General features: G+C 61.5%; 446 protein-coding genes, 6 tRNA genes, 1 other RNA gene and 3 pseudogenes (1 of these 456 only partly in view). 248 read left to right on the top strand and 208 right to left on the bottom strand.

The genetic code is table 11. From position 1 onward, the window contains the following. Window positions 1-31: 31 nt before the first annotated feature. The 3 genes from T8A63_RS10900 to T8A63_RS10890 are packed head-to-tail and all read right to left on the bottom strand — an operon-like array spanning window position 32 to window position 772. Entirely contained in the window at window positions 32-355 is a 324-nt protein-coding gene (locus tag T8A63_RS10900; protein ID WP_322343793.1) for a hypothetical protein, read from the bottom strand. Between the two features lie 16 nt (window positions 356-371). Continuing rightward, window positions 372-560, bottom strand: a complete 189-nt coding sequence (locus tag T8A63_RS10895) for a hypothetical protein (protein WP_322343792.1) — start codon at window positions 558-560, stop codon at window positions 372-374. Further along, the gene (locus T8A63_RS10890; protein WP_322343791.1) at window positions 560-772 is read right to left on the bottom strand and encodes an XRE family transcriptional regulator; all 213 of its coding nucleotides are present in this window, start codon (window positions 770-772) and stop codon (window positions 560-562) included. Before T8A63_RS10890 ends, T8A63_RS10895 begins: the two co-directional genes overlap by 1 nt. Before the next feature lie 86 nt (window positions 773-858). On the opposite strand from T8A63_RS10890, the gene T8A63_RS10885 reads away from it, so the two are divergent. From T8A63_RS10885 to T8A63_RS10805, 17 genes are all read left to right on the top strand, one after another. Continuing rightward, complete coding sequence (locus T8A63_RS10885; protein ID WP_322343790.1) at window positions 859-1221, top strand: helix-turn-helix domain-containing protein; 363 nt, start codon at window positions 859-861, stop codon at window positions 1219-1221. A gap of 155 nt (window positions 1222-1376) precedes the next feature. Further along, window positions 1377-1700 (top strand): hypothetical protein, encoded by a 324-nt coding sequence (locus T8A63_RS10880; RefSeq protein ID WP_322343789.1) that lies wholly within the window; start codon window positions 1377-1379, stop codon window positions 1698-1700. A gap of 118 nt (window positions 1701-1818) precedes the next feature. Next, complete coding sequence (locus T8A63_RS10875) at window positions 1819-2196, top strand: hypothetical protein (RefSeq protein ID WP_322343788.1); 378 nt, start codon at window positions 1819-1821, stop codon at window positions 2194-2196. A 190-nt stretch (window positions 2197-2386) separates the two neighbouring features. Next, window positions 2387-2692, top strand: a complete 306-nt coding sequence (locus T8A63_RS10870; protein WP_322343787.1) for a hypothetical protein — start codon at window positions 2387-2389, stop codon at window positions 2690-2692. Beyond that, window positions 2692-3105, top strand: coding sequence for a hypothetical protein (locus T8A63_RS10865; RefSeq protein WP_322343786.1), 414 nt, complete (start codon window positions 2692-2694; stop codon window positions 3103-3105). Before T8A63_RS10870 ends, T8A63_RS10865 begins: the two co-directional genes overlap by 1 nt. An 18-nt stretch (window positions 3106-3123) precedes the next feature. Then, complete coding sequence (locus tag T8A63_RS10860; protein ID WP_322343785.1) at window positions 3124-3363, top strand: hypothetical protein; 240 nt, start codon at window positions 3124-3126, stop codon at window positions 3361-3363. After that, entirely contained in the window at window positions 3360-4007 is a 648-nt protein-coding gene (locus T8A63_RS10855) for an HNH endonuclease signature motif containing protein (RefSeq protein WP_322343784.1), read from the top strand. Before T8A63_RS10860 ends, T8A63_RS10855 begins: the two co-directional genes overlap by 4 nt. Before the next feature lie 156 nt (window positions 4008-4163). Further along, window positions 4164-4343: a hypothetical protein gene (locus T8A63_RS10850; protein WP_322343783.1), complete on the top strand. Its 180-nt coding sequence runs from the start codon at window positions 4164-4166 to the stop codon at window positions 4341-4343. 281 nt (window positions 4344-4624) lie between these two features. Next, on the top strand, window positions 4625-5170 hold the full coding sequence (locus tag T8A63_RS10845; protein WP_322343782.1) for an NYN domain-containing protein: 546 nt from the start codon (window positions 4625-4627) through the stop codon (window positions 5168-5170). A 34-nt stretch (window positions 5171-5204) separates the two neighbouring features. Then, complete coding sequence (locus T8A63_RS10840; protein ID WP_322329618.1) at window positions 5205-5633, top strand: hypothetical protein; 429 nt, start codon at window positions 5205-5207, stop codon at window positions 5631-5633. A gap of 30 nt (window positions 5634-5663) precedes the next feature. Next, the gene (locus T8A63_RS10835) at window positions 5664-6656 is read left to right on the top strand and encodes a DUF2303 family protein (RefSeq protein WP_322343781.1); all 993 of its coding nucleotides are present in this window, start codon (window positions 5664-5666) and stop codon (window positions 6654-6656) included. 61 nt (window positions 6657-6717) lie between these two features. Continuing rightward, the gene (locus T8A63_RS10830; RefSeq protein ID WP_322343780.1) at window positions 6718-6984 is read left to right on the top strand and encodes a hypothetical protein; all 267 of its coding nucleotides are present in this window, start codon (window positions 6718-6720) and stop codon (window positions 6982-6984) included. 59 nt (window positions 6985-7043) lie between these two features. Continuing rightward, window positions 7044-8018 (top strand): phage Gp37/Gp68 family protein, encoded by a 975-nt coding sequence (locus tag T8A63_RS10825; protein WP_322343779.1) that lies wholly within the window; start codon window positions 7044-7046, stop codon window positions 8016-8018. Then, a complete protein-coding gene (locus T8A63_RS10820; protein ID WP_322343778.1) occupies window positions 8005-8406 on the top strand; it encodes a hypothetical protein in 402 nt (133 codons plus the stop codon). Before T8A63_RS10825 ends, T8A63_RS10820 begins: the two co-directional genes overlap by 14 nt. Continuing rightward, window positions 8403-8921 (top strand): hypothetical protein, encoded by a 519-nt coding sequence (locus T8A63_RS10815; RefSeq protein ID WP_322343777.1) that lies wholly within the window; start codon window positions 8403-8405, stop codon window positions 8919-8921. The genes T8A63_RS10820 and T8A63_RS10815 overlap by 4 nt, the downstream gene beginning before the upstream one ends. Beyond that, window positions 8921-9205, top strand: coding sequence for a hypothetical protein (locus tag T8A63_RS10810; protein ID WP_322343776.1), 285 nt, complete (start codon window positions 8921-8923; stop codon window positions 9203-9205). The genes T8A63_RS10815 and T8A63_RS10810 overlap by 1 nt, the downstream gene beginning before the upstream one ends. Before the next feature lie 215 nt (window positions 9206-9420). After that, a complete protein-coding gene (locus T8A63_RS10805) occupies window positions 9421-10512 on the top strand; it encodes a site-specific integrase (RefSeq protein ID WP_322343775.1) in 1092 nt (363 codons plus the stop codon). A gap of 74 nt (window positions 10513-10586) precedes the next feature. Here T8A63_RS10805 and T8A63_RS10800 read toward each other — a convergent pair. Beyond that, a tRNA-Thr gene (locus T8A63_RS10800) sits at window positions 10587-10662 on the bottom strand. Between the two features lie 127 nt (window positions 10663-10789). Here T8A63_RS10800 and T8A63_RS10795 point away from each other — a divergent pair. Beyond that, on the top strand, window positions 10790-11665 hold the full coding sequence (locus tag T8A63_RS10795; RefSeq protein WP_300051656.1) for a hypothetical protein: 876 nt from the start codon (window positions 10790-10792) through the stop codon (window positions 11663-11665). Here the strand turns inward: T8A63_RS10795 and T8A63_RS10790 are convergent. Together T8A63_RS10790 and T8A63_RS10785 are read right to left on the bottom strand one after the other, a co-directional pair. Then, window positions 11662-13068 carry a pyridoxal phosphate-dependent decarboxylase family protein gene (locus T8A63_RS10790; protein ID WP_067941276.1) on the bottom strand — a complete coding sequence of 469 codons (1407 nt, stop codon included), beginning with the start codon at window positions 13066-13068 and terminating at the stop codon, window positions 11662-11664. The two genes, T8A63_RS10795 and T8A63_RS10790, sit on opposite strands and share 4 nt — an antisense overlap. Next, complete coding sequence (locus tag T8A63_RS10785; protein WP_300051651.1) at window positions 13065-13262, bottom strand: hypothetical protein; 198 nt, start codon at window positions 13260-13262, stop codon at window positions 13065-13067. Before T8A63_RS10785 ends, T8A63_RS10790 begins: the two co-directional genes overlap by 4 nt. Here T8A63_RS10785 and hpaR point away from each other — a divergent pair. Next, complete coding sequence (hpaR, locus tag T8A63_RS10780) at window positions 13255-13725, top strand: homoprotocatechuate degradation operon regulator HpaR (protein ID WP_236627358.1); 471 nt, start codon at window positions 13255-13257, stop codon at window positions 13723-13725. The two genes, T8A63_RS10785 and hpaR, sit on opposite strands and share 8 nt — an antisense overlap. Before the next feature lie 12 nt (window positions 13726-13737). Here hpaR and T8A63_RS10775 read toward each other — a convergent pair whose 3' ends face one another. Further along, the gene (locus T8A63_RS10775) at window positions 13738-14616 is read right to left on the bottom strand and encodes a 2-dehydro-3-deoxygalactonokinase (protein WP_322343774.1); all 879 of its coding nucleotides are present in this window, start codon (window positions 14614-14616) and stop codon (window positions 13738-13740) included. Window positions 14617-14797: 181 nt separating this feature from the next. On the opposite strand from T8A63_RS10775, the gene T8A63_RS10770 reads away from it, so the two are divergent. The 14 genes from T8A63_RS10770 (at window position 14798) to T8A63_RS10705 (ending at window position 28995) form a co-directional block, all read left to right on the top strand. Then, the gene (locus T8A63_RS10770; protein WP_322343773.1) at window positions 14798-17089 is read left to right on the top strand and encodes a bifunctional salicylyl-CoA 5-hydroxylase/oxidoreductase; all 2292 of its coding nucleotides are present in this window, start codon (window positions 14798-14800) and stop codon (window positions 17087-17089) included. Beyond that, window positions 17086-17817 carry an SDR family NAD(P)-dependent oxidoreductase gene (locus T8A63_RS10765; RefSeq protein WP_322343772.1) on the top strand — a complete coding sequence of 244 codons (732 nt, stop codon included), beginning with the start codon at window positions 17086-17088 and terminating at the stop codon, window positions 17815-17817. Before T8A63_RS10770 ends, T8A63_RS10765 begins: the two co-directional genes overlap by 4 nt. Then, window positions 17814-18275: a MarR family winged helix-turn-helix transcriptional regulator gene (locus T8A63_RS10760; protein WP_067627975.1), complete on the top strand. Its 462-nt coding sequence runs from the start codon at window positions 17814-17816 to the stop codon at window positions 18273-18275. The genes T8A63_RS10765 and T8A63_RS10760 overlap by 4 nt, the downstream gene beginning before the upstream one ends. Beyond that, window positions 18265-19065, top strand: coding sequence for an enoyl-CoA hydratase family protein (locus T8A63_RS10755; RefSeq protein ID WP_067627972.1), 801 nt, complete (start codon window positions 18265-18267; stop codon window positions 19063-19065). Before T8A63_RS10760 ends, T8A63_RS10755 begins: the two co-directional genes overlap by 11 nt. Window positions 19066-19108: 43 nt before the next feature. Then, entirely contained in the window at window positions 19109-20260 is a 1152-nt protein-coding gene (locus tag T8A63_RS10750; RefSeq protein WP_067941286.1) for an acyl-CoA dehydrogenase family protein, read from the top strand. Next, window positions 20257-21879 carry an AMP-binding protein gene (locus tag T8A63_RS10745; protein ID WP_322343771.1) on the top strand — a complete coding sequence of 541 codons (1623 nt, stop codon included), beginning with the start codon at window positions 20257-20259 and terminating at the stop codon, window positions 21877-21879. Before T8A63_RS10750 ends, T8A63_RS10745 begins: the two co-directional genes overlap by 4 nt. Further along, window positions 21876-22703: a tryptophan 2,3-dioxygenase gene (locus tag T8A63_RS10740; RefSeq protein WP_322343770.1), complete on the top strand. Its 828-nt coding sequence runs from the start codon at window positions 21876-21878 to the stop codon at window positions 22701-22703. Before T8A63_RS10745 ends, T8A63_RS10740 begins: the two co-directional genes overlap by 4 nt. Continuing rightward, window positions 22704-23891: a kynureninase gene (gene kynU / locus T8A63_RS10735; protein ID WP_322343769.1), complete on the top strand. Its 1188-nt coding sequence runs from the start codon at window positions 22704-22706 to the stop codon at window positions 23889-23891. It abuts the gene before it with no gap. A gap of 87 nt (window positions 23892-23978) precedes the next feature. Beyond that, window positions 23979-25124 (top strand): ABC transporter substrate-binding protein, encoded by a 1146-nt coding sequence (locus T8A63_RS10730; protein ID WP_260012654.1) that lies wholly within the window; start codon window positions 23979-23981, stop codon window positions 25122-25124. A 98-nt stretch (window positions 25125-25222) separates the two neighbouring features. Beyond that, on the top strand, window positions 25223-26140 hold the full coding sequence (locus T8A63_RS10725; RefSeq protein ID WP_067626265.1) for a branched-chain amino acid ABC transporter permease: 918 nt from the start codon (window positions 25223-25225) through the stop codon (window positions 26138-26140). Window positions 26141-26143: 3 nt separating this feature from the next. After that, entirely contained in the window at window positions 26144-27127 is a 984-nt protein-coding gene (locus T8A63_RS10720) for a branched-chain amino acid ABC transporter permease (RefSeq protein WP_322343768.1), read from the top strand. A gap of 4 nt (window positions 27128-27131) precedes the next feature. Continuing rightward, window positions 27132-27887, top strand: coding sequence for an ABC transporter ATP-binding protein (locus T8A63_RS10715; RefSeq protein ID WP_322345709.1), 756 nt, complete (start codon window positions 27132-27134; stop codon window positions 27885-27887). Next, a complete protein-coding gene (locus T8A63_RS10710; RefSeq protein WP_067626269.1) occupies window positions 27884-28573 on the top strand; it encodes an ABC transporter ATP-binding protein in 690 nt (229 codons plus the stop codon). The genes T8A63_RS10715 and T8A63_RS10710 overlap by 4 nt, the downstream gene beginning before the upstream one ends. Window positions 28574-28596: 23 nt before the next feature. Further along, complete coding sequence (locus tag T8A63_RS10705; protein ID WP_067626271.1) at window positions 28597-28995, top strand: RidA family protein; 399 nt, start codon at window positions 28597-28599, stop codon at window positions 28993-28995. An 18-nt stretch (window positions 28996-29013) separates the two neighbouring features. Here T8A63_RS10705 and T8A63_RS10700 read toward each other — a convergent pair whose 3' ends face one another. From T8A63_RS10700 to T8A63_RS10690, 3 genes are read right to left on the bottom strand one after another with little or no spacing between them, the layout of a single operon-like run. Next, entirely contained in the window at window positions 29014-29820 is an 807-nt protein-coding gene (locus T8A63_RS10700) for a metal ABC transporter permease (RefSeq protein WP_201721977.1), read from the bottom strand. Beyond that, entirely contained in the window at window positions 29813-30580 is a 768-nt protein-coding gene (locus T8A63_RS10695; RefSeq protein ID WP_322343767.1) for a metal ABC transporter ATP-binding protein, read from the bottom strand. Before T8A63_RS10695 ends, T8A63_RS10700 begins: the two co-directional genes overlap by 8 nt. Next, window positions 30577-31056: a Fur family transcriptional regulator gene (locus tag T8A63_RS10690; protein WP_093925919.1), complete on the bottom strand. Its 480-nt coding sequence runs from the start codon at window positions 31054-31056 to the stop codon at window positions 30577-30579. The genes T8A63_RS10695 and T8A63_RS10690 overlap by 4 nt, the downstream gene beginning before the upstream one ends. 83 nt (window positions 31057-31139) lie before the next feature. Here T8A63_RS10690 and T8A63_RS10685 point away from each other — a divergent pair, with 83 nt between their 5' ends. Next, window positions 31140-32348 carry a zinc ABC transporter substrate-binding protein gene (locus T8A63_RS10685; protein WP_322343766.1) on the top strand — a complete coding sequence of 403 codons (1209 nt, stop codon included), beginning with the start codon at window positions 31140-31142 and terminating at the stop codon, window positions 32346-32348. Between the two features lie 84 nt (window positions 32349-32432). On the opposite strand, the gene T8A63_RS10680 is transcribed toward T8A63_RS10685, so the two are convergent. From T8A63_RS10680 to T8A63_RS10665, 4 genes are all read right to left on the bottom strand, one after another. Further along, window positions 32433-34454, bottom strand: coding sequence for a PhoX family phosphatase (locus T8A63_RS10680; protein WP_322343765.1), 2022 nt, complete (start codon window positions 34452-34454; stop codon window positions 32433-32435). Between the two features lie 65 nt (window positions 34455-34519). Continuing rightward, window positions 34520-35578 (bottom strand): YeeE/YedE family protein, encoded by a 1059-nt coding sequence (locus T8A63_RS10675; protein ID WP_322343764.1) that lies wholly within the window; start codon window positions 35576-35578, stop codon window positions 34520-34522. Next, complete coding sequence (locus T8A63_RS10670; protein ID WP_067628371.1) at window positions 35571-35909, bottom strand: ArsR/SmtB family transcription factor; 339 nt, start codon at window positions 35907-35909, stop codon at window positions 35571-35573. Before T8A63_RS10670 ends, T8A63_RS10675 begins: the two co-directional genes overlap by 8 nt. Then, complete coding sequence (locus tag T8A63_RS10665) at window positions 35906-36268, bottom strand: hypothetical protein (protein ID WP_322343763.1); 363 nt, start codon at window positions 36266-36268, stop codon at window positions 35906-35908. The genes T8A63_RS10670 and T8A63_RS10665 overlap by 4 nt, the downstream gene beginning before the upstream one ends. Before the next feature lie 97 nt (window positions 36269-36365). Here T8A63_RS10665 and T8A63_RS10660 point away from each other — a divergent pair, with 97 nt between their 5' ends. The 12 genes from T8A63_RS10660 to T8A63_RS10605 all read left to right on the top strand — a co-directional run bounded on the left by T8A63_RS10660 (window position 36366) and on the right by T8A63_RS10605 (window position 46882). Beyond that, the gene (locus tag T8A63_RS10660) at window positions 36366-37103 is read left to right on the top strand and encodes a cytochrome c biogenesis CcdA family protein (protein WP_322343762.1); all 738 of its coding nucleotides are present in this window, start codon (window positions 36366-36368) and stop codon (window positions 37101-37103) included. A 25-nt stretch (window positions 37104-37128) separates the two neighbouring features. Then, window positions 37129-37713 carry a thioredoxin family protein gene (locus T8A63_RS10655; RefSeq protein WP_300051585.1) on the top strand — a complete coding sequence of 195 codons (585 nt, stop codon included), beginning with the start codon at window positions 37129-37131 and terminating at the stop codon, window positions 37711-37713. A 136-nt stretch (window positions 37714-37849) separates the two neighbouring features. Beyond that, window positions 37850-38323, top strand: coding sequence for a sulfur oxidation c-type cytochrome SoxX (gene soxX, locus T8A63_RS10650; RefSeq protein ID WP_386279657.1), 474 nt, complete (start codon window positions 37850-37852; stop codon window positions 38321-38323). 115 nt (window positions 38324-38438) lie between these two features. Further along, window positions 38439-38858 carry a thiosulfate oxidation carrier protein SoxY gene (soxY, locus tag T8A63_RS10645; protein WP_322343761.1) on the top strand — a complete coding sequence of 140 codons (420 nt, stop codon included), beginning with the start codon at window positions 38439-38441 and terminating at the stop codon, window positions 38856-38858. A 33-nt stretch (window positions 38859-38891) separates the two neighbouring features. Then, a complete protein-coding gene (gene soxZ / locus T8A63_RS10640) occupies window positions 38892-39221 on the top strand; it encodes a thiosulfate oxidation carrier complex protein SoxZ (RefSeq protein ID WP_067941571.1) in 330 nt (109 codons plus the stop codon). A gap of 43 nt (window positions 39222-39264) precedes the next feature. Beyond that, window positions 39265-40113, top strand: coding sequence for a sulfur oxidation c-type cytochrome SoxA (gene soxA / locus T8A63_RS10635; RefSeq protein ID WP_322343760.1), 849 nt, complete (start codon window positions 39265-39267; stop codon window positions 40111-40113). Window positions 40114-40201: 88 nt separating this feature from the next. Further along, window positions 40202-41902: a thiosulfohydrolase SoxB gene (gene soxB, locus T8A63_RS10630; protein WP_067628356.1), complete on the top strand. Its 1701-nt coding sequence runs from the start codon at window positions 40202-40204 to the stop codon at window positions 41900-41902. A gap of 73 nt (window positions 41903-41975) precedes the next feature. Next, window positions 41976-43235, top strand: coding sequence for a sulfite dehydrogenase (soxC, locus tag T8A63_RS10625; protein WP_322343759.1), 1260 nt, complete (start codon window positions 41976-41978; stop codon window positions 43233-43235). After that, entirely contained in the window at window positions 43219-44274 is a 1056-nt protein-coding gene (locus T8A63_RS10620; RefSeq protein ID WP_322343758.1) for a c-type cytochrome, read from the top strand. The genes soxC and T8A63_RS10620 overlap by 17 nt, the downstream gene beginning before the upstream one ends. 121 nt (window positions 44275-44395) lie before the next feature. Continuing rightward, a complete protein-coding gene (locus tag T8A63_RS10615; RefSeq protein WP_322343757.1) occupies window positions 44396-45052 on the top strand; it encodes an ATP-dependent Clp protease proteolytic subunit in 657 nt (218 codons plus the stop codon). 123 nt (window positions 45053-45175) lie between these two features. Then, entirely contained in the window at window positions 45176-46444 is a 1269-nt protein-coding gene (clpX, locus tag T8A63_RS10610) for an ATP-dependent Clp protease ATP-binding subunit ClpX (protein ID WP_067939575.1), read from the top strand. A gap of 63 nt (window positions 46445-46507) precedes the next feature. Further along, window positions 46508-46882 (top strand): RidA family protein, encoded by a 375-nt coding sequence (locus T8A63_RS10605; protein WP_322343756.1) that lies wholly within the window; start codon window positions 46508-46510, stop codon window positions 46880-46882. Here the strand turns inward: T8A63_RS10605 and T8A63_RS10600 are convergent. Further along, complete coding sequence (locus tag T8A63_RS10600; RefSeq protein WP_322343755.1) at window positions 46879-48654, bottom strand: FkbM family methyltransferase; 1776 nt, start codon at window positions 48652-48654, stop codon at window positions 46879-46881. The genes T8A63_RS10605 and T8A63_RS10600 overlap by 4 nt on opposite strands. 124 nt (window positions 48655-48778) lie before the next feature. Here T8A63_RS10600 and T8A63_RS10595 point away from each other — a divergent pair, with 124 nt between their 5' ends. Continuing rightward, a complete protein-coding gene (locus T8A63_RS10595; RefSeq protein ID WP_067628344.1) occupies window positions 48779-49162 on the top strand; it encodes an NADH:ubiquinone oxidoreductase subunit NDUFA12 in 384 nt (127 codons plus the stop codon). Between the two features lie 55 nt (window positions 49163-49217). Continuing rightward, the gene (locus T8A63_RS10590; protein ID WP_067628342.1) at window positions 49218-49580 is read left to right on the top strand and encodes a DUF2155 domain-containing protein; all 363 of its coding nucleotides are present in this window, start codon (window positions 49218-49220) and stop codon (window positions 49578-49580) included. On the opposite strand, the gene aat is transcribed toward T8A63_RS10590, so the two are convergent. The 8 genes from aat to T8A63_RS10550 form a co-directional block, all read right to left on the bottom strand. Next, entirely contained in the window at window positions 49544-50179 is a 636-nt protein-coding gene (gene aat / locus T8A63_RS10585) for a leucyl/phenylalanyl-tRNA--protein transferase (RefSeq protein ID WP_120350851.1), read from the bottom strand. The genes T8A63_RS10590 and aat overlap by 37 nt on opposite strands. A 5-nt stretch (window positions 50180-50184) precedes the next feature. Continuing rightward, window positions 50185-51537, bottom strand: coding sequence for an acetyl-CoA carboxylase biotin carboxylase subunit (accC, locus tag T8A63_RS10580; protein WP_300051548.1), 1353 nt, complete (start codon window positions 51535-51537; stop codon window positions 50185-50187). 9 nt (window positions 51538-51546) lie between these two features. After that, window positions 51547-52047, bottom strand: a complete 501-nt coding sequence (gene accB / locus T8A63_RS10575) for an acetyl-CoA carboxylase biotin carboxyl carrier protein (RefSeq protein ID WP_269345833.1) — start codon at window positions 52045-52047, stop codon at window positions 51547-51549. A gap of 197 nt (window positions 52048-52244) precedes the next feature. Next, window positions 52245-52997, bottom strand: coding sequence for an ABC transporter ATP-binding protein (locus T8A63_RS10570; protein ID WP_067936749.1), 753 nt, complete (start codon window positions 52995-52997; stop codon window positions 52245-52247). A 33-nt stretch (window positions 52998-53030) separates the two neighbouring features. Then, window positions 53031-53795, bottom strand: coding sequence for an ABC transporter ATP-binding protein (locus T8A63_RS10565; RefSeq protein WP_322343754.1), 765 nt, complete (start codon window positions 53793-53795; stop codon window positions 53031-53033). Window positions 53796-53805: 10 nt separating this feature from the next. Continuing rightward, complete coding sequence (locus T8A63_RS10560) at window positions 53806-55011, bottom strand: branched-chain amino acid ABC transporter permease (RefSeq protein WP_322343753.1); 1206 nt, start codon at window positions 55009-55011, stop codon at window positions 53806-53808. Between the two features lie 3 nt (window positions 55012-55014). Further along, window positions 55015-56043 (bottom strand): branched-chain amino acid ABC transporter permease, encoded by a 1029-nt coding sequence (locus T8A63_RS10555; RefSeq protein WP_067628328.1) that lies wholly within the window; start codon window positions 56041-56043, stop codon window positions 55015-55017. 103 nt (window positions 56044-56146) lie between these two features. Next, a complete protein-coding gene (locus T8A63_RS10550; protein ID WP_067628327.1) occupies window positions 56147-57493 on the bottom strand; it encodes a substrate-binding protein in 1347 nt (448 codons plus the stop codon). Window positions 57494-57727: 234 nt separating this feature from the next. Here T8A63_RS10550 and T8A63_RS10545 point away from each other — a divergent pair, with 234 nt between their 5' ends. From T8A63_RS10545 to T8A63_RS10530, 4 genes are all read left to right on the top strand, one after another. After that, window positions 57728-59020: a helix-turn-helix domain-containing protein gene (locus tag T8A63_RS10545; protein ID WP_322343752.1), complete on the top strand. Its 1293-nt coding sequence runs from the start codon at window positions 57728-57730 to the stop codon at window positions 59018-59020. 114 nt (window positions 59021-59134) lie between these two features. Next, window positions 59135-59503, top strand: coding sequence for a response regulator transcription factor (locus tag T8A63_RS10540; RefSeq protein WP_067628389.1), 369 nt, complete (start codon window positions 59135-59137; stop codon window positions 59501-59503). Between the two features lie 6 nt (window positions 59504-59509). Next, the gene (locus T8A63_RS10535; protein WP_322343751.1) at window positions 59510-59812 is read left to right on the top strand and encodes a hypothetical protein; all 303 of its coding nucleotides are present in this window, start codon (window positions 59510-59512) and stop codon (window positions 59810-59812) included. After that, window positions 59812-62562 carry an ATP-binding protein gene (locus tag T8A63_RS10530; RefSeq protein ID WP_322343750.1) on the top strand — a complete coding sequence of 917 codons (2751 nt, stop codon included), beginning with the start codon at window positions 59812-59814 and terminating at the stop codon, window positions 62560-62562. Before T8A63_RS10535 ends, T8A63_RS10530 begins: the two co-directional genes overlap by 1 nt. On the opposite strand, the gene T8A63_RS10525 is transcribed toward T8A63_RS10530, so the two are convergent. Both T8A63_RS10525 and T8A63_RS10520 read right to left on the bottom strand, forming a co-directional pair. Further along, a complete protein-coding gene (locus T8A63_RS10525; protein WP_322343749.1) occupies window positions 62559-62981 on the bottom strand; it encodes a TIGR01244 family sulfur transferase in 423 nt (140 codons plus the stop codon). The genes T8A63_RS10530 and T8A63_RS10525 overlap by 4 nt on opposite strands. An 81-nt stretch (window positions 62982-63062) precedes the next feature. Next, window positions 63063-63302 (bottom strand): hypothetical protein, encoded by a 240-nt coding sequence (locus tag T8A63_RS10520; RefSeq protein ID WP_322343748.1) that lies wholly within the window; start codon window positions 63300-63302, stop codon window positions 63063-63065. 108 nt (window positions 63303-63410) lie between these two features. On the opposite strand from T8A63_RS10520, the gene T8A63_RS10515 reads away from it, so the two are divergent. The 3 genes from T8A63_RS10515 to tig all read left to right on the top strand — a co-directional run bounded on the left by T8A63_RS10515 (window position 63411) and on the right by tig (window position 66228). Beyond that, window positions 63411-63695, top strand: coding sequence for a DUF2312 domain-containing protein (locus T8A63_RS10515; protein ID WP_067938722.1), 285 nt, complete (start codon window positions 63411-63413; stop codon window positions 63693-63695). Window positions 63696-63821: 126 nt separating this feature from the next. Continuing rightward, complete coding sequence (locus T8A63_RS10510) at window positions 63822-64742, top strand: calcium/sodium antiporter (RefSeq protein ID WP_322343747.1); 921 nt, start codon at window positions 63822-63824, stop codon at window positions 64740-64742. Window positions 64743-64896: 154 nt separating this feature from the next. Then, window positions 64897-66228: a trigger factor gene (tig, locus tag T8A63_RS10505; RefSeq protein WP_322343746.1), complete on the top strand. Its 1332-nt coding sequence runs from the start codon at window positions 64897-64899 to the stop codon at window positions 66226-66228. 475 nt (window positions 66229-66703) lie between these two features. Here tig and T8A63_RS10500 read toward each other — a convergent pair whose 3' ends face one another. The 6 genes from T8A63_RS10500 to rpsF all read right to left on the bottom strand — a co-directional run bounded on the left by T8A63_RS10500 (window position 66704) and on the right by rpsF (window position 71047). Continuing rightward, window positions 66704-68662, bottom strand: coding sequence for a bifunctional 2',3'-cyclic-nucleotide 2'-phosphodiesterase/3'-nucleotidase (locus tag T8A63_RS10500; protein ID WP_322343745.1), 1959 nt, complete (start codon window positions 68660-68662; stop codon window positions 66704-66706). A 72-nt stretch (window positions 68663-68734) separates the two neighbouring features. Further along, on the bottom strand, window positions 68735-69220 hold the full coding sequence (locus tag T8A63_RS10495) for a lytic transglycosylase domain-containing protein (RefSeq protein ID WP_322343744.1): 486 nt from the start codon (window positions 69218-69220) through the stop codon (window positions 68735-68737). Between the two features lie 127 nt (window positions 69221-69347). Beyond that, entirely contained in the window at window positions 69348-69638 is a 291-nt protein-coding gene (locus T8A63_RS10490; RefSeq protein WP_067626666.1) for a hypothetical protein, read from the bottom strand. Window positions 69639-69799: 161 nt separating this feature from the next. After that, window positions 69800-70426: a 50S ribosomal protein L9 gene (gene rplI, locus T8A63_RS10485; RefSeq protein ID WP_067626664.1), complete on the bottom strand. Its 627-nt coding sequence runs from the start codon at window positions 70424-70426 to the stop codon at window positions 69800-69802. Window positions 70427-70437: 11 nt separating this feature from the next. Further along, on the bottom strand, window positions 70438-70665 hold the full coding sequence (rpsR, locus tag T8A63_RS10480; RefSeq protein WP_005852865.1) for a 30S ribosomal protein S18: 228 nt from the start codon (window positions 70663-70665) through the stop codon (window positions 70438-70440). 28 nt (window positions 70666-70693) lie between these two features. Then, complete coding sequence (gene rpsF / locus T8A63_RS10475; RefSeq protein WP_067626662.1) at window positions 70694-71047, bottom strand: 30S ribosomal protein S6; 354 nt, start codon at window positions 71045-71047, stop codon at window positions 70694-70696. Window positions 71048-71260: 213 nt separating this feature from the next. Here rpsF and fabD point away from each other — a divergent pair, with 213 nt between their 5' ends. The 26 genes from fabD to cysE all read left to right on the top strand — a co-directional run bounded on the left by fabD (window position 71261) and on the right by cysE (window position 92859). After that, a complete protein-coding gene (gene fabD, locus T8A63_RS10470; protein ID WP_322343743.1) occupies window positions 71261-72193 on the top strand; it encodes an ACP S-malonyltransferase in 933 nt (310 codons plus the stop codon). 17 nt (window positions 72194-72210) lie between these two features. Then, window positions 72211-72615 (top strand): hypothetical protein, encoded by a 405-nt coding sequence (locus tag T8A63_RS10465; RefSeq protein ID WP_322343742.1) that lies wholly within the window; start codon window positions 72211-72213, stop codon window positions 72613-72615. After that, a complete protein-coding gene (locus T8A63_RS10460) occupies window positions 72612-73181 on the top strand; it encodes an alpha/beta hydrolase (RefSeq protein WP_322343741.1) in 570 nt (189 codons plus the stop codon). The genes T8A63_RS10465 and T8A63_RS10460 overlap by 4 nt, the downstream gene beginning before the upstream one ends. Window positions 73182-73203: 22 nt before the next feature. Further along, the gene (gene fabG, locus T8A63_RS10455; RefSeq protein ID WP_322343740.1) at window positions 73204-73941 is read left to right on the top strand and encodes a 3-oxoacyl-[acyl-carrier-protein] reductase; all 738 of its coding nucleotides are present in this window, start codon (window positions 73204-73206) and stop codon (window positions 73939-73941) included. A gap of 202 nt (window positions 73942-74143) precedes the next feature. Further along, the gene (locus T8A63_RS10450; RefSeq protein ID WP_067261852.1) at window positions 74144-74377 is read left to right on the top strand and encodes an acyl carrier protein; all 234 of its coding nucleotides are present in this window, start codon (window positions 74144-74146) and stop codon (window positions 74375-74377) included. Between the two features lie 159 nt (window positions 74378-74536). Beyond that, entirely contained in the window at window positions 74537-75070 is a 534-nt protein-coding gene (locus T8A63_RS10445) for a GNAT family N-acetyltransferase (protein ID WP_067626652.1), read from the top strand. Between the two features lie 155 nt (window positions 75071-75225). Then, window positions 75226-76485, top strand: coding sequence for a beta-ketoacyl-ACP synthase II (gene fabF, locus T8A63_RS10440; protein WP_322343739.1), 1260 nt, complete (start codon window positions 75226-75228; stop codon window positions 76483-76485). Beyond that, complete coding sequence (gene mltG, locus T8A63_RS10435) at window positions 76486-77670, top strand: endolytic transglycosylase MltG (RefSeq protein WP_322343738.1); 1185 nt, start codon at window positions 76486-76488, stop codon at window positions 77668-77670. 222 nt (window positions 77671-77892) lie between these two features. Continuing rightward, window positions 77893-78237 (top strand): hypothetical protein, encoded by a 345-nt coding sequence (locus tag T8A63_RS10430; protein ID WP_322343737.1) that lies wholly within the window; start codon window positions 77893-77895, stop codon window positions 78235-78237. A gap of 52 nt (window positions 78238-78289) precedes the next feature. Next, window positions 78290-79516, top strand: a complete 1227-nt coding sequence (locus T8A63_RS10425; RefSeq protein ID WP_322345707.1) for a DNA-packaging protein — start codon at window positions 78290-78292, stop codon at window positions 79514-79516. A 129-nt stretch (window positions 79517-79645) separates the two neighbouring features. Next, complete coding sequence (locus tag T8A63_RS10420) at window positions 79646-80821, top strand: phage portal protein (protein WP_322345706.1); 1176 nt, start codon at window positions 79646-79648, stop codon at window positions 80819-80821. Beyond that, window positions 80811-81038 (top strand): GTA head formation protein, RCAP_rcc01685 family, encoded by a 228-nt coding sequence (locus T8A63_RS10415; protein ID WP_386283658.1) that lies wholly within the window; start codon window positions 80811-80813, stop codon window positions 81036-81038. Before T8A63_RS10420 ends, T8A63_RS10415 begins: the two co-directional genes overlap by 11 nt. Window positions 81039-81062: 24 nt before the next feature. After that, complete coding sequence (locus T8A63_RS10410) at window positions 81063-81671, top strand: HK97 family phage prohead protease (protein ID WP_322343736.1); 609 nt, start codon at window positions 81063-81065, stop codon at window positions 81669-81671. Window positions 81672-81707: 36 nt separating this feature from the next. Next, complete coding sequence (locus T8A63_RS10405; RefSeq protein ID WP_067938703.1) at window positions 81708-82886, top strand: phage major capsid protein; 1179 nt, start codon at window positions 81708-81710, stop codon at window positions 82884-82886. A 165-nt stretch (window positions 82887-83051) separates the two neighbouring features. Next, the gene (locus tag T8A63_RS10400) at window positions 83052-83651 is read left to right on the top strand and encodes a head-tail connector protein (protein ID WP_322343735.1); all 600 of its coding nucleotides are present in this window, start codon (window positions 83052-83054) and stop codon (window positions 83649-83651) included. Then, window positions 83648-83986, top strand: coding sequence for a head-tail adaptor protein (locus tag T8A63_RS10395; RefSeq protein ID WP_322343734.1), 339 nt, complete (start codon window positions 83648-83650; stop codon window positions 83984-83986). Before T8A63_RS10400 ends, T8A63_RS10395 begins: the two co-directional genes overlap by 4 nt. Beyond that, window positions 83983-84393: a DUF3168 domain-containing protein gene (locus tag T8A63_RS10390; RefSeq protein ID WP_322343733.1), complete on the top strand. Its 411-nt coding sequence runs from the start codon at window positions 83983-83985 to the stop codon at window positions 84391-84393. Before T8A63_RS10395 ends, T8A63_RS10390 begins: the two co-directional genes overlap by 4 nt. 35 nt (window positions 84394-84428) lie before the next feature. Then, the gene (locus tag T8A63_RS10385; RefSeq protein WP_067624345.1) at window positions 84429-84851 is read left to right on the top strand and encodes a phage major tail protein, TP901-1 family; all 423 of its coding nucleotides are present in this window, start codon (window positions 84429-84431) and stop codon (window positions 84849-84851) included. 2 nt (window positions 84852-84853) lie between these two features. Continuing rightward, on the top strand, window positions 84854-85168 hold the full coding sequence (locus tag T8A63_RS10380; RefSeq protein WP_322343732.1) for a gene transfer agent family protein: 315 nt from the start codon (window positions 84854-84856) through the stop codon (window positions 85166-85168). Further along, complete coding sequence (locus tag T8A63_RS10375) at window positions 85165-85377, top strand: rcc01693 family protein (RefSeq protein WP_120350878.1); 213 nt, start codon at window positions 85165-85167, stop codon at window positions 85375-85377. Before T8A63_RS10380 ends, T8A63_RS10375 begins: the two co-directional genes overlap by 4 nt. After that, on the top strand, window positions 85370-86029 hold the full coding sequence (locus tag T8A63_RS10370; RefSeq protein ID WP_322343731.1) for a phage tail tape measure protein: 660 nt from the start codon (window positions 85370-85372) through the stop codon (window positions 86027-86029). Before T8A63_RS10375 ends, T8A63_RS10370 begins: the two co-directional genes overlap by 8 nt. Window positions 86030-86056: 27 nt before the next feature. After that, a complete protein-coding gene (locus tag T8A63_RS10365) occupies window positions 86057-86689 on the top strand; it encodes a DUF2460 domain-containing protein (protein ID WP_322343730.1) in 633 nt (210 codons plus the stop codon). Further along, complete coding sequence (locus T8A63_RS10360) at window positions 86689-87576, top strand: DUF2163 domain-containing protein (protein ID WP_300051487.1); 888 nt, start codon at window positions 86689-86691, stop codon at window positions 87574-87576. The genes T8A63_RS10365 and T8A63_RS10360 overlap by 1 nt, the downstream gene beginning before the upstream one ends. Then, a complete protein-coding gene (locus T8A63_RS10355) occupies window positions 87573-88019 on the top strand; it encodes an NlpC/P60 family protein (protein ID WP_322343729.1) in 447 nt (148 codons plus the stop codon). The genes T8A63_RS10360 and T8A63_RS10355 overlap by 4 nt, the downstream gene beginning before the upstream one ends. Next, entirely contained in the window at window positions 88019-91948 is a 3930-nt protein-coding gene (locus T8A63_RS10350; RefSeq protein ID WP_322343728.1) for a baseplate multidomain protein megatron, read from the top strand. The genes T8A63_RS10355 and T8A63_RS10350 overlap by 1 nt, the downstream gene beginning before the upstream one ends. Window positions 91949-92046: 98 nt before the next feature. Further along, window positions 92047-92859: a serine O-acetyltransferase gene (gene cysE, locus T8A63_RS10345; RefSeq protein ID WP_067625474.1), complete on the top strand. Its 813-nt coding sequence runs from the start codon at window positions 92047-92049 to the stop codon at window positions 92857-92859. A 70-nt stretch (window positions 92860-92929) separates the two neighbouring features. On the opposite strand, the gene T8A63_RS10340 is transcribed toward cysE, so the two are convergent. From T8A63_RS10340 to T8A63_RS10315, 6 genes are all read right to left on the bottom strand, one after another. Continuing rightward, the gene (locus tag T8A63_RS10340; RefSeq protein WP_300051479.1) at window positions 92930-94288 is read right to left on the bottom strand and encodes a pyruvate dehydrogenase complex dihydrolipoamide acetyltransferase; all 1359 of its coding nucleotides are present in this window, start codon (window positions 94286-94288) and stop codon (window positions 92930-92932) included. A 10-nt stretch (window positions 94289-94298) separates the two neighbouring features. Next, window positions 94299-95690, bottom strand: a complete 1392-nt coding sequence (locus T8A63_RS10335) for a pyruvate dehydrogenase complex E1 component subunit beta (protein WP_300051476.1) — start codon at window positions 95688-95690, stop codon at window positions 94299-94301. 1 nt (window position 95691) lies between these two features. Further along, on the bottom strand, window positions 95692-96078 hold the full coding sequence (locus tag T8A63_RS10330) for a VOC family protein (RefSeq protein ID WP_067941927.1): 387 nt from the start codon (window positions 96076-96078) through the stop codon (window positions 95692-95694). After that, window positions 96078-97091: a pyruvate dehydrogenase (acetyl-transferring) E1 component subunit alpha gene (gene pdhA / locus T8A63_RS10325; RefSeq protein ID WP_067623534.1), complete on the bottom strand. Its 1014-nt coding sequence runs from the start codon at window positions 97089-97091 to the stop codon at window positions 96078-96080. Before pdhA ends, T8A63_RS10330 begins: the two co-directional genes overlap by 1 nt. Before the next feature lie 196 nt (window positions 97092-97287). Further along, entirely contained in the window at window positions 97288-97587 is a 300-nt protein-coding gene (locus T8A63_RS10320) for an FtsB family cell division protein (protein ID WP_067623538.1), read from the bottom strand. Between the two features lie 121 nt (window positions 97588-97708). Next, a complete protein-coding gene (locus T8A63_RS10315; RefSeq protein ID WP_322343727.1) occupies window positions 97709-98887 on the bottom strand; it encodes a phosphoglycerate kinase in 1179 nt (392 codons plus the stop codon). Window positions 98888-99014: 127 nt separating this feature from the next. Between T8A63_RS10315 and T8A63_RS10310 the strand changes: the two genes are divergently transcribed. From T8A63_RS10310 to T8A63_RS10300, 3 genes are all read left to right on the top strand, one after another. Continuing rightward, on the top strand, window positions 99015-99521 hold the full coding sequence (locus T8A63_RS10310; RefSeq protein WP_067623544.1) for a peptidylprolyl isomerase: 507 nt from the start codon (window positions 99015-99017) through the stop codon (window positions 99519-99521). Continuing rightward, window positions 99514-100068 (top strand): peptidylprolyl isomerase, encoded by a 555-nt coding sequence (locus T8A63_RS10305; protein WP_300051461.1) that lies wholly within the window; start codon window positions 99514-99516, stop codon window positions 100066-100068. The genes T8A63_RS10310 and T8A63_RS10305 overlap by 8 nt, the downstream gene beginning before the upstream one ends. A 98-nt stretch (window positions 100069-100166) precedes the next feature. Beyond that, entirely contained in the window at window positions 100167-101135 is a 969-nt protein-coding gene (locus T8A63_RS10300) for a DUF3179 domain-containing protein (protein ID WP_260012735.1), read from the top strand. A gap of 77 nt (window positions 101136-101212) precedes the next feature. Here T8A63_RS10300 and T8A63_RS10295 read toward each other — a convergent pair whose 3' ends face one another. The 4 genes from T8A63_RS10295 to T8A63_RS10280 form a co-directional block, all read right to left on the bottom strand. Then, the gene (locus tag T8A63_RS10295) at window positions 101213-101713 is read right to left on the bottom strand and encodes a bactofilin family protein (protein WP_067623551.1); all 501 of its coding nucleotides are present in this window, start codon (window positions 101711-101713) and stop codon (window positions 101213-101215) included. Then, complete coding sequence (locus T8A63_RS10290) at window positions 101703-103031, bottom strand: M23 family metallopeptidase (RefSeq protein ID WP_322343726.1); 1329 nt, start codon at window positions 103029-103031, stop codon at window positions 101703-101705. The genes T8A63_RS10295 and T8A63_RS10290 overlap by 11 nt, the downstream gene beginning before the upstream one ends. Before the next feature lie 206 nt (window positions 103032-103237). Then, window positions 103238-104056, bottom strand: a complete 819-nt coding sequence (locus tag T8A63_RS10285) for a ferritin-like domain-containing protein (protein WP_322343725.1) — start codon at window positions 104054-104056, stop codon at window positions 103238-103240. Next, complete coding sequence (locus tag T8A63_RS10280) at window positions 104053-104526, bottom strand: peroxiredoxin (protein WP_120350892.1); 474 nt, start codon at window positions 104524-104526, stop codon at window positions 104053-104055. The genes T8A63_RS10285 and T8A63_RS10280 overlap by 4 nt, the downstream gene beginning before the upstream one ends. 108 nt (window positions 104527-104634) lie before the next feature. Here T8A63_RS10280 and T8A63_RS10275 point away from each other — a divergent pair, with 108 nt between their 5' ends. The 8 genes from T8A63_RS10275 to uvrA all read left to right on the top strand — a co-directional run bounded on the left by T8A63_RS10275 (window position 104635) and on the right by uvrA (window position 117419). Beyond that, on the top strand, window positions 104635-107976 hold the full coding sequence (locus T8A63_RS10275) for a DUF3971 domain-containing protein (RefSeq protein WP_322343724.1): 3342 nt from the start codon (window positions 104635-104637) through the stop codon (window positions 107974-107976). Window positions 107977-108020: 44 nt separating this feature from the next. Beyond that, window positions 108021-109085 carry a tRNA preQ1(34) S-adenosylmethionine ribosyltransferase-isomerase QueA gene (queA, locus tag T8A63_RS10270; protein WP_322343723.1) on the top strand — a complete coding sequence of 355 codons (1065 nt, stop codon included), beginning with the start codon at window positions 108021-108023 and terminating at the stop codon, window positions 109083-109085. Window positions 109086-109157: 72 nt separating this feature from the next. Then, the gene (locus T8A63_RS10265; protein WP_067938394.1) at window positions 109158-110492 is read left to right on the top strand and encodes an MFS transporter; all 1335 of its coding nucleotides are present in this window, start codon (window positions 109158-109160) and stop codon (window positions 110490-110492) included. 65 nt (window positions 110493-110557) lie between these two features. After that, window positions 110558-111157 carry a DUF924 family protein gene (locus T8A63_RS10260; RefSeq protein WP_322343722.1) on the top strand — a complete coding sequence of 200 codons (600 nt, stop codon included), beginning with the start codon at window positions 110558-110560 and terminating at the stop codon, window positions 111155-111157. Window positions 111158-111254: 97 nt separating this feature from the next. Beyond that, window positions 111255-112649: a dihydrolipoyl dehydrogenase gene (lpdA, locus tag T8A63_RS10255; RefSeq protein WP_322343721.1), complete on the top strand. Its 1395-nt coding sequence runs from the start codon at window positions 111255-111257 to the stop codon at window positions 112647-112649. A gap of 72 nt (window positions 112650-112721) precedes the next feature. After that, the gene (locus T8A63_RS10250) at window positions 112722-113285 is read left to right on the top strand and encodes a methyltransferase domain-containing protein (protein ID WP_322343720.1); all 564 of its coding nucleotides are present in this window, start codon (window positions 112722-112724) and stop codon (window positions 113283-113285) included. A 6-nt stretch (window positions 113286-113291) separates the two neighbouring features. Further along, window positions 113292-114467, top strand: a complete 1176-nt coding sequence (locus tag T8A63_RS10245; RefSeq protein ID WP_322343719.1) for an MFS transporter — start codon at window positions 113292-113294, stop codon at window positions 114465-114467. 66 nt (window positions 114468-114533) lie between these two features. Continuing rightward, complete coding sequence (gene uvrA, locus T8A63_RS10240) at window positions 114534-117419, top strand: excinuclease ABC subunit UvrA (protein WP_322343718.1); 2886 nt, start codon at window positions 114534-114536, stop codon at window positions 117417-117419. A gap of 37 nt (window positions 117420-117456) precedes the next feature. On the opposite strand, the gene T8A63_RS10235 is transcribed toward uvrA, so the two are convergent. The 6 genes from T8A63_RS10235 to T8A63_RS10210 all read right to left on the bottom strand — a co-directional run bounded on the left by T8A63_RS10235 (window position 117457) and on the right by T8A63_RS10210 (window position 124430). After that, window positions 117457-118530, bottom strand: a complete 1074-nt coding sequence (locus tag T8A63_RS10235; RefSeq protein WP_322343717.1) for a transketolase — start codon at window positions 118528-118530, stop codon at window positions 117457-117459. An 80-nt stretch (window positions 118531-118610) separates the two neighbouring features. Further along, window positions 118611-119588 carry a 3-hydroxyisobutyrate dehydrogenase gene (gene mmsB, locus T8A63_RS10230; protein ID WP_236627378.1) on the bottom strand — a complete coding sequence of 326 codons (978 nt, stop codon included), beginning with the start codon at window positions 119586-119588 and terminating at the stop codon, window positions 118611-118613. Beyond that, complete coding sequence (locus T8A63_RS10225; protein ID WP_322343716.1) at window positions 119492-120535, bottom strand: enoyl-CoA hydratase/isomerase family protein; 1044 nt, start codon at window positions 120533-120535, stop codon at window positions 119492-119494. Before T8A63_RS10225 ends, mmsB begins: the two co-directional genes overlap by 97 nt. 7 nt (window positions 120536-120542) lie before the next feature. After that, complete coding sequence (locus T8A63_RS10220; protein WP_322343715.1) at window positions 120543-121685, bottom strand: acyl-CoA dehydrogenase family protein; 1143 nt, start codon at window positions 121683-121685, stop codon at window positions 120543-120545. Between the two features lie 81 nt (window positions 121686-121766). Then, window positions 121767-122876, bottom strand: a complete 1110-nt coding sequence (locus T8A63_RS10215; RefSeq protein WP_322343714.1) for a carboxylate-amine ligase — start codon at window positions 122874-122876, stop codon at window positions 121767-121769. A 54-nt stretch (window positions 122877-122930) separates the two neighbouring features. Next, on the bottom strand, window positions 122931-124430 hold the full coding sequence (locus T8A63_RS10210; protein WP_322343713.1) for a CoA-acylating methylmalonate-semialdehyde dehydrogenase: 1500 nt from the start codon (window positions 124428-124430) through the stop codon (window positions 122931-122933). Window positions 124431-124541: 111 nt separating this feature from the next. Between T8A63_RS10210 and T8A63_RS10205 the strand changes: the two genes are divergently transcribed. The 3 genes from T8A63_RS10205 to coaD all read left to right on the top strand — a co-directional run bounded on the left by T8A63_RS10205 (window position 124542) and on the right by coaD (window position 126600). Then, window positions 124542-125462 (top strand): LysR family transcriptional regulator, encoded by a 921-nt coding sequence (locus tag T8A63_RS10205; protein ID WP_322343712.1) that lies wholly within the window; start codon window positions 124542-124544, stop codon window positions 125460-125462. Between the two features lie 61 nt (window positions 125463-125523). Continuing rightward, window positions 125524-125958, top strand: a complete 435-nt coding sequence (locus tag T8A63_RS10200) for a CBS domain-containing protein (protein WP_067941819.1) — start codon at window positions 125524-125526, stop codon at window positions 125956-125958. A 132-nt stretch (window positions 125959-126090) separates the two neighbouring features. After that, complete coding sequence (coaD, locus tag T8A63_RS10195; RefSeq protein WP_322343711.1) at window positions 126091-126600, top strand: pantetheine-phosphate adenylyltransferase; 510 nt, start codon at window positions 126091-126093, stop codon at window positions 126598-126600. Window positions 126601-126916: 316 nt separating this feature from the next. On the opposite strand, the gene T8A63_RS10190 is transcribed toward coaD, so the two are convergent. Together T8A63_RS10190 and gap are read right to left on the bottom strand one after the other, a co-directional pair. Continuing rightward, window positions 126917-127060, bottom strand: a complete 144-nt coding sequence (locus T8A63_RS10190; RefSeq protein ID WP_201721995.1) for a hypothetical protein — start codon at window positions 127058-127060, stop codon at window positions 126917-126919. 58 nt (window positions 127061-127118) lie between these two features. After that, window positions 127119-128120, bottom strand: a complete 1002-nt coding sequence (gap, locus tag T8A63_RS10185) for a type I glyceraldehyde-3-phosphate dehydrogenase (RefSeq protein WP_322343710.1) — start codon at window positions 128118-128120, stop codon at window positions 127119-127121. A gap of 217 nt (window positions 128121-128337) precedes the next feature. Between gap and T8A63_RS10180 the strand changes: the two genes are divergently transcribed. After that, a complete protein-coding gene (locus T8A63_RS10180) occupies window positions 128338-129312 on the top strand; it encodes a DUF808 domain-containing protein (RefSeq protein WP_322343709.1) in 975 nt (324 codons plus the stop codon). A gap of 83 nt (window positions 129313-129395) precedes the next feature. Here T8A63_RS10180 and tkt read toward each other — a convergent pair whose 3' ends face one another. Continuing rightward, window positions 129396-131411 carry a transketolase gene (gene tkt, locus T8A63_RS10175; protein WP_322343708.1) on the bottom strand — a complete coding sequence of 672 codons (2016 nt, stop codon included), beginning with the start codon at window positions 131409-131411 and terminating at the stop codon, window positions 129396-129398. A gap of 329 nt (window positions 131412-131740) precedes the next feature. Between tkt and T8A63_RS10170 the strand changes: the two genes are divergently transcribed. The 4 genes from T8A63_RS10170 (at window position 131741) to rpiB (ending at window position 133547) form a co-directional block, all read left to right on the top strand. After that, the gene (locus T8A63_RS10170; RefSeq protein ID WP_067629153.1) at window positions 131741-132271 is read left to right on the top strand and encodes a hypothetical protein; all 531 of its coding nucleotides are present in this window, start codon (window positions 131741-131743) and stop codon (window positions 132269-132271) included. Beyond that, a complete protein-coding gene (locus T8A63_RS10165) occupies window positions 132271-132663 on the top strand; it encodes a cell division protein ZapA (protein ID WP_067629152.1) in 393 nt (130 codons plus the stop codon). Before T8A63_RS10170 ends, T8A63_RS10165 begins: the two co-directional genes overlap by 1 nt. Then, on the top strand, window positions 132660-132995 hold the full coding sequence (locus T8A63_RS10160) for an MliC family protein (protein ID WP_322343707.1): 336 nt from the start codon (window positions 132660-132662) through the stop codon (window positions 132993-132995). The genes T8A63_RS10165 and T8A63_RS10160 overlap by 4 nt, the downstream gene beginning before the upstream one ends. Window positions 132996-133097: 102 nt before the next feature. Then, window positions 133098-133547: a ribose 5-phosphate isomerase B gene (gene rpiB, locus T8A63_RS10155; RefSeq protein WP_067941828.1), complete on the top strand. Its 450-nt coding sequence runs from the start codon at window positions 133098-133100 to the stop codon at window positions 133545-133547. 176 nt (window positions 133548-133723) lie between these two features. Here the strand turns inward: rpiB and grxD are convergent, their stop codons facing one another. The 3 genes from grxD to T8A63_RS10140 are packed head-to-tail and all read right to left on the bottom strand — an operon-like array spanning window position 133724 to window position 134671. Next, on the bottom strand, window positions 133724-134086 hold the full coding sequence (gene grxD, locus T8A63_RS10150; RefSeq protein ID WP_067629150.1) for a Grx4 family monothiol glutaredoxin: 363 nt from the start codon (window positions 134084-134086) through the stop codon (window positions 133724-133726). A 1-nt stretch (window position 134087) separates the two neighbouring features. Then, window positions 134088-134432, bottom strand: coding sequence for a hypothetical protein (locus T8A63_RS10145; RefSeq protein WP_082849428.1), 345 nt, complete (start codon window positions 134430-134432; stop codon window positions 134088-134090). Window positions 134433-134434: 2 nt separating this feature from the next. Beyond that, window positions 134435-134671 (bottom strand): BolA family protein, encoded by a 237-nt coding sequence (locus T8A63_RS10140; RefSeq protein WP_067629149.1) that lies wholly within the window; start codon window positions 134669-134671, stop codon window positions 134435-134437. Between the two features lie 144 nt (window positions 134672-134815). Between T8A63_RS10140 and T8A63_RS10135 the strand changes: the two genes are divergently transcribed. From T8A63_RS10135 to T8A63_RS10110, 6 genes are all read left to right on the top strand, one after another. Beyond that, window positions 134816-135775, top strand: a complete 960-nt coding sequence (locus tag T8A63_RS10135; protein ID WP_322343706.1) for an XdhC family protein — start codon at window positions 134816-134818, stop codon at window positions 135773-135775. Next, complete coding sequence (locus tag T8A63_RS10130; RefSeq protein ID WP_322343705.1) at window positions 135772-136773, top strand: molybdopterin-binding protein; 1002 nt, start codon at window positions 135772-135774, stop codon at window positions 136771-136773. The genes T8A63_RS10135 and T8A63_RS10130 overlap by 4 nt, the downstream gene beginning before the upstream one ends. Window positions 136774-136859: 86 nt before the next feature. Continuing rightward, window positions 136860-137345, top strand: a complete 486-nt coding sequence (locus tag T8A63_RS10125; protein WP_067629144.1) for a (2Fe-2S)-binding protein — start codon at window positions 136860-136862, stop codon at window positions 137343-137345. Between the two features lie 115 nt (window positions 137346-137460). Then, window positions 137461-139836 (top strand): xanthine dehydrogenase family protein molybdopterin-binding subunit, encoded by a 2376-nt coding sequence (locus tag T8A63_RS10120; protein WP_322343704.1) that lies wholly within the window; start codon window positions 137461-137463, stop codon window positions 139834-139836. A gap of 71 nt (window positions 139837-139907) precedes the next feature. After that, the gene (locus T8A63_RS10115; protein WP_322343703.1) at window positions 139908-140696 is read left to right on the top strand and encodes a xanthine dehydrogenase family protein subunit M; all 789 of its coding nucleotides are present in this window, start codon (window positions 139908-139910) and stop codon (window positions 140694-140696) included. A 162-nt stretch (window positions 140697-140858) separates the two neighbouring features. Then, entirely contained in the window at window positions 140859-142787 is a 1929-nt protein-coding gene (locus T8A63_RS10110) for an OmpA family protein (RefSeq protein WP_322343702.1), read from the top strand. A 111-nt stretch (window positions 142788-142898) separates the two neighbouring features. Here T8A63_RS10110 and infC read toward each other — a convergent pair whose 3' ends face one another. Further along, entirely contained in the window at window positions 142899-143447 is a 549-nt protein-coding gene (infC, locus tag T8A63_RS10105) for a translation initiation factor IF-3 (protein ID WP_348155125.1), read from the bottom strand. A 199-nt stretch (window positions 143448-143646) separates the two neighbouring features. On the opposite strand from infC, the gene T8A63_RS10100 reads away from it, so the two are divergent. Then, on the top strand, window positions 143647-143916 hold the full coding sequence (locus T8A63_RS10100; RefSeq protein ID WP_322343701.1) for a hypothetical protein: 270 nt from the start codon (window positions 143647-143649) through the stop codon (window positions 143914-143916). Window positions 143917-144004: 88 nt separating this feature from the next. On the opposite strand, the gene purF is transcribed toward T8A63_RS10100, so the two are convergent. From purF to alr, 5 genes are all read right to left on the bottom strand, one after another. Next, complete coding sequence (gene purF / locus T8A63_RS10095) at window positions 144005-145489, bottom strand: amidophosphoribosyltransferase (RefSeq protein ID WP_067629132.1); 1485 nt, start codon at window positions 145487-145489, stop codon at window positions 144005-144007. Window positions 145490-145734: 245 nt separating this feature from the next. Beyond that, a complete protein-coding gene (locus tag T8A63_RS10090) occupies window positions 145735-146289 on the bottom strand; it encodes a CvpA family protein (protein WP_067629130.1) in 555 nt (184 codons plus the stop codon). Between the two features lie 29 nt (window positions 146290-146318). Next, entirely contained in the window at window positions 146319-147686 is a 1368-nt protein-coding gene (gene radA, locus T8A63_RS10085) for a DNA repair protein RadA (RefSeq protein WP_067629128.1), read from the bottom strand. A 104-nt stretch (window positions 147687-147790) separates the two neighbouring features. Next, entirely contained in the window at window positions 147791-148588 is a 798-nt protein-coding gene (locus tag T8A63_RS10080) for a DNA repair protein (RefSeq protein WP_067941845.1), read from the bottom strand. A gap of 280 nt (window positions 148589-148868) precedes the next feature. Continuing rightward, a complete protein-coding gene (gene alr, locus T8A63_RS10075; RefSeq protein WP_322343700.1) occupies window positions 148869-149912 on the bottom strand; it encodes an alanine racemase in 1044 nt (347 codons plus the stop codon). A gap of 147 nt (window positions 149913-150059) precedes the next feature. Here alr and T8A63_RS10070 point away from each other — a divergent pair, with 147 nt between their 5' ends. Continuing rightward, a complete protein-coding gene (locus T8A63_RS10070) occupies window positions 150060-150767 on the top strand; it encodes a sterol desaturase family protein (protein ID WP_322343699.1) in 708 nt (235 codons plus the stop codon). 100 nt (window positions 150768-150867) lie between these two features. Next, window positions 150868-152175, top strand: a complete 1308-nt coding sequence (locus tag T8A63_RS10065) for a dienelactone hydrolase (RefSeq protein ID WP_322345704.1) — start codon at window positions 150868-150870, stop codon at window positions 152173-152175. A 48-nt stretch (window positions 152176-152223) separates the two neighbouring features. Here the strand turns inward: T8A63_RS10065 and T8A63_RS10060 are convergent, their stop codons facing one another. From T8A63_RS10060 to T8A63_RS10015, 10 genes are all read right to left on the bottom strand, one after another. Further along, window positions 152224-152679 carry a DsrE family protein gene (locus T8A63_RS10060; protein WP_067629116.1) on the bottom strand — a complete coding sequence of 152 codons (456 nt, stop codon included), beginning with the start codon at window positions 152677-152679 and terminating at the stop codon, window positions 152224-152226. Between the two features lie 175 nt (window positions 152680-152854). After that, window positions 152855-154354, bottom strand: coding sequence for a replicative DNA helicase (locus T8A63_RS10055; protein ID WP_067629172.1), 1500 nt, complete (start codon window positions 154352-154354; stop codon window positions 152855-152857). Between the two features lie 150 nt (window positions 154355-154504). Next, window positions 154505-155182 carry an orotate phosphoribosyltransferase gene (locus T8A63_RS10050; RefSeq protein ID WP_322343698.1) on the bottom strand — a complete coding sequence of 226 codons (678 nt, stop codon included), beginning with the start codon at window positions 155180-155182 and terminating at the stop codon, window positions 154505-154507. Window positions 155183-155237: 55 nt separating this feature from the next. After that, on the bottom strand, window positions 155238-156269 hold the full coding sequence (pyrC, locus tag T8A63_RS10045; protein WP_322343697.1) for a dihydroorotase: 1032 nt from the start codon (window positions 156267-156269) through the stop codon (window positions 155238-155240). Between the two features lie 46 nt (window positions 156270-156315). After that, a complete protein-coding gene (locus tag T8A63_RS10040; RefSeq protein WP_322343696.1) occupies window positions 156316-157275 on the bottom strand; it encodes a phosphoadenosine phosphosulfate reductase in 960 nt (319 codons plus the stop codon). Window positions 157276-157417: 142 nt separating this feature from the next. Beyond that, the gene (locus tag T8A63_RS10035; protein ID WP_322343695.1) at window positions 157418-158482 is read right to left on the bottom strand and encodes a glycosyltransferase family 2 protein; all 1065 of its coding nucleotides are present in this window, start codon (window positions 158480-158482) and stop codon (window positions 157418-157420) included. Beyond that, a complete protein-coding gene (locus T8A63_RS10030; RefSeq protein WP_322343694.1) occupies window positions 158472-159161 on the bottom strand; it encodes an FkbM family methyltransferase in 690 nt (229 codons plus the stop codon). Before T8A63_RS10030 ends, T8A63_RS10035 begins: the two co-directional genes overlap by 11 nt. A gap of 3 nt (window positions 159162-159164) precedes the next feature. After that, on the bottom strand, window positions 159165-161519 hold the full coding sequence (locus T8A63_RS10025; RefSeq protein WP_322345702.1) for a glycosyltransferase family 2 protein: 2355 nt from the start codon (window positions 161517-161519) through the stop codon (window positions 159165-159167). Then, complete coding sequence (locus tag T8A63_RS10020) at window positions 161519-162145, bottom strand: sulfotransferase (protein ID WP_322343693.1); 627 nt, start codon at window positions 162143-162145, stop codon at window positions 161519-161521. Before T8A63_RS10020 ends, T8A63_RS10025 begins: the two co-directional genes overlap by 1 nt. Next, window positions 162142-163161: a glycosyltransferase family 2 protein gene (locus T8A63_RS10015; RefSeq protein ID WP_322343692.1), complete on the bottom strand. Its 1020-nt coding sequence runs from the start codon at window positions 163159-163161 to the stop codon at window positions 162142-162144. The genes T8A63_RS10020 and T8A63_RS10015 overlap by 4 nt, the downstream gene beginning before the upstream one ends. A 185-nt stretch (window positions 163162-163346) precedes the next feature. Between T8A63_RS10015 and T8A63_RS10010 the strand changes: the two genes are divergently transcribed. Together T8A63_RS10010 and T8A63_RS10005 are read left to right on the top strand one after the other, a co-directional pair. Beyond that, window positions 163347-164255 carry a MoxR family ATPase gene (locus T8A63_RS10010; protein ID WP_322343691.1) on the top strand — a complete coding sequence of 303 codons (909 nt, stop codon included), beginning with the start codon at window positions 163347-163349 and terminating at the stop codon, window positions 164253-164255. Between the two features lie 5 nt (window positions 164256-164260). Further along, complete coding sequence (locus tag T8A63_RS10005) at window positions 164261-165520, top strand: VWA domain-containing protein (RefSeq protein ID WP_322343690.1); 1260 nt, start codon at window positions 164261-164263, stop codon at window positions 165518-165520. 209 nt (window positions 165521-165729) lie between these two features. Here T8A63_RS10005 and purL read toward each other — a convergent pair whose 3' ends face one another. Both purL and T8A63_RS09995 read right to left on the bottom strand, forming a co-directional pair. Next, window positions 165730-167889 carry a phosphoribosylformylglycinamidine synthase subunit PurL gene (gene purL / locus T8A63_RS10000; RefSeq protein WP_322343689.1) on the bottom strand — a complete coding sequence of 720 codons (2160 nt, stop codon included), beginning with the start codon at window positions 167887-167889 and terminating at the stop codon, window positions 165730-165732. 284 nt (window positions 167890-168173) lie between these two features. Then, complete coding sequence (locus tag T8A63_RS09995; RefSeq protein ID WP_322343688.1) at window positions 168174-169085, bottom strand: LysR family transcriptional regulator; 912 nt, start codon at window positions 169083-169085, stop codon at window positions 168174-168176. 169 nt (window positions 169086-169254) lie between these two features. Here T8A63_RS09995 and T8A63_RS09990 point away from each other — a divergent pair, with 169 nt between their 5' ends. The 10 genes from T8A63_RS09990 to T8A63_RS09945 all read left to right on the top strand — a co-directional run bounded on the left by T8A63_RS09990 (window position 169255) and on the right by T8A63_RS09945 (window position 180516). After that, entirely contained in the window at window positions 169255-172671 is a 3417-nt protein-coding gene (locus T8A63_RS09990; RefSeq protein WP_322343687.1) for an indolepyruvate ferredoxin oxidoreductase family protein, read from the top strand. A gap of 57 nt (window positions 172672-172728) precedes the next feature. Further along, window positions 172729-173601: a lysophospholipid acyltransferase family protein gene (locus tag T8A63_RS09985; RefSeq protein WP_322343686.1), complete on the top strand. Its 873-nt coding sequence runs from the start codon at window positions 172729-172731 to the stop codon at window positions 173599-173601. Between the two features lie 9 nt (window positions 173602-173610). Beyond that, window positions 173611-174420 (top strand): glutamate racemase, encoded by an 810-nt coding sequence (locus tag T8A63_RS09980; protein WP_067626719.1) that lies wholly within the window; start codon window positions 173611-173613, stop codon window positions 174418-174420. A 38-nt stretch (window positions 174421-174458) separates the two neighbouring features. Next, complete coding sequence (gene argC / locus T8A63_RS09975; protein ID WP_322343685.1) at window positions 174459-175487, top strand: N-acetyl-gamma-glutamyl-phosphate reductase; 1029 nt, start codon at window positions 174459-174461, stop codon at window positions 175485-175487. Beyond that, window positions 175484-175927: a cytochrome c maturation protein CcmE gene (gene ccmE, locus T8A63_RS09970; protein ID WP_067626977.1), complete on the top strand. Its 444-nt coding sequence runs from the start codon at window positions 175484-175486 to the stop codon at window positions 175925-175927. Before argC ends, ccmE begins: the two co-directional genes overlap by 4 nt. 82 nt (window positions 175928-176009) lie before the next feature. After that, window positions 176010-176621 carry a holin-associated N-acetylmuramidase gene (locus tag T8A63_RS09965; RefSeq protein ID WP_322343684.1) on the top strand — a complete coding sequence of 204 codons (612 nt, stop codon included), beginning with the start codon at window positions 176010-176012 and terminating at the stop codon, window positions 176619-176621. After that, window positions 176612-177187 (top strand): holin family protein, encoded by a 576-nt coding sequence (locus T8A63_RS09960; RefSeq protein WP_067626980.1) that lies wholly within the window; start codon window positions 176612-176614, stop codon window positions 177185-177187. The genes T8A63_RS09965 and T8A63_RS09960 overlap by 10 nt, the downstream gene beginning before the upstream one ends. Before the next feature lie 74 nt (window positions 177188-177261). Continuing rightward, window positions 177262-179226, top strand: a complete 1965-nt coding sequence (locus T8A63_RS09955; RefSeq protein ID WP_322343683.1) for a heme lyase CcmF/NrfE family subunit — start codon at window positions 177262-177264, stop codon at window positions 179224-179226. Beyond that, window positions 179223-179675 (top strand): cytochrome c-type biogenesis protein CcmH, encoded by a 453-nt coding sequence (locus T8A63_RS09950; protein WP_067626983.1) that lies wholly within the window; start codon window positions 179223-179225, stop codon window positions 179673-179675. The genes T8A63_RS09955 and T8A63_RS09950 overlap by 4 nt, the downstream gene beginning before the upstream one ends. A 67-nt stretch (window positions 179676-179742) precedes the next feature. Next, window positions 179743-180516: an enoyl-CoA hydratase-related protein gene (locus T8A63_RS09945; RefSeq protein WP_322343682.1), complete on the top strand. Its 774-nt coding sequence runs from the start codon at window positions 179743-179745 to the stop codon at window positions 180514-180516. 2 nt (window positions 180517-180518) lie between these two features. Here the strand turns inward: T8A63_RS09945 and T8A63_RS09940 are convergent, their stop codons facing one another. From T8A63_RS09940 to gltX, 3 genes are all read right to left on the bottom strand, one after another. Then, window positions 180519-180818, bottom strand: a complete 300-nt coding sequence (locus T8A63_RS09940) for a hypothetical protein (RefSeq protein WP_322343681.1) — start codon at window positions 180816-180818, stop codon at window positions 180519-180521. A gap of 479 nt (window positions 180819-181297) precedes the next feature. Next, a complete protein-coding gene (locus tag T8A63_RS09935) occupies window positions 181298-182593 on the bottom strand; it encodes a citrate synthase (protein ID WP_067626303.1) in 1296 nt (431 codons plus the stop codon). A 115-nt stretch (window positions 182594-182708) separates the two neighbouring features. Then, a complete protein-coding gene (gene gltX, locus T8A63_RS09930; protein WP_322343680.1) occupies window positions 182709-184109 on the bottom strand; it encodes a glutamate--tRNA ligase in 1401 nt (466 codons plus the stop codon). Between the two features lie 115 nt (window positions 184110-184224). Between gltX and T8A63_RS09925 the strand changes: the two genes are divergently transcribed. Continuing rightward, entirely contained in the window at window positions 184225-186249 is a 2025-nt protein-coding gene (locus T8A63_RS09925; RefSeq protein ID WP_322343679.1) for a ComEC/Rec2 family competence protein, read from the top strand. Here T8A63_RS09925 and lexA read toward each other — a convergent pair. The 7 genes from lexA to T8A63_RS09890 form a co-directional block, all read right to left on the bottom strand. Beyond that, window positions 186246-186941 (bottom strand): transcriptional repressor LexA, encoded by a 696-nt coding sequence (gene lexA / locus T8A63_RS09920; RefSeq protein WP_322343678.1) that lies wholly within the window; start codon window positions 186939-186941, stop codon window positions 186246-186248. The two genes, T8A63_RS09925 and lexA, sit on opposite strands and share 4 nt — an antisense overlap. 71 nt (window positions 186942-187012) lie before the next feature. Further along, a complete protein-coding gene (glp, locus tag T8A63_RS09915) occupies window positions 187013-188185 on the bottom strand; it encodes a gephyrin-like molybdotransferase Glp (RefSeq protein WP_322343677.1) in 1173 nt (390 codons plus the stop codon). Next, on the bottom strand, window positions 188182-188655 hold the full coding sequence (moaC, locus tag T8A63_RS09910; protein ID WP_322343676.1) for a cyclic pyranopterin monophosphate synthase MoaC: 474 nt from the start codon (window positions 188653-188655) through the stop codon (window positions 188182-188184). The genes glp and moaC overlap by 4 nt, the downstream gene beginning before the upstream one ends. Beyond that, window positions 188655-189467 carry an indole-3-glycerol phosphate synthase TrpC gene (gene trpC, locus T8A63_RS09905; protein ID WP_322343675.1) on the bottom strand — a complete coding sequence of 271 codons (813 nt, stop codon included), beginning with the start codon at window positions 189465-189467 and terminating at the stop codon, window positions 188655-188657. The genes moaC and trpC overlap by 1 nt, the downstream gene beginning before the upstream one ends. 7 nt (window positions 189468-189474) lie before the next feature. Continuing rightward, window positions 189475-190134 (bottom strand): uracil-DNA glycosylase, encoded by a 660-nt coding sequence (locus T8A63_RS09900; RefSeq protein WP_322343674.1) that lies wholly within the window; start codon window positions 190132-190134, stop codon window positions 189475-189477. Beyond that, a complete protein-coding gene (trpD, locus tag T8A63_RS09895; RefSeq protein WP_300051278.1) occupies window positions 190131-191147 on the bottom strand; it encodes an anthranilate phosphoribosyltransferase in 1017 nt (338 codons plus the stop codon). The genes T8A63_RS09900 and trpD overlap by 4 nt, the downstream gene beginning before the upstream one ends. Continuing rightward, window positions 191144-191725 (bottom strand): anthranilate synthase component II, encoded by a 582-nt coding sequence (locus tag T8A63_RS09890; protein ID WP_067629424.1) that lies wholly within the window; start codon window positions 191723-191725, stop codon window positions 191144-191146. The genes trpD and T8A63_RS09890 overlap by 4 nt, the downstream gene beginning before the upstream one ends. Window positions 191726-191890: 165 nt before the next feature. On the opposite strand from T8A63_RS09890, the gene T8A63_RS09885 reads away from it, so the two are divergent. After that, a complete protein-coding gene (locus tag T8A63_RS09885) occupies window positions 191891-193450 on the top strand; it encodes a divergent polysaccharide deacteylase family protein (protein WP_322343673.1) in 1560 nt (519 codons plus the stop codon). A 12-nt stretch (window positions 193451-193462) separates the two neighbouring features. Here T8A63_RS09885 and T8A63_RS09880 read toward each other — a convergent pair whose 3' ends face one another. From T8A63_RS09880 to fabI, 6 genes are read right to left on the bottom strand one after another with little or no spacing between them, the layout of a single operon-like run. Further along, window positions 193463-194503 (bottom strand): succinylglutamate desuccinylase/aspartoacylase family protein, encoded by a 1041-nt coding sequence (locus T8A63_RS09880; protein WP_093926056.1) that lies wholly within the window; start codon window positions 194501-194503, stop codon window positions 193463-193465. A gap of 2 nt (window positions 194504-194505) precedes the next feature. Then, window positions 194506-196017, bottom strand: coding sequence for an anthranilate synthase component I (gene trpE, locus T8A63_RS09875; RefSeq protein ID WP_322343672.1), 1512 nt, complete (start codon window positions 196015-196017; stop codon window positions 194506-194508). Between the two features lie 12 nt (window positions 196018-196029). After that, window positions 196030-197874: a peptidyl-prolyl cis-trans isomerase gene (locus tag T8A63_RS09870; protein ID WP_322343671.1), complete on the bottom strand. Its 1845-nt coding sequence runs from the start codon at window positions 197872-197874 to the stop codon at window positions 196030-196032. 30 nt (window positions 197875-197904) lie between these two features. Then, a complete protein-coding gene (locus T8A63_RS09865) occupies window positions 197905-199086 on the bottom strand; it encodes an aminotransferase (RefSeq protein WP_322343670.1) in 1182 nt (393 codons plus the stop codon). Between the two features lie 46 nt (window positions 199087-199132). After that, window positions 199133-199666, bottom strand: a complete 534-nt coding sequence (gpt, locus tag T8A63_RS09860; protein WP_067629419.1) for a xanthine phosphoribosyltransferase — start codon at window positions 199664-199666, stop codon at window positions 199133-199135. Between the two features lie 54 nt (window positions 199667-199720). Further along, window positions 199721-200527 (bottom strand): enoyl-ACP reductase FabI, encoded by an 807-nt coding sequence (gene fabI / locus T8A63_RS09855; RefSeq protein ID WP_322343669.1) that lies wholly within the window; start codon window positions 200525-200527, stop codon window positions 199721-199723. Window positions 200528-200765: 238 nt separating this feature from the next. Between fabI and pdxH the strand changes: the two genes are divergently transcribed. The 10 genes from pdxH to T8A63_RS09805 all read left to right on the top strand — a co-directional run bounded on the left by pdxH (window position 200766) and on the right by T8A63_RS09805 (window position 212878). Then, entirely contained in the window at window positions 200766-201371 is a 606-nt protein-coding gene (gene pdxH, locus T8A63_RS09850; protein WP_067935587.1) for a pyridoxamine 5'-phosphate oxidase, read from the top strand. A 20-nt stretch (window positions 201372-201391) separates the two neighbouring features. Beyond that, entirely contained in the window at window positions 201392-201940 is a 549-nt protein-coding gene (locus tag T8A63_RS09845; RefSeq protein ID WP_322343668.1) for a cold shock domain-containing protein, read from the top strand. Next, window positions 201916-202422, top strand: coding sequence for a DUF192 domain-containing protein (locus tag T8A63_RS09840; RefSeq protein WP_322343667.1), 507 nt, complete (start codon window positions 201916-201918; stop codon window positions 202420-202422). Before T8A63_RS09845 ends, T8A63_RS09840 begins: the two co-directional genes overlap by 25 nt. Window positions 202423-202499: 77 nt before the next feature. After that, window positions 202500-202576 (top strand) — tRNA-Pro (locus tag T8A63_RS09835). Window positions 202577-203271: 695 nt separating this feature from the next. Next, window positions 203272-206928 carry a vitamin B12-dependent ribonucleotide reductase gene (locus T8A63_RS09830; protein WP_322343666.1) on the top strand — a complete coding sequence of 1219 codons (3657 nt, stop codon included), beginning with the start codon at window positions 203272-203274 and terminating at the stop codon, window positions 206926-206928. Between the two features lie 656 nt (window positions 206929-207584). After that, window positions 207585-209978 carry a TonB-dependent receptor gene (locus T8A63_RS09825; protein ID WP_322343665.1) on the top strand — a complete coding sequence of 798 codons (2394 nt, stop codon included), beginning with the start codon at window positions 207585-207587 and terminating at the stop codon, window positions 209976-209978. Between the two features lie 61 nt (window positions 209979-210039). After that, a complete protein-coding gene (locus T8A63_RS09820) occupies window positions 210040-210723 on the top strand; it encodes a Fe2+-dependent dioxygenase (RefSeq protein WP_322343664.1) in 684 nt (227 codons plus the stop codon). Between the two features lie 3 nt (window positions 210724-210726). Beyond that, window positions 210727-211572, top strand: a complete 846-nt coding sequence (gene exbB, locus T8A63_RS09815) for a tonB-system energizer ExbB (RefSeq protein ID WP_322343663.1) — start codon at window positions 210727-210729, stop codon at window positions 211570-211572. 5 nt (window positions 211573-211577) lie between these two features. After that, window positions 211578-212036, top strand: a complete 459-nt coding sequence (exbD, locus tag T8A63_RS09810; RefSeq protein WP_322343662.1) for a TonB system transport protein ExbD — start codon at window positions 211578-211580, stop codon at window positions 212034-212036. Then, window positions 212033-212878: an energy transducer TonB gene (locus T8A63_RS09805; RefSeq protein WP_322343661.1), complete on the top strand. Its 846-nt coding sequence runs from the start codon at window positions 212033-212035 to the stop codon at window positions 212876-212878. The genes exbD and T8A63_RS09805 overlap by 4 nt, the downstream gene beginning before the upstream one ends. Here T8A63_RS09805 and T8A63_RS09800 read toward each other — a convergent pair. Beyond that, window positions 212863-213963: an alpha-hydroxy acid oxidase gene (locus tag T8A63_RS09800; RefSeq protein ID WP_322343660.1), complete on the bottom strand. Its 1101-nt coding sequence runs from the start codon at window positions 213961-213963 to the stop codon at window positions 212863-212865. The two genes, T8A63_RS09805 and T8A63_RS09800, sit on opposite strands and share 16 nt — an antisense overlap. Window positions 213964-214285: 322 nt before the next feature. Between T8A63_RS09800 and T8A63_RS09795 the strand changes: the two are divergent. Together T8A63_RS09795 and T8A63_RS09790 are read left to right on the top strand one after the other, a co-directional pair. Further along, window positions 214286-215308: pseudogene (locus tag T8A63_RS09795) on the top strand (IS110 family transposase). 274 nt (window positions 215309-215582) lie between these two features. Then, complete coding sequence (locus T8A63_RS09790; protein WP_006473457.1) at window positions 215583-216938, top strand: IS1380-like element IS1247 family transposase; 1356 nt, start codon at window positions 215583-215585, stop codon at window positions 216936-216938. 364 nt (window positions 216939-217302) lie between these two features. Here T8A63_RS09790 and T8A63_RS09785 read toward each other — a convergent pair whose 3' ends face one another. The 4 genes from T8A63_RS09785 to T8A63_RS09770 are packed head-to-tail and all read right to left on the bottom strand — an operon-like array spanning window position 217303 to window position 220399. Further along, the gene (locus T8A63_RS09785) at window positions 217303-218154 is read right to left on the bottom strand and encodes a 4Fe-4S ferredoxin (RefSeq protein ID WP_322345700.1); all 852 of its coding nucleotides are present in this window, start codon (window positions 218152-218154) and stop codon (window positions 217303-217305) included. 13 nt (window positions 218155-218167) lie between these two features. Continuing rightward, window positions 218168-218347 (bottom strand): hypothetical protein, encoded by a 180-nt coding sequence (locus tag T8A63_RS09780; RefSeq protein WP_322343659.1) that lies wholly within the window; start codon window positions 218345-218347, stop codon window positions 218168-218170. Continuing rightward, entirely contained in the window at window positions 218337-219722 is a 1386-nt protein-coding gene (gene tcuA / locus T8A63_RS09775; RefSeq protein WP_322343658.1) for an FAD-dependent tricarballylate dehydrogenase TcuA, read from the bottom strand. The genes T8A63_RS09780 and tcuA overlap by 11 nt, the downstream gene beginning before the upstream one ends. Further along, the gene (locus tag T8A63_RS09770) at window positions 219719-220399 is read right to left on the bottom strand and encodes a GntR family transcriptional regulator (protein WP_322343657.1); all 681 of its coding nucleotides are present in this window, start codon (window positions 220397-220399) and stop codon (window positions 219719-219721) included. Before T8A63_RS09770 ends, tcuA begins: the two co-directional genes overlap by 4 nt. A gap of 88 nt (window positions 220400-220487) precedes the next feature. On the opposite strand from T8A63_RS09770, the gene T8A63_RS09765 reads away from it, so the two are divergent. Then, window positions 220488-221534 (top strand): AbrB family transcriptional regulator, encoded by a 1047-nt coding sequence (locus T8A63_RS09765; protein ID WP_322343656.1) that lies wholly within the window; start codon window positions 220488-220490, stop codon window positions 221532-221534. On the opposite strand, the gene T8A63_RS09760 is transcribed toward T8A63_RS09765, so the two are convergent. The 5 genes and pseudogenes from T8A63_RS09760 to T8A63_RS09740 all read right to left on the bottom strand — a co-directional run bounded on the left by T8A63_RS09760 (window position 221509) and on the right by T8A63_RS09740 (window position 227744). Continuing rightward, window positions 221509-222483 carry a D-2-hydroxyacid dehydrogenase family protein gene (locus T8A63_RS09760; protein WP_322343655.1) on the bottom strand — a complete coding sequence of 325 codons (975 nt, stop codon included), beginning with the start codon at window positions 222481-222483 and terminating at the stop codon, window positions 221509-221511. The two genes, T8A63_RS09765 and T8A63_RS09760, sit on opposite strands and share 26 nt — an antisense overlap. A 9-nt stretch (window positions 222484-222492) precedes the next feature. Beyond that, window positions 222493-223464: a universal stress protein gene (locus tag T8A63_RS09755; protein WP_322343654.1), complete on the bottom strand. Its 972-nt coding sequence runs from the start codon at window positions 223462-223464 to the stop codon at window positions 222493-222495. 1 nt (window position 223465) lies between these two features. Further along, window positions 223466-224524, bottom strand: a complete 1059-nt coding sequence (locus T8A63_RS09750) for a 4-oxalomesaconate tautomerase (protein ID WP_322343653.1) — start codon at window positions 224522-224524, stop codon at window positions 223466-223468. A gap of 41 nt (window positions 224525-224565) precedes the next feature. Beyond that, entirely contained in the window at window positions 224566-226596 is a 2031-nt protein-coding gene (locus T8A63_RS09745; protein ID WP_322343652.1) for a tripartite tricarboxylate transporter permease, read from the bottom strand. Window positions 226597-226667: 71 nt separating this feature from the next. After that, window positions 226668-227744 (bottom strand): annotated as a pseudogene (locus T8A63_RS09740) (tricarboxylate transporter). A gap of 150 nt (window positions 227745-227894) precedes the next feature. Here T8A63_RS09740 and T8A63_RS09735 point away from each other — a divergent pair. Together T8A63_RS09735 and T8A63_RS09730 are read left to right on the top strand one after the other, a co-directional pair. Continuing rightward, window positions 227895-228566: a response regulator transcription factor gene (locus T8A63_RS09735; protein WP_322343650.1), complete on the top strand. Its 672-nt coding sequence runs from the start codon at window positions 227895-227897 to the stop codon at window positions 228564-228566. A gap of 90 nt (window positions 228567-228656) precedes the next feature. Next, window positions 228657-229928 (top strand): sensor histidine kinase, encoded by a 1272-nt coding sequence (locus T8A63_RS09730; RefSeq protein WP_322343649.1) that lies wholly within the window; start codon window positions 228657-228659, stop codon window positions 229926-229928. 13 nt (window positions 229929-229941) lie between these two features. Here T8A63_RS09730 and T8A63_RS09725 read toward each other — a convergent pair whose 3' ends face one another. Further along, the gene (locus T8A63_RS09725) at window positions 229942-235794 is read right to left on the bottom strand and encodes a DUF11 domain-containing protein (RefSeq protein ID WP_322343648.1); all 5853 of its coding nucleotides are present in this window, start codon (window positions 235792-235794) and stop codon (window positions 229942-229944) included. A gap of 359 nt (window positions 235795-236153) precedes the next feature. Here T8A63_RS09725 and T8A63_RS09720 point away from each other — a divergent pair, with 359 nt between their 5' ends. Further along, entirely contained in the window at window positions 236154-236492 is a 339-nt protein-coding gene (locus T8A63_RS09720; RefSeq protein WP_067622059.1) for a hypothetical protein, read from the top strand. Between the two features lie 6 nt (window positions 236493-236498). Here the strand turns inward: T8A63_RS09720 and T8A63_RS09715 are convergent, their stop codons facing one another. Together T8A63_RS09715 and T8A63_RS09710 are read right to left on the bottom strand one after the other, a co-directional pair. Then, window positions 236499-237209 (bottom strand): endonuclease/exonuclease/phosphatase family protein, encoded by a 711-nt coding sequence (locus T8A63_RS09715; RefSeq protein ID WP_067940047.1) that lies wholly within the window; start codon window positions 237207-237209, stop codon window positions 236499-236501. Next, window positions 237206-238576, bottom strand: a complete 1371-nt coding sequence (locus tag T8A63_RS09710) for a phospholipase D-like domain-containing protein (protein ID WP_322343647.1) — start codon at window positions 238574-238576, stop codon at window positions 237206-237208. The genes T8A63_RS09715 and T8A63_RS09710 overlap by 4 nt, the downstream gene beginning before the upstream one ends. A 457-nt stretch (window positions 238577-239033) precedes the next feature. Between T8A63_RS09710 and T8A63_RS09705 the strand changes: the two genes are divergently transcribed. The 5 genes from T8A63_RS09705 to T8A63_RS09685 all read left to right on the top strand — a co-directional run bounded on the left by T8A63_RS09705 (window position 239034) and on the right by T8A63_RS09685 (window position 244447). Then, entirely contained in the window at window positions 239034-239633 is a 600-nt protein-coding gene (locus T8A63_RS09705; RefSeq protein ID WP_067621921.1) for an outer membrane protein, read from the top strand. A 353-nt stretch (window positions 239634-239986) separates the two neighbouring features. Next, on the top strand, window positions 239987-241357 hold the full coding sequence (gene cysS / locus T8A63_RS09700) for a cysteine--tRNA ligase (RefSeq protein WP_322343646.1): 1371 nt from the start codon (window positions 239987-239989) through the stop codon (window positions 241355-241357). Next, window positions 241354-242970 carry a citramalate synthase gene (cimA, locus tag T8A63_RS09695; RefSeq protein WP_322343645.1) on the top strand — a complete coding sequence of 539 codons (1617 nt, stop codon included), beginning with the start codon at window positions 241354-241356 and terminating at the stop codon, window positions 242968-242970. Before cysS ends, cimA begins: the two co-directional genes overlap by 4 nt. Beyond that, on the top strand, window positions 242967-243686 hold the full coding sequence (locus tag T8A63_RS09690; RefSeq protein WP_322343644.1) for a class I SAM-dependent methyltransferase: 720 nt from the start codon (window positions 242967-242969) through the stop codon (window positions 243684-243686). Before cimA ends, T8A63_RS09690 begins: the two co-directional genes overlap by 4 nt. Next, window positions 243683-244447 carry a squalene/phytoene synthase family protein gene (locus T8A63_RS09685; RefSeq protein ID WP_322343643.1) on the top strand — a complete coding sequence of 255 codons (765 nt, stop codon included), beginning with the start codon at window positions 243683-243685 and terminating at the stop codon, window positions 244445-244447. The genes T8A63_RS09690 and T8A63_RS09685 overlap by 4 nt, the downstream gene beginning before the upstream one ends. A gap of 4 nt (window positions 244448-244451) precedes the next feature. Here the strand turns inward: T8A63_RS09685 and T8A63_RS09680 are convergent, their stop codons facing one another. Then, a complete protein-coding gene (locus tag T8A63_RS09680) occupies window positions 244452-245663 on the bottom strand; it encodes an MFS transporter (RefSeq protein ID WP_322343642.1) in 1212 nt (403 codons plus the stop codon). A gap of 123 nt (window positions 245664-245786) precedes the next feature. On the opposite strand from T8A63_RS09680, the gene T8A63_RS09675 reads away from it, so the two are divergent. From T8A63_RS09675 to T8A63_RS09665, 3 genes are read left to right on the top strand one after another with little or no spacing between them, the layout of a single operon-like run. Beyond that, the gene (locus T8A63_RS09675; protein WP_322343641.1) at window positions 245787-246533 is read left to right on the top strand and encodes a precorrin-6A/cobalt-precorrin-6A reductase; all 747 of its coding nucleotides are present in this window, start codon (window positions 245787-245789) and stop codon (window positions 246531-246533) included. Beyond that, on the top strand, window positions 246530-247162 hold the full coding sequence (locus T8A63_RS09670) for a DNA-3-methyladenine glycosylase 2 family protein (RefSeq protein WP_322343640.1): 633 nt from the start codon (window positions 246530-246532) through the stop codon (window positions 247160-247162). Before T8A63_RS09675 ends, T8A63_RS09670 begins: the two co-directional genes overlap by 4 nt. After that, window positions 247159-247824, top strand: a complete 666-nt coding sequence (locus T8A63_RS09665; RefSeq protein WP_300056883.1) for an alpha/beta hydrolase — start codon at window positions 247159-247161, stop codon at window positions 247822-247824. The genes T8A63_RS09670 and T8A63_RS09665 overlap by 4 nt, the downstream gene beginning before the upstream one ends. Here the strand turns inward: T8A63_RS09665 and T8A63_RS09660 are convergent. After that, on the bottom strand, window positions 247821-248264 hold the full coding sequence (locus T8A63_RS09660) for a VOC family protein (RefSeq protein ID WP_322343639.1): 444 nt from the start codon (window positions 248262-248264) through the stop codon (window positions 247821-247823). The genes T8A63_RS09665 and T8A63_RS09660 overlap by 4 nt on opposite strands. A 145-nt stretch (window positions 248265-248409) precedes the next feature. Between T8A63_RS09660 and T8A63_RS09655 the strand changes: the two genes are divergently transcribed. The 4 genes from T8A63_RS09655 to T8A63_RS09640 all read left to right on the top strand — a co-directional run bounded on the left by T8A63_RS09655 (window position 248410) and on the right by T8A63_RS09640 (window position 251999). After that, window positions 248410-248994 (top strand): HNH endonuclease, encoded by a 585-nt coding sequence (locus T8A63_RS09655; protein ID WP_067621954.1) that lies wholly within the window; start codon window positions 248410-248412, stop codon window positions 248992-248994. A gap of 181 nt (window positions 248995-249175) precedes the next feature. Next, window positions 249176-249535, top strand: a complete 360-nt coding sequence (locus T8A63_RS09650) for a hypothetical protein (protein WP_150119943.1) — start codon at window positions 249176-249178, stop codon at window positions 249533-249535. 221 nt (window positions 249536-249756) lie between these two features. Continuing rightward, window positions 249757-250011, top strand: coding sequence for a hypothetical protein (locus T8A63_RS09645; RefSeq protein WP_322343638.1), 255 nt, complete (start codon window positions 249757-249759; stop codon window positions 250009-250011). Then, on the top strand, window positions 250008-251999 hold the full coding sequence (locus T8A63_RS09640) for a TniQ family protein (protein WP_322343637.1): 1992 nt from the start codon (window positions 250008-250010) through the stop codon (window positions 251997-251999). Before T8A63_RS09645 ends, T8A63_RS09640 begins: the two co-directional genes overlap by 4 nt. Window positions 252000-252088: 89 nt before the next feature. On the opposite strand, the gene xth is transcribed toward T8A63_RS09640, so the two are convergent. Then, window positions 252089-252865 carry an exodeoxyribonuclease III gene (xth, locus tag T8A63_RS09635; RefSeq protein ID WP_067627528.1) on the bottom strand — a complete coding sequence of 259 codons (777 nt, stop codon included), beginning with the start codon at window positions 252863-252865 and terminating at the stop codon, window positions 252089-252091. Between the two features lie 348 nt (window positions 252866-253213). On the opposite strand from xth, the gene T8A63_RS09630 reads away from it, so the two are divergent. Together T8A63_RS09630 and T8A63_RS09625 are read left to right on the top strand one after the other, a co-directional pair. After that, a complete protein-coding gene (locus T8A63_RS09630; RefSeq protein WP_322343636.1) occupies window positions 253214-253477 on the top strand; it encodes a DUF6749 domain-containing protein in 264 nt (87 codons plus the stop codon). Window positions 253478-253533: 56 nt separating this feature from the next. Beyond that, window positions 253534-254592, top strand: a complete 1059-nt coding sequence (locus T8A63_RS09625) for a DUF6902 family protein (protein WP_322343635.1) — start codon at window positions 253534-253536, stop codon at window positions 254590-254592. A 16-nt stretch (window positions 254593-254608) separates the two neighbouring features. On the opposite strand, the gene T8A63_RS09620 is transcribed toward T8A63_RS09625, so the two are convergent. Beyond that, window positions 254609-254932, bottom strand: a complete 324-nt coding sequence (locus T8A63_RS09620) for an iron-sulfur cluster assembly accessory protein (protein WP_322343634.1) — start codon at window positions 254930-254932, stop codon at window positions 254609-254611. A 95-nt stretch (window positions 254933-255027) separates the two neighbouring features. Here T8A63_RS09620 and T8A63_RS09615 point away from each other — a divergent pair, with 95 nt between their 5' ends. The 7 genes from T8A63_RS09615 to scpB all read left to right on the top strand — a co-directional run bounded on the left by T8A63_RS09615 (window position 255028) and on the right by scpB (window position 262247). Continuing rightward, window positions 255028-256185, top strand: coding sequence for a deoxyguanosinetriphosphate triphosphohydrolase (locus tag T8A63_RS09615; protein ID WP_067941964.1), 1158 nt, complete (start codon window positions 255028-255030; stop codon window positions 256183-256185). 48 nt (window positions 256186-256233) lie between these two features. Beyond that, window positions 256234-256854: a hypothetical protein gene (locus T8A63_RS09610; protein WP_322343633.1), complete on the top strand. Its 621-nt coding sequence runs from the start codon at window positions 256234-256236 to the stop codon at window positions 256852-256854. 106 nt (window positions 256855-256960) lie between these two features. Next, window positions 256961-258706 carry an arginine--tRNA ligase gene (gene argS / locus T8A63_RS09605; protein ID WP_067628448.1) on the top strand — a complete coding sequence of 582 codons (1746 nt, stop codon included), beginning with the start codon at window positions 256961-256963 and terminating at the stop codon, window positions 258704-258706. Between the two features lie 79 nt (window positions 258707-258785). Next, on the top strand, window positions 258786-259793 hold the full coding sequence (locus T8A63_RS09600; RefSeq protein WP_240791524.1) for an SPOR domain-containing protein: 1008 nt from the start codon (window positions 258786-258788) through the stop codon (window positions 259791-259793). After that, window positions 259793-260800 carry a beta-N-acetylhexosaminidase gene (nagZ, locus tag T8A63_RS09595; RefSeq protein ID WP_322343632.1) on the top strand — a complete coding sequence of 336 codons (1008 nt, stop codon included), beginning with the start codon at window positions 259793-259795 and terminating at the stop codon, window positions 260798-260800. The genes T8A63_RS09600 and nagZ overlap by 1 nt, the downstream gene beginning before the upstream one ends. Continuing rightward, on the top strand, window positions 260793-261587 hold the full coding sequence (locus T8A63_RS09590; RefSeq protein WP_322343631.1) for a ScpA family protein: 795 nt from the start codon (window positions 260793-260795) through the stop codon (window positions 261585-261587). The genes nagZ and T8A63_RS09590 overlap by 8 nt, the downstream gene beginning before the upstream one ends. Before the next feature lie 3 nt (window positions 261588-261590). Beyond that, window positions 261591-262247 (top strand): SMC-Scp complex subunit ScpB, encoded by a 657-nt coding sequence (gene scpB, locus T8A63_RS09585; protein WP_067628995.1) that lies wholly within the window; start codon window positions 261591-261593, stop codon window positions 262245-262247. A gap of 237 nt (window positions 262248-262484) precedes the next feature. Here scpB and T8A63_RS09580 read toward each other — a convergent pair whose 3' ends face one another. The 8 genes from T8A63_RS09580 to T8A63_RS09545 form a co-directional block, all read right to left on the bottom strand. Beyond that, window positions 262485-263561, bottom strand: coding sequence for a 2'-deoxycytidine 5'-triphosphate deaminase (locus T8A63_RS09580; protein WP_067629087.1), 1077 nt, complete (start codon window positions 263559-263561; stop codon window positions 262485-262487). A gap of 77 nt (window positions 263562-263638) precedes the next feature. After that, window positions 263639-263715 (bottom strand) — tRNA-Pro (locus T8A63_RS09575). A gap of 67 nt (window positions 263716-263782) precedes the next feature. Next, window positions 263783-264838 carry a MerR family transcriptional regulator gene (locus T8A63_RS09570; RefSeq protein ID WP_322343630.1) on the bottom strand — a complete coding sequence of 352 codons (1056 nt, stop codon included), beginning with the start codon at window positions 264836-264838 and terminating at the stop codon, window positions 263783-263785. 3 nt (window positions 264839-264841) lie between these two features. Further along, entirely contained in the window at window positions 264842-265144 is a 303-nt protein-coding gene (gene ihfA, locus T8A63_RS09565; protein ID WP_067265868.1) for an integration host factor subunit alpha, read from the bottom strand. 109 nt (window positions 265145-265253) lie between these two features. Then, complete coding sequence (locus tag T8A63_RS09560; protein WP_067628999.1) at window positions 265254-266225, bottom strand: beta-ketoacyl-ACP synthase III; 972 nt, start codon at window positions 266223-266225, stop codon at window positions 265254-265256. Continuing rightward, window positions 266222-267298 (bottom strand): phosphate acyltransferase PlsX, encoded by a 1077-nt coding sequence (plsX, locus tag T8A63_RS09555; protein ID WP_067629001.1) that lies wholly within the window; start codon window positions 267296-267298, stop codon window positions 266222-266224. Before plsX ends, T8A63_RS09560 begins: the two co-directional genes overlap by 4 nt. 50 nt (window positions 267299-267348) lie before the next feature. Further along, window positions 267349-267555 (bottom strand): 50S ribosomal protein L32, encoded by a 207-nt coding sequence (gene rpmF, locus T8A63_RS09550; protein WP_067629003.1) that lies wholly within the window; start codon window positions 267553-267555, stop codon window positions 267349-267351. Window positions 267556-267756: 201 nt separating this feature from the next. Further along, complete coding sequence (locus T8A63_RS09545) at window positions 267757-268308, bottom strand: DUF177 domain-containing protein (protein ID WP_322345699.1); 552 nt, start codon at window positions 268306-268308, stop codon at window positions 267757-267759. Between the two features lie 90 nt (window positions 268309-268398). Here T8A63_RS09545 and T8A63_RS09540 point away from each other — a divergent pair, with 90 nt between their 5' ends. The 3 genes from T8A63_RS09540 (at window position 268399) to T8A63_RS09530 (ending at window position 271518) form a co-directional block, all read left to right on the top strand. Further along, on the top strand, window positions 268399-268863 hold the full coding sequence (locus tag T8A63_RS09540; protein ID WP_067941953.1) for an outer membrane protein assembly factor BamE: 465 nt from the start codon (window positions 268399-268401) through the stop codon (window positions 268861-268863). A 65-nt stretch (window positions 268864-268928) separates the two neighbouring features. Then, complete coding sequence (locus tag T8A63_RS09535) at window positions 268929-269651, top strand: GNAT family N-acetyltransferase (protein WP_322343629.1); 723 nt, start codon at window positions 268929-268931, stop codon at window positions 269649-269651. A 55-nt stretch (window positions 269652-269706) separates the two neighbouring features. Beyond that, window positions 269707-271518, top strand: coding sequence for an ABC-F family ATP-binding cassette domain-containing protein (locus T8A63_RS09530; RefSeq protein ID WP_322343628.1), 1812 nt, complete (start codon window positions 269707-269709; stop codon window positions 271516-271518). Here T8A63_RS09530 and T8A63_RS09525 read toward each other — a convergent pair. The 3 genes from T8A63_RS09525 to tyrS form a co-directional block, all read right to left on the bottom strand. Further along, window positions 271515-272126 (bottom strand): hypothetical protein, encoded by a 612-nt coding sequence (locus tag T8A63_RS09525; RefSeq protein ID WP_322343627.1) that lies wholly within the window; start codon window positions 272124-272126, stop codon window positions 271515-271517. The two genes, T8A63_RS09530 and T8A63_RS09525, sit on opposite strands and share 4 nt — an antisense overlap. Further along, complete coding sequence (locus T8A63_RS09520) at window positions 272126-272881, bottom strand: 3-hydroxyacyl-CoA dehydrogenase (protein ID WP_322343626.1); 756 nt, start codon at window positions 272879-272881, stop codon at window positions 272126-272128. The genes T8A63_RS09525 and T8A63_RS09520 overlap by 1 nt, the downstream gene beginning before the upstream one ends. Window positions 272882-272995: 114 nt before the next feature. After that, on the bottom strand, window positions 272996-274246 hold the full coding sequence (gene tyrS, locus T8A63_RS09515; protein ID WP_067629011.1) for a tyrosine--tRNA ligase: 1251 nt from the start codon (window positions 274244-274246) through the stop codon (window positions 272996-272998). A 66-nt stretch (window positions 274247-274312) separates the two neighbouring features. Here tyrS and T8A63_RS09510 point away from each other — a divergent pair, with 66 nt between their 5' ends. Next, complete coding sequence (locus T8A63_RS09510) at window positions 274313-275440, top strand: anhydro-N-acetylmuramic acid kinase (RefSeq protein ID WP_322343625.1); 1128 nt, start codon at window positions 274313-274315, stop codon at window positions 275438-275440. Window positions 275441-275446: 6 nt separating this feature from the next. Here the strand turns inward: T8A63_RS09510 and T8A63_RS09505 are convergent, their stop codons facing one another. The 3 genes from T8A63_RS09505 to T8A63_RS09495 are packed head-to-tail and all read right to left on the bottom strand — an operon-like array spanning window position 275447 to window position 278202. Further along, window positions 275447-275989 carry a GNAT family N-acetyltransferase gene (locus tag T8A63_RS09505; protein WP_322343624.1) on the bottom strand — a complete coding sequence of 181 codons (543 nt, stop codon included), beginning with the start codon at window positions 275987-275989 and terminating at the stop codon, window positions 275447-275449. Beyond that, window positions 275989-277266, bottom strand: coding sequence for a phosphopyruvate hydratase (eno, locus tag T8A63_RS09500; protein WP_322343623.1), 1278 nt, complete (start codon window positions 277264-277266; stop codon window positions 275989-275991). The genes T8A63_RS09505 and eno overlap by 1 nt, the downstream gene beginning before the upstream one ends. A gap of 33 nt (window positions 277267-277299) precedes the next feature. After that, a complete protein-coding gene (locus T8A63_RS09495) occupies window positions 277300-278202 on the bottom strand; it encodes a DMT family transporter (protein ID WP_067939274.1) in 903 nt (300 codons plus the stop codon). Between the two features lie 129 nt (window positions 278203-278331). Between T8A63_RS09495 and T8A63_RS09490 the strand changes: the two genes are divergently transcribed. Beyond that, window positions 278332-279393 (top strand): AbrB family transcriptional regulator, encoded by a 1062-nt coding sequence (locus T8A63_RS09490; protein WP_322343622.1) that lies wholly within the window; start codon window positions 278332-278334, stop codon window positions 279391-279393. Between the two features lie 7 nt (window positions 279394-279400). Here the strand turns inward: T8A63_RS09490 and T8A63_RS09485 are convergent, their stop codons facing one another. Next, entirely contained in the window at window positions 279401-280099 is a 699-nt protein-coding gene (locus T8A63_RS09485) for an NYN domain-containing protein (RefSeq protein ID WP_322343621.1), read from the bottom strand. Next, window positions 280096-280515 carry a Fur family transcriptional regulator gene (locus T8A63_RS09480; RefSeq protein WP_243267554.1) on the bottom strand — a complete coding sequence of 140 codons (420 nt, stop codon included), beginning with the start codon at window positions 280513-280515 and terminating at the stop codon, window positions 280096-280098. Before T8A63_RS09480 ends, T8A63_RS09485 begins: the two co-directional genes overlap by 4 nt. 347 nt (window positions 280516-280862) lie before the next feature. Between T8A63_RS09480 and T8A63_RS09475 the strand changes: the two genes are divergently transcribed. Beyond that, entirely contained in the window at window positions 280863-282176 is a 1314-nt protein-coding gene (locus T8A63_RS09475; protein WP_322343620.1) for a DEAD/DEAH box helicase, read from the top strand. Between the two features lie 57 nt (window positions 282177-282233). Beyond that, on the top strand, window positions 282234-282383 hold the full coding sequence (locus T8A63_RS09470) for a hypothetical protein (protein ID WP_322343619.1): 150 nt from the start codon (window positions 282234-282236) through the stop codon (window positions 282381-282383). 3 nt (window positions 282384-282386) lie between these two features. Here the strand turns inward: T8A63_RS09470 and T8A63_RS09465 are convergent, their stop codons facing one another. From T8A63_RS09465 to mazG, 4 genes are all read right to left on the bottom strand, one after another. Next, entirely contained in the window at window positions 282387-283796 is a 1410-nt protein-coding gene (locus tag T8A63_RS09465; protein ID WP_322343618.1) for a protein adenylyltransferase SelO, read from the bottom strand. After that, the gene (locus T8A63_RS09460) at window positions 283796-284245 is read right to left on the bottom strand and encodes a GNAT family N-acetyltransferase (RefSeq protein WP_067629022.1); all 450 of its coding nucleotides are present in this window, start codon (window positions 284243-284245) and stop codon (window positions 283796-283798) included. The genes T8A63_RS09465 and T8A63_RS09460 overlap by 1 nt, the downstream gene beginning before the upstream one ends. After that, window positions 284242-285183, bottom strand: a complete 942-nt coding sequence (locus tag T8A63_RS09455; RefSeq protein WP_322343617.1) for a nucleoside hydrolase — start codon at window positions 285181-285183, stop codon at window positions 284242-284244. The genes T8A63_RS09460 and T8A63_RS09455 overlap by 4 nt, the downstream gene beginning before the upstream one ends. 77 nt (window positions 285184-285260) lie before the next feature. Further along, on the bottom strand, window positions 285261-286085 hold the full coding sequence (mazG, locus tag T8A63_RS09450) for a nucleoside triphosphate pyrophosphohydrolase (protein WP_322343616.1): 825 nt from the start codon (window positions 286083-286085) through the stop codon (window positions 285261-285263). A 64-nt stretch (window positions 286086-286149) separates the two neighbouring features. On the opposite strand from mazG, the gene T8A63_RS09445 reads away from it, so the two are divergent. The 3 genes from T8A63_RS09445 (at window position 286150) to T8A63_RS09435 (ending at window position 288815) form a co-directional block, all read left to right on the top strand. Beyond that, entirely contained in the window at window positions 286150-287319 is a 1170-nt protein-coding gene (locus T8A63_RS09445) for a M20 aminoacylase family protein (protein WP_067629025.1), read from the top strand. Beyond that, the gene (gene speB / locus T8A63_RS09440; protein WP_322343615.1) at window positions 287319-288284 is read left to right on the top strand and encodes an agmatinase; all 966 of its coding nucleotides are present in this window, start codon (window positions 287319-287321) and stop codon (window positions 288282-288284) included. Before T8A63_RS09445 ends, speB begins: the two co-directional genes overlap by 1 nt. Before the next feature lie 105 nt (window positions 288285-288389). After that, a complete protein-coding gene (locus tag T8A63_RS09435) occupies window positions 288390-288815 on the top strand; it encodes a DUF1499 domain-containing protein (RefSeq protein ID WP_322343614.1) in 426 nt (141 codons plus the stop codon). On the opposite strand, the gene T8A63_RS09430 is transcribed toward T8A63_RS09435, so the two are convergent. Continuing rightward, the gene (locus tag T8A63_RS09430) at window positions 288753-289040 is read right to left on the bottom strand and encodes a hypothetical protein (protein WP_322343613.1); all 288 of its coding nucleotides are present in this window, start codon (window positions 289038-289040) and stop codon (window positions 288753-288755) included. The genes T8A63_RS09435 and T8A63_RS09430 overlap by 63 nt on opposite strands. A gap of 72 nt (window positions 289041-289112) precedes the next feature. On the opposite strand from T8A63_RS09430, the gene prfA reads away from it, so the two are divergent. The 3 genes from prfA to T8A63_RS09415 all read left to right on the top strand — a co-directional run bounded on the left by prfA (window position 289113) and on the right by T8A63_RS09415 (window position 291846). Then, window positions 289113-290168, top strand: a complete 1056-nt coding sequence (gene prfA, locus T8A63_RS09425) for a peptide chain release factor 1 (protein WP_067629028.1) — start codon at window positions 289113-289115, stop codon at window positions 290166-290168. Next, on the top strand, window positions 290165-291007 hold the full coding sequence (gene prmC / locus T8A63_RS09420) for a peptide chain release factor N(5)-glutamine methyltransferase (protein ID WP_300052473.1): 843 nt from the start codon (window positions 290165-290167) through the stop codon (window positions 291005-291007). The genes prfA and prmC overlap by 4 nt, the downstream gene beginning before the upstream one ends. Before the next feature lie 209 nt (window positions 291008-291216). After that, window positions 291217-291846, top strand: coding sequence for a DUF4167 domain-containing protein (locus tag T8A63_RS09415; protein WP_322343612.1), 630 nt, complete (start codon window positions 291217-291219; stop codon window positions 291844-291846). A 63-nt stretch (window positions 291847-291909) separates the two neighbouring features. Here T8A63_RS09415 and T8A63_RS09410 read toward each other — a convergent pair whose 3' ends face one another. Genes T8A63_RS09410 through lptF form a run of 7 tightly spaced genes read right to left on the bottom strand, consistent with a single transcriptional unit; the run spans window position 291910 to window position 299912 of the window. Next, a complete protein-coding gene (locus T8A63_RS09410) occupies window positions 291910-292488 on the bottom strand; it encodes a hypothetical protein (RefSeq protein WP_067629032.1) in 579 nt (192 codons plus the stop codon). 2 nt (window positions 292489-292490) lie between these two features. After that, window positions 292491-293333, bottom strand: coding sequence for a 16S rRNA (adenine(1518)-N(6)/adenine(1519)-N(6))-dimethyltransferase RsmA (rsmA, locus tag T8A63_RS09405; RefSeq protein ID WP_322343611.1), 843 nt, complete (start codon window positions 293331-293333; stop codon window positions 292491-292493). Beyond that, window positions 293330-294304, bottom strand: coding sequence for a 4-hydroxythreonine-4-phosphate dehydrogenase PdxA (gene pdxA / locus T8A63_RS09400; protein WP_322343610.1), 975 nt, complete (start codon window positions 294302-294304; stop codon window positions 293330-293332). Before pdxA ends, rsmA begins: the two co-directional genes overlap by 4 nt. Further along, window positions 294301-295539 carry a peptidylprolyl isomerase gene (locus tag T8A63_RS09395; protein WP_067629037.1) on the bottom strand — a complete coding sequence of 413 codons (1239 nt, stop codon included), beginning with the start codon at window positions 295537-295539 and terminating at the stop codon, window positions 294301-294303. Before T8A63_RS09395 ends, pdxA begins: the two co-directional genes overlap by 4 nt. Continuing rightward, window positions 295527-297683, bottom strand: a complete 2157-nt coding sequence (locus T8A63_RS09390) for an LPS-assembly protein LptD (protein ID WP_322343609.1) — start codon at window positions 297681-297683, stop codon at window positions 295527-295529. Before T8A63_RS09390 ends, T8A63_RS09395 begins: the two co-directional genes overlap by 13 nt. A 1-nt stretch (window position 297684) precedes the next feature. Then, a complete protein-coding gene (gene lptG, locus T8A63_RS09385; protein WP_322343608.1) occupies window positions 297685-298782 on the bottom strand; it encodes an LPS export ABC transporter permease LptG in 1098 nt (365 codons plus the stop codon). Then, entirely contained in the window at window positions 298779-299912 is a 1134-nt protein-coding gene (gene lptF / locus T8A63_RS09380) for an LPS export ABC transporter permease LptF (protein ID WP_322343607.1), read from the bottom strand. Before lptF ends, lptG begins: the two co-directional genes overlap by 4 nt. Before the next feature lie 131 nt (window positions 299913-300043). Between lptF and T8A63_RS09375 the strand changes: the two genes are divergently transcribed. Continuing rightward, the gene (locus T8A63_RS09375) at window positions 300044-301516 is read left to right on the top strand and encodes a leucyl aminopeptidase (RefSeq protein ID WP_322343606.1); all 1473 of its coding nucleotides are present in this window, start codon (window positions 300044-300046) and stop codon (window positions 301514-301516) included. Between the two features lie 7 nt (window positions 301517-301523). After that, window positions 301524-301982 (top strand): DNA polymerase III subunit chi, encoded by a 459-nt coding sequence (locus T8A63_RS09370; RefSeq protein WP_120351029.1) that lies wholly within the window; start codon window positions 301524-301526, stop codon window positions 301980-301982. A 51-nt stretch (window positions 301983-302033) separates the two neighbouring features. Here T8A63_RS09370 and T8A63_RS09365 read toward each other — a convergent pair whose 3' ends face one another. The 4 genes from T8A63_RS09365 to T8A63_RS09350 all read right to left on the bottom strand — a co-directional run bounded on the left by T8A63_RS09365 (window position 302034) and on the right by T8A63_RS09350 (window position 305883). Beyond that, a complete protein-coding gene (locus T8A63_RS09365; protein ID WP_067938504.1) occupies window positions 302034-302510 on the bottom strand; it encodes a hypothetical protein in 477 nt (158 codons plus the stop codon). Between the two features lie 150 nt (window positions 302511-302660). Beyond that, window positions 302661-303242: a retropepsin-like aspartic protease family protein gene (locus T8A63_RS09360; protein WP_067629051.1), complete on the bottom strand. Its 582-nt coding sequence runs from the start codon at window positions 303240-303242 to the stop codon at window positions 302661-302663. 45 nt (window positions 303243-303287) lie between these two features. After that, window positions 303288-303926: a MarC family protein gene (locus T8A63_RS09355; RefSeq protein ID WP_067629053.1), complete on the bottom strand. Its 639-nt coding sequence runs from the start codon at window positions 303924-303926 to the stop codon at window positions 303288-303290. A 91-nt stretch (window positions 303927-304017) separates the two neighbouring features. Further along, window positions 304018-305883 carry an ABC-F family ATP-binding cassette domain-containing protein gene (locus tag T8A63_RS09350; RefSeq protein ID WP_067629091.1) on the bottom strand — a complete coding sequence of 622 codons (1866 nt, stop codon included), beginning with the start codon at window positions 305881-305883 and terminating at the stop codon, window positions 304018-304020. Window positions 305884-305989: 106 nt separating this feature from the next. Here T8A63_RS09350 and ndk point away from each other — a divergent pair, with 106 nt between their 5' ends. After that, complete coding sequence (gene ndk, locus T8A63_RS09345; protein ID WP_067266630.1) at window positions 305990-306412, top strand: nucleoside-diphosphate kinase; 423 nt, start codon at window positions 305990-305992, stop codon at window positions 306410-306412. 63 nt (window positions 306413-306475) lie between these two features. Here ndk and T8A63_RS09340 read toward each other — a convergent pair whose 3' ends face one another. From T8A63_RS09340 to T8A63_RS09330, 3 genes are all read right to left on the bottom strand, one after another. Next, complete coding sequence (locus T8A63_RS09340) at window positions 306476-306898, bottom strand: DUF4112 domain-containing protein (protein ID WP_322343605.1); 423 nt, start codon at window positions 306896-306898, stop codon at window positions 306476-306478. 95 nt (window positions 306899-306993) lie between these two features. Then, the gene (locus T8A63_RS09335) at window positions 306994-307116 is read right to left on the bottom strand and encodes a hypothetical protein (protein WP_259980958.1); all 123 of its coding nucleotides are present in this window, start codon (window positions 307114-307116) and stop codon (window positions 306994-306996) included. A 145-nt stretch (window positions 307117-307261) separates the two neighbouring features. Continuing rightward, on the bottom strand, window positions 307262-308176 hold the full coding sequence (locus T8A63_RS09330; protein ID WP_322343604.1) for an MBL fold metallo-hydrolase: 915 nt from the start codon (window positions 308174-308176) through the stop codon (window positions 307262-307264). A gap of 44 nt (window positions 308177-308220) precedes the next feature. On the opposite strand from T8A63_RS09330, the gene T8A63_RS09325 reads away from it, so the two are divergent. Continuing rightward, entirely contained in the window at window positions 308221-309543 is a 1323-nt protein-coding gene (locus T8A63_RS09325; protein ID WP_322343603.1) for an ATP-binding protein, read from the top strand. An 84-nt stretch (window positions 309544-309627) separates the two neighbouring features. Beyond that, window positions 309628-310062, top strand: coding sequence for a DUF4442 domain-containing protein (locus T8A63_RS09320; RefSeq protein WP_322343602.1), 435 nt, complete (start codon window positions 309628-309630; stop codon window positions 310060-310062). Between the two features lie 26 nt (window positions 310063-310088). On the opposite strand, the gene T8A63_RS09315 is transcribed toward T8A63_RS09320, so the two are convergent. Continuing rightward, a tRNA-Ile gene (locus T8A63_RS09315) sits at window positions 310089-310165 on the bottom strand. Between the two features lie 128 nt (window positions 310166-310293). Here T8A63_RS09315 and purM point away from each other — a divergent pair. The 3 genes from purM (at window position 310294) to rnd (ending at window position 313170) form a co-directional block, all read left to right on the top strand. After that, window positions 310294-311340: a phosphoribosylformylglycinamidine cyclo-ligase gene (gene purM / locus T8A63_RS09310; RefSeq protein WP_322343601.1), complete on the top strand. Its 1047-nt coding sequence runs from the start codon at window positions 310294-310296 to the stop codon at window positions 311338-311340. Continuing rightward, window positions 311337-311933: a phosphoribosylglycinamide formyltransferase gene (purN, locus tag T8A63_RS09305; RefSeq protein WP_322343600.1), complete on the top strand. Its 597-nt coding sequence runs from the start codon at window positions 311337-311339 to the stop codon at window positions 311931-311933. The genes purM and purN overlap by 4 nt, the downstream gene beginning before the upstream one ends. 79 nt (window positions 311934-312012) lie before the next feature. Then, entirely contained in the window at window positions 312013-313170 is a 1158-nt protein-coding gene (gene rnd / locus T8A63_RS09300) for a ribonuclease D (RefSeq protein ID WP_322343599.1), read from the top strand. A 57-nt stretch (window positions 313171-313227) separates the two neighbouring features. Here rnd and T8A63_RS09295 read toward each other — a convergent pair whose 3' ends face one another. Then, window positions 313228-313746, bottom strand: coding sequence for a hypothetical protein (locus T8A63_RS09295; protein ID WP_067629067.1), 519 nt, complete (start codon window positions 313744-313746; stop codon window positions 313228-313230). A 126-nt stretch (window positions 313747-313872) separates the two neighbouring features. On the opposite strand from T8A63_RS09295, the gene T8A63_RS09290 reads away from it, so the two are divergent. Beyond that, a complete protein-coding gene (locus T8A63_RS09290; RefSeq protein ID WP_067629069.1) occupies window positions 313873-314283 on the top strand; it encodes a SufE family protein in 411 nt (136 codons plus the stop codon). Window positions 314284-314286: 3 nt separating this feature from the next. On the opposite strand, the gene T8A63_RS09285 is transcribed toward T8A63_RS09290, so the two are convergent. Beyond that, the gene (locus T8A63_RS09285; protein WP_322343598.1) at window positions 314287-314931 is read right to left on the bottom strand and encodes a DUF1638 domain-containing protein; all 645 of its coding nucleotides are present in this window, start codon (window positions 314929-314931) and stop codon (window positions 314287-314289) included. A gap of 50 nt (window positions 314932-314981) precedes the next feature. Beyond that, window positions 314982-315680 carry a corrinoid protein gene (locus tag T8A63_RS09280; protein WP_093926142.1) on the bottom strand — a complete coding sequence of 233 codons (699 nt, stop codon included), beginning with the start codon at window positions 315678-315680 and terminating at the stop codon, window positions 314982-314984. 201 nt (window positions 315681-315881) lie between these two features. Here T8A63_RS09280 and T8A63_RS09275 point away from each other — a divergent pair, with 201 nt between their 5' ends. Then, window positions 315882-316958 carry a PA0069 family radical SAM protein gene (locus T8A63_RS09275; protein WP_322343597.1) on the top strand — a complete coding sequence of 359 codons (1077 nt, stop codon included), beginning with the start codon at window positions 315882-315884 and terminating at the stop codon, window positions 316956-316958. 3 nt (window positions 316959-316961) lie between these two features. Here T8A63_RS09275 and bmt read toward each other — a convergent pair whose 3' ends face one another. Both bmt and T8A63_RS09265 read right to left on the bottom strand, forming a co-directional pair. Continuing rightward, window positions 316962-317975: a betaine--homocysteine S-methyltransferase gene (gene bmt / locus T8A63_RS09270; protein WP_067939794.1), complete on the bottom strand. Its 1014-nt coding sequence runs from the start codon at window positions 317973-317975 to the stop codon at window positions 316962-316964. A 132-nt stretch (window positions 317976-318107) separates the two neighbouring features. Next, window positions 318108-318425: a DUF1476 domain-containing protein gene (locus T8A63_RS09265; protein ID WP_322343596.1), complete on the bottom strand. Its 318-nt coding sequence runs from the start codon at window positions 318423-318425 to the stop codon at window positions 318108-318110. 167 nt (window positions 318426-318592) lie between these two features. On the opposite strand from T8A63_RS09265, the gene purC reads away from it, so the two are divergent. From purC to T8A63_RS09240, 5 genes are all read left to right on the top strand, one after another. Next, window positions 318593-319354 (top strand): phosphoribosylaminoimidazolesuccinocarboxamide synthase, encoded by a 762-nt coding sequence (gene purC / locus T8A63_RS09260; protein WP_067629081.1) that lies wholly within the window; start codon window positions 318593-318595, stop codon window positions 319352-319354. A 48-nt stretch (window positions 319355-319402) separates the two neighbouring features. Beyond that, window positions 319403-319633, top strand: coding sequence for a phosphoribosylformylglycinamidine synthase subunit PurS (gene purS / locus T8A63_RS09255; protein WP_067629083.1), 231 nt, complete (start codon window positions 319403-319405; stop codon window positions 319631-319633). After that, window positions 319633-320301 carry a phosphoribosylformylglycinamidine synthase subunit PurQ gene (gene purQ / locus T8A63_RS09250; protein ID WP_322343595.1) on the top strand — a complete coding sequence of 223 codons (669 nt, stop codon included), beginning with the start codon at window positions 319633-319635 and terminating at the stop codon, window positions 320299-320301. Before purS ends, purQ begins: the two co-directional genes overlap by 1 nt. Before the next feature lie 69 nt (window positions 320302-320370). Then, entirely contained in the window at window positions 320371-322098 is a 1728-nt protein-coding gene (locus T8A63_RS09245) for a sensor histidine kinase (RefSeq protein WP_322343594.1), read from the top strand. A 4-nt stretch (window positions 322099-322102) separates the two neighbouring features. Continuing rightward, window positions 322103-323437 carry a sigma-54-dependent transcriptional regulator gene (locus T8A63_RS09240; protein WP_067624654.1) on the top strand — a complete coding sequence of 445 codons (1335 nt, stop codon included), beginning with the start codon at window positions 322103-322105 and terminating at the stop codon, window positions 323435-323437. 23 nt (window positions 323438-323460) lie between these two features. On the opposite strand, the gene T8A63_RS09235 is transcribed toward T8A63_RS09240, so the two are convergent. Further along, window positions 323461-323751, bottom strand: coding sequence for a hypothetical protein (locus T8A63_RS09235; protein ID WP_322343593.1), 291 nt, complete (start codon window positions 323749-323751; stop codon window positions 323461-323463). Window positions 323752-324298: 547 nt separating this feature from the next. On the opposite strand from T8A63_RS09235, the gene T8A63_RS09230 reads away from it, so the two are divergent. Next, entirely contained in the window at window positions 324299-327193 is a 2895-nt protein-coding gene (locus tag T8A63_RS09230) for an Rne/Rng family ribonuclease (protein WP_322343592.1), read from the top strand. Between the two features lie 92 nt (window positions 327194-327285). Here the strand turns inward: T8A63_RS09230 and T8A63_RS09225 are convergent, their stop codons facing one another. Beyond that, window positions 327286-327513, bottom strand: coding sequence for a sulfurtransferase TusA family protein (locus tag T8A63_RS09225; RefSeq protein ID WP_322343591.1), 228 nt, complete (start codon window positions 327511-327513; stop codon window positions 327286-327288). Between the two features lie 91 nt (window positions 327514-327604). On the opposite strand from T8A63_RS09225, the gene T8A63_RS09220 reads away from it, so the two are divergent. The 5 genes from T8A63_RS09220 (at window position 327605) to T8A63_RS09200 (ending at window position 332207) form a co-directional block, all read left to right on the top strand. Then, window positions 327605-328357 (top strand): cytochrome c biogenesis CcdA family protein, encoded by a 753-nt coding sequence (locus T8A63_RS09220; protein ID WP_322343590.1) that lies wholly within the window; start codon window positions 327605-327607, stop codon window positions 328355-328357. Window positions 328358-328410: 53 nt separating this feature from the next. Next, window positions 328411-329640 (top strand): hypothetical protein, encoded by a 1230-nt coding sequence (locus tag T8A63_RS09215; RefSeq protein WP_322343589.1) that lies wholly within the window; start codon window positions 328411-328413, stop codon window positions 329638-329640. After that, window positions 329637-330989, top strand: coding sequence for a cytochrome P450 (locus T8A63_RS09210; RefSeq protein WP_322343588.1), 1353 nt, complete (start codon window positions 329637-329639; stop codon window positions 330987-330989). The genes T8A63_RS09215 and T8A63_RS09210 overlap by 4 nt, the downstream gene beginning before the upstream one ends. Before the next feature lie 68 nt (window positions 330990-331057). Beyond that, complete coding sequence (locus T8A63_RS09205) at window positions 331058-331951, top strand: fructose bisphosphate aldolase (RefSeq protein ID WP_067624675.1); 894 nt, start codon at window positions 331058-331060, stop codon at window positions 331949-331951. A gap of 22 nt (window positions 331952-331973) precedes the next feature. Beyond that, window positions 331974-332207 (top strand): hypothetical protein, encoded by a 234-nt coding sequence (locus T8A63_RS09200; protein ID WP_322343587.1) that lies wholly within the window; start codon window positions 331974-331976, stop codon window positions 332205-332207. Window positions 332208-332237: 30 nt separating this feature from the next. Here T8A63_RS09200 and T8A63_RS09195 read toward each other — a convergent pair whose 3' ends face one another. The 7 genes from T8A63_RS09195 to T8A63_RS09165 all read right to left on the bottom strand — a co-directional run bounded on the left by T8A63_RS09195 (window position 332238) and on the right by T8A63_RS09165 (window position 337210). After that, entirely contained in the window at window positions 332238-332471 is a 234-nt protein-coding gene (locus T8A63_RS09195; RefSeq protein ID WP_120351048.1) for a ribbon-helix-helix domain-containing protein, read from the bottom strand. Continuing rightward, complete coding sequence (locus T8A63_RS09190; RefSeq protein ID WP_067936542.1) at window positions 332468-332644, bottom strand: DUF4169 family protein; 177 nt, start codon at window positions 332642-332644, stop codon at window positions 332468-332470. The genes T8A63_RS09195 and T8A63_RS09190 overlap by 4 nt, the downstream gene beginning before the upstream one ends. After that, window positions 332641-334032 (bottom strand): class II fumarate hydratase, encoded by a 1392-nt coding sequence (gene fumC / locus T8A63_RS09185; protein WP_322343586.1) that lies wholly within the window; start codon window positions 334030-334032, stop codon window positions 332641-332643. Before fumC ends, T8A63_RS09190 begins: the two co-directional genes overlap by 4 nt. 95 nt (window positions 334033-334127) lie before the next feature. Further along, window positions 334128-334607 carry an SspB family protein gene (locus T8A63_RS09180; RefSeq protein WP_067624690.1) on the bottom strand — a complete coding sequence of 160 codons (480 nt, stop codon included), beginning with the start codon at window positions 334605-334607 and terminating at the stop codon, window positions 334128-334130. A 73-nt stretch (window positions 334608-334680) separates the two neighbouring features. Next, window positions 334681-335925 carry a chromate efflux transporter gene (gene chrA, locus T8A63_RS09175; RefSeq protein ID WP_322343585.1) on the bottom strand — a complete coding sequence of 415 codons (1245 nt, stop codon included), beginning with the start codon at window positions 335923-335925 and terminating at the stop codon, window positions 334681-334683. A gap of 119 nt (window positions 335926-336044) precedes the next feature. Continuing rightward, window positions 336045-336392, bottom strand: a transfer-messenger RNA (tmRNA) gene (gene ssrA / locus T8A63_RS09170). Window positions 336393-336463: 71 nt separating this feature from the next. Beyond that, on the bottom strand, window positions 336464-337210 hold the full coding sequence (locus T8A63_RS09165) for a FadR/GntR family transcriptional regulator (RefSeq protein WP_322343584.1): 747 nt from the start codon (window positions 337208-337210) through the stop codon (window positions 336464-336466). A gap of 77 nt (window positions 337211-337287) precedes the next feature. Here T8A63_RS09165 and T8A63_RS09160 point away from each other — a divergent pair, with 77 nt between their 5' ends. The 16 genes from T8A63_RS09160 (at window position 337288) to T8A63_RS09085 (ending at window position 353626) form a co-directional block, all read left to right on the top strand. Further along, window positions 337288-338076, top strand: coding sequence for a DUF2182 domain-containing protein (locus T8A63_RS09160; RefSeq protein ID WP_322343583.1), 789 nt, complete (start codon window positions 337288-337290; stop codon window positions 338074-338076). Window position 338077: 1 nt separating this feature from the next. Beyond that, the gene (locus tag T8A63_RS09155; protein ID WP_067624702.1) at window positions 338078-338710 is read left to right on the top strand and encodes a DUF1326 domain-containing protein; all 633 of its coding nucleotides are present in this window, start codon (window positions 338078-338080) and stop codon (window positions 338708-338710) included. Further along, entirely contained in the window at window positions 338707-339207 is a 501-nt protein-coding gene (locus T8A63_RS09150; RefSeq protein ID WP_322343582.1) for a DinB family protein, read from the top strand. The genes T8A63_RS09155 and T8A63_RS09150 overlap by 4 nt, the downstream gene beginning before the upstream one ends. After that, on the top strand, window positions 339207-340310 hold the full coding sequence (locus tag T8A63_RS09145) for a dimethylsulfoniopropionate demethylase (RefSeq protein ID WP_322343581.1): 1104 nt from the start codon (window positions 339207-339209) through the stop codon (window positions 340308-340310). The genes T8A63_RS09150 and T8A63_RS09145 overlap by 1 nt, the downstream gene beginning before the upstream one ends. A 36-nt stretch (window positions 340311-340346) precedes the next feature. Next, window positions 340347-341333, top strand: coding sequence for an acryloyl-CoA reductase (acuI, locus tag T8A63_RS09140; protein ID WP_322343580.1), 987 nt, complete (start codon window positions 340347-340349; stop codon window positions 341331-341333). 67 nt (window positions 341334-341400) lie between these two features. Further along, a complete protein-coding gene (locus T8A63_RS09135) occupies window positions 341401-341826 on the top strand; it encodes an HIT family protein (RefSeq protein ID WP_067624716.1) in 426 nt (141 codons plus the stop codon). Between the two features lie 175 nt (window positions 341827-342001). Further along, window positions 342002-343639: a BCCT family transporter gene (locus T8A63_RS09130; RefSeq protein WP_322343579.1), complete on the top strand. Its 1638-nt coding sequence runs from the start codon at window positions 342002-342004 to the stop codon at window positions 343637-343639. A 98-nt stretch (window positions 343640-343737) separates the two neighbouring features. Next, on the top strand, window positions 343738-344961 hold the full coding sequence (locus T8A63_RS09125) for an aminotransferase class V-fold PLP-dependent enzyme (protein ID WP_322343578.1): 1224 nt from the start codon (window positions 343738-343740) through the stop codon (window positions 344959-344961). 61 nt (window positions 344962-345022) lie between these two features. Beyond that, window positions 345023-346444 carry a deoxyribodipyrimidine photo-lyase gene (locus T8A63_RS09120; RefSeq protein WP_322343577.1) on the top strand — a complete coding sequence of 474 codons (1422 nt, stop codon included), beginning with the start codon at window positions 345023-345025 and terminating at the stop codon, window positions 346442-346444. A 62-nt stretch (window positions 346445-346506) separates the two neighbouring features. After that, entirely contained in the window at window positions 346507-347718 is a 1212-nt protein-coding gene (locus T8A63_RS09115) for a cyclopropane-fatty-acyl-phospholipid synthase family protein (protein WP_322343576.1), read from the top strand. 36 nt (window positions 347719-347754) lie between these two features. Further along, the gene (locus T8A63_RS09110) at window positions 347755-348195 is read left to right on the top strand and encodes a TrgA family protein (RefSeq protein WP_132443409.1); all 441 of its coding nucleotides are present in this window, start codon (window positions 347755-347757) and stop codon (window positions 348193-348195) included. Between the two features lie 5 nt (window positions 348196-348200). Continuing rightward, window positions 348201-349334 carry an NUDIX domain-containing protein gene (locus T8A63_RS09105; protein ID WP_322343575.1) on the top strand — a complete coding sequence of 378 codons (1134 nt, stop codon included), beginning with the start codon at window positions 348201-348203 and terminating at the stop codon, window positions 349332-349334. A gap of 13 nt (window positions 349335-349347) precedes the next feature. Further along, window positions 349348-350382 (top strand): cysteine synthase A, encoded by a 1035-nt coding sequence (locus T8A63_RS09100; protein WP_067628661.1) that lies wholly within the window; start codon window positions 349348-349350, stop codon window positions 350380-350382. Continuing rightward, entirely contained in the window at window positions 350379-352745 is a 2367-nt protein-coding gene (locus T8A63_RS09095; protein WP_322343574.1) for a DUF3772 domain-containing protein, read from the top strand. Before T8A63_RS09100 ends, T8A63_RS09095 begins: the two co-directional genes overlap by 4 nt. Further along, window positions 352742-353464 carry an alanyl-tRNA editing protein gene (locus T8A63_RS09090; RefSeq protein ID WP_300052634.1) on the top strand — a complete coding sequence of 241 codons (723 nt, stop codon included), beginning with the start codon at window positions 352742-352744 and terminating at the stop codon, window positions 353462-353464. The genes T8A63_RS09095 and T8A63_RS09090 overlap by 4 nt, the downstream gene beginning before the upstream one ends. A gap of 72 nt (window positions 353465-353536) precedes the next feature. Continuing rightward, window positions 353537-353626 (top strand) — tRNA-Ser (locus tag T8A63_RS09085). A 112-nt stretch (window positions 353627-353738) separates the two neighbouring features. Here T8A63_RS09085 and T8A63_RS09080 read toward each other — a convergent pair. From T8A63_RS09080 to T8A63_RS09065, 4 genes are all read right to left on the bottom strand, one after another. Next, a complete protein-coding gene (locus T8A63_RS09080) occupies window positions 353739-354029 on the bottom strand; it encodes a hypothetical protein (protein WP_067628656.1) in 291 nt (96 codons plus the stop codon). A 435-nt stretch (window positions 354030-354464) separates the two neighbouring features. Next, entirely contained in the window at window positions 354465-355061 is a 597-nt protein-coding gene (locus T8A63_RS09075) for a L,D-transpeptidase (RefSeq protein ID WP_416153209.1), read from the bottom strand. A 111-nt stretch (window positions 355062-355172) separates the two neighbouring features. Further along, entirely contained in the window at window positions 355173-356810 is a 1638-nt protein-coding gene (locus tag T8A63_RS09070; protein WP_322343573.1) for an FAD/NAD(P)-binding protein, read from the bottom strand. Window positions 356811-356950: 140 nt separating this feature from the next. Then, complete coding sequence (locus tag T8A63_RS09065; protein WP_322343572.1) at window positions 356951-357520, bottom strand: YcbK family protein; 570 nt, start codon at window positions 357518-357520, stop codon at window positions 356951-356953. 331 nt (window positions 357521-357851) lie between these two features. Here T8A63_RS09065 and T8A63_RS09060 point away from each other — a divergent pair, with 331 nt between their 5' ends. Genes T8A63_RS09060 through T8A63_RS09045 form a run of 4 tightly spaced genes read left to right on the top strand, consistent with a single transcriptional unit; the run spans window position 357852 to window position 362097 of the window. After that, the gene (locus T8A63_RS09060) at window positions 357852-359468 is read left to right on the top strand and encodes a L,D-transpeptidase family protein (RefSeq protein WP_322343571.1); all 1617 of its coding nucleotides are present in this window, start codon (window positions 357852-357854) and stop codon (window positions 359466-359468) included. Window positions 359469-359502: 34 nt separating this feature from the next. Continuing rightward, a complete protein-coding gene (locus tag T8A63_RS09055; RefSeq protein WP_322343570.1) occupies window positions 359503-360594 on the top strand; it encodes a UDP-3-O-(3-hydroxymyristoyl)glucosamine N-acyltransferase in 1092 nt (363 codons plus the stop codon). Between the two features lie 32 nt (window positions 360595-360626). Further along, window positions 360627-360884 (top strand): acyl carrier protein, encoded by a 258-nt coding sequence (locus tag T8A63_RS09050; RefSeq protein WP_322343569.1) that lies wholly within the window; start codon window positions 360627-360629, stop codon window positions 360882-360884. A gap of 4 nt (window positions 360885-360888) precedes the next feature. After that, window positions 360889-362097 carry a beta-ketoacyl-[acyl-carrier-protein] synthase family protein gene (locus T8A63_RS09045; RefSeq protein WP_300052699.1) on the top strand — a complete coding sequence of 403 codons (1209 nt, stop codon included), beginning with the start codon at window positions 360889-360891 and terminating at the stop codon, window positions 362095-362097. Between the two features lie 73 nt (window positions 362098-362170). Here T8A63_RS09045 and T8A63_RS09040 read toward each other — a convergent pair whose 3' ends face one another. Continuing rightward, on the bottom strand, window positions 362171-362821 hold the full coding sequence (locus T8A63_RS09040) for an invasion associated locus B family protein (protein ID WP_067937170.1): 651 nt from the start codon (window positions 362819-362821) through the stop codon (window positions 362171-362173). 468 nt (window positions 362822-363289) lie between these two features. Here T8A63_RS09040 and T8A63_RS09035 point away from each other — a divergent pair, with 468 nt between their 5' ends. Then, window positions 363290-364831 carry a helicase HerA-like domain-containing protein gene (locus tag T8A63_RS09035; RefSeq protein ID WP_322345636.1) on the top strand — a complete coding sequence of 514 codons (1542 nt, stop codon included), beginning with the start codon at window positions 363290-363292 and terminating at the stop codon, window positions 364829-364831. Window positions 364832-364904: 73 nt separating this feature from the next. Here the strand turns inward: T8A63_RS09035 and T8A63_RS09030 are convergent, their stop codons facing one another. From T8A63_RS09030 to T8A63_RS09005, 6 genes are all read right to left on the bottom strand, one after another. Continuing rightward, the gene (locus T8A63_RS09030; RefSeq protein ID WP_322345634.1) at window positions 364905-366209 is read right to left on the bottom strand and encodes a branched-chain amino acid ABC transporter permease; all 1305 of its coding nucleotides are present in this window, start codon (window positions 366207-366209) and stop codon (window positions 364905-364907) included. After that, entirely contained in the window at window positions 366206-367216 is a 1011-nt protein-coding gene (locus tag T8A63_RS09025) for a branched-chain amino acid ABC transporter permease (RefSeq protein WP_322345631.1), read from the bottom strand. Before T8A63_RS09025 ends, T8A63_RS09030 begins: the two co-directional genes overlap by 4 nt. 2 nt (window positions 367217-367218) lie before the next feature. Continuing rightward, window positions 367219-368040 carry an ABC transporter ATP-binding protein gene (locus T8A63_RS09020; protein WP_093926183.1) on the bottom strand — a complete coding sequence of 274 codons (822 nt, stop codon included), beginning with the start codon at window positions 368038-368040 and terminating at the stop codon, window positions 367219-367221. Then, window positions 368037-368819 carry an ABC transporter ATP-binding protein gene (locus T8A63_RS09015; RefSeq protein ID WP_067937161.1) on the bottom strand — a complete coding sequence of 261 codons (783 nt, stop codon included), beginning with the start codon at window positions 368817-368819 and terminating at the stop codon, window positions 368037-368039. Before T8A63_RS09015 ends, T8A63_RS09020 begins: the two co-directional genes overlap by 4 nt. A gap of 87 nt (window positions 368820-368906) precedes the next feature. After that, window positions 368907-369068 carry a hypothetical protein gene (locus tag T8A63_RS09010; protein WP_300052714.1) on the bottom strand — a complete coding sequence of 54 codons (162 nt, stop codon included), beginning with the start codon at window positions 369066-369068 and terminating at the stop codon, window positions 368907-368909. A gap of 147 nt (window positions 369069-369215) precedes the next feature. Further along, complete coding sequence (locus T8A63_RS09005; RefSeq protein WP_120351073.1) at window positions 369216-370400, bottom strand: ABC transporter substrate-binding protein; 1185 nt, start codon at window positions 370398-370400, stop codon at window positions 369216-369218. A 186-nt stretch (window positions 370401-370586) separates the two neighbouring features. Between T8A63_RS09005 and T8A63_RS09000 the strand changes: the two genes are divergently transcribed. Next, window positions 370587-371684, top strand: a complete 1098-nt coding sequence (locus T8A63_RS09000; RefSeq protein WP_322345627.1) for a PQQ-dependent sugar dehydrogenase — start codon at window positions 370587-370589, stop codon at window positions 371682-371684. 3 nt (window positions 371685-371687) lie between these two features. On the opposite strand, the gene T8A63_RS08995 is transcribed toward T8A63_RS09000, so the two are convergent. Then, entirely contained in the window at window positions 371688-372692 is a 1005-nt protein-coding gene (locus T8A63_RS08995; RefSeq protein WP_067628623.1) for a GlxA family transcriptional regulator, read from the bottom strand. Window positions 372693-372883: 191 nt separating this feature from the next. Here T8A63_RS08995 and T8A63_RS08990 point away from each other — a divergent pair, with 191 nt between their 5' ends. Further along, complete coding sequence (locus T8A63_RS08990; RefSeq protein ID WP_067628621.1) at window positions 372884-374254, top strand: class II 3-deoxy-7-phosphoheptulonate synthase; 1371 nt, start codon at window positions 372884-372886, stop codon at window positions 374252-374254. Window positions 374255-374347: 93 nt separating this feature from the next. Here T8A63_RS08990 and T8A63_RS08985 read toward each other — a convergent pair whose 3' ends face one another. Then, the gene (locus T8A63_RS08985; protein WP_322345626.1) at window positions 374348-375007 is read right to left on the bottom strand and encodes a PAS domain-containing protein; all 660 of its coding nucleotides are present in this window, start codon (window positions 375005-375007) and stop codon (window positions 374348-374350) included. Between the two features lie 282 nt (window positions 375008-375289). On the opposite strand from T8A63_RS08985, the gene T8A63_RS08980 reads away from it, so the two are divergent. The 12 genes from T8A63_RS08980 (at window position 375290) to T8A63_RS08925 (ending at window position 386098) form a co-directional block, all read left to right on the top strand. Beyond that, window positions 375290-376180, top strand: a complete 891-nt coding sequence (locus T8A63_RS08980) for a YicC/YloC family endoribonuclease (protein WP_322345624.1) — start codon at window positions 375290-375292, stop codon at window positions 376178-376180. Between the two features lie 3 nt (window positions 376181-376183). Next, a complete protein-coding gene (gmk, locus tag T8A63_RS08975) occupies window positions 376184-376831 on the top strand; it encodes a guanylate kinase (RefSeq protein WP_120351079.1) in 648 nt (215 codons plus the stop codon). Continuing rightward, complete coding sequence (locus T8A63_RS08970; RefSeq protein WP_300052733.1) at window positions 376828-377349, top strand: gamma carbonic anhydrase family protein; 522 nt, start codon at window positions 376828-376830, stop codon at window positions 377347-377349. The genes gmk and T8A63_RS08970 overlap by 4 nt, the downstream gene beginning before the upstream one ends. A gap of 1 nt (window position 377350) precedes the next feature. Continuing rightward, the gene (locus tag T8A63_RS08965; protein WP_322345621.1) at window positions 377351-378403 is read left to right on the top strand and encodes an ATP-binding protein; all 1053 of its coding nucleotides are present in this window, start codon (window positions 377351-377353) and stop codon (window positions 378401-378403) included. A 138-nt stretch (window positions 378404-378541) separates the two neighbouring features. Beyond that, complete coding sequence (locus T8A63_RS08960) at window positions 378542-379582, top strand: substrate-binding domain-containing protein (protein ID WP_322345620.1); 1041 nt, start codon at window positions 378542-378544, stop codon at window positions 379580-379582. Between the two features lie 71 nt (window positions 379583-379653). Beyond that, window positions 379654-381150 (top strand): phosphate ABC transporter permease subunit PstC, encoded by a 1497-nt coding sequence (gene pstC, locus T8A63_RS08955; protein WP_416153239.1) that lies wholly within the window; start codon window positions 379654-379656, stop codon window positions 381148-381150. After that, window positions 381147-382502, top strand: a complete 1356-nt coding sequence (gene pstA, locus T8A63_RS08950) for a phosphate ABC transporter permease PstA (RefSeq protein ID WP_067628609.1) — start codon at window positions 381147-381149, stop codon at window positions 382500-382502. The genes pstC and pstA overlap by 4 nt, the downstream gene beginning before the upstream one ends. Window positions 382503-382518: 16 nt before the next feature. After that, complete coding sequence (pstB, locus tag T8A63_RS08945) at window positions 382519-383316, top strand: phosphate ABC transporter ATP-binding protein PstB (RefSeq protein ID WP_322345618.1); 798 nt, start codon at window positions 382519-382521, stop codon at window positions 383314-383316. Window positions 383317-383320: 4 nt separating this feature from the next. After that, on the top strand, window positions 383321-384028 hold the full coding sequence (gene phoU, locus T8A63_RS08940; RefSeq protein ID WP_259985451.1) for a phosphate signaling complex protein PhoU: 708 nt from the start codon (window positions 383321-383323) through the stop codon (window positions 384026-384028). 4 nt (window positions 384029-384032) lie between these two features. Beyond that, window positions 384033-384722 (top strand): phosphate regulon transcriptional regulator PhoB, encoded by a 690-nt coding sequence (gene phoB, locus T8A63_RS08935; RefSeq protein WP_322345616.1) that lies wholly within the window; start codon window positions 384033-384035, stop codon window positions 384720-384722. Window positions 384723-384905: 183 nt separating this feature from the next. Further along, entirely contained in the window at window positions 384906-385343 is a 438-nt protein-coding gene (gene aroQ / locus T8A63_RS08930) for a type II 3-dehydroquinate dehydratase (protein WP_300052753.1), read from the top strand. Continuing rightward, on the top strand, window positions 385343-386098 hold the full coding sequence (locus tag T8A63_RS08925) for a LuxR family transcriptional regulator (protein WP_322345614.1): 756 nt from the start codon (window positions 385343-385345) through the stop codon (window positions 386096-386098). The genes aroQ and T8A63_RS08925 overlap by 1 nt, the downstream gene beginning before the upstream one ends. Window positions 386099-386405: 307 nt before the next feature. Here the strand turns inward: T8A63_RS08925 and tsf are convergent, their stop codons facing one another. The 5 genes from tsf to T8A63_RS08900 all read right to left on the bottom strand — a co-directional run bounded on the left by tsf (window position 386406) and on the right by T8A63_RS08900 (window position 390336). Beyond that, window positions 386406-387281 (bottom strand): translation elongation factor Ts, encoded by an 876-nt coding sequence (gene tsf, locus T8A63_RS08920; protein WP_067629651.1) that lies wholly within the window; start codon window positions 387279-387281, stop codon window positions 386406-386408. A 98-nt stretch (window positions 387282-387379) separates the two neighbouring features. Next, window positions 387380-388255 carry a 30S ribosomal protein S2 gene (gene rpsB, locus T8A63_RS08915; RefSeq protein WP_067629648.1) on the bottom strand — a complete coding sequence of 292 codons (876 nt, stop codon included), beginning with the start codon at window positions 388253-388255 and terminating at the stop codon, window positions 387380-387382. Between the two features lie 155 nt (window positions 388256-388410). Then, complete coding sequence (locus T8A63_RS08910; protein WP_322345611.1) at window positions 388411-389247, bottom strand: lysophospholipid acyltransferase family protein; 837 nt, start codon at window positions 389245-389247, stop codon at window positions 388411-388413. Beyond that, window positions 389244-390002: a GNAT family N-acetyltransferase gene (locus tag T8A63_RS08905; protein WP_322345610.1), complete on the bottom strand. Its 759-nt coding sequence runs from the start codon at window positions 390000-390002 to the stop codon at window positions 389244-389246. The genes T8A63_RS08910 and T8A63_RS08905 overlap by 4 nt, the downstream gene beginning before the upstream one ends. Before the next feature lie 148 nt (window positions 390003-390150). Beyond that, complete coding sequence (locus T8A63_RS08900) at window positions 390151-390336, bottom strand: DUF3553 domain-containing protein (protein WP_067262087.1); 186 nt, start codon at window positions 390334-390336, stop codon at window positions 390151-390153. A gap of 29 nt (window positions 390337-390365) precedes the next feature. Here T8A63_RS08900 and T8A63_RS08895 point away from each other — a divergent pair, with 29 nt between their 5' ends. Then, window positions 390366-390968, top strand: coding sequence for a histidine phosphotransferase family protein (locus T8A63_RS08895; protein WP_322345609.1), 603 nt, complete (start codon window positions 390366-390368; stop codon window positions 390966-390968). Between the two features lie 3 nt (window positions 390969-390971). Here T8A63_RS08895 and T8A63_RS08890 read toward each other — a convergent pair whose 3' ends face one another. From T8A63_RS08890 to T8A63_RS08855, 8 genes are all read right to left on the bottom strand, one after another. Next, window positions 390972-392237: a glutamate-5-semialdehyde dehydrogenase gene (locus T8A63_RS08890; RefSeq protein ID WP_322345608.1), complete on the bottom strand. Its 1266-nt coding sequence runs from the start codon at window positions 392235-392237 to the stop codon at window positions 390972-390974. Window positions 392238-392270: 33 nt separating this feature from the next. Next, entirely contained in the window at window positions 392271-393377 is a 1107-nt protein-coding gene (gene proB, locus T8A63_RS08885) for a glutamate 5-kinase (protein WP_300052774.1), read from the bottom strand. Then, window positions 393365-394399: a GTPase ObgE gene (gene obgE, locus T8A63_RS08880; RefSeq protein ID WP_322345606.1), complete on the bottom strand. Its 1035-nt coding sequence runs from the start codon at window positions 394397-394399 to the stop codon at window positions 393365-393367. The genes proB and obgE overlap by 13 nt, the downstream gene beginning before the upstream one ends. Window positions 394400-394429: 30 nt before the next feature. Continuing rightward, on the bottom strand, window positions 394430-394966 hold the full coding sequence (locus T8A63_RS08875) for a GNAT family N-acetyltransferase (RefSeq protein WP_067936064.1): 537 nt from the start codon (window positions 394964-394966) through the stop codon (window positions 394430-394432). Between the two features lie 295 nt (window positions 394967-395261). After that, the gene (rpmA, locus tag T8A63_RS08870) at window positions 395262-395531 is read right to left on the bottom strand and encodes a 50S ribosomal protein L27 (RefSeq protein WP_007119633.1); all 270 of its coding nucleotides are present in this window, start codon (window positions 395529-395531) and stop codon (window positions 395262-395264) included. 12 nt (window positions 395532-395543) lie between these two features. Then, entirely contained in the window at window positions 395544-396230 is a 687-nt protein-coding gene (locus tag T8A63_RS08865) for a 50S ribosomal protein L21 (RefSeq protein WP_322345604.1), read from the bottom strand. 205 nt (window positions 396231-396435) lie between these two features. Continuing rightward, window positions 396436-397245: a DUF2059 domain-containing protein gene (locus T8A63_RS08860; protein WP_322345602.1), complete on the bottom strand. Its 810-nt coding sequence runs from the start codon at window positions 397243-397245 to the stop codon at window positions 396436-396438. Further along, on the bottom strand, window positions 397245-398087 hold the full coding sequence (locus T8A63_RS08855; protein ID WP_416153238.1) for a DUF2059 domain-containing protein: 843 nt from the start codon (window positions 398085-398087) through the stop codon (window positions 397245-397247). Before T8A63_RS08855 ends, T8A63_RS08860 begins: the two co-directional genes overlap by 1 nt. A 145-nt stretch (window positions 398088-398232) precedes the next feature. On the opposite strand from T8A63_RS08855, the gene T8A63_RS08850 reads away from it, so the two are divergent. From T8A63_RS08850 to T8A63_RS08835, 4 genes are all read left to right on the top strand, one after another. Beyond that, window positions 398233-398322: transfer RNA gene (locus T8A63_RS08850), tRNA-Ser, on the top strand. Window positions 398323-398525: 203 nt separating this feature from the next. Further along, window positions 398526-399380 carry a universal stress protein gene (locus T8A63_RS08845; RefSeq protein ID WP_322345601.1) on the top strand — a complete coding sequence of 285 codons (855 nt, stop codon included), beginning with the start codon at window positions 398526-398528 and terminating at the stop codon, window positions 399378-399380. A 29-nt stretch (window positions 399381-399409) separates the two neighbouring features. After that, window positions 399410-399823: a cytochrome c gene (locus T8A63_RS08840; protein WP_322345599.1), complete on the top strand. Its 414-nt coding sequence runs from the start codon at window positions 399410-399412 to the stop codon at window positions 399821-399823. A gap of 121 nt (window positions 399824-399944) precedes the next feature. Further along, entirely contained in the window at window positions 399945-401474 is a 1530-nt protein-coding gene (locus T8A63_RS08835) for a PAS domain S-box protein (RefSeq protein WP_322345597.1), read from the top strand. Here the strand turns inward: T8A63_RS08835 and T8A63_RS08830 are convergent. Beyond that, on the bottom strand, window positions 401471-402217 hold the full coding sequence (locus T8A63_RS08830) for a response regulator (RefSeq protein ID WP_322345690.1): 747 nt from the start codon (window positions 402215-402217) through the stop codon (window positions 401471-401473). The two genes, T8A63_RS08835 and T8A63_RS08830, sit on opposite strands and share 4 nt — an antisense overlap. Window positions 402218-402373: 156 nt before the next feature. Between T8A63_RS08830 and T8A63_RS08825 the strand changes: the two genes are divergently transcribed. After that, on the top strand, window positions 402374-403057 hold the full coding sequence (locus tag T8A63_RS08825; protein WP_322345595.1) for a helix-turn-helix domain-containing protein: 684 nt from the start codon (window positions 402374-402376) through the stop codon (window positions 403055-403057). 52 nt (window positions 403058-403109) lie between these two features. On the opposite strand, the gene ccoS is transcribed toward T8A63_RS08825, so the two are convergent. From ccoS to T8A63_RS08740, 17 genes are all read right to left on the bottom strand, one after another. After that, the gene (ccoS, locus tag T8A63_RS08820; protein ID WP_300052803.1) at window positions 403110-403295 is read right to left on the bottom strand and encodes a cbb3-type cytochrome oxidase assembly protein CcoS; all 186 of its coding nucleotides are present in this window, start codon (window positions 403293-403295) and stop codon (window positions 403110-403112) included. Beyond that, window positions 403292-405412: a heavy metal translocating P-type ATPase gene (locus T8A63_RS08815; RefSeq protein ID WP_322345593.1), complete on the bottom strand. Its 2121-nt coding sequence runs from the start codon at window positions 405410-405412 to the stop codon at window positions 403292-403294. Before T8A63_RS08815 ends, ccoS begins: the two co-directional genes overlap by 4 nt. After that, window positions 405409-405885 carry a FixH family protein gene (locus T8A63_RS08810; protein WP_322345592.1) on the bottom strand — a complete coding sequence of 159 codons (477 nt, stop codon included), beginning with the start codon at window positions 405883-405885 and terminating at the stop codon, window positions 405409-405411. Before T8A63_RS08810 ends, T8A63_RS08815 begins: the two co-directional genes overlap by 4 nt. Further along, the gene (gene ccoG / locus T8A63_RS08805) at window positions 405882-407471 is read right to left on the bottom strand and encodes a cytochrome c oxidase accessory protein CcoG (RefSeq protein ID WP_322345590.1); all 1590 of its coding nucleotides are present in this window, start codon (window positions 407469-407471) and stop codon (window positions 405882-405884) included. The genes T8A63_RS08810 and ccoG overlap by 4 nt, the downstream gene beginning before the upstream one ends. Window positions 407472-407570: 99 nt before the next feature. Then, a complete protein-coding gene (gene ccoP / locus T8A63_RS08800) occupies window positions 407571-408473 on the bottom strand; it encodes a cytochrome-c oxidase, cbb3-type subunit III (protein WP_322345588.1) in 903 nt (300 codons plus the stop codon). After that, window positions 408470-408658 carry a CcoQ/FixQ family Cbb3-type cytochrome c oxidase assembly chaperone gene (locus tag T8A63_RS08795; RefSeq protein ID WP_067629932.1) on the bottom strand — a complete coding sequence of 63 codons (189 nt, stop codon included), beginning with the start codon at window positions 408656-408658 and terminating at the stop codon, window positions 408470-408472. Before T8A63_RS08795 ends, ccoP begins: the two co-directional genes overlap by 4 nt. Before the next feature lie 10 nt (window positions 408659-408668). Further along, window positions 408669-409505: a cytochrome-c oxidase, cbb3-type subunit II gene (ccoO, locus tag T8A63_RS08790; RefSeq protein WP_322345586.1), complete on the bottom strand. Its 837-nt coding sequence runs from the start codon at window positions 409503-409505 to the stop codon at window positions 408669-408671. Between the two features lie 5 nt (window positions 409506-409510). Further along, the gene (gene ccoN, locus T8A63_RS08785) at window positions 409511-411121 is read right to left on the bottom strand and encodes a cytochrome-c oxidase, cbb3-type subunit I (RefSeq protein ID WP_067938790.1); all 1611 of its coding nucleotides are present in this window, start codon (window positions 411119-411121) and stop codon (window positions 409511-409513) included. Between the two features lie 120 nt (window positions 411122-411241). Next, window positions 411242-413689, bottom strand: a complete 2448-nt coding sequence (locus T8A63_RS08780; protein ID WP_322345584.1) for an FAD-dependent oxidoreductase — start codon at window positions 413687-413689, stop codon at window positions 411242-411244. Between the two features lies 1 nt (window position 413690). Further along, window positions 413691-416153, bottom strand: coding sequence for an FAD-dependent oxidoreductase (locus T8A63_RS08775; RefSeq protein WP_322345583.1), 2463 nt, complete (start codon window positions 416151-416153; stop codon window positions 413691-413693). An 88-nt stretch (window positions 416154-416241) separates the two neighbouring features. Beyond that, window positions 416242-416829 carry an XRE family transcriptional regulator gene (locus T8A63_RS08770; RefSeq protein WP_322345581.1) on the bottom strand — a complete coding sequence of 196 codons (588 nt, stop codon included), beginning with the start codon at window positions 416827-416829 and terminating at the stop codon, window positions 416242-416244. A gap of 91 nt (window positions 416830-416920) precedes the next feature. Next, the gene (locus T8A63_RS08765) at window positions 416921-418186 is read right to left on the bottom strand and encodes an ABC transporter permease (RefSeq protein ID WP_067629396.1); all 1266 of its coding nucleotides are present in this window, start codon (window positions 418184-418186) and stop codon (window positions 416921-416923) included. Continuing rightward, the gene (locus tag T8A63_RS08760) at window positions 418186-418989 is read right to left on the bottom strand and encodes a taurine ABC transporter ATP-binding protein (RefSeq protein ID WP_067629395.1); all 804 of its coding nucleotides are present in this window, start codon (window positions 418987-418989) and stop codon (window positions 418186-418188) included. The genes T8A63_RS08765 and T8A63_RS08760 overlap by 1 nt, the downstream gene beginning before the upstream one ends. A gap of 112 nt (window positions 418990-419101) precedes the next feature. After that, the gene (locus T8A63_RS08755; protein ID WP_067629393.1) at window positions 419102-420094 is read right to left on the bottom strand and encodes an ABC transporter substrate-binding protein; all 993 of its coding nucleotides are present in this window, start codon (window positions 420092-420094) and stop codon (window positions 419102-419104) included. A gap of 428 nt (window positions 420095-420522) precedes the next feature. Then, a complete protein-coding gene (locus tag T8A63_RS08750) occupies window positions 420523-421299 on the bottom strand; it encodes a MetQ/NlpA family ABC transporter substrate-binding protein (RefSeq protein ID WP_067629390.1) in 777 nt (258 codons plus the stop codon). Between the two features lie 41 nt (window positions 421300-421340). After that, window positions 421341-422015, bottom strand: a complete 675-nt coding sequence (locus T8A63_RS08745; RefSeq protein WP_067629388.1) for a methionine ABC transporter permease — start codon at window positions 422013-422015, stop codon at window positions 421341-421343. Further along, window positions 422005-423066 (bottom strand): methionine ABC transporter ATP-binding protein, encoded by a 1062-nt coding sequence (locus tag T8A63_RS08740; protein ID WP_322345576.1) that lies wholly within the window; start codon window positions 423064-423066, stop codon window positions 422005-422007. The genes T8A63_RS08745 and T8A63_RS08740 overlap by 11 nt, the downstream gene beginning before the upstream one ends. Before the next feature lie 192 nt (window positions 423067-423258). On the opposite strand from T8A63_RS08740, the gene T8A63_RS08735 reads away from it, so the two are divergent. Beyond that, window positions 423259-424176 carry an MBL fold metallo-hydrolase gene (locus T8A63_RS08735; protein WP_322345574.1) on the top strand — a complete coding sequence of 306 codons (918 nt, stop codon included), beginning with the start codon at window positions 423259-423261 and terminating at the stop codon, window positions 424174-424176. Window positions 424177-424185: 9 nt separating this feature from the next. After that, window positions 424186-424389: pseudogene (locus T8A63_RS08730) on the top strand (MBL fold metallo-hydrolase); the annotation flags it as partial. Between the two features lie 131 nt (window positions 424390-424520). Here the strand turns inward: T8A63_RS08730 and T8A63_RS08725 are convergent. The 3 genes from T8A63_RS08725 to T8A63_RS08715 all read right to left on the bottom strand — a co-directional run bounded on the left by T8A63_RS08725 (window position 424521) and on the right by T8A63_RS08715 (window position 427016). After that, window positions 424521-425078, bottom strand: coding sequence for a hypothetical protein (locus T8A63_RS08725; RefSeq protein ID WP_322345572.1), 558 nt, complete (start codon window positions 425076-425078; stop codon window positions 424521-424523). Between the two features lie 94 nt (window positions 425079-425172). Next, window positions 425173-425898 (bottom strand): RlmE family RNA methyltransferase, encoded by a 726-nt coding sequence (locus tag T8A63_RS08720; RefSeq protein ID WP_067627424.1) that lies wholly within the window; start codon window positions 425896-425898, stop codon window positions 425173-425175. Beyond that, entirely contained in the window at window positions 425898-427016 is a 1119-nt protein-coding gene (locus T8A63_RS08715; RefSeq protein WP_067916062.1) for a Ppx/GppA phosphatase family protein, read from the bottom strand. The genes T8A63_RS08720 and T8A63_RS08715 overlap by 1 nt, the downstream gene beginning before the upstream one ends. Before the next feature lie 297 nt (window positions 427017-427313). Between T8A63_RS08715 and T8A63_RS08710 the strand changes: the two genes are divergently transcribed. Genes T8A63_RS08710 through T8A63_RS08700 form a run of 3 tightly spaced genes read left to right on the top strand, consistent with a single transcriptional unit; the run spans window position 427314 to window position 429660 of the window. Then, a complete protein-coding gene (locus tag T8A63_RS08710) occupies window positions 427314-427610 on the top strand; it encodes a virulence factor (RefSeq protein ID WP_067625152.1) in 297 nt (98 codons plus the stop codon). A 30-nt stretch (window positions 427611-427640) separates the two neighbouring features. Further along, on the top strand, window positions 427641-428570 hold the full coding sequence (locus T8A63_RS08705; RefSeq protein WP_322345568.1) for a methylenetetrahydrofolate reductase: 930 nt from the start codon (window positions 427641-427643) through the stop codon (window positions 428568-428570). Between the two features lie 10 nt (window positions 428571-428580). Next, window positions 428581-429660 (top strand): methyltetrahydrofolate cobalamin methyltransferase, encoded by a 1080-nt coding sequence (locus tag T8A63_RS08700; protein WP_317389304.1) that lies wholly within the window; start codon window positions 428581-428583, stop codon window positions 429658-429660. A 141-nt stretch (window positions 429661-429801) separates the two neighbouring features. Here the strand turns inward: T8A63_RS08700 and T8A63_RS08695 are convergent, their stop codons facing one another. The 6 genes from T8A63_RS08695 to T8A63_RS08670 all read right to left on the bottom strand — a co-directional run bounded on the left by T8A63_RS08695 (window position 429802) and on the right by T8A63_RS08670 (window position 436196). After that, window positions 429802-430596 (bottom strand): SDR family NAD(P)-dependent oxidoreductase, encoded by a 795-nt coding sequence (locus T8A63_RS08695; protein WP_322345564.1) that lies wholly within the window; start codon window positions 430594-430596, stop codon window positions 429802-429804. Window positions 430597-430660: 64 nt separating this feature from the next. Next, on the bottom strand, window positions 430661-431656 hold the full coding sequence (locus T8A63_RS08690; protein WP_322345561.1) for a zinc-binding alcohol dehydrogenase family protein: 996 nt from the start codon (window positions 431654-431656) through the stop codon (window positions 430661-430663). Window positions 431657-431976: 320 nt separating this feature from the next. Further along, a complete protein-coding gene (locus tag T8A63_RS08685) occupies window positions 431977-432759 on the bottom strand; it encodes a dimethylarginine dimethylaminohydrolase family protein (RefSeq protein ID WP_322345559.1) in 783 nt (260 codons plus the stop codon). A 1-nt stretch (window position 432760) separates the two neighbouring features. Next, window positions 432761-434368, bottom strand: coding sequence for a 5-guanidino-2-oxopentanoate decarboxylase (locus tag T8A63_RS08680; RefSeq protein ID WP_322345557.1), 1608 nt, complete (start codon window positions 434366-434368; stop codon window positions 432761-432763). Beyond that, complete coding sequence (locus T8A63_RS08675; protein ID WP_067626313.1) at window positions 434365-435552, bottom strand: pyridoxal phosphate-dependent aminotransferase; 1188 nt, start codon at window positions 435550-435552, stop codon at window positions 434365-434367. The genes T8A63_RS08680 and T8A63_RS08675 overlap by 4 nt, the downstream gene beginning before the upstream one ends. Beyond that, window positions 435549-436196 (bottom strand): TetR/AcrR family transcriptional regulator, encoded by a 648-nt coding sequence (locus T8A63_RS08670; protein WP_322345555.1) that lies wholly within the window; start codon window positions 436194-436196, stop codon window positions 435549-435551. Before T8A63_RS08670 ends, T8A63_RS08675 begins: the two co-directional genes overlap by 4 nt. Window positions 436197-436282: 86 nt before the next feature. Between T8A63_RS08670 and T8A63_RS08665 the strand changes: the two genes are divergently transcribed. Genes T8A63_RS08665 through T8A63_RS08650 form a run of 4 tightly spaced genes read left to right on the top strand, consistent with a single transcriptional unit; the run spans window position 436283 to window position 439449 of the window. Continuing rightward, entirely contained in the window at window positions 436283-437116 is an 834-nt protein-coding gene (locus T8A63_RS08665) for an ABC transporter ATP-binding protein (RefSeq protein ID WP_082849357.1), read from the top strand. 30 nt (window positions 437117-437146) lie between these two features. Continuing rightward, window positions 437147-437920 (top strand): transporter substrate-binding domain-containing protein, encoded by a 774-nt coding sequence (locus tag T8A63_RS08660; RefSeq protein ID WP_322345552.1) that lies wholly within the window; start codon window positions 437147-437149, stop codon window positions 437918-437920. A gap of 15 nt (window positions 437921-437935) precedes the next feature. Further along, window positions 437936-438682 carry an ABC transporter permease gene (locus T8A63_RS08655; protein ID WP_386283966.1) on the top strand — a complete coding sequence of 249 codons (747 nt, stop codon included), beginning with the start codon at window positions 437936-437938 and terminating at the stop codon, window positions 438680-438682. Further along, on the top strand, window positions 438679-439449 hold the full coding sequence (locus tag T8A63_RS08650) for an ABC transporter permease (RefSeq protein WP_322345550.1): 771 nt from the start codon (window positions 438679-438681) through the stop codon (window positions 439447-439449). Before T8A63_RS08655 ends, T8A63_RS08650 begins: the two co-directional genes overlap by 4 nt. Window positions 439450-439501: 52 nt before the next feature. Here T8A63_RS08650 and T8A63_RS08645 read toward each other — a convergent pair whose 3' ends face one another. Next, window positions 439502-440449, bottom strand: a complete 948-nt coding sequence (locus tag T8A63_RS08645) for a GlxA family transcriptional regulator (protein ID WP_322345548.1) — start codon at window positions 440447-440449, stop codon at window positions 439502-439504. Between the two features lie 73 nt (window positions 440450-440522). On the opposite strand from T8A63_RS08645, the gene T8A63_RS08640 reads away from it, so the two are divergent. The 4 genes in view from T8A63_RS08640 to T8A63_RS08625 are tightly spaced (at most 10 nt apart) and all read left to right on the top strand, a layout consistent with a single transcriptional unit that may run on beyond the window. Continuing rightward, the gene (locus tag T8A63_RS08640) at window positions 440523-441431 is read left to right on the top strand and encodes a 3-keto-5-aminohexanoate cleavage protein (protein ID WP_067626325.1); all 909 of its coding nucleotides are present in this window, start codon (window positions 440523-440525) and stop codon (window positions 441429-441431) included. Then, window positions 441428-442846, top strand: a complete 1419-nt coding sequence (locus T8A63_RS08635) for a carnitine 3-dehydrogenase (protein ID WP_322345545.1) — start codon at window positions 441428-441430, stop codon at window positions 442844-442846. The genes T8A63_RS08640 and T8A63_RS08635 overlap by 4 nt, the downstream gene beginning before the upstream one ends. Next, window positions 442846-444006: an acyl-CoA dehydrogenase family protein gene (locus tag T8A63_RS08630; RefSeq protein ID WP_322345544.1), complete on the top strand. Its 1161-nt coding sequence runs from the start codon at window positions 442846-442848 to the stop codon at window positions 444004-444006. The genes T8A63_RS08635 and T8A63_RS08630 overlap by 1 nt, the downstream gene beginning before the upstream one ends. A 10-nt stretch (window positions 444007-444016) precedes the next feature. Continuing rightward, on the top strand, window positions 444017-444020 hold the 5' end (the start) of the coding sequence (locus T8A63_RS08625) for an acetate--CoA ligase family protein (protein WP_322345542.1). It continues 2015 nt past the right edge of the window; the window shows 4 of its 2019 coding nt (coding positions 1-4); the start codon lies at window positions 444017-444019; its stop codon lies beyond the right edge, outside the window.

Below are 444020 nucleotides of genomic sequence, written 5' to 3'. Positions count from 1 at the left end.
TGGCATGAAACGCAAAGCGCATATCCCTGCATCAGCTGGCCTCCCAGATTGCATGTTTGGCAACAACGCCGCAATTAAGGTGGCGGAACAGGCCCAGCACGGCCCGCTCCGCCAATTCAGCCACCACTTGAAAGGAAAGAACGATGGCCGAGACGATGAAGCTGTGGGAAGTCGTGGAACGTACCGCTGCGCGGGCGGAAGCAAACTCGAAGGCAATCGGCATGATTGCAAGAGAGCTCGAAACGGCAGCGCCCGGAACGGTAGACCGACTTGTCGAAAGGCTAGATGCAATCGGAAGTGGCGACACGTCGACACCGGTGCGGGCCGAGGAATTTGCACGGTTGGTTCGCATCATAACATCCCCCTGACGGTCAATTCGCAAAGCTTGCCGAGATGGTGGCCGAGACCCGACCAGCGACGCGATCGAGTTCACCACGAACTTCAGCTCCAATCTGGGGCTGAAGCCGCCGCTCTACCGCGTCCGCGATACGCTCGATCCGGTAATCCGCGTCGAACGCATAGCGGATGTGGTGGCGAAGTGAGTTTATCAGGGCGCGCATCAGCTGGCCTCCTTAAGGGGTTCTGTAGGGGCGGGGTTCTCTCGGATGAACTTCAAAATCTTATCCGCCGTGCGCAGGGTGGGCGATCCGTCGCCCGCTTCCCACTTTGCCCACGCCGCACCGCCGAGCTTCGCTGCGCGCTGCACAACTGTCGAAGGCTGAACCCCAAGCGCGTCCGCATAGGCGCGCACTTCTTCCATGAACTGTTCCATGGCTCTTGGATAGTCTTTTTAAACTACTTAGGTCAACGTCTTTTTAAACCATGGCAGAGCGAGGGCGCTAGGCGCACATTGTTGGCATGGCAGACAAACGCATAACTGAACCATTTTTATTGAAACTGAAGGCCGTGATCGATGCGGACCCGAGCCTGACAGCAGCGGGGCTGTCGGTAAAGGCAGGCTTGGGTAACAGCGCTATTCGCGCCTGGTTTGCAGGAACAAACCAAAGCCCCCGTATCGAGTCCGCAAGGAGGGTCTGTGAAGCGCTCGGCACTACCTTGGAGGAGTTTTTGTCTGACGCTCAGACCGAAGAAGAGCAGCAGATTGTTCGCCTAGTATCTCAGTTACCCGAAGATCTCCGCCGTCAGCTTTTAGGCTATGGAGAAGCGCTTGTTGCGACTTCACACACGGGGTCGCCAAAATCTGGCGAAGGCGATCAATGATTTCCCGATCTGTCATGTAATAAACTCCGTTAAGTAGAACATTAACGGAACATCCCGCGTTTTTGCAAGCACACCACATGTAGTTCACTTTCAAATGCTTGAATGCCCAAGGGGCGAAGCAATCTTAGATAAAGTGAAGAATCAATGATTGAGAGATGGACCAGATGAACCGATTTTTTTTCTCCGCCTTCCTCGCGGTAGTGCCAGTCACCGGTTTTGCGGGCGATTGGCAGACGTTCTCTAAGTTTTGGGGGTACGTTCTGACTATTGAGGATCAATGCGCTAGCTATGCATCTCTCACAGACGCCGTGATGGGTAATCACCTGAGTGGCCGCGACTATGACCTTGCGCAAGCTCAAGTTCTGAAGAACCGGGATGCCCTTCAGGCGCGAGTGGTCGAGGTGGGGTGCGACGCAGCGGCGAGAGAAGCAGCTGACATGATGGGGGAAACTATGATTGAGGTTTGGGGGGTGGAGTAAGAAAACCAAGGTCGCAGAATCAAGCCGGGCCCACCTGTATAGTGTTTTTAAACTAACTCGTCTTGACGTAGTGTTTTTAGACTACTAAAAGTGTCTTCATCAACAGATGGAGGCAACGATGCGTGCGACAGAAAACCAGCCGCTGGTTAGCGACGAACTGCTGACCGAATTGGCCAATCCGACATATCGGCAGCAGTGCGGCGATTTCGACGTTGAGACCTGCGCACTGCTTGCCACTGCCCTTCCTGAAATTTGCACCGAGCTTTTGCTGTGGCGCCAGATGGCCGCCAGCAAACCTGCCGCGCTGGCGATGGCGCTCCGGTCAGATTCCATCGAGAGCCGCCTGAGCGATGCGCGCCGCGTTGTCAGTACGGCAGGCGCGATTGACCCCGACGCTTTAGGTGCCGCCTGCCAATCCCTGATGCGTCACTCGATCGACGCCGATGAGCGCGCGGCCGCGTCCGCTGTTTTGGCCGAGATGCGGGAGGCCGCGTGATGGCTATTGCGAAATTAGTCGATCAAATGCGTCGGGCCATTCGCTCGGTCGTTCGAAAGCTATTTCTGTGCGAACTGCGCTTCGAGCGTCGGGTCGCGGCATGGGAAGTGTGGTGGAGGACTGGGCAGTCGTTGGAGCGGCCCGCCGATGGGGCAAGCGCCGCAAGAGCGACGCGCGGGGGAGAGCTGTAATGGTCACCGCACACAGCCGCCTGCCAGCCTTCCTGATGAATTTGGATCGTTTGCCTGCCGATGACCATTTTGACGCCTTCGTGAATGAAATCATGGAGACCTCCGGTTGCTTTGACACGGCGCCTGATGGCGGCGTCGGGCTATGGAAGCTGAGTTTGCACGGCATCTCAGCCCACGGTGCGACCGAGCAGGAAGTGATCGACAGTTGGACGCGCGAAGCGCGACTAGTCTGCCCTCTGGATGATGCTGAGGATGACGGGTTCATCACCATCCATCCGCCCATCAAGAAATTGGGGGTCGCGTGATGACCAAGCACGCTCACCCCGCACCTTTGCCGCATGAAACCGGCACCACTGCCGGGGGCGGACTGCTCGCCGCTTCCGGCGCTTTTTTCCGCCGGTTTCGCAATTGCACCACAGGTGACACGGCCAAGCCCGTGCGCCCGCAGACGCCGTTCCCCGACCAGAAATGGCTGGTGACCTATGAGCGCCCAAATGGCGATGTCGCCACCTCAACGGTGCTGATCAATGGGGCCAGTCTGCTGGTCGATATCTACACGTTGGCCCGGATGGCATTGCGCGATCAGTGCGACATAGACCGCGCCATCATCATTCGGATCAGCATCGATTACCGGGCGACACCAGCTCGCGTCGAGATGCTTGATCGGATCACCCGGAATTACAGCGCCCGCCTCCGCTTCGAAGCTGAGTGCGGCTAACCTCAAGGTATTGATGCCATGAACAATAAATTGTCCGACCTGAACAATCACCTTTTCGCCCAAATGGAGCGCCTTACCTCGGAGGATTTGAGCGAAGAGCAGATCGCAAAAGAGGTTCAGCGCGCCAATGCGATGGTCTCTGTTGCAGACAGGATCACCGGCAATGCGGACTTGCAGCTGAAGGCCGCGAAGCTCTACGCCGAGTATGGCGAGCCGGTCCTGAAGCACTTGCCACAGATCGGCGGGCCCTCAAAATGAAGGGTTACAGCATCCAATACAGTGAGGGCGAGCTCGCATGGATCAAGCGGCGCAGAAAGCTCCCTCGGAAAGAGCTGCACGCCAAATTTGTCGAACACTTCGACCGGTCTGACGTCAACCTTGAGAATCTCAAATCGCTCTGCTCCAGAAAAGGGTGGCTGACGGGTCGGACTGGCGGGTTCGAGAAAGGACAGACGCCCCACAATAAGGGCAAGCCCTTCAACCCGCCTGGAAGCGAAAAGGGTCGCTTTAAGAAGGGAAACTTGCCTCACAACACAAAGCATCTCGGTCACGAAAGGGTCGGCACGGACGGATACGTCGAGATCAGCGTCGATCAGGTGAATCCACATACTGGGTATGAGCGCCGCTACGTGGCGAAGCATCGCTATCTTTGGGAGAAGAAGAACGGGCCGGTGCCTGAGGGCCACGTGCTTAAGAGCATCGATGGCGATAAAGCCAATACCGACCCCTCGAACTGGAAGGCCATCCCGCGGGCCCTCTTGCCTCGCCTGAGCGGCGGACGCTGGTACAAGCCCTTCGATCAATACGAACCTGAACTTCGTCCCACCATCTTGGCCGTGGCGCAGTTGGAGCATGCTGCGCGTGAGATCACGAGTTCCGGTGGCGGTGAGGGGGCAAAATGAGACCTTCGCATTACACGCCCCAACATCTGATCGAACAGATACTGACAGACCTACCTGCAACCAACCGCGCTGCCCAGGTGGACCCCTGCGCAGGCACTGCTCACTTCACCGCCGCTCAGAGCGTGCTGACGCAAGGCCAAGAGAGGGGTGCGCGCGATGCGTGATCAGGACCTCATTAAAGCTGCCCGCGATCGTGCGACAGATGATGACCTGATGGCGCAGCTTGCAGACCGGTTGGAGGAAATGCGCGGGACGCTGTCGGCGATCCGGATCAACCGATCACTGGCGTCATGCCAGCTGCTCGCAACGCTCTCTTTGGCTGGGGGCGCGAAGTGACCCAGATCGTTTCAGGTAACCCCGCGATAAAGACACAATGCGCGCAGCCCGGAAGAGGGCAGGTCCGGCTCATTGACCGCTGTAGCGGGCAATACCTGCACTTGTCGGGGGCCGGGCGGACTGAAGGCACGGCCCATGCCTGGATAGGCACCAAGGCGCAAGCTGCCGCACTGGAAACGGTGGCGCAGGCGGAAGGGCAACCTTGGCCCTTCGAGCCGATCGACCTTCGAGAGGCCCGCATCAAAATTCACGCAAACCAAAACTGCTAAGGATAAACGAATATGTTTTACGAAAACGAAAGATTTGCGCTCTTCATCGACGGCCCGAATTTCTACTCGACGGCCCGCGCCCTAAACCTCGATGTAGACTACAAGCGGCTACTGGAGTTCTTTCAGTCCAAGGGTCGGATGGTGCGGGCAAACTACTTCACGCCACTGGCAGACACCGAAGATCATGTCTCGATCCGCCCTCTCGTTGATTGGATGCAGTACAACGGTTGGAACGTGGTGACTAAGCCGGCCAAGGTCTACGAGGATGAGTACGGCCGGAAGCGGACCAAGGGCAGCACCGACATGGAGATGGCGGTCGAGGTGATGAGATTGGCGCCTGCGATCGAGCACGCGGTAATCGTCTCCGGAAACCGAGATTTCGCCCCGGTGGTGAAGTTCCTGCAAGAGCGCGGAGTACGGGTCACTTTGATTTCCAGCATCCGCACCCAACCAGCAATGATTTCCGACGATCTTCGGCGCCAGGTCGATGTCTTTGTCGACCTGGACACACTTCGCGATGACATCGGTCGCGAAGCAGAGGCAAACGCCGCCGCGTAATTAAACCGATCAAACGAAAAGGAGTGCGATCTTGATGACCAAGCGCAAAGAACCGCCCGCCGCGCCCGTTGCGGATAACCACGACCCCTACAAGATGCGCACGCTGGAGCAGATTTTGATGCTGTTCGATGGCGGCGACTTTATGGGCGAGGTCATGTCAGGGCACCAGAAGCTGATGCATGAGCTTTTAGAGCATAACGCTGAGCACGGGACCAAAGGGTGCAGCGGGACAATGACCCTTCAGCTCTCCTACGCAGTCGGCAATGCCGGCGATGTCGGCATGGGCGCGACCGTTACCTTCAAGGCGCCGAAAAAGCCGCCGTCCAGCGCGGGTGCATACATCAACGATGCGGGCGAACTCACCCTCTACAGCCCGATGATGAAGCGGATGCACCAGCCCGTGCGGGATGTCGATGACTACAACTATGACCCCACCACCGGCGAAATCCGAGACATCGAATAACGCCACCAGCAGCAAGCAAGGAACAACGACGTGACCGAAGAACTCACACAATTCAGCACCGAAAACACCGCCGCGACGATGCGCGACGTCATGGAGAAGATTGGCGGATCGGAATCCATCGAGCAGCCGGATGATTTCGACCTGAAAAGCGCCCATCTGATTACAGTGCCAAGTCATCGCAAGGTTGAAGACCTGACCGCCAGATACCGAGAAGCGGCGGAGTTTCTGAAGCCAGCCCGCCGTAGGGGCACCGCCCGATTGGATGACCTGCAAAGCCTGATCGACTGGGCGAACCGCTTCAAAGGGCCGACATCGGCGCTTTTTGCCAAGCCAGACCTGAACGCCCCGACGATCACTTGCATTGCGGACTATCATGCCGAAGGCCCTGCCGATCAAGACACCGCCACCGGTGACCCCACCGCCCGCCATTGCCATCATCGAGCAATCTACAATTTCCCTTTGTCGGAAGAATGGAAGGCGTGGATAGGTGTTGCTGGCCAGCCGCTGGAAAAGGATGACCTGGGCGAGTTCATCGAGGCCAACGCCAAGGACATCATGGACCCGACGGCAGCCATTCTCGCCGCGAAGGAAAGTGACAAGAACCAGCCGTGGGAAAACCGCCTTATTCAGACGGCTCATCAGATCGAAGGCCGTTATGGCCAGCTGACCCAACTGCTGCAGATGTCGCGCCAGTTTCAGGTGTACGAAACCAGCAATCTGAAGGTGACCAGCAATCGCGACACTGGCGAAAGCGAAATCCAGTTCCTGAACGAACACAAGGGCGCTGACGGGAAGCCGCTTCAGATCCCCAACCTTATTATCATCGCCATCCCGGTCTTCATGGGCGGTGCCCCGTACCGGATGCCAGTGCGGTTTCGCTATCGCAAGATGGGCGGCGCGGTTCGCTTCATCTTATCCATCTATAACCCGGAGAAGGCGTTCGAGGCGGCGTTCAAGGAGGCTGTCGCTGAGGCCACCGAAAAGACCGAACTGCCGATCTTCAAAGGCGAGCCTGAAAGCTAATTCCAGGCAGGCCCGCTCAATGGGCGGGGCCTGCACCCCAAAATCAAAGTGAGGAACTGAAATGCACACAAATTTAATCACAGGCGCGCTGCCAGATGGCCACGAAACGCCGATCAGCAATTCGGCCGCAGAGATCGTCCGCATGGGGTTCAACCCATCCAGTCTGCCAAAAGTGGACGCCATCAAGGGTCTTGCGGCCGCACTGATCTCGGAGTGCGAGGCGCTTCGAGATGAAGGGGGAAAAGGTGCTCGGGAGGCGTCAATCGCGATCACAAAGCTTCAAGAGGCCAGCATGTTTGGCGTTGCCGCAGCGACGGCCGACCTCTGATTTCTTTTTCTGCCCCTTGGCGACAGGGGGCAGCGATAGACACCAGAAAGGCGGGAGCGATGGCTGAGCAGTCGAAAATTGAATGGACCGACCACACTTTCAATCCATGGGAGGGTTGTCAGAAGGTCGCGCCAGAATGCGACAACTGCTACGCGGAGGCGCGCGACGTGCGCTTCACAGGTGGCGCCCATTGGGGCCCAAAGGCTCCACGTCGCAGGACCAGCGCGCAGAACTGGAATAAGCCACGCCGGTGGAATGCGCAGGCCCAAGCCTTCCACGCCGCTCACGGACGGCGACAGCGGGTTTTCTGCGCATCGCTTGCTGATGTCTTCGACAATGCGGTGGACGCCAGCTGGCGCGATGATCTTTGGGCTCTCATCCGGGAGTGCGACCAGTTGGACTGGCTACTGCTGACCAAACGCCCACAGAACATCGCGAAGATGTTGCCGCCGGATTGGGGCAATGGCTGGCCCCACGTTTGGCTTGGCACCAGCGCCGGGACGCAGAAGTCAGCTGACCAGAATATTCCGCATCTTCTGAAAGCGCCTGCCGCCGTCCGCTTCGTCAGCGCAGAGCCGCTTTTGGGAAGCATAGACTTTGCCGCGGTTCCGAAGGAGAAAATCAGCAAGAACATCACCATCTGCTTTGGTGCATTGACGGGGGTCGATGGCCTCGGCCACAGCGGCCCGCGAATTGATTGGGTCATCTGTGGTGGCGAGAGCGGCCCAAACGCCCGCCCGATGCACCCCGATTGGGCGCGCAGCTTGCGCAACCAATGCCGCGCAGCAGGTGCGGCCTTTTTCTTCAAGCAATGGGGAAGCTGGGCCGCGGAGATCGATCGTGACGAGGATGACCCGGACTGGCGGGCAAACTACTCGAAAGCCAAGCGCGACGGATGGGCTATCTTAAACGTCGAAGGCGGTACAGGATTTCATGGCGACCGCGTGCACCTGATGAAGCGGGTGACGAAGAGCGCGGCCGGGCGATCGCTTGACGGCCAACTTTTGAACGAGGTGCCATATGGTTGCCTATAATTTCCAAACCCGGTTCGCTGAAGCCGTCGCGAGCGGCCAGAAACGACAGACGATCCGAGCGCCGCGCAAGGACGACCGCCACGCCAAGCCGGGCGACAAGCTGCAGCTATACACCGGCATGCGCACGAAGTCCTGTCGCAAGCTGCGTGATGCAGTGTGTCACGATTCATGCGCCATCCTACTTGAGTGGGACAAGGCGTGGACCTTTGGGCCGCAGGAGCTCTTCGTGGGCGAAGACCTTGAACGTTTCGCGCAATCAGATGGCTTTGCATGCTGGGCGGACATGCGTGCTTGGTTCGAGAAGGTGCATGGCCTGCCATTCACCGGCCAGATGATCAGATGGCTGGTACCCCTCAATCCTGACGCACCCAAGGAGGCAGCGGCATGACGCTGGTTATCGGAAAAGACGTTCCATGGAACGCGATGTGGTCTGGCGAGGATCGCAACGAAATCCGGCCGTGCAAATATGCAGGCAACAAACTTGCGCTTTGGTCCCCGTTCAACCCCGGCGAGGGAAGGCCAATCTTCGCGAAGCCGCACCACGTCAGACAGCGCAGAAGCATCGCTGAAATGCGTTGCACCGTATGTGGTGAAAGGACATCAGATGGTGATCGTTGGTGGTTTCCGTTTGGCGACTTCCGCGATGGATGGTGGGTCAGCACCGAAAGCCCTGTGCATTTCCGGTGCGCAGAAATTGCTCAGGCGGCGTGCCCGACCATCGGTCGCGGGCAGGTGCGACCAATTCGCTTTCCGGGAGGACATACGATCCTGAGCGCAATGGTAGGTGGACCCGAAACAGATCGCGACTTTGGGGTAAAGACCAATGGTCGAGCGATTGTCGGGCATCTGAAACTGGCATGGCGAAAGCCATGGTTTCTCGAACCAGCAAAGGAGTCCGCCTGATGCTTGACGCCGTCTGTAAGTCACCACCCGACACCAACTCAACAGACCTCGAACCACGGGAAACCGGATACTACTGGGCCAAGCTTGTTGCGCCCCGAAAACAGCCGCCTGATGAAGATTGGGCGTCCATCGATTGGGAGATCGTGCACGTCGACGAGAACTACGGTGAAGGCGAGGATGAGTTCCGCGTCTACGTTCATGGAATTGGGCCCGGGCAGCTAATCAGTGCATTCCTTTGGGGCCCGGCGGTAAAGGATAAGAAGCCGGAGCGCGCAGATGCCTAAGAACATCAATGCCGAGCTTGTTTGGCTCAAATTTTCGGAGCTGCTCTGATGGTTGCGACACGCTTCACAAAGGCAGAGATAACGCGCGCCGTGGACGCAGCCAAAGCTTGCGATCTCATCATCAGCGCCGTTGAGATCGGGCCGGATGGGACCATCAAGATTCTCTGCCCGGTAGACGCCAAGCCCGAAAAGAGCAAAGGTCGGGGGCCAAAAGAATGGTGACCGATGTGCGCAAAAACTACCCAGGCCTAACCGTGGAGCGGCTACCTTCCGGCAAAGAGCGGCTGCGCGTTCGCGTTGAAGGCAAACCGAACAGGAAAATTCGCCTCAACGTCGATCTGGATCATCCTAAGTTTTCAGAGCACTATTGGAGTGCCCGGGCTGGCATCCAGCTTCCCTTCGAGCCAGAAACCACGGCCGTGCGCCACTCGATACAATGGTTGACCGACAAGTATTTGGCGCATTTGCAGCGAATGGTCGATGCACGGCAGGCGTCCCCCACAACGCTCCGGAAGCGGAAGAGCCAGCTGAATTGGCTGTGCAGTTTCGCGACCGAGGATGGAGATGCTTACGGCGAGATGAGCCTAAGTGCCCCGAGCGCGGCATTCGTTCGCGCAAGGGATGCGCGCGCCGCCACGCCAGCTGAGGCCGACAACATTATCAAGGCCGCCCGATCGATGTACAAGTGGGCCTGCGATGTTGGCCATGCAGAGGTCAATCCGCTCACCGGAGTTGGCAAGATCCATCGCGGCCAGGGCGGAGCGACGCCCTGGACCGTGGATGACCTTAGAAAATTCAAAGAGCGCCACCCCAAAGGAAGCATGGCGCATCTCGCACTCACATTGCACATGTTTACCGGCGCTCGATCAGGCGATGCGATCTGGCTTGGACGCGGTCAGGAGTTCGAGAGCCATGGCATGCGTTGGCTTGGCTGGCAGCCCAGAAAGCGGGGCGCGGCCTATGTTGAGATTCCCGTCGCACCTCCATTGAGCGAGGCGGTCGCAGCCGTCGCCCGGATCGGTGAAGCGTTCATTTTGAACGAGTACGGCAAGCCATTCAAAAACGCCGACAGTTATCGAAACTGGTTGCGCAAGCGATGTGATGAAGCCGGCCTTTCGGGTAGGTCCTCTCACGGAATTCGCAAAGCGCTGGCCGAGTTGCTCGCGGAGGAGGGGTGTAGCGAACACCAGATCATGGCCGTGCTTTCACACACTCAGCCAAGCACATCCGCGATCTACACAAAGGACGCCGAACGCCGCGTTTTGGCGGCCGAGGCGATGCGTGCAATTAATGGATTTGAGTGGTGATGTGGACCACGCGCAGTTTCAGTGTGGTCCAACTTCGCTATTTTGGAAGCATTTACAACGGGTTGGAAAATTAATGGTGCCCCCACACGGACTCGAACCGCGGACCTACTGATTACAAATCAGTTGCTCTACCAGCTGAGCTATAGGGGCACTGAGGGCTCATTTAGAGAAATGGCGCGGGGGGTGCAAGAGGGGAAATGAGAGTTTCTTTCGGATTTTACACGCGGCGCGGGACGGGCTATTCATCGCCAAGATTTTCAAGGTTGAGCGGAGTATCATGCAGCTCGTTTTGCACACAGGTGTTCATTTCACGGAAGACGAGCGGCTGCTGAAATGCCTGCTGCGCAATCAGGATGACTTTGCCAAAACCGGCGTCAAAGTGCCCGGGCCCAGCACCTATCGCAATCTGTTTCGCGATACGCTCAACGCGATGCACAAGGCAGAGCCCTCTGAGGTGGCGCGGGATGTTTTGCTTGATGCGATTCTCGATGAGGACGCAGCCAGCCGGGTGATCCTGTCGGATGCGAACTTCTTTCGCTCGCCCGCCACGGCCCTGCAAGAAGGGGTGCTCTATCCCGCGGCCGCCGTTCGGATGTTACGCATGGCGCAGCTGTTTCCCGAGGACGAGATTCGCATCTTTATGGCGATCCGAAACCCCGCGTCGCTGGTGCCGGTGCTCTATGACAAAGCGGCGGACAAGACTTCGGCGGCCTTCTGGGGGGAGCGGGGGCCGGAAGACCTGCGGTGGTCTGAGACGATTGCCCAATTGCGCGAAGCGGCGCCGGGCATTCCGATCACGGTCTGGTGCAACGAAGACACGCCGCTGATCTGGGCGCAGATCATCCGCGAGATGGCCGGATTGGAGCCGGAGACCAAGATCAAAGGCGGCTTTGATCTTCTGCACGCCATCATGTCCGAAGAAGGGATGCGACGGTTCCGCAGCTATCTCGACACCCATCCAGAGATGTCCGAGGCGCAGAAACGGCGTGTGATCACGGCGTTTCTCGACAAATACGCGCTGGAAGAAGAGATCGAAGAAGAACTCGACATGCCCGGCTGGACCGAGGAATTGGTCGAGCGGATGACGGCGCTTTATGACGCGGATGTCGAAATCATCCGCGCCATGCCGGGCGTCAGCCTGATCGCGCCTTAAGTGCCAGCGGCGGCCAATTCGGTGATCACATCATAGGCCATGGCCACATCCTCGGCCGTGGCGGTGAAGGCACCTGCCTGAAAGCGGATCACCAAAGCTCCGTCGATACGGGTCTGAGTCAAGTAAATGCGACCATCGTCGTTGATGCGATTGAGCAGGTCTTGGTTATGCGCATCAAGGTCTGCGGTCGCGAGGTGGCGAAAGGTGAAGAGCGAGAGCATCGGCTGGGTCACGACCTCAAAACCCTCAGTCGCCTCCAGCCGCGCGGCCAAATCCTGTGCCCATGTCACATGGTTTCGGATCATTTCGCGCAGCCCTCCCAGCCCATGGGCACGGATCAGGAACCATAGTTTCAGGGCGCGAAAACGGCGGCCCAGTGGGACCGACCATTCGGAATAGTTCACGATCCCATCCGCGCCGTGGGTTTTCAGATATTCCGGCTGGATCGCCAATGTGCGGACCAAATCGTCGGGATTGCGCAGGAAATGCGTGGTGCAATCAAACTGCGCGCCGAGCCATTTATGCGGGTTCATGACCACGGAATCGGCCCGCACGACCCCGGCCCAGAGGCTGCGGAACTCAGGGCAGATCATCGCCGATCCGGCCCAAGCGGCATCAACATGGGTATAAAGCCCCTCGGCCTCGGCCACATCCATCACGGCGGCGATATCATCGCTGGCCCCCGCGCTGGTGCCGCCGGTGCAGGCGATGATGCCCGCGGGCTGATGCCCCGCCGCGCGGTCGGCGGCGATGGCGGCGCGCAAGGCATCGGCATCCATCGCGCGGGTTGGGCCGTGGGTAGGGATACGCACAAGGTTCTCTTCGCCCAGCCCCGCAATCCAAATGGCGCGGTCGACCGAGGTGTGCACCTCTGCCGAGCAATAGACCCGCAGGCGCGGCTGGCCCGACAGACCTGCCTTGTTGCCCTGCCAATCCAATGCCCGCTCACGCATCGTCAGCACGGCGCAAAGCGTGGCGGAACTGGCGCTGTCTTGGATCACGCCGGTGAACCCATCGGGCAGACCGATCGCTTGGCGCATCCAATCGCAGACGCGGGTTTCCAGCTCTGTCGCCGCCGGAGAGGTCTGCCACAGCATACACTGCGCCGCGATGGCAGAGACGAAATATTCCGCCAGCACCGAGACAGGCGCGGCATTGGCCGGGAAATACGCAAAGAACCGGGGGTGCTGCCAATGGGTCATGCCGGGCATGATGGTCTGCTCAAAATCGTCGAAAATCGCCTGCATCGCCTCGGCCCCTTCGGGCGGGGCGTCGGGCAGGGCAGAGAGCACGGCACCGGGGGCGACCTGTGCGCGGACGGGTTCATTGCGCAGGCCCGCGTGGTAGTCTGCGGCCCAATCGGCCGCACGGCGGCCCCACTGTCGGAAATCCTCCCAGTTCATGCGCGGCTCCTGTCGGTTTTAATTCTGGTTGTCATCCGTATTTCCTGCCCCATGTTGTTGTATTGTCTCACTGTTGTTCCGCGCGGCTTGCCCTCTTCAAGAATGATGCCGCAGCGGTTATGGTGATCGTCACGCCCTTTTGGGCGCTCTTTGACTTGGTAAGTAGCGATCAGGAAACCGTCAAGAATGGCCACAATGCCCCCCCTGCGCCGCACTGCCCGCTCCCTTCCGATTGCGCTGTTGCGCGCGCGGGAAAGGGTGATGGGGCCGATCCGGGAAATCCTGAACGAAAGCGGCATCTCGGAACAGAAGTTTCGCGTTCTGCGCGTGGTCGAGGAATCCGGCCCGATGGAGCAGACAGCGCTGGCGCAGCAAGCCTGTTTGTTGCTGCCGAGCCTGACCCGCATGCTGCGCGCGATGGAGCAAGAAGGGCTGCTAAGCCGTGCCAGTGACCCCGACGACGGGCGCAAATCTATCGTCACGATCACCGATCAGGGCCAGCAGGTGCTGCAAGACCACGCGGGCGACGCCGCCGCGTTGTTTTCGGATTTCGAAGCCCGTTTCGGCAAGCAGCGAATGGAAGACCTGCTGGATATGCTCGAAGACCTCGTTAATCTGGACATGCAGAAAAAGACTGACGGGCCAAAGAAAGACTGACGCGTAGGGGGGTCAGCCCCCCTTTACTGCCCGCCGCACCGCGCAAATTCCGGCCAGCGCCATGCGGCTGCCCTCGGCCTCTGTCGCCGGGGCGCCCTGCTGGGTCAGAGCCCGCAAGTAAAGCTGCGCCGCGCCGCCCGTGCCGATCACCGCCAGCGTTTGCCCCAGCCAATAGGCCCGCGCCGCCGCAAGTTCCGCGCCGATCAGCGTGCCAGCCAACCGCGCCTCTGCCGTGGGCGGCGGGATATCCTTCAAAGCCAGATCAGCCCGGATGGAGGCCAAACGCCCCGCCAGCCGCTCGGGCCGCGACAGCCCATCGCTCAGCGCATCGTCAAAGGCCGTGTCGTCCAGCGCCGTGCCCTCGGCTGGGGTGCCGTCGCCCAAAAGGTCCAGCAATTCCCCGGTCAGGAAAGTCTGAAAGCTCACCACTTCGCCCGCGCTGATCTGCGCCCAGATCGAAGTCGCGCCTGGCAAGCAGATCACCCCGTCCCAGTCTTTGTTGAGGCTCAGAAAGCCCGCGATCCGTGTCTCGGCCCCTCGTAGCAGCCCGCTGGGGCTTTGCTGCCGCAGGGCGGGGATGACCTGAAGGTCGAAGTTTTCTGTGCGGAGAGGCGTCGCACCTTCGGCAGTGGCGGTGCAGGGCACCATGCGGGGCGCGGCGGCGGTCCAGCCTACGGGCAGGCCCGCCACGAAGACCGGCAAACGCGGTAATTGCCACGGCGCGGTGAGTGTCTTGAGCGCGGCGTCAAAGGCCGAGGCGCTGGTCAGGCCCGCCGGGTCGCACTCCGCCGTGGCGGTCTCAAGCGCCGATCCGCCCTGCATCGCCCAGACCTGCAACCGCGCGTCTTGGACCTCAACCGCCAGCCAGTCTGCTTTGCTTACATCGGTCATCGCACCGCCTCTCGTCGTGAAGTTCCGTCTGGCATAGGCCCTGTGGGCTGCGGGTTCAATGCGTCCGATGCCCTGTCAGCCGTGAGACCGCCCAATTACTTCAAACCTAAAATATTTATCCTTGAACGAAAAAGCGACTCAGCCTAGGCTCCGTTCCAAAGCGAACCAGAGGGGAATTTCGATGCGTGCAATCTGTCTTGGCGGCGGTCCTGCGGGGCTGTACTTCGCGATTTCGCTGAAACTGCGCCAGCCCGAGGCCGATGTGACGGTGCTGGAACGCAACCGCGCCGATGATACCTTCGGCTGGGGCGTTGTGCTGTCGGATGAAACGCTGGATAATCTTGAGGTTAACGACCCCGTCTCGGCACGCGAAATCCGCAGCCATTTCGCCTATTGGGACGATATCGCCCTGCACCACAAGGGCAACGTGATCCACAGCACCGGCCATGGTTTCTGCGGTATTGGGCGCAAGCGGCTGCTGCTGATCTTGCAAGAGCGGGCGCGCGCGTTGGGCGTGAACCTGCAGTTCGAGACCGAGGTCAAGGATGCCTCCGAATACATGGATGACTACGATCTGGTGGTCGCCTCCGACGGTCTGAACTCCAGAACCCGGATGGAATTCGAAGAAACCTTTAAACCAGACATCGACGTGCGCCGCTGCCCCTTCGTCTGGCTCGGCACGCATCAGAAATTCGACAACGCTTTTACCTTCATCTTTGAAAAGACCGGCAAAGGCTGGATCTGGGTCCACGCCTATCAGTTCGACAAAGACACGGCGACTTTCATCGTCGAATGTAGCCAAGACACCTTTGACGCCTATGGATTTGGCGAAAAAACCCAAGAAGAAACCATCGCGATCTGCGAGGAGATCTTTAAGGACCACCTCGACGGCCACAAACTGATGACCAACGCCAGCCACATCCGCGGTTCGGCTTGGATCAAGTTCCCTCGCGTGCTTTGCGAAAAGTGGAGCCACCAGAATGTTGTGCTGCTGGGCGATGCCTCGGCCACGGCGCATTTCTCGATCGGGTCGGGCACGAAACTGGCGCTGGAATCTGCGATCTCGCTAGCGAAACATGTCAGCGACGACAAAGACCTGACCACCGCCTTCGAGAAATACGAAGAAGCCCGCCGCCTTGAAGTGCTGCGCCTGCAATCGGCGGCGCGCAACTCGGTTGAATGGTTCGAGGATGTTGAGCGTTACCTCGATCTGGACCCGGTGCAGTTGAACTACTCCATGCTGACCCGCAGCCAGCGGATCAGCCACGAGAACCTGCGCGAGCGTGACCCCAAGTGGCTTGAGGGGGCCGAGAGATGGTTCCTCGAACAGGCCGGTGCTGACACCAATGGCCCCGTCCGCGCGCCAATGTTCGCGCCGTTTCAACTGCGCGACATGAAGCTTGAAAACCGCATCGTCGTCTCGCCCATGGCGCAGTACAAGGCCGTCGACGGCTGCCCGACCGACTGGCATTTCGTGCATTACGCCGAACGCGCCAAGGGCGGCGCGGGGCTGGTCTATACCGAGATGACCTGCGTCTCGCCCGAGGGCCGCATCACGCCGGGCTGTCCGGGCCTTTATGCGCCTGAGCACGAAGCCGCGTGGAAACGCCTGACCGATTTCGTTCATGCCGAGACCGAAGCGAAGATTTGCTGCCAGATCGGCCACTCGGGCCGCAAAGGCTCGACCCAACTGGGTTGGGAGGAAATGGACGCGCCGCTGAAAACGGGCAACTGGGACATCATCTCGGCTTCCGCGATCCCGTGGTCGGACAACAATGCCCTGCCCAAAGCGGCGACCCGCGCAGACATGGACGTGATCCGCGACGAATTCGTCGAAGCCACCCGCATGGCCGAGCGCGCCAACTTCGACATGGTCGAACTGCATGCGGCACACGGCTACTTGATCTCGTCCTTCATCTCGCCGCTGTCGAACCAGCGCGAGGATGCCTATGGCGGCAGTCTTGAAAACCGCATGCGCTACCCGCTTGAGGTGTTCAAAGCGATGCGCGACGCTTGGCCCGAAGGCAAGCCGATGGCGGTGCGCATCTCGGCCAACGACTGGGTCGAAGAAGACGGCGTGACCCCCGACGAAGCCGTTGAAATCGCTCGTATGTTCAGTGAGGCGGGGGCCGATATCATCGACGTCTCGGCAGGCCAGACCTCGAAACAGGCCAAGCCTGTCTATGGCCGCATGTTCCAGACCCCGTTCAGCGACCGCATCCGCAACGATGGCGGTATCAAGACCATGGCCGTGGGCAACATCTACGAGGCCGACCACGTCAACTCGATCCTGATGGCGGGGCGTGCCGATCTGGTCTGCCTTGCCCGGCCACATCTGGCCGATCCCTATTGGACCCTGCACGCCGCGGCCGCCATCGGCGACCGCCACGCCGATTGGCCGCTGCCCTACGGCCCGGGCCGCGATCAGGCATGGCGTCTGGCAGACCGCGCGGCGGAGATGGAGAAAGTATGAGCCATATCGTCATCACCGGCGGCGGCACTGGCGTAGGGGCCGAGATCGCCCATGCGGTGGCCGGAACCGGCGCCAAGGTCACCATCATGGGCCGCCGCGAGGGGCCGCTGCGCGATCAGGGCCTGCCGTTTCAGACCTGCGACGTGACCGATGCGGATGCCGTGCAAGCGGCCTTTGCCGCCGCCCGCGAGCAGAATGGCCCGATCACCGGCGTCATCGCCAATGCGGGCGCGGCGCATTCCGCGCCCTTCCACAAGATCACCGCACAGGACATGAATAATATGATGGCGGTGAACGTCACCGGCGTCTTCAACGTCTGGCAGGCCGCGCTGTCGGAGATGAAAGACGCCGGGCAGGGGCGTTTGATCGCCGTGGCCTCCACCGCGGGGCTCAAGGGCTATCCTTACGTTGCGGGCTATGTCGCGGCGAAACATGGGGTCGTCGGCCTGACCCGCGCGCTGGCGTTGGAACTGGCGCGCACGGGCATCACCGTGAACGCAATATGCCCGGGCTTCATCGACACGCCGCTCTTGGAACGCTCGGTCGAGAACATCACGAAGACCACCGGCAAAAGCGCCGAGGAGGCCCGCGCCTTGCTGAAACGCGCCAGCCCGCAGAACCGCTTTGTCGAAACCTCCGAGGTCGCCGGTGCTGTGCTCTACCTGCTGTCGGGCGCCGCGGCTTCGGTCAACGGCCACGCGCTCGCGCTATCGGGGGGCGAAGTATGAGCGATGTGGCCAAGGATCGCGTGCGCCTCTGGCTGCGGCTGCTGAAAGTCGTGCGGGGGCTGGAGCAAGAGTTGCGCGATACGCTGCGGCGCGAGCATAACACGACGCTGCCGCGGTTCGACGTAATGTCGGCCCTCTCGCGCCATCCCGAAGGGCTGAAGATGAGCCAGCTTTCGGGCGTGCTGCGCGTGTCTAACGGCAATGTCACCGGCATCGCCGACCGTCTGAGCGAGGAGGGGCTGGTCGAACGCATCCCGGTCCCCGGCGACCGCCGCGCGATGATGCTGCGCTTGACCCCCGCGGGCACGGCGCAATTCGCCCGCCAAGCGCAGGCGCATGAAGACTGGATCAACGAAAAACTGCGCGGAATCTCCTCCGAGGAAGCCCGCGCCATGGCGGCCCGCCTGCAGGCTTTCGCCGCCCAAACGGAAGAAAAGGAAAAAGCCAATGCGCAGTGATGTGACGCATTTCCAATGTGAAATCAAAGACCGGATCGCCACCGTGCGGCTTGACCGGCCTGACCGCAAGAACCCCCTGACCTTCGACAGCTACGCCGAGCTGCGCGACTGGTTCCGCGATCTGGTCTATGCCGATGACGTTGATGTGGTGATCTTTGGCTCCAACGGCGGAAACTTTAGCTCCGGCGGCGATGTGCATGATATCATTGGTCCTTTGACCCGCATGAATATGAAGGAACTACTGCGTTTCACGCGCATGACCGGCGATTTGGTCAAGGCCATCGTGAACTGCGGCAAGCCGGTCATTGCCGCCGTCGATGGCGTCTGCGTGGGCGCGGGCGCGATTATCGCCATGGCCTCGGACCTGCGGCTGGCAACGGCAGAGGCCAAGACCGCCTTCCTTTTCACTCGCGTAGGCCTTGCGGGCTGCGACATGGGCGCCTGCGCGATCCTGCCGCGCATCATCGGCCAGACACGGGCGGCCGAACTGCTCTACACCGGGCGCGCCATGTCTGCCGAAGAAGGGGAACGCTGGGGTTTCTACAACCGGTTGGTGACGGGCGAGACGCTGGAAGGTGAGGCGCTAAAGCTGGCGCAGAAAATCCAAGCCGGCCCGAATTTCGCGCATATGATGACCAAGACGATGTTGGCCCAAGAATGGGCGATGTCCATCGAACAGGCGATCGAAGCCGAGGCGCAAGCGCAGGCGATCTGCATGCAAACGGGCGATTTTGAACGCGCCTACAACGCTTTCGTCGCCAAGGAACGCCCGGTCTTCGAAGGGGACTGAGCCACGAATAGCCAAAAGATAAACACGCGGGGAGGCGTAAACCATGGCTGACAAAAGTTTTCTCGACTGGCCCTTTTTTGAGCCGCGGCACAAGGAGTTGGCGCTGGCCATGGACGAGTGGGCGGCACGCGAGTTGAAGAACGTGGATCACGGCGACACCGATGGGGCCTGCCGCGATCTGGTGACGATGATGGGCCAAGACGGCTGGCTGCGCCACAGCGGCGCGGAGGGGGACGAGGTGCTTGATGTACGCAGCCTTTGCCTGATCCGCGAAACGCTGGCGCGCCATGACGGGTTGGCGGATTTTGCCTTTGCTATGCAAGGGCTTGGCACCGGCGCGATCTCGCTTTTCGGGAGTGATGAGCAAAAGGCCGAATGGCTCCCCAAGACCCGTTCGGGACAGGCGATTTCGGCCTTTGCCCTAACCGAGCCGCAGTCCGGCTCAGACGTTGCAAACTCTACCATGACAGCCACGCCAGACGGCAACGGCTATGTGCTCGACGGACGCAAGACGTGGATTTCCAACGGCGGCATCGCGGATGTCTACACCGTCTTCGCCCGCACCGGAGAGGCACCGGGCGCCAAGGGGTTGTCGGCCTTCATCGTGCCCGCCGACACACCGGGGCTTAGGGTCGAGGAACGGCTAGAGGTTATGGCGCCGCATCCACTGGCCACCTTGCATTTCGATGGCGTGAAACTACCCGGCTCGGCGCTTTTGGGTGAGGCGGGGCGCGGCTTTGCCATTGCCATGTCGGTGCTGGATGTCTTCCGCTCCACCGTCGCCGCCGCCGCCCTCGGCTTTGCCCGCCGTGCGCTGGACGAGGCGCTTTTGCGCGTCACCAGCCGTCAGGTACAGGGCGCGCCGCTGAGCGAATTGCAACTGGTGCAGGGCCATATCGCGGACATGGCGCTTGACGTCGATGCCGCCGCTTTGCTGGTTTACCGCGCCGCTTGGACAAAAGACAGCGGCGCGCCGCGCGTCACCCGCGAGGCGGCGATGGCCAAGCTTTTCGCCACGGATCAGGCACAAAAGGTGATCGACAAGGCCGTTCAATTGCACGGTGGCGACGGCGTGCGCAATGGCGAGGCAGTGGAGCGACTTTACCGCGAAATCAGGGCCTTGCGCATTTACGAGGGCGCGTCGGACGTGCAACGTATTGTCATCGCCCGCCAGACTTTGGGAGCCATGTCATGAAACTGCACCCGACCGGACATGAAGACACCTTCGCCCGTGAAAACCTGCCGCCCTTCGACCAGTGGCCAGACTTGCTGTTGGACCGCTTCGACTATCCCGATCGCCTGAACGTCGGCGTCGAACTAACTGACAAGATGGTGGAAAAAGGGTTTGGCGACCACACCGCACTGATCGGCAACGGGCGCCGGCGCACATACAAGGAGCTAGCTGACTGGACCAACCGTCTGGCTTCCGCGCTGGTCGAGGATTTGGGGGTGAAACCCGGCAACCGGGTGTTGATCCGCTCGGCCAACAATCCCGCGATGGTGGCCTGCTGGTTGGCGGCGACCAAGGCGGGGGCGGTGGTGGTCAACACCATGCCGATGCTGCGCGCGGGCGAGCTTGCGGCCATCGTCGACAAGGCCGAGATCACCCACGCGCTCTGCGACACGCGGTTGATGGATGAGATGACGGCATGCGCGAAAACCTCCAAATTCCTCAAAACGGTCGCGGGTTTCGACGGCACCAGCAACCACGACGCCGAATTGGACCGTCTCGCGCTGGAAAAACCGGTGCAGTTCGAGCCGGTGGACACCGCGCAGGACGATGTGGCGCTCTTGGGTTTTACCTCAGGAACCACCGGTAACCCTAAGGCAACAATGCATTTTCATCGCGATCTTCTGATCATCGCAGATGGCTATGCGCGCGAAGTGCTGAACGTCACGCCAAGGGATGTTTTCGTCGGCTCGCCGCCCTTGGCCTTTACCTTTGGCCTTGGTGGCCTCGCGGTTTTCCCGCTGCGCTTCGGGGCCGCCGCGACGCTTTTGGAAACCGCAAGCCCGCCCAACATGATCGAGATCATCGAGAAGTACAAAGCCACCGTCTGTTTCACCGCGCCCACCGCTTACCGCGCGATGTTGCAGGCGATGGAAGAGGGCGCGGACCTCAGCAGCCTGCGTGCCGCCGTTTCCGCCGGAGAGACGCTGCCTGCACCAGTTTATCACGAGTGGCAGGAAAAGACCGGTAAACCCATGCTTGACGGCATCGGCGCGACGGAAATGCTGCATATCTTCATCTCGAACCGCTTCGACGACCACCGCGCCGCTTGTACCGGCAAGCCCGTCGCGGGCTATGAGGCGCGGGTGATCGACGCCGACGGAAACGAGGTGCCGCGCGGCGAGGTAGGCCGTCTGGCCGTGCGGGGTCCAATCGGCTGCCGCTATTTGGGCGACAAGCGGCAGGCGGATTACGTCAAGGACGGGTGGAACATCACCGGCGACAGTTTCACCATGGACGGGGACGGCTATCTGCATTTCGCCGCCCGCAACGACGATATGATCATCAGTTCTGGCTACAATATCGCCGGGCCGGAGGTTGAGGCGGCGCTGTTGAGCCATCCTTGTGTCAGCGAATGCGGGGTGGTCGCCGCCGCGGATGACGCGCGCGGCTCTATCGTTCAGGCGCATGTGGTTCTGGTTGACGGAACGCCCGAAGACGCCAATACTATCAAGATATTGCAGGATCATGTTAAAGCGACCATCGCACCCTATAAATACCCGCGCGACATTCGTTTCATCAAAGAACTGCCCAAAACCGCGACCGGCAAGATCCAGCGTTTCGCGCTGAGAGAGGATACATGAGCAGTTTCGACGAAGCCTCCAAAGGCGCCAAGATGGATTTCGCCAAGGACAAATCCTATGGCGATTACCTTGGGCTGGACCAAATCCTGACCACCGAGAATCCGCTCGACATGGCGCATGATGGGCTGCTTTTTATCATCCAGCACCAGACTTCGGAGCTATGGATGAAGCTGGCGATCCATGAGTTGACCGCCTGCCGAAAGGCGCTTCAGGCAGGGGAATTGCGCCAGAGTTTCAAGATGTTGACCCGTGTGGCACGGATTTTCGAGCAGCTTAATTCGGCTTGGGACGTGCTGCGGACCATGACGCCGAGCGAATATACCCAGTTCCGTCCGCACCTTGGTGCCTCTTCTGGGTTTCAGTCCTACCAGTACCGTCTGATCGAATACCTGCTGGGCAACCGGATCGCGGCGCTGACCAAACTGCACGAACATACGCCCGAACCTCATGCGGCGCTGGTGGCGGAGATGCAGCAGCCAAGCCTCTATCAGGTGGCGATTGATCTGCTTTGCACACGGCTGGGGGAGCCGTCGCTTGCCGGCAGCCCCGAGCCGCAGGCTTGGCAGCCGAAGGCCGAGGTTCAAGCCCTGTGGAAACAGGTTTATGAAGACCCGACAACTCATTGGGAACTCTACGAATTGGCGGAAAAGCTGGTCGATCTCGAAGACTACTTCCGACGCTGGCGGTTCAACCACGTGACCACCGTGGAACGTATCATTGGTTTCAAGCGCGGCACCGGCGGCACTGCTGGGGTGACCTATCTGCGCAAAATGCTTGAAGTGGAGCTTTTCCCCGAGCTTTGGCATGTGAGAGGAGCACTGTAAGTGTCTGTTTTGAAAAAAGATCAGTTCATCCTGCCGGAGGGCGTCATCTACCTCGACGGCAATTCGCTGGGGCCATTGCCCAAGGCGGCCGCCGCGCGTGTGCAGGAGATGATCACTGCTGAATGGGGTGAGATGTTGATCCGCGGCTGGAACCAAGCCGGTTGGATGGAACAGCCCGCCCGCGTTGGCAATATGGTTGCCGGGATCGTTGGCGCGCCAGAAGGCTCGGTCGTGATGGGCGACACGCTGTCGATCAAGGTTTTTCAGGCGCTGGCCTCGGCGCTGAAGCTGCGCCCGAACCGCAGGGTGATCCTGTCGGACAGCGGCAACTTCCCGTCGGACCTCTACATGGCCGAGGGGCTGGTGGGGCTGCTGGAGCAGGGCTATGAGCTGCGCACCGTGCCGCCAGAAGAGGTGACGGGGGCCATTGGCGAAGAAATCGCCGCCGTGATGCTGACCGAGGTCGACTACCGCACTGGCCGCAAGCACGACATGAAGGCGATCACCGAATTGGCCCATGCCAATGGCGCGGTGATGATCTGGGATCTGGCCCATTCAGCGGGCGCGCTGCCGGTGGACCTTGCGGGCAGCAACTGCGAGTTCGCGGTGGGCTGCACCTACAAGTATCTCAACGGCGGGCCGGGTGCGCCGGGCTTCATCTACGTCCGCCCCGATCTGGCCGACCACGTGCAACCGGCGCTGGCCGGTTGGCTGGGGCACCGCCAGCCCTTCGCTTTTGAGCAGAGCTACCAGCCCGGACAGGGGATCGAGCGGATGCGCGTCGGCACCCCGCCGGTGATCCAGTTGACCGCGCTTGAAGTGGCGATGGAGCTTTGGGCGGATGTGGACATGCAAGAACTGCGCGCGGCCTCTATCGCGCTGCAAGAGCAGTTTATCAAAGAGATCGAGCGCGACGTGCTGCAGCTGACCCTGGCCAGCCCGCGCAACAGCGCCGAGCGGGGCAGTCAGGTGTCGTTCCGCTTTGACGAAGGCTATGCCGCGATGCAGGCGGTGATCGACCGCGGAGTGATCGGCGATTTCCGCGCGCCCGACATCATGCGTTTCGGCTTCACGCCGCTTTATATCGACGCCGAAGATGTCTCCAAAGCGGTCGCGATTATCCGCGATGTGATGGAGAACCGTCTCTGGGATAACGAAAAATACAAGACCCGCGCGCGGGTGACCTGACAGCGTCAGGCGCACTCGCTAAGCTGGCGATACGACCCAATAGAACGGGCCCGGTAAAGAGGCCCAAATCAACCAAGGGAGACTGAAATGAAGATGAAGACATTTGTGATGGCGGCTTCGGTCGCGGCACTGGCGGCAGGCGGCGCATGGGCCGAAGAGGGTAAGGTGAAGGTCGGCATGATCACCACCCTCTCGGGCGGCGGCGCGGGCCTTGGCATCGACGTGCGCGATGGCTTTATGCTGGCCACCAAAATGGCCGGGAACGAGAACCTTGAGGTCGTGGTCGAAGACGACCAGCGCAAGCCCGAGATTGCAGTGCAATTGGCCGACAAGATGATCCAGTCCGAGAAGGTCGACGTGATGACCGGCATCATCTGGTCCAACCTCGCCATGGCCGTGGTGCCCGCGGCGACGGCGCAGGGCAAATTCTACCTCTCGCCCAACGCGGGCCCTTCGGCATTGGCGGGCAAGGGCTGCAACCCGCTTTACTTCAACGTGGCATGGCAGAACGACAACCTGCACGAAGCGGCGGGCGCTTATGCCAATGACACGGGCTATGAAAACACCTTCATGCTGGCGCCGAACTATCCTGCGGGCAAGGACGCGCTGACGGGCTACAAACGGACCTATGACGGTGCAGCGGCGGGCGAGGTCTATACTGATCTGGGCCAAACCGACTATGCCGCCGAGATCGCGCAGATCCGTGCCTCGGGCGCTGACAGCGTGTTCTTCTTCTTGCCCGGCGGGATGGGGATTTCCTTCCTCAAGCAATATGCCAACTCGGGCGTGGATCTGCCCGTCGTGGGTCCGGCCTTCAGCTTTGACCAAGGCATCTTGCAGGCCGTGGGCGAGGCCGCTCTTGGGATCAAGAACACCAGCCAGTGGAACAAGGATCTTGATAACGAAGCCAACAAGACCTTCGTCGAAGCCTTTCAGGAAGAGTACGACCGTCTGCCGTCGCTCTACGCAAGTCAGGGTTATGATACCGCGAACCTGCTGCTAAGCGCGATGGAGAAGGCGGATGTGTCGGATGCCGAAGCCTTTGGCGCGGCGCTGAAAGAGGCTGATTTCGATAGCGTGCGAGGCAAATTCTCGTTCGGTAACAACAACCACCCGATCCAAGACTACTACGTGCGCGAAGTGGTCAAAGAGGGTGATGTCTATACCAACAAGCTGATTGGCCCCTCGTTGACCGATCACGCGGATGCCTACGCGGCTGACTGCAAAATGTAATCCCGCGCGGCCCCGGGCGCTGATTTGGCGCGCCGGGGCCGACGTATCAACGCTTTCACGCCGGTCCTCGCGTCCGGCGCGCCGGGAGGCTTTGCCAAATGTCACTCATCCTGCTGATTGAACAGGTGCTGAACGGAGTCCAATCCGGGGTCATGCTGTTTTTGATGGCTGCGGGGCTCACGCTCATCTTCGGGGTCATGGGGCTCATTAACCTCGCCCATGGCTCGCTTTACATGGTCGGTGCCTTTGCCGCCGCGGCGGTTGCGGCGGCGACGGGGTCGTTTCTCTTGGCGCTGGTGGCGGCCTTGGCCGCGGCGGCGCTGGCGGGCTGCTTGATCGAGATGACGGTGATCCGCAGGCTCTATGACCGCGACCACCTTGACCAAGTGTTGGCGACCTTTGCGCTGATCCTGATTTTTTCAGAAGGCACACGGTTTCTCTTTGGCTCCTTCCCGCTGTTTCTCGACATTCCTTCCGCGCTGGCGGGGCCTGTGACCCTGCCGGGCGGCATCCAGTATCCGCTCTACCGCCTTGTCATCATCGGCGTCGGTCTGGTGATTGCTGCAGGTCTGTTTCTGCTGATCGCCCGCACGCGCATCGGCATCCAGATCCGCGCAGGTGAGGCCGACCGTGAAATGATCGCCGCGCTTGGGGTCGATATCGCCAAACTCTACACGCTGATCTTCGCGCTCGGTGCGGCGCTGGCGGGGCTTGCCGGTGCGCTGGTGGGCGCGATCCAGTCGGTGCAGGTGGGCATGGGGGAGCCGGTGCTGATCCTTGCCTTTGTGGTGATCGTTATCGGCGGCATCGGCTCGATCAAGGGCGCGCTGATCGGGGCGCTGTTGGTGGGGCTGACGGATACGCTTGGCTCTGTCCTGCTGCCGCTCTTTTTTGCGAATTTCATGGAGGCCTCGGCGGCCACGTCCGTCGGCTCCTCGCTCGCCTCCATGTCGATTTACATTCTGATGGCGGGGGTCTTGCTGTTCAAACCCACCGGCCTCTTTGGGGAGGCCTGAGCCATGATGCGCGAAAAACTCGTAAACCTCTTTCTCTTCCTGCTGCTGCCGGTAACGGCGTTGGCGGCTTTCGCGTTGGACGAGCCATTCATCATCACGCTGGCCACCAAGGCGGCGATCCTCGCCCTTGCGGGCGTGGGGCTGAACATCGCGCTCGGCCTCGGCGGGCTGGTGAGCTTTGGCCATGCGGCATTCTTTGGGATCGGCGGCTATGTCATGGGCATTCTCGCCGCCCATGCGCAGAGCTACACACCGATCATGGAGAGTCCATTTCTGATCGAAGGCACCAAGTCGATGCCGGTGATCTGGCTGGTGGCGATCGTGGTCTCTGGCCTTGCTGCGCTGCTGATCGGGGCGCTGTCTTTGCGCACCTCGGGCGTCTATTTCATCATGGTCACACTCGCCTTCGGGCAGATGCTGTTCTACTTCTCGATCTCATGGCCCGCCTATGGCGGCGAGGACGGGCTCTCGATTTATGTGCGCAACGGCTTTCCGGGGCTGAACACGCTTGATCCGCTGACCTTCTTTGCCATCGCCTTTGCGGTGCTGGCGCTGGTGCTGCTGTTTGCGGGGCGTCTGGCGCGGGCGCCCTTTGGCCTTGCGCTGTCGGCGGCGCGGCAGAATGCCGAGCGGGTCGAAGCCGTGGGTCTCGCGCCCTTCCGGCTGCGGCTGGTGGCCTTTGTCATCTCGGGGGCGGTGACAGGGCTGGCGGGCGCGCTTTTTGCCGATCTCAACCGTTTCGTCAGCCCGACGATGTTCTCGTGGCAGACCTCTGGTGAGATCATGATCTTCGTGATCCTTGGCGGGGTGGGGCGGCTCTTTGGCCCGGTGGCCGGGGCGGCGCTATTCATCTTGCTTGAGCATGTCTTGGGCGGGCTGTCGGAGTTCTGGCACATCTATCTGGGGCTGCTGCTGTTGCTGGTGGTGCTCTTTGCGCGCGGCGGCATGATCGGCCTCGTTGCTGGACGGGAGGTGGCCCATGACTGAAGGGATGACAGATGTGCTGTTGGACGTGCGCAACCTGCACAAAAGCTTTGGCGCGTTGAAGGCGACTGATGATGTCTCCCTCACCCTGGGGACGGGCGAAATCCACGCGCTTATCGGCCCCAACGGGGCGGGCAAGTCGACGCTGATCAAGCAGATCGCGGGCGGGCTGCGATCGGACAGCGGATCGGTCCAATTTGCCGGACAGGACGTGACGCCGATGACCACCGTGCAGCGTGCGCGGGCGGGGCTGGGGAGGACCTTCCAGATCTCCTCGCTGGCGATGGAATATACGGTGCTGCAAAACGCGGTGCTGGGCGCGCTTGGGCAATCGGGCCGGGTGATGCGTTTCTTCGCGCCGGTGATGCGGCAGCAGAAGTTGCGGCAAGAGGCGATGCGCGCCTTAGAGTTGGTAGGCCTCGCGGATCACGCGGCCAAGCGCACCGCGGACCTGTCGCATGGGCAACGTCGCCAGCTTGAAGTCGCCGTGGCGCTGACCCTGCGGCCCAAGGTGTTTCTGATGGACGAACCGATGGCGGGGCTCGGGGCCAGCGGCTCTAAGGAGATGACCGGCTTTCTCGACGGGCTGCGCCGCGAGGCGCCGATCCTGCTGGTGGAACATGACATGGACGCGGTTTTCGCGCTGGCGGACCGCATTTCGGTGCTGGTCTATGGCCAGATCATCGCCAGCGGCACGGCGGCCGAGATCAAGGCCGATCCGCAGGTCCGCGTGGCCTATCTGGGCGAGGAGGACGCGGCATGAGCTTGCTGGAGTTGAACGACATCACTGCCTCCTACGGGCCGACGCAGGCGCTTTTTGGCGTCGATCTGTCGCTAGAGGCAGGCGAGGTCTGCGCGCTGATGGGGCGCAACGGGATGGGCAAATCCTCGACCATCAAGGTGATCTGCCGGATGCTGAAACACGATGGCGGTGGGCTGCGCTTTGACGGGCGCGACATCGCGGGCCTGCCCAGTTTCCGCGCCGCGCAGGCCGGGGTGGGCCTGGTGCCCGAGGGTCGGCGCTGTTTCGCGCCGCTGACGGTGCACGAAAACCTCATCGCCGCCGCTCGCCCCGGTGCATGGGACGAGGCGCGGGTCACGGCGCTTTTCCCACGGCTGGGGGAGCGGCGCGATCAGGCGGCAGGCTCGCTTTCGGGCGGGGAGCAGCAGATGCTGGCGATTGGCCGTGCGTTGATGACCAACCCGAAATTGCTGCTGCTGGATGAAGCGACCGAGGGCTTGGCCCCCGTGGTGCGCCAAGAAATCTGGGCCGCTGTGGCGCAGCTTAAACGCGACAGCGGGCTGGCGCTTTTGGTGGTGGACAAATCCCTCGCCGAGCTGCGCCGCGTGGCCGATCACGCCGTCATTCTCGAACGTGGCCGCTCGGTCTGGTCTGGCCCGATGCCCGCGCTCGATTCCCAAATCGCCGATCAATTTCTCGGCGTGTGACTGTTAACAAAAAGGAACACGACATGTCGCATCAAATCATTCAGCCCGAAGGCTGGGCCCCCGCGAAGGGCTATGCAAACGGCGTGCTGAGCGCGGATGGTCACCTGTTCGTCGGCGGTCAGATCGGCTGGACCGCCGAGCAGAAGTTCGAATGCCATGACTTTATCGGCCAGATGAAACAGGCGTTGCAAAACATCCGCGAGGTGGTCGAAGCTGCTGGCGGCACGCCCGAAGATATCACCCGTCTGACGTGGTATGTGACGGATAAGAAAGAATACCTTGCCGCGCAAAAGGACGTGGGCCGCGCCTATCGTGAGGTCATGGGCAAGCATTTCCCGGCCATGGCAATGGTGGTCGTCGCCGAATTGGTCGAGGATGACGCCAAACTTGAGATCGAAGCCGATGCGGTGATCTCGCGCTAAGCGATCCCGCCGCCGGGGTCAGCCGCGGCGGCGCAACGCCGGAAGCGCCGCCGAAAAGGCCGAGGAGAGCGCAAAGAGACCTGCGGCGATGCTGACGATGCTGGGCCCTGTCGGCGTGTCGAATTCCAGTGATGCCATCAGCCCGCCCAACGCCGCCAGAGCGCCCAGTCCCATCGCCCAAATCGCCATAGTCTCGGGCGTGCGGGCAAAGGGGCGGGCGGTGGCGGCGGGGATGATCAGCATGGCGGCGATGAGCAGTGCGCCCACCACTTTGATCGCCACGGCGACCATGATCGCCAGTGCCAATGTCAGGATCAATTGCTCGCGTTTCGGGTTCCCGCCAGAGGCTTGGGCAAGATCAGGGTTCAGCGTGGCGGCCAGCAGCGCCGACCAGCGCCACGCCAACAGCAGCGCCACGGCCAGCGCACCGCCCCAAATGACGGCAAGGTCAAAGCGGGTGACGGCGAGGATTTCCCCAAAAAGGTAAGACGATAGATCAACCCGCTGCCCCGGCAGCAGGGACACGGCTACCAACCCAAGCGCCAGCGCGGAATGGGCCATGACGCCCAAAAGCGCATCGGCGCTGACATTGCGACCCGAGAGCGTGCTGATCACCAGCGCCATCACCAGCGCCACCAAAAGCACGCCTGCGGTGATCGGCAGATCGGTCGCCAGCGCCAAGGCCACGCCTAGCAAGGCCGCGTGGCTGGTGGCATCGCCGAAATAGGCCATGCGCCGCCAGATCACGAAACAGCCCAAGGGCGCGGCGGCCAGCGCTACGCCAAGCCCGGCAAGCGCTGCGCGCAGAATAAATTCGTCAAGCATTCTCGGTCTCTTTGTGGTGCCCATCACATGCGTCGCCGTGGTGGTGGGTGTGATGGTGGTGATGGTCGTGATCGTGGCGGTACAGCGCCAGCGCCCCTTGGGTGCCGCTGCCGAAGAGCGCGCGGTATTCCGGCGCGTCGGCCACGGTTTCGGGCGTGCCTTCGCAGCAGACATGGCCATTGAGGCAGAGCACCCGGTCACTGGCGGCCATCACGACGTGTAGATCATGGCTGACCATCAGCACGGCGCAACCGAGGTCTCGGCGCACCGCTTCGATTTGGCGGTAAAAGGCGGCAGATCCGGGTTGATCCAGCCCTTGGGTCGCCTCATCAAGGATCAGCAGGTCAGGTTTTTCCAGCAGCGCACGGGCCAGCAACACGCGCTGGAACTGCCCGCCGGAAAGATCGACCATCTGCCGCTCGGCCAATTCCGGTACGCCAGCGGTGGCAAGGGCATCGCGGATCGCCTCGGGCGTTTGGCGGCGCGGCAGGTTGACGAATCGGCGCACGGTCAACGGCAGGGTGGCATCGATCTGCAACTTCTGCGGCACATAGCCGATGCGCAGCCCCGGCCTGCGGGTGATTTTACCTGACGCCGGTTTCAGCGCCCCGATCAGCGCCCGCAGCAGGCTGGATTTGCCCGATCCGTTGGGGCCGACGATGGTGACGATCTCCCCCGGTTCGATGTTGAAGTTCACATCGCGCAGCGCGACTTGCCCGTCGTGGCGCAGGGTCAGGCCACGGGTCTCAATCAGGCTCATGCGCCGGTCTCCTGACAGGCGGGGCAAAGGCCCTCGGCCTCGACCACGCTGCGCTCAATGCGGAAGCCTGCGGCCCGGGCGGCATCGCCAAGGCGGCTTTTGGTGGGTGAGGTTTCGGCCTCTGCCACCGACCGGCAACCGCGGCAGATCAGAAAGGCGGGCGCGTGGTCTTCGCCCGGGTGTACGCAGCCCACATAGGCGTTGAGCGCTTCGATCTTATGGGCTAGCCCGGCTTTGACCAGAAAATCCAAGGCGCGATAGGCCACGGGGGGCTGCGCGCCCAAGCCTTCGGCCGAGAGGTGGGCCAAGAGGTCATAGGCGCCCAAAGCGCGGTGCTCTGACAGCAAAATTTCAAGCGCGCGGCGGCGCACCGGCGTCAGCCGCAGCCCGCGCGCGGCGCATTGTGCTTCGGCGGCCTGCATGGTGCTGCGCATACAGGCGGCATGGTCGTGATCGCGGAATTCGATGGCGCTCATGGGGGACCTCAATTCGTTTGGGTATTGATATGTTATAACAGCGGTGGTAGCAAGGTGATACTATAACATTTTTAAGGTCTGCCATGTATCGTTTCACGCTCCCCGCTGCCATTCTTGCCTCGGCCGCATCGCCGCTTTGGGCGGATGTGCCCGCAGTCGCCACGGATATCGCCCCGGTTCACGCGCTGGTGTCTCAGGTGATGGAAGGGGTTGGCACGCCCGACCTCATCGTGCCGCCGCGCAGTTCGCCACATGGCTATGCGATGCGCCCTTCCGAGGCGCGGGCGCTGAGCGGGGCGGACTTGGTCGTCTGGGTCGGCCCGTTGCTGACCCCTTGGCTGGCCGATCCGCTGGAATCTCTTGCCAGCAGCGCGAGCCATCTGGCCTTGTTGGAGCAGCCGGGCACCCGCGTATTGGCGTTCCGTGAGGGGGCGACATTCGAAGCCCATGATCACGGCGATGAGGGAGATGAAGACCACGGGGGGGAGGAGCATGCCGAAAAGGGGGACGATCAAGAAACGCATGATCACGACGCGCATGGTGACGAGGCGCATGAGGAGCATCACCACGAGAAGCATGACGATGAGGAGCATGACCACGAAGAGCATGATGATGAGGAGCATGATCACGAGGGGCATGACCATGAGCAGCATGACCACGATGCGCACGGTCACGAAGGACATGACGACGCAGGACAGGACGACGCAGGACATGACGCGCCAGCGCCTGACGAAGGACATGACGATCACGGGCATGATGAGGCTCATGCGCATAGCGGCGTTGACCCCCACGTCTGGCTTGATCCGCAGAACGGTCAGCTTTGGCTGGGCCAGATCGCCGAGGCGTTGGCCGAGCTAGACCCCGACAACGCCGCACAGTACCGTGAGAACGCCGCCGCGGCGCAGGCCGAGCTTGCCGCCTTGGAAGAGGACATCGCCGAGACCCTCGCCCCGGTTAAAAGCCGCCCCTTCATCGTTTTCCATGATGCCTACCACTATTTCGAAGCGCGTTTTGACATCGAAGCACGCGGCGCCATCAGCGAGAATGACGCCCGCGCGCCCGGCGCGGCGCGGGTTTCTGAATTGCGCGACTTGGTGGCCGAAAGCGGCGCGAAATGCGTCTTTGCCGAGCCGCAGTTCAACCCCGGCCTGATCGCCGCCGTGACCGAAGGGCAGGGCACCGGGACCGGCACGCTCGATCCGCTGGGGGCTGATCTGGAACCGGGCGCAGCGCTCTATGCCGATCTGCTGCGCGGCATGGCAGAGAACATGGCCGCTTGCCTGTCGGATTGAGCCTAGCGCCGAAACGAAAAAGTGGTGCAGCCGGGGAAGCTGCACCACATCTTACATGCTGAAATAACTTTTATAGAATTCTGATCAGACGGCGATTTTACCGCCGCCTTCTTTGGTGATGACAACCACCGCCGGGCGCGGAGGCATCTTGGGGTCGAAGTCGGGCCAGCGGGTGGCTGGGTCTTCGAACGTGCTTTCCCGCTCAAAGCCGGGGATGTCCTTGGTCCCGTCCGTACCGGGGTGTTGCACCGCGACGAAAAGCGTCTCGCCATCCTCGGTGAAGTAGGGACCGCACATCTCACCGCCCACGGGGCAGCGGAAGAAGAGCTTTGAGGTACCGCGCGCTTCGCCTTCGGTCTCTAGCGCATAAAGCCCGTCGGATTTACCGGTCTTGCCCCAGCTGCTGCCCTGATCGGTGCTGATCCAGAGCCGCCCGTCGGCGTCCATCGCGGCGTTGTCGGGGCTGCCGAACCAGCCGTTTTCGGACGTTTCGGGGTTCCACTGCGCGCCGACCTCGGCAACCTTTGGGTCACCGCATTGCACGAGGATCGACCAAGTGCCGCTGGTGGCGGCGTGGTCGGCGTTTTCTTCCTTGATCTCGATGATATGGCCAAAGCTGCTGTCGGGGCGCGGGTTTGCGGCGTTGGTGTCGCCTTCCTTGCGCTTGGTGTTGTTGGTCAGCAGGATATAGGCCGTGCCATCGCCGCGCGGCTGCGCGTCTTCGGGGCGGTCCATGGGGGTGGCGCCCAGCAGGTCGGCGGCGATGCGTGTGTCGATCATCACGTCGCCTTGGTCGTTAAAGCCGTTCTCGGCGGTCAGTGGTCCGGTGCCATGCACCAGCGGCAGCCAGTTGATCGTGCCGTCCTCTTCAAAGCGCGCGACATAGAGCGTACCCTCGTCCAGCAGAGCGCCATTGGCCGCCGGATCATCCGAGACGGTGCCTTCGGAGACGTATTTATACTGGTAGTCAAAGCGGTTGTCGTCGCCCATATAGACCACCAGCTTGCCGTCTTTGCTGACCGTGGTCTCGGCCCCCTCGTGGCGAAAACGGCCCAGAGCGGTGCGTTTGACGGGGGTTGAGGTCGGATCCATCGGGTCGACCTCAACCACCCAGCCGAATTTATTGGGCATGTTGGGTTCGGCGTCGACGTTGAAACGGTCGTGTTTCTGGCCCCAAGCGTACCACATGCCCGGCACACCGTAGCGGTCCCACGATTTCTCCTCCGCGGCACCGGTGGTGTCGGGCTTGCCTTCGGCGTCCAGCTTGTCGGTCCAGAAATAGCCGTGGAAGTTTTCTTCGGCCATTAGCCATGTGCCCCAAGGGGTCAGCCCGCCCGCGCAGTTGTTAAGCGTGCCGATGACCTGGGTGCCACTAGGATCGTCGTTGGTCTTCATCCGCGCGTGACCGGCGGCAGGGCCGCTCAGCGTCATCGCGGTGTCGAGCGGGGTAATGCGGCGGTTCATCTTGCCATCGCGCACCACTTGCCACTTGCCCGCATTGTCGCGGGCGATCTCGACGACAGAGCCGCCGTGGGCTGCCATCTCGATGTCGATCAGCTCAGGCGTCATGCCTTTGAAGTCGACTTTGTCCTGACGGCCCAGACCGGGGAACATGACCTCTTCGTTGGTGTATTCGTGGTTCACGCACAAAAGGCCACGGCTGCCGTCTTCGTTCAGCGGCACGAAGCCCACGTAGTCGTTGTTATAGCCGAACTGTTTGAGCTGCGCGGCGGCGGTTTGGTTCATCACGTCGAATTCGGGCGCGTCGGCGGTGATCGGATCGCCCCACCGCAGCAGGATCTGCGCATCATAGCCGGGGGCGACGTGGTGGGTTTCATCATTGCCCCATGCCAGTTCGTCAAAGACATAGCGGCTCTCGGCGGCGCGGGCCTTGGACGGGGCGATGGCGGCGGCGGTGCCGAAAAGCGCGGTGGTGGCGGAAACCCCAAGCATGCCGCGCAGGATGTCGCGGCGGCCATAGCGGGCGTTGATCACATCGCCGATGGTGCGCGACAGGTTCGCGTTGGTGGGGATGTCGTCAAAGGCCTCAAAGGCTTCGGCCTTGTTGCCGATGGCGGGGTCGTTGAGGATATCGCGGCGGGTCATCATGCTTCCTTTGCTGACTTGGCTGGCCCCCATCTGCACCAAGACTGTCACGGTTTTATGACGCGTCAGAAGGCGCTGCGGCGAAATCCTACGATGAGTTGGCGCAGGCCCAAAGCGGCCCCGGCAAAGATCGACGCCAAGGTGACAGGCCCACTGAAGGCCAGCACCGAGATGGCCGAGATGCCTTGCCCGATGGTGCAGCCCATAGCGATCACCGCGCCTGCGCCCATAAGCCCAGCACCAAATATCTGGCGCCGCAGTTCGCGCGGGTCTTCGCAGGCCTCCCAACGGAAATGCCCCTGCCAGAGCGAGCCGAGGAAGGCGCCGACCCAGACGCCCGAGACCGAGCCGATGCCAAAGCTCAACGGGCGGACAGAGCCCTGCATGGCGTAGAGCAGTGTCTCTCCTACCGGGGCGGCATAGCTGTGAGACATGAGTGTCTGTGTGCCAAAGCCGGTCTGTGCCAGCCAAGCCGTGCCCGCCCAGCCCGAGACGATGGCGAGACCGGCGACCACGCTCCAGAAAACCATTCGAAAATCGCGGCAAAAGCTGCGGGCGCTCAGCATAAGGGCACAGATCACCATCCCCACAGCCACGCCGATCATGGCCACCGATCCGCCTGTGAGTGCGGAGAGCGCATGGGCGATGCCATCGGGCGGGCCTGCGTTCAATTGCCGGGGGAAGAGGAACACACGCGCCGGGGCGAGAGGGCCAGAGAGCACGGCAAAGGCCGCCAGCCCCATGACCAAGACAATCACGAAGGCGCGCAGATCACCTCCGCCAAGCCGCGCCAATGCGCCAAAACCGCAGGTGCCCGCCAGCGCCATGCCGTAGCCAAAGATCAGCCCGCCAAAGATCGCGGGCGCCCATGAGAAGGCGATGGTCAGGTGAAAGGCGCGGTCGATGTTGATCAGGCCAAGACCGCCGAGGGTGAAACTGCCCAGCATCGCCACGCCGATGGCCAAGCCCCACATGCGCATTCGGTGGCTGGAGCCGCCATAGAGCAGGTCTTCGATGGCGCCCATTGTACAGAACCGCCCCAATCGTGCGGCAAGGCCCAGCAATACGCCGCCCAATCCACCCAAGAGGGCGGCGGTCAGCGGCTGGCCCAGAAGCTCAATCATCCTTGCAGAACAATTCGTAGACCAGCTCCAGCATCTTGCGCGGGCGGTCATCGGCCAGACGGTAGTAAATCGTTTTACCGTCGCGCCGCGGTGTCACCAAACCTTCGAGCCTGAGCCGCGAGAGTTGCTGCGATACCGCCGCCTGCCGGGTCGAGAGCAGGGCTTCCAACTCGCTCACCGATTTCTCACCCGAAACAAGGTGACACAGGATCATCAAGCGCCCCTCATGGCTGATCGCCTTGAGGAAATTCGATGCGGTCACGGCATTGGTCAGCATGCGGTCCATGTCCTCTTCGGACATGTCGGGTGTCATCACGGGCAGGGCTGTCATTCGGTTGGTTCCTCGAAATCAGTCTTGTCGCGCAATAGCATATTCAGCATGGGCCAGAAAAATTCTGCGCCGGGGTAGCCTTCGAGGCGGCCCAGTTCTGCGTCATCTTCGACCAATAGGAAGGTTGGGGTAAAGACCACCGCGCGCTGGGTGGTGACGCTGTCATCGACGACAGAAATATCAACGCGGCGCAGCGGAGCAAATTCCCCCTCGGCGGTCTTGGGGTAGGCGGGGGCGATCTCATTGTCCCAGCGTTCGCAATAGATGCAGCCGGGCTGTTCGACCATGACCAATTCCACCGCCAAGGCGGGCAGGGCGGTTAGGGCCGCGAGGCTCAGGGCGGTCACTGTGCGGATCATTGGCTTGCCTGATTGACGTTTGGACAACACTCAACGTAATTTGAATATGTGAATTGTTCAAGCGCGGCGACATGTGTCGGCGCAGGCGGGGGGTAACATGTTCGACATCACCTATGCAGGCGCGCTGCTGGCGGGGCTGCTCAGCTTCTTTACGCCCTGCATTCTGCCGATGGTGCCGTTCTACCTCAGCTATATGGCGGGGCTCAGCGTGACCGAGTTGCGCGGCGATGGCGCGATTGCGCCGGGGGCGCAGCGTCGGTTGGTGCTGTCTTCGGTGCTATTTGCGCTTGGGGTCTCGACGATCTTTGTACTGCTGGGCATGGGGGCCACGGCCTTGGGGCAGGTGTTTACCCAATACCTTGAGCCGCTCAGCTGGGTGGCGGCGGCGATCCTGCTGGTCTTTGGTCTGCATTTTCTGGGCGTCATCAAGGTGCCGCTGCTCTACCGCGAAGCGCGGCTGGAGGGCGGTGGCAAGCCCACGTCGATCTGGGGCGCCTATGTGATGGGGCTGGCCTTTGGCTTTGGCTGGACGCCTTGCGTGGGCCCGGCGCTGGCGGCGATCTTGATGATAGCGTCGGGCATGGGGGACATCACGCATGGGGGGCTGTTGTTGTTCGCCTATGGCGTCGGGATGACCGCGCCCTTCGTGGTGGCGGCCCTCTTTGCCAAGCCGTTCCTCAACTTGGCCGCGCGGCATATGGCGCTGGTGCAAAAGGTCGAAAAGGCGATGGGGGTCATGCTGATCCTCTTTGCCGTGCTGATCGTGACGGGCGGGGTGCAATTGATCGCGGATGCGATGATCCGTTGGTTCCCCAGCTTCACGACGTTAGGGTAACCGCAACAAGGAGGAGGACGCCAAGATGATTATCTCAAGGATAGGGGCCGCAGTGGCGGCAGCGGTGCTGGCTTGGCCATTGGCCGCGGCGGAACTGGGCGACGACGGGTTGCATAAGACGGCTTGGATGCGCGACACCTTCAAAGACCTGCGCGAGGATTTGGAGGAGGCCAACGCCGAAGACAAGCGCCTGATGCTGATGTTCGAGCAGCGCGGCTGCATCTATTGCACCAAGATGCACGAGGAGGTCTATCCCGCCCCCGAAATCGCAAATTATATCGAAGAGAATTACTTCGTCGTGCAGCTCAACCTGCACGGGGACATCGAAGTGACCGATTTCGATGGTGAGACCCTCTCGGAAAAGCAGATGGCGCGGAAATGGGGGATTCTCTTTACCCCAACGTTGATGTTCCTGCCCCAAGAGGTGGCCGAAGGCGCAGCCGCGCCGCAGGCCGCGGTGGCGGTGATGCCGGGTGCCTTTGGCAAGGGTACTACGCTGGATATGCTGACTTGGGTCAACGAAGAACGCTACGCCCTCGAAGGCGACGAGGATTTCCAGCGATACCATGCGCGGATGATCCAAGAACGCAGCAATGGCAGCACGGATTAACCCATGAAAAACAGCGCCGCGGATGTAAAGCTATTCAAAAGTTTGAATTTGTTGTTGCGCCGCGCCGCATCCCTGTCTTAGGGTCAGGTAAACCGGATCACACATCACCGTGATCGGCACTGGGAGGAAGTTTTCGATGATGAGATGGATCGCCGCCGCAATTGTGTCGGGCGCGCCCGTTCTGGCCGCCGCTGAAACCGTGGCACCTGCCGACGTGACCTATGATGACTATGGTTCGGTTGAACAATCCTTGACCGGCACGGCCGGAGACGCCGCCAGCGGTGCCGCCATCGTCGGCAACAAAAAGGCGGGCAACTGCGTGGCCTGCCACCAGATCGGCGCGCTCAGCGATGTGCCTTTCCAAGGTGAGATCGGCCCGATGCTTGACGGGGCGGGCGACCGCTGGACCGAGGCAGAGCTGCGCGGCATCGTTGCCAACAGCAAGATGACCTTCGAAGGCTCGATGATGCCCTCCTACTACAAGACAAGCGGATATATCCGCCCCGGCGATGGTTTCACCGGCAAGGCCGGGTCTGAGCCGCTGCCGCCTCTGTTGGACGCCCAGCAGATCGAAGATATCGTGGCTTTCTTGGTCACGTTGAAAGAATAACGCGGGGCCTGCGCAGCCGAGGGGCGGCGGAGGGCTCGACAGATCATCGCGGTCTCGTGCACCGCGGCAATGGAATAACGGCGCAGAGCGCCGCTGACGCATAAGGAGATGAGAGATGAACTTCTCAAGACGTGAAACTTTCGGCCTCGGCCTTGGTGCCGTGGCGCTGACCATGCTGCCCGTGGGGGCCTCTGCCGCCACGGTCGACGAGCTGATCGCGGAATTCACCGGCGGGGCCGATATGGCGGACACCGGCGTGACCCTGACCGCGCCCGAAATCGCTGAGAACGGCAACACTGTGCCAATCTCGGTCGAAGCGCCGGGTGCGTCTGCAATCATGGTGCTGGCCACTGGCAACCCGACCCCGCCCGTCGGCACCTTTAACTTCGGCCCCTTGGCCGGGAGCCGCAGCGCCTCCACCCGCATTCGTTTGGCCGCGACCCAAGACGTTGTTGCCATCGCCAAGCTGGAAGACGGCACATTCGCCCGCACCAGCGCAGAGATCAAAGTCACAATCGGCGGCTGCGGCGGCTAAGCCCGCGCGCCCCTATTTTCAGGAGTTTTCAAAATGGCAGAAGGTGTAACCCCTCGCGTCAAAGTGCCGAAAAAAGCCGAGGCAGGTGAGGTCATCACGATCAAGACCCTGATCAGCCACCCGATGGAATCGGGCCAGCGCAAAGACGGCGACGGCAATGTCATCCCGCGTTCGATCATCAACCGCTTCACCGCTGAGTTCAACGGCGAGAGCGTGATCGACGTGAAGATGGAACCGGCGATGTCGACCAACCCCTATTTCGAATTTGACGCCACTGTGCCTGAGGCCGGCGACTTCAAATTCACGTGGTACGATGACGACGGTTCTGTCTACGAAGAAGTCAAATCCATCACGGTTGGCTGACCCCGCGTCAGCCAGCACCGTGCGTGGAACAGGGAGGAAAGACATGAAATTCAAGGCAATGACCGCGGTCGCGGCGCTTTTGGTGGCCGCCCCCATGCTGGGGATGGCCGATGAGGAGGCCGAGCTTGTCGTCAACGGCGAGATCGAGATGGTGACCAAGACCGATGCGCCTGCGCATCTTGAGGGGGCTTTGCCGGAAATCATGTCTGGCTGGCGCTTCCGCTCGGATGAGACGCAGCAAACGCAGATGGACGATTTCGACAACCCCGGCATGATCTTTGTCGACCAAGCCCAAGCGGTGTGGGACACGGCAGAGGGCAGCGAGGACAAGTCCTGCGCGTCCTGTCACAATGACGTGGAATCGATGGAAGGCGTCCGGGCCGTCTATCCCAAATGGAACGAAGAGGCGGGCGAGGTCCGCACGTTGGCGATGCAGATCAACGACTGCCGCGAGACCCAGATGGGCGCCGAGCCGTGGAAATACGACGGCGGCGACATGACCGCGATGGAGGCGCTGATCTCGGTCCAGTCGCGCGGCATGCCGGTCAATGTGGCCATCGACGGCCCGGCCCAGAGTGTTTGGGAGCAGGGCAAGGAGATGTACTACACCCGCTATGGTCAACTTGAGCTGAGCTGTGCCAATTGCCATGAGGACAACTACGGCAACATGATCCGCGCCGACCATCTGAGCCAAGGTCAGATCAACGGCTTTCCGGTTTACCGTCTGAAGAACACCAAGCTCAACAGCAGCCACGCCCGTTTCAAAGGCTGTATCCGCGACACCCGGGCCGAGACTTTCAGCCCCGGCAGCCCCGAGTTCGTGGCGCTTGAGCTTTACGTCGCCAGCCGTGGCAACGGCCTGTCGGTCGAAGCGCCTTCGGTGCGTAACTGATTTAACATCCGGGCTTTTTGCCTGACATGATCCCGCCCTCTCAACCGGGGGCGGGGCCTTTCCCTGTTTTCAAGTGCTGGAGCGTAACATGCTGTCTCGCCGTGATTTTCTGCAAATGTCCATGGCTGCGGCCTCCATCTACGGCGGCTCGGGCTTCGGCAACTGGGCGCGGCTGGCGGCACAGGACCGTTTCGATCAGGATGCGCTCTTGGAGTTTGAGAAGTTCGGCAATGTCACCCTGATGCATGTGACCGACATCCACGCGCAGCTGAAGCCGATCTATTTCCGTGAGCCATCGGTCAACATCGGCGTCGGCGACAACCCCGGCAAGGTGCCCCATATCACCGGCGAGGATTTCCGCATTCGCTATGGCATCGGCGGCGGCACGCCGCTGGATTACGCGCTGACCTATGACGATTTCGTCGCCCATGCGCAGGCCTACGGCAAGGTCGGCGGCCTCGACCGTGTGGCGACCGTGCTCAACGCGATCCGCGCCGACCGGCCTGATGCGCTGCTTTTGGACGGCGGGGATACGTGGCACGGCTCTATGACCTGTCTCAAGACCCAAGGGCAGGACATGGTCAACGTGATGAACGCGCTGAAGCCCGACGCGATGACCTTCCATTGGGAGTTTACGTTGGGCTCCGAACGGGTGCAGGAGATTGTCGAGGGGCTGCCCTTTGCCGCCCTTGGCCAGAACATCTTTGACCGCGAATGGGACGAGCCTGCGGAACTGTTCAAACCCTACGAGTTTTTCGAGCGCGGCGGCGTGAAGATCGCCGTGATCGGGCAGGCTTTCCCCTACATGCCCATCGCCAACCCCGGCTGGATGTTCCCCGAATATTCCTTTGGCATTCGCGACGAGCATATGCAGGAGATGGTCGACGAGGTCCGCGCGCAAGGCGCCGAACTGGTCGTTTGCCTGAGCCACAATGGTTTCGACGTCGACAAGAAGATGGCCGGGATCGTCAAGGGGATCGACGTGATCCTTTCGGGTCACACCCATGACGCGCTGCCTGAACCGGTGCTGGTGGGGCAGACGCATATCATCGCCTCTGGCTCGAACGGGAAATTCGTTTCCCGCGTGGATCTGGACGTGCGGGACGGCAAGATGATGGGCATCCGGCACAAGCTGATCCCAATTTTCTCGGACCTCATCACCCCCGATCAAGAGGTGGCCAAGTTGATCGACGCGCAGCGCGCGCCTTATCTGGATGAGTTGACCCATGTGGTCGGGCAGTCCGACGCGCTGCTCTACCGCCGGGGTAACTTCAACGGCACATGGGACGACCTCATTTGCGACGCCTTGCTGAGCGAACGCGATGCCGAGATCGCGCTGAGCCCCGGTGTGCGGTGGGGGCCGTCGATCTTGCCGGGCCAAGACATCACGCGCGAAGATATCTTTAACGTTACCTCGATGACCTATCCCAATGCCTATCGCACGGAAATGACAGGGGAATTCCTGAAGGTCGTGCTGGAAGATGTAGGCGACAACCTGTTCAACCCCGACCCCTATTACCAGCAGGGCGGCGACATGGTGCGCGTTGGCGGCATGGGCTTCAAGATGGACATCGCCAAGCCGCAGGGTGAACGGATCAGCGATATGACCCTGCTCAGTTCCGGTGAGCCGATTGATCCGTCGAGGAACTATGTCGTCGCTGGTTGGGCCTCGGTCAACGAGGGCACCGAAGGGCCGCCGATCTGGGATGTGGTCGAAAGCCATATCGCCAAGTTGGGAACCGTTTCCGATGGGGCCCGCACACCGGTGGAAATCGTTCTGCCAGACTGAGAAAAAGCAGAATAGGGGTTCTCACGCGGCAACAAATTCAATAAAATGAATTTGAATATGTGAGGGCCACGATATGACCGACAAAAATCAAAATGGGCCATCGCGCCGTGCCTTTCTAACGGGGGCAGGGGCGGCGGCTGCGGGGACGCTGGCGGGCGGCGCCAGCGCCCAGGCGGACCCGGCGATTGCCATTCATCCTTGGATGCAGGAGTTGGGCGATGGCGTTGACGCCGCGCCCTATGGGATGCCATCGCCGCATGAGGCAGATGTGAAACGCCGCACCGTGGAGTGGCTCACTGCCGATCCGGTTAGCTCGATCAATTTTACGCCGCTGCATGACCTCGACGGGACGATCACCCCCAATGGTTTGTGTTTCGAGCGGCACCACTCTGGCGTCGCCCGCGTCGATCCAGCGCAGCATCGGCTGATGATCCACGGGTTGGTCGACAAACCCTTGGTGCTGACCATGGAAGACCTCAAACGGTTTCCCCGGCAGAACCACGTCTACTTCCTTGAATGTGCAGCGAATTCCGGGATGGAGTGGCGCGGTTCTCAGCTTAACGGCTGTCAGTTCACCCATGGTATGATCCATAACGTCATGTACACCGGCGTGCCACTGCGGCTGGTGCTGGAAGAGGCGGGGATCAAGCCTGAGGGCAAGTGGCTGCTTGCCGAAGGGGCCGATGCCGCCGCTATGACGCGCTCAATCCCGATGGAAAAGGCGCTCGATGACTGCCTCGTCGCCTTCAAAATGAATGGTGAAGCGCTGCGCCCCGAACAGGGCTACCCGGTCCGTCTGGTTGTGCCGGGTTGGGAGGGCAACATGTGGGTGAAATGGCTGCGCCGCATCGAAGTGGGCGATCAACCTTGGCACCACCGCGAAGAAACCAGCAAGTATACCGACCTTCTGGCCGACGGCGTGGCGCGCCGCTTTACTTGGGAGATGGACGCGAAATCGGTCATCACCAGCCCCAGCCCGCAGGCGCCGATCACCCATGGGCCGGGACCGACCGTTCTGACGGGGCTGGCGTGGTCGGGCCGGGGCACGATCCCGCGTGTCGATGTGACCATCGACGGTGGCATCACTTGGCATGAGGCACGGATGGACGGGCCAAGCACGCCCAAAGCGCTGCACCGCTTTTACTATGATTTCGAATGGGACGGAAAACCGTTGCTGCTGCAAAGCCGTGCGCATGACAGCACCGGTTATGTCCAGCCGACCAAGGATGCCCTGCGCGAGATCCGGGGTGAGAATTCGATCTACCACAACAATGGCATCCAGACTTGGGCTGTTGACGCTGACGGAAAGGCTGAAAATGTCGAGATTTCTTAAACTTGCGCTGCTGGCCAGCGCCATGGCCAGCCCCCTTGCCGCCGAGCCTCTGGGCCTTGGCCGCGCCGCCACGCCCGAGGAAATTGCCCTTTGGGACATCGACGTGCGCCCCGACGGTCTGGGCCTGCCTGCGGGCAGTGGCGACGTGATGACCGGCGATAAAATCTACACCGAAAAATGTTCGGCCTGTCACGGGGTCTTTGGCGAAGGTACGGGCCGCTGGCCGGTGCTGGCGGGCGGGCAGGGCAGCCTGTCCGATGCGCGCCCGGTCAAGACGATCGGCAGCTATTGGCCTTATCTCTCAACGGTTTACGACTATGTGAACCGCGCCATGCCCTTTGGCAACGCGCAGTCGCTGACCCATGATGAGGTCTATGCGATCACGGCCTATCTCCTCTATCTCAACGATGAGGTGGATGAGGATTTCGTGCTTTCTTCGGACAACTTTGCCGAAGCGCGTCTGCCGAATGAGGAGGCCTTCAAACCCGATGACCGGGCAGAGGTCGAGTTTAAGGCCTTTAAAGAAGAGCCCTGCATGAGCGACTGCAAACCATCGGTCGAAATCACCATGCGCGCCGCCGTGTTGGATGTGACGCCCGAAGAAACCGCCGCCAAAGCCGCCGCCAAGGCCGAAGAGGCACAAGCCGCCGAACCCACACCCGAAGCGCCGACCGCCGAGGCACCGGCGGTTGAGGTCGCCGAGGCTCCTGCCGCCGACCCGGCGCTTATCAAAGCCGGCGAAAAGGTGTTCCGCAAATGCAAATCCTGCCACCAGATCGGCGCCAAGGCCAAGAACCGCGTCGGCCCGGTGCTGAACGGCATCGTGGATGGCCCGGCGGGTGCGGTCGAAGACTTCCGGTACTCCAAACCGATGGCAGCCGCAGCCGAGGCCGGGCTGGTCTGGACTGAAAGCGAGCTGAGCGCGTTTTTGGCCAGCCCCAAAGGCTATATGAAAGGCACGAAAATGTCTTTCCCCGGTGTGCGCAAAGAAGAAGACATCGACGCGCTGATCGCCTACCTGCGTGATGCGTCGGAGTGATTGCGGCGATTAGAGAAAACTGACGTGCCTGCCCCCCTTGAACCCCCATACCGGGGGGACTAATCTCTGGGTAACAGTTTTGCGGGTATGGTCCCGCGAACAGGGACTGAGGCAGGCACGCATGAACGATCCGATCAACACCTATATGAATACGCTTGTCCCGATGGTGGTTGAGCAAACCAGCCGGGGCGAGCGGTCCTACGATATCTTCTCGCGTTTGCTGAAAGAGCGGATCATTTTCGTCAACGGCCCGATCCACAGCGGGATGAGCCATCTGGTCGTCGCCCAGTTGCTGCACCTTGAGGCGGAGAACCCGACCAAGGAAATCAGCATGTACATCAACTCGCCCGGTGGCGAGGTGACGGCGGGCCTGTCGATCTATGACACGATGCAATACATCAAACCCAAGGTCTCGACCCTGATCTGCGGCATGGCGGCCTCCATGGGGTCAGTCATCGCGATTGGCGGCGAAAAGGGCATGCGTTTCGCGCTGCCCAATGCCGAAGTGATGATCCACCAGCCGTCCGGCGGCTCGCAGGGCATGGCCGAAGATATCTTGATCTCGGCGCGTCACATCGAACGCACCCGTGAGCGGATGTACCAGCTTTACGTCAAACACTCCGGCCAGCCGCTGGATGTCGTGCAAAAGGCGCTCGACCGTGATCTTTGGATGACCCCCGAAGAAGCCAAGGAATGGGGCCACTTGGACGAGATCGTCGAAAGCCGTGGCAAGGCGGATGATGCCGCTGCCAGCGGTAAGGGTAAGAAAGACAAATAATAGAGGGGCCCGGCGCTGCATATTTTGCGATTGTAGCGCCGGGGTCACTGGCCTAAGCTTGAGGCCAAATCTCGCAGCCCCAAGTTCGGGGCGGACATACACGACAGACCTGAAAGGTTTGAGATGGCGAATAATTCCGGCAACGACAGCAAAAACACGCTCTACTGTAGCTTCTGCGGCAAGAGCCAGCACGAGGTGCGCAAGCTGATTGCGGGGCCGACCGTGTTCATCTGTGACGAATGCGTCGAGCTGTGCATGGACATCATCCGAGAAGAGACCAAAGCCTCGGGCCTCAAGGCGACCGACGGCGTGCCGACACCCCGCGACATCTGCGGCGTGTTGGACGATTACGTGATCGGTCAGGCGATGGCCAAGCGCGTGCTCTCGGTGGCGGTCCACAACCACTACAAACGGTTGAACCACGCCCAAAAGGGCGGCGATATCGAATTGGCGAAATCCAACATCCTGCTGATCGGCCCCACCGGTTGCGGCAAGACGTTGCTGGCCCAAACGCTGGCGCGTATTCTGGATGTGCCTTTCACCATGGCCGATGCGACCACGCTGACCGAAGCCGGTTATGTGGGCGAGGATGTGGAGAACATCATCCTCAAGCTGCTGCAATCGTCTGAATACAACGTGGAACGTGCGCAGCGCGGCATCGTCTATATCGACGAAGTCGACAAGATCACGCGCAAGTCCGAAAACCCCAGCATCACCCGTGATGTCTCGGGCGAGGGCGTGCAGCAGGCGCTGCTGAAACTGATGGAAGGCACCGTGGCTTCTGTGCCCCCGCAAGGCGGGCGCAAGCATCCACAGCAGGAATTCCTGCAAGTGGACACGACCAACATCCTCTTCATCTGCGGTGGTGCCTTTGCGGGCCTCGACAAAATCATCGCGGCGCGGGGCAAGGGTTCGGCCATGGGCTTTGGCGCTGACGTGCGTGACAATGACGCGCGCGGCATCGGTGAGATTTTCACCGACCTTGAGCCGGAAGACCTGTTGAAGTTCGGTCTGATCCCGGAATTCGTCGGTCGTCTGCCGGTTCTGGCAACCCTCGAAGATCTGGACGAAGACGCGCTGGTGACCATTCTGACCGAGCCGAAGAACGCTTTGGTCAAGCAATACCAGCGTCTGTTCGAACTGGAAGACACGCAGCTGACCTTCACCGATGACGCGCTGCAAGCGATTGCCAAACGTGCGATTGAACGGAAAACCGGCGCGCGGGGTCTGCGCTCTATCCTCGAAGACATCCTGCTCGACACGATGTTCGAACTGCCGGGGTTGGAGACGGTGACCGAGGTGGTCGTCAACGAAGAGGCCGTTACATCCGAGGCCAAACCGCTGATGATCCACGCCGACAGCGAAAGCAAAGAGCCAGCCAGCGCGGGCTAAGACCCGACGCTAGGCAGAAAGATAGAGGGCGGGCCAAAGGGTCCGCCCTTTTACATTGAAGGGATGATCATGAAGCGGATTTCATCGGGCGGCGCCTATGAGGAAAAGATCGGCTACAGCCGCGCCGTGGTGGCGGGCGGCATGGTCTATGTCTCGGGCTGCGTCGGTGAAGGGGCGGATGTCAAAGCGCAATGCGCAGCCGCATTGGCGACGATTGAGCGAGCACTGGCAGAGGCGGGAAGCGATTTCGCCCATGTGGTTCGTGTCACCTACATGCTGCCTGATGCCGCAGAGTTTGAGCCCTGCTGGCCGCTGCTGCGCGAGGCCTTTGGCGCACACCCGCCTGCGGCGACGATGATCGAATGCGGGCTGATTGACCCGAAATACCGCATTGAAATCGAAGTCACCGCGATGCTGCGAGATGCGGCGGAGGGTTAAGTTTTCTCCGGCACCAGTTCAAAGTCATCCCCCAGCCGGGCGCGCACCTCTGCGGGATCAAGGTTTGCCCAAAGCGGCCCGCTGTCGTCGATGAAACCCGTCTCACGCAGGCTATCTTGCAGCGCGGGCATATCCAGCTCGCCCATCCAAAGCCGCGCCTTGGCCTTTCCGAGCGGTTTCCACGAGCGAGTAAGGTGGCAGAGCGTCGCGGTGGCGATCCCCGCAAAACTCTGCAGGTGCTGTTCCAACCCGCGCGTGGCAGAGGACGGGCGGCGCACAACGATGGCCACTTGCTGCATGGGCCGGGCGACCATCCCCAAGAGATGCAGGGCGGAGCCTTCGGCGGCGATGATCTGCTTGGCCGCCTTATAGACCGCGATCTGTTCGCGCAGCCCGTGTTTCTCGGGGTGAAAGACGGTGTAGCCCTGCGCCGCCAGATAGGTTTCCAACGCCTCTTCCCCGATCAGGTTGCCGCGCCCTGCGGGCAATTTACTGCGGCTGATATAGAGCTTCTCTGGCCCCTCGGGCGCGATCTCTTGCGCGAACCGATTGGCGATGGTGTTGCGGTAGGGTTCTGTGCCGGTGATCAAACTTCCCAGTCCAAAGCCTTGCCCCGGAACGATCAACCGCTCGACCCGTGTCGGTGCGTCTAAACTCACCAGCGGCTTATCGCAGCCCAGAAGGGCAAGGAAATCACGCTGATACCCTGCCACCTCTCCGCCGTTGCGGGGGCGTTTGGGGATAAAGAGAATGCCGTCGATCTCTTCTTCAAGGTGATCCAGCGCCCAAAGACGCGCGGTGCTTTCAACCAAGAAATGCCCGAAATGCAGCCAAAGGACCCCGCCCCAAAGCCATGTGCCCCTGCGCTCAGCCACCTTGCCCTGCGGTGCTTCTGGCGGCGTGGTCAGCGCGCGACCGTTGCGCCAAAGTGCGGCTTGGGGGCAGGGGCGGCCATCGCTGTGCAACACCCCGGCGGGCTGCACCAACCCGCTGTCCTCAGGCAGGATGACCAGCGCATTATCTAAGGTCGTGATCTCGGTCGACCAGCCCCCCTCTGGGACGGGCGGGCGCTCGGCGGGGTCAAAGATACAGGCCCAGACCTGCCGGGTGCAATGCCCGGGTGATTTGCGAAATCCGGCGCGCTCAAGGATGCGTTTGCATTCGCGCATCCCCTCGCGGCCATAGGCCTCGGGGTGGAATTCCATCACCACGGCGCGCAGCCCGTCGAGCGCGGCATGGCGCAGAAACTCCAACTCGCCGCCTTCGATATCCATCAACAGCACGTCGGGTTTAAAGCTGCGGCGGATGTCATCAAAGCTTGCGGTGGGCACCTGAACCTCCGTCGTCTCACGCATGTCGCTATCGATGAGAGAGGAGCCGAGGAAAGAGTTGCGCAGGTGAAACAGCAGGGTTTCTGGCTGGTCGGGGGCAGAGATCACCACCTGATTGCGAAGAGTGATTTTTTCTTGAAGTCCGTTGAGCGCATAGAGCGCGCGGATGTGGGGGATCAAGTTTGGGTTTGCTTCGAACGAGAGCACCGCTTCGGGCGCGGCCTTTTTGGCGACGATCGCACCCACCAGTCCCAGACCCGCGCCCATCTCAAGCACCCGGTCACCGGGGCGGACGACAGCCAGCGCGCCATCGATCTCTTTGCGCTCGTAGCGGCCTGCATTGATCCGCTGGATGCGCGTCTCGTTCAGAAAGGGCGACTGGGGCACATTGATGCCATGACATTCCGCCGCTGCCGGTGCGGCCCCTCTTGCCTCAGTCATCGCTGCCCTCTTTCGTTTTTCTAACCCTAGCCAGAGGTCGCCCGCGCGCCAAGCTCCTTTGCGGCGAGGCTGGACGCCAAAGCCTCCATGGTGCATATAACGGACAACAGGAACGGAGACCTCGATGGGCATTCTCAATTCACTTCTGCGCGGCGTCACTTGGTGGAACGGCCAGACGCTGAACACCCAGCTTTTCACTTGGCGCAAGGGCAGCAAGGTGGGCGAAGACGCGCAGGGCAATATCTATTACCGCAACGCCGATGACAGCAAACGCTGGGTCATTTTCAACGGTGAGGCCGAGGCCAGCCGCGTGAGCCCCGATTGGCATGGCTGGCTGCACCGCACATGGGACGAGCCGCCAACCGACAAGCCGCTGATCCACAAGCCGTGGGAAAAGGCGCATGTCGAGAATCGCACCGGCACCGCCATGGCCTATGCGCCCGCCGGGTCGCTGCGCCGCGCCGAACCTGTCGAGCGTAAGGACTATGAGGCCTGGCAGCCTGAATGATCGGTTGGCCGCGCCTGAGGTGCGGCCCCAAGTTTCACGCAATCCGGGTGGATGAATGAAAAAGCTTCTCTTGGCCGCGCTTTTGCTGGCCGCGCCGCTGCATGCCCAAGAGGGCGCACAGATCGCCAGTGCCACGGGTGGCGTTTTGCGCGCTTTGGACAAGATTTCCGGCGATACAATCGATCTGGAGATTGCCAAGGGCGACAGCCTTTCTTTGGGCAATTTGCAGATCTCCATGGTCGATTGCCGCTATCCGGCGGGCGATCCGGCGGCCAATGCCTATGCCGCGCTTGAGATCACCGAAGAGGGCAGCAGCGGCGCGCTTTTTTCTGGCTGGATGATCGCTTCGGCCCCGGCGCTGCACGCGCTGGAGCATTTTCGCTATGACATCTGGGTCATGCGCTGCAGCACGTCCTGAAAACTGACTAAACCCCCCGCGTCGAACCGTGCAGTGCCGCGTTTGGCCACATCGAGCTGCGCGTGATATTCCGCGCGGCTGATCTCTTGCGCCCCGAGAGAGGCAAGGTGATCGGTCAGAAACTGCGTGTCAAAGAGGGTAAAACTCGCATGGCGCAGCCGATCCACCAGCGCCGCCAGCGCCATTTTTGAGGCGTTGGTCCGGCGGGAGAACATGCTTTCGCCGAAAAACGCGCGGCCCAGCGTTACGCCATAGACCCCGCCCACCAGTGCTGTGCCATCCCAAACCTCAAGCGAATGGGCGTGGCCTGCGTGGTGCAGTGCGGTGTAGAGGGCGGTGATCTCGGCGTTGATCCATGTGTCTTCGCGGTCTGCGCAGCCGGCGACGACCCCATCGAAATCGCGGTTGATCGTGTGGTGAAAAGTGCTGCGTCGCATGGCGCGGGTGAGCGAGCGCGAGATGTGGAAGCCATTGAGCGGCATCACCCCCCGACGCCGCGGATCGACCCAGAAAATCTCTGGATCGTCGCGGTGTTCGGCCATGGGGAATATCCCGATGGAATAGCCGTGGAGCAGGATCTCTGGTGTCAGATCCGACATCGGTGTCAGGCGTTACCGAGGTTGGTTTCCAGCCAATGCTCAAGCCAGTGGATGTTGTAGCCACCCGACTGGATGTCTTCTTCGGCCAGCAGCGCGTGGAACAGCGGCACGGTGGTATCGACACCATCCACGATCAGCTCACCCAAGGCCCGACCAAGACGCGCCAGCGCTTCGGGACGGTCGCGGCCATGCACGATCAGCTTACCGATGAGACTGTCGTAATAGGGCGGGATTGAATAGCCGTCATAAAGCGCCGAATCCATTCGCACGCCAAGCCCGCCGGGGGCGTGATACTGCGTGATTTTGCCCGGGCAGGGCGCGAAATTCGGCAGTTTCTCGGCGTTGATGCGGACTTCGATGGCATGGCCATTGATGGTCAGATCGTCTTGGGTAAAGGACATCGGCAGCCCTTCGGCCACGCGAATCTGTTCGCGCACCAGATCGACACCAAAGATCGCCTCGGTCACTGGATGTTCCACCTGAAGACGGGTGTTCATTTCGATGAAATAGAACTCGCCATTCTCATAGAGGAATTCGATCGTGCCCGCGCCGATGTAGTTGATATTGGCCACGGCGTCGGCGCAGACCTTACCGATCCGCGCGCGTTCCTCTTCGGTGATCGAAGGGCCGGGGGCCTCTTCGAAAACCTTCTGGTGGCGGCGTTGCAGCGAGCAGTCGCGCTCGCCCAGATGGACCGCGTTGCCCTTGCCATCCCCAAAGACCTGAATCTCGATGTGGCGCGGGGTGGTGAGGTATTTTTCGATATAGACTTCGTCATTGCCGAAGTTCGATTTCCCCTCGGCCCGCGCGGTCTGGAAGGCTTTTTCCATGTCTTTGGCGGTTTGGGCGACTTTCATGCCCTTGCCGCCGCCGCCTGCCGTGGCCTTGATGATGACCGGATAGCCGATCTCTTCGCCCAGGCGCTTGGCCTCTTCCAGCGATGCGACGCCACCATCCGAGCCGGGCACGCAAGGCACGCCGAGCTTTTTCATCGTGTCCTTGGCGGTGATCTTGTCACCCATGACGCGGATGTGTTCGGCGGTGGGGCCGATGAAGGTCAGACCGTGGTCTTCGATCACCTGCACAAAGCCTGCGTTTTCCGACAGGAAACCGTAGCCAGGGTGAATCGCTTCGGCCCCGGTGATTTCACAGGCCGCGATGATCGCGGGGATCGAGAGGTAGGATTGGGTGGAGGAGGGCGGGCCGATGCAGACGGATTCGTCGGCCATGCGCACATGCATCGCGTCACTGTCGGCAGTGGAATGCACCGCGACAGTCTGAATGCCCATCTCGCGGGCCGCGCGGATGACGCGCAGCGCGATCTCTCCCCGGTTGGCGACTAGGATTTTGCTGAACATGTCCGGCCCTTATTCCAGGATCACCAGCGGGGCGCCGAATTCAACAGCATCGCCGTCGCCGACGAGGATGCGCTTGACGGTGCCGGCGCGGGGCGCGGGGATGTGGTTCATGGTTTTCATCGCCTCGACGATGAGCAGCGTGTCGCCTTCGGAAACCGAAGCGCCCACGGAGATGAACGCAGGCGCGCCCGGTTCACCTTGCAGGTAGACGGTGCCGACCATGGGCGATGTCACAGCACCAGGGTGATCAGCCGGATCGGCGTCAGCGGCAGGTGCGGCGGCCGCGGGAGCGGCGGGGGCCGGGGCAGCGGCAGGCGCGGGGGCGGCTTGGTACTGCTGCTGGGGGGCGGCCATGACCTGCTGCGGCGGCTTGCGGCTGACGCGCACGTTCAGGCTGTCATCCTCGGCATAGTCGCGTTTCACCTGAAGCTCTGTCAGGTCGTTTTCGTTCAGCAGCTCGGCGAGGGCCTTGATGAAGGCCACGTCACTGTCATGGGTGTTTTTTGTCATTGGATCCTCGAAGATTTCGACAGGCCAATAGCCCGTCGCTGCGCGATTGATTGGCTCGCTTATAGGGCATGGGCAAAGCCATGAAAAGCCAACTGTTGTCTAGGGGGTAGGATCGGTTTTTTGTCGCGCAATGGCCCCCGGGGCGCAAGAATGAGGCCGCGCCACATCTTCGCGCACCGGGGCAAGGTCACGTAGCGTCAGATCGCGAGGTATTCCGCCCGCAGTTCCGCGTTGTTCAACACCTCTGCCGCGGTGCCGTCAAAGACCACGCCGCCGGTATCAAGGATCACCGCACGGTCGGCCAGTTTCAGGGCGCGCACGGCGTTCTGCTCAACCAGAATGGTGGTGATGCCCTGCGCCTTGATCAGCCCCAGCGTCTTTTCGATCTCATCCACGATCACCGGGGCAAGACCTTCGTAGGGTTCATCCAGCAGCAGCACCTTGATGTCGCGGGCCAAGGCGCGGGCGATGGCGAGCATCTGTTGCTCCCCGCCCGAAAGGGTCACCCCCTCTTGGTTCCGCCGCTCACGCAGGCGCGGGAAGAGGTCATAGAGCCGGTCGAGTGACCAGCCGATGGGCGGGGCGATCTGGGCCAGCTTGAGGTTCTCTTCGACCGTGAGGCCAGAAATGATGCGCCGATCTTCGGGCACCAGCGCCAGCCCCGCAGCCGAGGCTTGGTGGCTGGCCATATTGTGCAGCGGTTGATGATCGAGCCAAATCTCGCCGCGCTTGAGTTCCGGGTCGCTGACCCTTGAGATGGCCCGCAGGGTCGAGGTTTTGCCCGCCCCGTTGCGGCCCAGCAGGGCGAGAATTTCGCCTTCATGGACGTTAAAGCTGACCCCCTGCACGATATAGCTCTCGCCGTAATAGGCGTGAATGTCCCAGACCGAGAGGAAGGCCGGGGCGGTTTGGGCATGGTTGGCGTTTTTGTCTAGCGTGTCGGTGCTCATCGGGGTGTCCTTGGGGTTCGGCAACAGGATAGATCAGGCGGCGTCTTGGCTCTCGCCCAGATAGGCTTCGCGGACCTTGGGGTGGCCCTTGATCCGGTCGGGCGTGTCTTCGACCAGTGGCGTGCCTTGGGCCAGCACGGTGATCCGCTCGGCCAGCGAAAAGACCACATGCATGTCGTGTTCAATGATCGCGATGGTGATGTCGCGCTCGTCCTTGATCTGTTTCAGCAGGTCGATCGTATTGTTGGTATCGGCCCGTGCCATCCCCGCAGTAGGTTCGTCCAGCAGCAGCAGACGCGGGTCTTGAGCCAGACACATGGCGATTTCCAGCCGCCGTTTATCGCCGCGTGACATGGAGGCCGCGTGCATGTGACGTTTGTCGATCATGTTCATGTCGCGCAGCATCTCTTCGGCCTTGTCGATCATGTCACGCTGGCCAACGACCCGCGACCAACCATTGAGCTGGAAGGCCCCATCGCGTTTGGCAAGACAAGGGATCAGCATGTTTTCCATCACCGTGAGATCGCCAAAGATCTCGGGCGTTTGGAAAACGCGGGAGATGCCCATCTGGTTGATCTCATAGGGTTTGCGCCCCAGCACCGACTGGCCGTCGAACATGACCGAGCCGGTATCTGGGATAAGCTTGCCCACCAGACAGTTCAGCAGGGTGGATTTGCCCGCCCCGTTGGGGCCGATGATCGCATGGACAGAGTTCTCTGCCACGCTCAGGTTCACATCGCTCAGCGCCTGCAGACCACCAAATCGTTTGCCGACATTTTTGACTTCGAGAATGGACATGATGTCTCTCCTATTCTGCGGCTTCGCTGCGTTGTTGGGCGGCGTCGGCCTCGACCGAGCCTGCATTCTTGTCCCGGCGGCGGAAGACACGGCCCAGACGTTGGCCACCTTCGACCAGCCCACCGGGCAGGAAGATCACGACCAGCATGAACAGCAAGCCAAGCGTCAGGTGCCAGCCCTTGCCGACGAAGGGGTGGATGATCGCGACCATCGCGTCTTCGATCCCGTCGGGCATGAAGGCAAACCAGCCGTGCAGCACGTTGTCGTTGATCTTGGCAAAGATGTTTTCAAAGTACTTGATGAACCCTGCGCCCAGCACCGGCCCGATCAAGGTGCCCGCGCCGCCGAGGATGGTCATCAGCACCACTTCACCCGAGGCCGTCCACTGCATCCGCTCAGCCCCGGCAAGCGGGTCCATCGCCGCCAGCAGACCACCGGCCAGCCCGGCATACATGCCAGAGATCACAAATGCCGCCAGCGTGTAGGGCCGGGTGTTCAGGCCTGTGTAGTTCATCCGCTGCTGGTTCGACTTCACCGCCCGCAGCATCATGCCAAAGGGCGAGCGGAAGATGCGGATCGCCAGATAGAAGGCGAGGATCAGGAAGATTGCGCAGAAGTAGTAGCCGACGGAAAAGGTAAAGGTCCATCCGCCGAAGAACAGCGTCGTCGAAGAGTTCATCGCCGCGCCGAAAAGGTTGGGGAATGACGGTGCATCGACAGACTGAAGATACTGCGGATCGGAGTTGTAGATCTGCAATCCCGTCTCGCCATTAGTGATCGGTGTCAGCACCGAATAGGCGAGGTTGAACGACATCTGCGCAAAGGCCAGCGTCAGGATGGAGAAGTAGATGCCCGACCGCCGCAGGCTGATAAAGCCGATGAGCGCCGAGAACAGCCCCGCCATGATGACGGCCAGCACCAGCGCGGGCACGACGTTGTAGCTGAGCAGTTTGAACATCCAGACGGCAGAGTAAGAACCGACACCCAGAAAGGCCGCGTGACCAAAGGAGAGATAGCCGGTCAACCCGAAGAGTATGTTGAACCCGATAGCAAAGATGCCAAAGATTACAAAGCGCTGCATCAGACCAGGGTAGCCCGCATTGAACTGCGCGAGGCCCGAATCCGCCGGAAAGGGGTTGAGGATGAAGGGGGCAAAGAGCGTGAGAACGACCACGACCCCCAAGAGAAGCGTATCGCGTTTTTCCAGTCCGAACATGTCTTATTCCTCCATCACGCCGCGGCGACCCATCAGACCGCGCGGGCGGACCAGCAGGATCACGATGGCAACGACGTAGATGATGATCTGGTCGATACCGTAGATGATGCTTTTGATTTCATTCATGGACGCAAGGCTTTCGAGGATCCCAAGCAGAAAGCCCGCCAAGACCGCGCCGGGCAGGGAGCCCATGCCGCCGACCACGACGACGACAAAGCTCAGCACCAGAAAGTCCATGCCCATGTGATAATTCGGTGAGTTAATCGGCGCATACATCACGCCCGCAAGCCCCGCCACGGCAGCAGCGATGCCGAACATGATGGTAAAGCGGCGGTCGATGTCGATGCCCAGAAGGCCCACGGTTTCGCGGTCTGCCATGCCGGCGCGGACAACCATCCCGAAGGTGGTGAATTGCAAGAAGGCAAAGACGGCAGCGATGATGACTGTGGAAAAGCCGAAATAGACCAGACGCCAGTAGGGGTAGGCCAGTGAGGTGTCCAAGCCCAAGAGCGGCGCGAAGTCAAAGCTGCCTTTGAAAACTTCGGGCGCGGGCGTGGGGATCGGGTTGGCGCCGTAGAAATACTTGACCACCTCTTGCAGCACGATGGCGAGGCCAAAGGTCACAAGGATCTGATCCGCATGGGGGCGTTTGTAGAAATGCTTGATCAACCCGCGTTCCATGACAAAGCCGATCAACAGCATCACCGGGATCGCAAAGAGGATCGCCAGCGGCACCGACCAGTCGATGATGGCCTGTCCCATCTCGGGACCGAACCAGTTTTCGACATAGGGGGTTTTGACCTTCAGCGGATTGCCCAGAAAATCTTTCTGGGTCTCGTCGATGGTCTCAAAACTCAGCGTCAGTAGCCGTTGCAGCGTGACCGAGCAGAAGGCCCCGATCATGAACAGCGCCCCATGGGCGAAGTTGACCACGCCAAGCGTGCCGAAGATCAATGTGAGCCCAAGCGCGATCAGCGCATAGGCCGAGCCCTTGTCGAGCCCGTTAAGTATTTGCAGAAGAACAGCGTCCATGGACCCCACCTGTTAGGGATGCGTTCACATGAGGGCGCGCCCCATGTGGTGAGAAAAGGGGGCGCGCGGCGCAAGGCCGATGCGCCCCCAAAGGTTCAGTGGATCAGGCGCCCGGGTTGCACTTGCCCAATTCGCCACCGGCGAACATGGGGTGATCCGGGGCGTATTCGACCTGTGCACGCGGGGTGACCTCGACGATCTCCAGCGTGTCATATTCGTTGGTCGGGTTTTCTTTGCCCTTCATGACCAGCACGTCTTTGAAACACTGGTGGTCATCGCCACGATACAGCACCGGACCGTTGCCCAGACCGTCGAACTCGAAATCTTCGAGCGCTTCCACGACACCGCAGGGGTTGAAGGTGCCCGCGCGTTCCACCGCATCCGCATAGAGCAGCGTCTGCACATAGCAGGTGTGCGCGGAGTTGGAGGGTGGACGGCCATATTTCTCACCAAAGGATTTCACGAAGGCTTTGGAGCCTTCATCCTGCAGCTGCCAGTTCCAGTTCATCGAACCGATAACACCTTGCACGTTGGCACCGGCACCGGCGGCCATGAGCTCGGAATAAAGCGGCACGACGATCTCGAATTTCTTGCCGTTCACTTCTTTGTCCAGCAGGCCGAACTGCACCGCGTTGGTGAGCGAGTTCACCATGTTTCCGCCGTAGTGGTTCAGCACCAGCACATCGGCACCGGAGTTCAGCACCGGCGCGATGTAGGAGCTGAAATCCGTGCTCGCCAGCGGCGTCAGCACGTTGTTCACAGTCTCCCAGCCCATCGCTTCGGTCGCGGCGGCGATGGATTCCTGCTGGGTCCAGCCCCATGTGTAGTCGGCTGTCAGATGGTACGCGCGGCGGTCTTCGCCGTAAGCGTTTTTCAGCACCGGTGCGAGGGCGGCGGCGGACATGTAACCGTTAAAGAAGTGGCGGAAACCATTGGCCTTTTTGTCTTTGCCCGTGGTGTCGTTGGAGTGTGTCAGACCGGCCATGAAGATCACGCCCGCTTCCTGACACAGGCCCTGAACCGCCACGGCCACGCCCGAGGACGAGCCGCCGTTGATCATCACAGCGCCGTCTTTTTCAATCATCGCCTTGGCGGATGCGCGGGCGGCGTCGGATTTGGTCTGGGTGTCACCGGTGACATATTCGACCTTCTTGCCCAGAATGCCGTTCCCTTTCAGCGCCTTGGAGCTGAAGGTGTTCATCATGCCGCCGTCGCCCCCGCCATTGAGGTGCTCGACCGCAAGCTCTTGGGCGCGCAACTCGTCCAGCCCTTCTTCGGCATAGGGGCCGGTCTGGGGCACGTTAAAGCCCAGCGTGACCGTGCTGCCCGTGGGGGCATTGGTAAAGCCCGCGTGCGCCTCGGCGCGCAGATAGGTCGGCAGCGCCAACCCTGCACCGGCAACCGCGCCGGTCTGAATCAGCCCGCGGCGTGTCAGTTTCGTAAACGACATGAAGTCCTCCCATTTTTGTAAGTCGCGGCACCGGAACCTCCCCCCGGTGCCACAACACGCAATAGTGCAAAGAAACTATGGCGTGGAAAATGAAAACCGATCAATAAGGCGCTTGATCGAAACGATTTTTTTGTAAATATATTCGCAACCGTCCAGGGAGGTTTGTAAAGAATATGATGTTGCGCCGCAGAAAGACCTTGAAACAACGCATGAATTATCGCGCGGCGCGATCCGATGCGTGAGGGGCTGACCGGCAGCCGCATCCGTGAGCGGCGCGTGATGGCGGGGCTGAAACAGGCCGAACTGGCACAACAAAGCGGGATCTCGGCCAGCTATCTGAACCTCATTGAACACAACCGGCGCAGAATCGGCGGGAAGCTGTTGCTCAATATCGCCCATGCGCTTGGTGTAGAGCCGCAGGCGTTGACCGAAGGGGCCGAAGCCGCGCTGATCGCCACCCTGCGCGAAGCGGCAGAGGATGCAGCGCTTACCGGGCCCGAGAGTGACCGGGCGGATGAATTTGCTGGGCGGTTTCCGGGCTGGGCCAAGGTGCTTGCCAGCAGCCAACGCCGTATCGCGGCACTAGAGCAGACGGTTGAGGCGCTGTCGGACCGTTTGGCCCATGACCCGCAGCTTGCCACGTCGATGCATGAATTGCTGAGTACCGCCGCCGCCATCCGCTCGACCGCCTCTATCTTGGCAGAGACGGACAGTCTGCAACCCGAATGGCGCGACAGGTTTCACACGAATATCCACCAAGACAGCCGCCGCCTGTCCGACAGCGCGCAGGCGCTGGTGACCTATTTTGACAATGCCGCTGAGACCCGTGAGGTGGCCCACTCCCCACAAGCGGAGGTGGAAGCTTTTCTCGCCGCGCATGACTACCGCTTTGACCCGTTGGAGCAGGCCCGCGCCCCGCAAGAGGCAATCGCGGCGCTTGTAGGGCAGGCCGAGGCGCTCAAGACCAAGGCCGCGCAGCATATCGCGACGGGGGTGTTGCAGCAGATCGCGCGGGACGCGGCGGCGTTGCCCTTGGCGCGTTTGGAGCGGACCGTTGAGGAGACGGGCCATGACCCAGCCGAACTGGCCCGCAGTTTGGACCAGCCGATGGGCCGGGTGCTGCGACGCTTGGCGTCTTTGCCCGATTTGGGTGCGGGGCTGGTGGTCTGTGACCGCTCGGGCAGCGTGACCTTTGCCAAGTCGATCGAAGGGTTCACCGTGCCGCGTTTTGGGGCCTGTTGCCCGCTTTGGCCGCTTTTTGCGGTGCAGGGCCAGCCGGGGCTGGTGGTGAAATCCCGCGTCATGCAGATGGGCCGGGGTCAGGCGCAGTTTGAGGCGATCGCGACCTGCGAGGTTCAAGCCGCTGCCGCCTACAATACGCCGCCCTTGAGCCAATCGGTCATGTTGCTTTTGCCGGTGCCATCAGGGGCGGCCCCCGCGCAGCCCGTGGGCGCAACCTGCCGCATTTGTCCGGTCGAAGGATGCCGCGCCCGGCGCGAACCTTCGATCCTGCGCGACGGGATCTAACAGACGCTCAGGCAGTTTTTGACAGGGCTGCCAAACCGATGCATGCTCGCCCCGGTGCGCGAGACCCTGCAACAAACGGGGCGGTCGCACACCGAGGGGGGAGACTTTTTGCCGATGAGCAAACTCGTAGTTCTGGTGGAGGACGAGGTGAATATCGCCGAGGCCATCCGCTTTTTGTTGGGCCAAGAGGGCTGGCGGGTGGAGACGCTGGCCAATGGATCGGGTGCGGTAGAGGTGATCCGCAAGGCATCGCCCGATTTGGTGATGCTGGATGTCATGCTGCCGGGCAAAAGCGGGTTTGAAATACTCGATGAGCTGCGCGGGGACCCGGCGATGGGGGAATTGCCCGTGCTGATGTTGACCGCGCGCGGCCAAAGCCGGGACCGCGCCATGGCCGAGAAGGCCGGGGTCAGCCGCTTTATGACCAAGCCGTTTTCGAACTCAGAGATGCTGGACGCGGTGCGCGACCTGATCGCCAGTTAACCCGCCATGCCACGCCCTCCGATCTTTTTGGAAAAACGCGGCTACCGCCAGCGGCGCATGATGGATGCGGTGCGGTTGCTGCCGTTTCTGGGGCTGATGCTTTGGATGGTGCCGTTGCTGTGGCCCGTGCCAGAGATCCTGCCTGACGCCACCCTTGAACCCAGTGAGCCGACAATCGCGATGAGCGTGGCGCTGCGCTATCTCTTTGGGGTTTGGGCGTTGCTGATCTTGGCGACATGGGCGCTCTGGCGGCGCACGCGCGATGTGGCGACGGACGGGGGTGCCGATACCAAAGACGGGCCGCGCTGATGGTGTCGCTCAACCAGTTGGTCGCGGTCTGTCTGATGTATGTCGCGGGGCTGTTCATCGTGGCTTTCGCTGCCGAACGCGCGGCCCTGCTCGGGCAGGGCGGCTGGCTGCTGCGCTCACCGTTGGTCTATACCCTGTCGCTGTCGATCTACTGCACCGCTTGGACCTTTTACGGCGCGGTGGGCTACGCCGCGCGCTCAGGGTTGGAGTATGTGACGATCTACCTCGGCCCGTCGCTGGTGATGATCGGCTGGTGGTGGGGCTTGCGACGGCTGGTGCGCATCGGGCGGAGCCACCGGGTGACCTCAATCGCTGACCTGATTTCGTCGCGCTACGGCAAATCCAACACGCTGGCGATCGTGGTGACGGTCATGGCCGTGATCGGCGTGACGCCCTATATTGCGCTGCAATTGCAATCAGTTATCTTGTCTCTGTCGATTTTCGCCGCCCCCGATGTGCCGCTGGCCGAGGCGGGGGGCGATGTCATCAACCGCGGGCAGGCCGCCCTGTGGGTGGCAGCGGGGCTGACGCTGTTCACGGTGCTTTTCGGCACGCGGAACCTGAATGTGAACGAGCGGCACCACGGCGTTGTCATCGCCATCGCAGTGGAGGCGGTTGTCAAGCTGCTGGCGCTGGTGGCGGTCGGTATCTACGTGATCTGGGGTCTTGCCGGGGGATTGGGTGAGACGCTCGCGAAGATCGATGCCTCCGACATCGGCCAGTGGGAAGTTCAGGGCAGCCGATGGGCCGCGCTGACGGTCCTTTCGGGGGCCGCGCTTTTGTGCCTGCCGCGCATGTTTCAGGTCATGGTTGTCGAGAATGACGACGAGCGGCAGCTGCAAATCGCTAGTTGGGCCTTCCCGCTTTATCTGATGTTGATGAGCCTTTTCGTCGTGCCAATCGCGGTCGTGGGGCTGGACCTGATGCCGGAGGGCGCAAACCCCGATCTTTTCGTGCTGAGCCTGCCGCTCAGCCAAGGGCAGAACGGGCTGGCGATGCTGTCTTTCTTGGGCGGTTTTTCCTCGGCCACGTCGATGGTGATCGTCGCCACGCTGGCGCTGTCGACGATGGTCAGCAACCACATCGTCATGCCGATCTGGCTGGCTATGCGGCGCGATGGGGCCACGCAATCGGGAGATGTGCGCAATATCGTGATCCTCGCGCGGCGGCTGTCGATCTTTTGCGTGGTCGGGCTAGGCTACCTCTACTACCGCGCCTCGGGCGGCAGCGGGGCGCTGGCGGCAATTGGCACGATCTCTTTCGGCGGGGTGGCGCAGTTTTTGCCAGCGATGCTGGGCGGCGTGCTCTGGCGCGGTGCCACGCGGGCAGGCGCGCTTTGTGGGCTGGGCACGGGTTTTGTGCTCTGGGTTTTCACCATGCTGCTGCCCAGTTTCGGCGCGGATGTGGCATTGTCGAGCGCGACCTTGGAGAGCGGGCTTTGGGGGCTGGCATGGCTGCGCCCCGAGGCGCTGTTCGGCATCGCCGGGATCGATCCGACCGTGCATGCGGTGGTCTGGAGCCTTGCGCTGAACACGCTGGTTTTTGTGGTCGTCTCACTTTTCAGTTTCCCCGCGCCGCTGGAGCGGCTTCAGGGCGCGCAATTCGTCAATGTCTTTGACCACTCCGGCCCGGCGCGGGGGTGGACGGCATCGGTCGCGGGCAGCGAAGACCTGATGATCATGGCGCAGCGGATCTTGGGCGCGCGAGAGGCGCAGGCGTTTTTCACCCGTGAGGCCGAGCGGCAGGGGCAGGGGCAACGCTTGCCGGAACCCACGCCACGATTCGTACAGGCGTTGGAGCGGGAATTGGCGGCCTCCGTTGGCGCGGCGACGGCACATGCGATGGTGGCGCAGATCGTCGGCGGGGCATCTGTTTCGGTGCAGGACCTGCTCGCCGTGGCCGACGAATCCGCGCAGATGTTGGAGTATTCCAGTCAGCTTGAAACCAAATCGCGGGAGTTGACCGAAACGGCGGCGCAGCTGCGCGCGGCAAATGAGAAGCTCACGCAATTGTCGCTGCAAAAGGACAGTTTTCTGAGCCAGATCAGCCATGAGTTGCGCACGCCGATGACCTCGATCCGGTCGTTCTCGGAAATTCTACGCGACGCGCCGGGCCTCACGGACGCGGATAAGAATCGCTATGCCACGATCATCCACAGCGAGACGATCCGCCTAACGCGGCTTTTGGACGATCTGCTGGACCTGTCGGTGCTGGAGAACGGGCAGGTGACGCTGAACCAGCGGGAGGGCAACCTGCGCGACCTGCTCGATCTGGCGGTGACCACGGCGCAGGCCGGGGCCACCCGCCCGCTTAAAGTGCTGCGCGATCCGCAGGCTGAGGATATCACCCTGACCAGCGACCTCGACCGGCTGGTGCAGGTGTTCATCAACCTTGTTACCAATGCGCGCAAATACTGCGCTGCCGATCAGCCGCAACTGGTGATCTCGGCACAGGTCACGGCGCAGGGCTTGGTGATCGATTTCGTCGACAACGGCCACGGGATCGACGCAGGATCAGAGGCGCTGATTTTCGAGAAATTTTCGCGCATCACCGGAGAGGGCGATGGCGCGGGGCTCGGCCTTGCCATCTGTCGCGAGATCATGTGCCGATTGGGCGGCGAGATCAGCTTTTTGGGGAATGTGCCCGGCACGGCGTTCCGGGTGCAATTGCCGCAGAGCGTCCTGACACCGCCTGCAAAGGACACCGGCCCAGTAGTCGGCCCCGTGGTCGGGGCCGATACGCGGTCTTAGCTGTAGCTCTGGCCCAGCATCGGGCGCATGTTCTCAAGGTCATAGCCCCCCTGACGCGCCGCTTCGATGATCGCGTCGCTGTCCATCTCACCGGCCTGACCCAAGGCCCAAGCGATGGTCGAACGGGTGCCAGAGGCGCAATAGGCCAGCACGGTGTCATCCGTATCGACCCCAAGGGCGCGGTTGTTGGCGATGACATCGGGGGTCATGGTCTGATGGGTCAGCGGCTGTTCGGCAAAGGCAATCCCTGCCGCCTCGGCCGCGTCGCGCATGGCGGCGGCTTGGTGGCTGGGCGGCACTTCTGCATCGGGGCGGTTGCACAGAATGCGGGTGATGCCTTGGGCGCGCAGGCTTTCCATGTCACCGGGCTCGATCTGCGGGGCGACGAAATAGCGGGGGGTGATTTGGCGAATATCCATGCGTCGATTTAAGCAGATGCAGCGGCCCTGTCCAGAGACGGCTAAGACCCGCCGCGACCGCCCGCCGATCAGCCCCCTCGATCAGCTCAGAGAGATGCCCAAAATCACCATCATCAAGCCGATGACGGATAGAAACAGCGCGCCCATGTTCAACGGCACCACTTTGCGCAATACAACGCGCATCGCCTCATCGTCCAGCTGCGCGCGTTTGGCACGGCTCACTTTGATGATGCACCAGCCCAGACCGAGCAATCCCAAAAGGGACAGACCTGCGCCGCCCCAGACCATGAGATCGAAAATAGATGTGTTTGCGCTTTCCATGGCGGCAGAGCTACGCCAAACCGCCAAGGGGGGCAAGTCCCGCTTGCGGGCTGGGCATCCAGCCTGTAGTCAAACCCGCCAGAGCCAGCCATTCCGTGAGGACTTTCCATGAGCGATACCAGCACCAACCCCGATGTCGTCGAATCCCAAGGCGATGCGACCTACCGGGTCACCGCCAATGAGCTGCGCCAGTTCGTCGAGCGGATCGAGCGTTTGGACGCCGAAAAGAAAGACCTCGCCGAGCAGCAAAAAGAGGTGATGTCCGAAGCGAAATCGCGCGGCTACGACACCAAAGTGCTGCGCAAGGTGATCGCCCTGCGCAAGCGTGACAAGGACGACATCGCCGAAGAAGAAGCGGTGATGGAGATGTATAAAGAAGCCTTGGGCATGTGAGCGCCCGGCCGCAGCGGAACTGAATTTTCCGCGCGGCCTTGAATGCCTGTCACCCGTGCCCATTTGCATCGGGCGTCTGCGCGGTCTCCGCGACGCCCGATGGTCTGAGACCGGTGAGTTTTTCTCGTGAACATTCTGTTTGTCCTTGGCGGTTTGCTGGGGCTCGTGCTCGGTGGTGAGTATCTGGTGCGCGGTGCGGTGGCGCTGGCGCAGCGGGTTGGGCTATCGCCACTGGTGATCGGTCTGACGGTCGTGGGGTTTGGCACATCGGCGCCTGAATTGGTGACCTCGGTTCAGGCGGCTTTGCTGGGGGCACCGGACATCGCGCTTGGCAATGTCGTCGGGTCGAACATCGCGAATATTCTGCTGATTCTCGGCCTTGCCGCACTGATCGCGCCGATTGGCATCGCGCGGCGCAGCTTTGCGCGCGACGGGACAGTGATGCTGGCGGCAAGCTTGCTTTGTCTGGGCCTCGTGATGCTGGGCCGCATCGACCGGCTGGCGGGGATTTTGGCCCTCGTGGGGTTGGCGACCTACCTGATTTATACCTTTCGCAGTGATCGAGACAGCCAGCAGGCGGCGGAGCCTTTACCGGATCAGGCGCGGATCGGGCTGGCGTTATTGTGGTTGTTGGGTGGGCTGGTTCTGACCATCGTCTCGGCACGGTTTTTGGTCACGGGATCGGTCGCCTTGGCGCAGGCGGTGGGGCTCTCTGAGGCGGTGATCGGGTTGACCATCGTGGCGGTGGGAACCTCGATGCCGGAATTGGTCACATCGGTCATCGCCGCCCGGCGCGGACAGAGCGATGTGGCTTTGGGCAACGTGGTCGGCTCCAACATCTTTAACATCCTTGGTGTGCTGGGGGTCACGGCGGTGATCCAGCCGGTCAATGTGGCCGCTCAGATCGCCACGCTCGACATCTGGGTGATGCTAGGGGCCAGCGTGGCGCTGATCGCCTGCGCGGCCTTCGGCGGGCGCGTGACGCGCGGTCAGGGGGCGGTCTTTGGACTGGCCTATGCGGGCTATATTGCGGTGCTCTTGGTCTGAGGTCTGGGCGGGTTCCGCCGTAGGGGCGGGGGCGTTTTCTGCGGATGTGGTGCGATGGGCCGCGGACCCCCTTGCGCAGGCGGTTCAACCCCCATAGAAGGGCACAAATTTTCGCCCGCGCCCCCGTCGCGCGGCCTTACCCTATGGAGCACACATGCAGGTCAACGAGACGCTGAACGAAGGTCTGAAACGCGGTTACAACATCACCGTGACCGCCGCCGAACTCGAAGCCAAGGTCAACGAAAAGCTGGCCGAAGCGCAGCCCGAAGTCGAAATGAAGGGCTTCCGCAAGGGCAAGGTTCCGATGGCACTGCTGAAAAAGCAGTTCGGCCAGCGGATCATGGGCGAAGCGATGCAGGAAAGCATTGATGGCGCCATGGCAGAGCATTTTGAAAAATCTGGCGATCGCCCCGCGATGCAGCCCGAAGTCAAAATGACCAACGAAGACTGGAAAGAAGGCGACGACGTCGAGGTCTCCATGGCTTACGAAAAGCTGCCGGAAATCCCCGAAGTCGATCTGAGCAAGATCGAGCTGGAAAAGATGGTCGTTAAGGCCGATGACGCCGCCGTCGAAGAAGCGCTGGCAAGCCTTGCCGAAACCGCACAAGACTTCAAAGCCCGCAAAGAGGGCGCCAAGGCGGAAGACGGCGATCAGGTTGTGATCGACTTCAAAGGCTCCGTCGACGGTGAAGAATTCGAAGGCGGCGCGGCGGAAGATTACCCGCTGGTGCTGGGCTCCAACTCCTTCATCCCTGGCTTCGAAGAGCAGTTGGTCGGCGTGAAGGCGGGCGAAGAAAAGTCCGTCGTCGTGAACTTCCCCGAAGAGTATCAGGCCGAGCATCTGGCCGGTAAGGAAGCGACCTTCGCTTGCACCGTCAAAGAAGTGAAAGAGCCCGTCGCTGCTGAAGTGAACGACGAGATGGCAAAGAAATTCGGTGCCGAGGATCTCGACGCGCTGAAGGGTCAGATCGCTGAGCGTCTGGAAGCAGAATACGCCGGTGCTTCTCGCGCTGTGATGAAGCGCAACCTGCTGGACGCGCTGGACAAAGAGGTCAGCTTTGACCTGCCGCCGTCGCTGGTTGACGCCGAAGCCAAGCAGATCGCGCATCAGCTGTGGCACGAGGAAAACCCTGACGTAGAAGGCCACGATCACCCCGAGATCGAGCCCTCAGACGAGCACAAGACACTGGCCGAGCGCCGCGTGCGTCTTGGCCTGCTGCTGGCCGAACTGGGCCAGAAGGCCGAGGTTCAGGTGACCGACGCCGAGATGACCCAAGCAATCATGAACCAGGCGCGTCAGTACCCGGGTCAAGAGCGCCAGTTCTTTGAATTCGTTCAGCAAAACCAACAGATGCAGCAGCAGATGCGCGCGCCGATCTTTGAGGACAAGGTTGTCGATCACGTGGTCGAACAGGCCAAAGTGACCGAGAAAGAAATCTCGAAAGAAGAGCTGCAGAAGGCTGTTGAGGAACTGGAAGACGAATAAGTCTTACCGGATCGGATTACGGGGCAGGGGCGACGGGCAACCGTCGCCCCTGTTTCGTTTGGGGGGTGTTGTTGTTGCAATGGGCCGTCCGGCGGGATGGAGGGCATCGCCCTCAGTTGCAGAGGGCGGTTTCGCTATGTCCAAATATGGCATTGGTGAGAGGTCGGTTTGCTGGCCTTCTTGCCGCTTCCAATGACTGAGCCAGAAGGTTTACCGAACCTTGGCAGGAACATCAGCCACGGATCACAGATGTCCCGCCCCGGTGGTACACCGGGCATCGCTTTCCCTCCGGAGGGCGATTTTGCAACGTCAGATGGTTGGCGCGTTAGCGGTTTCGGCATATTACCGGGGAACCCAAGCGTAGCAACGCCCCCCGGGGAGGGTGATGCCCTCTGTGGCAACGTCGGAACTTGAGTGGCGGCGGAGAGAGGCGGCCCGCTGTGGGCCACCCCCGACAGGCAAGGCTTCGTACAGCTTACAACGTGATCCGGAACTGGGCGAAGCCGTTTTCGGTATCGCTGACCTGTTCCATCGCCACGCCGGTCACCTCATCCACGTAATCCGCGGCCTTCGGTCCGGTTTCGAATACCACGCTGGTGCCTTCCATCGGGGCAAAGCGCCAGTTGCCATCGGCGCGGGGGCTGATGGTGCCTTTTTCGACGATATAGCGCACGATCACGTCGCGGTTGGTGTCGGGGCCTTCAAAGACGATGGTATCGCCCTTTGCGCCGGGGAATGCGCCGCCACCGCTGGCGCGGTAGTTGTTGGTGGCGATGATAAATTCGGCATTGGGATCAAGCGGTTGCCCTTCGAACTCAAGGTTCACGATCCGGCTCGCCTCAGAGTTCGCCACGGTGCCCTTGGGGCCGAATTTAGACGGCTGGCTAAGGTCGATCTGATAGCTTACGCCGTCGATCACATCGAAGTTGTAGCTGGGGAACTCTGGGTTCAGCAGTGGCTGGTTGGCCTCGCCGGGGGTAATCTGGTTGAACATGCCCGCGGACCGCTCAAGCCAATCCTTCACCTGCGCGCCGGTGACGCGCACGGCGCGGGCGGTGTTGGGATAGAGATAGAGGTCAGCCACGTTCTTGATCGCCACATCGCCTTTGGGCACATCGGTGTAATACTCTGGCCCGCCCCGGCCACCAGCCTTGAAGGGGGCGGCGGCAGACAGGATCGGCAGCCCCTCATGCTCGGTCCCTTTCAGCATCTGTGCGATGTACCAGCGCTGCGCGTTTGAGACGACCTGCACCGACGGATCATCGGCCACCAGCGCGAAATAGCTGTGCAGATTGGCGTCGGTCTTGCCCACGGCGCGGCGGACATAAGCGAGCGTTTCGTCATGGTCTTGCTGAACCGAGGCCAGAACCTCTGCGTCGCTTTCCACCAGCGGCATGACCGAGCGGTCTTCGTTGCGCTGCGAAATGGCCCGCGCCTCGGCGCTGTGGCTGGCGATGCGCCAACCGCCCGCGTCGCGTTCCATCATCAGGTCGATAAGGCCCAGATGGCTGCCCCAGAAGCCGCCCATGGTGGCGGGCTTGCCGTGGATCGTGCCCGCGCTCACATCCACGCCGGGATAGTCCGCGTAGCTGCCCGAGGGGAAGACGAGGTGGCTGTGCCCGGTCATGATGGCGTCGATCCCGTCAACGGCGGCGAGGGGGACGGAAGCGTTCTCCATCATGTCTTCTTCTTTGGCGGCCCCAATGCCCGAATGCGACAGGGCGATGACGATATCGGCGCCTGCCTCTTTCATCTGCGGCACCCAAGCGCGGGCGGCCTCTAGGATGTCGCGCGCCTGCACTTTGCCTTCGAGATGGCGGCGGTCCCATGCCATGATCTGCGGCGGGACAAAGCCGATGATCCCGATCTTGATTGGATGGGCCTCGCCCGCGCCATCGGTCAACATTCGGTCCAGCAGGACATAGGGTTTGACCAGCGTGTCATCGTCACTGGGCTTGGCCCCGACCTTTTTGACGACATTGGCGCTGACCACCGGGAAGTCGGCCCCGGCGAGGGATTTCATCAAGAAATCAAGCCCGTAGTTGAATTCATGATTGCCCAAGGTCGAGGCGTCATAGCCAAGCGTGTTCATCGCTTGGATTACCGGGTGCATGTCGCCTTCTTTCATGCCGCGCTCATAAGCGATGTAATCGCCCATCGGATTGCCCTGCAGGAAGTCGCCGTTGTCAAGCATCAGCGTATTGGTCGCCTCGGCGCGGATCGATTTGACGATGCTGGCGGTGCGGGAAAGCCCGACGGTGTCGACCTCTTTGTCGGCGTAATAGTCATAAGGAAAGACATGCACATGCAGGTCCGTCGTCTCCATCAGGCGCAGGTGCGCCTGATTGGCGGCAGCACGGAGAGAGAAGGGGTGAAGGGCCAGCAGACCGGCAGAGCCGGCGAGAAAGTGACGGCGGTTGAGGCGGAGGGTCATGCGGCGTTCCTTCTTAACGTGATTAACACCTACCTGCGGCGAAGCGTGAGGCCGCGCAAGCCTAAAAATTAATCACCCATCCCTCAGGCCGGTTTCCACCAGCATGCCGCGTTTCTTGGCTTCGTAATAATAGCCCCGCGCGTACCATTTGATGGCCGTGCCGTGGTCTCCGTCAGACAAAAGCCATGCGCCGCGCAGGTATTTCAGGGCGTATTTCAGATTGGTGTCGGCGTCCAAAAGGTCGGACGGGCTGCCTTGGAACCCCATAGATCGGGCTGTGGCGGGCAGGATTTGCAGCAGGCCGTAATATGGGCCGTTGCGGGCGTGCGGGTTATGGGTGCTCTCGCGGATGGCCAGACGATGAACCAAAGGGCGCGGCAGGTCGTAGAAGTCGGCCCAGTGGTTGATCTTGCGCCGCAGGTCGGGCGTCTCATTCGGGTGGAGGGGCAGGGCCGGGCGCTGCGGGGGCACATGCGACACTACAGGAGCGGCATTGCAGGCGGTGAGTGCCGTGGCAGCGATGAAAGAGAGAAACATGCGGCGTGTTGTCTGAGGCATGATGCACCGAGGCTTGTTATATCGGCGCGAAGATCACCGTTGTGGGCCTCTCGGGCAAGCGTGTCGGCAAAACATACGCGGCCCCTTGCCCAGCGGTTGGGGCGCAAAGCGCGGCTTTCCGCCACGCTTAGACGTCGGCGACGATTTCGCCTTTCATTTCACCGGTCATGCGGGTCTGATCTTCGCGCTTCACCGAGCGGCGGACCTCGTCGATCTTGAGCTCGGCAGCGTCGCGCGTGGCCTTGTCGGGCCATTCGGTGATTGCGGCACTGGTGCGCTCAGAGGTGCGGACCACGGTGACGCGGCTGGCGCCAAAGCTTTTGAGGGCAGGCAATCGCTTTTCTTCGATGGCGCGTAGGGCCACGTCGTAATCCGCCCCGTCGGCGATCTCCCAGGTGGTGATGGTGATGTAACGCATGTGTCATCCTCCATGCTGAATGGAGGTAGCATAGCACAGAATGGTCTGTTTTTACAGGATTTCGCACGAGAGGTGCAGGCAGGCCCTGCGACAGGCCGGCGCATAAAAAAACGCCGCGCGGAAAGCCGCGCGGCGTTTCATGTCAGATCGGACAGGTCGGATCAGCTGTTGCTGTCGTCCTGCGCGTCGCCCTCAGGGGTGCGCACCACGTCCGAGTCGCCGTCTTCGTCAGCGGCAGAGCCGATGTCGTCGAAGAGTTCGGAGATCTCGAATTCAGCTGCGGCTTCCTCTTCGGCGGCCAGTTCCTGAATCGATTTGCCCGACGCCTGAAGCTCGGCTTCTTCGGGCGAACGTGCGACGTTCAGCTCGATTGTGGCATCGACTTCGGGGTGCAGGATGATGCGCACGTCATGCACGCCCAGTTCCTTGATCGGGTTGCCCAGAACAACCTGCTTGCGGTCGACGGTGAACCCTTCGGCGGTTGCGGCATCGGCGGCGTCACGGGTGGTGACGGAGCCATAAAGCGCACCGGCGTCGGAAGCGGAGCGAATCACGACGAACTGCTGACCGTTCAGCTTCTCGGCGAATTGTTCGGCTTCTTTTTTGGTTTCGAGGTTCTGTGCTTCGAGCTGGGCTTTTTGGCCCTCAAAGGCTTCGACGTTGGCCTTGGAGGCCGACAGCGCCTTGCCCTGCGGCAGCAGGTAGTTGCGAGCATAGCCGGGCTTTACGTCCACGACTTCGCCCATCTGGCCCAGTTTGGCCACACGTTCCAGAAGGATAACTTGCATGTGCTCTCTCCTTACTTGACGGCGTAGGGCAGCAGGGCGAGGAAACGAGCGCGTTTGATGGCACGGGCCAGCTCGCGTTGTTTCTTGGCCGATACGGCGGTGATACGGGAAGGAACGATCTTGCCACGCTCAGAGATGTAGCGTTGCAGCAGACGTGTGTCCTTGTAGTCGATCGCAGGTGCGTTGTCGCCCGAGAAAGGGCACACTTTACGACGACGGAAAAATGGTTTTGCAGCCATGATTTAAGTCCTTTTCTTCAAGCGTTGATCAACGGCGTTCGCGGCGTTCGGAACGCTCGTCACGCTTTTGCATCTGTACGGACGGCAGTTCTTTGTGCTCATCAACTTTGATGGTCAGAACGCGCATCACGTCATCATGCAGGCGCATCAGGCGCTCCATTTCCTGCACGGCGGTCGCAGGGGCGTCCGAACGCAGGAAGGCATAGTGGCCCTTGCGGTTTTTGTTGATCTTGTAGGCCATCGTTTTGACGCCCCAGTACTCGCTGTCGACGAGCTTGCCGTCGTTGTCCGCGAGGACGGTGCCAAAGTGTTCGATGAGGCCTTCTGCTTGCGTGTTGGACAGGTCCTGACGCGCAATCATAACATGCTCATAAAGCGGCATGTGCACTCCTATTTATATCAAGGCGCATTTCATAGGCGGGGCATTCATCCTTGCGGCCCCACCACGAGAGTCTGCGCGGTTCATATGCTTTGCAAGGAAGCGCCCGTATACACGGTTTGCGCCGCACGGCAAGCCCCAAGCGCCTGCGGCAAGGCTTGTTCGGCTGGGGCGCAGAGGATACATCAGGCGAGACGCATAAGAGAGGCCGCAACCATGAGCATTGCATTCGTTTTCCCGGGCCAGGGTGCCCAAACCATCGGCATGGGCCGCGATCTGGCTGAAGCCTATCCTGAAGCCCGCGCCGTTTTCCAAGAAGTCGACGACGCCCTTGGCGAAAAACTGTCTGACCTGATCTGGGAGGGGGACATCGAGACGCTGACCCTCACTCAGAACGCCCAGCCTGCGTTGATGGCCACGTCGATGGCGGCGATGGCCGCGCTGAAGGCCGAAGGGATCGAGGTTGGCAAAGCGGCCTATGTGGCGGGCCATAGTCTTGGCGAATATTCCGCGCTTTGCGCCGCAGGGTCACTGTCGCTTGCCGACACCGCGCGGCTGCTGCGCATTCGCGGCAAGGCGATGCAGGCGGCTGTCCCAGTGGGCGAGGGTGCCATGGCGGCGATCCTTGGCCTTGGCATCGAAGAGACCGAGAAACTGGCCGAAGCCGCCGCCGAAGGCGAGGTCTGTCAGGTCGCCAATGAAAACGACCCCAGCCAGAACGTATTGTCGGGCCACAAAGCCGCAGTGGAACGTGCTGTGGCCATGGCCAAGGATGCTGGCGCCAAACGCGCGTTGCTGCTGCCGGTCTCTGCGCCTTTCCATTGCCCGCTGATGGGGCCTGCGGCGGAAGAGATGGCCCGCGCTTTGGGTGAGGTTACGTTTAATGATCCCGCCGTGCCGCTGGTCGCCAATGTCACTGCGCAGGCCGTCACCGATGCCGCGAAGATTCGCGAGTTGCTGGTCGAGCAGGTCACAGGCCGGGTGCGCTGGCGGTCTTCGGTTGAGTGGATGGCCGCGCAGGGTGTCACCGAAGCATGGGAGATCGGCGCGGGCAAGGCGCTGTCGGGCATGATCCGCCGGATCGACAAATCCCTCGCCACCCGCAGCATCGGCACGCCGGAAGAGGTTAAAGCCGCGAAAGAGACGTAACGCCCCGGAGGGCCGAGATGACGATGCAAGAAACCCTGACCCTGCTGCCGGAATGGCTGATCTGGTGGTTCAACTGGCTGGTCTTTGCCGTGGCGGTCTTGCCCTTAGCGCTGCTGATCTGGCCGCAGAGCCGCAAGGTTGGGGTGATTGCCGTGGCCGCCAGTATTCTTACCGGAGCGGCGGTTTACGGCATGTTCCGGCAAATGGGATACGTCAAACTTCTCGGTCTGCCGCATCTGCTGATCTGGGGGCCGTTGGCGTTCTATCTGTTCCGCAAACAGGCTAAGGACGCCATGTCCATCGCGGCGCGGTGGATCATCCGGGTGATTTTGGTCACCTTGCTGATCTCGCTGGCCTTCGATGTGGTGGATGTGCTGCGTTATATCTTGGGCGACCGGACGCCGCTGGGGAGTGACGCATGAGGCGGCTGATTGCCGTCTTTGCACTGCTGCTTTCGGTCGTGGCCTGCGGCACGCTTGAGAATGCCAGCGATGGCACGCGGATGCAGGTTCAGGGGCCTTATCTGTTGATGTCCGGCACGATCACCAGCCGGACGCCTGCGGCTTTCGCGCGGCATCTGGCCGAGAATCCGCGGATTGATACGGTGGTGCTGGGGCGGATCGACGGCTCTATCGATGCGGCAGCGACGCACCGTATGGGGCGACAGATTCGCAGATTGGGACTGGCGACCGAGCTGCGGTCGGGCAGTGTGGTTGATTCTGGCGGTGTGGAGATCTTCATCGCGGGGGCCGAGCGGCGCATGGCACCGGGGGCGGCGCTGCGGGTGCATTCATGGCGCAATGGCTACCGCGAGGGCAGCAGCTATCCACGGCAATCGCCCAAACATCAGATGACACGGCGCTATATGGCCGAGATGCTGGGCAATGACGCCTTTTACTGGTTTACCTTGCAGGCAGCGCCATCTGACGGGATACACAAGATGACAGCGGATGAAATCCGCCGCTACGGGCTGCTGACGCGGCCCTGACTGATAGAATAAAGGAAGAGACATGTTCGATCTTACAGGAAAGAATGCCCTGATCACCGGCGCTTCGGGCGGCATTGGCGCGGATATCGCCCGCAAATTGCATGCCCAAGGCGCCACCGTCGGGCTGTCGGGCACGCGGACCGAACCGCTGGAGGCGCTGAAGGCCGAATTGGGCGAGCGGGCGCATGTGCTGCCCTGTAACCTGAGCGACATGGAAGCCGTCGACGCGCTGCCGAAACAGGCGGCTGAGGCGATGGGCTCGGTCGATATTCTGGTGAACAACGCCGGGATCACCCGCGATAACCTGTTCATGCGCATGTCAGATGATGAATGGCAGTCGGTCCTGAACGTGAACCTCACCGCGACCTTTAAGCTCTGCAAAGGCGTGATGCGCGGCATGATGAAGGCGCGTTGGGGCCGGATCGTGAATATCTCAAGCGTGGTGGGGGCCACGGGCAACCCCGGTCAAGCAAACTATGCGGCCTCCAAAGCGGGTGTCGTGGGCATGTCCAAATCGCTTGCCTATGAGGTGGCAAGCCGTGGGATCACCGTGAATGCTGTGGCACCGGGCTTTATCACCACTGCCATGACAGACAAGCTGACGGACGAGCAAAAGTCTGGAATCATGGGGCAAATTCCGGCAGGCCGCATGGGTGATCCGGATGAAATTGCCGCCGCCGTGGTTTATCTTTCCAGTGCCGAGGCCGCTTATGTGACAGGGACCACCTTGCATGTGAACGGCGGTATGGCCATGTTGTGACCCTGCGCTGCAATAGCGTTTGCCAAGCCTTCGGCATGTGCTAAAGGGGGCGCAGAATCGAAACGAAGGGAGCTTGATTGCCCCCTCCGCCTTGTGCGAACAAGGAAAATAGCCGCCCCTTTTGGGGCATCCTCCAAACGCTGATCATCGGCGGGCGGAAACCAAAAGGGGCCTGAATGGCCCGAAGACATGAGGACTTATTATGAGCGACGTCGCAGACCGCGTGAAAAAGATCGTTGTAGAACACCTGAGCGTGGAAGAGGACAAAGTGACTGAGAATGCGTCGTTCATCGACGATCTCGGCGCAGACAGCCTTGACACCGTGGAACTGGTGATGGCGTTCGAAGAAGAGTTCGGCATCGAGATCCCCGATGACGCCGCTGAGAACATCCAGACCGTTGGCGATGCGGTTAAGTTCATCAAAGAAGCCTCGTAAGGCTTTGCCGGGCGACCGGCGGAATTGAGATTTTAGAACGGCGTTGTTCCTAGCGGAATGACGCCGTTTTTATTTGTCGCAGCGGGGTGGGCTTGTTCCTTAGGTGCCGAAGCCGCATGTCTTCGCCAAGAAGTTTCAAGCGTGAAGGCAATTCACCCCATGTCCCGAACGATCCCGACCATCAACACAGCCAGACTGACATTGCGTGCCATGCGGGCCGAGGATTTTGAGCGTTACGCTGAGATCTGGGCGATGCCGGATGTGGCGGACCGGATACTTGATCGGCCTCGGGCGAAGGCGCAATCTTGGGACGCCTTCCTGCGCAATGCAGGCCATTGGCAGATCACGGGATTTGGGCAGTGGGCGGTGCAACTTCATCGGCAAAGAGAGATGCTGGGGCAGACGGGCTTCGTCTTTGGTTCACGGAATTTCGGTGAAGATTTCGACACTTACCCCGAAGCGCGCCTGGTCTTGGCGCCTCAGGCGCAGGACCAGCGCCTGGGGTTTGAGGCCGCACGCGCGGCGCATGAATGGTTTGATCGGGTGATCACCGGCCGCACGGTTTGCATGATTTCGGGGGGCAATGAGGCGGCGTTGCGGATCGCGGGCGCGCTTGGGTATCAGCCGCTGCGGGAGGCAAAGACAGCGGGTGGCCCGGTGCATCTGCTAACCCGGCGTGGGCCGCCAGTCTAACGGCGCCATCAGACCCTTACCGCCTGTGATCGCCGCCCGATTCCGCAGATAGGCGTTTTTGTGCTATGCCTGCGGCCCACCGCCGATATGCTTGTGCCTACAGGCTTTTGCAGGGTAAGAGGTTCGCCGAGAGATTATCGGCAAGGGGCACTGAGATGCGCAGAGTTGTAGTAACGGGTTTGGGTTTGGTTACCCCCCTCGCGGACGGCGTGGAAGAAAGCTGGAAACGGATCCTTGATGGGCAATCCGGGGCCGGACCGATCACCGGCTTTGATCCCAGCAAATTGGTGACCCAATACGCCTGCGAAGTGCCTTTGGGCGATGGCAGCGATGGCACCTTTGACGCAAACAAATACATGGAGCCGAAAGAGCAGCGGAAGGTAGATACCTTCATTCTCTTCGGCATGGCCGCCGCCCAGCAGGCGGTTGAGGATTCGGGGTGGTTGCCGACCGAGAAGGAAGATCAAGAGCGTACTGGCGTGTTGATCGGCTCGGGCATCGGCGGGTTGAACTCCATTGCCAATACCGCCGTGATGATGGCCGAAAAGGGTCCGCGCCGCGTGAGCCCGTTCTTCGTGCCCGGCGCGTTGATCAACCTGATCTCGGGTCAGGTCTCGATCCGCTACGGTTTCAAGGGGCCGAACCACTCGGTCGTGACCGCCTGTTCGACCGGGGCGCATGCCATCGGTGACGCGGCGCGTCTGATCAAATACGGCGATGCGGATGTGATGATCGCAGGCGGCGCCGAGGCGGCGATTTGCGAGATCGGCATGGCGGGCTTTAACGCCTGCAAGGCGCTGTCGACCAAACGCGGAGACGACCCCAAGAAAGCCAGCCGCCCCTATGATGTGGACCGTGACGGTTTTGTCATGGGTGAGGGCGCGGGCATCGTGGTCTTGGAAGAATATGAGCACGCCAAGGCGCGTGGTGCCAAGATCTATGCCGAAGTGCTGGGCTATGGCCTGTCGGGCGACGCGCATCACATCACGGCACCGTCGGAAGACGGCGAAGGTGGCGAACGCTCCATGCGGGCCGCACTGAAGAATGCTGGGCTTGAGCCGAAGGATGTCGATTACATCAACGCGCATGGCACCTCGACCATGGCCGATACCATCGAATTGGGCGCGGTCGAGCGTCTGATGGGCGATGCGGCGGGCAAAGTGACCATGTCTTCGACCAAATCCGCGACCGGGCACCTCTTGGGGGCTGCTGGCGCGATCGAGGCGATCTTCTGCATGCTCGCGATCCGCGATCAGGTGGCGCCGCCGACGATCAACCTTGATAACCCAGCGGTTGAGACTCCAATTGATCTGGCACCGAACAAAAAGGTCGAGCGCAAGATCGACGTGGCGTTGAGCAATTCGTTCGGCTTTGGCGGCACAAACGCATCGGTACTGTTCGGGAAAGTCCGCTAAATGTGGCGCCATATCGCTTCTAACGCCGTGACGTTTCTGTTGGTCGGCCTGTTTCTGCTTGGGGGGATCATCCTCTGGGGCAAGACGACCTATGTCTCCGAAGGGCCATTGGAGCAGGCGATCTGTGTGCAGGTCGAGCGCGGCTCGAACATGCGGCAGGTCAGCCAGAGCCTTGAGGAACAGGGCGCGGTCTCTTCGCCCGCGCTCTTTCGCATGGGCGCGGATTACGAGGAGAAGTCGAGCAGCCTGAAAGCGGGCAGTTTTCTTGTGCAACCCGGCACGTCGATGCAGGGGATCGTGGATATCGTGACCCAAGGCGGGGCCAGCACCTGCGGCACCGAGGTTGTGTACCGCGTGGGCGTGAACCGCGTAAGCGTGCAGGTCCGCGAGTTGGACCCGGTGACAAGCCGGTTTGTTGAGCGCGCGGAGTTCACGCCGGGTGAGGAAGAGACCCCTGAGGCATACTCCGGAATCTCTAGCAAGAACGACACGCGGTTTCGGGTGGCATTGGCCGAGGGCGTGACAAGCTGGCAGGTTGTCGAAGCGCTGAAACAGGTCGAGCAATTGACCGGTGAGGTTGAAGACCTCCCCGCTGAGGGCAGCCTTGCGCCAGACAGTTATGAAGTGCGTCCCGGTGATGACCGCGCCGAGGTGATCGCGCGGATGACGGCAGCGCAGCAGGTGCTGTTGGCGCAGGCTTTTGAAGCGCGCGACCCTGATCTGCCCATTGAGACGCCGGAGGAACTCCTGATCCTTGCCTCGATCATCGAAAAAGAAACCGGTGTGGCGGCAGAGCGGGAGCAGGTGGCGAGCGTTTTCGTGAACCGTCTGAACCAAGGCATGCGTTTGCAAACGGATCCGACGGTGATCTATGGTGTGACTGAGGGCAAGGGCGTGCTGGGCCGCGGGCTGCGTCGTTCGGAACTGCGGGCAGAAACGCCGTGGAACACCTATGTGATCGACGGTCTGCCGCCGACCCCGATTGCAAATCCGGGCCGCGCGAGCCTGATGGCCGCGGCGCAACCGGCGGAGACGGATTTCGTCTTCTTCGTTGCCGATGGCACCGGGGGGCACGCTTTTGCTGAGACCTTGGATGAGCATAACCGCAACGTGGCGCGTTGGCGTCAGATCGAGGCGGAGCGCGGCGCAGAAGCGGCCGGGAATGCCTCGACAGGTGGTAACTGAAACGACTAGAAACCCCGCTGGAGACAGCGGGGTTTTTGCTTGCCGACGGGGCTCTCCGCGCGATGGCGTAAGGTATTGTTAACACAGTTTTTCTTGACTTTGCGCACGGTCTAACGTAGGACTTGTGACACGCTAGAGGACATGGGCGAACGGCCCCGGGGTGACCCGGTGGTCGTTTTTTTGTGTCTGCTCGGTTGGGGATAACCAACAAGAGGTAAAGCGATGACGATCATTACCCCGGAGCAAGAGACGGAAGACAGCGCGGAAATTCTGCGCGGTCTTCAAGAAGCAATCGGCGCGCTGCGTCGGGAAATCGAAGGTCTGACGGAACAGACCCGGTCCGGGGGGGAACTCAAGGAAACTGCGGTGTCCAGCAATACGTCCAAAGTGGCGGGACTGCTGGCGCATTGCCTGAAAGCGGAGAACACGCTGAATGACTGTCGAAACCGACAAACTGGAATCGCGCGCGGGGGCTATGCCCTCGACATGGACAAGGCGCGGGCTGACATCGGGTGCAAGCTGGATCGCCTGCGCCGATGCTCAGACCCAGGCGCAGTTTCTGAATGACCTAGATGAGGGAGAGCTTCTGGCTCTCCCTTTTTTGTTCGAGTTCTGGGCTTTGGACCATCAGCTGCCGCCTGAGGGGGATTGGCGAACATGGGTGATCATGGGCGGGCGCGGTGCGGGCAAGACCCGCGCCGGGGCGGAATGGGTGCGTAGCAAGGTTGAGGGGAGCCGTCCGTTGGATGCGGGGGCGTGTAGCCGCGTGGCGCTGGTGGGGGAGACCATTGAGCAGGTGCGCGAGGTGATGATTTTTGGCGACAGCGGGATACTGGCCTGTAGCCCACCGGATCGGAGGCCCGATTGGGAGGCGACGCGCAAGCGGTTGGTTTGGCCCAATGGGTCGATTGCCACGGTGCATACGGCGCATGATCCCGAAGGGCTGCGGGGGCCGCAGTTTGATGCGGCTTGGGTGGATGAACTGGCGAAATGGAAGCGCGGGCAGGAGGCTTGGGACCAGTTGCAGTTTGCGCTGCGCTTGGGCGAGCGGCCTCAGGTCTGTGTGACGACGACGCCGCGCAATGTGGATGTGTTGAAGGCGTTGTTGAAATCGCCCTCGACGGTGACGACCCATGCGCCGACCGAAGCGAATGCGGCGAACTTGGCAGGGTCTTTCCTTGAAGAAGTGCGGGCGCGCTATCGCGGGACGCGGTTGGGGCGGCAGGAGTTGGATGGGGTTTTGCTGGCGGATGCAGAGGGGGCGCTGTGGACGTCTGCTTTGTTGGAGGCGGGGCGGGTGCGAGAGGTGCCGGATCTGGACCGGATCGTGGTGGGTTTGGACCCGGCAACGACAAGTGGGGCGGGCTCGGATGAATGTGGGATCGTTGCGGTGGGCGCGCAGACCAAGGGGTCGCCGCAAGATTGGCGGGCGGTGGTCTTGGCCGATTGCACGGTGCAGGGGGCCACGCCCAATGGCTGGGCGCAGGCGGCGATTGCGGCGATGACGCGCTACGGGGCGGACCGTTTGGTGGCCGAGGTGAACCAAGGGGGGCAGTTGGTTTCCGAGGTGCTGCGGCAAGTTGATCCGCTGGTGTCGCTTAAGACGGTGCATGCGGCGCGGGGCAAGGTCGCGCGGGCAGAGCCGGTGGCGGCGCTTTATGAGCAGGGGCGGGTGAGCCATTTGCCGGGGTTGGATGCATTGGAGGATCAGATGTGTCTGATGACGGCGCGGGGGTATGAGGGCAAAGGCAGCCCGGACCGGGTCGATGCGCTGGTCTGGGCGCTGCATGAGCTGATGATCGAGCCTGCATCGCAGTGGCGCAGCCCGGGGGTGCGGAGCCTGTAAGGCGGGCGTTGCGCAGGGGAGCGTGCGGTCGGTTACCCGGCCGTTAAGACTTAATTGAGAAAGTCTGACAACGCCGAGCAGCATGGGGCACAGGCCGCTGCCAAGGCCGAGCAGAATGAGGAGCGACAGATGGTATTCGATTTTCTACGGCGCGGCGCGGCTGAGACGGTTGAGCAGAAGGCTTCGGCGACCGGGCCGGTCGTGGCCTATCAAACCTCTGGTCGTGTCGCCTGGAGCCCGCGGGACAGTGTGAGCCTGACGCGCTCGGGCTTTTGCGGCAATCCAGTGGGGTTTCGGTCGGTCAAGTTGATTGCCGAGGCGGCGGCGGCCTTGCCGCTGGTCGTGCAGGATGCGGCGCGGCGCTTTGACGAACACCCGCTGATGGAATTGATGCGCCGCCCGAATGCGGGGCAAGGCCGGGCAGAGTTGCTTGAGGCGCTGTATGGCCAGATGCTGTTGAGCGGCGATGGCTATGTCGAAGCGGTGGGCGGCGAGGGGGGGGTGCCGGTCGAGCTGCATGTGCTGCGCTCAGATCGGATGAGCGTGGTGCCGGGGGCGGATGGTTGGCCGGTGGCTTACGAATATGCGGTGGGCGGGCGCAAGCATCGCTTTGACGCCAGCGGGACGGTGACGCCGGTTTGTCATATTCGGAATTTTCACCCGCAGGACGATCACTATGGCTTTAGCCCGATGCAGGCGGCGGCGATGGCGATGGATGTGCATAACGCCGCGAGCCGTTGGTCGAAGGCGCTGCTGGATAACGCGGCGCGGCCCTCGGGGGCGATTGTCTATCGCGGGGCCGAGGGGCAGGGCAAGCTGAGTGAGGATCAGTATGATCGGCTAGTGAGCGAAATGGAGAGCCATCATCAGGGCGCGCGCAATGCGGGGCGACCGATGTTGCTGGAAGGTGGGCTTGACTGGAAACCGATGGGGTTTTCGCCCTCGGACATGGAATTTCAGAAGACCAAGGAGAGTGCGGCGCGGGAGATTGCGCTGGCCTTTGGGGTGCCGCCGATGCTGATTGGGGTGCAGGGGGATGCGACCTATGCCAACTATCAAGAGGCGCATCGGGCGTTCTATCGTCTGACCGTTCTGCCCCTGGCGACACGTGTGACGGCTGCGCTGGCGGAGTGGTTAAGCGGATACTTGGGTGAGGCGGTGAGTTTGAAGCCGGACTTAGACCAAGTGCCGGCCTTGGCGGCCGAGAGGGATGCGCAATGGTCGCGGGTCTCGGCAGCGGCGTTCTTGAGCGATGCGGAAAAGCGCGCCCTGTTGGGGCTGCCTGCGGTGGCGAATGATGCCTGAGTTGCGCGAGATCGAGCGGTTCGAATGCGCGCCGGGCTTGCGGCTTCAGGCGCATGAGACGCTGAGCGCGGTGCACCGCGAGAACATGCAAAAGCGGCTGGACCGGATTGAGCAGATGATGGAGCGGCTGGAACGGCGCTTGTGGTTGACGGTTTACGGCGTGGTCGCGGTGATTTTGGCACAGGCGGTCCAATCCTTTCTGGTGGTGGCGCCGTAGCGGGCTGAAAAAGAGGAAATAACAATGGGTTATCCGATTATTAACTCCGGCGCTTTGCCGGAGAACGAGGAAGGTCTGTGTGCTGGGGCCGCTTTGGAACATAAGTTCGCCCGTTTCGGCACGGTGGCTGAGGTGGAAGGCGGGCTGGAGATCAGCGGCTACGCCAGCCTTTTCGGCGCGGTGGATCAGGGGGGCGACGTGGTGGAAGCCGGTGCCTATGCGGCGAGCCTTGCCCAAGTCACGAAGGCCGGGCGCAGCGTCAAAATGCTGTGGCAGCATGATCCTGCCCAGCCCATCGGGGTCTGGGATGAGGTGCATGAGGATGGCCGGGGCCTGTGGGTCAAGGGGCGCATCCTGAGCAGTGTTGCCAAGGGGCGGGAAGCGGCCGCGCTGATTGAGGCAGGAGCCATCGACGGGCTCAGCATCGGCTACCGCACCGTGAAGGCGGGCAAGAATACCAAGGGGCAACGGCTGCTGACGGAGTTGGAGCTTTGGGAGGTGTCTTTGGTGACCTTTCCGATGCTGCCCTCGGCGCGGGTGGGGGCCAAGGGGGATTTCAAGGCTGTGGGTGATGTTCTGCGGGACATGGCGGCGGCCTTTGACGCGGCGCGGCGCGATATGGCGCGCGGCTGAGCCTGAGTTTGACTGAGCAAGATCAGAGGAAAAGAAATGACCAAGAGCGAGATGAGCACAAAGGCGGGCGCAGACCTGTCCCCGGCGGAGGAAGTGCGGCAGGCCGTGAGCGGTTTTGTCAGTGACTTCAACGGCTTTCGGGCCGAGATCAATACGAAACTTCAACAATCAGAAGAGCGAATTGCCATGATGGACCGCAAGATGACCCTGCCTGCCCGCAGCCCTTTGGGCGGCGCGATTGAGCAAGATGCACCGCATAAGAAAGCCTTTGATGCCTATCTGCGCAATGGCGATGACGATGGGCTGCGGGGGCTGGAACTGGACGGCAAATCGATGTCGACGGCGGTGAACTCGGATGGCGGCTATCTGGTGGATCCGCAGACATCGGAGCGGGTGCAGTCTGTGCTGAATTCGGGCGCATCGATCCGCGCGATTGCGGCGGTGGTGCAGGTCGAGGCCACGTCTTATGACGTGCTGGTCGATCACGCCGATGTGGGGGCGGGCTGGGCCACCGAAAGTGGTGGGCAGGCCGAGACGGACACGCCGCAGATCGACCGGATCACCGTGCCGCTGCATGAGTTGAGTGCGCTGCCCAAGGCGAGCCAACGGCTGCTGGACGACAGCGCCTTTGATATCGAAGGCTGGCTCGCGGGCCGCATCGCCGACAAATTCGCACGGGCCGAAGCGGCGGCCTTTGTCAGCGGTGATGGGATCGACAAGCCGACCGGTTTTTTGAGCCATCCGGCGGTCGATAACGACGTCTGGAGCTGGGGCAATCTGGGCTATGTCCCCAGCGGCACCAACGCCAATCCCGAGGCGGATGCGATCATTGAATTGGTCTACGCCCTTGGCGCGGCTTACCGCAAGAACGCGGTCTTCGTGATGAACTCCAAGACCACGGCCAAGGTGCGCAAGTTGAAAGACACCGACGGGCGCTTTCTGTGGTCGGATGGGCTGGCCGCGGGAGAGCCTGCGCGGTTGATGGGATATCCGGTGCTGGTGGCCGAGGATATGCCCGACCCGGCGACGGATGCGATGGCTATCGCATTTGGTGACTTCTCGGCCGGGTACACGGTGGCTGAGCGCCCCGATCTGCGGATCCTGCGCGATCCCTTCAGCGCCAAGCCGCATGTGCTGTTCTATGCGACCAAACGTGTCGGCGGTGACGTGAGCGATTTCGCGGCGATCAAGCTGATGAAATTCGGCCTGGCGTAAGCCGGTGCCGAAGCCGGGGCCGGGGCAACTTGGCCCCGGTCCGGACGTGCGCCTGAAAGGTTGTATTGTCTAGCTGCTCCCCTCCGACCGAGCAATACAACCGGTGCGCGTCCGGGAATAAGCGCATGGCCCATGGGGCGAGGGAGCGAATTTTGGAGACGTTCGATGATGTTGATCGAAGAGACAAATGTGCCGGATGCGGTCTTGCCGGTTGAGGCCTTCAGAATGCATCTGCGCCTTGGCAGCGGTTTTGGGCAGGACGGCCTTCAGGATCCGGTGCTGCGCAGTTTCCTGCGTGCGGCAATCGCGGCGGTGGAGGCGCGGACGGGGAAGGTGTTGATCACCCGGCGTTTTGCCCTGTCGCTGACCTTTTGGCGCGATGCGGCGGCGCAGGTTTTGCCGGTGGCGCCCGTGCAGGAGGTCGCGCGGGTGGCATTGGTCGCGCGTGATGGGGCAGAGACGCTGGTTGACCCCGACCGCTATTGGCTGGAGCGCGATGCGCAAGCGCCGCGGTTGCGCGCTAGCACAGCCGCCTTGCCCCGCATCCCGAGTGCCGGGGCCGCGCTGATCAGTTTCGACGCAGGCATGGCCGCCGATTGGGCCGGGCTGCCGGATGATTTGGCCCAAGGGGTGATGCTGCTGGCGGCACATTACTACGAATACCGCGACGATACGGCGCTTGGCGAAGGGTGCATGCCCTTTGGTGTCAGCAGCCTGATCGAGCGCTACCGCCGCGTACGTGTCGGCTTTGGTGGTGCGGCATGAGCCGCCCGCATTTGAACCGCCCGCTGGCCTTGGAAGCCCCAGAACGGGTGAGCGATGGCGCGGGGGGGCATACCGAAGTCTGGCAGACTTTGGGCACCCTTTGGGCAGAGGTTCGCGCGCGGACGGGGCGGGAAACCACCGCAGGCGGGGTGGCCGTCAGCCGGATGGGGCTCAAGATCACGGTCCGCGCGGCACCGCAGGGCGCGCCCGACAGGCCGACGCCGGATCAGCGGTTTCGGGAAGGCACGCGGGTTTTCGTGATCCGGGCGGTGGCCGAGGGCGATGCGGGCGGGCGGTATCTGACCTGCTTTGCCGATGAGGAGGTGGCGGTATGACCTACGCGCTTTCAGGGGCCTTGCAGGCGGCGGTATATGACCTGTTGCAGAGTGATCCGGGGCTCACGGCCATGATCGGCGATGCGGTCTATGACGCGGTGCCGGGGGGGAGCTTGCCCGAGACCTACGTTCTGCTGGGCCAAGAGGTGGCGAAGGATCTCTCGGACCCCGAGGGCGCGGGCGCGGAGCACCGCCTGACCCTGTCGGTGATCACCAGCGCGCCGGGGTTCAGCATGGCGAAGGGCTGCGCGGCGTTGATCTGCGATTTGCTGCATGGGGCGCAGCCGACGCTTAGCCGCGGGCATGTGGTGGATATGGCCTTTCTCAAAGCGACGGCACGGCGGATCGACGGGGCCGCAGGGCGGCAGATCGACCTGCAATTCCGCGCCCGGGTCGCGGATGCGTAAGACTTCAGATTCTAGATTGGTGCGAGGAGATAGAGATGGCAGTGCAAGCGGGCAAAGACCTTTTGGTCAAAGTGGATATGACCAGCGATGGTCAGTTCGAGACGATCGCCGGGCTGAGGGCCAAGCGGGTGAGTTTCAACGCCGAAACGGTGGATGTGACCTCGCTCGATTCAAGCGGGGGCTGGCGGGAGTTGCTGGCGGGCGCGGGGGTGCGCTCGGCTGCGATCAGCGGCTCGGGGGTGTTTCGCGATGCGGGCACGGATGAACGGGCTCGGCAGCTGTTCTTTAACGGGCTGACGCCGGATTTTCAGGTCATCATCCCGGATTTCGGTGTGGTGCAGGGGCCGTTTCAGGTCTCCGCCCTGGAATACGCGGGGTCGCTGAATGGGGAGGCCACGTTTGAGTTGAGCCTGCAATCTGCAGGGGAGTTAGTCTTTACCCCCGATGTGGTGGTGTGAGCATGGCAAACCCATGGCGCGGCGAGGTGAGCCTGGTGATCGATGGCAAGCGGCATCAGGCGCGGCTGACCCTTGGCGCCTTGGCCGAGTTGGAGGCGACGTTGGAGGCCGACAGCCTTGTCGCCTTGGTGGAGCGGTTTGAAAGCAATCGCTTTTCCAGCCGTGATGTACTGGCCCTGCTGCTTGCCGGGCTGCGCGGGGGCGGAGCGGTGATGGATGCCGCAACGCTTGAACATGCACAGATTGAGGGCGGGCCGATGGCGGCGGCACGAGCGGCGGCGGAATTGCTGGCGCGGGCCTTTACGGTGCACGCGTGAGCACGGCGCAGGGCTTTGACTGGCCCGCCCTGCTGCGGGTGGGCCTGTCGCGATTGCGCCTGCCGCCGGAACAATTCTGGGCGCTGACGCCGGCGGAGTTGCAGTTGATGCTGGGCCCACCGTCCGCGGCAGCGCCGCTGCTGAGCGAGGGCCTCGCCGCGCTGATGGCCGCCTATCCAGACGAGATGAAAGGGGCCGATGATGGCTGACTTTGATGATTTCGAGAACCTTGAGAGCCGCGCTGACGGGCTGAATGAGACGCTGGCTCAAACCAGCGGTTTGGTTGCCGGGTTCGGCGGTGAGTTGCGGCGCATGCGCAGTGCGCTTTCCGCGACGGGCAAAGATGTGGCGACCCTCGAAAAAGGGCTGAGCCGTGGGCTGCGCCGGGCGTTCGACGGGGTAGTTTTTGACGGCGCCAAACTGTCGGACGCGCTGAGCGACTTGGCGCAATCGATGATCCGTACGACCTACAACGCCGCGATGCGCCCGGTGACGGATCACTTCGGCGGGCTGATCGGCGAGGGGGTGGGCAGTGTTGTGGAAGGCATTTTGCCCTTCGCGAATGGCGCGCCCTTTTCCCAAGGCAAGGTCATGCCGTTTGCGCAGGGCGGGGTGGTGACTTCGGTCACCGCGTTTCCCATGCGCGGCGGCACGGGGCTGATGGGAGAGGCCGGGCCAGAGGCGATCATGCCGCTGACGCGGGGGCCGGATGGCAAGCTGGGGGTGCGCGGCAATGGCGGGGGGGCGACCACCATCGTGATGAACATCACCACGCCCGATGTGCAGGGGTTTCAGCGCAGCCAAAGCCAGATTGCCGCTCAACTAAGCCGCGCTCTTAGCTCGGGCAACCGCAACCGATAAGCCGCGCGGCGGTTAAAGGAGCAGATCATGCAATTTCACGATGTCAGATTTCCGCCCTCGCTGAGCTTTGGATCAGTCGGGGGGCCGCAGCGGCAGACGGATGTGGTCACGCTGGCCAATGGCCATGAGGAACGCAACACGCCTTGGGCCCATTCTCGGCGGGTCTATGATGCGGGGCTGGGGATGCGTTCTATCGATGACCTTCAGTTGCTGATTGCTTTTTTCGAAGCGCGACTGGGGCAGATGTACGGGTTTCGCTGGAAGGACTGGGCCGACTATAAAACGGGCAAGACGGCGCTTTCGGTGGCCTTTGACGACCAGAGCCTCGGTTATGGGGACGGGGTTCGGGCGGCGTTTCAGCTGACCAAGACTTACCGCTCCGGCGCGCATTCCTACCGGCGTCCGATCACCAAACCCGTGGCCGGGACGGTGCGTGTGGGGGTGGAACAAGACGAGCTGCGCGAGGGTGTCGAATACGAGGTCGACGCAAGCACGGGGATTGTAACATTTGCCCATCCGCCGGACCCTGAGATGGAGATCTTCGCGGGCTTCGAATTCGACGTGCCCGTGCGCTTTGACACGGACCGCATTCTTATCTCGGTCGAGAGTTTTCAGGCCGGGCAGGTGCCCGACGTGCCGGTAATCGAGGTGCGGGTCTGATGGCGGGGCTCAATACAGGGTTTGCAAACCATATTGCGCCCGGTGTGACAACGCTTTGCCATTGCTGGCAGGTGACGCGGGCGGATGGAGTGGTGTTTGCCTTTACCGATCACGATATGCCGCTGGCATTCGCGGGGGTCGCGTTTCGCGCTGATACGGGGCTGAGTGCGCGGGCGCTGGCCCAAACCAGCGGGCTGTCGGTCGACAACACCGAGGCGCTTGGCGCGCTAAGCGATGATGCGATCCGCGAGGATGAGATCGAGCAGGGACGTTTCGATGGGGCCGAGGTTCAGGCGTGGTTGGTGAACTGGGCGGAGCCTGCGCAGCGGGTGCTGCAGTTTCGTGGATCGATCGGCGAGTTGCACCGCACGGGCGGCAGCTTTCGTGCTGAACTGCGCGGGCTGACGGAGCCGCTGAACCGCCCCTTCGGACGGGTCTTTCAAAAGCCCTGTTCGGCGGTTCTGGGGGATGGCGATTGCCGCTTTGATCTCACCACGCCGGGCTATGCCGAGGAACGCGCGGTTGAGACTGTGGCAGAGGCGCAGTGTTTCCGCTGGGCCGCATTCCCGGGATATGACGAGGGCTGGTTCGCCCGTGGGCGGCTTGACGTGTTGGATGGCCCGGCGGCGGGGCTCTGGGGCATGGTAAAACGTGACTACCATGAGGACGGGCAGCGGGTGATCGAGCTTTGGGAGCCGATCCGCGGGGCGGTCGCGGAGGGCACTCGCGTACGGCTTACGGCAGGCTGCGACAAGCGGATGGAGACCTGTCGGCTGAAATTCAACAACCTGCTGAACTATCGAGGTTTTCCGGATCTGCCGGGTGAGGATTGGATGATGGCCGTCCCGCGCTCAGACGGTGCGAACGCGGGCGGGTCGCGCAGGTGAGCGCCGGGGGTGAACCGTTGCTGCATGCGGCACGCGGGTGGATCGGCACGCCTTATGTGCATCAGGCTGCGGCGAAGGGGGCGGGCTGCGACTGTCTCGGCCTCATCCGGGGGCTTTGGCGTGAACGGATGGGGGCTGAACCCGAGGCGGTGCCGCCCTATTCGATGGACTGGTCCGAGCCGCAGGGAGAGGAACAGCTCTGGGCGGCGGCGCTGCGGCATATGGCGGTGAAGAACAGCGGTGCGCCCGCGCCCGGTGATGTGCTGCTATTCCGAATGCGCCACGGCGCTGTGGCAAAACACCTTGGGTTGCAGGGGCGCATCGGCGCCAGTCCCAGTTTTATTCACGCCTATGCACGGCACGGGGTCGTCGAAAGCCCGCTTAGCCTGCCATGGCAGCGGCGCATCGTGGCGCGATTTGTATTTCCTGAGGAGGTCTCCTGATGGCGACGATTGTTCTTTCGGCAGCGGGGGCCGCGGTTGGTGGCTCCATCGGGGGCACGCTGGCGGGGCTGTCTTCTGTCGCAGTGGGCCGGGCGGTGGGGGCGAGCCTTGGGCGACTGGTCGATCAACGCTTGCTGGGCCAAGGTGGGCAGGCGGTCGAGACCGGCAAGGTCGATCGCTTTCGGCTGACGGGCTCGGGCGAGGGGGCGGCGATCTCGCAGCTTTATGGCCGGATGCGACTGGCTGGGCATGTCATCTGGGCGTCGCAGTTCCAAGAGGTCACCCATGTCAGCGGGGGCGGCAAGGGCGGTCCCCCGACGCCAAAGACGACCGAGTACAGCTATACCGTCAGCCTTGCCATCGCGCTTTGCGAAGGGGAGATCGCCAGCGTCGGGCGCATCTGGGCGGATGGGGAAGAGATTGCCCCGGACGATCTGAACATGCGCGTCTACAGGGGCGAGGCGGATCAGCAGCCCGACCCGACCATCGCCGCGATTGAGGGCGCGGACCGGGTGCCAGCCTATCGCGGCACGGCTTATGTGGTGATGGAAGACCTCGACTTGGCGCAGTTCGGCAACCGCGTGCCGCAGTTCTCTTTCGAGGTTATGCGCCCCGAACAGCCGCAGGCCCCGGGGTGGGAACATGCGCCTGCCTTTGGTGTGCAGGGGGTCGCCTTGATCCCCGGCACGGGGGAATATGCGCTGGCGACCACGCCGGTTCATTATACCGACGGCCCCGGCAGCCGTTGGAGCGCGAATGTGAATTCACCGGCGGCCAAGACTGATTTCTCGGTGTCGCTGGAGACCTTGACAGAGGAACTGCCCCGGCTAGAAGCGGCCTCTCTCGTCGTGTCATGGTTCGGCAGCGATCTGCGCTGTGGCGATTGCCGCCTGCGCCCCAAGGTGGAAGATCCGGACATTGACGGGGAGAACATGCCGTGGCGGGTGTCTGGGGTGACGCGCGGCACGGCCGAGGTCATCACCCAGCACGGCGCGCGCCCGATCTATGGCGGCACGCCAGCCGATGCCGCGGTGGTTGAGGCCATTCACGCGCTGAAGGCGGCGGGCAAGGCGGTGATGTTCTACCCGTTCATCTTGATGGATCAGACCGAAGGCAACGGCTTGCCGGACCCCTATAGCGATGCCGAGGATCAACCCCGCTTGCCGTGGCGCGGGCGGATCACCCTCTCGGTCGCACCGGGGCGACCGGGCAGCCCGGATGGGTCAGCGGCGGCAGCGGCAGAGGTTGCCGCGTTTTTCGGCACAGCCACTGCGGCGGATTTCACGGTGACCGAGGGCGCGGTGAGCTACGATGGCCCAGCGGAATGGACCCTTTCGCGGTTCATCCTGCACTACGCCGCACTCTGCGCCGCGGCGGGCGGGGTCGAAGCCTTTTGCATCTCTTCTGAAATGCGAGGCCTGACCCAGATACGCGCGGCGGGGAATAGCTTCCCTGCGGTCACCGCGCTGCGGGCCTTGGCCGGAGAGGTGCGTGCCTTGCTCGGGCCGGATGCGAAGATCAGCTATGCCGCTGATTGGTCAGAGTATTTTGGCTATCAGCCGCAGGATGGCAGCGGTGATGTTTACTTCCACCTCGATCCGCTGTGGGCCGATCCGCAGATCGATTTCATCGGGATCGACAACTATATGCCGCTGGCCGATTGGCGCGATGAGGAGGGGCATGTCGATGGGGAAGACTGGCCCGCGATCTACGATGTCGGCTATCTGAAATCCAACATCGAAGGTGGTGAGGGTTATGACTGGTACTACCATTCGCCCGAAGCCCGTACGGCACAGATCCGAACGCCGATCACTGATGGCGCCCATGATGAACCTTGGGTCTATCGTTACAAAGACCTGCGCCGTTGGTGGCAGAACCATCACCATCCGCGCATCGGTGGAGAGCGGCAGGCAGCACCCACGGAATGGCAGCCCATGTCCAAGCCGATCTGGTTCACGGAATACGGCTGTGCCGCCATCGACAAAGGCGCGAACCAACCCAACAAGTTCCTCGATCTGAAAAGCTCGGAAAGCGCCTTGCCGCATCATTCCACCGGCGAACGGGACGATTTGATGCAGATGCAATATCTGCGCGCGCTGTCGGAATATTGGCGTGATCCGGCGCGCAACCCGATCTCGGACGAATATGGCGCTCCGATGCTGGATATGTCGCGCGCCTTCGTTTGGGCTTGGGACACGCGGCCCTTTCCCTTCTTTCCCAACAATGTCGATCTATGGAGCGATGGGGAGAATTACAGCCGGGGTCATTGGCTGAACGGACGGGTCTCGGCGCGTTCGCTGGCCTCGGTGGTCGGGGAGATTTGCCGCCGCGCGGGTGTGATGCATTTCGATACCTCTCAGCTTTTCGGCTATGTCCGCGGCTACACCGTGGACGTGGTCGGAGAGGCGCGCGCCGCCTTGCAACCTTTGATGCTGCGCTATGGGTTCGACGCGATCGAACGCGATGGGGTTTTGCGGTTTCGGATGCGTGATGGGACGGATGCGGTACCACTTGACCCCGACGGGCTTGCGATACACCCCGACCTCGGCGGGCTGACCGAGCAGTTGCGCGAGGCTGAGGCCGAGGTGTCGGGCCGTGTTCGGCTGCGGTTCATTCAGGCCGATGCGGATTTCGACGCGATCGCGGAAGAGGCGGTTCTGCCGGATGAGGCGACCCATGCGGTCACCGGGACCGAACTGAACATGGCCCTGACCCGGGGCGAGGGGCGGCAGGTGGCCGAGCGCTGGTTGACCGAGGCGCGTGTCGCCCGCGAAACGCTGCGGCTGGCGTTGCCGCCATCGCAGATGGCTATCGGGGCGGGGGACGTGATCGAACTGCCGGGCGATGGCGCGGAGGGGCCGGGGCGCTACCGCATTGACCGCGTCGAACAGGCCGGTTCCCTGCTGATTGATGCCGTTCGGATTGAACCCGAAGTCTATGACCCCGCGCCGCTTGAAGAAGAACTGGCGTCTCTGCGGCCTTTCGCGCCGCCGCTGCCGGTCTTGCCCCAGTTCATGGACTTGCCGCTTTTGCGCGGGGATGAGGTGCCCCATGCGCCGCATCTGGCGGTGACGGCAACCCCTTGGCCGGGGTCAGTCGCCGTTTATCGCTCTACGGTTGATGCTGATTATGCGCTCAACGGCGTCGTTTCCAGTCGGTCCATCATGGGGGTCACCCAAACGGCCCTGCGCGCGGCGCGGCCGGGGGTGATCGACGCAGGACCGGTGCTGGAAGTCAAACTCAGCAGCGGCAGCCTTGAATCGGTCAGCAAAGAGGCGCTTTTGAATGGGGCGAACCTTGCCGCGATCGGCGATGGAAGCGCGGACCGATGGGAGTTATTTCAATTTCAGGAGGCGCAGCTTGTCGCCCCTGCGACCTATTGGCTGACGGGACGCCTGCGCGGGCAGGCGGGAAGTGATGGGCTGATGCCGGAGGCTTGGCCCGTGGGGTCGCGCTTTGTGCTGATGAATGGGACACCGCAACAGGTTGAGTTCAGCCCGCATCTGCGCCGCGTGGCCCAGCACTACCGCATAGGTCCTGCCCGGCGCCCCGTGGATGATCCGTCCTATCTGCATCAGGTTCATGCGTTTGACGGGAATGGCCTGCGGCCCTACAGCCCGTGCCATCTGCGGGCCGAGGCGCTGCCCGGTGGTGATATTACCTTTAGCTGGATCCGACGGACGCGTATCGACGGGGACGCTTGGGACGGGCCAGAGGTGCCGCTTGGCGAAGAAAGTGAGCGGTATCTTCTGCGGGTTTTTGCAGGCGGTCAGCACCTGCGGGACGTACTGCTCGATACGCCCGGGTGGACCTACAGCACTGCGGCACGGGCGGCTGATGGGCTGACCGGGGCGTTTGAGGTAACGGTGGCGCAGGTCTCTGCCAGCTACGGCGCGGGGCTTGCCGCCACGTTAGTGGTGCCCGGATAGGCCTGCGCGTTATCACGATTTTGAGCATGTGCGGATTTACAAATGGTCCTACGCTATTGCATGAGCTACCCTAGCGGCAGAGTGAAGGAGCCCGTGCCATGGCGCAGACACACAGAAATATCTCGAAAGTGGACCCGGTTTGGGATCAGATTCAGCAAGAAGCTGAGGATGCGGTGCGTGATGAGCCGCTGATCGGCGGCTTTGTTCACGCCTGTATCCTGCATCATAAATCCATCGAGAACGCGCTTTCCTATCGCATCGCTGCGAAGCTGTCGTCCAACGAGATGTCGATGATGGTCGTGCGCGAAATGGTCGAGGAGGCCTATGCCGAAGACCCGGACCTCGTCGCCGCGGCGCGCGCCGATCTGGTGGCGATATATGACCGTGACCCGGCCTGCCATCGGTTGCTGCAGCCGATCCTTTACTTCAAAGGCTATCAAGCGGTGCAGGCCTATCGGGTTGGCCACTACCTCTATATGAAGGGCAAACGCGATTTGGCATATTTCATCCAAATGCGGGTGAGCGAGATTTTCGGCGTGGATATTCACCCGGCGGCCAAAATGGGCAAGGGCATCATGATCGACCACGCGCATTCCATCGTCATTGGTGAGACGGCGGTGGTGGGCGACAACGTCTCGATGCTGCATTCTGTGACGCTAGGGGGGACCGGCAAGGAAGAAGAGGACCGTCACCCTAAGATCGGGAACGGCGTGTTGATTGGCGCAGGCGCAAAGGTGTTGGGCAATATCACCATTGGCCATTGCAGCCGGATCGCCGCCGGCTCGGTGGTGCTGGAGCCTGTGCCTGCCTGCAAAACTGTTGCCGGAATTCCGGCGCGGATCGTGGGAGAGGCGGGCTGCGATCAGCCGTCGATGTCGATGAACCACCTTTTTGGGCCAGACGCCGAATAGGCGCAGAAGCCAGCGTTGCAAAAAAAAGCCGGGGCATGCCCCGGCTTTTTCGTTTCGTAGAGTGCGGGCTTTAGGCCAGCATGATCATCGGATTTTCGAGGTTCTCGACAATCGCATTCAACAGCTGCGCACCGAGGGCACCGTCGATGACACGGTGGTCGACCGATAGGGTTACGGACATGACCGTTGCTGCGGTGATCTCTCCATCCTTGCCGATGATCGGTTTCTTGACTCCAGCCCCCACGGCAAGGATCGCGCCATGCGGCGGGTTGATGACCGCATCGAAATTGTCGATGCCGAACATGCCCAAGTTGGAAATCGCAAAGCTGCCGCCCTGATACTCATGCGGCGCCAGTTTGCGGTCGCGGGCGCGGGTGGCGAGGTCTTTCATCTGCGCCGAGAGGGTCGAGAGCGACTTGGTGTCGGCGTCCTGCAACACGGGGGTGAAGAGACCGCCTTCGATCGCCACGGCCACGGCCACATCCGAGGGTTTCAGCTTGAGGATGCGATCACCGGCCCAGACGGCATTGGCATCCGGCACCGATTGCAGGGCCAGCGCGCAGGCTTTGATGATGAAGTCGTTGACCGAGAGCTTTACACTCCGCGATTCCAACTGCTTGTTCAGATCGCTGCGGAAGGAAAGCAGCGCGTCGATCTGAATGTCGCGGCGCAGGTAGAAATGCGGCACGGTTTGCTTGGCCTCGGTAAGGCGCGCGGCGATGGTCTTGCGCATGCCGTTGAGGGTGACTTCCTCGTACTCCCGGCCCTCGTACATCTTGGCGACCGCATCGGCAGAGGGGCCGGTGGCCGCGGCTTGGGCGACCGGGGCGGCATCTTTGGCAGGTGCCGCGCTGTCGGATTTTGCCGCAGTTGGCTGTGCGTTTTCGACATCCGCTTTGACGATCCGACCGCGCGGGCCGCTGCCGTCGATTTGCGACAGGTCCAACCCCTTGTCGGCGGCGATCCGGCGGGCGAGGGGGGAGGCAAAGATACGCTCGCCCTTATCGCTTTTCGGTGCGGCGGGGGATTTGCTGTCGCTTTTGCCCGTCGCCTCATTCGCATCCGTCGCACCGCGGCCATAGCCCGCTTCGGGCGTCTCAGCTTCGGCGGCTTTGGGCGCTGCTTCGGCCTGCGGTTTTTCTTCCTTGGCCGGAGCGGCGCTGCTGTCGATGTCGTCGACGCTTTCGCCTTCTTCGAGCAATACGGCGATCGGGGTGTTGACCTTCACCCCCTCGCTGCCTTCGCTGATCAGGATCTTGCCGATGGTGCCTTCGTCGACGGCTTCGAATTCCATCGTGGCCTTGTCGGTCTCGATCTCGGCCAGAATGTCACCAGAGGAGACTTCGTCGCCTTCCTTGACCAGCCATTTGGCAAGCGTGCCTTCCTCCATCGTGGGGGATAGGGCGGGCATGAGAATTTCTGTGGGCATGATCCGCTCCTTACCGGTAAGTGACTGATTTCACGGCTTCGATCACCTCGTCGGTGGTGACCAGCGCGTGTTTTTCAAGGTTGGCGGCATAGGGCATGGGAACGTCCTTGCCGGTGCAGGTGATGACCGGAGCGTCGAGGTAATCAAACGCCTCTTGCATGATCACGCCGCTGATGTAGCCACCGACGGAGCCCTGCGGCCAGCCTTCTTCGACGGTGACGCAGCGGTTGGTCTTCATCACCGATTTCAGGATCGTGTCCGTGTCCATCGGGCGCAGTGTGCGCAGGTCGATGACCTCGGCGTCAATGCCTTCTTCGGCCAGCTTCCCAGCAGCCTCCAACGCATAGGTCATGCCGATGCCAAAGCTGACGATGGTCACGTCGGACCCTTCGCGCCAGATGCGAGCCTTGCCGAAGGGCACGGTGTAATCCTCAATATCCGGCACGTCGAAGCTGCGGCCATAGAGGATTTCGTTTTCAAGGAAGATCACCGGGTTCGGGTCACGGATGGCGGTTTTCATCAAGCCTTTGTAATCGCTCGCAGAATAGGGCATCGCAACCTTCAGGCCGGGGATCTGCATGAACCACGCGGCATAGTCCTGTGAGTGCTGCGCGCCGACACGGGCGGCGGCACCGTTGGGGCCACGGAAGACCATGGGCGCGCCCATCTGGCCGCCGGACATGTAGAGCGTCTTGGCCGCGGAGTTGATGATCTGATCCATCGCTTGCATGGCGAAGTTGAAGGTCATGAACTCAACAATCGGGCGCAGACCGCCGAAGGCCGCACCAACACCGATCCCGGCAAAGCCATGTTCGGTGATCGGCGTGTCGATCACCCGTTTGGGGCCGAATTCGTCCAGCATCCCTTGGGTGATTTTATATGCGCCTTGGTACTCCGCGACTTCCTCACCCATGAGGAAGACATCTTCGTCGCGGCGCATCTCTTCGGCCATGGCATCACGCAGCGCTTCGCGCACGGTCTGCTGCTTCATCGCCGTGCCTTCGGGCCAGTCGGGGCTGGTGTCGGGCTCGGGCTGTTTCTTGCCCTCGGCGGGGGGCTCGCGGTTGTCGTCCGAGGATTTGGCCTGCGCAGGCTTGGCGTCCTCGCCCTTGTCCTCGGCGGGGGCCGATGTCGCGCTGTCGATATCGTCCGCGCTTTCGCCTTCTTCCAGCAGAACGGCGATAGCGGTGTTCACCTTCACGCCTTCGGTGCCTTCCTCGATCAGGATCTTGCCGATGGTGCCTTCGTCAACGGCTTCGAATTCCATCGTGGCCTTGTCGGTTTCGATCTCTGCCAGAATGTCACCAGAAGAGACTTCATCGCCTTCCTTGACCAGCCATTTGGCCAGCGTGCCTTCTTCCATGGTAGGGCTGAGGGCGGGCATAAGAATTTCGGTTGCCATATCAGTTTTTCTCCGCAGGAGTAATCATTCCGACGACGTTGCCTTGGCCGTCCTCGACATAGGCGCAGCGGCCGATGCCCGGAAAATCTGTGGGGGGAAGGGCCTCGGCCCCGCCGTTATCAAGCGCCCAGCGATAGCGGGCGTCACAGTCTTCGACCTCAAAAGTCATTGTGCCGCCACGGATCGGGCCGCCAGCAGTTGGGGTCGCGTCACCGCGTGTCAACATGCCACCCGTCAGGCCTTTGCCCGTGCCGATGTCCCGGCCTTCGATCAGGTGATAGGAAGCGTCTTCGCCCCCCTCCATGGGAGAAAATTCCCAACCGAACAATCCGGCATAGAAAGTTTTGGCGGCCGCGACGTCGCTTGCGTGGATCTCGAAATGCGGCATCAGGCTTCGGCCTCCTGCGGAACTTCGGTTGCGTAGATATCGGTCCAAAGCTCTTCGAGCGCAGGCTCGGGGCTTTCCTTGGCGAAATCGGCGCTCTCGTTCACGATCTTCTTGATCTCTTTATCGATGGCCTTGAGGTCGTCTTCGGTGGCGTGATTACCTTCGAGCAGCAGGGTGCGGACCGATTCAATCGGGTCACGCTCATCGCGCATTTTTTGGACCTCTTCGCGGGTGCGATATTTTGCGGGGTCGGACATGGAGTGACCACGGTAGCGATAGGTCTTGATCTCCAGAATATACGGCCCGTTCTCGCGGGCGTGGGCGACGGCTTTCTGACCGGCCTCTTTCACCGCAAGCACGTCCATCCCATCGACGGCCTCACCGGGGATGCCAAAGGCTTTGCCGCGCTCCCAAATCTCGGCAGAGGAGGTCGAGCGCTGCTGCGATGTGCCCATGGCGTATTGGTTGTTCTCGATCACAAAGATCACCGGCAGCTTCCAAAGCGCGGCCATGTTGAAAGTCTCATAGACCTGACCTTGGTTCGCCGCACCATCGCCGAAATAGGTGAAAGTGACGCGCCCGTTGCCCTTGTACTGATCGGCAAAGGCCAGCCCCGCGCCGAGCGGCACCTGCGCTGCGACAATGCCGTGGCCGCCGTAAAAATGCTTTTCTTTCGAGAACATATGCATGCTCCCGCCCTTGCCCTTGGAGTAGCCACCCTCGCGGCCCGTCAACTCGGCCATGACGCCGTTCGGGTCCATGCCACAGGCCAGCATATGGCCGTGATCGCGGTAGGAAGTGACGCGCTTGTCGCCTTCTTCGGCGGCGGCCTCTAGGCCCACAACGACAGCTTCTTGCCCGATATAAAGGTGGCAGAACCCCCCGATCAGCCCCATGCCGTAAAGCTGCCCGGCTTTCTCTTCAAAGCGTCGGATCAGCAGCATGTCGCGGTAATAGCTGGTCAGCTCCTCCGCAGAGACATTGGGTTTCTTGCTCGATTTCTTCGCGGCCATGGACGTCTCCTCCGTCGGCTCTGGTCAGATGCCAAAAGTAGTTTAGCGTTAAACTATTCCCTAACGCATTCCGGAACGGATTGCGAGGGACTTTGTGACGTGGCGCTCGCACCACGGCTGACAAGTCAAAGGAGGCCAGAGATTTTAAGTGATTGCAAGACCGCAGGCGCGGGGCGGGGCGATCGGACGCGAAAGGTCAGCGAATGACGATCTCATCTGTGCGGACCATGCCCAGCACTCTGCGCGCGCGTTCGTCTAAAAGATCAAGGTCGAGGTAATCGTCCGACAGCCTGCGGGTCAGGTTTTCCATCCGCGCAACCTCGGCGCGGACCTCGGCCAGACGGTCGCTCAGCTTTTGGTTCTCGGCCACGATCTCGGTTCGGCGGAACAGGCCGAAATCCCCCTGCACGGCGGCAAAGGTGAAATACAGGCTCAGCGCGAAAGCGATTGCGAAAAACAGCAATGTGCCGAATGCCGGACGGGTGTTGCGGGTCATGGTTCTGCCTCTGCGTCTCTTGGCGGACGTGACATCAGTATGACACAGGCGATTCGACATGGGAATCCCACAATTGCGGGAAACCCGTTGTTTTTACCGCGAAATCACGATTTTGCGCGGCTTAGCCGCCCAAGGCGGCAACGCCGGGCAGGGTTTTGCCTTCCATCCACTCAAGGAAAGCGCCCCCGGCGGTTGAGATATAGGTGAAATCATCCGCCACGCCCGCTTGGTTCAGCGCGGCAACCGTGTCACCGCCCCCGGCGACCGAGGTCAGCGTGCCTTCGCGCGTCTTGGCCGCTGCTGCGCGGGCCGCGGCGACGGTGGCAGTATCGAAGGGCGGGATTTCAAAGGCCCCCATCGGCCCATTCCAGATCAACGTGCGCAACCCGGCAAAGGCGGTTTCAATCAGCGCGACGGTATCGGGGCCAGCATCCAGCACCATTTGATCATCCGACAGTTTCGCATCGGGGCCGAGCTGAGCCACCTCATGCGCGGCCCCTTTGGCAAACTCACGCGCGACCAGCCCATCGACGGGCAAGATCACGCGGCAGCCCGCCTTGTCGGCCTGCGCCATGATGTCTTTGGCCGTGTCGTAATAATCCGGCTCTTCCAATGACTTGCCCAGATCAGCACCGAGCGCTGCGAGGAAGGTGTTCGCCATGCCGCCGCCGATCACCAGAACATCCAGCCGGTTCACGAGGTTTTCTAAAAGCGCGATTTTGGTCGAGACCTTGGCCCCCCCAACGACAGCGCCAACAGGACGCTCAGGCTTAGCGAGGGCTGCCTCAAGCGCCGAGAGTTCCGCCTGCATCAAACGGCCCGCGCAGGCAGGCAACAGCCGCGCCAGCGCCTCGGTCGAGGCATGGGCGCGGTGGGCGGCAGAGAATGCATCGTTACAATAGATATCGCCAAGCGCGGCCAGTTGGCGGGCGAAACCATCGTCATTGGCTTCTTCGCCCGGATAAAAGCGGATGTTTTCCATAAGTTGCAGATCGCCCTGCGCCTCGGCAGCGGCGTCCAGCGAGGGCACGAAAGCCACATCGCAGCCCAATGCCTTTTCCAGCGCGGGGAGGACTTGTTTCAGGCTCATCTCGTCCACGACCTTGCCCTTGGGCCGTCCGAAATGCGCCAGCAGCGTCACGTTGCCGCCGCGCGACAAGATGTCGGTCACCGTTGGCACGATCCGCTCGATCCGTGTGGCATCGGTCACCCGGCCATCTTCGACCGGTACGTTGATGTCGACGCGCAAAAGCACCCGCTTGCCGTCCAGTTCCATATCGTCCAGTGACTTCCAGCCCATCGGTCTTCTCCCAATCCAATCCGTTGCGCTGTGTTTTGCTGTTATCTGGCTCCAGGTCAATGCGCGGCTTGGCAATCGCGGCCAAGCTCCTTAGGTATCTGGCAAAGACAAACCAAAGGATTGCCCAATGGCCGAGATCAAAGACCCCGAAAACACCATTCTGATGGAACTCAAAGGCGGCACCGTCACGATTGAGTTGATGCCTGACCTTGCGCCCAAGCACGTCGAGCGCATGAAAGAACTGGCCCGCGCCGGGAAATACGACAACGTGGCTTTCCACCGCGTGATCGAAGGTTTCATGGCCCAGACGGGCGATGTGGCCAACGGCAACATGGAAGACAACTTCAACCTGCGTGCGGCCGGCACCGGCGGCTCCGACCTGCCGAACCTGCCTGCGGAATTCTCCAAGGTTCCCCACGCGCGTGGCACCATCGGCGCCGCTCGTTCGGCCAACCCCGACAGCGCCAACAGCCAGTTCTTCATCAACTTCAAGGACAATGATTTCCTCAACGGTCAGTACACCGTTTACGGGCAAGTCATCTCGGGCATGGAACATGTTGATGCGCTCACACGGGGCGAGCCGCCTGCGAACCCCGACCGCATGATCTCCGTCAAGGTGGCCGCAGATGCGTAAGCTCGTAGGCACCAGCGCCGTTTTGGCGCTCCTCGGTTCGGCGGCCATGGCCACCGGGCTTGAGATCGAAGTTGCGGGCGAGGCCAATGGCACCGTCAAGATCGACCTGCTTGAAGATGTGGCACCCGCCCATGTCGCGCAGATCACCGAACTGGCCGAAGAAGGCGCCTATGACGGGGTGGTCTTCCACCGCGTGATCGACGGGTTCATGGCGCAGACCGGCGACGTGCAGTTTGGCCGCGCCGATGGCGACACCGCGCGTGCTGGCATGGGCGGCTCCGACAAGCCCGACCTAGAGGCGGAGTTCTCGGACATCGCCTATGAGAAGGGCGTCGTGGGCATGGCCCGCAGCCAGAGCCCGAACAGCGCAAACAGTCAGTTCTTCATCATGTTCGACGAAGCCCCCTTCCTTGACGGTCAGTACACCGTCGTAGGCCAGGTCACCGAAGGTCAGGACGTGGTCGATGCCATCAAACGCGGCACCGGCCCCAACGGTGCCGTTGTCGGCACGCCGGACGTGATGCAAAAGGTCACTGTGACCGAGTAACCGTCGGCCCCAAGTCGCATCGGGGACCGAGTAACATCTGTTCCCGATTGCGTGGGGTGGGCTTGCTTGCTCACCCCCGCATGCGGCACGCTCGGACCATGATAAAATTAAGCGCCATCGTTCTGAGCCTTGGCCTTGCGGCCAACAGTCTTCTCGCCGATCCCGCCCGCTGGCAGGGGGAATGGCCGGAGACCGATTTTTCCAAAACAAGCATCACAGATTGGTCCGAGATCATCTCGGGCGGGCCGCCCAAGGATGGCATCCCGGCACTCGATGCACCGGGTTTCAAAGCCGCGCGCGCCGAAACCCGCATCGCCCCGCGCGAGCCAGTCATCACGGTCGCGATAGAGGGTGCCAAACCGCGCGCCTATCCGATCCGCTATCTGACATGGCATGAGATTGTTAACGATAGGGTTAATGGCCAGCCTATCGCCGTGACCTTTTGCCCGCTGTGCAACTCTGCACTTGTCTTTGACCGCCGCGTCGCGGGGCAGGTGCTGCGCTTTGGCGTATCAGGGAAGCTGCGCCATTCCGACATGGTAATGTATGACCGCGAGACCCAAAGCTGGTGGCAACAGGCCGAAGGCCGCGCCATCGTGGGGGCGCTGACGGGCACCGAGCTAAAGCACCTCCCAAGCTGGCTGGAAAGCTGGGCCGATTTCACCGCGCGATACCCCGACGGGCTGGTGATGGAGGAACCTTCCTACAACCGCGACTATGGCCGCAACCCTTACCGGAACTATGATTCTTCGGCCAAACCCTTCCTCTACGACGGCGCGCAGCCGCCGCACGGAATTGCACCGCTAGAGCGCGTGGTGCGTGTGGGAGACCGGGCGTGGAGGCTTAATCGGCTGGCCGAGGAAGGTGAGGTCCGCGAAGCTGGTGTGACGATCACATGGCGGGCAGGGCAGGCTTCGGCCCTAGATGCTGGGCAGATCGGCAAGGGGCGTGACGTGGGCAGCATCCGCGTGCGTGACAGTGCCGGGCGCGATGTCCCGCATGATGTGATGTTTGCCTTTGCCTTCGATGCGTTCTGGCCAAACGGCACATGGATGCTGGGGCGCTAACCCCAAGCCATAGTAAAACGAAAACGGGCGCCGCAGTTTCCTGCGACGCCCGTGAATTCTTTGGACCGACCAGGGCCTTAGGAGGCGGGGTTCGGTTTCTGCGCCGGAGCGGATTTTGCGCCGGGGTTCAGCGGATCGTCCTGACGCTGCACCGAACCTTCGAAATGCGCGCCGGATTCGATCGCGATGGTCTTGTGGATGATGTCACCCTCAACCCGTGCGGTCGATGTCAGACGTACCTTGAGGCCACGCACGCGGCCCACGATACGGCCATTGATCACCACGTCATCGGCAACCACTTCGCCTTTGATCGTCGCTGTTTCACCGATGGTCAACAGATGCGCGCGGATGTCGCCCTCAACAGTGCCTTCAACCTGAACATCGCCCGTCGTCTTCATGTTGCCGGTCACATGCAGGTCCGAAGACAGAACGGATGCGGGCGGCTTCGCCTTAGGGGCGCTGGCCTTGAATTCGCTCTGCTTGGAGGGCGCAGGGGCCGCCGAAGCGCTGGAAGGTGCCGGTTTGGACGCATCTGCATCCTGGGGCGCGGGATCGTTGATTTTGCTTTTAGAAAACATCGTTTGCAGCCTTGATATAGATCATGGGGTTAACAGCCTTGCCACCTACGCGGACTTCATAGTGGAGATGGACACCGGTGACCCGTCCTGATGCTCCCATATCACCAATATGCTGCCCGCGCGAGACTCTTTGACCAACTTTCACGCGCAGCTTGGACATGTGGGCATAACGGGTCTCGATGCCGAACTCATGCTGGATCTTGACCAAACGGCCATAGCCCGAGGACCAGCCGGCGTGAATCACCACACCATCGGCGGTCGCATAAAGCGGCGTGCCCATGCCAGCGGCAAAGTCGACGCCCTTGTGCATCCGGCGGCCACCTGTCTTGGGGTCGCGGCGATAGCCGAACTGGCTGGTGAAGCGGAAAGCGTTTTTGACCGGGTTCGCAAAAGGCGCTTTTTCGGCGGCGATGCGGTAAAGGTTCAACCGGTCCATCTGGTTCAGCAGACGGTTTGCGCGCAGCGTATCGGGGCTAAGCTCTTCGCCGCGGGTGGTGAAGGACAGCGGCGTCATCGGGCCACCTTGGCCGGAATAGCCGCGGCGCACGGTGGCGAGGATACGGTCGGTCGGCATGCCCGCGCTGCGGAACATCTTATCGAGCGGGGCGACAGAGACGCTCATCGCTTCTTCAAGCTGGCGGAAGATCGCGTCGTTCTGATCGCGCATCAACGCGATCTCTTGCGCCATTTCATCGGCCTGCAGCAGCGCATCCTGCGCGTCGACCACAACTTTGTCGCGCTCTGCCGCGGTGCGTGCCAGAGCTTGGGCAAGGAAATCGACCGGCGCTTGATCGGCATCGGCGCGCAGGCTGCCCGCTTCACCGTTCTCAAGGCTGCCTTCCAATTCGGCCAGCTTCAGCCGGGCCTTTTGGCGGTCTTTCATCGTGTCGCGCAGAGTGGATTGGATCACGTCGATCCCGGTCTCCAACTCACGGCGGCGGGTCTCGGAGGACAGCAGTTCAGATTGCATGACGGAAATTTGTGTGAGCGCGGCGTTAAAGCGGTCTTGTGCGGCCAGTGCTTCTTCGGCCCGCAGGTCACGCTGCGCGGAAAGCTCGTTCAGACGGGCCTGATAGGTGCGCTGATCGCGTTTGGCCTGCTCGCGAAAGTTGCCCGAGCCGATGCTGTCCATCAAAATGATCGCCGTGGCGATGATGGCCCAAGACACGAGGAAGGCCGACCCCGCCAGCCCGATAATCTGGGTGCCGGGGCGCAGGCGGATGAAACGTGTGTCGCTGTCGGATTTCAAAAAGACGCGGCGTTCGGGAAAATAATGCTCAAGCAGAGCATGCGTCTTGATGGCAATCCGTGTGCGCACGTTGTCGTCCTTTGTCCCGTCCCGTCGGCGCGGAGGGCTCGCCCAGCCCGCGCCCAACGTCAATAGCCAGTGCCCGCGAATGGGGCAACCCTATTGACCCGCGGCAACCCGCGCCTGCGCGGCAATCCCCCATTCGCCCCGGGAAAAAGCGCTTTGCTATTGGCAAAAATCCGCCGATACCAAGCACTTGCTGTCTTATGGCCGGATCAGCTTGGGCCCCCGTCCGCCGTGAGAGGCCAGTAGAAATCGGGCGGGATTCCCGCCTCGGCGCGTTTTTCTTCGTTGAAAGGCGGCTTGAGATCGCCATGAAAATACTCGCGCACGAGGGCGTGAAACCGGTCTTTCGGGTCTTCGTCATGGCGGCCACAAAGGAAGTGAAACCACTTGCTACCATATGCGACATGGGCGACTTCTTCGGCGTAAATAGTCTCAAGGGCTGCCACGGCACTGTCGGCCTTCGCATTGCGGAAAATCTTGATCATGCCCGGCGTCACGTCCAGTCCGCGCGCCTCCAGCACCATGGGCACCACGGCAAGGCGGCCCATCAGATCGTCCACCGTGTCTTCGGCTGCGCGCCACATGCCAGCATGGGCGGGCATGGCGCCGTAATGACTGCCCATCTCCTCAAGACAGTCGCACATTAGGTTGAAATGTTTGGATTCGTCATCCGCGGCTTTGACCCAGTCGTCAAAGAACCCCAAGGGCAGCGGCACATGCGAAAACCGCGCGATCACGTCCCAATGCAGGTCGACGGCGTTCAACTCGATATGCGCCACGGCATGCAAAAGCGCCGCGCGGCCTTCGGGCGTGCCGGGGCGGCGGCGGGGCACTTCGCGCGGGCTGAGCAATTCGGGCTGGGCAGGTCGGGCAGGGTGCAGCGGCGGATCAGCGCGGCCCACCTCAGGGCGCGCGCCTTCGGCTCGGGCCGAGAGCCATTCAGCTGCGAATTTCCGCGACAGTGCGGTCTTTTCGCGCCCATCCGCCGTGCGCAGCACCGCCTCGGCCATTTCCGCCAGCGGCATCATGCGCCGCGCACCGCGTCCAGCACCGCATCAACATGGCCGGGTACTTTCACCTTGCGCCAGACCTGCGCGATCTGGCCTGTCGCGTCGATCAGATAGGTCGCGCGTTCGATGCCCATGGATTTCTTGCCGTACATGTTCTTCTCGACCCAGACCTCGTAGGCTTCGGTCACCGCGCCATCGGTGTCGGACAACAGCGGCACCGTCAGCGCGTGTTTGGCGGCGAATTTGTCGTGTTTGTCCATGCTGTCGCGCGAAATGCCAAAGACCTGCACACCGGCCTCGGCAAACTCCGACAGCCGCTCGGAAAAGCCGATCGATTCCTTGGTGCAGCCGGGCGTGTCATCGCGCGGGTAAAAGAACAGCACCACGGGGCCGCCTTGCTGCGCAGACAGCGTAATCTCGCCACCGCCAGTCACGGGAAGGGTGAAATCCGGGGCCGGTTGGCCGGGCTGGGGTCCGATCTGCGACATGGGGCGGTTCCTTTGGCTTGTGAAGGGTCGTTCAGGGCTGTCATACTGCATCTGATTTGACAACGTCAAAGCCGCCCCCGAAAGCCGCCCTATCCGAACCGGAGCCCGATGCGCGACCCATCCCCTTCCAGCCCCCCTGCGCCAGACGGCGAAGGGTCGCTCCGCCGCAGGCCACGCAGGCGCGCGGGGATCGCGTCTGTTGTGGTGCTGGTGCTACTCGCGGCGCTGGCGACGGGGGCGGCGGTCTATTTCACCGGGCGTCCGATCCCTGCGCCGCTTTGGGTGCAAGAGCGGATCGAGGCGCGGATCGCGACTGCGCTGCCCCAAGCGCGGGTGGATTTCGGCGCGATGGAATTTGTCGTCGACGAAGGCTGGCGGCCGCGCGTGCGGCTGCAAGATATCTTTGTCACCACCCCCGAAGGCGACGAGATCGTCAGTTTCAATGAGTTCAAGGCCAGCCTGTCGATGCGGTCACTGCTGCGCGGTGTGGCACAGCCGCGGGCGATTTCCCTTTCAGGCGTGGTGGCAAACCTGCGCCGGGGGGCGGATGGCCGGGTGAGCCTCTCTGCCGGGGCCGGGATCGCCCCGCCTGAGCGTGAGGCCGCGACCCTGCCGCAACTCATCGGTCAGATCGACGAGGTGCTGGCCGCCCCCGCGCTCTCGGCCCTACGCTCGGTTGAGCTGCGCGCCCTGACCCTGCGGTTCGAGGATGCCCGCGCGGGCCGGGCTTGGACCGGCGATGGCGGGCGGCTGCGCCTGTCGCGCAGCGGCGATCAGCTTGACCTGTCGGCCGATCTTGCGGTGCTGAGCGGTGGGGCCGATGTGGCCACGCTCACCGCGAATTACAGCAGCCGCATCGGCCAGAATGCCGCGACCTTTGGTGTGACATTCGACGGGATCGATGCGCGCGACATCGCAGCACAGGGGCCTGCGTTTTCATGGCTAGAGGTGCTGCGCGCCAATATTTCGGGCGCGGTGCGCAGCGGGATCGACAGCGCGGGCCGCTTTGCGCCGATCAACGCATCGCTGCAAATCGGCAAAGGCGTGTTGCAGCCCAACTCACAGACCAAGCCGATCCCCTTTGATGGGGCGCAGAGCTACTTCAGCTATGACCCCGCGCGCCAGCTTTTGCGCTTTGACGAGATGTCACTCGACAGCCCTTGGGTGTCGGGCAACATCACCGGCACTTCGCAACTGGGCGATGTCACGGGGGGCATTCCGGGGCGGATGGTGGGGCAGTTTTCCTTACGCGATCTGCGCGCCAATCCGGCGGAAGTCTACCCCGAGACGGTGGCCTTGGATCAAGCAGATATCGACTTTGAACTCAGCCTCAACCCGTTTCGCCTGAAACTGGGCCGTTTGGAGATCAGCGATCAGGGCCGTAGCCTGCGCCTTGATGGGGCGCTTGTGGCCGAGCCTGAGGGCTGGAACCTGTCGCTTGATGGGCGCATGGACAGGCTGAGCCCGGAGCGTCTGCTGGCGCTCTGGCCCGAGGGGGTGAAACCCAAGACCCGCAAATGGCTGGACGAGAACCTTCATTCAGGCCGGATGCGCAACCTTGATCTGGCGCTGCGCATGGCACCGGGGCAGGTGCCGCAGACCTATGTGGCCTTCGACTACGCCGGGGCCGAGGTGCGGTTTTTGAAAACCTTGCCGCATATCACCGATGGCAGCGGCCATATGAGCCTGCTCGACAACCGTCTTGTCGTCACGGTGGACGCAGGCGAGGTGATCGCGCCGCAAGGCGGGGCGGTGACGCTGGATGGGTCGTCTTTCATCATCCCGGATGTGCGCGTGAAAGACGGCAGCCCTTCGGTGATCCGGCTCAATACCCGGTCAACCCTGACCGCCGCGCTGTCGCTGCTGAACCAACCGCCTATGCGGGTGATGGACAAGGCCGGGCTGCCGGTGACGCTCGCGGATGGGGAGGCGGTGCTGAAAGGCACGCTGGCGCTGCCGTTGAAAAAGGGCGGCAAGCCCGAAGATGTGCGCTATCACTTCGCGGGGGATTTGCTGTCGCTTTCGACCGATACGCTGGTCAAGGACCGCAGCCTTCAGGCCAGCAAATTGGCCATCACCGCCAGCAATGACCGCATCACCATCGGCGGCGAAGGACGTATCGATGGCGTGGGTTTCGACGGGGAATGGTCGCAGGCGATCGGTCCCGGCTCTGACGAAAGCAGACTGACAGCCCAAGTGGCGCTGACCCCTGCGGGGCTCGAAGCGTTTGGCGTCGCACTGCCCCCCGGCAGCCTTCGCGGGGAGAGCAGCGGACAGATTGCGGTAGACCTCAAGAAAGGCGCGGCACCGCGGTTTTCGCTGCGAAGCGATTTGGCGGGCTTGGGCGTTTCCGTGCCGCAGTTATCGTGGGTAAAAGCACCAGCGACCAAAGGCGAATTGCGACTGGCGGGACGGTTGGGCGAGACGCCGAACATCGACGCCTTTCAACTGAACGCGCCGGGGCTGCGGGTGGCAGGCTCCATTGATCTTGAACCCGGCGGCGCGTTGGACCGCGTGCGGATCGACCGGCTGCGGCGCGGCGACTGGCTTGATATCCCCGTGCAACTGATCGGGCGTGGCAAGGGCAATCCGGTGCAGGTGGTGCTGGGCGGCGGCACGCTGGACATGCGCCGGGCGGAGTTTGGCGGGGCCGGGGGGCAAGCCGGACCGCCGATGCGCGTGGCGCTGGACCGGCTGCAGATCACCGATACGATATACCTCACGAACCTTGCGGGCACCTTTGACACGGCCAAGGGGATGGACGGGTCCTTTACTGCGCGGCTCAACGGGGGCACGCCTGTGCAGGGGCGGGTCCTGCCCCAAGGCGGGCGTAGCGCGGTGCGCGTGGTCTCGGACGATGCGGGCGGGATACTGCGCTCGGCCGGGCTGGTGAAACAGGTCGTCGGGGGCAATCTGTCGCTTACCCTGCTGCCTGTCGGGTCGGGCGGGGCCTTTGATGGGCAGCTTGAGGTCAGCAATGTCGCCATTCAAGACGCGCCCGGGATCGCGGCGCTGGTGAATGCCATTTCGGTCGTGGGGTTGATCAACGAACTCAACGGCGATGGCATTTACTTTGACGATGTGGAGGCGAAGTTTCGCCTGACCCCGAACCGCCTGACCCTGACCGAGGCCAGCGCCGTGGGCGCGTCTTTGGGGCTGTCGATGGATGGGGTCTATGCCCTCGACAGTGGGTTGATCGACATGCAGGGTGTGATCTCTCCGGTCTATATGTTCAACGGGATCGGGTCGCTGTTCACCCGCAAGGGCGAGGGGCTGATCGGGTTCAACTACCGCCTGACAGGGGCCGCGAAAGAGCCCAGCGTCTCGGTTAATCCGCTCTCGGCGCTCACGCCCGGCATGTTCCGCGAGTTGTTCCGCCGCCCGCCCCCAACACCCCCGGCGGTGCAGGGCCAAGCGAATCCGGTTGCCCGGGTGCCAGAGGACCGCTAAGCGCCGGGCGACCTATGCTGCCAGACCAATAGGAACGCCGACCGATGAAGCTCTCCGATTTCGATTTCGACCTGCCCGAGGAATTGATCGCCACGCGCCCCGCCAATCCGCGCAGCTCCGCCCGGTTGCTGGTGGCCGCGGGGGATCAGTTGCATGACCGCCGCGTGACCGACCTGACAGACTGGCTGCGCCCCGGCGACCGTTTGGTGCTGAACGACACCCGTGTGATCCCGGCGCGGCTTTCTGGGCTGCGCCACCGTGCCTCGGCCCAAGGGGCGGTGCGGGCCAAAATCGAAGTCACGCTTTTAGAGCCGCGCGGCGATGGCACGTGGTCGGCGTTGATCAAACCCCTGCGCAAGCTGAAAATCGGCGAAGAAGTCGTCTTTTCCGACGATCTGCGCGCCACGCTTGAGGCGGTGGAAGACGGGCAAGGGCATCTGCGGTTCAACTGCACAGGTGATGATTTCGATGCTGCGCTGAACGCGGCCGGGGCCATGCCGCTGCCGCCCTATATCGCCGCAAAGCGCGCGGCTGACGCGCAGGATATGACGGATTACCAAACCGTCTTTGCCCGCCACGCAGGCGCGGTCGCGGCGCCCACGGCGTCGCTGCATTTCGACGAGGCGCTGCTCGCGGCGCTGGCGGCCAAGGGGGTCACCTTTAGCCATGTCACCCTGCATGTCGGGGCGGGCACCTTCCTGCCGGTCAAGGTCGATGACATTTCCGAGCACAAAATGCACGCCGAATGGGGCCGGGTGAGCGCCGAGGCCGCCAAAGAGATCACCGCCACCCGTGCCGCCGGAGGGCGCGTGATCCCCGTGGGCACCACCGCGCTGCGCCTGATCGAAACAGCGGCGCGCGGCGGGCAGATCGCGGCGTGGGAAGGGGATACCGATATTTTCATCACGCCGGGTTTCGACTTCAACGTGACCGACGGGCTGATGACAAATTTCCACCTGCCCAAATCCACGCTGATGATGCTGGTCTCGGCCCTGATGGGCGTTCAGGAGGTAAAAGACATCTACGCCCATGCCATCGCCGAAAAATACCGTTTCTTTTCATACGGCGATTCCTCTCTTCTGCTGCCTGAGGCGCAAAAACCTGCTTGAATGTCGTTCTAGGGGGTGACTAGCCTGCGATTGCCGTCCATGGGAGGGCTTGGGCGAACAAGGAATTGACCGATGATTCAAGTGGTTTCAAGCGCATGGGCGCTATTGCTGGGCATGTGCCTGTTGATGGTCGGCAACGGCATGCAGGGCACTTTGCTGGGTATTCGCGGCGGCATCGAAGGGTTTTCGACCCTGCAAATGTCGATCGTCATGTCGGCTTACTTCGTCGGTTTCTTGGGCGGGTCTCGGATGGCGCCGGGGATGATCCGGCGTGTGGGCCACGTGCGGGTCTTTGCGGCGCTGGCCTCGCTGATCTCGGCGGTAATGATCCTCTACCCGACATTCCCCAATACCATCGTCTGGTCGCTGGGCCGGGTGCTGATCGGCTTTTGTTTTTCGGCTGTTTACGTGACCGCTGAAAGCTGGCTCAACAATGCGGCCACGAACGAGAACCGGGGGCAGGCGCTTTCGGCCTATATGATCGTGCAAACACTCGGCATCGTCATCGCCCAAGCGCTGTTGCTGACGGCTGACCCGTCGGGCTTTGTGCTCTTTGTCATTCCTTCGGTTTTGGTGAGCATCGCGGTCACGCCGATCCTGCTGTCGATCAGCCCCACACCGCCCTTCGGCACCACCAAACCGATGAGCCTGAGCACCCTGATGGAGACCTCTCCGCTCGGCTGTGTCGGCATGTTCCTTTTGGGCGGTGTTTTCTCGGCGCAGTTCGGGATGGCAGCGGTTTACGGTGCCGAGGCAGGTCTGAGCGTCGCGCAGATCTCACTTTTCGTGGCGGCCTTCTTTGTCGGTTCGGTGATCCTGCAATATCCCATCGGCTGGATTTCTGACCGGATGGACCGACGCAGCCTGATCGTCATCACCGCGCTGATCGGTGGCGCGGGCTCCATGGTCGGCATGATGCTGGGGCATATTTTCCCGATCTTGCTCGCCACGGCCTTTGTTGTGGGCGGCATGTCGAACCCGCTTTACTCGCTGATCATGGCCCATACCAACGATTTCCTCGAACAAGAGGACATGGCCGCGGCCTCGGGTGGGATGTTGTTTATCAACGGCTTAGGTGCCGTCCTTGGCCCGGTGATTACCGGTTGGATGATGGGCACGGCTCTGGGGCCGGGGGGCTTTTACCTCTTTACCGCCGTGCTCTTTGCCGCGCTGGCCGGTTATGCGTCTTACCGTAAAACGCAGCGTGCTGCGGTGCCGGTGGATGAGACGGGCAACTACGTGCCGATTTACCCCTCTGCCACCGCTGTGGCCGTGGAAATCGCGCAAGAGTATGCCATTGAATCGGAACAGGAAGCCGCCGAAGAAGCTGCCCAAGAAAACGCCGAAGCTGACAAAAACGCCCCTGATAGCGATAACGATGTCGCGGATGACATAAAACGTGACTAGGCTTTTGGGGTAAGACGTTCTTAACTTTAACGAAACGCCCGAGATGCGGCAAAGGAGTGTGCGGGATGGCTGCCTCAAATGCAGAACCCCAAGATGTACTGAATTTCTGGCTCAAGGACGTGGGTCCGGCGGGATGGTACAATAGTTCCGATGCGCTGGACGCCGAGATCCGCAGCCGTTTCGATGGGCTCTGGAGTGAGGCAGAGGCGGGCAAGCTGAACCATTGGCTGACCAATCCCACCGATGCGCTGGCCTTTTTGATCGTGACCGATCAATTCCCGCGCAATATGTTCCGCGATACCGGCAAGGCATTTGCCAGCGATCGTATCGCGCTCGCGGCCGCAAAGCTGGGGATCGAAAAGGGCTGGGACATGCGCGTGGAAGCGCCCGAGCGTCAGTTTTTCTACCTGCCCCTGATGCATTCAGAGAACCTCTGCGATCAGGATCGTTGCGTGCGTTTGATGTGCGAACGGATGCCGGAAAGCAATGGCAGCAACCTGCTGCACGCCCGCGCGCACCGCGAAGTGATCCGTCAGTTTGGCCGCTTTCCCTACCGCAACGCGGCGCTGTCGCGCAGTTTCACCGCGCAGGAGACCTCTTATATCGACGAGGGCGGATATGGTCGGACCGTCAAACAGCTGCGTGAAAATCTGCAAGCGGCCTGAGCTTCGGCAGGGCAGGGTAAATTCGCGTGGTTGTGGCGATTGCAAATATGGTTTAGCGGTAAACTATATTTGCAAACCCTAACGCGAGGTCCTTGCCATGGCTGCCAAATCCTTTGATCTGATCGTGATCGGTGCGGGGCCGGGCGGCTATGTCGCCGCCATCCGTGGCGCACAGCTAGGCCTGAAGGTCGCGGTTGTTGAGCGAGAAAATCTGGGCGGCATCTGCCTCAACTGGGGCTGTATCCCCACCAAGGCGCTGCTGCGCTCTGCCGAAGTGTTTCACCTGATGCACCGCGCCAAGGACTTTGGTCTGGCAGCGGATAAGATCGACTATGATCTCGAAGCGGTGGTCACACGCTCGCGTGGCGTCGCCAAGCAGATGGAAGGCGGGGTCAAACACCTACTGAAGAAAAACAAGGTTGAGGTATTCATGGGCGAAGCCTCGACCCCCGCGAAAGGGAAGGTCTCTGTCAAAACTGACAAGGGCAGCGAAGAGCTGACGGCCAAGAACATCGTGCTAGCAACCGGCGCCCGCGCCCGCGAACTGCCGGGGCTCGAGGCGGATGGCAAGCGCGTCTGGACCTACCGCCACGCCTTGCAGCCCGTCCATGACCCCAAGAAGCTACTGGTCATCGGCTCCGGCGCCATCGGGATCGAATTCGCCAGCTTCTACAACACACTCGGCGCTGACACGACCGTGGTCGAGGTGATGGACCGTGTTCTGCCAGTAGAAGATGAAGAAATCTCTAAATTCGCAAAAAAGGCGTTTGAGAAGCAGGGCATGACCATCATGCAAAAGGCCACGGTCAAGAAACTCGACCGTGCGGACGACAAGGTTACCGCCCATATCGAACGTGACGGCAAAGTCGAAAAGCTTGAGTTCGACACCGTGATCTCTGCGGTTGGCATCGTCGGTAATACCGAAGGTCTGGGGCTGGAAGAACTTGGCGTCAAAGTAGACCGGACCCATGTGGTGACGGATGAATATTGCCGCACAGGTGTCGACGGACTCTATGCCATCGGCGACATCGCTGGTGCGCCGTGGCTTGCGCATAAAGCGAGCCACGAAGGGGTGATGGTTGCCGAACTCATCGCGGGCCAGAAACCACATCCCGTCAAACCCGAAAGCATCGCCGGTTGCACCTATTGCCACCCGCAGGTCGCCTCTGTCGGTCTGACCGAGGCGAAGGCCAAAGAGCAAGGCTATGACATCAAGGTCGGTCGCTTCCCCTTTATCGGCAATGGCAAAGCCGTGGCCTTGGGTGAGCCGGAAGGGATGGTGAAAACCATCTTTGATGCCAAGACCGGCGAACTTCTGGGCGCACATATGGTCGGGGCCGAGGTGACCGAACTGATCCAAGGCTACGTCGTGGGCCGCCAGTTGGAGACCACCGAAGAAGACCTGATGAACACCGTCTTCCCGCATCCAACACTCAGCGAAATGATGCACGAATCCGTGCTCGACGCCTTTGACCGCGTGATCCACATGTAACGCGGGCGGGGCAGGGTGCATTGACCGCGCCTCGCCCCGCCGCAATTTGGCCAAACCGTCGGGAGCCATGTCGTGGTCAGCCTTAACCGTGTCGTCATGCACCGCAGCAGCCGTCGGCTGATTGGCCGTTTGAACCCTGCAACGCTGGATACAGCCGAAATTTCTGGCAGGTTCGGTAAGCGCTTCACATTCAAGAGCTATACACAGTTTGGCTACCCGACCTATGACATCTGCGCAGGTCCGTTTACCGATCCCGAAACCGGTGCCGTGCGGCAGTTTGATCTGATCCTCGCCAATCAGGTCTGGGAGCATCTTGACCGGCCTTATACGGCGCTGGCCCATGTGCAACAGATGCTCAGAGCGGGCGGGTATTTCTGGATCGCTGTTCCGTTTTTCATCTCCTTTCATGCGGCCCCCAATGACAATTCGCGCTGGTCCGCACGGGGGCTGAAGAACTTGCTGATCGAAGCCGGCTTCGACGAGAGCCGGGTCATCGCGCGACAATGGGGCAACCGTACCGCCGCCGCCCGCAATCTTGAACCCGACTGGCCGCCGCGTTTCGACAAAAGCACGGATGACCTGACTAACGATCCCAAAATGCCGCTGTGCGCTTGGGCGCTGGCCCAGAAGAAATGAGAGCCGATGGCTGACCAAACCTCCTTTCCGCGCGTTTTCGCGCTTTGGGCCGCGGGCCTGGGGGCGGCGGCGCAATATGGCAAGATGAGCGTCATCTTCGACCTGCTTCCAAAGATTTATCCGCAGGCCGGAGCGTCGCTGGGCTTCTTGGTTTCAATGGTGGGCGGTGTCGGTATCCTCCTTGGCGTTGTGGCGGGGCTGGTGGTCGCCCGTATCCGCTATCGTCGTGCGCTGCTATTTGCCCTGTGGCTGGGCGCGGCTGTATCGGCCTTTCAGGCGCTACTGCCGGGTTTCGGTTGGATGCTGGCCAGCCGCGTGGTCGAAGGGCTGTCGCATCTGGCCATCGTCGTTGCCGCACCGACGTTGATTGCGCAGCTCAGTACCGTGAAGGACCGCGGGTTTACCCTGACCCTCTGGGGCACCTTCTTTGGCGTGGCTTTCGCGATCCTGACCCTCATAGGCCGCCCGCTTGCGCTGACATGGGGCGTGCCTGCGCTTTTCGCCGTCCACGCGCTCTATATGGCGGGCTGTGCGCTGGTGCTTTCCGGCAGCTTGCGCAGCCTGCCGGACGAGGGCCCTCAGCCGCCATTCTCTTTGCCGCAGATACTGCGTGATCACGTCGCGATCTACCGATCTCCCTTCCTCTCCGCCCCGGCGGCGGGTTGGCTGTTCTATACATTCAGTTTCGTTTCCATCCTCACTGTCCTGCCGCCCTACCTCTCCGAGGCATGGCGCGCGGTCACAATGGCCGCCATGCCGCTCACTAGCATCGCGGTATCAATGACCATCGGCGTCGCATTGCTCCGCCGTCTACCGGCGGTCTCTGTTGTGCAAACTGGCTTTGCCCTTTCCGCCCTTTCTATGCTTTGGCTCTGGCTCGCCCCCGGCACGCCGTTGGCCTGTTTGGCACTGGCTGCCGCAATGGGGTTGATCCAAGGCGCAAGTTTTACCGCGGTCGCGCAACTCAACAGCGGCCCCGCCGCGCAGGCGCAGGCAAACGGTGCGGTGGCCCAAATGGGGAACCTTGGAAACAGCCTTGGCACACCTGTTATGGCGTTCGGGTTAGCGAGCTTTGGCGGCGCGGCCTTGCCACTATTGGCGGGTGGGGCCTTTGTTATGGGGCTGGTGGCACATCTCCTCCTTGGTGCGGCCCGACGTCGCAGTCGGCGCGTTCCTGTTTAGTTCTCACTTTTCCGTTGGAAAACACTGCATCAGGACCTATGTACAAACCGTTAAGAGGGGCATGTCATGGCTGAGCTGAAGAACATCGAAGTGCGCGGCGCGCGCGAGCACAATCTAAAGAACATCGACGTGGACATTCCGCGTGATCAACTGGTTGTAATTACCGGGCTTTCCGGCTCGGGCAAGTCGAGCCTTGCCTTCGACACGATCTATGCCGAAGGGCAGCGGCGCTATGTGGAATCACTGTCGGCCTACGCGCGGCAGTTCCTTGATATGATGCAGAAACCGGATGTGGATCACATTTCCGGTCTCAGCCCTGCGATTTCAATCGAACAGAAGACCACCTCAAAGAACCCTCGATCCACCGTCGGCACGGTGACCGAGATTTACGACTATCTGCGGCTGTTGTTCGCCCGCGTCGGCACCCCCTATAGCCCGGCCACCGGCAAACCCATCGAAGCCCAGCAGGTGCAGGACATGGTCGACCGGATCATGACCATGGAAGAGGGCACGCGGGCCTATCTGCTGGCGCCGATTATTCGCGACCGCAAAGGCGAATACCGCAAAGAGTTCATTGAGTTGCGCAAGCAAGGCTTTCAACGGGTCAAGGTGAACGGTGAATTCTACGATCTGGATGAGCCGCCGACGTTGGACAAGAAATTCCGCCATGACATTGATGTTGTCGTCGACCGGATCGTGGTGCGCGAAGGGCTGGAAACGCGCCTGGCGGATTCGCTGCGCACGGCGCTTGATCTTGCCGATGGGATCGCCATTCTCGAAACCGCGCCCAGTGAAGGCGAGCCCGAGCGTCATACGTTTTCGGAAAAATTTGCCTGCCCTGTCAGTGGCTTCACCATTCCCGAGATTGAGCCGCGGCTGTTCTCCTTCAACGCGCCGTTCGGGGCTTGCCCCTCTTGTGATGGCCTTGGGGTCGAGCTCTTTTTTGACGAGCGTTTGGTGGTGCCTGACCAGAACCTGAGAATCTATGACGGGGCCTTGGCGCCTTGGCGTAAGGGGAAGTCCCCGTACTTTAAGCAAACCATCGAAGCCATTGCCAAGCATTATAATTTCGACCAAAAGACCCGCTGGAAAGACCTGCCTGAGAAGGTGCAAGAGGTGTTCCTTCGTGGTTCCGGCAAGGAAGAGATTACCTTCCGCTATGACGAAGGCGGGCGCGTTTATGAGGTCAAGCGGGTGTTCGAGGGGGTGATCCCCAATATGCAGCGCCGCTACCGCGAAACGGACAGCAACTGGGTCCGCGAGGAGTTTGAGCGCTATCAGAACAACCGCCCCTGTGGCACCTGTGGTGGCTATCGCCTGCGGCCCGAAGCGCTTGCGGTACGCATTGGCCCCACGATTGGCAATGAGAACGAGTTACTCCACATCGGTAAGGTGGTGGAGATGTCGATCCGTGAAGCCTTTGACTGGTGCAAGGCGGTGCCAGACCATCTGACCCCGCAGAAGAATGAAATCGCAAAAGCCATTTTAAAGGAAATCCGGGAACGTCTTGGGTTTCTGAATAACGTGGGTCTTGAGTACCTTACGATGTCGCGTTCAAGTGGTACTTTAAGTGGGGGCGAGAGCCAGCGTATCCGCTTGGCAAGCCAGATTGGCTCTGGCCTGACGGGCGTGCTTTACGTGCTTGATGAACCGTCGATCGGGCTGCATCAGCGCGATAATGACCGATTGCTGGATACCTTAAAGAACCTGCGAGATCAGGGGAATACGGTGATTGTTGTAGAGCATGACGAAGAGGCCATCCGCGAGGCCGATTATGTGTTCGACATCGGGCCGGGTGCTGGAGTTCACGGCGGGCAAGTGGTGAGCCATGGCACGCCTGAACAGGTGGCGAATGATCCCAATTCTGTTACTGGTCAGTATCTTACCGGCGTTCGTGAAATCTCGGTCCCGACCAAGCGGCGCAAGGGGAACAAGAAGAAGTTGCAGGTTGTAAAGGCTACTGGCAACAACTTGCAGAATGTCACTGTGGATTTCCCGCTGGGTAAATTCGTCTGTGTTACGGGCGTGTCGGGGGGCGGCAAGTCCACCCTTACGATCGAAACCCTGTTCAAAACCGCGTCGATGAACCTGAACGGCGCGCGGCAGACACCTGCGCCTTGTCAGACCATCAAAGGGTTGGAACATCTTGACAAGGTCATTGATATTGACCAGCGGCCCATAGGTCGGACTCCGCGTTCGAATCCGGCGACTTACACCGGGGCTTTCACCCCGATCCGGGACTGGTTCGCCGGTCTGCCCGAAGCCAAAGAGCGCGGCTATAAGCCCGGGCGTTTCTCTTTCAACGTCAAAGGCGGGCGTTGCGAGGCCTGTCAGGGTGACGGGGTTATCAAGATCGAGATGCACTTCCTCCCTGATGTTTACGTGGAATGCGAGACCTGCAAAGGCGCGCGCTATAACCGCGAGACGCTGGAGGTGCGGTTTAAGGGTAAGAGCATCGCCGACGTGCTTGATATGACCGTAGAAGATGCGCAAAGCTTCTTTGCCGCCGTGCCTTCGATCCGTGAAAAGATGGATGCGCTGATGCGCGTGGGGCTGGGCTATATCAAGGTCGGACAGCAGGCCACGACCCTGTCGGGCGGTGAGGCGCAGCGGGTGAAGCTCAGCAAGGAGTTGAGCAAACGTTCTACCGGGCGCACGCTATATATTCTTGATGAACCGACAACGGGTTTGCATTTCGAAGACGTGCGCAAGCTGTTGGAAGTGCTGCACGAATTGGTCGATCAGGGCAATTCCGTGGTTGTGATTGAGCATAACCTAGATGTGGTGAAAACCGCCGATCATATTATCGATATCGGCCCTGAGGGTGGTGACGGCGGTGGCCGGGTTGTGGCTACAGGGACGCCCGAAAAGGTCGCGGACGTGGCCGAAAGCCATACCGGGAAGTACCTCAAACCGATGCTATATAAGCAGACAAAAGTGGCGGCGGAATAACCGCCGCCACTTGATTGGCTTGGCCTGCGGCGTGTCCTTACAACACGGCGCGGGCGATGCGGATCAGTTGCAGCGTCTCATAAGCGCTATCGCGCAGCGAAATCACCTGCCCATTCAGTACCGCGTAGTTATAGCCTTCTTCCGGCTCGGCCAGACGGTAGAGATTGATGAGGTCCGCCTGCGTCAGCGCGGCGGTCGGAGCGATGTTCACACCTGAGCCAATGGTGGGCACCCGCGCCAATTCGTTGATACGCAGCAGGGCGGTGTGATCTTCGTTGCTCAGCAGCACCGGCTGGCCATCGATCAGCGCATAGCGATGACCAGCAGGCGCAGCGTCAAGGCTGTAGAGCTGTGCGATCTGGTTGGACTCCAGTAGGAGCAACTCGCGTTCCGTCAGCGGATCGGCCTCAAGATAGGGTTGGCGGCGCTCTTCCAGCAGAGTGTCCAGCTCATCTTCGGAATAGCTGGCCCATTGTTCATAAGTCACGCCCTGTTTTGCCAGTCCGGGGGGCACGCAGGGCGGGTCCTTCTTGGCCAGACCGGGGGGGCAGTTGCGATAGGTAATCAGCTCGTCATCGGGGAGCGCAGCCGCGTTTAATTCAGGCGCGGCAAGGGCAAGCGCCGCCGCACCGAGTATAGCGGCCATGTCACGCCCTTCGGGCGCCGGGGTGTTCAAAAGACGGGTGACCACAGTCTCGCGGTCCTGCGTAAAGCGGGTCACGCGCTCATCAAAATCGGCGCGGTCCATGCCCTTGGGCAGTTTGACCTCATCGCCTTTGATCTTGACCTTATCACCATTGATTTTGATCTCGATCTTATCGTCTTTCTTGTCTTTTTTGGCCTTCTTCTCTTTGTGCTTCTCGGCCTTTTCCTCGCGCTTTTCTCTCTTTTTCTCGGCCTTCTTCTCCTGCTTGTCCTTCTTCTTGGCCTTTTTGTCTTTCTTGTCTTTGCCCTTATCGCCCTTGTCGTCTTTGGCGAGCCAAAGCGTTTCAGGGCCGCTGCTGTCAAAGGCAACCGCGGGCTGCGCCGGGGCAAAGCCGGTTCCGGCGGCGGCCAGCGGGCCGGTCGCACAGGCGGTGGTCAGGATTGTGGTAATGAGCAGGTGTCGCATCAGGTGATCTCCTCAGATGGGGTCATTCTGAAGTTAACGCCTGCTGGGGTCAGGTCGTTCCCGCGTGGGGAGCGTTCGGCTTAACCTTGCCAGCCGCGCTGCTCAAAACGGGGCAGCATGGCAGAGAAGTCTTTGCCCTTGCCGCCTTCTTCCTCGACGAAACGGGTGTAGAGTTCCTTGGCCAGCGCGCCCATCGGCGTGTCGGCATTGGCCATTTCCGCGGCCTGTTGGGACAGCCCCAGATCTTTGAGCATCAGCTCTGCCGCGAACCCCGGTTTGTAGTCGTTGTCGGCGGGAGATTGGGGGCCGACGCCGGGGGCCGGGCAATAGGCGTTCATCGACCATGAATAGCCCGAAGACGTGCTGACCACATCAAACATCCGTTCGCGATCAAGGCCCAGTTTGTCAGCCAGTGCAAAGGCTTCGCAGGTGGCGATCATCGTGGCGCCAAGGATCATGTTGTTGCAGATTTTCGCCGCTTGGCCGGCGCCCGCATCACCGCAATGAACGGCTTTCTGACCCATGATGTCGAACAGCGGTTTGGCCTTTTCAAAGGCTGCCTCCGCGCCGCCCGCCATGAAGGTAAGCGTGCCGCCCTGCGCGCCGCCGATCCCGCCAGAGACGGGGGCATCCACAAAGAGCAACCCGGCCTTCTGCGCCGCCTCTGCCGCGAAACGCGCGCTTTCGACGTCGACGGTGGAGCAATCGATCAGCAGCGCGCCCGCTGCCATATGTGCGACCGCTTCTTCGGCCACTTGGCGCAGGATTGCGCCGTTGGGCAGCATGGTGATGACCACATCGGCATCCCCGACCGCTTCTGCGATGGTCTTGGCCTCGGCGACCCCTTCGGCGGTGGTGCCAGCCACGTCATTGCCGCGCACGGTATGGCCCGCGGCGGCGAGATTGGCGGCCATGGGCCCGCCCATATTGCCCAGACCGATGAAACCGATTGTAAGATTGCTCATAAATTTTCCTCCAACTTCAATTCGTTGTCGCCCAAGGGGGCGAGCATGGCGTCGATATCGGCCTGCGGCACGTCCCAGTCGGCGTGTTGCCAATTGGGGCTGCGGTCCTTGTCGATGATCGCGGCGCGCACACCTTCGATGAAATCGCCTTTTTCCAGTGACCGCGCGGTAAAGCGGTATTCCTGTTCCAGTGCCGGGACCATGCCGATGCCGGGGCCGCGCAGGCGGCGCAACATCTCTAGCGTGCAGGCCATCGACAGGGGGGAGTTGCGGCGTAGGGTTTTCACTGTTTCTGCGGCGAAACCGCTGTCGGACATCGCAAGCGCCGCGTCGATTTCACTAAGGCTTTCGGCATGAAAGAGGCGGTCCACCTCCTCTTGAAGCTCTGCCAGCGTGGACGGGGGCGGGGTGCTTGCCGCGCGGTCGAGGATGAAGGGATCACCGTTCTCTTCCAATTGCGCGATAAGATCGGGCCATTCGGCTTGCGCGATAAAATAATCCGCGAAACCAGCGTGGAGCACGTCGCCCGCGCCCATCCGCGCACCGGTGAGGCCAAGGTATTCGCCCATCCGTCCCGGTGCCTGTGCCAGCAGCAGTGTGCCGCCCACGTCGGGCACCAGCCCGATGCCGCATTCGGGCATGGCGATCTTGCTGCTCTCGCCCACGACGCGGTGCGAGCCGTGGCAGCCGATGCCGACCCCGCCGCCCATGGTGAAGCCCTGCATGAAGGAGATCACCGGCTTGGGAAAACCGTGAAGTTTGTTGTTGAGCCGGTATTCATCGGCCCAAAAACGGCGGGCGAAGTCGAAATCCCCGTCCTTGCCCGTTTGGTAAAGCTGCGCCACGTCACCGCCCGCGCAGAAGGCTTTTTCACCCTCGGCATCCAGCACGATCACGGCGACCTCTGGGTCATCGCGCCAGTCGTCGATCGCCTTTTCGATGGCGATGCACATGTCGTAGCTCAGCGCGTTCAGTGCATTGGGCCGCGTCAACGTGATGCGTCCGGCGCGGCCCGCTTTGCGGATGTGGATATCACTCATGGGGGCCTCAGCGGTTCTTGAGCATGTCGCGGGCAACGATCACGCGCATGATCTCATTCGTGCCCTCAAGGATCTGGTGCACCCGTAGGTCGCGGACCAGTTTCTCGATCCCGTAGTCGGCAAGGTAGCCATAGCCGCCGTGCAACTGCAGACATTGGTCGACGACCTTGCTGCCCGTCTCGGTCACGAATTTCTTGGCCATGGCGCAGAACTTGGTCGCATCCGGCGCGCCAGTGTCGAGCTTCCACGCCGCTTGGCGCAGGAAGGTGCGCGCGGCCTGCAATTCGATCTCCATATCGGCAAGGCGGAATTGCAGCCCTTGGAACTGGTCGATGCTCTGGCCAAAGGCTTTGCGGTCGCCCATGTACGCCAGCGTCTTGGTCAGCGCAGTTTGCGCGGCCCCGAGCGAGCAGGCCGAGATGTTCAGCCGCCCACCGTCGAGGCCCGCCATCGCGTATTTGAAGCCTTTGCCCTCTTCGCCAACAAGGTTCTCCGCACCGATCTTGCAGTCATCAAACTGCACCAGCGCCGTCGGTTGGCTGCGCCAGCCCATCTTGTCTTCTAGCCCGCCAAAGCTGAGACCCGGCGTGCCGTCTTCGACGTATACCGTGGAGACGCCGCGCGCGCCGTCGTCGGAGGTGCGGACCATGGTGACATAGGCATCCGAATAGCCGCCGCCCGAGATAAAGGCCTTGGTGCCGTTCAACGTATAGCCCTCGTTGGTGCGCTCGCAGCGGGTTTTCAGCGCCGCCGCATCGGAGCCGGAACCGGGCTCGGTCAGGCAGTAGCTCAGCACGGTTTCCATCGTGAGCACCTTGGGCATCACGCGTTCTTTCATCTCATCACTGGCGAAAGTGTCGAGCATCTTGGCGCACATGTTGTGGATCGACAGGAACGCCGCGACCGAGGGGCAGGCCATCGACAGCGCCTCAAAGACCAGCGTGGCGTCCAGACGTGTGAGCCCCGCGCCGCCGGTCTCTTCAGAGACATAAAGCCCGCCGAACCCCAATGCGCCGACCTCTGGCCAAAGCTCTTTGGGGATGGTGCCATCTTTCTCCCATTGGTGGGCGTGGGGCGCGATATTCTCCTGCCCGAATGCATGGGCCATGTCGAAAATGGCGGTCTGTTCCTCGTTCAATGCGAAATCCATCGCGGCTCCTCCCTAAAGTCATGCGTCCTTGGAACTGAACACTTGTTTAATTCTATCAGCCGAAAGGTGCCGCAACAAGCGTCACAGATCGGCGTGGTATTCCTCGATCAGATGGCGCACGACTGCCTCGCCCCCCTTGCCCTCGGGCGCTTCGGCCCAGACTTTGCGCTGACGGTCGGCGGATGTGCCCTGTTTCACCACGTCGCGCAGGGCGCAGACCTCATCGAGACATCCGAGCGCCTCGGCGTCTTCGGCGATCAGGCCGATGATTTCCTCGAACATCTGGTCGAAGGGTTTGAGCGTCGGCCCCCCGAAATCGATCAACGTCTCGTTCACGCCGTAGCGCTGCGCGCGCCAGCGGTTTTCCTCGATCAGGAAGCGGTCATATTCGCGCCAGCGCAGGTTGCTGTCGCGCAGGCGCAGCAGGAAGCGAGTGAGGGACTGTGTCAGCCCCGCCAGCCCAAGCGCGTGTGACAAGCGCGGCTGCACATCGCAAATGCGGCTTTCCAGCGTCGGGTAATGGGTCGACGGGCGCAGGTCCCACCAGATTTTCGACTGGTCGGGAATGATATCGAGGTCTATCAGCGCCTGCGTGCTGCGCTCATACTCTCCCCAACTATGAAGCAAGGGCGGCAGCCCCGTGCGCGGCATGCTCTCCATCACCGCAAGACGGTAAGACGCCAGCCCGGTGTCTTCGCCCTGCCAATAGGGCGACGAGGCCGAGAGTGCGAGCAGGTGGGGCAGGAAATAAGCGAATTGCGGCATCAGGTCGATGCGCAGGTCGTCCCCCTCAATGCCCACATGGACATGCATCCCACAGCTTAGCATCCGGCGTGCGACACCGCCCAACTCAATCTCAAGCTGGTCGTAGCGTTCCTTATGCGTCGTCTCTTGGTTCTTCCAATCGGAGAAAGGATGGCAGGAGACGGCCACGGGGGACAAATTATGCTTGGCGGCGTGTCTGGAGATCGTGCTGCGCAGACGCTTTAAGTCCTCACGGGCCTCGCCCACGGTCTTGCAGGGCTTGCTGCCAATCTCGATCTGACATTGCAAAAATTCGGGGCTGACCTGATCGCCAAGGTCGTTGCGGCAATCTTCCATCAACCCTTCAGGGGTGTCAGCCAGCGCCAGTGAATCCTTGTCGACCAGAAGATACTCTTCTTCAATTCCGATGCTGAATTCTTTTTGCATGGCGCTGGCCCCGTTCTTTAGGGCCGACTGCCGCGGGGCAGCCGGCGTGATGATTTACTCCATCACCGGGATGGAGAATTCGCCACCCTCTTTGATGCCCGAGGGCCAACGGGCCGTCACGGTCTTGGTGCGGGTGTAGAACTTGAACGCATCCGGCCCGTGCTGGTTCAGATCGCCAAAGACGGATTTCTTCCAGCCGCCAAAGGTGTGATAGGCCAGCGGCACCGGGATCGGCACGTTGATGCCGACCATGCCGACGTTGATCCGGTTGGCAAAGTCACGCGCGGCGTCACCGTCGCGGGTATAGATCGCGGTGCCGTTGCCGTACTCGTGGTCCATCGCAAGGCCGATCGCCTCTTCGTAGTCCTTGGCACGCACACATGTCAGCACGGGGCCAAAGATTTCCTGCTGGTAGATGTCCATGTCCTTGGTCGCGCGGTCAAACAGATGCGGGCCGACGAAATAGCCGTTCTCATAGCCTTGCAGTTTGAAGTCGCGGCCATCGACAACCAGTTCTGCACCTTGGTCGATACCGGACTGCACCAGACGTTCGATATTGGCCTTGGCGGCAGCGGTCACAACCGGGCCGTAGTCTACGTCATTGCCGGAGGTGTAGGGGCCGACTTTCAGCTTTTCGATGCGCGGCACCAACTTCTCGATCAGACGGTCGGCAGTTTCGTCGCCCACCGGCACGGCCACGGAAATCGCCATGCAGCGTTCGCCAGCCGCACCGTAGCCCGCGCCGATCAGCGCATCGGCAGCTTGGTCCATGTCTGCGTCGGGCATGATGATCATGTGGTTCTTGGCGCCACCGAAACACTGCACGCGCTTGCCGTTGGCACAGCCGGTGGCATAGATGTATTCGGCAATCGGGGTCGAGCCCACAAAGCCCACCGACTGGATCACGTCATGGTGCAGGATCGCATCGACCGCTTCTTTGTCGCCGTTGACGACTTGGATGATGCCCTTGGGCAGACCGGCTTCTTCCAGCAGTTCGGCCAGCATCAGAGGGACGGAGGGGTCACGCTCGGACGGCTTCAGGATGAAGGCATTGCCACAGGCGATGGCGGGGGCGAACATCCACATCGGGATCATGGCAGGGAAGTTGAAGGGCGTGATGCCCGCGGTCACACCAAGCGCTTGGCGCATGGAGTACATGTCGATGCCGGGGCCGGCGCTGTCGGTGAAATCACCTTTCAGCAGTTCGGGCGCGCCGATGCAGTATTCCACCACTTCAAGACCACGCTGCACGTCACCGGCGGCGTCGGGCAGGGTCTTGCCGTGCTCACGGCTCAGCGCCTCGGCCAGCTTGTCCATGTCGCGGTTCAGCAGGGAGACGAACTTCATCAGCACGCGGGCGCGGCGCTGTGGGTTGGTCGCGGCCCATTTGGGCTGGGCGGCGGCGGCGTATTCGACGGCTTTGTTCAGCTCTTCGCCATTGGCCAGCGGCACTTTCGCCTGCACTTCGCCGGTGGCGGGGTTCATCACATCGGCAAAGCGCCCGGAGGTCCCTTTGACGTGTTCGCCGTTCAGGTAATGGGTCATCTCTTGCATGATCGGTCTCCTCTTTGGTTGGCGGCACGATAGCCTTGCAAAAAGCAATGGAACAGAGGAAGGATGGCAAAACCGTCTTGCATTTTTGCAAAGCGTATTGGAGGCCGTTGAATGGATCAGAACTGGGACGACCTGCGGTTGTTTCTAGCCGTGGCGCGCGAGCAGAGCCTGTCGGGCGCGGGCAAGCTGCTGCGGCTTGATCCGGCAACGCTGGGCCGTCGCATGGCGCGTTTGGAAAAGGCGCTGCAGACCGTGCTCTTCGTCAAATCGCCCCAAGGCTATATGCTGACCGAGGCTGGCAGTGACCTGATGCAGCGGGCAGAGCGGGCCGAGCAGGCGATGCGCGCCGCCACCGCCGGGGTGCCGGTGCAAAGCGACCAACTCTCAGGGCAGATCCGCGTGGGTGCGCCCGATGGGGCGGCGAATTATCTGCTGCCGCAGGTCTGTGCGGCCATTGCGGCGAAAAACCCCGATCTGGATGTGCAGATCATCGCGTTGCCGCGCGTCTTTAACCTGTCCCGGCGCGAGGCGGATATGGCGATCGGGGTGAGCGCGCCCACGGCAGGGCGGCTGGTGGTACAGAAAGTGACGGACTACCACCTCCATCTTGCGGCCGCGGAAAGCTATCTCGCACGCCACCCCGAGGTGACCTCGGTCGGCGATCTGCAAGGGCACCGGATGGTTGGCTATATCCCGGATATGATCTTTGATCGGGAGTTGGACTACCTCGCCGACCTCGGCATCAGCCGCGTGGCCTTGGCGTCAAATTCCGTCTCCGTTCAGGTGCGGATGATCCAGCAGGGCGGCGGGATAGGCATCGCACATGACTTTTCGCTTGCCGCAACCCAAGGCGTGCGGCGCATTCTGACGCAGGCCGTCAGCCTCAAGCGGGCTTTCTATCTGATCCGCCATGCAGACGATCGCCGCAACGCCCGACTGGCGGCTTTTGCCGAGGCGCTGGCCGCCGGGCTTCGGGCCGAGACTGCCCGGCTGGAGGCCGAAGCCGCGCAGAAGACTGCGCCAAAAGCTTGACATGAAAGGATTTCGCGGTGACGCTGGAGGGGACTTTGCCCTGCATCAAAGGAGGCGCCAGATGCTCGTATCGCAGATTCTCAAGACCAAGCCCGATGGCAAGGTGGTTACGGCCAAACCCGGATTGGCGATCTCTGAGGCGGCGGCGATGCTGGCTGAAAAGCGGATCGGGACGCTGGTGATCTCGGCCGATGGCAAGACGCCGGATGGGATTCTGTCTGAGCGGGACATCGTGCGCGAACTGGGCCGTTCGGGCGCGGGCTGCCTGCAACAGGCGGCTGAGAGCATCATGACCCGCAAGCTGGTGACCTGCAGCCGGGATGACCGCTCTGACGCGGTGTTGCAACAGATGACCGACGGACGGTTTCGCCATATGCCCGTGTTGGAAGACGGGGAACTCGTGGGGCTGATCTCTCTCGGCGACGTGGTCAAGGCGCAGTTGCAGGAACTGTCGATGGAGAAGCAGGCCCTTGAAGGCATGATCATGGGCCACTGAAGCGTTTGCAGGGGCCACGACAGGGCGATTCTGCGGGCTGACCGCGGGGCAGTGCTACCGCTAACCGACTTGCGCTTGCGGCAGTGAAATGCTTGGCTGTGCCGCAACGCAGCAGATACGCAGGACAATTACATGCGCATAGCCCTCTATCCCGGTACGTTCGATCCGATCACGCTGGGGCATATCGATATCATCCGCCGCGCCGCCCGTATGGTCGATCGGCTGGTGATCGGCGTGGCGATCAACCGCGACAAGGGGCCGCTCTTTAGCCTTGAGGAACGGGTCGCGCTGATCGAAGCGGAATGCGTGCAATTGGCCGAGGAAACCGGCGTCGAGATCGCGGTGCACCCTTTCGAAAACCTGCTGATCGACTGCGCGCGCGATGTCGGGGCGCAGACCATCGTGCGCGGTCTGCGGGCCGTGTCGGATTTTGAATATGAGTTCCAGATGGTCGGCATGAACCGGCAGCTGGACGACTCTATCGAGACGGTCTTTCTGATGGCCGAAGCCACACATCAGGCCATCGCCAGCAAACTGGTGAAAGAGATTGCGCGACTTGATGGGGATGTCAGCAAATTTGTGACCCCTGCGGTGAACGAAGTGTTGATTGAGCGCTTTGCGCGGAAGCAGCGTCCTGAGTAGAGGGCGGGCCGGGTGCGGCGCGGTTCTGCGCGGTATTTTTAAAAGGATGAAGGGGAGGGGCGTGGCGCGTGAGTGGCGGCCGCGTCTTTTTTGTCGTCAGCGGCCTTGGGCGGCTATGATAGCGGCCGGGTTCAGCATGCGGTAGGAGAAGCCCTTTCGTGGTCCTACTATGTAAGACCCTTAGCAGATTGCCTTGTCGCAGCGCCGTTTGATCGGCGGCGTGGTTGAAATCGGTTGAGACCAGTTTGCGGTCGGTGGCCGATAGCACGCCGGTTGCGATGGGACAGAAAAGCGGGGATTTGCGCCGCGGCTTGCCTTAGCGCCAGAAGGCAACCCATTCGATTAATTCAAAGAGCTTTTTGCCGAGATAGATCATATGGTCCGCGCCATAGGCATAGAGGTCGACCATCATGGCCCCGGCGATAACGAGGGCCAGCACGATGGCGATGGAATTGGTCATGGCGCGGCTCCGGGCGGGGTTGGCCTGATATTACAGCCACGCCCCCGCCGTGCAAGCCTTAGCCCAGTTTGCCCATGGCGACGGCGACATCGGCCATGCGGACCGAGAAGGCCCATTCGTTGTCATACCAGCCCAGCACGCGCACGGTGCGGCCCGCCACGACGATGGTCTGGTCGGGGGCAAAGATGCAGCTTTCTTCGGTGTGGTTGAAGTCGATGCTGACTTTCTGTTCGGGGTCATAGGCCAGCACACGTTTCATTGGACCTTCGGCCGCGGCACGGGCGGCGGCGTTGATCTCTTCCACCGTCACGTCGCGGCTGGCTTGGAAGGTCAGGTCAACGGCGCTGACGTTGGGGGTGGGGACGCGCATGGCGGTGCCGTCGAGCTTGCCTTTGAGCGCGGGCAGCACTTCGCCCAGAGCTTTGGCAGCCCCGGTGGAGGTGGGAATCAGCGCCATCGCGGCGGCGCGGGCACGGTAGAGGTCATCGTGGCGGCGGTCGAGCGTCGGCTGGTCGCCGGTGTAGCTGTGGATCGTCGTCATCAGGCCGCTTTCGATGCCCACGGCGTCATGCATGACTTTGGCCAGCGGCGCGAGGCAGTTGGTGGTGCAAGACCCGTTTGAGATCATTCGGTCGGAAGCGGTCAACTGGTCGTCATTCACGCCGTAGACGATTGTCTTATCGACATTTTTGCCGGGCGCGGAGAGCAGTACGCGTTTGGCGCCGTTCTTAAGGTGAACGTTGGCTTTGTTGCCGTCGTTGAACTTGCCGGTGCACTCCAAAACCACGTCGCAGCCGGACCAGTCCAGCTCTTCGAGGTTGTAGCTCGACATCATCTCGATGTCGTTCTGGCCGAGGTTCATATAGCCGCCGTCGACAGTGACTTCGCCGGGGAAGCGGCCATGGACGGAATCGTATTTGATGAGATGCGCAGCGGTGCTGAGCGGGCCGGTGGCGTTCACCTTGATCACTTCGATGTCATCGCGCCCCGAGGCCGCGATATGGCTGAGGGTGCAGCGGCCGATGCGGCCAAATCCGTTGATGCCAACTTTGATGGTCATGGTGCATTCCTTGTCATGGGCCGCGCGACGGGGGCCGTATGTCGGGGTCGCGCGTTCTATATCCGCGCAAGGCAGGCAGGGGAAAGGGGCAAAACCAAATGATTTCCGGATGTTAGCGTTAAACCTGCATGTTAGCGGTAAAGGTCGTTCCGGCTTCGGACTTGCCAGATGGGCTGCACATGCTACTTCGGTTGCAACACGCAAAAAGGGGCACGAAATGAGCGGTTTACTGGCACTTGTGGATGATGTGGCGGCGATCGCCAAAGTTGCGGCGGCAAGCGTGGATGATGTGATCGGGCAGGCGGCCAAGGCGGGCTCTAAGGCGGCGGGCGCGGTGATCGACGACGCGGCCGTGACGCCGAAGTATCTGCATGGGTTCAAGGCCGAACGTGAGCTGCCGGTGATCTGGCGGATCACCAAAGGGTCTTTGCGCAACAAATTGGTGTATCTGCTGCCAGTGGGGCTGCTGTTGGCGAATTTCGCGCCATGGGCGATCCCGCCTTTGTTGATGCTGGGCGGGGCATACCTGTGTTTCGAGGGGGCGGAGAAGGTTGCCCATGCGTTTGGCTGGGGGCACGGGCATGAGGATTACCCTGATAAGGAGAAGGTCGTCGAAGACCCCGCACAGCTGGAAGAGAAGAAGGCCGCAGGCGCGATCAAGACCGACTTTATCCTCTCGGCGGAGATCATGACCATCGCCCTGTCCGCGATCCCCGAGAGTAACTTTTGGATGGAAGCGGCCACGCTGGCGGCGGTGGCGGTGATGATCACTATCGCGGTCTATGGCTCCGTCGCTTTGATCGTCAAGATGGATGATCTGGGGCTGGTGATGGCGAACCGGGGGCGTTTTGGCCTGACGCGCAGCTTGGGCCGCGGGCTGGTGCGCGGGATGCCGGGGTTCCTGAAACTGCTCACCGTTGTTGGCACGGCGGCCATGCTGTGGGTCGGCGGGTCGATCATCATTCACGGGTTGGAGCAGATGGGCTTTGCTGCGCCCTACAACTGGATCCATGATATCGCGGTCAGCGTTGGCCACGTGGTCCCGGCCCAGTTCGAAGGGGCCGTCGAGTGGATCACCACGGCGGGGATTGATGGGCTCTTTGGTCTGGCGCTTGGTCTGGTGCTAATCCCGATCGGGGAAAAGATCGTCACGCCGATTTGGCGCAAGGTCTTTCACAAGGCCGCTGTGTAAAATGCGGCCTTAGTGATAGGTCAATAGAAAAGGGGCGACGGTTGAACCGTCGCCCCTTTTTGCTGTGCCGTGTGATCCGTGGATCAGAGCAACGCCTTGGCTTTCTGAGCGACATTCTCAGCAGTAAAGCCGAACCGTTCGAACAATTCTTCGGCCGGGGCAGAGGCACCGAAACGGTCCATGCCGACGAAATCGGCTTTGCCGTATTTGCCGCGCTCGCCAAAGAGCCATTGATCCCAGCCCTGACGCATGCCTGCTTCAACACCAACACGTACGGCACCACCGGGCAGCACGCGCTTGCGATAGGCCTCATCCTGCGCGGCGAAAAGTTCCATACAGGGCATGGAGACGACGCGGGTGCCGATGCCTTCGGCCTGCAGCAGATCACGCGCAGCCAGTGCCACATGCACTTCCGAACCGGTGGCGATCAGGATCACCTGACGCTTGCCCTCGGCATCGGCCAAGACATAGGCGCCTTTTTCGGTGAGGTTGTTGTTCTTGTGCTCAAGACGCACGGTCGGCAGGCCCTGACGGGTCAGCGACAGAACCGACGGCGTGGTTTTGGAGGTGAAGGCAATCTCCCAAGCCTCCGCCGTTTCCACCGCGTCGGCGGGGCGGAAGACATAGGTGTTGGGTGTGGCACGGCTGATCGCCAGATGCTCGACCGGCTGGTGGGTCGGGCCATCTTCGCCAAGGCCGATGCTGTCATGGGTCATGACAAAGGCCGTGGGGATTTGCATCAGCGCCGCGAGGCGCATCGACGGACGCGCATAGTCGGTGAAACACATGAAGGTGCCGCCATAGGGGCGGATGCCGCCGTGCAGCGCCATGCCGTTCATCGCCGCCGCCATGCCATGCTCGCGAATGCCCCAGTAGACATAGCGCCCGCCGCGGTTGTCAACATCGAAGACGCCCAGATCGGATGTCTTGGTGTTGTTCGAGCCCGTCAGGTCCGCCGAGCCGCCGACCGTTTCGGGTAGGATCGGGTTCAGCACTTCGAGGGCTTTTTCGCTCGCGGCGCGGGTCGCCATCTTGGGCGCGCTCTCGGTGATCTGCTTTTTGAAGGCTTTGACGGTGGCGCTCATCTTCTTGGGCGCTTCCAGCGCCAAGGCGCGGTTAAACGTCTCGCGCTTGGCGCGGGGCATCTTGTCGAAACGCTCTTCCCAGTCGCGGCGCGCGTCGGCACCGCGTTTGCCGATCTCTTCCCATGCGGATTTTACGTCAGCGGGCACTTCGAAGGGGCCGGTTGTCCAACCGTAGGCCTTTTTGGCTTCGGCCATCTGGTCGGCGTCTGTCAAAGCGCCGTGGCCTTTTGAGGTGTCCTGCGCCGCGTGGCCCAGAGCAATATGGGTCTTGCAGGCGATCATCGTCGGCAGGTCAGTGGCTTTCGCCTCGGTTAGGGCCGCGTCGATCTCATCGGGGTTGTGGCCGTCGATTTCGATCACATGCCACTGCGCGGCTTTGAAACGCGCGACCTGATCGGTGTTGTCCGACAGGGTCACCGGGCCATCGATGGTGATGTTGTTGTTGTCCCACATCACGATGAGCTTGCTCAGTTTGTGGCGGCCGGCGAGGGTAATCGCCTCTTGGCTTACGCCTTCCATCAAGCAGCCGTCGCCCGCGATGACATAGGTGTGGTGATCCACGACCTTTGCCCCGTACTGCGCGCGCAGCATCTCTTCGGCCATGGCGAAACCGACCGAATTGGCGATGCCTTGGCCGAGCGGGCCGGTGGTGGTCTCAATCGCGTCGGCGAGGAAGTTCTCCGGGTGCCCGGCTGTGCGCGCGCCCATCTGGCGGAAGTTTTTCAGCTCTTCGATGGGGAACTGCTCATAGCCCGTCAGGTGCAACAGCGAGTAGATCAGCATGGAGCCGTGGCCCGCAGACAGGATGAAGCGGTCACGGTCAGGCCAAAGCGGGTTCGCCGCGTCAAACTTGAGGTGCTTTTCGAAAAGCACGGTTGCCACATCGGCCATGCCCATCGGCATGCCGGAGTGGCCCGAATTGGCGGCGGCGACGGCATCGAGGGTCAGCGCGCGAATGGCGGTGGCCTTGGACCAGTGATCGGGGTTTGCGCGTGCGAGGGCTGTCAGATCCACGGGGCGTTCCTTTGCGGCTGTGGCAGATTGGGCCTGTGCATACCAGCGATCGGGCAAAGTTCAAGCACAACCGGGCGCCAGCAGCGGTGTGCGGCACGGGCAGAGGTGAACTCTGCGCCTCAAGTCGCTGAAACGAAAGGGGGGGCGCAATTTGCCTGAGCTTTGGCTAGGATCGCGGAAACCGGCTGATCCGGGCGATTCGCGCGCGTGACATTGCGTGGGCTGCGCGCTATCTGCCGAATACGGCAGCCATCACGGGCCGCCGCCACGGGGCACGGCAGGCGAAAACGCCGCCGATAGAGCAGGACGAACGAGGAGACTTCATGCGGATGAGTGAACTTGAAGAATATCAACGCCGCATCACGGCCGCGATGGACCGGATGGCGAAGGGGCTGGATCAGCTCAACGCCGCCCCGGCCGAGCCGGATGAGGATATCGTGCAGGCGCTGGAAGACGAGCGGCAAGCCAACGCTCAGCTGACCGACCGGGTCAAAACCCTGAAGGAAAGCCATCAGGACGAATTGACCGCCCTGCGCGATCAGATGGAATTCAACAATGACCGGGTGACCCAGCTTGATATGGACGTGCAGCGTCTGCGTCAGGCGAATGAGCAGTTGTCGGCGGCCTGTGAACAGCTGCGCTTGGCCAATGCCGAAGGGCTGGCCGACCCCAAGTTGATCGACACCGCCGTTATTGCCGAACTGGAAAGCCTGCGCGCCACCCGCGCCATTGAGATGGCCGAGATTGACGCCGTGTTAACCGCGCTGGCACCTCTGGTCGAAGACGGCGAGCCCGAACCCGAGGCGCCCGCCGAGGATGACCGCGCCGAAGAAGAACCCAAGTCAGGAGGGGCCGACTGATGCCCGAAATACGGATCACCATTGGCGGCCGCCAGTTCGAGGTCGCCTGTCAGGAAGGTGAAGAGAGCTATCTGCACGCCGCCGCAAAAATGCTGGACGATGAAGCCCGTGTGCTGAGCGATCAAGTGGGCCGCATGCCCGAGGCGCGGATGTTGCTGATGGCCGGTCTGCTTTTGGCCGACAAAACCGCCAGCGTCGAAGACCGCATCGCCGAAGTGCGCGCCGAATTGGCCGAGCGTGAGGCCGAGTTGACCAGCCTACGCAACACCAAGATCGAGCCGGAGCGTATCGAAGTGCCCGTCGTGCCGCAGGGTGTCAAAGACACGCTGGCCGAGATCGCCGCACGGGCCGAAGCGCTGGCCGCCGAGATCGAAGAGAAATCTGGCAAATGAGCATTGGCATCAGGGCAGCCCTCTGCGCGTTGCTCTGGGCCGCGCCCGCGGGGGCCGAGACCACCGCCGTGACCTATCTCTGTGACCGTGGGGTATCGGTGCCGGTGGTCTATGTCCCCGATGCCGATCCCGCTGTTGCGGTGCTTTATATCGAAGGGCGGCTCATCCATTTGCAGTCCATGCCCTCCGGCTCTGGCGCGCGATACGGCTGGCCTTCGGACGGGTCATCCTATGAATGGTGGGAACATCAGGGCCGTGCGCGCCTTGGCTGGCACGAGGGGGCCAGTGACGCGGTGACGCCGATCTATACGGACTGTGTGCCGCAAGATTGACCCCATGCGGGATTGCGGCGCGGGCGGCAATATGCTCTGGGGGGCGCGAAAAGTGCCCCTTGGGCGCTGGCTCTTGCGACGCAACAATCAGGACACTCTCCCATGACCGTGAAACCCCGCATCATCATCTCAAGCGACCATGCCGACATCGCCCTGCGCCAAGAAATCGCGCGCCATGTGGCCGAGCGCGGTTTTGAGGTCGAAGACATCGGCCCGGCAACGGCAGAAAGCACGGATTACCCCAAACACGGCGAAGCCGCCGCACGACGCATCGCAGCGGGGGAGTTCGACCTTGGCATCCTGATCTGCGGCACGGGGCAGGGCATCATGATGGCGGCCAATAAGGTCAAGGGCATTCGCTGCGGCGTCTGTGCCGATACCTTTTCGGCCAAGATGATCCGGGCACATAACGACGCGAATATGCTGTCGATGGGCGCGCGGGTGATCGGGGGCGGGCTTGCGCTTGAGATCGTGGATGCCTTTCTCGATACCGAGTTTGAAGGCGGGCGTCATGGCCGCCGCGTCGATATGATCACGGCGATTGAAGACTGAGGTTAAGGTGCTGCCGGGGCGCGCCCGTTTGGGGTGCGTCCGGGGCAGTTTTTTAAACCGAGTTTGCAGGGCGTCATAGCAGGCGGTGCTGCACAGGGCGCCTGCAGGTGCCGGACAAAAAAACACCCCGGAGGGCCAAGCCGCTCCGGGGTGTTTTCGTCTAACCTGTGGTCGCTTTAACCGTTGGCTTCGCGGATCTTATCCGCAGCGTCCTTATCAAAGGTCACGCCATTCTCGGCAAAGAGCGTGTCCAACTCGCCCGAGAGTGTCATCTCGGTGATGATGTCACAGCCACCGACAAACTCGCCTTTGACGTAAAGCTGCGGGATGGTCGGCCAGTCAGAGAAATCCTTGATCCCCTGACGCAGGCCTTCGTCGGCCAGAACGTTCACATCGGCAAAGTTAACGCCCATGTAGTTCAGCACCCCGGCCACGCGGCTGGAGAAACCGCACTGCGGCATTTCCTTGGTGCCTTTCATAAACAGAACCACGTCGTTTTTGGTGATTTGTTCTTTGATCTGGTTGGCGGCATCGCTCATGTCATTTGTCCTTCGTATCTGATTTCTTGAACGCAGCGTGATAGCGCCGCGCATAGGTTTCATCGTCGGCCCAGGGCTTCACATCCAACTCGGCCCCGCCGAGAAAGAAACCGCCCCGTTTCTTCGTCCAATTCGTCTGCCCACGCTCAAGGCTCTCATTGCGCCGCGCGGTGCTGGCCACGGCATCCAGATCCAGCGCCTCCATTCCCAGCGGCACTTTGCCGGTCTCAGGGCGCGGAGGCTGGCGTTGCGCCAGCGGCACATGCCGCCCGCGTCGCGCACGGTGTTGGGCATAGGCGGTGGCGACGATCCCGCCCAGAACAACCGCTGCGGCCCAGCCCCACATCGTTAGTCCGGCGTCCGTGTGGTCAGCGCCAGCGCGTGCAAATCGCCGTTCGATCCGTCCATCTTGCCCTTAAGGGCCGCATAAACGGCGCGCTGTTGCTGGACCCGGTTCATACCGCGAAAGCTTTCGTCGACGACCATCGCCGCCATATGCACACCATCATTGCCTTCGACGGTGATCTTGGCGTCCGGAAAGGAAGCGCGGATCAGGTCTTCGATTTCGCTGGCTTGCATGGGCATGGGGTGGCTCCGGGTGTTGTGATATCTTGGCCTAGATGTAGTGCCGCACTGCGCTGCGTGCAAGGCGAAGCCGTGGCCGCATCGGGCATTGACCTTTGCCCGCGTTGCAACACACTCTGCGCCCTCACGGCGAAAGGACGACAGATGGACCGGATCCCCGAACAAGCGCTCGACTGGGCCGAGGCCGGACAGCCCGTGGCACTGGCCACGGTGGTGGAAACATGGGGCTCCGCCCCGCGGCGCGCGGGCGCGCAACTGGTCGTGGCGGGTGACGGCACGATGATGGGCTCGGTCTCTGGCGGCTGTGTTGAAGGGGCCGTGGTGGTCGAGGCGCTGGAGGCGCTGGAGGACGGGCGCACGCGGCTGCTGGAATACGGCGTCAGCGACGGCGACGCCTTTGCCGTGGGATTGGCCTGCGGCGGCACGATCAAAGTGCTGGTGGAACCGGTAGGGCCTGACGCATTACCCCTAGAGATGCTGCGGGAACTCGTTGCGAAACGCGCGGCGCGGCAGGCCGTGGCCTATGAGGTTGCCCTTGATGGCAGCCACCGCCACCTGTCGCATGAGGGACACCAAGACCGTTTCCGCCGGGACCGGTCTGGCGTTGAGGAAGACAGCGGGCGTTTCATCGCCATCCACAACCCGCCACTGCGCCTCGTGATCGTCGGCGCGGTGCATATCGCGCAGCATCTGGTGCGCATGTCGGGCGAGGCTGGGTTTGACCCCATCGTCGTTGACCCGCGAAACGCCTTCGGCTCTCCTGCGCGCTTCCCTAACTGTCGGCTTGTGAACGACTGGCCTGATGCCGCGCTGCGCGAGATTGGCCTCGATGCCCGATCTGCCGTTGTTTTGCTGACCCATGACCCCAAACTCGACGATCCGGCGTTGCATGTGGCGCTTGGGTCAGAGGCTTTCTATATCGGCGCGCTCGGCTCGACCCGAACCCAGGCCAGCCGTCTGGCGCGGTTGGAGGAGGCGGGCGTGGCGGCAGCGCAAGCGGCGCGGATCAACGGACCGGTGGGGCTTGATATTGGGGCGGCAAGCCCCGCCGAAATCGCCGTCTCGATCCTTGCTCAGATGATCCAAAGCCTGCGTCGGTCATGAGGTTCGGCCCGGTTCCTTTAAGCGATGCCCTTAACGCGACGCTGGCGCATTCCGTGGCCGTTGCAGAGGGGCGTCTGCGCAAGGGGCGGGTGTTGGAGCAGCCCGATATCGACGCGCTTTCGGCTGCAGGCATCGAAGAGGTGATCGTCGCCCGGCTCGACCCCGGCGACATTGACGAAAACGCCGGTGCTGCCAAATTGGCCCAAGCGCTCTGTGGTCCGGGTCTTCGGATGTCGAACCCCTTTACCGGCCGCGTGAACCTGCTGGCCGATGGGCCGGGTGTGGTGGTGATGGACCGCGCGGCGCTAGAGGCGGTCAACGCAGTCCATCCGATGATCACGCTGGCCACGGTGCCGCCCCATCAACAGATGGGTGAGAACGGCATGGTGGCGACAATCAAGATCATCTCTTATGCCGTGCCCGCCGAGGCGGTGGAAACCGCCTGTGCGGCTGCGGGAGAGGGCGCGCTGCGCCTTGCGGCACCCGTCTTGGGCGACGCGACGCTTATCATCACCGATGTCCCCGGCGGCGCCGGAGAGAAGGGCCGCGCGGCGGTGGAGGGGCGGCTGAAGGCCCTGAACGTACCGCTGAAAGATGCCACAACGGTTCCCCATCGCACCGCCCCGCTGGCCGAAGCCATTGCGGCTGCACAGACCGATCTGATCCTGATCCTCACCGCCTCAGCCACTTCTGACATCAATGACGTGGCCCCGATGGCCCTGCGCACCGCGGGGGGCGACGTGACGCGCTTTGGCATGCCGGTGGACCCCGGCAATTTGCTCTTTCTCGGCCACCTTGGGGGCCGCGCCGTGATTGGCCTGCCGGGCTGCGCCCGCTCGCCTGCGCTCAACGGCGCGGATTGGGTGCTGTCGCGGCTGGTCTGCGGCATTCCCGTCAGCAGCGCGGATATCGCGGGCATGGGGGTGGGCGGATTGCTCAAGGAAATTCCGACCCGCCCGCAGCCGCGAAACCCCGGCAAAAGCGCAGGCGGCAGCTGAGAAAAAGCCCTCGGAAAATATATGTTCTCAACTAGGGCTTGTCGTGCTTAACTGCCTCTAACAAGCGTCAGACTGGGAGGAAGAACATGACACAGGTCAAGATGACCGTGAACGGCAAACCCGCGTCAGGGGAGGTCGAAGGCCGCACGCTGCTGGTGCAATTCCTGCGCGATGATCTCGAACTCACCGGCACCCATGTCGGCTGCGATACCAGCCAATGCGGAGCCTGCGTGGTCCATGTGAATGGCAATGCGGTCAAAGCCTGCACCATGTTCGCGATTGAGGCTGACGGCGCCGAGGTGGACACCATCGAAGGGCAGGCGGCTCCCGATGGCACGCTCAACACCATCCAACAGGCGTTTCAGGATCACCACGGGCTGCAATGCGGATTTTGCACGCCGGGCATGGTGATGTCGGCGGCGGCCCTGCTCAAAGATAACCCGAAGCCCTCGGAGGCCGAGGTGCGCCACTACCTTGACGGCAATATCTGCCGCTGCACCGGCTACCACAACATCGTCAAAGCGATCATGGCCGCCAGCGGTCAGGACGTCAGCGCGCTGGCAGCAGAGTAAATCCAAGAACAGCGTCATGCTGAGCAGACCGGTGATGGCGGAGGGAGGACCACCAGAACCGGGCGCCGCGTGACAGATCAGGTGCATCCGCACCGCCACCAAACGGGAGGACGTTATGCCTAAGGATTTTGAACCGACGAGCGGAATTGGTGCCAGCAGCAAACGACGGGAGGACATTCGCTTTCTCACCGGGTCGGGGCGCTACACGGATGATATTAACCTGCGCCGCCAGACCCATGTGTTTTTCCTGCGCTCCGACGTGGCGCATGGGCGGCTGACGGGGGTCGATACCTCTGCCGCCGAAGACATGCCCGGCGTGCTGAAGATTTTTACCGGTGCGGATTTTGCCGAGATCGGCGGGATGCCCTGTGGCTGGCAGATCACAGACAAACACGGCCAACCGATGCAAGAGCCGAAACACCCGGTGCTGGCCCATGAAAAGGTCCGCCATGTGGGCGAACCCATCGCCGCCGTGGTGGCCGAGACTTTGGCGCAGGCGCGTGACGCCGCTGAAGCAATCGTCGTCGATATCGACGAGCTGCCCGCCGTGGTGAACATGAGGGAGGCGGTCAAAGACGATGCGCCCAAGGTGCATGACGATCTGACCAGCAATCTTTGCTACGATTGGGGGTTTGTTGAGGAAAACAAAGACGCGGTGAACAAGGCTTTCGACGACGCGGCCCATGTCACTACGCTGGAACTGGTCAACAACCGTCTTGTCGCCAACCCGATGGAGCCGCGCGTGGCCATCGGCGATTACGACCGTTCGGCGGGGGACCATACGCTTTATACCACCAGCCAGAACCCGCATGTGATCCGCCTGCTGATGGGTGCCTTTGTGCTCGGCATCCCCGAGCATAAACTGCGCGTGGTCGCCCCAGATGTGGGCGGTGGCTTTGGCACCAAGATTTTCCACTATCAGGAAGAAGCCTTTTGCACCTTCGCCGCCAAGGCGGTGGGGCGTCCGGTGAAATGGACCTCCAGCCGGTCGGAGGCTTTCATGTCGGATGCCCATGGCCGCGACCATGTGACCAAGATTGAACTGGCGCTGGATGCCGACAACAATTTCACCGCACTGCGCACCGATACCTACGCCAATATGGGGGCCTATCTCTCGACCTTCGCGCCCTCGGTGCCGACATGGCTACACGGTACGCTGATGGCGGGAAATTACAAAACGCCGCTGATCTATGTGAACGTTAAGGCAGTCTTTACCAATACCGTGCCAGTAGATGCCTATCGAGGGGCCGGACGGCCCGAGGCGACTTATCAGTTGGAGCGTTTGATCGACAAGGCCGCGCATGAGTTGAAGGTCGACCCGATCAAACTGCGCCGCCAGAACTTCGTGACGGAGTTTCCCTATGCCACGCCGGTGGCGGTGGAATATGACACGGGCGACTACAACGCCACGATGGACAAGCTTGAAGAGATCGCCGACCACGCCGGTTTCGAAGCCCGTCGCAGGGAAAGCGAAGCCAAGGGCAGGCTGCGCGGCTTTGGCGTGAACTGCTATATCGAGGCTTGCGGCATCGCACCGTCGAACCTTGTCGGCCAACTCGGAGCACGCGCGGGCCTGTATGAAAGCGCCACGGTGCGGGTCAACGCGACCGGCGGGCTGGTTGTCATGACCGGCAGCCACAGCCACGGGCAGGGGCATGAGACCTCATTCGCGCAGGTGGTGGCCGATATGATCGGCATCGACGAGAATATGGTCGAGATCGTCCATGGCGATACGGCGCGCACACCGATGGGCATGGGCACCTATGGCTCACGCTCGCTGGCCGTGGGCGGCAGCGCCATGGTACGCGCGACCGAAAAGATCATCGCCAAAGCCAAAAAGATCGCCAGCCACCTGCTCGAAGCGTCGGAAGGGGATATCGAGTTGAAGGATGGGGCCTTCAGCGTCGCGGGCACAGACAAATCCGTGGCTTGGGGCGATGTGACGCTGGCAGCTTACGTGCCGCATAACTATCCGCTGGAGGAGATCGAACCGGGCTTGGAAGAAACCGCCTTTTATGACCCGTCAAACTTTACCTATCCGGCGGGGGCCTATGCCTGCGAGGTCGAGCTTGATCCCGACACCGGCCATGTCACCGTCGAGCGGTTCACGGCTGCCGATGACTTTGGCAATGTGGTGAACCCGATGATCGTGACCGGCCAAGTGCACGGCGGCTTGGCCCAAGGGATTGGTCAGGCTTTGTTGGAGAACTGCGCCTATGATGAGGACGGCCAATTGCTCAGCGCGTCTTACATGGATTACGCCATGCCCCGCGCCAGCGATCTGCCGTTCTATGACGTGGATCATTCCTGCCAGACGCCCTGCACCCACAACCCCTTGGGCGTCAAAGGCTGCGGGGAGGCGGGGGCGATTGGCTCGCCGCCTGCCGTGGTAAACGCGGTCCTCGACGCCATGCGCTCGGGCGGGAAGGACATCGGCCATATCGACATGCCGGTGAGCCCCGCGCGGGTTTGGGAGGCGATGAATGGCTGAGCGCCTTGGCCTACTGAAAAGTGTATTGGACAAAGAGGCGACGCACGGGCGGCCTCTGGGAAGGATGAAAAATGTATGATTTCGAAGTAGAGCGCCCCAGCAGCGTGGCGGATGCGGTCAAAGCCTTGGGGCAGGAAGACGCGCAACCGCTGAGCGGGGGGCAGACGCTGATCCCCACGCTGAAGGCGCGGCTGGCGATGCCCTCGGTTCTGGTGTCGCTGGCGGGGATTGATGCGTTGAAAGGCGTGGAAATGCGCGATGGCGCGCTTTGGATTGGCGGCGGCACGACCCACGCAACCGTCATGCGCGAGGCCGCGGAAAGCTATCCCGCCTTGGCCAGCCTCGTCGCGCGGATCGGTGACCCGGCGGTACGCAACCGCGGCACCATCGGCGGATCGCTTGCCAATAATGATCCGTCTGCCTGCTATCCCGCCGGGGCCTTGGCCAGCGGGGCGACGATTGAAACCGACCGGCGCGAAATTGCGGCGGATGACTATTTTCAGGGCATGTTCACCACCGCCTTGGAAGAAGGGGAGATCGTGACCGGCGTGCGCTTTCCCATTCCGCAGGCCGCGCATTACGAGAAGTTCATCCAACCCGCCTCACGCTTTCCGCTGGTCGCGGCCTATGTCGCCCGGTTCGGTGATGGGGTGCGCGTGGCGATCACCGGCGCGTCGAATGATGGTGTCTTCCGCTGGACGGAGGCCGAAGCCGCTTTGTCTGGCCGGTTTGAGGCTGGTGCCTTAGAGGGTCTCACCCTCGGTTCGGATGATATGATCAGTGATCTGCACGGCAGCGGCGCCTACCGCGCGCATCTTTGCGGCGTGATGACCCGCCGCGCTGTCGCAGCCATCGCCTGATAGTCGATAACACTTTGTAAACCTTTGCCGCGTCCCCGGATGGGGGCGCGGTATTTTCATGGGATAAGGTATTGATATTGGATAGCGGAACCAGCGCCCCCATTATGCGTTGGGTGACAAGCGCTGCCCGAACGGCGTTCCCGTAATAATGAGGACGTGAACATGAAAAACCTACTGAGATCTACGACTTCGCTGGGTCTGAGCCTTGCATTGGCCTTCCCGCATGGCGCTTTCGCTCAGGAGCAGAATCTGGCCGAATGCGGCCCCGCGGGCGAAGCGACAGAGTTTCCCTGCGCATTTGACGATCAAACGGTAGAGAACGCCGAAGAGTTGCGCGTTATCGCCGGGCTGAGCGCTGATGCGGAAGCTTCGGCGGAAGTGGAAGCCGAAGCGGAAGCTGAAGTTGAAACCGAGGCCGAAGCGGAAACCGGTTCCGTCTTGGACCAAGCTGCCGATGCGGTTGAGTCCACTGGCGATGCCGCTGCTGCCGCCGTAGACAGCGTGGCTGAACAGGCCGACGAAGCGGCTGATGCTGCAGAGGCGCAAGCTGAAGCTGCCGCCGAAGCTGCGTCGGAAGCCGAGGCCGAGGCGACTGCTGAAGCCGAAGTTGACGAAGAGGTAGAGGCCGAAGCGGAAACAGAAGCAGAGGTTGAGCAAGAGGTCGAAGCCGAACCCGTCGTCGAGCAAGAGGCTGAAGTCGAAGCCGAGACCATGCAGGACGCGGAAGTTGAGGCCGAAACCACTGCAGAAGCCGAAGCAACTGCTGATACAGCGGCCGAGACCACCGAGCCCGTAGAAACCACCGAAAGCGAGTTGGAGGCCGAAACTGCGACCGAAGCAGAAGCGGTCCAGAATGACGAAGCTACTGCCACTACCGCGCAGGATGCCGAAACCGAAGCCGAAATGAGCGGCGAAGCGGTGGGCGAAGAAGACAACGCTGGTCTGACCGAAGAGCAGATCCAAGCCCGTGAAGAGCGCCGCGAAGCCCGCCGTGCCGAGCGCCGCGAAGAGCGTCGCGAGGAACGCCGTGCCGAGCGTGAGGCCGCCGCAGCTGCGGCTGCCGCTGCTGCCGAAAACGATGCGGAAGCAGAAGTAGTGACCGAAGAAGTCACCGAAGAGGACGTGCGTACCTCGGACGAAGATTTCGACACCAAAGTGACCGCCGCTGGCGAAGCCGAAGCAGCGGCCTCAAACGATGACGACAGCGGGCTGTCGGACTTCGAGAAAGCCTTGCTGCTTGGCCTTGGCGCCGTGGCCGTGGGGTCGGTGCTGAACAACGGTGAAAAGATCGTCAGCCGTTCCGGTGACCGTGTGGTTGTTCAGGACGATACTGGTGAGTTGCGTGTTCTGAAGGACGACAATGCGCTGCTGCGTCGCCCCGGCGATGAAGTGCAAACGCAGACCTTTGACGACGGCTCCACCCGTACCATCGTGACCAAGAGCGATGGTAGCCGGGTCGAGACCATTCGTTCGCGCGATGGTACCGTGCTGCGCCGCACCAACTTTGACGCACAGGGCCGCGAGTACGTGCTTGTGGATGACCTTGTCGAAGAGCGTGAAGTTGTGGTGAACGACCTGCCGCAGGTTCAGGAAACCCAGCAAGCTCAGCGCGCCAGCACGCAAGACGAAGCGGCGCTGCGTCATGCACTGCAGACGGAATTGCGCAACGATCAGGGGCGGACATTCTCCCTGCGTCAGGTGCGCGAAATCCGTGAGGTGCGCTCTCTCGCGCCGCAGTTGGAACTGGACGCCGTGCGCTTCCCCACAGGCTCCGCTGCGATCCAGCCTGAGCAGGCCCGTTCGCTTGCCAATATCGGCACCACACTGCGTGACCTGATCCAAAAGGATCCGCGCACCGTGATCCTTGTCGAAGGGCATACGGATGCGGTTGGCGATGCGAGCTACAACCTCGCCCTGTCGGACCGCCGTGCAGAGACCGTTGCGCTGGCTCTGACGGAGTACTTCGATGTACCGCCTGCCAACCTGATCACGCAGGGCTACGGCGAAAGCCAGCTGCGCGTGCCGACGACGTCAGCGGAACCTGCGAACCGCCGTGCGGTCGTGCGGAACATTACCGGTCTGCTGCGTTAAGCAGACCTACCCCTAAAATGAAAACGCCCCCGGAGCGATCCGGGGGCGTTTTGCGTTATGGGCTATAAGATGATCAATCAGGCCTGCCGTGCGGACCCGACATAGAGCGGATCACTTGTTGGGCAGGGGCCCGATCACCATGACCATCTGGCGGCCTTCCATCTTGGGGAAGTTCTCAACCCGGCCGATGTCTTTGGTATCCGCAGCAACGCGCTCCAAAAGCTCACGACCAAGGTTCTGGTGCGCCATCTCACGGCCACGGAACCGTAGGGTGACCTTCACCTTGTCGCCACCTTCGAGAAACTTGAAGACATTGCGCATCTTCACATCGTAGTCGTTCGTATCCGTATTGGGACGGAACTTGACCTCTTTAATCTCGATGATCTTCTGTTTCTTGCGGGCTTCGCTCTCGCGCTTTTGCTGTTCATATTTGAACTTGCCGAAATCCATGATCTTGCACACGGGCGGCTTGGCATTGGGCGAAATCTCGACAAGGTCGAGCCCAGCTTCATCGGCCATTTCCATGGCACGCTGAGGCGTCACAACGCCGACGTTTTCGCCGTCCGCACCGATCAGGCGGATTTCAGTGGAGCGGATCTTGTCGTTGACGCGCGGGCCGGTGTCACGTTGGGGCGGCGCGTTATGAGGTCTGCGAGCGATGGTGATGGTCCTTTGATTGTTACCTAATTCGAGAATGCAAGGTAAACCCGCGTGGGGGCATCTTCAAGCCGCAAAATCGCGCTATGCGTGGGCTTTGCGGCGATTTACCCTTGATCTGGGGCGAATGTGGCGCAATTGACGGCTATGCGGCCCCGGGGGTAATCTCTAACGTCGCGGGGCGTAGATTAAGGGGAATGGAATGAAGAATCTGGTCTGGTTGGTCGTGGCGGCGTTGATTTCGCTGGCGGGCTATATGCTTTTCACCGGCAAAGGGCCGCAGGAAGTGGCCATCGAAGCCTCTGAGGCGATAAATGCGCCAGAGGTGGCCGAGGATGTGACCAACGCCGCCGAGGACGCGGCAGAGGCGATCACCGATACGGTCGACGCCGCCGGAGAGGCGATCAGCGACGCCGTGGATGATGCGACGGACAGCGCCAATGATGCGGCCGAGCCTGCGGCGCAAAACTAAGCAAGCAATCCCGCGAGGGTGGCAAAAAACAAGGCCGCGTCCGGGGTTCCGGGCGCGGCCTTTGCTTTGGTGCATTCCGTTTGGCAGGTTACTCGGCGGCGGGCTTCATTTGGAACCCTTCCTTGACCTGATCGGCAGGGGTGACCGGGTAGTCGCCCGAGAAGCAGGCGTCGCAATACTGCGGGCACTCGGCCTTGCGGCCTTCGGCTTCGCCCACCGCGCGGTACAGACCGTCGAGCGAGATGAACTTGAGGCTGTCGACCTGTAGGTGATCGCGCATCTCGTCCTCGGACATGGTCGCCGCCAGCAGCTTTTCGCGCTGCGGGGTGTCGACGCCGTAGAAACAAGGCCAAGCCGTGGGCGGGGAGGCGATGCGGAAGTGAACCTCGGCGGCGCCAGCGTCGAGGATCATCTCTTTGATCTTGCGCGAGGTCGTGCCGCGCACCACGGAGTCGTCGACCAAGATCACCCGCTTGCCCTTGATAAGCGCACGGTTGACGTTGAGCTTGAGACGCACACCCATGTTGCGGATCTGCTCTGTCGGCTCGATGAAGGTCCGGCCCATATATTGGTTGCGGATGATGCCCATCGCGTAGGGAATGCCGGATTCAAGACTGAAACCAATCGCTGCCGGGGTGCCACTGTCGGGCACGGGGCAGACGAGATCGGCGTCAACCGGGCTTTCCTTGGCCAGTTCACGGCCAATATTCTCGCGTGTTTCATAGACCGAGCGACCGCCGAGGATGCTGTCGGGGCGGCTGAAATACACGTGCTCAAAAATGCAGAAACGCGAGGCGACGCGCCGGAAGGGGAAGTGGCTTTCGACGCCTTTCTCAGTGATCACGACCATCTCGCCCGGCTCGATCTCGCGCACGAATTCGGCGCCGATGATGTCAAGCGCGCAGGTTTCAGAGCTCAGCGCCCATCCATCGCCGACACGGCCCAGAACCAGCGGGCGAACCCCTAGCGGATCGCGCACGCCAATCAACTTGGTGCGCGTCATTGCCACGACAGAAAAGGCCCCTTCGACCCGGCGCAGGGCATCTTCCATGCGTTCGGGGATGTTGCGCTGCAACGACCGCGCCATCAGGTGAATGATGCACTCACTGTCCGAGGAAGACTGAAAGATCGAACCGCGCTCGATCAACTCGCGGCGCAGCGCGTTGGCATTGGTGATGTTGCCGTTATGCGCAATTGCGGCACCGCCCATGGCAAACTCGCCAAAGAAAGGCTGCACATCGCGGATCGCGGTGGGGCCTTTGTTGCCGGACGTGGAATAGCGCACATGGCCGATGGACAATTCGCCGGGCAGGGTCTGCATGATATCCTGCGAGGTGAAGTTATCACGGACATAGCCAAAGCGGCGGGCCGATTGGAAACCAGCTTCGGGATCATAGCTGACGATGCCGCCTGCTTCTTGTCCGCGGTGCTGGAGGGCGTGGAGGCCAAGGGCCACGAAAGTGGCGGCATCAGCAACGCCAACCACGCCGAAAACGCCGCATTCCTCCTTCAGTTTATCCTCATCTCCGCTGTCGCGCAGGTAGGATGTGTCAAAGGGATGGGCGGGTGGCATGAGCTTGGACAACGGGGCAACTCCGAATCCGGGTGGGGTCGGTGCCTATGTAGGGGCTTCGCACCCGACTGTCACCCCGCATGTCGCCCGCGAGGAGCGACAGGCGCGATAAAGTGTGCCGAGGGGTCGAGAACTGGGCAGCGGATGCACCGCTGCCAGTCCCGGATGTGCCCCAAACGCAAAACAGGCGGCCCGTTGTTCTGGCCGCCTGTCTAAAACGATAGTGTTAAGAGTTTGTGAAGGCTTTAGGCGCTACATTTCCCGACGAGCGCCTCATAACGGTTGGTGATCCAACCAAGCGCCTCTTGCGGGTCTTTTTCTTCGATCTGGCCGGTAAAGCGCGAGAATACAGCAGCGGAGCGGCTGTTCTCGACCATTGTCGTGCGCTCACCGGTGATGACCGTGTCGTAAACGAAGAAGGCAATTGCCACCAGAAGCACGCCGCGCACGACGCCGAAGATAAAGCCAAGCCCTTGATCGAGGCCGCCCAGCATCGAACGATGGACCAGCGAAGAGAACAGCGGGGTGAAAAGTGAAACCACGATCAACGCGGCGGCAAAGACCAATGCGAAGGCACCGATCACCGACAATTCGCAACTGTCGGCAAGGAATTCGCCAACATAGGGCAGCTCACGCACCAGCGGCTCAACCTGCGGCGCAAAGAGAAAGGCCAGCACTGCCGCTGCAATCCAGCCGACAATCGCCATCAGCTCGCGCACCAACCCGCGGCCATAGGCCAGCAGTGCCGATAGCACGATGACCACCGCGACCACCCCGTCAATAATGGTAAAACCGTCCATGCGCGTTCTCGCCCTCGTCTAAGGGGGGATCAGCCCGCCCCGAAAATTTCGCCAACAAATCCGGTCAGATCGCTCATCGTATTCAGCGCAATTCCGGTCGCACCCACGGCTTTCCCGCCGCGCGGTGCAATAGCGCTCGTAAAACCAAGTTTTTGCGCCTCTTTCAACCTGTTTTCCGTCTGGCTGGCGGGGCGCAGCGCACCGGACAGGCTGATTTCCCCGAAAACAACGGTTTCGGCGGGCAGGGCCGCGTCTTCTCGGGCCGAAAGGATCGCGGCAGCCACGGCCAGATCGGCGGCGGGCTCTGAGATTTTCATGCCGCCTGCCACATTGAGATAGACATCCAGCCCCGCAAAAGGAATCCCGCAGCGCGCCTCCAACACCGCGAGGATCATCGCCAAGCGGCCCGAATCCCACCCCACCACGGTGCGGCGCGCTTGGGAATGGGGCGAGGGGGCAACGAGCGCCTGAAGCTCGACCAAGACAGGGCGCGTGCCTTCGATGCCCGCAAAGACCACCGACCCGGGGGAGGGTTGGCCGCGTTCCGACAAAAACAGCGCCGAGGGGTTGAGGACCTCAGACAGACCGCCGCCCGTCATCTCGAACACGCCGATTTCATCTGCCGGGCCAAAACGGTTTTTGACCGCGCGCAAGATGCGGAATTGGTGTCCCCGTTCGCCTTCGAAATAGAGCACGGTGTCGACCATATGCTCCACCACCCGCGGGCCAGCGATCTGGCCTTCTTTGGTGACGTGGCCAACGAGGATCACGGCGACCCCGCGCCGTTTGGCAAAACTGGTCAACTCATGCGCCGCGGCGCGCACCTGACTGACCGAGCCCGGCGCGCTTTCGACGTTATCGGCCCACATGGTTTGAATGGAATCGATGATGGCAAGCTGTGGCCGTTCGGCTTCCAGCGTGGTGAGGATATCGCGCAAATTGGTTTCTGCCGCCAGTTTGACCGGCGCTTCGGAAAGGCCCAACCGTTGGGCGCGCATGCGGACCTGCGCGCTGGCTTCCTCTCCGCTGACGTAAATCGTCTTTAGACCCGAATTCGCAAAATGCGCGGCAGCTTGAAGCAGAAGTGTAGATTTGCCGATGCCCGGATCGCCGCCCACAAGAATCGCCGAAGCGGGCACCAAGCCGCCGCCCAGAACGCGGTCCAACTCGGCAATACCGGATTGCGCGCGCGGTGGCGGGGTTTCTTGGGTGGCAAGATCGGTGAGTTCAATGGCAGAGCCGCGCCGTGCGCCCAAGGATTTGCTGGGCGGGCCTGCGGAGATGCCCTTGTCTTCGACGATCGAATTCCAAGCGCCGCAGGCGTCGCAGCGCCCGGACCATTTGGAATGTTTTGCGCCGCATTCGGTGCAAGAAAAACTTGAGGAGGTTTTAGCCATGGGCCCTTTTCGCGCAGGTGCCGGATGGCGTCAAAGGAAAAGCATCCGGCCCTTGGGTGATGATCCCGGGGGGGAACCCAATGGGCCGGATGCTGCCGCCGGTGTTATTCGGCAGCTTTGGGAGGCAGATCGATCACGATATTGTCGAGCGATGTCGGCTCCGGCTGGCGCTCGGGGGCTTCGGTTTGCACCACACGCTCAAGGCCAAGTTCCGGCATGATCTCACGCATCTCGTCACGCAGGCGCTCAAGCTGGGCCACGGCGACGCTCTCTTCGAGTTCGACTTCGTGGAGCCAATGTTTCATCTCTGTCGAGATGGCTTTGGCCTGATCCAGACGGCTGTTGAACAACTCGACCTCTTCTTGGCGCTGTTTCAAGAAGCTGCGTGCACGGGCCAGTTTCTCATCCGAGTAAACTTCGGCCAGATCGCGGGCCACGTGGCTCATCTGTGCGGCCATTTCCAGCACAGCGGGTTCCAGCGTGCTGAGGTCGGGGTGATCGCGCAGATAGGCCAGACGTTCGCGCACCGAATCAAATTCCGAACTCATCTGAAAGGTTTCCGCACGGTCGGCGGCGTGCACGGCGCCATAGGCGCGGGCCACGTCCTGCATGCCAACATTGAACTGGCGGTGCGAGGTTTCAAGCTGCATGACGCGACGGTTGGTGGGCAGGAAAAAACACAGGCCCACGGCAAGAGCGGTTAAGGTTAGCTGGGCGTACATCCCAGCGTTTTCAACAGGCTCACCGCCATATCGAAGGTCAAGACTGATCCAATCCCAAAGGCCGATCCCGGCCATGATGCTGGCTACGGTGAGGGCGATGGCCGCGAGGGCAAAGACCACAACGGCAAGCCTTTGAAAGGCGAATTGGATGAGGTAGGCGAATGAACGAAGCTGGGACATACTTTCTCCCCCCTGGAAGAGCTACTAAGCAAGTTTCTGCCGACCAACGCCTCTTTATCCTTCTTGGTTCCCATTCAGTGCGGAATTATGCTGAGGATTTAACGCAGTTTTGCCGACATTATGGCACAACCTCAGGTTTTTCGTAAACTTTTTGCAGTGATTGGGGGGATTTATCGCGTGAAAGGCCGAGACGGGCGGGGATAGACCTGTGGGAAAATAGCCACGCTAAACAGCGCCGCCTTGGTGCCCAGCCAATAAGAGATGGGGGAAAATCGCCGATCTATTCGGCGTAGCTCCGCGCGTATCTCGCCCCGAGCGAGGTGAGCATTTCGTAGCCGATCGTCCCGGCCCAATCCGCCAGATCATCGACACCCTGCTTTGGCCCCAGCAATTGCAAAGTCGCGGGGACTTCATTTAACGCAGAGACATCCACCGTGATCAGATCCATCGACACGCGCCCGACAATCGGCAGCGAAATGCCGTCATGTTGGAATGAGGCCGCGCCGACTGCATTGCCCATGGCGCGCTGGAGCCCGTCGGCGTAGCCCGCAGCGACGGTGGCGAGCTTCACCGTGCTCTCTGCCGTCCATGTGTTGCCATATCCCACAGTCTCTCCCGGGGTGACGTTGCGGGTTTGGATCACCGGCACATCGAGGGTGACCACAGGCCGCGCATCGGTGAAGGGGCGCCCGCCATAAAGGCCAATCCCGGGCCGCGTCACATCGAAGTGATAATCGGAGCCCAGCAGGATGCCCCCCGTGGCAGAGAGCGAGCGGGGCACGTCGATCCCTTGGGTCATCTCGTGAAAGCTGCGCAGCTGCGCGTCGTTCATCTCGTGTCCCGGTTCGTCTGAGCAGGCCAGATGCGACATGATCAGCGAGGGGTTCTGGCTGAGTGCGATGTCGCGCAGGGCCGCCCATTCCGCAGGCTCCATCCCCAGCCGGTTCATGCCGCTGTCGAGTTGGATGCCAAAGCCATGGCCGGGCAGGGTCTCAAGCTGGCGCAAAAGCTGCTCGGTCGAGTTGACCATCGGCGTCAAGGCGGCACCGGCAATCGCCTCGGCGTCGCCTGCCATGTGGCCGGAAAAGACGTTGATCACCGGGCCTTCGCCCAAAGCCTGCCGCAGTGCTACGCCTTCTTCGGCCAAGGCCACAAAGAACTGCCGCGCGCCAGCCTCGGCCAAGGCTGTCGCCACGCGGGCTGCGCCCAACCCATAACAGTCGGCTTTGACGACCGCGCCGGTCTCGGCCTCCGTCATGCGGTCAAGGGCGCGCCAGTTGTCGGCGATGGCTTGCAGGTCGATGGTCAGGGTTGCTTTGCTCATGCGCGGATGTGGGCCAGAATGCGGGGGGAGGTCAAGCGGCCAAGCGCACCTAACGTCATGCGCGACAGGGGCGAGGGGGATTTGTTACGGTTTTGCCTACCGGATGCGCAGGATGGGGAGGTCAGGCGGATGTCACGGATCAGGATCATGTTTGGCCACGCGGGGGTAATGCTCATGGCGCTGGCCTGTGTGGTTGCCTTTGGCGCAATGCTCTGGGGGGCACCGCTGTGGTGCTGGGCGCTGGTGCCACTGGGGACCGCGGCGCAGATGCTCAATGAATACAACCTGCACCGGTATGTCTTTCACCTTGATCCGCCGAAACGGCAATGGGCCTTTGATCTGCTCTACCGCGCGCATTACGGGCACCATGATTTTCCCACCAATCACGGGCTGTTCTTTGTGCCGCTTTGGGTCGCTTTGCCGATGCTGGTGGGGAATTTTCTTTTGGTTTGGAGCTTTGCGGCGCTGCTGGGGTTTGAAGCGGCTATTTGGATCGCCACGGCAATTGTGCCCCTTGGCGGGGTACTGACCTTTCTGGGCTATGAGTGGTTCCACATGACGGCGCATCTGACGGTCCCCAAAACGGCGGTCGAGCGGCATGTCACGCGGCTGCACAACCAGCATCATTTCCGCGACTTCAACAAGTGGTTCCATGTCAGCCCCGGCGGAGAGATTATCGACCGCGCCATGGGCACGGATATCGACACCGAAGCCTTGAAACAGCAGCAGCGCATCGCCTTTATCCGCACCTTGGGCATGAAACCCGATGACCCAAGGCTGTTGGCCGCCCGCGCCAAATTCGCCGGGAGGTATGGGCTCTCTGAGGCAGAAGTGGCCCGCGCCGCGCGGGGGTAAGTGTGAAACTTCCGTAACGTCATGGGCAGGGCGCTTGCTTGCCTCCGCAACGCAGGTAGGCTCGGGCCTATCCAAGGGAGGACGAACCATGCATAGACATATGACCACCACGGCCCTGCTTGCCGCCAGCCTTACCGCAGGGGCGGCGCAGGCGGAGAATCGGATCGACCGACAATTGCCGAACGCGCCCGAGCTCGCGGCCTATGGCGACCACGCGGTGGGCGTGCGCACGCTTGAGATGGTCAACCCCGATCAGATCGACATACTCGCCATCGACCCGGCCGCCGATAAGCCCGATGAGATGCCGCGCTATGACCGGCCTTTGACCGTTGAGATGTATTACCCTGCCGCCGAGGGCGCGCAGGGCGAAACCGCCTTCAAAGCCTATCTGCGCGACGGCACCACCGAGGTCACGTTGCAGGGACAGGCGATGCGCGATGTCGATCCGGCCTCGGGCGAGACCTTTCCGCTGGTCCTGATCAGCCACGGCTATCCGGGCAACCGCTATCTGCTGTCGCATCTGGCCGAGAACCTCGCCTCCAAGGGCTATGTCGTGGCCTCCATCGACCACACCGACAGCACCTACCGCACGCAGGCGGCCTTTGGCTCGACGCTGGTGAACCGCTCGCTGGACCAACTCTTTGTGCTGGAGCAGATGGCGCAAAAAGCCGCGGAGGGTGGCGATTTTGCAGGGCTTTATGACGCTGAGAACACCGGGCTGATCGGCTATTCCATGGGCGGCTATGGCGCGATTATCACCGCAGGCGGCGGCGTGACCGAGGCTTCTGTAGGCTACACATGGGGTGGGCCGCATGGCACATTGGGCATTCATCAGGCCGGGTCAGACACCCACGACGCGCTGCCTGATCCGCGCATCAAGACGGCCGTGGCCTTTGGCCCTTGGGGCATGAACCGGGGCTTTTGGGATGCCGAAGGTCTGGCGGGCGTGCAGATCCCGATGCTCTTTATCGCCGGATCGCAGGATGACACATCGCTTTACGAAGACGGCATTCGCGCGATTTGGCAAAACACCTCAAACGTCGACCGTGCGCTGCTGACCTATGTGAACGCGGGCCATAACGCCGGCGCGCCGATGCCCGCGCCCACGGAGTCCTATTACTTCAGCGAGGACAAAGGGTTCAACATTTCAGAACATTACACCGATGCGGTTTGGGACACGGCGCGGATGAACAATATCGCCCAGCATTTCGTGACCGCATGGATGGATAGCCATCTGAAGAATGATGCCGAGAAGGGGGGCTACCTTGATCTGGTAGAGGATTCCAACGCTGGCGTCTGGTCTGTCGAAGAAGACGGGACCAAAAAGGACGACCACAGCTATTGGAAGGGTTTCGCCCAAGGCAGCGCCAAGGGGCTGATGTATGAGACCCGCGCAGCGGGAGAGTGACAAAACGAACGCCCGGGGGGAGTGTTCCCCCCTCCCGGGCGGGACGGTTCAAGGTTTGATGTAGGTGTAGCCCATCTGTTGCAGGCGCGACAGTTCCGCCACGCCGGAGGGCACGATGTCTTCCTCCCACACATCATAGAGATCATCCTCATAGCTGATCTCGCGGCCGCGCAGGGTGTTGTTGCAGACGTGAAAGCTGACGTTCTGCCCTTTGAGCGATGATACGGTTGTCTGCATCTTGTCGTTGCCCTTGGCATCGGCCAAGAGGCTCAGCCCATTGCCATGCAGCACGACCTTCACGTCGATATTCTCGGCCCCGACGGCATTGATGTGGTTCTGAATGTTGCGCATGGCCCCCAGATGCGCTTTGGAGCCTTCGCCGCCGTTATAGTTGATGTGATAGACGACTTTCTGCTTGCCGAAACGCTCGGTCTCTTCGGCGTGGAGCGCGAAGGCAAAGCTGGTGGCGAGCATCAGACAGATCGCGCGGATGATATTGGTCATTTGGTCCTCCCAAGGTGAGTGACGGTACTGGCGCGATGCGCAGAACCGCCCATCTAGCCTAACGGCAATGGGGGGCAATCCAAATCATTTATTCAAGACTGTGAATTCGATGGGGATGGGCGCGATCGGCTGAGGGTCACCGCCCGCAAAAAGCGATGCCTTCAGCCGAGGAGGATCAAAATTCCTGTTCGTCGCCGCCACCCTGCTGCCAAGGCTGCACAAGGTTGCCAAAACGGGTAAACCGGCCCTCAAAGCTGAGGTCCACCGTGCCGATCGGCCCGTGACGCTGCTTGCCGATGACTACCTCGGCGCGGCCGTGCAGGCGCTCCATCTCTTCTTGCCAGACCGCCATCTTGTCGAGCTCATGATCGCCCGGTTTTTCGCGTTCTTTGTAGTATTCCTCGCGGTAGACGAACATCACCACATCGGCGTCCTGCTCGATCGAGCCCGATTCACGCAGGTCCGACAGCTGCGGGCGTTTATCGTCGCGGCTTTCCACCTGACGCGAAAGCTGGGACAAGGCGATCACCGGAATGTCGAGTTCCTTGGCGATGGCCTTGAGACCCATGGTGATTTCCGAGATTTCGTTCACCCGGTTTTCCGATTTGCCCGTGCCGCGGACCAGCTGCAGGTAGTCGATGATCAATACATCAAGCCCGTGGGTCCGTTTGAGCCGCCGCGCGCGGGCGGCAAGCTGGCTGATCGGCAGGGCGGGCGTGTCGTCGATGAACAGCGGGCAGGCTTCCAATGCCTTGGCGGCATCGACGAAGCGGCGGAACTCGGTCTCGGTCATGTCGCCCGAACGGATCTGTTGGCTGGGGATCTCGGCGGCTTCCGACAGGATCCGTGCGGCAAGCTGTTCGGCGCTCATCTCAAGGCTGTAGAAGCCCACCACGCCGCCGTCGACCGCGCCTTCGGTGCCGTCGGGCTTCATCCCGCGTTTGTAGGCTTTGGCCACGTTGAAGGCGATGTTGGTCGCAAGCGAGGTTTTCCCCATCGATGGACGGCCCGCAAGGATCAGAAGGTCAGAGCGGTGTAGACCGCCCAGTTTCTTGTCCATGTCGATCAGCCCGGTCGAGACGCCTGAAAGACCCCCGTCGCGCTGATAGGCGGCGTTGGCCACGTTGACCGCATCTGTCACGGCCTTGAGGAAAGACTGGAAGCCGCTTTCGACCTGACCCTGTTCGGCCAGCTTGTAGAGCTCTTGTTCGGCCTCGACGATCTGCTCGCGCGGCTCGGAGGCGACATCGACTTGCGCGGCCTTGGCCGAAATGTCGCGGCCCAGTTGGATCAGGTCGCGGCGCACGGCGAGGTCATAGATCATCTGCGCGTAGTCGCGCACCGCAAAGGCGCTGATCGCAGCACCCGCGAGACGGGCGAGATAGGCAGGGCCGCCCAGCTCCTTCAGCCCCTCGTCGTCCTCCATAAAGGCTTTGAGCGTGACCGGAGAGGCGAGGTTGTTCTTGGCGATCCGTTGGGAGGCGATGTCGAAGATGCGCGCGTGGACTGGCTCGTAGAAATGCTTGGGGCCAATGACTGAGGCCACGCGGTCATATACGTCGTTGTTGGTGAGGATCGCACCCAGCAACTGCTGCTCGGCCTCGATCGAATGCGGCATCGATTCCGGTGCCTGCACGGCCAATTGGTTCGCGTTCAGCGATGTAATTTCGTTCATGACCTCACCCATTTCTACCCAGATGGTCGTCATAGCCAGTGGGGTCGTCCGGCGCAAATTGTATCTTTTGTGGATAACTTGATCGACAAAAGGCCCCACCACATTTTGCCTTGTGGTGGGGCCTTGGGTCAACATCTTGCGGAAAAACGCTTATCTTTTGCGGGATTCCTGCCATTCGCGCGGGGCGTTCAGGAAGGCTTCGACTTCGGTCAATGTTGCCGCGTCAAAGGCGCCTTGTGCGCGCGCTTCGGCCAAGACATCCCACCATGTGCACAGCGCATGAAGCGTAACGCCATGGTCACCAAGGGTCTTTTCGGTTTGTGGGAAAATGCCGTAGTGAAAGATCACGGCGGTATGGGCGCAGCTTGCGCCGGTTTCCCGAATCGCGTCGACAAAGCTGAGCTTTGAGCCACCATCCGTGGTCAGATCCTCAACCAGCAGCACGCGCTGGCCTTCGGTCATGTCACCTTCGATCCGCGCGTTGCGACCGTAGCCTTTGGACTTTTTGCGGACATAGGTCATCGGCAGCGCCATACGCTCGGCGACCATCGCGGCGAAAGGGATGCCCGCCGTCTCGCCACCGGCGATATTGTCAAAGGCCTCGAAACCGGCGTTGCGCATCACGGTGACAGTGAGAAAATCCATCAGGGTCGAACGGATGCGCGGGTGGGAGATCAGCTTGCGGCAGTCGATGTAAGTCGGGCTGGGCAGGCCGGAGGCCAGCGTGAAGGGGTCATCCGCGTTGAAATGCACCGCGCCGATCTCCAGCAACATGCGCGCGGTGAGGCGGGCCATTTCTTCGGGGCTGGGGTGACTGGTGGGGATCATGGCAGGCGTCCTTGGCTGGGGAGAGGTCGGATCGGTATTTAAGAAAGGATGAAGATTAGGTGGTCCAGTGCAGATCGAAACCGGGGTCGAAGACCGTGACCGGCCCGTCGGGTGTGTCGATGCTGGCGGGGTGGGTTGGCGCTTCGCGGCGCAGGGTGATCTGCGTCTCGTTTGGCGGCAGGCCGTAGAAGGCGGGGCCGTTGAGTGAGGTGAAGGCTTCGAGCTTGTCGAGGGCACCGTCGTCTTCAAAAACCTGTGCCAGGATCGACATTGTGTTGGGCGCGGTGAAGCAACCTGCGCAGCCGCAGGGCTGCAGCTTGGCGCCATCGGTATGGGGCGCGCTGTCGGTGCCAAGGAAGAAGCGCGGATCGCCGGAAGTGGCCGCTTGGCGTAGGGCGAGGCGGTGGGTCTCGCGTTTGGCCACGGGCAGGCAGTAGTAATGCGGGCGGATGCCGCCAGCGAGGATGTGGTTGCGGTTGATCACGAGGTGATGCGTGGTGATCGTGGCCGCAAGGCCGCTGTCGTTGCTGCGCACGTAGTCGGCGGCATCGGCGGTGGTGATATGTTCCATGATCACGCGCAGCGCAGGATGCGCGCGGCGAATTGGGTCGAGCACGCGGTCGATGAAGACGGCCTCGCGGTCGAAGATGTCGATCTCGCTGTCGGTGACCTCGCCGTGGGTGCAAAGCGGCAGGCCGATTTCGGCCATTCGGTCGAGTACCGGGGCGACATTGTCGAAGTTGGACACGCCGCTGGCGGAGTTGGTGGTGGCCCCGGCGGGGTAGAGTTTGACCGCGTGGATGAGGCCATCGGCATGGGCGCGGGCCACGTCGTCAGGGTCCGTGTCCTCGGTCAGGTAGAGGGTCATCAGCGGGGTGAAATCGGCACCCGCAGGCAGGGCGGCCATGATGCGGTCGCGGTAGGCGGCGGCTTGGGCGCCGGTCACCACCGGGGGCACGAGATTTGGCATGATGATGGCGCGGGCAAAGTCGCGGGCGCTATGGGGCAACACGGCGCGCAGCATGTCGCCGTCGCGCAGGTGCAGGTGCCAGTCGTCGGGACGGCGGATCGTGAGGCTTTGTGTCATGGCCGCGGGGCTAGCACAGAGCGGGGGCGCGCGCCAGATTGAAAACCTATCCGGTGGCGGTCGCCACCTCTGTCACGGCGGCTTCTCGGCGGGCGCGAATGCGTTCAAGGCGGCGGGCAAAGCGTGGGGCGCTCATCCGCGCGCTGACATTGGCACAGACCGCTTCGAGCAGTCTCTCGCGCCCTTGGGCGTTGACCGCTTGGCTGAGGTTGCGCAGGTAGGGCAGGTAGTCGCGTCGCGCGCGGTAGAGGGCGGCGAAACGGGCCGCGTCCAGCGTGCCGTCGGCGGCGGCTTGCAGCAGCGGGTCAAGCTGGTCGATCTCCAGCAAATCGGTTTGCAGCGCATCGCCCATGAAGGGCATGCGCAGTTTGGTGACATTGGCGCGGGTAAATAGCGCGGCATGCATCGCGTCGAGTTTTTCTCGCGGGTCGTAGAGCACAAAGACCCGTTCTGCGGCGTCAAGCATATCGGGCGCATAGCCATAGCGGGAAGTGAAGTCGAGGATCCGCATATCGGTGAAACGGTCGTCCCAATCGGTGATGCGCGGGTTCAGCGTGGCCTGTGGTTGGATCGCCACAACCGCGGCACCGGGAGAGGCGACGGAGTAGGCAGCGGCGGCATAGGCGCAGGGGCCAGCGCCGTAGAACAGCACCTGATCAAATTCATCAAAGAATCCGTCGTCGATTAACCTGTCGAAATAGGCATAGACCTCTTCGGCGCGGAACCACGTGTCGCCATCGCTGGCAAGGCAGAGATGCGACCAGTCGTGATTGCGAACCATGTCCCAGCCCAAGGGCTGCGCCTTGTCGGAAAGGGCGTGCATGCCTTGATAGGTCTCAAACGTGACCAGCAGGGTGGTCTTACGCTCAATGAAGGCAGAGAAATGGCGTTTGCCCAAGGATTGGAAATATCCATCCTCTTCGGCCACGGCCTCTATTGCGCGCAGCCAGTCGCGTTTGGGCATATCGGCCAGTGAGCTTTCGATCGTGGGCGTCTCGCGCGGCATCGGGCATCCTCGGGCTTATCAGGGCGGGGCAGAACCGCCGTTTCAGCAGGGTATAGCCGGATAATAGGGCGAAAATGCGGAAAATCCGTGAGAAATTGAAGAGAATGTGACGGTTTTCCGGGGGCGGTGTGGTGGCAGTGCGCTATTGGGAGGGCTCGGCGGCTTGGGCGCGCTTTGCATAGTCCAGCATAATACGCGCCGCTTTGGCGGTGACCGGACGGCTTGGCGGGGCCATCAGCAGGCGTCCGAAAAGGGCGCGAAATGGCTCTTGGGCCATTAGCGCGTCGAACCGGGTACGGCGCCAAGCGACGGCCGTTTCGTGCAGGGCAGCGAGGGTCGTGTCGGCCTTGAGGGCGGCGAGTTCGCGGGCCCGCGCCGGGGCGCTGGCGCTGATGGTTGTATCGGTCTCGGTGTTGAAATTCCGCTCTACCCAATAGTCTAGCCCCAGCATGTCTGCGCGGTGCACCGCGCGGCCCCGGTCGGCTTTGAGAACATAGGATTCCATCGCGCCCAAGGGGTAGTGATTGATCTGGGCCAGCCCATAGTTCTGCCGACCGTAGGTTGAAAAAATGCGCCGCGTCTTGAAGAGATCGGGCAGGGCGCGGCCATGGCCGTCAAACCAGCGGGATTGGTCCAGCCGTGCGGGGTTGGGGCCACGGGGGCGGTGCACACCCGGCTGCGCATAGGTGCCGTCATTGCGGTAGAGGGTTTTGAACATGGCAGCCCGCCATGGCCAGTGCATCACCGCAGGGGCGCAGCGGGTAAAGCCTTCGGTCACCGGGCGGTCTTCGTAGCGGACCTGATCGCCACTGCCGAAAAGCCGCCACGTGAGGGTGATCGCCGTGGCTTCGGGCAGGGCGGCGTGCAGCGCGGAGAGGCTGTGATCGCCGACATGGATGTTTACAAATTCATCGACATCAAGGGGCAGGATCCAATCGGCCTGCTGCACGATCTCTAGTTCGGCAGCGGCCTTCAGCGCGGTGAACTGAATGCCGCCTTTCTCATAGGGGCCGTCGTTGCGGATGTGGGTGACACCGCCGAGCGCTTGCAGCCGGTCAAGCATGTCATCGGTGCCGTCGTCGCAATCGTTGGAAAAGACCAGCACATGATCGAACCCGATGGCGCGGTGATGGGCAAGCCATTCCAGCAAGAATGCGCCTTCGTTGCGCACACAAAGGATCGCGAGGTGGGAGACTTTACCACTCACGTCGGAAGGCCACGACTTTGTTATGCGAGCCGCGGTGGTAATAGGCCATGCTCGCCTGCATGAAGGCGGCAAAGACCTTATTGACCCCCTCAGGGCCGATCCATTGCGGATGCAACTCGATGATGGCGGCGCGCAGGGTGTCGAGCGGCAGCGACGGGATCAGGTCAACCTCAGCGCCTTCAATGTCGCAGATCAGAACGCTGGGGGCGATGTCGGCGAAAACCTCAGCCGCGCTCAGCACGTCGATTTGATGGGTCTCGGGCGGGGCTTCGCCTTCGAAACGGGTCATGGAGGAGGACAGGATCTGGTCGCGTACGTGGAAATCGACCTTGCCCGGCGCGGGGCCGAGGATGGCGTTGGTGACATGGGCATTGCTCAGCCCGTTGGCCGCATGGACCCGGCGGATATAGGGGATAAGGTTCGGGTTCGCCTCAAATGAATGAACCGAAGCCACGTTGCGTTTGCTGGCCACCAGCGTCGACATATAGCCCACGCCGCCACCCAGTTCGATCACCCGGTCGCCCTCCCTGACCACGCGCAGCGCGGCCTCGCTTTCTTTTGCCTCATAGGCGTTTTGGCGCAGTAGTTTGCGGACCCGCCCGCGCAGGATCGTTGGATCGTCGGGGAATTTCATGCCGCGGGAGTGGATGAAATTCGGCTCAGGCTTGGTGTCTGTCACGGGTCAGCTTTCCATATCGAGAGCGAGTGCATAGGCGACACGCTCGGTCGTGCTTAACTTGATGTTAAGCGCTTGGCGGTAGAGGTCGCGGAACTCTGGCGTTTGGTGCAGCTCTTCCGCCTTGGCGCGGTGCCAAGCAAGGCCCGCTTCGTGATGCGCGCGAAGCGGGTCGTCGGCCAGCAGGCGGGCCATCTCGGCGTGCAGACGCGGCAGGTTGCGCTGGATTGAGACATCTTGGTGGTCGTTCCAATCCATGCGGATCCAGTAGTTGATACCGATGGAGCGGTCGACATGCAGCGCCCGCCCGCGCTGACGTTTGACAAGAAAGGAGTCGGCTGAGCGCAGAGCGTAGTGGTTCAGTTGGAGCAGGTCATAGCCGATGTTGCTTTTGGAAGACCGCCACCCGTTGCGCAGCGCATCGCGCGTCATGTCGCGGCCCGAGCCGTTGACCCATTTGACCCGTTCCGCCTGCGCGTCGTCCAACTTGTTGGGCCGGTGGCAGGAGAGTTTTTCATAGGCGCCGATGTTGCGGAACATCGTCTTGAACCCCCATGCGGTATGGGGTTTCGGGCAAAAGCTGGGTGCGCAGTGGTCGAACTGGCCGATCACCGGCGCGCCCGACAGGGCGGTCACGCCGTTATGGCCAAAGAGCCGCCAAGTCATCGCGATATTGGTAGCCTCGGGCGCGGCGGCGAAAAAATCGTTGAGCGTGCCGTTGCCGGTGCGGATATTGACGAATTCGTCAACATCGATATGCGCGATCCATTCGGCGTCCCGGATCAGCGGCTCTTTCAGCGCTTGGTTCAATGCATGCTGCTGGGGCGAGTTGCCCTTCCAATCGTTGTTGTTGCGGTGTTGCAGGATGCCCATGTCTTGCAACCGTCCGAGCACGGCATCGGTGCCATCGGTGCAATAATTGGTGTAGATCAGGAAGTTATCAAAGCCCACTGCGCGGTGATAGGCGACCCATTCGAGGATATAGGGGGCCTCGTTCTTCATGCAGCCGACGATGACATTGCCGCTGTTGCCGGGCGGTAATTGGCGCGGCGGGACGGTAGTATAGGCAGGCGCGGGCTGGTCTTCGCCCTCGGGCGCCGTGTCGTTATGCGGGCGAAAGGGGCTGCTGAGGATCATCTCGTGGTTGACCTTTACCCGGTTCAAAAGCTGGGCATTGGCCGCGCGGGCGTCTTCTGAGGCGGCGGGGTCCGATAGCATCGCCTCGAATTTCGCGGCCGACTGGCGCGCCATCTCAGCCTCAGCGCGTTTCTGTGCCAGTGGGGTCGCGGTTGTTCGGATGCGGTGGGCAAAAGCGGCGAGGTACTGTGTGGCGCGAAAGCCGCGTTCGGGGTTTGCTTCGGTCCAAAGGGGTTCTGGCCTGTCGGGGGTGAGCGCCGCAGCCAGCGCGGAATATCGGGTGATGAGGGCTGCGTTGTCGCGGGCGAAATGGTCGGAGATTGGGGCGAGACTGCCGGGCGCGATCGCTGCGCCACCGATCTGCAGCGCCTGCAACATCTGGGTCCATGTGCTGCGCGGGCAAGAGAGGTCATGCGCTTGCAGATAGCGGATCAGCACATCGTTAAACGCGCGCATTCGGGCCAGCCAAGGCGCGGGCAGAGGGGCAAGCGCGCGGCCCGGATCAACCGGACCGAGGAGCGTGGTCAGGTCAAGGCTATCGGAAACTTCCCGCGCCCCGTCTTTGGACAGGAGATGCGGCAGGTCGAGCGGGCGGAATTGGACCTTTTCGGCCCCAAAGGCATCTGCCCAATGACTGTGAAGTGTTTGATAATCCAACCAGAAGGGCGGGTTTTGCACATCCGAGAATAGGCCAAAGTCGGGGGCATCCTCAGCAGGTTCGAGCGCGCCTTGCCACCAGTTGCCACGCTCCGCCAAGGCTAGTTCCTGCGTCAGCGGATGGCGCCGGCCTTCGGTCACGGCAAAGGAATAATGCGCGGTGAGAAGGCGAGCCTGTTCCTCAAGATGGGCGATAATGCGAATATCGTCGAAATAGGGGCTGAGCAGATCACGCAGACGGATAAGCTCTTCAGGCCGCGACAGCAGATTACCGAGTTGCGCCGCGCTGAGCACCACATGATCGGCGCGGGTCTCGGCCAAGTCACGAGGGATCAGCGCGTGGAATTCATCGCGCAGCGTGGCGCCGATCAGAGCACTGTCGAGCCCGCGTCGATAGCGCAGCAGTCCAACCGCATCAGGCGCGGCGCAGGCGGCATAGAGGCGGACGTGGTTCCAATCGGGGGCCAAAACCCCTTGTTTCAACAGCGCGCCCTTTTGCTGCTGCAAGATATTGCGCAGTCGCGCGGCGGCTTTTTCAGTCGGGCCGATGAACAGGGTGAGGCGCATCACTCGGCCACTTCTTTGCCGGTGTTGCTTTGGCCCCACCATGGCAAGTCGATGCCGAGGTAGGCGGCGATCTTGTCGCGGGCGCCGGGGTCTTCGATGTCGAATTCCAGAAAATTGGCGCAGCCAGCAAAGACCCGGCGGCAAAAGGTGAAATGCCCCTCGACCCATTTGGCGAGCTCGGCCTCGCTGCGGCCAAAGCCGCGGGGCAGGCCCGGCACATCCGCCTGTGGCAGGCGCCGGCGGCCCAGATTGTTCCAGCGCATCATGCTGTTCGCCGTCTTTGCCGGATCGCGGTGCGACAGCAGGAACTTGATGTCGGGGTGATGTTGCTGAATGGCGCTCAGCAGCCCCCAGTCGGTCTGCGGCCATAGGCTGCGGTCATGGCGCACGGCGCTCATCTCGTTGATCACGTCGAATTCTTGCAGCCGCGCCAGCGGGTCGCCGCTGGCAAAATAATCGGCATAGATGATCCGGCCGACATGCTCTCCGGTAATGTCAGGCAGGGCGCTTTGCCCTTTGCGGATGCGCCAATCGGCGACCCTAAGCCCCGCGTGGCGCAGCGCATCGGTGAGCGTGGTGGTGCCGGTCTTGGGCAGGCCAAGGTTGATGATCCGTGGGCCGGTCATTTCAGTCCAATCTCGGCGCGGACCTGCGCTTCGGCGGCGGAGTAGGGGCTGGCCTCGCGGAGTTGCGCCTGCATCGCGCGGTAGACCGGATCGGCCAGCAGGGCATCGCGGCGGGCGCGGTGCGCGGCCACGGCATTGGCATGAAGTTCAGCGATGCCGGGCAGCGCTTTGAGGCGGTCCATCTCGGCGCGCAGGGCGGGCAGGTAGCGCTGGATCGAGCGATCCTCCCAAGCTGCATCATTGCGGTCGCGCCAATAGGTGTCGTCAAAGGCGCGGTGTTCGCGGTTCACGTCACCCCGATCATTCTTGACTAGATAGCTGTCAAGCGAGCGCAGCGCGTAGTGGTTCAGGGTCGCAAAACGCCGCGCGCCGCGGGCGGGAAAGGCGCGGATGCGGCGCTTGTTGGCAGCGCTGCGGAAGGGCGCGGGCACCTGTCGGCCTGCGCCATCGGTCCAATGCGGTTGGTGTTTTTCGTCATCATGAAAAGGCCGGTGTGCGCCGTAGTAGCCTAGCGGGAAATCTTGCCGGACCAATGATTTAACCTCAATCGCCGTATCGGCGCACCAGATGTCGGGGTTATGGCTGCGGGTAAATTGCGCGATGATCGGTTCATCGACGAACTCCTCGATCCCGCCATTGGCGAAGAACTGGAAATGCAGCGAGATTGCCTGCGGATCGCCGCAGGCTGCGATCAGCGCGGGCAAGCGGTGGTCGCCTACATGGATGTTCAGAAACTCGTCCACGTCCGCGACCCAGACCCAATCGGCCTGCGTGACGACGGGTTGGCGCCGGGCATCCTTCAGCGCCTGCATCTGGTAGTTTCGGTTGGTGGCCGGGTTGGGCAGATGGGTGACGATACCGTGCCCGTCAAGCGCGCCCAGCAGGCGGTCGGTTCCATCGGTGCAATCATTTGAATAGAATAGGAAATCCGTGACCCCGATCACCCGATTGAAGGCAATCCATTCCAGCAGAAACGGGCCTTCGTTCTTGACGCAGGTGACAGCGGTGATGCGCATGTCAGACCCCGACGCGCCGGATCGCGATGAAAATGCTCTGTCCCATGTCCGCCCCTGTGGCCCCGTTGTTCCCGGTGACCGTCGATTATTGCTTGAGACTATGCCAGCGCGGAGAAATTACGTCAATCTGCCCGCGCCCTCTCAGACCCCTTGACGGGGCGGGGCGGGAATGCACCACTGGGGCCATGAAAAACATTGATACGATCGACGCGGTCCAAGAGATGCTAAGCGCTGAGGGCTATGTTTGCGACCGCGCGCTTGGGGTTGTGGTTTTCCTCAGCCTTACGCTGGGGCGGCCTTTGTTTCTGGAAGGCGAGGCGGGTGTCGGCAAGACCGAGATAGCCAAGGCGCTGGCCGCCGGGTTGGGGCGGCGGTTGATCCGGTTGCAATGCTACGAAGGGCTTGATGCGTCGAGCGCGGTTTATGAATGGAATTTCCCCGCCCAGATGGTGGCGATCCGCACGGCGGAGGCGGGCGGTGGCGCGGATCGGCGCGCGCTGACCCAAGAGTTGTTCAGCGACGACTACCTGATCGAACGCCCGCTTTTGCAGGCGCTGCGCCCCGATGAGAACGGCGCGCCGGTGCTGCTCATCGACGAGTTGGACCGCACCGACGCGCCTTTTGAGGGGTTTTTGTTAGAAGCGCTGAGTGATTTTCAGGTGACGATCCCCGAGCTTGGCACGATCCGTGCGCCGGAGCCGCCGATCGTGATCCTGACCTCCAACCGCACGCGGGAGGTGCATGACGCGCTGAAGCGGCGGTGCCTTTACCATTGGGTCGATTACCCGGATGTGGCGCGTGAGATGGCGATCCTTTCGGCCCGCGCGCCCGAGGCGGCAGAGGCGCTCAGCCGCGAGGTGGTGGCTTTTGTTCAGCAATTGCGGACGGAGGATCTGTTCAAGAAACCCGGCGTGGCAGAGACCATCGATTGGGCGAAATGTTTGCTGGCCTTGGATGTAACGACCCTAAGCCCCGAGGTCATCGCCGATACGTTGGGGGCGGTGCTAAAATACCAAGACGACATCGCCAAGCTGCAAGGGTCCGAGGCCGCGCGCATTCTCGAACAGGCCCGCGCGTCGCTGGTGCCCGCCTAAGCAGGATGGCTGAGCAGACCCCCCTCGACCTGCCGGACGACCCGAAGCTGGCGGGGAATATCACTCATTTCGCCCGCGCCCTGCGGCGGGCGGGGCTGTCCATCGGGCCGGGGCGCGTGGTGGAGGCGGTGGAGGCTGTCGTCGCCGTGGGGTTCACCAGCCGCCGTGATTTCTATTGGACGCTGCACGCTTGTTTCGTGAACCGCCCTGAACAGGCGCGGGTTTTTGCGCAGATATTCCGGCTTTATTGGCGCGATCCGCGCTATCTGGAACATATGATGGCCGCGATGCTGCCCGCCATCCGCAGTGTGCAAGAGGACCGCCCCGCAACCCCGGCAGAGAAACGCGCGGCAGAAGCCCTGCTGGACGGGGCCGAAGCGCCGGAACGAGAAGAGCAGCCCGAGCCGGAAGAGACCCTCATTGAAGTCGATGCGAGCCTCACGATGTCGGCGCGCGAGCGGCTCCGGACGCTGGATTTCGAACAGATGAGCCTTTCCGAGATGGCTCAGGCGAAGCGGATGTTGGCCAAGCTGGAACTCCCGGTGCCGCCGATGCCGAGCCGCAGGAATGTGGCAGCGGCACAGGGGCGGATTGATGTGGCACGCACGATGAAAGCGGCGCTGCGGCGCGGGGGAGAGATGGAACGGCTCTACCGGATGACTCCGCGCGCGCGCTATCCCAACCTTGTGGTGCTCTGTGATATCTCAGGCTCAATGAGCCAATACAGTCGGGTGATCCTGCATTTCCTGCACGCGGTGGCCAACAGCAAGGGCGCGGGCTGGGCACAGGTGCACGGGTTCACCTTTGGCACGCGGCTGACCAATATCACCCGGCATCTTGCGACCCGCGATGTGGATGCGGCGCTGGCAGCGGCGGGCGCGCAGGCGCAGGACTGGGAGGGGGGGACGCGCATTGGGGCCGCGCTGGCAGCGTTCAACTGCGATTGGTCACGGCGGGTTATGGGGCAGGGCGCGGTGGTCTTGTTGATTACAGATGGGCTGGACAGGGACGATCCGGCGGAGCTGGCCCGCCAGATGCAGCGGCTGCAACTCACCGCGCGGCGTGTGATTTGGCTGAACCCGCTGCTCCGCTGGGACGGTTTCGCGCCCAAGGCTGCGGGCATCCGCGCGATGTTGCCCCATGTCGATAGTTTTCGCGCGGGGCATTCCATTGCGTCGTTGGAGGCCTTGGCCGAGGCGATCTCGCGCCCCGATGATCTGGGCGAAAAGGCGCGCATGTTGGCGGGGTTGAACGCGGATGGCTAGGCGCGAGGCCGAGGGAGCCGGCTGCGGGTCTCTCCAAAACCAGAAGGTTTCGGAACCCCCCTTGATTGATCCCGGCCTGTCACCCGCCTGTCGTCGGCTCAAGCGAAATAGCCGCATCCCCTGAAGGGGCCCCTCGGCGATTTAGCTTGCCCCGCCGCCCTGCGCGCGACCGTTTGGTCTCAAGCAAGGGCGGCTCCGAAACCAGAGGTTCAGGCGAAGGCTTGCGCAAAGGTGCTGCGGTAAGTGGCGCGCAGATCTGCCAGCAGTGCAGAGGCCGCGCCGAAGCTGATCTCCTCTCCACCGAATGCGCCGACTTGGGCCACGGGCACGCCGGCCTCTTTGCCTGCGGCGATCAGGGCCTCAGCGGCCTCGGCGGTACAGGCCACAAGGTAGCGGGCCTGATCTTCGCCAAAGAGGGTGGCTGTGTCATCGCTCTCGATCTCGATGCCAATACCTGCGGTCTCGGCCAGCTCGAAGGCTGCGAGGGCGAGGCCGCCATCGCCAAGGTCGGTACAGGCGGAGATTTGGCCTGACTGGGCGCGGATGAATTCCCCGTGGCGGCGTTCGGCCACGAGGTCGACACGGGGCGCATCGCCCTCGGCCCGGCCGAAGGCTTCGGCGAGCAGGGCGGATTGGCCGAGGTGGCTGCCCGCGCTGCCGATCAAGAGGGCCACATGCCCCTCGCACAGCTGGTTGCAGATGATCTGGTCAATATTGTCGATCAGGCCGACCGCGCCGATGGTGGGCGTGGGCAAGATGCCCTTGCCGTCCGTCTCGTTATAAAGCGATACGTTGCCCGATACGATTGGCATGTCGAGCGCGCCTACGGCATCGCCGATGCCTTTGATGGCGCCGACGAACTGGCCCATGATTTCGGGCTTTTCGGGATTGCCGAAGTTGAGGTTGTCTGTTGTTGCCAATGGTTTGGCGCCCACAGCGCAGAGGTTGCGATAGGCTTCGGCCACGGCCTGTTTACCGCCCTCGGTGGGGTTGGCTTTGACGTAGCGCGGGGTCACGTCGGAAGTGAAGGCCAGCGCCTTGTCGGTGCCATGGACCCGCACGATGCCAGCGCCGAGGCCGGGCAGGCGGACGGTGTCGCCCATGACCATCGTGTCGTATTGCTCATAGACCCACGCTTTGGAGGCGTGGTTCACGGAGCCGATTAGGGCGCGGAGGCCTTCGATCGGGTCGATGCTGGGCGCGTCGGACAAAGCGGCGGCGGCAGGGGTTTCGACCCAAGGACGGTCATATTCCGGCGCGGTGGAGGCGAGTTTCGACAGCGGCAGGTCGGCTTTGACCTCGCCATGGAGGCAGATGAGGAAACGGTCCTCGGGGAGGGTTTCGCCCACGATGGCGAAGTCGAGGTCCCATTTGTCGAAAACCGCTTTGGCTTCGGCTTCAAGCTCGGGGCGCAGGACCATGAGCATACGCTCTTGGCTTTCGCTGAGCATCATTTCATAGGCCGTCATATGCGGTTCCCGCGTCGGGACCTTTTCAAGGTCGAGGCGCACGCCGAGGCCGCCTTTGTCGCCCATTTCCACGGCGGAGCAGGTCAGGCCCGCAGCGCCCATGTCTTGGATTGAGATCACGGCGCCGGTTGCCATCAGCTCGAGCGTGGCTTCCATCAGGCGCTTTTCGGCGAAAGGGTCGCCGACTTGGACAGTCGGGCGTTTCTCTTCGATGGTGTCGTCAAATTCGGCGGAGGCCATGGTCGCGCCACCGACACCGTCGCGGCCAGTTTTGGCCCCGAGGTAGACCACCGGCATGCCGACACCGGAGGCGGCAGAGTAGAAGATTTTGTCGGCATCTGCGAGGCCCGCCGCGAAGGCGTTCACGAGGCAGTTGCCGTCATAGGCTGTGTCGAACCGCACTTCGCCGCCGACGGTCGGCACGCCGAAACAGTTGCCATAGCCACCGACGCCTTCGACGACGCCATGTACAAGTTGGCGGGTCTTGGGGTGATCAGGGCGGCCAAAGCTGAGCGCGTTCATCGCAGCAATCGGGCGCGCACCCATGGTGAAGACATCGCGCAGAATGCCGCCGACGCCTGTGGCCGCACCTTGGTAGGGTTCGATGTAGGAGGGGTGGTTGTGGCTCTCCATCTTGAAGACCAGCGCTTGGCCATCGCCGATATCGACCACGCCTGCGTTTTCGCCGGGGCCGCAGATCACTTGCGGGCCATCGGTGGGCAGGGTGCGCAGCCATTTCTTGGAGGACTTGTAGGAGCAATGCTCGTTCCACATGGCAGAGAAAATGCCCATCTCGGTGTAGTTTGGCTCGCGCCCGAGGATGTTGACGACCTCGGCGTATTCCTCGGGGGTGAACCCGTGGCTGGCGATAAGGTCGGGCGTGATGGCTGGATCTTGCATGGAAATTCCCCGGCTGGCGCGTTTGCGCCCTCATACAAGGGGAAATGCCGGGGGGGAAGTGGCTTTGGCCGCCTGTGGGCTGAAAGAAGGCGATGGACCAAAAAAAAGGCCGAGCTAAAAGCTCGGCCAAGTCCAACAGGGAGGTATGAAGCGACGCGCCCTCAGGCTGTCAATCTTCATAATGGTGAAATAGGAGGCAGGGCTGTTCAAATCAAGGCTATTTAACATCGCAAGTCATCATGGCCGATATGCGCTTATTGCATGGCTTGCGGTGGGGCTGCGGTTCAGTTGTCGCCTTCGACCCGTTCGCGCCATTGTTTGCGGTAGGTTATGATCTCTTCCTGCATAAAATCCTTGAAGGCGGCGACGCGCTTGGATTGGCGAAGCTCTTCGGGATAGGCGAGGTAGACCGGCACTTCGGCGGATTCGATATCGGGCATCACCTGCACGATATGCGGGAAGTCTTGGATCAGGTAGTTGGGGAGCACGCCAAGGCCAAGGTGATGCACCACGCCTTGCAACACGCCGAAGTAGTTGTTCACCGTCAAGAGCGAACGCAGGTCATACATCATCAGCTCTTTGACTAGTTGCAGCCCGGCACCGACTTGATCGCTGTCGGTGTTCTGACAGATCAACCGGTGGTCGGTCATGTCTTCCATCCGCTCTGGCGTGCCGTGTTTTTCCAGATATTCGGGGCTGGCGTAGAGCCCCATCCGCACGGTCATCAGCCGTTTGCGGACCAGATCGGCCTGACTTGGTTCTTTCATGCGGATCGCTACGTCGGCCTCGCGCATCGGCAGGTCGAGCACGCGCTCTTCAAGCATCAAGTCGACCTTAAGGTCTGGGTATTGCTCATAAAGTTTCGGCAAGCGCGGGGCGAGCCAGAGGGTGCCGAAACCGGTGGTGGTGGTCACGCGCAATTCGCCAAAGACTTCTTCCTCACTGTCGCGAATGCGCGCGGCGGCGGCGTCAAGTCGCTTGGCCATGGCCGAGGTGGCGTCGAACAAAAGCTCGCCCTGTTCGGTCAGGATCAGTCCGCGCGCGTGGCGGTGGAAGAGGTTGGTATTAAGCTGTTCCTCAAGCCCGCGAATCTGCCGACTGACGGCAGATTGCGACAGGTTAAGCTTGTCGCCTGCATGGGTCAGCGACCCGGCATCGGCCACGGCGTGAAAAATTCTGAGTTTGTCCCAATCCATGGCCCGTACTTTCCTTGCCCAGCCTTTCTCCTACCTTAATAGCCGGGAGAAAACAGCACAAACCGTCCCCTGCAGGGCTGCCGTTGCGGAATAACTGCTATACAGGTCAGCATCTGTGACCTATATAGGAGGCAATCATGCAAGACTGACGTGCTAGGGAGGGCCCGCCATGACAACGCAAAAGATTTCACTGAACGATCGTTTCGACCTTGAGAAAAGCCCGGTGCTGCTGAACGGCACGCAGGCGCTGGTTCGGCTGATGATGATGCAGTCCGTCCGCGACCGCGCGGCGGGGCTGAACACCGCAGGCTATGTGACCGGCTACCGGGGCAGTCCGCTGGGCGGGGTCGACCTGCAAATGCAGCGTTCAGAGAAGAAACTCGCCGAGCATAACGTGCGCTTTGAGCCGGGGCTGAACGAAGACCTCGCGGCGACGATGCTTTGGGGCAGCCAGCAGGCAGAACTCCGCGGTGAAGGGAAGTACGATGGCGTCTATGGCCTGTGGTACGGCAAAGGCCCGGGGGTGGACCGCACCGGGGATGTGATGCGCCATGCGAATATGGCGGGCACTTCGCCTCATGGTGGTGTGTTGATGGCCATGGGGGACGACCATACCGGCGAATCCTCCACCGTGTTGCACCAGTCGGAATGGGCGATGGTGGATGCCTATATGCCGGTGGTCTCGCCCGCCGGTGTGCAGGAAATCCTTGACTACGGCATCTACGGCTGGGCGCTCAGCCGGTTCTCGGGCCTTTGGGTCGGCCTGAAGACGATGAAGGACACCGTGGAGGCCACTAGTGTGGTGAACGGTGATCCGAACCGGATGAAGCTGATTACGCCGGAGTTCGACATGCCTGATGGCGGTCTGAGCATCCGTCTGGGCGATACGCCGCATCTGCAAGAAGCGCGGATGATCGACTACAAACGCTTCGCCGCCGAGGCGTTCTCTCATGCCAACAAGATGGACAAGCGCGTCTGGGGCAAGCGCGGGGCCAAGATCGGCTTTGCCGCTGCGGGCAAGAACTGGCTCGATCTGGTTCACGCGCTGAGCTTGCTGAACATTGATGAGAGCGAAGCCGAGCGGCTTGGCATCACCACTTATAAGATCGGTCAGACCTTCCCGCTTGACATGCAGGGGTTCCACGAATGGGCCGACGGGCTTGATCTGGTGGTCGTGGTCGAAGAAAAGCGCAAGCTGATCGAAGTGCAGATCAAGGAAGCGCTGTTCAATGATACCCACCGCCGCGTCTATGGGTGGCACAAAGGTGGCGCGGGCATGGAGCATGGCGAAGAGTTGTTCCCGACCCGTGGCGCGCTCGACCCTATTCTGATCGCCGAAAAGATCGGCGGCATTCTGTTGGAAGAGGGCCGCGAGACCGATGGGATCCGCGCGGGGCTTGAGGCGCTGAACGAGGCACGCCGGTCGGACAATGCCGAAGATATCGCCGCGCGACTGCCGTATTACTGCGCGGGCTGCCCGCATAACTCCTCGACCAAAGTGCCAGAGGGCTCCCGCGCCTATGCGGGGATCGGCTGTCACTATATGGTGCAATGGATGGACCGTGAGACCACGGGCTTCACCCATATGGGCGGCGAGGGTGCGAACTGGATCGGCGAGGCGCCGTTCTCTAATACAGAGCATGTGTTCCAGAACCTTGGCGACGGCACCTACAACCACTCCGGCGTGCTGGCCATTCGGGCCGCCATCGCGGCGGGGACAAACATCACCTACAAGATCCTCTATAACGATGCGGTTGCGATGACCGGCGGTCAGCACAACGAGGGCGACCTTGACGCCTACCGCATCGTCGAAGAGTTGAAGGCGATGGGCGTGAAGAACCTCGCCGTGGTCTATGACCAGAAGGAAGACGTGGACCTGTCGCGCTTCAAGGGTGTCGAAATCCACGAGCGCGCCGAGATGCCGAATGTGCAAAAGGCCTACCGCAAGCACAAGGGCGTCAGCGCCATCGTCTATATCCAGACCTGCGCCGCCGAGAAGCGCCGCCGCCGCAAGCGCGGGCTGTTCCCGGATCCCGACAAGCGCGTTTTCATCAACGAGGACGTTTGCGAGGGCTGCGGCGATTGCGGTGTGCAGTCGAACTGCGTGGCCGTGGTGCCGAACGAGACCGAGCTGGGCCGCAAACGCGCCATTGACCAGTCGCAGTGCAACAAAGACTTCTCTTGTATTGACGGGTTCTGCCCCTCCTTCGTGACGCTGGAAGGCGCCAAGATCCGCAAGGATCCGACCACCGAACTGACCATCCCCGACCTGCCGATGCCGGACCTGCCCAAGATCGACGGCACCCATAACGTCGTCATCACCGGTGTCGGCGGCACCGGGGTCGTGACCATCGGCGCGCTGCTGGCGCAGGCGGCACAGCTTGATGGTAAGGGGGCTGGCATGATGGAGATGGCGGGCCTTGCCCAAAAAGGCGGTGCGGTGCATATCCACTGCCGTCTGGCCGAACGTCCCGAAGACATCAGCGCAATCCGTGTGGCCACCGGCGAGGCGCATGCGCTGATCGGCGGCGATCTGGTGGTTTCCGCCGGCCATAAGACACTGGGTCTGACCCGCGCCGGGCGCACCGGTGCGGTGGTGAACTCGCACCAGATCATCACCGGCGATTTCACCCGCGATACCGAGTTTCAGATGCCCTATGACCGGCTGAGCCTCGCGCTCGAAGCGCGTTTGAAGGATGATGTCGCGATGTTTGATGCCTCGGATCTGGCCAAGGCGAGTTTGGGCGACTCGATCTTTTCCAACATGATGATCTTCGGCGCCGCATGGCAGCGCGGCCTTCTGCCCCTCTCGTTCGACAGCTTGATGCAAGCGATCGAGATGAACGGCGCGGCGGTAGAGCGCAATAAGCGCGCGTTTGAGATTGGCCGCTGGGCCGTGCTCTATCCCGAAGACGCCAAAGCGGTAAGCCAGCCTGATAACGTGGTGGAATTGCCCAAATCGCTGGGGGAGAAGATCGCCTTCCGTGAGAACCACCTGACCGAGTATCAGGGTAAGGGACTGGCCAAGCGCTACACGAAGATGCTCGACGGTATTGAGGACCGTGCCGTCAAGGCGGCGGTGGCGATGGGCTATCATAAGCTCCTGAGCTACAAGGACGAATACGAGGTCGCCCGCCTGTTGATCACCAGTCGTGACAAGGCGCGGGCGCAGTTCGACGGCGATTTCAACATGACCTTCCACATGGCGCCGCCGCTCTTGTCCAAGATGGGGCCCAACGGTCGGCCACAGAAGCGGGAATTTGGCCAATGGCTCGAAGGGCCGCTGCGGGTCATGGCGAAGTTCAAGGGGCTGCGCGGCACGCCTTTCGATCCCTTCGGCTATACCGCCGAGCGCAAGATGGAGCGCGCGTTGATCAAACAGTATGAGGCCGACATGGCCGAAGTACTGCCCAAACTGACCGATCAGACCCGCGACGCCATCGTGGCGCTGGCCGAACTGCCGTTGCAAATTCGCGGTTTCGGTCCGGTGAAACAGGCCAATGAAGCCAAGGCCGAGAAGCGCCGCGAGGAACTGCTGGCGGTGATCCGCGCGGGCGGCACCTCCACGGCCAAGGCAGCGGAGTAATACGGCTGTTACATTTCTGGGCTAGGGAGAGCATCAGTGCGATCCTGAGGCCCAGATGTGACCTACGCCCGTGACATAAGCTATGCCCATTCCGCCCGAACTCGGGGCGGGAGGGCGCTCATCCGATTGATGGAAAACACCACCGGGCGGGTGTCCTTGTTAAAACGGGCGGAGGGCTACGAAGACGATCTGGCCGCGGGGCTGGGGTTCTTTGATGCCATGGTGCGGCGCTGTGGTTTGACATTGGATGTGATGCGCGGGTCCTTGGCCGATATTCCAAAGCGCGGCCCTGTCATCCTAATCGCCAATCATCCCTACGGCATTCTGGACGGGCTGATGCTGGGCCATATCCTCAGCGAGACGCGCGGTGACTTTCGGATCATGGCCAATGCGGTGTTCAGCCAAGCGCCGGATCTGGCGCATCATCTTTTGCCGATCAGCTTTGCCGAAGACCGCGCCGCGCTGGCGCTGAACCTCGCCACGCGCCGGACCGCGTTGGATTATCTAGACCAAGGCGGTGCGATTGGCATCTTCCCGGGGGGCACGGTCAGCACCGCCGCGCGCCCCTTTTCGCAAGCGATGGACCCCGGATGGCGCAGTTTCACCGCGCGCATGATCGCCAAGTCTAACGCCACGGTGGTGCCGATCTATTTCGACGGCCACACCAGCCGGTTGTTCCAAATAGCCAGCCACCTGCATGCCAATCTGCGAATGGGGCTGCTGATCAAAGAGTTCCGCGCCCGTGTCGATAGCCCCGTGCGCGTGGCCATCGGCGACCCGATTCCGCGCACCATGCTTGACCCGCTGGCGGGGGACGCAAAAGCGATGATGGATTTCCTGCGCAAAGCCACTTATGAGTTGTCACCAAAGCCGGGCCAGTATCAGGGTCTTGGCTATGAGTTTGAGGAACGGCATAGAGCCGACAGGTGACGACAGACCATGGCAGTTGGTATTTTCGATTCGGGGCTGGGCGGGCTGACCGTCTGGAACAAGGTGCAAGAACGGCTGCCGGAGGTGGATTTTGTCTATCTCGCTGACAGCGCCCATGCGCCCTACGGCGTGCGCAATGCCGATGATATCTATGCGCTGACCTGTGCCGCCGTGCAGCGGCTGTTTGATGCGGGCTGCGATCTGGTGATTCTTGCTTGTAACACTGCCTCGGCCGCTGCGCTGCGCCGGATGCAAGAGGGTTGGATTCCCCGCGACAAACGGGTGCTGGGCGTCTTTGTGCCGCTGATCGAAGCGATGACCGAACGCCAATGGGGCGACAACTCCCCGCCGCGCGAAGTAGCGGTGAACCATGTGGCGCTTTTCGCCACACCCGCGACGGTGGCAAGCCGTGCCTTTCAGCGTGAACTGTCCTTCCGCGCCATCGGGGTGGATGTCGAAGCTCAAGCCTGCGGCGGGGTGGTCGATGCCATCGAAGAGGGCGATATGATCCTCGCCGAAGCGCTGGTGCGCAGCCACGTCGATGCGTTGAAACGCAAGATGCCCAACCCCGACGCCGCGATCTTGGGCTGTACCCATTACCCGCTGATGCAGGAGGCGTTTCAGGCGGCCTTGGGCGGGCAGGTCAAAGTGTTTAGCCAAGCCGAGTTGGTGGCGGATTCATTGGCGGATTATCTTGAGCGGCACCCCAATATGATGGGCAGTGGCGAGGCGGCGTTTCTCACCACCGGCGATCCCGCCCGGGTGAGCGACCGTGCGACGCAGTTCCTGCGACGACAGATCACATTCACCGCCGCCTGAACTCCAATTATATTTCGTTCCGAACAAGGGGACAGACCATGACCCAGAACATCGCCATTCTTGGCGCCTCCGGCTATACCGGGGCAGAACTCATCCGGCTGATCGCTGGCCATTCTTCGATGAAAATCACCGCTTTGGGGGCGAACTCCAAGGCGGGGCAGTCGATGGCCGAGGTGTTTCCGCATCTGCGCCATCTTGATCTGCCCACATTGGTCACGATTGAAGAAATCGACTTTTCGCAGATTGATCTGTGCTTTTGCGCGTTGCCGCATAAGACCAGCCAAGAGGTGATCGCGGCGCTGCCCAAAGACCTGAAGATTGTCGACCTCTCTGCCGATTTTCGCCTGCGCGACCCGGAGGATTACGCCAAATGGTACGGCAACAAACACGCGGCTGTCGATGTGCAGAAAGAGGCGGTGTATGGGCTCACCGAATTCTACCGCGCGGAAATCGCCGCCGCGCGTCTGGTGGCGGGAACGGGCTGCAACGCGGCCACGGGGCAGTTTGCCCTGCGCCCCCTGATTGCGGCGGGGGTGATTGATCTGGATGACATCATCCTCGACCTGAAATGCGCCGTCTCCGGTGCGGGGCGCTCGCTCAAGGAAAACCTGCTGCATGCGGAATTGAGCGAGGGCTATCACGCCTATGCGCTTGGCAGCACGCACCGGCATCTGGGCGAATTCGATCAGGAATTCTCGGCCATTGCCGGGCGGTCCGTGCAGGTGCAATTCACCCCGCATCTGGTGCCCGCAAACCGCGGCATCTTGGCAACCTGCTATGTTAAAGGCGACGCGCAGGCGATTTATGAGACGCTGCAAAACGCTTATGCAGATGAGCCCTTTATCGAGGTTCTCCCCTTCGGCGAAGCGCCCAGCACCCGGCATGTGCGCGGCTCGAACTTCTGCCATATCGGCGTGGTCGCTGACCGTCAGACCGGGCGGGCGACAGTGGTCGCGGCGCTCGATAACCTGACCAAAGGCTCCAGCGGCCAGGCGTTGCAGAACGCGAACCTGATGCTCGGCCTGCCGGAAACCGAGGGGCTGATGATGGCCCCGCTGTTCCCATGAAGAGCCTCAAGAAACAGCGCCGGATCCAGATCATCGCGGTGGCAGCGGTGGCCTTGGTGCTGTCCACCGCCTTGATCGGCTATGCCCTGCGCGACGGGATCAACTATTTTCGCGCGCCGAGCCAAGTGATTGCCGAGCCGCCCGGCCCGGCAGAGGTGTTCCGCATTGGCGGGCTGGTCGAGGAAGGGTCACTGAAGCGTGGACAGGGCGAACAGATTCGCTTTGCCGTGACCGATGGCGGGGCCTCGGTGCCGGTGGTCTTTACCGGGGTGCTGCCTGATCTGTTTGAAGAGAACCAAGGCATGGTCGGCACCGGGCGTTATATCGATGGGACTTTCGAAGCCTCTGAAATCCTTGCCAAACATGACGAGACTTACATGCCCAAGGAAGTGACGGACGCGCTGAAAGAGCAGGGCGTCTACCGCGAGCCCGAAGGGTGATCTGCGCGCAACGCACGCGGGGCTGAGCCCCCGTTAACCCATCCGGCCGAGCCTGTTTGCACCCAAGACAGGAGAGCCCGCGATGCAGACCGTTCGAGAGATCGCCAACGCCATCGTCGCCCGGGAGGGCGGCTTTGTGAATGATCCCGATGACCCCGGCGGGGCGACGAAATTCGGGGTGACGATCCATACCATGCGCCGATTGGGGCTGGATCTGACGGGGGATGGCGCGGTCGATGCGGCCGATGTGCGCCGCCTTAGCCGCGCGCAGGCGGTGGATATCTTTGTCAGACATTACTTCAACGCCCCGCGCATCGCGGAATTGCCCGCGCCGTTGCAGCCGAGCGTTTTTGACATGTATGTTAATGCGGGCAGCAATGCGGTGAAGATCCTGCAAAGCTTGCTGCGCGAGATGGGGCAAGAGATCGCGGTTGATGGTGCCATCGGGCCGCAAACCATCCGCGCCGCCCATGCCGCGTGGCAGGCCGCCACTGATCATCTGGTCGACGCCTACGGTATCGCGCGGCGCAACTACTACTTCCGCCTTGCGGACCGCCGCCCCGCCAGCCGCAAATACGCGCGCAGCCGGGCAGGCGGTAAGGGCGGCTGGGTCCGGCGCGCCGAAGAGTTCATCGCACCGCAATATCACATGAGCGACGCAGATTTCGCACGGAGGGTGGCACAATGGGACTGATCGAACGTATCTTTACGACGGTTTTCGGCGGCGAGCGCAATGTCATCCGCGACACGGTCGAAGTGTTTCGCGAGAATGCCGAGGCCGGGGCGCAGCGTGCCCATGCGGTGCAGGGCCAAGCGATAGCGCAATATGGGGCGGAGTTCGCTCAAGCTCGGCAGGGCGGCTTTGACCGCTTCATGGATGGGATCAACCGTTTGCCCCGCCCGATGCTTGCGCTCGGCACCTTGGGGCTGTTCGTTACGGCAATGGTTAACCCTTTGTGGTTTGCCGAACGGATGCAGGGCATCGCGCTGGTGCCAGAGCCGCTTTGGTGGCTGTTGGGCGTGATCGTGTCCTTCTACTTCGGGGCGCGGCAGCAGATGAAATCGCAGGAGTTTCAGCGCGCCATCGTGGGCACCATCGCGCGGGTGCCGCAGGTGGTGGAGAATATCGAGACCCTGCGCGCGTTGCGCGCAGATAGCCCCCATGTGGCCGACACGGGTGCCGACAGTCGCTTGGCGCTCGCTGTGGTCTCACCGTCGGACAACGCGGCCCTAGACGCATGGCGCCGCAGCCGCGCCTGACTGCGACCGATTGACCGTTTCCTAGGTTTGATTTGCCATGGCTTAGGGGGCTTAGACCCCCTATAGTCCGCCCCATGATTACAGAGCTTGGACATTTCGCGCTTGTGCTCGCCTTTGGCGTGGCCCTTGTACAGATGGTGGTGCCGATGTGGGGCGCTTGGCGGGGCCGCGCGGGCTGGATGGCGGTGGCTGAACCGGCGGCGGCGGCGCAGTTCATCCTGATTGCGCTGTCCTTTGGCGCGCTGATGTGGGCCTTCATCACCTCGGATTTTAGCCTGCAACTGGTGGTGGCCAACAGCCATTCCGCCAAACCGATGCTGTATAAGATCAGCGGGACATGGGGCAACCACGAAGGCTCGATGCTGCTGTGGGTGCTGATCGTGGCGCTTTTCGGGGCCATGGCCGCGTGGTTTGGCGGCAATCTGCCGCCGCGGTTACGCGCGCGGGTGCTGTCGGTGCAGGCGGCGATTGGCGTGGCTTTTCTGGCGTTTATCCTTTTCACCTCGAACCCTTTCCTGCGCATGGGCACACCGCCCTTTGATGGCCAAGACCTGAACCCGCTGCTGCAAGACCCCGGTTTGGCCTTTCACCCGCCATTTCTCTATCTCGGCTATGTTGGCCTCAGCATGGCCTTCAGCTTTGCCGTGGCGGCGCTGATCGAAGGGCGCGTGGATGCGGCGTGGGGCCGGTGGGTGCGGCCTTGGACACTGGCGGCTTGGGTGTTTCTGACCATCGGCATCGCGCTCGGGTCTTGGTGGGCCTATTATGAGCTTGGCTGGGGCGGTTTCTGGTTCTGGGATCCGGTCGAGAATGCGAGCTTCATGCCCTGGCTCTTGGCGGCGGCGCTGCTGCATTCGGCGATTGTGGTGGAAAAACGCGAGAGCTTGAAAAGCTGGACCATCCTGCTGGCGATCCTTGCTTTCGGTTTCTCGCTGATCGGCACCTTTATCGTGCGTTCTGGTCTGCTGACCTCCGTCCATGCCTTTGCCAACGACCTTGAGCGCGGGGTCTTTATTCTGGCCATTTTGGGGTCTTTCACCGGCGGGGCGCTGGTGCTCTACTCGCTGCGCGCATCGGCGCTTGAGGCTAAGGGCGTCTTTGGCCTTTTGAGCCGTGAGACCGCCTTGGTGGTGAACAATCTGCTGCTGGCTGTGGCCTGTTTCGTCGTTTTCGTGGGCACCATGTGGCCGCTGGTGGCCGAGATGTTCCTTGACCGCAAACTCAGTGTCGGACCGCCATTCTTTAACGCTGCATTTACTCCTTTCATGGTAGCGCTTGGACTGATCCTGCCGATCGGCAGCGCGATGCCGTGGAAACGTGCCAAGATCATGCGCGCACTATACCCGCTGCGCTATGTCTTCCTCTTGGCGCTGGCGCTTGGGGGCTTGGCCTTTGCCATGCAGTCCGGACGCGGGCTGTTGGGGCCTGTGGGCATGTTCCTTGGGGCATGGCTGCTGATGGGCACCGCGGTGGATGTGATGCAGCGTTTGGGCCGCGGCCCGGGTAAGTTGCGCCGTCTACGGCGTCTGCCGCGCGCTGATTGGGGCAAGGCCACGGCGCATGGCGGGCTGGGCATCACCATGGCCGGGATCGCGGGGCTGATGGCTTGGGCCGTGGATGACATCCGCGTGGCCCGGATTGATGAGCCTTTTGACGTGGGCAGCTACACGCTGACCCTCCGCAACGTGAGTGAAGTCAGGGGGCCGAACTACCTCAGCACTATGGCTGAGATCACGCTGGCGCAGGAGGGCGATGTGATCTCGACCCTGCGGCCTGAAAAGCGGTTCTACCCCGTGGCGCAGATGCCGACGACCGAGGCGGCGATCGATTATAACCTCGCCCGGGACATCTATGTGGTGATCGGCGATGCGCAGGACGGCGGCGGTTGGGCTGTGCGGACCTATATCAAACCGATGACCAATTGGATTTGGATCGGTTGTGCGCTGATGGCGCTTGGCGGGGTACTGAGCCTGAGCGACCGGCGTTTCCGTGTCGCGGCGGGCGCACGCAAACAACCAGCAGGGGTGCCTGCGGAATGAAGCGGCTGCTGCTGATCCTGACCCTGCTCGCCAGCCCGCTTTGGGCGGTTCAGCCTGACGAGGTGTTGGACGATCCCGCATTGGAGGCCCGCGCGCGGGAGCTGAGCCAAGGTCTGCGCTGCCTCGTTTGCCGTAACGAAAGCATCGATGAGAGCAACGCAAGCCTTGCGCGCGATCTGCGCATCTTGCTGCGCGAACGGTTAGTGGCAGGCGACAGCGATGAGGAAGCGGTGGATTTCATTGTCGACCGCTACGGTGAATATGTCCTGCTTAACCCGCAGGCCACGGGGGCCAATTGGCTGCTGTGGGGCGCGGGACCGCTGATGCTTTTGTTGGCCGGAGGGCTCGGGGTGGTCTATCTGCGTGGCCGTGCGCGCAGCAAAACCCCGACCGAGGCCCCACTCTCGCCCGAGGAAGAAGCCCGCCTGCGCGATATTCTCGACCGCTGACGCCCCGTTGCACTGGCAGTGACAACTTGCTTTGATATGCTGCGGCCAAGCAATCAAGGATAGCAAGATGGACTATGAAACGATCACCTATGCGCTGACCGATGATGTCGCGTTGATCACGCTGAACCGCGCCGACAAGATGAATGCGCTGACCACCCAAATGCGGGCGGAGCTAACCCATGCGGTGACCGAAGGCGGGCGCGCGGCGCGGGTCGTGGTCCTGACAGGGGCGGGGCGTGCCTTTTGCTCGGGGCAGGACTTGGCCGACCGGGCAGGCGGCGTCGCCGATCTGGAGAAAACACTGCGCGAAGAATATGCCCCGCTGCTGCGCGCCATCATCAACTGCCCCGTGCCGACTATCGCCGCCGTGAACGGCCCGGCAGCGGGGGCGGGGGCGAATATCGCGTTGGCCGCCGATGTCGTCTTTGCCAGTGAGAGCGCTTATTTCATGCAGGCTTTCACCCGCATTGGCTTGATCCCTGACGCGGGCGGCACCTATGCGCTGCCGCGCCAGATGGGCATGGCCAAGGCGATGGGCGCGGCCCTTTTCGCCGATAAGATCACCGCGCGGCAGGCCGATGACTGGGGCATGATCTGGCAAGCCGTACCGGATGCGGAATTCGACGCCCATTGGCGCGCCAAGGCCACACAACTGGCCGCCGGCCCTACAGCGGCCTATGCAGAGGCCAAGAAAGCGATCCGCGCGTCTTGGGACAATGGGTTGGAGGATCAACTGTCGCTGGAGGCCGAGGCGCAGGGCCGCTGCGGAAAGTCACAAGATTTCGCCGAAGGGGTCATGGCCTTTACCCAAAAGCGCAGCCCGAAGTTTCAGGGTCGGTAAGGCTAGCAGCTCCGCTCGACCAAAAGCACATCGCTTGCCGAAGGTGCCGGGCCATGGGCCCGCGCCACCACCGCCACCGCGACCCCATCCGCCAAAACCGTATGCACGGAGTTCGACACCTGCGCGATGGTGATCCGTGGCGGGGTCTGGCCCTTGTCATAGACCACCGCGATCTGATCGCAATCATGCAGGGTGTCGGGCACCAGTGCACCCTGAGGGCCGGGGATTTCACTGGTCTTGGCGGGCGTCAGACCGGTGGCGCAGTCCCAGCGAAGCCCTTTGGTCCGTTCTGATCCGGTCATCGTGCTTTCCTTCGTCGCGGGCGGGCTGCTAGCTGCCAAATATCATCTACCTTTGGGGCGGACTCCAGCCGGACCGCGAGAGGGGAAATCCCTCAATGCAGTGCCGCGATAATGCCTTTCCCACCCCGAAAAGGCCTCTTGATGTGAGGGTATCGCCCCGGGGGGATTCCCGTCAAGCGGGACTGGGCCATTGTCACGCGGGGCGAAACAGTGCCGTAATTTGGCCGTAATTTGCGCCTCGGTGTTTCGCAACTGGCAAAACGCTTGGAAACATTCACTGTTTTTCGGACCCATTGCATACGTCGCGAGAAGTGGCGTCGATTTACGCGATTCGGAGCCGGGGTATTCGCACGCCACTTCGCATCTTAATTGTTGCCCTAGGGTCAACAACGTCCCATGCGGGTGCCGTTTGCAGGGCCGGGGCAAAATGCGAAACGCCCCGGAAATCCGGGGCGTTTGCGAAGTCACTGACGGTTGGTTCAGCGGTTCTCGATGTCGACGTAGTCGCGCTTGTCTTCACCAAGGTAAAGCTGACGCGGACGACCGATTTTAAGCTGCGGATCGCTGATCTGCTCTTTCCACTGCGAGATCCAGCCCACGGTCCGCGCGAGCGCGAAGATCGGGGTGAACATCGATGTGGGGAAGCCCATCGCTTCGAGGATGATGCCGGAATAGAAATCCACGTTCGGGAAAAGCTTCTTCTCCGCGAAATACGGATCTTCCAGCGCGGCCTTTTCCAGTTCCTTGGCGACCTGAAGGATCGGGTTGTTCTCGACCCCCATCAGTTCCAGAACTTCGTCGGCGCTTTCCTTCATCACGGTCGCGCGCGGGTCATGGTTTTTGTAAACGCGGTGACCAAAGCCCATCAGGCGGAAGGGATCGTTTTTGTCCTTGGCGCGGGCGATGAACTCAGGAATGCGATCGGGCGTGCCGATTTCCTTGAGCATCTCGAGGCAGGCTTGGTTTGCACCACCATGCGCCGGACCCCAGAGGCAGGCGATGCCAGCAGCGATACAAGCGAAGGGGTTGGCGCCCGAAGAAGACGCCAGACGCACTGTGGAGGTCGAGGCGTTCTGTTCGTGGTCCGCGTGGAGGGTAAAGATCCGGTCCATCGCACGGCTCAGGATCGGGTTAACCTCATGGTCTTCGGCCGGAACGGCAAAGCACATGCGCAGGAAGTTCGACGCATAGTCCAGATCGTTGCGCGGATAGACGAAGGGTTGGCCGATAGTGTATTTATAGGCCATCGCCGCGATGGTCGGCATCTTGGCAATCAGACGGATCGTCGCGACTTCGCGCTGGTGCTCGTCGTTGATGTCGGTGCTGTCGTGATAGAAGGCCGACATCGCGCCGACCACGCCCACCATGATTGCCATCGGATGCGCGTCGCGACGGAACCCACGGAAGAAGTTCATCATCTGCTCGTGCAGCATGGTGTGGTTGGTCACCAAGCATTCGAAATCTTCAAGCGCCTTGGGGGAGGGCAGTTCACCGTAAAGCAACAGGTAGCAAACTTCGAGGTAATGCGATTTGCTCGCCAATTGCTCGATCGGGTAGCCACGGTGCAGCAACACGCCCTCGTCACCGTCAATAAAGGTGATCGTGCTGTCGCAAGCAGCGGTCGAGGTAAAACCCGGGTCGTAGGTAAAGACACCCGCTTGAGCGTAAAGCTTGCGGATGTCGACAACATCGGGGCCGTCGGTGGGGCTGTGAATCGGCAGCTCAAAGCTCTGATCGTCGATCGTCAGCGTTGCGGTTTTATTGTTATTGGTCATGAAATCCCTTCCCGAATGTAGGCTGCGGAGATGCTCCCCGCCGTCTGGGCCTAGCCCCAAATGGGGCTGTCCCGTTCAGTTATACCTGCCGCCCAAAGAAGTGGTGAACCAAAACTTAGGCCGCGGCGTCCGTCAGTCGGGCAAGGGTCTCATCGCGCCCCAGCACCAACATCATGTCAAAAACCGATGGGGTGACTGCCCTGCCAGCCAAAGCCGCCCGAAGCGGCCCCGCCAACTTGCCAAATTTGGTGTCATGCGCGGCAGCAAAGCCGTTCAGTACCTCCTCCAGCGTTTCTTTGTTCCAGCTAGCATTTTGCAATTGCGGCGTCAATTCCGACAGTATGCCACGGGATACCGTATCGAGGTTCTTTGCCGCTTTCTCATCCGGGGTGATCGGGCGCTCGGCTAAGACAAAGGTCGCTTTTTCAAGCAGTTCCGGGAATGTCTTCGCGCGATCTTTGAGGCAATACATCGCCCGCTCCAAACCCTCGGCTTGGGGTGCCGTAAGGGCAGGCTGACCTGCGGCCTCCAGATAGGCTTCGATTTCGCGCCGCAGCGCGGCATCATCGGCCTGCGCGATATGCTGGCCGCAAAGATTTTCGAGCTTTTTCAGGTCGAATTGCGCGGGGCTTTTGCGGATGCCGTCAAGGTCGAACCACTCTTGGGCCTGTGCGTCGGTAAAGAATTCATCATCCCCGTGGCTCCACCCCAGCCGGGCAAGGTAGTTGCGCATCCCCGCTGCCGGGTAGCCCATTACCTGATATTCCTGCGCCCCCAAGGCCCCGTGACGTTTCGACAGCTTCTTGCCGTCCGCGCCGTGGATCAGCGGGATATGCGCCCAGACCGGCACGTCCCAACCCATCGCCTCATAGATCATCATCTGACGGGCGGCATTGTTGAGGTGATCGTCGCCGCGCACCACATGGGTCACGCCCATATCGTGATCGTCCACCACCACGGCAAGCATATAAACCGGTGTACCGTCCGAGCGGAGCAGGATCATATCGTCAAGCTGATCGTTGCGGATGGTCACATCCCCCTGCACCTGATCGCGGATCACGGTGGTGCCTTCCAGCGGCGCTTTGATGCGGATCACGTAGGGCGCGTCGGGGTGGCTTGCCGGATCGGCGTCGCGCCAGGGCGAGCGGTAGAGCGTGCTGCGTCCCTCGGCGCGTGCGGCCTCGCGGAAGGCGGTGATCTCTTCTTGGCTGGCGAAGCATTTATAGGCTTTACCTGCTGCGAGCAGCTCATTCGCCACTTCGGCGTGGCGGGGGGCGTTTTCGAACTGGCTGACGATTTCGCCATCGTGATCTAGGCCCAGCCAGGACATGCCGGCGAGAATCGCTTTCGTCGCCTCTGGAGTGGACCGCGCGCGGTCGGTGTCTTCAATGCGCAGCAGGAATTTGCCCCCCCGACCACGAGCATAGAGCCAATTAAACAGGGCGGTACGCGCCCCGCCGATGTGCAAGAACCCGGTAGGAGACGGGGCGAAACGGGTCACAACAGGGGCGTTCATGGCGGTGGGCCTTTCGGTCAGAGATATTGTGCTCGGAGCGGCGTTTACCGTTTGGTAACCCTACCGGTCCTAGGATTTGACGTCTGTCTATCCAGTGCGATCCGCGGGGGCAAGCATGGGCCTTTGGAACCAGTTCAGCACCGTGATGCTGCGCCAGCGGGGGCATCTGTTCGGCTGGGTGCCGGTCTGTCTCGCCTTGGGGATCGGATGGTATTTTTCGCTGGCGGCGGAGCCTTCGATACCATTGCTTTGGGCCACCGCACTCGCCGTCGCCGCGTTGGCGGTTGTGGCGCGGGCATTGCCTGAGGTTACCGCACCCTTCGCGGTCGGTTTGGCCCTGGTTCTGCTGGGATTGCTCCTCGCGGCGTTTCGGGCGCATTCGATAAGCGCCCCCGTGCTCGGCTGGCGTTACTACGGCGCTGTCGAAGGGCGCGTCGTGGCGCTTGACCGCAGTCAATCTGATGTGCCGCGAGTCACGCTTGATCAGGTCCGGTTAGAGCGGGTGCCGCCCGCGCGTACGCCGAGCCGGGTCCGGGTCTCGCTCCACTCGAAACTCTCCGGCGCGGTTGCGCCCAAGCCGGGCATGCTGGTGATGACCACGGCTCATCTGTCGCCGCCCGCGGGCCCGGTTGAACCCGGCGGATTTGATTTTCAGCGCCACGCTTGGTTCGCGGGGCTGGGTGCGGTCGGTTATGCCCGGGTGCCGCTATTGGGGATCGCAGAACCAGCCGAAAGGGACCCCGATCTGGCCCTGTTTCGGCTGCGCATGGCCGCATCGGCACGGGTCCGCGCGCATCTGCCCGGAGACATTGGCGGTTTTGCCGCCGCCATCACCACCGGCGACCGCAGCGCCATTTCGCAAGCCGCGCTGCAAAACCTGCGCAGCAGCAATCTGGCGCATCTATTGGCGATCTCAGGACTGCACATGGGGCTGCTTAGCGCGGTCGTCTTTGGCGCGGCGCGGTTGATCCTTGCTCTGCATCCGGTATCGGCCACAGGCTGGCCCAGCCGCAGCATCGCGGCGGCGGCTGCTCTTATCGCCGCAACCGGCTATCTCGCGCTTTCGGGCGGGAATGTCGCGACCGAGCGGGCCTATATTATGTGCGCCGTCGCCCTGTGCGCGCTGATGATCGGGCGGCGGGCGATTTCGTTGCGGGCCGTCGCCGTGGCGGGGATTATCGTGCTGACCCTGCGCCCCGAGGCGCTGATGGGGCCGGGGTTCCAGATGTCATTCGCCGCGACCACTGCGCTTGTCGCAGTCTTTGGCTGGATGCGCGACTTCGAGGGTGAGGTCATCCCCAAGCGCCTGCGCCCGGTCGCTGCTATCGTGATCTCCTCAGCCGTTGCGGGTTTCGCCACCGCGCCAATCTCCGCCGCGCATTTTAACACGGTCGCACATTACGGGCTGGTGGCAAACCTGCTTTCGGTCCCGTTGATGGGCGTCTTGGTCATTCCCGCCGCCGTGCTGGCCGCCATCCTCGCGCCCATAGGGGGCGAGGGGCTGCCGCTTTGGGCGATGGGGCTCGGCCTGAGGTGGATACTATCGGTCGCGGATCTGGTGGCGCATCTGCCCGGCGCGCGCAGTTTCGTGCCGGGGCCGGGGGGATGGGTGCTGCCGCTTCTGTCGCTTGGATTTCTATGGCTCATCCTGTGGCAAGGCCGCATGCGCTGGTTGGGCGGGCCCGCGATGCTGCTGTCCTTCGCCCTTTGGCAGGGGGCCACGCGCCCCGATGTGCTTGTCGCTGATACTGGGACGTTGGTGGGTGTAATGACCCCGGCGGGCAGGGCGCTCAGCAAAGAGAGGGGCGCTGGATTTGTTGCCCGCAATTGGTTGGAAAATGACGGCGACGGCGTTGATCAGGCCATGGCCGCTCAAAGGTGGGCCGCGCAAGAGGATAGAATTATCCACCTTTCAGGAAAACGGGCGGTCGCCGCATTTACCGGCTGTCAGCCGGAAGATATCGTGGTGGCATCTGTCGAGATAAAGGCAGCCCAGGCTTGGGGCTGCCCAATCTATGATCCCGTTCGCCTACGTGAAACCGGCGCACTGGCGCTAACCAAATCGTCCCAGGGTTGGCAAATCACCACCGCGAGGGACCGTGCCGGATTGCGTTTGTGGAACAGCAGGCCAAAGCGTTAGTAGGTGCGGATCAACCCCACCAGTCGACCCTGAACCTTAACCTTATCCGAAGGCAGTACGCGGGTTTCATAGGCCGCGTTTGCCGCTTCCAACGCGACCGAAGACCCCTGCCTACGGAAACGTTTCAGCGTCGCCTCTTGATCCTCGACCAACGCGACCACGATATCACCGTTGTCGGCCACAGATGTCTCGCGGATCACCACGATGTCGCCATCGTTAATGCCCGCCTCAATCATCGAGTCGCCCCGCACCTCAAGCGCGTAATGCTCGCTTTGACCGGCGATCATTCCACCGGGAACCGTAACGCTATGCGAGACTTGTGAGATCGCCTCAATCGGAACACCGGCAGCGATCCGACCCATGACCGGCACATCAAAGGCGTGCTGCGCCGTGACCGATTGTGCTGCGGGCGGCGGCGGGGCGTCGGGGCGATCTCCGTCAATCACGCGCGGGGCAAAACCGGGCGCACCGCCGAGGCTTTCCGGGAGTTTGACCACTTCGATCGCGCGGGCACGATGGGCAAGGCGCCGGATAAATCCGCGTTCTTCTAGTGCCGTGATCAAACGGTGAATGCCAGATTTTGACCGCAGATCGAGTGCCAACTTCATCTCATCAAAACTCGGCGGGACGCCGTCGCGCTGCACGCGCTGGTGAATGAAAGAAAGCAAATCGAGTTGTTTTTTGGTCAGCATCGCAGGGCCCCTGAAGCTTTTATTGCTTTTGTTCTAGGGATGTTCTTGTTTTGTGTCAACCGCTGCAGGCGTTAAATCAAAATGTACTGCTGTATATCCCCGGCATTCCTTGCTGGATCCGCGGGCGGACGAACCATCAAAGCATCCGCCTGTGCCAAGACGGACAGAAGGGATGAATCCTGACGATCATCCGGATAAAGTGCTCCATCGCGAAGCTGAGCTCGCATATAGTGCGCTCGCTGACCATTTGGGCCAATGCCGCGCCCAAGGGGCGCATCGCGCAGGGGGGCTTGAACGTCTTGCAAGCCCAACATCCGCCGCAGCATCGGCAAGACGAAGACCGCCCCGCAAACCATTGCTGAGACTGGGTTTCCCGGCAGCCCGATCATTGCTGAAGCTCCGATTTTGCCTGCCATCAGGGGCTTGCCCGGGCGCATGGCGACTTTGTAAAAAGCCTGCTGCATGCCGAGCTCCGCCGCGATCGGCGCAATCAGGTCGTGGTCGCCCACCGAAGCGCCGCCGATCGTGACAATAAGGTCCGCGCCGCGGGCCAAGGCGAAGGCTTGTTTGAGCGAGGCCGCGGTGTCGCGCGCGATGGGCAGCATACGCACCTCGGCGCCTGCATCCTCGAACATCGCGGCAAGGCCGTAGCTGTTGGAGGCGATGATCTGGTCAGGGCCGGGGCTCTCGCCGGGTTGCACCAATTCATCGCCTGTGGCGAGGATCGCGATGGCGGGTTTGCGGGTGACGGGCACTCTCGCCACGTTCATCGCGGCGAGCAACGCCACGTCGGCGGGGCGCAGAATGCGCGGAGCAGTGAGCTCTTCGCCTTGGGTGAAATCACCCCCAGCAGGGCGGATATTGTCTTTGTCATCAATGCGGTGGCCAAGGGTGATAAGGTTGCCGCGCCGGGTGACATCCTCTTGGATCACCACGAAATCGGCCCCATCGGGGATGGGTGCGCCGGTGAATATGCGGATGGCTTGCCCGGCGCGGAGCGTCCCTGTGTAGCCATGGCCCGCCGCGGCCTCGCCAACCACCTTAAACATCGCGTCCGGCTCAACCTCAGCCCGGCACAGTGCGTAGCCGTCCATAGAGGAGGCGGCAAAGGGCGGTTGGCTGCGCTGCGCCATCACGGGTTGTGACAAGAAGCGGCCATTTGCGTTCCGCAGAGCGATTTCTTCAGTTTCCAGCGGGGTGACGAGGTCTAAAACAGCGTCCATTGCCGCTTCAACACTGATCATGTCGCCTTATAACGGCCTGATTTGCCACCGTCTTTCAATGTGACCCGCGTGCCACCAATTTCCATCGCCTTATCTACCGCTTTCGCCATGTCATAGACTGTGAGCGCGGTGACGGAGGCGGCGGTGAGGGCTTCCATCTCAACGCCCGTTTGACCGGTTGTCTTGACGGTGGCCGAGATCCGAATGCCCGGTAGGGTGGCGTCGGGCGTTAGATCAACACTCACTTTTGTAATCGGCAATGGGTGGCAAAGCGGGATTAGATCCGCCGTACGCTTGGCCGCCATGATCCCGGCTAGCCGTGCGATGCCCAGAACGTCACCCTTCTTCGCGCGTCCTTCGGTAATGATATCAAACGTTTCCGAAGCCATCTTGATGTAGCTCTCGGCCTTGGCCACGCGGGAGGTCACGGCCTTGTCAGAGACATCGACCATATGCGCGTCGCCTTCAGCATCAAAGTGGGTCAGCGCCATCACATACCTCCGGGGACGAGTGGACTCGCCAACAGATCGCGGGTGGCCTGTTCGACATCTTCCTGCCGCATAAGGCTTTCGCCGATCAAGAAACTGCGCGCGCCATAAACCGCCATATCGGCGAGGTCCGCAGGGGTGTAGAGGCCGGATTCGCAGACCAGCATCCGATCGGGCGGCACCGCTTCCGAAAGTTGACGTGTCACGTCAAGAGAGGTCTCGAAGGTATTGAGATTGCGGTTATTAATCCCAATCATCCGGCTGGTAAGTTTTTCGGCGCGGGCCAGTTCGGCGGCGTCATGCACTTCGATCAGCGCATCCATGCCCCAGTCCTGTGCGGCTTGCTCCAACTCAGCGGCCTGCGCATCGGACACAGACGCCATGATGATTAGAATGCAGTCCGCCCCAAGGCTGCGCGCTTCGGCAACTTGATAGGGGTCGTAAAGGAAATCCTTGCGCAGCACCGGAAGATCGCAGGCCGCGCGAGCCTCGACCAAGAACTCTTTCGCGCCTAGAAAACTGGGCGTATCGGTCAAAACCGATAGGCAGGTGGCGCCGCCTGCCGCATAGGCGCGGGCAAGGTCGGCGGGTTCGAAATCTTCGCGGATCAAACCTTTGGACGGGCTGGCTTTCTTGATCTCGGCGATCAGGCCATAGCCTTCGCGGGAGGCTTCGTGCAGGCGTTGCGCAAAGGGGCGCACGGGCGGTGCTGCACGGGCGGCGGCCTCCATGTCAGCCTGCGATTTTTCGGCCTTGGCAGCGGCGATTTCTTCCAGCTTATAGGCTTTGATTTTTTCCAGAATAGTGGCGGTCATGGCATCCTCACGGCTTTGTCCAATGTATGCCGGGCTTGCCTTGGCCCTGCAACCAGTCATTCACCCGGCTGAAGGGGCGCGATCCAAAGAAGCCGCGCCGGGCGGAAAGCGGCGATGGGTGCGGTGTCTCGATCTTGAGGTTTTGCACCGGGTCAACCTGCGCCGCGGCCTTCTGCGCATGTGCGCCCCAAAGCAGATAGGCGCGGGGGCGATCCGAGAGGCGGGCGAGCACCTGAGCGGTCAGCGCTTGCCAGCCAAGTTTCGCATGTCCATTCGCACAGCCTGCCGGAACGGTTAGGACGTTGTTCAACAACAAGACGCCTTGATCGGCCCAGAACCGCAGATCGGGGTCTTCAGGGGGTGGACCAAGATCGTCGTGTAACTCTTTGAAGATATTGGAAAGAGAACGCGGTATCGGACGCACGTGAGGCTCGGCTGAGAAGGCATAGCCCTGCGCATGGCCGGGCGTGGGATAGGGGTCTTGGCCGAGGATCACCACCTCCACCGCTGCGGGTTGAAGGTGTTCAAGTGCCGCGAATATCTTGGGAGCCGGCGGCAAAATCTCACGCGGCTCGGCAGCTAGCTGTTCGGCGATACACGGCCAGTCCGCAGCGAAAAAGGCCAGTTCGGCCCATCCGCCAAGCGCGCTGAGGCTTGGTGGTGTCATTTCGACTGGCTGATGCGCGCCACTTTTTCGATCCGGTCACGCGCAGCACCGCTGTCGATGCTTTCACGAGCCATTTCGACGCCGGTTTTCAAATCGGGGGCCACATCCGCTACGACCAAGGCAGAGGCCGCGTTGAGCAACACAGCGTCGCGGTAACCCGATGGAACACCATCGAGCAGGGCATTGAAATGTTTGGTGTTCTCGGCAGGCTCACCCCCGGCGATGGCCTCGAACGGATGGACCGGCAGGCCCGCGTCTTCGGGGTGCAATTCGCGCAAGTTAACCACGCCGTCTTCCAGTGCGGCGACCCAGCTAACGCCGGTGATCGTCAGTTCATCCGTGCCGTCGGACCCGTGCACGAGCCACGCTTTTTCAGAGCCGAGCTGTTTCAGCGTCAGCGCCATCGGCTCGATCAGATCGCGGCTGTAGGCACCGGTAAGCTGGCGTTTGACCCCTGCGGGATTGGTGAGCGGGCCGAGGATGTTAAAGATCGTGCGGGTGCCAAGTTCTGATCTTGTGGGCATGACATGGGCGACGGCGGGGTGATGCATGGGGGCCATCATGAAACCGATGCCCGCCTCGGCCAATTCACGCTCGACCACCGCAGGGCCGACCATGACGTTGATGCCAAGCTGCGACAGCGCGTCAGAAGCGCCGGATTTCGAGCTGAGGTTGCGGTTGCCATGTTTTGCCACGATCGCCCCGGCACCCGCGGCCACAAAGGCGGCGGCGGTTGAGATGTTCAGCGTCCCCTTGCCATCGCCGCCCGTGCCGACGATGTCGATTGCCCCTTCGGGCGCGCGCACGGCGTTGCATTTGCTGCGCATGACCTGTGCGGCGGCGGCATATTCGGTGACCGTTTCGCCGCGCGTGCGCAGGGCCATGAGAAAGCCACCGATCTGGCTTGGCGTGGCTTCGCCTTCGAAGAGGATTTCAAAGGCCTCCACAGCTTGATCCGAGGTGAGCGGCCCGTTGGCAGCGGCGTCAAGCAAGGGTTTCAGCGCGCTACTCATGCCGGGACCTTCATCTCATTCAGGAAGTTTTGCAGCAGGGCGTGGCCATGCTCGGACCGGATCGATTCTGGATGGAATTGCACGCCGTGCATCGGCAGGTCGCGGTGTTGCAGACCCATGATCGTGCCGTCTTCGAGCGAGGCGGTGATCTCAAGGCACTCCGGCAGGCTTGCGCGTTCCACCACCAGCGAGTGATAGCGCGTGGCCCCGAAGGGCGAGGGCAGTCCGGCAAAGACACCGCGCCCCTCATGTTGCATCTGGCCCAGCTTGCCGTGCACGATGTCATCCGCACGCACGACCTTGCCGCCAAAGGCTTGGCCAAGGGTCTGATGGCCAAGGCAGACGCCGAAGAGCGGCACCCGCGCTTCGGCAGCGGCATGGGTCAGCTCTAGGCATATCCCCGCTTGGTCAGGGTCACAGGGGCCGGGGGACAGCAAGATACCGGCGGGGTTCATGGCCATCGCTTCGTCCACGCTGAGCGCGTCGTTGCGGTGCACCTGCACATCCGCCCCGAGGCTGCCCAGATAGTGGACCAAGTTATAGGTAAAGCTGTCGTAGTTATCGATGAGCAGCAGCACAGGCAGGCATTTCTTTGTATTAGGACTGGAGAAACCGCGCCGGAGCGCGGTATAGGTTTTGGCATACATGTTCAGGCTTGAACCCTATCGTCAAGAGTTTGGGGCAAGCCAATTGAGGGATCGCCGGGCTTTCTGGCCGTGGCGCAGACAGCAGGAGTAGCGCAGATGGCACGCGGAGTTCTGAGCGGGCTGATTTGGGGGGGTGTGACGTGCATCGGTGTGGCCGGTGCGGTGTCGTTGATGATGCCCTTGCCCTTGCCGCCGCAGGTGGGTGATGCGCCCGGCTCTGGTCCCGCCCCGGCGCGGATCAATGTGACCGATGCAGGTGAGCAGGGGCGCAGCCGCGATTCCGCGCCCGTGTTGAACGCCCCCGCGCCGCGTGCGGATGTACCGCAGCAAGACAGCCTTGCCGCGCTCGACCCTGACACCCAGACCTCAGCCAGCTTGCCGGAGACGGGCGATGCCGAAGGGCTTAGCACCCCCGCAGCGCCAGAGGGCCAGACCCCGAGGTCTCCCGGCGCGGAAGAGCCGGTGCTGCCGAACCCACAAGCCATGGCGCCCGGCGTGCCGCAGCCTGTAGATGAGCTTTCGATCAGCACCGAACCTGCACAGCCGCCTGCGCCGGATGTGGCCGATATCGAAGGCGCTTTTGACGCCCCGCAGGGCATGGAAGCGCCAGGGGTGGAGGAAGAAGAGGTGATCACCCTGCCGGCGGAGGAGGTCGTGGTTGAAGAACCGGAGGTTGAGGCCGACGCGCTCGAAGAGACGCCTCGTGTTGAGGATGAAGCGCCTGAATCTGACCTGTCTTCCCCGGCGCTAGAGCCGCAGACCACCGAAGCGGACAGCCCTGAGCCGCTGGAAGAGATGGAAGTTGCGGAAGTCGATCCAGAACCCGCCGATCCTGAGGGCGATAGCCGCCCGGCCATCGGCACACCGGCAGCTACGCTGACTGACCGCAACACGGGCGTTGTGATCAACCGCCCCGGCGCGACAGCCGTGGCAGAGCCCGGCGAGGCTGACGAGATCGTAGTTGAAGACCCGCGCCCCGTAATGGTCAATAGCCTCGCTGGTGAGCTGCCCGAGGGCAAGCCGCTGATGAGCGTGGTCTTGATCGACGATGGCACTTCGGTCACCGCGGGCAGCGCCGGGCTGGCCGCGCTGCGCAGTTTTCCCTATCCGCTGAGCTTTGCGGTCGACAGCGGCCTCTCGGACGCGACGGAACGGGTGGAAACCTATCGCGAGGCCGGGTTTGAGGTCTTGGCGCTGGTCGATCTGCCGCAGGGCGCACAGCCAAGCGACGCCGAGACCGCCTTTGCCGCCACGCTCGACCGGATCGGGCCCGTGGTCGGTGTGCTGGAAGGGACCGAAAGCGGTTTTCAAGGCAGCCGTGCGCTGACCGATCAAGTAACAGATATCCTTGCGCAGTCAGGTCACGGTCTAGTTACGCAAGATAAAGGGCTCAACACCATGCCCAAACTGGCGCGGAAGGCGGGCGTGCCAGCGGATCCGGTGTTTCGTGACTTTGACAGCAAGGACCAGACCGCGCGGGTGATCCGCCGCTTCCTTGATCAAGCGGCGTTCAGGGCCGGGCAGGAGGGGGCGGTGATCATGCTGGGCCGGCTGCGGCCCGATACCGTCTCGGCGCTGTTGCTCTGGGGGTTGCAGGACCGGGCCAGTGATGTGGCTTTGGTCCCCGTCTCTGCGGTCTTGCTGCGTGAGGAGTGACCCCGCGCAGGTCTAGATGATTTCGTCTTCGTCGAAGAGCGGATCTTCTTCCAACTGGCTCGCCAGATCATCCACCGTTGCCTCCGCCGCGCGGGGGCTGAGCTTGGCAAGGTGAAAGACCGCGTCGCCTTCGTTGACGATGGGCAAGATCGCCCGCCCGATGAGGATCCCCGGCGCATCAGCCAGAAGCTCGGCTTCTTCTTTGCCAAACGGGTCTGACACGATGGCAAGAAGATCGCCCTCGGCCACCGTCTCACCTTCGGCGCGGAAGGTGCGCAGCAGCCCTCCCGCAGGGGCGCGGAGCCAATGGGACGCGGTGCAGATATAGGGCGCGCTGCGGGCGCGGGCGATGCCCTTGGCGGGCAGCATGTCTTGGCCGCGCATGACCCGCAGGATCCCCGCAAGCCCCGCACGCACGGCCATCTCGTCAAAGCGCAGCCCTTCGCCCGCTTCATAAAGCAGGATCGGCGTGCCCTGTTTTGCCGCGACCGCGCGCAAAGAACCGTCCCGCAGGGGTGAGGTCAGCACCACCGGCGCGCCGAAATCCATTGCCATCTTTTGGGTCACCTTGTCAGCGGGCGAGACGCGCACCTGCGGCAGGTTCGTGCGGTGGATCGCCGCCGAATGCAGATCCACACCAAAGTCGCAGCGCAGCACCACCTCTTGCAGGAAAATATGCGCCAGCCGCGCGCCAAGGCTGCCAGAAGGCGAGCCGGGGAAACAGCGGTTCAGGTCGCGGCGGTCGGGCAGGTAGCGTGAGCGGTTTAGAAAGCCAAAGGAGTTCACCACCGGCACCACGATCAACGTGCCGCGCAGGGCGGAGAGCTGCGGCGCGCGCAGCAGTCGGCGCGTGATCTCAACGCCGATGACCTCATCCCCATGCACGGCGGCAGAGACGAACATCGTCGGCCCCGGACGCTTGCCGTGGTAAATCTCAAGCGACAGATGCACCGGCGTGTGATCCGGCAGAATCGAGACGGGCAGGTCGACCGCAAGGCTGCTGCCGGGGGCAACGGAATGCCCCGCAATCTGAAAGGGGGCCCGGTTCGGCATGGTCAGCTGTTCCCTTTACCGCCAAAGCGCGACGCATCGGCAGCGGCACGGCGGATTGCGCCGGATTTATGCACGGTTTCCATGAACTCCGCCTCTGGATCGCTGTCATAGACAACGCCGCCCCCAGCTTGGATGTAGAGTGTTTCGTCCTTCACCACCGCCGTGCGCAGGGCGATGCACATGTCCATGTCGCCGCCCGCGCTGAAATAGCCCACGCCGCCGCCATAGACGCCGCGCTTTTCGGGTTCTAACTCGTCAATGATCTCCATCGCGCGGACCTTGGGCGCGCCCGAGACGGTGCCAGCGGGCATCCCGGCAAAGAATGCGTCGAGCGCATCTTTGCCCTCCTTCAACTCGCCTACCACGTTGGAGACGATATGCATGACATGGCTGTAGCGTTCGACGATGAACTCTTCCGTCGGGCGCACAGTGCCGATCTTGGCGACCCGGCCCACATCGTTGCGGCCCAGATCGAGCAGCATGAGGTGTTCGGCCAGCTCTTTGGGATCGCTCAGCAGATCGGCCTCTAGCGCGCGGTCTTCCTCCGGCGTGGCACCGCGTTTGCGGGTGCCTGCGATAGGGCGAATGGTGACTTCGTTGCCAAAGACACGCACGAGGATTTCGGGGCTTGCGCCGACCACATGGAAGCCGCCGAAGTTAAAATAGAACATGAAGGGCGAGGGGTTGGTGCGCCGCAGGCTGCGGTAAAGTGCGAAAGGGGGCTGGGTGAACCCTTGGGCCCAACGTTGGCTTGGCACCACCTGAAAGATGTCGCCCGCCTTGATATAATCGCGCGCCTTTTCGACGGCGGCTTTATATCCGTCGTGGGTAAAATTGCTGACCGACTCGGGCGCGTCTTCGGCCTCTCCCAAATCGCGGGAGGTCTGCGGCATGGCGCGTTCCAGATCGCGCACCGCATCCATCACCCGCTCGGCGGCTTGGGCATAGGCGGCGCGGGCCGTCTGGCCCTCGGACACCCAAGCGGGGGAGACGATGGTGACTTCGCCCTTCACCCCATCCAACACGGCCACGACCGAGGGGCGCATCATCACCGCATCAGGCAGGCCCAGAGGGTCAGGATTCACATGGGGCAGATGTTCGACCAGCCGGATCATGTCATAGCCGAGATAGCCAAAAAGACCGGCGGCGGCTTGGGGCAGATCATCGGGCAGGGTGATGCGCGATTCCGCAATGACATCGCGCAGACGGTCCAGCGGATCGCCGGGCATGTCCTCAAAGGCATCCGCATCATAGCGCGCTGCACGGTTCAGTGCTGCGGTTTCACCCCGGCAACGCCAGATCAGGTCGGGCTTCATACCGATGATGGAATAGCGTCCGCGCACGTCACCGCCGGTGACGGATTCCAGCACAAAGGCATTCTCTGCCGCGCCGGTGAGTTTCAGCATCAAGGACACCGGCGTGTCGAGGTCGGCGGCAAGGCGGGTGTAGACGATCTGGTTTTCGCCCGCTTCATAAGCGCGGGCGAAAGTGTCGAAATCCGGGGTCAGGGCCATCAAATTTGCCTATCAGGGAAAGTTCACATGCACGGCACTGACCGCGCGCTGGTCGATCTGGGGATCGGCATCGCGCATGACGGCATTGCTGTAGATATCGAAAAGACCTTGGGCCAGCGCCTGATCCAACTGCTGTGACAGACGGTCCATCAGCGCTTGGGTCTGGTCGTCTTCGCCCGCGGGGGTCACGGCATCAAGGCGCAGAACCACAACGCTGTCCCCTGCGGGCAGGACGGCGACGCCACCCTCGTCGAGGTCAAAGACCTGATCCATAAAATCGTCGGGCGTGCCGTCGACATAGGAGCTGCGGGTCATGCCTTCGCCAAGCTGCGGCGTGAGACCGGCGGCCTCAAAACCGTCCGCTTCGGCCAATGTGCCGGTCAGGTTCTCGGCCTTGGCGGTCAGGGCCTCCACGATCTGGGCATTGCGCCACGCGGTCTCAACCGCATCGCGTGCCTGCTCGAAAGGTTCGGGGCGCTCTGGCTTGGTCTCATCAAGGCGCATGGCGAAAACGCCGCCGTCTTCCAACTGGTCGATCTGCGGGAAGGCATCGGCGCTTAAGCTTGCCGCTGCCTCACGGAACGCGCCATAGGCGGCGATGCCCTCGCTGCTTTCTTGGGTCCAGTCGATGGTGCCGAGGTTCATTTTGGTTTCCTCGGCCAGATCTTCTAGCGTGGCCCCTCCGGCGAGGCGGTCGTCGATTTCCTGTGCGCGGGCTTCGACGGCGCGGGTCGCGCGGGAAATGGCGAGGGTCTCTTCCAGCACCTCACGGGCCTCTTCGAAAGGTACGTTCTGTGCAGGCAGAACCGCGTTCACGCGGAAGAGGGCCGGCCCAAGCGAAGTGGGCAGCGGGCCGACGATATCCCCGCTTTGCGCTCCAAACACCGCGTCACCTGCGGCGTCGAGATCGGATTTGGCCACGTCGCCCATATCCACATCCGCCAGAGCCAAGCCGCGCTCTTCGACCAGCGCCTCAAAGGTGGTGCCGTCAACTTCGAGCGCTGCTGCGGCCTGCGTGGCGGCCTCTTCGTTGGCAAAGACCAAACGTTCAACCAAGCGACGCTCGGGCTGGTCGTATTCATCGCTGCGAGCGTCATATTCGGCGCGCAGTTCTTCTTCGGGCACTTCAATCTCGTCCAGCAGGTCTTCGGGGCGGAGCCATGCATAGGTGATGCTTTTGCTGGCGGGCAGCATGAAGTCATCGGTGTTGGCGTCGTAATAGGCCTGAAGCTCTTCTTCTGTCGGCGCGGCCACGGGGGTGTCGAGGTCACTCTCGCTGAGGCGGGCCCAAGTAAAGCTACGCTGTTCGGCGACGTAGTCGACCAACGTGCGGGCGTAGGTGTCAGGCATTGAGACGCCGCGCAAGATCGCGCGCTGCAACAGACCGCGCGCAGCTTCTTCGCGGATCGAACGCTCGAACTCGGCCTCGCTCATGCCGCTTTGCTGAAGGGCGAAGCGATAGCCTTCGCGGTCGAAGTTGCCGTCGATGCCTTGGAACGCCGAAATGGCCACGATTTCGTCGCGCAGGGTTGCATCACCGATGGAGAGGCCCATTTCGTCGGCTTCATGATCCAGCGCGCGGTTGCGGACGATCCGTTGCAGAACAGCGCGGTCCAGACCCATCTCTTGGGCGCGGGCAAAGGACAGGCTCTCGCCGGTTTGTGCTTCAATCGCGCGGATTTCCTGCTGCAATTGGCGGGCGTATTGATCGACCGAGATCGACTTGTCCCCGACACTGCCGATGCTGCGCAGATTGCCGCTGAGGTTGATCGCACCAAAGCCGCCAAGACCCAAGATCAGAAGGGCCATCAAGGCCCAGACGGCGGTTTTCGAAAAGCTGAAGCCTTTTTTGGCCATGACACGGTCCCTCGTTAATTTCGGACCTGTCTATGCGTTGCGTGGCAGGGCTGCAAGCCTGTCGAAAAGCACTTCGAGACCGGCAGTGTCGAGGTTTGCAAAGGCGATGCGCAACTGGCTTTCTCCACGCGCGTCTCCCTCGGGCTGGAACATCGTGCCGGGCAGGCAAAGCACGCCTGCGTCGCGCACCAATTGCGGGGCCAGTTCTGCCGAGGAGAGGTTAAAGGGATGTCGCAGATAGGCGAAATAGCCGCCCAGCCCGAGCAATTCCCACCCCAGCGGGTCGATCTTGGGCATCAGCTCAGCAATCGCGGCGCGGCGCGCAAGGATTTCTTCGCGTTCATCTGCCAGCCACGGGCCAAGGTTCTGCATCCCCCAGAGCGCGCCGTGTTGGCCGATCTGCGCCGGGCAAATGGCCACGGTATCGAGAAACTTCTCAACTTCCGCCAGCCGCGCCGTGCTGGCGATCAGCGCGCCGACGCGGTGGCCGGTCAGGCGGTAGGCTTTGGAAAAGGAATAGAGGTGGATCAGCGTGTCGTGCCAATCGGGGTCACTGAACAGCGCATGCGGCGCGCCGGGGCGGCTGTGAAAATCGCGGTAGGTCTCGTCGAGGATCAGCGCGATGCCGTGACGGCGGGCGAGGTCAAAGAATTCCTGCACGAGGGCGGCGGGATACTCCACGCCGCCGGGGTTGTTCGGCGTGACCAGCGCGATGGCGCGGGTACGCGGGGTGATGGCGGCTGCGGCCTTGTCGGGGTCGGGCAGCATGTCGGCTTCGACAGGCAGCGGCACGGCGGTGACCCCGCTCATGTCGAGCCACATTTTGTGGTTGAAGTACCAAGGCGTCGGGATGATCACCTCATCGCCTTCGCCGCAGAGCGTGGCAATGGCGGCGGCAAAGGCTTGGTTGCACCCCGAGGTGATACAGACCTGTTCGTCGGTCACCACGCCCGCGTATTTCTCTGCCGTCTGCCGCGCCAGTTCGGCGCGCAGTTCCGGCAAGCCCAGCACGGGGCCATAGAGATGCGCCTCATCGTTGTTCAGCGTGACCTCGGCCATCGCCCGGCGCAGCCCCTCGGGGGGCGGATCGACGGGGGCGGCTTGGCTTACGTTGATCAGCGGACGGTCATCGGTGAATGTCACGCCATCCAGCCAGCGCCGCGCCTCCATCACCGGAGGGAAGAAAGTGGTGGCGGTGCGCGGAAGCGTCATGGGTGTATCCGGTCAGATAGGGGCAGGGCAGGTGGCGCGGGGCCGGTCAGTCCTTGCCGCGGTAGGGCTCGACATATTGCAGGGCCATGTCCCACGGAAAGAAGATCCATGTGTCCTGGCTCACGCCGGTGATGAATGTATCGACCTGCGGCTCGCCTTCGGGCTTGGCATAGACGGTGGCGAAATGGGCGTTGGGATAAAGCTCGCGCACCAGTTCAATGGTCTTGCCACTGTCGACCAGATCATCGACGATTAAAATGCCGGTGCCATCGCCCATCATCTCGGCGTCAGGGGATTTCAGCACCTTGGCCTCGCGGCGCTGGTCGGCGGCGCCGCCGCCCGAATGGTAGGACATGACCGAGATCGTATCGACGGTACGGATGTCGAGTTCCCGCGCGACGATCATCGCGGGGGCCATGCCGCCGCGGGTGATCGCCACCACGGCACGCCACGCGCCATCGTCGGGACCAAGCCCATCGAGCCGCCACGCCAGCGCACGGCTGTCACGGTGGATCTGATCCCAGGAGATGTGAAAGCCCTTTTCATGGGGCAGGCGCGAGGCGTCCTTGGATTTGGTCATGATGGTCCTTTGCAGCAGCTAGCGCGGGCACCCGCGCGAATTAATTTGGGCGGCTTATTCCTTGGACATGTCGGGCGCGTCAACCGCCTTCATGCCGACAACGTGATAGCCCGCGTCGACATGCAAGTTCTCTCCCGTGGTGCCGCTGCCCAGATCCGACAGCAGGAAGAGGGCGGCCTTGCCGACATCTTCGGTCGTGACATTGCGGCGCAGGGGCGAGTTGTATTCGTTCCACTTCATGATGTAGCGGAAATCACCGATGCCGGAGGCCGCCAGCGTCTTAATCGGCCCGGCAGAGATCGCGTTGACGCGGATGCCGTCCTTGCCAAGGTCTTCTGCCAAGTATTTGACCGACGCCTCAAGTGCGGCCTTGGCCACACCCATGACATTATAATGCGGCATGACCTTCTCGGCACCGTAGTAGGTCAGCGTCAGGGCGCTGGCACCGGGCGACATCATCTTTTCCGCGCGCTGCATCACGGCGGTGAAGGAATATACCGAGATGTCCATCGACATTGTGAAGTTACCACGGCTGGTATCAACATAGCGGCCCCGCAGTTCCCCCTTGTCGGAAAAGCCGATGGCGTGAACGATGAAATCAAGCCCGTCCCAGCGTTCTTTCAGCCCATCAAACATCGCGTCGATTGAGGCTTCATCGCCCACGTCGCAGGGCAGAACGATGTCGCTGCCAAGCTGCTCGGCCAAAGGCCCCACACGTTTCTTGAGCGCATCACCTTGGTAGGAAAAGGCAAGTTCCGCCCCTGCATCGGCCAGCGTTTTGGCCACGCCCCATGCGATGGATTTGTCATTCGCCAGACCCATGATGAGCCCGCGCTTGCCCCGCATCAATTCGTTTCCCATTCCGCCGCCTTGTCTATGTTCCGTTTAGGTTGTCTTGGTCTAGGCGATTGCAGCGCGGCCATCAAGACTGCACAGGCGGCTTCACCCCCGTGATTTGCCATAAGATCGGCGGCTAACTGACGGAAATCGGGTAAGGTTGTCCTTTGAGTTGCCGATCGTTAACAAATGTCTTAGCGAATAACTCAGACTCCGGCGAAGAACCGGTTACGGGCTCGAACACTCTAGGAGGGGATGCCGAATGGAAACGCGGACTGGTATATTTGCGGGGGATGATCCCTTTGCGATTGCGCAGCGTTGGCTTTCCGAAGCAGAGGCGAGTGAGCCGAATGACCCCAACGCCATCGCGCTGAGCACGGTAGATTCGCAAGGGCTGCCAAACGCCCGCATGGTGCTGTTGAAAGAGATCGAACCGGACGCCTTTGTCTTTTACACCAATTACGAAAGCCAAAAGGCTCAAGAACTGGATGGCGCGGGCAAGGCGGCTTTTGTCATGCATTGGAAATCGCTGCGCCGTCAGGTGCGGGTGCGCGGGTTGATCAGCCGCGAAGACGGGCCAAAGGCCGATGACTACTACGCATCACGCTCGCTCAAGAGCCGTTTGGGGGCTTGGGCCTCGCGCCAATCGCGGCCTCTGTCGGGGCGCGGGGCGTTGATGGCCGAAGTCGCCAAGGTGACCGCACAGCAGGGGGTGAACCCCAAACGTCCGCCGTTCTGGGGCGGCTACCGGATCACCCCGCTGGAAATCGAATTCTGGGCAGATGGCGAATTCCGCCTGCATGACCGTTTTCAATGGCGCCGCGCGGATGCCGCAGCGCCTTGGGCCGTCACACGGCTCAATCCTTGATAGGACGGCACGGATTAGCGATGAAAGATGTGTCTGATACCCAATCGGCAGAAATGCCGGGGCTAAACGATCCCCTTGAGGGCGTGGTCAAATGGTTCGATCCGCTCAAAGGCTTCGGCTTTGTCGTGGCCGATGCGGGCGGGGCCGACATATTATTGCACGTCAATGTCCTGCGCAATTTCGGCCAAAGCTCTGTCGCTGATGGGGCGCGGGTGACGGTGCGGGTGCAGCAGACCGATCGCGGCGCGCAGGCGGTCGAGGTGCTCGCCGTCACGCCCCCCAGTGAGCCGCCCGCCGCCGTGGTCGAATTCGCAGGATTTGATCCCGATCAACTTGCCGCCGCCGAGTTCGAGCCCGCCCGTGTGAAATGGTTCGACAAGGCCAAGGGTTTTGGGTTTGCAAATGTCTTTGGCTGCGCGGAAGATGTGTTTCTGCATATCGATGTACTGCGCCAATCCGGACTTTGTGATTTGCAACCGGGCGAAGCGCTTGCCATGCGGGTGATTGTTGGCGATCGGGGCCATCTGGCGGCGGAGGTAAGTTCATGGGACGCGGTGATAGACGGCTGAAGGTCCAACATCTGACAGGGCATATTGCAGGGGCGGCGCTAGCCAGCCTGCTGCTGACCGGTGCGGCGCTGGCCGAGGTCTGTCGCGCCGATAGCGTGAGCCTGCGGGGCGACTGGGGCAAGGCGCGGTTCTCCGTCGAAGTGGCGGATGACACGGCGGAGCGGGCCAAGGGGCTGATGCACCGACGCTCTCTGCCGCTGAGTGCGGGGATGCTCTTTGTCTATGAGACCCCCCAGCCGCTGAGCTTTTGGATGCGCAACACGCTGATCCCGCTCGACCTGCTGTTCATCGACGATAGGGGCGTGGTGCAGAAAATTCACCACTCCGCCAAACCACTGGACGAGACACCGATTCTTGGCGGGGATGATCTGCTGTCGGTCTTGGAGATTAATGGCGGTTTGGCGAAACGTCTGGGCATCACCGAAGGCAGCGAAATCCGCCATCCAGCCTTTGCTGGGAACACCCCGGCCTGGCCTTGCTAAAGACTTCGTCGTTTTTCTGAGTTTAAGGTCAATCGGGGCTTTTCAATCGGCGGGCTTATGGCTAAAGAAGCCCCAGTCGGAGCGTGGCGCAGCCTGGTAGCGCACCTGTTTTGGGTACAGGGGGTCGGAGGTTCGAATCCTCTCGCTCCGACCACTTTCTTCCAGTCTTGAGATTATCTCAGTCCTTAGCGATCTAGGGGCTGTATCGGCTGGAATATTTCCATTCTGCACAAGATATAGTGTCTGCCGCCTGTGCTTTGGCAGATTTACGCCAATGCCTGCGAAGACCGTGATGATTCTGTCGCGGTTTTGCATTGAGCTGACGGGCAGGGGCGCTGGACCCCTTCCGCGGCGATATGTGGCCAGCTTCGGCGGGCCTGATGCTCTCTCGGGCGTCTCGGCCTGTGGATGAATTCGACCAATCCCTCAAGCACCGCCCCTAACTCTGCCGGGGCAATGGATTATTTGGAATTCAGCGCTGCATCGGGCTTGCGGGTATCTTTGGGGATATCCTGAGGCTGAATCACCTCGCGGGCGGATGGGGCAAATAGCGGCATATCGGTCAACTGACTTGCCCGAAATAAAACGTAAAAAAACCGTTGACCGATTAGGTCTATCTACGTCAGTTTGTGGGGGTCAAGTAGAGCGCCACAAGATGTTGTGTGTAACGCAGCCGGCGCTTTGGCAGTGGGGACAGAATACAAGAACCAGTGTTTCAATGGGGATCCAGCCGCTCGCGTCAGCAGGTGGCACGGCGAAGCTCTGTCCAAACTGCCAACAAACGGGGGGAGACGGTCTGCTTAGAGCGGGTCGGCTTAGGATTTAAAAGTATGGAAAAGGGCAGCGACGATGAAGATTGAACGGAATTTCACCAAAGCCGGGCAGGACACCTATGCGGATTTGGACTTTGTCACCACGGTGTCAGAGATCCGCAACCCTGACGGTTCGGTGGTGTTCAAGCTCGACAACGTCGAAGTCCCGAAATCCTGGAGCCAGGTCGCAAGCGACGTGATCGCGCAGAAGTATTTCCGCAAAGCGGGCGTGCCAAGCGCCACGCGCCGCGTCAAAGAAAAGGGCGTGCCGGAGTTTCTCTGGCGCTCGGTCCCCGCCGAGGGCGCCGAGATGGGAGGAGAGACCTCTTCCAAGCAGGTCTTTGACCGTCTGGCGGGCGCTTGGGCCTATTGGGGCTGGAAGGGCGGTTATTTCTCGACCGAAGAAGACGCCCGCGCCTATTACGACGAAATGCGCCACATGTTGGCCAGCCAGCGCGCGGCCCCCAATAGCCCGCAATGGTTTAACACCGGGTTGCATTGGGCCTACGGCATCGATGGCCCGGCGCAGGGGCATTACTACGTCGACTTTAAAACCGGGAAACTGACCCGTTCGAAGTCTTCCTATGAGCACCCGCAGCCCCATGCCTGCTTTATCCAGTCGGTTGCCGACGATCTGGTAGGCGACGGCGGTATCATGGACCTCTGGGTTCGTGAGGCGCGGCTTTTCAAATACGGTTCAGGCACGGGCACCAACTTTTCATCGCTCCGCGGAGAGGGCGAGAAGCTGTCGGGCGGCGGTAAGTCGTCGGGTTTGATGGGGTTCCTCAAGATCGGGGACCGCGCCGCTGGCGCCATCAAATCCGGCGGCACCACCCGTCGCGCGGCGAAGATGGTGATCGTCGACGCCGACCACCCCGATATCGAAGATTTCATCAACTGGAAGGTGCTCGAAGAACAAAAGGTGGCGAGCATCGTCGCTGGCTCCAAAATGCATGAGCAGAAGCTGAACCTGTTGTTCGACGCGATCAAGGCATGGGACGGTGCCGAGGCGGATGCCTACGACCCGGCCAAGAACGACCAGCTGAAGGCCGCGATCCGCGAGGCCAAAAAGGTCGCGATCCCCGAGACCTACGTCAAGCGCGTGCTGGATTATGCCAAACAGGGCCACACCGGCATCGAATTCCCGACCTATGACACTGATTGGGACTCTGAGGCCTACAACTCGGTCTCGGGCCAGAACTCCAACAACTCGATCCGGGTCACCAACGCCTTCCTCAAGGCGGTGGAAAAGGACGCCGATTGGGAATTGATCAGCCGCACCGAGAACCGTGTGGTGAAAACCATCCGGGCCCGCGATCTTTGGGATCAGGTCGGCCATGCCGCATGGGCCTGCGCCGATCCGGGGATCCAGTACCACGACACGGTGAACGACTGGCACACTTGCCCCGAAGACGGTGCGATCCGCGGCTCGAACCCCTGTTCGGAATACATGTTCCTTGACGACACGGCCTGCAACTTGGCGTCGATGAACCTGCTAACCTTCCTCAAGGACGGCGTTTTTCAGGTCGAGGATTACATGCATGCCTCGCGTCTGTGGACCGTGACGCTTGAGATCAGCGTGATGATGGCGCAGTTCCCCTCCAAAGAAATCGCGCAGCGGTCTTATGACTTCCGCACGCTGGGGCTTGGCTATGCGAACATCGGCGGGCTGCTGATGAACATGGGCTATTCCTACGACAGTGACGAGGGCCGTGCCCTTGGCGGGGCGTTGACCGCGATCATGACCGGCGTGGCCTATGCAACGTCGGCGGAAATGGCGGGCGAACTGGGGGCCTTTCCGGGCTATGCCAAGAATGCTGAGCATATGCTGCGCGTCATCCGCAACCACCGCACCGCCGCCTATGGCAAGGCGGATGGCTATGAGCAGCTTTCGGTCACGCCAGTACCGCTGGATCATGGCAATTGCCCACAGGCTGGGTTGGTCGACATCGCCAAATCCTGCTGGGACGAGGCGCTGAAACTGGGTGAGGTGCATGGCTACCGCAACGCCCAGACCTCTGTCATCGCGCCCACGGGCACCATCGGTCTTGTGATGGACTGCGACACCACGGGGATTGAGCCTGACTTCGCGCTGGTGAAGTTCAAGAAACTCGCCGGGGGCGGGTACTTTAAGATCATCAACCAATCCGTGCCCGCAGCGCTTGAGAAACTCGGCTACGGGTCGGCCCAGATCGAAGAGATCGTCAGCTACGCCGTGGGCCACGGCACCATCGGCAACGCGCCTGCGATCAACCATACCACGCTGGCGGGCCACGGCTTTGGCGCGAATGAGTTGGCCAAGGTGGATGCCGCGCTGAAGCAGGCATTTGATATCCGTTTCGTGTTTAACCAATGGACGCTGGGCGAGGCGTTCTGCACGCAGGTGCTGGGCATCCCGACCGAAAAGCTGAACGACCCGACCTTCGATCTGCTCCGCTCCCTCGGTTTCAGCAAGGCGGATATCGAAGCGGCCAATGACCACGTCTGCGGCACCATGACGCTGGAGGGCGCGCCGCACCTCAAGGCCGAGCATTACGGCATCTTCGATTGTGCCAACCCCTGCGGCAAGAAAGGCAAACGCTATCTGTCGGTCAACAGCCACATCCATATGATGGCGGCGGCTCAGAGCTTCATCTCGGGGGCGATCTCCAAGACGATCAACATGCCGAATGACGCCACCATCGAGGACTGCCAAAAGGCCTATGAGCTAAGCTGGTCCTTGGGGATCAAAGCCAATGCGCTTTACCGCGACGGTTCAAAGCTGAGCCAGCCGCTGGCGGCCGCGCTGGTCGAAGACGACGATGACGCCGCCGAAACGCTGGAAAGCGGCAACGCGCATGAGAAAGCCGCCGTGTTGGCCGAGAAGATCGTCGAAAAGGTGATCGTCAAAGAGATCATCAAATCGCACCGCGAGAAGATGCCGCAGCGCCGCAAGGGCTATACCCAGAAGGCGAATGTCGGCGGGCATAAGGTCTATCTGCGCACCGGCGAATACGAAGATGGCAAGCTGGGTGAAATCTTCATCGACATGCACAAGGAAGGCGCGGGTTTCCGGGCGATGATGAACAACTTCGCCATCGCGGTTTCCGTGGGCCTGCAATACGGCGTGCCGCTGGAGGAGTTCGTCGACGCCTTCACCTTCACCAAATTCGAGCCCGCGGGCATGGTGCAGGGCAACGACAGCATCAAACAGGCGACTTCGATCCTTGACTATGTGTTCCGCGAACTCGCCGTGTCCTACCTCGACCGGACCGATCTGGCGCATGTGAAGCCTGAAGGCGCGACCTTTGACGATCTGGGTCGAGGTGAGGAAGAGAACCTTGGCAATGTGAGCGAGTTGAGTGAGAAGGCGGCGAATAAATCGCTTGAGGTGCTCAAGCAAATCAGCTCGTCCGGGTATCTGCGCAACCGCCTGCCGCAAGATCTTGTGGTGCTGCAAGGCGGGCAGAGCGCGGACGCAGATGCGGGCCTGCAGGGCCTCACGCCACAGATCAGCGGCAGCGGTGACATAGCCTTGGCGGTGAAATCCTCCACTGCTGTCAGTTCCGGCGGGGTCAGCCTTGATGCGCGGGCCAAGGCCAAGATGCAGGGCTACGAAGGCGAAGCCTGCGGCGAATGCGGCAACTACACGCTGGTTCGCAACGGCACCTGCATGAAGTGCAACACCTGCGGCGGCACGAGCGGCTGTAGCTAAACGGGGTTGTGGCGCTCATTTGCGAGGGTTTTGAAGCCCGAGGGTGCCTAAGTGCTCGCAATTTAAAAAGTCAAAGCTTCAGGTCCTTTGGGTCTGGAGCTTTATTTATGTCGGGGTGCTGTACCCACTGGTTCAGACGTTTTGCGCTTTCCGATGTCGAAGATACGAAATCACGTGGCGGTCTCACTGATCGCGGTCTGCAGAGGCGCTGCGCGACGCCGAAAACACCCTCTGTGAACCAGACTTCCGCTTGTTCTTGGGGGCACCGGTTCGATGCGCCCCCGCCCGAATCGCGAAGACGCAGGCTGCCACCACGCAAGAGCCCAGCCGCTTTCACCGCCCATCCAGCCTCAGTCATGAAATCTTTCACTGCCCGCGCCCGGGCGCAAACGCCGCTACCAGAGTGGTGTAGCTTCACAACACGGCGCTATACTTGACTATTTTAATAGGATTAATATCTTTACTTACTAAAATACTCAGATTAAGCGGTGGCCCATTCAAATAGCCAGCCGTTGGAAGCGCGGTCAGCAAGAAAAAATCTTCTCCGCGAGGGACTTATGCGCCGTACCAACGACACCCAAAACTGCACAGACAAAATTCACCGGCATTCTCAGCTGGTGTTCGGGGGCTTCGGAGCCTCCTTGGCCATGGCTTGCATGGCCACACCCGGCGCCGCGCAGGACAGTGATCTGATCATCCTGCCAACAGTCGAAGTCGAGACGACCGAAGAGCCAACCCCCCAGCCGGCGGTAAAGCCTGCGCCGCGCGCCGCCCAGCCAGCGCCACGCCGAGCGGCCCAGCCGCGTGCCGCGGAACCCACGGTCTGCACAGCTGCATTGGCGGGCACCCCCGTCTGCGCCGCCGAGGAAGCCGCGGAACGCCAAGCGCAGGAACTGGCCGATGCGCAGGCCCGCGCTGCCGCAAAAGCGGCGGCAGGTGGCAGTTCTTACGTTGATCAAGACGCCCCATTCAAAGCCAATACGCTTGCCAACAGTCGGATGCCCGGCCCGCTGAAAGACAATCCGCGCACGGTGACAGCGATCACCCAAGAGGTCTTGGAAACCACCGGCACAACCAGCGTGCGTGAGTTGGCGCGGTCGACACCGGGCATTTCGCTTGGCTTCGGCGAGGGCGGGAACTCCTTTGGGGACAACATCTATATCCGCGGGTTCAAAGCCAATAACGACACCTATACCGATGGCATCCGCAGCCCCGGCACCGGTGTCGCCGAGACGTTCAGCACCGAGCAGGTCGAAGTCACCAAGGGCCCGGCGGGCACAGTCGGCGGGCGCGGGACCACGGGCGGCGCGATCGATGTGATCTCCAAAAGCCCGCAGGATGTTGATTTCACCAAAACGGTGACCACTGTCACCGACGCGACCACCCTGCGTCAGACCATCGACACCAACAAGGTCATCAACGACCGCCTACAACTGCGTTTCAACGGAATGCTGCAAGATGGCGAAGTGGCTGGACGCGATGAGATCACCGATGACCGCCGAGGTGCTGCATTGGCGCTGAAATTCGCGGCGACCGATGCGCTGACCCTGGAAGGCAACCTGAGCTACACCAAGATCGAGCAGACGCCCGATTGGGGGGTGCCCTACGTCAACAACGAAGACCTGGGCCTGGTCGGTCCGGTCACAGAATACGGCATCGACCGGGATACTTTTTACGGGGTGCCGGGCCGCGATTTCCAGACTGTCGAAGAGACGGTGGCCACGGCCAAGGCAACCTATGCCTTTGACAACGGCATGACGCTGACCAACACATTCCGCGCGGCACGGTCGACCAACGACTATGTTTTGACAGCACCAAGCAGCCTGATCGACAATGATTCCACCAATCCCGAGGATTGGGAAGTCGGGCTCAGCTTCAAAAGCTGGAACCAGCAAACCGATGTGCTTGCCAATGTTCTGGAACTGAGCGGGGCCGCCCAATTCGCCGGCGCGTCGCATTCTTATGTGCTCGGTCTTGCCACCTCGCGCGAAGAGATTGAGAAGTTGAGCTACTCGAACCTTTCCAGCGAGGATTACGAGCCACCGGCTGGCCAACGCGGCTGCACCGTCAGCGCCGTCAATCCCGATCCCATCGGGGAAGGCTGCTGGAGCGGCGAAGAACCCGTATTGGGAACGGACCTTACGGAAACGACTGTCAAGACCACCTCCCTCTATGCGCTGGATACCGTGACCCTGTCGAACCGCCTGAAGGTCAACGGCGGGCTGCGGGTGGACATGTATGACATCGCCCGCAGTGGCGGCACCGGCGAAGATGCCTATGAGCTGTCGCGCGATGATGTCATGCTGAACTGGAACTTGGGGGCGACCTATGCCTTTACCGACCGTCTGAACATCTATGCAGCGGCGGCTACTTCGACCAACCCTGCGGGGCAGGAACTGGAAGCGGGCGGCGGTTTTTTCGGCGGGCTGGATGATAACGGGTCAGGGCTTGCACCCGAAGAGAATACCTCGCTGGAAATCGGTGCGAAATACAGCTTCACGCCGAACCTTCTGTTCACCGCGGCGCTCTATCAAACCACTAAGGACCAAGCGCGTGAGGATATTGGGCCACGCGGTGCGACCGTCACCTCCGACACGCTGAAGTACCGCATGCGGGGTCTTGAACTCGGCGTTGCGGGCAAGGTGACCGAACGGCTGAGCCTTTTCGGCGGCGCCAACTTCATGGACAGCGAAGTCTTGCGCAGTGCCGACAGCGACAACATCGGTCTGTCGGTGGCAAATGTCGCACATGAGCAGTTGAACTTGTTGGCCACCTATCAGGTGACGGATCGTTTGATGCTGGGCGGGCGTGTGAACTATCAAGGTGCGATTGATCTGGGCAGCGTGGCCGCCAATGGCCGGTCCATTCCCGACGCCTTTACCTTTGACTTGCTGGGTGAATACGAAGTCGCCGACAACACCATGTTGAAGATGGCCGTCACCAATGTCGCGGATGAAACGGTCTATGACGCTGCCTACCGTTCGGGCACGCCATTCACCTATGTCGCGCCGGGCCGTGAAGTTTCCTTCTCTCTGGAAATGAAGTTCTAAACCGCAGCCATCAAGGCGGGCAGCCCTTCTGGGGTTGCCCGCTGACAGCAAGAGGTATGATATGCTGATCACGATCCCTTCGATCCTGAGCAAAGACGACGTCAAACAGGTCCGCGCGCATCTTGATGCAGCAGATTGGGAGGACGGAGCCAAGACCGCAGGCGCGCAATCACGAGAGGTCAAACGCAATCAACAATTGCCGCCAACCTCGGACACGGCGCAAACATTGGGCAAGTTCATCTTGCAAAAGCTGACCAGTGATCCGCTGTTTCTGTCTGCCGCGCTGCCCGCAAGAATCCTGCCGCCGATGTTCAACAAATACGCGCAGGCCGAAACCTTTGGGGCGCATATCGACAATGCCATTCGGGTGAACCCGCTGACCCAGGAACGGCTGCGCACCGATCTGTCGATGACGCTATTTCTCAGCGAGCCAGAAGACTACGACGGCGGCGAATTGGTGATCGAGGATCACTATGGCCGCCAGACCGTGAAACTGCCTGCGGGGGATATGATCCTCTATCCGGCCACCAGCCTGCATGAGGTCACCCCCGTGACCCGAGGGGCGCGTGTGTCGTCCTTTTTCTGGCTGCAAAGCATGATCCGCTCTGACGCGAACCGCCGCATCCTGTTCGATCTGGATCAATCCATTCAGGCGCTCAGCGACAGCATCGGGGCAAATGATCCCGAAACGGTGCGTCTGACCGGCATCTATCACAACCTTATTCGCACATGGGCCGAGACTTAAACGATGAAGCTTTCTCTGGTTTTTCCCGCTGCTGCCCTTTGTATCGCCGCAGCCCCCGCCGCCGCTTTCGATCTTGAGACGGTGACCACGCTGCTTGAGCAGGCCGAGCATGACGAGATGTCGCCCCTTGGCATGTTCATGGCGGCCGATTGGGTTGTCAAAGGCGTCATGCTGTCGCTGCTCTTTGCCTCAGTTCTGGTCTGGGTGATCTTTGTCGCACGGGTGATGATCCTGCGATGGGAACGCGGCGTGCTGCGCCGCCGGTATCGCGATCTGGACAAGGCAGGCTCGCTGGTTGCGGCGCGTGCGCGTTTCGCCAAACGCAAAGGCGTCATGGGGCAGATGGTGCGCGCAGCCGAGCGTGAGCGCGCAGCCTCGGGCGCCAGTGCCGGGATGAAGTCCGGGATCAAAGCTGGGATCAAGGAACGCGCGGGGTCGGAAATCGCGCGGATTGAGGCCGGGGCCGCCCGGCGCATGGGGCTGGGGGCAGGGGTCTTGGCCAATGTCGGCTCGGTTGCACCCTTTGTTGGGCTGTTCGGCACCGTTTGGGGGATCATGAACAGCTTCATCTCGATCTCAGAAAGCAACACCACCAATCTGGCCATCGTCGCGCCGGGCATTGCCGAGGCGTTGTTAGCCACGGCCATCGGCCTTGTCGCGGCGATCCCTGCGGTGATTTTCTACAACATCCTCGCGCGGGGCTTGGGGGGCTATAAGGTGATGCTGGCCGATGCGGGCGCGCTGGTCGAGCGGACCTTGTCCCGCGATCTGGACCTTGCCGATGATGAGATGGCAGGGGCACGACCCGCCTACCATCTGGGGTCCGTTTCAGCCCCGGCGGCGGAGTAGGCGGCGTGGGTGCGCGGCTGCGCGGTGACGACGATGGCGATCTCAGCGAAAACAGCGAGATCAACGTCACCCCCTTTATCGATGTCATGTTGGTTCTGCTGATCATCTTCATGATCGCGGTCCCGCTGTCGACGGTCGACATCCCGGTGGAACTGCCCGTAGCGGTCGCCGAAGCCCCGGAGCGCCCCGCCGAGCCGGTTTTCATCACCATCACTGAAGACCTCGCCCTTTCGGTGGGCGAGACGGCCACGACGCACGACAGGCTTTATATCGACGTCGGCATCGCTACCTTGCAAAAACGCGACACGCGGATCTTCATCCGCGCAGATAAATCGGTGCCCTATGGTGAGTTCATGCGGGTGATGAACATCCTGCGCGCAGACGGGTTTCTGAAGGTCGGGCTGGTCGGACTGGATGAAAATGTAGAAGAGGCAGCCACACCACAGCCGGAGGCGGCGCAGTGAGCCTGACCTACGCCTCGCGCAGCGTCAGGCCCGTTTTCTGGGGCGTCGCGATCGCCCTAAGCGGTGCGCTGCATGCAGGGCTTCCCGTCTTGCTGCTGGATCAGCCCCCCGCCGCAGAACCCGCCGAGCCCAAGACAGAGGGGATTACCGGCGCGGTGATGTTCGATCTGTCGGATATCATCGCGGCCCCCTCCGCCTTGCAAGAAGACAGCGTGGCGCAGATCGAGGCCCAGGATGCGCCGACGGTAACCGAAAGTCCTGAAGTCTTGGAGGCCGCCAAGGCCGCCGAACAGCCAATTCTAAGTCAGATACCCTATGACGTTGAGGACGAGAGCTTGAAATTCGGCGTGGCCGCCCCCGAGCCCGAAGCCGAGACGGAGGAGGTGGCCGAAGAGATCGCCGCCGAGCAGGACCCCGAGCAAATCGACGCGGAAAGCCAGATCGGCGCCGAAGCGCGGCAGGCCTCTGAGCAGTCTGTCGCCGGGGTTGAGGCAGACACGGAAGCGGAAACCGCCAAGGCCGAAAGTGAAGGGCTGACCGCCGAACAGACGGAAGAGATCCGCGACTGGCAGAAAAGCATCGTGTTGTTGATCAGCGGTGCCAAAACCTATCCGGCCAAGGCGCGCAGCGACCGGATCGAAGGCGAGGTGCAGGTGCGCTTCACGCTGGACCGTTACGGGGCGCTGATCGCGGCTGAGGTGGCGCAATCCTCGGGTTCAGAAATCCTCGACATGGCGGCCGTGCAGACGGTCAAGACGCTGGAAAAGATGCCCACGCCGCCCAGCTATCTGAAAGGCGACGAATTCACGCTGATCATCCCGCTGCGTTATAGTTTCAGGTGAACCATATCGCGCTCTATGTCTTGCACCGTTGCGCAGCCGCTTAGCAACATAGCGATTTCCAACTCGTCGCGCAGCAAGCGCAACACATGGCTGACCCCCAGATCGCCAGCCACCGCCAATCCGCAGGCGATGGGCCGCCCGATCAAAACGGCCTTTGCCCCGAGGGCCAGCGCGATCAGGATATCGACCCCGCGCCGGATGCCTCCGTCCATCAACACAGGGTAATCCGGTCCGACCTTGGCAACTATGGCGGGCAGGGCGCTTAGCGTTGAGGGCGCGCGGTCCAGCACCCGGCCACCATGGTTTGACACGATGACGCCCGCCGCGCCGATCCTCTGCGCCTGCGCTGCATCCTCTGGATGCAGGATGCCTTTCAGCAGCAGCGGAGCCTCTACCGTCTCGATCAGCCAAGCGACATCAGCCCATGTGGGCAGGGTCTCGGCGATGTGGTCAAAAATGATCGACTGCGCGTCTTCACGCGGCGTGAAGGCAGGCGGCGTGAACCGCGCGAGATTGACCGCGCTGACATCGGGCGGCAGCTGAAACTGCGCCTCGATTTCGCGGTCCCGCACCCCTTGGACGGGCGCATCAATGGTCAGGATCAATCTGGTGAAACCCGCGTCCAGTGCCATCTGCGCAAGCGCTTGCGTGGCCTCTCTGCTCCCCATCCAGTGCAGCTGAAACCAGTCACTGCCGGGGCCGCTTCTGCGCACCCTGTCGAGCGGTTCGCTGCTCTGCGCGCTCAGCACCATCTTGATCGACTGGGCCTCGGCCGCGCGGGCGGTTGCGCTCTCGCCTGCGTCATGCAGCAGTCGGTGATAGGCAAAGGGCGCAATCAGAAAGGGCGCAACAAGCTTTTGTCCCAGCAGCGACACCTCTGTCGACCCGCCCCGCAGATCGCGCAACATCCGTGGCGTGACCTCAGCCTGCTGAAAAGCGGTTTCATTGGCTGAAGCAGTCTGCCCATCCCCGGCACCGGCCAAGAAATACGCGCGGTTGCGCGGGCTCATCCCTGCGCGTGCACGGCTGTAATAATCGTTCAATGTGCAGGGCAATTGGTCTGGATCAGGCGCTGTAAAACTCAATGTTCCGGCTCCATGCAACGCCCGACCCTGTAAGCCGCCAAAGCCTAAGCTTCGGCGGACAGGCGCTATTTACCGCAATTGGATGCTGGGTAAAACCCAATGCTGGCCTGATCGGCTCAGAGGATGAAAATTCCCAACATCGGTTTTGTCATGAACCTGCGCCGCCGCGCGCCCCGCCCGCGCTGTACCATTTCGCTCAAACCGCCTCACGCCGCTGCGCATCCCTTACCAAAGCTGATGGGGTGGATGGCTCCTGCTTCAACCGGCGTCGCAATGCGCCATAGTGCAGTTGTCAAAATCTGCTTATGAGAGGAGCCACCCCATGCAAGTTACCACAATCGGCGTTGATCTGGCCAAGAACGTTTTCCAGGTCCATGGGATCACCGCGAGCGAAGAAGTCGTGTTCAACAAGCCGCTGCGACGAACGCAATTTCTGCCGTTCTTTGCAAAACTGGATCCGTGCCTGATTGGCATGGAGTCGTGCAGCAGTGCGCATCATTGGGCCCGTGAACTGACAGCTCTTGGTCACGAGGTTCGGCTGATTCCGCCGATGTATGTGAAGCCATATGTCAAACGCGGTAAGTCTGATGCCATTGACGCCGAAGCAATTTGCGAGGCAGTGACCCGACCCACCATGCGGTTTGTTGCGACCAAAACAGTCGAGCAGTAATCCCTGTTGTCGCTACATCGGGCGCGTGACCTTTTGGTGCGCCAAAGAACGCAACTCATCAACAATCTGCGTGGTCTGGTCGCGGAGTTCGGCATCTTCATTCCTAAAGGGCTGGCCCGTGTGATTGGATTTGCTGAGGACATCACTCTTGGTGAAGTGCTCGACTTGCCAGACATCGCCAACGAGGTGATCCGCAACCTGTCAGAACAGCTCATGGCTCTGCATAAGCAGGTCCGATGGTATGAAGAGCGCCTCAAACAAGTGGCCAAAGAAGATGCGCGTGTCCGTTTGCTGCGCACTATACCCGGCGTCGGCGCGGTGACGGCTTCTGCGATCATCGCCAGCATTGGAGATGGTCACCAATTCAAAAACGGCCGGGAGTTCGCAGCATGGCTGGGTTTAACGCCTGCCAACAAATCCAGCGGCGGTAAAGAGAAGCTGGGGCGGATCACCAAGATGGGTGACCAGTATCTGCGATCATTGCTTGTCGTTGGCATGACATCACTCGTTCGACAAACACGATCCCATCCCGAGCGAGCCAGCAAATGGCTTACATCCTTGCTTGAACGCAAACCTGCGCGTGTCGCAACCGTCGCCATGGCCAACAAGACCGCCCGGATCGTCTGGGCAGTGCTTACCCGCAACGAACCCTACAGCCCACGCACTGTAGCCTGAGACGAAAGGAACAACGAGTTAGCAAGATCCGCGAGATGATGGTGCATAAGTCTGCCGCCAAAGCCAAGACACTCCGCCGAATGGCGCGGGCATAATAGCCCGTAAAGCTGATAGGAACTTGGTTTGCGGAACCCATCAGGGCCAGCGGTCAAAACCGCGCAAACAGGCCGGACACATGACCCCACATTTCCCAAGTAAGGCGCTGATTTCGCTGTCCTGACCATTATATTTCCTATATAAAACATGGTGTTGAAGGCTGCGAGGGGCGCGTTTCATGGATCACCCAGAGGGTGCGGGCTTGCAACGGGCAGATCGGGTGGATTTCGACCCTCGCGTGCGGCTGGAATTTCGCGGCACGCAGCTCAGTTCCGACGGCGGCCTTCTGGTGATGCGCGAGCTTGATGACGCGCTCGGGTTGTCCGATTTGGCGTCAGCGGCGCTGCGCGATACTCGCTCTGGCAAGAACACGGTCCATCGGCTCGACGGCCTGTTCCGGCAATCAGTCTTTGGGCGGCTGGCCGGATACGAGGATGTCAACGACGCCAACCGTCTCGCCTGCGATCCGGTCATGCGCCAAGTTGTCGGCGGCAGAGCGGTCGATGCACAAGCGGCCTCGGCATCGCAGATGGGACGGTTCGAGACCGAGACGCTGGCTCTGGCCGGGAACCGTGCCGCGCTGGCCGACCTGAACGGGCAATGGATCGACCGGTTCCATGACCGTAACGGGCTGAAGTACATCGTTCTGGACATGGACAGCTCGGTCAGCCCGACCCATGGCGACCAGGAAGGGTCCGCCTGGAATGGCCATTTCGACTGTAGCTGCTATCACCCCAACTTTCTGTTCAACCAGTTCGGGATGCTGGAACGCTGCGCCCTGCGCCATGGCAACGTCCACAGCGCCGATGGCTGGCGTGATGTTCTCGACCCCGTCATTGCGCGCTACGCGGAGCGCGACCTTGGTGGCAGGTTCTTCCGGGCCGATGCTGCCTACGCGATCCCGGCGATCTATGAGCGATTGGAAGAAGCGCGGTTCTTCTACGCCATCCGGCTGCCCGCAAACGCGGTCCTCAAGGACAAGATCGCGCATCGGCTAACGCGCCCTGTCGGGCGGCCGTCACTGACCAAGGTCAAGCGGTTCTTCGAGGAATTCGAGTATCAGGCGGCGTCCTGGGACAAGGAACGCCGGGTGATCGCCAAGATCGAATGGCATCCGGGCGAACTGTTCCCGCGTGTCGGCTTCATCGTCACCAACCTGCCGATGGAGCCGGACTGGGTGGTGCGGTTCTACAACCAGCGCGGCACCGCCGAGCAGCACATCAAAGAGGGCAAATACGCCTTTCGCTGGACGCGGCTGTCGTGCCGGAAGTTCCGCGACAATGAGGTGCGGCTGCAACTGCACGCCCTGGCGTACAACCTGGCCACCTTCTTGCGCTGCATCGAGCTGCCCGAAGCCATGGCCGACTGGTCGTTGACCAGCCTGCAACTGAAGCTGATCAAGATCGGGGCACGTGTGGTCCGTCACGCCCGCACCATCACCTTCCAGCTGGCCGAGGTCGCTGTCACCGGCACGATGGTACGCGCCATCCTCGCCGCTATCCGCCGATTGCGAGCGCCACCGCTATGCGCATGATCGCGATCCACGCTCAAACTGAACGAAAGCGGCTGGACAGATCTGTCCGCTGCGCTGAAAAACGCCGCCCCTGGGCAAGGAAACAGCGGCTTCGCGGTCTGATCCGTCCAGATCCAGCAGTCTGCGCGACCGCAGGTGCCGCTTGCGGCAGAAAATCCTTGTCTAGCGATCGGATACAGGCGATCTTCACCTCAAACGACACGCCACCTGGGGAATGCAGGTTCATTTGCATGGCCCCTGCGAACCTTGACGCAAGGTCACTCAAAAAAGATCCCTATTTGTCTTAATCGCGTTTCCGCGCCGAATTCGACGTTCCCAAATTACTTATACGGGCTGACTGCTTCTGACAAATGCACAAATCAGATCAAAAATGTCTTGCTATGCAGGAGCCATCCACACACGCCATTCGGTAAAACCCATGGGCCATTTTGGTGAAGGGTGTCAGCAAAAAGAACGCGAGCACCGCGCCGAGGTGAATAACCAACAGGCCCGGCATCCAGCCAGAGCCGCTTGCCGCATAGAGCAACAGCCCGCTCAGCCCGACAAACCCCAGCAACCCGGTAAAGGCGATCTCTCCGCCAAAGGCATTGGTCGCACCGAGCGATTTGTCCGACCGCAGTTTGAGCCAGACCATTTTGCCACAGCCCAGCACTAACAGAATACCGCCCGTCAGACCAAGGATTTTGGGGGCGGAGAACAGCCCGTAAGGAGCGGGCATACCAAGCAGGTAGTGCATAAGCGTCGCCACGCTGGTCGAAGCAAAGCACAACAGAAAGCCGTACATGATTGCCTGATGCGCATAGCGGCGGGCGTGGGTGAAACGGTCTTCGTCTTCAAAGTTGCAACCGTCGCCGTGCCCGCCCTTGAGATTGCGCATATACGCGATTGAGGCAACGGCCCCGCGCAGATGCGAGAGGCGAACCGGGGCACCGCCGACGGTTTGCCAGTAACGGCGCAGCCCGATGGCGATACTGAACAGCGGAAACAGAAAGGCGGGCAAAAAGATCGCCACCATCGCATTGTGGGACAACACCGCATAGAAACCTTCGCCCCCCAAAGCGGCCAGCGCACGGGCAGCCCAGAACAGCAATGCAAAGCCCACGACAGTGGCGAGCACGATGGCGAGGCCGTTTTTCTGGAACGTTTTCCCGGCGGCACGTGGAAAGGCGAACTCCTCCCAACTGTCTTGGCGCACATCGGCCAAGGCTTGGGGCAGGTTCAGGTCAAACTCATGCGGAGCGGTGTAATGGCAGGCGTAATAGCAGCCCCGGCAGTTGCGTTAAATCCCCGTCAGAAAAGGCGCGTTCGGCCTGCAGCGCGGGAAAGACCGAACAGTACCCCTCGCAATAGCGGCAGGCGTTGCAGATTTCGGCCTGACGGCGGGCCTCTTGGAGTAGATCAATTTGCATGGTCTGCGGCCTCCTTGCCTGCGATACGTCCGAAAACGGTGCCGATGGTCATGCCGAAACCGGCGAGGTAGCCTTGGCCCAAGATCGACCCGGCCATGGTTTCGCCCGCCGCCCAGAGATTGCTGACAAGGCGATCGTCAACGGAGCATTGCGCGTTTTCGTCTACCTTCAGGCCAAGGTACGTAAAGGTGACGCCAGTGCGCAGCGAATAGCCGTAGAACGGCGGCTCGGTGATCGGTCGCGCCCAGTTGGTCTTGGGTGGGGTGAGGCCGGAGGTTGCCACGCCATCAAGCTCGGTGGGGTGAAAGCCGCTTTGATCGCCACAGGCTTCGTTGAACGCGGCAACTGTCTGCTCCAGCGCATCAGCGGGCAGGCCCATCTTTCCTGCCAGTTCCGCCAGCGTATCGGCTTTGATTGGTGGAAAAACCGAAGGCATGAACAGGTTCAGCGATTTCGCGTCGATAATGACATAGCCGACCTGATTGGGCTGGGCGGCAACCAAGCGGCCCCAGATGGCGTAGCGTTTGGGCCAGACATCCTCGCCTTCGTCATAGAACCGCTGTGCGTCTTTGTTCACGACGATGGAGAAGGGCACGCAATCCAGCCGCGTGACGATCCCGCCGTCGAACTTTGGCGCGCGCCCGTCGATGGCGACCGCGTGGCACTGCGTCGGGTCGCCCACCTGTGCGATGCCTTGGTCCAGCAGATTGGCCAGCACCACGCCGCGATTGTAGGGCGTTCCCCGGATCAGGAAATTCTTCGCCGCTGGCCCCCATGCGCGTACAAGCCAATCGGTGTCCGCCTGAAAGCCGCCAGAGGCCACGACGATGGATTTGGGTGAGAGACTCTTGGCCATCCCCTCATGGGTATAATCCACCCGTGTCACCCGGTCGCCTTCCAGTTCCAGATGGGTCACGGCGGCTTCATAGAGCACATCCACGCCCAATCCTTCGGCGGTGCGGTAATAGGCGTTTACAAGGCTTTTGCCACCGCCGCGAAAGAAGGCGTTGGTACGTGCAAGGGATAGGGTGCCCGAGAGCGAAGGCTGAAACCGCACGCCATGTTCTTCCATCCAAGGCAGGCATTCCTCAGAGGTACGGATGGCGAGGCGTGCGAGATGCTCATCCGTTTTGCCACCCGTCACCTTCATCAGGTCGGCGAGGTATTCGTCTTCGGTGTAGCTTTCGACCAGCGGCCCCAGTGGCCCGTGGTGCATACAGCGGAAGTTACGGGTGTGGCGCGAATTGCCGCCCCGGTAAGGCTTTGGCGCGGTCTCTAGGATCAAGACGCGGGCACCGGCCTCGGCGGCGGTGATCGCGGCACAAAGCGCCGAATTGCCGCCGCCGATCACGACGATATCGTAAGCCTCGGTCACAGCAGGTCTCCGTCATAGGTCTCATCGCGCGAGGGCTGCGCGCGCAGGGCGCGCACCCGGACCCGTTGGGCCGCTTCGATATGCGCACGCATCGCGGCTTCGGCGCGGGCGGCATTACGGGCCTTGATCGCGTCGAGGACGCCGAAGTGTTCCTCCACCGCTTTTTCGGCCCGGTCAGGATCGGTGAGCGTCGTCGGTCCGAGGATCATCAGCGTCTTTTGCAGCGTATGGATCGACCGGGTGAGAAAACGGTTCTTCGCGGCGTCCAGAAGGGCTGCGTGGAACTGGCGGTTGAGGGTGAAAGCTTCGGGTACATTGCCCAGGGTGGCAAGCTGCTGGTTCATGTCCTGCAACTCTTCGATCTCGATGTCCGAGGCGGCGCGGGCGGCCAGCCGCGCGGCGGTGCCCTCCAACACGGCGCGCATCTCGTAAAGCTCCATCACCTCGGCATAGTCGAGTGTGCGGATACTCGCCCCTTGGCGCGGGATATGAGCAACCACGCCATCGGCCTCCAACTGGCGGATCGCTTCGCGCACAGGGGTCCGGGAGACGCCCAAGCGCTCGGCCAGCTCCGTTTCACGCAGGCGGTCGCCGGGGTTGAGCCGTCCGGCGCGAAGTTCATCCATCAACTGATTGTAGGCAGAGTTGCCCTGCGGTGTGCGGTCTTCTTCGCTCATAAAACCCCCTCCGATAGATATTGCATACAGGTGGATACAATCGTATCCAGAAAGGGTCAAGCCCGTAAGAAAAAGTGAGTTGACCCCTATGCGCCTCTCCCAACCGACCCGCCGTCGTGCGCTGACCTTGATCCTCGCCGCGGCTGGTACCGCGTTCTTTTGGTGGCTCGATCTGCCGCTGCCATTCCTTTTCGGGCCGATGGCCGCCTGCCTTATCGCGGCATTGTCGAACGTGCCGATCAAAGGCTTCGGCCAAGTCTCGGTCGCGGCGCGCACAATCCTTGGAGTGGCGGTCGGCGCCTCGATCACGCCTGATCTTTTCCACCAACTGCCACAGATGGCGATGTCGGTTGCGCTGGTTCCGGTCTTTATCGCGCTGATCGGGATTATCGGCGTCCCGTTCTTTCGGCATGTTTGGGGGTTCGACGCGCCGACGGCCTATTACGCCGCGATGCCGGGCGGCCTGCAGGACATGGTGATCTTTGGCACCGAAGCGGGCGGCGATCCACGGGCGCTGTCGCTAATCCATGCCACGCGGGTGTTGATCATCGTCACCCTCGCGCCTGCTTTCTTGACGCTGGCTTACGGGGCGGGGCTGACCAATCCCATCGGCGCGCCGGTGACGGAACTGCCAGTGGGCGAGATGGCCTTGATGGCCGCCGCAGCCCTGATCGGCTGGAAGGGGGGAGAGCGAATCGGCCTGTTTGGCGCGTCCATCCTTGGCCCGATGATCGTGACCGCCCTCCTGTCACTGGCTGGCCTGATCCACAGCCGCCCGCCAGCCGAGGCCATCCTTGCCGCGCAGTTCTTCATCGGCTGCGGGATCGGCGTGCATTTTCTGGGCGTGACATGGGGCGAGCTGACGCGGGTGGTGCTGGCGGGCATCGCCTATGTGCTGGTGCTCGCCGTCTTGGCCGCAGGTTTCACCGGCCTCGTCACCTGGGCCGGATTGGGCGATCCGGTCGAGGCATTCCTTGCCTTCGCGCCGGGCGGGCAGGCCGAGATGACGGTGCTGGCCATCGTCACCGGGGCGGATTTGGGCTTTGTCATCACCCACCACCTGACCCGCATCGTGTTGATGATCGTCGGCGCGCCGCTGGTCGCGGGACTTATGGCGCGTAGACGGAAGGATTGATCATATGGATCGGTGCGCCTGCTGCATAGGCGTTCACCTGCGCGAAGATATCCGCGAATTGCTTGTCGAATTCATCCTCGGTGACAAAGCCGATATGCGGGGTGGCGATCAGCTTGGGGTGTGAGAGCAGCGGGTCGTTGGGATCCGTTAGCGGCTCGGAATCAAAGACATCCACTGCCGCTGCGCCCAGATGACCGGCGTTGAACGCTTGCAGCAGCGCGCCTTTGGCGATCAACCCGGCGCGGGAGGTGTTCACCAGAACCGCGCGGGGCGACATAGCGCTGAGGTCTTCCGCGGTGACACTGCCGCGGGTCTCAGGGGTGAGCCGGAGATGCAGGGAGACCACGTCGCAGGACCCGAAAAACGCCGCGCTGCTTTTGGCGACGGTCTCACCATCCGCTTTCGCCCGCGCGCGTCCGGCGTCAGAGCCCCACCAGACAACCTCCATGCCAAAGGCGCGGGCGTAATCGGCCACAACACGTCCGATGCGTCCATAGCCATAAAGCCCCAGCCGCCGCCCGCGCAGACTGCGCCCTACGCCCATCTGCGAGTTGCCCGCCTTCACGCTCGCCATCTGCTGCGGGAGTTGCCGCATGGCTGAAAGGATCAGCGCAAAGGTTAGTTCAGCTGCTGCGTGATTGACCCCATCCGCGCCTTTGTTGGAACACAGCAGCACGCCCTGATCGGTGCAAGCCGCGACATCCACATGCGGATAAGCGCCGCGTTGCGAAATCAGGCGCAGGTTCGGCAGGCGCTCCAGCAGCCCCCGCGTCACCGTCGTCCGCTCGCGAAAGAGCACCACGCAGTCTGCATCCTGCAAACGGTCGGCCAAGATGGCCTCATCGGGCTGATGGTCCGTCCAGACAGTGACATCGTGCTCCGCCAACAGGTCAAAGCAGGGCAGTCCGCGCAGGGTGTCGAACCAGTCGTCGAGAATGTGAACCTTCATCCCTGCACCCTATGCTGAAAGAGCATTGATCGCTTTGCTTACCCGTTCATGTAGGATCAGCAAATCAGGGTCGCGGTCCTTCTGCGTGCCGATGCCGGCAATCAACTCGGCGCGCAGTTTTTCCAGATCACGGCGGGCGACGTGGATTTTCTCGTAATTGGTCATCATTCGCTTCTCAATGGGCAACAAAACGGGGATTTTGATCTTTTCCAGCACCTCGGCGGTCACGCCACCAAGGAAATCTTCGCGAAATTTGGAGTGCCCATAGGCACCCAGCACCAGCAGCGAGGGATCGTGCCTTTCGCAATAGGACAGTGCCACCGGATGGGTAATGGGAAAGTTCTCATGCACCGCTTCGACGCCGTGGCGCTCCAGATGGGTCATCAGATCGGCGATCGGCCAAGCGGTGCGTTTGCCCACCGTCAGAACGCTGACCCGGCCATCGGCCTCAAGCAGGCGCAGGCTGTCTGACAGTGCCCGCGCGGCGGCGCGCCCGCCGTCCCATGCCAGCGCCGCATGGCTGTGCTGCGCGCCCGCGTCATAGCCCGCGGGCACCACGATCACAGGACGCCCAGATTGCAAGGCGATGCGGTCCGGGTGGTGGGTCACATGAGCGTCGTCACTCTCGGTCCGTGCGCCGACGATCAGCATGTCATAATAGCGGGCGCCTTCGGAGAGCAGCGTGTCTACGCGGCCGGTCTCTTCGCGGAAATCCAGCGCGTCGCCCAGACCGAGGGCGGGGCGGAGTTCTTCGAACCGGCGGATGACCTCGGCCAAGATTTCGCTATTGGCAGCCTCCAACAGGGCGCGGGCCTCTTCAGGGATCCAACGGGAACGACGGTCGATCACCTCATGCGCGGTATGCGCAAGGATCGCCGTGACATGGGCACCGCGCTGTTTCGCGAGCGAGGCCGCATAGCGCAATGCGGCGACGGAAGCGTCGGAGCCGTTGAAGGCAACAAGCAAGTTCATCACGGGCATGTCAGCGGCCCTCCCAAATGCGCGAGGGGACAAAGACACAGCCATCCGCCAGCTTGCGCGCCGTTCGCAGCAGCCCGGCGGAGTTCAGCGCGAAGCCGTCGGACGTGTCGTAATCTACCAGCACGTCAATCGTGCCAGAGGCATGTTCGAGCACAACGTCGGCGGGGCTTTGGCCGGGCCGGTCAAGCAGCCCATCCGCGACGCTGCCGGGGGTGAGCGCGCAAGAGGCAAGACATTGCGCCCCGGTCACCGCCATGGAGGGGTGCGTGTTCCACGGCATGAAATAGCGTGTCGCGATGGTGCCACCGTTTCGGGCGGGGGCGAGCAGACCGAACTTCGGCGTGACGGATTTTGCCACGTCTCCCATGCCCATAGCGGCCCCGGCCTGAAGGCGAATGGCTTCCATCCGCGCAAAGAACTCTTTGTTCGCGTCGAGCTCGGCCACGCTCTCGTACCCCGTCAGGCCAAAGTCCGCCGCGCGGGCGATGACCATCGGCATGGCCACATCCATGCAGGTGACTTCGATCCCGTCGAAGGTATCGCGGATGTTGCCCGTGGGCAAAAACGCCCCGGTCGAAGAGCCGACGACACCCATGAAGTTTAGCGCCACGGCGGCACCGGCTCCGGGCACGCCCGCGATCTCGGTGTCGCCGTCATAAGTGAGCACACCGCCGGGGGTCAGCACTTTGGAGAGCACCTTGGCCCCGGTGTTGACGGCGTGGATTTTGACATCCGTCACATCGCCGGTGGGCTGGACGAGGCCCAATTCCACCGCCGCAGGGCCAACACCCGACAGGATGTTTCCGCAGGTCGGTTTGAAGTCGACCAGCCGATCCTCGACCGAGACTTGGGCGAAGAAATAATCCACATCGGCCCAACTGTCGTCTGAAGGCGATAGCATTGCGACCTTGGTGGTGACCGCCGCGCCGCCGCCGATGCCGTCGATGTTGAGCGGATGGCCGGAGCCCACCACGGCGAGCAGCACTTCGGCTAGCGTTTCGCGGTCTTGGGGCAGATCCGCGCGGTTGAAGTATGGCCCCCGCGAGGTGCCGCCGCGCATAAAGAGCTAGGGGATAGCAGTCTGTGTCATCTCTAAACTCCTCAGTTCAGCGGCCAAGGCAGATCGACTGCGCCTTGCAGCAGACCCGGCGGGAAATCACGGTTGAGTGCCCCGGCCATGACGCACATCAGCGCGATGCCGCAGGCGGTCAGGATCAGGGTTTTCGGCCAATGTGCCTGTGCACGAACCCGCAGGAAGCTGATCAAAAAGCCCAAGAGCGCGAGGATGAAGCCGACAAAGTAGGTTGCGACGATCAGCCCCACGAACCACGCCAGCGTGCCCCACAGGCCATAGGGCGCATCAGCGTCCTCGCCCGAGACTTCCTTGTCGGCAAAGATCGCATCGCTTTCGGGACGCAGGATCATCTGCACCAGCAAGATCAGCAGCGCGGCCAAGGCGATCCCCCCCACGACCAGCGGCACGATCTTGTCGGTCATGTTGTAGTCAGGGATCAGCGAGGCATTGATCAGCGCGGCCACCACGTAGCCCATGATGATCAGCAAAAAGACCAAGGGCGCGCGTTTGGAGCCGGACTGAACGTCGCCCTCGGCCATGATCGACTTGGCCTGACGCAGGCCCAGCACGACCGAGATCACGGTGACGATCAGCAGCACGATGACGATTGGAGAGAAGATATAGTCCATGCCTTCCTCAAAGGATTTGCGGAACCGGAAAGACGCGATCTGAAACGCTTGGTTCGAGAATTTCTCAACCGGGTTGGACAGCACGAAACCGATGAGGAAAGCCGGGCGCGACCAGTCGAAGCGGCGCAGGAAGATGCCGATCAGCCCGATCAGGAAAAGTGCGAGGATGTCTTCGAAGTTCTGCCCCGACTGGAACGCCGCGAAAGAGATCAGCATGAAGAGGAACGGCGCGAGGTAGGTGAAGCGGATGGTGGTCAGCTTGGCAATGCCGCCCGAGGCCGCGATGCACAAGAGCGTGCCGACGACGTTGGCCAGCGCCAGCAACCAGACGATGGAATAGGTGATGTCGAGGTTGTCGCGCAGCATTGAGGGGCCGACTTCGATCTCGCCAGAGCCCAAGAGCGCGATGGCACCGATGAAAATCGCCATCGAGCCAGAACCCGGAATGCCGAAGAGCAGGGTAGGGACCAAGCCGCCGCCCTCTTTCGCGTTGTTCGAGCTTTCCGGCCCGATCACGCCGCGCACTTCGCCCTTGCCGAAATTCGATTTGTCTTTCGTCGTTTGAACCGCGTGACCATAGGCGATCCAGTCAACGACTGATCCACCAAGGCCGGGGATGACACCGACGACCACGCCGATCAACGAGCAGCGCACCGACAGCCATTTGTTGGCAACCCAGTCGCGCACGCCTTCACCCCAGCCCGCGCCGAGTTTGGCTTCTTTGGAAATCGCCCGGTCTTGGCGCAGAAGCGAAACGATCTCGGGCACGGCAAAGATGCCAAGGCCGACGATCACCAGTTTCAAGCCGTCCGTCAGGTAGGGGATGTCATAGGTCGCCATCCGCAGGGAGCCGCCCGCGTCGGCCTCACCGATGGTGCCGATTAGCAGGCCGAGGCCCGCCGCCGCCAGACCTTTAAGCGCTACGCGCCCGGCCAGAACCGCGACCATCGACAGGCCGAGGATCGAGATCATCAGCATTTCGGGCAGGCCGAAGGACAAAACGATGGGCCGCGCGATGACGATGAACATCGTCAGGAACGCCGCGCCAACCAGACCGCCAAAGAGGGATGAGGTGAAAGCCGCCGAAAGCGCCCGTGCGGCTTGGCCCTTTTTGGCCATCGGAAACCCATCGTGCACCGTAGCTTGGCTGGCCGAAGAACCGGGAATGCCCATTAAAACCGAAGCAAAGGTGTCAGAGGTTGGCACCATGGCGACCATGCCGATCATCAGCGCCAGACCCAGCACAGGGTCCATGCCGAACATGAAAGGCAAAAGCAGCGACAGCCCCGCGATCCCGCCGAGGCCGGGAAAGACCCCGACAGCGAGGCCCGTGACCACGCCCAGCACCAGATATCCCAGAACCATAGGTTGCAGAATGAGAGCCCATGCCTCGCCAAGCGCAGGCAGAGCGGTTGCGAACAGATCCATCGCACCGACCTCGAAATGTTAGAATAAAGGGGGGTGGCCCCGGGATTGACCCGGGGCCGAGAGGGTTCCGCTTACTTCAGCGAAACGCCATAGGCTTCTTGCAGCCAGTTGGTGACGAAGGCTTTCGCCTCCGCAGAGACGGTCGTGCCGCGCTGCGTCGCCTTTGCCGCGCCTTCGCCTACGAAGACGGGGTACTTACCGACACGCTTTTCAGCGATCTTGGCAAAGTCGTCGCGGTTGCGCACCGCGTCAAAGGCCGCCGTGTAGGTCGCGATCACATCGTCGGGGGTGCCTGCGGGCAGGAAGGCGATCTTTTGCACAGGGAAACCTGCGATAAAGAAGGCTTTCCATGCGTCCCATGCTTCACCTTCGGTGGCGCAGCCTTCGGTCGCTTCGCAAACTTCCTTGAAAGTCGCGATGTCGGGGAAGGTGGGGTCGCGAACGATGTTGCCATCGTCGTCAAGTGCGCCCCATGTCATCATCGGCACGGCCTGACCTTTTTCGACGAGATCCGCAGAGGCGCCGAGGTAGCTTGACGAGGTCTGATAGTCGATCGTGGCCTCGCCGCGCTCAAACATCAGACGGCCATCGCCACGGCCCTTGATGCCGAAAACTGGCTCGACATTCATCCCCAGCATTTCCCATGCCAGCAGCGGCACGAGTTCAAGGCGCGTGGCCCCCTGCGAGCCGTAGATGAAGTTGACGTCTTTGAGGTTATTGGCGGTGCCGTAGAATTTCTCACCGTCTGTGGGGTTCAGATAAGCGACCCCGCCGGTGCCCGACGCCATGACCGGGTTCCAGTCGCTGTACTCATACCGGACGCGCGGATCGTCCAGCAGATAGGGGAACTGGGTCGAGCCGGAGGTGCCAAAAAGGACCGTGCCCTCGTCATGCTCTTGCTCTTGGAACCAGTTGGCGCCTTTGGTTGAACCCGCACCCGGCATGAACTTCACGACGACCGTGGGGTTGCCGGGCAGTTCTTCGGACAAGAGCGGCGCAAAGAAGTTGGCCCATTTGGCCGAGCCGCCGGTTTCCGAGAAGGGGATGACCTACTCGATTGTATTGCCTGCAAAGTCGACCTCGGCCAGCGCCGGGGCGGCGAGGCAGGCGGCGGATGCAGCGGTTGCGGCGAAATACTTGATAGTCATAGGTGTCCTCCCGTAGACATTCTATAGCGGTCAGACTTTCACGTCTGCCGTCGTTCGGATTTGTTTTAGGGAACGAATCCCTCCTCCAACACGGGCACTCTGCCTTTCCAACCTTGCGCGAAACTTGCGCATTAGGATTAAGTTTTAATCGTGCGCATAGCAGTCATCGAAGACAATGAGGCCCTTGCTCAAGGAATTGCCCATCGCCTGCGCGATCGCGGCCATGCGGTGGACCTGCTGCACGATGGGGAAGAGGCGGATGCCTTTCTGAGGCACGAAGGGGCCGACCTGATCGTACTTGATTGCAACTTGCCCGGCTGTGATGGGCTGGAGGTTCTGACCCGGCTGCGCCGCCGTGGCGATGGCACGCCGGTGATCCCGCTGACCGCGCGGGCAGAGACTTCAGAGCGAGTAGCAGGGCTGGATGCCGGTGCCGATGATTACCTGACCAAGCCCTTCGAGATGGATGAGTTGGAGGCCCGGCTGCGGGCCATGGCGCGGCGCAAAAACCTTGAGTTCGCCGCCCGCGACGCGATTGGCCCCTTGGTCTTTGACCGTACCAACCGCCAGTTGTTGAAGGACGAACAGCCACTGGCGTTCCCTCGTAAAGAACTGGCGACCTTGGAATGCCTGCTGGAACGGCGCGGGCGGATCGTCTCGAAATCCCAACTGATCACCCATGTCTATGGCACCGGTGCCGCGCAGGAAGACAGCGCAATCGAACCGCATGTCTCCCGTCTTCGCAAACGGTTGGAGCCCTTCGGCATCCGCATCAAAGCCGCGCGCGGGCTGGGCTATATGCTGGAGGTCGATAGCGCATGACCTCGATGTCGCTGCGCTCTAGGCTGTTCATGCTGATCCTGCCGCCGCTGCTGTTGCTTTCGATCGTTCTTGGGTTTTTGGCGCTTTGAAGTGGCGCAGCGCACCTCTGAAACCCTGTTCGACCGCAGCCTGCTGGCCGCAGCATTGGCGATCTCCCGCGATGTGGCGATTTCTGGTGGGGATGCGCTTTCGCCCAGCACGCGGGATTTTGTCTCGGACGCCGGGGGCGGTGATCTCTTTTACCATGTCACGGGCCCCGGTGGCATTTACATCACCGGTTATGCCTATCCCCCCGTCTCTGGCGGTCGGGCGGGCGAGGATCGGCTGAACTACACGATGGCTGAGTATCGGGGCGAGCCTGTGCGCGTTGTGCGGATGCGGGAGAGTACGACCATCGGCAACCTGACGGGCGACACGATTGTCACGGTCTGGCAGAGGGACAGTGATCGCAATGCCTTCGCCGCTGCCTTGGCGCGGCGCGCGGCGGCCTTGATCGCCAGTCTGATGCCGGCCCTTGCTTTGGTGGTCTGGTTCGGGGTGAAGATCGGCCTGCGCCCCTTGAACGATTTGCAAGACGCGATCCAACACCGATCCCCCGATGACCTGCGCGATATCCGCCGCTCGGTCCCGGCTGAGGTCTTTGGTATCGTTGCCACATTGAACCGGCTTTTCGGGCAGGTGCGCCAGAGCATCGAAGACCATCAGGTCTTCATCTCCAACGCCGCGCATCAACTGCGCAACCCCGCCTCAGCCTTGTTGTCATTGGCCGAGGTTTTGCCAGATGTCGGCGACCCGCAAGAGCGTCGATTGAGAGAGCGCGAATTGATTGCTGCGGCCCGCAAATCAGCGCGGCTGGCCAACCAGTTGCTGTCTCTTGAACGGTTGCGCTACGACGAAGCCCCTGCATTCGACCGGCTTGAGCTCAACGCTGTCGTTGCCGAAGTGTGCAGTGACTTTGCTCCCACGGTACTGTCGCGGGACATTGGCTTTGGCTGTGAACCTTGCACCACGCCGCTCCACGTTGCGGGCGACACTGTGCTGCTCGCCGAAGCGATCACCAATTTGCTTGAAAACGCGCTGACCCATGGCGGCGGCAGCCTCACCGCGATCCGCGTCAGCACCACGGTAGAGGGGCAGTTTGCAGTTTTGGCTGTAGAGGATGACGGCACCGGCATTCCCGAAGGCAGTGCCGAGGCCGCGTTCGAGAGGTTTGGCCAACTAAGCGAAGGGCAAGGCAGTGGTCTTGGTCTTGCGATTGTTAAAGATGTCCTGCGCCGTCACGGCGGGCAAGCCGAACTGGTGCCGCAAGACAAGGGGTTAATCGTAAAGATCAAAATCCCACTTTCTGCGCCGACTGTCTGAACAGCGGTTCCGATCAAGGTGTCACGCGGACCTTGAAAAACACACTCCCTTCAGCGCCTGCGGCATGCGTCCCGCTGCAATCCCACCGCAGGGGGCCTTCATATCCCGGTAGGTTGTCGCTTGGGGTTGCGAGATCGCAGATCAGCGAGGGGCTCACGGTTTGCGGCGTGGCGACGGCCTCTGCCAATCGTGTATAGGGCGGCGTTCGGTCGTAAATGACGATGGCGGATGCAATGCGCTGGCTCGGGTTCACCACTGTGATGCGGTAGACCAGTACATCCCCGGGCGACGCTTGATTTGAATAGCCCTCACCCGTGCCTTGCGTTTCGTTCTGTACAGTTTTCACCAGAACGAGCTGACTGCCACCGACTTCGACCGTCACGCGATCCGTATCGGTTGTAATGTGCGAAGCAGTGGTTCCGGAAAAGTCCGTGGCGGCTTGCACCTCGTAGGTCAAAGCGCTGCCCGGAGGCAGGCCGCCACCCGCCGAGACCCTCGAGATCAGGCAGAGTTCGTCCCCCGCTTGAACGGAAATTGGCACGTTCAGCGGGGTGTCGGGCGCGCCATCGCAATCGTTGTCGATAAAGAGCGCAACTGAAAATGCACCGACCGCAGGCTCGGAAATGTTCTCTACGGTAAAGGTGGTGATGCCAGATGAACTGGCTCGATAGAGATGCGGCAAAAGGGCGATTTGGCCCGCGCCGATGTGCGCGTCACGGTCCTCACTCAAAGTGGGAAGTGGAATAATGCCTAAGGTAAGTCCGCTGTAATCGGTCTCAGGCAAAGGGGTGAAGCTGAACGAGCCATCATGTGGATCGCTGTTCACCAAGCCCGGCAGTGAGCCCGGTCGCTCGGAAATCGCTCTCCACCCTTCGGCGGGCACCGTGGAGACGGTCAGACTGCCAGTGTAGTTCGGCGCGAGCCGATAGGACCATCGTCCATCGGCGCCGACCTGCGGGCTTGCCAATAGCGCACCGGCATCGTCCAGCAGCAAAATGGTTCCTGCATTCGTGCCTACCTCGTCGCCCGTGGCAGAGCCATCGTGCGCGACCCCGCCGCGACCATCATCCCGGATCAGCTGGCCTGAAATTTCACCGCCCGAGGTTGCGAGAGCGATCGTGACGCTGGCTTCGTCGTCGTCGGCAATCCCGTCCTGTAAGTCATCTTGGGCGAGACCAACGGCTGGATCACTGTCGAGGTCGGGTAGGGAACTGCTCACGATCTCAACGACGTTTGTATAGTTGCCACCCGCCGTGACACGGACACGTATGGTAAGGGTTTCGGTCGCACCCGGCAGAATTTCATCGACGAACCAAAGTCCCGTACTTGGGTCGAAATAATCGCCGGTCGGAGGAGCCGTGTCGCTGATATAGGCGAAACCTGCGGGGATGCTTTCAATCACCTTTACCCCCGAAGGCGAGCCGGGGCCGTCGTTTGTCACGCTGATCACCCAGTCGATGATGTCGCCTTCGACAGCGGTTGTGACGGGAGAGGTGGTGCCCGCTTGAAAGGCCTCTTTGGTGATTGAGAGGTCAGAAAACTGCGGATCGAAACCAAAGTCGTAGGCCACTGTAAAGGCGCCCGAATCGGCCTTTACACCAACGAGGGGGTTTGAAGTTCCGATCTGCGCGCCGGGGGGGAGGTCTGCGTCATTCACATCGACCTCTACCCGGTAGGTGGTGCCCGCAGGCAAGCCGACAAAGGCGTATGTTCCGTCAGGCTCGGTATCGACGGTCCGGATGAAGCTATCATCGTCCAGATCATTCGGCGTTGCGTTATCGGAGTACAAATCCACCCGGATCCCGCCCGCCAAGTTCTCTTCTGCGCCGTCTTTGATATCGGAACCGTCTTGATCGACATAGATATTGCCCCCCAGACCGGACAGTACGAAAGGTGTCCCGCCGCGGCACGAGGTGCCATCGCTGAAACCGCCCTCATCCGTACCCGTTGCCAGTCTTAAACGATTGCCGGTCGACGTATCGATTAGGTAGATTGAGTTCGATACCTCTTCATAGGCGTACATCTGGCCGTTCTCGTCAAAGAAAACCGCAGACCAGATGCCCGTATAAACACTGGGCCCAAATTCCACCACCGTGGAGAAACCGGCGAGACCATTGTTCGCGAACACGCGAAACAGGCTGCCGGTGTCTTCGTTGATGCCGTAAATGAATCCGTCCAATGGATTTACGGCGAAATCGGACACCATGACGGCTTGGGAGAGGGTCAATTGCCCGGCATCGATCGGATTGTTGGGGTCGGTCAAATCCAACAACTGCCAGGTGACGTCGTCTGCTTCGTAGACCATTATACCGTTGGGCAAGATATCGCCCGTATCTTCGGCCCTTTCGGCGCTGTTTGGGAATGAAGGCATTTTGGTGAAGTTTCCGGTGCCGTCCACGCGCCACAGCTCATCTTTGCCGGGGCGGACGCCATAGATATAGCCATCGATTTCGTTGTATCCCCAGCCGGCTGCCAGCCGGCGCGGCGCTGTCCCGAGGGTTTGTGATGACATAGAATAACCCGACCCGGTGTCGGTAAAGCGCAGTTTGCGCAACTGCGTTGGATCGTCAGACAGCAGGTATAGGCCACTGTCGCAGGAAACCGGAGGAACATCGCCGGAAACTGTCAGCCTGTAGTCCTCAACCTCTCCGTCCAGTGCGACGGGCACAACGCCTTCGGTGGTTGACCACCTGAACCGCGCGAATGTCGGCGTGAGCACGGAACTTCCCGGCACGTTCACATCAAATCGGATCTCGCCATTCAGCGTGCCATCTTTATCCGAAGCGCTACCGTCTTGCAGATCAGAGGCGATCTGCTCTGTGGCGTCGAAGAGCCCGTTGCCGTTAAAGTCGATCCACGCCTGAAGATAGGCCACGCCGCCTGTCAAACTACCGACCCCGCCGGTCACCTCGTTTACGAACACGGTTATTTCAGTCGTGCCGCCAGCAAAAAGCTGGGGGAGCGTGACCCCGTCTTCGTCGTCATTCCCGTCGAGATCGTCGCCCAAAGCATCTGCACTTGCTTGAGAGGCAGCCTCGGGGTCAGGAGGGAGGGCCCCTAAGTAGGTCCCCGCGATGCCGGTTTCAGCGATGATGTGCAATGGGTCGCCATAGCTTGCCGGAGCATCACCGCGATCGACCAGAGGGGCCGCAGCGATATTGATCGGGTAGTCTTCGACCTCCCCATCCAAGGAGACATCGGCCACGCCGACGATCGGAGTTGTAGACCACCGAAAGCGGGCAAAGGTCTGGTCTAGTACCGCGTCACCCGGGACAATCACGTCAAATTGGATCAGGCCATCGCCCGCGACCTGATCCCCACCGGTGCCATCGTCCTGCAAATCGCGCGCGATTTCTTCGGAGGTTGCAAGGGCCATGACGTCGTTGCCGTCGTAGTCGATCCAAGCGGTCAAAAAGCCACCGTCGCCTTGGACACGTGCTTCTAGTGTTGCGATAAAACCTTGGATGAGCGGGGGAATCGTTATACCATCGTCATCGTCCGACCCCGCATCATCGGCGTTCCCTGGCCCTGCATCGCTTGTCAAAGCATCGCCCAGATAGACCGTGGACTCTGACCCCATCGTATGGAGTGCATCCCCATATATCGATGGCGCGTCGGTAAAGTCGGCACAGGCTTGGATGTCGGTCAGTTGCAGAGATCCGGCGAAGTTTGCGCTGTTGTTTTTGCGGGTGCCATGATCGATCACGACCCGATCAACCGGGGCGCCAAATCCGACTTCTACGGCAAAATTCTCGGGTAAGGCTGTTGTCGAGAATGTGCTGTCGCGCTCTGCCAAAACAGAACCATCCGCATTGGCCCGGCGAAACATGGAGGCCGAAAGCGGGCCGTCGGCGATGGCAGGTTGCACGCGCACGCCATTGCGTTCGCCATAGATCGCTACGGATTCGTCGAATTCCAAGCTCGTGACGTAGAAAAGGACGGAGTCCATGGGGGTGTCAAAATCAATATTCAAGGTGGCATATTGCTGTGTGAACACGGGATTGCCGCCATACCCGGCGGAGTAGAGTTCATTTGCGTTTCCGATCGCGGCTGCGCGGCCAATTCTGGCATCAGCGTTTGCAGTTGCACTGAGTGAACCGCCGACTCCATAGCGGGTGAAAGTAGATGTCGCGCCGAGGGCTGCAGGGCTGTCAGATGTCCAATCGACGATTGAAAACCGCGTTCCAGAACAGGTTGGAAGCGTATCGGCTGGCACGGCGGTGACGTTAACGCTGACGCTGTCGGTATCGGCACCGCCTTCATCGCTGGAATTCGCGGCATCGGCGGTGATGCTGCCTCCCGCCGCGGTAGAGACATAGGCATCAAACTCGATGGCGCCGCTTCCAAGGCCGTTCAAGCTGGTCATCGGAAGGAGCGGGAAAGTGCCGTTTGTCGGGGTGGTCGCAGGGCGGATGTCTTCGCCCGAGATGACCTGAAAGTTCGTCGTACCCGAAATTTCTGGCGGCAGGGTTACCGAGGTTTGCACATTGGTCATGGGGCTAAGCGACGTATTCACATAGCTTACACGGTAGGTCAGCGTGGCGCCCTGCGGAACGTCGCCCCCCGAATAGGGGGTGCCGTTTACTGCTGTAATGGAGATTGATACGAAAAGGTCCTCAGGCCCCGCAGGTGAGACGGCTGAGGTTCCGGCGACCCAGTAGCGCCACGGGTTGTCGTTCCCAGCAGAGGCGCCTTCGGCGGAGTCTCCGCCGTGACCTTCGGCATTGAAATATCCAATGTTGGCCGGGTCGCTGACTTTCACTTCCATGACGGCGTAATAAGTCTCTCCCTGCGCGATCCCGCCGAAGGCGTAGCGCACTGCGTTTGTGCCGCTCGGCAAAACCGACGCGGCGCTGCTATTCAGGTTAAATCCTGCGGTCGTTTCGGTGCAGGCTTCGTAAGAGTTAACGCCCGGGTCCAGCGTTTCGGGAAAGACGGATCCGGCGCCAGTGGCAGGCCCGTCTGGCCCCGCGAGCAGCGGATCATCCGCTTCGCAGGAACCGGGATAGCTGATCCGGTTCCAAGGGCCGGTGGTGCCGTAGCGATCCCAATCGGATCCTGAATCCGGGCCTGCCACGGGGCTGCCCGCGCGAAAGGGTGTCGCCCCCCGACCGCCCGTAATCGTGGTCTCTTCTTGTGTTGAGAAACCGTTTGGGTCGATTGTCCCCCCAGAACCGAAGGCGTTGATCTGAACCGCGTCCCATTTGTTGTGAACGCGGGCGGTGCCGGTGCCGCCAACGCTGCTCCAAGGGCTGCCATTCGTGGGATTGACGAGGTACCCGTTTTCTAAAGTGGCGATATCCGACCCGTTTGCGAACAATGCAGTATCCGGACGGGTTGAGTAGAAAATACCAGTATCGCCATAGATATAGGCCAGCCCGGCATTGCAATTGGCGATGGAAAACCCCGCTGCCTGGCACTGCGCCGTGTCAGAGGGAGCCCAGCCGTTGGGAGAGATATCAAACGCTTGCTGGCCCTTCGGACCCCAACCCTTAGACACGCCAAACCCCGTCGAGGCGCGCGCCGGGCGGGCGTCGCGGGCCGCGCCTGTAGCATCAGTTATATAGGCGGATGCGACTTCGGTCCCGGCGGGCACATACAACGTGGCATAGCCGCCCGGACCATCAAGCGTGCCTTCGGCTATGACGGGAAAGTCGGCAATGATGGCAATGTTATCACCAGCTGAAATCGGCGGCAGCCCCGCCGCGACCCGGTCCGCGATCTGTTGACGGCTTGCATCAGTCAGCGAAACGCCGCCGCCGCCCAGCCACGCGCCGTGCGAAAGCACCATGGTTGAAAAACAGAGCCAAAAGAATGCCCCCAGAACGGCCTTGGCGCTCGCGCAGAATAATCTAAAGAATATCATGACTTACTCTCAATTTGTCCTGCACTAGGCTTTCATCGGGTAACTTTTGCGTCAATCTGAGCAGGTGGGTCTTGGGCATATGCTTTGGGTTAGGTCTGCTAGGCCTTAGAGAGATTTCTTAACCGCGCAGGGTTAACTATGTATTGAAGGGCGACAGGGTCTGATGATTGCGGCTGCTGGATGCCGGGCGCGTGCCGCGCGCGCTTGGCGCTGTCGCCAGCGTCGGCGCGCCAAGACGACATCCGGGGTTGAGCGCGGCCCTATGGGCCCCGTCGTCAGGTCTTGGCCGTGAGGCAAAACAGTCGTTAACCAAAATTAAACCAGTCCCTCCCTATCAAGGATGTGAAAGGGAGAATTTGATGAAACGTCTTGTTATATTGGGATTTCTCACCGGATCGCTGGCGGCCTGTGTCGAACCTCCGGCCTCACCCATGGAAGCCGCGGCGCGGCGGGCGGCGGCGGCGGAATTGACCGCCAAACAATGTGCAGGCTTTGCGGGCGGCTATGAGAGCGTGCGCAAATTGCGGCACGACGCGAACCAGAATATCGCCACGGCACGGCGGCTTGGGGCGACGGATGCGACGATTGCCAAGGCGCGAACGGATGTGCGCATGGCCTTTGATATGCAGGTCGCCTTCTCCAATCCGCAGCAGGCTTGCAACATGATGGTGGGCGAACTGGCTTGGGCTACGGGATGACCCGCTCTAGCGATGCGCCACGTCGAGCCAGATCGGCAGATGGTCTGACGCGCGGCGGGTCTGCGAGGTCTCGACCACGCCGCCTTGGCGCACTGTCAGATGCTGATCCAACGCCATGCGATCAAGAAAAGCCACGGGCATCCGGGCGTGATAGCTCTTGCCCGGTGCATGGATCGTAAAACGTTTCGCCAAGCGCCCCAGCCCGACCTTTTGCGACCATTCGTTCAGATCGCCCGCGATCAGCGTGGGGCAGGCGGCGCAGGCATCAAGGTGAGCGATCATGGCGCTTAACTGTTCCTTGCGGGAGGGGCGCAGCAGGCCAAGATGCGAGGCGATGACCCGCAATTGCCGCGCGCCGATGTGCAGGTCGGCCACCATGGCACCGCGCGGCTCGACCCCCGGCAGGGTCAGATGCGCCACCTGATCGATCTTGGCGGAGGGGCGCACCAAAACGGCGTTGCCGTGCCAGCCTATGCTGACATCGCTTGGCGTCGGCACAGGGCGCATGCCCGTGATCTCTTCGACCCGATCCAGCGGCAGGGCAGAGGGGCGCGGGGCGCGGCGGCGGTCGGCTTCTTGCAGCACCACCACATCTGCATGCAAGCTGCGGATGATCCGCATGATCCGCTCCGGATCGCGGCGTCTATCGGTGCCCAGGGCCTTGCGGATGTTATAGCTGACGATGCGCAGCGATTGGGGGGCGACGGCGGGGATCATAGAACAGGCGCTCCCAAACGAAACAGCCCCTCGGCCACCTTGCGGATCATCCCCGTCGGAGGCTTCTCCATGGCGCAGTGTTCGGAGAGATGTTCAAACCAGTCATGCAGCTTTGCGACCGACCCCGCATCATAGACAAAAAGTGTCACCTCAAAGTTCAGCAACATGCTGCGCACGTCGAAATTGGCGGTGCCCACAAGCCCCATATCATCGATGATCCCGGCTTTGGCGTGGATCATCCCGGGCTGGTAATACAGCACGTGGCCGCCAGCTTCGTGCAGGTCGCGCAGGTAGGCACCGCGGGCAAAATCCGCCAGCCGTTGGTTGGAGCGTTCGGGCACCAGCACTCGCACATCCACACCGCGGCGGGCTGCGGTCGTCAAAGCCGCACCAAGTGCTTCGGTCGGCACGAAATAGGGGGTCACGAGCCAAATCCGCGCCTCAGCCAAATGCAGCGCGCGGATCAGACCGTCGTGCAGCGGGTCTTCGGTGATATCGGGGCCGGAAGGAACCAATTGCACTGTGGCGGTCCCGCCCGTATCCGACGCGACCGATGGGGCAGGGTCCAAAGCCTCCCCGCTGGCCACGCCCCAATCCGAGCGGAAAACATCGCCGAAACTCTGCACTGCGCGCCCCTCAAGCAAGAAGGCCAGATCGGTCCAGCCGTCCTCAAGCGCCGTGGGGCCGAGGTAGTGCGCGCCGATGTTCATGCCGCCTGAAAAGACCCGCGCATCATCCGCGATAATCATTTTGCGGTGGTTGCGCAGGTTCAGGTGGCCTGAGCCCGGCACTTGCAACAGCGGTGAATAAAAGCGCACGTCACCCCCTGCCGCACGCAGGCGGCGCAGTGCCGCGGCCGGGCCGCGCAGGGTGCCCAAACGGTCCATCAGCAGCCGAACTTTGACACCGGCCTTGGCGCGTTCGGTCAGCGCATCGACAAAGATACGGCCGGTGTCGTCATTGGCAACGATGTAGAAAAGCGCGTCGATCCGTTTCTCGGACCCTTGGATCAGCGCCATCACGGCTTCATGCGCCGCTGTCGGATCACCCAAGAGCCGCAGGTCTTGCCCATGGGCGGCGGCGGGCAGGCCGAAATACTGCATCGTCGCGTCCAGCGTATGCACCGGGCGGGGCGGCGGCCCTCCGGTTTCCCCTTTGAGGAAATGCACCGGGGAGTAGCGCGAAGATTGTTTGCGAAAGCCCAGCCCGAGAAACAACGGCACCGCCACCCATGGCAGCGCGATGATGAACAGCAGCCAAGCCGCCGTCGATTGCGGCGTGCGGCGCTGTTGCAAAATCACGATCGCCGCCAGCAGCGTCAGGATCACGATGATGACGATCTCTAGATGGGTGGTGATCCAAGACATGGGGTGGGGTCTGCTCCTTTTTGCTGGTAATAGAGGCAAATAACCCGTTCACCTTTGACAGCAAGCCTTGGTCGGTGTCAGGCGTCGAGGAATGATTTTAGTGTGGTTTTTGTGGTGGTGGCTTTGGAACACGGGTTCTGATTGCAATCCTACCGTCGGTGCAGGGCCGATCCGCGCAGGCTTTTTTGCACTTGGGTGACAGTGACTGGGGCTGCATTATCCGTATTGCGGCGGCAAGTATCTGATGCATCTTGATAATTATCGCTAAGCCCCAAGGCGGAAACACACTTGATACATAACTTAAGCGGCGGTTGGCCGAGGGTATGTTGCAAATGTGCGACAATCAGCGCATCGCAAATCTGTGAAGTGACAAAACTGAAACCCAATACTAGATGAGGCGTTGCGTAAGTGACCCTGCGGCGAGGATCGCAGGTCACCTGTATTTAAGGAGCAGAACATGAAACGCACGACAACAATCGCCAGCATCGCCCTGATCGCATCCAGCGCCTTCGCGGGTGCAGCAGCAGCCGGATCGCTGGAAGACACCACAGTTGAAGCACCGGTTTTCACACCTGCGCCGACACCCGTGGCCGTTGATGGCGACTGGACAGGCTTCTACACCGGTCTTCAGGTTGGTCAAACCGACATTGACAGCGACAGCGGCACCCTTGACGGTGACGACACGTCCTACGGTTTCCACGCCGGTTACGACTATGACTTCGGCAAGTTCGTACTGGGTGGTGAACTCGACTATGACAAAACCGACATCGATCTGGGCAACACAGGCGTCGCCGCGGATTCCGTTGCACGCGCCAAGCTGAAAGCCGGTTACGACTTCGGCAACACGCTGGTCTATGCAACAGCTGGTGCAGCCCGCGCCGACACCGACGTTGGTGATGAAACAGGCCCCTTCGCTGGTCTGGGCGTCACATATAAAGTCACAGACCGTTACACCGTCGGTGGCGAAGTGCTGCAGCACAAATTCGATGACGTAGGCGGCACAGGCGACGATCTGGACGCGACAACCATCTCCCTGCGTGGTTCCATGCGCTTCTAATCTATCTTGGCGGGGTAACTCGCTTGGATAGGGGGCCGGCTTCCGAAAGGAGGCCGGCCTTTTTTGTGCGGACAGGCCGCGTGGCGGGCATGTCATCTGGCAAAGATGGGCAATGCTGCCCTCAAGCAGGCGGTCTTCGGCCGTCATGGCCATGCCCTGCGCGCATAAAACTTAACCGGACAAGGGGCTTGGCGCAGGGCGGCGGGCTTGCTACAAGCTTGTCATGAACACCGCAACGCTCATTATTTGCTGCATTACCCGCTGAGACATTCTCGCGGGCCGCTGTTCACGTCATTCCCATTTTGACAAAACTATGCCAAGCCCGCGCCACACCCGCGCAAGGACGCCTATCCATGACCCGTGACCTGACGATCAAGCTGCACAACACCGCCACTCGCAAGAAAGAGGATTTCACCCCGATTGATGCGCAGAATGTGCGGATGTATGTCTGCGGTCCCACGGTCTATGACCGCGCGCATCTGGGCAACGCGCGGCCCGTGATTGTGTTTGATGTGCTCTACCGTCTGCTACGGCATGTCTATGGCCCCGAACACGTTACTTACGTGCGCAATTTCACCGATGTGGATGACAAGATCAACGCCCGCGCCGCGACAAGCGGGCGCAGCATTGGCGAGATCACCGCCGAGACGACGCAGTGGTATCTGGACGACATGGCCGCCGTGGGCGCCTTGGAGCCCGACCACATGCCTCGCGCGACACAGTATATCCCCCAGATGGTCGCAATGATCCGCGGGCTGATCGATGAGGGCTACGCCTATGAGGCCGAAGGCCATGTGCTGTTCCGGGTGCGCAAATATGCCGAATATGGCGCGCTTTCGGGCCGGTCGGTCGATGATATGATCGCGGGCGCGCGGGTTGAAGTCGCGCCTTACAAAGAAGACCCGATGGATTTCGTACTCTGGAAACCTTCGGATGAGGGGACTCCGGGGTGGGAGTCGCCTTGGGGGCAGGGCCGTCCGGGCTGGCATATCGAATGCTCCGCCATGGCGCATGACCTGCTGGGGGAGCGTTTCGACATCCACGGCGGCGGCATCGACCTGCAGTTCCCGCACCATGAGAACGAAATCGCCCAATCCAAATGCGCGGGCCACGGCTTTGCCAACTACTGGCTGCACAATGAGATGTTGCAAGTCGAGGGCAAGAAAATGTCCAAGAGCTTGGGCAATTTCTTTACCGTGCGCGATCTGCTGGATCAGGGCGTGCAGGGCGAGGTGATCCGCTTCGTCATGCTCTCAACCCATTACCGCAAGCCGATGGACTGGACCGAGAAGAAGCGCGAGGAGGCCGAGAAGACCCTTCGCAAATGGTATCTTCAGGCGGCGGAGGCTGAGGCCGCGACGCCTTCACCGGACCTCGTCACACTCTTGGCGGATGATCTCAACACCCACGGTGCGTTGACCGAATGCCACCGTCTGTCGAATGCGGGCGATGCGGCGGGTCTGCGCGGCGCGCTCTCGCTTTTGGGGCTGATGGATGAGTTGATCCCCGATTGGGCAGCGGTGCAAGCGCTGGATCTCAGCGATATCGAAGCCTTTCTGAGTGATGCCCGTGCCACCGCGATGGAGACCAAAGATTTCGCGCAGGTCGACCGGATCAAAACCGCGCTCACCTCTGTCGGGATCGAAGTCCAGATGAGCAAGGACGGCGTGAAACTGACCCCACCGCCCGGCTTTGATCGGGCGCAGCTGGAGGGGCTGTTGTGACGCGCGAACGTCTCTGGCTTTATGACACGACGCTGCGCGATGGGCAGCAGACCCAAGGCGTTCAATACTCCACCGACGAGAAACGCCAGATCGCCGAGGCGCTGGATGCGCTTGGCGTGGATTACATCGAAGGCGGCTGGCCCGGTGCGAACCCAACCGACAGCGCGTTCTTCGACGCGGCACCGCCCACCTCGGCACGGCTCACCGCTTTTGGCATGACCAAACGCGCGGGCATGTCAGCGGAAAATGACGATGTTTTGGCCGCTGTGTTGAACGCCGGGACGCAGTCGGTCTGCATCGTCGGCAAGACCCATGACTTCCACGTCAAAACCGCCCTTGGCATCACGCTGGCGGAAAACACCGACAACATCGCCAAATCCATCGCCCATCTGGTCGCCCAAGGGCGCGAGGCGCTGTTTGATGCCGAACATTTTTTCGACGGCTATAAGGCCAACCCCAACTACGCGCTTGAGGCGATCCGCGCGGCCTATGACGTGGGTGCGCGCTGGATTGTGCTGTGCGACACCAATGGCGGCACCCTGCCTGAAGAGATCGGCCGCATCACCCGCGATGTGATCGCCGCAGGCATCCCCGGTGACCGGCTGGGCATTCACACCCATGACGACACCGAAAACGCCGTGGCCTGCACGCTGGCCGCCGTCGACGCGGGCGCGCGGCAGATCCAAGGCACGTTGAACGGGCTGGGCGAGCGGTGCGGCAACGCCAATCTGACCACGCTGATCCCGATCCTTCTGCTGAAAGAACCATACGCCAGCCGCTTTGAGATCGGTGTGAGCCGTGACGCGCTGCGCGGGCTGACCCGCACCAGTCGGATGCTGGACGAAATCCTTAATCGCGTGCCGATGAAACAGGCGGGCTTCGTCGGGTCATCAGCCTTTGCGCATAAGGCGGGGCTGCATGCCAGCGCCATCGCCAAAGACCCAAGCACCTATGAACACATCGACCCCGCTCTGGTCGGTAATACCCGCGTCATTCCGATGTCGAACCAAGCCGGGCAATCCAATCTGCGCAAACGGCTGAGCGATGCCGGTCTGGCCGTGGCCAAGGGCGATCCGGCGCTTGGCCGGATCTTGGAAGTGGTCAAGGACCGGGAGGCGCAGGGCTATGCCTATGACACCGCACAGGCGAGTTTCGAACTTCTCGCCCGCGACGTGATGGACCAGTTGCCACATCTTTTCGAAGTGGAGCGTTACCGCGTTACGGTCGAACGCCGCCGCAATGCCGAGGGCCGGATGGTTAGCCTTTCCGAAGCGGTCGTGGTGGTCGATGTCGACGGAGAAAAGCGGCTCTCGGTCTCGGAATCGCTGGACGAGGATGGCGCGGACCGTGGCCCGGTCAACGCGCTGTCCATGGCGCTGGTCAAAGACTTAGGGAAATACAGCAGCCTTTTGGATGACATGCGTCTGGTTGACTTCAAAGTGCGGATCACCCAAGGCGGCACCGAAGCCACCACCCGCGTCATCATCGACAGCGAAGACGGGCAGGGGCGGCGCTGGTCCACGGTGGGCGTCAGCGCCAACATACTCGACGCCTCATTCGAGGCATTGCTAGATGCGATACGTTGGAAATTGATCCGGGACCGCGCCCAATGACAGACGATATGACCGCCTTTTTCACCCTGCATCGTGACCTGCCGCGCGAGGGGCCGGGGGAGCCTGCGGACGTAAATTGGGCCGTGGAACAGGTCGATCTGCCCGCGCGCGCCGAGATTGCCGATGTGGCCTGTGGCCCCGGCAGTGACATCGGCGCACTCCGCGCGGCGATCCCGCAGGGGCATGTCACCGCACTCGATAAGACCGCGCATTTCGTCGACACCGCGCGGGGTCGTTTCGTGGCGGATGGCAATGTCACCCTGCTGCGCGCGGATATGGCCGCGATCGCCAATGAATACGACCTGATCTGGTGCGCCGGTGCGGTCTACTTCCTAGGCGTGACCGAGGCGCTGACCCGCTGGCGCAAATCGCTGCGCGTGGGTGGCGTGGTGGCATTCTCCGAGCCTTGCTGGCTGACCGATACCCCCTCGGAGGACGCCCGCGCGCAATGGGCCGACTATCCCGCGATGAGCGACCCAGACGGCATTGCTGAACGGGTGCGCGCGGCGGGATATGAGGTCGTGGCGACCCGCGTTCTGTCGGAGGAAGCTTGGGAGAATTACTACACCCCGCTGGAGGCCCGCATCGAAAAGCTGCGCCCCGGTGCGGATGACGCATTGGCACAGGTGCTTGATGCAACAGAGGCGGAAATCGCCTGTTGGCGCGCGCACGGGGATGAATTTGGCTATCTGTTGACGGTGGCACGCCCCGCATGACCTTCGACGCCTACCTAAACGCCTGCGCCGCCATTGTGGAGCGCGCTGACCCATGGCGCTTTCGCGCGGCCATGGCGGCGCCCCTTGAGACGCGCAAGCTGCTCTTCCCGCTCTATGCCTTCAACGTCGAGGTTGCCCGCGCGCCATGGGTCACCCAAGAGGCGATGATCGCCGAGATGCGCCTACAATGGTGGCGCGACGCGCTGGAGGAGATTGCCGAGGGCGGCCCCGTCAGGCGCCACGAAGTCACCACGCCGTTGGCCCGCGCCATTGCGCCCGAGGATGCGGAATTACTCGATGAACTCGTCGCTGCGCGGCGGTGGGATATCTACAAAGACCCCTTTGAGGATGCTGCCCATTTCGCGCGCTACATCGACCAGACCGCAGGCCATTTGATGTGGGTCGCCGCGCGCCGCCTTGGTGCGACGCAAGAAGCGATCGTGCGTGATGCGGCCTATGCCACCGGCATCGCCGCATGGCTCTGTGCGATTCCGAATTTGGAGGAGGCGGGCCGTGTGCCGCTACTGGATGGCACGGCGGAAGGGGTTTCGGCCCTTGCTAAGGGAGCACTGGACCGCCTGAAGTCAGCGCGGGCCAAACGGGGGCAAATTCCAAATGAGGCTCGCGCGGCGCTGCTGCCTGCCGCCCATGCCGGACCTGTTTTGCACGCGGCTGTAGCAGACCCGCAAAAGGTCTCCGAAGCAGGCTTGCCTGACCCGCGCCGCCATTTCGCGCTGCGGGCCATGGTGTCGCGCTGGTAGGCGCTTAGCTCAGCTGCGTCTCTCTGCGGCGGCGCATCACCAGCCAGATCAGCGAGCCGCCGGCCAGCACCAAGAATGGCACCATGGCAAAGTTCACCGCTGCCCAGCCTTCCTGCGCCGTGCCGCCTGAGCAGTTCATCAAACCGCCCGAGGCGAGCGAGGCGACGGTCACGCCGCCGAATACCAGCAGATCGTTCAGGCCCTGCATCCGTCCGCGCTCATGCGGCTCATGCGCGCCCGCGAGCATGGTGGTGGCCCCGATGAACCCAAAGTTCCAGCCCAGCCCCAAAAGGATCAGCGCGACAAAGAAGTTGCCCAGTTCCACCCCTTGCAGCGCCACCAGACCTGCGGCGGCAAGGATCGCGATGCCAAGGCCCATGATCCGCTCGACCCCGAACCGATTGATCAGGTGGCCGGTAAAGAAGGACGGCGCGAACATCGCCAGCACGTGGCCAGTGACCACGTAGCCCGCGTTATCTTGGCTATAACCGCAGCCGACGACGGCCAGCGGGGTCGAGGTCATCACGAGGTTCATCAGCGCATAGGCCACCATGGCGCAGATCACCGCCACGGCGATGCGCGGCGTGGTCAGAAGCTCCCAGCGGCTGCGGCCCTTGGGCGCGTCATGGGCCGGGATCGGCGGTTTTGGAATGTCGATGAAAAGAAACAGCAGCGCGCCGATGAGGTTTACCGCCACCACGGCCAAATAGGTGCCAAGGAAGGGCACCACGAGGCTGCCAGAGGTTGCCGTGGCAAGCTGCGGCCCGATGATGGCCGAGACCAGACCGCCCGCCATCACATAAGAGATCGCCTTGGGCCGGAAGTGATCCGAGGCAGTATCGGCGGCGGCGAAACGGTAGAACCCTTGGGCAGACATATAGACGCCCGTCAGCAGGGAGCCGAGCAAAAAGACCGGGAAAGACGCCAGATAAAGCCCATAGGCCGCGACCGCGCCGCCCAATGCTCCGCCCGCAGCCCCCAGAAAAAACCCCGCCCGTCGGCCAAACCTTTGCATGATGGCCGAAACCGGCGTGGCCGAGAGCATGGAGCCCAGCACGATCATCGAGATCGGCAGCGTGGCAAGACAGACATTGGTCGCCAGCGACTGACCGGCAAGGCCACCCACGAGGAAAATCATCGGCATCTGCGCACCAAGAAAGGCCTGCGCTGCCACCAGCACCGCTACGTTGCGCCGGGCGCGTCTGTCGTCGATCATGTCTGAATTCCTCACTTCCCGCCAAGGCGTAGCCCTGCCGATGCGTAAGGGCAAGCCCGGCCCCGGTTTTTGCGCCTCCGATCCCGCTTGCGCCCGGCGGCAAGCTCGCCGATGATTGCGCCGATGACCGCCTCAAACCACCCTTCGCTGAACCTTCTTCTGCTCGCTGGCACTGCCGAGGCGCGGCAGCTTGGCGTCGCTTTGGCTGAGGCCGGTCACAGGGTCACCGCATGGCTGACGGAACCGCCGCGCGGCAGCAATCCGATGCCGATGGCGTTTGAGATGCGCGACCCAGAAGATACCACCGCCTTGCTGCGCGACATGGCGGGTTTTGACGCGGTTTTGGACCTCAGCCATGGGTTTGACGCGGGGCTGAGCCACGCAGGCTTTGCCACTGCCGCCGCCTTGGATAAGCCCTTTGTCAGTTTTGCGCGCCCCGGCTGGGCTTTGGATGATCCGCTGCTGCGGTCGGTCCCTGATGTACCCGCCGCCGCCCGTGCGGTGCTGCCCGGGGCCCGCGTCTTTGCCGCCACCGGATGGGCCAGCCTGCCACAGTTTCTGCCGTTTGAGGGTGCGCGCCTCATGCTGCGCCAGACCAGCCGCCATGACCGGCCCGCGCCCTATGACTTTGTGGATCTCATCTTTGGCGATCCGCCTTTCACGGTGGCGACCGAAACCGCGCTGTTTCGCGAGTTTGGCGTCGACCTGCTGATCTGCCGCAACCTTGGCGGCGCGGCCAGCCGCCCCAAGGTCGACGCCGCACTCGCCCTTGGCTTGCCGGTGATCCTCATCGAAAAGCCGCGCCTGCCAAAGGGGGTGCGCTGCCTGAACGACCTTGACGCGATGGTGGACTGGGTGGCGCAGCTGTGAGCCTTGCGCTCCCGATCACCTGCAACGCCGATGTGGCTGAGGGGGCCGCTTGGCTGGCCGAGGCCGAGCCGCGTTTTGCCATGGCGCTTGCACGCACCGGTCCGCTGCCCCTGCGCCTGCGCCCGCCGGGTTTCGCGGGCCTTCTCGACATCATCGTGGGGCAGCAGGTGAGCGTGGCCTCGGCCCGGGCGATCTATGCGCGGCTGGTGGAGGCGGGGTTGGACCGCCCGGAAAACGTCCTGCACGCGGGCGACGATGGTCTGCGCGCCGCAGGTCTGAGCCGTCCCAAAGCACGCTATGTGCTGGCCTTGGCAGAGCGGAAGTTTGACTTTGACGCGCTGCACTGTCTGTCCGATGACGCAGCCATTGCCGCGTTGGTCGCCATGCCGGGTATCGGGCCGTGGACCGCGCAGGTCTATGTGATGTTCTGCATGGGCCGTCGCGACATCTTTCCCAGTGGCGATCTTGCGTTGCAAGAAGCCGCGCGGGGGCTGTTTGATCTGCCCGCGCGCCCGACGCCGAAAGACCTTACCGCCATGGCCGCCGCTTGGTCACCTTGGCGGTCGGTTGCGGCGCGCTTGCTCTTTGCCTACTACCGGGTGTTGAAACAAAAGGAAGGATTGTCATGACACGGGTTTTGAACGCCGAGCGCCGCGAGCCGGTCTCTGGCACCACACGGTCGGTTGTGGTGTTCCTGCATGGCTATGGGGCCAATGGCGCTGACCTGCTGGGCCTCGCCGATCCGCTGAGCGAGCATCTGCCCGACACGCTCTTCGTTGCCCCCGATGCGCCCGAAGCCTGCGCCGGTGCGCCCATGGGGTTCCAGTGGTTCCCGATCCCTTGGATCGACGGATCGTCCGAAGAGGAATCGATGCGCGGCATGATGAGCGCGGTCGAAGACCTCGACGCCTTTCTCGATGCGCTGATGGTGGACGAAGACGTGCTGCCTGAGCAGGTCGTGCTCTTCGGCTTTTCGCAAGGCACGATGATGTCGCTGCATGTGGCCCCGCGCCGCGAGGATGCGGTGGCGGGCATCGTGGCCTTTTCGGGCCGCCTGCTGAACCCCGAAGCGTTGGCCGAAGAGGCGCGCGTCAAGCCACCGGTGCTGCTGGTCCATGGCGATGCCGATGACGTGGTGCCGCCGCAATCCCTGCCGCAGGCCGCCGAAGCCCTGCAAGAGGCCGGATGGCAGGACGTCTACGCCCATGTGATGAAGGGCACCGGCCATGGCATCGCGCCGGATGGGCTGAGCGTGGCGCTGGCCTTTATGCGCGACAAACTGGGGCTTTAACCCTTCATCTCATCCCAGAGCCACGGCTCTGCGAATTCGACCGAATTGCCTGCCGGGTCGCGCACATAAAGTGAGCGCGCCCCGTTGGGCCAGTCAAAGCTGGTGTCTTTCTCGACCCCGGCGGCCCGCAGCCGGGTTTCTATCGCGGCAATCTCATCTCGTTTCATCGCAAAGCAGACATGCCCCGGCCCCCGCGCCCCATGGGGTGGCACCGGCATCTTCGGATTGCCGGGCGGCTGCGCCGTGGCGGTGGGGTTGAAGACCAGCAAGACCGAGGGGCCGAGCGCAAAGAACATATGGCGCCCCGGCACCTCTTGAAACAGTTTTAGACCCAGAATGTCGCGGTAAAACTCCCGCGCTGGATCCAAATCATCGACGTAAACGGCGGCTTCGAGCAGGGACTGCGGGGCGGGCGCATCGGGCAGGGGGCTTTTCATCATGCCACAAGGTTAACAAACTCTGCCCATCTGTCACGCCTCTGTCGTAATCTTTGGGCAAAACCGGCGACATCTAGTGGTTCACCTTTGTCTTGCCAGAGAGAAACCGCGAGATATAGTGACTAAAACGGGCAGAGGACACGACCAGATGGACGGCGATTTCAGGACCGAATTTACCCGCCACCCGGCGGCGCTCAAACACCACCCCGCGCTGGTGCTCAACGCAGATTATCGGCCATTGTCTTACTATCCGCTGTCGCTGTGGCCGTGGCAAGAAGCGGTAAAGGCCAAATGGCTCGACCGGGTCGAGATCGTCGCCGAATATGACGAGGTGGTGCGCAGCCCTTCTACGGTGATCAGGATCCCTTCCGTTGTCGTTCTCAAAGACTATGTTAAACCTCAAAAGCGCGTGGCCTTCACGCGCTTTAATTTATTTCTGAGGGATGAATTCCGCTGCCAATACTGCGGCGCGAAGGGGGATCTGACCTTTGACCATGTGGTGCCCCGCGCTGCGGGTGGGGTGACAAGCTGGCAAAACGTGGTGGCGGCCTGTAGCCCCTGCAATCTGCGCAAAGGCTCGCGGCCCTTGCACCGCACGGGGCTGGCTTTGCGCAAACCGCCGCGCCAACCCGCCGCCGAAGAGCTGCGCAACATGGGGCGCAAATTCCCGCCCGGCCATCTGCACGAAAGCTGGATGGATTTTCTCTATTGGGATGCCGAGCTTCAGGCCTGACGCTTAGATCTCCAGTTCGTGTAAAAGATACGATAATACTCTCCAAAGCATCGTATTTGCGAGCCAGTAGGTAGCATCGGATTCACTAAGCATTGTCTTAGGAGACTGAATTCGAGCGCAAACTTGACACTGGTTCAAATACCTTTCGGGCAGCTTTTTTTAATGAAGGGTGACGATACTGGTGTTCGGCGACAAGGACGCCGTCGGTAAGATCGATGCCGCCGGCATAATCTGGAAGGGGCTCAACGTTGCCGGGCGCATCGGAAAACTCAAGAACAGGATCGCGCCGTTGTCCAAACTGTTGAAAACGAGCCCGGCCGAGTATGAGTATCGGGTGAAGGATCTATATAGTAGACTGCGCAACACCTATGAGCGGACGGTCGAAGAGATCATATTCAAGGACTTCGTGCGCCGGACCACTGACGTCATCCAGATCCAGCTTCGAAGAGCACTCTTCATTAGCGCGACGAAGGGGCTGGCTCGGAAACACTGCATGGCAACGATGACGGTGTGGCAATTGTCCGATAAGGGATGTTCTTGACTATCGTGGGCCTCCACCGCATGGGGCGGGAAGCGGTCCTTTGTTGCGGATGCCGTTCAAGCAAGCCACCCACGCAGAGCCAAAAAGGACGGGCCTCCCTAAAGACGAGCAAACTATATATCTCGGATGTTTACGGACGTTCCTTGCGCTTCGAGATGCACTTTTAAACGCCGCGCCTGGCTTCTGGGCGCAGCAATGACCAACAGCCTTTCCGGCTCTCGATGCCATTGATTGCCATGGCGACCGTCCGCGCCCTTGAGGAGGGCGGCGACACAGTAGATATCGAGGATTTCAAGCGGATCTTCGACCTCAAGTATCTCCATTATAATCCTGACAACCCATTCAACATCAGCGACTGGGCTTCCCGGGCAGGTGCGGCGATGATCGATGACGCTGCCTCTTCGAAATCCGTTAAGGCCGCAAAGCCTAAGAGGAAACGCGGTCGTCCGCGCAAGAACAGTGGGACAGCAGCATGACCCGCAACGTGCTGACGCCGCATCTGCCATTTCACGACGATAAAGTGAGTCAAGGATATTTTGCTCGCAACGGATACTATCACGCTGGAGTCAGCGCCGGGAAATTCTGCAGATATTCTCACATTAACCGAGCTGATTTTCGATCCGGGTCGGACGCTTTCTGCGATGCCGCCGCATTGCTTACAGGTGTCCCGCAGGAAAAGCTTCAGTTGAATAGCTTGCGCCTCGAGGCTGATGGGTCGCACTGCTTGCGGGGCGAGTCTTTAGCTGTTGAGGTGCTCCGTCGGACCTTCGTCAAGTTCTGCCCTCAATGCCTGCACGATGATCTTGAAACCTATTCCGGTATGGTGGATGGCGCGCTGCGTTTGAGATGGACATGGTTGTTGCAGCCGGTGGTCGTGTGCCCCATTCACTCGGTATTATTGAAAGAGATTCCGGCCTCGGACCCGGTGAACGCTTTCGATCTGGGGCGGCTGTTCGCCCAGAACGGCATTCGGTATGAGGACGCGCTCATTTCGCCAGAAGCGAAACCCGGCGCGCTTCAGAATTACGTTGTTAATCGGATGTCTAAACAGGCTGTAGGTCCGAAGTGGCTCGATGAGCAGGGAATTTGGCCGTGCGTGAAGCTATGTCAGATGTTGGGCGCACTCGTCGATCGGGGGCCCGAGCCGATGATCCGGGGATACACCGATGAGGACTGGGCCAATGCTGGCGACATCGGTTTCGACGTATGCTCCGAGGGGCCGGAAGCGATTTTCGATTGCCTCGCAGAGATGCGGGTTTCTGCCGGGCGGAGCAGTGGTAGGGCCGGCCCTCAAGCCACATACGGCTTCCTCTTCAACTGGCTGAAATACTCCACTCGCGGAGATGATTTTAACCGGTTTAGGGATATCGTTCGCGAGGCGATCGTCCAGAACTTTGCGATCGGCGCGGGTGAAACGGTTTTGGGGCAAGAAATCGTGACCCGTCGGGTCCATTCCGTGAACTCTCTGGCAGCAAAGGCGGGAGTAAGCCGCTTTCGTCTCTACCGGCTCATGCGCAAGATGGGGGCAATTCCCGTTACTGATGACCAGGCTGCCTTCAATCAGCAGGTTTTCCCCGCCGACGAGGGCGAACGCCTGATCGCCCGGATCCAAAATTCGGTGCCGCTTAATAAGGTTCGTCACGTTCTCGGTTGCACCAAAACCCATGCCGAGCAGCTTGCCAAACACGGACTCATCTCCTCGGTCGTGCCAATTGCGAATGATGAGGTCGGAGTCACGCAGGGATATTTCAATCTCGAAGACCTTGGCGAATTCGCGTCAACGGTTTTCGGATCAACGTGCAGCACCGAAACGGAAGATGACGGTTTTGTCGACCTGACAGTGGCCGCTAAAGGGCGCTCCTCAACGGCAGAGATCCTTCATTGGCTTCTCAACGGCAAACTGCCGGGAACTCGGCTCATCGGAGGAGTGAAGCGGCTTGATCACTTGCGGTTCGATCTGGACCAGATCAAGGAGCTTACGAAATACAAGGGCCACAGCGAGCTTCATCGCCTTACCAAAGTTGCTTTGATGCTCGGTATCAACCTCAGCGCTGTAAAGAAGCTGATCTCAAAGAAAAATGGCGGCCCCTGGCTGTCTCCAGCATCCGCGGAGGTTACCAAGACGCTTAGGGGCGGCGCATATGTATCGTCCGTAGAGATCGTGAAGTTTCAGGCGGAGTATCTTCCGGTTGCGCTGATCGCGCGTCAACTGGGAAGTCATGCCAGCGCAATCCGGAGTATTCTATCAGCTCACGGGATTTCGCCCCAGTTCGATCCTGCCTGGCTCGGAGCGCGTATCTATCGGCGTGATGACGTCTCTGAGTTAATTTCTAAACACCAACAGTTAAGGCCCGCAAAAACGCACCAGAGTAATAGCGCCGAACCTATTGCCGCAGCGAAAGCAGATATCAGTAAATCCCCAGAAAATGCAGAATTCTGTGAATCCGATGATGTCATTTTGTGAATCCGATGCTTCTCTTTCGCACAAGCGGAATATCAGCGCTAAATGAAATCAACCACTTACGTCAAAAATTGTGTTTTTTATCTTAGTATTTACAGTTCGACCCAGATCGGCACATGGTCCGAGGGTTTGTCACGCCCGCGCACATCTCGGTCAATCTGGCAATCGCGCAGCCGGTCGGCCACAATGGGTGACAATAGGAAGTGGTCAATGCGGATACCGTTATTGCGGTTCCACGCACCGGCCTGATAATCCCAGAACGAATAATGCCCCGGCCCTTGGGTGCGCGCCCGAAAAGCATCCGTAAGCCCGAGGTTCACCAGCCGCCGCCACGCCGCGCGGGATTCGGGGCGAAAGAGGGCGTCTTCGCGCCAGCTGTCGGGTTTGGCCGCATCTTCGGCCTGCGGGATGATGTTGTAATCGCCCGCCAAGAGAAAGGGCGTTTCCTCGGCCAGCAGCGCCTCGGCGCGGGCCTGAAGCCGCGACATCCACGCGAGTTTGTAATCATACTTTGGCCCCGGCACCGGGTTGCCATTGGGCAGGTAAAGCCCGCAAACCCGTAGCGCCATATCGTCACCGACGACCGTGGCCTCGATCCAGCGGGCCTGATCGTCTTCGTCATCGCCGGGCAGGCCGCGGGTCACATCCTCAAGCGGGAGTTTCGACAGGATCGCCACACCGTTGAAGGATTTCTGCCCGTGGGTCTCGACGTTATAACCGCGCTCTTCGAGCATGTCGCGGGGGAACGCCTCGTCGACCGACTTGATCTCTTGCAGCACAACCACGTCCGGCTGCGCCTCGTCGAGCCACTCGGGCAGGGCCGCGGCGCGGGCTTTGATACCGTTGATGTTAAAACTCGCGATTTTCATATCCGGCCCTCTTTCGACGTGGGTCTGCTATCGCGCATATGCGGTGGCGGAGCAAGGGGGAGGGCTGCGCGCTTAGGGTGATTCTTAGGCGGCAAGTTCTAGTATAGCTAGAGCCGCGGAAATCTCCCGCGCTGCATTGTTCTGCAACAGCCCTGTGGAAGGTTTTTAGTTGGCACAATGCGAAGGACGGAAAGTCGAACAATTGGTCGAAACTGTGGCGCGACGCTAATGTGGATAACTTAACCAGTACAATAACTTAGGCGAAAAATCCTTGGCGAAACAATTTTAAAGTGCATCAGTAATTGGACTACATCTTTAAATTGCAAAGCCCTTTGAAAGGACACCACGATGACCGCTATTTCCGCACGTAACTTCGCCCCCGTAACAGCGCCTGAAACACAGGACAAGCCGATGATGCTCGGCGCGGGGGTTGGCCTTTTCACCACCGGTCTCAACCGCGGAGGCGGTGACATGCTGATAGGCGAGGGGGCCGAGATGTTCACCACCGGTCTGCACCACGACAGCGGCAGCATCGCGCAGGGGGCGGGGGTCGGTCTTTTCACAACCGGCCTCGGGCCGACCGAGGCGCAGGTGCTGCGCTTTGATGCCTGAAACTGGTTCAAGCGGGTGGCCCTGTCGCCCGCTGTTTCCCATCTGGAGATGCTATGATGACCAATGTTGTTCTGCTGAGACCTGCCGAGTGCCGCGACCCGGAAATCCAATCCGCCCGCTTGATCCGCAGCTTTGCGAAGGAGCGTCGCGCTCAGGGGGATGTTTTCTGGCTCAAGGAAAACGCCGAACTGCTGGGGGTGCTGGCAAGCACGGGCGCCGCGCTGGACGCCGAGGCGCTAGAGCCGCTCGCCGCCTTCCACGCAGGGTGCCGCGATCTGCTGCGCGATTTCCCACAATACTACCGTTTTATCCTGTCGATCTGCCTCGACCTCGAAGCCATCGGCCTGCCAAAGCAACAGGGCGCGGCGCTTTGCAGCAGGGTTGCGCGGGCGGAGCTGGAAGGCGCAGAACTGTCAGACCTGCAACGCGCCGAGGCCCGCCGTCTGTTGCGCCGTCGGGGTGTCGGGCCGCAGGTCGGTGACGGGGCGCTTGGCCAGCGGCTGCGCGACTTCGTCTCGCGCAGTGTCACCTTTGCCATGCCCAATCGAAAGGCGGCTTATGAACTGACACATATCATTTTCTACCTGTCGGACTATGGCCGCCAGATTCCCGAACTGCCAGATGGGACACTAAAGAGCCTGCATTTCACCGGGCTGCTGGCCTTTCTGGATCAGGACATGGATCTGCTGGCCGAGGTCTGCGCCGCGCTGCGTTTCAGCGGCAATTACCCAAGCCCACTGTGGGAAGATGCCATCGCGGCCTACCACCGCGCCCTGCAGGTGCAAGCCGAGCCCGATGCGCCCATGCAGGACGATTATCACGAATTTCTTGTCACCGGCTGGGCCATGAAAATCGCAGACCGTCCGTCGCAGGCCCAAACCATGCCACAAGGCGCGCTGCGCTTTCACGCGGCCCGCAGCGGGCAGGGTGCGCTGCGTCCGCTGGCGGCTTGCCTGAATGATATGGGGGCGCGGCGCCGCGCGGATTGGGGGTATATGCGCCCCCATGTTCTGTCTTATCTCGGACCTGACAGCCATGCGATCTTGCTCGCAGCCGAACGCTCTGGCCCGCATTTCGAACAGTTTTTCGAAAGGTTCGCACGGGCGCGCGCCTGAACGCGCCCGGATGTGCTCACATCGAAAAGGACGTGCCGCAGCCGCAGGCCGCAGTGGCATTGGGGTTCTCAATCGTGAACCGCTCGCCGATCAGCTCTTCGGTGAAGTCGATCACCGCATCGGCCAAAAACGGCAGGGACACGCTATCGACCACCACCTTCTGACCGCTGCCTTCCAGAACGAGGTCATCCTCGGCAGGTTCGTCCAGCGCAATGTCATATTGAAACCCTGAACAGCCGCCGCCTTCGACAGCGACGCGCAGGGCTTTGCCTTCGTCGGCGGCCCCGATCTCGGCGAGGCGTTCAAAGGCGCGGGGGGTGACTTTGGGGGGCAGGTTCATCTGCGGGCTCCGATGCATCGGTTTTCTTTCGCGTTCCCTTAACATATAGAAACCACAAGGACAGGTCACAAGGACCGCAAGAAGGACCAGCCGCAATGCGCGCAGAATTTGCCTCGGATCCGGACACCGCCAAGGGACGGTTGGTGCCGGAGGAGGAAAGCACTTTCCGCTCCTGCTATCAGCGGGACCGGGACCGGATCATTCACGCCTCCGCCTTTCGGCGGCTCAAACATAAGACGCAGGTCTTTGTGGAGCATGAGGGCGACTATTTCCGGACCCGTTTGACCCATTCCATCGAAGTGGCGCAGGTTGCGCGCACCATCGCGGGGGCGTTGCGCCTGAATGGTGAACTGACCGAGGCCGTGGCGCTGGCGCATGATCTGGGCCACACGCCCTTTGGCCACACCGGAGAAGACGCGCTGCACAAGCTGATGGCACCCTACGGTGGGTTTGACCACAACGCGCAGGCGATCAAGATCGTCACCACGCTGGAGCGTCACTATGCCGAATTTGACGGGCTAAACCTGACGTGGGACACCCTCGAAGGGATTGCTAAGCACAATGGGCCGGTCACGGGCGACGTGCCCCATGCGCTGGCTGACTATAACGCGCGCCATGATTTGGAACTGCACACCCACGCCAGCGCCGAGGCACAGGTGGCCGCGCTTTCGGATGATATCGCCTATAACAACCACGATCTGCACGACGGGCTGCGGGCGGGTCTGTTTACCGAAGAAGAGATCGCTGAGCTGCCCATGGTCGGCGCGGCCTATGCGGAAGTGGACCGGCTCTACCCCGACACGGACAGCTATCGCCGTCGCCACGAGGCGCTGCGCCGGGTCTTTGGCGTGATGGTGGGCGATGTGATCGAAACATCGTCCAAGCTGCTGAAAGAGACGGGCGCACAATCCCCCGATGACATCCGTCATCTGGGCCGCCCGGTGATCCGCTTTTCGGATCCTGTCTGGCAGGACCTGCGCGAGATCCGAAAGTTCCTTTTCACCCGCATGTACCGCGCGCCCTCGGTGATGGAGAATCGCGAGAAGGTCACTAAGGTGGTCGAAGACCTCTTTCCGCTGTTTCTGTCTCAGCCCAACCTGTTGCCGCGCCACTGGGCGGCGGCGATCGAGGCGGCAGAGGATGAAACCACGCTGGCGCGGATGGTCTCGGATTACATTGCGGGCATGACGGACCGTTTTGCGCTGCAAGAACACGCCCGCCTTTTCGGAAGTGATTTGCGCAGCTTCCGCTAATCTTTGCGGCATGGTAACCTGCCCCCTGTGATCCATAGGTGACCTGACATGATACAAACCCCCGTTCTGCCGGAAAGTCTGGCCGGTGACGCGACCTTCGCGATCCTCTCGGCAGGGCAAGCGCCGGGCCCAACGGTCGCCAAACGCGCGGCTGGTCTGGGGGCCGAAGTCGTGGCGATGGACCGCGACCCCGCCGTTCTGGCACGGCTGATGAGCCAGTCGCCCGCACGGGTCGAAGGGCTGGCGCTTGCCGGGGATCTGGTCAGTCGGTTCGAGCCGCTTTACCGCAACTGGGGCGGCACGCCGCTGCATTTGGTGTTGAACCTGATGCCGCTGGACCCCGACGATTGCGCCAAGGGCATGGACGCGCAGATCCGAGGGCTGTCTGCCATGGTGCGGGCTTTGGGCCGGGGTTTGGTGGCCGGGCAGGGGTCCGTTGTAACCGTCCTGCCGCGCCCCAGCCAGCCACTGGCGCTCGCCGGACATGGCATGATCGGCGCATTTGAGGCCGCCAATGCCGCGCTCGATAAGGTATTTGGCGCACGCGGGCTGCATTTTCACCTGATTACGGTGCCCGAGGGGCAAGCCGACCTCGCGGCAGACAGCGCGCTGTTCCTGGGGTCCGAAGCTGGCCGACGGCTCCGAAGTGGGCGTTTGGACCTCGGCTGATACCGCCGCTTCAAACGCCATTCCCTCACATGGGCCCTCGCGGCCTGCCGCTTCATTGACTGCACCCCCGCACATGATAAACGGGCGGGGAACAAGGATACCCGACATGAACCTATTTGCCGAAATTCGCCATCTTATCATTGCGACGCTGGAACAGATGGTCGCGCAGGAGGCCCTGCCTGCGACACTGAACTTTGACCCGATCACCGCCGAGCCGCCACGCGACGCCGCGCATGGCGATATGGCGACCAACGCCGCGATGGTGCTGGCCAAGCCCGCGGGCATGAAGCCACGCGATATCGCCGAAGCATTGGCCGCCCAATTGCAAAACGATCCGCGCATCACCTCTGCCGAAGTGGCCGGCCCGGGCTTTATCAACCTGCGCCTTGCGCCTTCGGTCTGGCAAAACGTGGCACGGCAGGTCTTGAGCCAAGGCACCGACTTTGGCCGCGCGATCCTTGGCGCCGGTCAACGGGTGAACGTCGAATATGTCTCGGCCAACCCCACCGGGCCGCTGCATGTGGGCCACACCCGTGGCGCGGTCTTTGGCGATGCGCTGGCCAGCTTGCTGGATTTCGCAGGCTACGATGTGACGCGCGAATATTACATCAACGACGGCGGCGCGCAGGTCGATGTGCTGGCACGCTCGGTCTACCTGCGCTACCTCGAAGCCAATGGCAAAGAGGTGGCCTTCCCCGATGGCACATATCCCGGCGACTACCTGATCCCGCTGGGCGAGGCGCTTGCCAAGATGTATGGCGACAAGCTGGTCGACCAACCTGAGAGCGAATGGCTCGATCATATCCGCGACTTTGCGACCGATGCGATGATGAACCTGATCCGTGAGGATCTGGCAGCCCTCGGCGTTGAGATGGATGTCTTCTACAGCGAGAAATCCCTCTACGGCACTGGCCAGATCGAAGCGGCGATTGCCTCGCTCGAAGCCAAAGGGCTGATCTACGAAGGCGTGCTGGAGCCGCCAAAAGGCAAGAAGCCCGAAGATTGGGAACCGCGCGAACAGACGCTGTTCAAATCCACCGAACACGGCGATGACGTGGACCGCCCGGTCAAGAAATCCGACGGGTCCTGGACCTATTTCGCCCCCGACATCGCCTATCACTACGACAAGGTCAGCCGCGATTTCGACATGCTGATCGACATTTTCGGCGCGGATCATGGCGGCTACGTTAAGCGGATGAAGGCGGCCGTGTCGGCATTGAGCGATGGTCATGTGCCGCTCGACATCAAGCTGACGCAGCTGGTGAAACTTTTTAAAAACGGCGAGCCGTTCAAGATGTCCAAACGGGCAGGGACCTTTGTGACCCTGCGCGATGTGGTCGATCAGGTGGGCCCCGATGTGACGCGCTTTGTCATGCTGACGCGCAAGAACGACGCGATGCTCGACTTTGATTTCGACAAGGTGCTGGAACAAAGCCGCGAAAACCCGGTGTTCTATGTGCAATACGCCCATGCGCGGGTGGCTTCGATCCTGCGCAAAGCCCAAGAGGCCGGGGTCGAGGTTGCCGATGCCACGCTGATGGATGCGGATCTGACCAAGCTTGACCATGATGCCGAGCTGGGCCTGCTGCGCAAACTGGCCGAATGGCCGCGTCTGGTCGAAACCGCCGCGCGCAGCAACGAGCCGCACCGGGTGGCCTTCTACCTCTATGAACTCGCGTCCGACTTCCACAGCCTCTACCACTTGGGCCGTTCCGAAGACGGGCTGCGTGCGTTGCAAGAAGGGGACGCTGCCACATCGCAGGCAAAAATCGCCCTGTCGCGTGCCGTTGCGATTGTAATTGCGGCGGGTCTTGGTATTCTTGGGGTCACACCGGCGCAGGAGATGCGATAACCGCACCAGCGCGCCGAAAACAGGCAACCCCATGACCAGACCCGCGTGGCGATGTATCACGCCGGGCAAAGAGGCAGAGATGGCAGATTTTACGTCTTCCCCGACGACGGCGGGCTATGCGCCCGATTCCGCGCATGGCTACGCAGTGGGCAGCGGGCCCAAGACCCTGACAACGCTCACCAATATCGCAGGCGCTGTGGTTTCCTTGGCGCTTGTCGCGGGGATTGGTGTTTGGGGCTACAAGCTGCTGGTGCGTGATGTGACCGGCATCCCGGTGGTCCGCGCCATCGAAGGCGAAATCCGCGTGCGCCCCGATGAGCCGGGCGGCGAATTGGCCCGCCATCAGGGTCTTTCCGTCAACGTTGTTGCCGCCGAAGGCAGCGCCGGTCGCCCCGCAGACCAACTGCGCCTCGCGCCGCGTCAGATGGAATTGCAAGACGAAGACCAGCCCGTTCAAGTGGCGATGGTTGCCGCAAAGACACAGGGCAATGCGACCCCCGCCGTCGCCCACGAGAATGACGGCGACCTCATCGATGCCTCCGCCGCGATCCGCTCTGGCAATGTTCAAGACCTCGTGGCGCAGCTGACCAATGGTGTCGCACCGCTCTCCGGGGCGGGCGCCTCTGGTGATCCGGTCGATGCCGCCGTGGCGATGGCGCTGGCCGATACCTCCGTGCAGCCGAAAGTGGTCAAGGCCGTGTTGAACGCGCCCGGCGTGCGCAACTCCCTGCGTCCGCGCCGCCGCCCGGCAGGCGGTGCCGTGGTGACACCCGCCGCAGTCCAGAGCAATCCGGTCGCAACCGTCGCCCAAGAGGTTGATCCCGCGGCCCTTCCTGCTGGCACCCGGATGGCCCAGCTTGGTGCCTTTGACAGCCCCGAGGTTGCCCGCGAACAATGGGACCGTTTGCAGGGCCGTTTCGGTGCCTATCTCGAAGGTAAGAATCGCGTTGTGCAAAAGGCCACCAGCGGCGGGCGGGTGTTCTATCGCCTGCGTGCCATGGGCTTTGACGACATCGCCGATGCGCGGCGTTTCTGTTCGGCACTTGTGGCCGAAAACGCGGATTGCATCCCGGTGGTGATGCGCTGATGCGCCCCTTCGGGGCCACGATCCTCGACGCGACGGGCCACCGGCTCAGCGTCGAGGAAAAAGCGTTCTTTCGTGACGTACGGCCCTTCGGCTTCATCCTTTTCGCCCGCAACATCGACAGCCCGGATCAGGTCCGCGCGCTATGTGATGAGATGCGCAAGGCGGCAGGCCATGAGGCTGTGATCACCATCGACCAAGAGGGCGGCCGCGTGCAGCGGATGCGCGCCCCGCAGTGGCGCGATTGGATGCCGCCGATGGAACTGGCCGCGCGCGCCGGGGAACAGGCGACGAAAGCCTTCACACTGATGTACCGGATCATCGCCCATGAGCTGTACAGCGTCGGCATCGACAGTAACTGTGCGCCACTGATCGATGTGGCGGGGCCCAAGACCCATCCGTTTTTGCGCAACCGGTGCTACGGCGAAACGCCGGGGCAGGTGGCCGAGATTGGCCGCGCCGTTGCCGATGCGCTGCTGGCCGGGGGCGTGCTGCCGGTGATGAAACATATGCCCGGCCATGGCCGCGCGACGCTCGACAGCCATCACAATCTACCCCGCGTGGATGCCCGCCGGATTGATCTGGAGGCGGTCGATTTTGCGCCCTTCCGCAGCCTGCGGGACCTGCCGATGGGCATGACGGCACATCTGGTCTATAACGCATTGGACGACACCCCCGCGACCCTGTCGTCAGAGGTGATGCGGATCATCCGCGATGATATCGGCTTTGATAACCTCGTGATGACCGACGATATTTCGATGAAAGCCCTGCAGATGACGCCGGCGGAAAGCACCCGTGCGGCCATTGCAGCGGGCTGTGATGTCGCGCTTTTTTGCAATGGACCGCTGGAAGAGCGCCGCGCCGTGGCCGAAGCCGCAGGCGAGATGACTACCGCCGCCCAGACCCGTGCCCTGCGGGCCATGGATGCGCGGCACCCCCCCGACGACGTTGACATCGACGCCCTCAGCGCCCAGCTTGAGACGCTTCTGGGCGGGGCTTTGCATGGCTGACACGACATTCGAGGAAGACAGGGGCGGGGCCGGTGGCTCCGTGGCCGACCGGCTGGCCGCCGAGGCGTTCATCATTGATGTCGAAGGCTATGAAGGGCCGCTTGATCTGCTGCTGTCGCTGAGCCGGACGCAAAAGGTCGATCTGCGCAAGGTTTCGGTTCTGCAACTGGCGCGGCAGTATCTGGCCTTTGTCGAGCGTGCCAAAGAACTGCGGTTGGAACTGGCGGCGGATTACCTCGTCATGGCCGCATGGCTGGCTTTCCTGAAATCACGCCTTTTGCTGCCGCCGGACCCCACCGAAGAAGGCCCCTCAGGCGAAGAAATGGCCGCCCATCTGGCTTTCCAACTGGAACGCCTGCAGGCGATGTGGGACGCTGCCGCACGCCTGATGGCGCGGGATCAACTGGGCCGGGATTTCTTTGCCCGCGGCCAGACCCAAGAGATCACCACTGTCAAAAAGGTCACCTATACCGCGACGCTGCTGGACCTGATGCAGGGCTATGCGCGCACCCGCACGCGGGAGGATTTCCGCCCCTTCGTGATGGACCGCGACAAGGTCTTTACCATGGAAGAGGCGCTGGAACGGATGCGCGGGCTGATCGGCTATGCGGGCGATTGGGGTGATCTGAACAGCTACCTGCCCGAGGGCTGGGAAAGCGACCCTGAGCGCCGCCGCTCAGCAACCGCTGCGACCTTTGCGGCCTCCCTGCAATTGGTCAAAGAGGGGCATATGGAGATCCGTCAGAAAGAGATCTTCGCCCCCATCCAACTGCGCAAGAAGGATTGATGCGTGTCGGAAGAGATTGAAACGAAAGAAAAGAAACTGTTCGACGCGCCCTCGCTGGCCGAGCAGGAGCGTATGATCGAAGCCGTGCTTTTCGCCAGTTCCGAACCAATCACGCTGCGAGAATTGGAACAGCGGCTGCCGCGCGGCTCTGACGTGGGCGAGGCGATGGCCTTTCTGCGCCACCGCTATCAGGGGCGCGGCGTGCAGGTGATGAAAGTCGGCGACGCCTATGCTTTTCGCACCGCGCCTGACCTTGGCTTTTTGATGCATCGGGAAACGGTCGAGACCCGCAAACTCAGCCGCGCCGCGATCGAAACGCTTGCGATCATCGCCTATCACCAGCCCGTCACCCGGGCCGAGATTGAAGAGATACGCGGCGTGGCCGTGTCGCGCGGCACGGTGGATCAACTGCTCGAAATGGAGTGGATCCGCTTTGGCCGCCGTAAGATGACGCCGGGCCGTCCGGTGACCTTTGTGGTCACGCAGGAGTTTCTGGATCACTTCGGTCTGGAAAGTGCGCGGGACCTGCCGGGGCTCAAAGAACTGCGCTCTGCCGGGTTGTTGGAAAACCGCCCGCCCGCCGGTCTGCTGCCCACCGTGGGCGATGGCGAGGACGAGCCGGAGACCACCGAAGGCCAGAGCGAGCTGTTCGAAGATTAATCGGGGTCGGGGCTGACTTACGCCCCGCCGCCACTACATCAGTTTTGCTGATCCAAGGGAGAGGGCTGATGAAACCGATCGTCAATATGGTTCTGCGCCATGTCATGCGCCGCTTAATGTCACGAGGCGCTGGCGTGGGAAAAAAGGGCCGCTCGCGCGGGGGCACCGCTTTCAATGCGCGCAATGCGCAGCGGGGGGTCCGCTTGCTGCGCCGGTTTCTTGGTTCGCGGTAGGCGGTCAGACGGAGCGGAAATGCTTCGACAGTTTCAGACCCTGACCTTGGTAGTTCGACGCGATGTCAGCGCCGTAAAGCTGGCTGGGGATCTGCGCCATATGCTCATAGACCAAGCGCCCCACGACCTGCCCATGCTCCAGCACAAAGGGCGCCTCGTGACAGCGCACCTCAAGCACCCCGCGTGAGCCTGCACCACCTGCTTCGGCATGGCCAAAGCCCGGATCGAAGAAACCCGCGTAGTGCACGCGGAACTCTCCGACCATTGCCAAATAAGGTGCCATTTCAGCGGCATAGGCGGGCGGGATCGTCACCGCTTCGCGGCTGACAAGGATATAAAACGCGCCCGGATCAAGGATGATCTGGCCATTGGTGCTGTGCACCTCTTCCCAATAGGCGGCGGGGTCGTAATGGCCAATCTTGTCGAGGTCGATCACCCCGGTATGCGGCTTCGCGCGGTAGCCGACAAGGCTGGTGCCGGGCAGGCACAGATCGACGGAAAAGCCCAACCCTTCGTCGATCACGGCAGTGCCGTCCACCAGTGGCGTGGTGTCATGCAGCGCGCGCAGGGCGTCATCATCGAGCGTCGCATCCCCGCTGCCAAAGCGGATTTGATTTAACCGCATACCGGGGCGCACGAGCACCGAGAAGGAGCGGGGGCAGATCTCGGCATAAAGCGGGCCGGTATAGCCCGGCGCGATCCGGTCAAATTCGGTGCCGCCGTCGGTGATGGTGCGGGTCAGAAGATCAAGCCGCCCGGTGGAGCTTTTGGCATTCGCCACGGCAGAGACGCCTTCGGGCAGGGCCAGCCGCTCCATCAGGGGGACCACATAGACGCAGCCTTTTTCAAGCACGGCCCCATCGCTGAGGTCGACGCGGTGCATCTCGAATTCTTCCAAACGATCCGCGACCTTGGCCCCGTGCCCCGCAAGGAAAGACGCGCGCACGCGGTAGGCGACATTGCCGAGCCGCAGGTCAAGGCTGGCGGGCTGGATTTGCGCCGAGGTCACCGCCGGATCGGCGGCAATGGCACCGCTGTCGATCATCGCTGCAATCTGCTGGTTGGGGAGCACCCCGTTCATCGCATTGGGCATCAAACGGGCCTTTCAAATGACAAACGCCCGCGCGTTACCGGCGCGGGCGTTTTGTTGTAGTCGGTTGGTCGGGCTAGCAGGACTCGAACCTGCGACCTTCCGTCCCCCAGACGGACGCGCTACCAGGCTGCGCCATAGCCCGACTACGTGGGCTTCATACCCGATCTCGCAGGGGGCGCAAGAGGGAATTGCCAAACTTTTCATCGCGATTAGTAATTTGTTTCGGTGCCGGGTTCCGCGGCCATACGCGCGCGCAATTCGGCCAGATCCAGCAGCAAACCGGCGACCTGAGGTTGCACATCACGCGGAAGACGGTGGACACGGGCGCCAACGCTCAGCAGCCCCGGGCTGGCGGGAAAATCGGCTTCAGGAGTGAAATCAGGCAGATCGATGATCGCGGGTTTGGGCGTGTCGTCGTCCTCGTCTTCTTGGGGTGCGGCTTCTGCGGGCTCAGGCGCGGGGTCGGGCGCCGCTTCGATTGCCTGTTCAGGTTCGGGAGCCAGTGGGCGTTTGAGAAAATCGGGGAGGCTGGCGTTTGATGCCGGTCCCGGCTTGGATGGTTCTGGCTCGGACTGTTCTGGCTTGAGCGGGATGGACACCGCCGGGGCGGGCTCATCCGCTGTATCAACGGCAGGTTCATCCAATTGCGGCGCATCCGGCGTCGCGCTGTCAGACGGGGCCAGCGGATCAGGCGTGGCCCGTGGGTGGTCATCGGCGGGCGGCACGGGCGAGCGGCGCGGCATCGCCACAGGTGCGGCCTCCAGTGCCTTTTCGACAGGCGCCGCCTCCGCTGCGCTTGCGGGCTCTTCGACGGGCGCGGCGTTCTCATCCAGATCGGCGGCAGGCTCTGCCTCTTCGGCGTCTTCGTCCGAGACATTGGCCTCGGGCACGGCGTCAGACTTTGCGCCGCCAAAGTTCAGAACCACCCCGGTTTCCGGGCGGATGATGTCAGGTTTGGGGGCGGGCCGCGGCTCCGCAAAATCCAGTTCATCAAGCGGGGCGGAGAGGGAGGACACATGGGTCATCCCTTCCTCGCGGAGGATCTTTTGGACGCCTTTGATGGTCAGCCCGTCATCGTGCAGCAGTTTCTTGATCCCACCCAACAACAGCATATCGGCCGGGCGGTAATAGCGCCGCCCGCCAGCCCGTTTGATGGGTTTCACTTGGGTGAACTTACTCTCCCAGAACCGCAGAACATGGGCCTGAATACCGAGCCAGTCAGCGACTTCGGAGATGGTGCGAAAAGCGTCCGGCGATTTGACCATGGGTCAGGACTTGTTGCCTTCAGCAACGCGGTCTTTCATCAAATGCGAGGGGCGGAAGGTCAGCACGCGGCGCGGGTTGATCGGAACCTCTTCGCCGGTTTTCGGATTACGGCCCACACGCGCGGTCTTGTCGCGTACCGAGAAGGTGCCGAAAGAGGAAATCTTGACCTGTTCCCCGTCGACCAGAGCGTCGGACATATGCTCAAGCACTGCTTCGACCAGCTGAGCACTCTCATTACGAGAAAGACCGACTTCACGAAATACAGCTTCGCTTAAATCCATGCGCGTCAATGTCTTGTTCGGCATTATATCCCCCATGCTTTCCAATAGCATATGCTGCTCAGAAATTTAGAGTCAACATCAATGCCCGGATCAAGCACGATTCGGCAGAGATTTTCCGCGTTAGCTCAGGGACTTACCAGCGCAGCACAACAGAGCCCCACGCCAGACCGCCGCCAATGGCTTCGGTGACGATCAGATCGCCCTGTTTGATCTGGCCGCGCTCACGGCCCACAGACAGCGCCAGCGGGATGGAAGCCGCCGAGGTGTTGCCATGGTCCTGTACGGTGACGACCACGCGCTCCATCGGCAGGTTCAATTTCTTTGCAGTGCCTTGGATGATGCGGATGTTGGCCTGATGCGGCACGATCCAATCGACATCTTCGGCGCTGACGCCGGCGCGGTCCATTGCGGTATTGGCGGTGGCGGCAAGTTTCTCGACCGCGTGGCGAAACACCTGATTGCCCTGCATCCGCAGGTAGCCGGTGGTGCCGGTCGACACGCCGCCATCGACGTAGAGCAGATCGCGGTAGCGCCCGTCAGAATTCAGATCCGTCGCGAGAATGCCCCGGTCGGACGGACTGTCGCTGCCGTCTTGCGCCTCAAGCAGCAACGCGCCTGCGCCATCGCCAAACAGCACACAGGTCGACCGGTCGGTCCAATCCATGATCCGGCTGAATGTCTCGGCTCCGATCACCAGAACATTGCGCGCCTGACCGGATACGATCAACGCATTGGCGTTCGCCAGCGCATAGACAAAGCCCGCGCAGACCGCCTGCACGTCGAAGGCAAAACCGCTGGTCATGCCCAATTCGGCCTGCACCATGGTCGCGGCGGAGGGGAAGGTAAGATCAGGTGTAGAGGTGGCCACGACGATCGCATCAACGTCAGAGACATCGCGCCCCGCATCTTCAAGCGCCTTGCGCGCCGCGGCGCTGGCCATGGTGGAGGTGGTTTCTCCTTCGGCGGCAAAGTGGCGGCGTTCGATGCCCGAGCGCGAGCGGATCCATTCGTCATTTGTGTCGAGAGTCGCTTCAAATTCAGCATTTTCCACGACACGGGCGGGCAGGTAGTGGCCACAACCAGTGACAACGGCGCGCAGGCTCATTTGACGGACTCCTCGGCTGGCAGCGTCGCGGCAACGCGAGCGGCCAGCTTGTCATTGAATTTATTCTGCGACAACTGCGCGGCGAGTTTGATCGCAGCAGAGATGCCGGTCGCATCGGCAGAGCCGTGCGATTTCACCACCGTGCCGTTCAGACCCAGAAAGACGCCACCGTTCACACGGCGCGGGTCGATCTTTTTGCTGAGTCGGCGCAGGGATGTATAGGCCAGCAGAGAGGCCAGCCGCGACAGAGGCGAATATTTGAACGCTTCGCGCAGGCGGTTGCCGATCATGCTGGCGGTGCCTTCACCGGTCTTGATCGCGACATTCCCGGTGAAGCCGTCGGTCACGATGACATCGGCGCGGTTGCCCGAGATATCGCCGCCCTCAACGAAACCGACGAATTCAAACCCGGTGGCATCGCCTTGGGCCCGAATCAGATCGTAGGCTTCTTTGAGTTCAGTACGGCCCTTATGCTCTTCGGTGCCGACGTTCAGCAGGCCGACCCGGGGGCGTTCCAGTTCCATGCCGTTGCGGGCATAGGATGTGCCCATCAGCGCAAAACGCAACAGATCATCGGCGTCGGCGCGCACATCGGCGCCCACGTCGAGCATCACGTTGAACCCCTGGGGGTTGGAAGACGGGTAGAGCACGGCAATCGCAGGGCGGTTCACGCCCGGCAATTTACGCAGCCGTATCATCGACATCGCCATCAGCGCGCCGGTATTGCCGCATGAGACAGCCACGGCCGCCTCGCCGCTGCGCACGGATTCGATGGCAGACCACATGGAGCTGTCTTTGCCGGTACGCACAACTTGGCTCGGCTTGTCGTCCATCGTGACGACATCCGTGGCGTGACGTATCTCGCAACGGCCCGACAACTCGCCACGTTTGGCGATCAAAGGCTCCAACTGATCGCGGGGACCATGCAGGATAAAACCGATGTCGGGATTTGCTGTCGCAGAAAGCGCACACCCGGCAACAACTGCTGCCGGGCCTTCGTCACCCCCCATCGCGTCGACCGAGATCAGGGTGTGTCCGGCTTTCGCGTTGGGGTGATCGGGCTGGGCCGTCATCAGTGCGAATGCCTCACTGCCTTAGAGAAAACCTTGGAAACAACCGTAGCTTATGCTGCGTCGTCTTCCAGGTCTACTTCTTCGGTCAGGGCGACAACTTCGGTGTCGTCATAGTGACCGCAAGCAGCGCAGATGTGGTGGGGGCGCTTCAGCTCACCGCAGTTCGAACATTCGTTCGGGTTCGCTGCGGACAGCGAATCGTGGGCGCGGCGGTTGTTGCGGCGGGATTTGGATACTTTATTCTGTTGGACAGCCATGTCTGGTGCCTTTGCCTTCGGGGTTGCTGACCTGCATGTTGCAGGCCGCAACCGTGTTTCAATTCGGACCCCGTTTCGGGCGTGACGACGCTTTAGGGCCGCAGCCGCGCAATGTCCAACCTTAATTCGGGTGAGGGCGGCAAAATAACGCGAATTCGCCGCGATGCAAGCGCGAATACCCGCGATTTTCCGCCTGTTTCTTTAGGTTTCGTCTTTCTTTAGCGCATCGCGCAGAGCGCCCAAGCCCGCGAAGGGCCGCGCGTCTTCGTCGGTCATCGGCTTTTGCCCGGGTTCGGCATGGACCATCTGGCCCAGTTCGACATCGCCCTTGCGGGGGTATTCCGGCACTTCCAGCGCCAGCGCCTCAATCATCACCTGCGCAGGGTCGATCCATTGACCCAGCGGTTCGGTGGTGTCGTCCTCGGGCATTTCGACCTCCTCCTCATCGGGGAGTTCGAAATCATGGACGAAGCGGCGGGTGATATGCGCGTCGATGCGCGTGGTAACGGGTTCCAGCGTGACCACGCAGGGCTGCACCACGGTCGCGCCCAATTTCCCGTCAAGCTGCCAGTCCTGCTTGCCGAGGGGTTTGATGCTCCCTGAAAAGCTGAGTTTGCGCAGCGCGGAGAGGTTCAGCTCCTCGGCGATCTGCGCCAGCGCCTCTGCCTCAGGGCGCAGCGCAAAGCCGTCTGGCTCCGTCTGGGACAGGTCAGCAACCCGTAGAGCGGTGGGCGTAGGTGATTTGCGCGACATGAGATCCGACTTTCGTTTCTTGTACACTTGGGGTGCCTTGGTGTATGCGAAATAAAAGCCATAATCCGTCAGGGCAAGAGGGCAGAGCAAATGCGCAAAACGAAACAGACCGGCAAGACGAGTCTCCGGCTCGCAGGTATGGGCCTTGCACTGCTTCTCACAGCCTGCAGCCCGCAGTATGAAAACCACGGTTATGTGCCGCCGCAAGACCAGCTTGAGCAGGTCGTCGTTGGCAGCGATACCAAAGAAAGCGTCGCCCAGAAGATCGGTGTGCCCACCGTTTCAGGTGTTTTGAGCGATGATAGTTACTATTACGTTAAAATGCGCAAACGGGCTCTGGGCTTTCTGGCCGCCAAAGAGATCGAGCGTGAAGTGGTCACCGTCAGCTTCAATGAGGCCGGTTTGGTGTCGAATGTCGAACGCTTTGGGCTGGAACGCGGGCAAGTTGTGCCGCTATCGCGCCGCGTGACGACATCTTCCGTAGCCGATAACACCTTCCTGCGTCAGCTTCTGGGCAACATCGGCCGCTTTAGCCCCTCGGCATTCGGCAGCTAAGTTTCCCCCGGCATGTCCCGCCGGACGGTCGGCGGGACAGCGGACAAGCGAAGGCGACCTCGCAGATGACCCATGCGCCCCCGGGCCGATATCTGACGCGCGAAGCCATCACGCCTGCTGACATCACCCGTGCGCAGACGCTTCGGGCGCAGTGTTTTCAGACCGGAACCACCCCAGACATAGACCCCTTCGACGCGGCTGCACGGCATTTTCTGGTCGAGGACCGCGCCAGCGGTACGCTGATCTGCTGCTTTCGCCTGACGCGGTTTCAGGGCACGAGCCTTGGCCAAAGCTATGCCGCGCAATTCTATGACCTGAGCCGCTTATACCGGATGGAGGGCGCCATGCTGGAACTTGGGCGCTTTTGCATCCATCCAGATTGGCACGACCCCGATATTCAGCGCCTCGCTTGGGGGCAGTTGGCGCGAGAGGTCGACCGCAGCGGTGCGGCGCTTCTGTTCGGCTGTTCCTCCTTTGCGGGCACCGATCCTGCCGCCTACCGCGATGCCTTTGCCCTGTTGAAACAGCAGCACCTTGCCCCGGCACACTGGCGGCCTGCCGCCAAAGCCGCGGATATCCACGCTTACGCCCGCGACAGCCATACCGCAGATCCCCGGCGCGCGCGCCAGCAGATCCCGCCGCTGCTGCGCAGCTATCTGGCGATGGGGGGATGGGTCAGCGATCACGCCGTGATCGACCGACAGATGAACACGCTGCACGTCTTTACCGGGCTTGAGATCGCCGCGATCCCACCCAACCGCGCGCGGCTTTTGCGCGCATTGGCCTGACGCGGGCGCGCCTTTGGACATTGACCTTGCCCGCGCCGAGAGATAGCTGGCGGGCATGGCACGCGCACCCCTTTTACAACTCACCGACATTTCGCTGACCTTTGGCGGCGATCCTGTTTTCGAAGACCTTTCACTGGTGGTTCAGACCGGCGACAGGCTGGCTTTGGTCGGCCGCAACGGCTCGGGCAAATCGACCCTGATGAAGGTCATGGCCGGGCTGGTCGAGCCTGACAGCGGGGCGGTCATTGCCGGGCCCGGCGTGTCGGTCGGCTATATGGAGCAGGAACCCGATCTTACGGGGTTCGAGACGCTTGGCGATTTCGCCGCACACGGTCTTGATCCGGGCGAGATGTACAAGGTCGAACGCGCGGGCGAGGGGCTGAAGTTCGACCCCGCACGCCCCGTCGCCACCGCTTCGGGCGGCGAACGCCGCCGTGCGGCACTGGCGCGGCTGATGGCCGAAGAGCCTGAGCTGATGCTGCTGGACGAACCGACCAACCACCTCGACATCGAAGCCATCGCTTGGCTCGAATCCGAGCTAAAGGGCACCCGCACGGCCTTTGTCATCATCAGCCACGACCGCGCTTTTCTGCGCGAATTGACCCGCGCGACCCTTTGGGTGGACCGCGGGGCCGTGCGCCGACAGGACATCGGTTTTGAAGGCTTTGAGGCTTGGCGCGATCAGGTCTGGGAAGAAGAGGACATGCAGCGTCACAAGCTGAACCGCAAGATCAAAGCCGAGGCCCGTTGGGCGGTCGAAGGTATCTCTGCGCGGCGCAAACGCAATCAGGGCCGGGTGCGGGCGCTTCAGGACCTGCGCGCCGAACGGTCGGCCCAGATCAAACGGCAAGGCACGGCGGCCATGGCCTTGGAGGCCGGGCCGAAGTCTGGCCGCAAGGTGATCGAAGCTGCGGGGATCGCCAAGAAATTCGGTGACAAACAGATCCTGCGCGATTTCTCGATCACTGTGCAACGCGGCGACCGGATCGCGCTGGTGGGGCCGAACGGCGTGGGCAAGACCACGCTGCTGAACATGCTGATCGGGAAAGAACAGCCCGACTCAGGCGAGATCAAGCTCGGCACTAATCTGGAGCTGGCACTTTTCGATCAGGCCCGTGCGCAGCTTGACGGGGACATGACCCTTTGGGACAGTCTGACCGGCGATCCTGACATGCGCGTTTCGGGCAAAGCTGATCAGGTGCTGGTGCGCGGACAGCCCAAACATGTGGTCGGCTACCTAAAAGAATTCCTCTTTGACGAGGGGCAGGCCCGCGCGCCTGTACGCTCGCTCTCAGGCGGGGAAAAGGCGCGGCTGCTGCTGGCCAAGATCATGGCACGGTCCTCGAACCTTTTGGTGCTCGACGAGCCGACAAACGATCTGGATGTCGAAACGCTTGACCTGATGCAAGAACTCTTGGGCAACTACGACGGCACTGTGCTGCTGGTCAGCCACGACCGTGACTTCCTTGACCGTGTGGCCGCCACCACGATCGCCATGGAAGGCGACGGGCGTGCCACGGTCTATGCCGGCGGCTGGAGCGATTATCTGGCGCAGCGCGGGCAGGATGATTTCTCCGACAGCGTGGTAAAGTCCAAGCCCGGCAAGGTCGAGCCGAAAGCCGAGAAGAAACAAGCCGCTTCAGGTCTCAGCTTTACCGAAAAGCACCGGCTCGAAGCGCTGCCGGGTGAGATTGAGCGCCTTGAGGCGGAGATCGGCAAACTCGAAGAACTGCTCAGCGACGCGGAGTTGTTCACTCGTGAGCCGGTGAAGTTCCAAAAGGCCACCGATGCGCTGGTGCAGCGGCACGAAAAGCTGTCCGACGCCGAGGAAGAGTGGATGGCGCTGGAGGAAAAGGCGCAGGGTTAACCCCCCGCGTCTTTCAGGGCGATCTGCGGCCGGTATCCATTGCGGAAGGCGGCGACGCTGCTGGGCGGAGTGAGCAGGGTGACACGGCCCCGAGGGCGTGGTTGCGCCGGGCCGTAGCCTGAGGGCCGATAGGGGTGGAAGGCATCGCCGAACAGCACCCCACTTTGGCCTGCGTGATCCAAGATGAAGGCCCCGTCCGGTAGATCGTGCACCTCCACGCCCGTTTGACGGCGCTGTTGAAAGACGCGCGGCACGGCGCGTTCGCTGTGCAACTGACGGTCAAGGGCCGCAGCAGGCCCCGACACATCGCAGCACGCCCGAAACCGCCGGTAATCCGCGGCGCGGCATTCAGCGCAGGGCCGGTGACCTGCGGCAAAGGCCACGGCCTCGTCCAGAAAGAAAAGCTCGGTATAGTGCCGCGGGGCCATCAACTGCCGCCGACGGCCCATAAAGCTGAGCACACAGCACACCCAATTCTTATGCGCCCAACGGCGTTTGTGGTGCACACCGTTTTCATCGTGCAGGATACCGCGATTGCCCATGAACCCACCCCGCGCGGGGTGGGCGATGATCTCTCCATCGGGCTGGACGCGGTTCTGCAGCGGCATCAGCGCATCCGCAGCGCCCCATCAAGGCGGATAACCTCGCCGTTGAGATAGCCCATTTCAACGATGAACCCGGCCAACCGCCCGTATTCCGAAGGATCGCCAAGGCGCGGCGGGTTGGGAACATCCTTGGCCAGATCCGCTTGCACTTCTTCCGGCAGGCCCGCCAGCATCGGCGTCTTGAAGATGCCGGGCGCGATGGTCATCACGCGGATGCCGTCTTTGGCCAGATCCCGCGCCATCGGCAGGGTCATGCCTACGATCCCGCCCTTGGACGCGGCATAGGCGGCTTGGCCCTTTTGACCGTCGAAAGCGGCGATTGAGGCGGTGTTGATGATCACCCCCCGCGCCCCATCGTCTTCGGGAGTGTTCTTGGCCATGGCCACCGCTGCAAGCCGCGCCACGTTGAAACTGCCGACAAGGTTGATGTCGACCGTGCGTTGAAAGGCGTCCAAGGGGTGCGGCCCGTCGCGGCCTGTGGTCTTGATGCCAAGGGCAATACCTGCGCAGTTCACCGCCGCCGTGATCCAGCCCATCTTTTCCTGAGCATGGTCCACCGCCTTTTGGACCGAAGTCTCATCCGTCACATCGGTCATGACGAAATGCCCGCCGATTTCCTTGGCCACAGTTTCGCCCCGGTCGGCGTCACGATCCAGCAGGGTGACCTGCGCACCTTGCGAAGCGAAATAGCGCGCCGTGGCTTCGCCAAGCCCCGAGGCACCCCCGGTGATGATGGCGGCTGTGCTGTCTAGTTTCATGATGGCTCCCCCCGATATGAACGCTTGTTCAGTTCAACACGAAGTCTCGCCCCATGCAAGCGATGCCGTTGCGGCGGGGGGCGGGGAAGGCCGTTGCCTTCCCCCCTTTGGCAATCAGCCGACCTGCACCAGCGCGTGGCGTTTCTTGCCCGCGCTCAGCTTGATTGGAGAGGACAGCGCGCTCGCATCCAGCATCATGCCCGCATCGGTCAGCGGCTGGTCATCGATCCGCGCGCCGTTCTCGGCAATCAGGCGCTTGGCCTCTTTGCCGGACCCAGCAAGGCCCGATTTCACCAGCAGTTGCACGATAGAGACGCCATCGCCCACATCCGCCGCCGAGAGGGTCAGGGTGGGCAGATCGCCGCCCACGCCGCCTTTTTCAAAGACTTCACGCGCAGTGGCTTCGGCGTTCCGCGCCGCTTCTTCGCCGTGCAGCAGGCCAGTGACCTCATTGGCCAAACGCACCTTCGCCTCGTTGATCTCGGACCCGGCGAGCGCCCCCAGACGGTCGCATTCATCGACCGGCAGCTCGGTGTAGAGTTTGAGGAAACGGCCCACATCGGCGTCGGTGCAATTGCGCCAGAACTGCCAGAACTCATAAGGCGAAAGCATATCGCCGTTCAGCCAGACCGCGCCGCCCGCAGATTTGCCCATCTTCTTGCCGTCGCTGGTGGTCAAGAGGGGCGAGGTCAGGCCGTAAACTTCGCCGTCGATCACGCGTCGGGTGAGGTCGATGCCGTTGACGATGTTGCCCCATTGGTCGCTGCCGCCCATCTGCAGGATACAACCGTAGCGACGGTGAAGCTCCATAAAGTCATAGGCTTGGAGAATCATGTAGTTGAACTCAAGGAACGACAGCGATTGCTCGCGGTCCAGACGCGATTTTACGCTTTCAAAGCTGAGCATCCGGTTGATTGAGAAGTGCCGCCCGATGTCGCGCAGGAAATCGAGGTAGTTCAACTCATCCAGCCACTCGGCGTTGTTCAGCATCAGGGCACCTGTCTCGCCCTCGCCGTAATCGAGGTATTGGGCAAAGACCTGACGGATGCCTTCGATATTGTCGTCAATCGCCTCTGGCGTGAGCAGGGGGCGTTCATCCGACCGGAAGGACGGATCGCCCACCTTTGTCGTGCCGCCGCCCATCAGGGTGATCGGCTTGCCGCCGCATTTCTGCAACCACCGCAGCATCATGATATTGACCAGATGCCCCACGTGCAGCGATTTGGCCGTGGCGTCATAGCCCACATAGGCAGGGGCGGCGCCTTTCAGCAGGGCTTCATCCAACCCCTGATAATCGGTGCAATCGGCCAGAAAGCCGCGCTGCATCATCGTGTGGATGAACTCCGATTTGGGATGGTATGTCATGGTGACTTGCCTCAAAACTGTATTGCGGGGCAATCTATATGCGCACGAGCGGCAAAGGAAAAGGCCATGAATAGGGCCATGCACAGGCAACATGTCGGAACCGGTGTGGTAACGGCATTGGGAATGATGTCGGGCACCTCTTTGGATGGGGTGGACGCGGCTATTTTGCGCACCGATGGGCAGGACATCACCAGCTTTGGCCACAGCGCCTATCGCAGCTATGCGGCTGAGGAGCGTCGGTTGATTGCCGCCGGATTCGGCAAATGGCACGGGGCCGAGGTTGAGGCGGCAGCCCAAGCGGTTGAGGCCGCGCATCTGGCGCTGTTGGATGATCTGTTGAAAGATGAGCCCGGCGTTGAGCTTGTCGGTTTCCACGGCCAGACCCTTGCCCATGCGCCACGGATGCAGGGCACGCTGCAAGTGGGCGACGGGGCGCTATTGGCGCGCACCATCAACTTGCCCGTCGTCTGGGATTTCCGCAGCGCCGATGTGGAACTGGGCGGAGAGGGCGCGCCTTTGGCCCCGTTCTTTCACCATGCCTGCGCCCGTTTTGCGGGGCGGGAGGGCCCGGTGGCTTTCTTGAACCTTGGCGGCGTGGGCAACCTCACTTGGGTCGATCCGCGCATCGCACGCCCAGAGGAAGAAGGCGCGCTGCTGGCTTTCGATACCGGCCCGGCAAATGCGCCGATCAACGATTTGATGCAGGCCCGCCTTGGCCAAGACTTCGACGAAGGCGGCAAACTGGCCGCGCGGGGCAGGGTGGAACATGGCGCGTTGGAGCTCTTCCTCGCCGAGCCATACTTTGCACGCATGCCGCCCAAATCGCTCGACCGGAATGATTTCGCGGAAATGGTCGCCTTGGTCGGTGAACTGTCAGACGCCGATGCCTGTGCCACCCTGACCGCCATGTGCGCCGCTGGCGTGGCCGAGGCGATGCAGCACTGCCCAGCCCCGCCCGAGCGGGTCTATGTGACCGGCGGCGGGCGGCATAACCCGGTTCTGATGCGCATGTTGGACGTGAGCCTTGATTGCCCTGTCGCTCCGGTGGAGGACATCGGGCTGGATGGCGATATGCTGGAGGCACAGGCCTTTGCCTATTTGGCCGTGCGCGTGGCGCGTGGCCTGCCGACCTCATGCCCCGGCACAACTGGTGTGCGGGCCGCTGTGGGTGGCGGTACTGTCAGCCGGGTATAGCCGCGTTCATGCAGACCCGGCGCTTGACGGGATGTCGGTCAGCGGCAGCTCAAAAAAGCAGATCGCGTCGCGCGTGAACTCGGGCATCGGTTGGTAGGCACCGCGCTCAATGAATCCCAATGAACTATAAAGCGCGCGGGCAGGGGCAAAGGCGATAGAGGTGTCGAGATAGACCTTCTCAAACCCATCCTCCCGCGCCTGATCGATCAGCCTTTGACAGATCGCGCGGCCCGCGCCGGTGCCACGGGCGGCATCCGTCACGAAGACGCGCTTGATCTCGCTCTCGGTATCGCTCAGCGCATGGGACATGCCGCAGCCCAGAGGGATGCCGTCCCGCTCGGCCAACAGAATGATGCCGCGCGGGCGGGCGTGTTCATCGGCCAGACGGGCCATCAGAGCGCTGTATTTGTCGTGGGGATAGAAGGTCTCGACAATCCGCCGCTCGGTCGGGGCGAAGTTGTACAGAAAGTCACGGTAGGCCCAGCAAAGTTCAACCACCGCCGCGAGATCCGCAGCGGTGGTGACAGGACGAATGGCGATCTCAGACATCAGCCGCGCAGGATCGAGCGGCCCGCGTATTGCGCGGTCTCGCCCAGCATTTCCTCGATACGGATCAACTGATTGTACTTGGCCAGTCTGTCGGAACGCGCCAGCGAGCCGGTTTTGATCTGACCGCAGTTTGTCGCCACGGCGAGGTCGGCAATCGTGGCATCCTCGGTCTCGCCCGAGCGGTGGGACATGACGTTGGTGTACCCCGCGCGATGCGCGATATCGACAGCCTTGAGCGTCTCGGTCAGCGTGCCGATCTGGTTGACCTTCACCAGCATGGAGTTGGCGCAGCCGCGTTTGATGCCGTCGGACAGACGCGCGGGATTGGTGACGAAGAGATCATCGCCCACCAATTGCACCTTGCCGCCCAAGACATCTGTCAGTGCCTTCCAGCCGTCCCAATCGTCTTCGGCCATGCCGTCTTCGATGGAGATGATCGGATAGTCGTTCACAAGGGCCGCCAGATAGTCGGCGTTCTCTTCGCTCGACAGGGTCTTGCCCTCACCGGAGAGGACATATTTGCCGTCTTTGTAATATTCCGTCGCCGCGCAATCGAGGGCAAGGTACATGTCTTCGCCGGGCTTGTAGCCCGCTTTTTCGATCGACTTCAGGATGAAATCAAGCGCGTCGCGCGACGAGCTGATGTTGGGGGCAAAGCCACCTTCGTCGCCAATCCCGGTCGACAGACCCGCGGCGGAGAGTTCTTTTTTCAGCGTGTGAAAGACTTCGGCGCCCATGCGCACGGCTTCGCGGATGTTCTCCGCGGCGACCGGCATGATCATGAATTCCTGAATGTCGATCGGGTTGTCGGCATGTTCGCCACCGTTGATGATGTTCATCATCGGCACGGGGAGAACGCGGGCGGTGGTGCCGCCGATGTAGCGGTAAAGCGGCTGCGCGCAGTAGTCTGCGGCGGCCTTGGCGGCGGCCATCGACACGCCCAGAATCGCATTCGCGCCCAAGCGGGATTTGTTCTCGGTCCCGTCGAGTTCGATCATCATCTCGTCGATCTCGACCTGCTCGGTCGCATCAATGCCCACCAGCGCTTCCGCGATCTCGCCATTCACGGCGGCACAGGCTTCCAACACACCTTTTCCCATGTAGCGAGACTTGTCGCCATCGCGGCGCTCATTCGCTTCATAGGCGCCAGTAGATGCACCGGAAGGAACCGCGGCGCGGCCCATTGTGCCGTCTTCGAGGATAACGTCGACTTCGACCGTCGGGTTGCCCCGGCTGTCGAGGATTTCGCGGGCGTGGATGTCGATGATCGTGCTCATGGGCTTTGTCCTCATGTTCGGGTTTGCAGCGGTTTACCCCGGCAGGCCCGGCTTGGAAAGACCGCGGCGGGGCCGGGGGGTGATTTTGCGTTCGCGCAGCAGGGTATAGACCCCCGAGGCGATGATGATCGCGGCCCCCACCAGCGTCAGCGTGTCGGGGGATTCGTCAAAGACCACGATCCCCGCGACCAACGCGAATAGCATCCGCATGTAACGAAAGGGCGTGACGAAGCTGACTTCGCCCACGCGCATGGCGGCCACGATGGCGTAATAGGCCATCACACCGATCACCATCGCGGCGGCAAGATAGACCACCTCGGCCCCGCCGGGCATGGCGGCGGGGGTGCCAGCAGCCAGCATCAGGATCAGCCCTGCCGGAACCAGCACGATAAAGGCAAGAAAGCTAAGCTGCATGGAACTGATGCTTTTGGGGACTTTACGGGTCGCCAGATCGCGCAGCGCAAGGCCGATGACACCTGCCACGGCAAAGAGCGACAGCGCGTTGAACCCCTCTAACCCCGGGCGGACGATCAGCAGCACGCCGAGGAAACCCACGACAATCGCGCTCCAACGGCGCCAGCCGACGGGTTCTCCCAGAAACAGCGCCGCACCAAGGGTCACGGCCAGCGGGGTCGCCTGCAAAATAGCAGAGGCCGAGGAAAGCGGCGTCAGCACGATGGCGGTCACGAAACACAGGGTGCCCAGCACCTCACCCACAGCGCGCAGCAGGATCGGCCCGGTGAGCATATCCGCAGAGAACAACCGCCGCCCCTGAATGCGCAGGATCACGGCAAAGATCGCCCCGCCGCCCGCGCCCAACAGCGCGATGATCTGCCCCACGGGGAGGGCATCGCTCGTCAGTTTGACGAACATATCCTCAATGGCGAAACCGGCCATGGCCAGCACCATCAGCATCGCGCCGCGCAGATTGTCCATGTTATCGCCCTTTCACACCGGATATTGCCAATCGCCCATGAACCTTTTGCGATGAAAGGGCAAGAGCCCAAAATGCGCGTCATGCGTGTGGCTCTGGCGCCCGCTGCGGCAGGGTGCTAGCCATCATGCATGAGATGGCCCAGCCTTTCCCTTGCCCCGCGTGACACCCTGCTGACCCTTGCCACAGGGGGTCTTGGCGCGCTGCTGTTTTGGTGGCTCAACGCGCCTGTCTATATGCTGCTGGGGCCGGTGATCGCGGTGAGTGGTCTGGGGCTGGCCGGTCTGCGCACGGCAGTCGATCCGCGGCTGCGGGATGCTTGTTTCGTGGTTTTGGGCATCGCAGTCGGCGCGGGATTTAACCAAGATGCGGTCAATGCCATGGTGCGCTGGCCGCTGGCCTTTGTGTTTATGACGGGGGTGATCTGGGGAATTATGGCTGTCTGCCGCTGGATGCTGGCGCGGTATTTCGGTTTCGATGCGCGTTCCGCGCTTCTGGCCTCGGCTCCGGGGCATCTGAGTTTCGTCATGGCGATTGCCAGCGACGGAGGCTCTGACGTGCCGCGCATTTCGATCACCCAGTCGGTTCGCCTTTTGGCACTAACCATCGCCGTGCCTTTTGCCGCTTTGCTGATGGGCGTCGATATGACCGGCAATATCGCTCCGGTGGGCGCGGGGATGGAGGTGCTCTCAATCTTCGTGATGATCTTTGCGGCCGTGGTTGTAGGGCTGATCTTTGCCCGGCTTTCGGTGCCCGCACCACTTTTGATGGGGGCGATGGTGGTCTCTGCCATCGCGCATCTGACCAAGTTGGAGACCGGGGTGCTGCCGGGTTGGCTGACCCTTATGGCCTATCTGGTGCTGGGCTGCCTGATCGGCACGCGGTTTTCTGGCATCACGCCCGCACGGTTTGCCAGCGGCCTTGGCGCGGGGCTGGCGATTACCGGCGTGGCCGTCGGGCTGGCGGGGCTGGGTGCTGTGCCTGTGGCTTGGGCGCTTGGCATGCCGCTGGGCCATGTGTTGGTGGCATTCGCGCCCGGTGGGCTTGAGACGATGATCGCGCTTGGCGCGGTGCTGGCCGTGGTGCCGGGGTTTGTCGCCGCCTGCCACATCATGCGGCTGGTGGTGCTGAGCGTGCTGTTGCCCGCCATGCTGTCGCGCGTGGCGAAGCAAGAACAGCGCGCCGCCGAATGACCCCGCCCTAGCTTTCTAAGCGAACCATGAGCCGGTTGCCATCTTTGCGCGTTTCCAAGGCTTTGAGGTCGGCGGCCAAGGCGCTCAGTTTGCCATGGCCGTATGTCCGGCTGTCAAAATCCGGATGCGCAGCCTGTATCGTCTGGCCGATCTGGCCGAGATTGTACCAATCGTCCTCAGTGTCGATCTTATCCATCGCGGCTTTGAACAGGGGCAGGGCGTCGGCCACTTTGGCGCTGGCGCGGGACGTTGTGTCCGGCTCTGCTCCGTCGAGGTTTTCGATCAAGATGAAGCGGTTGTAGACGTTGCGCAGCGAATCGTGGGTCTTCTTTTCACCGATGCCGATCACCGTCACCCCATCCTCGCGCAGGCGGTTCACCAGCGCGGTGAAGTCACTGTCGGATGAGACGATCACGATGATATCGAACCGGCGGCTGTGCAGGATGTCCATCGCCTGAATGACCAGTCCTATGTCGCTGGCGTTCTTGCCCTTGGTGTTGGCGGTTTCCTGATGGGCCACCAAGCCCAACTCGCGGATCGGCGCCTTCCATCCTTTGAGGTGGTCATTCGACCAATCGCCATAGACGCGGCGCAGGGCGGGCTCTCCGATGGTTGTGACCTCCCGCATGATGGCCGCGGCATGTTTGGCCGGGACATTGTCGGCGTCGATCAACACGGCCAGAAGCGGGCGGTCACGGTCGGTCATGGGTCATCCTTCTTGATTGGCACACCGTAAAGTTCCATCCGGTGCCCCTGCAGTTTGTAACCCAATTTACGCGCGATACGTTCCTGAAGCTCTTCGATTTCTGCGTCGACGAACTCAATCACCTCGCCGGAATTCACGTCGATCAGGTGGTCGTGATGTTCGCGCTGCGCATCTTCATAGCGCGCCCGGCCATCGCCGAATTCTAACTTTTCGAGGATGCCTGCCTCTTCGAACAGTTTCACCGTGCGGTAAACCGTGGCGATAGAGATGCCGCTGTCGATCTCAGTGGCGCGGGCCAGCAATTCCTCGGCATCGGGGTGGTCGTCGCTGTCGTGAATCACCTGCGCGATGACCCGGCGTTGACCTGTCATGCGCAGGCCCATGGCCTCGCACCGTTTGATGATCGGGTTGCGCATCGTTTCGCCCTTCGTCCGTCGGACCACGTTCCTAACATTCTAGCGCGGCCAGACGCCACCGCAATTGAACCCTGCCGGTTGACTTTTGCCCGCGCACCGCCCATGTGGGGGTCAAGCGAAGCCTTCTGCCGCGTGAGCAGTATCAGCGCCAAGTCCCATAAGGGGCCTCTGGGACGCTGACTACAAGGCCCGCCGATGTTCCCAAAATCACGCGTGGGGCCAAGCGCGACAGACGGGTGTGAGGCATGTGGCCTGCGCCCGCGATCTGGCTTGCGCGACCCCGTGGCGCCTGAACTGGGCGCGGCGACTAAGGATGGCGCGCGCTCTGCGTGCCGGAAAGTGAACGAATGAGCGATTTTGACATGATGGGCCTGCCAAAGAACTTGGTGGCCCGGTTGAATGAAATGGGCCTGAAAGATCCAACCCCGATCCAACGCCAAGCAATCCCCCAAGCCATGAATGGCCGCGACGTGATGGGCCTTGCCCAAACCGGCACCGGCAAGACGGCGGCCTTTGGTGTGCCGCTTATCGCACAGATGATGGAGCTTGAAGGCCGTCCCGCGCCACGCTCCGTGCGCGGGCTTGTCTTGGCCCCGACACGCGAGCTGGCCCAACAGATCGCCGTGAACCTGCGCGGCTATGCCGAAGGCACGCCGATCAAAGTGGCGATGGTTGTCGGCGGTCAGTCGATAAACACCCAGATCAAGCGTCTGGAGCGCGGTGTCGATCTCTTGATCGCCACGCCGGGCCGTCTGCTGGACCTGCTGGACCGCCGCGCGGTGAAGCTCGACACGACGACCTTCCTCGTGCTGGATGAGGCCGACCAGATGCTCGACATGGGGTTCATCCATGACCTGCGCAAGATCTCGAACCTGATCCCAAAAGAGCGTCAGACGATGCTGTTCTCGGCGACCATGCCCAAGCTGATGAATGAGATCGCCAACAGCTATCTCAGCAGCCCGATCCGCATCGAAGTCTCACCTCCGGGCAAGGCGGCGGACAAGGTGACGCAAGAGGTTCACTTCATCGCCAAGGCTGAAAAGACCGAACTGCTGAAAGAGCTTTTGGCCAAGCACAAAGGCGAGCGCGCGTTGGTCTTTGGCCGCACCAAGCACGGTTCGGAAAAGCTGATGAAGACGTTGGTCAAAGCCGGTTTCGACGCCGCCTCGATCCACGGCAACAAAAGCCAAGGCCAGCGTGACCGCGCAATTGCGGGTTTTAAAAATGGCGACATCACTGTGCTGGTGGCCACTGATGTGGCGGCGCGGGGTTTGGACATTCCGGATGTGAAACACGTCTATAACTTCGACCTGCCGAACGTGCCCGACAACTATGTGCACCGCATTGGCCGGACCGCGCGGGCGGGCAAAGACGGCGCTGCCGTGGCCTTCTGCGCACCGGATGAGATGGGCGAGTTGAAGGCAATCCAGAAGACTATGGGGATTTCGATCCCGGTGGCTTCGGGCCGTCCTTGGGAAGTGATTGATGAGCCGTCCAAACCCAAAGGCCGTGGCCGTGGGCGCGGTGGCCGTCCCGGTGGCGGCGGTGGGCGTCCCGGTGGTGGTGGCGGCGAAGGCGCTGGCAAGCCAAGCGGTGGTCGTCGCCGTCGGCGCGGTGGCGGTGGCGGCGGCGGGAAGCCGGGCGGCCAGCAGGCAGCCTAAGCCGACACTTAGAAGTTGAACGACCCAATGGCGTGCTGTGACAACCACAGCGCCCCATTGACTTATCCGACCCGCGTGGCTGCGGTCTTAGCGGTGCTTTTAGGCTGGCTGATCCTGTCGCAAGACATCGGGCTCACCGTTTGGTTCGCCCTGCTGCTGGTGGCGACAGGGATCCACCTGATCAACCGCAAACCCCGAGTGCGCTAGGCTTCAGGTGCCGCAGAAGGTCGCCGGGACGATCTCATCTTCGGTCGGCGGGCGCTGAAGCTCGGGATCGGTCTCTTCAAAGGGCGTCGCCAGCGCTGTCATCAACCGCTCGAACGGGGCCATGTCGCCCGCAACGGCGGCTTCGATCATCTGCTCAATCCGGTGGTTGCGCGGGATCACGGCGGGGTTCGCCGCCTGCATGACCGCCTGCGGGTCCGGCTCATCCTTGATCCGGCTGCGCCAGTTTTCGGCCCATGTGTCAAAGGCATCGCGGTCGGTGAAGTGATCACGCGCTTGATCGGTCCCAAGGGCGCGGAACGTGTTGGTGAAATCCGAGCCGTCCGTTTGCATCAGGCTCAGCAGTTCGTTGATCAGATCCACATCCTCGGGTCGAGGATTGGAAATTCCGAGTTTGGCCGCAAAACGCCGCAGCCATGCGGCTTCGACCAACTCGGGCATGTCATGCACGATTTCAGTCGCGTCTTCGACGGCAGTCTCTTTGTCGTCCATCTGCTGTAAAAGCGAGGTCGCCAGTTGCGCCATGTTCCACACAACGATCTGCGGTTGATTGCCGTAGGCATATCGGCCCTGCCGGTCGATGGAACTGAACACACGGCCCTGATGAAACGCATCCATAAAGGCGCAGGGGCCATAGTCGATCGTCTCGCCCGAGATGCTGCAATTGTCGGTGTTCATAACACCGTGGATAAAGCCGAAGGACATCCATTGCGCCACCAGTTCCGCCTGCGCGGCACAGACCGTGCGCAGAAGGTCAAGCGGACCCTCGGCATCGGGATAATGCCGCGCAATGGCATAGTCGGTGAGGGTTTTGAGCGCCTCCGTCTCTCCGCGATGGGCGAAGACTTGAAAGGTGCCGACGCGCAGATGGCTTGCGGCGACGCGGGTGACAATGGCGCCGGGCAGGGGCCCGCTTTCGCGCAGGATCGGCTCCCCGGTGGCAACGGCGGCGAGGGCACGGGTGGTCGGCACGCCGAGCGCATGCATCGCCTCGCTGATCAGGTATTCGCGCAGCACCGGCCCAACCCAAGCGCGGCCATCGCCCATACGGGAATAGGGAGTCGGCCCGGAACCTTTGAGCTGAATGTCACGGCGCTTGCCCTCGCTGTCGATGACCTCACCCAGCAGGATTGCACGGCCATCGCCAAGCTGCGGGTTGAAGTTGCCGAACTGATGCCCGGCGTAAAGCTGCGCCAAGGGGGCCGCCCCTGCGGGCACCGCATTGCCGCCGAAAACCTGGGCGCGGGTCTTTGCATCGCCGCCTTCGATTCCGAGCGACGCCGCCAGATCGTCGTTCCATGCCAAGAGCTTGGGCTCTTTTACCGGCGTCGGGTCGAGCCGGGTAAAGAACCCGTCGGGCAGGGTGGCATAGCTGTTATCAAAGGGAATACGCATCACAGTTTCCGAGACATAAGCATGTAATCCTCGCGGGGGCGGAAGCCCGCACGGGTATAGACTTTGAGCGCCGCTTTATTGGTGCGGTCCACCTCAAGATGAATGGCGCGCAACCCGCCCGCGGCAAGCGCCCGTGGCAAAGCGATCAGCGCTTCCGAGGCGATACCGCGCCCCCGCACGCCGGGACGGACGTAGATTTCATCAATGATGGCGTCCAGCCCGCCGAATTCAACCGACCAGCCGAAACAGATCACCACATAGCCAATCGGCGCGCGGGGCGGGCCGATCAGATAGGCGGCCCCATGGGGGATCCCCTCCAGCAGCGGCGCCAATCCGTTGCGGCGCTGCTCATCGGTCATCTCAATGCCCGCTTCGGCGTGAAAGGCCGTGACCAGCCCGACTAATTTATCAAGATGCTCAGGCGCGCCGAGGGTGAGATGTGCGCTCATAGACGGGCCAGCCTTTCGGTAAGCAGGGCAAAGAACCCGTCGGCGTCAAGGTCGCCTACGAAAAGTGCGTTGGGCGCACGGTCGGTCACGCCCCACCAGTCGGCCACGGTCATGCCCATGGTCAGCTCTGACTGGGTCTCGATCTCGACGTTGATATGGCGGCCTTTGAAAAGGTCGGGGTTGATCAAATAGGCGGTCACACAGGGGTCGTGCAGCGGCGCGCCTTCGGAGCCGTATTTTTCCTTGTCGAACCGCTCGAAGAAATCGGTCATTTCGGCCACGGCGACGCCCACCGGCGTGCCAATCGCGCGGAAGGCATCGTTGCGTGGTTTGGTGACCAGTGCCTTGTGAGTCACGTCAAGCGGCATCACGACGATGGGAATTCCAGATTTAAACACGATATCAGCAGCATGCGGGTCAACGTAAATGTTGAACTCTGCCGTGGGGGTGATGTTACCCCCTTCGAAATAGCCGCCGCCCATCAGCACGATCTCTTGCACCTTTTCGGCGATATCGGGCGCCTTTTGCAGGGCGGTTGCGATATTGGTGAGCGGGCCCAAGGGGCAGAGGGTCACGCTGCCTGCGGGATGGGCGCGGAGCTGTTCGATGATGAAATCGACGCCATGCCCCTCGGCCAGCGGCATGGTGGGGTCGGGCAGGTCGGGGCCATCAAGGCCGGTCTTGCCGTGCACATGTTCTGCCGTCACCAAGTCACGGCCCAGCGGGCGGTCGCAACCGGCAAGGACCTTTACATCCCGGTGCCCCGCCAATTCGCAGACGATGCGCGCGTTTTTCGAGGTCAGTTCCAGCGGCACGTTGCCCGCAACACAGGTGATGCCCAGAACGTCGATCTCTTCGGGGCTGGCCAGCGCAAGGAGGATCGCGACGGCGTCGTCCTGTCCGGGGTCGGTATCGATAATGATTTTGCGCGGGGTCATGGGCTTACTTTCGTCAAATTGCTTGGGGCAGAGCCTTGCCGGAGGCTCATGTCTTTGTCCAGCCGCAGGCCCGGCGATTAGCCGCGTTCCGCCAGTTTCACCGCATCCCAAAGCGCATCCATCTCGGCTAGATCACTGTCTTGCGGGGTTTTGCCCATGGCCGCGAGCCGGGCCTCAATGCCCTCGAAACGCCGGGTGAATTTGGCATTGGCGGCGCGCAGAGCGGCTTCGGGGTCGAGCCCAAGGTGGCGGCCCAGATTGGCCATGACAAAGAGAAGATCGCCGTATTCCTCCTCAACCTCGGCTTGGCTGAGCTGGTCCTTCGCCTCGACCAATTCGGCGGCCTCTTCGGTGATTTTGTCCAGCACCTGTGTCGTCTCGGGCCAATCAAAGCCGACCCGCGCTGCACGTTTTTGCAGCTTCATTGCGCGCAACAGAGCAGGCAAGCCAATCGCCACCCCGTCCAGCGTGCCACCCTGTGCTTTGCCAGCGCGCTCTGCGGCTTTGATCTTTTCCCAGTCGGCGGTCTGCTGTTCGGCACTTTTGTCGCGAGATTCGTCGCCAAAGACATGCGGGTGGCGCGCCACCATCTTATCGCTGATGTTGCGCACCACAGATTGAAAGGAGAAATGCCCCGCTTCTTCGCCCATGGCCGTGTGATAGACCGATTGCAGCAGCAGATCGCCCAGTTCGCCCTCAAGTTCCGCCCAATCGCGACGGGCAATGGCATCGGCAACTTCATAAGCCTCTTCAATGGTGTAGGGGGCGATGCTGTCGAAATCCTGTTCGATATCCCAGGGGCAGCCGGTGTCGGGATCACGCAGGCGGCGCATGATTTCAAGCAGCCGTTCAATGCCAGCATCGGAATCGTGAATGAGATCGGCTTTTGTGTTGTCCGGCATTGCAGGCCCCGTATGTCTGGTGTCAGATGCACCCTGACCAAACCAACCCCAAGGAGTCCAGCCCATGCCCGTGGTAAACCGCATCAATGCCTTTGCGGAGGATATGACAGCGTGGCGGCGCCATTTGCATAGCATCCCTGAGTTGGATCTGGAATGTCATGAGACGGCGGCCTTTGTCGCCGAACGGCTGCGGGAATTTGGCGTCGATGAACTGCACGAAGGCATCGCGACAACCGGTCTGGTTGCCATCGTCAACGGGCAGGGCGCAGGGCCGACGATCGGCCTGCGCGCCGATATGGATGCCCTGCCCATACATGAAGCGACGGGCAAGGACTACGCTAGCACCCGCATGGGCAAAATGCACGCCTGCGGACATGACGGGCATACCACGATGTTGCTGGGGGCCGCGCGTTATTTGGCCGAAACACGCAATTTCTTGGGCCGAGTGGCGCTGATCTTTCAACCTGCTGAGGAGGCCAGCGGCGGCGCTGGTATTATGGTCGACGAAGGCATCATGGAGCGGTTCGACATCGCGCAGGTCTACGGCATCCACAACATGCCCGGGTTGGACGAAGGTGCGTTTTTCACCACCCCGGGGCCGTTCATGGCAGCGGTGGACGAGTTTCACATTCACATAAAGGGCAAAGGCGGCCATGGCGCGATGCCCCATGACACCCGCGATCCTGTGGTGGCGGCCTGCGGCATCGCCACGGCGATCCAGACCATCGTCAGCCGCAATCATCTCGCCTCGCAGGATTTGGTGGTCTCGGTCACGCAAATCCACACCGGCAGCGCCGATAACATCATTCCAGAGACCGCCTATATCAACGGAACCGTGCGCACCTTTGACCGCGAGGTGCAGGAGATGGTGATGCGCCGCATGCAGCAAATCGTGGACGGGCAGGCGGCAAGCTATGACGTTTCAGCCGAGCTTGTCTATGAGGTCGGCTATCCCGCCACGGTCAACGATCCCGCCAAGACCGAAACCGCCATCGCGGCGGCAAGCGAAGTGGTGGGCGCGGACCGCGTGCATGGCGACTATGGCCGCGAAATGGGCGCGGAAGATTTCAGCTTTATGCTTGAAAAACGCCCCGGTGCCTATCTGTTTCTCGGGACCGGTAAGGGCGCGGGGCTGCACCATCCGGAATACGACTTCAACGACGAGATCGCGCCGCTCGGCGCATCCTTTTTCGCCCGTATCGTTGAGCGGGCACAGCCAGCAGGAGGCAAGTAATGGCACTGGAAGACGCGGCCAAACAGATGGATATGGCCTTTACCCGCGAGGACCTCAAAGGGCCGAGCTATGAGTTGACCTTTGGCGGGGCGACCTCTTTCCTGCGACGTAAATACACCAAGGATCTGACCGGTGTGGACATCGCGGTAACCGGCGTGCCTTTTGATCAGGCCGTCACCAACCGCCCCGGCACCCGCCTTGGCCCCCGCGCCATCCGCGAGGCAAGCGCGCTGCAAGCGCCCGACGCGCCCTATGGCTGGGACTTTGACGTGCTGAGCGAATTCGTCATCGCGGACTATGGCGATCTGGCTTTCGACTATGGCCATGTCAGCCAGTTTCCGGCGGCACTCACCGCGCATATCAAGACCATTCTGGATGCCGGTGCGGCCTCGGTCGTGCTGGGCGGGGATCACTATATCTCCTTCCCGATCCTCAAGGCCTATGCCGAAAAATACGGGCCAATCAGCCTGTTACAGTTCGACGCTCACACGGATACATGGGCTGATGACGACATGGACCGGATCGATCACGGGACAATGTTCTACAAGGCTGTGAAGTCCGGCATCGTCGACCCGTCGACCAGCGTGCAGGTCGGCATCCGCACCACCAATGAGGACACAATGGGCGTCAACATCATTGACGCACGTGAGGTGCATGAGAAAGGGCCGCAGGCGACCGTGGCCAAGATCAAGGAAATCCTCGGCGATCGGCCTTGTTATCTGACCTTCGACATTGACGCGCTTGATCCGGCCTTTGCCCCCGGCACCGGCACACCGGTCTGGGGCGGGCTGACCTCGGCGCAGACCTCGATCATGCTGCGCGATCTGGCCGGGATCAACATCATGGGCGGCGACGTGGTTGAGGTCTCTCCGCCCTTCGACACCACTGGGGCCACAGCGATCGCGGGCGCGCATGTCGCAACCGAGATTCTGTCGTTGCTGGGCCACCGCATGAGAACCGCGTGAGCGAAGGCCACAACATCATCGGGCGGCCCTCAGGCTGGGGGGCCGCCCACCTCACCGCGACCACCTGCGTCGCCTCAAATCGCCGACCTTCGAAAGGTGCTTAAAATGCTGTTCTGGATCATCGTGATCGCCCTCGTCGCCTTGGTGGCCTATGTCCGCCTTGCGCCCATCGACACCGGGCGTTGGCATGCGCAGGCCGAAGGGCAAAAGATGGGTAAGACCCAAGGCACCAACAGCTATATCTGGCGCGCACCCGTTGACGGCGACGGGCAAGAGACCTTGGCGCAGCTTGACCGTGCCATCATGCAGACCCCGCGTACAGAGGTCGTCGCCGGATCACTGGCCGAGGGGCAGGTCACCTATGTCACCCGCACCAAATTGATGGGCTATCCAGATTTCACCACCATCGGCGTCTATGGCGCTAATCCGCGCTACGTTGAGGTCTATGGCCGCTCTCGCTTTGGCCGGTCAGATCTGGGTGTCAACGCCAAGCGGGTCAATGCTTGGCTCGCTCAGGTTGAGGCGCGATGACAGGCAGCCTTGCTGCACCTCGCGCCACATCGGCACGTTGAGCGACATCTGGCACTGGGCCATGAACATGCGGCCACCGACCTGCAGGCAGATGGTTTCACCCAGTTCCACACGGGCGCCGGTGCTGTTGGTGCAATAGCAATCAATCGTCTTCCCGCCCGGCGCTTTGACATCCGCAAGGGCAGGGTGCAGAGCCGTCAGGGCCACAAGGCAAGTGAGCGGCATGATGCGTTTCATAGCCCATGATAGCATAAGCCGCCTCTTGACCAAAGCATTTGCATAAGCGACAGGAACCTCATGATCCCGATGCACCGCCTCGCGCAAATCTCGCAACGCTTCCAGTTTCTGGAGGCCAGCATGTCTGCGGGCTCCGATGGGGCCGATTTTGCAGCCCTCGCCAAGGAATACAGCGATCTCAAGCCGGTGGTGGATCAAATTGATCTTTACCAGCAGCTTCAGCGCGACCTTGAAGAAGCCGAGTTGATGCTGAAAGACCCCGAGATGGCCGAGCTTGCCCGCGAAGAACTGCCGCGTCTGCGGGCACGTCTGCCGGAGGTGGAGCAGGGGTTGCAACTGGCGCTTCTGCCGCGCGATTCCGCCGATGCGAAGCCCGCGATGTTGGAGATCCGCCCCGGCACTGGCGGCGATGAGGCCGCTTTGTTCGCAGGCGATCTGCTGCGCATGTACCAGCGCTATGCCGAAGCGCGCGGCTGGGGATTTGACCTTATCGAAAGCCAGATGACCGAGTTGGGCGGCGTCAAAGAAGTCGTGGCCCATATCACCGGCCAGAACGTTTTTGCCCGGCTGAAGTTCGAAAGCGGCGTGCACCGCGTGCAGCGCGTGCCCTCGACCGAAAGCGGCGGGCGCATTCATACCTCGGCAGCCACCGTGGCGGTGCTGCCCGAAGCCGAGGACGTGGATATCGAGATCAACGCCAATGACCTGCGGATCGATACAATGCGCTCCTCGGGTGCGGGCGGCCAGCACGTTAATACCACCGATTCCGCCGTGCGCATCACCCATATCCCAACTGGGATCGTGGTGACCTCATCCGAGAAATCCCAGCACCGCAACCGCGACAAGGCAATGCAGGTGCTCAAAGCGCGGCTCTATGACATGGAGCGCAGCCGGATCGACAGCGCACGGTCCGCCGACCGCGCGGCGCAGGTGGGCACGGGCGACCGGTCCGAGCGCATCCGGACCTACAACTTCCCCCAAGGGCGGATGACCGATCACCGGATCAACCTCACTCTGTACCGGCTTGAGGCCGTGATGCAGGGCGATCTGGATGAGATCGTCGATGCGCTGACCGCCGACGCCCAAGCGCGGCAACTGTCGGAGATGGAGGGGTGAGCCCCCAGACCGCGGCCCAAGCCATGGCCGCCGCGGCCGGGCGGCTCCGGGCGGCGGGCGTGCCCGATCCGGCGCGGGATGCGCGGCTTTTGTTGGCCCATGCCGCCGCCGTGGATGCCGCCCGCGTGACCCTGATCGCGCCCGAGGAAATCGCCCCCGAAGTGGCCGAACGCTTTGAGCAACTCATCGCTCTGCGGGCCGTGAGGGTGCCGGTCTCACAACTCATTGGACGGCGGGCATTCTATGGCCGCGACTTTGCGATCAGCCGCGATGTGCTTGACCCGCGACCTGAGACGGAAACCCTGATTGATCTGGCCCTCGGCAATGATTTTACCCGCATTCTGGACCTTGGCACCGGGTCGGGTTGTATCCTCGTCACCCTGCTGGCCGAGAGGGCGCGCGCGACGGGGCTGGGCGTTGACCTTTCCGAAGCCGCTTGCCTTCAGGCCAGCGCCAATGCGGTGCAGCATGGGGTGGCCGAACGGGCCGACATCCGTCAATCCGATTGGTTCAGCGCCGTTGATGGGCGCTTTGATCTGATCTTGTCGAACCCACCCTATCTGGCTGCCGATGAAATGGCGGCGGTCTCTCCAGAATTGCGTCAGCACGAGCCTGAGATGGCGCTGACCGATGGGCAGGACGGGCTGAGCATCTATCGCATTATCGCTGCCGAGGCGCAGGGCTATCTCACGCCCCAAGGCCGGGTCATGGTCGAAATCGGCTGGCAACAAGGCGAAGCGGTGCAGGAAATTTTTGCCGCCGCCGGCTGGGGACGGGTGACGCTGGCACATGATCTGGATGGGCGGCCAAGGGTCGTTTCAGCCGATAAACCGGCGTGAAATCGCGAAAAATCCGCCATTTGGCAGGCCAAACGGCAGTTTCTTCTTGCCCAAGCCTGTCTGGCATGGTTAGTCAGGGGTGTTGCAGCGGTGGATGCCATAGGCGGTCCCGCGCGGCACTATGCCCAACATATCGCTTAGGCCGGGTTCAAGACGTGCTTTGCACCCCCCGGTGAACGACACACAGCACACAAGGCTGACATCATTCCATGAATTCTCCCAGATCACGCTCCCGGTCGAAGAATAACCGCAAACGCTCGTCGCAAGGTGGCGGCGGCAATGTCGTCAACCGTGTTTTTGACAGCTCCGGCCCCGAGGGTAAGGTGCGCGGCACGCCGCAGCAGGTTATCGAGAAATACAACCAGCTGGCCCGCGATGCACAGTTGAGCAATGACCGTGTTGCGGCCGAGAACTTTCAACAGCACGCCGAGCATTATCTGCGTCTGCTGAGCGAAGCGCAGCGCGAGGTGGATCAGCGCCGCGAAGAGCAAGAGCGCCAGAACCGTGAGCGCCAAGCTGAGCGGGATCGCGAGCGCGCAGAGCGTCAGGAGCGCGAGGCGCAGCAGGGCGGAAATCAACCTCAGGGCAATCAGTCTCAGGGAAACCAACCGCAAGGCGATCAGCCAAAAGCGGAGAAACAGCCCGAGCAAGAGCCCGCTCAGCAGCAAGCCGAGGCCGAGGCGAACAGCGAAGAGAGCACGCTGGTCGACACGCCCGAGAGCAAGCCCAAGCCGAAACGCGCTCCGCGTCGCAAGCCCAAGCCGAAAGCGGCAGAGGCACAGCCGCAGGACAATGGCAGCGATGGCGACGGTAACGACACCGCCAAAGCCGCAGAATAACAAAAGCCCCGCAAATTGCGGGGCTTTTTCGTGTGGGCCATTGGTAGGGCGCGCGGAGTGGGCTTACCCTTCCATCCCCGCCTGCACATATCTGACACGCCCGTTACGCCGCAGCACTTCTTCACGCGGCTCCCAGTCGTAGCGCGGGTCGCTCATGACCGGCGACCAGAACAACTCGCCGCCCTGCCGCCATGGATCAAGTACAAGCCCTGCCTCCATCTGGGCACCCGCCGCCGAGATGATGGCCGTCGAATGATCCAGCAGTATCCGCGAGTCGCCATTGGCGATGGCGCGGTGCATGTCGAGCGTGGCGAAACCTTCGGCCAGCAGCCGTTTCTCCAGATCCTCTGCCCAATGCCAACACAGGCCCCGTGGTTTGCTGCCGTTGTTGACCTTCACGTTATGAATCAGCGGCGGGTCGGTGATTTGATAGGCAATCGCCAGCTCATGGGTATGACGGTAGGCGATCCGCGCTGCACGGGCGGCCTCTGCCGGGTCCACACTGGGCGAGAGTTCTGTAATGGCACGGGTCAGCGCCGAAATATCGGCCTCAGTCCCCAGTGGTGGTGGCCCGTTGCGGGGCAAGGCACAGGCGGAAAGCGTCAGCAGCAGCGTGCAGACGAGCAATAGACGGTAGAACATTTTCACCCCTTGGCGATTTCACGGGCAAGGGCGCAGAAGCCCTCTAGCGGCACCTGCTCGGCCCGGTCGGTGGGTTTCAGTCCGGCGGCGTGAAGGCGATCTTCGATATCCGGCGCGGCGCCCTTGAGGGCCGAGCGCAGCATCTTGCGACGTTGATTGAACGCCATCGCGACCACGCGGCTGAGCACGGCGGGATCAGCCGGATATCGCGGCTCGGGCAGGGCGGTCAGATGCACCACGCTCGACGAGACCTTTGGCGGCGGTGTGAAAGCCCCCGGCGGCAATTGCATGACGATCCGCGCATCACTGCGCCACTGGGCCAGCACGGCCAGCCGCCCGTATGCTTTGGAGCCGGGCGTCGCGACGATCCGCTCGGCCACTTCGCGTTGGAACATCAGCGTCAGGCTTTCCCAAAACGGCGGCCACTCAGCCGGGGTGAGCCAACGCACCAGCAATTCGGTCCCGACGTTATAGGGCAGGTTGGCGGCCACGCGGATCGGCGGGGTCAGATGGTTCAGCGGGTCGATCTCCAGCGCGTCGCCTTCGATCACCGTCAGGCGACCGGGGTAATGTTCTGCGACCTCGGCCAGCGCGGGCAGGCAGCGGCGGTCCTTCTCGATCGCCAGCACGTGCCGCGCGCCCTCGGCCAGCAGCCCACGGGTGAGGCCACCGGGGCCGGGGCCGATTTCCAGCACGTCGCAATCGGCCATATCCCCCGCTTGCCGCGCGATTTTGGCCGTGAGGTTCAGGTCCAGCAGGAAGTTCTGGCCGAGCGATTTCCGCGCGGCCAGTTCGTGGGTGTTGATCACCTCGCGCAGCGGCGGAAGGTTGTCGATTGCACTCATGTTTTCTGGCCCATCTGCCATGCCAGTTTGATCGCTTCGATCATGCTGGTCGGGTTGGCGCGCCCTTGGCCCGCGATGTCAAAGGCGGTGCCGTGATCGGGGGAGGTGCGCACGAAAGGCAACCCCAGCGTCACATTCACCCCCCGGTCAAAGTCCAACGTCTTGATCGGGATCAGCGCTTGGTCGTGATACATCGCTACTGCCGCGTCATAGCCTGCGCGGGCGCGGGCGTGGAACATCGTATCGGCGGGCAGCGGCCCGGCCAGGGCATAGCCTTCGCCTTGCATTTCGATAATCAGCGGCGCGATCCAGTCGATCTCTTGCTGCCCCATGCTGCCGCCTTCGCCCGCGTGGGGGTTCAGCCCGGCCACAGCAATGCGCGGACGTTCAACGCCGAAACGGCTCTGCAATTCCTGCGCTGTTATCTCGATCGTGCGGCGCAGGCCCGCCGGTGTCAGCGCCCGTGGCACCTGATCGAGCGCGATGTGGATCGTGGCGGGCACGACGCGCAACTGGTCAGAGGCCAGCATCATCACCACGTCGTCGACACCAGCAAGTGCTGCGAGATATTCGGTATGGCCGGGATAGGCGAAATTCGCGCCGTCCTGCAGCGCCTTCTTGTGGATCGGCGCGGTGCAGATGGCACAAGCGGCCCCCGTTTGCACCAGATCGACCGCGCGGGCGATCACGTCAATCACCCCCTGCGCATGGCCGGGCTGCGGTACCCCGGCGAGCGCGGCACTATCAAAAGCGTGAGGCAACACAGGCAGCGCATCGGTGCTCGGTGCACCTACATCATCCGCACTGTCGATCAAACGGTGCGGGACATCCGTGGGCAGGTGGCGCGGGTCGCCGATCCAGAACATCGGGATGTCAGACGAAAGCGCCGCCCAAGCACGGGCGGCGATCTCTGGGCCGATACCTGCGGGTTCACCGCAGGTGATGGCCACCGGCCGGGAGGGGCTGCTCATTGGCGGGTGATACGGGCTTCGGCGCGGGCCTGTTCCAACAGTTGCGTGGCGTAGCCCTCAAGCTTGCGCTGCCGGATTGAGCTTACCACCGCGTCGCGGTTCACATCGGCATTGGCCGCCGTGGTGCGGTTGCACAGCATGAGGAACACCAAGGTCTCCCCATTGGCACGGGTCAGCGTGGTCGAGACTTCGCCGGGGTCGAGTTTGGCCAGTTCGATGGCCACGTCCTGCGGAATCTCTGCCGGTGCCTTTGAACCGCGGTCGAGCACATTGGCAGGCTGGCCCTTGGCAACACCGTAAAGGTCATCACATTGATCTACCTGACCGCGCAGCTGCGCCGCGCGCGACAGGGCGGCCTCGGACCGGCCACCGGGGATGTAATAGGCGGCGTAGTCAATCTCGGAATATTCAACGCTGGGCTTGCCAGTCTCTTCGATGCCGCGCAGCTGGAACAGGGCCACGGCATTGGGGATCGGCAGCGGGGCCGTCACCTCACCGGGGGCAAGCGCCAGCAGGATCGGGCGCAGGCTGGCGGGCAGATTTTCAAGCGGGGTCCAAGGCATCTTGCCGCCGCGCCCGCGTGAGGCGGTGGCGGAATATTGGCTCGCATAGGACGAGAACTCAGCCTCAGTCCGGCTCTGCGCGATCCGCTCGGCCAGCGCATTCACCTGATCGGCGTTTTGCGGCGGGGCGGGGATGATGATCTCGGACAAAAGCACGCGCAGGCCATTGTTGCCCCGGCTGCTGCCAAGGGCGCGGTCGACCTCTTCGTCGGTGATGTCGACACGGCCATTATAGCGCGCGCGGATCAGATCACGCCACGCGGCGCTGATCACGATGAAGTCACGAAAGGTCTCTTCCGAGATCTGCGCCTGACCCAGAACCTTGAGAAATTCTTCGGTCGTCAGATCAGCGCGGCTGGCAAATTCGGACATGCCGGATTGAATGCCCTCTGGCGTGACTTCGAGCCCGGCTTGGTCAAGCACTTGCCCGCGCAGCCGGTCGTCGATCAGACTGTCGATCACGCTGTTGGTATCCGTTCCCGGTGCGCCGATCAGCTGCATGAAACGCTGCCGCTGCTGGACTTCGTAACCGGTGATGACCTCATCGTTGACACGGGCCACGGGCGCAAAAAGGTTCTGCGCCGCTGCGGATTGGCCGACCACCACAGCAAAGGCGAGTGCCGCAGTGCCACGGATCCCGGCACGGACTGTCTGTTTCGTTACTTCCCACATGAGCGTACGTATCTTTCTGTTCCGGTGTTTGCGGCAAAGCCCCTGAGGCCGATGTTAAAACCGATATCCGTTGAGGGCTCAACACTTGTTGAGGATGAATAGCTGCGGTTAACGGAAAGGTCGACCTGCACGCATTCATTGTTGTAGCTCAGGCCAAGACCTGCCGTCGCGGCGCGTTCATCAGCGAGGTCGAACCGCCAATCGGCAGAGGCCTGCCATTGGTTATTGATCGAAAAACTGCCGTCAAAGGTAATCTCTGACACGTTCTCGTCGGGGTCTTCAGCTGCGTCTTCTTGCAACCAAACATAGCTGCCTGCGATTTGGCCGCGTTTAAAATCCCAGACACCGCGCATTTCGGCTTTTGCGACCTCAAAATCATCATCCACCAAGCCGCGACCAATGATCGCCAAGCCGTTATCGCTGCGCAATTGGCCAGCCAGCAGGAAATCTGAACGGGTGCCCTGCAAACCCGAGCTAAAGGTGAAAGCGTCATCTGCATTGGCCCGGATCACATGGCCGAAAGAGAAATCGGCATCGAGCCCGGTAGGGTTGAGACGTGCCCAGTTCAGACCAAAGGCCGCAACCGCACCCCGTTCGCGTCGGTCGGGCCGCGGGAAGCGGCTGAGCGACAAAAGATTGCCTTCGTCATATTCGACCAGCGTGCTTTCTTCGTTGGGGATGTTCAATCGATCGCCACCAGTCCAGCCCAATTGAACAATAGGTTCAAGCTGTTGCACGACGCCACTCACTTCGCGGCGCTGCATGGGGTAGCGCATCGATACAGAGGTGTGCGGTACGAGTTCGTAGTGTCGTTCGGTGTAAAAGGCGTCTTGGGCGATGTTGAACAGACCAAGGCTCGCCCCTGCCTGCAGATCGGTTACCAGTCCGTTGTTAAGGGTAAAGCGCCGCATCCAATCGGCCTCGACGTTGATCCGCGACACATCGCGCCCATCAGCTTCGGCATCGATATCGTCAACGCTGTCGGTGCTTAGGTCAGAAGTCCGACGGTGGCTATGGGCCTCAAGAGATAACTGAACTTCGCCGCCAATCGATGTCGGGAAATATCGTCGTTGATATTCGCCATCCAAAACAAGGTTGGGCAGCAAATCATTATCTTCGCCATCACGCAGCGATTGGTAGTTCAGCAGGCTTGCCCGCACATATTGATCCCGCCGCGCGCGGCTGACGGTCAACTCGCTGGTCAGGCGGTCTTTGTCGGAATAGCCGTAGTCACTGAGGTAGGACCGGTCGCTGGTGACCTCAATCCCGAAGTAAAGTTTATAATCCCGCCGCAGATCGAAGGTGCCGGTGCCAAACAGGTAGCCACGGGTTTCACCCGGCTCCAATTCGTCATCGGTGATCGCGCCGTCAAAGTCGATCCGGCCAGCGACGAAAGCCTGTCGGTAGCGGAATTCAAGCGTGCGGGTTTCGGCGGAAAGATAGGGCGTCAGCGTCAGATCGCGGTGATCGCCAATCTTAATGAAATAGGGCAGTTTCAGCCCCACGCCCAATTGCGAGGTTGAGCGGACAGACGGGGCGAGGAAGCCGGTCGCGCGGTCCAATGTCGGGTCGGGCAGGCGGAGGCGCGGCAGATAGGCGACGGGCACGTTCTTGATGCGGAACTGCGCCTCGTCAAAGTAAAGCTGCTGGGCCAGTTGGTCATGCACCACCCGTTTGGCGCGGATTTGCCAAAGTGGCGTTTCGCCATCTTCGCATACTTTGCAAGAGGTTACGGCGGCTTTGTAAAGTTGACTATAGCGCCCTTCGACACGGTTGATCTGCACGGCAGCCAGTTGCAATTGCTGTTCAAGGATCATCCGCGCGCCGCGCAGCAGCCCTGATTGCAACCCCGCATCGAGGGAGGCCGCATCGGCGAGGATCGTGGTATTCTCCCCCTCCGACAGCACAATCGGTCCTTCGATGCTTAAAGCGCCGGTGGCCTGATTATAGCGGATCGCCGTGGCACGCAGCCGCGTCTCTCCTTGGAAGGCTTCGACGTTTCCCTGCGCAACCAATACCTTGTCACGGGTAATGAATACCTGATCGGCCACCAGAACGGCCGGTCGGTCGGTAGCGGGGGCGGTTTGCGCGCTCATCGTCAGGGGCGCAAAAGTAAGGGCAAGTCCAACAAGGGCCGCGCGCATGTCAGCCATCCTCCGCGTGCAAAAGCAGGCCTAATGCCAGAAAAATCGCGGCCACGGGCGGTGCCCAAGCGGCGAGGGTTACGGGGATTTGGCCGTTTTCGCCAAGGATTTGTGCGAAACTGCGAATGAAATACAAACCGAACCCCAGCAAAATCGAGGCCAGCACAGCAACGCCGGTCCCCCCAAAGCGGGTATGGCGCATGGTGAATGCGCTCGCAACCAGAACCATGGCGACCAGAAAGAAGGGCCGCGCCAGTTCGGCCTGCAACCAGACCTCATGCTGGCGCGTGCTGAAGCCTGCCTGTTCCAATTGTCGGATGAACTCTGGCAACTCGTAGATGGACACGGCAGCCACCCGGCCAATGCTCTCGCGGATGCGCTCAACGGTCAGGGATGAGGGGATGGTCAGGGTCTCATGCTCTTCAGAGGCGCCTTCGGCGTTCACCCCGGCCTCCAGCGGCCAAATCTTGGCGCCGGTCAATTCCCAGTCGCCACCGCTCAGCTGCGCGCTTTCGGCTTCGATCCGACGGATCGGACCTTTCTCGGCGTCATAGCTGATGATCGTCACATTATAGAGAACGGAGGCATCGCTGTTGGTGCGCCACGCGCGAATGACCGATTGGCCTTCTTCCGTGCCCTGACGCAGCCAAAGCCCCTCGTCGCTCACCGACAGGGCCGAGCGACCGTTGGAGCGGTATTTCTGGGTCAGTTGCTCGGCCCGTTCACTGGTCGCGGCGACGATGGGGTTGAGAAAGGCCACCGCCAACGTGCCGATGATCAGCGCCACCACCACCGGTGCCACCAGCGCGCGCAGGGCAGAGCGGCCTGCGGCACGGGTCACCACCAACTCCGAGGATCGCGCAAGACCGATGAAAAGCGCCACCGTGGCAAGGATCATGATCAGCGGCAGGATCATATTGATGGTCTGCGGCATGTGCAGCAGCGTCATCCCCAAGACCTGATCCCAGCCCACATCATCATCGGCAAAGCGCCGGGCCTGATCCACACCATCGACCAGCATCACCAAGGCGGCCAGCACGCCGGTGATGATGAGAAAGCTCATGAAAAAGCGGCGGGCGAAGTAGAGATGGAGGATCATGCGGCCGCCCCTTTGCCACGTAGCCGCCGCCTTATCCAGCGCGGATGTGCCGCCTGCCATAGCATTGCCAGCGTCAGCACGGCCCCGATAAGCGAGGGCAGGTAGGCCAGCGGCCAGAGGGCCGCGGTCTCACGGATTTGCACCACCATCGTGCCCCGCAGCCCGTCAATGGCGATGAGCAGGCCAAAGGCGATCACCGCCTCGCGCCAGACGCCAAAACGGGAAAAGCCGCCAAGGATCAAAGTGGCTAAACCGATCATCGCTGCGACGAGGCAAAACAGCGGTTGCGCAAAACGGCCATGCAGTTCTTCGGCGACGACGCCCGCTGTGGTGTCGGTTTGTGCCGCAACCTCGCCCCAATTCCAAAGCAGATCGGGCGTCACCATGGCGCTGACCGACGGGTCAATCGCATCGCCACTGCTCACCAAGGGAGAAATATCAAAGGAAAAGTCGCGGAATTTGGCCGTGGCCAAACGGTTGCGTTCGGTGTCCAGCCGCTGCGCCATACCGCTGAGCATGATCAGCGTCGTGCTATCGCCATTGCGCGCCAGATAGGCTTCTGCGGCGGTATAGATCACCCCCTCATCGGCCTTGCGCCGATCCGACAGGAAAACATCACGCAGCACACCATCGTTGTCGATGGCCCGGGTGTAGAAGGTCACATCATCGGAAGGGTGCAGAAAAGTCCCCTCCGTCAGCAGCCGCGCGGTGAGATTGCGCGAGATCTCGGCCTCGCGCTGTTTTAACTGACCCTGCGCCATGGGCACCAGAAAATGGCTGAGCACCGTCATCATCACCGCCACACACAGCCCAAAGACAAAGACAGGCCAAGCCAACCGCCACGGGCCGGCGCCTGCGGCCTGCAGCACGGTCAACTCAGATTCGCCCGACATGCGGTTGGTCACATAGACCGAAGCGGCAAAGGTCGCGATGGGCAGGACGGTGACGATGAGCTTGGGCAGGCCAAGGGCCGTGAACTCCAAAAATACCAGCGCAGATTGGCCATCGCCGATCAAACGGTCGAAAAGGACCACCGCACGGTTGATCCAGAACAGCGCCACAAGCACCAGAGCGAAAAAGCCGAACATAACCAGAAGTTGCGACAGCATGTAGCGGTCAATTCTTGCCACTCTGATCCCCCGAGATGCTCTGACGGCCTTTGCGCAGATCCTAAAGCAATTCGCGGGGCGGGAAAACTGCTATCTGGCCATGGGCGGCGCGTCGCGATAGGTCTGGGGCAAAATCAACCATGAGGCACGCCATGACCGATCTGACCCCCATCACTTTCGCCGAGACCAACATCGACCGTATCGCGGGGCATTCCGGTCGGGTCGCGGTGTTTCTTGAGCCTGAAGGGCGGCTCGATGCCGGCGCGCGGCGGGTCAATCGGCTGACCAAAGGCGCCTTGCAGCGGCTCGTGGAAAGCGAGCGTTTCGCGGCGCTGAAGCCCGGTGACATGCTCAGCATGGGCTATCCCGCTGGCATGGCGGCAGAGGCGGTGGATGTGATCCACATGCCGCGCCGGGCCGATGTGATGACCGCGCGCAAAGCCGGGGCCGCGCTGGCCAAGCGCCGGGGCGACAGTGATCTTTTGCTGCTTACCGCCGCGACCCGCCGGGTGGCGGATGTGGCCTTTGGGTTGGCGATGCGGGACTATGGGTTCGAAGATCACAAATCCGCGCCCAAGCCGCGTAAAGGCAGTGTTGAGGTGATGTGCTCCAAACCCGAGGAGGCCCGCGAGGCCGCAGCGCCGTTGATGGCGGTGGCCGAGGGCGCTTTCATGACGCGCGACCTGACCAACGCGCCTGCCAACATCCTGACCACAACCAATTTCGCCGAACGTCTGGCGGAAATGGAGAGCTTGGGCCTTAAAGTTGAAGTGCTGGATGAGGAAGAGCTTGCAAGCCTTGGTATGCGCACGCTTTTGTCTGTAGGGCAGGGGTCTGACAGCCCTTCCAAAGTCGTCGTGATGCGGTGGGATGGCGGCGTAGATGATACGGCCCCGCTGGCGCTGGTTGGCAAGGGCGTGGTCTTTGACACCGGCGGCATCAGCCTCAAACCCGGCGCGGGCATGGAAGACATGACCATGGACATGGGCGGCGCGGGGGTCGTTTCCGGCGTGATGCGCACGCTGGCGCTGCGCAAGGCCAAGGCGAACGTCGTGGGGCTGGTGGGCATCGTCGAAAACATGCCCTCGGGCAATGCGACCCGTCCGGGCGACGTGATTACCACTATGAAGGGCGACACGGTTGAGGTCATCAACACCGACGCCGAGGGGCGTTTGGTGCTTTGCGATGTCATGTGGTACGCGCAGGACCGCTTCAAACCTGCCGCGATGATCGATCTGGCCACGCTGACCGGTGCGGTCATTATCGGGCTGGGCCATGAAAACGCCGGGGTCTTCTCGAACGATGATGGGCTGTGCAACGATTTCCTGAAAGCCGCCGAGAGTGAAGGCGAGGGCGCATGGCGTCTGCCGCTGGGGCAAGGCTATGACGATCAGTTGAAAAGCCGGATCGCCGATATGAAAAACATCGGCGGGCGTCCGGCGGGGTCGATCACGGCGGCACAATTCCTTAAGCGTTTCGTCAAGGATGAGACGCCATGGATCCACCTCGACATCGCCGGGGTTGCCTCGCTGAAGTCCGAGAGCACGCTGGCCCCTGCAGGTGCGACCGGCTGGGGCGTGGCGGCGCTGAACCGACTGGTCGCCGACCGTTTCGAGAAGGGCTGAGCCGGATATGGGGGCGGCTTACTTCTACCACCTGACCCAGCGACCTCTGGTCGAGACGCTGACGATGCTGCTGGAAAAGTCGCTCGCCAACGGGTGGCGCGTGGCCCTGCGCGGGACCGATCATGCGGGGCTGCAAGCGCTTGACCGGGCGCTTTGGACCTATTCGGACGACAGTTTTCTGCCCCATGGCATGGCGGGCGGGCCGCAGGATGCAGAGCAACCGGTGTTGCTAACTTTGGAAGACGGCACGCCCAATCGCGCGGACTGTTTGATGGCGGTGCATGGTGCCGATGTCACCGCCGAAGAGATCGCGTCGCTGCAACGGGTCTGCGTATTGTTCGACGGGCATGACCCCGTGGCGCTGGATCAAGCACGCGGCCTGTGGAAGCGGCTGAAATCCGAAGGCGCGTCGGCGCAATATTGGTCTGAGGAAAGTGGTCGCTGGGAAAAGAAGGCCGAGACCTAAAGGCCAGCGGAGCAGGGGCAGGGCCGCAAGGCCGCCGCCCCTGACTGCTGGTCAGGCCGCTTTGTCGAGGGCGGGTTTCGCGGCAGCCGTGGCTTTGCTTGCGGTGGCCTCTGGCGCATCCGGTTCGACCTTGCTGACGTAGGATTTGGCAGCTTCGACCGCGCTGTTGTTCACCGGTGCGATCGTATCCAGCAAGGCGCGGGTGCGCTGGCTGTCGACGCTGCGCTGTGCGGCCGCACGGGCAAAGGCTTCGTTATCCGCTGTCGTGGCCTTTGGGGCCGTCTCGGTCGGCTTTGCCTGAGCGGTGGCCTGAACCGCTTCGGTCTTGGCCGGGGCTTGCACGGACTGAGGTTTGGACGCCTCTTGGGCTGCCGCGCTGTTTTGCGTGGTCTGCCCTTCGCTGGCGGGTTTTGCTTCTGCCTGCGGGGCTTCGTTCTTGGTTTTCTCAGGCTTTTCAGCCTTTTCCGCCTTGGCGGGTTTGTTGCTTTGTTGGTAGGCAGTTGACCCACCCATAATATTGGTCAGCATAGCAGCACGTTCTCCAAAATTGGGTACAGTTGTGCCTTACAGGTATCTGCCCAAAAGGGCGGAAACCTGTTCAATTCACGGCGAATGCGGCGTCATTTTGCGGCGAGTTTGATTCTTCTTTTCGCATTTCGGGCAAGGTTCTGCCCCAAATCACCGGCTCAAGCGCAGCTCACCGCCGCTGATCTCGATCCGGCCCCAGCGTTGCAGGTATCCCATCCCCAAAAGTGATTGGGACATGACCCCGTCATTCACCACCGCGGGAACATTGCGGTCAACCGCCTCGCCCACCACGACCTCGTCCAGCCGCACGAAAGCGGTGCGCGTCTCGCCATTGGCGGTGCCCGCGCGGCCAAGGTAGTCGAGCCCTTCTGGGTCAATGCCAATCCGCGCTGCGTCGGATTTGGTCAAGACGATATCAGACGCGCCGGTGTCGACGACGAAACGCACCTGAGCACCGTTGATCTGGGCCGTCAGGTAGTAATGCCCATCGCGCCCGCGCGGCAGGACGATCTCACCCTCTTGGTTGACGGAGAGCTGTTGGCGGGCGGTGTCGCGGGTGATGTCTTGCCACAGGCCGACCCCGGCCGCCGCGCCGGTAAAGATCAGCCCCCAGACCGCCGCCTGTTGCAGCGTCTTGTTCATATTGGGGCGGCTTTGCAAAAAGAACCAGCCCGCCAGCATCGCCAGCAAAACGATGAGGTAGATCAGATGTGCTGTATCGATTTCGGCCATGAATGCGCCCCCTTACACCTCATATAGGAAGGGGCCGGGCAAATGTCAGCCGGGCGTGGGGCCGGGGCCAAAACCAAAGGCCGCCAGTCCATCGAGCACGAATTGAACCGAGAGGGCCGCCAGCAACATGCCCAGCAGACGGGTGATGATGTTGATGCCGGTCTTGCCCATCGCCCGCTCTAGCGCGCCGCTGACCTGCATCGTCAACGCCATGACCACCAGCGTCAGCGCGGTGATCACGATAATGGTCAGCAGCCCTTCGCCGCCCGGTTTTTCACCCGTCAGCAGGATCACCGAGGCGATGGAGCCGGGGCCAGCGATCAGCGGAATGGCCATAGGGAAGACCGACGGATCGTCGTGGTCATCCTCATCCGCGCGGTCTTCGCGGCGTTTGGTGCGGCGGTCGAACAGCATGTCGAGCGCGGTGATGAACAAAAGAATGCCGCCCGCCACACGGAAGGCGGGCATTGAGATGCCGATAAAGCCCAGCACCGCCTCGCCAAAGGCGGCAAAGATCAACAGCACCAAGCCCGCCACACCCACCGCGCGCCATGCGATCAGGCGGCGTTGTGCATTGCTCATCCCACGGGTCAAGGCAAGGAAGACCGGCGCGATGGCGATGGGGTCGATCACCACGAACATCGTGACGAGGGCGGTGATCATATAGGCGGTGTCGAGGGTCATAGGTCTTCCTTGGCGCGGGGCTTCTTGCCAGAATGCAGGAGGGCCGCCCCTTAGGCGACCCCCGCGATGTGATAAATTGGGCCTTGCTGGGTCAGGCTGTGGCTTTCTCCAGCTTTTCTTGCGCGCCGACCCAGAGGCTCTCCGCACGCTCCAGCGCTTCCATCACTTCAGCGTATTTCTTGTTCCAGACCTCAAGCTCGCCGGTCTTGGCATCTTCGTAGAGCGCCGGATCGGCCAGTTTCTTGGCCAGCTTGTCGCGCATCTCGTTGATTTTTTCCATGCGTGCTTCGGCCTTGCGGACTTCGCTGCGCAGGGCCAGCACCTCATCGCGGCTGGCGCGTTTGGGTTTGGGGGCTTCTTTGGGCTGTTTCGATGGGTTCTTGCTGACAGGCTTTTCGGGTGTCAGCAGCATCTTGCGATAGGCTTCGAGGTCTTCCTCATAGGGTTTGACCGTGCCGTTCGACACAAGCCAAAGCCGGTCGGCCACCAGCGACAATAGGTGCATGTCGTGGCTGACAAGGATCACCGCGCCTGAGTAGCGCGTCAGCGCCTCGACCAGCGCCTCGCGGCTTTCGATGTCGAGGTGGTTGGTCGGCTCATCGAGGATCAGCAGATGCGGGGCGTGCAGCGTGGCCAGCAGCAGCGAAAGCCGCGCCTTCTGCCCGCCTGACAGTCGGCCCACCTCGGTTTCGGCCTGTTCCGGGCCAAGACCAAAGCCCGCCAATTGCGCGCGCAGTTTCGATTGCATCACACCGGGGCGGGCGGCGATCATATGTTGCAGCGGCGTCTCTTCGACGATCAACTCATCCACTTGGTGCTGGGCAAAGAAGCCCACCCGCAGCTTGGAGGAGTTGACCTGCCGTCCGGCCATCAGCGGCAAACGGTCCGACAAAAGCTTGGCCAGCGTCGATTTACCCTGACCGTTCTTGCCCAGCAGGGCAATGCGGTCGTCTTGGTCGATGCGCAGGTTCAGACGGGTCAGCACCGGGTTGTCATCGCTATAACCGACGGAGCCGTTCTCGATGTTGATGATCGGCGGCGAAAGTTCCTCGGGCTCAGGGAAGGTGAAGACCTTGCGCGCCACATCCTCGGGCGCGGTGATCATATCCATCTTCTCGATCATCTTCAGACGCGACTGCGCCTGTTTCGCCTTGGAGGCTTTGGCTTTGAAGCGATCCACGAAGCTTTGCATGTGATCGCGGCGGGCCTGTTGTTTCTTGGCCATCGCCGCCTGCAACGCGCGTTTCTCGGCGCGCTGGCGGGCGAATTGGTCATAGGGACCCTGATAATACGTCAGCTTGCGGTCTTCGAGGTGCAAGATACCGCCCACGGCGCGGTTCAACAGACCGCGGTCGTGGCTGATGATCAGCACCGTATGCGGGTACTTTGCCAGATAGCTTTCCAGCCACAGCGCACCTTCAAGGTCGAGGTAGTTGGTCGGCTCGTCGAGCAGCAGCAGGTCAGGCTGGGCAAAAAGTACGGCGGCCAGCGCCACGCGCATCCGCCAACCGCCGGAAAAGGCAGAGCAGGGCATCTGTTGTTCTTCGTCGTCAAAGCCCAGACCTTTGAGGATCGACGCGGCGCGGCCTTCGGCGGACCAAGCGTCGATATCGGCCAGACGGGTCTGGATGTCGGCGATGCGGGTCGGGTCTTCGGCGGTTTCGGCCTCTAGCATCAGCCGGGCACGCTCCACATCGGCAGCCAGCACCGTGTCGATCAACGAGGTCTCGGATGAGGGCACTTCCTGCGCCACGCCGCCGATCTTGGCGCGGGACGGCAGAGAGATGTCGCCACTGTCGAGCGACAGCTCGCCACGGATGATCTTGAACAGCGTGGTCTTGCCCGCGCCATTGCGCCCGACGATGCCCACCTTGTGGCCCTCGGGAATCACGGCGGAGGCTTCCTCAAACAGAGGGCGGCCTTCGACGGAGTAGTTGATTTCTGAAATGCGTAACATGCACGCCGTTTGGAGCAAGCCGGGCCGAAGGTCAATCACGGCTTTTCATGTGTTAGACCCCATGCTAGGGAGCGCGCAAATCAACACCCGCTATGGAGTACAGCCAATGGCCCTCGAACGCACTTTCTCGATCATCAAGCCCGACGCAACCCGCCGCAACCTGACCGGCGCCATCGTCAAGAAATTCGAAGACGCTGGCCTGCGCGTTGTCGCACAAAAGCGCATCCACCTGACAAAAGCGCAGGCGGGCGAGTTCTACAAAGTTCACGCCGAGCGTCCCTTTTACGACGAACTGTGCGAATTCATGGCCTCCGCGCCGATCGTTGCTCAGGTTCTCGAAGGTGAAAACGCCATTGCGAAGAACCGCGAAGTCATGGGTGCCACCAACCCTGCGGACGCCGCCGAAGGCACCATCCGCGCAGAATTCGCTGAAAGCGTTGGCGAAAACTCCGTGCACGGTTCCGACGCACCGGAAACCGCAGCGGTTGAGATCGCCTACTTCTTCTCCGGTCTGGAACTGGTCGGCTAAGCCACCGTTCTTCGGACAACGAATGAAAGGGTCGCCTTCGGGTGGCCCTTTTGCGTGTAGGGATCAGTTATTGAGCGTGGGGTGATGCGAGGACATGCGCCCTTCGACGTTGCCCGTGGGCGGCGCTTTGGCGGCTTGGTCTTTCAGATGACGTTCCAGCAGATCGACGTTGCGCAGTTTCGACTTCCACCCGATGTCAAAAAGATCACCCACCAGCGGGACCGAACCGATAACGTAGTCGATCCCGGTGTTGACCAACATCTTTGCCAGCATCCCCTTGGGTGCCCCCATTCGGTGCGATTCTTTAAGGATATAGGCCGAAGGGAGCAGGGCGAGCGTATCGCCCACCACGGGCACGAAACCCAAAATCGAATCCCATCCCATGCGCACGCCGACAACCGGCAATTTAAAAGCGCTGTCCATGGTGACCGCCAGACGGCGCAGACGGGCGAGGTCGGCTTCGTGAGAGGGGGCGTGGGGTTCCATATCTGTCCTTGCGTGTTGCTCTAGGCTGCAAACGCGCGGTCAGGCTGCAAAGTTCCCCAAAGCACCGGCCCCATCCGGCGCGTCGCGGGGCCTGCTCAAAGGCTGGCGTAATCGGTAATCAACGGTGTGGGACGCTGCGGTGGCTGGGCCGAGGTGCCCTTGGGCGTCTGCTCGGGCTTCGGTTTTTGCGGTTGCGGCGTTCTGTCAAGTCGGGCCATCGGGTAGCTCCTTTGCTGCTCGCTGGGGTTTGATGTCTCTCACCCTCGCAACCAGCTTGGGCGCGGTTCAGGTCCATAAAGGGGCCGAATTGCGCCCAGATTGAGGCATTTGTTGCGATTTTGCGACGGAATCCGCGGTTTTCCCCTATGAGGTGAGGGCGAAATGCGCCTCTGCGTGCAAGACGCCCCGCGGGGCAACGCGGCCCCGGTCTGTCAAATCGACCAAATGCGCCAGCACGTTTCGCGTGGCGGCCCCCAAAAGCGCGGCGGGGGTCTCGGTATAGATCACGCGGGCGAGGTCCTCAGCCGTGGCAGGCCCGGCGTTCAGCGCCTTAAGGATCGACGCCTCCCGCGCGCGGCGGTGCGCCACCAACCAGTCGAGCCGCGCGTTGGGGTCGCTGACCGGCGCGCCGTGGCCGGGGTAGAACACCCGCCAATTCCGCGCGCCCAGCTTTTCGCAAGAGGCCATGAAATCGGTCAGGTCCCCATCGGGTGGAGAGACCAGAGAGGTGGCCCAGCCCATGACGTGATCCGCCGTGAGACAGGCATCCCCCCATGCGAGGCAGAGGTGATTGCCGATATGACCCGGCGTGTGCAGCACCTCCAGCGCCCAGCTTTCCCCCTCCAGTACGTCACCGTCGGCCAAGGTATGATCGGGGATAAATTCGTGATCCACACCTTCTCCACCGCCCATCAGCCCCGCCTCGGCCAATCCCTGCATTACTGGGGACCGGCCCGCCGTGGCGTTGCCAAAAGCCCAGACCTCGGCCCCGGTCCGCGCGGCCAAGGGACGCGCGAGTGGGGAATGGTCGAGATGCGTATGGGTCACAATGATATGGCTGATCCGCTGGCCCGGCTGGAGCGCGGCGAGGATCGCTTTAAGATGCGCAGGGCTGTCGGGGCCGGGGTCGATCACGGCAACCTCGGACTGGCCCAGAAGATAGGTATTTGTGCCGCGATAGGTCATCGGCGAGGGGTTGGGCGCCACGATACGGCGCAGCCCGGGCTCCAAGGTTTCGGCAAGGCCACTCTCGGGGTCGAAGTTGTCGGGCGGCAGCATGGTTTCACCTTTCGCTGGGGCAGGGGGCTGGCTAAGGTCTAGCCATGAATTTTGCCTGGCTCAAACGATATGTGCCGCGCGGCATCTACGGACGCGCCGCGCTGATCCTGCTGTTACCAGTCGTGTTTTTGCAGTTGGTCGTTGTGGTGATCTTTGCCCAGCGACATTTCGAAGGCGTCACCGGTCAGATGACCGACACGGTCCTGCGCGAGTTGGAACTGGTCATGCTGGCGGTCGGCACCGCACCCGATGCCCAATCGGTGCCCATGGCGGTAGAGGCGCGGGCGGGGCCGCTCGATTTCGTGGTGACCCGGGCCAATCGTCCGCTGCCGGATGAAGACAGCATGCTGTGGTACGATTATTCGGGCCGCATCCTCATCCCCCGGCTGCGCAGCAAGATGGACGGGATCGCAGCGGTGGACCTTAGCGATGACGATTTTGTCGTGCTCTATATCGAGAGTGTGCATGGCCCGTTGCGCATCCAGTTTGAACGGCGGCGGATCTCGGCCTCCAACCCGCACCAGCTTTTCGTTTACACGGTGTTTTTCGGCGTGCTTTTGAGTGTTATCGCGTCGATCTACCTGCGCAATCAATTGCGCCCGATCAAACGCTTGGCCCGTGCCGCCGAAGCCTTTGGCCGGGGCCGGCATGAACCCTACACCCCTACTGGCGCTGTCGAAGTGCGCGCGGCGGGCAACGCCTTTGTCGACATGCGCGCACGGATTGAACGGCAGATTGAGCAGCGCACGCTGATGCTCTCGGGGGTCAGCCACGATTTGCGCACCCCGCTGACCCGGATGCGCCTTGGCCTGTCGATGATCGACGAAGAGGATGCGGCCCCGCTGCTGGCCGATGTGGATGATATGCAGCGGATGCTGGATGAGTTTCTAAACTTCGCTAAGGGTGCCGCCGAGGGTGAGCCGGAGAAGGTGGAGCCGCATGGATTTGTACGCGCAATTGTCGAAGATGCGCAGCGCGGGGGGCGTCAAGTCACGCTTTTACCGCCCGAAGGCACGGGCGAGGGCATGGTAAAACTGCGCAAGGTGGCAATGCGCCGGGCGGTGGATAACCTGATCTCCAACGCCGTGCGCTATGGCTCGCAGGCCGAAGTCTCGGTCATGCTGAGCGACCGCACCCTGCGTATCCGTGTCGAAGACGACGGCCCCGGCATCCCGGAAGAGCGGCGCGACGAGGCAACGCGGCCGTTCTCGCGGCTTGATCCTGCGCGCAATCAAGACAAGGGCGGCGGCGTTGGGCTGGGCCTTGCCATCGCTTCAGACATTGCGCGCGCCCATGGCGGGGTGCTGCGGCTGGGAGAATCGGCGCGGCTCGGCGGGCTGCGTGCAGATATTGTCATCGCGCGGTGACCCCGCGGCAGGATTGTGCCGCCCGCGCGGCTTTGCCACAGTGAGCCGACCTTAGAACGGAGCGCAGCCATGACCCCCTAAGACATGATCAAAGCCCATCTCGATGCGGCAGTGCCCTTCGCGGCCTATGTTGGAGTGAGATTGCTCAAGATCGGTGACGGCACTGCCAGCGCCGAACTGGTGCAGCGGCATGAGACCTCTAACCACATCGGCACCCAGCACGCAGGCGCGATGTTCACCTTGGGCGAAGCGGCCTCGGGTGCTGCCATGGCAGGGGCGATTGCGCCGGTGATTATGGACATGCGCCCCGTCGCGGCCATGGGGCAAATCACCTTTAAAAAGATCGCCGAAGGCACGCTGACGGCCCACGCCGAAACCTCGCGCCCCGGTGCCGAGTTGCTGACCGCCTTGCAAGAAGACGGAAAAGTCGCCTTTGACGTGGCGGTCGACATCCAGAATGAGGCGGGCGAGACGGTCGTTGAGATGCAGGTGAACTGGCATGTCAGCGCCAAACGCTGAGGTTTGTGCGAAAAGCGGGGGCGGAATGGTAGGCCCGGCAGGACTTGAACCCGCAACCAAAGCGTTATGAGCGCTCTGCTCTAACCAATTGAGCTACAGGCCCGCCATGGGCGTTTGGGTATGACGCCGCAGTCCGAGCGTCAAGACATTAGCTGCACCAAATGATTGCAGTGACCCGCACAATACTCTAACTCCGCGCGCAAGGGAAAATGCGCGCCGGGGGCCATGACCATGACAAAATCCGACAACGGAATCACCTATGCCGAAGCAGGCGTGGATATTGACGCAGGCAACGCGCTTGTAGAGCGGATCAAACCGGCGGCGAAATCCACCGCGCGGCCCGGCGTCATGTCCGGCCTTGGCGGCTTTGGCGCGCTGTTCGACCTCAAAGGCGCAGGTTTCACCGACCCGGTGCTGGTTGCGGCGACGGATGGCGTTGGCACCAAGCTGCGCATCGCGATTGATACCGGCAACGTCGACAGCATCGGCATTGATCTGGTGGCCATGTGCGTCAACGATCTGGTCTGCCAAGGCGCCGAGCCGCTTTTCTTCCTCGACTATTTCGCGACCGGCAAGCTGGAACTCGACAGTGCCGCGCGGATCATCGAAGGCATCGCCAAGGGCTGCGCCGATTCCGGTTGTGCCTTGATCGGCGGCGAGACCGCTGAAATGCCGGGTATGTATCACGCGGGCGATTTCGACCTCGCCGGTTTTTCCGTCGGCGCGATGGAGCGCGGGACCGAGCTGCCGCGCGATGTGAAAGAGGGCGACGTGCTCTTGGGCCTGCCCAGCGACGGGGTGCATTCCAACGGCTATAGCCTCGTGCGCAAGATCGTTGCGCGCAGCGGTCTGGGCTGGGGCGACGATTGCCCATGGGGCGAAGGTGATCTGGGCAGTGCGCTGCTGACGCCGACCAAGCTCTACGTCAAAGGCGCCGTGGCGGCCCTGCGCGCCGATGCCGTGTCGGCGCTGGCGCATATCACGGGCGGTGGCCTCACCGAAAACCTGCCGCGCGTATTGCCCGTCGGGTTGGCGGCTGAGATTGACCTGAACGCATGGGACCTGCCGCCGGTCTTCAAATGGCTGGCCGCCGAGGGGGGCATGGCCGAGGCCGAGATGCTCAAGACTTTCAACGCTGGCATTGGCATGGTTGCCGTCGTCTCTGCCGATAAGGTCGACGCGGCCAAGGCCGCTTTTGCCGAGGATGGCCACGCTGCCATCGAAATCGGGCGTATCACCACCGGCAATGGCGTCACCTATTCCGGCGCGCTGCTTTGACCAAGCGGGTTGCGATTTTCGTCTCGGGCGGCGGCTCTAACATGCGGGCGCTGGTCGAGGATATGACTGGCGACCATGCAGGCCGCCCCTGTTTGGTGCTGTCCAACAACGCAGACGCGGGCGGAATCGCTTGGGCGCAGGGGCAGGGGATCGCGACCGAAGTGGTCGATCACCGCCCCTTCGGCAAGGATCGCCCCGCGTTTGAGGCGGCCTTGAGCGCCGCACTTGAGGCCCATGCGCCGGACATTATTTGCCTTGCCGGCTTCATGCGCAAATTGACCGAAGGGTTTACCGATGCTTGGGCCGGGCGGATGATCAACATCCACCCCTCGCTACTGCCAAAATACCGCGGGCTGCACACCCATGCCCGCGCGCTTGAGGCGGGCGATACCGAACATGGCTGCACCGTGCATGAAGTCACTGCGGCTTTGGATGATGGTCCGATCCTCGGCCAAGCGCGCATTCCGGTTCTGCCGGGCGACACGGCAGAGACCTTGGCCCAGCGGGTGCTGGTGCAAGAACATCGCCTTTACCCCGCCGTGCTGCGCCGTTTCGCCGCCGGTGAGCGTCAGCCAGTCATGCTCACGGGCTGACGCTGGTCAAAGCTTCCCTTGTGATGTACCTCTTTGACAAAGCCCGATGACCGGGCGTGCAACTTGTCAAAGAGCATTTATGAAAACCATCACCACGACAGCCGACCTCGCGCAATTCTGTGAAGAAGCTGCGCGCCATGATTACGTGACCGTCGACACGGAATTCCTGCGTGAGCGGACCTATTATTCCAAGCTCTGCCTCGTCCAACTTGCCATGCCCGGCACCGACGACAGCAACGCCGTGCTGGTCGATCCCTTGGCCGAGGGTATCTCGCTTGAGCCGCTTTACGATCTGTTCCGCGACACATCGGTGGTCAAAGTGTTCCACGCGGCACGGCAGGATCTTGAAATCTTCTACGTCGATGCCAAGGTCTTTCCCGAACCGCTGTTCGACACGCAGGTGGCCGCGATGGTCTGCGGCTTTGGCGAACAGGTGGGCTATGAGACCTTGGTGCGCAAGATCGCGCATGAGTCGCTGGACAAGACCTCGCGCTTTACCGATTGGTCCCGCCGTCCGTTGACCGACGCACAGAAGACCTATGCGCTGGCCGACGTAACCCATCTGCGGCAGATTTACGAATTTCTGGCGCGCAAGCTTGAACAGACCGGCCGCGCCCGTTGGGTGGCCGAGGAGCTTGAGACGCTGCTCAGCCCCGATACCTATGTGACCCAGCCGCAGGATGCGTGGAAGCGGGTCAAGACCCGGACCAATTCGCCGAAGTTTCTGGCGATCGTCCGCGAATTGGCCGCCTTTCGTGAGGATTACGCCCGGACCCGCAATATCCCGCGCAATCGCGTGTTCAAGGATGACGCACTGGTCGAATTGGCGAGCCTCAAACCCTCTAACGGCGAAGAGCTGAACCGCGCCCGTCTGCTGCTGCGCGAGGCCCGCAAGGGGGAAATCGCCGAAGGCATTTTGAAAGCCGTGGCCGCAGGCGTGGCTTGCAAAGCCGCCGACATGCCGCAACCCGACCGCAAGCGCGACAAGCTGCAGGTGAACCCGGCGCTGGCCGATCTGCTGCGGGTTTTGCTCAAGGCCAAGACCGAAAGCGCAGGCGTCGCGGCCAAGCTCATCGCCTCGGCCAGTGATCTGGATATGTTGTCGGCGGGAGAGCGCGACGTGCAGGCCCTGCGCGGCTGGCGGCATGAGGTCTTTGGCGCCGATGCGCTGCTGCTCTGCGAGGGCAAGATTGCTTTGGCCGCCGATGGGACGGATGTGAAAGCAGTCAAAGTCTGAAACGAAAAGAGCCGCCCGATTGGGGCGGCTCTTTCTTATGGTGCGTGGCTTGGCCGCTTAGCGGCGAGAGACCAGCGCATTCATCTGCCCTTCGACGCGAATTTCGCGCACCCCGGCCAGCATTTGATCTGTCAGACGACGGCCCGCGATCACCTCACGGGTGGGGCGGCTGCCCTGCGGGGTCGGCTTGTCAGGGCGTACCCCTTCCAAACGGTAAGTCAGAACACCGTCGACAGGCGTCTCATCAATCGTCGCTGGGGTTAACTGCACTGCATAGATACCCTGCCGCGCGGCAAGGCCCGTGGCGCGCAGAATCGCACCACCCGGCACAGGCTCAATCGTCAGGTCGGTGATCTGCTCGAAAGGGCGCCCCTCATAAGTGTCGACCTCAACCGCGCGCCGGGCGAACAGCCCGCTGCGCTGTGGAATCAACGGGTTGTTGCTCTCTTCCGGCGCGGACGGGGCCGAACGCGCGGGGCCGAACCAATTCAGCGGGTTGATGCGGCTGTCACGGACCGTGCCACAGGCGGATACCAAAAGGGTCGAGGCCAAAAGAGCGAGGAGTGTCTTGCGCATGGGTTCCGCCGTTAAGTTAACTTGTCTTGTGCTACCCCATCACGCCAGCCATGGGAAGGGGGTGGACCTTTGCGCATCGGCATCCTACCTGTCAGGCAATGGAATTCACCCAAAGAGAGTGCACAGATGGCCACGCCTGCCTTTGAAGAACTGGTCGAGGATTTCGAGTTTCTGGACGATTGGGAAGACCGCTACCGCCATGTGATCGACCTTGGTAAAGCGATGGACCCGCTGCCCGAGCCGCTGCGCGTGCCGGCGACCAAGGTCGACGGCTGCGCCTCTCAGGTCTGGCTCCATGCACAGTTTGACGGCGGCAAGCTGCATTTTGACGGCGCAAGCGATGCGATGATCGTGTCTGGGCTGATCGCGGTATTGCGCAAGCTTTACAACGGTTTGACGCCAGTCGAAGTGGGCGCTGTCGATGCCAAGGCGGAACTTGCGCGGCTGGGATTGAATGACCACCTCTCGGCGCAACGCTCCAACGGGTTGCGCGCGATGATCGAGCGCGTGCGCGAGACGGCCGCTCAGGAAGCCTGACGGTTAAAGATCGCGTAAAGCGGTCTGCAAATCCCCATAGCCCGTGAAGCGCCGCTCGAACGCAAGGCCGAGCCGCGCGGCGCAGTCCTGCGCCTTTTCGGTCAGCGTCGGGTCGTCCGTCTGCGCCTGATAGACCAGTTTCTCGTAATTGCCGAAATACATGTCGCGCAGCTCTGGGTGCCGGTCGAGTCCCATTGGCTTGATGATGAAAGCCTCAAACTGCCGCACCAGAAAATCGGTGAGGTAGAAGGTGGTGATCTCATCTTCCGAGGTTTTGGCGAAACTCTCGTTGCCCTGAAAAAAGCTGTAGCAATGTGGCCCTGCGACCATCTGCACGCCCATCTCTTCGCAGGCCCGCTCCAGCCCGCCGCCCGTCCCGCAATCGGCGTAGACGACAAAGAAATCGTCATAGTCCGCGCGGTGTTTGGCGACCGTGTCGCGCACCGCTTGGGTGATCTTTTCCGGGTAGAGGTGATATTTCGCGGGCAGGCAGGTGAGATCCAGATGGCTCCAGCCGTTCGCGGCCTTCAGATCCAAAATCTCACGGGCCAGCGCACCACAGGCGATCAGCAAGATACGGCCCGCGCGGGTGGGCGCGAGCCCCTCTTGGGTGAGGGTCCGATCATCTGGCAGATTGCTGTAGCTCATGACGTCACCATCGCATGTCATCGACGCCAACGCAAAGCGGGGACGGCAGCTCAGGCGTTGGCGGAGTTGTGTTTCCGGCCCATCCAGTCTTTGGCCGTCTCCACCGCCACGGCAGCATCGCGGCAATAGGCGTCAGCCCCGATGGCCTTGCCGAACTCTTCGTTCAGCGGCGCGCCACCGACCAGAACGATATAGTCATCGCGCTTGCCCTGTTCGATCAATGTGTCGATCACGACCTTCATATAGGGCATGGTCGTGGTCAGCAGAGCGGACATGCCCAAGATGTCGGCTTTTTCCGCTTCCAATGCTTCGAGATAGGCTTCGACCGCGTTGTTGATCCCAAGGTCTACGACTTCGAAACCCGCGCCTTCCATCATCATGCCGACGAGGTTTTTGCCAATGTCGTGAATGTCGCCTTTGACGGTGCCGATCACCATCTTGCCCACACGCGGCGCGCCGGTTTCAGCGAGCAGCGGCTTGAGGATCGCCATGCCGCCCTTCATCGCATTGGCGGCCAGCAGCACTTCGGGCACAAAGAGGATACCGTCGCGGAAATCCGCGCCCACGATGGTCATGCCGCCGACCAGCGCTTTGGTAAGCACCTCATAGGGTTCCCAACCGCGGTCGAGCAGGATTTGCACCCCTTCTTCGATCTCTTCCTTGAGACCGTCATAGAGGTCATCGAACATCTGCTGGACCAGTTCTTCGTCGTCCAACTCGGCCAGGATGATATCGTCTTCTTCTGACATGGTGTTTCCTTCTGCTGGGCGTGCAGGTGCATGACACTTGGGCCCTTGTCTCACGGAATGTTAGCGCCGGGGTCGCGGTTTGCGACATCGGCCGCGCCATGCGCGACGCCTTGGGGGCAAACTACTGCTTTTTGCGGTGTAAGGACAAGGGTTTGGACAAGTTTACTTGCTGGTGTTCGCACAATGTTCTAACCTTCTTTCATGGATAGGGAAGACCAGCGATTCCGCGTGCTTGGCCGCGCGGCAGGCAGCAACGATGCGGGCCGGTTTGAGGCCCATACTCGCGTGGCGGAGGACGATGGCTGGGCCCGGGAAGAGGTGCTTCCGGTGCTGCGAACCAGCACAAGCATCGAAGTGCCGCGCCGGGTGATTACCTACAACCGCTCGCCGGATTTGCCCTTTGACCGGTCGATCAACCCGTACCGCGGCTGCGAACATGGCTGTGTTTACTGTTTCGCACGGCCCAGCCACGCCTATCTTGGACTGTCGCCGGGGTTGGATTTTGAAACGCAGTTGATCGCCCGCCCCGAAGCGCCTCAAGTGCTGGCGCGAGAACTGCGCGCGAAACGCTATGAGGTCGCCCCCATCGCCATCGGAACCAACACCGATCCGTACCAGCCCATCGAAAAGACCCATGGCATCATGCGGGAGTGTCTTGAGGTATTGTCCGAGTTCAATCACCCGGTGGCGATTGTCACTAAGGGCAGCCTGATCGAACGCGACATCGACATTCTGGGCGATATGGCCGGGCGTGGATTGGCGGCGGTTGGCATTTCGGTGACCACGCTGGACGCAAAGCTCAGCCGTTTGATGGAGCCGCGCGCGCCAGCGCCGCAGCGGCGGTTGCAGGTGATCCGGAAGCTGTCGGAGGCGGGGATCCCGGTGCGGATCATGGCGTCCCCAATGGTTCCGGCGCTGACCGATCCGGAGTTGGAGGCGATCCTTGCCGCCGGGCGCGACGCAGGCGCGCGACATGCCAGTTGGATCATGCTGCGCCTGCCGCGTGAGGTATCGCCGCTGGTGCAAGAATGGCTCGCCACCCATTACCCCGACCGGGCCGAGCGGATCATGGCGCGGCTGCGCGATATGCATGGTGGAAAGGAATACGATGCGGGCTGGCACAAGAGGATGCGGGGCGAGGGGCCCTATGCGCAGATGGTGGCGCAGCGCTTTAATCTGGCAGTCAAACGTCTGGGGCTGACCCGCGCGGGCGTGCCACTGCGCTGCGATCTGTTTCGACCGCCCCCCGAAAGGGGCGATCAATTGAGCTTGTTCTGAGGCTCAGCCCCGGCGGCGGCCGCGGCGCGGTGCGCGCACCGGGCCTTGCCCGTCGGTGCCGTCGCTTTCGGACGAGAAATCACCGATCTCTTCGCGGATTTGCTCCAGCGTCGGGGCCGGGCCTTTTTCCGTGCTGTCGAGCGCTTCGCGCATCGCGACCAGATGCTCGGGCAGGGTGCCGCAGCAACCGCCGATGACGCTGGCCCCCGCGTCACGCGCCATGGTCGCATAGCGCGCCATCAACTCGGGCGTGCCGTCGTAATGGATGTGGCCTTCGACGTATTTCGGGATGCCCGCGTTGCCCTTGGAGATGATCGGCAGCGTGCCATTCTTGGCGGCGAAACCGAGTACCGTGCGCAGCAGGTCAGACGCGCCCGTGCCGCAGTTGGCACCATATGCCAGCGGTGTGTTGTCCAGCCCGTGCACCATATCGACCATCCCTTCGGAGGTCAGGCCCATCATCGTACGGCCCGCGGTGTCAAAGCTCATCGTGCCGCACCATGGCAGCCCCGCCAGCGCAAAGCCTTCGGCAGCGGCGCGGTATTCTTCGGGGGCGCTGATCGTTTCCAGCCAACCAATATCGGCACCACCAGCTTTGAGGCCGTCAGCCGTCTCGTGGAACATTTCAACGGCGAGGGAGTGGGTCAGCGTGCCGACTGGCTCCATAATCTCACCCGTGGGGCCGACAGAGCCTGCGACGATCACTTTGCGCTCGGCGGTATCAGCCACCTCGCGTGCCAGTTCGGCAGAGACGCGGCTCAACTCATGCACCCGCTTTTCGGCACCGTGCAGCTTCAGCCGCGAAGCATTGGCCCCAAAAGAGTTGGTCAGGAACAGATCGCTGCCCGAATCCACTGCAAACCGGTAAAGCTTGATGATCTTCTTAGGCTCGTCAGTGTTCCACATCTCGGGCGCGTCGCCTGACATCAGCCCCATGTTGAACAGATTGGTGCCCGTAGCCCCATCCGCGAGCAATGTGCCCTTTTCAGCCAAAAGATCGGTGAATGCGTTGCTCATGGGGGCTCCTGTAGGGTCTGGGAATTTCGCCTGATGTCACGATGGGTTCATGGGGGCAATCTCATAATATTCATCTTCATTATGAGGACAGGCAGGGCGGGTCACCCCGGCGCGTGGCCGGGGTGGAATGGGTTAGCTGGTCTCGCTCAGCAGTTGCGCTTTGGCTTCGGCCATCAGCGCCTGCATCTTGGCGCGGATCGTCGCCTCATCGGCGCGGTCGCCCAGATCGCCCGAGACTTTGCGGTAGACATCCTCGTCGCCCGCCTCTTCAAAGTCGGATTTCACCACCTCTTTGGCATAGTCGTCGGCGTCGCTGCCCGATTTGCCTAAAAGTTCAGCAGCCCAGAGGCCCAACAGTTTGTTTCGGCGCGCCTCGGCGCGGAATTGCATCTCTGCATCATGGGCGAACTTGCTTTCAAAGGCATTTGCACGGTCGTCAAACTTGCTCATAGCGGGTCTCCGATTGCTGGTGTTACCCTATTCATATGCGGTTGCCCCCGCCTTCCCACAAGTGGCGCGTCAAAGGTGACGGGCCATGCTTGCAGCAGCGGGGTGGTTGCACTAAGAGAAGCGCAAGCGGCGGGGATGTTCCCGGCCCCCTGTTGGAAAGGATGCCCATGGCCCGGCGCAACAAGATCTACGAAGGCAAGGCAAAGATCCTCTATGAAGGTCCTGAGCCCGGCACCATCGTGCAATATTTCAAAGACGATGCCACCGCCTTTAACGCCGAGAAGAAAGCCACGATCGAGGGCAAGGGCGTGTTGAACAACCGCCTGTCCGAGTTCTTTATGACCGGGCTGAACAACATCGGCGTGCCGACGCATTTCATCAAACGCCTGAACATGCGCGAGCAACTCGTGCGGCAGGTTGAGATCATTCCGCTGGAAGTGATCGTGCGCAACTATGCGGCGGGCTCCATGTCCAAGCGTCTTGGCATCGAAGAGGGCACGCAACTGCCGCGCCCGATTGTCGAGTATTGCTACAAAGACGACGCGCTTGGTGATCCGCTGGTCACCGAAGAGCATATCGCCGCCTTTGGCTGGGCAACCCAGCAAGACATGGACGATATCCTAAGCCTCGCGCTGCGGGTCAATGACTTCATGTCGGGCGTGATGATGGCCGTTGGCATCAAGCTGGTGGACTTCAAGATCGAGATTGGCCGCGTTTACGATGGTGACTTCCAGCGTCTGATCGTCGCGGATGAGATCAGCCCCGACAGCTGCCGTCTGTGGGACATCGAGACAGGCCAGAAACTCGACAAAGATGTGTTCCGCCGCGATCTGGGTTCGCTCACCGATGCCTATACCGAAGTGGCCAAACGTCTCGGCGTCATGCCCAAGAACAATGCGCCGGTGTCCAAGCCGACGTTGATCAACTAACGCGGCTTCGCCGTTTAATTTGCAGATGTTACAAAGGGGTGTCGCGCCATGAAAGCACGGGTGCATGTGATGCTGAAGAACGGGGTGCTCGACCCTCAGGGCGAAGCTGTCCGCCACGCGCTCGGAGCCTTGGGCTTTGACGGGGTGAACGGTGTGCGTCAGGGCAAGGTGATCGAGCTTGACCTCGCCGAGGGCACGACCGAGGCCGATGTGACCGCCATGTGCGAAAAGCTCTTGGCCAATACGGTGATCGAATCCTATTCGGTGGAGCTGGCCTGATGCACGCAGCGGTAGTTGTCTTTCCCGGGTCCAATTGCGACCGCGACCTTGCCGTGGCTTTCAAAGCCGCGGGCGCCAAGGTTTCCATGGTCTGGCACAAGGACAGCGAACTGCCGCAAGGCGTTGATATGGTAGGCATTCCCGGCGGGTTCTCCTATGGGGATTACCTGCGTTGCGGGGCCATTGCCGCGAATTCGCCGATCTGCCGCTCTGTGGCGGCTCATGCGCAGCGCGGCGGCTATGTGCTGGGCATTTGCAACGGATTTCAGGTGCTGACCGAAACCGGCCTGCTGCCCGGCGCGCTGCTGCGCAATGCGGGGCTGAAGTACATCTGCAAGACTGTCGGCCTCAAGGTTGAGACCACGGCGAGCGATTATACCTCTGGCTACGACGCCGGTCAGGTTGTCAACATTCCAATCGCGCACCATGACGGCAACTATTTTGCCGATGATGAGACGATTGCGAAACTGCGCGGCGAAGATCGTGTGGCGTTCAGCTATGCCGAGAACCCGAATGGTGCGCGTGATGATATCGCGGGCATCCTTTCGGAAAACCGCCGCGTGTTGGGCATGATGCCGCACCCCGAGCGGGCGGCGGAAGCGGCGCATGGCAACACCGACGGGGCGGCGCTCTTCCGCGCATTGACCGGTGCTTTGCAAACCGCCTGACTTGAGTGCGTTGCGCGGAGCGCGTAAGTTGCCGCGATGAGTGATACATCCGGTTCCGAAGGCAATAGCATGGCCGTATCCTGGCGGGTGCGGTTCGCGATTGCGTCGCTGATGATCCTCGCCGTGGTGACGATCTCAATCACCAACAAGCTGCTGACTGACCGTTTTACCGAAAGCACCCGCAACCGCGCGGAACTGCGCATCGCACTTTACAGCGGCAACCTACTGGCTGAGTTGCGGCAAAACGCCATTGTACCACAACTTTTGGCGCGCGACCCCACGTTGATCGGCGCGCTGCAATCGGCGGATTATTCGCTGTCGACACAGCGGCTTATCTCTTTCGTTGAGGAAATCGGCGCGGCATCCTTGATGCTATATGACATCGACGGGCGTACCGTGGCGGCGACAGACCGTAACCGCCTCAGCTCCGCCCATAAATCCGAGCCCTATTTCGTCGATGCCATCCGCTCTAATGCGACGATCTTTTCGACCATTGAGCGTGAGCAGGGCGGCTATCGCTTCCTCTATTCGCGGCGCATGCAGTCTGGAGGGACCACACTTGGGGTGATCGCCGTTGAGGTTGATCTGCAAAAGTTTGAACGGGCCTGGGCCGGGATCTCGGACGCGGTCATCGTGATGGACAGCACGGGCGAGATTATCCTCGCCACCGAGTCGCGTTGGCGCGGGCTGACAGAGCCCGAAGCGCTGGCCAACCACACGCCCCAAAGCGCGATTGAACGCGCCATTCAGGCCACCACCGATTGGACCGCGCTGCCGCCCGATGCCTATTTGCAGGGCGAGGCGGTGATGCGGCTGGAAAACCGGATACCGTTCCGCGGCTGGCGGATGAGCAGCTACACGACCTATGCCTCGGTCCGCGAAAAGGTGAACGGCGTGCTAGCGTTGGAGGTCATGGGCTTTGCGATCCTGCTGGCGCTGGCGTTCTATTTCCTGAGCCGCCGCACGGCGGGGCGGCTGGCGATCTTTCAACGGGAATCGGCGAAACTCAGGGCCCTGAACCTTGCCCTCCAACGTGAGATTGCTGAGCGTAAGCGGGTGCAACAGACCCTTGCCGTGGCCGAGCAAACCCTTGAACAGTCATCGAAACTGGCGGCTTTGGGTGAAATGTCCGCCGCCGTCAGCCATGAGTTGAACCAACCGCTTGCCGCTATGAAGACCTATCTGGCAGGCGCGCGGCTGCTTTTGAAACGAAACCGGCAGGATGAGGCGCTGTCCTCCTTCGGGCGCATTGACGATCTGATTGAACGGATGGGCGCAATCACCCGGCAGCTTAAATCCTATGCCCGCAAGGGGCAGGAGGCTTTCTCTCCGGTTGATATGGGCGCGGCGCTGGCGTCTTCCCTGTCGATGATGGAGCCACAGTTGCGCCAGCGACAGGTCCAGATCAGCCGCATCCTGCCCGATAATCCCGTCATGGTAATGGGAGACCGTATGCGGATCGAACAAGTTATGGTAAACCTGTTAAGAAACGCATTGGACGCAACAAAATCGGAACGAAACCCTCAGGTGGACATTATACTATCAGCGGGGGAGACGGCGACATTAACCGTGCGCGACAATGGCCCGGGGATTGAGGACTTGGACGCGCTGTTCGAACCTTTCTACACGACCAAGCAGCCCGGCGACGGCGTTGGGCTGGGTCTTGCCATTTCATCGGGGATCGTCAACGACCTTGGGGGACGGCTTATGGCGCGCAACGGACAAAACGGTGGCGCTGTATTTGAGATGCAACTGCCTATATTGGCAGATGAAACGAAGATTGAAGCGGCGGAGTGAACGCATGGCTCAGGCAATGAAAATCGCGATTGTAGATGACGAACAGGACATGCGGCAGTCGATCAGCCAATGGCTGGCCCTTTCGGGGTATGACACGGAAACCTTTGGCAGCGCCGAAGACGCGCTGAAAACTTTGGGGCCGGATTATCCGGGCATCGTCATCTCCGACATCAAGATGCCGGGCATGGACGGGATGCAATTCCTGAAAAAGCTGATGGGCAGCGACTCGGCTTTGCCGGTCATCATGATCACCGGTCATGGCGACGTGCCGATGGCGGTTGAGGCGATGCGAGTCGGCGCTTTCGACTTTCTTGAAAAGCCCTTCAACCCCGACCGGATGAGCGAACTGGCCAAAAAGGCCACCAATGCGCGCCGTCTGGTGATGGACAACCGCGCCCTGCGGCGTGAGCTGTCGGACGGCGGCCAGCTGATGAAAAAGCTCATCGGCCAATCGCCCGTCATGGAACGCCTGCGCGAAGATATCCTCGATCTGGGGCAGGCCGATGGGCATGTGCTGATCGACGGAGAAACCGGGACCGGTAAGACCCTCGTGGCCCATGCGCTGCACGCGGTCGGCAGCCGCGCGGGCAAGAAATTTGTCCTCGTCTCCTGTGGTGCTCTGGAGGAAGACGCGCTCGCCAAGCGGCTGTTCGGCCCGATGCAGCCCGAAGACGCGCAACTGCCCGCCATCGAAGAGGCGCGCGGCGGGACACTGGTGCTGGAAGACATCGAAGCCCTGTCCGAAAGCCTGCAGGCGCGGCTGTTAAGCGCCATCAACGAACAAGGCACCCCGGCAGAGACACGAATCGTCGCCATCTCGAACCTGCAAGAAGCCGGGCGTACCTCAGAAGACGCGCTGCGCTCGGACCTGTTTTATCGTTTGGCGGCGCTCCGTATCACCGTACCGCCGCTGCGCCAACGTGGTGAGGATATTCTGACGCTCTTCACCCGTCTGAGCGATCAGTTCGCGGATGAATACGGCTGCGAGGCGCCTCAGGTTTCCGCTCAGGAGGCGGCGCAGCTCTTGCAGGCGCCATGGCCCGGCAACGTGCGGCAGCTCATCAACGTGGCCGAACGCGCGGTGCTGCAATCGCGCCGCGGCTCGGGCACCATCGCCTCGCTTCTGATGAGCGACCACGACGAAATGCAGCCGGTGATGACCACCGAAGGCAAACCGCTCAAGGAATATGTCGAGGCGTTCGAGCGCATGTTGATCGACAACACCATGCGCCGCCACAAGGGCTCTATCGCCAGCGTGATGGACGAGCTTTGCCTGCCGCGTCGGACGCTGAACGAGAAGATGGCGAAATACGGGTTGCAGCGGTCAGATTACCTCTGACCACGCACCTTAAGCAGCGCGGCTTAACCGCTGCGCTGCTCTGCAATCTCGACCGCTTTGCCATTCGGATCGGTGATGCAGGACCAACTCGCGCCGCCGGGTACGTCAACGATATGACGATAAAGCTCCACCACAGGGCGTGTTGTATTGACGGCGACACCCGTCGCGCCGGTTTGCTGGGTCACCGCGGCCGCGCAGCTTTTCTGCCCGCGCAACTCGGCCAGCGCCGCCGGATTATCGGCCACGGCGATCTCATCACAGGCGGCGAGGCCCAGAAGGGTCAGACACAGCGCGGGGCGCAGGAATATTTGCATGAAGCGGTCCTTTGAAACTCTGGGCCGCGGGGGCGGCAAAGCAATTCTATGGTGCCGCCCAGCGATCCTTGCGGCGACAGTCTGAATGTTTCCAAGCCCATGCGCCTTGTCAACCGACCCGAGTTAAACCGCATTTGACTGTTGCTCATTCGATTGACCATTGTGTTTCACCCCTTAAAGCCCTTAACTAGCCGGATAAGTCCTGTAACGCCCGACTGGCGTATGGTGACTTTTGACAGTTTCGCTGCCGTGCCAGCCCGACACCGGGGGGCCAGCAGACCGATTGGGCCGGAAACGGCCGAAGAACCGCTGATATTCGCGAGGGTTAGCCCAACCGAAGCACAGCTAATTAATGGATGGGAGAGGCGCAAAGGCCCTCGCATCGGAGAAGAACCGCGATGACGCGCGCAGATGCTCAGAGCAGACAGATGGGGGCCATTCGTGGCCCTGCTGTAGCCGCGTCCTCCATCGCCCTGACAAGTCACACCTCCCAGCCCGATGCCCCGCCAGGGGCCTTCCGTGCGCGGGTGCTGTGCATAATGGATCTATGTCTAAGAAAATGCTTATCGATGCCACCCACGCCGAGGAAACTCGCGTTGTGGTCGTGGACGGAAACAAGGTCGAAGAATTCGATTTTGAATCAGAAAACAAACGCCAGCTTGCCGGCAATATCTATCTAGCCAAAGTTACACGGGTCGAACCGTCGCTTCAGGCTGCCTTTGTTGACTATGGCGGCAACCGTCATGGCTTCCTCGCTTTCTCGGAAATTCACCCCGATTATTACCAGATTCCCGTGGCCGACCGTCAGGCGCTGCTGGAGGAAGAACGCGCCTACGCCGAAGCGCAGGCGGCCAAGGACGACGAAGACGAAAAGCCCAAGCGGACCCGCTCGCGGTCGCGCAGCCGGTCAAAGAGCCAAGCGGCTGAGACCAACAGCGATGATGCCGTAGTCACCGCCGAAGTCGCCGACGACAACAGCGATCAAATCGCCGGTATGGAAACCGTCGATCTCGACAGCGAAGAGGGCAGCTCGCCCATGGAGCGGGTCGCGGAAACGCCGGTCGAAGAGCCTGAGAACGGCGAAGCCGATACCGAGGTTGCCAAGGACGATGAAACGGCTGTGGCTACGTCCGATGACGCTGACGCCAGCGACGCCCAGGCCGACGATGCCGACAGCGAAGACGACAAAGGCAGCGATGCCACCGCGAAAGACGATTCCATCGAATCCGTCGCCGACGAAGATGACAGCGAAGACATCCGCCTCGTGCGCAAACCGCGCCCGCGCCGCTACAAGATTCAAGAGGTCATCAAGGTCCGCCAGATCCTGCTGGTGCAGGTCGTCAAAGAAGAGCGCGGCAACAAGGGCGCGGCGCTGACCACCTACCTCAGCCTCGCGGGTCGCTACTGCGTGCTGATGCCCAACACCGCGCGCGGCGGCGGCATCTCGCGCAAGATCACCAATGCGGCTGACCGTAAGAAACTTAAAGAAATCGCGACCGAGATCGAGGTGCCGAAAGGTGCCGGCCTCATCGTGCGCACCGCAGGCGCGAAACGCACCAAGGCCGAGATCAAGCGCGATTACGAATACCTCCAGCGCCTCTGGGAGCAGATCCGCGAGCTGACGCTGAAGTCCATCGCGCCCGCGAAAATCTACGAAGAAGGCGACCTGATCAAACGCTCGATCCGTGACCTCTACAACCGCGAGATTGACGAGATCCACGTTGAGGGCGAGCGCGGCTACCGCATTGCCAAGGACTTCATGAAAATGATCATGCCGTCCCACGCCAAGAACGTGAAGCTTTACAACGAGAGCCTGCCGCTCTTCGCGCGCTATCAGGTCGAGAGCTACCTCTCGGGCATGTTCAACCCCACGGTGCAACTGCCCTCGGGTGGCTATATCGTGATCGGCGTGACCGAAGCGCTGGTGGCGATTGACGTGAACTCTGGTCGGGCCACCAAGGAAGGTTCGATCGAGCAGACCGCGACCAAGACCAACCTTGAGGCTGCCGCCGAAGTGGCGCGTCAGCTGCGTCTGCGTGACCTCGCGGGCCTGATTGTCATCGACTTTATCGACATGGATGAGCGCAAGAACAACGCCGCCGTCGAAAAGATGATGAAAGACAAGCTCAAGACCGACCGCGCGCGCATCCAAGTGGGCCGCATCTCGGGCTTTGGCCTGATGGAAATGTCGCGCCAGCGTCTGCGTCCCGGCATGATCGAGGCGACGACCCAGCCTTGCCACGCCTGCCACGGCACCGGTCTTGTGCGCTCGGACGACAACCTCGCGCTGTCGATCATCCGCCAGATCGAGGAAGAGGGCACCCGCCGCCGCTCCCGCGAAGTGCTGGTGCGCGCCCCCGTGGGCATCGCCAACTTCCTGATGAACCAAAAGCGTGAGCATATCGCCAATATCGAGATGCGTTACGGCATGTCTGTGCGGATCGAAGGCGACCCAACCTTGGTCAGCCCCGATTTCCACATCGAGAAGTTCAAGACCGCCACCCGCACCGTGCCGCCCGTCTCGGATCACGTCGTTTCGGTCGATACATCGCTGATGGATCAGATCGACGAGGATGAGAGCGCCGCAGAGGTCGAAGTGGAAGAGGCACCCGCCGCACAGGAGGCTGCCCAGTCCGAGAACGGAAACGGGAATGGCAACGGCAATGGTGAAGAGGGCGAGGGCAAATCCAAACGCCGCCGCCGTCGTCGTCGCAGCCGGGGTGGCCGTGGCCGCAATGGCAATGGCGATCAACAGAATGGTGCCGACGATCAGAACGGCGGCCAGCAGCAGGAAGCGGCGAAGCCGGACGAAGGCGACAAAGTGCAACCGGTAGAAGCGCAGGCAGCGCAGGCCGACACCGACGCCGCGCCCGCCGCCGAGGAAAAGCCTAAGCCCAAAAGCCGCAGCCGGTCGCGCAAGCCCAAGGCCGAACTGGCCCCCGAAGCGGAACCCGCGCCCGAAGCGCTTGCCGCCGCAGAAGGCGAAACGCCACAGGTCAGTGCCGAGACCGAAGGAGAAGAGACGCCCAAGCCCAAGGCTAAGCGCAGCCGCCGGACCAAGAAACCCGTGACGGAAGCGGCAGAAGAGACGGTGACAACAGACGCCGTGGCGACCGAGGAAGAGGCCGCACCCGCGCCAAAACCCAAACGCCGCAGCCGGGCCAAAGCCAAGCCAGTAGAGCCGGTTGCCGAAGCCACGCCCGAGGCGATGACCGAAGCACTGCCGACCGAAGCGCCGATCGCGGCCCCGTCGCCGGAAACGGCCACACCTGTCGCGGAAGCACCGCAACCTGAGCCGCAGCCCGAACCCACGGCCCAGCCGGTGGAAGCCGAAGCGCCCGCTGCCGAAACGGCTCCTGAGCCGGTGGCCGAAAAGGTGGAAGAGCAACCCGCCGAAAAGCCCAAGCCCAAACGGCGCGGCTGGTGGTCACTGGGCAGCTAAGCCACGACATATAAAAGGAAACGGCGGGCTTTCAGGCCCGCCGTTTTCGTTTCTGTCGTAGGGTTGAAGCGCGCGTTCCGGCCGGGTCCGGCTCAGCCGCCTTTGGTGATGATATACAGCTCTGCCGCGCCCTCGGTCCGGGTTTCGGTCAGCGCATGACCGGCTTCCACGCAGAAATGCGGCACGTCGATCACCGCGGCCGGATCATCGGCTGTCATATGAAGCTGATCGCCCGGCGCGAGGGCCGCCAGTCGTTTGCGGGCTTTCAGCACGGGCAGGGGGCACAGAAGCCCCGTGGCATCTAGTTTTTCGATCTCCATAAGATCAGTTAATCCAAGAGTTTCTCAAGGTCCACGATCTTGTGACAATATGACAGGTGACGCCGGGCCGCTCTCGGTCTAGGAGTCAGTCATGTTTGAAATCAGCCTCCTCGACGCCGGGATCCTGCCGGCCATGATCATCGCTCTGGTTGCCGGGATTTTCAGTTTCCTGTCGCCCTGCGTGCTGCCCATCGTGCCGCCCTATCTGGCCTATATGGGGGGCGTGTCGATCAATGACATGTCCAGCCAATCCAGCGCACGGCGGCGCGCGGTCGTGGCGGCGTTGTTCTTTGTGCTGGGGCTGAGCACTGTGTTCATCCTACTGGGCTTCACCGCCTCGGCCTTTGGGATGTTCTTTTTACAGAATCAGGCGCTTCTCGCTAAAATTTCCGGTGTGGTGATCATTGTGTTCGGCCTGCATTTCATCGGGCTCTTTCGCATTCCGTTTCTCGATCAAGAGGCGCGGATGGATGCGGGCGACAAGGGCGGGTCGAGTTTCGGCGCCTATGTCTTGGGGCTGGCCTTTGCCTTTGGCTGGACCCCCTGCATCGGGCCACAGCTGGGCGCGATCTTGTCACTGGCAGCAAGCGAGGCCTCCGTCTCCCGCGGGACGCTCTTGCTGGGCGTCTATGCGGCGGGGCTTGGCATTCCCTTCTTGCTGGCCGCGATGTTCATCACCCGCGCGATGACGCTGATGAACCGGATCAAACCGCATATGAAGCTGATCGAGCGGATCATGGGGGGCCTGTTGGTAATTGTTGGTCTGGCGCTGCTGACCGGCGCATTCACCGCCTTTTCCTTTTGGCTGCTTGAGACTTTTCCGATCCTCGCAACCGTAGGATAAGCCTTAATCTTGCCCCGAATTGCGGCTAGACTATGCCGAAGAAGAGGGCGGGCATGGTGAGCACAGGGCAGGCAAAGACGGTGAAAACGCGGCGGGTGTTCTACATCCCCGGCTACGATCCGATTCACCCGCGCCGCTACCGTGAGCTTTACCGCAAGGAGGGCGCGGCGCAGGCCGCGATTTCGGGCTATGAGATTGCGCTGAAACCAAAAGCGGGCAAGGGCAATTACGGCTGGCGCGTTAACGCTGGAATCGACGGTCATCAGGTGACCTCGCAGGTCGAAGTGCTGGTCTGGTCCGACATCGTGCGCGAAAGCATGAGCAATTCGATCCCCGCGACCTATTGGCAGTTGCTGCGCACCGCATGGGTCTACATCGGCTCCGGCGCGCTTTGGCGGCTGATGCGCCTGCGCAAAGGGCCGGTGATTGCGGCGCTTTATCCGGTGGGGATGTTGATTGTGCAGGCGCTGCTGGCTGTGGCGCTTGGCCTGCTGACCTATCGCGCCCTTGAAATGGTGACGGACCATCGGGCGGCGCGGCTCGCCTTCGCGGCAGTGGGCACTGGGCTGGGCATCGCGCTGCTGCGCTGGTTTAAAAAGAAAGACGGCAAGTTTTTCGCCTATTACCTGATGCATGACTACGCCTATTCCGCCGCCACGCGGGGCGCGAACCCGCCGGAGTTGGAAGCCCGCATGGCGCAGTTTGGCAATGACATCGCCGCCGCCCTGACCGACGATGTCGACGAGGTACTGGTTGTCGGCCACTCATCCGGGGCGCATCTGGGCGTCTCGGTACTGGCCGATCTGATCCGTGCGGGCAGGGTGCCCGAGCGCGGGCCTGCCTTGGGTTTTCTCTCGCTCGGGCAGGTGGTGCCAATGGTATCCTTCTTGCCCCGGGCCGAGCGTTTGCGAGGCGACCTGCGCTATCTCTCAACCCGCGAGGAACTGGCATGGGTCGATGTGACGGCCCCCGGCGATGGCTGCGCCTTTGCGCTTTGCGATCCGGTCTCGGTCTCCGGCGTGGCGCCTGAGGGGAAACGCTGGCCGCTGGTCTTTTCGGCTGCCTTCACCCAAACGCTTAGCCCCACCCGCTGGAAGGCGCTGCGCTGGCGGTTCTTTCGGCTGCATTTCCAGTATCTCTGCGCCTTTGACCGCCCGCGCGACTATGACTATTTCCAAATCACCGCCGGGCCACAGACCTTGGCCGCGCGCTATGACGGGCGGCCCGCGTCGAAATCCCGGATCGACCACGCGGTCAGCAAATACACCTCTGTCGCCGCATGACCCAACCGCCCAAGCCCCCCGCGCGGCCCGACCGTGTGTCGCTCTGGCGCTATGCCAAGCTGTTTCGCGCCGATATCCTCTCGGCCCAGCCCGCCCGGCTTTATCGCGCGTGGATGGCGGAATTTAAAACGCCGTTCTTTCGCAGCTACCTGATGAACCAGCCCGAACTGGTGAAGACCGTTTTGAAAGACCGCCCCGAGGATTTTCCGAAATCCGACCGGATCGGCGAGGGGCTGCGCCCGCTCTTGGGCAACTCTGTCTTTCTGACCAACGGCGAGACATGGAAACGCCAGCGCCGCATCATCGACCCCGCCTTTGAGGGCGGCCGCTTGCGCGAGACTTTTCCGGCGATGTGGGACGCAGCAGAGGCCGCCGCCGCGCGGCTGGGAGGCAAGGCGGGGCAGGTGGTCGAGATCGAAGCCGAGACCAGCCACGCCGCAGCCGATGTGATCTTTCGCACGCTTTTTTCTCTGCCGATCGAACATGAGGTTGCCCGGGCGGTCTTTGATGAGTTTCGCAATTACCAGCGCAGCCAGCCAATCCTGAACCTTGGGGCACTTCTGCCGCTGCCGCGCTGGATGCCGCGCCTGTTTCGGCGCGACACGCGGGCCAGCGCCGCGCTGATCAGGGCGCTGATCACGGACCTGACCCAAGAGCGGATGGCGCAGATCAAAGCAGGCACCGCGCCCGACGACCTAGCCACCAAGATCATGACCCAGGCCGACCCCGAAACAGGCGAGACCTTCGATACCGAGGAGATGGTTGATCAGGTCGCGATCTTCTTCCTCGCGGGGCATGAAACCAGCGCCTCGGCTTTGGCTTGGGCGCTCTATCTCATGGCCACCCATCCCGAATGGCAGGAGCGGCTGGCGGAAGAGGCACAGGCGCTTGAGACCTGTGATTTCCCCGTGATGTCAAAACTCAAACTTAGCCGGGATGTGTTTCGGGAGACGCTGCGGCTTTATCCACCCGTGCCGATGATGGTGCGCGAGAACCGCTGCCCCGAAGCGTTTCGCGACCGAAAGGTGAGAAAGGGGGCGCAACTTGTGCTCAGCCCGTGGCACCTGCACAGGCATGAACGGCTTTGGGACAATCCTGATGGTTTTGACCCAACCCGTTGGCAGACCGAAAACGGAAAGCAGTGCCAGCGCGACGCCTTCATCCCATTCTCTGCCGGGCCACGGGTCTGCACTGGCGCGGGTTTTGCCATGGTCGAAGGCCCCCTGATCCTGTCGCGTATCCTGCGAGACTTTCACGTGACCGCCCAGCCTGATCGCGTGCCGGTGCCAGTCGCACATTTGACCGTCCGTTCAGATAAGGGCATTTGGTTAGCGCTATCAAGGCGCTAGCTTCTATCATCGGCTTTGCGTTTCAATTAGAAACGCAGCGAACGGAATCAAAATAGGACGTGGGTGACATGGGCTACGACAAGGCGCAACTTGAGCAAATGAACAGCGGCAAAGGCTTCATCGCGGCGCTCGATCAATCGGGCGGCTCCACCCCCAAGGCGCTGAGCCTCTATGGCGTGGAACCGTCGGATTACAACGGCGACGCAGAAATGTTCAAAGCCGTCCACGACATGCGGGCACGGATCATTCTGGCCGACGATTTCACCTCCGAGAAAGTAATCGGCGCGATCCTTTTTGAGCGCACGATGGATGACAGCATCAACGGCAAACCCGTCGCCCAGCTCCTGTGGGAAGACCGGGGCGTGGTGCCTTTCCTGAAGATCGACAAGGGGTTGGAGGAAACCAACAACGGCGTGCAGATGATGAAGCCGATCATGGAGATCGACGACCTGCTGGCCCGCGCGGTGAAACACGGCATCTTTGGCACCAAGGAACGCTCGGTCATTCACGAGGCCAACGAGAACGGCATCGCCGCCGTGGTGGCGCAACAGTTCGAACTGGCCAAACAGGTTTGCGCTGCCGGTCTGGTGCCGATCATTGAGCCGGAGGTGAACATCAACTCCGACACGAAGGCAGAGGCCGAAGAGATCCTGCGCGGAGAGATTGAAAAGAACCTGAACGCGCTGCCCGAGGGCGAGATGGTGATGTTGAAACTGACGATTCCTGAAAAAGCTGGTCTATATGACGAACTGGCCGGCCACGCCAACGTGCTGCGCGTCGTTGCGCTATCGGGCGGCTACTCCACGGCGGAAGCCTGCGAACGGCTGGGCAAGAACCGCACCATGATCGCCAGCTTCTCGCGCGCTTTGACTGAAGGGCTGAACGTCAAGATGACAGATGCGGAGTTCAACGAGGCGCTTGGTCAGAACATCGAGAAGATTTACCAAGCGTCGATCTGCTAAATCGGAATTTTTTGAAAATTCCGTGGCCGTTTTCTTTAAAAGAAAACGGCTACACGACCCGCCGGATGGGTTCTCTATTGCAAAATATGATGACCTGTCCGGCGTTCTCAACCGCTTGGAAACCCCGACGTTTCAACTCGCGTTCGAATTCGCGGCGACCGACGAACTTTTCGATATCGCGCGCTTTACGTCGAATAACCTGTCCGCGAATAGCCGCCTTAGAGGCGAATATATCATCCAGCCAAGCGGCGGGTGAGAGAGGGGATGCGAGGGCCATGGCCCGACGCTAATCTGCTTTTGGTAAACGTTCTTTTAACGCGCGCAACACGAACAACCGGATTGCCCCGGCAAGCCCGATGTCCAGCCCCCGCGCCGCGTCGATTTCAGTCACCAGCGCATTGATCGGCAGCCCCCGCGCGGCAGCAATGGCGCGGAACTCATCCCAGAATTCATCTTCGAGAGAGATTGATGTCCGGTGACCCCGAAGGGTCACCGAGTGTTTGCGGGGCCGCGCGTTCATGTCTCGCGCTTATGCGCTTCCAGATTGCGGGCGATCTGTTCGGCGCGGGCCTTCAGCGCGTCTTTCTGCGCTTTGGTCTGGCCAAAACCCACGGCGTTTTCATTCGCGCGTGCTTTGCGAGACGAACGGTCCCGCTCTTTCTTCACCTTGTTAAGGTTGATGGGCGCACTCATTTTGGTCCGATCATATTTTCGGGCCGCACGACCCGTTCAAAGGTTTCGGCATCCACAAAGCCCAGTGCGATGGCTTCTTCTTTGAGCGTGGTGCCGTTCTTATGCGCGGTCTTGGCGACCTTGGTGGCATTGTCATAGCCGATTTCAGGGGCCAGCGCGGTCACCAGCATCAGCGACTCGCGCATCAGCTTTTCGATGCGGTCCGCGTCGGCCCTGAGGTCAACCACCAGATTATCAGTGAAGGCCGAGGCCGCGTCACCCAAAAGCTGCATGGATTGCAGAACGTTATAGGCCATCATGGGCTTGTAGACGTTCAGCTCAAAATGTCCCTGAGACCCGGCAAAGCCAACCGCCGCGTCGTTGCCCATCACGTGAATGCAGACCTGCGTCAGCGCCTCGCACTGGGTCGGGTTGACCTTGCCCGGCATGATCGACGAGCCCGGTTCGTTCTCGGGCAGGATCAGCTCGCCCAGACCACAACGCGGGCCGGACCCCAGCAGGCGGATGTCATTGGCGATTTTGAACAGGCTGGCGGAGACGGTTTTCAGCGCGCCGGAGATCTCGACCATCGCGTCATGGGCGGCGAGCGCCTCGAACTTGTTCGGCGCGGTGACGAAGGGCAGGCCGGTGATCTCGGCCATGTTATGCGCCACGGTTTCGGCCCAGCCCTTTTGGGTGTTCAGCCCGGTGCCAACGGCGGTGCCGCCTTGGGCCAGTTCATAGATGCGGCCAAGCGCGTCGCGCACGCGCGCGATGCTCATGGCGACCTGATGGGTGTAGCCTGAGAATTCTTGGCTCAGCGTCAGAGGCGTCGCATCCTGCGTGTGGGTGCGGCCGATCTTGATGATGCCGTCGAATTCCTCGACTTTCTTTTGCAGCGCGCCGTGCAGCTTCTCCAGCCCCGGCAGCAGCACGTCCCGCGCCGTCATCGCGGTGGCGATATGCATGGCGGTTGGGAAAGTGTCGTTTGACGACTGGCCCATGTTGCAGTGATCGTTGGGGTGCACTGGGTCTTTGGACCCGATGGTGCCGCCCATAAGCTCAATCGCGCGGTTGGCGATAACCTCGTTGGCGTTCATGTTCGACTGGGTGCCCGAGCCGGTCTGCCAGACAACCAGCGGGAAGTTGTCGTCGAACTTGCCCTCAAAAACTTCGCCAGCGGCCTGAACGATCGCCTTGCCGCGGTCCTCATCAAGCGAACCCTGTGCCACATTGGCCTGCGCGCAGGCCTTCTTGATCACGCCAAGCGCGCGCACGATGGCGATGGGCTGCTTTTCCCAGCCGATTGGGAAGTTGATGATCGAGCGCTGCGTCTGCGCGCCCCAATATTTATCGGAAGGAACTTCGAGCGGACCAAAGCTGTCGGTTTCGGTGCGGGTATCGGCCATTTTGTGGCTCCTGCTGTGACTTATCGTTGCCCAGCGGTGTACCTGCGCCTTACGGTCTGCGCAATGCAGGGATGGCGCTAACGGCCAATCCTGCGCTACTTCCGAAAGGAATCGAGCGAGACGATCTCGGCGTCCTTGGCGGGCTCTTCCGCGACTTCCAGCTCTTCCTCATCAGTTTGGTCAAGCGTGGCCTCATCGCGATCTTCGTCTTCTTCTTCGGTTTCTTGCTGTTCGAACCGCAGGCCGAACTCAACCGAAGGGTCCACAAAGGTGCGGATCGCGTCGTAGGGAATATAAAGCGGCTCGGGCGCATCGCCGAAGTTCAGCGTGATGGCAAATCCGTCTGCGCCAACATCAAGCCCATCGTACCAGTGCTGCATCACCACGGTCATCTCATCGGGATAACGGTCTGAGAGCCAATCGGCCAATTCCGCATCCGGGTGCGAGGTATCGAAGGTGATGAAAAAGTGGTGATTCCCCGGTAGCCCTTGGTCCGATACATCCTGCAAGACCCTGCGGATCAAACCCCGCATGGCTTCGTGCATCAGGTTGCCGTAATCAATGCTGCGGCTCATTCTTCTCTCCGGTCCGGGCGATGGGCAGGGGTCAGCATACCCCATTCACAGGCGAGTGAAAGGGGGCGCGGCGCTAAATCGCGCGAAGGAGCAGAGCAAGCACCGCGAGCAGGATCATCGTGACTACAAAACCACGCTTGAGCGCCAGCATCAGCACAGCGGCCAATAGGGTGAGCGCGGCGGCCAGCGGATTGAAGCTTTCCCAAACCGGCGCGGGCAGGGCGAGGGTGACCCCAGGGGCGACCCGATCAAACAGCACATGCAGCGCAAACCAGACCGAGAGATTGGCGATCACCCCCACCACTGCCGCCGTGATGGCCCGCAGCGCCCCCGCGATGCGCGGCTGTTCAGAAAGTGCCTCAAGATACGGGCCGGCCAAGAATATCCACAAAAAGCACGGCGTGAAAGTCACCCAAAGCGCCAGCAGCCCGGCAGCGAGCGCGCCCGACGGGCCGCTTTGGGCAAAGCCTGCCAGCATCCCGACAAATTGCGTAACGAGGATCAGCGGGCCGGGCGTCGTCTCGGCCAAGCCGAGTGCGTCAATCATTTGGTCCGTGTTAATCCAACCGAAATCCTGAACCACTGTCTGGGTCATATAGGCCAGCACGGCATAGGCACCGCCGAAGGTCACCACAGCGAGCTTGGAGAAGAACAGGCCGAGTTGCAGCAGAAAATCCTCACCCAGCAGCGCCAAAAGCACAAGCGGCGCGGCCCAAAGCCCGCCCCAGATCAGCAGGGTGCGCAGACTGCGCGCAGGTGGCAGATTTGCCGGCTCGGCCACCGCAGTGGGGCTTTTGGTCAACATCCCGATGGCACCGGCCAGCAGAATGATCAGTGGAAATGGCAAGCCCAGAACAAAAATGCCGATGAACGACCCAAAGGCCAGCGCCCAGCCAAGACGCCCATGCAACGCCTTTGAAGAAACCTTTAGAAGCGCTTGGAATACCACGATAATGACGGCGGCCTTGATGCCGAGAAAAGTCATCTGCACAAGGGGCAACTGCCCATACCACGCATATAGCAAAGCCAGCACAGCGATGAATGCCGCCCCCGGCACCACGAAAAGCAACCCCCCGAGCAGCCCGCCAGCCACACCGCGCAGACGCCAGCCCGCATAGGTCGCCAGTTGCATCGCTTCCGGTCCGGGCAACAGCATACAGAGTGAGAGCGCCCGCAGGTAGGTCTGCTCGCTTAGCCACGGGCGGTCCTCGACCAACTCACGGTGCATCACGGCAATCTGTGCCGCCGGGCCGCCGAATGACATCAGCCCGATGCGTCCGAAGACGCGAAACATTTCGGGCCAGCTGGGCGGGGTCATGCGAACTTCCTGCGCGAAAGAAGCCACAGCGGCTTCGTTTTATAACGGATAGGGGCACGGAAGCGCAGGGTCAAGAACACCGCTCAAGCAATTGAATTCGCCGAGATATGGAGGGGAAAAGTGCAGGTTTCTGTTGCCAGGTACCTGCGAACCCCGCCTTAAGCTGCAAAGCCTAAGGACTTAGATTTCAGTCGCTGAAACCGCTTACGCGGCCATCGCAACTGGAGCACGATTGTCATTTGCAATTGTACAGTTTGAACCGATAACGGTGGTATCTCACCGAAACAAAGCAACCCCTTTAGACGTTCGTCGATCCTATTTCGGCCCCATGATCCCCAAATGAAGGATGTTTGGTGGAGCCGCCGGGTACCGCCCCCGGGTCCGAACCGCTTATTACGAGCGCGTTTATGTCCATAGTCCCGAAGGACAAGATTAAAGTAGGGCCGTCATGGGTGAATTGCAAGGGGTGCGACGGCGGGAAATAATGACATCAAGGTTCACGCGCACCCCATTGTTTTATAAGTGAAGTCGCAACTTCTCAGCCAGCCTTTCCTGCATTCCGGGCAGCACGCGCGGCGAAAACGCTCTGGGCAAGGTCTTGGGTCTCCGCTTCCAGCGCCGTCAATCCTGCCGTTACCGCTTTGCCGTCCTGCGCTTCTGCGGCATTGGCGATGTCTTGGTGCAGGGCAATGATCCGCGCCCGATCTCTTGCCGTGAAGGTGATCATATTCATCAAAGGCTGCATGGCTTCGACCGCGCCCGCGAGTTGATAGCTCAGCACCGGGTTGCCCGCGCCGTCAACCAGCGCCCGGTGGAAGGCGACATCGGACGCGCAAAACGCCTCATCGGTCAGCCCCGCCTGCGCCTGCCGGTGGATTTCAGCGCGCATTGTGGCAAGGTGATCCGCCGTGCGCCGCTCTGCCGAGAGGGGGGCACAGGCGCGCTCTAGGGCGAAGCGGGCTTCGCAGGCGGTTTCGAAACTCACCGCGTTCATCGACAATAGCAACGTAGAAGTGGTGATCTGCTGCGCGTAAGCATCTGGAAAGCTGAGGCGATTCACGAAAGCGCCCCCCGTGGCCCCGCGCTGCGTGCGGATCAGCGATTGCGCGGCAAGGCGCTTCAATGCTTCGCGCACCGTGGGGCGAGAGACCTCGAACTGCTCGGCCAATTCCGCCTCAGATGGCAGGCGCTGGTCGACGATCAGACGCCCGCCGATAATGGCGTCGCGAATGGCAGTGGCGATTTGAGCCGATAGATCGGCGGGGTTGCTTGGATCGATTTTCATATGTCTTACAATTAGTGTTTGCGAGGAGTTTAATTGTCTGACATTAAATCTACAAGAGCACGCAGGGGAGGGCGGCGATGACGGGCATGGTACGGTCAACACTTTGGCTGGGGTTTTTCGCCCTGATTCTAGCGGCTTGGTGGATGATGTACAGCATGGCGATGCAGATGGATGTCGATCTGCTGGGTCGTCCGGGCACGATGGGTGAACGGATGCGGCAGATGGATCCGGGCATGGATATGTATATGCCCATGACGCGCTTCTTTCCGCTTTTCACGATGTGGGGGGCGATGATGGCTGCGATGATGGTCCCGACCATGGTCCCGACCCTGCGCGCTTACGAAGACCTCATGACCTCGGCCAACGGCACCCGCGCGGGCTGGCTGGCGGTGCTTGCAGGCTACTTCGCGGTCTGGCTTGCCTTTGCAGCGGGGATCGCAGGGCTGCAATTGCTTCTCTTGCACGGCGGGGTCATCGACATGCTGGGCATCGCCAAATCGCGCTGGACTGCGGCGGCGCTGCTACTGAGCGTCGGCCTGTTCCAATTCACCCGCGCCAAGGAGGTCTGCCACGGCGTCTGCCACTCTCCGATGATGTATTTCATGGGCCATTGGCGCCCCGGTGTCGCAGGCGGTTTTCGCATGGGATTGGGCCTCGGCACCTTTTGTGCAGGCTGCTGCTGGGGCATTATGGTACTGGGCTTTGCCGGTGGGGTGATGAACCTTGCTTGGATGGGGCTGGCGACGCTTTTCATGGTCATCGAAAAGCTACCGCAAATCGGACATTACGCAACTAAACCAATGGGTTTCACCTTGATCCTCGGCGCTGTCGTCGTGGCGGGTTGGCCCGCAATAACAGGAGGATAATATGCCAAACAGAGAGATGACACCCGCGAATTGGGCCGTAAAAGGCGAGCTATTCCTCAACTGCTCTTGCGATGTCTTCTGCCCCTGCGTGGTCAGCCTTGGCGCGCATCTGCCGACCGAAGGTCACTGCCATGCGTGGATGGGCATCGTGATCGACGAAGGCCATTTCGAAGGGGAGGATTTGGCCGGGCTGAACGTGGGCCTGTTGGTCGACATCCCTGGCCGTATGGGCGAGGGGAACTGGAAGGTCGCCGCCTATGTGGACGACCGCGCGAGCGAGGCGGCCTATGATGGTTTATTGAAAATCTTCAGCGGCGCGGCGGGCGGCACGACGGGGCTGTTTACCATGCTAGTGAGCGAGATCATCGGCGCCGAACGTGCGCCGGTTGAGATCATTCGCGACGGCAACCGCCGTGTCATTAACATCGGCCGGAAGATCAACGGCGAGATCGAACTGCTCGCCGGGGCCGAACCGGGTGAGCCGGTGACGATCACCAACTCCAAATACTGGATGGGACCAAATATCGTGGCGGCGCGTGGGGTGAAATCCAAGGTCCGCGACTATGGGCGGGTTTGGGATTTCGGGGGCAAATCTGCTGAGGTCTGCGCGATCGATTGGCAGGGTGCTGCGTGATCACCCCCGGTTATGCTAAGGAAATGGCGCGCTATAACGCCTGGCAAAACAAACAGTTGGCAAGCGTTATTGAGGTGATGGACGAGGATGCGTTAACGCAAGATCGCAAGGCGTTTTTCGGCTCGATCTTGGGCACCCTCAACCATCTTCTTTGGTGTGATCAAATCTGGTTGTCCCGTTTTGATCCCGCCTTGCCCAAGCCGGAGGGGCCGGACACCGAACTTTGCCCCACCGGCATGGCTTGGTGCGCCGCGCGGCGCGAGTGCGACGCGGCGATCAAGGATTGGACCCAAGGCCTTCGACAGGAGGCTTTGGATGCCGATTTATCTTGGTATTCCGGCATCATGCAGCGCGAGCTTACCACTCCCTTGGCGAAAACCGTCGTGCATTTCTTTAACCACCAGACCCATCACCGGGGGCAGGTGCATGCCATGCTGACCAGCGCCGGGTACGATGCGCCAGTGAGCGATCTTATCTTAATGCCGGAGGACGTGTGATGGCTGAACTCTCCCCCTCACGCCGGATACGGCGCACGCCCTTTTCTGCCGGGGTAGAGGCGGCAGGCGTGAAGGCCTATACCGTCTATAACCGGATGCTGCTGCCCACCGTTTTTGAAAGCACTGAAGCCGATTACCATCACTTGAAGAGAGCCGTCCAAGTCTGGGACGTGGCTTGCGAAAGACAGGTTGAGCTGCGGGGGCCGGATGCGTCGCGGTTGATGCAAATGCTGACGCCGCGCGATCTGCGCGATGTGGCGCCGGGGCGCTGCGTCTATGTGCCGATCGTCGATGAGACGGGCGGTATGCTCAATGATCCGGTCGCGGTGAAGCTGGCCGAGGATCGCTGGTGGATTTCCATTGCCGATAGCGATTTATTGTTGTGGGCCAAGGGGATATGCAACGGTTATCATTTGGATGTGCTGGTGGATGAGCCGGATGTGAACCTGCTCGCGGTGCAGGGACCAAAAGCCGAAGACCTGATGGAACGCCTGTTTGGTGCGGCGGTGCGGGAGGTAAAGTTTTTCCGTTTCGGTGAATTCCACTTCCAAGGGCGCGCCATGAATATCGCGCGGTCTGGCTACTCCAAACAGGGCGGCTTTGAGATCTACGCAGAGGGCGCGGATATCGCCATGCCGCTGTGGGATGCTCTGTTCGAGGCGGGGCGCGATTTGGACGTGCGCGCGGGCTGTCCAAATCTAATAGAGCGGATCGAAGGCGGAATGTTGAGCTATGGCAATGACATGACCGACGATAACACCCCGCATGAATGCGGCCTTGGCAAGCTTTGCGACACCCATGCCGCGATGGGCTGTATCGGCAGAGATGCGCTGCTACGGGTGGCCAAGGAAGGCCCAGTGCAACAGATACGTCCCCTAGAGATCGCGGGCGATCCGGTGCCGCTTTGTGACCGGGCTTGGCCGCTGATGGCAGGTGACAAGCGCGTGGGGCAGGTGACTTCGACCATTTGGTCGCCCGATTTTGGGGTGAATGTCGCCATCGGAATGGTGCGGATGACCCATTGGGATCCGGGCACGCAGTTGCAGGTTGAGACACCCGAGGGCCTGCGGGATGTGACCGTGCGTGAGAGTTTCTGGGCCTGACGCCCGGCAAATTGAAACCTGAAAAGGAGATGAAAGATGAGCTTTAATGCATTGATTGTGAACAAAGATGACGAAGGCAAGACACATGCTGAGGTGACCCAGATCACCGAAGATCAACTGCCCAAGGCCGAGGTGACGGTCGCGGTGGAATATTCGACTGTGAACTACAAAGACGGGCTCTGCATTGGGCCCGGCGGTGGTCTGGTTCGCAACTATCCCCATGTGCCGGGGATCGACTTTGCCGGGACAGTCGAGACATCAAGTGACGAGCGGTACAAACCCGGCGACAAGGTCGTGCTGACCGGCTGGCGTGTGGGCGAGGCGCATTGGGGCGGCTATGCGCAGAAGGCGCGGGTCAAGGCCGACTGGCTGGTGCCGCTGCCCACCGGTTTGGATACGCGCCAAGCGATGGCCGTGGGCACGGCGGGCTTCACCGCGATGCTGGCGGTGATGGCGTTAGAGGACCACGGGATCAAGAAAGGGCCGGTGCTGGTCACGGGGGCCGCGGGTGGCGTGGGCTCGGTCGCGACCGCGATCCTTGCCAATCTCGGTTATGAGGTGGCAGCCGTTACTGGGCGGCCCGAGACCGAGGACTACCTCAAAAGCCTCGGGGCCAGCCGGATTGTCGCGCGCGATGAGATTAACGAGACGGTCAAACGCCCGCTCGAGGGCGAGACATGGGGCGGCTGTGTCGACGCTGTGGGCGGCGCGATGCTGGCCCGTGTTTTGGGGCAGATGGAATATGGCGCGAGCGTCGCTGCAGTGGGCCTTGCGGGCGGCGCGGCACTGCCCGCCACGGTGATCCCCTTCTTGCTGCGCGGCGTAAACCTGTTGGGCATCGACAGCGTCATGCAGCCCTATGACAACCGTCTACGCGCATGGGAGCGGGTGGCGAAAGACCTGCCGATGGAGAAGCTGGAGGCGATGGTTCAACCCGCGGGTCTCAGCGATTTGCCCCAACTCGGTGCAGACATCCTCAAAGGGCAGGTCAAGGGCCGGGTGGTTGTCGACGTAAACGCTTGATATTGCCTCGGCGCGGGGCGGTGTGGTTAATGGTCCACGCCGCCCCGACCGCCAGAAGGAGAGCATGATGGCCACCTATGACGACGACAATATCTTTGCCAAGATCCTGCGCAAGGAAATCCCCAGCTTCAAGGTCTATGAAGACGACAAGACCTATTGCTTTATGGACATCATGCCCCGCGCCGAGGGGCATTGCTTGGTGATCCCCAAGTCGCCTTGCCGCAATATGCTCGACGCCAGCCATACGCAGTTGGCCGATTGTCTGGCGACGGTTCAAAAGGTCGGCAATGCCTGCCTGCGGGCCTTTGGTGCTGATGGCATCACGGTGCAGCAATTTAACGAAGCCGCGGGCGGGCAAGAGGTCTTTCACCTGCACTACCATATCTTGCCCCGCCATGAGGGCGACAAGCTGCGCCCGCCCGGCGTCCAAGGTGACATGGACCGGATTCGCGAACAGGCCGATGCGATTGCAGCGGCGCTCGGGACAGGGTAACCCCCCCAAACTTACGTCGCAGCGGATAACGAAAAGGTCGTTTTAGCCAAGTTTCCAAGGGAGCTTGGCCGCAAGAGCTTGCCCAATGGTCGCAAGCCTCTATCCTTTGCGCACGGATGAGAAAAACAGAAGCCGCGCCTTGCGTGGTGATCTGTCATCAAAGAGGGAACAGATTATGAGCGATACAAATTCGCACGGCATCCCCGAGCCTGAGGGCAAGGCGGATGTCATCAATACCGATTATGAAATCGGTCAGGACAATATCGAGCGGCAGATCGGGCCGTTCGGGCTGGATATTCACAACCCGGTCTTTCTGATTTCGGGGATCGCTGTGGTGATCTTCGTCTTTTACACGATTGCATTGCCAGAGCAGGCCGCCGCGGTCTTCTCGGCCATGTTCAACTTTACGACCAAGAACTTCGATTGGTTCCTGATCGGCGCTGCCGATTTGGTGGTGATCTTTGCGCTTTTGCTGATTGTCACGCCTTTTGGCAATGTCCGCCTTGGCGGTAATGAGGCGGTCGCGGACTATACCTATCTGGGCTGGTTCGCGATGCTTTTCGCCGCGGGTATGGGCATCGGCCTGATGTTCTACGGCGTGTCTGAGCCGCTCACGCATTTCTCGACCTCCATGGGCGAAATCACGACAGAGAACGGTTTGCGCACCGACTGGGCCCCTCTGGGCGCGGCAACAGGTGATGAGGCCGGTTCGCTCCGCCTTGGCATGGCGGCGACGATCTATCACTGGGGTCTGCACCCTTGGGCGATCTACGCGGTCGTTGCGCTGGCGCTGGCGTTGTTCACCTATAACAAAGGTCTGCCGCTGACGATCCGCTCGGCCTTTTACCCGGTTCTGGGCGAACGTGTTTGGGGCTGGCCCGGGCATATCATCGACATCATCGCGGTCTTTGCCACGCTCTTTGGTCTGGCCACTTCGCTGGGTCTGGGTGCGACACAGGCGAACGCGGGCTTAAACGAGTTATTCGGGATCCCGATTGGCACCACCTCCGAGGTCGTTCTGATCTCGCTCATCACTGCCGTGGCGCTGATTTCGGTGCTGCGCGGTCTTGATGGCGGCGTGAAGGTGCTGAGTGAGATCAACATGGGGCTGGCCGCCTTGCTGGCGCTGTTCACCTTGATCGTCGGGCCAACTGTGTTCCTGCTGACCTTCTTCTGGGACTCGCTGGTGGCTTACATTGAGTATCTGCCCGCGCTGGCAAATCCCTTTGGCCGCGAAGACGTGAACTTCTCCCAAGGGTGGACGGCGTTCTACTGGGCGTGGTGGATCAGCTGGTCACCTTTCGTTGGCATGTTTATCGCCCGCGTCAGCCGGGGCCGTACCGTGCGCGAATTCATCGTTTGCGTGCTGTTGATCCCCTCGCTGGTCTGCGTGCTGTGGATGTCGATTTTTGGCGGCACCGCGATCCATCAGGTGCTGAACGATGGCTACACCGCAGCCCAAGATGCGGGCCTGCCGCTGCAGCTGTTCAAGATGCTGGACGCGCTGCCCTTGGCCTCGATCACCTCTTTCATCGGCATCGTGCTGGTGGTGGTGTTCTTTGTCACTTCGTCGGACTCCGGCTCGCTGGTCATCGACACGATCACCGCAGGCGGCAAGGTCGACGCGCCGGTGCCGCAGCGGGTGTTCTGGTGCATCTTTGAAGGTGCCGTGGCCATCGCTCTGCTGATCGGTGGCGGCTTGGCGGCGCTGCAATCCATGGTGATCTCTACCGGGTTGCTGTTCACGCTGCTGCTGCTCTTCATGTGCTTCTGCATTTTCCGCGGCCTGCAGGACGAGCGCAAAATTCGCTAAGTTCCACAGGCAGTGCGATACCAACAACGGCGGCTCCTCGGAGCCGCCGTTTTCTTTGGGCGCTTGACCTTCGTCGCGCTGCGGTGGACCTTCGCGCCATGCATATTGATTCCGCCTGGGTCCGCGCCCAATTCCCCGCCTTCGCCGAGCCGAGCCTTCAGGGGCAGGCCTTTTTCGAGAACGCCGGTGGGTCTTACACCTGCCGCCAAGTGATCGAGCGGTTGCATCGCTTTTACACCCAGCGAAAGGTGCAGCCCTACGCCCCCTACGAGGCGAGCCGCCTTGGCGGAGAGGAGATGGACGAGGCCCGCACCCGCATGGCTGCGATCCTCGGCGTGACACCGGCAGAGCTGAGCTTTGGCCCCTCGACCACGCAAAACACCTATGTGCTGGCACAGGCCTTCGGCCAGATGATGCAGCCCGGTGAGGCGATCGTCGTGACCAACCAAGACCATGAGGCCAACACCGGCCCATGGCGGCGGCTGGCCGAGCGGGGGATCGAGATCCGTGAATGGCAGATCGACCCAGAGACGGGGCATCTGGATCCAGCCAAGCTTGAATATCTGTTGGACGAGAAGGTCAGGCTGGTCTGCTTTCCGCATTGCTCCAACGTGGTGGGGGAAATCAACCCGGTGACCGAGATCACGGCGCTGGCCCATGCCGCTGGCGCCTTCGTCTGCGTTGACGGCGTGTCCTATGCGCCCCACGGCTTTGCTGATGTCGGGGGGCTGGGGCCGGATATCTACCTCTTTTCCGCTTACAAGACCTTCGGGCCGCATCAGGGCGTCATGGTTATCCGCCGGGCGTTGGCGGAACTGCTGCCGAATCAAGCGCATCACTTCAACGGCGATGTGCTTTATAAGCGGTTCACCCCGGCGGGCCCGGATCATGCACAGATCGCGGCCAGCGCAGGCATGGCGGATTATATCGACGCTTTCCACGCCCACCACATCGGCGGCAGCGCCGATGCGACGGCGCGCGGTGTCGCCGTGCATGATGCGATGCGGGCCCATGAGACGGCTTTGCTGCAACCGCTGCTGGACGCCATGGCGGCGCGGAATTCCGTGCGGCTGATCGGCCCGAGCGATGCGGAAAAACGTGCGCCGACCGTGGCACTGGCGCTTGACCGGCCCGGTTTTGACGTGGCGCAGGCGCTGGCCGAGCGGGGCATCATGGCGGGCGGCGGGACCTTCTACGCGGGCCGTGCGCTTGGCGCGATGGGGGTGGAGGACAGCAAGGGCGTGCTAAGGCTAAGCTTCACCCATTACACCACCAAGGACGAGATGGATAAACTGCTGAATGCACTGGATGATCTGCTCTGAGCCTTGACCCCGGCGCGGGGGCGCTATGTTTCGGGGTCAGGCCAGGAGCAAGACCCCAAACGTGAGTGAAAATACCCCGATTATCATGTGGTTCCGCCGCGATCTGCGGCTGAGCGATCAGCCCGCTTTGGCGGCGGCCTGCAAGTCGGTTCGCCCAGTGATCCCGCTTTTCATTCATGACGACCAGTCAGAGGCTCTGGGCGCTGCCCCGAAGTTTCGTCTGGGGCTGGCGCTGGCCTGTCTGGGGGAGACGCTTGCAGAAAAGGGCAGCCGCCTGACCCTGCGTCGCGGGGATGCGCTGGACATTCTGCGCGATGTGATCAAGCAAACCGGGGCAGGGGCGGTGTACTGGAGCCGCCTTTATGATCCCGCCGCGATCGACCGCGACACTAAGGTCAAAGATGCGCTGAAAGAAGAGGGCATCGAGGCCAGCAGCTTTGCCGGACATCTGATGTTCGAGCCTTGGACTGTCGAGACCAAGACCGGCGGTTTTTACAAGGTCTTCACCCCCTATTGGAAATCCGTCCGTGGCCGCGATGTAGCGGCACCCGTGGCGACCCCGAGCGAAATTGCAGCACCCCAAGACTGGCCCGAGAGTGACGCCTTGGACGATTGGCAGATGGACGCCGAGATGCAGCGCGGGCGTGATATCGTGCGCCCCTTTGTCCGTCTGGGCGAGGCCGCAGCACAGGCGCGGCTGGGGTCCTTCATCGCGCATATCGTCGAAGGCTATGATGAAAGCCGCGACATGCCGGGCGAAGACCGCACCTCTGCACTGTCCGAAAACCTCTCTTTGGGCGAAATCAGCCCGGCGCAATGCTGGCATGCTGGTCAGCGTGCGATGCAAGATGGCAAGCGGGGGGCAGAGACCTTTCTGAAAGAACTCGTTTGGCGCGAGTTTGCTTATCATCTGATGTACCACACGCCCCGCATCCTTGACCAAAACTGGCGCGAGGAATGGCAGGCTTTCCCGTGGAATGAGGATGAGCGCCGCGCCGAGGTACTGGCGTGGAAACAGGGGCGCACCGGCGTGCCATTCGTCGATGCCGCCATGCGCGAATTGCAGGTGACCGGGCGGATGCACAACCGGGGCCGCATGATCGTGGCGAGCTATCTGACCAAACACCTCATGTGTCACTGGCGCATCGGCCAAAAGTGGTTCGAAGAGCACCTGATCGATTGGGATCCGGCCAATAACGCGATGGGCTGGCAATGGGCCGCAGGCTCTGGCCCCGATGCAACGCCGTTCTTTCGCATTTTCAATCCTGAAACCCAGCTTGATCGGTTCGACAAGGGCCGAGACTATACCCGCCGCTGGATCGCCGAGGGCCGCGCGAAGCCAAGCAAGGATGCGCTGGCCTATTTCGACGCAATCCCGCGCCGCTGGGGCCTCAGCCCGAATGACGACTATCCCGACCCGATTGTCGATCTTTCGGAAGGGCGCGAACGGGCACTGGATGCCTACCGCAATCGTGATTTTTAAATTTTTGCGAAACAGCAGCCTGCGGTTACAGTAGGCGCCAAGAACAAGAACGGAACCGAGGTATGAAGCTGACGACAACAGAGGGGCAGAAGGGTCTGCCGCGCTATTTCCCACAGGTCTTTGCCATGGCGCAGGCGATGCAGCATGGGCGGGTCGATTTCGTTTTGCCCGATGGTCGCGCGTTCCGGGCCGAAGGGGCCAAACCCGGCCCGGTGGCCGAATTGCATATCCACAACGATGACCTCTTTGCCCGCCTGATCCGCGAGGGCGATCTGGGCTTTTGTGACGCATACCTTGACGAATGGTGGTCGACCCCCGACCTGCAAGCCTTCATGGATTTGGTGCATGCTGGCAACGAAACCGTTTATGACGGCTTCCCTGGCCAAGGGCTGCTGCGTCAGTTTGAGAAGTTCCGCTTTTGGCTGCAACGCAACAACCGCAAGCAGGCCAAACGCAACATCAGCAAGCACTATGATCTTGGCAATGAGTTCTACGGGCTTTGGCTGGATGAGACGATGACCTATTCCTCGGCCATGTTCGAGGACGGCGCGCAGATGTCGCTAGAGGCCGCGCAGACCGCCAAATACAAATCCATGGTCGATCAGATGGGGGTTCAACCGGGCGATCACGTGTTGGAAATCGGCTGCGGCTGGGGCGGTTTCGCTGAATATGCCGCTGCCGAACGGGACTTGCACGTCACCGCGCTGACGATCAGTGCCGAGCAATATAAATACGCCGTGGACCGGATCAAAAAAGCCGGGCTGTCAGACCGTGTGACCTTTAAATTGCAGGACTACCGCGATGAACGCGGGCTCTATGACGGCATCGCCAGTATCGAGATGTTCGAGGCGGTAGGCGAGCAATATTGGCCGATCTATTTCGAGACCGTCCGCCAGCGGCTGAAGCCCGGACGCGCAGCCACGCTACAGATCATCACCGTCGATCACGCCCGTTGGGACGTTTACAAGCGCGGCGTGGATTTCATTCAGAAATACATTTTTCCGGGCGGCATGTTACCCAGCCCCAAGGTGCTGCGCGAGCAAGTGGAACGCGCCGGTCTTGTGGTCGACCGCTCGGTCGAGTTCGGCAAAAGCTATGACATCACGCTGCGCCGCTGGCATGAGACCTTTAACGCGAAATGGGATCAGATCACCGCGCTTGGCTTTGACGAACGCTTTCGCCGGATGTGGAATTTTTACCTCACTTCCTGCGCTGCGACATTTGACAGTGGAAATTGCGACGTGACGCAGATTACGGTACGGCGACCTGTGTGACCGCCCCTGCGGTCCATCCCCGCAAGGAGCCGCAAAATGCCGACTGGTGCACGACTTATGGCAGCGATCTCACTCGCGGTGCTGGCCTTTGTTTTGTCGGGCATGGTGGTGCCCCTGATGCCGGAAAGCACGGATTTCGGGTATTTCCTCCCGCTGAACATCCTTCTTGGCCTTGTGGTGGGCTGGCGGGTGATGGGCAAGCGCGCGGGGCGCGGCATAGTGGCCGCGATCAATAACGGGTTGGCCGGGGTCTTTGTGCTGATGCTCTGGGCGATTTTCTTGCAGGCGGCGAATGAGATGGTCCGTCTGGCCCTGCGCAACCGCTATGACGATCCTTTCGAAGCCATCGTTGCCGTGTTTCAGATCGGCGCGGAGTTCGGGGTGATGATTGCCACACTTCCCATCGGTGTGGCGCTCGTTGTCGGGGCTGTGATCGCAGGTCTTTTGACCGAATTTGCTTATAACCGTTGGTCCTGATCCCCATGCGACATCTTTTTATTTACGGCACCCTGCGGCATTTGCCGCTTTTGGAAATTGTGCTTGGCCGTTCCGCCGGAGCGATTGACCTGCGGCCTGCGACTTTGCCGGGCTACCGCGTCTCAGCCGCCGCCGAGGGGCCGTTTCCCACGATTGAGACATGCGAGGCCGCGCAGGCCGAAGGGCTGCTGGTTCAAGGGCTGAGTGCGGATGATTTTGCCCGGCTCGATTTTTATGAAGGCGCCTTTGACTATGATCTGGTGCCGGTGACATTGGCAGACGGGCAGGCGGCAGAGGTCTATCTGCCGCAACCGGGGCGCTGGACGGGTGAGGGGCCATGGTCGCTTGAGGCATGGGAGGCCGATTGGGCTGCGCTGTCGTGCCACGCGGCGCGCGAGGTGATGAGCTATATGGGCAAACGCCCCCGCGCCGAGGTCGACGCGATGTTCCCGATGATCCGCCGCCGCGCCCATCAACAGGTGCTGGCTGAAACGAGCGCGCATGATCCGCTGGCCCTCGACGGAAAGATTGAGATTACCGGCCGAGATCGCGTTTACGCAAAGTTCTTTGCCCTTGATGAAATTTCCCTCCGCCACGAGACCTTCGACGGTGCCATGTCCGCAGAGATCGACCGCGCGGTCTTTGTCAGCGCGGACGCGGCGTTGGTGCTGCCTTATGACCCCGCACGCGACCGCGTGCTGCTGGTTGAGCAGATCCGCATGGGCCCTTTGGCGCGGGGCGATCACACCTGCTGGCAGTTAGAGCCCATCGCGGGCCATATTGATCCCGGTGAGACACCGCAGGCCGCCGCACGACGCGAGGCGCTTGAAGAGGCGGGGATCACATTAGGCGCCTTGGAACCCGTAGGAAACGTCTACGCCTCTCCCGGCAATGCGACGGAATTCTTTCACATTTTCGTTGGATTTGCGGATTTGCCGGATCATATCATCGGCACGGGCGGTTTGGCCTCAGAGGGCGAGGATATACGGTCGCATTTGATGTCCTTTGACGATCTGATGGCCTTGGCCGATGCGCAGGCGCTTGCCAATGCGCCATTGGTGGCAAGCGCCTATTGGCTGGCCCGCCACCGCGAACGCTTGAGGTCCGAGAGCGCGACAGCTAAACCGGACGGAACATGAACTGGGGGCAAACATGCAGGTTGCAAAAGATCTGGCCGAGGCCATTGGAAACACACCGCTGATCCGGCTGCGCGGCGCGAGCGAAGAGACCGGCTGCGAAATTCTGGGCAAAGCGGAATTCATGAACCCCGGTCAGTCGGTCAAGGACCGCGCGGCGCTGTTCATCATCCGCGACGCCATCGCGCGGGGCGAGTTGAAGCCCGGCGGCACCATTGTCGAAGGCACGGCAGGCAACACCGGCATCGGGCTTGCGCTTGTGGGCGCGTCGATGGGGTTCAAAACCGTTATCGTTATTCCTGAGACGCAATCTCAGGAAAAGAAAGACATGCTACGTCTTGCCGGTGCCGAATTGGTGCAGGTGCCTGCGGCCCCTTACAAAAACCCCAACAACTTCGTCCGCTATTCCGAGCGTTTGGCCAAGGAACTGGCCAAGACCACGCCCGAAGGGGTGATCTGGGCCAACCAGTTCGACAATACCGCCAACCGTCAGGCGCATATTGAGACGACAGGCCCCGAGATCTGGGAACAGACAGGCGGCAAAGTGGATGGTTTCTGCTGTGCGGTCGGCTCTGGCGGCACGCTGGTTGGCGTGGCCATGGCGCTGCAGCCCAAGGGCGTGAAAATCGCACTGGCCGACCCCGATGGCGCGGCACTGCACAATTATTACACCGAAGGCGAGTTGAAAGCCGAGGGCAGCTCCATCGCTGAAGGTATCGGGCAGGGGCGGATCACAGCGAACCTCGAAGGGTTCAAACCGGATTACAGCTATAACATTTCTGACGAAGAAGCCCTGCCGGTGGTCTTTGATCTGCTGGAAAACGAAGGGCTCTGCTTGGGCGCTTCTTCTGGCGTGAACGTCGCAGGCGCCATGCGCATGGCGAAAGAAATGGGGCCCGGGCATACGATTGTCACCGTGCTTTGCGATTTCGGCACGCGCTATCAGTCCAAGCTCTTCAATCCAGAGTTCCTGCGCGAGAAGGGGCTGCCGACGCCCGGCTGGCTTGATGCCGCGCCACAATCCATTCCAGGTGTTTTCGAGGATACATGACCCAAATGCTCCGCTTCGCCCTCGGCCTTACCGCGTTGCTGGTCTGGCTGACCGGCGCGGCTGTCGCTCAAGAACCGGTTCTGCCGGACTTTGACCAATGGGAAACCGTCGCCTCGACCGCTGAAGAAGCCGTCGACGCGCCGGATACCACCGAAACCATGCTTGAGGTGCAGCGCGCCCGGCTGGTGGACTATCGCGCGAAATTTGACGCGGCGCGAAACCTGAACGCAGCGCGGATCAGCGCGCTGCGGGAACAATTGGCCGCCCTCGGCACCCCGCCAGAAGGTGAAGGGGCCGAACCGGAATCGCCCGAGGTTGCCGCCAACCGCGAAGAGTTGAACCGACAGCTCAACACCCTGCTGACGCCGGTTCAGCGGGCCGAAGCGGCGTACCTGCGGGCCGATGCGCTGATCGGTCAAATCGACGTGGCGCTGCGCGAACGTCAGACCGAGCAGTTGATGGAGGTCGTGCCCACGCCGCTCAACCCGGTCCACTGGCGCACGGCAATCGACGATTTGGCCACCGCAGCGGGAGAAATCGCCGCCGAAGCGCCGGATGATGCAGATAGCGCACGTCGCAACCTAAGATCATCGCTCCCTGCGGTTCTGGGGCTCACCGTACTCGGCCTGGTGCTGATTTTCCGCGGTCACCACTGGTCGACGACAATCGTCGGGCGACTCCAACAGTTTGGCGCGCGCGGTTTCGGCATCTGGCGCTTCGTCGTTTCGCTATTGCGGATCATCCTGCCCACGGTCGGTTTGGTCTTGCTGGCCATGGCCATATTGGCAACCGATTGGCTAGGGCCTCGCGGCTCTGCCTTGGTGCAGCTTCTCCCTGTAATTGGCGGCGCGATGCTCGGCGTTCGCTGGGTGGCCGAGCGGGTGTTTTCACGCGACGAAGACGAGGCGCTGATCCTGCTTCCGCGCCCCGAGCGGAAAGCCGTACGCTTTTACGTCAGCATAATCACAGTGACCGTCATTCTGGGCGCGATTATCCGTGCGATTTTCGACGGGCAGCAACCGGCTGAGACCACCGAAGCGGTGCTCCGCCTGCCTGTGATGCTGCTCAGCGCCTTTGCCCTGTTCCGCATTGGTCGCATTCTGCACGGTCACAGCGAGCCGGTGCCGGAGGATACACCTGCCTCTGAAGAGCCGCGCGTATCGACCCTGAGCCGCGTGGTGCGCGGTCTGGGCTTGGGCGCGATGATCGTGGCCGTGGTGGCACCGCTTTTGCTGATCAGTGGCTATTACAACGCCGCCGTGTCGCTGCTGCCGCCTTACGTCACGACGCTGGTCCTTTTGGGGCTGGTGATGACGCTGCAACGCTTCTTGGCGGATGTCTACGGCGCAATGACCGGGCAGGGCGTTCAGGCACGCGATGCGTTGATGCCGGTGTTCTTTGGCCTGATCCTACTGCTGCTCTCGCTGCCGGTGATGGCTTTGGCATGGGGCGCGCGGGTCACCGACCTGACCGAGCTTTGGGCGCTCTTCAGCCGAGGCTTCGCCTTTGGCGAGACGCGGATCCGTCCGACGGACTTCCTCTCTTTCGCAGTGATTTTCGTGATCGGCTATGCCGCCACCCGTCTTATTCAAGGTGCGCTGCGCAGCAACGTCTTGCCAAAGACGCGGATGGACATCGGCGGACAGAACGCCATCGTCTCGGGGATTGGCTATGTCGGTATTTTCCTCGCCGCGCTGCTGGCCATTACCGGGGCCGGGATCGACCTATCCGCCCTTGCCTATGTCGCCGGTGCGCTGTCGGTAGGTATTGGTTTCGGTCTGCAAAACGTGGTGTCGAACTTCGTGTCGGGCATCATCCTGTTGATCGAACGCCCTATCTCCGAAGGCGATTGGATCGAGGTGGGCGGCCAGATGGGCTATGTGCGCGACATCTCTGTGCGCTCGACAAGGATCGAGACCTTTGACCGTACCGATGTCATCGTGCCCAATGCCGATCTGATCAGCGGCACGGTCACCAACTACACCCGGGGCAATACCGTGGGCCGCCTGATCGTGCCCGTGGGCGTGGCCTATGGCACTGACACCAAACGGGTAGAGGGCATCTTGCAAGAGATCGCCCAAGCTCAGCCCATCGTGCTGACCAACCCGCCGCCTGCGGTGCTGTTCCTGAACTTCGGTGCCGATGCGCTGGAATTCGAGGTCCGCTGCTACCTGCGGGATGTCAATTGGATGATGAAGGTCAAGAACGACATCAACCACGCCATCGCCGCGCGTTTCAACGAAGAAGGGATCGAAATTCCCTTTGCCCAGCGTGATCTCTGGCTGCGCAATCCTGAAGCTTTGAAAAGCGATGCCGCGCCCGCGCAGGACGAGGGCGGCAAAACGGCGGAGCCGCAGGCATGACAGGCGAACTGTTTCGGACGGAAGCCTATCTGCGCGACGCGCCGGCCCGAGTAGCGGCCCATACGCCAGAGGGCGGGGTGATCTTGGACAATTCCCTGTTCTACCCCACAGGGGGCGGCCAGCCGGGCGACAGCGGCTGGCTGACATGGGACAAACAGGAACTCTCCATCGCCACCACCGTGCGCGACCGTGACAGTGGCCGTATCGCGCTGGTTCCGGCCGAGCCGCGTGCCCTGCCGCCCGTCGGGGCCTATGTGACCCAAGAGCTCGACTGGGACCGGCGCCACAAACATATGCGCGTGCATACGGCGCTGCATCTGTTGTCGGTGGTGATCCCGCATCCGGTGACGGGGGGGCAGATCTCGGCCAGCCACGGAAGGCTTGATTTCAACATGCCCGATGCGCCCCAAGATCGGGCGGAGCTGGAGGAGGCCCTGAACCACTTCGTCTCCCTCGACGCGCGGGTGAGCGAGGATTGGATCACCGAAGCCGAACTTGATGCGGCCCCGGAACTGGTCAAGACCATGTCCGTCGCGCCGCCGCGCGGGCGGGGTGACATTCGTCTGATCCGCATTGGTGACGCGCAAGACCCCATCGACTTGCAGCCCTGTGGCGGCACCCATGTGGCCCGAACCGGCGAAATCGGCGCGCTTCGCCTTGGAAAGATTGAGAAAAAGGGCCGGTTGAACCGCCGGGTCTATGTCCATCTAGGCGGTTAGATAAATTTATCTGTCTTGGGGGGATTTCGCTCTTGCAACTCACTGTCCCCCCAAGCTAAACCGCGCATCAACGGAGCGGTGGCCGAGTGGTCGAAGGCGCACGCCTGGAAAGTGTGTAGGCGGGAGACCGTCTCCAGGGTTCGAATCCCTGTCGCTCCGCCATTTTCCCCCTTTTTGAGAATATAGTTTTTCGCCCGTCTGGGCCGTTCTCTGGTGCATGCAAGTAAGCCCGGCACCTCTCGGTCCGGGCCTTCTCAGTTCTATTCACGTCGGCTCAGCGGGAGTCGTTACCCGCGCCAAAACCGCCATAGGCAAAACCTTCGCCCAAGCTGCTCTGCAGGCCGTTGGTTGAGAAGTTGGCGACAGGCGCACGATCATCCGAGAATGTTTCTAGCCGAAGGTCTGCAGCGCGTTCATTGGGACGGGTGGCACCGGCCTGCTCAGCGTAGACGACGCCAGAGGTCACGGAGGTATCCAGCCGCAGGTCATCGTAGCGGGTCGACTGACCGGCAAGGCTGGCAGTGGCGATCAAAGTGGCGGCGGCGGTTGCGATAAAGAGTTTCATTTTCAGGTCCTTTCAGGTTTTAGAAAGGGCGGCGGCTTACTCGCTCTGGGGAGAGGCGGGGAGGTCGGGAGGCCCGTTCGATACAATGATATTAAAGGGTGACAGTGCGCTGTTACAAAGCAACTTGGCTCACCGCGCCGTGTCAAAGCGAGACGCCCCGCGATTGAACCGTAACAATTGGCGGTAACTGTCCAACGGACTGTTTAGTATATGTTTTTAAGACTTTCAGACGTTTGATGCGCCCTGCAAGCAGGGGCCAAATGCCCCCTTCAAGCCCTGTTGCAGACCCGTCACAGGAACGTGTCCCACGCCGCTGCACGGCCTGCTCCTCAGCCCGTGTAGAATGTTTCAATCTTTGCGTTTGGTTTGGCGGCAAAAAGAAGCTCGAAGCGGATATTCTCCGCTCCGGGCACTCTGTTTGTAATGCGGGATCACTTAGACCAGTGGCTCGTAAAGCACCACGCGGGTGTTCATCGGCACCCGGTCATAAAGCTCAGCCATCTGGTCGTTCACCAGACGGGCGCAGCCGTTGGAAACGCGCTTGCCCAGCGTGCTGGGATCGTTGGTGCCGTGGATTCGCAAAAAGGTGTCGCCGCGCTCTTCGGTAAAGAGGTAGAGGCCCCGAGACCCTAGCGGGTTGTCCAGACCGCCATCCATACCATCGGCGTATTTCGCGTATTTCTCCGGTTCGCGGTCGATCATATCCGGCGTCGGGGTCCAGCTTGGCCATTCCTTCTTGGCGCCCACGTAGAACTCACCGGATTCGTAAAGACCCGGGCGACCGACGCCCACAGTATAGCGCCATGCCATATTGTCGGGCAGCGTCCAGTAGAGCGCAAAGTTATCGGGATCAACGTGGATCTCATAGGGCGGCGCGCCTGCCGCGATCGGCACTTTGCGCGGCATCATCTCTGGCGGCACATCATAGTTCGGCATTTCCTTGGGCGGATGCGCCAATGCGGGCGTGGCGAGGCCGCCGCTGAATGCTGCGCCGCTGGCTGCTATACCGGTGATGAAATGTCGTCTTCTCATTGCGTCGTTCCCCTTTTCTTCAATCTCGTGTTGAAGGGGAAACCGTTTCAGGGCCCGGCTGTTCCATCATTATAACGGGATCACAAACTGTTGTAGCTTTTCAACAGCGCTTTAGGCCGACAGTCTCTCAATCACGCCCTGCGCCCAACGGTCGGCAGATTGGCCAAAACAATCATGCAGCGAATCCACCGCCGTCACGCTGCCAAGCGCCAAACGGCCCAACAGGCACAGGCCGGGAACGGGGTTTCCGCCTTGGTCACACAGGGTGCCGTCGGGCGCAATCGCCGCGGCCAGATCGGTTGAAACCGGCGCGAGAAAACCCCGCGTGATAAGGTCGGGCAGGGGCGGGCCCTTGATGTTGGAGAGGTCCGGCGCGGGAAGCACCGCGTCGATAATGACTGAGACTTTCGCCGCCCGCCCTTGTGAGCGGAGGGTCCAACTTTGCTCTGTTTCTGCAATTTCGGGGTTCATGGTGAGCGCCAGATCAACCAATCCCGCGTCAATCAGGGCCAGCAGTTCTCGCGCCGACGACAGGGGCGGCCCGTAAGAATACCGCTTCAGCCCCTCGTCGAAGTCTATCAACCGCTTTGCCGTCTCCGGGGTTGCGTGGCCCGGATTGAAGGCCGCGCGCCATTGATCCTGCCATTTGCGCCAAACCTGCCCTAGCGCGTAGCCGGGGCTTGGCACGACCTCTCCGACGGCCAGGTCTATCCCATAGCGCAGGGCGTCCATCGGGGGCAGACGGTCCTGCGCGCCGGGGTCTGACCATTCAGTTTCCAGCCAGTCCAAGATCTGCGCCTTGCTCACATTCTGCGGTCCAAGGATGCGGGCCACCACGGGCGTCAAGGCCCCAGAGATAAGCGAGGGTGCCACCTCAGGCCCCGCGCTGACCGCTGCCGTGGCGGCTTGGATGAAATGGGCGGTCTCCTCCGATAATGGCTCGAAAAGCGCGTCGAGGGCGGCATTCCCCGGCTTTGGGAAAGGCGGCTGACCGTTGAGCGAGAAGGGCAGAATGCGGCTCGGCTCCCGGCCCGAGGCGTGATAGCCCGCCGGATCGAAACCGCCGCCCTGCGCCGTGGTCAGGCTGCGCAACACGTCATAGGTCGACAGACCCAAGCCCCGGATGGCAACCTGTTTGCCCTGCCAGCCCGCCGCCTGTTCAGCGAGCGCTGCCGCAGGATAGGCCTGCGCGACTTCCGCTTTGGTCTGCGCCGCGTGATCTTGCCAACCGGCCCATTGCGCGTCCGCCTCTACGGGCGGCTGGCCGAGGGTGAGAAGGACCTCGTTATAAACTGCCTCCGCGCCGGACTTCGATTCGACACACCAGCCCGAGCCTTTCCGCGAGATCCGCGAGACTTGGGCCGGGATCAGCCTGAGAGTCGCGCCGGTTTTCTTAAAACCCTGCGCAAAAAGATCGTCCCAACGCGCATTAAGGTAGCGGCCCATATCGGCGCGGGATGGGAAACTGTCGGGATCGATGGGCCTGTCTTGCCACTCCGCAAAGCGCCCCACGGTCGTTCCTTGCGGCGGTCGGATGGCGATATCGCGGTATGGGATGTTGAGCAGACAATAGGCCGGCTCTGATGGGGCGAAGTTTGGTCCGGCGCCGGGGTAGGGGCCGGGCTCGTAAATATCGATCTGCACGCGGCGGTCGGTGGACTTGAGGCGCTGTGACAGGGCCTCCAACGCGCCAAGGCCCCGTGGCCCCAATCCGATCACCGCAATTCGCGCTGTACCCTTTGGCTGCATGTCGCTCCCCGGTCTTATTCCAGCGCGACCGTAGAGGCGCGCCATGGCAGGGGAAAGCCCGCGCGCACCAAAAGCGCGCTACAAAAAAGGCACCCGAAGGCGCCCTTAACAAACCACTCATTTCACCGGAGAGGCTGCGATCAGCCGCCCCAGCTGCGCACCGAGCCGCAGTCCATATGGGTGAAGTTGGAGCCGGAATAGCGCCCAACACCGCCGCCGCCGCAGGCAATCGCCGCACGGGCCACCTGATGCACCGAGCGCGATGCGAGGCGCAGGTCAGCGGCCTGACCTTTAAGGTGCAGCGAGTTCTTGGCCACACCGCTAGAGCGGGAGCGCAACATCGCGTTGGTCTTTGGGCTGCGGTAGCCGGACAGAAGCATATAGGGCTCATTCACATCCAGCAGGTTATGCGACGCGGCCATGATGTCGACGGTACGCAGGTCCATGTTGGTGACCTCATCCGTCCGCCAATCGCGCATAAAGTGGTTGATCTCGGCAAAGGCGTCTTTGATATAGTGGCCTTCGATCCAATAGATCATGTCCAGTCGTTCACCTGTACGGCCAGAATACATGCGGATGCGGCGAATATCGCCAGCGCCACGCAGAAAACCTGCCGCGTTAGAGAAGGTGGGAGCTGCTGCAACGGTGGTTGCTGCGAATGCACCCAGAAGGGCGCGTCGGGTCATACCCGAGGAGCTTGTGCCTGTCATGTGTCTCTGTCCCGTCGTCTGCCTAAGTTACCCAAGATGTTACATGGGCCATTCATCTCATCCCCAGATGCAACATTGTTATTGCATAGCGGGAAAATCTGACCAAGGGCTGAATCGGAAAGGTTCCCGAGAGGTACAAATTTAGGCAAGTTTTTGCGCAATGTGGTTAAAAAACCCAATGTTTACAGGGAAAACCGATGCCCGATGCGCACAGATCAAAACCAGATTTTCCTGCGAACGGAAATTTGAATGGACTTGCGCGTCTTATTATTGGCAAACCGGGCAGGCAATAGGGTCGCTCGGCGGCAATGGTAAATTCACGGGGAACGACATGGGATTCAGCGCGACATCTTCACGGCATCTGCCCAATCTAATCGCGGGGCTGGCCCTGATGATCACGGCGTTGATCTTTGCCGCGCCCGCCACGGCGCAGGTCACCGCTTTCAAGCAGGCGGTCGCCGAGGCTGCCGCGCAGGATGATGACATCGCTGCCTTCTACCGCGAAAATGACTACGCCGCGATCTGGACCGGTGCCGCCGAGGAACACCGCGCGCGCCGTTCGGAACTGCTGCGGGCGATCACCACGGCGGATGACCACGGCCTGCCGGTGACGCGCTATAACCCCGATGCCGTTCTGGACATGCTGCGCAACGCGCAGAGCCCGCGCGACCGGGGATTCGCCGAAGTTGAACTGAGCCGCGTCTTCCTGCGCTACGCTCGCGACATACAGACCGGCGTGCTGATCCCTAAGCGGATCATCAGCCAGATCGTGCGTGAAATCCCTTACCGTGACCGCAAGACCTATCTGCAAGACCTGCCCAAATCCTCTCCCGCCGCTTATTTCCGCGCGCTGCCGCCGCGCAGCCTTGAGTATAATGCGCTGCTCAAAGAGAAGATCGCGATGGAAAATCTGCTGTCGCAGGGCGGTTGGGGTCCGTCGGTTCCCGCAGGCAAGCTTGAGCCGGGCGATACTGGCAATGACGTGATCGCACTGCGCAACCGTCTTATCGCCATGGGCTATCTGGAGCGGTCCAACGCCGTAGGCTATGACGCCAGCCTCACCGGTGCCGTGCGCCAATTCCAAGAGGCGCACGGGCTGAACACCGATGGTGTCGCAGGTCCGGCCACGATGAAGCAGATCAACATCGGTGTAGAGCAGCGGCTGCAATCAGTCATGGTGGCGCTGGAGCGTGAGCGGTGGTTCAACACCGACCGCGGCAAACGTCATATTCTTGTGAACATCCCCGATTTCTCGGCCAAGATCATCGACGATGGCAAGACCACCTTCCAGACCCGCTCGGTCGTGGGTGCCGCCCGCGAAGACCGCCCCACGCCCGAATTTTCGGATGTGATGGAGCATATGGTTGTGAACCCAAGCTGGTATGTGCCGCGCTCGATCATCGTTGGGGAATACCTGCCGCAGCTCAAGCAGAACCGTAATGCGGTGAACCATATCGAGATCACCGACAGCCGGGGCCGCAAGGTGAACCGCGGCGCGGTGAACTTCAACAAATACACCGCGCGGACCTTCCCCTTTGCCATGCGCCAGCCGCCCAGCAACACCAATGCTCTGGGTCTGGTGAAATTCATGTTCCCCAACAAGTACAACATCTACCTGCATGACACCCCAGCCAAGAGCCTGTTTGACCGCGACGTTCGCGCTTTCAGCCATGGCTGTGTCCGTTTGGCCGAACCGTTTGAATTTGCCTATGCGTTGATGGCTCCGCAGTCTGCGGATCCCGAAGGCGAGTTCCAAGCCATTCTGCGCAGTGGCCGCGAGACACGGATCGTCTTGGAAGAGCAGGTGCCTGTGCATTTGATCTACCGCACCGCCGTCACCAACGCCCGTGGTCACACCGAATACCGCGATGACGTCTATGGCCGGGATGCGCTGATCTGGAACGCGCTGGCCAAGGCGGGGGTGGCCTTGCGCGGCGTTCAGGGTTAACTCTCGGGCGCGCAACAAGTAAGGGCCGCCCGAAATGACCTATAGTGTTCAGCAAATCGCCAAAGCCGTCGGCGCCAGCGCCGAGGGCGACATCGAACTCATGGTCAGCGGCGTCGCCGAACCGGCCAGTGCCAAACAGGGTGAGATGGCGCTGGCGATGGACCCGCGCTATGCCAGCAGCCTTTCTGAGGGTGCCGCCGAGGTGGCGATGCTCTGGGAAGGCGCGGATTGGCGGGCTCTGGGTCTCAAGGCGGCAATCTTGCCGAACCGTCCGCGCTATGCGCTTTCCGGTGTGACGCGCATGCTCGACAAAGGGCAGGGGTTCAAGCCGGGCATCCATCCTACAGCCGTGATCGACCCCGAGGCCGTGCTTGGCGATGATGTCTCGGTCGGGCCGCTGGCGGTGATCTCTGCCGGGGCGCGGATTGGCGCGGGCAGCGTGATCGGGCCCCTGTGTTTTGTCGGCGTGGATGCATCACTGGGCGAGGGCTGTTTCCTACGCGAACACGTCAGCATCGGCGCGCGCGTGACCATCGGCCCAGGCTTCATAGCGCAGTCCGGCGTGCGTTTGGGCGGCGATGGTTTCTCTTTCGTGACGGCAGAGCTGTCCACGGTCGAAAAAGCCCGGCAAACCTTGGGCGATCAGGGCGACGCGGCACCGCAACCTTGGACACGCATTCATTCGCTCGGCGCTGTGACCATTGGCGCGGATGTTGAGATGGGCATGGGCTCCACCATCGACAACGGCACCATTCGGGACACGCAGGTCGGCGATGGCACGAAAATCGACAACCTTGTCCACATCGGCCACAACGCGGTGATCGGCAAAAACTGTTTGCTTTGCGGGCAGGCCGGAGTCGGCGGCTCAACCCGCGTGGGCGACAATGTTGTGCTGGGCGGGCAGGTCGGTCTGGCCGACAACATCACGATCGGTGACCGGGTGATCGCGGGCGGCGGGACGGTTGTGCTGTCCAACGTGCCCGAGGGCCGGACCATGCTGGGCTACCCCGCCACGCAGATGAGCAAACAAACCGAAATCTACAAAGCACTGCGGCGCTTGCCCAAACTGCTGCGTGATGTCGCGGCCCTGCAAAAGGTGGTTTCCAAAACCGACAAGGCTGACTAAACCTGCCGCGGACATTGTTGAGGGACGCCGCCATGAGCACTCAGGATCAGGTCATTACCATCCTCGCCGAACAGGCCATGATCGAGCCGGAGGATGTCACGCTCGACAGCACGCTGGAGGATCTGGGCATCGACAGCATGGGGGTCGTCGAAAGCATCTTCGCCATTGAAGAGATGTTTGATATCAACGTGCCCTTTAATGCCAATAGCCCCAGCGAAAGCGATTTCGACATCTCGACCGTGCGCAGCATCGTCGCCGGAGTGGAGCGGCTAAAGGCCGAGCAGAGCTGAGCCCATGAAAAGAGTTGTCATCACAGGTGCCGGCACGATCAACGCTCTGGGCCTGTCGGTGCCAGAGACGCTCGCCGCGATGCGCGAAGGCAAATGCGGCATCGGCCCGCTTGAGTTCCGCGATGTGGAGCGGCTGGCCATCCGCATCGGCGGTCAGGTGCGCGGGTTTGAGGCCGAAGGCCGCTACAACCGCCAGCAGATCGCGCTTTACGATCGGTTCACGCAATTTACCCTCGCCGCAGCCCGTGAAGCTATTGAGCAGTCGGGGCTGACTTTCACCGATGAGTTGGCGGCCCGCGCCGGTGTGGTGCTGGGCACGGCGGGCGGTGGTGTGTCCACGTGGGACGATAATTACCGCGCGGTCTATGAAGAGGGCAAAAACCGGGTGCATCCCTTCGTGGTGCCCAAGCTGATGAACAATGCTGCGGCGAGCCATGTCAGCATGGAATGGAACCTGCGCGGCCCGTCCTTTACCGTGTCGACCGCTTGCGCCTCGTCTAACCACGCAATGGCGCAGGCTTTCGCGATGGTCCGCTCTGGCATGAGCCCGGTGATGGTGACGGGGGGATCGGAATCGATGCTGTGCTTCGGCGGTGTTAAGGCGTGGGAAGGGCTGCGCGTGATGAGCCGCGATGCGTGCAGGCCCTTCTCGGCCAACCGCAATGGGATGGTGCAAGGCGAGGGCGCGGGGGTCTTTGTCTTCGAAGACTATGACCACGCGCGGGCACGGGGGGCCGAAATCCTTTGCGAGGTTGCAGGGTTCGCCATGACGTCGGATGCCAGCGACATCGTCATGCCCTCCAAGGCCGGGGCCGCGCGGGCCATGCAGGGTGCGCTGCAGGATGCGGGGATCAACCGCGAAGAGGTCGGCTATATCAATGCTCATGGCACCGGGACGGCGGCCAACGACAAAACCGAATGCGCCGCCGTGGCGGATGTTTTCGGCACCCATGCGGATCGCTTGATGATTTCCTCCACCAAGTCGATGCACGGCCATGTCATCGGCGGCACTGGCGCGGTTGAGCTTTTGGCCTGTATCATGGCGCTGCGCGATGGGGTGATCGCCCCCACCATCGGCTATGAAGAACCCGATCCTGAATGCGCGCTGGATGTGGTACCGAATGAGGCTCGCGCGGCGCAGGTCAATGTGGCGCTCAGCAATGCCTTCGCCTTTGGCGGGATGAACGCTGTGCTGGCCCTGCGCCGCACTTGATCCACGCACGGCCAAAGAAAATGCCGCCCCCGAAGCCGGGAACGGCATCTAAATCCGTAAAATCAGGCAGGTCTTACTGCTCGATCACCGAAACTTCATCATAGCCAGCGGTGAACCCATCGAGCGAGAGTGTGAGATTCACTTTTTGATCCGGGGCAAGGGCGGGCACGATGGTCAGCACCGCTTGCTTGCCGCGTTTGAAGGCGCCGATATCGGCATCGGTCAGACCCATGCGCACGTAGCAGCCCACCGGGTTGCAAAAGGCATAGGGATAGCGGCGGGCCTTGCCACCATCGACCGACAGGGTCAGCTGTGCGGGCAGGGCGGTCTCAAGCGGGACAACAACCGTGGCACCGGCTTTGGCCTGACCACCATCAGGCAGACGGAAAAGCGAGACTTCGGCAACCGGCGCGCCTTCGCCATCAGCAAGGAGCTGGTACATCTGGCAGGGGTCGACCTCTTCCTCGGTCTTGATGCAGCGCATTTCCCAAGAGCCGATCTCTTTCTTGGTGTAGGGCTTGCCCAGTTCGGGGTCTTTGTCCGCATCTTCGCCAAGGCTCAGCTGTTCTTCGATCTGTGCCGCATTGCCGCTGGTGCCGGGCTGGAGCTGCTGCTCTTCGGTCTGGGCAGGCTGTTCTTCCGTAGCGGTCTGGGCGAAAGCCGTCATTGGGGCCGTCAGTGCAAGCGCTGCACAAAGCGGCAGGGCGGTCATAAACTTGCTCATGTCATATCCACATTTGTTGCGTTACCGCCCCTTACCACGCCGCCGCGGGATTGTCAGTGGCCATGGCCGCATTTCAATCATGGTTCGGGCAATTTCATGCCGACCTGAGCGGGGGCGGTTTCCCTACGTTCTCAGGGGTTTAGGCGGCACAAATGCAAAAGGGGACGCAGCGCGCCCCCTTTCCATGTACTTTCTCCCCGTCGGACTGGGCCGACTTATTAATGCCACGTTAGGCAAGCAGGTGATGCCGGTCAACAGGAAAAATGCGACAATCTGTCAGGGGCCCGCGACAGTCCTTGGCAGAAAAAGGGCCGCACCCGAGGGCGCGGCCAAGTCTAACAGGGAGGAAGTACACCCACCCGAAAGAAGGACATGCGGGCGGGGTGCCTTCACTATGGCGCGCAAAGGTTAAGTTTGTATGCTCTAGTGGAACGGACGAATGGCTAAATTTGACAGAAAGGCCCCAGCGTGAGCAGTGACATCTTTATCGGCGGCGGCGGTCCCGACCATGCGACCAAGCAATTTCTCGATCTTGGCTATGCCAACCGCCACGGGCTGATCGCGGGGGCGACGGGCACGGGCAAGACGGTGACGCTGCAAATCCTTGCCGAGGGTTTTGCCAATGCCGGAGTGCCGGTGTTTCTGTCGGATGTGAAAGGCGATCTGTCCGGCCTTGCAGTCGCGGGAAGCGAGACCGCCAAACTGCACGGCCCCTTCACCGAACGCGCGGCAAAGATCGGCTTTGACGACTATGCCTATCAATCCTTTCCGGTGACCTTTTGGGATCTCTTTGGGCAGCAGGGCCACCCCGTTCGCACCACCGTTTCCGAGATGGGCCCGCTGCTGATCGCCCAATTGCTCAGCCTTTCCGAGGCACAGGAGGGCATCCTGAACATCGCCTTTCGCGTGGCCGACGAAGAGGGGATGCCGCTTTTGGACCTGAAAGACCTGCAATCCCTGCTGGTTTGGGTGGGCGAGAATGCAAAGGACTTGGCGCTGTGCTATGGCAATGTCTCGACCGCGTCGGTGGGCACGATCCAGCGGCGGCTGTTGGTGCTGGAGAACCAAGGCGGCGCGCAGTTGTTTGGCGAACCGGCGCTGGCGCTGTCGGACCTCATGCGCTGCGATGCCGAAGGCCGGGGACGGATCAACATCCTCGCCGCCGACAAGCTCATGGCCTCGCCCAAGCTCTATGCCACCTTCCTGCTGTGGCTCATGTCCGAGCTTTTCGAAGAACTGCCCGAGGTCGGCGACCCCGACAAACCGAAGCTCGTGTTCTTCTTCGACGAAGCGCATCTCCTGTTTGACGACGCGCCCAAGGCGCTGGTCGACAAGGTAGAGCAGGTGGCACGCCTGATCCGCTCCAAGGGGGTCGGCGTCTATTTTGTCACCCAAAACCCGGCCGATGTGCCCGACGATATCTTGGGCCAGCTTGGCAATCGCATCCAACACGCGCTGCGCGCTTTTACGGCGCGCGACCGCAAGGAACTGCGCCAAGCCGCTGAGACCTACCGCGAAAACCCGCGTTTCGACACCGAAGAGGCGATCCGCGAGGTCGGCGTGGGCGAGGCGGTGACCTCTATGCTGCAACGCAAGGGCGTGCCGGGCGTGGTGGAGCGCACCTTGATCCGCCCGCCGTCTTCCCGGCTGGGGCCAATCACGGTGGCAGAGCGTGCGGCGGTGCTGGCGGAGTCCGATCTGGCGGGGAAATACGAAACCGTTCAAGATCGCAACTCGGCCTATGAGATGCTGAAGGCCCGCGCGGAGGCGGCCGCCAAAGAGGCCGAGAAAGTCGAAGCCGCCGCCGAGGCAGAGGATGAAGCCGCCCGCGAGTTTCAAAAAGCCCGCCGCTATGGCGGAGCTCGCAGCGGCGGCGGCAGCCGGTCGGGCCGCAAGGCTTCGGACGGATTTGGCGATGCCATCGCAAGCGCGGTGATTAAAGAGCTAAAAGGCACCACCGGGCGCCGTATCGTACGCGGCATCTTAGGCGGCTTGTTCAAAGGGCGCTGAGAAGGTGGACAGACAAAAAAGGGGCGCGGTAGCAATACCGCGCCCCTTTTCGTGAGGGGATCTCACCCACAGCTTACCGCTCGGGGATCAACCCGCGTGGGCTGAAGCGTAGCACCAGCAGCAACACGACGCCCATGGTCAACAGCCGCATATGCGCGGCGCTTTCGATCAGATGCGCCTTCAATGCCGAGCCTTCGGACATGCCAGCGGTGATCAGGCTCATCAGCCACAGACCCATCGGTTCGACCTGCACCCAGAGGAACCAGATCAGGAAACCACCCAAGATCGCGCCGAAGTTGTTGCCCGACCCGCCAACGATCACCATCACCCAGATAAGGAAGGTAAAGCGCAGCGGCTGATAGGTACCCGGCGTCAACTGGCTGTCCATCGTGGTCATCATCGCACCCGCAATGCCGCAGATGGCAGAGCCGAGGATGAAAACCTGCAAATGCCGCGCGGTGACATCCTTGCCCATGGCTTCGGCTGCGACTTCGTTGTCACGGATTGCCCGCAGCATCCGGCCCCAAGGGGAATGCAACGCACGCTGGCTCATCCACAGCAAAAGGATCAGAACCACCGCGAAAAGCGCGATATAAAGCAGTTTGACCCAGAGCGTCGAGGCCTCCACCGGGTCAAACCCGAAGCCGGCGGCGCGTTCCACAAAGGAGGTGCTGTTCTGCAAATCGATCTCATAGGGCACCGGACGGGGCAGGCCGATCACGTTTTTCACGCCGCGGCTCATCCAGTCTTCGTTTTTCAGCACCGCGATGATGATCTCGGCAATCCCCAGGGTGGCAATCGCCAGATAGTCCGACCGCAGGCCAAGCGCCGTCTTACCGATCAGCCAAGCCGCTCCCGCAGCAAAGAGACCACCCACAGGCCAAGAGATCAGCACCGGCAGGCCAAGACCACCAAGATAGCCGGTCTGCGCGGGATTGATCGCCTCGACCGCCTCAACCGCAGGATCAAGCAGGGCGCGGAAGATGAAGAAACCGATGACCAGCACAGCAATTACCGAAAGGGTGCGCGCCGTGCCGGGGGCCATGCGTTTCATCAGCATGACCGCCGCCACCACGGTGCCCGCCCCAAGGGCCAGCGCCCCCAGAATGGCGAAACCACCGGTGGACCAAGCGCCCTCGGTCGGGGGCATGGAGACCAGCACAGCCGCCAGACCGCCCAAGGCGACAAAGCCCATGACGCCGACGTTGAACAGCCCCGCAAAACCCCATTGCAGGTTCACCCCAAGCGCCATGATCGAAGAGATCAGACCCATGGCGATGATAAGCAGAGCAGAGTTCCAGCTTTGGGCAAAGCCCGTGTAGATGATCATTAAGGCGATGATGCCGAAAAGGATCGTGTTTTTCACAGTCTGGGTCATACCGATTTCCCCTTGAACAGGCCGGTGGGCTTGATCAGCAGAACGATCAGAAGAATGACGAAGCTGACCGCAAATTTGTAATCCGTGCTCATAAGCTGGACCAAGCCGTCAGGCTCCATCCCGTCGGGCATGACGTAGCCCAGCACCTTCTTCCACGCATAGGTGATCGTCACCTCAGAGAAGGCGATGACAAAACCGCCCGCGATCGCCCCCACCGGAGAGCCAAGCCCGCCAACGATGGCCGCGGCGAAGATTGGCAGTAGAAGTTGGAAATAGGTGAAGGGTTTGAACGACTTATCAAGGCCGTAAAGTGTGCCCGCGATGGTCGCGAGTGCGGCCACGATCATCCATGTGATCATCACCACCCGCTCAGGGTTGATGCCCGACAAAAGCGCCAGATCCTCGTTGTCGGAATAGGCCCGCATGGATTTGCCCGCGCGGGTCTTGTTGAGGAACCAGAACAGCACGGCCACAACGATGATCGCGGTGATGATGGTGATGCCTTGGGTCGTCTTGAAGGCCAGACCTTCGCGCAGGCCGGTCATCTCTTTGAAATCCCGCGCCGACATGATGAAGCGCTGCCCGTCGAGGAAGTTCTGATCGTCCGCGCCGATGATGAAGCGGGTGATGCCGTTGTAGATAAAGGTCACACCAAGACTGACGATCACAAGGATCACCGGCTTGGCCTTTTGCTCGCGGTAGAATTTATAGACCACCCTGTCGGTGCCCAGCACCAGCAGCATGGCAAAGGCGATGCCGAAGGGCAGGGCCAGAAGCGCCGTGGGCAGCACGCCGAGGCTGAGGCCCATGGATTGGAACAGCCATGTTATCAGGATCGTCGCCATGGTTCCCATGGCCATCGTGTCGCCATGGGCGAAGTTGGAAAACCGCAGGATGCCGTAGACCAGCGTCACCCCAAGCGCGCCAAGCGCCAGCTGCGAGCCATAGGCGATGCCCGGAATGAGCACATAGTTCGAAAGTGCAATAATTGCGTTGAGCAGATCCATGTTCAGCCCCCCAGAAACGATTTGCGGACTTCAGGATCGGCCAGAAGCTCTTTGCCGGTGCCAGTAAAGGCGTTCGCCCCCTGCACAAGCACATAGCCCTTGTCCGCGATCTCAAGCGCTTGACGGGCGTTCTGTTCGACCATCAGGATCGGTATGCCGGTGCGGGCAACCTCGATGATCCGGTCAAAGAGTTCGTCCATTACGATGGGCGAGACACCCGCTGTCGGCTCATCGAGCATCAGAACCTTCGGCTGCGTCATCAACGCCCGGCCCACGGCGACCTGCTGGCGTTGACCGCCCGACAGTTCGCCCGCTGCCTGATTGCGCTTTTCCTTGAGGATCGGGAAGAGGTCATAGACCTGCGCCATCGTATCGCGGAAATCGTCACGGCGGATGAAGGCCCCCATCTCTAGATTCTCTTCGACCGTCATCGAGGTAAAGATGTTTGAGGTCTGGGGGACAAAGCCCATGCCCTTGGCCACCCGGTCTTGCGGGCTGAGATTGGTGATATCCTCCCCATCCAGCCGCACATGGCCCTTGCGCATGTCGAGCATGCCAAAGACCGCCTTCATACCAGTGGATTTGCCCGCACCATTGGGGCCGACGATCACGGCGATTTCGCCGCGATCCACCGCGATGGTGCAGTCATGCAGAATGTCGGGGCCCGCGCCGTATCCGGCGGTCATGCTGTCGCCGATCAGAAAGGGGCCGCCGGGGGCGGGGTGAGTTTTGCCGCTGGCCTTGGGCATGATGCTGCCTTGGCCCTTTGCGTTGCCGACCGACCAATCTTTGTTGCCGCGGTCGCCGTAGGGATCATTGCTCATGCGCCTACCTTGTCCTTGTTCTTCAGGCCGGTGCCGAGATAGGCCTCGATCACCTGCTCGTTCGCCTTGATCTCATCCAACGTGCCTTCGGCAAGCACGTGACCCTCGGCCATGCAGATCACCGGGTCACAAAGGCGGCCAATGAAATCCATGTCATGCTCGATGACGACGAATGTGTAATTGCGTTCTTGGTTCAGGCGGATGATGGCGTCGCCGATGGTGTTGAGCAGCGTCCGGTTCACACCCGCGCCGACCTCATCCAGAAAGACGATCTTGGCATCCACCATCATGGTGCGGCCCAGTTCCAGCAGCTTTTTCTGACCGCCCGAAATCTGCCCGGCCTTTTGCTCGGCCAGATGTTCGATGGTCAGGAATTCAAGCACCTCATCGGCCTTGGCTTTCAGCGCGCGTTCCTCATCGGCGATGCGCTTGGTGCCGAACCATGTGTTCCACAGTGTTTCGCCCGACTGGTTGCCCGGCACCATCATCAGATTCTCACGGCATGACATCGACGAAAATTCATGCGCAATCTGGAAGGTGCGCAGCAGCCCTTTATGGAACAGCTCATGCGGGGGCAGGCCAGTGATGTCTTCACCGTCCATGGTCACCCGGCCCGAAGTGGGCTGCAGCACGCCTGCGATAACGTTGAACAGCGTGGTTTTCCCCGCGCCATTGGGGCCGATCAATCCGGTGATCGATCCCTTTTCAATCGACAGGCTTGCCCCGTCGACGGCGTGAAACCCGCCGAAGTGTTTGTGTACGTCGTCTACGACGATCATATGTCCATCCCCGTGTCCGCCACCTTGTGGCTGGTTTTTATTGGTCGTCTTGCGGTGGGCCGCGCATATCCGCGCTGCCTTACCTGTTTACAGTCTGCTGAGATTCTTGGAAGGGACCGCTGCGGTCCTTTTATGAAGAAAGCTTGCCGCTGCCTCGTTAAAGGCAAATCGCGCAGCATTGCCGAAATCACACTCAGCAAGATACATGCGCTGAGCCCTGACCGGCACGGCCATCTGTTGCTTTTTCATCCTGTCCTCCCAGACGGGACGTGTTTTCCACGTCCTCAATAGGCGTTTTGTACTGGCTGCCCGCGCGGAAGAAAAGCCGATTTCCCAAGCAAAAGGCCCGATCGCGATGCGACCGGGCCCCTGCAAGTGTTTCGCACGAAGCTTAGATCAGCGGTAGCCGACCGTCACCATCTTACCGTCTTTCATTTCGATCTCACGGTAGCTGCCCGCGCTTTCGCCCGGTCCGATCAGCTCAACCGCCGACGCACCGACATAGTCGACATCGCCGCCGTCTTTGATGATCTGCAGCGCTTTGCCCAGCTCACCCGGCAGGATTTTTTCGCCCGGTGCGTTGGCGACTTCCATCACTTTTTCTTTGTACATCGCCGGATCGTTGGACCCTGCGGCCTGCATCGCCAGCAGCATCAGAGCCGCCGCGTCATAGGCTTCGGGGGAGAAGGCGTTGGTCGGCTCGAAACCGGCTTCTTCGCCCATCTTCTTGTAGTTGTCGGGGCCTTCGCCAGAGGCGCTTGGATTCTGACCGAAAGAGCCATCCGCGATCTCGGCGAATTTTTCTTCCAGCGTGTCGGAAACCATGCCGTCGGGGAACATGAAGGTGTCGAACGCGCCTGCGTCGAGCGCGCCGTTCACGATGCCCGCACCGCCTTGGTCGACGTATCCGGCCACGATCAGCACTTCACCACCGGCAGAGGCCAGCGCGCCGACTTCGGCGGAATAGTCCGCTTTGCCGTCTTCATGCGATGTGTTGATGGTGACAGTGCCGCCGGATTCCTTAAACGCGGTTTCAAAGCTGTCGGCCAGACCTTTACCATAGTCGTTGTTGGTATAGGTGACGGCGACTTCTTTGATGCCACGGTCGTTCAAGATGTCGGCCATGACCTGACCCTGACGCGCGTCCGACGGCGATGTGCGGAAGAACAGGCCGTTGTCTTCGACGGTCGACAGAGCAGGCGAAGTCGCCGATGGCGAGATCATCACGATGCCGTTCGGAATGGCGACGTTCTGCAGCGAGGCTGTCGTCTCGCCCGAGCACATGCCGCCCACGATGCCGCTCACGCGGTCGGAGGTGATCAGACGCTCAGCCGATGCCACGGCAAGGCCCGCGTCGATGCAGCCGGTGTCGCCACGCTCGGACGAAACGGTGGCCCCGTCGAGGAACATGCCGCTCTCGTTAACTTCGGAAATCGCCAGTTCAGCACCGGCGGCCATGTCATTGGCCAGCGATTCCAGCGGGCCGGTGAAGCCCAGCAGAATGCCGATTTTTGTGTCTTCTGCATGCGCGCCGGTGGCGAGCAAAGCTACGGCCGTTGTGGCCATCAATATTTTTTTCATTTGGTACTCTCCCTTAGTTGAACTCTCGTTCTGATCGAACGTTAGGTCGTGGTTTCGAAAAAGAAAAGGCGATTTATCACGCGGTCTGCGCGGGCGGCTTTTCGCGTGTGCCGAGTGGAATGCTGGAAATGGGCCGCTTGCTGGCTATGTCTTGTTCCAAGCCCCCATGCCCAAAGGAGCCTGCCCGTGACATCCGCCAAACAATTTGCAACCGCCACTTTAATCGGCCTTAGCAGCCTCTGCGCCGCAGGCGCGGTAAGCGCCCAGAGCAGCCTGACGATCACCCCCATAGCCGAGGGTCTAGAGGCGCCTTGGGGCATCGCCCCCATGCCCGACGGCGGCCTGTTGGTCACCGAGAAAGCCGGGCGGCTGATCTACCAAAAAGACGGCGCACGGCATGAGGTGTCGGGCCTGCCCGAGGTGGCCGTGGTCGGGCAGGGCGGTCTGTTGGACATCACCCTGGCCGAGGATTTCGCGCAGAGCCGCCTGTTGTTCCTGACCTATGCCAAACCCCAAGAGGGCGGCGGCGCGGGCACCGCTTTGGCCAGCGCCAGATTGTCTGAGGACGCCCGCAGTTTGGAAAACTTGACCGAGCTTTTCGCCATGAAACCGGGCAGCAGCGGCGGGCAGCACTTCGGCTCTCGCGTGGTCGAAGCGCCGGACGGCACGCTGCTGCTGACCATCGGCGAACGGGGCGATCGCCCCGCAGCCCAAGACCGCAGCACCCATAACGGCAGCATCATCCGCGTGAACCGCGACGGTTCGGTGCCCGACGACAATCCCTTTGTCGATATGCCGGATGTGCTGCCCGAGATTTGGTCCTATGGCCACCGCAACCCGCAAGGGGCGGGGCTGGATCTGGAAGGGCGGCTTTGGGTGTCGGAACATGGGGCCAAGGGCGGCGACGAGGTGAACCGCATCACCAAGGGCACAAATTACGGCTGGCCGGTAATTTCCTACGGGGAGCATTATTCGGGTGCGAAGATCGGTGAGGGCACCTCGAAAGAGGGGATGGCGCAGCCCGAATTCTACTGGGATCCCTCCATCGCGCCTGCGGGGCTGGTGGTCTACTCCGGCGCGCAATTCCCCGAATGGGAGGGCGATATCTTCGTAGGCTCGCTCAAGTTCGACTATATCGCTCGGCTGAGCGGTGACCCGCTGGAAGAGGTCCAGCAGATCAAAACCGCCGAGACTGCCCGCGTGCGCGATGTCGTCGAAGGCCCCGAAGGTGCGATCTGGTTCATCTCAGAGGGCAATGGCACCGTCTACCGGATCACGCCTTGACCCTTAGGCAGGCTGCCGGGTGGATTGGCTGCCGCGCTCGCGATAGGGCGTGGTTTGATAGTGCGCCCGGTAGCATTTGGAGAAATGCGAGGGCGAAGCAAAGCCGCAGGCCAGCGCCACGTTAATCACGCTCATATCCGTCTGCATCAACAGGTTACGCGCCTTTTGCAGCCGCAGTTCCATATAGTAGCGTTTGGGGCTGCGGTTCAGGTAACGCCGGAACAGCCGCTCCAGCTGGCGGGTCGACATGCCAACATCCCGCGCAAGGATCGAAGGGCTGATCGGCTCTTCGATATTACGCTCCATCTGCTGAATGACTTGGCTAAGCTTCGGATGGCGAACACCGATTCGCGTGGGCACCGACAGGCGTTGCGTGTCTTGATCGGTGCGGATTGAGGAATAGATCAGCTGATCCGCCACGGCATTGGCTGTTTCTTCGCCGTGATCATCGGCGATGAGTTTCAGCATCAAATCCAGAGACGAGGTGCCGCCCGCCGTGGTCAACCGGTTGCCGTCCACCACGAAAACCGATTTCGTCAGGATAACCTCTTCGAATTCCTCGCCAAAGCTGTCTTGATTCTCCCAATGGATCGTTGCGCGTTTGCCATCCAGCAGCCCGGCCTTGGCCAGCGTGTGCGCTGCGGTGCACAGGCCGCCCACCACCAACCCTTTGCGGGCCTCGCGGCGCAACCAGGCCAACAGTTTCTTGGTAGTCGCCGCCTGTACGTCGAGGCCGCCGCAGATCACAATCGTGTCGTCACGGCCCAATTCCTCTAGCCCGCCATCAAGCGCAAAGACCGCGCCGGCCGAGCTTGTGCAGGCCTCACCGCTTTCGCCCACGGCCTGCCATTGGTAGACCTCGCGTTCGAGCATGCGATTGGTGATACGCAGGCATTCCACAGCGGAGGCAAAGCTCAGCAGAGTGAAATTCTCCAACAGCACAAAGACGAAGCGCCGCGGCTTGTCGGTCTGGGGGGGCATGCGGGTGGCCGGGCGCGGTTGGGACATCTCGGCGTCTTTCTACTCAGGTCGTCTCTGCCGACATGTGCCATGGCCGCCAGAACTTGCCGAAAACATTGCCCACGGCCCTGTCGCAACGTCAATAGGGCGCATTTCGGTTCTGGTCACTTTCCCCGCGCCTTTGTATAGAGAAAGATCACGAAGCGCCGACACTCGGCGCTGTGGAGCGGAGTAGAAAGATGACAGACTGGAGCACCTCAAGCTGGCGCAGCAAACCGCGCGTCCAGATGCCCGATTACCCTGACCAAGCCGCATTGCAAGCGGTTGAGGCACAGCTGGCACGCTATCCGGTCCTCGTTTTTGCGGGCGAAGCACGCCGGTTGAAGAAACATCTGGCCGCCGCTGGCCGTGGCGAAGCCTTCCTTTTGCAGGGCGGCGATTGCGCGGAGAGCTTTGAGCAGTTCAGCTCGGACGCCATTCGCGACACATTCAAAGTGATGTTGCAGATGGCCATCGTGCTGACCCATGGTGCCAAAGTGCCGGTGATCAAGCTGGGCCGTATGGCGGGGCAATTCGCCAAACCGCGTTCGGCCCCGACCGAGACAGTTGATGGCGTGGAACTGCCCAGCTACCGCGGCGACATCATCAACGATCTGGCCTTCACCGCCGAGTCGCGCATCCCCGACCCGCAAAAGATGCTGCGCGCCTACACACAGGCCGCCGCCACGCTGAACCTTTTGCGCGCCTTCTCAACCGGGGGCTATGCGGATGTGCATCAGGTGCACGGCTGGACGCTGGGCTTCACCGACGACGAAAAGGCCGAGAAATACCGTGAGATCGCGAACCGCATCTCTGACACGCTGGATTTCATGGCCGCCGCTGGCGTAACCGCCGAAACCGCGCATACGCTGCAATCGGTGGAATTTTACACCAGCCACGAATCCCTGCTGCTGGAGTATGAAGAGGCGCTTTGCCGTCGCGACAGCCAGACCGGCAAATGGCTGGCAGGTTCGGGCCATATGATCTGGATCGGTGACCGCACGCGGCAGCCGGACGGCGCGCATGTGGAATTCGCCCGTGGTGTGCAAAACCCGATCGGCCTGAAATGCGGCCCCTCGATGACCAGCGATGACCTCAAGCAATTGATGGCCAAGCTGAACCCCGACAACGAAGAAGGCCGTCTGACGCTGATCTCGCGCTTTGGTGCGGGACAGGTGGGCGATCACCTGCCGCGTCTCATCAAAACCGTGCAGGAAGAGGGCGCGAATGTCGTCTGGACCTGTGACGCGATGCACGGCAACACGATCAAATCCTCGACCGGCTACAAGACCCGGCCGTTTGATTCCGTGCTGCGCGAAGTGCATGAGTTCTTTGCCGTTCATAACGCCGAAGGCTCTGTCCCCGGTGGTGTGCATTTCGAGATGACAGGCCAAGACGTGACCGAATGCACCGGCGGCGTGCGCGCGGTCAGCGACGAAGACCTGTCGGACCGCTACCACACTGCTTGCGACCCGCGCCTGAACGCCAGCCAGTCGCTGGAATTGGCGTTCTTGGTTGCCGAAGAACTGTCGAACCGCCGCACGGCACAGACAGCGCGGGCAGCTGGGTAACAGACGCGACCTTGGCCGACCAACGATGAGATTGACGCCGCCCCGCATGATGCAGGGCGGCGTTTTTTTACGTTCGAAGGGCAGGTTTGCGCGCTATTCCTGCTCTGACTTCACCAGACGCAGGTAGGGCGGCAGATCTCCCGTCTTGGCACTGGTGAAGCTGGCTTTTCCCTCTGCAAATCCGGTTTCCCTTGGCAAAGTCGACTGTTGCAACGGAGCGGCATAGCGCAACGCTCTGGTCGCTCCGCCAATGCCGCTGCGCCGCGTCGCCTGCGCCAGATCGAAACGCCGCGGGGTTTGGCCGACCTCGCCCTGCACGACGAGACAGCCCAGCACCCGGCTGACATCGCCCAGATCGCTTTTAAGCGGCAAAAGCAGCATGCGCCCCGTCAAAGCCGGTCGCCCATAGGAGGCAGCCGCGCTGAGATGCAGGGTGGATTGACCGGGAAGTTGAAAAACCTCTTCCAGCGCCTCGCTGACGCGGGGACGCGATTGCGTGCCGAAAAAGGCGGTGATTGGCATGCCACGCACTTCCATCCCCATGAGATCGCGCAGATGGCCGCCCGCGATACGCAACCGCCCAACACCCACCGCGACACGTTCAAGGATAAAGGCGTATTCCAGCGCAGCCTCTATCCCGCGCGGGTCGATATCGGACCGCCGCGGCATCAATCTGTTGCCACGCAAGGCTTCCCAATAGGCTTCGACCTGCGCCAGCGGGCCATAGCCAACATGCGTCCGATGATCTGACATGGCGACAACATTCTGCGCGGTGTGGCCTGTATTGCCCATTAAAACTCACCCATAAGGACCTGGCCAATACAGCTGCCGTTTTTGAAACGACAGCGGCACAATGTGGCCGAAAACATTACCAAATCATTAATATCGCAGACCGAGAGAGAATTCGTCCCGCTTTCGGCGAAGTGGTTAACAACATTGCGGTGGGATCAGCCGCGCCATCGGGGCCGGGGGCTTGCCCCCCGCGGGGGTTTCGCCGTAAGGCAGGACATGACCGCCCTTGCAAGGAACGCGCCGATGATCAGGTCCATGACAGGTTTCGCCTCTGCCTCCGGCGCTTTGGAGGGCTGGAGCTGGTCTTGGGAGTTGCGCGCGGTCAATGGCAAAGGGCTCGACCTGCGGCTGCGTGTGCCCGATTGGGTCGACGGGCTGGAGGTCGCCCTGCGCAAGCAGGTGACGGCTCAGGTGGCGCGGGGCAATATCACCTGCAACCTGCGGATATCCTCGGCTGAGAGCGACGGCAGCTTGCAGGTCAACGCGGCGCATGTCGACACGCTGCTGACCGCCCTGCATGAGATTGAGGCCCGCGCGATGGATGCCGGTGTGTCGCTCGCGCCTTCGCGGGCAAGCGACATTCTCACCATGCGCGGCGTGCTGGAACAGGCCGAGCAGGCACAGGACATCGACGCGCTGCGCGACGCTTTGCTGTCGGAAATGCCCGCCTTGCTGCGCGACTTCAACGCCATGCGCGCGCAAGAAGGCGCGGCGCTGGCCGCGGTGATGCAGGACCAGTTGACCGAGGTCGAAAACCTTGCCGCCGAAGCCGCGTCATTGGCGGAGGCGCGCCGCGAAGACAGCGCCGCCAACCTGCGCCGCAACCTCGCACGGGTGATGGACAACAGCGAAGGCGCGGATGCCGACCGGGTGGCGCAGGAACTGGCCTTGATCGCGGTCAAAGCCGATGTCACCGAAGAGATTGACCGCCTTGCAGCCCATGTCACCGCCGCCCGTGCGTTGATCGGGCAGGGCGGGCCGGTGGGGCGCAAGCTGGATTTCCTGATGCAGGAGTTCAATCGCGAAGCAAACACGCTCTGCTCCAAGGCGCAGAGCACTGAATTGACGACTGTCGGTCTGGCCCTGAAGGCGGTGATCGACCAAATGCGCGAACAAGTGCAAAATGTGGAGTAAGACGTGACCAACCCAAGCCGACGCGGCCTTCTGATCATTCTCAGTTCCCCCTCTGGGGCGGGCAAATCGACCATGGCCCGCGCCCTGCGCGCATGGGATCCGACGATCAATTTTTCGGTCTCCGCCACCACCCGCGCGCCCCGACCGGGCGAGGAGGACGGCACCGATTACCGCTTCGTCGGCGAGGAGCACTTCCGTCAGGCCGTGGCCGAGGGCGAGATGCTGGAACACGCCCATGTCTTCGGCAATTTCTATGGCTCGCCCAAGGCGCCCGTGCAGGCGGCGATCGATCAGGGGCAAGATATCCTCTTTGACATCGACTGGCAGGGCGCACAGCAAATCCGCAACTCGGATCTGAACACCCACACGCTGTCGATCTTCCTGCTGCCGCCCTCGATCACCGAATTGAAACGCCGTTTGGAAAGCCGGGGGCAGGACGATGCCGAGACCATTGCCAAACGCATGGGCAAAAGCTGGGACGAGATCAGCCACTGGGATGGCTATGACTTCGTGCTGGTGAATGATGACCTCGACCAGACCGAGGCGCGGCTGAAATCCATCATTACCGCCGCGCGGCTGCGGCTGAGCCAACAGCCCGCCATCAAGGATCACGTCCGCCGTCTGCAATCTGAATTTGAGGAGTTGAAATGACCCTTTACGCCCTTGCTGATGCCCGCCCCGATGTCTCTCCCGATGCTTGGGTCGCGCCGGATGCCAATGTGATCGGCAAAGTCACACTCGGGCCTGACGCCTCTGTCTGGTTCGGCAGCACCCTGCGCGGCGACAATGAAATGATCACCGTGGGCCGCGGCAGCAACGTGCAAGAAAACTGCGTCTTTCACACCGATATGGGCTATCCGCTGACCGTGGGCGAGGATTGCACCATCGGCCACAAAGTCATGCTGCACGGCTGCACCATCGGCGACAACAGCTTGATCGGCATGGGGGCCACGGTGCTGAACGGCGCTAAGATCGGCAAAAACTGCCTGATTGGGGCAGGGGCGCTGATCACCGAAAACAAGGTGATCCCCGATGGGTCTCTGGTGATGGGGGTGCCGGGTAAAGTGGTGCGGGAGCTTGACGCGCAGGCGATCCAGCAGCTGACCGCGAGCGCCAAACACTATGCCGAAAACGCCGCGCGCTTCCGCCGCGATCTTAAACCGCTCTGACATGGCCAATACCGCCGTGACCCTTGCAGAGGTGGTGGCGGCACTGCCGCTGCCGAGCGTGGCCATCAACGCGGAAGAGCGGATCACCGTTTTGAACGCCCCCGCCGAGGACTTGCTGGGCAAGGGGCTGCTGGGCCGCCACTTTGTCACCGCACTGCGCCAGCCGGGGCTGGTCGAAGCGGTGGAGCGGTGTCTTTCGGGGGCGGGCCCCTGCCAAGCGCGTTTCACCAGCATTGGCGGCGAACACGGCACCACCTATGACGTCAGCCTGCGCCCGGTGGGGGCGCATGGGATCGTCCTGCTCAGCTTCAACGATGTGACGGAGATGGCGCAGGCCGGGCAAATGCGCCGCGATTTTGTGGCCAACGTAAGCCATGAGCTGCGCACGCCGCTCACCGCGCTCATCGGATTTATCGAAACGCTGCAAGGCCCGGCGCGTGATGACACGGCGGCGCGCGAGCGGTTTCTGGGGATCATGGCGCAAGAGGCCGAACGGATGAACCGGCTGGTGGGAGAGTTGCTGTCTCTCAGCCGGGTTGAGGCTGAGGAACGCGTACGCCCCGAAGCGCCGCTGGATGTGCGCGACGTGCTGCGTGGCACCCTGCGCAACCTCGCGCCGCTTGCTGTCGATAGCAATGTGACGTTGGTCCCCGCGCTCGGCGATGAACCGGCGCAGGTCTTGGGTGATGCAGACCAGTTGATGCAGGTCTTTACCAATCTTATCGAGAACGCGATCAAATACGGCGGGCGCGACAACAGGGTCGAGATCTCGGTTAAAAGCACGGCCCATGACCCGGCGATGCGCGGCCCGGCGGTCTGTGTCAGCGTGCGCGACCATGGCCCCGGCATTGATGCGATTCACCTACCACGCCTGACCGAACGGTTCTACCGCGTCGACAGTCACCGCAGCCGCGCGCTTGGGGGGACAGGGTTGGGTCTGGCCATCGTCAAACACATAATGAATCGCCACCGCGGGCGGCTCAAGGTGACCAGCACCCCCGGCCAAGGGGCCGAATTCCGCGTGATTTTGCCGATGAAAACGGAATCTGACTAAATTTTGCAGAAATTTGGTGATTCAGGCCGACTGTCATGGAACTGTAACGTTGCTGTCACAAAAGCACAGCACCGCCTTCATAGACGGGGCGCAGATCACAATGGGGTGGTCACCAATTCGCATCTGACAGGAGATATCATGTCACTCGCAAAACTCACCACTTCCGCCCTGGCGATTGCCGCCGTATCCGCAACTGCTGCTGCCGCGCGTGACCAAGTACAGGTTGCCGGTTCTTCGACCGTGCTGCCCTATGCCTCCATCGTCGCCGAAGCCTTTGGCGAAAACTTTGACTTCCCGACACCGGTCGTGGAATCGGGCGGCTCCTCGGCTGGCCTCAAGCGTTTCTGCGAAGGCGTGGGCGAGAACACCATCGACGTGGCCAACGCCTCGCGCCAGATCAAAGAAGCCGAAGTGGCGGCCTGTGCCGAGAACGGCGTGACCGACATCATCGAAGTGCGCATCGGCTATGACGGCATCGTTTTCGCCTCCGACATCAATGGCGAGACTTTCGCCTTCACCCCGACCGATTGGTACAAGGCACTGAGCGCCAAAGTCGTCGTCGACGGCGAAGTGACCGAGAACCCCTATACCACATGGGATCAGGTCAACCCCGACTTCCCCGCGCAGCCGATCCAAGCCTTCATCCCCGGCACCAAACACGGCACGCGCGAAGTGTTCGAGGAAAAAGTGATCCTCGCGGGCTGTGAAGAAACCGGTGATCTTGAAGTTTTCGCCGAAGCTGCGGGCGGCGACGAGAAAGCGGCTGAGAAAGAGTGCATCAGCTTGCGCACCGACGGCAAGTCGGTCGACATTGACGGCGACTACACCGAGACGCTGGCACGCATCGAAAGCAACCAAGACGGCATTGGCGTCTTCGGTCTGGCCTTCTATGAGAACAACACCGACAAGCTGCAGGTTGCCACCATGGGCGGCGTTGAGCCAACCACCGAGAGCATCGCCTCGGGTGACTACCCCGTGTCGCGCCCGCTGTTCTTCTACGTCAAGAAAGCCCACATCGGCGTGATCCCCGGTCTGAAAGAATACGCTGAGTTCTTCGTCGCGGACGAAGTTGCTGGCCCCGACGGCCCACTGGCCGAATACGGTCTGGTGTCTGACCCCGAGCTGGCCGACACCCAGTCCGTGGTTGCTGACGAAACCGTGCTGGGCAACGGTTCCTAAACCTAACTTAAACGACGCCGGGGGCGGGCAACTGCCCCCGGTTTTTCGCGTTTTGATCCACCGGGGGACATGTGGGACAAATACTGACAACAGGCGCGGTGCTGCCACTGGTCATCCTGATCGCGGCTTTGGCACTGGGCGGCTACTTCCTTGCGCGGCGTCGGGCTTTGGCCTCTGCCCAAGGCGACAGCCGCAATCTGCATTCGCTGCCAAGCTATTACGGCTATAACGCGGTGATGAGCGTGGCAGTGCCCGCGCTTTTGGTTCTGGGCCTCTGGCTGCTGGTGCAGCCGATGCTGGTGCAATCTTCGGTGGTCGACATGATCCCTGCCGAGGCTGTGCCCGAAGGGTCTTCCGCTAACCTGATCATGAGCGATGTACGCCGTTTGGCCGATGGGCTGGATGCGGCGGTTTCTGCCGGCGCTCTCAGCGCGGGCGACGCAACGGACCTATCTGCCGCGGACGATCTGCGCGCATGGCTGGCCGAACGCGGCGTCGCCATCGGGGCCGAGATCAGCCCCGAAGTCCTCGCCGCAGCGCAGGCCTACCGCGAGATGACGGCCACGGGCAATTTCTGGCGTAACATTGTCGTCGCTCTCATCGCCTTGATCGCGCTTTTTCTGGTGCTGCGCGAAACCGATGCCGAATTCCGCGCCCGTAACCGGGTCGAGGGTGGCATCAAAGCTCTGCTGATCCTTGCGGCCTCCCTCGCGATCCTCACCACCGTGGGCATTGTGCTGTCGATGCTGTTCGAGACGATCAACTTCTTTAATCTGCATCCATGGACTGATTTCTTCTTCGGCTCCTCCTGGGCGCCAAACTTTCGCGGGGACAGTGACCTGTCGATCCTGCCGGTGCTTTGGGGGACGCTCTATATCTCTTTCATTGCGCTGCTGGTGGCTGTGCCCATCGGGCTCTTCGCCGCGATTTACCTAAGTGAATATGCCGGTCCCAAAGTGCGCGCCACAGCCAAGCCGCTGCTGGAGATCCTCGCTGGTATCCCCACCATCGTTTACGGTCTCTTCGCGCTGCTGACGGTTGGGCCGTTCCTTGTGCAGGTCTTTGGCCGGGGGGATGCAGGGCTGCTGGGCGTTGACTGGATGTCTGGCGCGACCTCGGTGCTGACCGCTGGTTTGGTCATGGGCATCATGCTGATCCCTTTCGTCTCCTCCCTGTCGGACGACATCATCAACGCGGTGCCCCAGTCGCTGCGCGACGGCTCCTTCGGCTTGGGTGCCACGCAGTCCGAGACAATCCGTCAGGTCGTGATCCCAGCCGCTTTGCCGGGTATCGTCGGGGCCGTTTTGCTGGCCGCCAGCCGCGCCATCGGTGAAACGATGATCGTCGTGCTGGGGGCAGGGGCCATCGCCCGCATCTCGGGCAATCCATTGGAAGCCATGACAACCATCACCACCCGCATCGTCAGCCAGTTGACCGGAGACAGCGATTTCGCCAGCCCCGAGACGCTGGTGGCCTTTGCCCTTGGCCTGACCCTCTTCGTCCTGACCTTGGGCCTGAACGTGCTGGCCCTCTACATCGTGCGCAAATACCGGGAGCAGTACGAATGAGCGATATCCCCAACCCCGCAGCCCCTTTTGCAGACCCGCGCGGTGCGTCCCTGCTGGTGCAAGACGGGCGGACCAAACGCCGCAACGCTGCCGAGGGCCGTTTCAAGCTCTATGGAATCATCGCCATCGTCATCGGCCTACTGATGCTGCTGACGCTGCTTTTCACCATCATCTCCCGCGGTACCGGCGCGTTCCAGCAGACCTATGTGACGCTTTCCGTGCCACTTCTGGAGGACAAGCTCGACAAGAACGGCAACCGTGATCTGGAAGACATTAAAAAGGTCTCGACCTTCGGCTATTCGCCTTTGCTGAAAGCGGCCTTTGAAAACAAGGTCGAAGCGGCGGGGATCGAGACTGATCTCAAGTCGAAAGACATGGCTGACATCCTGTCGAAAGACGCCGCTGCACAGCTTCGCGATCATGTTCTGGCGAACCCAGAGTTGATCGGGACCGCCGCCGAGTTCGAGTTCCTGACCAACAGCCGCGTCGATGGCTACCTCAAGGGCCGTGTGACTCGCGAAAGCATCGCCAATGACAAGAACATCAGCGCCGAACAGCTTGATTTTGTAGACGTTTTGATTGCTGACGGCAGCCTCGAAAAGCGCTTTAACCTCGACTTCATCACGGGCGCCGACGCCTCTGACGCGCGGCCCGAAGCGGCGGGCATGGGGGTGTCGATGATCGGTTCCTTTGCCATGATGCTGGTGGTGCTGGTGCTGGCGCTGCCCATCGGTGTTGCGGCCTCGATTTACCTCGAAGAATTCGCCCCCAAGAACTGGATCACCGACATCATTGAGGTGAACATCAGCAACCTCGCAGCGGTCCCGTCGATCGTCTTTGGCATCTTAGGCCTTGCGGTGTTTATCAACTACATGCACCTGCCAAACTCCGCACCCTTGGTCGGTGGTCTGGTGCTGACGCTAATGACGCTGCCAACCATCATCATCTCGACCCGCGCCTCGCTGAAATCCGTGCCGCCGTCGATCCGTGATGCGGCGCTTGGGGTAGGGGCCTCGAAAATGCAATCGGTCTTTCACCATGTGCTGCCCTTGGCCGCGCCAGGTATCCTGACCGGCACCATCATCGGGCTGGCGCAAGCCCTTGGCGAAACGGCACCTTTGCTGCTTATTGGGATGGTCGGCTTCATCGCCTCCAACCCGCCGGAAAGCATCGCCGAAGGGCTGATGTCCCCGAACTCCGCCATGCCGGCCCAGATTTACGAATGGGCCAAACGCGCCGACCCGGCCTTCTATGAACGCGCTTGGGGCGGTATCATCATCCTACTGGTGTTCCTGATCTCGATGAATGCCATCGCCGTGCTGCTGCGCCGCCGCTTTGAGCGACGCTGGTAACCAAAGGACGGGACCCATGAAAGACAACAGATATTCGGAGAGTGACGTGACAACCCAACCCGTCAAGATCGCGGCCCGCAATGTGCAGGTCTACTACGGTGACAGCCACGCCATTCGTGACGTGGACATCGATATCGCCGATAAAACCGTGACTGCCTTTATCGGCCCATCAGGCTGCGGAAAGTCGACTTTTCTGCGCTGTATCAATAGGATGAACGACACAATTGATGCCGCGCGCGTGACCGGCGATATTCGCATCGATGGCGAAGACATCTATGACAAACGCGTCGACCCGGTGCAGCTGCGGGCCAAGGTGGGCATGGTGTTTCAAAAGCCGAACCCATTCCCCAAGTCGATCTACGACAATGTCGCCTATGGCCCGCGCATCCACGGGCTGGCGCGCAACAAGGCCGATCTTGACGACATCGTTGAACAGGCGCTGCGCCGTGGGGCAATCTGGAACGAGGTGAAAGACCGTCTGCATGCACCGGGCACTGGCCTGTCTGGGGGACAACAGCAGCGTCTGTGCATTGCCCGCGCCGTGGCGACGGAGCCGGAAGTGCTGTTGATGGACGAACCTTGCTCAGCCCTCGATCCGATCGCCACCGCGCAAGTTGAGGAATTGATTGACGAATTGCGCCAGAACTACTCCGTCGTGATCGTCACTCACTCCATGCAACAGGCCGCACGTGTGAGCCAGAAGACTGCCTTCTTCCACCTCGGCAACCTTGTGGAATTTGGCGACACCGACGACATCTTCACGCACCCCCAAGACCCGCGCACCGAAAGCTACATCACCGGCCGTATTGGATAATATCATGTCAGATCAACACATTGCATCAGCATTCGACCGCGATCTGGAAGCGGTTCAGGCCCAGATCCTCAAAATGGGCGGCTTGGTCGAAGACGCCATCCGCCGCGGTGCCCAGTCACTTGAAACCCGCGACGAAGAGCTCGCCAATGAGGTGCGTGCAGGGGACAAGGCCATCGACGGGCTGGAAGAGCAGATCAACGAAAGCGCCGCCCGCGTCATCGCTTTGCGCGCGCCCACGGCGATTGACCTGCGGCTGACATTGAGTGTCATCAAGATTAGCGCCAACCTCGAACGTATTGGCGACTATGCGAAAAACATGGCCAAGCGCAGCAGCGTGCTGAACCAGATGGAGCCAGTCAGCGACAGCACCGGTGCGATCCGCCGCATGGCCGGCGCGGTGGAAGCGATGCTGAAAGACGCGCTTGACGCCTATATCCAGCGCGACGCCGATCTGGCGCGTGATGTGATCACCCGCGACGAAGATGTCGACCAGATGTACAACGCACTGTTCCGCGAATTCCTGACCTTCATGATGGAAGACCCGCGCAGCATCACCGCCTGCATGCACCTGCATTTCATCGCCAAAAACGTCGAGCGTATGGGCGACCATGTCACGGCCATCGCAGAACAGGTCGTCTATCTGGTCACTGGTGAGACGCCTGAGGACGACCGGCCCAAGGCTGACCGCACCTCGATCATCACGAAGGGCTGAAACCATGGACGTGACCCGGCCACAGGTTTTGCTGGTAGAAGACGAACCCGCGCAACGTGAGGTTTTGGCCTATAACCTCGAAGCCGAAGGCTTTGAGGTGCGGCGCGCCGAGGATGGTGAAGAAGCCATGTTGCTGGTGTCAGAGGCCGCACCTGATCTGGTAATCCTCGATTGGATGATGCCCTTGATGAGCGGCATCGAAGTCTGCCGCCAGTTGAAGTCGCGAGAGAGCACCCGGCATATCCCGGTCATCATGCTCTCGGCGCGATCCGAGGAAGTGGACACCGTGCGGGGCCTTGAGACCGGCGCGGATGACTATGTGATCAAGCCGTATAATTTGCGCGAACTCATGGCGCGGGTCCGTACGCAGTTGCGGCGCACGCGACCAGCAGCCGCAGGCGCGCTGCTCAGCTTCGATGACATCCAGCTTGATCCAGAACGCCACCGCGTAAGCCGTGCGGGCTATGAACTGAAACTGGGGCCGACAGAGTACCGGCTGCTGACGACGCTGCTTGAGAAACCCGGCCGTGTCTTCAGCCGCGACCAGTTGCTCGACCACGTTTGGGGCCGCGATATCTATGTCGACACGCGCACTGTGGACGTTCACATTGCACGACTGCGCAAGGCGTTAACCCGTGAAGGCGGTGGTGATCCAATCCGTACCGTACGGGGCGCGGGCTACGCCTTGGGCTAAGGCATTCGGTTCACCCTTAGGACACAATTTATTTACATAATACTGATTATGAGCTTTACATATTGCAGTATTGCCCCCGTTGTTGCGATCTTCTCGCCACAGTAGCACCTCAATGCCACCTGACGCTGGACAGCGCCAGTTTCGCTCCGCTAACACTATCTAGATGTTTTAAAGCGAGTGATTATGGCCTCTGTACTTATTTTGAACGGCCCGAACCTGAACCTGTTGGGCACGCGACAGCCTGAGGTCTATGGCAAGACGACCTTGGCGGATGTTGAGGCTCTCTGCGCGGCGGAAACTGCGCGGCTGGACTTGGAGATGCAGTTTGCGCAGTCCAACCACGAAGGCGCGTTGATCGACTTGATCCATGAGGCCCGTGGCCAACATGCTGGTATCATTCTGAATGCTGGCGCCTATACGCATACGTCGATCGCGCTGATGGATGCCATCGCCTCTGTCGAGCTGCCTGTGGTCGAAGTGCATTTGAGCAATATCCATGCCCGTGAGAGCTTTCGCCATAGGTCCTACATCGCCCCTGTGGCCATCGGACAAATCTGCGGTTTCGGTGTACACGGCTATGTTCTGGCCATCCAAGCCCTTCAACGCTGCATTGTAAGCTAATGAATTTGCGCGATTGTCTTCATCAAATCGCGCATAGCCCGACAATCGAAGAACTCTGGGATGCCCATACGCGACAGATGGCTGACTATGGGTTTGACCGGCTGATCTACGGGTTTACGCGCTACCGAACGCCGACATCGCTGGGGGATCCGGCGGATTTTGTCATTCTGAGCAATCAAAGCCCGGAGTATCTTAACGGCTATCTTCATAGCGGGCTGTATTTCAACGCGCCTATGCTGCGATGGGCGCTGAACAACGAAGGCGCTTGTAGCTGGGGCACCCTGCCCGAGATCACGCATGGCGATGACTTGTCGGAGTCCGAGAAACGGGTGGTTGATTTCAACGCGCGGATGGAGGTGACCGCGGGCTACACGATCAGTTTCCGGTCCATCTCGGCGCGGTCCAAAGGCGCGATCGCCTTAACGGCACGGCGTGGCCTGACCCAAGACGAGGTCGATGCGATCTGGGACGAGCATGGCGCCGACATTCAGTTGATGAATGAAATCGCGCATCTAAAGATCCTGTCCCTGCCCTATAGCAGCCCCAACCGAAGCCTTACGCGGCGCCAGCTAGAGGTGCTGCAATGGGTCGGAGATGGCAAAACAACGCAGGACATCGCTCTGTTGATGGGTCTGACAGCCCCCACCGTCGAAAAACACCTTCGCCTCGCCCGAGAAGCACTGTCGGTTGAGACGACAGCTCAGGCGGTGTTAAAGGCCGCTTTTGCGAACCAGATGTTTGTGATGGATCAGTAATATATTAGGGTATGGAATACCTTACTGGCACCTCAGGTAGTAGATGGCCATGGTCCGCCAGTATCGGGGGTGTTCGCATCAACGGTACGACGGGCTTTAAATCCTTGTAATACCAAGGCGCTTTTGGGCCCGCCGGTCTCAGTCAGGTTTATTTTTCACCTGGCTGACCGGATCCCTACCCTTCCCCAGATACTCTTCGCTCACGGCCCCCGCGCTGCGCATTGGCAGCGCCGCCATGCGTATCCCCCCAACGAAAAAGGGCGGCGCATTGGAATGCACCGCCCCATATTCAGCATGACGAAAAGGCTTAGCCTTTCGCGGCTTTTGCCACTTCTGCTGCGAAGTCTTCTTTGATGACTTCGATGCCTTCGCCAACTTCCAGACGCACGAAACCGGTGATGGTCGCGCCTGCCTCTTCGGCAGCTTTGCCGACGGTCAAGTCAGGGTTCACAACGAAGGACTGGTTCACCAGCGTCACTTCGGACATGTACTTCTGCATCCGGCCGGTGATCATTTTCTCGATCACGGCTTCGGGCTTGCCGCTTTCACGGGCGATGTCCATCTGAACTTGCTTTTCTTTCTCGACCACGGCTGGGTCCAGATCAGCTTCGGACAGCGACGCGGGGTTCACAGCGGCGATGTGCATCGCGATCTGCTTGCCCAGCTCTTCGTTGCCACCGTTCATGGCGACCAGAACACCGATCTTGCCCATGCCGGGCGCGGCTGCGTTGTGCACGTAAGAGACAACGGTCTCGCCTTCGATGCTCTGCATCCGGCGCAGCGACATGTTCTCGCCGATTTTGGCGATGGCGTCGGTCAGCGTGGTTTCAACGGATTTGCCATTGATCTCAGCCGCTTTCAGCGCGTCGACATCGTCCACTTTCAGCGCTGCATCGGCGATGTTGCTGACCATGGATTGGAATTCGGCGTTCTTGCCGACGAAGTCGGTTTCAGAGTTCACCTCAACCGCGACGCCGCGGCTGCCTTCGACCTTAACAGCCACAAGACCTTCGGCTGCGGTACGGCCGGATTTCTTCGCCGCTTTGGCCAGACCTTTGGTGCGCAGCCAGTCAACGGCGGCTTCCATGTCGCCGTTGCTTTCTGTCAGTGCCTTTTTGGCGTCCATCATGCCTGCGCCGGTGCTGTCGCGCAGTTCCTTGACCATGGATGCTGTGATTGCCATCTCTTGGTTCTCCTTTGGAAATCGGGTGCAGGCCCAAGGCCCGCTACTGGTGGAAATCGGGGCAGGTTACCCTGCCCCGTGTTTCAGGTCCGTGACGCTTAGCCTTCGGCTTTTGCGACGGTCTCTTTCTTGGATTCGATGTCCAGCGGCGCGTCTTTGCCCATGGCATCGTCGTGCACGGTCTCTTCGGATGCGTTGCCGATTTCGACGCCGGTGCTTTCTTCGCTTACGGCTTCTTCTTCGGGGGCTTCTTCCATGGCGCCCAGATCAACGCCTGCCGCACCCAGCTGAGCGGACATGCCGTCGAGAGCAGCGCGCGATGCCAGATCGCAGTAAAGCGAGATGGCGCGGGCCGCGTCGTCGTTGCCGGGGATGATATAGTCAACGCCGTCGGGCGAGCAGTTGGTGTCAACCACGGCAACAACTGGGATGCCCAGTTTGTTGGCTTCGGCGATGGCCAGTGCTTCTTTTTTCACGTCGATGACGAACAGCAGGTCAGGACGACCGCCCATTTCGCGGATGCCGCCCAGCGATGCTTCCAGTTTGTACTGGTCACGCTCCATACCAAGACGCTCTTTCTTGGTCAGGCCTTCAAAGCCGCGCTCGGACTGCTCATCGATGTTTTTCAGACGGTTGATCGACTGCGAAACGGTCTGCCAGTTGGTCAGCGTGCCGCCGAGCCAACGGTGGTTCATGTAATACTGTGCGCATTTCTCTGCGGCTTCGGCGATCGGCTGAGCAGCCTGACGCTTGGTGCCAACGAAGAGAACGCTGCCGCCTTTGGCGACGGTGTCACGGATCACTTTCAGCGCATCGTCCAGCATAGGAACGGTTTGCGTGAGGTCCATGATGTGGATGCCGTTGCGTGCGCCGTAGATGTACGGGCCCATGCGGGGGTTCCAGCGCTGCGTCTGGTGACCAAAGTGTACGCCTGCTTCAAGCAGTTGGCGCATGGAGAACTCAGGAAGAGCCATGTCTTTATACCTTTCCGGTTTAGCCTCATCGGGGGTATGACAGCGTCATGCTGCCAACCGGCGGACGTTTTGGGATTTCTCCCCAAAAGGCCCAACCCCGACTGCGGGTTCAAGTGGGGCGCATATATGCCAGCGCGCGCCGCAGCACAAGGGGCTTATTGCAGGCCCGACCGGGGATCGGCATGCCCTGCCCGCACGATCGCCTCGCAATGCTGCGCCAGCGCCTTGCGCCCCGCGAAATCGGCTACCGGAAGCGGCGGGTGATAGACCACCTCGACCGCACCCTGTTTTCGCGCCGCCAGTGTCGTCAGCAGATGCGCCCCAAATGACATATCCCCCCACCATCCATAAAACCGCGGGTCTTCGCCCTGAGGCGCATGGTAGATCACACTCACCGGCTGAACCGCGATCTCGTCACGCAAGGCCGGGTCGAAAAAAGCCTCAAAAAGCGTTGTTTTGAAGGGAAGCACTTGCAGCCCGTCGGTGCTGGTGCCCTCGGGGAAGAACAGTAGCTTATGCCCCGCCAACAGCCGCGTCCGAAAAATCTCTGTCTGGCTGCGCGCCTCGGCCCGGTCGCGGCGGATAAAGACCGTCCCCGTCGCCCGCGCCAACCAGCCGATGCCGGGCCAGCCCGCGACTTCGGATTTGGAGACGAAATAGATCCGTTTGGCCGCGTTCAGCGCGAAAATATCCAGCCATGACGTATGGTTGGCCACCACCGCGCCGCGCCGCTCCATCGGGGTGCCCCGTCTGACAAAGCGCATGCCAAGCACCCAGAATGCGGCTCGGCATACCATTTGCGTGATATGGGGCGTGATGGGCCGGTGCAGGCCGAAAATTGGCCGCTCGATCAGCCGCAACAGCAACAAGACCACCAGCCCGCCAAAAACCAAAAGCGCCAAGAGCACACCGCGCAGCGCCACGCGCAACATCCCCCCAAGGGTCAGGTGCCGCTTGGGCGGTGGCTGGTCGCTGTCCCAAGTCGTGGTCATCCTGCGCCTCCGCCATAGAACCGCGCCTGACGCGCGCTCATCTGTTTCGTGTCTAGAATCAGGCAGACATCCGTGGTGTTGAAGGCACGGTCGATATAGGCCCCCTCGCCCACGGTGCCGCCCAGCCGGAGATAGGCTTTGATCAGGCTCGGCACGGCTAGCATGGCCTTGCGCCGGTCAAGCTCGGCCTCAGCGACCAGGTCCATCGGGGTGAATTCACGGGCGCGCACGCGCAGGTCTGCGGGCGCCAAGTGCCGTTGATGCAACAGCGAAAGCGGTTCGGCCAAGGCGGCCGTATCGGTGCCGTGAAAGCTTGCCACGCCGAACAGAACCTCAATCTCATGCTCGGCGACATAGCGCCCGAGCGCGGCCCAAAGGTGGTGCATCGCCGTGCCGCCGCGATAGGCAGAATCAAGGCAAGACCGCCCCAATTCCAATAGTTTACGTCCCGAATTCTTCAGCGGTGTCAGATCGTATTCCGTCTCGGAATAGAACCCGCCTGCCCGTGCAGCCATATCCCCGCGCATCACCCGGCAAACGCCCGCAAGCTTGCCATTGCGCAGATCTGTCAAAAGCAGATGATCGAAGTAAGGGTCGAATCGGTCTTGCTCCAGCCCGGCGGTGTGATCGACCATCGGCCCGCCGCCGCCCAGCTCTTGCACGAAGACATCATAGCGGAGCCGCTGCGCGGCCTGCACATCAGCGTCCGTCTGCGCCAGTCTGACTTGAAAATCTGCTGCAACGCCCCGCGGCATCGGCCAATCCTATGCCCGAAATGAAAGTCTTCGCCTGATAGGCAATCGGCTGGCAAGGCGCAACAGTTGCAAGGAAAGCGAAAACCGGTTACTCTCCCTCTGGTTGCTTCAAATAAAATTTCTTCCACCATTAAGGATTTGGAAAGGGTCATCCCTCATCAAAGACCGGCATTAATTCCAAACGAAAGCTATCTATGACCACCTTACCCTGGTCACGAAAGTTGACCGTCACCTTGCCGCCGATGTTGCTTTGCACTTGGCCCGTGCCCCATTCGGGATGCTGCGGGTGCATGACCAGCATGCCCGGCGTCAGCAGCGCGTTCAGATCATCCATGCCGTTTCCAATCATCCTAAGGGGCCACCATGGACCAATTTAACATCGACCTGCCCGCGCTGATCGGCAGCCGCATCTGCCACGACTTAATATCGCCAATCGGCGCCATCAACAACGGGCTTGAACTGCTTGAAATGGCTGGCACCGGGGCCGCGCCGGGGCCAGAGCTGGCCCTGATCGGCCAAAGTGTCGAAAGCGCCTCGGCCCGTATCCGGTTTTTCCGCATCGCTTTCGGGGCCGCTGGCGATCAGACCATGGGCCAGAATGAGGTGACATCGATCCTGCGCGATCTCTATACCGCCTCACGGGTTGAGATCGACTGGCAGATCACAAGCCCCCAATCGCGCAACTGCGTGCGATTGGCGTTCCTGTCGCTGCTTTGTATGGAGACGGCTTTGCACCATGGCGGGCGGATCACCATTACCGTAGAGGCTGGCCAATGGCGTCTGCATGCCGAAGCCGACAAGATCGCGATAGACCCCGCACTTTGGGCGCTATTGTCTCAGCCGAATCCAGACCAGTCGCTACAACCTGCACAGGTCCAATTCGCGCTCTTGCCCATTTTGGCCCAAGCGCAGGGGAAAGAAATCACAGTCAAAAGCGCGGACACGGTCCTCACCCTGTTTTTCTAAGGGTCAGCCGCGCACCGTTCCCGCGCCCCGAACAAGGTACTTAAAGCTCGTCAACTGCGCCGCCCCGACGGGGCCGCGGGCGTGCAGTTTGCCCGTGGCGATGCCGATCTCCGCACCCATGCCAAACTCCCCCCCATCCGCGAATTGAGTGGAGGCGTTGTGCATCAGGATCGCCGAGTCCAACCCGTTAAAGAATTCCGTCGCGGTCTCAGTATTCTCGGTCAGGATGCAATCCGTATGGCCCGACCCGTACTGGCGAATATGGGCCATGGCGGCCTGAACATCGGGCACGACGCGCGCCGCCACGATCATGTCGAGGTACTCTTGCCCCCAATCCGTCTCGCTGGCCGGAACCGTGCCGGGGATATCCTGCAATGCCGCATCGGCGCGCACTTCGACACCGGCATCGATCAAGGCCCGGATCACACCTTTACCAATGGTTTTGGCGATATCCTCATGGACCAGCAAACACTCCGCCGCACCGCAGATGCCTGTGCGCCGCGTCTTGGCGTTCAGCACGACCTTCAGCGCTTTCTCAGGGTCGGCCTCGGCGTCGATATAGATATGCACGATCCCTTCGAGGTGGGCAAAGACCGGCACGCGCGCCTCACGCTGCACCAGCCCGACGAGTCCCTTGCCACCCCGCGGCACGATCACGTCGATGGTATCGGTCATGGTTAGCATTTCACGCACCGCCGCCCGGTCGCGTGTGGGCACCAGTTGCACCGCATCCTCGGGCATGCCCGCGTCCCGCAACCCCTGTTGCAGGCAGGCGTGGATGGCGCGGGAAGAATGAAAGCTTTCAGACCCGCCGCGCAGGATCACCGCGTTACCGGCCTTGAGGCAAAGCGCACCCGCGTCTGCCGTTACATTCGGACGCGATTCATAGATCACGCCGATCACGCCAAGCGGGGTCCGAACACGCTGGATGTTTAGCCCCGAAGGCTGGTCCCATTCGGCGATGATCTCTCCCACTGGGTCGGCCTGTTCCGCGACCGAGCGCAGCCCGTCGACCATGCCGCGAATGCGATCCTCGTCGAGCATCAGCCGGTCCATCATCGCATCTGACAGCCCCTTATCTCGACCAAAGTCGAGGTCCTGTGCATTGGCGGCGATGATCTCGGCCCGGTTCTTCCAAACGGCATCGGCGGCGCTGATCAATGCGGCATGTTTACGCTCTGCCGTGGCGCTTGCCAGACGCGCTGCCGCGGCACGGGCGCGGGCCCCGATATCGGCCATCAATTCAGAGATATTTTCGATGTCACTCATAGCCTTATGCCCCTGTCTTAATCTTGCGCGCGCCTAGAGCGCCATGTCGTCCCGATGAATCAAAGCCGCCCGCCCGGGATAGCCCAACAGGGCCTCGATCTCTGCGCTTTTGTGGCCCTTGATCTGCCCGATCTCTTCGGCGGAATAGCGGCTGAGACCATGGCCCACGGCATGCCCCGCCGGGTCGTACATGGCGATGCTGTCACCACGCTCAAAACGGCCTTCGACAGCCGTCACCCCCGCGGGTAACAGCGATGTGCCCCGCGCCAGGGCCGCGACCGCGCCGGCGTCCACAGTGACCGCCCCGCGCGGTTTCATCGCGGCGATCCAACGTTTGCGCGCGGCCTGCGGATCGCTCTGCGCGCTGAACCACGTGGCATTCGCCCCACCTTCAAGCGCAGTGAGCGGGCGCGAGACGAAACCATCGGTGATCGCCATCGCGCAGCCTGCCGTGGTCGCCGTGCGCGCGGCCATCAGTTTGGTCTTCATGCCACCTTTGGACAAACCCGACCCGGCATCGCCCGCCATCGCCTCAATCTCGGGCGTGATGCTGTCGATCACCTCATAGCGTTGCGCAGTCGGATCCTGCGAAGGATTGGCGCTGTAGAACCCATCCACATCGGAAAGCAAGATCAACTGATCCGCCCCCACTGTCACCGCGATCTGCGCCGCGAGACGATCGTTATCGCCAAAGCGGATTTCATCGGTCGCGACCGTGTCATTCTCATTCACAATCGGCACGACGCCGAGCGAAAGCAACTGCTCCAGCGTGGCGCGGCTGTTGAGGTATCGGCGGCGGTTGGCACTGTCTTCCAGCGTGACCAAGACTTGCGCGGTCGTGATGCCATGGGGGGCGAGCACCTCTTCGTAGGCCCGCGCGAGGCGGATTTGCCCGACAGCCGCCGCCGCCTGTGCCTGCTCAAGTGCCAAGACAGTAGGAGGGAGGCCCAAGACACCCCGTCCAAGTGCGATGGAGCCCGAGGAAACCAGTACAACGTCACAGCCCAACCCTTTGAGCCACAACACATCTTGCGCCAATCCGATCAGCCAGTCCCGGCGCAAATTGCCGCTCTCGCGGTCCACCAAAAGGGCGGAGCCGATCTTGATAACGACACGGCGGGCGGTGCTTAGGGTTGCCAAGGCGTGTCTTCCTCGGTGGTGCGGAAGCGCAGGCGGTCGTCATCGATGTTTTGGCGTAGGGTCCGCAATACTTCGGTCACGCCTTCACCTGCGACACTGGACATCATCATCACCTCGCCGCCGCAGGCTTTTTCCAAGTCATTCAAACGACCTGCACGCTCTTCTTCATCCAACGCATCAACTTTATTCAACACCGTGACGCGCGGCTTTTCTGCCAAATCGCCGCCATAGGCTTCTAGCTCGCCGATGATGGTATGGTAATCTTCCGCCACAGTCTCCGACGTGCCGTCGATCAGGTGTAGCAACACCGCGCAACGCTCGACATGGCCTAGGAAAAGATCGCCCAGCCCGCGCCCTTCGGAAGCGCCTTCGATAAGGCCGGGAATATCGGCTACGACGAATTCTGTGTTATCCACACCAACCACCCCAAGGTTCGGGTGCAGCGTGGTGAAAGGGTAATCCGCAATCTTTGGCCGCGCGTTCGACGTGGTCGCGAGGAAGGTCGACTTACCCGCGTTCGGCAAGCCCAGCAGGCCCACGTCGGCGATCAGCTTGAGCCGCAGCCAGAGCGTACGGTCCACGCCCTCTTGGCCCGGGTTTGAGCGGCGCGGCGCTTGGTTGGTGGCGGATTTGAAGTGCAGGTTGCCCCAGCCGCCATTGCCACCACGCGCTAGCTGCACGCGCTGGCCCAGCTCTGTCAGGTCAGCGATGACCGTTTCTTGATCCTCGTCGAGGATCTCCGTGCCGACGGGCACACGCAGGATGATGTCATCGCCATCCTTGCCGGTCCGCTGTTTGCCCATGCCGGGCTGCCCGTTCTTGGCAAAGAAGTGCTGCTGATAGCGAAAATCGATCAGCGTGTTCAGCCCATCCACCGCCTCGGCCCAGACCGAGCCGCCGGTGCCGCCATCGCCGCCATCCGGACCGCCATATTCGATGTATTTCTCGCGCCGGAACGACACACAGCCGCCGCCCCCGGCACCGGATCGGATATAGACTTTGCACAGGTCGAGAAACTTCATGGTCTTGCCTTTCAGGCGCGGGAAACGGAGCTAGAGCTTGCAGCTATAGGTCCATGTGGGTACGGCAGCCTCGCGGGCCAAGCAATAGGTTTCCGCGTCGCCGAGATAGACAAACCCTGCGTTGGTGAGCACCTTGGCCGAGGCCGGGTTGTCATGGAAAACAGAGGCAAAAAGCGCGTCATTGCCCAAGGGGTTGGCATCCACCAAAGCCTGCACCGCGTCGGAGGCCAGATGGGTGTTCCAGAACGCCGGGGCGACCCAATAGCCGATTTCGGACTGGTTCCGGTCGAGCCGGGTGAGAGAGATCACCCCCATGACCTCGGAACTCTCCGCGCGGGTGCCATCCATGACCCAGACGTCTTCTTCCCGGTCATCCGACATTGCGCGGGTCACATAGGCTTCGACACTGCCCGGCGGCAGCGGATGCGGGATAGAGGATGTCGCATTGGCGACCCGCGGGTCGCTGGCATACATCTCAATCATACCCATATCCGACCGGCGCACCGGGCGTAGGTCAAAACGCTCTGTCTCAATAACTGGTTGGTTCACAATCGCTTCCAACTGCATTGTCATGTTCCTCCTCCGAACAGACTGGATTGGGGGCTCTGGTCCAAGCTGGCCGCCCCTGCCCCGATGAGGCGCAAACAGCGCTTCGGGGCGTTGATACATTCGACATATTCCTCCCTGCCGAATGTAACGACTTTATCAAAATTCGGCCCTGTCCCGCCAAGAACGGTAAAACGATCTGACAGGCCGTCGAGCCTTGAACTGAAAAACAAACGCATGGGACATGTCCCGGAAAAAGAAAAGGGACCGGCGGTATCGCCGATCCCTGATTTTTTCAAACCCTTTGGGGTACGGCTTATTCAGCGGCCTCCGCGCGTGGCAGAACCGAAATAAACGTGCGGTTTTTCAGACCCTTGTGGAAGGTCACAGCGCCGTCGACGGTTGCAAAGATCGTGTGATCTTTGCCCATGCCAACGCCATTTGCAGGCCAGAACTTGGTCCCGCGCTGACGCACGATGATGTTGCCGGGGATAACGGCTTCGCCGCCATATTTTTTCACGCCAAGGCGACGACCTGCTGAGTCGCGCCCGTTACGGGATGAACCGCCTGCTTTTTTATGTGCCATCTCGGTCTCTCCTTAGCCTTTGGTCTTTTCTTTGGCCTGATCGACCCAGCCTTCACGCTGGATACGGCCTTTGAAAGACAGTTTCTCGTCAACTTCAGCGATATCCGCTTCGGTCCATGCTGCGATTTGAGCGAAGGAGGTGATCCCCGCTTCGTGCAGCTTTTTCTCAAGTGCGGGGCCGACGCCACTCAGCGCCTTCAGGTCGTCCGCGCCGGCGTCCGACATCTTGTCGGCTTTTTCGGCTTTCGGCGCAGCCTTGGTGGCTTTTGCCTTCTTTGCTTTCTTGATCTGCGCGGCGTCATCGGTCTTGCCGGTGATCGCGGCCACAGCGGAGGCGCTCACGGAACCGGTGCCAACAGCAGCCGATACACCCGACTTATCCGCGCCCGAAGACAGGATGTCGGTGATCTTGATCAAGGTCAGTTTCTGACGGTGACCTTTGGTACGCTTGGAAGAGTGCTTCCGGCGACGCTTGACGAAGTTGATGACCTTTTCGCCTTTGATCTGGTCAACGACTTCGGCCTGAACGCCGGCGTCTTTAACCATGGGCGCGCCGAGCACGGGGCTGTCGCCGCCGAGCATCAGAACTTCGTTGAACTGGACTGTTTCGCCAGCATTGGCCGCAATACGTTCAACCCGCAGCATATCGCCGGATTGCACTTTGTATTGCTTGCCGCCTGTCTTGATGACCGCAAACATGCGTCTTCCTTTTCTGTCATCCGCGTTCTGTGGCCCCCGCTTGGGAGTTTGTGGATGGCTTTCCGGCCGATCCGCCTCGAACAGCGCGCCCATGGGGCGTCATTAAAAAACAATCCCTAAGACGGATTACCCGCCGGGATGCGGGCTTATCTTCGGTATGGCGGGACAAGTCAAGTAGGTTTTCGCGCTCAATTCTCGGCGCCCGTCACAGGCTTTCGGCCACCATATTCAGGGCCAGAGCACGCCCAAGCCCGTAAGAGATATCCTCATAAGCCCGGCCAAACCCGTCGAAAAGCGCCCGGTTGAGGGCACGCCCGGCGCCTGTCTCTGCAAATTGAGCATATTGTGCAATCTCGGCGTCGCGCAGGGGGTGATAGGCCAGCAGAAGATAGGCGTGCATCCAGACAGAGGTGTCTTCGGTAACCGCCTCCAGCTCGGCACCGACCTCGGCCAAGAGGTCTTCGTCACTGTCTTCCAAGGCGCCACCGTCGCGCATTCCGCGCAGGAACTGGAAATTGCTGTTGAGCGCCGTGCTGACATTGCGGTCAACCATATCGGCGGCGTCGATCAAGCGGCGGATCAGAGCGACCCGTGGATCATGATCCCCGGCCAATACGCCATAATGCGCCCGCGCGATCTGCTCCACTTCCGGCTCGGCAATGGCAGCACGGCCCGCGTTCTCCAGCCCGACGATCCGACCGCCCAATTCCGTTGAATAAAAGTCAATCGCCTGTTCGACTTCGGCAGAAGTCATCGTCTCTTCCAGTGCCCGGCGCACCATTTCGACCATGCGCCCGGCGTCATGGATGCTTTCGACCTGCGTCTGCCAGCCCGGACCGCCCTGCCCGCCCAGCATGTCTTGGTTCAGCATCTCGGCATGGGCCTGCCCTTCGTCACTGAGGATCACCGCCGCTTGCCGAAGCTCCAACAGATCGACAAGCACGGTCATGCGCGCGTCGGCCCAAGCGGGCAAAGCCAGAAGCCACAGGAGTGGCGCAAATACCCAAGCCCGCATCAGAGGTCCTGACTGGGCTGCATCGCCGCCAGCCGGGTGGCCACGGCCTCGAACCGATTGGCCATGATCTCATATTGGACGGCGTTCATCAGCGTATAAACCTGCTGCATCTCGGGATGCTCCAGCGCTTCGGCATAGGCGAGCAGATCGTCGTCTGAGAAGGATTGATAGGTGTAGGCCGCGTTGGCCAAAGCGTTCGCGGTAATCTGAGCGCCCAGTTCATCGGCTTGCGCGCGCATCGCTTCGCGCAGGTCAGGCTCTTCCATCTGCAATTCGATCACCCCGGCGCCCGCGGCGGCCAAAAGGAAGCGGATCTGCACCTCTTGAATGGCCCGGACCGAGATCTCTTCGACATCGCTGGCGACATTCAAACGCCGCAGTGTTTCCAATCGCGGCGAGCCAATGCGCTCAAGCCCCGCCACAATTGCGGCACCGCTTTCCGCCTTCAACCCGTCATCCTCGGCCATATGCGCCTTGTTCTCTACGGCCACCAAACGCTGGCCCAGATCGCTCGCATAGAAATCGGCGGCATGATCCAGCAGATCGTCGCTCAGCGTTTCAGACAGGATATCCATCGCCATGCCGTGCATCAACTCGGTGTCAAAGACATCCCGCACCAGCCGCGACCATTCCGAGCCGAAATCCTCGCTTTGCAGCCCCAGCATCTCGGGCGCGGAATCGGCAGAGAGGCGAATGCTCTCCAACGCCACGTCAAAGCCGGTTACTTCTAAGAACCGCTCCAACGCGCCGCGCTCCGCCGCCCGTAGCGGCAGGGCAAGGGCGACAAGCAGCATCATCGCCATAACGAAGGGGGCTGCGATCAATCTATTTTGGCGAAACATGGGCTGTCCTTTCGCGGAATTCTGCCTTTAAACTTAGGCTGTACCAGCCCCGGCGCAATGAAAATCCCCAAACTTTCCCTTGATGCGCAAAACCCCTCTTGCCACTGCCTGAAAAGGCGACTAAACGGACCCCCCAGACCCCCGCGGAGAGGTGCCGGAGTGGTCGAACGGGGCGGTCTCGAAAACCGTTGAGCCTTCACGGGTTCCCAGGGTTCGAATCCCTGTCTCTCCGCCACTACCGCCTTGAGAGTAGTGACTTTTTCCCAGATCGATGATGGTTGACGATGTGCTGAATATCGCTCGACCCCAGTAGGCGCAGGCGCCTGTTCTAGCCCTTCGCATGCCCCTTCACAGCACCTCCACCTCCAATTGATCCAGATCAATGCAGCTTCCCCGGCCCCGCCCCATACTGGCCACGGTCACATGAGGAGCGCCGCTATGCAAAATGCCACACTGACAGTCGTTCTCGGGGTCAACGCCCGGCCCAACCGGTTAGAGGCCCTCGCGCGCGAGGCGCAGTCCCATGGCGCCCATCTGATCGTTCTTCTGCTCAGCGAAACCGCTCCGGTTCCGGTCTATTCAATGGGCGTGGGAGAGCTCAGCACCTATTCCCTTCCCGCTGGCTGGCAATCGGATGTGGATGAGGCCCGCGCCGCGGTCGAACAGCAGCGCAAGGAATTCTCTCAGTATCTGACCGACCAAGGTGCCAGCGCGGATGTCCGCGCGGTCTGTGGTGAAGCCACGGCCCTTCGAAACACCGTCGCGCGGGCGGGGCTGACCTGTGATGCGGTGCTTGTCGGGACGGACCTGCGCGAAGACGCGCGCTTGTTCGAAGACATCGTCCATGCCGCGCTGTTCGATTCCGCCGCCCCCGTCTTGCTGAACATATCGAACCCACAGGCGGCTCTGGCCCCGCAATCGGTCTTTGTGGCATGGAAAGCGGGCCTCCCCGCCACGCGGGCGATCCGGGCGGCTTTGCCAAGCCTGCGGGCCGCGCGGGAGGTAACTGTGGCGCTCTTCGATCCGGTCTCGATCTCTGCCTATGACGGGGAAAACCCCGGCACAGATGTCGCGGCATGGTTGACCCTCCAAGGGTGCCACGTCGCGGTGCAGCAATATGCAAGCGGCGGAGAGGACATCGCCACCGCGATTGTGAAGCGCGCCAAGGAAACCGGCGCCGAGCTGATCGTCATGGGGGCCTATGACCACTCCCGCCTGCGCGAAAAGGTTTTTGGCGGCACGACCCGCAGCCTGATTGAACAAAGCGCCTTTCCCGTGCTTCTGTCGCACTAATGCCCGCTGATACAAAGGACCTGCTGCACATGCGCCCTTGTCTAACCGCCTTTGTCGGGCTGTCCTGCGCCCTTCTCGCTGCCTGTTCAGACGGGCCTTCCGAAGATGCCGACCGGGTCCGCGAAGGGCAGCGGGTCTATGCAAAGGAATGCGCCGCCTGCCACGGTGCGCGGGGCGAAGGGGCTGGCCCGATGTCGCTGCAGCTTGATGTCGTGCCGCCTAACTTGGCTGGGCTGAAACAGCGCAATGACGGGTATTTCCCACGCGAATTTGTCAGCCGCTTTGTCATGGGCCAGCTTGCAAAAGACGATCCTGCCTCCCCGATGCCCGACTTTTCCGCCGTTGGGCTGCGCCATGTTTACCCCAATGGCGGCGCGGATGGGGGGGTGCTGGAAACCGATTTTGCCGATCTTCTCGATTATTTGGAAGCGATCCAGTGGTAGGGACGGCGCGGTGTAGAATACAACCGGCGCGGCCCTGAGCGTCACCCCCTCCATTGCGCCCAAACCCTTAGCCGCGCTATCGAATGCCCTGCCCCGCAGCCCCTACAGACGGACACCTCGCATGAAGATCAACGACGAAAGCCCCGTTCTGCTGGCCCTTCTGGACGCCGCCGTCGACGCCATGGTGGTGGCCGATCACGCAGGCAATATCCTGCGGGTGAACAAGGCGGCGGCCACGCTTTTCGGCCATCCGGTCGAGGCTCTGGTGGGGCAAAACGTGCGCATGTTGATGCCGGGGGACATGGCCGTTCAACACGACGGCTTCCTGCGCCACCACCTCGATACCGGAGAGAAACGCATCATCGGCGTGGGCCGCGATGTCGAAGGGCTGCGCGCGGATGGCACTGTCTTCCCGCTACATCTTTCCGTAGGCCGCGCAGATATCTCTGGCGAGGTCGCTTTTGTCGGCATCATGCACGATCTGTCGCGCCGAAAAGCCGCCGAAGAGGCCACCGCCCGCTCGCAACGAATGGACGCCATCGGCCAGATGACCGGCGGCATCGCGCATGATTTCAACAACCTGCTGACGGTGGTGATTGGCAATCTGGAACTGCTGGAAATGTCGGAAACCTCTGCCAAAAGCGGCGCATTGATTTCCGACGCGCTTGAAGCCGCAGAGATCGGGGCGGACCTGACTTCTCGTCTGATGGTCTTTGCCCGCAAAAGCACGCTGAACGCCGCGGTGATCGACCTCAACGCCGAAGTCTCCAAGGCCGTGGCGATGCTCAAGCGGACCATCCATGGCCATATCGCGGTCGAGACGGCCTTTGCCGAGGATCTCTGGCAGGCCAAGGTGGACGCCACCCAACTCCAGACCGCCGTCTTGAACATCGCCCTCAATGCCCAAGATGCCATGCCCTCGGGCGGTAAGATCACGTTGGAAACCCGCAACATGCAGCTTGATGACACTTATGTCGCACAAGAGATCGGCATCGACATGGGCAACTACATCCGCCTGTCGATCGCCGACACGGGCGCGGGCATGTCCCCCGAAACCCGCACCCGCGCGATGGAGCCGTTCTTTTCGACCAAGCCGGTCGGTCAAGGCACGGGGCTGGGCCTGTCGATGGTTTACGGCTTCATCAAGCAATCCGGCGGGCATATCGCGATTTACAGCGAATTGGGCAAAGGCACGACGATCAGCCTCTATTTCCCCGCGCTTAAAGACAGCGCACGGGCGCGCCCCGTATTGAGTGAGGACCCCGCGCGGCACGCCGCCATCGGCAGCGGCCTGCGCGTGCTGCTGGTTGAGGATGACCCGATGGTGCTGCGTTTGTCCGAAACCCGGCTGAGAACGCTGGGATTCGACTGCGTTACGGCAACGACTGGCGATGCCGCTTGGGACATCCTGCAACGGCGCGACGACATCGATGTGGTCTTTACCGATCTGGTGATGCCCGGCGAACTTTCGGGCCATGCTTTGGCCAAACGGGTCGCGGCAAAAATGCCCGTTCTGAAGATATTGATCACTTCAGGCTTTTCCGAAAACGTCCTGCGCGGAGAGGAGGAGACCCATGCCTTCGCCATCCTGCGTAAACCCTACAGACAGGCGGATTTGGCCGAGGCATTCCGCAGCTTACTGCGGGATTAATCCGCGCTCTCGCCAAAGCTCTCTTCGGGGCTTTCGGTCAACACATAGCCGACCCCGCGCACCGTCTTGATCAACTGCGGGCGGGCCGGATCACGCTCGACTTTTTTGCGCAGGCGCGCCACTTGGTTGTCAATTGTGCGGTCCAACGGGGCCCAGTTCTGCCCGTCGATCAGGTCCATCAGCCGGTCGCGCGACAGCGGTTTCTTCGCATGGGTCAAAAAGGCGGCCAAGAGTTTGAAATCAGCCGTGGTCAGATCCCCCTCCTGCCCGTCACGGCCCAGCAGCAGCATCCGGTCGAGGTTGATCTTTAGCCCATCGAGCGCGAGCCATGGATCTGCCTTTAGGGGTCCGGGGGCCTCCGCCTCGCGTTTGCCACTGCGCCGCAAAACCGATTTCACACGGGCCAAAACCTCTCGCACATGGAACGGCTTGGTCAGATAGTCATCCGCGCCCAGTTCCAGCCCGACGACCCTGTCAATCACATCGTCTTTGCCCGTCACCATGAAGATCGGCACGTCATGGTCGCGCTGAAGCTCACGCGCGATGTCCAGCCCGTCTTCCGCGCCGAGGTTGAGATCCAATGTCACCAGATCAAAGGCTTCCGCCGCAAAGGCCGCCCGCACGCTTTGCGCGTTATGCGCCTCGGTCACAAGGTAGCCATCGCTTTCAAGGCAGCGCCTCAGAAGCGTTCGGATCTTGGCATCGTCATCAACAACAAGGATTTTTTTCGCGGTCACGGCCATCACCCACAAAAGCTGCGCTTGTATAGTCCGCAACCCAAGCGAGCACCACCCGCCACGCCATCCCCTGCGACAAAGCGTTACAAACGGATACAACATCGCAGGTCTTGCTGCGACATGCGCCTGAGAATGTGACCGCGCCCCAGAAAGGACGATCGCATGTACGTGACGCTATCAAATGAGTTCACCCCCGCAACCAAAGTGCCCGAGGCGCAGCTTTGCCCCCGCGCCCCCGCCGCGCTGACGGCGCGCAAGCGGCAGGCGGTCGGGACGCATCTATTTCGCGAAGGCGATGTCGCCCATCATATCTATGAGATCACCTCGGGTGTCTTTCGTCTGACCCGCGTGCTGGGCAACGGGCGGCGGCAGGTCATCGCCTTTGGCCTGCCGGGCGACATCATCGGCTTTCCCAACGGCGCGCTGCATCACAGCGATTGCGAAGCGATTGAACCCGCCGAGTTAATCGCCCACCCCCGCCACTCGCTCGACGATTTCGACGGAGACAACAGTACGCATAAACGGCTGCTGAACGCCGCCCTGCGTGAGATTTCGGCGATGCAGGATCATTTCATGATGCTGGCCCGCAAATCCGCGATGGAAAAACTCGCGTCCTTTCTGATCACGCTGGCGGAGCGCAACGGGCGGCCGATCGGCAATCACACCACCTGCGCCCTGCCCATGACACGCGGCGACATCGCCGATTTTCTGGGCCTGACAATCGAAACCGTCAGCCGCACCCTGACCCGCCTGCGCAAACAGGATATCATCGCGCTTGAAACCTCTCAGACGGTCCTGATCAAGGACATGGACGCGCTGATCTCGGCCTCGCAGGCCGCAGACTGAAAGCAATCTTCCACAGAACCAAAAGCGCGGGTTTCGGCCCGCGCTTTGCGCTTCAGGCCGTTTTGTCCGGTCTCGGCCGGTCCTCGCCATTGGGCACCTCCCCATTCTCCAGCAAAATCCGCGCGGCGTCGCCTTCCAGATCATCGTATTGCCCATTGCGCAGCGTCCAAAGACAGGCCGCAAGCCCGGCCGCGCCAAGGCAAATGGAGACGGGGATCAGAACGATCAGGATATTCATCGGCGCACCGCATTCAAAACCACGAGGATAGAGGAAGAAGACATCACCGCCGCCGCCATCAGCGGGGTGGCAAAGCCCATGACCGCCACCGGGATCGCGACCGCGTTATAGGCCGCGGCCAAGGCCAAGTTCTGCCGAATGCGGCTGCGCGCCCGCCGCGCCAGACGCAACGTATCCTCCACCGCAGATAGATCACCGCCCAGCATCACCCCGTCCGAGGCGACCCGCGCCGCATCCAGTGCCGTGGCCGGGGCAAGGGACGCATGGGCCCCCGCAAGAGCCGCCGTGTCATTCAGACCATCGCCCACCATCAGCACCCGCCTGCCCTGCGCAGCCATATCGCGGACCAGATCGGCCTTATCCTCTGGCCTGACGGCGGCATGGACTGTGGCAATGCCCAATGTTCGGGCCAAAATAGCCGCCCGATGCGCGGTATCTCCGGTGACCATGGCGACCTCCAGCCCCCGCTCTTGCAGCGCGCTGACCACTTCTGCGGCACCGGCGCGGGGTGTTTCAATCAGCGGCAGGGGGATGCAACGGTCTGGCAGTTGCAGCTCTGGCCCATCCTGCCCCCGGCGCAAGGAAACCGGCGCGCCGTTCCACAGACCGCGGATCCCCTGCCCCGGCACCTCTCGCACTTCGCGCAACTCGGCGGGCATATGAGCCTGCAGCGCCGCTGCCAAGGCGCGTGACGCCGGATGGTCCGACGCCTGCGCGAGGGAAAGTGCCACCGAAGCCGCGCGCGGATCAAGCGCGGGCAGACGCGCCACGCCTTCGGTCAGCGTCCCGGTCTTGTCGAACAGAACCGTGTCGATCTCGGCCAAACGCTCCAGCGCCGTGGGGGATTTCAGCAGCACGCCCGCGCGGAACAAACGCCCCGTCATCGCCGCCGTTACCGCTGGAATGGCCAGTGCCAAGGCGCAGGGGCAGGTGATGATCAGCGTCGCCGTGGCCACCGCGATCGCCTGATAGAGGTCCCCCGTCAGCCCCCACCAAACGGCGAAGGCCAGCGCCGCCAAGCCATGCACCACCGGCGCGTAAAGCCGTGCCGCCCGGTCCGCGATCCCGCTGTAGCGGTGCTTGCCCGTCTCGGCCACTTCGACGAGGGCCGCGAGGCGGCGCAGGGTGCTGTCCTCGGCGCGGCGGGTGACGCGCAGGTTCAGCGGCGCACCGAGGATCACCTCGCCCGCACAGACCGCCCCGCCCGCCGCCACGGCAACGGGGTCGGCCTCTCCAGTCAGGGCGGAGCGGTCCAGCATCGCGGCCCCTAGGGCGATCCCATCCACCGGGGCGCGGGCCCCGGCAGCAAGGGCGATGTGGTCGTCGGGCATCACGGCGCTCACCTCCACCGTCTCACGGCCCTTAGCGGTCAGCCGGGTGGCACGCGGTAGTTCCAGCGCCGTCAATTCCGCCGCGGCAGAGCGCGCCGTCGCCCTTGCGCGGTGCTCAAGATAGCGGCCCACCAGCAGGAAAAAGGTCAGCGACAGCGCCGCGTCGAACCATGTATGCGCCCCCGTGGCGGCAAAAGTCTCATAAAGTGAAGTCGCCGCCGCCAGCAGGATCGCCAGCGCAATTGGCACGTCCATGTTCATCCGCCCGGCCCTTAGGGCGCCCCCTGCCGAGGCAAAGAACGGCACCGCGGAGAAGACCAGTGCAGGCAGCGCGATGGCCGCGGAAACCCAGTGAAACATCTCTCGCGTGATATCGCCCGCCCCGGACCAGACCGCGACGGAAACCGCCATCACGTTCATCATGGCAAAGCCCGCCACCGCAGCACGGGCCAGCAGGCGGCGGCCTGTGTCATCCCCCGCGGGGCGCAGGGCGGTTGCGTCCAACTCATGTGCCTCAAAGCCGGCATCGTTCAGCGCCTGAAGCGCCGCGCTGGCGTCATATCCGGGCATCAGGACGATCCGCACCCGTTTGGCCCCAAGGTTCACGCGCGCCGATTTGATCGAGGGCAGTTTAGCCAAGACCCCCTCGACCCCCGCAATACAGGCCGCGCAGCGGATCTGTGGCAAGGCGAGGTGAAGTGCCTTGTCGTTCTCTGCAACCCGCTGCGCTGCGGCCTCGGCCGAGGGGGCGGCTGCGACACAGCCCGGACAGGCGGCAACGGTCATGGGGTCACCCGCAACGAAATGCGGCGGCGAAAGAGCGTGCCATCGGCGGCGCGCATCTCGATCCGTAGGTTCCAGTTGCCAGCGCCTGCGGTGACCGGGGCCACCAATGCGTGGCCATCCCACGCAAAGGCAGGCGTCATGTCGTCCGCCACAGTGGTCGCGCGGCCCAGTGTCGCCGTGATGATCTCGGGCTGTACCACCTCCTCTTCAGCGTCCCGCACAGCCAAGCGCAGCGCGGTGGCGGTCAGCTTTGCCTCAACCGTCCAGCCCAAAGCCTGCTGCGCCGCGCGGTCCGTGTCGAAATTTTGCGAGGCGATGTAGCTCGACTCGGTTTCCTTGCCCGGAAAGGTGCGCACCGCGTTGAACGCAAGCGCGAGGTTCACCGCGATGATGATCGAAAAGCCGCCCACGAAGATCGCCAGCACATGCCAGCCTGTGAGGGGGCGTTGCCTTTGCAACTCTGCTGCGGTCATTGGCTGTCCTTTCCATTGAAAATCGTATCGCCAAAGGCCCGCTCGCCTGAGCGGATATCTTCGACCCAAAAACGCAGATCGCTGCGCGGCGCTGCGGCGGCTTCGGTCTGCGGCGGGGCGATTACATAGACCCGTTGCAGGCGGGTCGTGTCGGCGGGCACAGCAACCACCGGATCAGGCGCCCCCTCGATGCTGAGGCCCAAGCCATGGTCCCCCGCGAGAGACAGCCGGAACGCCCGCGCCTCCCCATGTTTGTTGCGCAGACGGATGTCATAGGCGTTGCGGATCGATCCATCCGACAGGGTAACGAAGGTCGGGTTGCGCACCGGGGCGATGGTCATGTCGATCTCGGGCCGGATGAACAGGGCCACGACAAGCGCCACACCGATGGCCGCCCAAGCGGCGGTGTAGATGAGCGTCCGAGGGCGGAAGACATGCTGCCAAAGCGGCTTGGGCTGCCACGGAGGCTGGATGGCCCCGGCGACATCCCCCGCCGGTGTCTCGGCAAGGCCCGCCACGGCGGCGCTCGCCTTGGGCGCAGTGGGCGGCTCATCATCCAGCGCGAGGTAGTCGATTAGCCCGCGCGGGCGGCCGATCTTGGCCATCACATCGTCGCAGGCGTCGATGCAGAGCGCGCAGGTGATACATTCCATCTGCTGGCCTTCGCGGATGTCGATCCCCATCGGGCAGACCGCGACACAGGCGTTGCAATCGATGCAATCGCCCAAGACCTCTCCATCCCGCGATTGGCGGTCGCCTGCGGTGTTTTTGTCCAGCGCCGCGCCGTAGCGCGCCACCGCATTGCCGCTGCCGATCGCCTCTGCCGCCGCTTTCTGGCGCCTTACCCCGCCCTTGCCGCGCGGCTCCCCCCGCCATTTGCGGTAGCCGACGGTCAGCGTTCCGGGGTCCATCATCGCACCTTGGATGCGGGGCCAAGGGCACATGTAGATGCAGACCTGTTCGCGCATGAAGCCGCCAAAGATAAAGGTCGTGGCCGTCAGCACGGCAATGGTGGCATAGGCGACGGGGGCGGCTTGCAGGGTCACGAGGTCGCATGCCAGACTGGGTGCATCGGCAAAGTAAAAGACCCAAGCCCCGCCCGTGGCCACCGCGATCAGCAGCCAGACCAGCCATTTCGCCCCCCGCAGCCGCGCCTTGCGCAGGCTCCACGGCGCGTTGTGCAAACGAATACGGGCGTTGCGGTCGCCCTCGATCCAGCGTTCGACGGTCATGAAGAGATCGGACCAGACGGTTTGCGGGCAGGCATAGCCGCACCAGACCCGACCCAGAGCGGAGGTGAACAAGAACAACCCCAGCCCAGCCATGATCAGCAGCCCGGCCACAAAGTAAAACTCATGCGGCCAAATCTCGATCCAGAAGAAATGGAAGCGCCGGTTGGCGAGATCAACCAGAACCGCTTGGTCCGGCAGGTTCGGCCCCCTGTCCCAGCGAATCCACGGGGTGACGTAATAGACCCCCAGCGTGAGGATCAGGATCACCCATTTTAACCGGCGAAAGAAGCCGCTCACCCGGCGGGGAAAAATCGGCTCTCGTGCGGCAAAAAGCGGGGGGGCGGCGTTGGACATCGGCGGTTGGCTCCGGGGGGTTGCGTCTTGCGGCCTACACCCCTGGGGCGCAGGCCGCTTTGATCTGCGTCAATCCGCAGATCATTTTGGCATACCTGCTCAATCGGCGGCTGCGCCTTCGGCATCGACTGTGGCTTCGCCCCCGCCCAGACCGTGGACATAGGCGGTCACAGCGCGCACCTCGGCCTCGCCCAGACGGGCCTGCCACGGCGGCATCACCCCCATGCGCGGCGTTTTGAGTTGCCGCAGGATCGCATCATGGCTGCTGCCGCGCAGCCAGATCGCGTCGGCAAGGTTCGGCGCGCCCAGCTCACGGTCGCCAAGGCCGCGTTCCCCATGGCAAGCGCTACAGTTGTCGGCAAAGACTTCCGCTCCCGCCCGCGCCGCGCCCGCGTCATGCTCAAGCCCCGACAGGCTGCGAACGAAATGCACGGTGGCGTCGAGATCGGCCTCTTCCATCCAGTCAAAGGGCGGCATTTCAGAGAAGCGCGCGTCGGGGTCATCTTCGTTACGGATACCGTGGCGCACTGTATAGGCGATATCCTCCATCGTGCCGCCCCAGAGCCAATCGTCGTCCAAAAGGTTGGGGTAGCCCGAGGCCACAACACCCCCCGCCCCCGCGCCGTGGCATTGCGAGCAATTGGCCGCAAAGACCGAGCGCCCAGCCTGCGTCGCAAAACGCTGCAGTTCTTCGTTATCCTTCAGCACCGCCAGATCGACGGTCACGAGGCTCTCCGTCAGATCGGCGTTCGACAGATCCACGCGGGCGATCTCGGCGGCGACTTCACCGCGGGTGGAATAGCCCAACAGCCCCGCCGTAGCACCCGAGACCATCGGCCATGCGGGATAGAGGATGGTATAGATCACGCCCCAGACGACGGTGGCGTAAAAGGTCCAGAGCCACCAGCGCGGCAGGGGCGTGTTCAGCTCTTCGATCCCGTCCCAACTGTGGCCTGTGGTCTCGGTCCCGGTGGCGGGGTCGATCTTGCGATTGTCGGTCATGGCTGGGCTCCGTCATGGCGGGCTTGATCGGGGTCGTCGTTGCGAAACGGGACGGCGGCGGCATCGTCGTGCAGGGCGCGCGCGCCGGGGCGAAAGGCCCAACCAATGACCCCGAGAAAGATCAACGTCAGGATCAGAAGCGCCCAGCTGTCTGCCAGTTCGCGCAGAAAAGAATAGGTGTCCATGGCAGGCTCCTCAGCGGGTGGCGTCGGGCACGAAGGTCGAGAAATCGACCAGCGTTCCGAGCATTTGCAGATAGGCTATCAGGGCATCCATTTCGCTGATGCCGGGCTGCCCGTCGAAACTGCGCACCTGCGCGCCGGGGTAGCGTTCGAGTAGCGCGTCGTAGTCCCCCATGGGATCGACCTGCACCCGGAAATCGCCACGGACATTCGCGATCATCTCATCACTATAGGGCACCCCAACCGTCCGGTGCGTCGCCACCAGATCGGTCACATCCTCAGACTCAAGCTTGGCGTCCATCAGAAAGGCGTATTTCGGCATCACGCTTTCCGGCACCACCGACTGCGGGTCCATCAGGTGATCCACATGCCACTCATCCGAATAGCGTCCGCCCACGCGCGCCAGATCCGGCCCGGTGCGCTTAGAGCCCCATTGGAACGGGTGGTCATACATCGATTCCGCGGCAAGGCTGTAGTGGCCATAGCGTTCGGTCTCGTCGCGCATCGGACGGATCATCTGGCTGTGGCAGGTATAGCAGCCCTCGCGGACGTAGATCTCGCGCCCCGCCAGTTCCAGCGGCGAATAGGGGCGCATGCCCTCGACCTCTTCGATGGTATTCTCCAGCCAGAACAGTGGCGCGATTTCGACGATCCCGCCGATGCTGACCACCCCGAGCGAGGCAATCAGCAGCAGCGTCGCGTTGCGCTCGAACCGCTGGTGAAAGGTGATCGTCTGCGTCTCAGGCGGCAGTTCGTTGGGGATTTTGCCCTTCTTCAAGCCTTCGCTGGCGGTCACGATCTTCGGGTCGTCAGCGGGGTCATAATTGGGGCTGTGGGGGTTCTTGGCCATTGATCTTACTCCGCTGGCAGGGCGACGGTGACAGGGCGGGCTTGCGGGGCGCGGATGGTCATCCACATGTTCCAGACCATCACCGCACCCCCCGCGAGGTACAAAACCCCGCCCAGACCACGGACCACATACATCAGGAATTTGGCTTCGACGGTGTCGGCAAAGCTGTTGACGAGGAAGCCATTGGCATCGACCTCACGCCACATCAACCCTTCCATGATGCCCGAGACCCACATCGACGCGGCGTAGAGCACGATCCCGAGGGTCGCGAGCCAGAAGTGCAGGTTGATCGCCGCCATGGAGTGCATCTGCGCCCGGCCCCAGAGCCGCGGGGTCAGGAAGTAGAGCGCCCCGAAGGTGATCAGCCCGTTCCAGCCGAGCGCGCCAGAGTGCACATGGCCGATGGTCCAGTCGGTGTAGTGGCTGAGGCTGTTCACCGCCCGGATCGACATCATCGGCCCTTCAAAGGTCGACATGCCATAGAAGGCGAGCGAGGCGACGAACATGCGGATGATCGGATCGGTGCGGATCTTGTCCCACGCCCCTTCGAGCGTCATCAGCCCGTTGATCATACCGCCCCAGCTTGGCATCCACAGGATGATCGAGAACACCATCCCCAGCGTTGCTGCCCAATCGGGCAATGCGGTGTAATGCAGGTGGTGCGGCCCGGCCCAGATATAAAGAAAGATCAGCGCCCAGAAGTGAATGATCGACAGCTTGTAGCTATAGACCGGGCGGCCCGCCTGTTTCGGCACGAAGTAATACATCATGCCCAGAAACCCGGCTGTCAGGAAGAAACCCACGGCGTTATGCCCGTACCACCACTGCGTCATCGCATCCTGCACGCCTGCAAAGACCTGCACCGATTTGGAGCCCCAGATCGACACCGGGACGGCGAGGTTGTTGACCACATGCAGCATCGCCACGGTGATGATGAAGGCCAGAAAGAACCAATTGGCGACATAGATGTGACGCTCACGCCGCTTCAGGATCGTGCCAAAGAATACGGCGAGGTAGGTTAGCCAAACGATGGTCAGCCAGATGTCGACGTACCACTCCGGCTCGGCATATTCCTTGGATTGGGTGGCCCCCAGCAGATAGCCTGTCGCCGCCAGCACGATGAAAAGCTGATAGCCCCAAAAGACGAACCACGCCGCGTTCCCACCCCAGAGCCGCGCCGAAGAGGTGCGCTGCACGATGTAGAACGACGTGGCGATCAAGGCATTGCCCCCAAAGGCGAAAATCACCGCGCTGGTGTGCAGCGGGCGAAGCCGGCCAAAGTTCGCATAGGGCTGCGCCCATTCGATATTGAGCGCGGGAAAGGCCAGTTGGAAGGCGATGAAGGTGCCGACCAGAAACCCCACCACGCCCCAAAAGGCGGTGGCAATCACGCCATAGCGGATCGGGCCATCCATATAGCCCTGCGGCGCCATGGACACGGCGGGCCGTGCACCCTCAACAGGCATGCGGCGCAACTGCCAAAAGAACAACCCCGCCGCCACCAGCATAATCAGCAGGGCATGGACCATATAAGCCGGATCGCGCGCCCAATCCGCCCCGAGTGCTGCAAAAAACACTATAAGCGCAAGCACGATCAACTTGAGCGTATCGAACATATTCCGAATCCCTTCATCTTTGGGAGACGGATCGCATGCGGCTGAGACCACCGCTTTGATCTATGTCAAAGATGGCGGCATAGGCCTGCGAAGGGCGCGATTTCTGGGCGGGCGCCGGGCCTAGCTTTTCGGGCGCGCTCCGCTGGGATCATACATCGGTTTCAGGCTCACCTCGGCCTTGATCCGGCGGCCTGCGACGTCGATCTCATAGGTCGAGCGCAGCAGGTCGGGGACGCTTTCCCCTTCGCAGGGCACATAGCCCAGCCCGACCGCGCCGCCCAAGTGATGCCCGTAATTGCCCGAACTGAGATAGCCCGCGAGTTGCCCGTCCCGCAGGATCGGCTCGGCGTGATACAGCAGCGGCTCCGGGTCCGTCAGACGGAATTGCACCATTCGCAGGGTCAGCCCCGCCTCCTTCTTGCGCAACACCGCGTCGCGGCCAATGAAATCGGGCTTGTCGGTCTTCACCGCAAAGCCCAAGCCCGCCTCCAGCACATGGTCCTCGCAGGTGATGTCATGGCCGAAATGGCGAAAGCCCTTTTCGATCCGGCAACTGTCCATCGCGTGCAGCCCGCAGAGTTTCAGCCCATAGGCCGCGCCTGCGTCGATCAGCACCTCAAAGACATGGGCCGCCATTTCAGTGCTGACGTAAAGCTCCCAACCCAGTTCGCCCACGTATGACACGCGGTGCGCCCGGGCGAGCCCCATGCCGATCTCGATCTCCCGCGCCATGCCGAAGGGGTGCATCTCGTTAGAGAAGTCATTGGGGGATATCGCCTGCAAAACCTCCCGCGCCTTTGGCCCCATAATGGCGAGGACCGCTTCGCCCGCCGTCACATCCGTGATCACAACAAGGCGCTCGCCCGCATGACGGCGCAGCCATGTCTCATCCGCCAGCCGCGTCGCGGCGGGGGTGACGACGAGATAGGCCGTCTCACTGAGCCGCGTCACGGTGACATCCGCCTCGATCCCGCCGCGGGGGTTGAGGAACTGGGTATAGACAATCTTGCCCACCGGCACCGCCATCTGCGCACCGCAGATATGGTTCATGAAAGCCTCGGCCTCTGGCCCCTCGACCCGGATCTTGCCGAAGGACGACATATCATAAAGCCCGACGCCCGTGCGGATGGCGGCGTGTTCGGCGGCTTGATTGTCGAACCAGTTCTGTCGCCCCCAAGCGTAGCGGTATTCACGCTCTTGGCCGGCATCCGCAAACCAATTGGCCCGCTCCCAGCCCGCAAATTCGCCCATGACCGCGCCATGCTCCTGCAGATGTGCGTGCACCGGGCTGCGCCGGATGCCCCGCGCGGTCGCCTTTTGGCGATAGGGAAAGTGATCGGCATAGAGCAGGCCCAGCGTTTCGGTCGACCGCGTCGCCAGATAGGTCTTATTGCCCTGAAACGGCTGCATCCGCGAGATGTCCACGTCACCCAGATCGAAGGGTTTTTGCCCGTCTTCCATCCATTGCGCCAGCGCCATGCCCGCGCCGCCCGCCGACTGAATCCCGATAGAGTTGAACCCGGCGGCGACCCAGACATTGTCCATCTCGGGGGCCTGACCGAGGTGATAGGCATCATCGGGGGTGAAACTTTCGGGACCATTGAAAAAGGTGTGAATCCCCGCGTCCGCCAGCAGTGGCAACCGTTTGACGGCCATCTCAAGGATCGGCTCGAACTGGTCGAAATCTTCGGGCAGTTGGTCAAACTCGAAACTCTCGGGGATGCCCTGCAGCGCCCATGGCTTGGCGACAGGCTCAAACGCACCAAGCAGGATTTTGCCCGCATCCTCTTTGTAATAGGCATACTCATCGGGGACACGCAGCACCGGCAATTCACGCAAGGAGGGAATGGCTTCGGTGACGATATAGAAATGCTCGCAGGCTTGCAGCGGCACGTTACTGCCCAGCATCCTGCCCACGTCCCGCCCCCACATGCCTGCGCAATTGATGACATGCTCGGCCTCGATCTGCCCCGCGCTGCCATCCTCCCCGGCCCAATCTACTGCTGTGACCCTACGCCCCGCGCGCACCACGCCGGTGGCCTTGACCCGCTCCGCCACGATCGCACCACGCGCCCGCGCGCCCTTGGCCAACGCCAGTGCAATATTGGCCGGATCGCCCTGCCCGTCTTTCGGCAGATAGACCGCGCCGGTCATGCCTTCGGTCTCTACGTGGGGATACTTGGCGTGCACTTCCGCGGGGGTGATTTCCTCGACCTCCACGCCAAAGGCGCGGGCCATGGCGGCCTGACGCAGAATTTCCTCGCGCCGCGCAGGTGTCAGCGCGGCAGTGATCGACCCCACGCGCTTGAACCCCGTGGCGACCCCGGTTTCCGCCTCAAGCGCGCCGTAGAGTTCTTGGGAATATTTCGCCAGCCGCGTCATGTTCTGCGTCGCGCGCAGCTGCGCGATCAGCCCTGCCGCGTGCCATGTGGTGCCAGAGGTCAGTTGTTTACGTTCCAGCAATACGACATCGGTCCAGCCGAGCTTTGTCAGATGGTACGCGACCGAACAGCCGATCACGCCACCGCCGATGATGACGGCCCGGGCTTTGGAAGGCAGTTGTACCATTTCAGACCTCCTGCGCGCGGATGCGGGTGTTTTCACTGTCCCAAAGCGGCGCGTCGGGCTGTACGGTGGCGCGGTAGCTCTGGCCAAAGATTTCCACCGTGAGGTCGGTGCCCGCCACGGCAGCCTCGGCCTGAACCACCCCGAGGGCGATGGAGGCATCGACGCGGTAGCCATAGCCGCCGCTGGTCACTTCGCCCACAACCCGGCCCTTCAGGCGCAGTGTGGCCATCGCTGGCGCGTCTTGTGGATTGCCCTCAACGACCAACGTGACGAAGCGCCGCTGCGGCCCCGCCGCCCGTTCGGCAACCAGCGCCGCTTTGCCCGGAAACGCCTGCGGTTTCTCCAACCGGATGAACCGGTCCAACCCGGCTTCCAGCAAAGTGTATTCCTGCGACAGGTCGCCTTTCCAGGTGCGGTAGCCTTTTTCAAGCCGCATGGAATTGAGCGCGAACATCCCGAAAGGTACGGCCCCACCCGCGATGACCGCATCATAGATCGCGGGCATATCCGAGGGCGCCGCGTGGATTTCCCAGCCCAACTCGCCTGCGAAAGAGACCCGCGCAAGCAACGCGGGCTTGCCCTGCACAGATGCCTTTTGATGGCTGAGCCACGGCAATGCCAGATCGGCATCGGGAGCCAGTGGTGCCAAAAGCGCACGGGATTTCGGGCCACAGAGGATCAGGGTCGAGACTTGACCTGTTTGATCCGTCAGGCTGATCGCCCCCCCTTTGGGCAACGCATCGCGCAGCAGTTCAAAGTCATGCCATTGCGCGGGGGCGGCGGTGATCAGGGTGAAGTCATCCTCTGCATGGCGCAGGATCGACATCTCGGTCAGCACCCGGCCCCGGCTGTCGGGAAAATAGCCTAAAGTCATCCGCCCCACTTTGGGCAGCGCGCCTGCAATTCGCCCCAGTAGCCACTCCGCAGCGCCCGGTCCCGCCAGCGCGAAACGCGAGAACCCCGGCAGATCGAGCACGCCGACATGGTCGCGCACCGCAGCGACCTCCTCACGAACCCGCACCGCCCAAGGGCCCTCCCGGTCCCATGTCTGGGTCGCGGCATCTGAGGTGTCATCACCCGGTTTGGCGAACCAATTCGCCCGCTCCCACCCGTTGTAAGCCCCCATTTGACCGCCCGCATCACGCAGCCGGTCGTGCAGCGGCGACAGCTTCTTGTCGCGCCCGGCGGGCCATGCGTGATGCGGGAAATGCATCGCATATTCATGACCATAGGTCTCTAAAGCCTTGGCGAGGGTGAAGTCGTGATCGGCATGGGCAGTGAAGCGGCGCGGGTCGACATCCCACATGTCCCACTCTGTTTCACCCGCCATGATCCATTCGGCCATGACCTTGCCCGCGCCGCCGCCCTGCGCGATGCCGAAGGTAAAGCTATGCGCCTCAAAGGCATTTGGCACGCCGGCCATCGGGCCGAGCATCGGCAAGCCATCGGGCGCATAGGGGATCGGCCCATTGATCACCCGCCCCACACCGCTTTGGCCCAAAAGCGGCATCCGCGCCATGGCGTCTTCGATATACCATTCCAGCCGGTCCAGATCATCGGGGTAGAGCTGAAAACTGAAATCCTCGGGCATCGGATCGTCGGGGGTGATCCAATGGGCTTTGCAGTTGCGCTCATAGGGACCGAGGTTCAGACCGTTCTTGTCTTGCCGCAGGTAATAGGAACTGTCCACATCGCGGACCATCGGCATTTTGTGGCCCTTTTCGGCGGTCCATGCGGCCAGCTCGGGGATTTCTTCGGTCAGGAAATACTGATGGCTCATCACCACGGCAGGCACCCGGCGGCCGCCATGGGGGCGGAACCATTCGCCGACCCGCTGCGCGTAATAGCCGGCAGCGTTGACCACCTTCTCGCAGCGGATATCGCCCTTTTCGGTATGGACGATCCATTCGTCCCCATCGCGGTCTATGCCGGTGGCGGGGGTAAAGCGGTGAATTTGCCCCCCGGCCTCCCGCGCGCCTTTGGCAAGAGCTTGGGTCAGTTGTGCCGGGTCGATGTCTCCATCCAAGGGGTCCCACAACCCGCCCGCAAGGTCATGTAGCTCTATGAACGGGTTATGCTCTTTCAGCTCGGCGGGGGTGCACATCTCCATCCCCAGCCCCTGCGCGCGGGCCATGGAGGCGACATGTTCAAACTCCTGCATCCGTTCACGACTATGGGCCAATCGCAGCGCCCCGGTCACGTGGTAGTTGATCGGATAGCCCACCGCCTCGCCCAAGCTGCGGTACATCTCTAGCCCATAGCGCTGCATGTTCATCACCGCCCATGAATTCGAGAAATTGGGGCAGTTGCCCGCCGCATGCCAAGTGGAGCCAGCGGTGAGTTCGTTCTTTTCAAGCAGGACGCAATCGGTCCAACCCGCGCGGGCAAGGTGGTAGAGGGTCGAGACCCCAACCACGCCGCCCCCGATGATCACGACCCGTGCCGTTGTCGGAAAATCAGCCACGTTCAGCTCCTCTCGCCAAGCACTGCCAAAGGCTGACCAAAGGCGCCCCCGGTCAGTTTGAAACCATTTGAATTGATAAAAACCCGGTTCAGTAAACCGGCGGAGAGATCACCCAGACCACCACGGCAGGCGTGTCGTAGGGGTTGTCCCAAGTGTAATATTCGCCCCGAATGCGAAAGCTGTCGCCGGGGCAAACGGTAAAGCTGCGCTCTGCAATCTTCAGGTTCAACCGGCCCGAGATGACAAAGCCCACCTCCTGCGTTTCGCGCATGACGGGCGCCTCCAGCCCCGAATAGGCTGCAAAGGTCGAATGGATGACCTCGAAACTGTCGGTCAGATCGGGGGAAAGCAACTCTTCCGTCAACCCGTTGGCCGCACTTCCCATGGCCCGCCGTGCCCCGGCGCGCACGACATAGCCGCGTTCTTCGGGGGTCACTGTCGCTTCGCCAAAAAGCAACGAGATCGGCACGTCCAAGATTTCGGCCATGTGTCGCAGATCTGAGATGGAGGGGGTCGAGATATCGCGTTCGACCTGACTGACCCAGCCAACGGAACGGTCCAACGCCTCGGCCATATCGGTCAGGGTCAGTCTGCGCCCCTTGCGGATCGCGCGTAAATCGGCCCCCAGTGAGCGTGGCGCCGTGGCCTCGGCCCCCTGCCTTTTCGCTCGGGTCATGTGAAAATATCCTCCATTTTTTCACTGTGGCGCGGAATTCGGCGTCTGGCAAGTGTTTCTCCTCGAAAGCGATGAACTGAGGCGGGCGGGGTTAAGACCGCCCCTTCCAAGGCACCAACAGCCGCTCGGCCTTACGCATCAACATGTCGATGCCAAAACCGATGACACCAATCAGGATGATCCCCATCAAAACGATGTCGGTCAGCTGGAATTTGGAGGCGACCATGATCATCATCCCCGCCCCTTTTTCTGCGGCCACCAGTTCGGCGGCCACCACCGTGCCCCAGCAGACGCCCATCGCCACCCGCGCCCCGGTAAAGATCTCGGGCAGAGAGTTCGGCACGATCACATGGCGCATGATCTGCGCCTTGGACGCGCCAAGCGAATAGGCCGCGTGGACCTTGGTGATATTCACCCCCGACACGCCCGACCGCGCAGCGATGGCCATGATCCATAGGGCCGCAAGGAACAGCAGGATGATCTTGCCCACCTCGCCGATCCCCGCCCAGATGATCACCAGCGGAATCAGCGCAAGCGGCGGCACGGGGCGCATGAATTCGACAATCGGATCGAACCAGCCGCGAAACCAGCCCGACAGGCCCATGGCATAGCCCAGCGGAATGCCCACCAGCGCTCCAAGGGCAAAGCCCACGACAACGCGGAAAAGCGAATAGCCCAAATGCTCCCACAGGGTGCTGTCCCGGTAACCTTGGCTGGAAATCTCACCCAACCGGGCGACCACGGCCTCAGGTGGCGGCAGCCAAATCGGCTCCATCTGCCAGCCCTTCGCAGGCTCAAAATTAAGCGTGCCCTTGGGCGACATGCCGACGCGGCCAAAGTCAGTCAGCACCTCCCCACCCGGCACGATCTGCTGGCCGTTCACCGCGACGACGCGGTGCCCGACATCGCGGCCCTTCTCGTCATTCTTATCGACGCGCAAAAGCCCCGACCGCCATGCGCCGATGGTGAAAGCGTCATTCTTGGCCCAGCCTTCACCGGGATCGACCTGCGGCGTGTCGGCATCTTCGCCCACGGGATGCACCAAGACGGTGATCGTCGCATCATCGCGGCTGCCGTCTTCGGCCTCTGCGGTATAGGTCAGCTCGGCCAGCCCCTCAAAAGGGCCGGGCGCATGCAAAAACCGGGGCAGCAGCGACGAGCCGGTAAAAGCGCCCCACAGCAAAAAGATCGTTAGGATCGAGATTACGCTGGCGGTGCGGTTCGAGGTGACAGCGCTTTCATCGCCAAAGGTGACGGTCTTGCGCGCAACAAATCCATTCGCAGTCTGGTCGACGGCAAGACGCACCAAAAAGAATGAGACGGCAAAGATAACGATATAAATCAGTAGGATAACCATTATGCGTCCTCCGTCCGGCCCATAATCTCTTCTTCCATGTCCCAGATCATACCAAGGATCTCTTCGCGTCTTTCGGCGAATTCTGGATGTTTCTTAACCTCGCGCAGATCGTGGCCCACCCCCAGATCGGCAAAGGGCAGACGGTATTCGCGGTGAATGCGCCCCGGACGCGGCGCCATGACCAAGAGCCGCTCGCCCAGCAACAGCGCTTCTTCGACCGAATGGGTGATGAGGATGATGGTCTTGCCCGTCTCTTTCCAAAGCTTCAGCACAAGGCTTTGCATCTTTTCACGAGTCAGGGCATCAAGCGCGCCCAAAGGCTCATCCATCAGGATCACGTCGGGATCATTTGCCAGACAACGCGCCAGCGCCACCCGCTGCTGCATCCCGCCGGAAAGTTCGTAGATCGCCTTTTCCTTGAAGTCCCTCAGCCCGACGATATCGAGCAGGTGGTCGACCTCGGCCCCGTATTGCTTTTCGCTCTGCCCCTTCATCCGAGGGCCAAAACTCACGTTCTCGCGCACCGACATCCATTCAAACAACGCACCCTGCTGAAAGACCATCCCCCGCTCTGCATCCGGCCCGGTCACGTTGTGGCCATTCAAAACGATCTCGCCCGAGGTTGGCGCAAGAAATCCCGCAACGATGTTCAGAAGCGTCGTCTTGCCACAGCCCGAGGGGCCCAGCACCGACATCAATTGGCCTTCGGCAAGGTCAAGCGATACGTTTTCAAGCGCCTGTACGTGACCGCCATTGGGCAGGTCGAACCGCATCGACAGATTTTCGATTTTTAGTCCCGACATGCCGCCCCGGTGCCCCCTGCTATTTTTGTAAGACCGCCCCCGCCTGCCCGGCTCTTCGGCTACAAAGATCCGGGCAAAGATTGGGGGCGGCCCCGTATTGAGCCGTCTCGGCTTACATCTCGCCTGCGGCCTGCAACGGACCGGTGTTGACCGCGTCGTCGTAGCTGTCGAGCGCCGCGTCGATCGCGCCCGCTTCGACAAAGACATCTGCGACGCCTTTCATGAACTCCTGCGCGCCACCCCCGAGCCATTTCTCTCCCATCTGATCCTCAAGCGAGGGGAAGGTGAAGGTCGCGATCGTTTCCATCGTGGCGTCTTCGTCCATGCCGGCGTCCTTGGCGATCACGGGCAGCATCTTGGCTTGATTGGCCTCATCGGCCCACATCGCATTCGCTTCTGCCGTGACTTTCAGGAAAGCAGACACCGTATCGGAATTTTCAGCCACCCAAGACGCCGGGCCAGAGGTCACGTCGAAAACGAGAATGCCCAGTTCTTCTTTCTCGGCGCCCGTCAAAAGGATATTGCCATGCTCCAGCATCCGCCGCAGAGAGCCGCCCCAGCCGCAGGCCATATCGACCGAGCCCTGCGCGATGGCTGCAGCGCCATCAGGCGGCGCCATATCGACCACATCAAGCGACCCAACATCGACGCCGAAGTGGCTCATTTGCTTGAGAAAACCGTAGTGCGCAGCGGTGCCGAGTGGCACTGCGACCTTCTTGCCTGCCAGTTCCGCGACAGAGGATTTGTCGATCTCTAACTCCTCCCGGATCACGCAGTTATCATTTTCGGAATAGCTGACCGCGACATCGAGAATCTGAATATCTTGCCCCGCCGAGGTCGCAACCACGAAGGGCGGCACGCCTTGGCTTACCGACATATGCACATCGCCCGACGCCATCGCCGCCGACATAGCTGTGCCGGAGTCGAAGCTGACCCAATTCACACTGGTGCCAAGGGCTTCGTCATACATTCCCTCGGCCTTGGCATATTGGAACGGCATCGGCCATTCGAGGAAATACCCCACGGTCAAATCCTGCGCGGCAGATTGGGTGACACCCATCACAAGCAGGCTGGCGGCGGTGCCCATCAGTTTCACGGTCTTCATGATATTCTCCCTAGGTCTGTTATGGTCGCTTCTTATAATTGAACGTCCCGTTCACATGTTTCGCGACCATCGGCCCCTGTCAGACATCAGGAAGGGCAAGCCCCGGGCAATGTGAAAAAACCCCTCGTGTTTTCACGATACGGGTGAAATTGAACTTTTCAACAAAATTCTCACGCCGCAACGCAACATAATTCTCATGTTAAGAAGTCTGCGTAGAATTTAGCCGGGGGCACTTTTGCCCCTCGCAACGATAGGCGAGAGCTACGCGGTATTCCTAAACAGTAATTTGATTGTTTTGGCCGACCGTCAGACTCAACCTAATTGGAGAGGGAGTCTTAACTTGCCGAAATGCAGCCCCTTTGGGGCGATGGTGATCTTGACCCGCGCTGGGCGGGTCAAGTCTGTTGTGACGCTCTGAAAGCGCGCGTTTACCAGGAGGTGATAACAGTGCCCTGATAGCTTTCATCGATGAAGGCTTTGATTTCATCGGAATGATAGGCCTTGAGCAGTGTCTCAACCCATGCGGCTTCCTCGTCGCCTTTACGCACGGCGATGACGTTCACATATGGGTTCTCGGCGCTTTCCATCGCGATGGAATCTTCCTTGGGGCTCAGACCCGAGGCAATCGCGTAGTTGGTATTGATCAAAGCCGCATCCAGATCGGCCAGCGACCGCGGCAGTTGGGCGGCATCAAGCTCTTTGAAGGACAGGTCCTTGGGGTTCTCGGTGATGTCGAGCACGGTCGGCACCAGACCTGCGGCCTCATCCACCTTGATCAGACCCAGTTCTTGCAGAACCAGCAGGGCGCGGCCACCGTTTGTAGGATCGTTCGGGATGCCGAATGTTGCCCCTTCTTCCAGATCGGCAAGCGCGGTGATCTTGTCCGAATAGACACCCATGGGGGTCGTGATGGTGTTGCCGACGACGCTCAACTCAAAGCCGCGGTCTTTCATCTGCGCTTCAAGATACGGCACGTGCTGGAACGAGTTGGCCTGAATGTCGCCATCGGCCAGCGCTTGGTTCGGGACCACGTAGTCAGAGAATTCGACCACATCGATGTCCAAGCCCATCGGCTCAGCGATACGGGCGACCTCTTCCATGATCTCGGCGTGCTCGCCGGGGGAAACGCCGACTTTGATTTCCTCGGCGGCAAGACCGGTGGCCATCAGCGCCAGAACGGAGGTGAGTGTCGTAAGACGAAGCATAGTAGTCTCCTTAGATTGAGAGGGCGGGTGTAAGGCGCGGCCTATTGGCCGCCGCTTTTGGTGGCCCGTTTGTCCACGGCGCTGGCGATACGCTCGCCGATGGACTGCACAAGCTGTACCAAGACGATAAGGATGATCACGACGATTGCCATAACGTCAGGCATAAACCGTTGATATCCATATCGAATACCAAGGTCTCCCAGCCCTTCGCCCCCTACGGCCCCGACCATGGCGGAATAGCCAATCAGGCTGACAATCGCCAAGGTCAGGCCCAGCGTGATGCCGGGGAGCGCTTCGGGCAGCAGCACTTTGCGGATGATCTGCAGCGGCGTCGCACCCATCGCGCGGGCGGCTTCGATCAACCCGGAATCGACCTCACGGATCGCGTTTTCCACCAGACGCGCGATGAAGGGGACCGTCGCGATAGTCAGCGGCACAATGGCCGCCGTGGTGCCGATAGAGGTTCCGGCCACCATGCGGGTAAAGGGAATGATCGCCACAACGAGAATGATAAACGGAACGGAGCGCGTGGCGTTCACCACCAGCCCGAGCACCTTGTTCACCCAAGGCGCGGACAGCAGTTCCCCGCGTTGCGAGGTGGCCAGAAACAGCCCCAGCGGCAGACCAAAGACCGTGCCAAGGATCGCGGATACCGCCACCATATAGAGCGTTTGCCCCGTCGCTTCGATCAAAAGGTTAATCAGATTAGCCGACATAGCCCAGCACCTCCGTCAGAAGCCCGTGTTGTTCCAAAAAGGCGCGCGCTTGGGCGGCCTGCGCCACCGGCAGAGACACCAGCAGGTTGCCGAAAGGCCGGGTTCCGATCTCTTCGACAGCGCCCGCAAGGATATTGACCGGAATGCCCATATCCTGCGTCAGCCGCGCCAACATCGGATCGGTGGCATGGGCGCCTGCAAAGGTGACGCGGATCACCTCTTCGCCGCCCGTTGCAGGGGCGGTTTGGGTCAGCCGTTCTTTGACAAAGGCAGGCAGGGTGACGCCGGTCACGCCCGAAAGGAAGGACCGCGTCGTCGCGTGTTGCGGCGCGGTGAAGATGTCATAGGTGGCCCCATGTTCGACGATCTGGCCTGCGTCGATCACCGCCACATGGCTCGCGATGTCGCGCACCACGGCCATCTCATGGGTGATCAGCAGGATCGTCAGCCCCAAATCGCGGTTGATGTCCTTCAAAAGCGACAGAACCGTTTGGGTGGTCTCAGGGTCCAGAGCCGAGGTCGCCTCATCCGAGAGCAACACTTTCGGCCCGGTGGCCAAGGCGCGCGCGATGCCGATCCGCTGCTTCTGGCCGCCCGAAAGCTCTGCCGGGTAGCGCCCCGCCTGCGCGCTTAGCCCGACCCGGTCGATAAGGTCCGCCACACGCGGTTTGATCTGCGCGCTCGGCATCCGGGCCACTTCGAGCGGGAGCGCGATATTGCCCGCCACGGTACGTGAAGACAGCAGGTTAAAGTGTTGAAAAATCATGCCAACGTCACGTCGGATCGCGCGCAGCTTGCCGCCTTTCGCGGTGCTGACATCCTCACCGCCGACCAGCACGTTGCCGGTGGTCGGACGCTCCAACCCGTTGACCATGCGCAGCAAGGTCGATTTGCCCGCCCCCGAACGCCCAATGATCCCGGTGATTGAGCCCGGTGCCACGTCGAGGGATATCCCCTCAAGTGCATTCACGGTCGCCCCGCCTGCTTTGGTAAAGGCCTTGCCGACCTTGTCAAAGGCGATCGAGGCACCTTCTGTTGTGATATCAGTCATTTTCCGTCCGGGTCGGGGTGGGTTTCGAGTGGTGTCCCCTAGATAGAACCCCTGCCCCCGATGCAAGCCACGATCATGCATAGCTGCCTTGTTTTGCACACTTATCTCTTGCCGGGGCATTCGCCCCTTGTGCCGTTATCCGATGAGGATAATTATATTCACGAATCGGAATGAATGCGGGGAGGGCATAAGATGAAGGTCAATAGACGGACGGTGCTGGCAGGGATGGGCGCGGCGGCCCTTGCCCATGGCCCGCTGCGTGCCTTTGCCCTGACCTCTGCCCAGATCGGTGGGTATGAGCTTGTCAGTGTGAGCGACGGCAATCTGCTGCTCCCGCGGAGTTTCTTCTTTGAAGGTTTGCCGCAGGAGGAACTGGCGCAGGTTTTGGCGCCCTTTGATCTCCCTCAGGACCAGTTGGCGCCGCCCTGCAACCTGACGCTTTTGCGCAATGACGACCGGGTGATCCTCTTCGACGCGGGCGCTGGCCCCGCCTTTATGCCATCGGCCGGATCGCTTTCAGAGAGCTTAGACGCGGCGGGCGTCGCCCCGGAGGCGGTGACCGACGTTGTCTTTACCCATGGCCACCCGGATCACCTTTGGGGCGTGCTGGACGATTTCGACGATCTGGTCTTTCCCAATGCGCGCTACCACATGGGTCAGGTCGAATGGGACTATTGGCGCGATCCGGCGACCGTGGACACAATCGGCGCAGCCCGCGCCGCCTTTGCCGTCGGAGCCGCGCGGCGGTTGGCGGCGATCGAGGACCGGGTGGCCCATTTCTCCGACGGAGATGAAGTGCTCCCCGGCATCATGGCACAGGCGAGTTTCGGGCATACGCCCGGGCATATGTCGTTTCTGCTGGGCGGCGGCAGTGACGCGCTGATGATCGGCGGCGATGCCATCGGCAATCACCATCTTGCCTTTGCCCGGCCCGGCTGGGCCAGCGGATCGGACCAAGACCCCGAGCGCGGCGCCGAAACCCGCCAGCGGTTGCTGGACCGGCTGGCGGACGAACAGATCTGGCTGATGGGCTTTCACCTGCCACAGGGCGGTCTGGGCCGGGTTGAACGCCGTGGCGAGAGCTATCGTTTCGTCGGAGCCGCGCGATGAAGCGGTTCGCTGGCATCACCGCCCTGCTGCTCGCCTAAAACGCCACGACCGGTAGATATCGCGGACAGATACCCCGGCTCGTCGCTCTACGACAATCCCTATGCGGTCGTCCCCGGCGCGCGCTCTGCCGTCGGCGCGACCGCCCCGTAGACCTATGAAAACGCGAGCCATAACAACAACCTAAGCTTCATCGCGACCGGCGACGAGGTTCTTTCGCTGTATTTAATAGTCCCAGACTTCACTGTCATGTTTCGATAATCCTAGCCACGGCGCTTTGGAGCAGCAGTTCGGCCCCGCGAACCCTAAGGATCCGAAGCCGGATCACGCCCAGGCATAGGGTCGCATCAGAAAAAGGCAGCCGCTTCCAACTCCACCGTGATTACCCCGATGATCGCTCCGTTGGATGGTTCTGTAATGGGCATCGAAACACGGCTTTGATGCGCTTTGGAGCCTTCATCGATGGCCACTTGATCGATTACGAACATCCCCGATGGTGGCGTGAAACGATTGCTGTTCTTGGGCTTGCCGCCTTTGAAATAGACCGATGCGGTGCCGCTGGTGACGACGGTCAACCCATAGGCGTCAAGCAGCGCCACTTCGGCAATCTGACCTTTGGCGCGGGCAATCTGCGCCGCTAAGAAAGCTGCGGCGACAGGGGCCTTTGCTTGGCTCGTCGGGGTGGCCTGCGCGGTCGCTGCGGCAGATGCGGCGGCCAAGACATTCATCTCTCGGTGTCGCTGGTTCTGCTGCGCAATCGCGTCGACGATGCGGGCGTCATTGACCCAAGACAGCAAATCCCGGTCGATATAATCGTTCAGCGCCCAAGGCACTTCGGACGCGGTAACCTTGAGCCCGGAACACAGGATGAAGATGAGCGATACAAGTGGCAGGTGTCGAAGCATCGGGGAGCCCTCATGAGGTTGGCGGCGTAAAGACCGCGGGAGAGCTACACCCTAGCGTTCGATTGGTTTACGCCTCATGAACGGCGATCACCGCTTAGACCTCTTCGCCCTTAAACCCCGTTGCCACAACGAATTTCTCTGATGAATCCGGTCGGCTTGCGGGCGGTTTGATATTGGCGACCTTGGTGAAACGGCGCTTGAGCAGCTTTTGCAACTCGCCCTCGGCGCCCCCCGCCAGCACCTTGGCCACGAATGTGCCGCCCTCTTCCAAGACGTCGAAAGCGAAATAGGCCGCCGCCTCGCAGAGTGAAATAATGCGCAGGTGGTCGGTCTGCTTGTGCCCCGAAGAGGCAGCCGCCATGTCGGACATGACCACATCCGCCTTGCCGCCCAGCCATTCCTTTACCTTAAGGTCAGCGTCGTCTTCCATAAAATCGAGCTGGTGCAGCTCGCACCCCGCGATCGGCTCCATCTCTTGCAGGTCGACGCCGAGAATGGTGCCCTGCGTCTTGCCCTTCTTCTCGCCCAGCACATTGCAGCGCTTGACCGCGACCTGACACCAACCGCCCGGCGCGGCGCCAAGGTCCACCACCCGTGCACCGGGGACAAGGAAACGATATTTATCGTCTAGTTCCATAATCTTATAAGCCGCCCGCCCGCGATAGCCTTCGGCCTGCGCGCGTTTGACATATGGATCGTTCAACTGCCGCTGCAACCAGCGGGTGGAACTGAGCTTGCGCCCGCGTGCGGATTTCACCTTGACCTTGAGGTCACGCTGACCGCGCCCCGAGGTGTTTTTTCCGTCCGGTGTCTTGGCCATCAAAAGACCCCTTCTTCTAATACGCCATCGGCGCTCATCTGTGCATATAGCAGGCCTTCGCGCAGACCGCGATCCGCAACTGACAGCCTGTCGGTCGGCCAGCAGCGCATCAAGGCTTGCAGGATCGCGGCGCCCGACATGATCAGGGCGGCGCGATCTTGCCCGATCCGCGGATCGGCGCGCCGCCCGCCCGGCCCCATGGCGATATAAGAGTGGATCACCTTGTCGATCTGCGCGCTGCTCATGCTGAGGCCATCGACCTTGGTCCGGTCATAGCGTTTCAGGTTCAAGTGGCTTGCCGCCACGGTGGTCACGGTGCCCGAGGTGCCGACGATCTGAAACCGCTTTTGCGACTGGATCGTCTGATAGGGTGTGAAATCGGTGAGGTTTTCCTCAAAAAACCAGCTCATCAAGGCAAAGCGCGCGGCGTCGTCTTCAACATCAGAGAATTGGTCGCGCAGCGTCGCCACGCCCAGAGGCACGCTGATCCAATCCACCACCCGCGCGGCAGGCACATCAGATTTCGCCTGATAGAAGCCGCCCTGAAGCCGCATGATCGACCGGGCGCGATCCGCCCGAGGGACTTTGGAGATGTCGATCCAGACAAGCTCAGTCGAGCCGCCGCCGATATCGACCACCAGCAGGTTCTCCGTCTTGCGGCTGACCAGCGGCGCGCAAGAGATCACGGCAAGTTGGGCTTCTTCCTCAGGGCGGATGATGTCGAGTTTGAGACCCGTCTCGCGCTGGATACGGCGCATGAACTCTGCGCCATTCTGTGCGCGGCGACAGGCTTCGGTCGCCACAAGCCGCATGTTTTGCACCTTGTTGCGGCGCAATTTCTGCTGACAGATCCGCAATGCCTGGATGGTGCGCGCCATCGATCCGCGCGACAAACGCCCGGTTTTTTCCAAACCGGCACCCAATTGTACCGATTTTGAGAAACTGTCCACCACATGGAAACCGCTGCCACGAGGCTGGGCGATCAACATGCGGCAGCTATTTGTACCCAGATCTAGGGCCGCATATAGCTCATTAGATCTGGGCGGAACTGGCGCGGGGCTCAGAGCCGGGATGTCTTTGTCGAGCGCACCCGCACCTTTGGGACGCTGTGGCGCCATGGTTACGCGCCTTTCATATCGAGTTGCCCCCAAGGTATTCCCTGCGCCGGGCCGGTGCAAGTGGTCGCGGTGCCTTGGGCCAATTTCCGCGGCGTCCTGCGCCATGCCCCTATCTTTTGGCACCTCAGGACCACCTCACAATCATCTTGAGAATAATGGGGGCGCAGGGCCCTCGTGATGGCCCGCCCGATGCGCTATCACGAGCCCCAAGTCGCGGATGGGTCGTGTTTCGTCGAAAAACGGCCCTGTCCTGACCGCGACGCTCGTTAGACAGGTTTAAACCGGAGGAATCGTCCCATGCCCGCAGTCACCATCGTTTACTGGCGCGATATCCCCGCTCAGGTGATCGTCGGCAAAGGCCGCCGTGGGTCGAAACGCCCCCTGCCCGAACGCTTTGAACAGGCGATCGACCGCGCGGCGATGAAGATCGGCGCCGGAGATTCCGATGCCTATTTAGCGGAATGGCGCAAGGCGGACCCCTTTGAGGTTGAAGGCGATCCCGATGCCATCGCCGACGCCGAAGCCGCCCGGATCGACGCGGAATACGACCGCGACCGGATTAAGCAACTGATTGACAACGACGGCTGGGCATAGCCTGCCAGCCCTATGATCAAGGACACGCTCATGGCACTTTTGAACTTCCGCAAGAAGGAAACACCGGCCCCGCAGGCGCCGGTGGCCGAAGTCGAGGCGCTGTTGAAAGATTATTCGATCGAGGTGATGCCCCGCACCGCCGAGAAGGTCGAAGATTTCCGCGCCCTGCTGCCAGAGGGCACCCGTGTCTATATCGCCCATATCGACGGCACCCCGATTGAGGATATGGTCGCCACCGCCGCGCGGCTGAACGCCGATGGCTTCAAGGTCATGCCGCATTTCCCGGCCCGCATCATCAAGGACCGCGCCACGCTCGCCGACTGGATCGCCCGCTATCAGGGCGAAGCCGATGTGCGCCAAGCGTTGCTGCTTGCGGGCGGTGTCACCGCGCCCGTGGGCGACTTTACTGACAGCATGCAGCTGATGGAAACGGGACTATTCGATGAGGCTGGCTTTACCCGTCTGCATGTCGCTGGCCACCCCGAGGGCAACCGCGACATCGACGCCGACGGAGGCCGCCTAAACGTCGATGCCGCGCTGAAATGGAAGAACGACTTCCAGACCCGCACCGATGCAGAAATGGCAATCGCCACGCAGTTCGCCTTTGAGGCGCAGCCGATCATCGAATGGGCCGACAGTCTGAAAGCCGCTGGCATCACCCTGCCTATTCACATCGGCATCGCGGGCCCTGCGAAACTGCAAACCCTCATTAAATTCGCCATCGCCTGCGGTGTCGGTCCTTCGCTGAAGGTACTGCAGAAGCGCGCGATGGATGTCACCAAGCTGCTGTTGCCCTATGAGCCAGCAGATGTGATCAGTGAATTGGCCACCTACAAAGCGGCCCACCCGGATTTTAACATCACCCATGTGCATCTGTTCCCGCTGGGCGGGATCAAGACCAGCGCCACATGGGTCCAAGATAATGGCGGCGCCTCTGGGGTGCCCGCCAACGCATCCTAAAGGAAGTTACATGACCAGAACCGTCATCGAATCCAAGACCAAGACCGCCGTCATCGGCTTTGACGAGCCGTTTTGCGTGATTGGAGAGCGGATCAACCCCACGGGCCGCAAAATTCTCAGCCAAGAGCTTGAGCAAGGCGATTTTTCGCGGGTCGAGGCCGATGCCATCGCACAGGTCGCCGCCGGTGCCACGGTGCTGGATGTGAACTCGGGCGCCGTTTTTTCCAACAAGATGGCCGAAGACCCGCGCTATGCTGACAACAACTTTGTCGAGCCGATGCTGATGCCGGAACTGATCAAAGTGGTGCAAAATGCCGTCGACGCGCCGATCTGTATCGACAGTTCGGTCCCCGGCGCGCTCGAGGCAGGCTTGCAAGCCTGCGAAGGCCGCCCGCTGTTGAACTCGGTGACCGGCGAAGAAGAGCGGCTTGAGCTCGTGCTACCGCTGGTCAAGAAATACAACGTGCCCGTGGTGGCGATCTCCAACGACGACACCGGCATTTCCGAAGACCCGGATGTGCGTTTCGCCGTGGCGAAAAAGATCGTCGAACGCGCTGCAGATTTCGGCATCCCGGCGCATGATATCGTGGTCGATCCGCTGGTCATGCCAATCGGCGCAATGGCAACAGCGGGCCATCAGGTCTTTACCCTTGTGCGCCGCCTGCGTGAGGAATTGGGCGTGAACACCACCTGCGGTGCGTCGAACATTTCTTTTGGTCTGCCCAACCGCCACGGGATCAACAACGCCTTCCTGCCGATGGCGATGGGTGCTGGCATGACAAGCGCGATCATGAACCCGGTGGCCGTGCCGCTCAACGCCGTCAAGATCGCCGAAAAGCGCGCCGAGATGGCCGCCGCGGGCATTATCCTGCCCGAAGAGATGGATGACGAGACCTTCGTGACGCTCTTCAATCTGGGATCGACCAAGCCCCGTCCGGGCAAGGAGATGGAGGCCATCCGCGCCGCCAACTTCCTCTTTGACCGTGACCCGCATGGCAGCGCATGGATCGAGTTCAACAAGGTCGCCCCCAAGGCCGGTCAAGAAGGCCGAGGCCGCGCGGGCCGCACCGGCGGCCGCCGCCGCCGCTGAGCCCTCTCGGAACGATGAAAGGCCCCGCCAGCATCGCTGCACGGGGCCTTTTGTTGTCGGCCTCCACGGAGAGCCGTTTTTTTCAGATAGGTAAACAGCGGAAATCTGGCGCCATCCCGACGGCGCCGGCCCCTGCAAAAGCTAGTCCGCCCGGTTCTGGCTCACGAGCTCTTGGATCGCGGCCATAACCGCCGCGACATGGTCGGCGTCCGCTGCGGCGCTATGCGGTTCATTAAAGCCGCCCCTATCATTGTCGAAATACTTTCCCGAAGCCTTTGAGAAATCTTCCGAAAGCGCGGCACGGCAAAGGATGTCGGCACCGATGCTCAGGTCATTTCCAGCAACGCCAAAGCCTTCCTTAACCATTTTGGACGCCAACAGCGACCCGGGATTCACCGCGATGAAGAGCGGGCCATCCTGATGTGCGCGGGCCATTTCTTGCGTCCAGATCGTGATCGCCAATTTGCTCTGCGCATAGGCCGCCATATCGTCCAAGGTGCCGTTGCCCCGAAGAGCGGCCACATCCACCGGTGCCTGCGCGGCAGAGGAAAGGTTCACCACCCGGCCCGCTTTGGGCAGTACCGGCAGCAAGAGTTGAACCAGCAGATAGGGCGCTAATGTGTTGACCACAAAACGCGCGTCTAGCCCCGCTTCGGTGCGCGGATCGGGCAGTTTCAGGACACCTGCGTTGTTGATCACCACGTCGATCTGGCTGTGATCGATGCGCAGCGCCTCTGCCAATGCCGCGACCTCATCCAACTGCGACAGATCTGCGCGGTAGGTCTGGGGGGTGCCGCCCACCTCTGCCGCCGATGCGCTTAATTTTTCGGCGCTGCGCCCGTGCAGCAGCACGGTGTGCCCCTGCCCGCTAAGTTTCTTTGCCGTCAGCAGACCGATGCCGTCAGTCGCGCCGGTGATGAGGATGGTCTTTGTCATGGCTCTCTCCTTATCGAGGTCTCTGCGCGTCTCTGCGATGGCGCGGCATGCGGCGGTCGGGTGATCACCAACCGCCCAAAACCTGCTTGCCGATCACCCGCCCGCTTTCTTGCCGCAGATGGGCGGCGCGAAGGTTCTCTACATTTATCACGCCCCCATGTTCGGTCACGGTAGATTGCAACCTGCCCGCGTCGATCATCTGCGCGACCCGGTTCAACAGGTCGCGCTGCGCGGTCATGTCTTCGGTTTGGAACATCGACCTTGTGAACATAAACTCCCAATGCACGCTCAAAGCTTTGGGTTTCGCCGCTTTCATGTCCAGCGTTTCGGGGTCGTCGATCAATGCGATCTGGCCGCGTGGGGCAATGGCTTCGATGATGGCTGGCCAATGCATGTCCGTGGCCGTCAGCGCGGCAACGTAGCTGGGCGCGAGGTTGAGATCGGCAAGCTGCGCCGCCAGATCACTCCGGTGATCCACCACATGATCCGCCCCCATCTTGCGCCCCCAGTCTTGGGTTTCCGGACGCGACGCAGTGGCGATCACGGTCAATCCGGTCAGCGCCTTGGCCAATTGGATAAGGATCGACCCCACGCCCCCGGCCCCGCCAATCACCAAAAGCGCCTGCCCCTTACCGGCCCCTTCCGTCAGCCGGAAAGCATCGAACAGCATTTCCCATGCGGTGATCGCGGTCAGCGGCAGACTGGCGGCTTCAACGAAATCGAGCGATTCCGGCTTTCGCCCCACGATCCGGGCATCAACCGCATGAAAAGCGGCGTTGGTGCCTGCACGGGTCACATCCCCGGCATAGAACACCGCATCCCCGATGGCGAAATCCGTAACCTCTGAGCCCAAGTCGACGACCACACCCGCCGCGTCGAACCCCAAGACCTTTGGGCCGCCATCGGGGGCGGAAAGCGCGCGCAGCTTCACATCCACCGGATTGACAGAGATGCCCTTTACCTCAACCAAAAGATCGCCCGGCCCCGGCGTGGGTCGGTCGATTTCCAACGCCTCCAAAACCTCTGCCGCGCCGGTGGTGTTATAGCCGATGGCTTTCATTCCGATTGTCCTTCTTTCCGAATTTCGTTGTTGGACAGGAAGTATCAGTTTGCCGGACTGTATAAACCGGGCCGAAACCGGATTGAGTTTATCGAAACGCAGGACAATGGGGACGCAAGGCGCCTGCGCGGTGCGCACTCCGCACAGGCTCTCAAGGTCAGAAGCAGTCGACTGCAGGGCGGTCAAACCGCATCAACTCATATCGCCGAAAGAACATGGCGGAGGCGGTTTGACCTTTGCCCCCTCCAGACGAAGGTATTCGTGACCGCAGAACGCTGCACTCATGCAAGGGGATCAAACCTTCCAAGCGACCCTCAGTATCAGAACCTTAGCGACAGGCACGACATGCCGCCGTCCAGTTTGGCGCATTCCGCATTACTGATCTCGACCACTTCAAAGCCTGCCTTCGTCAACATTTCCGCGGTGCGGGGGAAGCCCGCAGGACAGAGCACATATTGGTTAAACCGGATGCTATTGGCGGCGGCCTCTTCGCCCTCGGCGGTGTGCAGCACGCGGTAACCTTCGAAACAGCCAGAAGCGTCGAGCCGTTTGGTGCTGAGGATGGTGTCCCCGTCGAGCAACGAGCAATCGGTCTTGAAATGCAGCACGCCGGGCGGTGTAAAGACCTCGCGGAGGCTATGGCCCCAGTCCGAGACGATCTGCGTGAGCTCGGCCACGCCTTCGGCATCGGTACGGTCTGATCGGCCCACCAAGATCTCGCGCCCGGTGACCAGAATGTCGCCTCCTTCGATATGGCCGGGGCCTTCAATCTGGCGCAGGTCACTGTAAAGGGTGCTCAGGGTCGATGCCATTTCGGCCACCTCTCCCATGCGGCTCGGTGCGCCGGGGCGCATCAGAACGGCCCCCTTTGGCAAACAAAGCGCGGTATCCTCAACAAAGACGGAATCGGGAAAGGCGTCCAGCGCGGGCAGTTCGATCACCTCAGCGCCGGTTTCTTTCAATGTGGCAACGTAATGCGCATGGGCCTTTTCCATCTGCGCAAGATCGGGGGTGCCGATGTCCTCGGCGCGCAGACCATCGACGATGCTGGCGGCGGGGCGGCGGGTGACGGCGTGGGTGAATTCATAGGTAGGGTCTGTCATGTCATGCTCTCTTGTTTGCTGGCGCGGGGGTTGGCTGTGCCTGAATTTCAATAAGCGTCGGCCCGCCAGTCGCGGTGGCCTCGCGCAGCGCATCTGCAACGGCGCCGGCTTGCGTATCGCAGCGCCAGAAGGGCAAGCCGCAGGATTGTGCGACGGCGGCAAAGTCCGGCGGGGCCGGGTCACATCCGACGACACTTACCCCCGCATCCTGCATGGAGGTGGCGATTTCTTGATAGCCGTGGTTGTTCCAGATGATGAAGCAAATCGGCAGGTTTTCTTGCACCGCGCACATCAGTTCCGGCAGGCTGAACTGCGCGCCGCCATCGCCAGCGATGCAGATCACCGGCGTGTCGGGTGCCGCGAGCGCCGCCCCGATTGCCGCGGGGATGCCATAGCCAAGCGCGCCAAAGCCGGTGGCGGCGTTGAACCAGCCGCCGGGGCGGTCATGATCGTAATAAAGGTTGCCCGCATAGATTGGCTGGGTGGAATCGCCGACGATGATCGCCCCCGGAACGGCTCCGCGCAGTTCAGCGAGGGTGTCGCAAGCCGCACGCATCTCCGGGCCGATCTCTTCAAACGCCTCGCGGCGGGCCTTGGCCGCCCGCGCTGCCCCGTCTGGCGCGGCATCCCCGTCGACCGCGGCATTCAGCGCGTCAATTGCGAGTGCCGCATCGCCGTGGATCGACAGTTCGGCGGCATGGCGGGAAAGCTGCTCAGCGCAAATATCGACGCGGATGAGCCTTTGGAACTCGGGCATGGTGCCGGAGGCGTACATATCATAATCGGTCGGGCCCAATTCGGTGCCCAAGGCCAGCACCACGTCCGACTGCGCGATCAGTGCCCGCACGGCTTGCAGGCTGGGGCTGGCCGGAACGCCCAAAGGATGCTCGAACATTACGCCGCGGGCATTCACCGTTTGCACCACCGGCGCGCCTAGTTTTTCGGCGAGGGTTTGCAGGGCATTCCCGGCTTTTCGAGCCCCGCCGCCGGCAAGGATCAAAGGCGCCTTGCTCTGCGCCAATATCGCGGCGGCTTCTAAGATTTGCTCGGCAGACGGGGGGGTCACAGAGGTGGCAGAAATAGAGGGCGCTTCGGCGGTATAGGGCGCGCCGGCCACGTCCAGCGGTATCTCAAGATGTGTGGGGCCCGGTCGGCCTAACTGGAACGGCTCAAAGACCCGGTCGAGCATGGGGGCCAATTCATCGGCGGTCTCAACCCGCTCGGAGATCAGCGCGACGGTCCGTGCCATCGCCCGCTGATCCGGTAGCTCGTGCAGATGCCCCCTGCCCTTGCCAAGGCTGGGCAGCGTGTTGACGCCAGAGATCACCAGCATCGGCACAGAATCCGCGCGGGCTTGGCCCATTGCGGTCAGCGTGTTGGTCAGCCCCGGCCCCGTGATGACAAAGGCAACACCGGGTTTGCCGGAGACCCGTGCATAGCCATCCGCCATGAAGCCCGCGCCCTGTTCGTGCCGGGGCGTCACATGGCGGATGCCCGAGGCCGCCAAGCCCCGGTAAAGCTCGATCGTGTGCACCCCGGGGATGCCAAAGACACAGTCGACGCCGCGCTGTGAAAGCTGGGCGACCAGCGCTTCGCCGACACTGGTCATGCCGTTTCCAGTTGCAATTGCGCCGCGTGCCGGATGATCCGGTCACAGGCCGCATCAAAGGCCGCGTCGCCGGTCGTCAGCGCCACACGCACCCAAGCATCGAGCGTTTCCCCAAAGGACGCACCGGGCATGACCGCCACGCCAGCCTGCTCAAGCAGGTGCATGGCATAGTCGGTGCCGCGCATTCCGGTGGCCGACACGTCGATCATTGCAAACATGCCCGCATCCGGTTGGTGCACCTTCAACGGGCTCTCTTGCGACAGCCGGCGGTGCAAACGCTCGGCGCGGGCGGCAAAGCGTTGCTTCATCCCTTCAGCCACGGGCGACCCCTCGCGCACTGCTTTTTCGGTCATGTCAGCGATAAAGGGCTGGTTGCCGAAAAGCATGGTCTCCGACAGCGGCAAGAGAGCCTCGGTAAAGGCTTCGGGGCCGATGCACCAACCGCTGCGAAAGCCCGGTGCGGCGTGGGATTTTGAGATCGATGAGACGACGATGGTGCGGTCAGCCAGCTGCGGACGCCACAGAGGCGAGCAGAATTCAGAGGTGTCAAAGATCAGTTCTTCGTACACTTCATCAGAGATAATCCACAGGTCATGGGCAATGGCCAGTTCACCAAGCGCGTCAATCTCTGCCCGGGTCAGGACCGCGCCGGTGGGGTTATGCGGCGTGGTCAGCAAGATCGCCGTGGTCTGCGGGGTAATCCTTGCGGCGATGTCATCCGCATGAAGGCGAAAGCCGTTTTCCGGGCGCAGCGGGACGGGCACCATCTCGGCACCGCTGGAGCGGATCACCCCTTCATAAGTGGCATACATCGGATCGCCGACCAGAACCTGCTGCCCCGCCTCGGCCACGCCCAACAGCACGGCATAAAGCGCCGTCTGCGTGCCGGGAAAACACATGGCTTGGTCCGGCGTGATGCGACGGCCCGCGCGGTGCGAATATCGTTCGGCCAATGCAGCGCGCAGACCTGTCTCACCCCGACCGTCAGAATAACCAGTGCGGCCCCGGCGCATTGCATCGGCCGCGACATCCATAAGCGCGTCGGGGGTCGGCACGTCCGGCTCGCCGATGGTCAGCTCGATAATATCACGGCCCTGTGCGGCAAGCTCGCGGGCCTTTAGATGCACTTCCCATTTTGCGCCGCCAAGACCTGCCAGCCGTCGGGTGATATCTGTCGTTCTCATGTCTGTTGCCCTGCTATTGTGAGGTCTATCCCGAGGAGCGCTCCGACGGAGCGAATTCCGATTTCTGAAAGCTCATCCGGCGCGAAAGCGCTCGGTAGAACACCGCCTTCCATCCACAATCCATCGATCACGGCGTTGCAGGCGATGGCCAAATGGTGCAGTTCTTGTGCTGTGGGGGGCTGATCCGCCTCGTTCAATACGGCTGCGATCAGCGCCTCAAGGCGGTTGCGGAAATTGTAATAGGTCCGTTTGTGACTTTCGCGCATCTGCGCGTCGTCATGGACCTTGGTGAGAAACCCCGCCCAAAGGCTGACCGACCCCGCGTCGACAACCGGCGGCGTCAGGCTGCCGACGACGAAAGCCGCCAACCGTGCCACCGGCGCGCTACAGTCGCCTTCCGCGAAGGCCGATGTCAGGTCGGTGAGCCGGTCCATGTGATGCTCATAGGCCGCGGTAATCAGGTCTTCTTTCGACGAAAAGTGGTGCCTAATCATACCCTGTGACACGTCAGCACGGGCCGCGATTGCCCGGACCGTCGCGGCCTGAACACCCTTTTCGGCGATCAGCGACAGAGTGGCCCTTATCAGGGCCTCCCTGCGGTGCTCCGCTGGCTCACGTTTGAATTTAGGCGTGCTGTCCGACACAGGCGATTTCCGAACTTCCTAATTATACACTTGCATTATTACGAAATACGGGCCTTACTACAAGACAGAAATTTGGGACACATCAAATGAGGGGCGCAGACGCTTTGCAAAGAAAGCCGGTCAGAGCCACACAAGCAGCCGAAGACGCCAATGCCGATCGCGCAGAGGAGAATGAGGCCATAAGAATTACCGACCTACACAAATCCTTCGGCGCGTTGGAGGTTCTCAAAGGTGTCTCACTGACCGCGAAAAAGGGCGATGTTGTCGCCATCATCGGCGGCAGCGGGTCGGGCAAATCCACCTGCCTGCGCTGCATCAATTTCCTCGAAACCCCAAGTGCGGGTCAGATCATCGTTAACGGTGAAGAGATCAAGATGCGCCAAGACGGCTCCCCCGTTGACCGCCGCCAGATCGAGCGCATCCGAACCCGCCTTGGCATGGTGTTTCAGGCATTCAACCTCTGGACCCACCGCACCCTGCTGGAAAACGTCATTGAGGTGCCGGTCCATGTTCTCAAAGTGCCGCGGGACGAGGCCATCAAGCGCGCACGGGTGCTGCTAGACCGGGTCGGACTGGGCGATAAGGCTGATACCTTCCCTGCGTTTCTGTCAGGAGGACAGCAGCAACGCGCGGCAATTGCCCGCGCCCTTGCGGTGGAACCCAGCGTGATGCTGTTTGACGAACCCACCAGCGCGCTTGACCCCGAGTTGGTGGGTGAGGTGCTCACGGTTATCCGCGATTTGGCTGCCGAAGGGCGCACCATGCTGCTTGTCACCCACGAGATGAAATTCGCGCGCGAGGTGGCGACGCATGTCGTCTACCTTTTTGAGGGGCGCATCGAAGAACAAGGCCCGCCGGAAGAGCTTTTCGGCAACCCTCAATCCGCCCGGCTGCGGCAGTTTTTGCAGACAGTCGGCTAAACCACCAAGAAAAAAACAGGGAGACTACCAATGACATTTAAGAAACTCATGACGAGTGCGATCGCGACAGCAGTGCTGAGCGCCGGTGCCGTGGCCGCCGAAGAGGTCAAGATCGGCATCGCAGCCGAGCCCTACCCGCCCTTCGCCTCTCTCAATGCCTCCGGCGAATGGGAAGGCTGGGAAGTTGAGATCATCGACGCGGTCTGCAAAGCGGCCGAGTTGGACTGTGTGATCACCCCCGTGGCTTGGGACGGCATCATCCCCTCGCTGACAGGCCAGCAGGTCGATGCGATCATGGCCTCCATGTCGATCACCGAAGAACGTCAGAAAACGATCGATTTCTCTGATCCCTACTACAACACGCCCGCGGTGATCGTGGCGGATAAGTCGATGAACATCGAACCTACGGCCGAGTCGCTGGCCGGTAAGATCATCGGCATTCAAGCCTCAACAATCCACCAAGCCTATGCCAATGAATATTTCGGCGATGCGGCGGAAATCCGGGTCTATCAGACGCAAGACGAAGCCAATCAGGATCTGGTCTCGGGTCGGATTGATGCCACGCAGGCCGACAGCATCGCCATGGCGGATTTCGTTAACTCCGACATCGGCACCTGCTGCGAGATCAAAGGATCGGTGGAGAATGACGAGGCCATCTTGGGCCAAGGTGTCGGCGCTGGCGTGCGCAAGGGTGATGACGCGCTGCGGGAAAGCCTGAACAAAGGCATCGCGCAGATCCTCGAAGATGGCACCCACGAAGAGATCACCGGGCGCTATTTCGATACCAGCATCTACGCAGAGTAAGCGCCCATCGTGGAGATGATCTTCGAAACGCTCGGGCTTGCCGAGAGTGCGCAACTACTGTCCCTCAGCCCGCCGGGCTGGGGCGGCAACCTGTTGCGCGGGCTTGCGAACTCTCTGCAAATCGCATTTGGCGCTTTTGGGTTCGGTCTGCTGATCGGGCTTTTTGGGGCCTATGGCAAGCTTTATGGCGGGGTGGTCCTGCGCGACCTCCTCGCCGTTTATACGACTGTGATCCGGGCCGTGCCGGAACTGGTGCTGATCTTGATCCTCTATTACGTCGGCACCGATCTCATTAACAAAGTCTCGGGCGCCATGGGCTATGGCCGGGTCGAGATTAGCGGTGTCGTCGCCGGGATCTGGGTGCTCGGCGTGGTGCAGGGCGCCTATGCCACCGAGGTGCTGCGCGGCGCGATCCAAGCCGTGCCCGCGGGCCAGATTGAGGCCGCGCGCGCTTACGGGATGCCGCCGCTGATGCTGCTGCGCCGCGTGACGATCCCCGCGATGATGTCCTTTGCCACGCCGGGTCTGGCGAACCTGTGGTTGATTGCAACCAAAGACACGGCGCTTCTGGCCATCGTCGGCTTCAGCGAATTGACGCTGGAGACCCGACAGGCCGCCGCCAGCACGCGCGCCTATTTCACCTTCTTCCTCGCCGCGGGCGCGCTTTATTTAATCGTGACGCTATGTTCTGGCGCGGTCTTTGCCCGGATCGAAAAATGGGCGCGCCGTGGTCAGCCGTCGCTGAAAGGAGCGGGCCGATGATCCCCTTTCGCGCACTGATGCAGCCCCACCGCATTGTCATGCTGGCGCTTTTGCTGGCTGTGGTCATCTGGTGCGCCGTGGCGCTGCGGTGGGATTGGATACCGGAATATGCCCCGCTGGCGTTGGAAGGGCTCTGGCGCACGATCTGGATACTGGTCGTCACCTGCGTGCTGGGCTTTCTTCTGGCGATTCCGCTGGGCCTCGCGCAGGCCATCGGGCCTTGGTACCTGTCTGCCCCTGCCCGGATATTCTGCACCGTCATCCGTGGCACGCCCCTGCTCTTGCAGATCTGGCTGCTCTATTACGGCCTCGGCTCGCTGTTCCCGCAAATCCCTTGGATCCGCGGCAGTGAACTCTGGCCCTACCTGCGCCAAGCTTGGCCCTATGCGGTGCTGGCGCTGACGCTGTCTTATGCGGGCTACGAAGGCGAGGTCATGCGGGGCGCATTTTCAAGTGTGAACAAGGGGCAGCTTGAGGCTGCAAACGCATTCGGCATGCCGCGTTTCACCATGTTCCGCCGCATCTGGCTGCCGCAGGCGATCCGCAACGTCCTGCCGACATTGGGCGGTGAAACCATCCTGCAGCTCAAGGCCACACCTCTGGTGGCGACAATCACGGTGGTCGAGCTTTATGCCGTGTCCTCGCGTGTGCGCTCGGACACGTTTATCGTCTATGAACCGCTGATCTTGTTGGCTGTGTTTTACATGATCATCGCCGGGGTCATCGCCTTGTTGTTTCGGCGTTTTGAGAGCCAAGTGCCGGGATAGCGGCGGCGCAGTTGGATGGGATCCAACTTCTCAGACGAGATCGAGAACGCGATCAGTCCGCCCTCAAATCCATGGGCGTCGTGCCAAACTGGGCCTTGAAGGCGCGTGTCATGGCACTTGCGTTTTCGTAACCGCAGCGGGTGGCGATCTCAGAGATCGACAGGTTGGTGCCTTCGGCCAAGCTTTTCGCGGCGATCAGGCGTCGGTGCCGATAGACTTGGCCCGGCGTCGCATTCAAACTGCGCGCGAACCGTCTTTGCAGGCTTTTCAGCGAACACCCCAAGTGACGCGTAATGGTCGGAATTGGCACCGGTGCTTCGATAGTCTCATCCATAAGGACAAGCGCCCGAGACACAAGTTTGGACCGCCCCGATATGTTGTCGGGCTGCCCAAACGGCTGATCGCTTTGATGCAAGAAAAGCGACGCGACATCGAGCCGTGTGATCTCGCCGCAGTGCGCCCCGATCAACGTCAAAACCAGATCAAAGGACGCCATGGCACCACCGCAGGTGATCCGATTGCCATCAATGACAAACCGCTCTTGCCGGGCATCTACCTGCGGAAATGTCTCTGAAAAGCTTTCGAATAGATGTCCGTGGATGGTCGCGGGCCTGTCGTCCAACAGCCCTGCAGCCGCCAGCAACCAAGCCCCCATATCGAGCCCCACCAGACATTTCGCATTCGCGCAAAGCCCCCGCAGCGCGGACAGCACCCGACTGCTGCTCAACGCAAGGTGACCATAGCTGGCGGTCACCATGAGGTAATCAGTGGGGGGCTTTGTCGCCGTGGCCAATTCGGTCTGTACCAACATCCCGCTTGAAGACCGCACAAGCCCCCCCTCAAGCGAAAGCAGGCGCCAGTCATATCGCGCCTGCCCGGTGATGCTGTTCGCGGCGCGAAACGGCTCCAAAGTGTTGGCCAGACAATGGTTCGAGAAACCATCGAACAGCAGAATGTCGATCTTAACCGTTTCGCCTGATGATATTGTCTTTTCCTGCATGTTTCTGTCTAGCACTGCACATGTCCGCCGATCAATCCGGGTAGTCTGCAGATAAGCCTAAAAGGAGACCAAGATGCCCCTGCAGATGACCCGTGAGGTCTTTATCACCTGCGCCGTGACCGGATCCGGCAGCAGCCAAGATCGGTCACCCCATGTTCCCCGCAGCCCTGAACAGATCGCCAATTCAGCCATCGCCGCCGCCAAAGCGGGTGCGGCGATTGTGCACTGCCACGTGCGCGACCCCGAGACTGGCGTGCCCTCACGCGATCCGAAACTCTACCGCGAAGTGACCGACCGCATCCGCGATGCCGAGGTCGACGTGGTGCTGAACCTCACCGCAGGCATGGGCGGCGACATCGTCTTTGGCCCGCCCTCCGCGCCGCTGCCGCTGAACGATGCCACCGATATGGTCAGCGCCGAAGAACGGCTGGCGCATATCGAAGACTGCCTGCCCGAGATATGCACCCTCGACTGCGGCACGATGAATTTTGCCGAAGCTGACTATGTGATGACCAACACGCCCGGCATGCTGACAACGATGGGCGCGCGGATGGAAGCGCTTGGCGTGAAGCCAGAGATCGAAGCCTTTGATACCGGCCACCTTTGGTATGCGAAACAACTGGTTAAAGACGGTGTGTTGTCTTCGCCCGCGCTGGTGCAGCTCTGCATGGGCATCCCATGGGGCGCGCCCAATGACCTGAACACCTTTATGGCAATGGTTAACAATGTGCCTGACGACTGGAACTGGTCCGCCTTTTCAATCGGCCGTGACGAGATGCCCTATGTGGCCGCATCGGTCTTGGCAGGGGGCCATGTGCGCGTCGGGCTTGAGGATAATCTGTGGCTCGGCAAAGGCGAGCTCGCCACCAACGAAGCGCTTGTGTCTCGGGCCGTCACCATCATTGAAAACATGGGGGCAACCGTCATGGGCCCTGATGCCGTACGCCAAAAACTGGGCCTGACCAAGCAGGCACCGCGATGACCAAGATAGCAGCAATCATCGGCGGTGGTGTCATTGGCGGCGGCTGGGCCGCGCGCTTTGCCTTGTCCGGATGGAACGTCACCATTTTTGACCCCGATCCCGAAGCCGAACGCAAAATCAGCGAAGTCATGGCAAACGCGCGCCGGTCCCTGCCCGCCTTGTCCGAGGGGGCACTGCCGCCCGAAGGTCAGGTACAAATCGTCCCCACATTGGCCGACGCAGTCGCAGAGGCCGACTGGATTCAGGAAAGCGCGCCGGAACGGCTTGAGATGAAGCACAAGATCTTCGCCGAAATTCAGTCCCACTGCCGCAAAGACGCGCTGATCGGCTCTTCAACCTCGGGCTTCAAACCGTCCGAACTGCAGCAAGGGGCGCTTCGCCCCAATCAGATTTTCGTCGCACACCCGTTCAACCCGGTCTATTTGTTGCCGCTTATCGAACTGGTCGGTGACGACGCCACGACCACGCGCGCGCAGGCGGTGCTTACTGAAATCGGCATGAAGCCTCTAAAACTACGCAAGGAAATCGACGCGCATGTGGCTGATCGTTTTCTCGAAGCGGTCTGGCGCGAGGCGCTTTGGCTGATCAAGGACGGCATCGCCACGACCGAGGAAATCGATGACGCCATCCGTTTCGGCTTTGGTCTGCGTTGGGGGCAGATGGGCCTGTTTGAAACCTACCGCGTGGCGGGCGGCGAGGCTGGGATGGCCCATTTCATCGAACAGTTCGGGCCCTGCCTGCAATGGCCTTGGACCAAGTTGATGGACGTGCCCGAACTGACCGATGATTTGGTACAGAAGATCGCCAGCCAATCGGACGCGCAATCCGGTGCCCATACGATTCGAGAGCTTGAACGCATTCGCGACGACAACCTGGTGTCCATGATGCGGTCCCTGAAGGGGCGTGATTGGGGTGCAGGGGCGTTGTTGAACGCGCATGACGCCCGCCTCGAGGGCAAAGCCGACCCCGACTTCACCAAACCCATCATCACTGTCGCCCGCGCCATTCCAATCGATTGGACGGATTACAACGGGCACATGAACGAAAGCCGCTATGGGCAGCTGTGGTCTGACGCCGCCGATGCACTCATGCGCATGATCGGGGCCGACGACGCCTATATCAAATCCGGCTTTAGTTACTTTACCGCCGATACTCATACCAAGTTCCTCAATGAATGCCACGCAGGCGACAACGTCACCGTTGTCACGACCATTCTTGAGGGTGCGGGTAAAAAGCTGCGGCTGTTCCACGAATTGAAAAGCGCCGCTGGTGATGTGGTGGCGACCTGCAACCAGTTCCTGCTGCACGTCAGTCTAGAAACCCGCAAATCATGCGACCCTGCGGCGCATGTCAGCGACAAGCTCGCCTCCATCATCGCGGCACAAGCCGCCTTGCCCAAGCCGGAGCCTAGCTGATGCATTTTGGATTGACCGAAGAGCAAGAGATGATCGTTTCCACCGTGCGGTCCTTTGTCGAAAACGAAATATACCCCCACGAGGCAGAGGTAGAGCGCACTGGCGAAGTCCACCATGACATCGCGCATGCGATCAAACAAAAGACGCTGGATCTGGGGTTTTATGCCTGCAACTTCCCCGAAAGCGTTGGCGGGGCTGGCCTCTCGCATCTTGAATTTGCGCTGGTTGAACGCGAACTGGGCCGCGGCTCTATGGCGTTGAACCATTTTTTCGGGCGGCCGCAGAATATCTTGATGGCCTGCAAGGACGATCAGATTGAACGCTATCTTACCCCCGCCATTCGCGGCGAAAAGATGGATGCGCTGGCCATGACCGAACCCGATGCAGGGTCCGATGTCCGCGGCATGAAATGTACAGCCAAACGCGATGGCGGTGACTGGGTTCTGAACGGAACCAAGCATTTCATCTCTGGCGCGGATCATGCAGATTTCGTGATCGTCTTTATGGCAACCGGCGAAGACGACACGCCGCGCGGCCCCAAAAAACGCATCACGACCTTTCTGGTCGACCGCGGCACGCCCGGCTTCACCATCCGCGATGGCTACAAATCCGTCTCGCACCGTGGCTACAAAAACATGATCCTCGAATTTGACAACTGCCGCCTGCCGGATGCTCAGGTTCTGGGCGAGGTCGATGGCGGCTTTGCGGTGATGAACGAATGGCTTTACGCCACGCGGATCACGGTCGCTGCAATGTCTGTGGGCCGCGCACGACGTTGCTTTGACATGGCGTTGAATTACGCGGCTGAGCGCAAACAGTTTGGTCAGCAGATCGGCAAGTATCAGGGCATCAGCTTTCAGCTTGCCGACATGATCACCGAAATTGATGCCGCCGAGTACCTGACATTGGCGGCGGCGTGGCGGCTGGATCAAAACCTGACTGCGAACCGCGAAATCGCCAGTGCCAAGCTCTACGCGTCGGAAATGCTGGCGCGGGTGACAGATGCTACCCTGCAAATCTTTGGCGGCATGGGCTTGATGGATGACTTCCCCATTGAACGGTTCTGGCGGGACGCGCGGGTCGAACGGATCTGGGATGGCACATCTGAAATCCAGCGCCACATCATCAGCCGCGATCTCTTGCGCCCCCTTGGCGCCTAGGGTCACGGGTATGG

This window comes from Sulfitobacter sp. OXR-159, assembly GCF_034377145.1.
Classification (GTDB): Bacteria; Pseudomonadota; Alphaproteobacteria; order Rhodobacterales; family Rhodobacteraceae; genus Sulfitobacter.
The sequence above is the reverse complement of the archived record's forward strand: the minus strand, read 5'-3'. Positions and strand labels throughout refer to the sequence as shown.

What these genes read in the sequence shown, in the direction of transcription:
- T8A63_RS09530 (WP_322343628.1), top strand. Translation starts at nt 269,707, where the DNA reads ATGGCACGCGCACCCCTTTTACAACTCACCGACATTTCGCTGACCTTT.
- T8A63_RS08875 (WP_067936064.1), bottom strand. Translation starts at nt 394,966, where the DNA reads ATGCAGTTGGAAGCGATTGTGAACCAACCAGTTATTGAGACAGAGCGT.
- T8A63_RS08980 (WP_322345624.1), top strand. Translation starts at nt 375,290, where the DNA reads ATGATCAGGTCCATGACAGGTTTCGCCTCTGCCTCCGGCGCTTTGGAG.
- T8A63_RS08840 (WP_322345599.1), top strand. Translation starts at nt 399,410, where the DNA reads ATGCGCCCTTGTCTAACCGCCTTTGTCGGGCTGTCCTGCGCCCTTCTC.
- T8A63_RS09225 (WP_322343591.1), bottom strand. Translation starts at nt 327,513, where the DNA reads ATGGAGATCGAAAAACTAGATGCCACGGGGCTTCTGTGCCCCCTGCCC.
- T8A63_RS09745 (WP_322343652.1), bottom strand. Translation starts at nt 226,596, where the DNA reads ATGGATCTGTTCGCAACCGCTCTGCCTGCGCTTGGCGAGGCATGGGCT.
- T8A63_RS09060 (WP_322343571.1), top strand. Translation starts at nt 357,852, where the DNA reads ATGGGATTCAGCGCGACATCTTCACGGCATCTGCCCAATCTAATCGCG.
- ccoS (WP_300052803.1), bottom strand. Translation starts at nt 403,295, where the DNA reads ATGAATATCCTGATCGTTCTGATCCCCGTCTCCATTTGCCTTGGCGCG.
- T8A63_RS09780 (WP_322343659.1), bottom strand. Translation starts at nt 218,347, where the DNA reads ATGCAAATTGATCTACTCCAAGAGGCCCGCCGTCAGGCCGAAATCTGC.
- T8A63_RS09625 (WP_322343635.1), top strand. Translation starts at nt 253,534, where the DNA reads ATGACCAATGTTGTTCTGCTGAGACCTGCCGAGTGCCGCGACCCGGAA.
- T8A63_RS10565 (WP_322343754.1), bottom strand. Translation starts at nt 53,795, where the DNA reads ATGTCCATTCTCGAAGTCAAAAATGTCGGCAAACGATTTGGTGGTCTG.
- T8A63_RS10200 (WP_067941819.1), top strand. Translation starts at nt 125,524, where the DNA reads ATGCTCGTATCGCAGATTCTCAAGACCAAGCCCGATGGCAAGGTGGTT.
- soxB (WP_067628356.1), top strand. Translation starts at nt 40,202, where the DNA reads ATGCTGTCTCGCCGTGATTTTCTGCAAATGTCCATGGCTGCGGCCTCC.
- T8A63_RS08630 (WP_322345544.1), top strand. Translation starts at nt 442,846, where the DNA reads ATGCATTTTGGATTGACCGAAGAGCAAGAGATGATCGTTTCCACCGTG.
- T8A63_RS09430 (WP_322343613.1), bottom strand. Translation starts at nt 289,040, where the DNA reads ATGCCGCTCACTTGCCTTGTGGCCCTGACGGCTCTGCACCCTGCCCTT.
- T8A63_RS09615 (WP_067941964.1), top strand. Translation starts at nt 255,028, where the DNA reads ATGCGCGCAGAATTTGCCTCGGATCCGGACACCGCCAAGGGACGGTTG.
- T8A63_RS10870 (WP_322343787.1), top strand. Translation starts at nt 2,387, where the DNA reads ATGGTCACCGCACACAGCCGCCTGCCAGCCTTCCTGATGAATTTGGAT.
- T8A63_RS09685 (WP_322343643.1), top strand. Translation starts at nt 243,683, where the DNA reads ATGACCTTCGACGCCTACCTAAACGCCTGCGCCGCCATTGTGGAGCGC.
- T8A63_RS09210 (WP_322343588.1), top strand. Translation starts at nt 329,637, where the DNA reads ATGACCCAACCGCCCAAGCCCCCCGCGCGGCCCGACCGTGTGTCGCTC.
- mltG (WP_322343738.1), top strand. Translation starts at nt 76,486, where the DNA reads ATGTGGCGCCATATCGCTTCTAACGCCGTGACGTTTCTGTTGGTCGGC.
- T8A63_RS10860 (WP_322343785.1), top strand. Translation starts at nt 3,124, where the DNA reads ATGAACAATAAATTGTCCGACCTGAACAATCACCTTTTCGCCCAAATG.
- T8A63_RS09220 (WP_322343590.1), top strand. Translation starts at nt 327,605, where the DNA reads ATGTTTGAAATCAGCCTCCTCGACGCCGGGATCCTGCCGGCCATGATC.
- T8A63_RS10050 (WP_322343698.1), bottom strand. Translation starts at nt 155,182, where the DNA reads ATGATCCCCACCAGTCACCCCAGCCCCGAAGAAATGGCCCGCCTCACC.
- T8A63_RS09435 (WP_322343614.1), top strand. Translation starts at nt 288,390, where the DNA reads ATGCTGTTCTGGATCATCGTGATCGCCCTCGTCGCCTTGGTGGCCTAT.
- T8A63_RS09505 (WP_322343624.1), bottom strand. Translation starts at nt 275,989, where the DNA reads ATGTCTGAGATCGCCATTCGTCCTGTCACCACCGCTGCGGATCTCGCG.
- soxY (WP_322343761.1), top strand. Translation starts at nt 38,439, where the DNA reads ATGAACTTCTCAAGACGTGAAACTTTCGGCCTCGGCCTTGGTGCCGTG.
- T8A63_RS09545 (WP_322345699.1), bottom strand. Translation starts at nt 268,308, where the DNA reads ATGTCGCGCAAATCACCTACGCCCACCGCTCTACGGGTTGCTGACCTG.
- T8A63_RS10700 (WP_201721977.1), bottom strand. Translation starts at nt 29,820, where the DNA reads ATGCTTGACGAATTTATTCTGCGCGCAGCGCTTGCCGGGCTTGGCGTA.
- T8A63_RS10760 (WP_067627975.1), top strand. Translation starts at nt 17,814, where the DNA reads ATGAGCGATGTGGCCAAGGATCGCGTGCGCCTCTGGCTGCGGCTGCTG.
- T8A63_RS09960 (WP_067626980.1), top strand. Translation starts at nt 176,612, where the DNA reads ATGGGACTGATCGAACGTATCTTTACGACGGTTTTCGGCGGCGAGCGC.
- speB (WP_322343615.1), top strand. Translation starts at nt 287,319, where the DNA reads ATGGCACTGGAAGACGCGGCCAAACAGATGGATATGGCCTTTACCCGC.
- hpaR (WP_236627358.1), top strand. Translation starts at nt 13,255, where the DNA reads ATGGCCACAATGCCCCCCCTGCGCCGCACTGCCCGCTCCCTTCCGATT.
- T8A63_RS08925 (WP_322345614.1), top strand. Translation starts at nt 385,343, where the DNA reads ATGAATTTGCGCGATTGTCTTCATCAAATCGCGCATAGCCCGACAATC.
- T8A63_RS09290 (WP_067629069.1), top strand. Translation starts at nt 313,873, where the DNA reads ATGGCCACGCCTGCCTTTGAAGAACTGGTCGAGGATTTCGAGTTTCTG.
- radA (WP_067629128.1), bottom strand. Translation starts at nt 147,686, where the DNA reads ATGGCTAAAACCTCCTCAAGTTTTTCTTGCACCGAATGCGGCGCAAAA.
- T8A63_RS10090 (WP_067629130.1), bottom strand. Translation starts at nt 146,289, where the DNA reads ATGGACGGTTTTACCATTATTGACGGGGTGGTCGCGGTGGTCATCGTG.
- T8A63_RS10790 (WP_067941276.1), bottom strand. Translation starts at nt 13,068, where the DNA reads ATGAACTGGGAGGATTTCCGACAGTGGGGCCGCCGTGCGGCCGATTGG.
- T8A63_RS08795 (WP_067629932.1), bottom strand. Translation starts at nt 408,658, where the DNA reads ATGGACACCTATTCTTTTCTGCGCGAACTGGCAGACAGCTGGGCGCTT.
- T8A63_RS08700 (WP_317389304.1), top strand. Translation starts at nt 428,581, where the DNA reads ATGACCAGAACCGTCATCGAATCCAAGACCAAGACCGCCGTCATCGGC.
- T8A63_RS10180 (WP_322343709.1), top strand. Translation starts at nt 128,338, where the DNA reads ATGAGCGGTTTACTGGCACTTGTGGATGATGTGGCGGCGATCGCCAAA.
- acuI (WP_322343580.1), top strand. Translation starts at nt 340,347, where the DNA reads ATGAGCTTTAATGCATTGATTGTGAACAAAGATGACGAAGGCAAGACA.
- T8A63_RS08715 (WP_067916062.1), bottom strand. Translation starts at nt 427,016, where the DNA reads ATGGCGCCACAGCGTCCCAAAGGTGCGGGTGCGCTCGACAAAGACATC.
- trpD (WP_300051278.1), bottom strand. Translation starts at nt 191,147, where the DNA reads ATGAGTAGCGCGCTGAAACCCTTGCTTGACGCCGCTGCCAACGGGCCG.
- T8A63_RS08720 (WP_067627424.1), bottom strand. Translation starts at nt 425,898, where the DNA reads ATGGCCAAGACACCGGACGGAAAAAACACCTCGGGGCGCGGTCAGCGT.
- T8A63_RS08695 (WP_322345564.1), bottom strand. Translation starts at nt 430,596, where the DNA reads ATGACAAAGACCATCCTCATCACCGGCGCGACTGACGGCATCGGTCTG.
- T8A63_RS08900 (WP_067262087.1), bottom strand. Translation starts at nt 390,336, where the DNA reads ATGGATGATCTGAACGCGCTGCTGACGCCGGGCATGCTGGTCATGCAC.
- rpsF (WP_067626662.1), bottom strand. Translation starts at nt 71,047, where the DNA reads ATGCCGCTTTATGAGCATGTTATGATTGCGCGTCAGGACCTGTCCAAC.
- T8A63_RS08895 (WP_322345609.1), top strand. Translation starts at nt 390,366, where the DNA reads ATGGACCAATTTAACATCGACCTGCCCGCGCTGATCGGCAGCCGCATC.
- rpsR (WP_005852865.1), bottom strand. Translation starts at nt 70,665, where the DNA reads ATGGCTGCAAAACCATTTTTCCGTCGTCGTAAAGTGTGCCCTTTCTCG.
- T8A63_RS10885 (WP_322343790.1), top strand. Translation starts at nt 859, where the DNA reads ATGGCAGACAAACGCATAACTGAACCATTTTTATTGAAACTGAAGGCC.
- T8A63_RS09665 (WP_300056883.1), top strand. Translation starts at nt 247,159, where the DNA reads ATGACACGGGTTTTGAACGCCGAGCGCCGCGAGCCGGTCTCTGGCACC.
- T8A63_RS10400 (WP_322343735.1), top strand. Translation starts at nt 83,052, where the DNA reads ATGATGTTGATCGAAGAGACAAATGTGCCGGATGCGGTCTTGCCGGTT.
- T8A63_RS10285 (WP_322343725.1), bottom strand. Translation starts at nt 104,056, where the DNA reads ATGATGCCGCTGGCGGAAATGGCCGAGGCGGTGCTGCGCACGGCGGAT.
- T8A63_RS09640 (WP_322343637.1), top strand. Translation starts at nt 250,008, where the DNA reads ATGACCCGCAACGTGCTGACGCCGCATCTGCCATTTCACGACGATAAA.
- T8A63_RS09245 (WP_322343594.1), top strand. Translation starts at nt 320,371, where the DNA reads ATGGCCGTATCCTGGCGGGTGCGGTTCGCGATTGCGTCGCTGATGATC.
- T8A63_RS09690 (WP_322343644.1), top strand. Translation starts at nt 242,967, where the DNA reads ATGACAGACGATATGACCGCCTTTTTCACCCTGCATCGTGACCTGCCG.
- T8A63_RS09230 (WP_322343592.1), top strand. Translation starts at nt 324,299, where the DNA reads ATGTCTAAGAAAATGCTTATCGATGCCACCCACGCCGAGGAAACTCGC.
- T8A63_RS10900 (WP_322343793.1), bottom strand. Translation starts at nt 355, where the DNA reads ATGATGCGAACCAACCGTGCAAATTCCTCGGCCCGCACCGGTGTCGAC.
- T8A63_RS10365 (WP_322343730.1), top strand. Translation starts at nt 86,057, where the DNA reads ATGCAATTTCACGATGTCAGATTTCCGCCCTCGCTGAGCTTTGGATCA.
- T8A63_RS09880 (WP_093926056.1), bottom strand. Translation starts at nt 194,503, where the DNA reads ATGCCGAACCGGGCCCCCTTTCAGATTGCGGGGCATTCCGTTGCCCCC.
- rpmF (WP_067629003.1), bottom strand. Translation starts at nt 267,555, where the DNA reads ATGGCTGTCCAACAGAATAAAGTATCCAAATCCCGCCGCAACAACCGC.
- T8A63_RS10815 (WP_322343777.1), top strand. Translation starts at nt 8,403, where the DNA reads ATGACGCTGGTTATCGGAAAAGACGTTCCATGGAACGCGATGTGGTCT.
- T8A63_RS10615 (WP_322343757.1), top strand. Translation starts at nt 44,396, where the DNA reads ATGAACGATCCGATCAACACCTATATGAATACGCTTGTCCCGATGGTG.
- purS (WP_067629083.1), top strand. Translation starts at nt 319,403, where the DNA reads ATGAAAGCACGGGTGCATGTGATGCTGAAGAACGGGGTGCTCGACCCT.
- T8A63_RS09455 (WP_322343617.1), bottom strand. Translation starts at nt 285,183, where the DNA reads ATGACCCCGCGCAAAATCATTATCGATACCGACCCCGGACAGGACGAC.
- T8A63_RS10755 (WP_067627972.1), top strand. Translation starts at nt 18,265, where the DNA reads ATGCGCAGTGATGTGACGCATTTCCAATGTGAAATCAAAGACCGGATC.
- T8A63_RS10850 (WP_322343783.1), top strand. Translation starts at nt 4,164, where the DNA reads ATGCGTGATCAGGACCTCATTAAAGCTGCCCGCGATCGTGCGACAGAT.
- T8A63_RS09870 (WP_322343671.1), bottom strand. Translation starts at nt 197,874, where the DNA reads ATGGCCAAAAAAGGCTTCAGCTTTTCGAAAACCGCCGTCTGGGCCTTG.
- accC (WP_300051548.1), bottom strand. Translation starts at nt 51,537, where the DNA reads ATGTTCAGCAAAATCCTAGTCGCCAACCGGGGAGAGATCGCGCTGCGC.
- T8A63_RS10040 (WP_322343696.1), bottom strand. Translation starts at nt 157,275, where the DNA reads ATGCCGCGCGAGACGCCCACGATCGAAAGCTCACTGGCCGATATGCCC.
- fabI (WP_322343669.1), bottom strand. Translation starts at nt 200,527, where the DNA reads ATGGGAAACGAATTGATGCGGGGCAAGCGCGGGCTCATCATGGGTCTG.
- T8A63_RS09755 (WP_322343654.1), bottom strand. Translation starts at nt 223,464, where the DNA reads ATGCCCGTGATGAACTTGCTTGTTGCCTTCAACGGCTCCGACGCTTCC.
- soxZ (WP_067941571.1), top strand. Translation starts at nt 38,892, where the DNA reads ATGGCAGAAGGTGTAACCCCTCGCGTCAAAGTGCCGAAAAAAGCCGAG.
- T8A63_RS09090 (WP_300052634.1), top strand. Translation starts at nt 352,742, where the DNA reads ATGACAGGCGAACTGTTTCGGACGGAAGCCTATCTGCGCGACGCGCCG.
- rpiB (WP_067941828.1), top strand. Translation starts at nt 133,098, where the DNA reads ATGACCGTGAAACCCCGCATCATCATCTCAAGCGACCATGCCGACATC.
- T8A63_RS09015 (WP_067937161.1), bottom strand. Translation starts at nt 368,819, where the DNA reads ATGATCGTCGTAGACGACGTACACAAACACTTCGGCGGGTTTCACGCC.
- T8A63_RS10420 (WP_322345706.1), top strand. Translation starts at nt 79,646, where the DNA reads ATGGTATTCGATTTTCTACGGCGCGGCGCGGCTGAGACGGTTGAGCAG.
- T8A63_RS10720 (WP_322343768.1), top strand. Translation starts at nt 26,144, where the DNA reads ATGATGCGCGAAAAACTCGTAAACCTCTTTCTCTTCCTGCTGCTGCCG.
- T8A63_RS10245 (WP_322343719.1), top strand. Translation starts at nt 113,292, where the DNA reads ATGGCTGACCAAACCTCCTTTCCGCGCGTTTTCGCGCTTTGGGCCGCG.
- T8A63_RS10225 (WP_322343716.1), bottom strand. Translation starts at nt 120,535, where the DNA reads ATGAGTGATATCCACATCCGCAAAGCGGGCCGCGCCGGACGCATCACG.
- T8A63_RS10360 (WP_300051487.1), top strand. Translation starts at nt 86,689, where the DNA reads ATGGCGGGGCTCAATACAGGGTTTGCAAACCATATTGCGCCCGGTGTG.
- T8A63_RS10020 (WP_322343693.1), bottom strand. Translation starts at nt 162,145, where the DNA reads ATGACCGGCCCACGGATCATCAACCTTGGCCTGCCCAAGACCGGCACC.
- T8A63_RS10675 (WP_322343764.1), bottom strand. Translation starts at nt 35,578, where the DNA reads ATGATTGAGCTTCTGGGCCAGCCGCTGACCGCCGCCCTCTTGGGTGGA.
- T8A63_RS09945 (WP_322343682.1), top strand. Translation starts at nt 179,743, where the DNA reads ATGGACTATGAAACGATCACCTATGCGCTGACCGATGATGTCGCGTTG.
- T8A63_RS09025 (WP_322345631.1), bottom strand. Translation starts at nt 367,216, where the DNA reads ATGGATCTGCTCAACGCAATTATTGCACTTTCGAACTATGTGCTCATT.
- T8A63_RS09130 (WP_322343579.1), top strand. Translation starts at nt 342,002, where the DNA reads ATGAGCGATACAAATTCGCACGGCATCCCCGAGCCTGAGGGCAAGGCG.
- T8A63_RS09720 (WP_067622059.1), top strand. Translation starts at nt 236,154, where the DNA reads ATGAAACGTCTTGTTATATTGGGATTTCTCACCGGATCGCTGGCGGCC.
- T8A63_RS09660 (WP_322343639.1), bottom strand. Translation starts at nt 248,264, where the DNA reads ATGATGAAAAGCCCCCTGCCCGATGCGCCCGCCCCGCAGTCCCTGCTC.
- T8A63_RS10590 (WP_067628342.1), top strand. Translation starts at nt 49,218, where the DNA reads ATGAAAAAGCTTCTCTTGGCCGCGCTTTTGCTGGCCGCGCCGCTGCAT.
- T8A63_RS08855 (WP_416153238.1), bottom strand. Translation starts at nt 398,087, where the DNA reads ATGTTTCGCCAAAATAGATTGATCGCAGCCCCCTTCGTTATGGCGATG.
- T8A63_RS10450 (WP_067261852.1), top strand. Translation starts at nt 74,144, where the DNA reads ATGAGCGACGTCGCAGACCGCGTGAAAAAGATCGTTGTAGAACACCTG.
- T8A63_RS09080 (WP_067628656.1), bottom strand. Translation starts at nt 354,029, where the DNA reads ATGAAACTCTTTATCGCAACCGCCGCCGCCACTTTGATCGCCACTGCC.
- rsmA (WP_322343611.1), bottom strand. Translation starts at nt 293,333, where the DNA reads ATGAGTGCAATCGACAACCTTCCGCCGCTGCGCGAGGTGATCAACACC.
- T8A63_RS09335 (WP_259980958.1), bottom strand. Translation starts at nt 307,116, where the DNA reads ATGGCCCGACTTGACAGAACGCCGCAACCGCAAAAACCGAAGCCCGAG.
- T8A63_RS09240 (WP_067624654.1), top strand. Translation starts at nt 322,103, where the DNA reads ATGGCTCAGGCAATGAAAATCGCGATTGTAGATGACGAACAGGACATG.
- grxD (WP_067629150.1), bottom strand. Translation starts at nt 134,086, where the DNA reads ATGAGCGATGCCGCCAACCAGATCAAAGAACAAATCACCAAAAACGAC.
- T8A63_RS08780 (WP_322345584.1), bottom strand. Translation starts at nt 413,689, where the DNA reads ATGGTACAACTGCCTTCCAAAGCCCGGGCCGTCATCATCGGCGGTGGC.
- T8A63_RS09375 (WP_322343606.1), top strand. Translation starts at nt 300,044, where the DNA reads ATGACCGATCTGACCCCCATCACTTTCGCCGAGACCAACATCGACCGT.
- T8A63_RS08635 (WP_322345545.1), top strand. Translation starts at nt 441,428, where the DNA reads ATGACCAAGATAGCAGCAATCATCGGCGGTGGTGTCATTGGCGGCGGC.
- T8A63_RS10665 (WP_322343763.1), bottom strand. Translation starts at nt 36,268, where the DNA reads ATGATCCGCACAGTGACCGCCCTGAGCCTCGCGGCCCTAACCGCCCTG.
- T8A63_RS10555 (WP_067628328.1), bottom strand. Translation starts at nt 56,043, where the DNA reads ATGGACGCTGTTCTTCTGCAAATACTTAACGGGCTCGACAAGGGCTCG.
- T8A63_RS10190 (WP_201721995.1), bottom strand. Translation starts at nt 127,060, where the DNA reads ATGACCAATTCCATCGCCATCGTGCTGGCCCTCGTTATCGCCGGGGCC.
- fabD (WP_322343743.1), top strand. Translation starts at nt 71,261, where the DNA reads ATGAGCATTGCATTCGTTTTCCCGGGCCAGGGTGCCCAAACCATCGGC.
- T8A63_RS10535 (WP_322343751.1), top strand. Translation starts at nt 59,510, where the DNA reads ATGCCACGCCCTCCGATCTTTTTGGAAAAACGCGGCTACCGCCAGCGG.
- T8A63_RS08650 (WP_322345550.1), top strand. Translation starts at nt 438,679, where the DNA reads ATGATCCCCTTTCGCGCACTGATGCAGCCCCACCGCATTGTCATGCTG.
- T8A63_RS09620 (WP_322343634.1), bottom strand. Translation starts at nt 254,932, where the DNA reads ATGAACCTGCCCCCCAAAGTCACCCCCCGCGCCTTTGAACGCCTCGCC.
- T8A63_RS08910 (WP_322345611.1), bottom strand. Translation starts at nt 389,247, where the DNA reads ATGACCACGACTTGGGACAGCGACCAGCCACCGCCCAAGCGGCACCTG.
- T8A63_RS10280 (WP_120350892.1), bottom strand. Translation starts at nt 104,526, where the DNA reads ATGTCGCAGATCGGACCCCAGCCCGGCCAACCGGCCCCGGATTTCACC.
- nagZ (WP_322343632.1), top strand. Translation starts at nt 259,793, where the DNA reads ATGCGCCCCTTCGGGGCCACGATCCTCGACGCGACGGGCCACCGGCTC.
- T8A63_RS08830 (WP_322345690.1), bottom strand. Translation starts at nt 402,217, where the DNA reads ATGGCCGTGACCGCGAAAAAAATCCTTGTTGTTGATGACGATGCCAAG.
- T8A63_RS09360 (WP_067629051.1), bottom strand. Translation starts at nt 303,242, where the DNA reads ATGGCCGAAATCGATACAGCACATCTGATCTACCTCATCGTTTTGCTG.
- gap (WP_322343710.1), bottom strand. Translation starts at nt 128,120, where the DNA reads ATGACCATCAAAGTTGGCATCAACGGATTTGGCCGCATCGGCCGCTGC.
- T8A63_RS10080 (WP_067941845.1), bottom strand. Translation starts at nt 148,588, where the DNA reads ATGTCCCAGCTTCGTTCATTCGCCTACCTCATCCAATTCGCCTTTCAA.
- T8A63_RS09460 (WP_067629022.1), bottom strand. Translation starts at nt 284,245, where the DNA reads ATGAGCGCACATCTCACCCTCGGCGCGCCTGAGCATCTTGATAAATTA.
- T8A63_RS10110 (WP_322343702.1), top strand. Translation starts at nt 140,859, where the DNA reads ATGAAAAACCTACTGAGATCTACGACTTCGCTGGGTCTGAGCCTTGCA.
- T8A63_RS08995 (WP_067628623.1), bottom strand. Translation starts at nt 372,692, where the DNA reads ATGTCCCAACCGCGCCCGGCCACCCGCATGCCCCCCCAGACCGACAAG.
- T8A63_RS10160 (WP_322343707.1), top strand. Translation starts at nt 132,660, where the DNA reads ATGAGCATTGGCATCAGGGCAGCCCTCTGCGCGTTGCTCTGGGCCGCG.
- cysE (WP_067625474.1), top strand. Translation starts at nt 92,047, where the DNA reads ATGGCGCAGACACACAGAAATATCTCGAAAGTGGACCCGGTTTGGGAT.
- obgE (WP_322345606.1), bottom strand. Translation starts at nt 394,399, where the DNA reads ATGAAGTTTCTCGACCTGTGCAAAGTCTATATCCGATCCGGTGCCGGG.
- T8A63_RS09055 (WP_322343570.1), top strand. Translation starts at nt 359,503, where the DNA reads ATGACCTATAGTGTTCAGCAAATCGCCAAAGCCGTCGGCGCCAGCGCC.
- glp (WP_322343677.1), bottom strand. Translation starts at nt 188,185, where the DNA reads ATGATCAGTGTTGAAGCGGCAATGGACGCTGTTTTAGACCTCGTCACC.
- T8A63_RS09355 (WP_067629053.1), bottom strand. Translation starts at nt 303,926, where the DNA reads ATGACCCTCGACACCGCCTATATGATCACCGCCCTCGTCACGATGTTC.
- T8A63_RS09075 (WP_416153209.1), bottom strand. Translation starts at nt 355,061, where the DNA reads ATGAGAAGACGACATTTCATCACCGGTATAGCAGCCAGCGGCGCAGCA.
- T8A63_RS10530 (WP_322343750.1), top strand. Translation starts at nt 59,812, where the DNA reads ATGGTGTCGCTCAACCAGTTGGTCGCGGTCTGTCTGATGTATGTCGCG.
- T8A63_RS09105 (WP_322343575.1), top strand. Translation starts at nt 348,201, where the DNA reads ATGCGACATCTTTTTATTTACGGCACCCTGCGGCATTTGCCGCTTTTG.
- T8A63_RS09040 (WP_067937170.1), bottom strand. Translation starts at nt 362,821, where the DNA reads ATGAGCAAGTTTATGACCGCCCTGCCGCTTTGTGCAGCGCTTGCACTG.
- T8A63_RS08970 (WP_300052733.1), top strand. Translation starts at nt 376,828, where the DNA reads ATGACCCTTTACGCCCTTGCTGATGCCCGCCCCGATGTCTCTCCCGAT.
- T8A63_RS10315 (WP_322343727.1), bottom strand. Translation starts at nt 98,887, where the DNA reads ATGGGCTGGAAGTCACTGGACGATATGGAACTGGACGGCAAGCGGGTG.
- T8A63_RS10660 (WP_322343762.1), top strand. Translation starts at nt 36,366, where the DNA reads ATGTTCGACATCACCTATGCAGGCGCGCTGCTGGCGGGGCTGCTCAGC.
- uvrA (WP_322343718.1), top strand. Translation starts at nt 114,534, where the DNA reads ATGGCTGAGCTGAAGAACATCGAAGTGCGCGGCGCGCGCGAGCACAAT.
- purC (WP_067629081.1), top strand. Translation starts at nt 318,593, where the DNA reads ATGGCCCGGCGCAACAAGATCTACGAAGGCAAGGCAAAGATCCTCTAT.
- clpX (WP_067939575.1), top strand. Translation starts at nt 45,176, where the DNA reads ATGGCGAATAATTCCGGCAACGACAGCAAAAACACGCTCTACTGTAGC.
- T8A63_RS09885 (WP_322343673.1), top strand. Translation starts at nt 191,891, where the DNA reads ATGGCACGCGGAGTTCTGAGCGGGCTGATTTGGGGGGGTGTGACGTGC.
- T8A63_RS10300 (WP_260012735.1), top strand. Translation starts at nt 100,167, where the DNA reads ATGATAAAATTAAGCGCCATCGTTCTGAGCCTTGGCCTTGCGGCCAAC.
- T8A63_RS09600 (WP_240791524.1), top strand. Translation starts at nt 258,786, where the DNA reads ATGGCAGATTTTACGTCTTCCCCGACGACGGCGGGCTATGCGCCCGAT.
- purF (WP_067629132.1), bottom strand. Translation starts at nt 145,489, where the DNA reads ATGCCACCCGCCCATCCCTTTGACACATCCTACCTGCGCGACAGCGGA.
- T8A63_RS08685 (WP_322345559.1), bottom strand. Translation starts at nt 432,759, where the DNA reads ATGACAGACCCTACCTATGAATTCACCCACGCCGTCACCCGCCGCCCC.
- T8A63_RS09510 (WP_322343625.1), top strand. Translation starts at nt 274,313, where the DNA reads ATGAATAGGGCCATGCACAGGCAACATGTCGGAACCGGTGTGGTAACG.
- T8A63_RS09330 (WP_322343604.1), bottom strand. Translation starts at nt 308,176, where the DNA reads ATGCTGCCGCCCGACAACTTCGACCCCGAGAGTGGCCTTGCCGAAACC.
- T8A63_RS09155 (WP_067624702.1), top strand. Translation starts at nt 338,078, where the DNA reads ATGCCAAACAGAGAGATGACACCCGCGAATTGGGCCGTAAAAGGCGAG.
- T8A63_RS10340 (WP_300051479.1), bottom strand. Translation starts at nt 94,288, where the DNA reads ATGCCCACAGAAATTCTCATGCCCGCCCTATCCCCCACGATGGAGGAA.
- rpsB (WP_067629648.1), bottom strand. Translation starts at nt 388,255, where the DNA reads ATGGCTCTTCCTGAGTTCTCCATGCGCCAACTGCTTGAAGCAGGCGTA.
- lpdA (WP_322343721.1), top strand. Translation starts at nt 111,255, where the DNA reads ATGGCTGCCAAATCCTTTGATCTGATCGTGATCGGTGCGGGGCCGGGC.
- T8A63_RS08710 (WP_067625152.1), top strand. Translation starts at nt 427,314, where the DNA reads ATGCCCGCAGTCACCATCGTTTACTGGCGCGATATCCCCGCTCAGGTG.
- T8A63_RS10395 (WP_322343734.1), top strand. Translation starts at nt 83,648, where the DNA reads ATGAGCCGCCCGCATTTGAACCGCCCGCTGGCCTTGGAAGCCCCAGAA.
- T8A63_RS09560 (WP_067628999.1), bottom strand. Translation starts at nt 266,225, where the DNA reads ATGAGCCTGCGCGCCGTTGTCACTGGTTGTGGCCACTACCTGCCCGCC.
- T8A63_RS10830 (WP_322343780.1), top strand. Translation starts at nt 6,718, where the DNA reads ATGCACACAAATTTAATCACAGGCGCGCTGCCAGATGGCCACGAAACG.
- T8A63_RS10165 (WP_067629152.1), top strand. Translation starts at nt 132,271, where the DNA reads ATGCCCGAAATACGGATCACCATTGGCGGCCGCCAGTTCGAGGTCGCC.
- T8A63_RS10235 (WP_322343717.1), bottom strand. Translation starts at nt 118,530, where the DNA reads ATGCGACACCTGCTCATTACCACAATCCTGACCACCGCCTGTGCGACC.
- T8A63_RS10055 (WP_067629172.1), bottom strand. Translation starts at nt 154,354, where the DNA reads ATGAACGAAATTACATCGCTGAACGCGAACCAATTGGCCGTGCAGGCA.
- T8A63_RS10570 (WP_067936749.1), bottom strand. Translation starts at nt 52,997, where the DNA reads ATGAGCACCGACACGCTAGACAAAAACGCCAACCATGCCCAAACCGCC.
- T8A63_RS10380 (WP_322343732.1), top strand. Translation starts at nt 84,854, where the DNA reads ATGGCAAACCCATGGCGCGGCGAGGTGAGCCTGGTGATCGATGGCAAG.
- plsX (WP_067629001.1), bottom strand. Translation starts at nt 267,298, where the DNA reads ATGACGGCCCAGCCCGATCACCCCAACGCGAAAGCCGGACACACCCTG.
- T8A63_RS09820 (WP_322343664.1), top strand. Translation starts at nt 210,040, where the DNA reads ATGCTGATCACGATCCCTTCGATCCTGAGCAAAGACGACGTCAAACAG.
- argC (WP_322343685.1), top strand. Translation starts at nt 174,459, where the DNA reads ATGACCCAGAACATCGCCATTCTTGGCGCCTCCGGCTATACCGGGGCA.
- T8A63_RS10820 (WP_322343778.1), top strand. Translation starts at nt 8,005, where the DNA reads ATGGTTGCCTATAATTTCCAAACCCGGTTCGCTGAAGCCGTCGCGAGC.
- T8A63_RS09655 (WP_067621954.1), top strand. Translation starts at nt 248,410, where the DNA reads ATGGACGGCGATTTCAGGACCGAATTTACCCGCCACCCGGCGGCGCTC.
- T8A63_RS09760 (WP_322343655.1), bottom strand. Translation starts at nt 222,483, where the DNA reads ATGAAGGTTCACATTCTCGACGACTGGTTCGACACCCTGCGCGGACTG.
- rnd (WP_322343599.1), top strand. Translation starts at nt 312,013, where the DNA reads ATGAAAACCATCACCACGACAGCCGACCTCGCGCAATTCTGTGAAGAA.
- T8A63_RS10140 (WP_067629149.1), bottom strand. Translation starts at nt 134,671, where the DNA reads ATGCCCATGCAAGCCAGCGAAATCGAAGACCTGATCCGCGCTTCCTTT.
- T8A63_RS10690 (WP_093925919.1), bottom strand. Translation starts at nt 31,056, where the DNA reads ATGAGCGCCATCGAATTCCGCGATCACGACCATGCCGCCTGTATGCGC.
- T8A63_RS09340 (WP_322343605.1), bottom strand. Translation starts at nt 306,898, where the DNA reads ATGGAACCCCACGCCCCCTCTCACGAAGCCGACCTCGCCCGTCTGCGC.
- T8A63_RS09840 (WP_322343667.1), top strand. Translation starts at nt 201,916, where the DNA reads ATGGGACGCGGTGATAGACGGCTGAAGGTCCAACATCTGACAGGGCAT.
- T8A63_RS09195 (WP_120351048.1), bottom strand. Translation starts at nt 332,471, where the DNA reads ATGAACGCGCGGCCCCGCAAACACTCGGTGACCCTTCGGGGTCACCGG.
- T8A63_RS08680 (WP_322345557.1), bottom strand. Translation starts at nt 434,368, where the DNA reads ATGACCAGTGTCGGCGAAGCGCTGGTCGCCCAGCTTTCACAGCGCGGC.
- T8A63_RS10205 (WP_322343712.1), top strand. Translation starts at nt 124,542, where the DNA reads ATGGATCAGAACTGGGACGACCTGCGGTTGTTTCTAGCCGTGGCGCGC.
- T8A63_RS09115 (WP_322343576.1), top strand. Translation starts at nt 346,507, where the DNA reads ATGAAGCTGACGACAACAGAGGGGCAGAAGGGTCTGCCGCGCTATTTC.
- T8A63_RS10215 (WP_322343714.1), bottom strand. Translation starts at nt 122,876, where the DNA reads ATGCAAAAAGAATTCAGCATCGGAATTGAAGAAGAGTATCTTCTGGTC.
- T8A63_RS10275 (WP_322343724.1), top strand. Translation starts at nt 104,635, where the DNA reads ATGCGCGACCCATCCCCTTCCAGCCCCCCTGCGCCAGACGGCGAAGGG.
- xth (WP_067627528.1), bottom strand. Translation starts at nt 252,865, where the DNA reads ATGAAAATCGCGAGTTTTAACATCAACGGTATCAAAGCCCGCGCCGCG.
- T8A63_RS09995 (WP_322343688.1), bottom strand. Translation starts at nt 169,085, where the DNA reads ATGGATTGGGACAAACTCAGAATTTTTCACGCCGTGGCCGATGCCGGG.
- T8A63_RS10620 (WP_322343758.1), top strand. Translation starts at nt 43,219, where the DNA reads ATGTCGAGATTTCTTAAACTTGCGCTGCTGGCCAGCGCCATGGCCAGC.
- T8A63_RS08815 (WP_322345593.1), bottom strand. Translation starts at nt 405,412, where the DNA reads ATGACCGTTGCCGCCTGTCCGGGCTGTGTCGCAGCCGCCCCCTCGGCC.
- T8A63_RS08675 (WP_067626313.1), bottom strand. Translation starts at nt 435,552, where the DNA reads ATGAGAACGACAGATATCACCCGACGGCTGGCAGGTCTTGGCGGCGCA.
- T8A63_RS08690 (WP_322345561.1), bottom strand. Translation starts at nt 431,656, where the DNA reads ATGAAAGCCATCGGCTATAACACCACCGGCGCGGCAGAGGTTTTGGAG.
- T8A63_RS10385 (WP_067624345.1), top strand. Translation starts at nt 84,429, where the DNA reads ATGGCAGTGCAAGCGGGCAAAGACCTTTTGGTCAAAGTGGATATGACC.
- ccoO (WP_322345586.1), bottom strand. Translation starts at nt 409,505, where the DNA reads ATGGCCAAGAACCCCCACAGCCCCAATTATGACCCCGCTGACGACCCG.
- T8A63_RS09415 (WP_322343612.1), top strand. Translation starts at nt 291,217, where the DNA reads ATGAATTCTCCCAGATCACGCTCCCGGTCGAAGAATAACCGCAAACGC.
- T8A63_RS10390 (WP_322343733.1), top strand. Translation starts at nt 83,983, where the DNA reads ATGACCTACGCGCTTTCAGGGGCCTTGCAGGCGGCGGTATATGACCTG.
- T8A63_RS10490 (WP_067626666.1), bottom strand. Translation starts at nt 69,638, where the DNA reads ATGCGTTACATCACCATCACCACCTGGGAGATCGCCGACGGGGCGGAT.
- rpmA (WP_007119633.1), bottom strand. Translation starts at nt 395,531, where the DNA reads ATGGCACATAAAAAAGCAGGCGGTTCATCCCGTAACGGGCGCGACTCA.
- T8A63_RS10710 (WP_067626269.1), top strand. Translation starts at nt 27,884, where the DNA reads ATGAGCTTGCTGGAGTTGAACGACATCACTGCCTCCTACGGGCCGACG.
- T8A63_RS09190 (WP_067936542.1), bottom strand. Translation starts at nt 332,644, where the DNA reads ATGAGTGCGCCCATCAACCTTAACAAGGTGAAGAAAGAGCGGGACCGT.
- tyrS (WP_067629011.1), bottom strand. Translation starts at nt 274,246, where the DNA reads ATGACATACCATCCCAAATCGGAGTTCATCCACACGATGATGCAGCGC.
- purL (WP_322343689.1), bottom strand. Translation starts at nt 167,889, where the DNA reads ATGCAAGATCCAGCCATCACGCCCGACCTTATCGCCAGCCACGGGTTC.
- T8A63_RS10005 (WP_322343690.1), top strand. Translation starts at nt 164,261, where the DNA reads ATGGCTGAGCAGACCCCCCTCGACCTGCCGGACGACCCGAAGCTGGCG.
- T8A63_RS10520 (WP_322343748.1), bottom strand. Translation starts at nt 63,302, where the DNA reads ATGGAAAGCGCAAACACATCTATTTTCGATCTCATGGTCTGGGGCGGC.
- T8A63_RS09940 (WP_322343681.1), bottom strand. Translation starts at nt 180,818, where the DNA reads ATGACCGGATCAGAACGGACCAAAGGGCTTCGCTGGGACTGCGCCACC.
- T8A63_RS09110 (WP_132443409.1), top strand. Translation starts at nt 347,755, where the DNA reads ATGCCGACTGGTGCACGACTTATGGCAGCGATCTCACTCGCGGTGCTG.
- ccmE (WP_067626977.1), top strand. Translation starts at nt 175,484, where the DNA reads ATGAAGAGCCTCAAGAAACAGCGCCGGATCCAGATCATCGCGGTGGCA.
- trpC (WP_322343675.1), bottom strand. Translation starts at nt 189,467, where the DNA reads ATGACCGCCACTATTCTGGAAAAAATCAAAGCCTATAAGCTGGAAGAA.
- T8A63_RS10775 (WP_322343774.1), bottom strand. Translation starts at nt 14,616, where the DNA reads ATGACCGATGTAAGCAAAGCAGACTGGCTGGCGGTTGAGGTCCAAGAC.
- T8A63_RS09490 (WP_322343622.1), top strand. Translation starts at nt 278,332, where the DNA reads ATGAGATGGCCCAGCCTTTCCCTTGCCCCGCGTGACACCCTGCTGACC.
- T8A63_RS09750 (WP_322343653.1), bottom strand. Translation starts at nt 224,524, where the DNA reads ATGCGCGGCGGCACCTCGCGGGGGCCATACTTCAACCGCGCGGATCTG.
- T8A63_RS10295 (WP_067623551.1), bottom strand. Translation starts at nt 101,713, where the DNA reads ATGTTTTCTAAAAGCAAAATCAACGATCCCGCGCCCCAGGATGCAGAT.
- cysS (WP_322343646.1), top strand. Translation starts at nt 239,987, where the DNA reads ATGACCCGTGACCTGACGATCAAGCTGCACAACACCGCCACTCGCAAG.
- T8A63_RS09350 (WP_067629091.1), bottom strand. Translation starts at nt 305,883, where the DNA reads ATGTTACGCATTTCAGAAATCAACTACTCCGTCGAAGGCCGCCCTCTG.
- T8A63_RS09485 (WP_322343621.1), bottom strand. Translation starts at nt 280,099, where the DNA reads ATGACCGACCGTGACCGCCCGCTTCTGGCCGTGTTGATCGACGCCGAC.
- T8A63_RS08905 (WP_322345610.1), bottom strand. Translation starts at nt 390,002, where the DNA reads ATGCCGCGGGGCGTTGCAGCAGATTTTCAAGTCAGACTGGCGCAGACG.
- T8A63_RS09570 (WP_322343630.1), bottom strand. Translation starts at nt 264,838, where the DNA reads ATGGTCAAATCGCCGGACGCTTTTCGCACCATCTCCGAAGTCGCTGAC.
- pdxA (WP_322343610.1), bottom strand. Translation starts at nt 294,304, where the DNA reads ATGAGCAGCCCCTCCCGGCCGGTGGCCATCACCTGCGGTGAACCCGCA.
- T8A63_RS09215 (WP_322343589.1), top strand. Translation starts at nt 328,411, where the DNA reads ATGGTGAGCACAGGGCAGGCAAAGACGGTGAAAACGCGGCGGGTGTTC.
- T8A63_RS10560 (WP_322343753.1), bottom strand. Translation starts at nt 55,011, where the DNA reads ATGTTCGGACTGGAAAAACGCGATACGCTTCTCTTGGGGGTCGTGGTC.
- T8A63_RS09365 (WP_067938504.1), bottom strand. Translation starts at nt 302,510, where the DNA reads ATGCTGACCAATATTATGGGTGGGTCAACTGCCTACCAACAAAGCAAC.
- T8A63_RS09135 (WP_067624716.1), top strand. Translation starts at nt 341,401, where the DNA reads ATGGCCACCTATGACGACGACAATATCTTTGCCAAGATCCTGCGCAAG.
- eno (WP_322343623.1), bottom strand. Translation starts at nt 277,266, where the DNA reads ATGAGCACGATCATCGACATCCACGCCCGCGAAATCCTCGACAGCCGG.
- T8A63_RS09825 (WP_322343665.1), top strand. Translation starts at nt 207,585, where the DNA reads ATGGCCACACCCGGCGCCGCGCAGGACAGTGATCTGATCATCCTGCCA.
- T8A63_RS09165 (WP_322343584.1), bottom strand. Translation starts at nt 337,210, where the DNA reads ATGAAAATCGATCCAAGCAACCCCGCCGATCTATCGGCTCAAATCGCC.
- T8A63_RS08890 (WP_322345608.1), bottom strand. Translation starts at nt 392,237, where the DNA reads ATGAGTGACATCGAAAATATCTCTGAATTGATGGCCGATATCGGGGCC.
- T8A63_RS09275 (WP_322343597.1), top strand. Translation starts at nt 315,882, where the DNA reads ATGGATAGGGAAGACCAGCGATTCCGCGTGCTTGGCCGCGCGGCAGGC.
- T8A63_RS10865 (WP_322343786.1), top strand. Translation starts at nt 2,692, where the DNA reads ATGACCAAGCACGCTCACCCCGCACCTTTGCCGCATGAAACCGGCACC.
- T8A63_RS09020 (WP_093926183.1), bottom strand. Translation starts at nt 368,040, where the DNA reads ATGAGCAATGATCCCTACGGCGACCGCGGCAACAAAGATTGGTCGGTC.
- T8A63_RS09475 (WP_322343620.1), top strand. Translation starts at nt 280,863, where the DNA reads ATGAGCGATTTTGACATGATGGGCCTGCCAAAGAACTTGGTGGCCCGG.
- coaD (WP_322343711.1), top strand. Translation starts at nt 126,091, where the DNA reads ATGCGCATAGCCCTCTATCCCGGTACGTTCGATCCGATCACGCTGGGG.
- T8A63_RS09045 (WP_300052699.1), top strand. Translation starts at nt 360,889, where the DNA reads ATGAAAAGAGTTGTCATCACAGGTGCCGGCACGATCAACGCTCTGGGC.
- T8A63_RS10550 (WP_067628327.1), bottom strand. Translation starts at nt 57,493, where the DNA reads ATGTCGTTTACGAAACTGACACGCCGCGGGCTGATTCAGACCGGCGCG.
- T8A63_RS10130 (WP_322343705.1), top strand. Translation starts at nt 135,772, where the DNA reads ATGAGGTTCGGCCCGGTTCCTTTAAGCGATGCCCTTAACGCGACGCTG.
- T8A63_RS10335 (WP_300051476.1), bottom strand. Translation starts at nt 95,690, where the DNA reads ATGGCAACCGAAATTCTTATGCCCGCCCTCAGCCCTACCATGGAAGAA.
- T8A63_RS08765 (WP_067629396.1), bottom strand. Translation starts at nt 418,186, where the DNA reads ATGGTTATCCTACTGATTTATATCGTTATCTTTGCCGTCTCATTCTTT.
- T8A63_RS10320 (WP_067623538.1), bottom strand. Translation starts at nt 97,587, where the DNA reads ATGACCCGCAACACCCGTCCGGCATTCGGCACATTGCTGTTTTTCGCA.
- pstB (WP_322345618.1), top strand. Translation starts at nt 382,519, where the DNA reads ATGAAAGACAACAGATATTCGGAGAGTGACGTGACAACCCAACCCGTC.
- T8A63_RS09280 (WP_093926142.1), bottom strand. Translation starts at nt 315,680, where the DNA reads ATGTCAGAAGAAGACGATATCATCCTGGCCGAGTTGGACGACGAAGAA.
- T8A63_RS10805 (WP_322343775.1), top strand. Translation starts at nt 9,421, where the DNA reads ATGGTGACCGATGTGCGCAAAAACTACCCAGGCCTAACCGTGGAGCGG.
- T8A63_RS09925 (WP_322343679.1), top strand. Translation starts at nt 184,225, where the DNA reads ATGGGCCTTTGGAACCAGTTCAGCACCGTGATGCTGCGCCAGCGGGGG.
- T8A63_RS10540 (WP_067628389.1), top strand. Translation starts at nt 59,135, where the DNA reads ATGAGCAAACTCGTAGTTCTGGTGGAGGACGAGGTGAATATCGCCGAG.
- T8A63_RS09180 (WP_067624690.1), bottom strand. Translation starts at nt 334,607, where the DNA reads ATGAGCCGCAGCATTGATTACGGCAACCTGATGCACGAAGCCATGCGG.
- T8A63_RS09445 (WP_067629025.1), top strand. Translation starts at nt 286,150, where the DNA reads ATGCCCGTGGTAAACCGCATCAATGCCTTTGCGGAGGATATGACAGCG.
- T8A63_RS10305 (WP_300051461.1), top strand. Translation starts at nt 99,514, where the DNA reads ATGCGTAAGCTCGTAGGCACCAGCGCCGTTTTGGCGCTCCTCGGTTCG.
- fabF (WP_322343739.1), top strand. Translation starts at nt 75,226, where the DNA reads ATGCGCAGAGTTGTAGTAACGGGTTTGGGTTTGGTTACCCCCCTCGCG.
- T8A63_RS09590 (WP_322343631.1), top strand. Translation starts at nt 260,793, where the DNA reads ATGGCTGACACGACATTCGAGGAAGACAGGGGCGGGGCCGGTGGCTCC.
- T8A63_RS10465 (WP_322343742.1), top strand. Translation starts at nt 72,211, where the DNA reads ATGACGATGCAAGAAACCCTGACCCTGCTGCCGGAATGGCTGATCTGG.
- T8A63_RS09370 (WP_120351029.1), top strand. Translation starts at nt 301,524, where the DNA reads ATGGGGGCGGCTTACTTCTACCACCTGACCCAGCGACCTCTGGTCGAG.
- alr (WP_322343700.1), bottom strand. Translation starts at nt 149,912, where the DNA reads ATGAGCAAAGCAACCCTGACCATCGACCTGCAAGCCATCGCCGACAAC.
- T8A63_RS10025 (WP_322345702.1), bottom strand. Translation starts at nt 161,519, where the DNA reads ATGCGCCTCACCCTGTTCATCGGCCCGACTGAAAAAGCCGCCGCGCGA.
- T8A63_RS09295 (WP_067629067.1), bottom strand. Translation starts at nt 313,746, where the DNA reads ATGCGCAAGACACTCCTCGCTCTTTTGGCCTCGACCCTTTTGGTATCC.
- T8A63_RS10350 (WP_322343728.1), top strand. Translation starts at nt 88,019, where the DNA reads ATGGCGACGATTGTTCTTTCGGCAGCGGGGGCCGCGGTTGGTGGCTCC.
- T8A63_RS10120 (WP_322343704.1), top strand. Translation starts at nt 137,461, where the DNA reads ATGCCTAAGGATTTTGAACCGACGAGCGGAATTGGTGCCAGCAGCAAA.
- T8A63_RS09235 (WP_322343593.1), bottom strand. Translation starts at nt 323,751, where the DNA reads ATGCAAATATTCCTGCGCCCCGCGCTGTGTCTGACCCTTCTGGGCCTC.
- T8A63_RS10740 (WP_322343770.1), top strand. Translation starts at nt 21,876, where the DNA reads ATGAGCAGTTTCGACGAAGCCTCCAAAGGCGCCAAGATGGATTTCGCC.
- T8A63_RS10765 (WP_322343772.1), top strand. Translation starts at nt 17,086, where the DNA reads ATGAGCCATATCGTCATCACCGGCGGCGGCACTGGCGTAGGGGCCGAG.
- T8A63_RS09095 (WP_322343574.1), top strand. Translation starts at nt 350,379, where the DNA reads ATGACCCAAATGCTCCGCTTCGCCCTCGGCCTTACCGCGTTGCTGGTC.
- T8A63_RS09610 (WP_322343633.1), top strand. Translation starts at nt 256,234, where the DNA reads ATGATACAAACCCCCGTTCTGCCGGAAAGTCTGGCCGGTGACGCGACC.
- fabG (WP_322343740.1), top strand. Translation starts at nt 73,204, where the DNA reads ATGTTCGATCTTACAGGAAAGAATGCCCTGATCACCGGCGCTTCGGGC.
- T8A63_RS10750 (WP_067941286.1), top strand. Translation starts at nt 19,109, where the DNA reads ATGGCTGACAAAAGTTTTCTCGACTGGCCCTTTTTTGAGCCGCGGCAC.
- T8A63_RS09715 (WP_067940047.1), bottom strand. Translation starts at nt 237,209, where the DNA reads ATGATCCCCGCCGTCGCCCCCCAATCGCTGCGCATCGTCAGCTATAAC.
- T8A63_RS08740 (WP_322345576.1), bottom strand. Translation starts at nt 423,066, where the DNA reads ATGACTGATATCACAACAGAAGGTGCCTCGATCGCCTTTGACAAGGTC.
- T8A63_RS10840 (WP_322329618.1), top strand. Translation starts at nt 5,205, where the DNA reads ATGACCAAGCGCAAAGAACCGCCCGCCGCGCCCGTTGCGGATAACCAC.
- T8A63_RS10515 (WP_067938722.1), top strand. Translation starts at nt 63,411, where the DNA reads ATGAGCGATACCAGCACCAACCCCGATGTCGTCGAATCCCAAGGCGAT.
- T8A63_RS09410 (WP_067629032.1), bottom strand. Translation starts at nt 292,488, where the DNA reads ATGTTCTACCGTCTATTGCTCGTCTGCACGCTGCTGCTGACGCTTTCC.
- pyrC (WP_322343697.1), bottom strand. Translation starts at nt 156,269, where the DNA reads ATGACACAAAGCCTCACGATCCGCCGTCCCGACGACTGGCACCTGCAC.
- T8A63_RS10895 (WP_322343792.1), bottom strand. Translation starts at nt 560, where the DNA reads ATGCGCGCCCTGATAAACTCACTTCGCCACCACATCCGCTATGCGTTC.
- T8A63_RS10065 (WP_322345704.1), top strand. Translation starts at nt 150,868, where the DNA reads ATGACCACCACGGCCCTGCTTGCCGCCAGCCTTACCGCAGGGGCGGCG.
- T8A63_RS10770 (WP_322343773.1), top strand. Translation starts at nt 14,798, where the DNA reads ATGCGTGCAATCTGTCTTGGCGGCGGTCCTGCGGGGCTGTACTTCGCG.
- tig (WP_322343746.1), top strand. Translation starts at nt 64,897, where the DNA reads ATGCAGGTCAACGAGACGCTGAACGAAGGTCTGAAACGCGGTTACAAC.
- prfA (WP_067629028.1), top strand. Translation starts at nt 289,113, where the DNA reads ATGATCCCGATGCACCGCCTCGCGCAAATCTCGCAACGCTTCCAGTTT.
- T8A63_RS09070 (WP_322343573.1), bottom strand. Translation starts at nt 356,810, where the DNA reads ATGCAGCCAAAGGGTACAGCGCGAATTGCGGTGATCGGATTGGGGCCA.
- T8A63_RS08655 (WP_386283966.1), top strand. Translation starts at nt 437,936, where the DNA reads ATGATCTTCGAAACGCTCGGGCTTGCCGAGAGTGCGCAACTACTGTCC.
- T8A63_RS08825 (WP_322345595.1), top strand. Translation starts at nt 402,374, where the DNA reads ATGTACGTGACGCTATCAAATGAGTTCACCCCCGCAACCAAAGTGCCC.
- ihfA (WP_067265868.1), bottom strand. Translation starts at nt 265,144, where the DNA reads ATGCCGAACAAGACATTGACGCGCATGGATTTAAGCGAAGCTGTATTT.
- T8A63_RS10595 (WP_067628344.1), top strand. Translation starts at nt 48,779, where the DNA reads ATGGGCATTCTCAATTCACTTCTGCGCGGCGTCACTTGGTGGAACGGC.
- gpt (WP_067629419.1), bottom strand. Translation starts at nt 199,666, where the DNA reads ATGACCAAATCCAAGGACGCCTCGCGCCTGCCCCATGAAAAGGGCTTT.
- T8A63_RS10145 (WP_082849428.1), bottom strand. Translation starts at nt 134,432, where the DNA reads ATGTGGGGCTGGGCCGCAGCGGTTGTTCTGGGCGGGATCGTCGCCACC.
- T8A63_RS10410 (WP_322343736.1), top strand. Translation starts at nt 81,063, where the DNA reads ATGGGTTATCCGATTATTAACTCCGGCGCTTTGCCGGAGAACGAGGAA.
- T8A63_RS10330 (WP_067941927.1), bottom strand. Translation starts at nt 96,078, where the DNA reads ATGCCGCATTTCGAGATCCACGCAAGCGACGTCGCGGCCGCCAAAACT.
- T8A63_RS09480 (WP_243267554.1), bottom strand. Translation starts at nt 280,515, where the DNA reads ATGCGCAACCCGATCATCAAACGGTGCGAGGCCATGGGCCTGCGCATG.
- T8A63_RS09955 (WP_322343683.1), top strand. Translation starts at nt 177,262, where the DNA reads ATGATTACAGAGCTTGGACATTTCGCGCTTGTGCTCGCCTTTGGCGTG.
- T8A63_RS10100 (WP_322343701.1), top strand. Translation starts at nt 143,647, where the DNA reads ATGAAGAATCTGGTCTGGTTGGTCGTGGCGGCGTTGATTTCGCTGGCG.
- fumC (WP_322343586.1), bottom strand. Translation starts at nt 334,032, where the DNA reads ATGGCCGATACCCGCACCGAAACCGACAGCTTTGGTCCGCTCGAAGTT.
- T8A63_RS10670 (WP_067628371.1), bottom strand. Translation starts at nt 35,909, where the DNA reads ATGACAGCCCTGCCCGTGATGACACCCGACATGTCCGAAGAGGACATG.
- soxC (WP_322343759.1), top strand. Translation starts at nt 41,976, where the DNA reads ATGACCGACAAAAATCAAAATGGGCCATCGCGCCGTGCCTTTCTAACG.
- T8A63_RS08960 (WP_322345620.1), top strand. Translation starts at nt 378,542, where the DNA reads ATGTCACTCGCAAAACTCACCACTTCCGCCCTGGCGATTGCCGCCGTA.
- T8A63_RS10210 (WP_322343713.1), bottom strand. Translation starts at nt 124,430, where the DNA reads ATGCAAGAGATGACCCATTACCTGAACGGCGAACACGTCAAAGGGACC.
- T8A63_RS09540 (WP_067941953.1), top strand. Translation starts at nt 268,399, where the DNA reads ATGCGCAAAACGAAACAGACCGGCAAGACGAGTCTCCGGCTCGCAGGT.
- T8A63_RS08745 (WP_067629388.1), bottom strand. Translation starts at nt 422,015, where the DNA reads ATGTCGGCTAATCTGATTAACCTTTTGATCGAAGCGACGGGGCAAACG.
- T8A63_RS09010 (WP_300052714.1), bottom strand. Translation starts at nt 369,068, where the DNA reads ATGAAAAAGCAACAGATGGCCGTGCCGGTCAGGGCTCAGCGCATGTAT.
- ndk (WP_067266630.1), top strand. Translation starts at nt 305,990, where the DNA reads ATGGCCCTCGAACGCACTTTCTCGATCATCAAGCCCGACGCAACCCGC.
- mazG (WP_322343616.1), bottom strand. Translation starts at nt 286,085, where the DNA reads ATGCCGGACAACACAAAAGCCGATCTCATTCACGATTCCGATGCTGGC.
- T8A63_RS10725 (WP_067626265.1), top strand. Translation starts at nt 25,223, where the DNA reads ATGTCACTCATCCTGCTGATTGAACAGGTGCTGAACGGAGTCCAATCC.
- T8A63_RS09495 (WP_067939274.1), bottom strand. Translation starts at nt 278,202, where the DNA reads ATGGACAATCTGCGCGGCGCGATGCTGATGGTGCTGGCCATGGCCGGT.
- T8A63_RS09770 (WP_322343657.1), bottom strand. Translation starts at nt 220,399, where the DNA reads ATGAGCGAAGAAGACCGCACACCGCAGGGCAACTCTGCCTACAATCAG.
- argS (WP_067628448.1), top strand. Translation starts at nt 256,961, where the DNA reads ATGAACCTATTTGCCGAAATTCGCCATCTTATCATTGCGACGCTGGAA.
- T8A63_RS09320 (WP_322343602.1), top strand. Translation starts at nt 309,628, where the DNA reads ATGATCAAAGCCCATCTCGATGCGGCAGTGCCCTTCGCGGCCTATGTT.
- T8A63_RS09535 (WP_322343629.1), top strand. Translation starts at nt 268,929, where the DNA reads ATGACCCATGCGCCCCCGGGCCGATATCTGACGCGCGAAGCCATCACG.
- T8A63_RS09710 (WP_322343647.1), bottom strand. Translation starts at nt 238,576, where the DNA reads ATGTCTTGGATCACCACCCATCTAGAGATCGTCATCATCGTGATCCTG.
- T8A63_RS08860 (WP_322345602.1), bottom strand. Translation starts at nt 397,245, where the DNA reads ATGCGGGCTTGGGTATTTGCGCCACTCCTGTGGCTTCTGGCTTTGCCC.
- T8A63_RS10430 (WP_322343737.1), top strand. Translation starts at nt 77,893, where the DNA reads ATGACGATCATTACCCCGGAGCAAGAGACGGAAGACAGCGCGGAAATT.
- T8A63_RS10810 (WP_322343776.1), top strand. Translation starts at nt 8,921, where the DNA reads ATGCTTGACGCCGTCTGTAAGTCACCACCCGACACCAACTCAACAGAC.
- moaC (WP_322343676.1), bottom strand. Translation starts at nt 188,655, where the DNA reads ATGGCGCTGACCCACTTTGATGCTGAAGGCGACGCGCATATGGTCGAT.
- T8A63_RS10655 (WP_300051585.1), top strand. Translation starts at nt 37,129, where the DNA reads ATGATTATCTCAAGGATAGGGGCCGCAGTGGCGGCAGCGGTGCTGGCT.
- T8A63_RS09160 (WP_322343583.1), top strand. Translation starts at nt 337,288, where the DNA reads ATGACGGGCATGGTACGGTCAACACTTTGGCTGGGGTTTTTCGCCCTG.
- ccoP (WP_322345588.1), bottom strand. Translation starts at nt 408,473, where the DNA reads ATGACCGACAATCGCAAGATCGACCCCGCCACCGGGACCGAGACCACA.
- T8A63_RS09645 (WP_322343638.1), top strand. Translation starts at nt 249,757, where the DNA reads ATGCCATTGATTGCCATGGCGACCGTCCGCGCCCTTGAGGAGGGCGGC.
- T8A63_RS10495 (WP_322343744.1), bottom strand. Translation starts at nt 69,220, where the DNA reads ATGCCTCAGACAACACGCCGCATGTTTCTCTCTTTCATCGCTGCCACG.
- T8A63_RS10525 (WP_322343749.1), bottom strand. Translation starts at nt 62,981, where the DNA reads ATGGATATTCGCCAAATCACCCCCCGCTATTTCGTCGCCCCGCAGATC.
- T8A63_RS10875 (WP_322343788.1), top strand. Translation starts at nt 1,819, where the DNA reads ATGCGTGCGACAGAAAACCAGCCGCTGGTTAGCGACGAACTGCTGACC.
- T8A63_RS10880 (WP_322343789.1), top strand. Translation starts at nt 1,377, where the DNA reads ATGGACCAGATGAACCGATTTTTTTTCTCCGCCTTCCTCGCGGTAGTG.
- soxX (WP_386279657.1), top strand. Translation starts at nt 37,850, where the DNA reads ATGATGAGATGGATCGCCGCCGCAATTGTGTCGGGCGCGCCCGTTCTG.
- T8A63_RS09125 (WP_322343578.1), top strand. Translation starts at nt 343,738, where the DNA reads ATGCATATTGATTCCGCCTGGGTCCGCGCCCAATTCCCCGCCTTCGCC.
- T8A63_RS10745 (WP_322343771.1), top strand. Translation starts at nt 20,257, where the DNA reads ATGAAACTGCACCCGACCGGACATGAAGACACCTTCGCCCGTGAAAAC.
- T8A63_RS10310 (WP_067623544.1), top strand. Translation starts at nt 99,015, where the DNA reads ATGGCCGAGATCAAAGACCCCGAAAACACCATTCTGATGGAACTCAAA.
- T8A63_RS09865 (WP_322343670.1), bottom strand. Translation starts at nt 199,086, where the DNA reads ATGACGCTTCCGCGCACCGCCACCACTTTCTTCCCTCCGGTGATGGAG.
- T8A63_RS09935 (WP_067626303.1), bottom strand. Translation starts at nt 182,593, where the DNA reads ATGACCAATAACAATAAAACCGCAACGCTGACGATCGACGATCAGAGC.
- T8A63_RS09145 (WP_322343581.1), top strand. Translation starts at nt 339,207, where the DNA reads ATGGCTGAACTCTCCCCCTCACGCCGGATACGGCGCACGCCCTTTTCT.
- T8A63_RS10010 (WP_322343691.1), top strand. Translation starts at nt 163,347, where the DNA reads ATGAAAAACATTGATACGATCGACGCGGTCCAAGAGATGCTAAGCGCT.
- trpE (WP_322343672.1), bottom strand. Translation starts at nt 196,017, where the DNA reads ATGGCCCTGACCCCGGATTTCGACACTTTCGCCCGCGCTTATGAAGCG.
- exbB (WP_322343663.1), top strand. Translation starts at nt 210,727, where the DNA reads ATGAAGCTTTCTCTGGTTTTTCCCGCTGCTGCCCTTTGTATCGCCGCA.
- T8A63_RS09790 (WP_006473457.1), top strand. Translation starts at nt 215,583, where the DNA reads ATGGATCACCCAGAGGGTGCGGGCTTGCAACGGGCAGATCGGGTGGAT.
- chrA (WP_322343585.1), bottom strand. Translation starts at nt 335,925, where the DNA reads ATGACCCCGCCCAGCTGGCCCGAAATGTTTCGCGTCTTCGGACGCATC.
- T8A63_RS09725 (WP_322343648.1), bottom strand. Translation starts at nt 235,794, where the DNA reads ATGATATTCTTTAGATTATTCTGCGCGAGCGCCAAGGCCGTTCTGGGG.
- rplI (WP_067626664.1), bottom strand. Translation starts at nt 70,426, where the DNA reads ATGCAAGTTATCCTTCTGGAACGTGTGGCCAAACTGGGCCAGATGGGC.
- T8A63_RS09205 (WP_067624675.1), top strand. Translation starts at nt 331,058, where the DNA reads ATGGGCTACGACAAGGCGCAACTTGAGCAAATGAACAGCGGCAAAGGC.
- T8A63_RS08725 (WP_322345572.1), bottom strand. Translation starts at nt 425,078, where the DNA reads ATGCTTCGACACCTGCCACTTGTATCGCTCATCTTCATCCTGTGTTCC.
- aat (WP_120350851.1), bottom strand. Translation starts at nt 50,179, where the DNA reads ATGTCGGATCTGACACCAGAGATCCTGCTCCACGGCTATTCCATCGGG.
- T8A63_RS08865 (WP_322345604.1), bottom strand. Translation starts at nt 396,230, where the DNA reads ATGTTTGCGGTCATCAAGACAGGCGGCAAGCAATACAAAGTGCAATCC.
- T8A63_RS10545 (WP_322343752.1), top strand. Translation starts at nt 57,728, where the DNA reads ATGCGTGAGGGGCTGACCGGCAGCCGCATCCGTGAGCGGCGCGTGATG.
- T8A63_RS10260 (WP_322343722.1), top strand. Translation starts at nt 110,558, where the DNA reads ATGGCTGCCTCAAATGCAGAACCCCAAGATGTACTGAATTTCTGGCTC.
- T8A63_RS08770 (WP_322345581.1), bottom strand. Translation starts at nt 416,829, where the DNA reads ATGACCCGAGCGAAAAGGCAGGGGGCCGAGGCCACGGCGCCACGCTCA.
- T8A63_RS09950 (WP_067626983.1), top strand. Translation starts at nt 179,223, where the DNA reads ATGAAGCGGCTGCTGCTGATCCTGACCCTGCTCGCCAGCCCGCTTTGG.
- phoU (WP_259985451.1), top strand. Translation starts at nt 383,321, where the DNA reads ATGTCAGATCAACACATTGCATCAGCATTCGACCGCGATCTGGAAGCG.
- T8A63_RS09325 (WP_322343603.1), top strand. Translation starts at nt 308,221, where the DNA reads ATGAATTTTGCCTGGCTCAAACGATATGTGCCGCGCGGCATCTACGGA.
- T8A63_RS09285 (WP_322343598.1), bottom strand. Translation starts at nt 314,931, where the DNA reads ATGAGCTACAGCAATCTGCCAGATGATCGGACCCTCACCCAAGAGGGG.
- T8A63_RS10730 (WP_260012654.1), top strand. Translation starts at nt 23,979, where the DNA reads ATGAAGATGAAGACATTTGTGATGGCGGCTTCGGTCGCGGCACTGGCG.
- T8A63_RS09830 (WP_322343666.1), top strand. Translation starts at nt 203,272, where the DNA reads ATGAAGATTGAACGGAATTTCACCAAAGCCGGGCAGGACACCTATGCG.
- T8A63_RS09680 (WP_322343642.1), bottom strand. Translation starts at nt 245,663, where the DNA reads ATGATCGACGACAGACGCGCCCGGCGCAACGTAGCGGTGCTGGTGGCA.
- accB (WP_269345833.1), bottom strand. Translation starts at nt 52,047, where the DNA reads ATGACAAAAAACACCCATGACAGTGACGTGGCCTTCATCAAGGCCCTC.
- T8A63_RS09390 (WP_322343609.1), bottom strand. Translation starts at nt 297,683, where the DNA reads ATGCGCGCGGCCCTTGTTGGACTTGCCCTTACTTTTGCGCCCCTGACG.
- T8A63_RS08735 (WP_322345574.1), top strand. Translation starts at nt 423,259, where the DNA reads ATGAAGGTCAATAGACGGACGGTGCTGGCAGGGATGGGCGCGGCGGCC.
- T8A63_RS08845 (WP_322345601.1), top strand. Translation starts at nt 398,526, where the DNA reads ATGCAAAATGCCACACTGACAGTCGTTCTCGGGGTCAACGCCCGGCCC.
- T8A63_RS10605 (WP_322343756.1), top strand. Translation starts at nt 46,508, where the DNA reads ATGATCATGAAGCGGATTTCATCGGGCGGCGCCTATGAGGAAAAGATC.
- gltX (WP_322343680.1), bottom strand. Translation starts at nt 184,109, where the DNA reads ATGAACGCCCCTGTTGTGACCCGTTTCGCCCCGTCTCCTACCGGGTTC.
- T8A63_RS10685 (WP_322343766.1), top strand. Translation starts at nt 31,140, where the DNA reads ATGTATCGTTTCACGCTCCCCGCTGCCATTCTTGCCTCGGCCGCATCG.
- T8A63_RS09465 (WP_322343618.1), bottom strand. Translation starts at nt 283,796, where the DNA reads ATGCGTATTCCCTTTGATAACAGCTATGCCACCCTGCCCGACGGGTTC.
- T8A63_RS10115 (WP_322343703.1), top strand. Translation starts at nt 139,908, where the DNA reads ATGTATGATTTCGAAGTAGAGCGCCCCAGCAGCGTGGCGGATGCGGTC.
- T8A63_RS10125 (WP_067629144.1), top strand. Translation starts at nt 136,860, where the DNA reads ATGACACAGGTCAAGATGACCGTGAACGGCAAACCCGCGTCAGGGGAG.
- T8A63_RS10265 (WP_067938394.1), top strand. Translation starts at nt 109,158, where the DNA reads ATGATTCAAGTGGTTTCAAGCGCATGGGCGCTATTGCTGGGCATGTGC.
- T8A63_RS10795 (WP_300051656.1), top strand. Translation starts at nt 10,790, where the DNA reads ATGCAGCTCGTTTTGCACACAGGTGTTCATTTCACGGAAGACGAGCGG.
- aroQ (WP_300052753.1), top strand. Translation starts at nt 384,906, where the DNA reads ATGGCCTCTGTACTTATTTTGAACGGCCCGAACCTGAACCTGTTGGGC.
- T8A63_RS09030 (WP_322345634.1), bottom strand. Translation starts at nt 366,209, where the DNA reads ATGACCCAGACTGTGAAAAACACGATCCTTTTCGGCATCATCGCCTTA.
- T8A63_RS08640 (WP_067626325.1), top strand. Translation starts at nt 440,523, where the DNA reads ATGCCCCTGCAGATGACCCGTGAGGTCTTTATCACCTGCGCCGTGACC.
- lexA (WP_322343678.1), bottom strand. Translation starts at nt 186,941, where the DNA reads ATGCTGACCAAAAAACAACTCGATTTGCTTTCTTTCATTCACCAGCGC.
- T8A63_RS09005 (WP_120351073.1), bottom strand. Translation starts at nt 370,400, where the DNA reads ATGAAAAAAATATTGATGGCCACAACGGCCGTAGCTTTGCTCGCCACC.
- T8A63_RS09845 (WP_322343668.1), top strand. Translation starts at nt 201,392, where the DNA reads ATGAAAGATGTGTCTGATACCCAATCGGCAGAAATGCCGGGGCTAAAC.
- T8A63_RS08985 (WP_322345626.1), bottom strand. Translation starts at nt 375,007, where the DNA reads ATGTCAGATCATCGGACGCATGTTGGCTATGGCCCGCTGGCGCAGGTC.
- T8A63_RS10705 (WP_067626271.1), top strand. Translation starts at nt 28,597, where the DNA reads ATGTCGCATCAAATCATTCAGCCCGAAGGCTGGGCCCCCGCGAAGGGC.
- T8A63_RS09395 (WP_067629037.1), bottom strand. Translation starts at nt 295,539, where the DNA reads ATGTGGGAAGTAACGAAACAGACAGTCCGTGCCGGGATCCGTGGCACT.
- T8A63_RS10405 (WP_067938703.1), top strand. Translation starts at nt 81,708, where the DNA reads ATGACCAAGAGCGAGATGAGCACAAAGGCGGGCGCAGACCTGTCCCCG.
- T8A63_RS10135 (WP_322343706.1), top strand. Translation starts at nt 134,816, where the DNA reads ATGGACCGGATCCCCGAACAAGCGCTCGACTGGGCCGAGGCCGGACAG.
- T8A63_RS09765 (WP_322343656.1), top strand. Translation starts at nt 220,488, where the DNA reads ATGCGCCTCTCCCAACCGACCCGCCGTCGTGCGCTGACCTTGATCCTC.
- T8A63_RS10170 (WP_067629153.1), top strand. Translation starts at nt 131,741, where the DNA reads ATGAGTGAACTTGAAGAATATCAACGCCGCATCACGGCCGCGATGGAC.
- T8A63_RS09265 (WP_322343596.1), bottom strand. Translation starts at nt 318,425, where the DNA reads ATGAGCAAGTTTGACGACCGTGCAAATGCCTTTGAAAGCAAGTTCGCC.
- tsf (WP_067629651.1), bottom strand. Translation starts at nt 387,281, where the DNA reads ATGGCAATCACAGCATCCATGGTCAAGGAACTGCGCGACAGCACCGGC.
- soxA (WP_322343760.1), top strand. Translation starts at nt 39,265, where the DNA reads ATGAAATTCAAGGCAATGACCGCGGTCGCGGCGCTTTTGGTGGCCGCC.
- T8A63_RS10460 (WP_322343741.1), top strand. Translation starts at nt 72,612, where the DNA reads ATGAGGCGGCTGATTGCCGTCTTTGCACTGCTGCTTTCGGTCGTGGCC.
- T8A63_RS10060 (WP_067629116.1), bottom strand. Translation starts at nt 152,679, where the DNA reads ATGACCAATATCATCCGCGCGATCTGTCTGATGCTCGCCACCAGCTTT.
- T8A63_RS10415 (WP_386283658.1), top strand. Translation starts at nt 80,811, where the DNA reads ATGATGCCTGAGTTGCGCGAGATCGAGCGGTTCGAATGCGCGCCGGGC.
- purQ (WP_322343595.1), top strand. Translation starts at nt 319,633, where the DNA reads ATGCACGCAGCGGTAGTTGTCTTTCCCGGGTCCAATTGCGACCGCGAC.
- T8A63_RS08750 (WP_067629390.1), bottom strand. Translation starts at nt 421,299, where the DNA reads ATGCTTCGTCTTACGACACTCACCTCCGTTCTGGCGCTGATGGCCACC.
- T8A63_RS10825 (WP_322343779.1), top strand. Translation starts at nt 7,044, where the DNA reads ATGGCTGAGCAGTCGAAAATTGAATGGACCGACCACACTTTCAATCCA.
- T8A63_RS09675 (WP_322343641.1), top strand. Translation starts at nt 245,787, where the DNA reads ATGACCGCCTCAAACCACCCTTCGCTGAACCTTCTTCTGCTCGCTGGC.
- T8A63_RS08665 (WP_082849357.1), top strand. Translation starts at nt 436,283, where the DNA reads ATGAGGGGCGCAGACGCTTTGCAAAGAAAGCCGGTCAGAGCCACACAA.
- T8A63_RS10855 (WP_322343784.1), top strand. Translation starts at nt 3,360, where the DNA reads ATGAAGGGTTACAGCATCCAATACAGTGAGGGCGAGCTCGCATGGATC.
- T8A63_RS08990 (WP_067628621.1), top strand. Translation starts at nt 372,884, where the DNA reads ATGACAGACTGGAGCACCTCAAGCTGGCGCAGCAAACCGCGCGTCCAG.
- T8A63_RS09100 (WP_067628661.1), top strand. Translation starts at nt 349,348, where the DNA reads ATGCAGGTTGCAAAAGATCTGGCCGAGGCCATTGGAAACACACCGCTG.
- T8A63_RS08810 (WP_322345592.1), bottom strand. Translation starts at nt 405,885, where the DNA reads ATGACCGCAGCAGAGTTGCAAAGGCAACGCCCCCTCACAGGCTGGCAT.
- T8A63_RS10600 (WP_322343755.1), bottom strand. Translation starts at nt 48,654, where the DNA reads ATGACTGAGGCAAGAGGGGCCGCACCGGCAGCGGCGGAATGTCATGGC.
- T8A63_RS09705 (WP_067621921.1), top strand. Translation starts at nt 239,034, where the DNA reads ATGAAACGCACGACAACAATCGCCAGCATCGCCCTGATCGCATCCAGC.
- T8A63_RS10890 (WP_322343791.1), bottom strand. Translation starts at nt 772, where the DNA reads ATGGAACAGTTCATGGAAGAAGTGCGCGCCTATGCGGACGCGCTTGGG.
- pdhA (WP_067623534.1), bottom strand. Translation starts at nt 97,091, where the DNA reads ATGGCCGCGAAGAAATCGAGCAAGAAACCCAATGTCTCTGCGGAGGAG.
- T8A63_RS10445 (WP_067626652.1), top strand. Translation starts at nt 74,537, where the DNA reads ATGTCCCGAACGATCCCGACCATCAACACAGCCAGACTGACATTGCGT.
- pdxH (WP_067935587.1), top strand. Translation starts at nt 200,766, where the DNA reads ATGGAAACGCGGACTGGTATATTTGCGGGGGATGATCCCTTTGCGATT.
- T8A63_RS09520 (WP_322343626.1), bottom strand. Translation starts at nt 272,881, where the DNA reads ATGAAACTAGACAGCACAGCCGCCATCATCACCGGGGGTGCCTCGGGG.
- T8A63_RS08835 (WP_322345597.1), top strand. Translation starts at nt 399,945, where the DNA reads ATGAAGATCAACGACGAAAGCCCCGTTCTGCTGGCCCTTCTGGACGCC.
- T8A63_RS09980 (WP_067626719.1), top strand. Translation starts at nt 173,611, where the DNA reads ATGGCAGTTGGTATTTTCGATTCGGGGCTGGGCGGGCTGACCGTCTGG.
- T8A63_RS08660 (WP_322345552.1), top strand. Translation starts at nt 437,147, where the DNA reads ATGACATTTAAGAAACTCATGACGAGTGCGATCGCGACAGCAGTGCTG.
- T8A63_RS08965 (WP_322345621.1), top strand. Translation starts at nt 377,351, where the DNA reads ATGGCCAATACCGCCGTGACCCTTGCAGAGGTGGTGGCGGCACTGCCG.
- T8A63_RS09580 (WP_067629087.1), bottom strand. Translation starts at nt 263,561, where the DNA reads ATGAACGGGGTGCTCCCCAACCAGCAGATTGCAGCGATGATCGACAGC.
- pstA (WP_067628609.1), top strand. Translation starts at nt 381,147, where the DNA reads ATGAGCGATATCCCCAACCCCGCAGCCCCTTTTGCAGACCCGCGCGGT.
- T8A63_RS09065 (WP_322343572.1), bottom strand. Translation starts at nt 357,520, where the DNA reads ATGACAGGCACAAGCTCCTCGGGTATGACCCGACGCGCCCTTCTGGGT.
- T8A63_RS10370 (WP_322343731.1), top strand. Translation starts at nt 85,370, where the DNA reads ATGGCTGACTTTGATGATTTCGAGAACCTTGAGAGCCGCGCTGACGGG.
- T8A63_RS10070 (WP_322343699.1), top strand. Translation starts at nt 150,060, where the DNA reads ATGTTTGGCCACGCGGGGGTAATGCTCATGGCGCTGGCCTGTGTGGTT.
- T8A63_RS09050 (WP_322343569.1), top strand. Translation starts at nt 360,627, where the DNA reads ATGAGCACTCAGGATCAGGTCATTACCATCCTCGCCGAACAGGCCATG.
- T8A63_RS08705 (WP_322345568.1), top strand. Translation starts at nt 427,641, where the DNA reads ATGGCACTTTTGAACTTCCGCAAGAAGGAAACACCGGCCCCGCAGGCG.
- T8A63_RS10715 (WP_322345709.1), top strand. Translation starts at nt 27,132, where the DNA reads ATGACAGATGTGCTGTTGGACGTGCGCAACCTGCACAAAAGCTTTGGC.
- T8A63_RS08760 (WP_067629395.1), bottom strand. Translation starts at nt 418,989, where the DNA reads ATGTCGGGACTAAAAATCGAAAATCTGTCGATGCGGTTCGACCTGCCC.
- bmt (WP_067939794.1), bottom strand. Translation starts at nt 317,975, where the DNA reads ATGAGCAACGCATTCACCGATCTTTTGGCTGAAAAGGGCACATTGCTC.
- purM (WP_322343601.1), top strand. Translation starts at nt 310,294, where the DNA reads ATGACAAAATCCGACAACGGAATCACCTATGCCGAAGCAGGCGTGGAT.
- T8A63_RS08645 (WP_322345548.1), bottom strand. Translation starts at nt 440,449, where the DNA reads ATGCAGGAAAAGACAATATCATCAGGCGAAACGGTTAAGATCGACATT.
- T8A63_RS09990 (WP_322343687.1), top strand. Translation starts at nt 169,255, where the DNA reads ATGACAACGCAAAAGATTTCACTGAACGATCGTTTCGACCTTGAGAAA.
- T8A63_RS10845 (WP_322343782.1), top strand. Translation starts at nt 4,625, where the DNA reads ATGTTTTACGAAAACGAAAGATTTGCGCTCTTCATCGACGGCCCGAAT.
- ccoG (WP_322345590.1), bottom strand. Translation starts at nt 407,471, where the DNA reads ATGTCCAACGCCGCCCCCCCGCTTTTTGCCGCACGAGAGCCGATTTTT.
- phoB (WP_322345616.1), top strand. Translation starts at nt 384,033, where the DNA reads ATGGACGTGACCCGGCCACAGGTTTTGCTGGTAGAAGACGAACCCGCG.
- queA (WP_322343723.1), top strand. Translation starts at nt 108,021, where the DNA reads ATGAAGCTCTCCGATTTCGATTTCGACCTGCCCGAGGAATTGATCGCC.
- T8A63_RS10500 (WP_322343745.1), bottom strand. Translation starts at nt 68,662, where the DNA reads ATGACCCTCCGCCTCAACCGCCGTCACTTTCTCGCCGGCTCTGCCGGT.
- T8A63_RS09630 (WP_322343636.1), top strand. Translation starts at nt 253,214, where the DNA reads ATGACCGCTATTTCCGCACGTAACTTCGCCCCCGTAACAGCGCCTGAA.
- T8A63_RS09965 (WP_322343684.1), top strand. Translation starts at nt 176,010, where the DNA reads ATGCAGACCGTTCGAGAGATCGCCAACGCCATCGTCGCCCGGGAGGGC.
- T8A63_RS10220 (WP_322343715.1), bottom strand. Translation starts at nt 121,685, where the DNA reads ATGGATTTCGCATTGAACGAGGAACAGACCGCCATTTTCGACATGGCC.
- T8A63_RS08755 (WP_067629393.1), bottom strand. Translation starts at nt 420,094, where the DNA reads ATGAAGACCGTGAAACTGATGGGCACCGCCGCCAGCCTGCTTGTGATG.
- T8A63_RS09525 (WP_322343627.1), bottom strand. Translation starts at nt 272,126, where the DNA reads ATGCCGCTGCAGAACCGCGTCCAGCCCGATGGAGAGATCATCGCCCAC.
- lptG (WP_322343608.1), bottom strand. Translation starts at nt 298,782, where the DNA reads ATGATCCTCCATCTCTACTTCGCCCGCCGCTTTTTCATGAGCTTTCTC.
- T8A63_RS10680 (WP_322343765.1), bottom strand. Translation starts at nt 34,454, where the DNA reads ATGACCCGCCGCGATATCCTCAACGACCCCGCCATCGGCAACAAGGCC.
- ccoN (WP_067938790.1), bottom strand. Translation starts at nt 411,121, where the DNA reads ATGTTCGATACGCTCAAGTTGATCGTGCTTGCGCTTATAGTGTTTTTT.
- T8A63_RS10015 (WP_322343692.1), bottom strand. Translation starts at nt 163,161, where the DNA reads ATGCGCATCACCGCTGTCACCTGCGTCAAGAACGAAGGCCCGTTTCTG.
- T8A63_RS09900 (WP_322343674.1), bottom strand. Translation starts at nt 190,134, where the DNA reads ATGACACCACCAAGCCTCAGCGCGCTTGGCGGATGGGCCGAACTGGCC.
- T8A63_RS10695 (WP_322343767.1), bottom strand. Translation starts at nt 30,580, where the DNA reads ATGAGCCTGATTGAGACCCGTGGCCTGACCCTGCGCCACGACGGGCAA.